Here is a 455,001-nt window from a genome sequence, read left to right as displayed (position 1 = left end):
GCTCAACAATGCCGTACCGAACGCTGCCAAGATCGGACTCACCGGAACTCCGATCGTCAGACGGAACCGTCAGAATTCACAGAGGATCTTCGGTGACGAGATCGATGTCTACGCCCTGGGTGATTCGGAGATCGACGGCGCGACGGTTCCCATCCGCTATGAGGGCCGGGAGACCTTTCCTGAGGTAGTTGACCGTGTCCTGCTCGACGAGGGCTACCAGGCAGTTGTCCCGGACCCAGATCAAAGGGACAGGCAGCAGCGGAGCATGGAGCGCCGCGAGATCCTGGAGCGCGAACACGTCATCGCGGCCAAGGCCCGCGACATGCTGCTGCACTGGGTGGATCGCATCCTGCCCGGGGGTTTCAAGGCGCAGGTAGTTGCCGTATCCAAGCTTGCCGCCGTCCGCTACCGTGACGCCTTCCTGACGGCGCGGGCTGAGCTCGTCGTCGCCTTGGAGCACTTCCAGAGAACAGGGCAGCTTCCCGACGGTTTCGCCGTACCCGATGATTTCGACGCGGAGTTCGCCGAGCGAGCCGCCCGCCTTCTTCCGCTCATCCGAGTCATCGACTTCGTTCCCGTGTTCTCTCCGGGGCAGAAGAACAAGGAACCACCGGCGTGGAGAACCTGGACCTCGGATGCGGCGCAGCGCCGCCACATCGACGCCTTCAAGGATCGCCTTCCGTCCCCCGAAACGTTCGGGGCGCCACCTGCCTGGACGTCCGAGGCGTCGGGCGAGCATGCGTCGCCGGACAAGCACACGCCGTGGGCGAACGCTGGCCGAACAGAAGGGCCGAGCAGTGCTGCGGCTGTCGGATCCCAACATGACCCGTGGAACCTGGCGCATCCTGATGACGGCTTCAATCACGCGCGCGCGGTCATTCCTGAGGGATCGCTAGCCGGTCCGAGCGGTCCGGGCTCCGGCGGCGGCGCTCCAGTCGCCTTCGTGATCGTGGTCGCCATGTTGCTCACCGGGTTCGATGCTCCGGTCGAGCAAGCCCTCTACCTCGACCGGCCCATTCGCGAGGCTGAGCTGCTCCAGGCCATCGCCCGGACGAACCGCACTGCGAGATTGAAGACATACGGTCTGGTCGTCGATTATGTGGCGCTCTCGGACAACCTGGATAAGGCGTTGTCCGACTACCGCCGGCAAGACGTGGAAGGAAGTTTGGAGAGCCTTCTCGGCCGCGACGTGCCGGAGTTGCGCGATCGGCGTCAACGGATGCGAAACTTCCTCGTGGAACTCGGCATCGAGTCGATGGCGGGTGAATCTCCGCGACGTGAGCTCGTTGTACGGCTGGCCGATCCTGTGCTGAGGGTGCGGTTTGATGGGCTGGCCAGAGAGTTCTTCGCCTACCTAGACCGGGTCCTACCTCGGCCCGAGGCGCTGGAGTTCGAGGAGGACGCCCAGTGGCTGCTGCGTACCCAGTACCTCGTTCGCCACACCTATCGGGAGACCAGGGACGGAGGGCTCGATCCATATCTGTACGGCGCGCACGTTCGGCGCCTGCTCGACCGTCACATCCGAGCCTGGGCTGTGCTCCAGAAGATCCCCCCGGTCGACATCTCCGACCATGGATTCCTGCAGCGCGTTGACGAGCTGGGTGACAGCCGTCTGTCGGCCATGCACATGCAGCATGCCTTGGAACGGCACATCAGGGAACGTCGACCCAGCGACCCCATTCAAGCTCAGCGGCTTAGTGAGCGTCTGGAGGAGCTAATCAGGCAGTTGCAGGGCTCCTGGGAGCAGCTCTCTCTGGAGCTGCGCTCCCTTGTCTCCGTGACTCTGGACCACGAGCGAGCGCAGGCTCTACGAGCGCGCGAACTTGACCTCGATCCAGGCGCTGAATTGCCGATCCACAGTGTTCTGGAAGGGCGACTGAGAGACCTGGTTCCGGAGGACGGACCACAGGTGGTCGACGTTGCGCGGACGCTCGCGGCGCTCATTCGTTTCGAGGTCAGGCCGCGGCACTTCCCATACACTCGCCAGCTGCAAGTACGCCTGCGGCGGCTCATTCGCCAGCGGCTCATAGATTCGGGTCTCGTCCAACGGGAGGCTGCAACGCCGATCGCCGAAGAGGTCACTGAGCTCGCGATCGCGCGTCGGGGGTATTACTTGGACTGATGAACAGGTTCGATGACGTGACGGCGCACCGACAGGCATTGGCAGAGCTTGGTGTTGATTGCCAGCTGGAGATCAGCGTGCGGAGCCGAACGGTGGGTATCTCGGTGGCTCCCGGAGGCTTGATCACCATCCGCATGCCCAGATGCACGGAACCCAGGGACCTGGTCGAGATTGTGCGTCGTCGCATGGAATGGCTCGCCAGGGCAAGGGTGCAACAGATGGCATCCGCACCCGCACATCCGGTGAAGCGGATGGTGGAGGGCGAATCTTACTCGCTGCTTGGCCGTAACCATCGCTTGCGATTCGTTGATCTTGATGACCACTCGGTGAGGGTACGTGGGAACTGGTTGGAGGTAGCAAGGGAGGCTCCCACCACTATGGCGGCAGAGATCATCGATTGGTACAAACGGTGCGGCCGCGAGTGGTTGGATCAACAACTTCCTCGATGGGCTCTCCTCTTGGGAGTACCGTTCCCCCATACACGGATCGAGGACCTAGGGACACGCTGGGGCCACTGCGACCAGAACGGAATTGTCCGGTTTCACTGGGCACTCTTTCAAGTACCAAATAGTTTGGTTGAGCTCGTTTTGGCACACGAGTTGGTTCATCTAACGGAGCCTGGCCATGGAGCCAGGTTCCAACGAACCCTTGCGCGACTAATTCCCGATCACCATGCCCGCTTCGAGGCACTGACGGTAGTCGGGTCACGGAGTTGGATGGGGCGAGTCGAATCCTCAATGCCACCATCTGGCATTTGAGGGTCATCGATAGCCAATGAACTCCCCGGCTGCTGGGCGCCAGTAACTCCGAGGCGAGGACGACGCGGTTGGAATCGTCCGACCCCGCGATCAGGAAGGTGTGCAGCGGCCCGAACCGCGGCTCGATCGGGCGGGCCCGCGAGCCATAAGTCACGGGTTCAAAGCACTGCTCGCCTTTGCGCTTGGTCGCTCATGTTCGGGGCCTCGTCGGGTCGCGCTGCGCGGATCGACTTCAGCGCTGCCATGGTGTTGGCGCCGCTTTTGCTGCGCCGGGTGACGTCCCACAGCGTGCCATCGCCCAGTTAGCCTCGATTCTTCAGTGGGCTGTGCTGTGTGAGTGGCTCCGCGGGTTGCCCGTAATGTCCCCTCACGGTTTGGGGCGGGCCGTCGCATGACGCTGCGGGGCGCCGGGTTCCACGGGCCCGGATGAGGCTCCTTCCTGATCGTCGCGGTCGGGGCCGGCTCTCAGGCGAGAGCGGGCAGGTCGGTGAGGCGCTGCCAGGCCACGGCGAATGCCTGGGCCCAGGGCCAGGTGCGCTCGATGCGTAGGTGGCGGCGGCGGGCGTGACGAGCAAGGCGGGCGGGCAGGTGGTAGAGCCGGTAGCGCATGGTGTCCGGTTCGGCGTGGGTCAGGCCGTCCTGGTCGTGCAGGGTCAGCAGGCGCAGCCAGCAGTCCAGGTCGTGGCCGAGGTTGGCCGCCAGCATCCATCCAGCGTTGATCGTCCAGTCCTTGCTGGGCAGGTTGCGCAGGCCCATCGCTTTGCCGGCGCGGACGCGGTCTTCGACCACGGCGTGGGCGCGGGCCAACGCGTCCAGCCATTGCGGGTGGTGGGAGCCGGCGATGCCCCACATGCGGCCGATGTTGGTGACGATGATCGAGTACCTCCAGCCCGTCTTGAGCTCGAACGCGGTGAGGTTCTTGCGGTGCCGGGCCGAGGGGCGGACCCGGCGCACCAGCAGCCGCATGCCGTCGGGCCAGCCTTTGCGCTGGTTCAGGCCGGTCAGTTCGGCCACGTGGTAGTCGGGCTGGAGGTCGCCGTCCTGGCGCAGGGAGTCGGTCCAGGCGGTGGCGGGCAGCCGGGCGATGGCCTGCTCGTCGGCGTCGGTGATCATCCAGCCGACCAGGTAGCGCACCGTGCGGCGGGCGGTGTTCAGCCCTTCCAGGTGGACCAGCAGATCGTGGGTGGCGCCCGCGCTGTCCACCCGTACCAGGATCTTGGCCTGACAGGAGTTCGGGATCTGAGCCAGCGCCTCACGCAGCACCCGCAGGTGGTCGGCGACGGTGTTGCTGCCCGCGTTCCCGGGGCGCAGCAGCATCGCCAGCGACTCTTGAGTGTTGGCGCACCAGCAGGCCAGCGGGTGAAAGCCGTACGTCTTCTTGAACGTGACCGCCGCGCCGTTCTTGTCGGAGGCGGAGGTGATGACGGTGGCGTCGATGTCGATGACGATCCAGCCGCGCAGCCGTTTGCCGGCCACCGTCAGCCAGGGGAAGCCGCCCGGCCGCAGATGCAGCAGTTGCCAGACGCGGCGGCGTATCTTCGCCCGGGCCGTGGCGATGCGGGCGAGCATCGGCTCGTCCAGGCCGGCCAGGGTGCGGTGGGTGGTGGAGTCCGACGGCCCCGTCCCGAACAGTGCCGCCTGGTGGGCCTGCAACCGCTCGGCCTCCAGCATGCTGCGTGCGCCGCACACGATCACGGCGGCCAGGCTGATGAGGACATGCGCGCGGTCGCGCCAGGTCGCGCTCTGCCCATCCGGCCACAGTTCGGCGAGCGCCGGGGTCAGCCCCACTCGATCGGCGAGCTTATGCAGCAGGACCGCGCCCGCGTGACCGACCAGCCCTTTTCCGTCGGCGGTGACAGACAACCGGCGGTCCCACCCGATACGCTCACTCACCAGAAAGGTGCACCTGCTTCTGCAGCGGATATGGCTTCGACACCCGAATCCTTGCAGTTCAGGGGCACCTTTTCTCATGTTCTAGAGCACAGCTACCGCCCCGGTTGAATAGCTGAGGTTAGTAGCAACCGTGGAAGTTGTGCACGCCGTAGATACGGGTTGTCTGTTGCCGGCGGCCAACCCGGGCTTGCCGCGCCAGGCTCGTCCAGCACATAGGCAGGGCTGGATCGACAGCGGCCCGATCTGGTCGAAGGCGAAGCACCGGTTGGGAAGCGGCCGGTGATCTCGTCATGCCGTCCAGCCGTACGCGGCCGATCTTTCGCCCACGCGGTCTGCAGCGTATGAGACGAGGCTTCCGGCTGAGCACCGGATCTTTGCCGATTGCGGTCTTACCAGGAGCCTCCTCTTACTGCTGCTGCTTTCGGCCGATTAGCCGAGGACAGCGCCATCAGGATAGAAAGAGCTCTCTGATGTCCCTCACAAGTCTGTCCCCAGGGCTCTAGGCTGATGTCGTACAACATCACAAAGGGGTGGGAAGAGTATGAAAGATCTCCAGGCGCGCCAGCTTGAGAGGGCTCTGACCGAGCAGTTCGGCGACCTGATTGACATGTCCGACCTCGCTCGGCGTCCCGCAGACCAGGTTCGCCAGTCGTTCTTGAGCCGTGCCTTGGCAGCCCTTGCGGTTCATGAGGTCACCGGACTAGACCGCAAAGAGGCGGCCGCCTGTGTGATTGACGGCTTCGATGATGAAGGCATCGACGCCGTGGCGGTCGACCCCGACGCGCCACACATCTGGATTGTTCAGGCTAAGTGGAGCAGCAAAGGTGAAGCCACCTTCAACAATGACGCAGTACGGGCTCTCGGCAAAGGATTGAAAAGACTCATCAGAGGCGAATATGAACGCTTCAACAAGAAACTCCAGCCCATGGTTCCAGATTTGGAATCAGCTCTAACGAGCGCGCAGGTTCAGATTTCAGTAGTCCCAGCTCTGGCTGGTGATAACGACTTTTCTCCTGGGGTGCGGCGAGAATTGAAGGAGTTGCAGGCTGAGTTTAACGACCCGGAAGAGATATTGCGCGTCGAGCCGCTACTACTATCAGATTTTGTGAGTGCGGTACGGGCCGGACTAGACGATCCAAAGGTCGATCTCAAAGCGAGAATGCCGGATTTTCGATTTCATGCCGAGCCATACTTGGCTTACTTCGGAACCCTCACAGCGGATCAAGTTGCAGACTGGTATGCAAAGAATCGCAACCGGCTATTTAAGCGCAATATTCGCTATCCGCTAGGTTTAACAAAGATTAATTCGGATCTAGTCGACAGCGTCATTCAGAATCCAGAGCACTTCTGGTACTTTCACAATGGCATCACTGTACTTTGTGACAAGCTTAAGGTGGGCCCAAGAGGTGACTTGGAGCTATCGGGGGCAAGTGTGGTGAACGGCGCTCAAACGGTCGCTTCGCTGTATGCCGCGGCTACTCGATCAGCGCATGCCGTGGCAAAGGCCCGGATTAGCGTGCGTATTATCTCATTGGAGGATACGCCGCAGGCTTTCGACCGCCAAGTGACAGTTGCCACAAACACTCAACACGGGGTAGTGGAAAGAGACTTTCGAGCTCTTGAGCCTATCCAAGAGCGTCTTCGGGTGGAGTTTGACGTCATTCTGAACAAGAAATACGTACTCAAACGCGGCGAATTTATTCCGCAGCTTAATGACGGATGCGATATGGAGGAAGCGGCAATCGCATTAGCGTCTGCCAAGAGTGATGTGAAGCTATCGTTCCTGGCCAAATCTGATATCACTCAGCTGTGGAAGGATGGGGCCTATCATAAGCTGTTTGGTGGATCAGAGGCCCGCAAAGTCTGGCGTGCCGTCATGTTGGTTCGCGAGGTTCGGGCAGCTCTAGGCGCTACACAGCAGGATCTCGAAGGGCGGGCGGCGCTCTTCGCTGACCAAGGAACTTACCTAGTCAGCCACCTTATTTTCCAGCAGTTTCGCGCCTGGTCATCATGCTCTGAAGCAGACTGGGAAAACCTACTGAGCAATATTCCTATAGCGACTGAGGCAGCCATTCGCTGGTCAATGTACGCCATTGACGCCTCATTTGGCGGAAATAGTCAGATCAGTAGCATGTTTCGCACCGCCCAACGGTACGAGAAGATCGCGGAGACGGCCTTAGAAGGAGTCCTTTCTGGCAGCCAGCCTCCCGAATTGGCGCCAGACTATAAGGCGGAAGTGCGAGAAGGCCGTGCACGACAGGCCAACGCCGTCACGGTAATTGTCGATGCAGGAGCTATTCAAGAGGGTACTCGCCTTGAATTCCGACCAATCGTAGCATCTGAACGGCGAGCCCTCACTGATTGGCTTCTGGAGGACCCGCGTCGAGGCCTAGCTACATGGGTTCAGAGTAAGCCGAAGGCGCTTTTATGGGAGTGGGATGGCAAGCAGCATTCACCTAGCGCCCTGGTGCTGGAAATGTTCCGTCAGGCCAATAAGCCGGGACCGAAAGCGATTCAAGGGACCCGTCGTTGGTTCGTTCCAGGTCAAGGCTCGCTTGTAGATATCGCTAACAATATTCGAGACGACTCAAGTGAATAACAAACGCGCAGGAGCTCTTCAGCTCCACCAATAATCCGGGATGCGTGTGGTTGTGGTTGGTTAAGAGTCATTCCAGCGTGTCGGCATCAGCGCTCTTGGGGCCCGCGAGCTGATAGCCCAAGCCGTGCACGAAGAGTATCGAGATCAGCGAGAGTTCCGGCCATGACTCAGACACTTCATCACGGGCGAGAACGAGATCGCCCACAGGTGTCCGTGTGAGAGTGCGAGGCTTGTGCTGTAGTTCCTCCGGGACAGGAGGTAGTGCGCGTCCGTAATCGTCCAGGACCGTTGTTTGCAACGGCGTTAATAAGAACGGTCCTTAGCCAGCATGCCCGGATGCAAGCTGACTCGGATCGCAGGGCCGCCAGGCCCGAGCACCGGAAGCGGTGTGGCAGCACTTCCGGCAGAGCATCGGAACCGAAGGAAGCATTCCCGTCGTGAGTTGCCGCCCACGGGAGCATGGCGCGTGGGCGGTGCTGGCCCGGACCGGCCGAAGAGCCGCAGCCGGGCCGGCTTGCCGCCTGACGCGCTGCGGGCCGCCGGAGGTGGACCGCCTTGAAGTCGTAGGGAAAAGTCTCATCCGGCCGATCTATCATGCCGATCTATCAGCGATCTCTCTCGTGATGTCTCGAAGCTGTCCCGTCTCGCACATGGCTACAACGTCGCGCCCTGTTACGAGATCTTGATCTTGGCTGTGTACCGTTCCAATCGCTTGTCTTCGAGCAAGGGAAGGGAAGGTCGCCGTTCCCGTGGCACGCCGTTACAACCCCCCGCCCAACTGGCCGGCTCCGCCTCCGGGCTGGTCCCCTCCGACCGGATGGAGACCTGACCCGTCTTGGCCGTCTCCACCTCCTGGCTGGCAGCTGTGGATCGACGCCCCGCCCCGTTGGCTAGAAATTGTGAAGCGCGTTTACCTGGGTCCTGCGCGTACCCCGCCCGCGCGGAAGGTCTTGCGTGCTGGATTTCTTGGCCTGCTGACGCTGGGCATTGTGACCGCGCCCTTCCAAAGCCCCAACACCTCCCCGGCCGCGAACGACCGGGTGCTCACTCAAAGCTCGCCCGCTCCGGAAGTGAGCACGAGCGCCTCATCGGCGCTGGCCTTGCCCAGCCAGCCTCCGCCGACTCCTGCAACGGAAGATGCCACGATCACAATGCCCGATCTGCGGGGTCAGGATGCCGCAAGCGCCCGGAGGCATCTGCGGACGTTGGGCGTGCGAATCATAGGCGTCGAATCCGTCACCGGGAAACAAGTGGTCATGGAGTCCCTTTGGACCGTGGTTGGCCAATCCCCTGAGCCTGGGGCGGCCGTCACACCGGACACCCCGATCACCTTGAAACTGGACAAGGTTCAGGAGCCGGAACCGACCAAGGCCGTCGAGCCGCGGGAGTCCCCCACAGAGGAGCCACGAGAAACCGAGTCTGCAACTTCCCGGCCTTCACCGAAGAAGACGACGCAACCTCCGGCACCGGCGGAAGACCCTCGCTTCGACACGTGCGGGGAGGCGAACGCTCACGGCTACGGTAACTACCAGAAGGGCGTGGATCCCGAGTACGGCTGGTATGAAGATCGCGATGGCGACGGCATGGTGTGCGAACGGTGAGCCATCCGGGATGACCTCGGGTGGGCCATCGAGCTGGACGGTTCGGCTGAGCACGCCGACAGCGACTGCTGTCGCGGTTGATGCTTCACCCCGTCGCTGCCCCTGGTTCAGCCGATGTGCGGGCCGCCCCCTCGGAGGTAGTGGCTGATCCTCAGTTGCATGGAGCGGTGCATACCGTAGTTATTGAGCTCGTGTCGGGGTACCCAGCGCACTTCCCGCGATTCTGAACTCGGAGTCGGCTGGCCACTTGTGGCCCGCGCGGTGAGGACGATGGAGAACTCCTGCCGGACCTCGTCGTTGCTGGTGTAGTGGATGACGTGGCGCGGGTCGCTGTAGGTGCCTACCAGTCCCGTGATCTCGCAGACGATCCCGGTCTCTTCAAGCGTCTCTCGGATGGCTGCCTGCGGGATGGACTCGCCGAGGTCGATGGCACCGCCGGGGACGGCCCAGTTGCCGTTGTCGGAGCGGCGGATCAGCAGCACATCGCCGACGTCGTTGGTGACCACGACATTCACGGACGGGACGAGACTGTTAGCGGCAGGTGCGTTCGGGTCGTTGTGGTAGTCGATCCGTTGACTCACGGGCCGGAGCCTACTCCGCCGAGGGCTCGTTGGTCTCTTTGCTTCTGCGTTCCTCGCCGTCGGCATTAACGAAGCTGCCCAGGTTCGGGACGGTGTAGACCTTGCCGGCGGTTCTGAGGCGTTCCATGGCCTTACGTATGGTGGGGCGGGCGACTCCGAACTCTTCCATGAGCTTGACCTCGGAAATCTTGAACTTGGGTCCCCACTCACCGGAGTCGATCCGCGCAATGAGGACTTCGAGGATCTGCTCCCAGCGGGAACGGTCCTCGTCGAACTCCCAGGTGCGCATGTGCTCGACATATCTGGCCACGGTATGAGAGTAGGAGGGCGTTTCACGGCCCTTCACACCAGATCATGAAGTTCCATGGAGCTGAATGGAGTAGACAGGCACTTACAGGCTTGCTAGCTTGGAGGTATGGCGTTGGTGAGCGGTGGTCCAGGGCTCCTCCGGGTGGGGCTCCGCTTGTGCGATCCAACTGGGCGCCCCGTGAGAGCGCACAATGCGGCCAGAGCTGGTCACTCGCTCGCCAACGCCTCTTCGGTACCTCTGGTCTTCGTTGGCGTCGCCCACCAGACATGGATATTCGTGCGGTACGGAGGACGGTGAGCCTGTGGCTGAGTTCGACGGCTTCCATTGCGGGCACCCCGCGGCGCCCCGCTCTGATGCGGTTGCGGTCAGGTGGTCGCCCAGTCGGCGACGCGCGGACCGTATCCGAGTTCGGGCCTACACCTGCGAGTGCTCCCCCTTGGTTTTCGAGCAGTGCGTTGCAGCCGGGCTGGGATTCGTGCGGCGGTATGACCGGTCCGTCTCCCCGGCGACCGTCGTCGAAAGCCCGTGGATGAGGGTGTCCGACGCCGAGGCGCTCTGGTGGCAGATCATGCATGGCGAAGCGAGATGAGAACACGCCGAACTGACAGCCCGCACACGTAGCGTCACGTTTGCAATGGCCTCGTGGCGGCGTGTTACCGCAGGTCGAAGGCCGACCTGCGGTTTCGCACGCCCGCCGACTGGCAGTTTTTCTCACAGCAATTGGCAACATTTACGCCGATCAGTCCGAGGCTGGCGCCGTCAACCATCACGCCGGCCCGGATGCTCGTGGTGTTCCCCGGCAGCGCTTATGTCCTCGCTGTCCGCACCAAGTCGGCGAGGTACTTCCGCAGCTCAGGATCGACCGCGTAGATGACCGTTCCCCGCATACCTCGCGTAAGTAGAACCTTGTACACATTGCGCACAAGCTGATCAAAATCGCTATCGGGAACGGATTTACGGCTCCTGAAAGCAGGATCCTTGTTCTCCGCGCGTACGGTGACCAGTCGCCCGTCCTGGACCGTCAGGTCAGGCCCCAAGATGACGCCGTTCCAGTCGTACTCGAACCCCTGAGCCGTGTAGACGCACCCCACTTGCCCGAACCCGTTCGGCTCGCTGGCCCACAGCATGCTCGGCGGATAGTCGCCGACGGCGCGGTCCTTCTTGACGTTCCACGGCCGAGCCCAGTCACCGATGACGACGTCGTTGACGAGGGTGTCATCGGGGCGCGGGTCGCTCCACGGCCAGCAGTAGCCGGCGGTCATGCGGGCCGTGCCGGGCTTGGTGCTCAGATAAGCCTCAAGCTCCTGCGGTGAGTCGGCGAGTCGCACCTCGAAGTCCTGGTCCCCGTCCCACTCCATCGGCTCGCCGTCGGTCAGGCCCAGCAGGCGGAGCACCCACTGCTCGTATTTCCGGCTGCCGCCACAGCGGAACTGCTCATCGAGTGACACGAACCGCACGTCGTGCCCCTTGGAGCGGGCGTATCGCTCAATGCTCTCCACAGTGCCGAGCTCGCCGGGACGTACCACCTGATGCTGGTCAAGGAGTAAGACCGGCACCCGCGCCGCGGACAGTAGCTCGTCGAGCTGGCTGCGTCCCGTCCGCTGGGCCGCCGGGGTGAAGCGGTTGGTGGAGGTCTCGCGGATGCGATGGGCTTCGTCGCAGATCAGCACGTCCATGCCGTTCTGCTCGGCATCTGTGAAGCTGTTGAAGTACTTGAAGAGGTTCTTGATGCGGGTGCTGCCGCGGCCGGGTTAGCGGCGCATGGTCTGGGTGAAGGACTGCGAGCCTGTGGCGTGCAGGGCCGAGCGGCCCTGCCGGTACAGCTCGCCGAGCAGCGACAGGGCGATGACGCTCTTTCCGCTGCCGGGGCCGCCGGTGACGATGACGACTTGCTTGGAGTCCGCACGCCGTGCCTTGTCGACGGCACCCATCACGAGTTCGTACGCGACCTGCTGCTCGTCCAGCAGCGTGAATTGCTCGCGCTCGCGGATCTCCTTGGAGGCGTACGTCATGAGCTGCTTGCTGGGGGCGACCGCGCTACGTAGAAGGCGGTCGGCGGCGTCGGCGCCGGGCTTGGCGGATAGCCGCTCGCTCAGGTACCGCAGGAACTCGCCGCGCCGCTGCTTGGTGAACAGGCGGCTGCGCTCGTCGCGGACCTGGTCTGTTAGGCCGTCGATGTCAAGGTCCATGGCATTGTGCAGGTAAGCGGCGCCGTGGACGGCGTTCGGCTTGCCGTTGAGCACTCCAAGGAAGTCGCACATGTACTCGCAGTACCGGCGTACCTGCTCGGCGGGGTGAAGTATCTCGCCACCCGGCATGCCGTCGACGATGACCAGATGTTCACCCGCCTCGGAGGGCTCGGCGCGGCTCCACTGCTTGAGTTCGACCACGACGTAGGAGTCTTCGCCGGTCCGCGGGTGCACGCCGGCGAGCACCACATCGGCTCGCCTGCTGGTCAGCGGAAGTTTGTACTCCACGAGCATCTCGACCCGGTGCAACCCTGCGTCGGCCAGATCACGGGCGAGGACCGGCAGGCTCCGCTCCCAGGACCTGACCTCGGAGGGTGAGGAACGGCGTCCGGTCGTTGCCCGCACGTGTTCGGCGATCACTTCCGCGAAGGCGGCCTCGTTGGGCGAGGCCAGAAGGTTATCGACAGACAGCCGCAGAGCCGTCACGGATTGTCCCCCAGGCAGCACGAAAGAACTCGTGCGGGTGGGGGCCTATCCGCTACGGCTGTAGCCGTACGACCGCGGAAGCCCGTCGGGCCGCATCACATGGTCGTCAAGAGAATAGCGGTGCCAGTCCCATCGTGGAACCAGGATTTCGAATCGCGTGGGATGGGGTGGCTGATGGCGGGGCTAATTGGCTTCTGTCGGATCACAAGGTAGGCGGTTCTGGACGACAAACCAATGCTGACCGACAATCGGGAACCGATAAGCCAAGCGCACAGGTGAGCTGGTTATTTCAAGAGTAGCGGCCTCAGTTGGCGTATGAATTCGATAGCGTCCGCTTGGTGGTCACGCCCGGGGGCACCCCGAACGATTTGGATCACCAGCATCTTCTTGCCGTCTTGCGTCCATGCCATCGCTTTCCCTCCAACGATGTCCCCGTCTGTCCCTTTTATTGATGCGCTATAGCCAGGCGCTGTGCCCGCGGGGAGATCGGTGCCTCCATCTTTGGTCTTTGTGTATTCCAGGCTTTCCAGTGTGGAGGGGAAGGGGTCGTGCAACTCGATAGTCATCGATGCTTTGTCTGAGACCCCGGGCGAAGTAGTGACTACGCAGTTTGAGAACTGGGCCGGTGATGTCGAGCCGCTAGCGTAGAAGTTATCTATTCCGATGGCGAGGCCAATGGCTTGACGGGAAACTATTCCGCATTCTAGAGGAGGTGCGGTCACGCTGCCGAGGGGGCGTCGGTCCGCAGGCGGAGAAGGCGATGAGCACGCTGCCGCTGTCGCGAGAACGACAACGATTGAAGCCGTTTTTGGTCGAACTCTCATTCCTCTGCCTTCGGGTACGGGGGTACGTCCAATTGGAATCCCCTCCAGACAGACATAGCGGTCTCATTGAAGACGCCGGAAGCGTCCGAATGCTTCAACCACTCGTCGTAGGCGCTGGCCTGGGTCGAATTCATCTGGTCGAGTGGGATGATTTGGCCACCTACGAGGAAGTCTCCCTTAGAATTTTTGGCGTAGTTTTCAAATGCGTGAGGGTGGGTGGAGCCTGGCGTCGTCTTATCTCCGAACAGTCCATGTCGCAGCATCGCATTAGCCGTTAGTACAGTGAACAGGCCCTGACTCTTACGAAGTGTTTTCTCGCCTTTGCTGCGTGCTGCATCACCATCAGTGTATTTGACGTGATCGCTGACGTTCGCCTCCAAGAACTCATAGCTGGCGACGACTACATCTCCTGCGGGTGTCAGTGCAAGCTTGATGGTTCTGCCAATGGCATCATTGAAGGCCTTTCTTCTTTGATCGTTCTGGTCCGCTTCGTTGATGCTGGTCAGATTGCCTGCATCGACGACGAAAGAAAGCGTCTTGCTGAGAGTGTCAATCTTGGCGTCGAACAGCTGTTTCGGGGTGCTGGTCATGTTTTGCGTGAGCAGATGCTGGCGGTACGCGTCCTGTTCGGCCTGAGTTGCGTCCGGATGACTTTTTTGCCATTCGGTGAATGCTGTATCTATATTGCGTCTTATCGCCGCACCCTGGGCGTCCATGACCTTTATGCTGTACTCGCCATGTCCCTCGATCACCGTTTTCAGCGCTTCGGTATCTTTGAAGGTCCAGGTCATCGCGTTCTTGAGCGCATCGCGGTCGAACATGGCCCCATGGGGTTGCTTGCCAGGCAGGTTCATATCGGTATCCGGCAGCGGGGTGACACCTGGTGGTTCGCTCACGCCGGTATTGGCCACTCGATGAACGTCACTCATGTAGGCCGAGAAGATACGGGCTGCGTTCTGCCGCGTATCGGGAAGCCGAGCCTGTACTTGCGGGTCCGCCCAGAAGCGGACGGCCCATGACGCGATCAAAGCTGACTTGTAGCCTCGTGAGCTTCCTGGGGGCTGGCCATGATCGCGGAAGGTCGTCGTCGCTGCCTCGATCGCTCGACCGAGTTCCCCACTGCCCTCGCCCCAGTAGTTGTCCCGCATCAGGAAGCCCAGCGGCCGGCGTACTGGATCGGTGAAGAAGTCCTGCGCGACCTTGGCGTTCTTCGCCAAGGCGGCAGCGAGCCCGGGCCCGAAACCGACAATTTTCTGCTGTTCAAGAGGGGGTTTCTGTGCGTTGTCGAAGACCTTGTTAGCGATGTCGCGAAGGAAGGCGTCATCGAAGGTGCCGTACCGCAGGAGCTTGTCGACGATGTCGTTGTCCACCGCCGTCCCATCGGACGTGATCAGCTCGTCGGCATAGCTTTTAGGCAACTTCATGTCGCCGACTCCTCGCGAAGCCGTGCCCAGAGTCACGCTCAGTGCCGCTGCCAAACGGTCCGTCGCCGATGCTGGTGAGTCTTTCCAGCTGTGATCTCGGGAGTAGGGATCCTTGGCGTAGAGGTCTTTCAGCAGTGCTTTGAGCTCCTGGGGTGGCATCTCCTTGGCGAAGGCGACAGCGAAGTAGGGATCATGCTTATGCTTCTCGAGCAGGTCCAGCGTCTCGCGGGTAAGGGCTGCTTCGCCACCTCTTATGGCGGCCTCTTTCCGGGCTTGTCGAAGCTGATCGGCAACGGACTTCGCCACTGTCGCTCCGCTCGCCGGCGAGGAAGATGGCCAGAGCGTCTCGTCAGCCCAGATCACTCCCTTGTCGAGCCCGATCTTCTGGGTGGAGACGATGAGATCCAATCTTCGCTGCAGGCCGGGGACCTGCTCACCGATCTGGAAACCGATGTCTCTCAGCAGGCCCGGCCCTGACAGGCTTGTGCCGATCTGGCGCAAGCTGCTGTGGATTTGTGCATCGGCCTCTAACCAGGACTGTTTCAAGCGCTCGATCTCGCCGATCAGCTGAGTCATGAGTGCGGGGTCGATACCGACCCGATTCGGGGATGGGCTCATCGGGGAAATCCCCCGGGGGGCCAGTCCGGCCGCGGATGCCAGGGCAGGAACGGATCCGCAGCGGGATCCTTGGCCTGTGGGCTCACAGGTGTGGATTCGACCAGCGAGAGGGCCCTGCGGAAGACGCTCTTGTAGGCTGCTTCCCAGGCTTGGCAGTCCTTGATGAGCTTGTCTGCGGCCTTGCCCTTCATCGCTCCGCTTTCGAGCAGGCCGATGAGCTTGTGCACGTCGTTGGCATGCTGGTCGCGTAACTGCTCGATCGTGCGTCGAGCGGCCTCGATCTGTTCCTGTGTCGCCATCACCAGACACCCTTGGATCATTGAGGACGATGATCTGTGGGACTTATGTGACGGTAAGCGGTAATCCGAACGGCGTCGAGTTGCACTGCTAAAGCGGCATCAATTCAACGAATGCCTTGGTTGTTGCGTACTACTCAGGATGGCCATCGTCTCTGTAGAGTCCGTCCCTCGTGCCGTTCGCCGGTGGCGAGCAGGTCCTGAGCCGCTGCCTTCTCGCGGGCATGCGGGCCGCTTTCGGTTACTCGGGCCAAAAGCTGAACCGCCTCGGCTTTGATGGACGTCGCGAGCAAGGATGGCCGACATATCAGCAAGCCATTGAGCATGCCGTCGCGCAGAACAACATGGGCAAAGGACCCTCGGCAGTCCGAACGGAGCAATGCTTGAGATCTGTGGATCATCGGGAAGGGGTGTACCTTCCCGATGATCATGTGAATCCACAAGCATGACCGACGCGCCAACGTCGGTCGGGAAGGCACACCCGTGCTCACCGTAGTCCCTGACCCCGCCAACGGCGACCGCGCCGCGGCGATCTCCGCCCCGTCGCCCGCGCTGATCGACGAGCTCGTCCGGGAAGGCGCCCGCCGGATGCTCGCCGAAGCGCTCAAGGCCGAGGTCGACGCCTACATCGCCCAGTTCGCCGACGAACGTGACGAACACGGCCGCCGTCTGGTCGTCCGCAACGGTCACCACGAACCCCGGCAGGTACTGACCAGCGCGGGAGCCATCGAAGTGCGCGCCCCACGCGTCAACGACAAGCGCATCGACGAAGCCACCGGCAAGCGCCGACGCTTCTCCTCAGCCATCTTGCCGCCGTGGTGCCGCAAGAGCCCGGCCATCACCGAGGTGCTCCCCCTGCTCTACCTGCACGGGCTGTCGTCCGGCGACTTCGTGCCCGCTCTCGGCCAGTTTCTCGGCTCGAGCAACGGGCTGTCTGCGCCGGTCATCACCAAGCTCACCGAGCAGTGGAAAGCCGAGCAACGCGCCTTCGCCGAACGCGACCTATCCGACGTGGACTACGTCTACCTGTGGGCCGACGGCATCCACGTCAACATCCGCCTGGAAGAGCACAAGTTGTGCCTGCTGGTGCTGATCGGCGTGCGCGCCGACGGCCGCAAGGAACTCGTCGCCCTCACCGACGGCTACCGGGAGTCGAGCGAGTCGTGGGCTGACCTGCTGCGTGACTGCGCCCGGCGCGGCATGCGCGCCCCGGTCCTGGCGATCGGCGATGGCGCGCTGGGCTTCTGGTCAGCCCTAAGTGAGGTATTTCCGCAGGCCAGGGCGCAGAGGTGCTGGTTTCACAAGATTGCCAATGTGTTGGGGGCGCTCCCGAAGTCCGCCCATCCTGGCGCGAAGAAGGCGTTGGCCGAGATCTGGAACGCCGAGAGCAAGGACCAGGCGCTGACCGCGATCAGCGCGTTCGAGGCCGCCTACGGCGCCAAGTTCCCCAAAGCGGTCGCCAAAGTCGTCGACGATGTCGAAGAACTGCTCGCCTTCTACGACTATCCGGCCGAACACTGGCGGCACCTGCGCACCACCAACCCGATCGAATCGACCTTCGCCACCGTCCGGCATCGCACCAAGGTCACCAAGGGTCCCGGCTCCCGTGCCGCCGGCCTGGCGATGGCCTTCAAGCTGATCGAGTCCGCTCAGGCGCGCTGGCGCGCCGTCAACGGCGCTCACCTGGTCGCCCTGGTCCGAGCCGGCGCCACCTTCATCGACGGCAAGCTCGTCGAACGCCCTGCAGAATCACCCGTCCCCACAGCCGCCTAGGAACGCATGATCCACAGGTCTTGACTATTGCTCGTCCGAACGGCTGACCAGCGTCTGAGGCTTACAGTGGCAGGCGGCGCAGCCGGGCGGCGGCACTGCACGCTCTTGCCCTAGCGATCCTCATGTTGTCGGATGATGCAATTCTCCTTCGGCGGTGGGCGTGGGCGGGGTGGACTGCCACCGTCGTCGGCGCGTCTGCTTCTGCGGAGCCAGGTCCTGCTTCGGCGTTTCCGGACGTTCGATACGGGTGGGGTTGCCGCGTACGAGCTCATCGTGGAGGCGCCAGCGGGCGGTGGTGACGGCGCGTCCTGCTGCCTCGTCGCCGTGCTCGATGCGCTGTCGCAGCAGCCGCAGGGCGATGCGGCGGTTGAGGCTGAACTGCCGCTCGGTGTCGACCACGACGACGATCCCCGTGGGCCGGTGGGTCGCCCGTACGGCCGTGCTGGCCTTGTTGCGATGTTGACCGCCGGGGCCGCCGGTGCGGCAGGCGACGATGTCGACGTCTGCTTCCGCGAAGGTCGTGTGCGGGGTGCTGACCAGGCACGGTTGGGCGATGACGTACCAGTTCTTTCGGCTGGTGTTGGTCCGGTATGGGCTGGGGGCCTGCCAGCAGAGGGTTCCGGTCCACGAGGCGGCGAACGCCTCGGCGCCGTCTCCTGCGATCTGGATGAGGACCGACCGGTAGGTGCCGGGCCGGTCACCGGGAGCGGTCTGGGCCCGATGGGTCTCCAGATTCTGCCGGGTGGCGTCAACTTCCAGGCGGCGCAGCAGCTGGGCCAATGCCCAGGCGCACTCCTGCGGGCCGCGCCCGGCCGACAGGAGCAGGTGGACGCTCACGGCCAGCCTCGCTTGCGGCGGTGGTCCCGGCGGTCCCTTGGGGGCGTGGACCCGAGGTCGGGCGTCTTGTAGGTGACCAGAGGGATCGTGGTGGCCACGGGCGTGGCCAGGTCATGGTCGACGAGGTCGGCGATTACCTGCTCGATGCGCTTGTAGGCCGTTGGTGCCTCCTCGAAGAGCAGTTGGCGGTCGCCGCAGACGACCAGCGACCCCACCGGTGTGCGGCGCAGCTCCTCGACCGTGTGCTTGGCCTTGCCCCGGCGCAGGGCGTCGGTACGCGACATCTTGCGGCCCGCGCCGTGCGCCACGGAATGGCCGGCGTCCGGGCCAGCGTGGGCGGCCACGAGGTAGGAAGGGGTGCCTCGCGTACCGGCGATGAGCACGTCGCGGCCGTCACCCGGCGCGGCCCCCTTGCGGTGCAGGTAGATCCCGTCGCGGAGCTCGACCAGGTTGTGGCACTGGTCGACGATCGGCTCGGTGGGCTCGGTACCCAGGGCATGGGCGACCCGGGCGGCCATCAGCCGCCGGTTGAGCGATCCCCAGCGTACGGCGTCGTCATGCATCGCCAGGTAGGCGCCGGGATCAGGGGCGGGGCCCGCACCGTGGACCTCGGTGTGCGCCCGCAGGATCCGTTCGCCCAGCCCTCGGGAACCGCTGTGGACGATGAGAACCAGGTCGTCGGCGGCGAGTCCGAGACGGCTCGCGTGGCCCGGTTCGAAGACGGTCCCGATCCGCGCCAGCTCGACGAAGTGGTTGCCCCTGCCGACCGTCCCGAGGCCTTCGACGTGACCTGCGGGAATATCACCCTTCACTACGGCCCAGGCGGGATCGTCGGCATCCTGCTCAGGGTCGAGCGCGCGATCGAGATCGGGGAACCGGGCGGCGAGCTTCTCGGGTACGGCGCGCTTGAGCTCGACGGGGAACACGGCGATGCCGCATCCGATGTCGGAGCCCACCAGGAACGGGTACAAGATGGTCGACGCCATGGCGGCGCCGATAGGGGCGCCCTTGCCGGGGTGCAGGTCCGGCATGGCGGCGACGTGCATCATGCCGTCGAGGGCGGCCACCTGGTGGCACTGCGCGAGGGCATCGGACTCGATCCAGCTGGTGGGGGAGGCGAACACGGTGACGGTGGCCGAACCCATAGCCGGGGTGGAAGGCGGCAGGAGCTCCTGCCGGGAGTGTTGCTGAGACAAAGACGCTCTCTTCGCTGAACAGGGTATGGGCGGGCGGCATTACGGCGCGAGCAGGCGCCGTGGCATCTCGAAATAGCGGGTGCTGTCAGTCAGAGCATCATGGACACCACGTTCCCCGAGCCCACCACGCGGGGCAAGTGGTTTTCGGCCGTACGGGCTTGCATGCCGGCACGCACCCTTACGCAACGATGTACGGGTGCGCTTCGTTCGATCCGCTGAGGCCATGGCGGATGAGTGCACTCTCATTGAGGTGTCCAGCAGATTCCGGACTGTCAGCTGGATGAGCTGACGCAGATTTGGGAGATGACATATGGCGAGAATCCGCAGGCGGTTCTCGACGGGTTCAAGGAAGCCGTCGCCTCAGGATGAGCCAGTCAAACAGGGGCCTGGGGTGAAGGCATTCCTTCAGTCGGAAGCTCCACTTTCACCCTGAGCCCCTTGGCCGGCTCCTCTCGAGGGTGGACGACGGCGACTGGACGATTAAGAAATGGAGTGTGGCTCTGCGTTAACGCCGCGCGGGCCGCTCCGCAATATGCGGGCTGGTGATGGGTGATCCACCAGAACAGCAGGCCGACCAGGCCGGCACCGGTGGCATGTGCGGCACTGCAGGCAAGGGCGAAGGCGACTGTGAGGCGGAGCCGTTGGTTTGGGAAACGCCTCTGAGGCTCAGCGTGTGACGCGCAAGGCCCACTCGACTGAGTCCGGGGCCTGGATTCGTACCGTCAGGGTCTCCCTCTGGCCGAGGTCGAGCCGGTTCATGATGGGGCTGATCAGGTTGTCGAGGCAGGTGAAGGGCATGTTATAGCCCGGCTCGAGGATGATCTCCGCCTTGCCCTCTCCCCGGCAGTTGAACAGCACCCAGAGCTCGTCCTTTCCGGGTGGGATGTCGCCGACGACCATGGACCCTTTTCTCGGCCCTGCCTTGAGGACGGTTTTCGTGCCCGCGTCCATGCCCGGCATGCGGAGCGGCGTGCGGTTGGGCGGTGGTGGTGTGGTCACTGCGGTCTCGGTCGGGACGGCCGACGAGGTAGTGCCTCGCCGGTCCGGCACCGGATTCGCTGGAGGCGGAGCCGTGCAGGCCACCGCCAAGCCGATGATGGTGCAGGAAGCAAGGAGAGGCACTACCTGGCGGATTGTCATGTCGAGATCACCTTTGCTTGACGTACCAGCCGACCTGCCAGGGGGTCCACGCGGTCACGTGTCGCTGACGGCTTTGGCCGCAAACCTGGTAAATGCCGTTGGTCTTCTTGCGCCACACGCCGTACGTGGCGAGCGTCGTTTTGCGCGGCGGGGTCGGGACGGCGATCTGGTTCCCCAACGAGGCCGTCAGGCTTGCGGACAGGTTGACGCCCGCGGCCACTTCGGCGCCCGCGATGAGCCTGTCCACCTTCAGGCTGCCAGAGACGTTCCAGGAGATCGAGACGGTTCCGGACACCGTGGCGGTGAAGGTCGATGTGGCGGCGCGGGACGTTCCGTTGTGATTGGACTGCGTCGGGCCGACGGCCTTGTGGCTGTTGCTGTACGTGGAGACCCGGTAGGTGGCATCTCCTGTCCGGCAGGCGGCCATGGTCATCGAGGGAGGGGTTGTTTTGGCGGGGAAGATTTCTGTCTCGTTGTCGTATCCGACCACAACGTTGGGATTGTCCGGAAGCGGCTGAGGATCGTCGGCAAATGCCGGGGGCGCGCCCAGCATCGCGAACGGCGCGATCAGAGTGGCCGGTAAGAGCGTGCGTTTCATGAACATAGCGGGTAGGCTCCCTTTGCATCGAATGGTGCTCCACGGGCGGGGATCGTTGGTCGCGGCACCCGTCCGTGCAGCTACTGGATCTTTGCCGGCGTTTCCGTCGGGCGTTGACAGTTACTCACGCTGACAAATGGCAATCAATCTCTTGCGCTGTGTCGATCCATGTGCTAGCGGCGCCCGCAAGGCTGGATTTCGGCTACGATCGCCAGCTCGACGGCGCGATTAACAGCCGTTTGCAGGTTTATCAAATGCCACTCCTACCGAGTTGTGGACACCCGTTTACCGGTGCTCCATAACAAAAGCTCACACCATTGCCGGAATTAATCAGAAACATTCTGTTTCTGGCTGTTGTGGGCTGGGTGTCCTTGACATCGGACCACGTGGCCATCTCCGGGAACGGACCCGGCCCATGTCGTTCGGCGCCCTATAGACTGCGCTGGTGTTCAGGTGCAGATCGTGATCAGGGCCACTCACTCCATCACTGATGAGCACGCAGCAGCCTTGGCATGGCTGAATGAGAACACCATTGAGGGTGTGGGCTTCTTCGGGGTACCAGTCGAAGCGCTAAGCATCGGTGATTCATCGCCCGTACCGAACTTCAACGTGATCGTCCGGCCCAACGACCAGATCAAAGCTGCACGCCAGGCCCGTATTCGCTCGGACTGGACCTGGGGCGGCTACGCGGAAGAGCTGCGGATTCCTCCCGGGCGGACCGAGGTCGTACGCGGCCACGAGGCCTCGTGCCGGAGCACCGACAGTGGGTGTTACGGGCTTCTTCCATGGTGCGGCGCTCAGTTACTGGCTCCCGAGTGCCAGGTTTCGGGTTCGGCGACCCAGCCGGCGGTCAGAATGAGGTGGCTTCGGCGGTCAACCGCGAGGAATCCGAAGGGATGGTTGAAGTCGAGGTCGATGTGCCTGACGCGGTAGGGAGGCGGTGGGGCTATTCCGCCTGCGACGGCGCCGAGGGCGGTGATAGCGGCGGCCTCGAAGCCGGTGGCTTGGAAGGTGGCGACGGCGTTCTGCTGGGCCTGGGTGACGGCGAGGGGCTGGGTGCTGATGCCGGGGAAGTGCCCGCGTGTCTTGTCGGTCACCGTTGCCAGACCGAACACTTCGGGCAGGTCCAGGAGGTCGTGCGTGGAGGTGATGGTGAAGCGCGGGACCGTGACGTTCAGTACGTCGTCAGGAGCGTAGTCGCGGGCGTGGCGGATGGTCATTCCGGGGCCGGTGCAGCTCGCATGCAGGAGGCTGGCTGGTGTGGTGAGGTGGCGTCCGGCCAGTACGTCGATACCGGCGGTGAGGACGTGGCCGGGTTTCATCGATTCGTCGCCGATGACGAGGTGGACGTCGATTCCCCCTGTACCCATGACGCGAAGCAAGGTGAGCGAACCGCTGGGGGTGTCGGTGACTCTGGCGCGGTCGAGTACGTGGGTGCTGCGGCGTAAGACATGGATCTCACGTCCGGCCCACGGGCCGGCTTCGAACAGGCCGATGCCGTCGGTGAACGGGCGTAGCCACGTGGTGCGAACGGTCAACGCCATGGCCAGGACAAGGAGCACGCGGTCGGTCAGTTGGAGGGGCATGGTGGGGATGAGCCCACCGGTCTGCTCCTTGGCCCAGGTGTCGAGCCGGAGTTGGTCCTCGGCAGGGTGCGAGGTCAGTTCGCCGTACATGCCCGTGGGGAGCGCGGTGATCCAGGCCGGATGCAGTGGCAGGTTCGGCCGGACCCACAAGCCCAGGGCCGACCGGATCGCCGTAGACCTGTCTGGCCTGCCTGGACCCTCAGTGGGCGGGAGGCCGTCCCCGCCTGCTGAGTCCTGACGACGAAGCCTTCGTCGCCACGACGGCCACCACCCGACCTGTCAAGCTCGGCCAGCCCTTCACCCGCTGGTCCATCCGCAAGCTCCTCGACTGCTTGCGCCGCCTGCCCGGCCGGGCCATCACCCTCGGCCGCGAGGCGTTACGCACCCTGCTGGCCCGCCATGGGATCACCTTCCAGCGCACCAAGACCTGGAAGGACTCACCCGACCCCGACTTCGACACCAAACTGGACGAAATCGACTACGCCCTGACCCAACGGCCCGAACGCACCTTCGCCTTCGACGAGTTCGGACCCTTGGGCATCCGGCTGGGCACCTGCGGGTAAGCCGGACCGGCTGCCGGCCATCTACCGCCGCACCCACGGCGTCACCTACTTCCACGGCTGCTACTCCGTCGGCGACGACCTGCTGTGGGGCGTCAACCGAGCCCGCAAGGGCATCAACCCCACCTGGGCCGCGCTGAAATCCATCCGTGCCGCCCGGCCGGACGGCGCCCCGATCTACGTCATCCTGGACAACCTGTCGGCGCACAAGAACTGGCGCATCCGCGCCTGGGCCGAGAAGAACAAGGTCAGACTGCTGTTCACGCCGACCTACGCCTCCTGGGCCAACCCGATCGAGGCGCACTTCGGACCGTTGCGCCAGTTCACCCTGGCCAACTCCGACCACCGCAACCACACCGTCCAGACCCGGGCCCTGCACGCCTACCTGCGCTGGCGCAACGCCCACGCCCGTCACCCTGACGTACTGGCCGCCCAACGCCGCGAACGCGCCCGCATCCGTAGCGAGAAGGGCATCCGCTGGGGCGGCCGGCCCCTCGCACCGCCCGCCTGACAATCCTCACCCAACCTGGTGATCGTTCCGCTCACAGCACTAGGCGCGCCGGTGGTCGCCGCTCGCGCCGTCGATGAGCTCGCGCACGATGTCCATGTGGCCGACGTGCCGGGCGGTCTCCTCGATCATGTGGATGAGCACCCAGCGCAGCGTCATCTTCTCGCCGCGCTCGTTGGTGCCGAGGTCCTCGAGGCCGAACTTCTCGATGACCTCGTCGGAGGACGCGCGGGCGCGGGCGTAGAAGGCGAGGACGTCGGCCGTGGTCTCGCCGGGGTCGACGCGCAGGTCGGCGTCCTCGTCATCGTCGTCGAACGGGAGCTCCTCGTGCTCCTGCCCGAACGTGTCGGCGAACCACCAGTACTCGACGGCCGCCAGATGCTTGACCAGGCCCAGGAGGTTCGTCCCGGACGGGGTCATGGGGCGTCGCAGCGCCTCGTCGTCCAGGCCCTCGATCTTCCACAGCACCGCGTCGCGATGCCGGTCCATGCTGGCCTGGAGGCTTTCCTTCTCACCGCCGGTGAATGGGACTGTTTTCATGCCCGGAACGTAACAGCTGCCCCACCACTCGGGCTAAGTGGTGGGGCCACCACCCGGCACACCCGCCATGGACCTCGAATGGCGTGTCATCAAACCCGGTGAACGTATGTGGTCAACGCACTAGGCGGCCGGCACGCGCTGATCCCGGCGGCTGCTATGGTAAAAGACGCTTGAGATCGGAAAGCTAGGAGACCAGACGTGGCAGGTGACGACGACATCTCCGGGTGATACCGGAGGTTGACCGGCCCCGGCAGGCGCACATGACCGCCGCCGATGTGGCCCTCGTCGTCGTTCCCCCATTCCCGTCCCCATCGCCGGGCCGCCTTCGCGCGCCCGGGTCACCTACGAGGTCTCTCGCATGTCCGATGCGTTCATCATCTGCTCCAGCCTGTCCTTCTCCTGGCCTGACGACACGCCCGTCTTCAGCGACCTGTCCTTCACCGTGGGCGGCGGCCGTACCGGCCTCGTCGCCCCGAACGGCGCGGGCAAGAGCACGCTGCTCAAGCTGATCGCCGGCGAGTACCGGCCCGGCGGCGGCAGCGTGTCTGTCAGCGGCGTGCTGGGCTATCTGCCGCAGAGCCTGCCCTTGGCCGGCGACCTGACCGTGGCCGAGGTCCTCGGCATCGCCCCCGTGATCGCCGCGCTGGACGCCATCGAGTCGGGCGACGCCAGTGAGGAGCACTTCACCACGATCGGCAACGACTGGGACATCGAGGAGCGCACCCGTGCCCAGCTCGACCGGCTCGGGCTCGGCGACCTCGCGTTCGACCGCACGCTGCGCACGCTGAGCGGCGGCCAGGTCGTCTCGCTCGGCCTGGCTGCGCAACTCCTCAAGCGGCCCGACGTCCTGCTGCTCGACGAGCCGACCAACAACCTCGACCTCGGCGCGCGCCGCAGGCTCTACGACGTGCTCGGCGACTGGAACGGCTGCCTGCTCGTGGTCAGCCACGACCGGGCCCTGCTCGACCGCATGGACCGCATCGCCGAACTCGACCGCGGCGAGATCCGCTTCTACGGCGGCGACTTCACCGCCTACGAGGCAGCCGTACGCGGCGAGCAGGAGGCCGCCGAACGCACCGTGCGCAGCGCCGAGCAGGAGCTGAAACGCGAAAAGCGCGAGATGCAGCAGGCCCGCGAGCGGGCCGAACGCCGCGCGAGCAACGCCGCCCGCAACCTCAAGAACGCCGGCCTGCCGCGCATCTTCGCCGGGAACATGAAACGGGGTGCCCAGGAGTCGGCCGGACGGGCGGGCCAGACGCACGCCGCCCGCGTCAGCGACGCCAAGGCCAGGCTCGACGAGGCCGGGCGCGCCCTGCGCGACGACCAGAAGATCACACTAGAGCTGCCAGGGACCAACGTGCCTGCCGGACGTACGGTCTTCCACGGCGAACACCTGCAGGCCCGCGGCCTGTTCACCGAGCCCGGCATCGACCTGACCATCCGCGGACCCGAACGCATCGCGCTGACCGGCCCCAACGGCGCGGGCAAGTCCACCCTGCTGCGCCTGATCAGCGGCGAGCTGGAGCCGGACGGCGGCACGACCAGGCGCGCCGACGGCCGCGTCGCCTACCTGTCACAGCGGCTCGACCTGCTCGACCTCGAACGCACCGTGGCCGAGAACCTGGCCGCGTTCGCCCCGGGCATGCTGGAAGCGGAGCGGATGAACCTACTGGCCCGCTTCCTGTTCCGCGGCGCACGCGCCCACCTGCCGGTGCGCGTGCTGTCGGGCGGCGAACGGCTGCGCGCCACGCTCGCCTGCGTGCTGTGCGCCGAACCGGCACCCCAGCTTCTGCTGCTCGACGAGCCCACCAACAACCTCGACCTGGTCAGCGTGGGGCAGCTGGAGAGCGCGCTCGGCGCGTACGAGGGGGCGTTCGTGGTGGTCAGCCACGACGAACGGTTCCTCGCGGAGATCGGGGTGGAGCGCTGGCTGGAGCTCTCCGGCGGCTGTCTCCTGGAGACCGGGAGGCCCGTCAGTGAGTGACGCGCTGCTCGCCCGCGATCTCGTACGGACGCTGGGCACGCGGCGCGTGCTCGACGGCGTCTCGCTCACCGCCGCGCCCGGCCACCGGATCGGGCTGATCGGCGAGAACGGCGTGGGCAAGTCCACCCTGCTGCGGCTGCTGGCTGGAGCGGATGAGCCCGACTCCGGCACCGTCGTGCGGCCCGCCGACCTCGGCTTCCTGCACCAGGAGTTGCCGTTCACCGGCGACGCCACGGTCGCCGACGTGCTCGACGACGCCCTGCGCGAAGCCCGTACGGACCTGGCCGAGCTCGACCGGCTCACCCGGGCGCTCGCCGACGCCCCGGACGACGCCGCTCTGCTCGAAGCGTACGGGGCCAGGCTTGACCAGGCGCAACAGCGCGAGTCCTGGGACGCCGACCGGCGCGCGGAGATCGTCCTCGACCGGCTCGGCCTGGGCGGTGTGCCGCACGGACGCGCGCTTGCGTCGTTGTCGGGCGGGCAGCGGGGGCGGCTCGCCCTGGCGGGGGTGCTGATCAGACGGCCTGCGGCGCTGCTGCTGGACGAGCCCACCAACCACCTGGACGACGACGCCGCGGTGTTCGTGGAGGAGCAGCTGCGCGGTATGACGGGGGTGGTGGTCGTGGCGAGCCATGACCGGGCGTTCCTGGACGCGGTCTGCACCGACCTGGTCGATTTCGACCCGGCGGTGGACGGGCCCGTCCGTTATGGGGGAGGGTATGGCGCGTACCTGGCCGAGAAGCGCGCCGAGCGCGGGCGCTGGGAGCGGCGCCACGCGGAGGAGCAGGAGGAACTCGGCGAGCTGCGCCGCTCCGTCGCGGTGACGGCGCGGCAGGTGGCGTTGGACGGGTTGCGACGCGACAACGAGAAGATGGGGTACGGGCACCGCGGAGGACGCGTACAGCACCAGATCTCGCGACGGGTGCGCAATGCCGCCCGCCGGCTCGCCGAGCTGGAACGCGAGCAGGTCCCTGCCCCACCGCCACCGCTCCGCTTCCGCCCTCGCACCCTGGTCACCGGCGCCGCCGACGCTGCCGGTGTCGCGGAGGGTGTCGCCGCTGGCTCCTGCGATCCCCACGACGAAACCTTGCTGTCACTGCGGGACGTGCGGGTGCCGGGACGGCTCTCGATGGACCGGCTCGACGTGGCGCCGGGGGAGCGGTTGCTGGTCACCGGGCCGAACGGCGTGGGCAAGTCCACGCTCCTGGCGGTGCTGGCAGGGCGGCTGGATGCGGAGGGAGAGGTACGGCGACGGCGTGGGCTGACCGTCGGGCTGCTGGCCCAGGACACCGTATTCGAGCGGCCGGACCGCACGGTGCGGGAGACGTACGAGCGGGCGCTCGGCCCGGGGCGCGCCGAGTCCGTGCCGCTGCGCTCGCTCGGCCTGATCGGCCCGCGCGATGTGGACCTGCGGGTAGGGGAGCTGTCGGTCGGCCAGCGCCGCCGGCTCGCGCTGGCGCTGCTGGTGGCCGATCCACCCGAGGTGCTCCTGCTCGACGAGCCCACCAACCACCTCTCACCCCGCCTCTCCGACGAGCTGGAAGAGGCCCTGGGCACCGATGGACCCGGCGCGATCGTGATCGCCAGCCACGACCGATGGTTGCGCGCCCGGTGGAAGAGCCGCCACATCCTCCTGTCGTGAAGATCGTGGTGCTCTACTCGCCGACCTCGGCCCGGCCTTCATCACTTCACCTACCTGGGCAAGATTTGGATCAACGGCCAGGAGTTTGGCCGAACGTCAAGGCAGCCGCAGCAACAAGGGATCCGATGCGGCTACGGCAGTACGGCGATCTCCTCCGGAGAGCTCGGCATGGGTCCAGGCCGTGCCGTCAGGCCGCCCGGTGCGGCCTGACGGCGCCGTGGAACAGGCCGCCGAACTCGTGGGTGAGCGCCCGGTCGAGCCGGTCGCGTACCTCGGTCAGTCGCGCGATGCGTTCGTCGAGATTCGCCAGGCGCCTGGCGGCAACCTCGGCGACCGGGCAGCCGCCCACGTGCGTGTGCCGTACTGTCGGGGACGTCCCACCCTCCGGCGGGAACGCCACGTCGAGGACAGGGACCAAGGCCTGGATGTCGCGGATCGTCAGCCCTGCGTCCGTTAGTTCGCGTACGGCCCGCAACCGGTCGACGTCGTCCGGGCCGTACTCGCGATGCCCCGAAGCCATCCGCCGCGCGGCGAGCAGCCCTTGCTGCTCGTAGAAGCGTAGGGCACGTGGCGTGAGACCCGCGGCCGCCGCCGCGTCGCCGATGCGCATTTCGAGTCCTCCCGGGGCCGGGGTCACAATTCGACCAGCACCGCGCCGATATGGCGCCCTTCAAGCAACTCACACAACGCGCGAGGCGCCTGTTCGATGCCCGCCAGCACGGTGTGCGGGAAGGTGATGGTGCCGTCGCGTAGCCCGCGGCCGAACTCGTGCATCGCCTGCAGGATCGCGTCTGACTGGGCGCCACCCGATATGCCGCGCAGCGTGATCGCCTGAAGGATCAGGTGACCGGTGTCGATCTCGACCGGTGCTGTGAAGCCGCCGGAGACTTGGCCGGACAGGGTGCCGACAAGGGCGACGCGGGCGCCGCGGCGGGCCACCGCGAGCCCGGCCGTCAGCTGTTCGCCCCCGACGTTGTCGAAGATCGCGTCTACACCGTCGGGGGCTGCTTTCCGCAACTGCTCCTCGATCGGGCCCGCGCCCCGGATGACCGCGGCGTCGTAGCCCAGCTCTTCGACCAGGTACCGACCCTTGCGGACGGAGCCGGTACTGCCGATCAGCCGCGTCGCCCCGCGCAGCCGGGCGAACTGCCCGGCCAGGGAGCCGACGCCGCCCGCGGCGCCGGTGACGAACACCGTGTCACCCGGTCCCACCTCGGCCGCTCGCACACCAAGCCAGGCCGTCGGGCCCTGCGAGAGGTGGGCGGCCAGGTCGGGCAGCACCTCGGGGTCGATCCGCTGCGCCCCGGCCTCGTCGACCGCCGCGTATTCGCGCCAGCCGTGACGATGGGTGACGAGGTCGCCAGGTCGGAGGTCTGCCATCGGGGCGGCCACCACTTCGCCGACAGCCGGTCCCCACATGGCCTCACCCAGCCCGTACGGTGGCATCGGCAGGCGGGTATCACCTTCCATCAGGGTGCGCATCACGGCGACGACGCTCATGAGGCGGTTGCGCACGAGTACCTGGCCGGGGCCGGGCTTGGGCATGGGTGCCTCGATGATCCGGAAATTCTCAGTGTCGAGTGGTCCTTCCGGACGGGCGACCAAATGCACTTCTCTGTGGGTGGCGGGGAGGGTCATGACGGCTCCTCGAGATCGGACGCGGACCTGACGACCCTAGAACTTGACGTTTACGTCAAGTGCAAGCACACGGCCGGGTGGGATGCCGATGCCCCACGGTCCGACCAGGGCGATCCTGACCCGCTTAGCCAGCAGCCCATTCGGGCCAGTGTCCGTGCCCGCGTACCACCACGGAAACCTTCGCGCGACGCTGCTCGCCGCCGAGCGCAGCCTGCGCCAGCATGGAGCGGACCAGCTCTCGCTGCGCGAGCTGGCCCGCGAGGCCGGCGTCAGCCACGCCGCGCCCCGCCGGCACTTCCCGGACCGTCAGGCACTGCTGGACGCGCTCGCCGAGGCCGGGTTCGCCCGGCTCGACGAGGAGCTACGCGCGGCGCTCGCCGCCGCGGGGGAGGAATTCGGGCTGCGCCTGCACGCCATGGCGGCGGCTTATCTGCGGTTCGCCACCGAGGACGCCGCGCTGCTGGAACTGATGTTCGCCGGCAAGCACCGCGAGGGCGCCGACCGGCTCGTCGCGGCCGTCGCCGCGCCGTTCGGGCTGATGCACAACCTGGTCGCGCAGGGGCAAGCACAGGGCGTGCTCGAGCCCGGCGACCCGCAACGCGTTGGGATCGTGCTGTTCGCGACGCTGCAGGGCATCGCCACACTGATCAACGGCAGCCTGGTGACGCCGGAACTGCTCGACGGGATCGTGGAGACCGCTGTCGACCAGTTCATACGGGGATCACGGCGCCGTGCACGGGAAGCAGCGCGGCAGCCCTTGCCCAAGCATGAATGACCGCAGACCACGGAAGTGGTGAGAGGGGGAGACGTTGTAACGGGCCACCTCCTCGCGTACGCGCAGCCGTACCAGCTCCCGGGCCGAGATCCGCACGGGCAGGTTGGGCAGGGAGAACTCCTCCAACGCCCGGCCGATCGCAGTCTCATCGCGAAACGCCACTGATGCCATCGAACATCCTGCTTCGGTGAAAGGTCAGGTGGTGCGGCAATCTCTAGCAGCAGCGAACGACAGAAACGTTGGTGGCGCCGGCGTACTGCCAGGCCTGGTCGATGCTGTCGGCTGGACCGCGTTCCAGCCGGTGACGGCGGTCTTTTCTGAATCCGCGTCGTCCGAACGCGAAGTTACCGACCGCATGCTGATCTACGGTGAGCGTCACCTTCGCGCGGTTCTGAACGAGTGAGCTCTTCCCAACCTGACGGCCCTGGTCACGACGGTTCGTGCAGGACGGTGGCGGATGAGCTGAGGCTCCCGACAAGACAGCAGGCGTTTCGAGTACATAGAGAAACCACTGCCGCATCCCTGGGCGGCCCGCCGTACGACCTCCGTCACGCCTGCGTATCACGTCCTGTCTCGCCTGGCCAAGCTCCTGCGCCAACGATGGGCGGGCCCGCTCATGTGCCGCCCTTTGGGGCCGCCTGCGCATCGCGCTGAGGCAGCGAGACGTCCTGCGGGATGACGCAGTTGTTCTTCGGGGGTCCGCCCTCCGGCCACGCGACGGCCTTGAGCTTCAGCTTCCCGGACGCGCCATCGAGACGGACCACAGGAACGGGCTTGTCGTACGGATTGCCGGCCCTCGTCAGGCAGATCCAGCCGCTCGCGCCCTGTATGCGGTAGGCCGCGTTCAGATTCGGCAGGCTCTCCGTCACCTGGGCGGTCGACGGGAGCTCAGTGTTGTTGATCGCCGCCGCTTTCGCCAGCTCCTTCGCGGCGACCAGGACGACGTCGTGGGCGATGATCAGCCGGCCGTCCTCGAGGCTGACGTTGCCAAGGCCCGTGGCGGCGATGTCCTCCCGCAGCTCCGTCATGGCTTGCTGGGCTTCGGCGAGGTAACCGGGCAAGTCGCCCCGCCGCCACTTCTTCGCCTCGGTGCTCCAGGCCTCTGGGTGGGCGGGAGCGGCGTACTCGACAGATACAGAGGGCCGTCCAATACCCGGATCACCGCGGAGCATGGCGCGTTCGCCGTCGGTCAGGCGCTCGGCGATGGTCGTCGCGTCCGACCCCGTGATGACCGTGTACGAGGGCTTGTCCTTGCAGTAAACGGTGGCGAGTTGCTGGATGAAGAGTTTCAGATGGAAGGCCCGCCCGGCGAAGTAAACGTAACGGGCCCTGGACTCGCAGATGTTCCGTGCGAAGTCCGCGAAGATGTTCGGCGTGTTGCCCACGACCTCGAGGTCCTTCGACCTGAAGGTCATGTCCTGGACCCCGATGCCTTTCTTCCTGGTCTTCCGGGCTTCGTCGAACGCCTCCCACAAGGAGGCGTTGTAGTTGTCGCGGGGCCGGTCGTCGACGACCAGAGCGGTCTCGGAGCCCGCCAGACTGAGGTCGGATTTGAGCAGCGCGGCGGCCTGCTCCTTGGCGGTCGAGACCACGCGGGCCAGCCCGGGAAACGGATACTTGCTCGGTTTCTCGGACTCGGGGTTGGCAAAGGCCCCTGAGGTGACGAGGCCGGCGACGACCGGAATCCCGCGTTGCTGGGTGAGCTCGGACATGGCGGCATGGGTGGTGTCCAGGCTCAGGTTGAAGTCTACGACGACGCGGAGGTCCGACTCCTGCTCCAGCAGCTTGTCGATCGCGATCCGCCACTGCCCGTAGCCACGGCCGGGGTTCGCCAGGACCAGGCGGATGGGCGGCGTAGCCGCCTCCGGGCTGTTGGCCCGGCGCTGCGCGAGATACGCTCCGCACACCTCGCCGAGAATCTGTTGCCGCACCGCGGGGACATCGGACTCCATCGGGATCATCAAGGCGACGGTCGCGTGTTTCATCGGTTGGACGCGGGCGTTCTCCGCCGCTATGCGGGCGAAGACCTCCCGCATTCCCTCGACGTCGGGCATGAAGACGTCCTTACCGTCGGACACGCCTACGCAGTCGTGTCCCGCCCGCTCCAGTCGCTCGCCACAACTGTCGGGCCGGTTCCCGAAATACAGGCCGGCGCCGGCGATTGCCGCCACCAGGGTCACCGACAGCATCGCGGCGACCACCGGACCCGCGATCCCGATCCGCCGATTCGCGCGCGGGCCCGGTGAATAACCCTGCAGAGAGACCAGCAGCAACCTGCTGGGCATCGTCTTCTCGTTGTTGTGACTGATTTCGATCGCGGCTTCTTTCCGCTCCTTGAAGCGCTTCAGGATGGCCGCGCCCAGACCGTCCGCCTTCGGGTGGGAGGTCTTGGTGACTTTGGCGGACGTCGAGGTGGTGATGACGATCGGATACGTCCGTAGATCGCGGGACCTGCCGCCGTACGCCTTGAGGAAGGCGTCCCTGAGCATCCGTCGCGCGGGTACCTTGTCCACGTCGGGCAAGAGAATGACGGGACGACGCGCCCTGTTCAACCGGCGGAAGAGTCCATAGTGCGTGTCTATGTCGGCGAGTATGGCGTGGACGAGAAACAGGTGCTTTTCCTCAGCTTCCTTCTCCCGCCACTTGCGGAGCTCGTGAATGAGGACACGGGTGGTTCGTATCGGATGCTTGTCGAACCCTTTCTTGCGCAACCAGCGGATGGTTCTGATGTGCGGGAACCTCAGCCAGCCGAAGACGTGCAGCACGAACGTGATCAAACCACCGAAGAGTTTCTCCAGGAACTGGTCCTTCGAGATTTCGTCGACTCTTACCCTTAATTCCGGCAGCACATCTTTCTTGGCGTTCCTGATCGCCTTCTTGACCCTTTCCTCCAGCTCCTCGTTGAGGTCGGGCAGGCTGCGCCGCCGCTCGTCCGGCTGCCAAGCGAAGAGCACGTCGTACGCGGCCGCGAAGCGCGGAAAGACGATGGGCAGACGGAACGCGGCGCGCCCGTCGTACCCGCATCTCCCAGCGATTTCCAGTAACTCCTGGGCGACGCTCCTTGCCGGCGTATCATCAGCTGGATCCGGCTCGTTGATCGGCAGCACCCCAGCGTACTCCTGGTGGAACTTCTTGACCCATGTCTGGATTGTGTCGCCATCGGCCTCGAATTGGAGCACCAGTGGCCCTGCCCGGCGCGTGAATTTGACCTTCCTCCGTCGGAACCGATTCCTGATGACCAGGTCGCCCAGTGTCTCGTCGAATCCCACAGTCCTGTCTCCGTCTCGCGTTCGCCGGCTGGCACGAATCAGGTGGTCCAGACCTTAGGAGATTTGACGACAAGGCGCCCAGCATTCGGCAAATTGCCGCAAATGAATCGCTCGGTCCGGTGGAGAGTTGATGCCGGGCAAGTCGCCTAACCCGCCTGGCGGTTCGCATGGTCGCTGAGGTGAGGCCGGACTACTCGACCGAGTGGGCCGCGATCAACCGGGTCGCGACCAAGCTCGGCACCGGCACCGCCGAGGCACTGCGATCGCGGAGGGAGCAACGCCGCAACGCTTCGCGTGCAGCAGGTTTGGGTCCGGCGTGTGGGTGTTTACCTCAGCGAAGTCACGTTCGAGACGTGGAACAGTGAGCGGTTCCTCAAGCTGGGATCAGCACTGGACTTGGCGCTCGCCGATCGTGGCTTGGCGCCGTTCATGCCCGAGCCACGTGCCGTTGGGCGAGTGTTTGAAGAGAAGCTGATCTGGTCTATGGATGACTTTGGCGCCCTGTGTGAGCGGCAGTTGAGCCAGGAGGACGTCGATGCGGTGTTCGACTGGAACATGCTCATTCCCGTCGGGTTCGACGGCCCTATCTCTCTTGGTCGTGGCCGAGCAGGTGGAATCCGCGGTCGCCTCGTGGGAGCACCCGAACCGGAGGACCGGCAGCAGTTTGTCGAAGACGAGCCGGTCGCCGATCCGGCGCCGGTGGCAGCCCAAGGCCATGGCTGCCTCCACAGCGGTCCGAAGGCGGTATCTTCTGAGCTGAGCTCAGGGCCGCTGCCGGAACGGGGCGAGCGTGGCGCGCACGAGGTCGGCGGCGCCCCAGTCGGGGTCGAACTGGGCGATCACGGCCAGGTGTTGGCGTAGCTGGAGGATCGGCATCCGTTCGCGCCAGTCGGGGTCGAGCCCGGTCAGCTCGGCGTACAGCTCGAAGAACACATGCGCCTCGGGCGGCGGCGCGGTCGTCCACAGGTGGGCCAGGTCGACCTCGGCCCACGTGTACGACACGGCCGGGTCGATCAGCATGGGCCGCCCGTCGGGGGTGGCCATGACGTTCTGCGCCCACAGGTCGCCGTGCGTCAGGCACGCGGGCCTGACCGGCAGCAGCTCGGGCAGCCGGTCGCACAGCCGCTCCAGCGCCGCCCGGTCCACAGCGTCGAGCGCCTCTTGGACCCGACGCTCGCCGAGTCAGCGCAGCAGACGGCTCGACGAGCGCGACCCCCGGGCCGCGGCCGATCCCTGCTCTTCGCCGTGGAGGGCGATCAGCCTGTACCGGGTCGCGGCGTCGGTGCGGGCTTGCAGGCCGGTCACGATCTTCAGCTGTTCGGGGTTGGCGAGGAAGTGGTCGGCAATGGCGGTGGCGAGCTCGGCGATGCGCGGGTCGTCCGGTTCCCAGGCCGCGGCTTCGGCGCCGCGCTTGATCAAGGCGACGAACCGGGTGTCTTCGAGGGCGTGCTCGACATGGGTGAGGTAGTCGTCGAAGCCCTCTGGGACCAGGGCCCTGGCCAGCACCCAGCCCTCCCTGGTGGCCGCCACCTCGTCCGCGGGGAATCTGAGGCCGGACAACCGCTCCAGCAGCGCCACAGCGCGGTCGGGCAGCCGGGCCCGGTCGCCGTCAGCGAGCCGGTGCAGCGTGTCACGCCGCGCGATCAGCTCCTCGATCCGTTCGGTGAGCTGCCGTTCGACGTCGGTGAGCGCGGCGGCGAACAGCGCGGCGGCGAACAGCGCGGTGTCGGCGTCGAGCATGGGCGCGACCTCGGCCAGCGGCACCCCGGCGGCGGCCAGCGTCCGGACCTGCACCAGCCGCAACAGATCGGCCGATCCGTACCGCCGGTAGCCGGAGCTGTCGCGTTCCGGCTCCTTGACCAGGCCGAGCTTGTGGTAGTGCCAATGAAGGTGCTCCCCTTTGTGTCACAGCAGCTTGCCTGGTCAGGCCAGCCTGCCGCTCGCGCCCCGCCCCCGGCTTTCAGCGACCCGCCGCGTTCAGGCTGGAGGCGCAAGACAGCCCAGTCCTTGAGAACCGCCCGAGCGGTATCCGAACGAGGCCGCACTCGCGCGCATCACGTGTGCAGGCAGGGCGAATGATGATCGATGGTTTCAGCTGCCGGAGCCCAAAGGGGTCCGGTCGATCTCGGGGACCCATGTCCCAGGGTCGGAGGGGGCGGGAAGCGGGCGCGGCCGCAGCTGCCGCAGGAGCGTCCGCAGCAGTGGCCGGGGATTGTGCCGACGCCAGACGATCGACCAGGGCATCAGCGGCGTCGGCTCGACGATCGGGATGCGGCGCAGGCCGCTCCCGGCCGGGTCGATGCTCATCTCGCCCAGTCCCACCGCGCTCTTCTCCGCCAGGAACTGCTCCACGAGATGCCGTTGGCCGATGGCCGGAGCGTTGAAGCGCAACGGCACGCCGAACCGGTCAGCCAGCCGTACGAGATAACCACGCCACTCCGCCGCGCCCGCCGGGTCGGGCATCGCGATGCCCGCCTCGCGCAGGTCGGCCGGTCGCAGCACGTCCCTGGCGGCCAGGCGGTGATCCTCGGGCACAAACGCGTGCAGCGGCTCCAGATGCACGAGCCGGTACGCCAGCTCGGCGGGCCAGGGTGCCGGTGTGTCGTGTACGCGCCCGAACGCGGCGTCGAGCTCCTGCCGCCGCAGGGCCGGCAGCGCCACGGACAACCCCTGCCGCATGCTCAGCTCGATCCGTACGCGAGAGTCGCGCTCACTCGCCTGACGCACGATCCGCAGCGGCGTGAATCGCTCGTCGTACACGTCCACCCGCAACGGCTCGTTCGCCGAGCGGACCGCCTGGATCGCCCGGTCGAACGCGGAGACCGCCTCACGTGCGCGGGGCAGCAACCGCTCACCCGCCTCGGTCAGCTCCACGGCACGGGTCGTCCGCTCGAACAGCGGCACCGTCAGCGCCTCTTCCAATCGCCGAATCCGCTTCGACAGCGCCTGCTGGCTGATGAACAGCCTCGCGCCGGCCCGGCCGAAGTGCAGCTCCTCCGCGGTGACGACGAACGCGCGCAGGCCCTCGATGTCCGCCTCCACGTCTCGAGGGTGGATTAAAAACCGCTGGTTGTCAATCCGCCGCAGATCGATGTTGGACACCACCGGCCGCCTGCGAGTTTGCTGGTCTCACCGAAGGGGGCAAGAGATGAAGATCGTGGAAATCCGTCCTGAGTTGCACCTGATCCTGCTGGGGTTCGGCCAGGCGTACCTTTGGAACGACGCGGGCGCGCTCACGCTTGTCGACACCGGCGTCGCCACCTCTGGCAAGGACATCGCGACCGCGATCGAGCAACTGGGCCATCGCAAGAGCGACGTCAAGCACGTCGTCCTCACCCATTTCCATGAGGACCACTGCGGTGGAGCCGCCGAGATCAGCGGTTGGGGAGACGTCACCGTACTGGCCCACAAGCTGGAAGCGCCGGTCATCCGCGGTGACAAGCCCGCTCCTCCGCCCTGTTTCACCGACGAGGAGCGCATCCTGCACCGCAACCTAGGAGCACACCTGCTGCCCGCCGCGCCCCCGTGCCGCGTGGACCGCGAGTTGGAGGACGGCGACACGATTGATTTCGGCGGTGGCGCGCGGGTGATCCACACTCCGGGGCACACCGACGGCAGCATCGCGGTTCACCTGCCGCGGTCCGGAGTGCTCTTCACCGGAGACACGGTCGCGCACGTCAACGGGCAGGTCATGCCCGGGGTGTTCAACCTGGACCGCGCAGACCTGCTCTGCTCTTTCCGCAGGCTCGCCGGGATCGACGTACAGCTGGCCTGCGTCGGTCACGGCGAACCCCTCCCCGACGCCCACGCGGCCTTCACCGCGGCCGCGGCGGCCCTGCCCGACTGAGCGCACACCTCGGTGCGCTCAGTCGGGCAGGGCCTGCTTGCCCGTTCATCATTCGGCGAAAGCGCCTCCCCGCCAGCGACTCACCCCTGCCGACCGCCGCGCCCAACTCCTCGCCGTCGGCGCACGGCTCTTCGCCGCGCACCCGTACGCCGACGTGTTGATGGAGGAGGTCGCCGAAAAGGCCGGCGTCTCCCGAGCCCTGCTCTACCGCCACTTCCCCAGCAAGCATGCCCTCTTCGCAGCCGTCTACCAGCAGGCGGCGGACCAACTGCTTGCCGAGACGCGACTCGACCCCGCTGACTCCCTGGTGGAGCAGCTCATCCAGGGTATGGACGTCCATCTCGACTACTTCGTGGCGAACCGCAACGCCGTCCTCGCCGCGAACCGGGTCCTCGCGGGTGACCCGGTGATCCAGACGATCATGACGAACGAGCTGGACGCGCTCCGTGTGCGGCTGCTGACCGTACTCCCACTCGCGGACGAGAGCGCCCGCGAAGCTGTGTCCGGCGTCCTGAAGAGCTGGCTGTTTTTTGTCCAGGTCCTCTGCGTCGACTGGCTCACCCATGCGTCCTGTTCTCGCACCCAGTTGCGCGATGTCTGCATCGGCGCGGTTCTCGGCGCCCTCCGGCCGCTGCTCGCCGAGGACCCCGCCCCCAACTGGCCGCCACAAGGGTCCGGCGCGGGCGCCTAAGGGCTGGTTCTTTAGATCTGCTCCATCCTTTCCAACCGCAGGAGCCTCCATCAACGCCGGACGGGTTCACGTCCGCTGGCGCAACGCCCGCGAATACACGCGGGCCCCAGTCAGCATGAACCATGATCGCGTTGTCGCTATCGCTGCTGCTGTCGTGGCAGGTGGTCTACACCGAGCCGTCCCATCCGTGGCTCGATCTCGACCACGGCACGTCCTTCGACGACATCGCAGCCACGGACGCCCGCCACGCGTGGGCGGTGGGCGAGAACGAATACGGAACCGATGGGCACTACTCCGTTCTCGTGCGCTGGGACGGAATCTCGTGGCGGCGTCGGATTCTGCCGAAGAAGGGCGCTTGGCTCGACTTGGTGAAGGTCGACGCCTCAGGGCCCGACAACGTGTGGGTCGTCGCGCAGGACTACGAGGGTGGCAACGACGGGTTGCTCCGCTACGATGGGCACCGGTGGCGCTTCCTGGGACTACGCGGCGCCACCGAGGCCGTAGCCGTGGGCAGGGACGAGGCCTGGGCGTTCACCCCGAAGCACGCCTACCTGTTCGACGGGACGAGGCGGCAGCCGAAGTGGTCGGCCACGATGTCTGCCACGGCCTCCGCATCGTCGGACCCATCGACTTCTAGGACTCGGATGCCCAGGCGGCGAGCGGAGCGGGCGGCCTCGTCGGCGACGAGGCGGTCTCGGGCGAGTCGGTTGCGTTGTGCTCGATCGGGGTCGCTGACCGGGTGATCGATGGTGGCGGCACGGGGCAGTTCGCGGAGCTGGCGCCGGCGAAATTCTTCGCTCGGCAGCATGACGATCATTCGACGGGGTGAGTCGATGATGGGAGCTACCAGTTCGGGACGCAGTCCCCAGCCTTCGGCGATGATGGGTCGCCCCGATACCAGGGCGCGCAGGTCGTCCAACGTCCACTCGAACCGCGTGGGAAAGCCGGCCAGGATCTCGTCGGCCATCTCCTGAGGGCTGGTGTTCACCCAGACGGTGTCCGGGTCAGGGTCGGAGATGGGCTCGCCGAGCCGCGCTCGGCGGGCGATTCGACGGTCATTGTGCGCACGCGCGTCGTGGTAGTCGTAGTGGTAGGCGGTCAGCCCGTACCGGGTGGCCAGCAGTCTGGCGACGGTGGATTTTCCGGCCCATTGGCCACCTCCGATCCATAGGGCGCCGTGCAACGTGCCGAACGGATCCCAGACCTCGCTACTCATGGCGTTCACGGTTACAGCTTGGCGACGGCACAGACGAAGAAACAGTCTTGTTCTGCCTGCTTGGCCGGGTGATGATCATAGAGAGGGGAAGCGGCACCCCAGACGCCCAGCCACCGGCGCGCTTCAAGTGACGGGTGGCGGGATGTTGCGGCGGCGCGACGTGTACGCGGTCAGTGCCCCATGACGGAGAGTAGCCAAATGAAGATCACTCTCCGCGATCAAACCGAAATCCGAAGCTAGGACCCAACAAAACGGGCACAGGGCGCATCCAACGGAGCATGAAGCGATTCAAGCGTGCCGGATCGGCGATGATCACGGGCGTACTGCTGACCTCGGTCGCGTCCGGCCTCTTCGCATCCGGCGGCGCCGCCGCGCGGGCGGTCACCGCGGTCGGGGCACAGGGAGCGATGGCCACGAACGCCGGCCTCTCCACACGCGGAGAAGGGGCGGCGGCCAAGCGGTGCCGTACCGACGCCCTCACGGCGCACCTCGGGCGGGAGGATCCGGGGGCGGGGAACGTGTACGCGCCGCTGGTGCTGACCAACACCTCCGCCCAGACCTGCTGGGTGTACGGCTTCCCTGGACTGGTCATGTTCGATGGCAACGGCGACGCGCTGCGTACCCGGGTGCGCAGGGAAAGCGTCCGGCCTGACCGGGTGGTGCTGAAGCCGAAAGCCTCCGCTTATGCCCGGCTGCACTGGGTGATGGTGGAGACCGGATCCGAGGGACGATGCCCGGTGTCGGCACGACTGATGATCATTCCTCCGGACGAGACGGCGCACCTGGAGATCCCGTTCAGGGCGACAGTCTGTGACACCGGCCGTATCGACGTCAGGCCGTTCGCCTCGCGAGTGCGTCCTTGACGCTCCTGCCTCGCTGGTTGGGTCGGTCGACGAGTTGCATACGGCACCTCGTGCAGTGCTGCGGTTGGATGGTGTTGACCACCTTTGTTGAGGGTCTGCTCGAACAGGGGACGGCTCCGTCGAAGGAGTTCACCGACCGGTATGCGTTGGTGAGTGGTTGCGGCTGGTCAGGGTTCGGAGGGCGCGGCGAAGCACGCGTTCGCAGGGGCGGCCACGTGGTCACTCGGACCCATATTGCAGATCAGTATCTGTTCTATCCCTTCCGGGACGATTCCTGATCCAGTTGCCGAAAATGACGGCAAAGGCAATGGGGGGCGGAGGCGGTGGTGTACCGCGGGGATACTCGACGCTCGACAGCCACGGGATTGGCCGTATGGGCACGGCGACACCTGACGATCTGGATTACCGCCGCAACCACCACCCAGGGTGCGCTCCTCGCGGTCACCACCATGCTGATGCAGTTGCCCGGTCAGTCCGACTCGGTGATCACCGCTTGTATCGGGATCGTGCTCCTCCTCGCCGTCCTTTCCATCGTTCTCCCCGTGATCGGGGCGCGCATCGAGCGGAAGAACCAGACGGCGGAGGAGCTCGATGACAAGCAGCGGTACGTCACTACCCGGGTCTTGCGAGGAAGTGCCGGCGAGCTTCCCCGACTCGGTCAGCTCTCGGCCACTGATTTCGGAGTCACTCCCACCCAGTACACCAACAGCGGGCGCGACCCCTATGTCCCGCGCGAGCCTGACGACACGCAAATCCGTAACGCCCTCAGCGCGTCCGGCCCGCCCTATCCGTTCGTGTTGGTGTGGGGGAACACCAAAGCGGGTAAGTCGCGTACGACCGCCGAAGCCATCCGGGCGGTGTTCGCCGAGCACACCACCGTCTTGTTGCCTGCCAGCGGAACTGCTCTCGCGGAACTCGCTCTCTCCGAGGACACTCTCTCTTTCGGTGAGGGGCCGACCGTGGTCTACCTCGACGACATCACCGTCGCCGACCTCGAAGCCCTGACGCCTGCTGTGCTGGATGCAGTCGCTTGCCAGGCCGTACTGGTCGCGACCATGACCGCCGGAAGGCGCGGTCAGATCCTTAAGTCCGGTACCGACATCACGCGCATCGCCCGAACAGCACTGAGCCGCACGCACCGGGACGGCCAAGGCCACGAACTGGTCTTCCGCCCGCCCACCGATGCCGAGCGTGAGCATGCTGAAGCCCTCTACCCTGGGGAGACCTTCCGAGGCAGCATCGCTGAAACCCTCGTCGGTGCGACCGAGCTCTTCGCCAAATACAAGGCCGGGCCCGATGACAATCCAGCCGGCTACGCCATCGTCCAAGCAGCGGTCGATTGCCGCCGTGCGGGACTCTCCCGTCCTGTTACCGACGCTGAGCTCTTACGGCTGTTCGCTCTCTATCTACCAGCGATACGGGCAGGCGTGCCCGCCACTTCGGACGCCTTCCAACATGGCCTCCGCACCTGGGCAACCGTCCCGGTCTCCTCCCAGGTCGCTCTGCTCACCGCCGACATCGGCAACGGTGAGGCAGGATGGAAGGTTCTTGACCACATCGTCTCCGCCGATGAAGGAGCTCTCTTCGGCCAAGCCGCCCGACCCATCCACACGGACCTCTGGACTGAACTCATTTCGATCGTCAACCCGTCCGATGCTCGCAAAATTATGTATGCAGCCGAGAACCGCGGGGATCGAAGGCACGCCATCACAGCAGGGCGCAAAGCGGCTACATCACTTCACCTTGAAGAGGCATCCGTCTCCGCAGGCTATCTGGGTATTCTGCTTGCTGAGCAGGGGGATGCGGAAGCCGCTGCGGATGCCTTCCGGCAAGCAACCCGCTCGCGGAACCCCGATCGTGTATCAATGGCTACCCTTCAGCTAGGGATAATGCTTTCCAGACAAGGGAAAATCGAAGCTGCTGCGGATGCCTTCCACCAAGTGATCCACTCGCGTCATCCCGACACCGGACCGCTTGCTGCACTCGTTTGTGGAAAAATGTTCGAAGAGCATGGAGATCTGGACGCCGCTCAAGATGCCTACTGGCAGGCGATCCGCTCATACCACCCCGAGCATGCACCTGTGGCCGAACTGAATCTGGGGGCCCTGCTCGCCCAATCAGGGGAGCTGAGCGCTGCCGGCGAAGCCTTTCGACGGGTGATCGCTTCAGGCCATCCAGACAAAGCACCTCATGCCGCCGTGAATCTGGGGATAGTGCTCGCCAACCAGGGGGAGCTGGAAGCTGCCGAGAGAGTCTTCCGGCAGGCGATCGCCTCCGGTCACACGCGCCACGCGCCACGCGCAGCGCTCTGTCTGGACAAGGTTCTCGCCTTTCAGAGGGAAGGAGGCGCCCTCGGGAATGGCCCGCGCTCGGTGGCCGCCCCTGATGGAGGTTCACCTGTAGTCGAAGTGGGTCAAGGGGTTGACGAGGTTCCCCCTCCAGAGAGCACTGCCTCAGGCGGGGTCCCTTCGACTTCGGGGTGACAGCACTAGAGGAGCCGCGCGATCTCGGTCGCGGCGCTGAGTACGAGTGGGGCGATCTCGTTCTCGTCCCGCACCCCGATGGTCACCACGCCCACGCTGGCATCGGCCGGGCGCCCTGCCGCGATGATCGGGGCGGCGATACCCCATGCCCCGGGCTGCAGCTCACCTGCGGTGACCGAGTATCCGGTGGTGCGGGCCTGCGTTATCGCCGGGCGCTCCCCGGGGAGGGGCGGGCGGCCGGCCAGGATGGCGATCCCTGAGGCGCCGCGGTTCGCGGGATGCCGGGTGCCGGGGCGGTAGCTGACGTGGATCTGTGAGACGCGCGGCTCTGCCACGGCGAGCACGACCGCCTGGCCCTCGTCGATGTCGAGCACGGTGATGAAAGCGGTGGCGTTGCAGGCGTCGGCCAGCATCTGGAGCGCGGCGGAGGCCGCGCTGCGGAGCCTGTGCTGGACGGCGGCGTTCAGCTCGACGATGCCGAGGCCGAGGGTGAAGCGGGTGCCGATCCGGGCGGCCAGCCGGTGGTTGCCGAGTGCGACCAGATGGCGGGAGACGGCGTTGCGATGGATCCCGGCAAGCTGGGCGAGCTCGGTGATGGTCAACCCGTCCGGATGGTCCTTGAGGATCTCCAGGAGCCGCAGGCCGGTGTCGATCGTCTTGGAGCCCGCCGTGGAGGCGGCCGGGCCCTGCTCGTCAGTGGTCATTCGGTGCCCAGGGGAGGTACGGGGGTGTAGCGCAGGGGCAGGTGCTTGATGCCGCCGATGAAGTTCGACACCAGCCGGACAGGCGGTCCGGCGAGCTGGACGTCCGGCAGCCGCCAGAGCAGTTCGCGGTAGAACGCGCGGAGTTGCAGCCGGGCGAAACGGGAGCCGACGCACACGTGCGGGCCGTCCCCGAACGAGACGTGGTCATTGGGCCGGCGGGCGATGTCGAAACGCGCCGGGTCGGGGAAGCGCCGCTCGTCGAAGTTGGCGGCACCGTGGAAGACGACGACCTTGTCGCCTGCGGCGATGCGCCGCTCGGCCAGGACCGTGTCGTGTACGGCGGTGCGGCGGAAGCTGAGGACGGGGGGATGCCAGCGCAGCATCTCCTCGATGGCCGAGTCGAGGAGTTCGGGGTGGTCGAGCAGACGACGATGCTGGCCGGGATGGTCGAGCAGGGCGAGCAGCCCGCCCGGTAGTGCTGAACGCACAGTGTCGTTGCCCGCGATGATCAGGAGAAAGAAGAACATCGACAGTTCGGGATCGGTAAGACGCTGCCCGTCCACTTCGGCCGTGGCGAGCGCGGTCATGACGTCGTCTGCCGGATTGCGGCGTTTGTAGGCGGCGAGTGAGTGGGCGTACTCGAACATGTCGGTGAGCATGGCCGGGGATCGTGGGTTGACCGGCTTGCCGTCCGGCCCGCGGACGGCGGTCGCGTGGTCGGGATCCTGGTAGCCGATCACGCGGTTGGTCCACTCCAGGATCTGGCCGCGATCCGCGGGCGGGATGCCGAGGAGATCTGCGAGGTTGTGGATCGGGTAGTCGTCGGTCACGTCCGCCGGCAGGTCGCACTCGCCTCGCTCGGCGATCTCGTCGATGAGCAGTCGTGCCCGTGCCGCCACGCCGGGGGTGAAGCGCTCGATGCGCCTGGCGGTGAACACGCCGGAGACGATCCGCCGGAGCCGGCCGTGGTCCGGCGGATCGAGGTTGAGCATCATCCGCCGGATGAACGACAGGTCGGCGGGGTCCGGGTCGCGGATCTGGGTGGCGCCGAGCCAGGAGCTGAACTCGGTCGGCGTGCGCAGGACGCGTACGACATCCGCGTGGCGGGTCACCGCCCAGAACCCGGGGCCAGCAGGCCAGTCACCGACCTTGTGCTCCTCCTGCCAGCGCACGGGGTCGTGATCACGCAGCCGGCGGTACGTCTCGTGCGGGATGCCCTCCGCGTAGATACGCGGGTCGAACACGTTGGCCGTCGTACTCATGTCGATCACGGGCAACCCCTCCAGCAGATCGTCAGACGGACAGGAAACGTTCGATGGCGGAAACCAGGGCCAACGGTGTCTCGTCCATCGCGTAGTGGCCGGCGTCTGCGAATGTCAGCAGTTCGGCGTTCGGGTACCACTGCAGCCACGTGCCCCGCATGACATCGGCGGAGAGCGCGGGGTCGTGTTCGCCGGCGATGACGAGCACTGGCGTGGTGGCGCCGGCCACCTCGGTGTGGAAGGCGGTGCGGGCCCAGGCGTCCAAGTAGGCCCGGAACGCGGTCACCGTGGAGTTCCGCAGCGAGTTGTCCACCATCTCATCGAGCCACGGGCCAGGAAGCCGGTTGCCGGTGGTGAGGTCGATGATCGCGCGGCGGTTGGCGGGCTCCTCGGCGGAGCCGGCGAACAGCGCCCAGCCCTCGTCGTCGAACGGCACGCCGGAGGCCGGCACCGGAGAGATGCCGACGAGCTTGCGGACCCGGCCGGGCGCGTCCAGCATCACCCGCTGCATCGCCGTCCCGCCCATCGAGTGACCGACCAGGGAGAAGGTCTCCCACCCCAGCTCGTCGGCGAGCGCGATCACATCGCCGGCGATCTCAGCGAGGGTGAACTCACCGGTGAGATCGCGAGCCTCGCCGTACCCCCGGTAGTCGGGGAAGGCGTAGGTGAAGGCCTCGCCGTTCAGGTAGGGCTGGATCTTCCTGAAGGAGCCGCGGTCTCCGAACCAGCCGTGCAACGCGATTACACGGTGCGGCCCGGAACCGAGGACGTCGTGGGGAAGGACGACGGGGGACATGACGGATTCTCCTTAGCGTTCGTGGCGCCGGATGCCGTGGCGGTCGGCGTCTGTTCACCAGCCCATGGGGTGCCGTCGAGGCATTCCAGGCTGAACCAGACGTACTTGCCGTTTTCGTGCTGGACAGCGCCCCACTGGTCGGCCTGCGCCTCCACCAGGAACAGCCCGCGGCCGCTTTCGGCCAGGAAGTCGGGGGCCCGCCGCGTGGGGAGGGTCGGATCATGGTCGCAGACCGCCAGCCAGATCGTGGAACCCCCCACTCGTACGTTGATCCTGATGTCGGAGGATCCGTGAGAGGGCGGGACCGCGTGCTGGACTGCGTTCGTGACCAGCTCGCTGGTCAGCTCGGCGATCGTCGCCTCATCAGCGGGGGAGAGAGGTGCGTCCCAGGAGGCGAGCATCGCCGAGACCCAGCGGCGGGCGATGGATGACGCGATCGGCGAGCGGGGCAGATCGCACCAGCGGGAGAGCAGCCGGCTCGTGAGGTCGGTGACGACATTCATGGCACGCTCGCTGCGATTGACGATAAATGGCAGGTCAGCGTGCCACTACGGCATTGCGTAATGTCCCTGTCGTCGGAGGCTCCCGGTCCCGCGCCGACCTCCATGGGGCGCCCTGAAACGGCTGCGGCGCGTCCGAACTCGGGTTTCAGGCGATGAATCGCGAACACGGCGTGGACTTCTCCAAGATGCCCAAATATTGGGCGTGATGGTCAAAAAATGGGCGTGCAGGCGAGGAAAGCATCGGCCGGAGTAAGGCTGTTGTCAACGCGAATGGCAGAAAATGTGGATCATTTGTGGTTGATGGCGGTATCGCTTGGCATCCAAGAGCGCGTCCGCCTGCGCGGCTCGCCCAGCGGCACGCCTGCCGCCTCTGCAATCGTCGCCGCCCGTCCCAAAGGAGACCTTAAGCGTTCCGTAAGGATGTTCCGCGAGGCTACAGGCACATCAGAACGGCTGGGCCGGGCGCCCCGCCCCTTCCTGGAGGACCATCATGAGGACGATCGCCGCAAGCCTGTTCATCTCACTCGACGGGGTCGTTGAGGAGCCGGCGGAGTGGCATTTCCCGTACTTCAACGACGAGATGGGCGCGGCCGTGGGCAGCCAGATGGCCGACACCCTGCTCCTGGGGCGCAAGACCTACGACAGCTTCGCCGGAGCGTGGCCGGAGCGGGAGGCCGAGGGCGGCGAGGACGCCGGCTTCGCAAAGACGCTCGGCGACGCACGGAAGATCGTCGTGTCGCGCCAGCCCCTGGAGTTCACCTGGCGGGGCTCGGAGCTGCTCCAGGGTGACCTGGTCGAGGCCGTGACCGCGTTGAAGAAGGAGCAGGGTGGCCGCATCGCTGTGAGCGGCTCGGTCTCAGTGGTCCGCCAGCTGCTGGCCGCGGGACTGCTGGACGAGCTGCACCTGCTGGTGCACCCGATCGCTGTCCGCAAGGGCGAGCGCCTGTTCGACGAGGGGGAGAACACCATCCCTCTGGAGCTGATCAAGTCCGAGACGTTCACGACGGGTGTGCTGTACCTGGTCTACCGGCCCGCCGAGGCGACGGGTGACACCTCCTACGACGACGCCAAGACCCACCTGTCCCAGGGAGAGCAGTAGACAGGGGTTGCCATTCAATTCTTGACGAAGTTAATTAGGGTGCATCCCGAGCCTTTGGGAGGCACCCGTTGAACTGGCTACTGAGTGGCGCGTTGCTCGCCGGACTGCTCACAACTCCCACCCCCTCTGCCGACACCTGGACCGTCGCCGGGCCCGCGGGCGGGCCCGTCGCCACCGTGCACCTCGACGAGCGGGGCCGCCCGTCCGTGGCCGTGTCGCGGGCGGGAGCGACGGTGCTCGACCCCAGCCCGCTCGGCGTCACCACGGAGCAGGCCGACCTCACCACCGGCCTGCGCCTGAGCGGTCGATCCAGCCGCGCGGTCGTCGAGAGGTACACCACCACGGCGGGCAAGCGCCTCCAGCGCATGTCCGTGATGAACGAGACCCGCTTCCGCTTCGCCCGCGGCGACGCCGAGCTCGATCTGATCGTGAGGGCCGCCCGCGACGGCGTCGCCTACCACTACGAGCTGCCCGGCGCCGGCGCCGTCCTCGGTGAGGCCTCGGGGTTCGACGTCCCGGGCGGGTCCACCGCCTGGCTCGCCGCGCACCGCCGCGACTACGAGAACCCGTTCGTCCAGTACGCCGACGTCCCGTCGGGCGAGTACCAGATGCCCGCCCTGTTCGGGGTCGGCCAGAACTACCTCCTGCTGGCCGAGTCGGCGTTGAACGGCTCCTACACCGGCCCCCGCCTGGTACGCGACCAGGACACGTACCGGATCGCCCTCTGGGACGCACGGGTCCCCTACGCCGACGGCCTCACCACGCCCTGGCGGGTCATGGTCACGGGCGACCTCGCGACCGTCACCGAATCCACCCTCGTCGACGACCTCGCACCCGGCTCGCGGCTCGCCGACACCTCGTGGATCAAGCCGGGCAAGGTGCTGTGGAGCTGGCTGGCCGGCGGCCGGAGCGTGCAGCAGAGCCTGGAGCGTCAGAAGGAGTTCGTCGACTACGCCTCGCAGCACCGCTGGCCGTACGTGCTGGTCGACGCCGGCTGGTACGACGATCCGGTCACCGGCGAGCGGGCCTGGACGGACCGTACAGCCGAATTCACCTGGTTGCCGCAGCTCGTCGAGTACGGCCGGGCTCGCGGGGTCGGCATCATGGCGTGGTTGCGCTTCTCCGACTTCGACACCCACGACAAGCGCGTCGAGCGCTTCGGGCTGCTGCGCCAGTGGGGTGTCAAGGGCGTCAAGCTCGACTTCATCGACTCCGAGGCGCAGGAGCGGCTGCAGTGGTACGACGAGACGCTGCGGGACCTGGCCGACAACCACCTCATGGTCAACTTCCACGGCTCGACCGTGCCCAAGGGGATCAACCGGACGTGGCCCCACGTGATGACCATGGAAGGGGTGCACGGCGCGGAGAAGTCGTCGAACCTGACCACCAGCCACCTGGCGGCCCTCCCGTACACCAGGAATGAGATCGGCTCGATGGACTACACGCCGATGGCCTTCCAGCGGTCCGGCAGGCCCACGTCCGACGCGCACGAGCTGGCGCTGTCGGTGGTGTTCGAGTCGGGGCTGGAGAACCTGGCCGGGTCGCTGGACGCCTACCGCGCGCGGCCCGAGGCCGAGCGATTCCTCGACCAGGTGCCCACTGTGTGGGACGAGACGCGGCTGCTGTCCGGGAGGCCCGCCGACCACACGGTGATGGCCCGGCGCAGCGGCGATCGCTGGTTCATCGGCGCCGGTGTCTCCGGGGCGGCCCGCACGCTCCAGGTACCGACGAGCTTCCTGCCGGGGCGGTGGCTGGTCGAAGTGACGCGGGACGGCGCCGACGGTCTCGTTCGCGAGGCGCAGGTGGTGCGGGGCGGCGACACGCTGGCGGTGGAGGCGCGGGCCGACGGCGGTTTCGCCGCCATCGCGTGCCGCTGGCGGCCCGGCCTGACGACCTGCGCCCGCTGAGGATGCCTCTGGTGCGGCGGGCCGCCCGCCGCACCGGGGCCCTCATCAGCCGGGCGAACGCGTAGGCCGCCATCGGGACGGAGCCGGCGGTGTCCGTCGTCTCACTGATCGTCGTTCGGCCTGGCCAGTGCGTCGTAGGCGGCCACCACTCGTTTGGGAGCCTTGTTCCGCCAGGCGTGCTCGACAAGTTCCTGAATGCGCTCCTGTGAGACCTTGGCGAGATCGACCCGCAGACCGACCCAGATCTTCGTGGAGGCGGTGCGCCAGACCTCCGCGTAGGTGCCGGGGTCGGCGGCGACGGCCGTCGCCGCCTCCTGTTGGCTGACGGAGAACACGGCGGTCGCGTCCCCCTTCTCCATGCCGGCGAACGGCTTGCCGCTGACCTTGAAGCTGGGCAGCCGGAAGTGGGTCACCTCCTCCACCTCGGGCAGCGCGGTCGCGATACGGCGGATGTCGTCGAGCTGGATCACAGCAGACTCCTTTCGCGGTCCCCACCGCCGAGCATGTTCGGCCGTGGTCTCTCGGAGATGGTCGGCCCCGCTGGGGACGGCCCGGAGAGCATCGGCGCGAAATCAGGAACACCGATACCTGAGATACAACGTGCCGAGCGCCAACTCAACCGAAACGGCGCACACCCCGGGACAAGGTCGCCGTGATCCACAGGTGGCTCCCGCCTGGCGAACGCATCGCCGGAGGTCGAATGCATAGGCAGACGTCGATCGGGTAGGCCGGGCGCTATGTCCGCATCTCGCTATGAGGGCCGGTTACTGGCCGGCCGCTACCGCCTCCTGACCGAACTCGGCCGGGGCGGCATGGGCCGGGTCTGGCAGGCCCACGACGAGTTGCTGGAGCGCCCGGTCGCGGTCAAGGAGGTCACTCTCGATCAGCGGCCCCGGCCCGAACGCGAAGCGCTGCTCGGGCGGACGATGCGCGAGGCGCGGCTGGCCGCCCGCCTCAGCCACCCGAACATCGCCGCCGTCTACGACGTGGTGGTGGCCGACGAACGACCATGGATCGTCCTGCAACTCGTTCCCGCCCCCACCCTGGCCGACGTGGTGGCGGATCAGGGGCCGCTGCCGCCCGGCGCCGTGGCGAGGATCGGGCTGCAGGTGCTGGAAGCGCTGCAGGCGGCGCACGCGGCCGGGATCGTGCACCGCGATGTCAAACCCGCCAACATCCTGCTCGACGCCGACGGCCGGCACGCCGTGCTGACCGACTTCGGGCTGGCCGCCAGCCTGCGCAAGGACGCTGAACTCACCCAGACGGGCATGGTGGTCGGCACCCCGGCCTACATCGCCCCCGAACGCGCCCGCGGCGGCCCGTCCACCCCGCAGACCGACCTGTGGTCGCTGGGCGTCACCCTCTACACCGCCGTCGAAGGCCGTACCCCATTCGAGCAGGTCACCCCCGAGGCCACCATCAGCGCCGTGCTCACCACCGACCCCGCTCCCTTCCAACGCGCCGGATCGCTGGCCCCACTCATCGCCGGCCTGTTGCGCAAAGACCCCGACCGCCGCACCGGCATCGAGGAGGCCCGCCGCCGGCTCCGCCGCATCAGTGTCCAGCATCCTGAGCAGCTCCCGCAGACCGGCGCTGTAGCGCTCCCGCCGGCCACCACCGCATCCGCTCTGCCGCCACCAGTCCCCACGCCCGCCGCATCGCCGACACGCCCGGCACCCTCCGAGTCCGATGGACGTCCCGCCCTCGCGGCCTCCGCGCGCCGCCCTCCGCACGATCCCGGCTTCGCCGGGCAGGCGGCACGCCGGCGCCTGGCCGGCTACGCCCGGCACGCGGTGGCCGTGACCGCGCTGGTCATCGGCGTGCTGGCTGCCTGGTCGGCTGAGCAGAGCGATCAACCTTCCGCCGATCCGCGGCCTCAGGCCGGCACGCCCACCGCACCCTCCACCCCCTCGGCCTCGTCAGCGCCCGTGGACAACCTGCAGAACCGACCCGTGGCCATCTCGTCCACTCCTGCCGCCCGGCATCGGGATCAGCGGCCCGCCGGTGGTGGTACGGGGACCGGCGTGGTGCCCCTGCCGCCCGGGCAGGCCAAGAAGGCCGCCAAGACCTGGCCCGGCAAACACGGGCACCGGTCCCTGTCTCCGGGAAAGGGGCACGGCAAGGGCCACAAGTGATCGGCGTCTGGAGCAGCGGCGGGGGTGATAGGAGGACGTCCCGAGTCCCTTGCACGAACGGCGGAAAGTCGCATTTCGCCTCCTCCTGGGCCCTATGATCATCGGTACCTGGAAGGCCGGAGCCGCGAGAAAGGACCGTCCGGTGGGGAATGACTTTGACGCATGGAAGACCAGCATCGACACGACCAGGCCCAGCATCGCCAGGGCTTATGACGTTGTCCTGAACGGGAAGGACAACTTCGAGGTCGACCGTGCCTTCGTCGCCGAGATCGTGAAGGTCGTCCCCGAGATCTACGACGTGGCGACCTACAACCGGCAGATACTCGGCCGAGGTGTCCGGTTCATGTGCGCCGAGGGTGTCACCCAGTTCATCGACCTCGGCTCGGGTCTGCCGACCGTTGAGAACACGCACCACGTGGCGCAGCGGGCGAACCCGCAGGCGAAGGTGGTGTACGTCGACAACGACCCGATGGTGCTGGCCCATGGACGGGCGCTGATGGCGGAGAACGAGAACACCGCGGTCGTCACCTCCGACCTGCGCGACCCGGCGGCGATCCTCGCCGACCCGGAGGTTCGCAAGCACATCGACTTCGACCGGCCGGTGGGTGTGATGCTGGTCGGCATCCTGCACCACCTGCACGACGACGAAGACCCCAAGGGGATCGTCGAGGCGTACATGGCGGCGGTGCCGCCGGGCAGCCACCTGTTCATCACGCACTTCTGCGACTCCAGCCCGGAGGCCCGGGACGCGGAGAAGAAGTACCTGGCGCTGCTCGGCACCGGGCGGTTCCGGACTCCGGAGGAGATCACCGCGTTCTTCGACGGCTTCGAGCTGCTGGAGCCGGGCGTGGTGCCGCTGCCGCTGTGGCGGCCGGACGGGCCGGTGCCGACGGAGCTGACCGTGGGCCAGCGGCTCATGTACGGCGGCATCGCCCGCAAGGGATAGCGTTCGCTCGCCGGTGGCGCATTTGCCCATGGCGGGTTCCTCCGTCACCGCCGGGGAACTTCCCGTACGAGAGCATGGGCATGGCGAACGAGACGAGCCGCGCGGGCAAGGGCCGCCACCGGGAGCGGCTGCACGTGCGAGGTGTCGCGCTGCCCTCGGAGGAGTGGGCCGAGTTCTGGATCGCTGACGGCAGGCTGACGTGCGAGCCGCTGCCTGGCGCCACCACGGTTGTGGACGGCGGCTGGCTGCTGCCAGGGCTCGTCGACGCGCACACGCACCCCGGCGCCCTGCGTCCGGGCGACCGGCTCGACCCGGCGCTGCTCCGGCAGCACGGACGTGACCACCTGGCGGCCGGCGTGACTCTCCTGCGCGTACCTGGTTCGGCCGACCGGCTCCCCGCGTGGTTCGGCACAGAGCCGGACCAGCCGCGCGTCGTTTCCGCTGGTCGCTGGCTGGGCCTGCCCGGCATGTTCTACGACGGGTGGGCGCGGCATGTCGGCGAGGCGGAGTTGGCGGACGCGGCGGTCGAGGAGGCGCGCGCGTCCGGTGGCTGGTGCAAGGTCTACGCGGACTGGGTGGTCGGCGAGGAGGGGCTCGAGGCGCCGCCGCTCCCGGCCGGCGTGCTCGCCGAGCTGACCCGGCGGGTGCACGCCATGGGCGGCCGGGTCGCCGTGCACGCCCAGACGGCGGCGGGTGCGCGGGCTGCGGTCGAGGCCGTGGTGGACAGCCTCGAGCATGGCCTGGGCCTCGACACGGCGCTGCTGGACCGGATGGCCCGCCAGGGGACGGCCCTGGTGCCCACGTTCACCGTCTGGGAGACCTTCGAGCAGGTCGCCCGTTCCTCGGGCTCCGACCGGTTCCGTGAGTGGTTCCGGGCGGCCCATGACCGTCTTGAACCGCTGGTGGCGGCCGCGTACGAGGCCGGCGTGACAGTGCTGGCCGGGACCGACAGCTACGGGACGCCCGAGCTTCCGCACGGACGGGTGGCCGGTGAGGTGCGGCACCTGGCGGCCTCCCCTATGCCCGCCGCGGCGGCGATCGGCGCGGCGTCATGGACGGCGCGGTCCTTCCTCGGCTTCCCCGGGCTCGGCCACGACGCTCCCGCCGACCTGGTCGCCTACGATGCGGACCCGCGCTCCGATCTGGCCGTCCTGCAGACGCCGGCGCGCGTCATCCACCGCGGCCGGATCGTCCGCTGAGTCCCTCCGATCGCCGGCCGCCTCTCGGCCGGGAGACCGCGAAGCCCGGGCCGGCCAGTGGTGAGCACAGGGCGCGGGGTCAGCCGGATCTGTTGAGCGACCATAGGGACGCCGCCATGAGGAAGGCGCTCAGCCCACCGCAGATCATCACGGTGGAGACCGAGAAGGCGTCGACGACGCGGCCGCCGAGGAACGCGCCGAGGGCGAAGGTCGCCTGGAACGAGGAGGTGAAGACGACCGTGGCGCCTTCGGGCGTGTCGGGGGCGGAGTTGATGAAGGAGGCTTGCGAGCAGACGGGCACGCCGCCATAGGCCAGGCCCCAGAGTACGAGCAGCACCACGGCGCCGACGGGCGTGGTGCCGATCAAGGGCAGTAGCAGGGTAGTCGCCGCGATCAGGCAGCCGCAGGCCGCGAAGGTGTGCCGCAGGCTTACGGCGGCGGCCTTGCCGGCGAGGAAGTTACCGGCGATTCCGGCGATGCCATAAGCCAGCAGGACGACGCTGACGGCCTTGGAATGCAGGCCGGTGACGTGCTCGAGGAAGGCGGTGACGTAGGTGTAGGTGCCGAAGTGGGCCAGGACGATGAGGAAAGTGGTCAGCAGGGCGATTTTGGCGCCTCGGTTGCGAAGCAGGTCGAGCAGGACGCGAGGGCTGGTGACCTGGTGGGCGGGCAATGGCGGCAGCAGCACCAGCAGCGCCGCCAGGACCAGGATGGCCAGCGCGGCCAGGACGAGGAAGGCGATCCGCCAGCCGGCAACGTGCCCGATGAAGGTTCCGGCCGGTACACCGAGCACGGAGCCCAGCGGCACGGCGGAGAAGATCACAGCGGTGGCGGTGCCGACGGCCGCCGGTGGCACCAGGCGGCCCGCCAGCCCGGCCCCGATCGACCAGAAGCCGCCGATGGTGAGGCCGACGAGCGCCCTGGAGATCAGCATGATCCAGTAGGAGTTCCCGGCGGCCGCCAGGACATCGGCGGCGGCGAGCACCGCCATGAGGACGCACAGCATCACGCGGCGGTCCAGGCGGGCGGTGGCCACCGTGACGGCGGGGGCGGCGATCGCGGCGACGATGCCGGGCAGTGCCATGGTCAGCCCCGTGGTGCCGTCGGAGATGCCGAAGTCGGCGCCGATGGCGGTCAGCAGGCCGATGGGCAGGATCTCGCTGGTGACGATGGCGAAGATGCCCAGCATGAGCGACGCGATCGCGAGCCAGTTGATGAGGGGCGAGCGCGGCCGGGTGAGCGTGGTCGTTGACATGGTTCCCGTTCAGGCAGGAGCGCGTGGACTGCGGGAAACCAGCCAAGCAGTGATGGAGCAGCAGACACTGGCAGGTATCGGACCACACCGTCCCCGAGACAGGCGCCTGGCACATGCAAATCTCAACGTGTGGCTGAGCGCCGCCCGTCTGGTCCAGGCGTGGCGGTGAACGGCGGCCGCCGCCGTTCACCGGCTCGTGTCATCAGCGCGCGAGCGCGGGCGCGAGGCCGAACGTCGGCACCAGGCTCGCGTCGATGAACGCCGTGATGCGGCTGATCCGGTTCCCGATGAGGGTCAGGACCTGAACGCCGTACGCCGCGTACCGGCCGTCGCCTTGGCGTTCGTAGATGACGAAGGCAGGCTGGCCGTTGGCCCGGGTGGGCGTCATCCGCCATCCGTCCCGCCGTAGGACCTGGTGGGACAGGAACTCGAGGACGGCACCCTGACCCGTGAACCAGGTCGGGATCGGCGGCATCTCCAGCTCGACATCGGCCCGTAGCAGGCTCACCAGGGCCGCCGCGTCGGCACGGGTGAACGCGTCGACGTAGCCGTCCAGAAGGGCGCGCAGGGCTTCCTCGTCCGGCTCGGCCAGGTCCTCCTCGACCGGTCCGACCTGGGCCAGGTGGGCGCGGGCGCGGCGGAGCGCGCTGTCGACGGCCGCGACCGTCGTGTCGAGCATCTCGGCGACCTCGGCCGTCCGGAACGCCAGCACGTCACGCAACGTCAGCACGGCCCGCTGCCGGGCGGGCAGGAACTGGAGCGCGGCAACGAAGGCCAGCCGCACCCCGCTCCTCCCTGCCACGATCGTCGCCGGGTCGCCGATGGCGCCGAACAGCGCGTCGGGCGCCGGCTGGAGCCACTGCACTGACGGCTCGCCGGCGGCGACGGGCACCCGGTGATCGTCCGAAGGGGCGCCCAGGCCCGAGGGGAGCGGCCGTCTCGAGCGCGTCTCCAGGGCCGTCAGGCAGGCCATGGTGGCAATCTTGTACAGCCACTGCCGTACCGAGGAGCGGCCCTCGAACCGGTCGAACGCGCGCCACGCGCGCAGGTAGGTCTCCTGCACGAGGTCCTCGGCGTCGTGGATCGAGCCGAGGATCCGGTAGCAGTGCGCGAGCAGTTCCGGCCGGAACGGCTCAGTCAGGGCGGAGAACTCGGCGTCCGGCAGCATCGCGGCTTCTCCCGGCGGTGTCATGGTGATGGGTGCGGTCCATATAAGGACCGGCCGGCGCCGGAAAATCCGTCGCCGTCGTCGAAAGACTGATGAGTGATGTGAGTCACATGCCACGGCGTTCCGTCTGCTCGAGGGGGCTTCCGGCGGCGATGAAAGATTCAGCCGCGGGCAGGGCCGGCCGGGCGGTGAGCTTGCCTGGTCAGGTGTGTCGGGCAGGCGCGGTCATGGGCGCGGGGGAGGGGCCGGCGTTGACACCTCGGTGCGGTCCCGCGAAACATCGTCGTCAAGAGACGGCGTGGGAGCGCTCCCATGCCGCGCCCCTCGAGTCCCGAAGGCGAGCGATGTCATGCCCCGTCCCCTCGCGCTGCGTGCCCGGCTCTGGGCCGTCGCCGTCGCCGCCTGTCTCGCCATGGCGATCGGCGGCATCGCCGTGACCGTTCCCGCTTCGGCGGACACCGGATGCAAGGTGGACTACACCGTCAACTCGTGGCAAGGAGGCTTCACCGCGCAGGTGAAGGTGACGAACTTGGGGACGGCAATCAGCGCGTGGCGGCTGCGGTGGACGTATGCGGGGGACCAGCGGGTGACGAGCGCGTGGAACGCACAGGTGCAGCAGAACGACAGGATCGTGACGGCGGCCAACGTGGCGTGGAACGGCGCGTTGGCCACGGGTGGCAGCGCCGAGTTCGGCCTGCAGGCCACCTGGTCGGCGGCCAACCCCACACCCACCGACTTCACGCTCGACGACGTGGCCTGTAACGGCACCACAACCCCGAGCCAGACCCCCACCGTCACGCCCACCGTCACCCCGACGGTCACCCCGACCGTGCCGCCCGGCTGCTCGGGGGCGACGGTCTGCTCGGGATTCGAGGATCAGTCAGGCAGCCCGTCCGGCGAGTGGCAGGTCGTCGCCCCCAACTGCGCCGGCACCGGCACGGCCGCGATCGACACCGCGATCTCGCACAGCGGCGGCAAGTCCCTGCGGGTCAACGGGGGCGGCGGCTACTGCAACCACCTCTTCGTCGGCACCACCCGCGACGTCTCCCACGTCGGCCCGGTGGTCTACGCCAGGATGTGGGTCCGGCACACGACCGCTCTGCCCGCGACCCACGTCAGCATGATCACCATGGCTGACGCCAACGACGGCAACCGCGACCTCCGCATCGGCGGCCAGAACGGCGCCCTGCAGTGGAACCGCGAATCCGACGACGCCACCCTGCCCGAGCAGAGCCCCGCTGGGGTCGCGCTCAGCGCCGCGCTTCCCGTCAACCGCTGGGTCTGTCTCCGCTATGAGGTAGACACCTCCAAGCAGTCGATGCGTACGTACCTGGACGACCAGGAGGTAGCCGGCCTGCGCGTGGACGGCACCCCGACGCAAGACATCGACTCCCAGTGGCTGCGCCGCACCACCGCGCCGCGCCCGGCCACACTGCGGCTGGGCTGGGAGAGCTACGGCAACGACCGGGACACCCTCTGGTACGACGACGTGGCACTCAGCTCGTCACCGCTGTCCTGCTAACCCGTCGAGCCCGCGGTGCTCTCCCTGACCATCAGCCGGTGCGGCACGATGATCTCGGAAGGCGCGGCGGGCGAGCCGTTGATCGAGTCCATCAGCGTGGTCACCGCCCTGCGCGCGATCTCGCCCTTGTCCGGGGCGATCGTGGTCAGGCTGGGTGTGCTGTACTCGCCCTCTTCGATGTCGTCCACCCCGACCACGGCCACGTCGTCGGGGACGCGGCGGCCGGCCCTGGTCAGTGCCCTGATCGCGCCCAGGGCGAGCAGGTCGTTGTAGCAGAACACCGCGTCGGGCGGCTCGGGCAGGGCGAGCAGGTGATCCATGGCCTCGGCCCCCAGACGCCGGTGGAAGTGCGAGGTGGAGACGACGAGCTCCTCGTCCACCTCCAGGCCGGCGCGGGCGTGCGCCTGGCGGTAGCCGGCGGTGCGCAACTGGGCGGTCTCGCCGGTCGCGTACGGCTGGTCGCCGATGGCGGCCACCCGGCGGCGGCCCAGGTCCAGCAGGTGGGTGGTGGCCTCGCGGGCGGCGGCGACGTTGTCGATGGCCACGTGGTGGAAACTGCCGTTGAAGATGTGCTCGCCGAGCAGCACGATCGGGATCCGGTTGCCGCGCCCGCGCAGCTCCTCGGCGGAGATCGTCAGCGGGCTGAGCAGCAGCCCGTCGAACATCGTGGCCCGCGAGTCCCGTCCGAGCAGCTCGCGCTCCCGGTCACCGTCGCCGTCGGTCTGGTCGACCATCACCACGTAGCCGTGGGCGCGGGCCGCCGTGATCACCTCGCGGGCCAGCTCGGCGAAGTACGGTACGTCCAGCTCGGGCACCACCAGGGCGATCATCCCGGTACGCCCCTGCTTGAGATTGCGCGCGATGAGGTTGGGACGGTAGTCGAGCTCGTCCAGCACGGCCTGCACCCGGGCACGCAGCTCGTCTGACACCGGCGCGTAACCGTTGACCACATTGGACACGGTGCGAATCGATACGTTCGCCCGCTTGGCGACGTCGCGCAGCGTTGGACCGGCCATGCGTCTCCTATACCCTCCGAAGGCTGCGCCTGGGAAGATCCCAAACCGCTCTTGCATCGTTGCAGACAAGTATGCATTATGTCTGCATCGTTGCAGAGCCCTCACTTGAGCCCAGGCCGAGGAGACAGAGATGTCCACACCCCACATAGACCGGCGCGGTTTTCTCAAGGGAGCCCTGGGCATCGCCGCGGCCGGTTCGCTGGCGGCGTGCGCGCCGGGCGGCCCGAGCACGCAACCGAGCAAGCTGGCCGCGCCCGCCGCGTCGGCGTCGTCGGCCAAGGGCGAGATCACCGTCTGGAACCGGTCGGGCGACCTGTTCAAGGTGTTCGACGCGGCCATCGGCAAGTTCCGCGAGGCGTACCCGGGCGTCAAGGTGAACCACCAGGCCGTGGACATCGACGCGAAGCTGGCCAACACGCTGATCAGCGGCACCGACGTGCCCGACGGCAGCTTCTGGGACGACGCCAAGATCGGCGGACAGGCCGAGCACCTGTACGACCTGACCGACCTCATCGCGCCGTACCGGGACCAGACCTCGCCGTACAAGCTCTCCGTGAACACCGTGGACGGCAAGATCTACGGTGTCCCCTGGGACCTGGACCCCGGGCTGCTGTGGTACCGCGAGGACGTGCTGGAGAGCGCCGGAGTGGATCCCGCGAGCCTGGCCACGTACGACGACCTGCTGGCCGCCGCCAGGACGGTCAAGGAGAAGGACCCCAAGACCAAGCCGATCCACCTGGAGAAGACCCCGTTCCTCAGCCAGCTCTGGCTCGAGATGCTGGCCAACCAGCAGGGCACCAGCCTCACCGACGCCCAGGGCAAGTTGCGGCTGGACTCCGCCGAGTATCGGCGGATCTTCGGCTGGATCCAGAGCGCGGTCAAGGACGGCCTGGTCACCCACGCCCCCTACCTCGAGCCCGCCGACGTCAACACGCTCGACAGCGGCCAGCAGGTGTTCGTGCCGTGGGCGATCTGGTGGTCGTTCGCGCCGCAGCAGCTGCTCAAGGCCACCAAGGGCAAGTGGCGGGCCGCGCCGCTGCCGTCCTGGACACCGGGCGGCGCGCGCAGCGGCGCCATGGGCGGCAGCAGCTTCGTCATCCCCGCCAAGGCCAAGAACCCCGAGCTGGCCTGGCTGCTGTACGAGTTCCTGTGCTTCAAGGAGCCCGGATACACCGCCGTGTACGGCCCCAACGCCGTCTACCCCGGCGGCCTGTCCACCTCGATCCCCAGCTTCACCCCCGCGCTCGACCCGGCCAAGCCGCTCTTCCAGCCCATCGAGGCGCTGGGCGGCCAGGACCTGTGGAAGGTCGCCGTCGAGGCCGCGGGCACCATCCCGGCCGCCGCGCCCATCCCCTGGTGGTGGGCCCAGTCGGTGGACTACCTCGGCAACAACGTGCAGCGCCTGATCGAGGGCAAGATGTCCCCCGACCAGGTGATCACGGAGTCGGCCGAGAAGATCCAGCGCAACCTGATCGACCGCTCATGAGCCTCGCGAGCATCACCCGGGCCGGTCGGCCCCGCGTGAGGTCCACACGGCTGTCGCCGTACCTGTTCATAGCCCCGTTCTTCCTGGTCTTCGCCGCGTTCGGGATCTACCCGCTGATCTACGCGCTCCAGCTCAGCTTCATGCGCTGGAGGGGCGCGGGCGCGGCCCACTGGGTCGGCGCGGACAACTACCTCTACCTGCTGACCAGCCCGGACTTCTGGGCCTCGCTCGGCAACAGCGCCGTCATGTGGCTGCTGATCGTGCCGATCCAGGTCGTGGCCGGGCTGGGCGGCGCGGTGCTGCTGGCCAACGCCAAGCTGCGGCTGCGCGGGCTGTTCCGGGTGGCGTTCATCGCGCCGTTCGTGACCCCGCTGGTCGCCATGGCGCAGGTCTGGATCGTGCTGTTCGACCAGGACTACGGCCTGGTCAACTACCTGCTCAACCTGGTGGGCCTGCCCGACGTGGGCTGGCTGACGTCCACGGCGTGGTCCAAGCCGACGCTGGCGCTGCTGTTCCTGTGGAAGACCACCGGGTTCGCGATCATCATCCTGCTCGCCGGCCTCCAGGCCGTCCCCGGAGGCGTGTACGAGGCCGCCGCGCTCGACGGCGCCTCCCGGTGGCGCCAGTTCTGGTCGATCACCGTTCCGCTGGTGCGGCGGAGCATGGCGTTCCTGGTGGTCGTGCAGACCCTGGCCGTCTTCCAGATGTTCGCCGAGCCGTTCGTGGTCACCGAGGGCGGCCCGTACGGCTCCACCACCACCGCGGGCCTCTACCTGTACGACCACATCACCGCCTCCGACCTGGGCACCGGCGCCGCGAACTCGTTCCTGCTGGTCCTGCTGGTCTTCGGCCTGTCGCTGGTGTCGGTCAGGCTGCTGCGGCCGAAAGACGAGGTGTCATGAACCAGACCCGCCCCGGACCACTGCAGTACGCGGTCCTGGCGCTGCTCGCGATCGTGTTCCTGTACCCGATCTGGTGGGCGGTCAGCTCCTCGCTCAAGCCGGCGGCCGACATCATCGCCGACCCCCTGTCGATCGGCGCGCTGACGCTCGACAACTACCGGGCCATGTTCGCCGACGTGCCGATCGGTACCGGGTTCGCGAACACGGCGCTGGTGCTGGTGGTCAGGGGCGCCATGACGATGTTCTTCTGCCCGCTGGCGGGCTACGCGTTCGCCAAGTACGACTTCCCCGGCAAGAACCTGCTGTTCGGCGTGGTGCTGCTGACGCTGATGCTGCCGACGCTGGTGCTGATCATCCCGCTGCTGCTGGAGATGAGCGCGCTCGGCTGGGTGAACACCTACCAGGCACTCATCCTGCCGGGCAGCATCGACGCGTTCAGCATCTTCTGGATGCGGCAGACCATCGCCGCCATCCCGGACGAGCTCATCGACGCGGGCCGGGTGGACGGGGCGGGCGAGTTCGGCATCTTCGCCAAGGTCGTGCTCCCCGTGATCCGCCCAGGGCTGGCCGCGCTCGCAGTCCTGACCACCATGAACATCTACAACGACTTCGTCTGGCCGGTCGTCGCCGTCAACGACACCTCGCACCAGACCCTGCAGGTGGTCCTGTCCACCCTCGCGCAGAACGTCACCGGCAACCGGATCGGCGCCGACTTCGCCACCGTGTGGGGCGAACTGCTCGCCGCGGGCAGCATCGCCATGCTGCCGCTGCTGGTGATCTTCGTACTGCTGCAGCGCCACTTCATCAACGGCATCCTCGCGGGCAGCGTCAAGGGCTGACCCGCCGTCCCCACGGAAGAGAGCACCATGGAATACCCCCGTCCCCACTTCGACCGGTCGCACTCCTGGTCGAGCCTGAACGGCGAGTGGGACTTCCGGGCCGACACCGAGCCGGACTGGAACAGGACCATCACCGTGCCCTTCGCCTGGGAGACCCCCGCGTCGGGCATCGAGGCCCACTGGCTGCCCGTGGCCTGGTACCGCCGCCGGATCACGGTCCCCGCCGAGTGGGCGGGTCAGAGGGCCGTGCTGCACTTCGGGGCCGTGCACCACGAGGCCACCGTCTGGGTCAACGACGTCGAGGTGGTCACGCACCGGGGCGGCTACACGCCGTTCGAGGCCGACATCACCGACGCCCTGCGCGGCGACGGCCCGCAGGAGGTCGTGGTACGGGTCTCCGCGCCGCTGGACAAGCGGGAGCTCGCGCACGGCAAGCAGCGCAGCATCCCGCGCGAAGACTACGACGGCGTCTGCTTCACCCCGTCATCCGGGATCTGGCAGAGCGTCTGGCTGGAGGCCCGGCCCGCCACGTACGTGTCCGCGCTGAAGCTGCGCCCTTCTGAAGGGCTGGACGCCATCGAGGTGGAGGCCCGGGTGGCGGGGCCGTCGGAGTCCGTGCTCCACTTGACCCTGCGCGGGACGGACACGACGGCCGAGGTCCCGGTCGCGGAGGGCGTCGCGCGAGCGGTGATCCCCGTCGCCGGGCCGCGGCTCTGGTCCCCGGACGACCCGCACCTCTACCACGTGGACGCCCGCCTGACCTCGTCCGACGGCACCGACGAGGTCGCCGCCTACACCGGGCTGCGCCGCATCGAGGTGATCGGCGAGGACCTCTATCTCAACGGCCGCCGCCTGTTCGTGCGGGGCGTGCTCGACCAGGGCTACTGGCCCCGTACCGGCATCACCGCCCCCGACGACGCGGCGCTCCGCCGCGACATCGAGCTGGCCGCCGCCGCGGGCTACAACCTGGTACGCAAGCACCTCAAGCTCGAGGACCCCCGCTTCGTCCACCACGCCGACGTGCTCGGCATGCTGGTGTGGGCCGAGCCCGCCGCGACCGGCCGCTTCTCGGCGGAGTCGGTGATCGCGTTCGAGGAGCAGATCGCACCGATGGTGGAGCGCGACGGCAACTCGCCCGCGATCGTCATCTGGGGCCTGTACAACGAGGAATGGGGCCTGGACTGGGACATCCCGGGCGACCCGGCCAAGCAGCAGGCGGCGGCGCAGGCGTACGAGCTGCTCAAGGCCCTCGACCCGACCAGGCCGGCCGTGGACAACTCCGGCTGGACCCACGTCAGGACCGACCTGCTCGACTGGCACTACTACGACGAGTCCGCCGCCTCCTGGGGCAGGACGGTGGCCGCGCTGCTGGACGGCGAGCAGGACGACTTCCCGGTACGGCTCGGCCCCGACCACGTGGTGCGCAAGAAGCTGGCCGCGGTCCCGTCCCAGCCGCTGCGCGGGCTGCCCAACCTCAACAGCGAGTACGGCGGCGGCTTCACCAGCGTCGAGCGGGCCTGGCACCTGCGCTGGCAGACCCAGGAGCTGCGCTGGCACGACCGCCTGGCCGGCTACGTCTACACCGAGCTGTACGACATCGAGCACGAGTCCGCGGGCCTGCTCGACTTCGAGCGCCGCGCCAAGGACCTGGCCGGCGTGGACCCCGCCGACGTGAACGCCGAGACCACGCTCGTGCTGGACGTCGTCCCCGTCGCGCCCGGCCGCGACCTGCTGAGCGAGTCGCGTGAGGTCACCGTGCCCGTCCACGTCTCGCACCACGGCGCCGAGCCGGTCAACGGCCACCTGCGCACCGCGTGGACCCCGGTCTTCGGCCCGGCTCCCGCCCCCGGCGCTTTCGGTGCGGAGGGACCGTGGATCGAGGCCAAGCCGTTCGTGCTCAGCGGCCCCGCCGAGGTCGGCGCCCGGCTGCCGGACGGCTGGACGAGCGGGCGGCTGCACATCGCCCTGGTCAGCGGCGGCACCGTCGTCGCACGCTCGGCCGTGGACGTGGACACCCACACCGCCCCGGTCATCGGGGACGACCCGACCGTCTGACAGGAACCGGTGGGTCGCACATAGGGGGAGTCAGAGCCACAGGCGCAAGGAGAGGGCCGCGAGAAGGATGATGATCGAGATGACGATGAGGACCTTCCCGAGGGTGGAAACCGGCTTCAGCCTGCTCAGGCTGGGACGTCGGCGATACCACGGCTTCCGGCCGTCGCCGTCCTCGGGGGCGGTCATGCGGTCGAGGCCGGCCTTGACGCTGTTGGCGACGGACGTTCCGGTCAGGCCCAGTCCGCGCACCGTGCCGTCCGCCAGTGTGCGCAGCATGGTCGGGGCCGTTCCGGCTGCGCTCACGGCCACCATCGCGAGCAGGAACGTCTGGGGAGGGCGGTCCAGGTCCGCGAGGATCTCTTCGATGTCGGCCGAGGTGAGCAGCCGGCGATGGCTCAACCAGAGCACATCCTGGTAGTAGAGGATGCTCTCCTCGGCGGCGCAGATGGAGCTGATCGCCTCGATGAGGTAGCGGTGTTGCGTCAGCCCGTACTTGACGGCCTCCATGGCCCGTGGATCAGTGGGGACCGCGCGGCGGTCCGCCTCGGAGACGACGATGTCCAGCACCTTGCGGTTGCGGGACCGGACGGCGACGTGGAACAACTCGTCCTCCGGCATGCCGTCCAGGATCTTGTGCAGGTGCTGGGGGCCCTGCAGGTTCGCGATGAGCAACCGGCCTGAGGGAGCGCTCCGCGGCAGCCGGCTCAGCGCGGCGAGCAGCGCCGGCGGGAGGTCGGGCTCCGATCGGCGCGAGCCGCCCAGATCGACCAGCATCTCCTCGACGTCGGCCGCGTGCATCGGCGACGCGTACAGCAGCTGTAGCAGAATCTCGAAGAAGTTCCGCACTACGGCCGAATCGGCCAGCCTTTCGGGCGGGCGGATGGGGTTCGCCCTGATGAACACCCGGTAGGTCTTACGGTCCCGGTCCGGCACCCGTTCGCGAGCCCGCTGCGCCAGCTGCGTGTTGAGGACGCCGAGCCGCTGCTCCTCGGCGTTCGCGATGCTCTCACGGCACTGGTGCAGCAGGTGCTCCACCGAGGGTTTCGGCGGGCGTACGACGGCGGTGTGCTGGTCGGGCGCGGCCGGGAGCCGGGCGGAAGTACGCCCGCGGAGCAGTCTGGACGCCGCGGCGCGGTGGGACAGGTTGTCGAAGTCGCGCGGCTCGGCCAAGGTGGCGAGCCACCTCATCAGCTCGCGAAGGTCGTCACCCTGATAGCGCTCCAGCTCCTTCTCGTAGAACAGGGCCTGGGGCGGGTACGACTCCGCCGGCTCACCGGCCTCCCAGGGCAGCTCCCACGTCCCGTGGGTGGGCGACACCTCGGCGAAGGACAGGCGGATCCGGTGCCGGGAGGCGCTGTTGGTCCATGTCGAGACCGCGAGCGTGTGGCGGAACCCGTACGGAAGCAGCGCCGCCACGGCGTCGAGGAAATCCAGCCGCCGGTCCATGGACAGATGACCGGCCCGCACCACGCAGACGGGCCGCCCGGTGAGCAGGAGCGCCGCCGCCCGCCGGGCCGTGCCGTTCACCTCACCGGCGAGCTGACGCTCGTCGTACGCCGCGAGGGAGAGCGGGAAGGGCCGGTCGCCGGAGAAGTCCCCCTCCCGCAGCGCCTCGTACAGGGCCCGGTACGACACCCTGGACGGCTCGCAAACGAGATCCGCCCAGCGTGCGCAGACGTAGTACGTCATCGCGTACGGGCGTTGGAAGCCGTCCTGGGATTCCGGCTCGGTCTGCAGGGACAGCCCCAGCCAGGGCTCGCCGTCCGGGCCGGTGGCGAAGTAGCTGGTCGCCACCCGGGGGAGGGCCTTGGGTTCCATGGTGCCGGAGGTGAACGCCTTGAGCCACATGCCGAAGTCGGCGTTGCTGATCGCGCCCGTGCTGCAGCCGATCACACTGTAGTCGTCCAGGCTCTCCGGGGTCTTGCCGAGGATCGCCCAGTGGGCGGTCAGTCCTCCCATCGTCTGCTCCTCATCATGCCGGGCCGGAGCATGCGGCCGAGCCAGATCACGGGCTCCATCACGTTCAGGGGGCGGATGGTCCCCCGGATCGTCAGGCCGCCGTTCGCGTTGTCGATGACGTTCAGGAAGTCGTCAGGGTCGAAACGGCCGTAATCCTCATCGATAAACAGGCCCACCGAAGACGTTACGAAGTACCTGATGCGGTCCTCATGGAAGAACGCCTCGATCAGGTCGAGGATCATCTCCGCGTTGTGGTCCTGGGCCTCCCGGCACAACAGCCGGAAGAAATCGCGGACCCGATCCTCGGGCACACGGGGGATCCGCAGCTCATCGGTGGGATTCCGTTCCGTGTACCCCTCTTCCATCGCGATTCTCAGCACCCTGGGGTCGTCGTACTTGGTGATGCAGACCGCGATGTGGTGAGGCAGTTTGCCGTCCTCGTACTCGTCCCCGACGAGCATCCGCCCGGCGACCTCGTGCAGCGCGGCGTCCAGGTGTTTGAAGGCGTCGCCCACCCGAGCCTCCCGGTCCGGGTCGAACATGTAGATCAGCCCGCGGCTCTTGACCAGGCTGTCGACCAGCGCCTTTTTGTCGATGTTCGTCTCGGACTCGGCGTACAGGTCGCCGCGCAGGTCCAGGAAGTCGAGCTTGACCTTCGGCGCCTTCGCCGCATGTGTGGTCCACGGCCACCACCATCGTCTGCGCGGCGCCTCCGCCGGGCCGATGACCATCCAGCTGTAGTGGGTCAGCGCCTCGGTCGGGGCCGGGAACGTGCGCGCCTGCAGCAGCGTGTTGCGCAACTTCGCGAGTTCTGTCCGGGACACCGGGTTCTCCCCGATGAGCCGCCAGCCCGCGTCGGGGGCCTTGTTCAGTGCGATGCTCAGCGCCGCCAGGAAGGCGGTCTTGCCGCTGCCCGAAGCCCCCCACATCGCGATGTCGGGCTCGCGACCGCGCTCAGGATCGCCGGGGGCGGAGTCAGTGTCGACCACCGATGTCCTCATTCTGGGAGACGAAGGGGAGGGAAAGCGCGGCGGCAGGCTCTTTCACCAGGCCGAGCCGGACGACGAGTTCTTCCGCGTTCACCGCATCCACCTGGAACAGCGCGGCCGAGCCGAGCCGACGCCAGGGGGACGAGGGGGCGGGCGTACTGTCGCAGATGGCCGCGCTCCTCAGACCGAGGCGCTCTTCCAGATCGTGCAGCAGCGCCAGCCAGTCGTACCGCCAGGGGCAGGGGGGCACGCGGTCGAGGCCGGACCGCGGGGGATGCGGCGGCCGAGCCCCGATGGTGAGCAGGGCCGTCCGTGGGTTGCCCTGCTGGGACAGCAGCCGGGCGTGCACCTCCGCGAGCACGTCCTCGAGCTGGGCGGCGTTCGGGTAGGTCGGCGCGGTTGGCTGCAGGGACTCCAGGGCGGCCCGTGCCTGCGCCGTGGAGGCGGACCAGACGGCCAATGCCGGCCGGGTACGGTCCGCGTGCCGGGCGCCGAACACGTGGGTGCCGTATCCCACGACGGACACCTCGAGCTGCTGGAGGTCGAGACGGCGCTCGGCGAGAAGGTCGATCACGTAGCCGGCCCAGTGGCAGCGGGCCTCGAACTCCTCCATGGTCCCCGCCGTCTCTATGGCGCACACCAGGTGCGCGGGCCGGGGCGCGGGTTCCAGCCGGTCAGGCAGTACGGCCATCACTTCGGCCCACGGACGCGTGTCCGGCTGGAGGCCGGGGACCTCGGGGAAGCGCACGACGCCGGGCCGCTCCAGCACCGCCCGCAGCACATGTCGTCCGGTCGGCAGCGGCGCGTGGTCCACCGACACCAGCTCCGACGGCTGGAGCAGGCCTGACCAGGCGGAGACCGCGAGCAACATGCCTGTCGGCGCGGTGCAGGTGACGGTCACCTGGGCCTCGTCCCCGGGCTTCGCCCCGGAGCCGAAGAGCCGCTGTCCCACGAGTTCGAGCCAGCCGCCGTCCGCGCGCTCGCGGGCCACGATCAGGTCGTACGCCTGACGCAGGGGCGCGCCGGCGATCAACTCGGCGAGCAGCTCCCCGACCTTGACCCCGGGCGCCTCGACGACCTGGGCCGATGGACGCCATTGTCGCAGCGCGCGTAAGGCCGCCTCCTGTTCGGGCCCGTCGGCGGAGCGCACCACCATCACCGGGTCCTCCTCGTCGGCGGAGATCAGATCGCCGGCGACCCGGAGCACCACGTCGAAGACCTCATCGCCGGAGGCGGTCAAGGTGGACCACTTGGCGGCGGCTCTGCGCGTGTTGTACGGCGTGCCGACCTCGTCGACGCGGACCTCGAAGATCCGTGTCCCGGCGGCGTCGATCTCAACGACGGCCAGCCGTTCCCTGAACGAGGCGATCAGATCGGTGAGATCGCCACGCAACCCGCCCTCTGCGAAATGGTTCAAAGAATCTCCCGCCAGATTCGAACTTTTATTCGTTACGATGCCCTGTTTGGCATAATTGGCAGGACGTGTGTCGATAAAGGCGGATTATCAATACTTTGTCCGATTTCTGGTGGTTTGTGATTGCTCTTTGCTCCTTGGGAAAGCCGTTAGTGGCGGGGTGCCTGACATAGTTTGTGATAAATCAAGATTGCCGGTTGTTTATGGTAGTCAGTGGATTACTCACGGGGTAGGGCGTACAGCGCCTTGTCCCTTCTCCCCGGAGCCGCGCGTGGTCGGTAGATGGTTGATCGTCCTGTCGGGTGCCCGTTCGGATGTGCTCGAGAAGCACAAGGGGGAGCGCGCCAGGTTTCACGGCCTGGGTGGCGCCCTCCTGACCACGGCCTGCATCGCGGCCATCTCCATGACATTCGCGCTCGCCTCGGCGCTCAAGGTGTTCCTGCCGGTCGCCGTCCTGATCGGCCTCGTCTGGGGCGTGGCGATCCTGAGCCTGGACCGGTGGCTCGTCACGTCCCTGCCGGTACAAGGCGGACGGCGCTTCTGGCTCGCCCTGCCTCGGGTGCTCCTCGCGTTGCTGCTGGGCGCCGTCATCTCCACGCCGCTGGTCCTGCAGATCTTCAAGCCCGAGATCGATGCCGAGATCGTCGACATCCAGCAGGAGAAGGCCGACGCCTTCACCCGCACGCAGCAGGGTGGCGAGACCGGCCGGCGCATAGCCGCGCTGCAGAAGTCCGCGGAGGCTCTGCAAGCTGTGGTCGCCTCTCGCGGGGAGACCGCTCTCGATCCGGCGGCCGACCCCCGGATCCAGGAACTGAACAAGTCGCGCGATCAGGCGGTGAAGCAGCGGGACAAGTTCTACCAGGAATGGCAGTGCCAGCTGTACGTCGGGCCGCCCAAATGCGCGAAGAAGGGGTCCGGGCCTCTTGCGAAGGCGGCGGAGGAGGCGTACAGGGCCGCAAGCGGGCGGGTGAATGAGATCAACCAGCAGATCGAACAGCGCAAGAAACAACTCAGCGTCACCCAAGAGGCCGGAAAGGCGAGCAGGCTGGCTCAGGCGGAGCAGGACCTGCGCGGCGTAGAGGCGGAGCTGGACAAGCTGACCAAGCAGCAGGCGGGGCTCCGGGACGGCTTCGCCTCGGAGATCCAGGGGTCCGACGGCCTGATGCTGCGGCTGGAGGCGCTCGGCAGGGTGTCGCAGGACAACGCGACCCTCAACATGGCCAGGCTCTTGCTGTTCCTGTTCATCCTGCTCATCGAGTGTCTGCCGGTCCTCGTCAAGCTGATGCAGCGGCCTGGCGGTTACGACACGATCGTGGCAGCTCTGGACAGGGTGGAGATCGACGCGGCCATCGGCGATATCTACAAGGACAGACGGCCGCGGCGAAACGATTGGCGAGACGGCACGACCCGGCCGTACATCGCGGACGAACCTCGTACCGAAGTTTTCCACCAATCCGGCACGCCGTCCTCGCCCCCGCGCACGGAGCGCCCCGAGCGCAGGAGCTTCGAGGACCAGGCACTTCGCGATCTCCGTGACAACCGTGCTTCCCGGCCGGGCGGGACCGGCGAGGGACGGCGCGCTGAGCACGCCGGACTGAACGATGATTGGTGACCGCATCGCCGGCCGGTTCGTCATCGAGGCGCAACTGGGCGCCGGCGGCATGGGACGGGTCTGGCGCGGCCGGGACTGCAAGCTCGACCGCGTGGTGGCGCTCAAGCAGGTACGCGCGGACGTCGGGCGCCTGGCAGAACTGAAGAAACGGGCGAAAGTGGAGGCGCGGGCGCTGGCCCGGATCGACCACCCGGGCATCGTCCGGGTCCTCGACGTGCTCGATGTCCCGGACGGCCCGTGGATCGTGATGGACTACGTGCGGGGCGACACGCTCAGCATGCGCAGCAAGAGCGAACCTCTGTCCGAGCCCGCCGTGGCGCGGATCGGCGCCCAGGCGCTCGACGCGCTCGTCGCCGCCCATGCGGTAGGGGTGTTCCACCGCGATGTGAAACCGGACAACATCCTGATCACCGCTGCCGAGCAGGTCGTCCTGGTGGACTTCGGGATCGCCGCCATCGAGGGCCACGAGCGCATCACCATGCTCGGTCAGGTGGTCGGCACCCCGGACTTCACAGCCCCTGAGCGGCTACAAGGCGACCCGGCAAGCGAGGCGTCCGATCTCTGGTCGCTCGGCGCCACCCTCTACACGGCCCTGGAGGGACGTCCGCCCTTCCACGGGAGCTCCGACCAGGCCACCAGAAACGCCATCCTCGCTTTACCCGCCCACCCCATGACCCGCACGAGCAGTCTCAAATCGACGATCAACCGGCTGCTGGTCAGGAGCCCGGACAACCGGATGAAGGCCGGTGAACTGGCGCGGGAACTGGAACGGGTCGCCAGGGGCAACCCCGGGGCGGGGCCCCGTGGTGCATCGCAGGGCTCCACCACGGGACCTCCTCCGCCCCCGCCTCCGCGGGCGAATGGGGTTGCAGGGATGGGCGGCGGCATCTCCGGAGGGAGCCGCGGCCGAGGCGGGAACGGCGCGGGCCCGGATGGTGGCGTGGCGGCGCAACGAGTGCGTCGGGCGCTCGCCGGTGCCGCCGCCGCGGAAAGAGGCTCGAAGGTCCTCGAACTGCCCGCCGACGAGGCGGCGATCCTCCTCTCCCAGCACTGGCAGTTGTTCACGACCGACGCAGTCGAGGAGATGTGCCGCCAGGCGGCGAAGAGCGCGACGATCCTGGGCATGTTGCTTCCACTCCGCGTGGGCTGGCTGCTGGACCAGGTACGGGACCCGGACCTCGTGGCCGGGGTCGTACTGGCGATGGACACCCGCCACCGCGGAAGCGTGCTCGGTCACATGCACGATCGGCATTCCGCGGCGGCCATCGAAGCGATGGCCGCCAACGACCTCCGGCAGGCCGGCCTTGCGGTCGCCGCGATGCCGGAGGGTCCCGCCGGTCAGGCGCTGAGCCGCCTTCCGCTCGCCACGATCGCCGGGCTGCTCGCGCATTGCCCGCCTCCCGACCGCGACCGGCTGCTGCCCCTGCTGCCGTCCGCGACTCGGGAGGCCGTCGAACGGAAACCAGCCGCCGGAGGACAGGCGGGCACGACGGCATAAGTTGCCAGCCGCCCCGTACGGCCCCGGCGTGAGACAGACGTGGCCGGCTGCGCGGGACGATCGTTCCAGCGGCTCGCAGCGGCGCGTGCCCTTCCCGGCCGACTTCGACGTGGCCGGCCGGGACAGCACCGACATGTTGCCCAGCTCCCGAGCGCCCTCCATTTGTCCTGTTCCCAGTCGGCAGGAACCGGCTCGAGCAGGATGTTCGGACCTCCCGACGCGGGAACCCGGCTGAGTCGCACCTGTTCGAGCACATCCAACAGGGGCAACTCCGCGTCGCCGTGGGCGATGAGATGTCGTTATTCGCTTGTCAGCCGCCATGCGCAGTCCACGGCCTTCGCGAGCGGCGAGCCGATTCCGGGCGAGTACGCGACCCATGTGCGCGACCAGGGCCTCGCCTCCGCACGCGCCCGCCCCCGGCTGTCTATTCGGCGCGCAGGGCGTTTGCCGTTCCGGCCTTCGCCGCCCAGCCGGCCGGGCCGAGCGTGCCGACGATCGCGATGACCAACCCGGCGAGCCCCAGCAGGATCAGCTCCCACGTGGAGTACACCGACAGCAGGGACTGCGGGTACCCGGAGCTCGCGGCGTGCGCCATCACCGGCACCACGGCATGGTGCAGGAAGACTCCGGCGGGGACTCCGACGATTCCGGCGACCAGGCCGACGCTGGCGACCGAGCACACCACCATGAGGAGGGTCTGGCGCGGCGTCATGCCGATCGCCTTGTACACGCCGATGTCGTGAGCTCGCTCGCGGATCTGCAGCGCCACGGTGTTCAACACACCGAGGCCGGCGACCACGGTGATCAGGACCGTGAGCATCGTGATCAAGGTGAGTACGGCGAGGAACTGCGTGGTCGAAGCCTGGGACGAGGTGGCCCGGTAGGAGTGGCCGAGCGCCGCGGACACTTTGTTGGTGTACGCCTGCGCGCTGGTGCCGGGCTGGAGGGCCACGTCGAAGTACTGCGGCTGCGCGTCCGGGTCCAAGCGGGAGAGCGTGGCCGGGCTCAGGTACAGGCTGGCCTGACTGCCGGTTTTGAACACCTCGCCCACGATGTGGACCGTCAGCCGGTGCCGGCCGGAGATCAGTGTGTACGTCGACCCGACCGAGGTGCCGGTGTTGGTGAGGAACAGACTGTTCACGTCCACCTCCGCGGCTCCCGAGGAGGCGGAGTACCAGCGGCCGGAGATCAGCGGAATCCCGCTCAAGGACGGGGCGTCGCCGTAAGCGACGGCGGACACCTTCTGCGCCGCGCCGGGCAGGCTGATCTGGGCGTCGGTCTCGGTCATGTAGTACCGCGTTCCGGCCTGTGCTTTCAGCACCGACTCGACCGCGCGCTGCTGCGCGTCGCTCAGGGAGGGGGCCTGGCCGCCTGCGCCGCCCGACACCTGCACGGGCATACGCGAGTAGGGCGAGTCGTCGCCGACCCGGTTCAGCGTCGACCCCAGCCCGATGCCGAACGTCACAGCCGCGGCGCCGAACACGATGACCACCCAGGTCGTCACCGTCCGGGCAGGCCGGGCGGCCGGCGCGGCCAGGCCGAGCGTGATCGACCGGGGGAGTGACCGCAGCCGCGCTGCGGCCCGGTGCGCGAAGAATCCGTGGACCGGCCGGGGGGCACGGCCGGTGGCGATCGCCTGGATGGCGCTCATCCGGCCCGCCCGCAGCGCGGGAAGGACCCCGCCGACCGCTGTCAGCGTGAGTGCCGCCAGCGGAACCAGGACGTCGACCCACAGCGGGACGCTCAGCGTCCCCACCTGGAAGACGTGCGCGTTCACCTCGAGCATGGGAATCGCCAGCAGGTTCCCGACCACGACCCCGATGGCGCAGCCGACCAGCGCGGGAAACAGCACCAGCAGTGCGTACGAGGCGACGACCTGCACCGGGCTGAAACCGATCGCCTTGAGCACACCGATCCGGGTGGTTCCGGCGATCACCGCACCGGCCACCACGTTCACCACGATCAGCACCGAGATCACCAGCGCGATCACGCCGAACGCGATGATGAACGGCACCCACGGCTGGATCCCACCCTGTTCCGCCTGCCGAACGTCCAGATAGGACGCGCTGCTGAGCACCGCCCCGCTCGGCAGCGCCGACCGTACCGAGGCGATGTCGGCGGCGACCGCGGACTGCGACTCGGCGTGGGTGAACCGGTAGAGCATCTGAGCCTCCCCGGTTCCCCCCACGCTCCGGAGCGAGGCGATCTGGGACGGCGTCACCCAGCCGGCTGCGGTGTGAGTGATCGAGTTCGCGGTACCGACCACGGTCAGCGTCTGCGAGCCGATGGTGAGAGTCGACCCGGTGAACACCCCATTGCCTCGGTCGACCACGATCTGCCCGCCGCCGTTCGGCCAGTGGCCGTCGACCAGCGTGATGTCGTCCATCGGACCATCCGGTGTGGACCGGCCGACGATCCGGAGCGGCCTCGTCGACGAGCCGGGTACTCCGGGAACCGTGACCCGCGCGTTCACCTCGACCTGGCCGAACGGGCCGGACGCAGACGTCACGCCCGAAAGCCGGGACGTCGCGGCAAGTTGGTGTGCGTCGGCGACCGAGGTGTTCAGGGTGACGGTGACGTGGGCGCCGTTCTGCTTGACGAACGCGCGGTCGAACGCGCCGTGGGCGTTGGCGAGCAGACCCAGCGCGACCGTCGAGGTCGCGGTGGCCGACAGCATGACCACGCCGATGATCAGCGCCTGCAGGCGGCGTCCGCGCAGGCCGCTGAGGGCCGCACGGAGGACCGCGGTCATCGCTGGACCCCCATGCCCGGTGCGCCCGCGGAACCTGCCGGGGTGGCCGAGTCCGATCTGATCCGGCCGTCGGCGACAGAGATCACCCGGCTCGCGTACATGGCGGCCAGCTCCGGGTTGTGGGTGACCAGGGTCAGCGTCTGCCCGGTCGAGTTCAGATCCAGCAGCAGTGCGCCGATCTCCTCCCCGGCCCTGGTGTCCACCGCGCCGGTCGGCTCGTCGGCGAGCAGCAGCGCGGGCCGGTTGATCAGGGCCCGGGCGATCGCCACACGCTGCCGCTCACCGCCGGACAGCCGCGCCGGGTAGGCGTCGCGGCGGTGGTTCAGCCGGAGCCTGTCCAGCAGCTCGTCGGCCCGCTGCCGCGCGGCGTCCGACCGGCCCCCGGCGAGCTGGGCGGGCAGCAGGATGTTGTCCGTGACGGTCATGTCGTCGAGCAGGTTGAAGAACTGGAAGATCATGCCGACCTGACGCCGCCGGTACTTGGCGGCGGCGGTCTCGTTCATCTTGTCCACGCGATCCCGGCCGACCTGCACCGTGCCGGTCGTCGGCCGGTCCATCGCCGCAATCAGGTTGAGCAGCGTCGACTTGCCGCTCCCGGACGGGCCCATGATCGCGACCGCCTCGCCTTGCGCGATCGTCAGGTTTACTCCTGTCACCGCAGGCGTTGCGGCCCCGTTGTACTGCTTCGATACGTTCTGCAGATGAACGAGTGTCTCCATGCCCGGCACGGTAGGTCGCCGGGGCCGCCTGGCGCGTCGCTCGCTATGGCGAAATCGCCTACCGTAATGGGCTGACCATGGGCCGCTGTCATCCCCTGGATGTAAGCAAGTTACCCCTGCTGGATGATGCCCAGCAGTGGGGAGGTGGCGACAATGATTCCCATGGCGGCACTTATGAGGGCGATGCTCGCGTTCTTTCGGCAGGCCGAGCCTCGCACTGCCCCGTCCGGCTGGGGGCTCGCGCTGGACGGAGCGATCGCGGTGGGTGCGGCCGTAGCCGTTGTGTTCGAAGCAGCGCAGACCACCAGCCATGGGCCGGTTCTGGGCCTGGTGGCGCTGACCGCGCTGCCGCTCGCGCTGCGGCGGGTGTTCCCCATCGCTGCCTGGCTGGTCATCATCGCCGCCATCATGGTCGTACAGCAGGCGACGGTGCCGCCAGTGGCCCTCGGTGCGGCGGTGTTCGCGGCCTACAGCGCCATCGCCTACAGCAAGTACCGGAACCTGGCCATTGCCGGCGTGGTGGTCGTCACGCTGGCCGCCACCGCGTACTCCCCCCTGCCCAGGTTCCCCGGCCGGCTCACCGCGGTGCTGACCATCGCCCCCACGGTGATCGCCGGGCTCGGTATTCGCGAACTGCGGCGGCGGCTCAACGACTCCGCCGCACGGCTACGGCGCGCCGCGGACGAGCAGGAGACCGCCACACTTCAGGCGATCGAGAGCGAGCGGGCCCGGATCTCGGCCGAGCTGCACGACGTGGTGACACACAACGTCAGCGTGATGGTGATCCAGACCGGCGCGGCACGGAAGATGCTGAACACCTCCCCAGGCGAGGCCGAGGAGGCGCTGCTGGCCGCGGAGGCCAGCGGCCGGGTCGCCATGGCCGAGCTGCGGAACCTGCTCGGGCTGCTCAGCCCGGCGCAGCGGGACGGCGAGAGCGCCGCTCTGCACCCGCAACCGGGCCTGCACGAGCTGCCTGCCCTGATCGAGCGGGTTTCCGCCGCGGGGCTTCCGGTCAAGCTGGATGTCAGCGGCCAGCCGCGGCCGCTGCCACCGGGCGCGAACCTCGCCGTCTACCGGGTGGTTCAGGAAGCCTTGACGAACGTTCTGCAACATACTGCGAACGCGGCCACCGCCGTGACGATCCACTGGGGAGACGAACTCGTGATCACGGTCAGCGACAACGGCCCGGGTACGGATGGCAACTGGGGTCGGGGGCTGCTCGGGCTGCGGGAGCGGCTGGCGCTGTACGGCGGGAACTTCGATGCGGGGCCGCGCGCGGAAGGCGGCTGGCGGGTGCGGGCGGTTCTGCCGGCATGAGGGTCGTCATCGCCGATGATCAGGCGCTGGTCCGCGGCGGGTTCCGGTTGATCCTGCGGGAGGCGGGAATCGACGTCGTGGCGGAGGCGGCCGACGGAGCGGAGGCGGTCGCGGCCGTCGCCGAGCACCGGCCGGACGTGGCGCTGATGGACATCCGCATGCCCGAAGTGGACGGGATCGAGGCCACTCGCCGCATCCTGGCGGACGGCCCGGGCGAGCCCGGCGACGGAGTGCGGATCATCATCTTGACCACGTTCGACCTGGACGAGTACGTCTACGAGGCCCTGGCCGCCGGGGCCAGCGGGTTCCTGCTCAAGGACATCTCACCCGAGCAGCTGGTCGCCTCGGTCCAGCTCGTCCGCGCCGGCGACGCGCTGCTGGCGCCGTCGATCACCCGGCGCCTGGTCCATCGCTATGCGGCGCGTCCCGGTACGGTCCCAACCGCCGCGCGTGGGGCCCCGGCGGGAGGACGGGACCTGTCCGTTCTCACGCCGCGAGAGCTCGAGGTGCTCGGGCTGGTCGCGCGTGGCCTGAGCAACGCCGAGATCGCCGCCTCGTTGACGCTCAGCGAGGCGACGGTGAAAACGCATGTGGCGCGACTCCTGACCAAGCTCGAGCTGCGCGACCGGGTCCAAGCGGTCGTCCTCGCATACGAGACCGGGCTCGTACAACCGGACGCCGGGGCGTCGGGCCCTTCCGCACCGTAGATACCGCTGGATTCCGCAGGGATCGTAACCGCGCCTATTCCTGAGTTCGACCCTTCGGGACCGGACGGAAGGGCACTCGGGAACGGCCGGTACTTCGCCGCCTGAACATCGAGGGCGGCGCGGGGGAGGAGCGGGCCCGGAACCAGTGGGTGCATATATACAAACGATCGGTCGTTAATATAGTTTAGCGGCCATGACACAAGACGGTCGGCGGCTGCGCGGATTGCGCAGCCGTGAGGCGATCCTGGAGCAGGCGGTGGGCCTGGCTTCCGTCGAGGGGCTGGACGGGCTCTCCCTGGGACGGCTGGCGACAGCCACCGGCACCAGCAAGTCCGGCTTCTTCGCCCACTGGCGCGACAAGGAACAACTGCAGCTCGACGCTGTGGAATGGGCCGCCCGCCAGTGGACCGAGCAGGTGGTGGCACCCGCCCTGCAGGCCCCCGCCGGGGTGCGGCGGCTGTTCGCGCTGCACGAAGCGCGGCTGAGGTTCTACGACGACGGCGTGCTGCCCGGCGGGTGCTTCTTCTTCACCGTGCAGGCCGAGTTCGACGACCGCCCGGGGGCTGTGCGCGACCGCGTCGCGCGTGCCATGGGAGAGTGGCAGGAGTTCATCCGGCGGCAGGTTGAGCAGGCCGTGGCACTGGGCGAACTGGTCGAGAGCGTGGACCCGGCCCAGCTCGCGTACGAGATCGACGCGCTCGGCGAGATGGTCATCATCCACTCCCGCCTGCACGACGGGCCCGCCTCCCTCGTCCACGCCCGCCGCGCCGTCCTGCAACGCCTGCGCGCACTCTGCCCTGACCCAGCGCTTCTCCCGGAGAATTGATCATGACTGAAGACGGTGTCTACGAGCCGGTCCAGGTGCATTTCGACGACCTCGACGCCATGGGCCTGCTGCACAACTCCCGGTACGCCCTGCTGGTCGAGCGGGCGATCAGCGCGTACTGGCAGCGCCTCGGCTGGTCGCCCGATCCGGTCCGGTCGGCGTTCAAGGATGTGTTCCTGGCCGTACGCGAGTTCAAGGTGACCTACCACGCACCCATCGCCGGGGCGGGCGAGCCGCTGGTGCACTTCTGGATGGAGCGCATGGGCCGCACCAGCGGCGTCTACGGCTTCCGCGTGCTGTCGGCCGATCACGCGGTGGTGCACGCCGAGGGCTACCGCGTCAACGTCAATCTGGACCCGGCCACGTTGCGGCCGGCGCCGTTCAGCGACGAACTGCGCACCGCCGCCGAACCTCTGCTCCGCACGGCGGCGGCATGCTGAGGTCCCGCTGGATCGCCGGTCCCGCGGCCGGCGATCCGGGCCCGTTGGTGCGCGTCATGCGCCGTCCTCCATCACCAGCCCGTGCAACAGCACGAGCACGGGCCCGTCGCCGGTGTCCTCGTACGCGATCGTCCCTGCGGACAGCTCGATCTCTTTCACGCTCGGTCGTCTCAGCGTCGCGTGGAATCCGCGGCGGCAGTGCCTGATTCCGCTCGCGCGTGATCAAGCAGGTGCCGGCGTAGGAAGGACAGCTGGACATCGACGGCCCGCTCGTGCATCTCCATGAACGGTGCGTAGTGCCGGCCGGGCAGGCTGACCAGCTCCGCGCGGGGCGCTCGCCGCGCCGCGCGGATCGCGGGTCCGGGCGGAGCGGTCTGATCCTGATCGCAGGTGAGGACGAGCAGCGGGCTCCGTACGCGGGACGTGTCGCGGCCGGGCTGGTAGAACACGAGGCGGAGCGCGGAGCGGGCCGCGACCTTCTGCTGCCAGTCCGAGTGCCTGTTGTCAGGATCGAGCGCGCGTGGGCCGTCCAGGGCGTCCGGCGTGGCGAGCATCGCGACAGCACCCGGCTTGTCGGCGAGCGGCACCAGCAGGGGCCGGCGGCCGACGAGGGAGCCGATGGCGTCGGCGATGCCCCTGCCGGTGAAGCGCAGCATCGCGAGCGGCTTCTGGTGGGCCGCCGTGCTGCGCATGGCGGTCGGGCCACCGACGTTCGGTGTCTGGGCGATCACCGCCGCGAGTTGCGGGTTGCGCGCCGCGACGCGGATGACGTGACCGCCGGACAGCGAGAAGGCCCAGAGCCCGAGCCTGGCGGGGTCGACACCAGGCAGGGTCGCGGCGAACGCGATCGCGGCCTCCCAGTCGGCCAGCTGGTTCTTGACCGGGAGGACCAGGCGCGGTTGTCCACCGCTCTTCCCGACGCCGCGATAGTCAAAGGCCAGAACGCTGAAACCGGCATCGTGAAAGCGCTTGGCGAACAGGTCGGTGGCCGGCTCCTTGGTCACCGCGAAGCCGCCGGCCATGATCACACAGGCGCCGTTGGTTCCCGGATAGTGCCAGGCGGCGCATTCGGTGTCGCCGCTGACGAAGCGAACCTGCTCGCGCTCCACGGACTCCCGCACGCCGGCCTCCGAGTGTGTTGATGTCATAGTTGAAGTGAACCACCCGGTTCGCAAGTTGTCCATGCGCGCTACTCGCCGGCGGCCTCTTCTCGCTCCAGCGCACGGATCAGGGCCTCGAACCCCGCGGCGATTCCCGCGGCATCCCTGCTGGTCCGCCACTCCACGAGGAAACCTCGGAGCACCCCGAGGACCATCTCGGCGACCTCGAACTTGCGCTGGTCGGACCAGTCCGCCGGGCAGAGCGACACCAACGAGGGCAGATAGAGCTGCGACGCCTCCCGGCCGAGCCAGCCATAGCGGTCGGAGTCGTACATCGCCAGGCCGATGGCCTGGTCGAGCAGTCGCAGGCCCGGATCGTCCCCGCTGAGCATGGGCCACATGGCGCGTACGCGATCGGCCAGCGCCCGACCGGCTGGTCCTGCGGTGGCGGCGGCCATCGCGTTGACGGTACGCCTGTCGCGCAGCTCGAGTACGGCCTGCTTGAGCAGGTCGTCGACTCCTTCGAAGTGGTAGAGCAGCACCTTGTGCGTGGTGCCGGCCGCCCGCGCGGCCCGCCGGAGCGAGAAGTCCACAAGCCCGTTGGCCGCGAGGTCGTCGGTGACACGATCGAGCAGGTCCCGGCGCCTGGCCTCGCCGCGCGGCGACCCGGCCGAGCGCCGGTAGCCTGCCCGTCCTGGTGGGCAGTCGTCGGTGGAAGTGTTCATATCGAAAGCTTCCACCATCCCGGCAGGGCGCCGGACGTGCCGTGAGTCGTGCGGCGGCCGGTCGCGTCAGCGGCTCAGCGTCCCGTTCTGCCCGCCTCGGCGAGGATCCGCACGATCTCCAGACCATCGGCCCCGCCGAAACTGGTGACCAGCCCGGAGAGGATCATCGGCGTGGTGGCGAGCCTGACGCCCTCGCTCTCCAGGCGACGCAGCACGATGTCGTGGTAGAACTCGGTCAGCGTGCCGCAGGCGTCGACGGCGAACTGCACGTCGTACCCTTCCCGCCGGGCGCCGAGCGCGGTGTTGAACCCACAGACCTCGGAGCCGACTCCGGCCACCACCAGCTGGGTGCGGCCAGTGGCCCGGACCGCCGCGGACACTCGGGGATCAGCGAAGGCGTCGACTGTGGTCTGTCGCTCGATCCGCTCGCGGTACTCGTCGGGAGCCGCCTTCTCCAACTCGGGGATCAGCCTGCCGTTGTGCTGTTCGGCGCTGCAACTGAGCACGATCGGTACGCCGAACCGCCGTGCGGCACGCGCCAGTGCCACCGCGTTGGCCTTGACGGCCTCCGGCGGAGGCACCTTGACCAGCCGATCCATGACGGCGGTCTGGTGATCGACCAGCAGCAGGGCCATGTTGTCCTTGGTGAACGAACTTGTCATGTCTTGCGTCCTTGTCATGGTCGGAGCAGGTTGCCGAAGAACGCCCGTACGTCGGCGGCGAACAGGTCCGGTGCCTCGAGCGCGGCGAAGTGGCCGCCGCGTTCGAACTCCGTCCAATGCGCGACGGTGTACGCCTGTTCGACGACGGAGCGCACCGGGAGAACGACCTCATGGGGAAAGACGGCCACGCCCAGGGGCGGGACACAGGGCGGCGGGGGGCTCGTGTTCTCCCGGTGAAGGCGCGCCGAGGAGCCCGCGGTGCCGGTGAGCCAGTAGATCGCGACGTCGGTGAGTACGCGATCGACGCCGATCTCGGAGTCCGGGTCGGCCCACTCGGCGAACTTCTCGGCGATCCAGGCCAGCTGGCCTACCGGCGAGTCCGTCAGCGCATACGCCAGGGTCTGCGGCCGTGTGCTCTGCAGGACGCGATGTGGGGACGGCTGGGCGAGGAACCGCTTGCTCTGTTCCAGCCGGGCCAGATCGTCGTCCGACAGGCCGGTCTCGGTGTGACCGGCTGGCAGCGAGGACAGGAAGTTGACGTGTACGCCCACGACGTGGCCGGGAGCGGAGGCGCCCAGCGCGAGAGAGATCCCCGATCCCCAGTCGCCGCCTTGCGCACCGTACCGGTCGTAGCCGAGCCGGCGCATCAGCTCGGCCCAGGCAGGGGCGATACGCCGGATGTCCCAGCCGCGGTCGCGAGTGGGGCCGGAGAATCCGAAGCCGGGGATCGACGGGATCACCAGGTGGAACTCCTCGGACAGCGGCCCGATCACGTCGAGGAACTCCACGACGGAGCCGGGCCAGCCATGGGTCACGATGAGCGGCAGCGCGTCCGGCCGGGCTGAGCGGACGTGCAGGAAGTGGATGTTCTGCCCGTCGATCTCGGTGGTGAACTGAGGATACGCGTTGAGCTCGGCCTCGTGCTCGCGCCAGTCATAAGCCGTGCGCCAGTAGTCGGCCAGTTCGCGTACCCGGCCGAGCGGGATGCCGTGGTCCCAGCCGACGCCGGGCAGCTCGTCGGGCCAGCGGGTCCGGGCCAGCCGGTCGGCCAGGTCGTCCAGCTCGGCTTGGGGGACGTCGATACGGAAGGGTTCGATCATCACCGCTCCTGGCGCCGGGAGCCGCTCGGGCCGGTGATCAGGAAGACCGCGACCGCGGCCAGGCAGAGGAACCCGGCCGCTCCGAGGCCGGCCACGTTGAAGCCGTGGACGGTCGCGCCGGCGGCTGATAAGTGATGCGCCCGGAGGTAGGCGGCGGCGGACGTACCGGCGATCGTGCTGAGCAGAGCGGTGCCGAGCGACCCTCCGATCTGCTGGGAGGTCTGAACCATGGCACCGGCCACGGCCGTGTACGGCCCCGCGCCGAGGGTGGCGGTGCTGTTGGCGGTGACCAGCACCCACCCGGTGCCGAGGCCCACCAGTGCGAACACGGGAAGGGCGTGCAGCCAGTAGCCGCTGTCCACCCGTACGAGACCGAGGAGCGCGAGCCCGGCCGCGATGGTCAGGAGCCCGGGCACGAGCAGCAGCCGCACCGGGGCGCGCGCCATGAGAGGGCTCACCAGGCGCACGCCCAGCATGAGCCCGGCGGTCATCGGCAGGAAGGCGAGACCGGCCATGACAGGCGAGTAACCGAGCACGTTCTGCAGGTGGAAGGTGAGGAAGAACTGCGCGGCGAACATGCCGATCGCCAGGCTGAGCACCGCCAGGTAGGACCCGCCCCGACGCCGGTCGAGGACCACCCGCAGCGGCAGCAGCGGTCCGGCGCTCCGGTGCTGGACCCAGACGAACGCTCCCAGCAACAGGACGCCGCCGGTCAGCGCCCCGACGGTGGTGGGAGCGTTCCAGCCGTCGGGTTCCGCGCGGGCGAAGCCGAAGACCAGGGCCATCAGGCCGGCGGTGGCGAGCAGCGCCCCGGAGACGTCGACACGTACCCGGGTCGCCGGGGGCGCGGGACGGACCGCGTACAGCACTCCGGCTCCCGCGACCACCGCGAGCGGCAGGTTCACGTACATGCACCAGCGCCAGTCCAGGTAGTCGGTGAGAACTCCACCGAGCGCCACGCCCAGGCCGGAAGAGCTGCCCATCACGGTGCCGTAGATCCCGAACGCCTTGCCGCGCTCGGCGGGCAGCGGGAAGGTGACGGCGAGCGTCCCGAGCACGGCCGGAGTCACCAGTGCCCCGAAGACGCCCTGCAGCGCCCGCGCGGTCAGAAGCATCGCCGGGCCGCCCGCCGCGCCGCCGAGCGCGGAGGCCAGCGCGAACCCGGTCAGCCCGACCAACAACGTGCGCCTGCGGCCGAAGAGGTCCGACAACCGGCCGCCCAGGAGCAGCAGGCCGCCGTACCCCAGAGCGAAGATCGTGATCACCCACTGGCGGGCGGGATCCGACATGTCCAGCGATTTCTGCACGGAGGGCAGCGCGATGTTCATGATCGTCCCGTCGAGGCCGATCAACAATTGGGCGGTGGCGACGGCGGACAGCGCCCACCAGCGCCGGGGATCGGGGATGACGGAGTCGGAAGGGAGCCGGTGGGACCCGACTGATGTGGTCATGTCATGCCTCTGGGAATTGATGTGGGATCGGGCTAGAACATGCCGTTCTCGTTGAGGGCGTCTTTCGGGATGGGCTGCATGACGTCCCAGTGCTCGACGATCTTGCCGTCCTCGAGCTTGAAGATGTCGACGATGGCCGTTCCGCGCTGCCCCGGCACGCGCACTCCGTGTACGTGCGCGACGACGTAGTCACCCTCGGCGAAGATCTTGTGGATCTTCGCGTGCAGGTTCGGGAACGTCTCGCTCAGGTACTCCACGAACCCCTTGAAGCCTTCGATGCCGTCGGCGATCTGGGGGTTGTGCTGCACGTAGCGCGGGCCGATGAGCTTTGACGCGGCGTCGAAGTCCTTCCCGTTCAGGCCGGCTTCGTAGAAGGCCAGGACGGTCTGCTTGTTGGCTTCGAGCTTGTCGAGCGTGGTTTCCATGCGGGAGCTCTCCATGAGTTAACAGATGTTGTGCTACGACCGTAGCGCAACACCTGTACTCCTTACAACAGCGGAACCCCCGTCCCAAGGTGGGGTGCCCGCGCTCTGGCTCAGCTCTGGCCGGAGTCGGTGGCCCTGGGGCCGGACAGGTCCTTCAGGCTCACGGTCTCGGCAAGGAGGTCCAGCGCGTACTTCATCAGCTGGTCCAGGACGGGAGGTCCGCCGAGGAGAGGGGTCAGCGCGGCTCGCAGGCTCGGCGGGTCGGCGGCATGACGCCGTCAGCGATCAGGGCCGGCCGGGCCGGTGACGCGGAACGGGTCGCCGGCCGGCAGCCAGGCCGTGTCGGCGTTCAGGCCGAGCGTGCCGACGTCGCGGGTCAGCGCCTCGACGGTGGCCTGTACGGCCTTGCGGTTCTCGTCGCGCCGGGAGACAAGGGCCCAGGTCCAGTACGGTGCCGGGTCGACGACCGGGCGCTTGAGGAGGTCGGGCGGGACCGGGGTGGTCTGGCCCTTGGGGCAGTTGATGACGGGGCGGCGGAGCCGGCGTACGTGGTCGAAGAAGGCCGGGCCGGTGACGCCGCCGTCGGCGATGTGCACGGTGCGGGCACCGGTGCCGCGGGCGAACTCCTCGGCATAGCGGTTCCAGGAGTCCCAGGTGGCGGTGTCGGCGTCCAGCAGCACCAACGTGTCCCTGGCCTGGACCGCGGAGGCGTCGGCGCCGGTGGAGATCGCATAGAGCCGATCCGCGCCGATCAGCTGGGCCTGGAGGTCGTGGGCGGCCAGGTCGTCGGTCTGCACCCAGCAGATGGCCAGGTCGATGCTGCCGTCGGCGACCCGGGCGGCCTGGGTGTGGGACGGCATGACCCACGCGTCGATGTGCAGTTGCGCCACGCCGGACACACGGGCGGCCAGGTCGGACGGCCGCCAGTTGACGTAGCCGAGCCGGACCGGTTCGCTGGCGGCCATGCCGGCCGCGGAACGACGCAGCTCGTCGGCCTGGTCGAGCAGCGCCCGGGCCGGGGCCAGCAGCGCCTGTCCTGAGACGGTCAGTGTGACCGAGCGGCGGTCCCGGTCGAACAGGCGTACGCCCAGGTCCCGCTCCAGCGCCTTGATCTGCTGGGAGAGCGACGGGCCGGCGATGCGCAGCCGGGCCGCTGCCCGGCCGAAGTTCAGCTCCTCGGCCACTGCGACGAAATAGCGCAGCTGGCGTAGCTCCATCCGCCCATCGTAGTGCGGTAGGAGGTTGTGCCTACCAGCAGGGAGCAAGCCGGTCGTGGCGGGATCGCCGCTGGTGGACGCAGTATTTCGAGGGTAAGGGACCTGGGAGCCGCCCTCGCCCGCAGCCGGAGGCAGACCAGGTCGGAGCAGCCGAAGAGAGAAACCCATGACCACACCCAAAGTCGCCGTGATCACCGGCGCGTCCCAGGGCATCGGCGCGGCGCTGGTGACCGCGTACCGCAAGCTCGGCTATGCGATAGTCGCGACCTCTCGATCGATCGGACCCTCTGATGACCCCATGGTGCGGACCGTCGCCGGCGACATCGCCGCCTCGAGCGTCGGTGCGAGCGTCGTCGGGGAGGCGCTCGACGCGTTCGGCCGCGTCGACACATTGATCAACAACGCCGGCGTGTTCGTGTCCAAGCCGTTCACCGAGTACACCGACGAGGACTACGAGCTGGTGACGGGGGTCAACCTGCGGGGGTTCTTCGAGACCTCCCAGCGGGCCATCGACGTGATGCTCGCCCAGGGCGGCGGCCATGTGGTCAACATCACGACCACCTTGGCCGAGTACGCCGACAGCAGCGTGCCGTCCGCGCTGGCAGCGCTGACCAAGGGCGGCCTCAACGCGGTCACCAAATCGCTGGCCATCGAGTACGCCTCCCGAGGCATCCGGGTCAACGCGGTCTCACCCGGCGTCATCCGCACCCCGATGCATCCGGCCGAGACCCACGAGTTCCTCGCCGGCCTGCACCCGGTCGGCCGGATGGGTGAGGTCCACGACATCGTCGACGCGATCGTCTACCTCGAGACGGCCACGTTCGTCACGGGCGAGATCCTGCACGTCGACGGCGGCCAGAGCGCCGGTCACTGAGCCCGCTCAAGAAGAAAGGCGCATGTTGACCTCCGCAGCAGAGCGCACCACGGGTGGCAGCGAGGGGACTCGGCCCTGGCGGGTCGTCGGGCAGGGGGCGGCGGCGCTCGCCGCGGGCATGGGCGTCGGCCGCTTCGCCTACACCCCGATCCTGCCCCTGATGCACGCGCAGGCCGGGCTGTCCCCGCAACTGGGTGCCGAACTGGCCACCGCGAACTACATCGGATACCTCCTCGGCGCGGTCGCCGCGATCTTCGCCCCCGGGGTCTTCGCCTCCCGGCGGGCGCTGCGCCCGTCGCTGGTGATCCTGATCGTCACGCTGGTCCTGATGCCGGCCACGCACCTCGGCACTCTCTGGTTACTGCTCCGGCTGATCGCCGGGATCGTGAGCGCGCTGATCTTCGTCATCGCCGCCGACGCCATGCTCACCGGGCTGCGCGGCCACGCGCACCACCTCACCGGGTGGGCCTTCGGCGGCATCGGCGGCGGGATCGCGCTGTCAGGCGTCCTTGTGCTGATCCTGCGTGACATCGGCACCTGGCAGCAGGCCTGGTGGATCGCGGGCGCACTGACCGCCGTGTTCACGGTCCTGGCCTGGAGACTGCACGGCGAGCCGGCACCGGCGCAGACGTCGCCGGCCCCTTCCGCGCGTCGCGGCGCGCCCGGGCTGCGGTGGTTCGGCGTGCTGCTGGTCAGCTACACCCTCGAAGGGACCGGTTACATCATCGCCGGCACGTTTCTGGTCGCCGCGATCGACCAGAGCGCGCCCGGCTGGGCCGGCAGCGGCGCCTGGGTCCTCGCCGGGCTCGCCGCGCTCCCGTCATCAGCTCTGTGGGCACGGCTGAGCCGTACGTGGTCCCGGCCGACGCTGCTCGTCGCCGCGCTCGTCGTGCAGGCCATCGGCATCGCGCTGCCGGTGCCGGCCGGTGGGATCGTGCCCGCCCTGATCTCGGCGGTGCTCTTCGGCGCCACATTCCTCGGCGTCGCCAGCCTCTCCCTGGCCACCGGCGCTCACCTGCGGATACCGCGCGCGGTCGCGATCCTCACCACGGGCTACAGCGTCGGGCAGATCCTCGGCCCCGTGGTCGCGACCCCGCTCCTGCACGACGGCTACCGTCCGGCGCTGCTGGTCGGCGCCGCCCTCGTCGCACTGGCCGCACTCGCGGCCGGCGTGCTGCGCCACCGCTTTCCGCACCATCTCGGGCCTCTGCCCCACCGTGTCCACGCCGCCCGCCGCGTCGCGGTCGGGGACTGATCGTCAACAGGAGGAACACCATGACCGACACCGAGGGTCAGATCCTTCACACCGTCCTGGACCGGTGGAAGGCCGCGGTCGACGCACACGACCCCAAGCGCGTCGCGTCGTACTTCACCGACGACGCAATCTTCCAAGGCCTGCGCCCTTACAGCGTCGGTCCCGGCGGCGTCGCCGAGTACTACGACGCGCAGCCGATCGGCATGACCGCCGCGTACACCATCTTGGAGACCCGGCGGCCGGCCGACGACCTTGTCCTCGGCTACATGAGCGTCGACTTCTCCTTCACCAGCCGGCCGACCCTGACCGTCTACCTCTGCGTGATGGCGCGGCAGGTCGGCGACGACTGGCTCATCAGCCACTACCAGGTTTCGCGCCTCCCATGAGGTAGGAGCGGCTCTCAGTAAGGGTTCACCGAATTGCACCGGTTCGTTCACGAACATTCCCCGGCGTTGCTCGCATCCAAAGGGTGCAAGGTCAACAGCGACAAACAGCAAAGGGGTAGTCGTGAAAACGCTCGCAGCAGCAGTGACGATAGCCGCCGTGGTGGCCACGCCGTTCCTCGTCGCATCACCGGCCGGCGCCGCCACCAACCCCAGGACGCACTACAGCCTGTCCTACGGCACTGGCGAGTACACGCTCAAGGGCAACATCATCTGGTACAACCGCACCGTGCAGATCGGCGCCTCGCTGAAGGCGAACGAGGACAACTGCGCGAAGGCGCGCTACAAGTTCTGGCACGGGCGCAAACTCGTCGGGCAGGCCGAGCGCGTGGTCTGCTCCAGGACCAAGGGCCATGGCTTCAGGCGCCAGTACGACCAGCGCGGCGGCATCACCGAGGTCACCGTGGACCTCCTGCAGCAGAACGGCCGCCGGGCCTGGACGTACCTCACCGGCACGACCTGCACCAGTAGCGGCTGCCGGTGACCGCTTGAGGCCCCCGCGCCCGGCCGCCCAAGTTGACAGTGGTTCGCGCCGCGAACTAGCTTAGTGCGTACTACGAACAGTACGTACTACCAACTAGTTCTATGGGGGCGTCGTGAGTGCGATCGTGGGACAGCGGGTCGGCTTCGGGACGACCTACGGCTTCGGGGAGTTCGCCCCCGAACGGCTGGTCGACGACGTCGTGGAGGCCGAGGCGCTGGGCTTCGACATGTTCGGCATCAGCGACCACCTCCACGGCGAGCACGCCACCCTGGAGACGTGGACCGCGCTGACCTGGGCGGCGGCGGCGACCGAGCGCATCGAGGTCATGCCGAACGTGCTCGGGCTGCCGTACCGCGCGCCGGCGGTGACCGCGAAGATGGCCGAGACCCTGGACCGGCTCTCTGGGGGCAGGCTGGTGCTGGGGCTGGGCTCCGGTGGGTACGACCGGGAGTTCGCCGCGTTCGGGCTGCCCGTGCGCACACCCGGACAGAAGGTCGGCGCGCTCGCGGAGGCGCTGGAGATCATTCGGCGCCTGTGGGCCGAGCCGGGGGTCTCGTTCGACGGCGAGCACTATCAGGCCCGCGAGGCCCGCATCGAGCCCAGGCCGGCACGTCCGATCCCGATCTGGCTCGGCAGCTACGGCCCGCGGTCGCTCCGGCTGACCGGCGCGTTCGCCGACGGCTGGATTCCCTCGCTGACGCGGCTGGAGCTGAGTCAGGCGGTGGCGATGCGTGACGCCGTACGGGCGGCCGCGGTGGCCGCCGGGCGCGACCCGGACCAGATCACCTGCGCGGCCAACGTCGCCGTCGTCTTCGACGCGAAACGATCGCCGACGCCGCAGGTCGTGGCGGGCGGCGACGAGGCGATCGCCGGGCAGCTCGCCGAGATCATCCGCGCGGGTTTCACGTTCCTCAACGTGATGTTCTCCGCGCCGGAACCGCGCCGGCGCTTCGCGCTGGAAGTCATCCCTCTGGTGCGCGACGCGCTGGCACAGAGCTGATCGCGCAGCGGCGGCGACACGCCCGCATACCGACAGTGACCGGCCTTATCGTCCGCGTTGAGGTGGGCGATAGAATTTGAGCAGTGGCTTGGGCCGGGCAGGGGGAGGAGGCCCAGGCCGGATACGCGGACCGGGAGCTGGCGTGGGTAGCGGCCTGACCCAGCGCGCGGTGGCCGCGGGGATCGTGCTCGCGCTGGTCGTCGGGGCCACCTTCGTGATGTTGCTGTACTCGATGGCCGGCATGCGCCGCTCGCAGCTCCAGGCGGGACATTCCACTCAGGTCCTGGTGGTGACCAACCGGCTGGAACGCCGGATCATGGACATGGAGACCGGGCTGCGCGGGTTCGCCATCACTGGTCAGGAGCGGTTCCTCCAGCCGTGGCAGGAGGCCCTCGCCGCGTACCCCAGGGAGATCGGCGAGCTGGAGCAGCTGGTCGCCGACAATCCCGCGCAGCGCGCTCGCGTACATCGGATCGTGACCGCGGGCGCCTCCTACATCGACGGCTACGCGAGACCGCTGGTGCAGGCCGCCCGCCGCGACCGCGCCGCGGTCACGGCCATGGCGATCGCCGAGGGGGAGCGGCGCGTGGACGTCATACGCGCAGACTTCAGCGCGCTGGTCACGGCCGAACAGTCGCTGCTCGAGTCCCAGCAGAAGCGCTCCGACGCGGCCGCGCGCCGCGCCGGCGTCGTCGGCGCCGCGGGCCTGATCGCGTCCATCGCGCTCATCGCCGCGTACACGGGCTACCTCACGCGCGCGGTGGTCGCACCGGTACGCCGCGTGGCCGCGACCGCCGGACGGCTCGCGGGCGGTGACCTCGCGGCGCGCGTGCCCGGCCGTGGCGTCGGTGAGATCGGCCTTCTGCAGAGCAGCTTCAACACGATGGCGGCCACCCTCGCCCATAACCGGGAGGAACTGGCCGCTTCGCGTTCGCGCATCGTGACCGCCGCCGACCAGGCCCGCCGGCGCATCGAACGCAATCTGCACGACGGCATCCAGCAGCGGCTGGTCTCTCTCGCGCTCGAGGTCCGCACCGCCCAGACCGCGGTGCCGCAGGACAGGCCAGACCTCGGCGAGCAACTGAACCGGCTGGCCGACGGGCTGGGGGAGGCGGTGGACGACCTGCGCGAGATCTCCCGCGGCATCCACCCGGCGATCCTGAGCCGGGCAGGCCTGGGCCCGGCGCTGAAGGCGCTCGCCCGCCGCAGCCCGGTCCCGGTCGAGCTGGACCTGAACGTGCCCACCCGGCTGCCGGAACCAGTCGAAGTGGCCGCGTACTACGTGGTTTCCGAGGCGCTGGCGAACACGGCCAAACACGCCCGCGCGACGCTCGCGACCGTGCAGGCAGAGGCGCGGGACGGCGTCCTGCACCTCGAGGTACGCGACGACGGCGCGGGAGGCGCGACAGCCGGCGGAGGGTCGGGGTTGGTCGGCGTCACCGATCGGGTCGAGGCGCTGGGCGGAACCATGACCATCACCAGCCCGCCCGCTCAGGGCACCACGCTCGTCGTCGATCTCCCCGTCGGGGGTCAATAGTTGAATCTTCGCACCTCAGGCGGGCAGGGGAGGTTGGTGAGCGTAAACCCATGAAGGCCACGCACGACGGCGCAGACATGAACGGAAGCCCGACACGGGTGGCGTTGGCGGACGACGACGTCCTGCTGCGTGAGGGGCTCGCGAGCCTGCTCACGAGCTCGGGGTTCGAGGTCGTCGGCCAGGCGGGGGACGCGCCCGGGCTTCTCGCTCTGGTACGTGAGCAACGGCCGGGCCTCGTCATCGTGGACATCCGGATGCCTCCTGGACATGCGACGGAGGGTCTGGAGGCCGCCCGGGTCATACGGGAGGAGTCGCCCGAGACGGGCATTCTGCTGCTGTCGGCGCATGTCGAGGTCGAGCAGGCGATGGAACTGCTGGCCGCGGGGCACCGGGTGGGCTACCTGCTCAAGAGCAGGGTGATCGATGTGGGCGACTTCATCGAGACGCTACGGCGCATCGCCCAGGGCGGCTCGGTCGTCGATCCGAGCCTGGTCCAGGAGCTCATAGCGGCACGTCGCAGGGACGACCCGTTGAAAACCCTCACCGATCGGGAGCGCGAAGTGCTGTCCTTGATGGCGGAGGGCCGTTCGAACGCCGGGATCGCCCACCGGCTGTGGATCACCGAGGGCACCGTCGAGAAGCACGTGCGCAGCATCATGGCCAGGATGCGGCTTCCGGAGACCGAAGACGATCACAGGCGGGTGCTCGCCGTACTCACCTTCCTCGAATCCCGCTAGGTGACGCCGGCTCCGCCGAGGAGCTCGTGGATGGTCCGTGCCGAGAGATCGGATTTCGGCAGGAACGCGATCGCGGGGCTTTCGGGGATCAGGTCGGCGAAGTCGCTCTCCTCGTACGCGGAGATGAGGATGACGCTCGCCGGCTTGCCGTTCCGCGCTTCCATCAGGCGCTGCGCCACGTCGAAACCGCTCTCTCCACCGAGGTCGATGTCGACCAGCGCGATATCCGGGCGGAGCTCTTCGAACCGCGTCAGAGCTTCGGCACCCGTCGACGCCACGCCGACGACGTCGATCCCCTCCCGCTTCAGCAGCTCGCTCGCCGCCTGGAGAAAGTGATCGTTGTCATCGACGATCAGGCAACACAGACCCACACGTTCAGGATCGCACCGGGGGTCTTCGTGCGCATTGAAGCTAGCTGGAATCTCCGGAGTCCCAAGCCCGAACGATCCGACCCACCACTACATGACCGACTTCTAGGGCTACGGATCGGTTAGCCATACGGTGGAGCGGGAAGTCCGATTTCGTGTCCCCCCGGCACCGTCGGGAGGGAACGCGTCGTGACCAGGATCGAGCCGCAGCCGGAGCCCATGACCTCCGACCAGGTCAGCCGCCGGGCCAGGACGGGGCGGTTGATCGCTTCATGGATGTCCACCACCGACCACAAGGTGATCGGGTATCTCTATCTCTCGACCAGCTTCACGTTCTTCCTCCTGGCCGGGATCATGGCGATGATGATCCGCGCCGAGTTGGTCGCTCCGGGGCTGCAGTTCGTCACGGCGGAGCAGTTCAACCAGCTCTTCACCATTCACGGCACGGTGATGCTGCTCCTGTTCGCGACCCCGCTCTTCGCCGGGTTCGCCAACTTCATCATGCCCTTGCAGATCGGGGCTCCCGACGTCGCTTTTCCCCGGCTCAACATGGTGGGTTACTGGCTGTTCCTGTTCGGCGGACTCATGGTGGTGAGCGGCTTCTGCACGCCCGGCGGAGCCGCCCCTTTCGGCTGGTTCGCCTACACCCCGCTGTCCACGGCGGACTTCAGCCCCAACGTCGGCGGCGACCTGTGGGTGATGGGGCTGGCGCTCAGCGGCCTCGGCACCATTCTCACCTCCGTCAACTTCGTCACCACCATCATCTGCATGCGGGCGCCCGGCATGACCATGTTCCGTATGCCGATCTTCACCTGGAACACCCTGCTGACCAGCATGATGGTGCTGATGGCGTTCCCCGTGCTGGCGGGGGCGCTGCTCGTGCTGGCGTCGGACCGCAAGCTCGGCACCCACGTCTTCGACGCGGCCAGCGGCGGCGCGATGTTGTGGCAGCACCTGTTCTGGTTCTTCGGCCACCCCGAGGTCTACATCATCGCGCTGCCGTTCTTCGGCATCGTCACCGAGGTGTTCCCGGTGTTCAGCCGCAAGCCGCTCTTCGGCTACATCGGCATGGTCGGCGCCACCATCGCCATCGCCGGGCTGTCGATGACCGTGTGGGCCCACCACATGTTCGTCACCGGGCAGGTGCTCCTGCCGTTCTTCTCGTTCATGACCTTCCTCATCGCCGTCCCGACCGGGGTGAAGTTCTTCAACTGGACCGGCACCATGTGGCGCGGCCACCTGTCGTTCGAATCGCCGATGCTCTTCGCGGTCGGCTTCCTGGTGACGTTCCTGCTCGGCGGGCTCACCGGCGTCATCCTCGCCTCGCCGCCCCTGGATTTCCACATCAGCGACACCTACTTCGTGGTCGCCCACTTCCACTACGTGGTCTTCGGCACCGTGGTCTTCGCGATGTTCTCCGGCTTCTATTTCTGGTGGCCCAAGTTCACCGGCAGGATGCTCAACGACAGGCTGGGCAGGTTGCACTTCTGGCTGCTGTTCGTCGGCTTCCACACGACGTTCCTCATCCAGCACTGGCTCGGCGTGCTCGGTTTCCCGCGCCGGTACGCCGACTACAGCCCCGCCGACGGATTCACCACACTCAACGAGATCTCCTCGGTCGGCGCGTTCCTGCTCGGGGGCTCGACCCTGGTGTTCATCTACAACGTCTACTGGACGTACCGGCGCTCGCCCAAGGTGACCGTGGACGACCCATGGGGCTTCGGGAACTCGCTGGAGTGGGCCACTTCCTGCCCGCCGCCCCGGCACAACTTCACTTTCCTGCCCCGCATCCGCTCCGAACGCCCGGCCTTCGACCTGCACGTCCCGCACACCGGCAGACCGCGACTGCCCGCTGAGCCGGAGGCGGAGATCCCGCCGTCGTAGATGGCCGCCTCGGCTCGCCGTTAAGCTGCGCCGGGAGTGCGTGATGGTGTGACGGCGACAGCCGCAGATGCCGGCTCGGCTGCTGAGGAGGGCGTGATGGGAACGATCAAGGTGCACGAGTTCACCACCATCGACGCGTGATCGATGCGCCCACCTGGGCTTTCGACTACGAGTTCACGCCCGGGCTGAGCGACGCCATCGGCGCCGTCACGGGCTCGTGCTCGGCGATCCTGCTCGGGCGTACCACCTACGAGGGGTTCGCTCCGGCCTGGTCGACCCGTACCGTCGAGAACGACCCCGGGGCCCCTTTCTTTAACGAAACCCCCAAGTACGTCGTCTCGTCCACCCTGACCCACGCTGACTGGAACCTCGACCGTGCTCGGCGGCTACGACGCCGACGCCATCCGCAAGTTCAAGGAGAGCGTGGACGGAGGGATCTACCGAGATGCGGGCCAGTGCTCCCGTCTTTAGGCGGGAGGTGAAGGCCCGCGCGGGAAGGCCCCCTGGGGCCTGAGCGTGCCCTGACCCGCACTCATGAGATCAGCGTGACCACGCGTTGGTCTTTTTCTTATTTTTGGGGCCGGTCCTGGGACTGGATGTAGGTGCGGACGGTGGCCAGGTTCGCGCCGCCGGTGGAGCCGGCGTAGTAGGAGCGGGACCAGAAGTGGCCCTCCCCACAGGTATGTGCGGACGTGGGCGCTGTACTCCTTGCGTAGATAGCGGGCGGAGACCCCCTTGAGGCTGTTGACCAGGGTGGACAGGGCGACCTTGGGCGGGTAGTGCACGAGGAGATGAACGTGGTCGTCCTGGCCGTTGAACTCGGCCAGTTCGCATTCGAACTTCTCACACACCTCTTTCATGATCTGTTCGCAGCGTTCCAGCATGGGATCGGTGAGGACGTTCCGCCGATATTTCGTGACGAACACCAAATGCGCGGTGAGCTCGTGAACGCAGTGACCGTCCCGTCCTGATCTCCGGGTTGAATTCCCATCGCGGTGACATACACCAAACGATAGGGTGAGCCGCGTGGAGCTGGAGAAACGCAACCGGGCTCATATGGCGCGCCTGGACCTGGACGCACGGCAGAGCGCCGTCTTGGACGGGCAGGCGCACAACACGCGCGCGTTGTGGAACCTGCTGCACGAGTACTTCACCTTCCGCCAGGGAAGGTTCGCCTCGCTCGAGGCGTGCGACGAAGCGATCAGGGCCGCCCGCAAAGAGATCGACTGGTTGAAAGACCTGCCCGCCCAGGCCGCGCAGGCGGTACTCAAGACCTACCGGCAGGCGTGGAAGAACTTCTTCAACCCCGACCACCCGGCCAGGCGCCCCACGTTCAAGAGCCGCTTCTCCTCCCGGATGGCCGTGGACATCCCTCAGGGGCGTGACCTGAACATCACCCGGATCAACCGGCGGTGGGGCGCGGTCAACATCCCCAAACTCGGCCGGGTCCACTTCCGGTGGACGAAAGACCTGCCCGGCGTCACACGGGGCGGCCCGGACGGGAAGATCACCGGGGCGCGGTTGGTGAAGCAGGCCAATGGGTGGCACATCGTGTTCCGTATCCAGACCACCGAACGGTTGCCCGCCCCGCACACGGGGCCGCAAACCGCGATCGACCGGGGCATCGCCGTGCCGTTGGCCCTGGCCACTGGAGAGAAGATCCGCCACCGTAAGGACTGGCTGACAGGCGGAGAACTGAGGCGCCTGCTCCGCCTGGAACGCAAAGCCGCCCGCCAGAAACGAGCGGCCAAACCCGGCCGGCCCACCAGCAACCGGCTGAAAAGAACCTATGACCAGATCGCCCGCCTGCGCGCGAAAGCCAAGCGCCGGGTCATCGACTGGCAACACCGGACCACCGCCAAGCTCACCGACCGGTTCAGCGTCATCGTGCTCGAAGACCTCAAAGTCAAGAACATGATGGCCTCCGCCTCCGGCACCATCCAAGCGCCGGGCAAGAACGTCGCCCAAAAACGCGGCCTCAACCGCGCCATCGCCACCGAGGCATGGGGACGAACCGCCGAATTCCTCACCTACAAGGCCGTCGACAAGGGCGGGAAGGTCGTCGTCATCCCGGCACCGGGCACCAGCCAGGAATGCCACGCCTGCCACACGATCACCGACGGCTCCCGCGAGAGCCAGTCCCGGTTCGTGTGCAAGAACACAGCATGCGGGTGGATCGGCAACGCCGACGTCAACGCCGCCCGCACCCAGATGCACCGGTACAACAACGCCGCCGGACAGGCGGTCACTGGACGTGGAGGCCCTGCATCACTGGGGCCGGTGAAGCGTCAAGCAACTCATGGCGAAACTACCCACACCGCCCCGCAAGGGGCGGCCGCGTAGCAGCCATGAGAATCCTCCCCATCCATGGGGAGGAGCACGTCAAGGGAAGACGGCGTTGAGGCCGCCGTAGTCGAGGCCGTCGGCGAGCGTCGTGTACGTGCCGCCCGTGAGCAGTTCGGCGGCCGCTCGCGCGGCGCACCCGTAGGCGGACTGGGCGATCGCGGAGCCCACGCTGACCCGGGCGACGCCTGCCGCCGCCAGCTCGCCCACCGGCGGCGCGCCGGGCCCGGCCATCACGTTCAGCGGCAGCGGCCCGCCGGCCAGCCGGGCGATGGCGTCCAGGTCCAGCAGGCCCGGCACGAACAGCCCGTCGGCACCTGCGTCGGCGTAGACCCGCGCCCGCGCCTCGACGTCGGCGAGCCGGTCCCCGGGCTCCCCGACCCCGGCCAGGTAGACGTCGGTACGGGCGTTGACGAACAGGTCGACCCCGGCGGCGTCCGCTGCGGCCCGCGCCGCGGCGATGCGCCGGGCCTGATCCTCGGCCGGCATCAGGGGCGCGCCCGCGGGGCCGGGGGAGTCCTCGAGGTTGACGCCCACCGCGCCGGCCTCGATCACCGCACGAACGGTGGCCCTGACGTCGTCGGGGCCGGGGCCGTACCCGCCCTCGATGTCGGCGGTGACCGGCACGGTCACGGCCGCCACGATGCGCGCGACGGCCGCTACCATCTGCTGTCTGCTGAGCCCGTGGGCGTCGGGTGCTCCGTTCGCCCAGGAGACGCCGGCGCTCGTCGTCGCGATCGCCGGCGCGCCCGCGGCCTGGATCAAGGCGGCGGAGGCGGCGTCCCAGGCGTTGGGGAGCACGAGCACCGCGCCCCGGTGCAGCTCCCTGAAGCGGGCCGCCTGCGTGATTGTGGTTGGCGTCATGCCGGTCTCCTTTAGATGCACGGTGCCTGGGGTGCCAGAGGCTGACCTCAATCGGGCGCGGCGTCGCCGCGCGTCAACGAGAACAAAGAATCTTCCGTCGCACCGTGGCACGTCCGGCCGGATCCGGACATGTCGCTTGGACAGGAGCTCGGGGTGTTCGCCAATGCGCGATCGGCGGCTCCTAGCGGACCGGGGCGGGGCCGACTGATTGGCCTGGCACCAGGGTGCAGGGGATGACGATGTGAGGAGGGGCGTCCTGGACTCCTTCGAGCTGGTCGATCAGGGCGTTCACGCCGAGGCGTCCCAGCTGGGAAGCCGGTGCCTCCATGACGGTCAGGGACGGCTCGATCATCTCGCCGAGCTCGGCGGTGGTCGCCGCGGAGATGACCGACAGGTCGTGCGGCACGGCGCGGCCGAGCGCTCGTGATCCCTTGACCAGCCCCGCCGAGGCGCCCTCGTTCACCAAGATGACGGCCGTCGCCTCCGGGAAGTCTTCGTAGAGCTCGCGGGCCGCCTCCCGCCCTCCGGCCGACGTGCTCTCCACGGTGACGACGGCGGGCGGCTCGCCGAGAGCCGCCATCGCGTCGAGGTACGCGGACTCCACCCGCATGATCCGGCCGGGCTCGTTTCCGGAAGGGGCCATCGTGCGCTGGGTGACGAGCGCGATGCGCCGGTGGCCGAACGAGCGGAGATGCTCGACCGCCTGGTCGATCGTGGTGGCGAAGTCGATGTCGACGAACGGCAGGTCTTCGTTCTCGGTCCGTCCGATCAGCGCGAAGGGGAGCCGGGACGCGATGAGCCGGTCGACGCGGAGGTCGTGGAACTGGACCTCCATGAGCAGCGCGCCGTCGACGAGGCCGCCCGCGAGCAGGTGGGACATCTGCTCGTCGTCGTTCACGGGCCACAGCACGAGGTCGTAGCCGCGCTCGCGGGCGCCGTGGGCGGCGCTCAGGAGGAAATGGTTCACCGTGGCGTTCGGCCGGACCTCGAGGACGGGGTGCAACAGCGCGAGGATGCGCGTGCGCGAGCTGGCAAGGGCGCGGGCGACGACGTTCCGCTGATAGTCCAGCTCCTCGATGGCCGCCTCGATACGGGCCCGGGTCTCTGGCGCGACCCGCTTGGTGCCGTTGATGACGAACGAGACAGTGGCGATGGAGACGTTGGCTCGCTCCGCGACGTCGCGCATCGTGACCATGGATGCTGCCTCCCGGCTCGTGAGGACGCGCGAAGAGCAGCGTAACCTCTTCGCGGCGCCGTCGGTAAAACGCTTAACGTGTTATTGACATCACAGGGCGATAGGCGCAACATACTTCACAAGCAAGAGCGGTTAAGCGCTTTACCCTATCAATGTCCATGCCTGAGAGCGACGCAGCCCTCGGCTCTCCGTGACTCGGTCCCTGGCCCCCGTCTCGATGAACAATCCCTATGCCGTGCACCCGATACGCCGGACGCACTCTGCAGAAGGAGTAGCTCACATGAAGACAGCACAGAAGCGTCTTGGGAAAGCGCCCAACGTGGCTGTCGCAGCAGCGGCCCTCCTCCCCTTGTCCCTGACCGCGTGCGGCGGAGCGGATCCCGCCGACGCGGAAGCGAAGAACACGTTGACCATCCAGGACTACTACGACGAAGCACACGATCCGATCTACCAGGCATGCGCGAAGAGCCTCGGCGTCGACATCGAGATCAACCACGTCCCGGGGCCCGGACTGATCCCCAAAGTGCTTCAGCAGAGCGCCTCGCGAACCCTCCCGGACGTGCTGATGCTCGACAATCCCGACGGACAGCAGATCGCCGCCTCCGGTGCGCTCTCACCGCTGACCGACTACGGCGTGAGCGGTGAGGGCCTGGTGCCGTCAGTCGTGAAGGCCGGCACGTACGAGGGCAAGCTGTACGGCCTCGCTCCCGCCGTCAACACCCTCGCCATCTTCTACAACAAGGACATCTTCGAGGCCGCCGGCATCACCGCACCTCCCAAGACGTGGGACGAACTGCGCTCGACCGCGAAGAAGTTGACTCAGCAAGGCCGTTACGGATTCGCCATGAGCAACATCAACACCTACGAGGGCACGTGGCAGTTCCTGCCGTTCATGTGGAGCAACGGCGGCTCGGAGGAGGACATCACGACTCCGGAGACCGCCCAGGCGCTGCAGTTCGTCGTCGACCTGCAGAACGACGGGTCGATGTCCAAGAGCTCCGTCATCTGGAGCCAGTCCGACGTGATCGACCAGTTCATCGCGGGCAAGGCCGCGATGGTGGTCAACGGCCCGTGGCAGATCCCCAGCCTCAAAGAGCACAAGGATCTGAACTGGGCGACGTTCACGATCCCCACCCGGCTGGCGTCGCAGACTCCGGTGGCCCCGCTCGGCGGTGAGATCTTCACGGTGCCGCGGACCGGCGACAAGGCCAGGATGGCCAAGGCCGGGCAGTTCGTGAAATGCCTCGCCTCTTCGGCGAGCCAGCTCCAGTCGGCCCAGATCAGGCAGAACATCCCGGCGAACCCGGACGACGCGGAGAAGTTCGGGGAGTCCGACCAGACGATCATGCCGTTCGTCACCGCTGTGCGGAACGCGCGGGCTCGCACCGGGATTCTCGGGCCGAACTGGCCGAAGGCGGCGACGAAGATCTACAACGCCGTGCAGATCGCCTTGACGGGTTTGGCCACTCCCGCCGAAGCGCTGCGGCAGACGCAGGGCGAGTAGCCACTCGAAACGTGCGAAAGGAGTGGCTCATGACGTCAGCCAACCTCAGTCTCACAGCCGCGGGAGAATCGCTCGGCACGCGAGGCCGCAAGGCGGAATGGATGCGCCTGTTCCGGCGCCACGCGCAGTGGCTGTTCTGCCTGCCCGCCATCGTCTTCGTGGCGATGTTCTTCGGATATCCCATCGTCCAGAACATCGTCATGGGCTTCCAGGAGTACACGACCTCCACCTTCTACAGCGGCGAGGCGCCCTGGGTCGGCCTGGCCAACTACGTGACGACCTTCTCCAGCCACCTGTTCACCACGACCTTGGTGAACACCGCCCTGTTCACGATCGGGTCGATCTCCTTCCAGTTCGTGATCGGGCTCGCCTTGGCGCTGTTCTTCAGGCGCAACTTCCCATTGAGCGGTTTCCTGCGGTCATTGCTGCTGCTTCCGTGGCTGCTGCCCTTGATCGCCTCCAGCGCGGTGTGGAAGTGGATGCTCGACCAGGAGAGCGGCGTCCTGAACCAGTTTCTCGGCCTGTTCGGCGTCGAGCCGGTCCCGTGGCTGGTCAACCCGACCCTCGCACTCATCGGGGTCATCGGGGTGAACATCTGGCTGGGGATACCCTTCAACGTCGCGATCCTCTACAGCGGTCTGCAGGCGGTCCCGCGCGAGCTGTACGAGGCCGGATCGCTGGACGGAGCGGTCGGCTGGAAGGCGTTCAGGCACATCACCTGGCCGAACATCAGATCCGTGGTGAGCGTCGTCCTGGTGCTCGGCGTCGTCTACACGCTCAAGGTCGTCGACATCATCCTCGGCCTGACCGGCGGCGGCCCGGCCAACTCCAGCCAGACGCTGGCCACGAACGCCTACAACAAGTCGTTCGTCGAGTTCAACTTCGGGGAAGGCGCCGCGATCAGCAACGTTCTCATCGTGGTCTCGCTCGTCTTCGCCATGGTCTACCTCTACATCTCGCGCCGTGAGCCGGTCGAGTGACTCCCGCCGACCGCTCTCCGATGCGCTGATTGCGAGCCGAACATGAACAACTCATCGACCCGGCGCCGGCTGCCCATGACAGTGCTGGGGATCGTCTTCCTGGCCGTGATGATCTTTCCGGTCTACTGGATGCTCAACAGCAGCCTGCAGGGGAATTCCGGCGCCGCCTCCACCGAATTCCTCCCCTTCCACCCGACGTTCTCGGGATACGCGCAGGCCCTGGACGAACAGGGCCAGAACTTCGTCACCAGCCTGATCGTCGCCCTCGGGACGGTCGTGCTGACCCTGGTCATCGCCACGCCCGCCGCCTACGGCCTGGCACGCTTCCGTACCCGGGGCGGCAGCGTGTTCCTGCTGGTGCTGCTGATCACCCAGATGATCCCGATCATGGTCATCGCGAACGCGCTCTACCCCATCTTCAACTCGCTCTTCCTGATCAACAATGTCCTCGGCCTGATCCTCGCCAACACCGCCGCGGGCATCCCGTTCGCGGTGCTGCTCATCCGCGCGTTCATGGGCGCCATTCCCTGGGCGCTCGTGGAGGCCGCGATGGTGGACGGGGCGGGCACCCTGCGGGCGTTCGTCTCGATCGTCGTACCGATCAGCAAGAACGCGATCGTGACCGCCGCCCTGTTCACCTTCCTGTCGGCGTGGAGCGACTTCCTCTTCGCCCTCACCCTGACCAGCACGCCAGAAGTACGGCCCATCACTCTCGGCATCTACGACTACATCAATGCGAACACACAGGACTGGAGCGCCGTCATGGCGACCGCGGTACTCGCCTCCGTCCCGGCAGCCCTGCTGCTGATATTCGCCCAGCGCTACATCGCGGCAGGCGCCGTCAGCGGCGCGATCAAGTGAGAAAGGAACATGCGTGAAGATGAACGTCACGGTATGGGGTGAGAACCGCCACGAGCAGGTCGAACCCCGTGTGGCAGAGATCTACCCGGACGGCATGCACAACGCCATCCGCCGGGGCATCGAGGGCTGGCTGGGGGAGAAGGCGACCGTCGCCACGGCCACGCTGGACGAACCCGAACACGGCCTGACCGAGGAGGTGCTCGCTAACACCGACGTGCTCACCTGGTGGGGTCACGCCGCTCACGCGGAGGTGGCGGACGAGGTGGTCGAGCGGGTGCACCGGCATGTCCTGTCGGGGATGGGGCTGGTGGTGCTGCACTCCGGCCACTGGTCGAAGATCTTCACCAAGCTCATGGGCACCACGTGCACGCTGCGCTGGCGTAGCGAGAACGACCGTGAGCTGGTCTGGACGGTGAACCCGGCCCATCCCATCGCCCGCGGCATCCCGCACCCCATCGAGATCCCCGCCCAGGAGATGTACGGCGAGCAGTTCGACATCCCCACGCCCGACGAGCTGATCTTCATCAGCTCCTTCACCGGCGGCGAGGTCTTCCGCAGCGGCTGCACCTTCCGGCGCGGCAACGGCAAGATCTTCTACTTCAGCCCGGGCGATCAGGACTATCCCGTCTACCATCATCCGGACGTCCTGCACGTCATCGCCAACGGTGTCGAGTGGGCGGCCGGCGACCGGTCACGCCGAGAGCTGCCGACCCTGCTCCGCTACGACATGGGCGAGTTCTTCAAGGGGCGCGGTTACCGCGGCGCCATGAACAACAAGGAGCACGACCAGGAGCACGCCGAGTGAGCACCTTCGCCCGTGCCGCCGATCCGGCGCGTCCGCTCCGTGTCGTGCAGGTCGGGGCAGGCTCGATGGGCCAGGCCTGGATCCGGACCCTGACCGCCTCCGACGACGTCGAACTCGTCGGGGTGGTCGACCTCGACACGGAGCTCGCGGCGGCGGCCGTACGAGCCGTCGGCGGCGACGCCAAGGTGGGCGCCTCGCTCAGCGAGATCCTCGCGCCCACCGCGCCGGACGCCGTCGTGAACGTCACGATTCCGGCAGCACACAGCGCGGTCAACACCGAGGCGCTCTTCGCCGGGCTGCCGGTCCTGTGCGAGAAGCCGGCGGCGCCGACACTGGCGGAGGCGCTCGTCCAAGCCGCGGCCGCCGAGGCCTCCGGGCAACTGCTGATGATCAGCCAGTCGCGCCGGTACTTCGCCGCCCTGGCGGAGTACCGGCACCGGATCGCCGAGCTCGGCACGGTCGGGCTGCTCACCACCGGCTTCTTCCGAGGCCCGCGCTTCGGCGGCTTCCGCGACGAGATGGAGCAGCCGCTGCTGGTCGACATGGCCATCCACGCCTTCGACGCCGCCCGCCACCTGCTCGGCGCCGAGCCGGTCTCGGTCGTCTGCGAGAGCTGGAACCCGGCCTGGAGCTGGTACCGGGGCGACGCGGCGGCCACGGCGAACTTCCTCTTCGACGACGGCAGCCGCTACGTGTTCACCGGGAGTTGGTGCGCGGACGGTCTGGAGACGTCCTGGAACGGCGAATGGCGGGCCTCCGGCTCCGAGGGCACGGCCACCTGGGACGGCGAAGATCGCGTCACCTCCAGCATCAGCGGTGGGGCCGCCGTGCCGCCGGGCGACCACGAGCAGATCGCCGGGGCACTCGTGGAATTCGTCGCGGCGCTGCGCACCGGCGTGGAGCCGTCCGGAACGATCGCCCGCAACATCCGCAGCCTCGCGATGGTCGCGGCGGCGGTCCGCTCCGCCGAGTCAGGCGAGCGCGTCGAGATCGACGCGCTGCTGGATGAGGCCTACCGGGACGCGCTGTCCCATCCCGTACCCGAGGAGATCCGGATGCGGCTGGAGTCCTGGGGCACGCCGGCCGCCGCGCTCGGAGGCAACCTCGCGGAAGGGAGCGTCACGAGCTAGTCCGCTGCTCAACGAGATGATCGACGGCCCAGAGGGCCTCCAGGCCGGTCTCCGGAGGTTCGGCTCCCGGACGCCAGTTCCGACGGAGCCGGCTGCAGGTAGACAACCGAGGCGATCGGTACGCGTGCCCTGATTCGGCGTTCCGTCTCGGCCAGCGCCCGGGCCGCTCCCTCCACGTCCCCGGACGAGGGCATCGTCACCCGGGCGGCGACCAGGAGGTCCTCCGGGCCCAGATGCAGCGTGCGCACCTGTTCGTACGCCTGAATCGACGGGTCGCCGTCCAGGACGGACACGATGGCGTCCTGGACGGAGGGCGCGGCGCCCTCGCCGATGATCATGCTCTTGGTCTCCCTGGCCAGCGTCACGGCGACCGCCACCAGCAGCAGGCCGATGGCGATGGAGCCCAGCCCGTCGAACGCGGAGTTCCCGGTGATGACCGCCAGCGTGACGCCGGCCAGCGCGAACGCCAGCCCCGTCAGCGCCGCGGCATCCTCCAGCAGCACCACCGGCAGCTCTGGCGCCTTGGCCTCGCGGATGAAGCGCGCCCATGACCGGCCGCCACGCACCCGGTTGGAGCTCCGTACGGCCGTGCGCAGCGAGAACGCCTCCATGACGGTGGCCGCCACCAGCACCCCGATGGCCCACGGCCAGCTTTCCAGCGGGTGCGGGTCGGCGATCTTCTCGTACCCCTCGTACAGGGCGAACAGCCCGCCCCCGAAGAACAGCACCACCGATACCAGGAAGCCGTAGAAGTAACGTTCGCGCCCGTAGCCGAACGGATGGGCCGGACTCGGCTCGCGTGCGGCCCGCCGGCGGCCGAGCATGAGCAGCACCTGGTTGCCGGTGTCGGCGATGGAGTGGATGCCCTCGGCGAGCATGGCCGACGAGCCGGTGAAGAGGAACGCCACAAATTTGGTGGCCGCCACCCCGACGTTGGCGGCGAGCGCCGCGAGTGTCGCCTGCTGTGATCCGTCCCGGCCCATCCCGCCTCCTCGTCGATGGGAGATCCCCTTACCCGAGAAGGCAGTTTTATCCAGACGGTGTCACATCGCGCCGGTCAGGCCGCTTCGAACCACACGGCCTTGCCTGCGTGGGTGAGATCGACCCCCCAGCGCTTGGACAACAGATGGACCATGAAGAGCCCGCGCCCGCCTTCGTCGCTGGGGCCGGATGGCCGGGTGCACGGCAGTCGAGGGTCTTCGTCCCAGACCTCGCAGCGAAGGGTGCCGCCCCGAGCCGAAAGGGTGAGGACCGGATCCCCTCGGGCATGTTCCACGGCGTTGGTGAGCAGCTCGCTGGCGAGCAGCTGCATGACGTCCATGATGTCGCTACGCCGATTGATCCCCCACTCGGTCAGCTTGTTGCTGACGAGGTGGCGTCCCGCCGGTATCGACGCCGGATCTTGTGGCAGCTCCCACGATGCCCGGTGGTCCTGGAACGCTGATTTCGTCCTACGCGCCAACTCCCGAAGCCGGCGGGTTGCCGCCTCCAGGGAGGGTTGTATGCGCATGCGATCCCCGTCTGGGCTCGTGGGTGACTGACTGCTACGGCGGTCCGGAGCGGCTTTGCTCAGCGGGCGTGGGCCGGAACAGGACAACACGGACCCGATCGGCAGACCGTAGATGTCGGCGGTCATCGCCCACCTCCCTGGCTGAGACGCTTGCTCTACTCCTCCACGATCCCCGCTGCGGACGGCCGCTGTCTTCACCACCAGCACCCATCTTCAACCCCGGGAAGCGGCACCTCGGCGTGCTAGCTAGCTGGGGTGTGAGCTCGCACGTCAACCCGCGGTCGCTGCCGCATGGGCCGCGCCCCGCCCGGCCGCTCGGGCCACGATCTTGCCTGCCCGGATCCGGACCGCGGCCTCGGTGGTGTCGTCGATGTCCGGGATTCCGATGGCCGAGGCGATGTCGGCGTGGTCGTCGAGGACGAGGCGGAGGCCCGGCCAGGCGTCCGGGGCGAACACACGCCGCAGGCATCCGGTGAGGTCGCCGATCCTGAGCCGTACGAGACGGCCGAGCTCGGCGGGATCACTGGTCACGACGGCCACGGTGATGCGGTCGCCCGGGCGGGCGGCACGGACGGCTTCCTCGGCCGCCTCCAGCCGGCCGCTGCCGAGGACCGCGATCACGCCGTCGGCGTCGAATCCGGCCGGGTGAGCGGTGATCTGGTCCGGCAACCGCGCGGGCGGCTCCCAGGCGTCCTGGACGGGTCGCGCGGGGGAGACGTAGGGCAGGTGCGGCGGGTTCCACGTGTCGGCGAGGTCGAGGCCGGCCAGGTGCTCGCAGGCGAGCGTCACGTCGAAGGGGTCGCCGAATCCGGGCGCCGCGTCGGCCAGGTGGCCGGCTCCGTTCAGCAGCGTGAGGACCAGCTCGGCCAGCCGCACCCGCCGCGTGTGGTGCGGTGCGCGTGGCTCCAGCGCCAGAGCGAGCAGCAGCGCCTCCAGCCTGGTGAGCTGTGCCAGCGCGGTGCGGCCGGGTTCGTCGTCGAACACCCCGGCCAGCGAGCGCAACTGCAGCTTCCCGCCGGCGGGCGTGTCGCCGGTCAACGGCAGCCGTTCGAGCCAGACGCGAGCGAACGCGCTCAACGCCGCGGCCAGGCCGGGCGGCGACGGCGGCTCCGCCGCGGCCGTGTGCTCGATCGAGTCGACCAGGACCGCGAGGTAGAGCGCGCGCTTGCTCGGGAAGTTCGAGTACACGGCGCCACGGGTCAGCTCGGCCCGCTCCGCGATCCGGTCGACCTTGGCGTCGGCGTATCCGCGCTCGGCGAACTCCTCCCTCGCCGCGGCGAGGACGGCCGCCCGGGTGCGTTCCTGCTGCTGCGCCCGGGTCAGCCTGACCATCGCGACCCCTTCGCCCCACTCCCTGAACGCTCAGATGTTCCCATCATCTGAACGATACAGGCGAAGGGCGCCGGCCGCTCGCCCATGTCAGGGGTGCGTTTTGGCGAGCAGGTCGAGGATCTCGGCGGTGGTGCCGGTCTCGCCGAGCCGGGGGAAGATCTTCTCGGTGCTGTGGCGGTGGGCTTCGGCGTCCAGGTCGGTCATGGCGTCGGAGGCCAGTGTCAGGTGGTAGCCGTGCTCGTGTGCGGCGCGGGCGGTGGACTCCACGCCGATGCTGGTGGCGATGCCGGTCAGGACGATCTGGGTGACGCCGCGGCGGCGCAGGTGGAGGTCCAGGTCGGTGCCGTAGAAGGCGCCCCAGTTGCGCTTGGTGACGACGATGTCCCGCGGGTGTCCCGCCAGGTCGTCCGCGATGAGGTCCCACCCCTCCGGCGGGGTGCGGAATGTCCGCGACGCCTGGCTGCGCCCCGGGGCGCTGTCGGACCCGTCGGAGGCGAAGGAGACGCGGACGAGGACGACGGGCAGGTCGCGGGTGCGGAACGCGTCGGCCAGCTCGACGGTACGGGCCAGGACGTCCGAGGAGCTGTGCGGGGCGCCGGGAGTGGCGAGGACGCCGTTCTGGAGGTCGATGACGACCAGCGCGGTCTTGGGGTCGAGGGTGGTGACGGACATGGTGGTGCCCTTTCTCATGCGGTGCGGAGTGTCATGACCGGTCGTCGCGCCCGACGCGGCGCAGCGAGCGGTCGGCCACGGTCACGATCAGGAACAGCCCGGCGACGACCACCAGGAGCCAGCCGAGGTGGTGCAGCCCGCCGGTGGTGGCGCCGTCCTGGTAGAAGGCGGCGTTGGCGGCTGAGGCGACCAGCGCGCCGAGGTACATGAACGTTCGGAGCAGACCGGCAGAGGAGCCCATGCGGGCGGGGTCGGCCTGCGCGTAAAGGGCGTTCTGGTTGGCCAGGCCGTTGAGCCCTTGCGGGATGCCGATGACCGCGCCGAGGACCACCAGGATCCAGATCGGCGTGGCGGAGTCGATCAACAGCAGAGTGGCGCAGCCGGCGACCTGTACGAGGCTGCCGACCACCAGCTTGCCGCGCACTTCGGGGCGGCGCCCGGTGACAGCCGTGACCGCGATCGCCGCCACGGACATGGGCAGCAGGATCAACCCGGCCGTGGACGGGCTGAGCGAGTGGCCCTCCTCCAGCCACTGTGTGAAGCCGTACAGGAACGCGTACGAGGTGACGAAGGCCAGGAACTGGCGGCCGTAGGTGGCCAGCAGCGGGACGTTGCCACCCAGCACCCGCAGATCGAGGAAGGGGGCGGCGGTGCGCAACTCGCGCACCACGAAGGCCGTGCCCGCCCCGACGCTGATCACCAGCACGGGCCAGCGGGCCGGTTCGGGGTCCATCAGGAACAGCATGAACGCGGTGAGCATCCCGGCGAACAACACCATGCCCGGGATGTCCACCCCATCGGCTTTCCCGCGCCCGGACAGCCGAGGCAGGCGCCAGGCGCCCAGGACGAGGCAGGCGGCCGACAGCGGCACGTTGACCGCGAAGATCAGGTGCCAGCCGCCCGCGCCGATCAGCAGCCCGCCCAGGGGTGGGCCGAGGACGGCGACGACCTGGTTGGAGATCGACAGGGCCGCCAGAACCCCGCTCGGGCTGCGCATGCCGGTCCGCTCGGACTCGGTACGCAGCAGGAACATCGAGGCCGGATAGGCCGCCGACGTACCGAACCCCAGGAGCACCCGCGAGACGATCAGCACCCACAACTGGGGTGCGAGCACGCCGATCAGCCCGGCGACGCCCACCAGGGCCGTCCCGGTCAGGTACAGCCGGCGCGGGCCGAAGGAGTCCACCAGCCGCCCGATGACGGGCTGCCCGACGGCGGTGGCCAGGTACAGGCCCGTGATCAGCCACGCGGTCTCCGACGGCGCCGCGCCGAAGGACCGGCCGATCGGGATGAGGGCCACGGCGAGCATCGAGGAGTTGATCGGGTTGAGAATGGAGCCCAGGATCATCGGCGCGATCAGCCTGCGGTCGAACCCGCCGCCGACCGGCTGCCGCAGAGCGTGAAATCGGGCCGAGGGCCCGGTCATGCGTGCGCCACGTCGTCCAGCAGGGTCATCGCCTCAATGACGGTACGCAACTGCTCGTCGGTATACCGCTCCCGCAGGGTCCGGGCCAGCCACTCCTCGCGGGCGCGCCGGTCACCGAGCCGCCGCTCGCGCCCCAGCTCGGTCAGGGTGACCAGCTGACGGCGGCCGTCCTGGGGATCGGGGTGCCGCTCGACCAGCCCGGCGAGCTCGAGCGTCGTGACGATCTTCGCCATGGACTGCGGGCGCACCCGCTCGGCCACTGCCAGGTCGCTGGCCGACGCGGGCCCCTCCTTGTCCAGCCGGGCCAGCACCGAGGCCTGCGCCGGGGTGAGGTCACCTTCGACGGCCAGGTCCTTGAGCCTGCGGCGCAGGCGGCTGAACACCACCCAGACGTCGCCGGCCGCGCGGGCCGCCAGGTCGGAATCTCCCATATCTCCACGCTAAAACCTTCAGTCTAAACTGTACAGTTTTAGCTGGCTAATGTGGGATTAGTCACGGTGCCGTGCCACTTGGCCTGTCATGAGGCCGACGAAGAGCCGTACGCCGGGCCAGTCCCATCCACCCGGCCGGGTGACCGCGTACAGGCGACGTCGCACGTCGATGCCGGGCAGCGGGACGAAGGCGACGTCTTCGCGCGCGGGCAGGAAATCCGGCACGAGCGCGATGCCCAGCTCGGCGGCGACGATGTCCAGCACCAGCTCCAGGCTGTCGGCCCGATGGGCCACGATGGGCGTGAAGCCGGCCAGCGCGCAGACTCTCGCCACGAGCTCGTCGTCGGCCTTGCCGCGCGAGTTGAGCACCCATGTCGAGCCGGCGTACGCGGCGAGCGCCGCGGGGGAGTCCACGTCCCCCGGCGCGCGGCCGTTCGCCGGCACGGCCAGCACCAGGGGCGTCTCGCAGAGCAGCAGCGAGGGGCTGTCGCAGGTCCAGGGCACCAGGTTGTAGTCGTAGACGAAACCCAGGTCGATCAGCCCGTCGTCGAGCAGGCCCCGCACCTCGTCGGGCTCGTGCTCGTGCAGCTGCGGCCGCAGCGCCGGGTGCGAGCGGGCCAGGCGGCGCGCGACCGGCAGCAGGTCGCCGGATATGGCCCCGGCGTAGGCCGCTATGCGTACCACCCCGCTCGGCTCGGCCTGCGGGTCCAGCGCGGAGCGCGCCTCCGCCACCGCGTCGAGGATTCCCCTGCCGTGCTCGGCCAGCCTGCGCCCGGCGGGGGTGAGCCGTACCCCGCGGCCCGCGGGCTCGACCAGGGCCGTGCCCATCTCGCGCTCCAGCGCCGCGAGTTGCTGGGAGACGGCCGAGGTGCCGTAGCCGGTGGCCGCGGCCACGGCGCGCAGCGTGCCGCGCCGTTCCAGCTCGACCAGTACGCGCAGCAATCGAGTGTCCACGTGGCAATTATCCGCTGATCGTGGACTGTTTGTCCGCAATTACGTGGTGGACGCGGATGGTGCCGATCGAGTGACATGTACGGCGTGACAGATACCTCCCTCATCAGTGCTCCGGCAAGCACGTCCCGCCATCGGCCGGCGGCGGTGGCGATGGCGGTCGGTTCGATGGTCTGCGTACAGATAGGGGCGGCGGCCTCCACCGGGCTGTTCGCGAGCGTGGGGCCGGCCGGGAGTTCCTGGCTCAGGCTCAGCTTCGCCGCCGTGCTGTTCGTGGCCGTCGCCAGGCCGCGGGTCTGGGCCATTCCCCGTGCGGACCTGGGCTGGTCGGTGGTGCTCGGCGTGGTCACCGGAGGGGTGACCGTCCTGTACGTGGAGGCCATCGCACGCATCCCGCTGGCCATGGCCACGGCGCTGGAGTTCCTCGGGCCGCTGGCGGTGGCCGTCCTGCACCGTTCAGGGCGGTGGGGCCTGGCCTGGCCCGCGCTGGCGCTGGCCGGTGTGCTGGCGGTGACCCGGCCGTGGCAGGGCGACGCGGACCTGGCCGGGGTGGCGCTGGCGCTCGGCGCGGCCTTCTGCTGGGCCGCGTACATCCTGCTCACCCAGCGGGTGGGCGAGCGCCTGCCGGGCGTGCAGGGACTGGCCATCTCGATGCCCGCCGCCGCGGCGGCCACGGCGCTCGTCGGCGTGCCGCAGGCGCTGCCCGGGCTGTCGGCGCAGGTGTTGTGGCAGGTGGCGGCGCTGACGCTGCTGCTGCCTGTCCTGCCCTACACCCTGGAACTGCTGGCCCTGCGCAGGCTGCCCAGTGCGGTGTTCGGCGTGTTGATGTGCTTGGAGCCCGCGTTGGCGGTGCTGGTCGGCCTTGTGCTGCTCGGGCAGGTGCCGGCCGGGGTCCAGGTGGCCGGGATCGTGCTGGTGACGGTCGCCGGGATCGGTGCCAGTCGCACGGCCCGTTCGTTGCGCTAACTTGAGTAGTAATGATCACGATTGGAGGCCTGTCATGACGGAGCAGGGCGGTGGCGCGTCGTTCGGGATCGACGTCACCAGGCCGAGCGTCGCCCGTATGTACGACTACTACCTCGGAGGAAAGGACAACTTCGAGATCGACCGCGAGGCCGTAGGGCGGGTCGAGAAGGCGATGCCCGAAATCCGTGAGCTGGCTCAGGAAAACCGGGCCTTCCTGCGTCGCGCGGTGCGGCACATGGCACGGCAGGGGATCCGGCAGTTCATCGACATCGGCTCCGGCCTGCCCACCGTGGGCAACACGCACGAGATCGCCCAGCAGATCGTCCCGGACGCTCGCGTGGTCTACGTCGACAACGACCCGGTGGTGCTGCAGCACGGTCGCGCGCTGCTGGCGACCGACCAGCACACCGCGGTGGCCGCCGCCGACATGCGGCGCCCGGCCGAGGTTCTGGGTCATCCGGAAACCGCCAAGCTCATCGATTTCAGCGAGCCGGTCGGTGTCCTGATGATCGCCATGGTGCACTTCCTCACCATGGACGAACAGAGCCAGATCATGAGCGAACTACGTGACGCCCTGTCGTCCGGGAGTCACTTCACGGCCACTCACGTCACCCGCGACGGTCACTCGGCGGACGCGGTGGCCCAGATCGAGGCCGTGTACGCGGCCACGCCGACGCCCATCTACTTCCGTGAGCACGCGGAGGTCGCCCGCTTCTTCGACGGATTCGATCTGGTCGACCCCGGTCTGGTCACCATCGACACGTGGCACCCGGACCCGGACGACCCGGCCCCCGCGGCCACGAGGTGGCTGTACGGAGGCGTCGGCCGCAAGCCCTGAGCGCCGTCGTCCCGAGTCCGATTCTGTGACTCTGCGTGAGATGCCAACCGTTACGGTCACGAACCGTGTGCTGACAAAGAGTCAACCCGCCATTCGTGTTGATTCTTCGCATCCGTACCTTGAAGTGCATCTGCCCCATCGGCATAGTGGACGGACCACAATGCCAGTCGTGGCGGAGGTTCTCGGGGGCGGTGCCGGTTCACGACTGCCCAGCGGCGCATCGCCATGCGCGGAATTGGACATGAAGGATGAGCTCGCCCCCACCGATCCGTACCAAGCTGCTCAGGATCCTCCTGCTTCCGCTGGTCTCCATGGTCGCCCTGTGGGGGTTCATCGCCTACTCCAGCGTGGAGGAGATCGTCACGGTCTCCCAGGCTCAGGACCGCTGGGAGGCCATCGGGTCGCCGGTGCACCAGTTGATCGTGGAGTTACAGAGGGAGCGGCAGCTCTCGGCCGAGGCGCCACGCGGCACGGCGGCGTACGCGCCGCTGTCCGCGCAGCGGCGGGTCACCGACGCCAAGGCCGAACACCTGCGCCAGGTCGTCGGATCCGTTGACGGGCAGTCGCCGGGCGGGACCCCGGCCCAGGTGCACGCGCTGCTGCAGGCGCTTGACGGACTACAGGCACTGCGCGAGTCCGCCGACGGCGGCGTGCTCGCTCCGCCGTTGGCGATCATCGACGCGTACAACAACCTGATCAGCGTCGCCAACAAGCAGTTCAACGACCGCGACGCGCTGAGTGACGTCTCGTCCTTCCGATCGGTGCGCGGCATGGCCGCCTACAGCGCCACGGCCGAATACCTGGGCCGCGAGCACGCCGTGCTGACCAGCACGATGGTGCGCCGGAGGATGTCACCGACCGACCGGGCCGCGTTCGTCGCCGCGTTCACCAGCCGCAGGATCGTCTTCGCCAACGCCGAGCGCGACATCGGCCCCGAGCTGCGGGTGAGCTACGACAAGCTGGTCGACGGCGGCGCGTACCGGCGGCTGCTGGAGACGGAGGACGAGCTGTTCACGTGGGACACCAGCGGTGGCGCGCCGCCGGTGGACCCCGCCGAGTGGAAGGGCGACATCGACTCCCTCATCGGCGCGATCGACCGCGACACCCAGACGGAGCTGGCTCGCACCACGGCCGAGGCCGAGGCGCAGAAGACCGGGGCGTACTTGCGGATCGGGCTGGTCCTGGCCCTCGGTCTGGCGGCGGTGCTGGCGTCTGTGGCGCTGTCGTACAGGTTCGGCCGCTCGCTGATCTCCGAGCTCAGCCGTCTGCAGGCGTCGGCGGTGGAACTGGCCGAGCAGCGGCTGCCCTGGCTGGTCGAGCGGCTGCGCCGCGGCGATGACGTGGACCCGGCCACCGAGGCGCCCGACCTCGACGCCGCCGACACCGCCGAGGTCGATCGGGTGGTGCACGCGTTCTCCGCCGTGCAGCGCACGGCGGTCGAGGCCGCGGTGGGCCAGGCGACCCTGCGCAAGGGCGTCGGCCAGGTCTTCCTCAACCTGGCCCGGCGCAACCAGGCGCTGCTCCACCGCCAGCTCGCGCTCCTCGACACCATGGAGCGCCGGGTCGAGGAGCCGGACGTCCTGGAGGACCTGTTCAAGCTGGACCACCTGACCACCCGCATGCGGCGGCACGCCGAGAACCTGATCATCCTGTCCGGCTCCGTCCCCGCGCGCCGCTGGCGCGACCCGGTGCCGCTGTTCGACGTCGTACGCGCGGCGGTGCTGGAGGTCGAGGACTACACCCGCGTCACCGTCATGCCGATGCCGGGCGCCCCGCTCCTGGTCGGCGGCGCCGTCACCGACGTGATCCACCTGATCGCCGAGCTGGTGGAGAACGCCACCGCCTTCTCCCCGCCCGACACCACCGTGCACGTCCGCAGCATGACGGCGGCCAACGGCTTCGCGCTCGAGGTGGAGGACCGGGGCCTGGGGCTGAGCCAGTCCATCCTCCACGACCTCAACGCCAGGCTGGCCGACCCGCCGGAGTTCGACCTGGCCGACAGTGACCGGCTCGGCCTGTTCGTGGTGTCCAGGCTCGCGACCCGGCACGGGATCAAGGTGTCGCTGCGCCGCTCGCCGTACGACGGGACCACCGCGATCGTGCTGCTGCCCTCCGCTCTGCTCGCCAACGCCCAGCCCTCGGCCGCCGTCGCGGCGGGACACCCAGCGGATCATGCCGTAACCCGCGCGAGCAGGCCCATGCGCGCGCTCGGCACGGCACCCGCCGACGCCAGGCCCAACGGGATGGCCATCGCCGCGGAGTCCGAGCGCGGGACCTGGTTCGAGACCTCCACGCCGAGAACGGACCCTATGACCGAGAGCGAGCCCGTCGCTGAGCCGACTCCGACGCCGGTCCCGCGCTCCGCCACGCCTCCAGGACCGTCCGTGGAGTGGAGCGTCACGATCCCGGCCCAGGCGGCGGACGAGGACCTCGACGGGCTCCCGATGCGGGTGCCGCAGACCAACTTGGCTCCCCAGCTCCGTGACGCCGCCGGGCGCGCGGATCGGCGCACCGTCCAGGGGCGCTCGCCGGAGGAGCTCGCCCAGCTCATGTCGTCCATGCAACGCGGCTGGCAGCAGGGTCGCCGCCAGGCGGAGCAGGAACGAGATTTGTGGAACCGAAAGGACGACCATCCCCATGCCTGACCCCAGAAGTGAACTGAGCTGGCTGCTCGACGACCTCACCCAGCGTGTTCCCGGCATCAGGCACGCCATCGTGCTGTCCGCCGACGGGCTGGCCATGGGCGGCTCCCGGAACCTGACCCGGGAGGACGCCGAGCACCTGTCCGCCATCTCCGCCGGCAGCCACAGCCTCGCCATGGGCGCGGGACGGCACTTCGGCATGGGCGGCGTACGGCAGACGATCATCGAGATGGAGGAGGGCTTCCTGTTCGTCACCGCGGCCGGACAGGGCGCCCGGCTGGCCGTGCTCGCCTCGGGCGACGCCGAACTGGGCATGGTCACGTACGAGATGGCGCTCATGGTCAAGCGGGTCGGTGAGCACCTCTCCGCGCTGCCGAGGGGAGCGGCGCCGGCACCCGCCTGGAACGGCGCGAAACCGTGACCGGGGAGGATCCCGGCCCGCTGCTCCGGCTCTTCGGGCTGACCGGGGGCAGGGCGAAGCCGCAGGGAGAGACGTTCGACCTGGTGGCCATCGTCACGACGGTCGGCGGCTCCTACGAGCTCACCGAACTGATCCCGGAGCACCGCGCCGTGCTGGCGGTGTGCCAGAAGCCCACGCCCGTGGCGGATGTCGCGGCGCACCTCAAGCTGCCGCTCAACATCACCCGGGTCATCCTGGGCGACCTGCGGCGGGAGGGCTTTGTCACCATCGAGAGCCCGCGCCCCGCGGCGCAGACGATCGACGAACGGATCTACAGGGAAGTTCTCCATGGACTACGCAGCCTCTGAGCCGGGGGCGACGGCGGTCGCCTCGGCCTTGGCCATCAAGATCCTCATCGCGGGTGGGTTCGGCGTCGGCAAGACGACCATGGTCGGCACGATCAGCGAGATCAGGCCGCTGCACACCGAGGAGTTACTGAGCGAGCGGGGCGTCGGGGTGGACGACACCTCGGGCGTGGAGTCCAAGGTCACGACCACTGTGGCACTGGACTTCGGCCGCATCACCATCCGCGAGGGGCTGTGGCTGTACCTGTTCGGCACGCCCGGGCAGGACCGCTTCTGGTTCATGTGGGACGAGCTGGCCCTGGGCGCGCTCGGCGCCGTCGTGCTCGCCGACACCCGCCGCCTGGAGGACTGCTTCCCCGCGGTGGACTACTTCGAGCAGCGCGGCGTCCCGTTCGTGGTGGCCGTGAACTGCTTCGACGGCGCCCGCCGCCACGACCCGGCCAAGGTGCGGCGGGCGCTCGCGCTGAAGGAGAACATCCCGATCGTGCTGTGCGACGTGCGCGAGCGCCAGTCGGTCAAGGAGGTGCTCACGACGCTGGTCACGTACGCGGTGAAGGGCGCCTGACCGTGCATGGTGCAGGCGCCCTCCATATGCGAGCTCGTCAGTGGTTCAGCCTCGGGCGTCGTGGGTGGCGCGGAGGATCTTCTCCGCCTCGGCGCCCGTGATGGTCTTCGAGGCGACGAGCCGGGCGACGACCCCGGCCACGTGGCGGGTGAGGTCCTTGCCGGAGTACTTCTCGTCCTCGATCAGGTCCTCGAGCGTGCAGCCGTCGGGACGGTAGCGGTTGCGGACGCCGCTGTCGGTCTCCTTGATGACCACGTGGGGCGTCAGGTCGGAGCCGGGGCAGGCGTCGGCCGGCGGGGTGTAGCGGAGGAGGCGGGCGCCTCCCTGGACGGCGTTGTTGGCGGCCTTGGTGCCGCTGCGGAACCACAGGTTGCCCGCGCTGTCCTGAGCGGAGCGGTAGGTGCCGGAGTCACGCAGGACCGTGACGGCCTTCGACAGGGGGTCGACGCGGAGCAGGTAGCCGTCGAGCGAGGCGTAGACGTGCTCGTCGGGGTTGACGTGGAGCTCGTCCTGGACGCCGCTGTAGCCGGCGGGGAGCTCGATCCGGCGCGTCACCTTGGCGGAGGCGGGGTCGAGGATGAACAGGACGCCGTCCGCCAGGCCCCAGAGCATGCCATCAGGGCCCTGGACGATCGAGGTGATCGAGCCGGCCCCGGGCACGGGGGTGAGCTCGGACGTCTTCGTGCCGGTGGCGAGGTCGTAGGTGAAGAGCTTCGCCTCTTTCGCCTTGGGGGTGGTGCCGCCTCCGCCGTTGATGGTGGTGCCGCCCCACAGGGTGTCGCCCCGGACCAGGAGGGAGATCACGCCCTGGTCGGCGACGGGGGCGCGGATCACGGTGTGCTCACCGGTGGCGTAGTCGTAGACCGTCAGGGCGCCGCCCCACAGGCCGTAGTCGGGGGTGCTGCCGATGTAGAGCTTGGAGGCGGTGGTGGCGAAGGCTTGGGGACGGTTCTGGCCGTCGCCGATGAGGCGGAACAGCTCGAGCGGGTTGGTGCCGGACTTGAACGGCCGGGACGGGTCGTAGACCATGACCCCGCCGTTCGGGTACGTGCCCAGGTACATCTTCCCCTCGTGCCAGAACCACCCGTCGGTCTGGGCGACGCGGCCCAGCTCGGTCACCTTCCCGCTGGCCGGGTCGAGCGTGGCGACGTTGCCGTTGATGTAGAGGTTCGTGTAGATCTTCCCGTCCTGGCCGGCGCTGACGTTGTTGATGTCGATCGGCTGGGCGGGGAAGGGCAGCTTGAAACGCTCGGAGGCGCCGGTGGCCGGGTCATAGGACAGCGCGTCACCGGAGTAGTTGCCGATCAGGGCGTAGAGCCGGCCGTTCACGAAGCCCCATCCCACGGCGGGGCCGCCCGCGACGACGGAGCCGGGGACCGCTTCCGGCGTGTCGGTCGTGAGGTCGTAGCGCCACAGAGCCGTGCCCGAGGTGAAGTAGACGTACTTGCCGTCGGCCACCCGGGTGGTGCCGCGCGAGCTGATGACGAAGTTCTCCGCGAGCACCGCGCCGGTGTCGGGGTCGAGCACCATCGCCTGGAGCTTGCTGCGTTTGACGAACAGCTTGCCGCCGACCAGGTTGATGTCGTACGGGTAGCTGGGGTCGCCCCGCAGCGCCTCCGGCCAGATGTCGCGCTTCTCCCCGGTCCGCAGGTCCATCCTGATCAGGTGGCCGGCGGAGCCGATGGCGGCCCACAGCACCTCACGCTCGGGGTCCACGGCGATGTCCATGGCGTACTGCTGGCCCTCGTACATGGCGCCCAGATCACGGAAGCCCTCGGCGGGCGAGTACGAGAAGGCGTGCGCGTCCGGGTAGGTGCCGCCGTAGATCTTGCCGTCCTTGCCCGGCTGGAACCCGTAGAGCACGGTCTGCCCGGCCACCGGCGCGCCCAGGTCGGTCGTCTCTCCGCTCGCGGGGTCGTAACGGTACACGTGCGCGTTGGGATAGCTGCCCGCGTAGACGAGGCCGTCGTCGGCCTGGGTGATGCCCCAGCCGCCCGAGGAGCCGGTCATCTCCGCCGTACGGAGGTGCTCGCGGGTCACGGGGTCGACCACGGCCACCACGCCGGGCGTGCCCATCTGGACGCTGTAGACGACCGGGCGCCCGGTCGCGTCGGTGCCGAAGAACCCTTCGAACACCGTGAGCGCCGTCGACTGGACGCCGAAGTCGGTGACCGAGCCGACCGGCGGCTGCGGCTCGTCCTGCGCCGAGGCGGGAGAGGCGGTGGTGACGAGTAACAAGGCTGATAAGAGGATCGTGGTGAATCGCATGTTCAGTTCCTCTCTGTGGCGATCCGGACCAGATCGCGGTTGCGCAGCGTGTAGAGGCCGCAGCCCCCGGGATCGGCCGCGAGCTTGGCGCCGTCGAACCAGTCGCCGGCGAGCCCGTCGGCGAGCGTGTGGGCGGTGAAGGTGGTCAGGTCCATCCGGTAGACCCGGTCGCCACGGCTGACGGCCTCGCCGGAGACGCCGTACACGCGTCCTCCTTGAACCGCCAGGTCGCCGCCGAAGCCGCCGACCTTCGCGGTTCTGGTCACCTGCCTGCGTTCCGGGTCGACCTCGAAGAACACGCCCGTGTCGGACACCCCGTAGATCCGCCCGCGCAGACGTACGACGTCGGCGATGTAGGTGGCACCCGGCACCGGCTCCATCTGCCAGAGCAGCCTGTGCCGGCGCAGGTCGTACGCGGCGAGCCTGGCGGTGCTGGTCTTCGGCGGCAGGCCGAAGCCCTCCTGGATGTAGGTGCCGAGGTAGGCGGTGCCGTCCCCGGCGGCGACGGAGTAGACGCTCTGGTCGGGTACGGCCGGCCGGCGCACGTCGAGCCCGCTGGTGTCCGGGTCGTAGAGCGACAGGGCGCCGCCTTCCTGGCCGGGCTCCGGCTGCGTGGCGATCACGATCATCCCGGTACGCGAGTCGTACGCCATGTCGCGCGGCCGGTCCTGCCGATTGCCGATCTTGGCCAGGAGGCCGGCCGTGTCCGTGCCCGGCTCGTGGCCGTACAGGAGAGCCTGGGTGTAGACGCCCAGGTACACGCGGCCGCCGACCTCGACCATGGACTTCGGCTCGCCGGGGATGCCGATGCGGCGCGATCCGCCGGACGCGTCGTGCACCTGCATGCCGCCCTTGCCGCCGGCGTAGACGTATTTCCCGTCGGAGAAGACGTTCATCGGCTGCTCGGGACCGGCGCGCAGGCCGCGGGAGATGAGGTTGCGGTACTCCAGGCGGGCGGTGTCCGGATCGTAGACGAACACCGCGCCGTCCTGGATGCCCCAGATCTTGCCCCCGTGCGCGAGCAGGCTCGGTGTCCCCGCCTCCGGATACGGCACGCCGAGCGTCTCCACCTCGCCGGTGCCGAGACTGTAGCGGTACAGCGTGCCTGTCGGGCGGCCGGTGAAGTAGACGTACTCGCCGAGGAAGGCCACCGAGGTGACGTACTTCTCGCCGGGCGCCTGGGCGATCCGGTAGTCGCTGGGATCGGCCTTGTTCAGCACCAGCAGCTCGCCCTGCGACGAGATGCCCATCGCCAGATGGGTGTCGTTCATGGCCATGCTGGCCACGAAGTCACGGTTCGCCAGCTCGGCCGGCAGGATCTCCTTCTTGGCGCCGGTGGCCCGGTCGATGGCCACCAGGTGGGCATGGGCGCCGACGCCCGCGTAGACCGTGCCGGCATCGGCGGCGATGCTGCGGACATACTGCTCACCCGGGCTGGCGACGCCGAGATCCCGGGTGGCGCCGGTGGCCGGGTCGTACTCGACCACCCTGCCCGTCTCCGACATGCCGAGGTACACCTTGCCGTCCGGCGAGGCGGCGATGTTCCAGATGAAGTGGTCGTCGAAGGCGGCGACCTTGGTGACGCGGCCGGTGAGCGTGTCCAGCTTGTACAGGTCGGAGGAAATGTGGGTGCCGATGTAGACGTCGGTGCCGATCTTGGCCATCGCCCAGGCCCCGATGCCTGTGGGGATGTCGTAGTGGGCGGTCACCTTGTCGGCCGCGACGTCGTACGCGCCCACCACGTTGGGTGAGAGGCCGCGGGTGACCACGTACAGGGTGTCGCCGACGAACTCGGCGTTACCGAGCGCGTTCGTGACGCTCGCGGGGCCGAGCGTGGTCACCGTGCCCTCGGCGGCGCCGCAACGGGACGGCGGGGCCTCGGCCTGGGCCAGGTGCGGCAAGCCCGGCAGGACCAGGCAGGCGGCGGCGGTGAGGGGGATCAACCGGCGTAAGAAGGACATACGGCTCCCGACTGGATCTCGAGATTACGGTCATACCTGGAACGTCGGTTCTTCGAAGCGATCTCGCGGAAATTGCGATAACGGTCCCGACCGTAATCAGATGATCGCCGTCGTGTCAACAACCCGCGCGGGGGCTCTTCATCCGGTACGCCAGTCGCCCGACCCGAGGGCGCCGGCCGCCTGCGGGCCCATCAGTCCCAGTCCGCCGTCGACGAACACGGTCGTTCCCGTGACATAAGAGGAGGAAGGGCTCGCGAGGAAGGCCACGACCGCGGCGACCTCGCGGGCGTCCCCCGGCCGCGGGACGGGGTAGCCCGGCCTGGTGCCGGGCTGCGGCGGCAGGTCCTCCTGTCCGGTCATCGGGGTGGCGATCTCGCCGGGCGCCACGGCGTTCACGGTGATGCCGTACTCCGCCAGCTCCAGCGCCAGGACGCGGCTGAGCATGCGCAGCCCACCCTTGGCCGCGCAGTACGGGCCCGCGCCGACCCTGGGATACTCCTCGTGCACGCTGGTGACGTTGACGATGCGGCCGCCTCTGCCCGCCGCGACCATGCGCCTGGCGGCCCGCTGGGCGCACAGGAACGCCCCGTCGAGGTCCACCGCCAGGACGGACCGCCAGCGCTCGTAGCCCATCTCGAGCAGTGGCTCGCTCGTGCCGGTGCCCGCGTTGTTGACCAGCACGCCGATCCCGCCCAGCTCCTCCGCCAGCTCGTCGACGACCACCGCCGCCCTCTCGGGATCGGTCAGGTCGTGCCCACGCACCGCCGGCACCTTGCCCAGCTCGCGTACCAGGGCCGCTGTCCGCTCCGCGCCTTCGCGGTCCATGTGGTACGTGACGCCGACATCGAATCCCTGCTCGGCCAGGGCCACGGCGGTGGCCTTGCCGATGCCGGAGTCCGCCCCCGTGACGATCGCCACCTGGTCGTACGCGTCGCTCATGATCCTCCTTCGGACGTGCTCAAGTGCCGAAAGCCGACCCGGCGAAACCGCGCCATTCGGTCACCACGACGGTGGCGTCGTCGTGCAGCACGCCGTCGTGGTAGTCGAGGATGTTCCTGATCAGCCGGCGTAGGGTCTCCGGGACCGGAAGGCTGGAGCTGCTGTGCCGGACGATGAAGTCCACGAATCGCGCCAGCCCGAACTCGCGGCCTTGGGCGGCCCCGGCTTCGACGATGCCGTCGGTGTACAGCAGCAGCCGATCGCCGGGCTCCAGCTGCTCCCGGCAGACGGTGACGGGCATGTCGAGGTCCAGGCCAAGAGGGTGAGCAGGCGGGCACGTCAACGTGGTGATCCAGCGGCCGCCGCGGATCAGCACCGGCAGCGGGTGGCCGCGGTTGATCCAGGTGAGCAGGCCGGTGCGCAGGTTCAGATCGGCCATGACGGCGGTCACGTAGCGGGTGCCGCGGCCGAACTCGCTGATCAGCACGCGCTCGATGGCCTGGCTGTTGGCGGTGAGGTCCATGTCCTGGCGGCGATGGTTGCGGCTGGCGGCCATGGCCAGGTTGGCGGTCAGCCCCGCCGAGACGTCGTGGCCCATCGCGTCGAAGACGGCCAGATGCAGGGTGTCGCCGTAAATGGCGTAGTCGAACACGTCGCCGCCCACCTCGTAGGCGGGTTCGATGACGGCGGCCACGGTCACCTCGGGGGTGGCGAAGGCGAGCGGCGGGAGCAGTTGCCACTGCATCTCCGCGGCCACGTGCATCGGCCGCGAACGTACCAGGCGCGGATAGTCGTCGCTCTGCGTGCGCTGGCTGACGACCAGGAGCGCGACCAGCCCGGCCAGGTGGACGGCGGCCTGCGGGACATCGGCCGTGTCGCTGCAGACCCGCAGCAGTCCGAGCCGCTCGGTGCCGTCCAGCAGTGGAACCCACCAGTAGCGCTCGCCGCGGTCCCCGCTCTGCGACAGCGGGCGCACCTCCTGGAAGGCCCGTCCCCCCAGGGTGCCGTCCACCCGCAGCTCGTCGCCCGGCTGCTCGACCTCGTCGTGGGACCGCAGCCGGCGCAACGCCACCTGCTGCAGGTCCGCCAGGTAGATCGCCACCTCGCCGAGGCCGGCCAGCGAAGCGCTCTCGGCGGCCAGCGCCGGCAGATGCTCCAGCGTGCTCATGTGGCTGGCCTCGAGCATGGCGACCAGCATGCGTTCGATTCCGCTGGATTCGCTCATGCCTTCCTGCCGGTACGGTCCCGCGTTCACGGCCGGCTCGCCACTCCTGCCATGGGTCAGGAGCGTCCCCGGCCGGTGATGGCGTCCCTGATGCGGTCCACGAGCCCGGCTCCCCGTGCCAGCAGCTTGTTGGCGGGCGCGGCGGGGTGCGGGCGGGTCGGGGCCAGCTTCTTGGCCTTCTGCACCTTGTCACCAAGCTCCGTCAGCTGCTCGGGCGGGCAGGTCTCGCGCAGCCGCGGGAACAGGTCGTTCTCCTCTTCCCGGACGTGCTGGCGGACCTGGCTCACCAGGAGCTCCACGGTGGGCCAGAAATCGTTTTCGTTCGGCTCGAGCCCTTCCAGCCGCTTCATCGTCCGCTCCGCCTCGTCGTGCTCGGCGATCTCCTGATCGGCCAGCTTGTCGCCGCCGGGCACGTGCTCGCGGACGGCCGGATACAGGTACTCCTCCTCGGCGATGGAGTGCCGCACCAGTTCGATGACCACTTTCTCCGCCAGAGTCTTGGCCGGCTCCCCGATGCCGCCGGTCATGTGCTCCAGCTCGCCGAACATCTGCTCGACCTCGCGATGGTCGTTGACCAGGACCGCGATCACATCCTGCTGCGTGTCCATGACGGCCTCCCCCCCGTGTCGTCTGGCTCGCGCCCGCGAACGCCGGCGGGCGTCCCTTGTCCCGTGCCCGGTGACGGCGGCGGAAACATGCATGACGAGGGGCGGCTCCGCTTCCTCGACGGGAAGGGCGACCGTGGCTGCCGTCAAGCCGTGGCAACCCATGGCAAATCGCGGACCGACGGATGCTGGCGGGTGGCCGGGCCGGATGCGGCGCGCTCCCGCGGGTCGTGCTCCTGGGACGGGTCGTCGTGCTGGATGGGGTGAACGGTGATGAGGAGGTCGGCCAGGGCGGCATGGGCATAGGCGATGGCCTGCGTCAGCTCCTCGCGTTCGGCTGTGACCGTGGCAGCGTGACCGAGCTGGCGGGTCAGCGTACGCAGCCGCGTGCCGAACCGCGCACACTCACCGATGACGTACGTGGTCACTTCGGCGATATCAGTCCCATCCGGCGGTTGCTTATCGATTGTGCTCATTCCGTCACACTAGGTTGATCCATCAGACAAGGCCGCAAGGCGCGGATACCGGCTGTGAGAACTTGACCTGCGCATTAAACCGTTTGTGGGCGATATGGGCATTCCGCCAAGATCAGGCATGACAGTGACACGTGAGCTGCTCGCCTACTACGAACAGGACAGGGAGCACAGCCGGCTTCGCGAAGGGCGCGGCCGGTTGGAGTTCTGGCGCACGCAGGACGTGCTGCGCCGCACGCTGCCGCCGCCACCCGCTCGGGTGCTGGACGTGGGCGGCGGCCCCGGTGCGCACGCCGAGTGGCTGAGCGCCGACGGCTACGAGGTCGAGTTGCTGGACCCGATCTCGCTTCATGTGGAGCGGGCCGCGGAGCTGACCGGAGTGACCGCGCGACTTGGCGATGCGCGGCAGCTGCCGGTGCCGGACGCGAGCGTGGACGCGGTTCTGCTGCTGGGCCCGCTCTACCATCTGCACGAGCGGGCTGATCGGGTGCGGGCTCTGACAGAGGCGCGACGTGCCGTACGGCCCGGCGGTCTGGTGGCCGCCGCGACCATCAGCCGCTACGCGGCCGTGCACGACACGGTCTACTTGGGTCTTTACCTGGACGAGCGGCAGCGGCAGGCCGCAAACGCGGCCATGGCCGACGGGATCATGCTTTCTCCCGGGCGGGGTTTCACCGGCTACCTTCACGATCCGGACGAGGTTCCCGGGGAGTTCGCCGACGCCGGGTTTCCCGAGGTCGAGCGGTACGGGCTGCAGGGCGCCTTCTGGCTCTACGGCGACGTCAACGACTGGCTTGACGATCCGGAACGCCGGGCGCTCATGCTCGACGCCCAGCGCTCGCTGGAGTCCGTGCCGTCGCTGCTCGGAGTCAGCGGCCACATGCTCACCGTCACCCGGCGGGACGGGTGACGGTCGGGGAGGGCTTGCCGGCCCACTCGGCGTCCTCGTCGTGACGTACTCGGGCATGTTGTTGATCTTGGCGCCGCAATCCTCGTCGGGCACGTTCGGCCAGTGCGACGAGAGGATGTCGTACGACCTGCGGCCCAGGAACATGCCGTCGGCGCGCTCGAACTGCTCGCCCATGATCCGGCCGAACCCTTCCTACGGCACGGGCGGAGGCCGGGACCACAAACGGCCCGCCCTCGCGTCGCAAGCTGCGAGGGCGGGCCCACACCTTGGGCGACCGTCACTTCTTGAAGGCGCCCTTGACCTTCTTGCCGGCGTCCTTGATCTTCTCTCCGGCCTGCTTCATGCTCCCCCGGGCCTGGTCCGTACGTCCCTTGTCCCGAAGCCGCTCGTCGTCGGTGGCGTGCCCGACGCTCTTCTTCGCTCGGCCCTTGAGCTCCTCGGCCTTGTGACGCAGCTTGTCCTTGGCGCCCATGTCCATGCCTTTCTATCCCCCGGAAGCTTCGTATCCCCGGACGTACTTCCACTTTCCGGACAGAAGGGACAGAAACACTGTCCGTGAAGGAGACCGATGGCGCCGTCATCTCCGGGCGCCGTAGGACTGCGGCAACCCCAGCGCCTGCCTCAGTTCACGGGCGTGAGCGGGGCGCGTCCGGCGAGCACGGCGGCCGCGTTCGCCACCGACAGGCCGCACATCCGCTCGCGCGTCGTCGTTCCCGCGCTGCCGATGTGCGGTGTGAGCACGGTGTTCGGGAGCTTGGCCAGCTCGGGGTCGACCCGCGGCTCGTCCTCGAAGACGTCCAGCCCGGCCGCGGCGATCGCCCCTGACCGCAGCGCCTCGATCAGGGCCCGCTCGTCGACGATGCCGCCCCGCGCGGTGTTGACCAGGATCGCCGTGGGCCTCATGCGGCGCAGCGCGGCGGCGTCGATGAGGTGCCGGGTCTTGGGCGTCAGCGGGCAGTGCAGGGTCACCACGTCGCTGCGCTCCAGGAGCTCGGGCAGCTGGACGAACTCGACGCCGAGCCGGTCCTCGTCGGTGAGCGGCGAGGACGTGGGCGTGGCGAGAACGGACATGTCGAACGCCCGCGCGCGACGCGCCACCGCTCGCCCGATCCTGCCGTACCCGACCACGCCGAGGGTCGCGCCGGCGCTGAGGTCGATGCCGAGCATCATCCGCGGCCCCCATATCCAGGGAGTCCCTTCGCGGATCAGCCGGTCGCCGTCGAGCACGCGGCGGGAGGTGGCGAGGATCAGCGCGAAGGTCAGGTCGGCCGTCGCGCCGTCGAGGACGCCGGGGGTGTTGGTCACCCGCACGCCGCGCTCGGTGGCCGCGGCCACGTCGATGTTGTCGTAGCCGACGGCCGTGTTGGCGACGACCCGCAGGCCGGGCCCCGCGGCGTCGAGCACCTCCGCGTCGATCCGCTCGGTCAGCGTGCACACCACCGCCGCCGCGCCCGCCACGTCGCGCAGCAGGGTGGCGCGATCGGGCGGCTCCTCCCCACCGACGATCACGGGATGGCTCAGCTCGCGGACCTTCGCCATGGCGGCGTCGGTCAGCGTGCGGGTGACGTAGATGTGGTTGTCCATCTGCCCTTCTCTGTCGATGGGACCTGTGCCGGCCACCCGGCTCCGCACGTCGAGGTACGGCTCCCAGCGGCCCCCACTACTATGCCGCGCCCCCGTTCCCTGCCGGAGGCGGGGGATCGGGTCTGAGCCTGCCTCACCGGGCCTGCGCTCGTTCCTGATCGTCCGTGACGCCGTAGGAGGCCGCCCGGAACAGGAAGGAGGCCCAGGAGCGGTAGGGCCGCCAGGCATCGGCCAGCTTCCGGTACGCGGCCGGCGGCGCGTCCTCGGGCAGGCCGTACGCTTCGCGCAGGATGGCGAACAGGCGCGGCTCGTCGCCGGGGAACGCGTCGGGGGCGCCCGCGCCGCGGATCAGGATCAGGCCCGCGGAGAACGGCCCGACGCCGGGCAGGGCGCGCAGATCGGCGAGGGCCTCTTGCGGATCGAGCGAGCGCAGGTGCTCGGTGGTGAGCAGGCCGTCGAGCGCGGCCTGGGCGAGACCGCGCAGCCACTCCTCCTTCTGCGCGGGCAGGCCGAGACCGCCGGCCTCCAGCAGCGTCACGGGCGGGGGAAAGGCCGCGTGCGTCCGCCCGTCCACGGTGACCTGCGCGCCGTAGCGCGCGGCGATGCGTTGTTTGATCCGGGACGCGATGAGCATCGAGGAGCGCTGCACGATGACCGCCCAGCACGCGGCCTCCCACGGGCTCCAGAAGCAGACCGGGCGCAGGCCGGGGGCATGCCGCTGCAGGTCGCCGAGCACGGGGTCGGCCTGACCGAGCGCGGCGAAGCCGGTGCCGTCGACGTCGAGGGAGAGGATGCGCGCCACCTCGCCCCGGATGCCCGGCCCGGCCGGGCGGGTCGTGGCGACGGCCACGCCGCCCGGCGCGGCGGTCACCCTCACGCCGATCGGCAGCCAGTCGGACTCGGCGCAGTAGGCGAAGCGCAACGCCCGCCCGTCGGAAGGCAGCGCGCTGGTGGCCGGCCAGTCCTCGACGAAACGCAGCGAGGCGCCGAAGTCGAACGGGCCCTCGGCGGTGAGCGTGAATCCGTGCGTGGTCATGCGCCGCATCGTAGGGGGTGCCGCCGACAGACCCGCTCCGCCGCCGCTTGGCTCCGGGGCGGTGAATGTGCTGGATGCGGGGGTAGGGGGCGATGACAGTCCAAAGGAAGGGGGAAGGTCATGAGCCGAATCGGGGAGTGGCTGAAGAAAGCGGAGAACCTGGCCAGAGGGCACTCCAAGCAGGCGGACCAGGTGGTGGAGCGCGCCGAGCAGATCGCGAAGGAGCGGACCGGCCACAAGTACGACGAACAGATCTCGAAGGGGGCCGACGCGGTGCAGCGCCGCTACGGCGGTGGCGGCGGCGAGCAGGAAGAGAGGAAGCGCGAAGGGGAGAGCTGAGCCGCGCTCACCTGTCCTCGACGAAGGTCAGGTAGCGGTCGGCTGAGCGGCGGACGGCCTCCGCGCCGTCCGCGTACACGACGCGCTTCCACCAACCCCCGTAAACCCTCTCGAACGCGTACGGCTCCAGCAGGTCCAGGGCACGGCGCACTACGTGCGGACGTTCGGGGATGAAGTTCGGGTAGCTATACATGAAGCTCACCCAGCGACGGTCCTGGACGACCGTGAGGATGTCTCCAGAGAAAAGGGCGTTCTGGGACGACCAGTGGAGCACCTGGCCGCCCTCGAAGTGCACGCCCGCGTTGATCAAGGTGAGGTCCTCGGACAGCCGGTGCGTGTCGCCCTCCCAGAAGACCACCGCCTCGTCCGGCCTGGCCACCCACTGCCTGTCGGAGGCGTGGATGTACACGGGGGCGTCGAAGGCCCGGGCCCACTCGATCATGGAGCCGTAGAAGTGGGGGTGGCTGATGGCGATGGCCGACACCCCGCCCAGCTCCTTGACCTGCGCGACCAGGTCGTCATCCACGTACGAGACCATGTCCCAGAGCACGTTGCCCTCGGGCGTGCGGATGAGCAGGGCGCGCTGGCCGATCGCCGTGGGCGGGGCGGTGCCGATGCCGATCACGCCCGGGCCCTCCTCCTCCACGCGGCCCCGATGGCCCTCGGCCGCCAGGCCCGCCATCGTGGTCCACTGCTGGCCGTCCCAGCCGACGTACTGGCGCTCGTCCTCGCAGATCGGGCAGTCGGGGCGGGGCTCGCTGTATTGGACGCCGCACGTGCGGCAGATGGGCAGATCCGACGGTGGCATGCGGCCAGCATAAGACCGTGCGTGCTCCGATACGGTGATCGCATGGTCAGAGGCGGGTTGCTGGTGGCGGGGACCACGTCCGACGCGGGCAAGAGCGTGGTGACCGCCGGCATCTGCCGGTGGCTGGCCCGCAGGGGCGTGCGCGTCGCGCCCTTCAAGGCCCAGAACATGTCACTCAACTCGTACGTCACCGCGGAGGGCGCCGAGATCGGCCGGGCGCAGGCGATGCAGGCGCAGGCCGCCCACCTGGAGCCGGTGGCGGACATGAACCCCGTCCTCCTCAAGCCGGGCAGCGACCGCCGCAGCCAGGTCGTCCTCATGGGCACCCCGGTGGCGGACGTGGACGCGATGGAGTACGGCGCGCTCAAGGACCTCCTCCGCACCACGGCGCTGGAGGCGCTGGAAAGGCTCAGGAAGCGGTACGACGTGGTGGTGTGCGAGGGCGCGGGCAGCCCCGCCGAGATCAACCTGCGCCGCGGCGACATCGCCAACATGGGCCTGGCCAGGGCCGCGAACCTGCCCGTGATCGTGGTCGGCGACATCGACAGGGGAGGGGTGTTCGCCGCGTTCTACGGCACGGTGGGCCTGCTGGACGCCGGCGACCAATCCCATATTTCCGGATTTGTCGTCAACAAGTTCCGCGGCGCACGGGAGCTGCTGGAGCCCGGGCTCGACATGCTCAGGCGGCTGACCGGCCGCGAGGTGTACGGCGTCCTGCCCTGGCTCGACGGGCTCTGGCTGGACGTCGAGGACTCGCTGGCCCTGGACGGCCGCAGGGTCGCGGTGCGCGCGCCGTACGGCAGGCAGACCCTCCGGGTGGCGGTCGTGCGGCTGCCGAGGATCTCGAACTTCACCGACCTGGACGCCCTGGCCGCCGAGCCGGGGGTCGTGGTGCGCTTCGTCACCGATCCGGTCGAGCTGGACGACGCCGACCTGGTGGTGCTGCCGGGGTCGAGGGCCACGGTCAGCGATCTGGCGTGGCTGCGCGAGCGGGGGCTCGCGGCGGCGATCACCGGCCGGGCCGGGCCCGTGCTGGGGATCTGCGGCGGGTTCCAGATGCTCGGGCGGGAGATCGTGGACGAGGTCGAGTCGGGGGAGGGGAAGGTCGAGGGGCTGGGCATGCTGCCGGTACGGGTCGAGTTCGCGACGGAGAAGCGGCTCGGGCGGCCGGAAGGCACGGCTTACGGGCAGCCGGTGCGCGCGTACGAGATCCACCACGGGGTGGCCACGGTGGAGGGCGGCGAGCCGTTCCTCGACGGCTGCCGGGCCGGGAACGTCTGGGGCACCGCCTGGCACGGCGCCCTCGAGAACGACGGCTTCCGCCGGGCCTTCCTGGCCGACGTGGCCGAGCGGGCCGGGCGCGACTTCCTACCGGCTCCTGACACGGACTTCGCGGGGCTCAGGGAAGAACGGCTCGACGCGCTCGGCGACCTGGTGGAACGGCACCTCGACACGGACGCGCTGCTCCGCCTCATCGAGCACGGCCCCCAGGACATGCCGTTCCTGCCGCCGGGGGCGCCACCCGCCTAGCCACTCGCCCTGGCTAGGGGACGCCCTCGGGCGCGCCGCTCGGCTTGCCGAGCGTGCCTTCGGCCTCCCTCCCCAAGGGCTCTCCGCCCGGCCGGCTGGGCTCGCTCCTTCGCCCTTCCCCGAGGGGCCTCTGCCCGGCTGGCTGGGCTCTCGCCTTCGCCCTTCCCCGAGGGCTCTCCGTCCGGCTGGCTGGGCTCCCGCCTTCGGCTTTCCTCCCCGAGGGACCTCTGCCCGGCTGGGTGGGCTCCCTCTTTCGCCCTTCCTTCCCAAGGGACCTCAACCGAAGTGCGGCGTTGAGGGAGACGTGCGGTGACGTGCGAAAACGAGGCTCAGCCCGGACCGGGCGCAGGATGTCCGGCAGGGGCGCGGGCCTGGCGCTGGGTGTCGATCCAGCCGTCGATCTGCTCCCAGTGGTCGTACAGCCACTGGATCCGCTCCGCCCGCTCGCGCGGCACCTCGGCGGCCGGCACCCGCCACCACTTCGCGGTGATGTGAGCGCTGACGGGCAGCTTGCGCCAGACGTCCCCCAACGTGATGAGGTCGTCGAGCCCGGTGTGCGCGACGAAGATGACGTCCGCTGTCGGGCACGCCTCGATGGCCGTGATGGCGCCCTTCGGCCGGGGCGGCAGCAGGTGGTCCATGCCGCGCGCCCGCTTCTCCTCCTCGGCCAGCCCCTTCTCCTCCAGGCGCCTGATGGCCAGCCGGCGGCGGCGCGGGGTGAAGTTGCCCCCCTCGGGGAAGATCACCAGGGCGTCCTGATCGCCCATCGTCGCGGCCAGGCGGTGGATCTCCTCGATGACCCGCTTCTGCCCGGACTCGCGGGGGACGAACGCGTTCGGCAGCCGGTTGATCACCACGTCCAGCGAGGGATCGTACTGGAGCGCGGCCTTCATGACGATGCGCGGCCGCCGTCCATATATCGCTAGAAGGTGATAAATCAGCAAGAAGGAGTCGCCGGGCCCCGCATGCCGCGCCAGCACGATGACCGGCCGGGTCAGCCGGGCGGCCCGCTCCTCGGCCGTCGGCTCGGGCTCCTGGATGTCCAGGGTCAGCCGGAAGGTCCGCACCGCCACCGCGTACACCTTGGACAGGAACCACCTGATCAGGGCGTAGTGCCGCTCCTGGCGCCGGGCCCCGCCCGCCACCCACAGCCACAGGCAGGCGACCAGCACGGCCGACTCCAGGGCCAGCCACGCCGTACCGAACCAGACGAACCTCAGCCCCCTGCGCTGCGGCGGCGGCAGGCGCAGGGAGGCCGCCGCCGTGACGACGAGCCAGAACGGCAGCGTCACCAGCATGAACACGGTCATGACGATGACCAGAGGCGCCAGCACGAGCCGACGCAGGATACGCGGTGGGAGCACATCGGCCTCCCTGGAACGGTCTACCCTTCATCCTCCTCTGTTCCGCAAATAGTGCGAAGAGGCGGTGTAGGCCCTCTCGATGCAGGCGGAGATCTGCGAGACGTTGCGGTAGCGCAGCGTGGAGAGCGGCTCCGTCACGCCGGCGGGCATCACGTGCACCTCCACTCCTGGCGGCAGGCTCGCCATGTCCTCGGCGAACCGGTGCCTGCGGGCGATCTCGAACGCCACCATGCCCACCTCCCAGAAGCGCCTGGGCGGCGCCAGCGGCCGTTCGATCCGCCCGACGTGCAGGACGAAGACGCGCTTGGCCCCGAGCCGTACGGCCCGCCCGACGGGGATGCTGTGCACCAGGCCCCCGTCGTAGAAGTGCTCGCCGCCGATCACGACGGGCGGCAGCAGCCCGGGCACCGCGCACGACGCCAGCACCGCGTCCACCAGCGGCCCGCCGGTGAACCAGTGCGCCGCGGCCCGCTCGACCGAGGCCGCCACGCACTGGAAGGGCAGCTCCAGCTCCTCGAACCGGGAAACCGGCACGGTCTCGCTCAGAAGCGCACGCAACGGGCCGAGCGAGTGCAGATGGGTGCCGGTCTTGGCCAGGGTGGACAATCGGGCCACCCATGAGCCGGCGAACGCCGTACGTACGACATCGGAGCGCCACAAGGACACCAACCGGCCGACCGCTTCGGAAGGGGCGGCGGCGATGACCGCCCCGTTCAGCGCGCCGACCGACGTGCCCACCACGAGGTCAGGGCTGATGCCTGCCTCGTCGAGCGCCTGCAGCATGCCCACCTCGTGCGCGCCGAGCACGCCACCGCCACCGAGCACGAACGCCGTCTCCACACAACCCACCCTCTCGTTGCCGCGTCCCGGAAGCAAAGCCATCCGCACGCTGCCGGAACTGTCCGGTGACGGACGGGGCGGCCGGCGGGACGATGCGGCCATGACAGCAGTGGTGCAGGCCGAAGGGCTGACCAAGTATTACGGCAGGCGCCGTGGCCTGGAGGATCTCACGCTGGAGATCCAGCCGGGCGAGATCTTCGGCTACCTGGGGCCGAACGGCGCGGGCAAGACCACCACCCTCCGGTTGCTGCTCGACGTGATCAGGCCGACCCGGGGGACCGTGCGGGTGCTCGGGGCCGACCCGCGCCAGGCCGCGATCCGCTCCAGCATCGGCTATCTGCCGGGTGAGCTGGCGCTGGAGGGCCGCGAGCGGGCCAGGGACTACCTGCGCTTCCTCGGTGGGGTGCGCGGCGGCGTGCCGGACACCCGCATCGACGCCCTCGCCGACCGGCTCGAGGCCGACCTGTCGGTGCAGATGCGCAAGCTCTCCAAGGGCAACAAGCAGAAGGTCGGGCTGATCCAGGCGTTCATGCACGAACCGGAGTTCCTCATCCTGGACGAGCCGACGGGCGGGCTGGATCCGCTGGTGCAGCAGGAGTTCCTGGCCATGGTCAGGGAGGTCCGGCAGTCCGGGCGTACCGTGCTGATGTCCTCACACGTGCTCGCCGAGGTCGAGAACGTGTCGGACCGGGTCGGCATCGTACGGAACGGGCGCCTGGTGGCGGTGGAGGACGTGGCGGCGCTGCGAGAGAAGGCGGTGCGCCGGGTCGAGCTGCACTTCGACGCGCCCGTGCCGCGCGAGGCGTTCGAGAACCTGCCCGGCGTGCGTGACCTGCGGGTGGAGGGCGCCAGCGTGCGCTGCACGATCGACGGCCGGCCGGACGCGCTGATCAAGGCGGCGGCCAGGTTCACCGTGGTGCACATGGTGAGCGCGGAGCCGGACCTGGAGGAGATCTTCCTGACCTACTACAGCGACGAGGAGCGGCACCGTGATCGCCAAGAGCTTGCGTGACAACCGGCGGTCGCTCATCTGGTGGTGCCTGGGCATCAGCGCCTTCATGGCCGTCTATCTGGGCACCTACGCCAACGTCAAGCAGAACCCCGAGACCTACGGCTCCATGGCCACGGCCAAGTTCCCTGGGCCGCTCAAGGACCTGATGGGCGGGCTCGGGGACTTCGCCTCCGGCACCGGCTACCTGCAGACGGTCGTCTACCAGCTCTTCGTCCCCATGCTGTTCATCGTGTGCGCGATGCTCCTGGCCAACCGGGCCATCGCGCAGCCGGAGGAGTCGGGCACGCTGGAGCTGATCGTCACGCTGCCGGTGGACCGGCGGCGGCTGGTGCTGGAGAGGTTCGCGGCGCTGGCGGCGTCGATGCTCGTGGTGGCCGTCGTGACGCTGGTCGTCACGTGGGCGACGAGCGAGGCCGTGGAGATGGGGGTGCCGTTCGACCGGATCCTGGCCGCGCACCTCGGGGTTCTCCTGGTCGGGCTGCTGTTCGGGACGATGGGGCTGGCCGTCGGCGCCGCCACCGGGCGCAGGGCGATCGCCTCGGCCGTGGTCGGCGTGTGGGTGGTGGCCGGCTACGTCGTGATCACGATCGGCAAGAACGTCGACGCCATCGCGTGGCTGAAGTGGCTCTCGCCGTTCCACTACTACGCCGAGGGCAGGCCGCTCTATGAGGGTCTGCCGGTCGGGGACTACCTTGTGCTGGCGGGGGCGACGGCCGTGCTGGCGCTCACCGCCGTGCTCGCCTTCGACAGGCGTGATGTAGGAGTGTGATGGCGATCTCCGAGGTGCCCGCCGACCTGCTCGGCGGGCATCGGCAGGTGCTGGCCGAGCACGCCGCGACCGGCCGGTTACCCTCCCGGGAGGCGCTCGACGCCTACCGCGCCGCGGGCTACCGGGCTGCCGAGCTGGGGATCCCGCTGCGGGCGCTGGTGGACGGCGCGCTCGGCGCAGGCGAGGGCCTGCCCGGGGTGCTGCCCGCGCTGCGCAAGGCGGTCTCCGCGCTGATGGAGGGGTACGAGCAGGCGCAATTGGCCGCCATCCGCGAGGAGGAGCAGGCACGCAGGGAGTTCGTGGACGACCTCCTCCTGGGACGGGCGGAGCGGCTGGCCGAGCGGGCCGAGCACTTCGGGCTGCGGCTGGCCGAGTCGTACGTCGTGGCCGTGGCGCGCGGCATGCGCGACGGCGACCAGGACCGCATCGAGCGGGACCTGATCGCCAGGTTCGGCTCGCACAACGTGCTCGTGGCCGTGCGCGACGGGCTGCTGGTGTGCGTGGCCCCCGCGACGCTGCCGGCCGCGGTGGGGGAGTTCACCCATCATGTACGCGCCCGCTTCCCGGCCGGCTGGCGCGTCGGCGTGGGACGCCCGCAACGTGGCCCCGGCGGCGTGGTGGCCTCCTACCGGGAGGCGGCGCAGGCCCTGGAACTGGCCGACGGGCTGCGGCTCAAGGCCGACGTGGTCAGGGCTGCCGACCTGCTGGTGTTCCCCGTGCTGCTGCGCGACAGGAGCGCCATCGAAGATCTGGTGGCCAGCGTGCTGAGCCCGTTGCTGGGGGCGCGGGGCGGGCACGAGCCGCTGCTGGAGACGCTGGAGGCCATCTTCGCCTCGCACGGCAACCAGGCGGCCGCGGCCCGGCGGCTGGGGCTCAGCACGCGGGCGGTCACGTACCGGCTGGAGCGCATCCGCCGCCTGACCGGGTTCTCACCGGACGACCCGACGCAGCGCTTCACCCTGGAGACCGCCGTACTCGGCGCTCGTCTCCTTGGCTGGCCCGCCGAGTTCGGCCGGTGACGACGCGGCGGGCCGGTGTTCACGGACTCCAGTGACGGCTTCGGCGGGCTTCGGCGATGGTTTCGGCGGGCTTCAGTCCGTGACGGCGAGGCGGATGCCGAAGCCGATGATCACCACGCCGGTCACGCGGTCGAGGGCGCGCCGTACGGTGGGTGAGCGCAGGAATCCGCTCATCAACGACGCGAACCCGATCAGCACCGCGCTCCACACCACCGCCTCGGCCACGTGCACGCCGGCCAGCAGCAGCCCCATGACCGCGTGCGGCGCCCCGTCCGGGATGAACTGCGGCAGCATGGCCACGTAGAACGCCCCGACCTTGGGGTTCAGCAGGTTCGTGACCAGCCCACGCGTGAACCCGCTCCTGAAGCCCACCGCCTGCTCCGGCTCATCGTGTGCCGCCTGCCTGGCCAGGAGCATGCGCAGGCCCATCCACACCAGGTAGGCCACCCCGGCCCAGCGCAGGACCTCGTAGCCGAGCCGCGAGGCGGCCAGCAGCGCCGACAGCCCCGCCGCGGTGACCACGCCCCAGGTGAGCGTGCCGAGCTGGATGCCGAGCGTCACGCCCCAGGCCGGCCGTCTGCCCGCCAGCACCGACGTACGCAGGATGAGGGCCGTGTCGAGGCCGGGGGTGAGCGTGAGCAGAGCCACTACCGCGGCGAACGACCAGACTGATCCTGCGATGTCCATGCCGTCAGGGTATGAGGAGAAGTTTCCCTGTCGTGCGACGGGCCGCCAGGTCCTCGTGCGCCTGCCGCGCCTCGGCCAGCGGGTAGCGATGCGAGATGTTGATGGTGAGCCGTCCCGACGCGATCCACTCGAACAGGTCGGAGGCGCGCTGGAGCAGCTCGGCACGCTCGGCTACGTAGTGGACGAGCGTGGGCCTGGTGAGGAAGAGCGAGCCCTTCTTGTTGAGGATCTGGGGGTCGATCGGGGGGACGGGGCCGCTGGCGGCGCCGTACAGGGCCATGAGGCCGCGCGGCCGCAGCACCTCCAGCCCGCCGTCGAACGTGGCCTTCCCGACGCCGTCGTACACCACGTCGATCTTGCCCCGCAGCGCCTCCACGAAGTCGTCGTACCGCAGCACCTCGTCGGCGCCCGCCTCCCGGGCGAGCTTCTCCTTCTCGGCGGTGGAGACGGTGGTGTGGACCTTGGCGCCCTTGAGCTTGGCGAGTTGGATGAGCAACTGCCCCATGCCGCCGGCACCGGCGTGGACCAGCACCTCGTCCCCTTCGCGCACCTCGTGGGTGGAGTGGGTGAGGTAGTGGGCCGTCATCCCCTGGAGCATCGCCGCCGCCGCCACATCGGCCGGAACGCCGTCGGGAACGGGCACCGCCCGAACGGCCGGGACCACGGCCTTCTCGGCGTAGCTCCCCAGAACGTTGGCCCAGGCCACGGTGTCGCCCACGGCCACCCCCTGCACCCCAGGCCCGACCGCGGACACCGTGCCCGCGCCCTCGGAGCCGATGGGAGTGGGCACTTCGAGCGGGTACGCGCCGGAGCGGTGGTAGATGTCGATGAAGTTGACACCGCTGGCCGCGACGTCGACCACGATTTCCCCTTCGCCGGGGACCGGGTCGGGCCGCTCGACGTATTCGAGAACCTCTGGACCGCCCTGGGCGGAGACGATGATGGCATGCATACCCATAGTCAACTCCGCGGCCCCCGGATCATTCCCACTGGGTCGGCCAGAGATCGGCGACCGGCGACCGGCGAGCGACCGGGCCACCCACCAACGCCGCCCGGCGACCAGCGACCAGCGCCCATGGGCGGGCATGCGCGGCGTGGCGACGGTGGCGGGTGGCCAGGACGACGGCGAACGCGATGAACACGATCACCGCCCGCTCGGGCACCACGGGCGCCCGTCGGCCTGGCGGCCAGCGCCCGACCAACGACCGGAGACCAGCCCGCGACCAGACCGCCCACCAACGCCCCCCCGCCGCCCGGTGCCCAGCGACCGGCGACCAGTGACCGGTGTGCCATCGACTCGGTGTGCCAGCGGCGGGCGACCGGCGGCCAGTGAGTGGGGGCATGGCCGAGTGGGGTCGCTCAACCGGCCGCCGTCCGTCAGCCGATCCGGGCCAGGGCGCCCGCCTCCAGCGCCACCCAGATCGCCCCGTCAGGTCCGATCGTGAGCCCATGGGGCTCGGCCTTCCGCGCAGCACCGTCACTCCCTTCTCCGAGCTCCGCCGGCAAAGGTGGCAGCGGGTGCTCTTCGATGGAGCCGTCGGTGGTGATGCGCCCGAGGCGGTCGGCGGCCCATTCGGTGAACCACAGGGCGCCGTCGGGACCGGCGATGATCGCGTGCGGTCGTGCGGCCCGATCGGGAAGGGGATATTCGGTGATTTTTCCGGAAACGTCGATCCGACCGACCTGACCCGCGCCGATCTCCACGAACCACAGCGCCCCGTCCGGCCCCAGCGTGATCCCCACCGGAGCGGCGCCCTCCGTCGGGAGCGGGTGAACGGTCACCTCTCCCGCCGGCGACACGCGCCCGATGGCGTTGCCCTGGTTGATCGTGAACCAGAGGGCGTCGTCCGGCCCGGCGGTGATGAAGGCAGGCATGCCACCCTCCACCGGCACCTCGAACTCGGCCCGCTCTCCACCGGGCCCGATGCGCCCGATCCTGCCGGACTGCATCTGGGTGAACCACATGCCCCCGTCCGGCCCCGCGGAGATCCCGTACGGCGAGTCCGCCTCGTAGGAGGTCACCTTCCCGTCGGCGGTGATCCGGCAGACCCGGCCGCCCTTCCCCTCCGTGAACCACATCGCCCCGTCGACTCCCGGGGTGATCACGGTGGGCTGCCCGTCCGCCGGGTCGAGCTGATGGATCACGGGCTCCTGCCCGGGCGACACTCTGCCGACGCGCCCCTCGTGAACGAGCGTGAACCAGAGCGCCCCGTCCGGTCCGGTGGCGATGCCGTACGGAGATCCCCCGTCGATCGTGGTCAACATCTGCGGTCCTTCGCTGGTCGGTCTGGTGCGGCTCAAAGTATGCGTCCCCCTGCCATCGTGATCTCGGTCCCCCGGAAGTGCCGGATGAGTGCGCGGTCGTGCGACACCACGACGAGCGCGCCGCGATAGCCGTCGAGCGCCTGCTCCAGCTCCTCGGCCAGGACCAGCGACAGGTGGTTGGTCGGCTCGTCGAGCAGGAGGAGGTCATGCTCTTCCGCCAGCAGCCTGGCCAGGGCCAGCCTGCGCCGCTGCCCGACTGACAGCGCGCCCACCTTCTGGTCGAGGGCCTGCGGCTGGAAGAGGCCGGTGCTCAGCAGGGCCGCTCGCCGCTCGTCCGGGTAGCCGTGGCCGTAGGCCTCCAGGACGGTCAGGCCCGGGTCGAACGCGACCTCCTGCGGCAGGTAGCCGACCCTGGCACGGGCATGCTCGGCGAGGGTCCGGAGCAGCGTGGACTTGCCCGCGCCATTGGCGCCGCGGACCAGGAGCCGGTCGCCTGACTTGATCGTCAGCGACGGCACGTGCAGCCGGTCGCCGACCCGGACGTCATGCAGCTCCACGTCCGCCTCCGAGCAGCCCGAGGCGCCGTTCCGGTGGTCGGGGCACGCCGTCTCGTCGATGAACGTGCCGCGGAACCGTAGCGGCTCAGGTGGCCGGGGAACGGGGTCGGCCTCCAGCCTCCGCAGGCGCTCGTGCGCGTTGCGGACCCGGCTGGCCACCGAGCTCTGCACCCGCCCGGCATTGCGGTCGTAAGCCATCTTGTTGTTGTCGCGCATCAACCGCCCCGCGGCCACCCGGTGGGCGGTCGTGGCCGCGTGCTCGCGCACCTGCCGCACCTCCTCGCACCACGCCGCGTGGGCCTGCGCCCAGCGGGCCCTGGCCGCGGCCTTGGCCGCCAGGAAGCCGGTGTAGCCGCCGCCGAAGCGGGTGACCGCGCCGTGCTCCACCTCGATCACCACGGTGGCCACCCGGTCGAGGAAGACGCGGTCGTGGGACACCACGACGACCGTGCCCCTGTGCTCGCGCAGCCGGGCCTCCAGCCAGGTCAGGGCCGACTCGTCGAGGTGGTTGGTCGGCTCGTCGAGCAGCAACACCCTGGGCGAGGCGGCCAGGACGCAGGCCAGGCCCAGGCGCGCCCGCTCCCCGCCCGACAGGGTCGACAGCGGCCGCTCGCGGCCCACGTGGGACAGCCCCAGCCCGCGGAACGCCTTGTCCACCCGCGCGTCCGCCTCGTAGCCACCCCGCAGCTCGTACGCGGTCAGCAACTCCCCGTACTCGTCCATGACGTCGTCGGTGAGCGCCGACTCCAGCTCGCGCATCCGGCGCTCCATGGCGCGCAGGCCGGCCAGCGCGGCGTCGACGGCCTGCTGGACCGTGTGCTCCAGCGGCAGGTCTAGCGTCTGGCCGAGGTAGCCGATGTCGTCGGCCACCGCGACCTCGCCGTCGTCGGGCAGCTCGACCCCGGCCAGCAGCCGGAGCAGCGTGGACTTGCCCGAGCCGTTCTCCCCGACGATGCCGGCGCGCTCGCCGGGCCGCACGGACACGGTCACGTCGACGAGCACGGCCCGCTCGCCGTACGACTTGGAAACCTTTCGAAGGCTGATCAGGATGGAACTCCAATCGCAACTGTTGTAGCGTTAGTATGCCATAGGGTGGGCGCTAACGCAACTGGAGTAGTTTTTGGAACCGAACAAGCGGCCGGGAGGGCGAAGCGCGCGGGTTCGCGACGCCGTACGCCAGGCCACGCTCGCCGAGCTGGCCGAGCACGGATACCGGGGATTGACCGTGGAGAACGTGGCCGAGCGGTCAGGCGTGCACAAGACGACCGTCTACCGGCGCTGGGGCAGCGTCGCGGGACTGATCTCCGACGCGCTCGAGCTGGCCAGAGACGAGCCCTGGCCCGTTCCCGACACCGGTTCGATCGAGGGCGATCTGCGGGGCATCGTCCAGCTCGTGCGGAGCGGGTTCGCTGATCCGGAGCTGGGGCCGGTGTCGTCGGCGTTCGTGGCGGCCGCCGTGCAGGATCCCGACGCGGCACGGGCGCTGCACGACTTCTTCGTGGCCAGGCACGACCAGTCGGCGGAGGTCGTCCGGCGGGCGATCAGGCGCGGCGAGCTCCCTGACATCGTGGATGTCAGCGAGGTGATCAGGGTCGCGGTCGCGCCCGTCTATTACCGGTTGTTCGTGGCGCACGAGCCGGTGACCGAGCGGGACGCCGACCGCGCCGCCGACGCGGCTCTGGCCGCCGCCCGCGCGGGCGTGCTCTAGGGATCCTTCTGACCGCGTAGCTCGAAGTCGTCGAACGTCGTCTTCAGCATCGACGTGCCGTCCTTCGGCGTGCGGGCGAACAACCCCACATAACCGTTCCCGAGCCCGTTCGGGTCCTCCACCTGGTGGATCTTCTGGTCGTTCACCCACATCGTCAGCCGCACGGCCGACCCGGTCTGTTCGCACGACGCCACCAGCCGGGCCTTGCCGGGCAGCCCGTCCACCTGCACCGGCTGGGCCAGCGTGCCGCCCGCCCCGTCCACGATGCGCCGGATCCTGGCCTTCCCCGTCGTGTCGAGCGCGAACTCGTAGTACGTGTCGTCATCGTCCACGTTGTGGCAGTACACGCCGTACTCGCCGGTGCCGGTGTGCTTCTTGACCTCGGCGGTGACGGCGACGACGACGGAGGAGGGCAATATCGGCGTGGGCGTGGCCGAGGGCTCGGGCGTGTCGGTCGGCTTGGCGATGAGGAAGGGTATGGGGGCCTTCTCCGACCGCTCTTCTGATCCCTTCTCCACATCCAGCCCGTACGTCCCGTCCGTCCGGTATCCGTAGCTGGACGAGGCATTGGGATCGTAGGTGCCGTTCCAGCCGCCGGAAGTCTGCGTGAAGTCCTCGCGGTAGAGAACGCCCAGGTCAGGCGGCCCGCTGGGGGCGAACACCGTCCATGCGACCACGGACCCGGCGACGAGCACCGCAGCGGCCGCCGCCGCGATCCCCGCGATCAGCTTGGCGCGGTTGCTCTTGGGAGGCTGCTGAACGGACGTGTACGCCGCCGTGCCCTGCTGCCAGGCCACCTGCACGGTCTGCGCCGCCTGCTCGGGCGCGGCCGACCGCCCGACGAGGTGGTCGAGCAGTTGCTGGGCGGTGGGCCGCGTGGCCGGGTCCTTCCGCAGCGCAGCCATGACCAGCTCGCGCAGGCCGGGCTCGACGTCGCCGAGGTCCGGCTCGGTGTTGAGCACCTGGTAGACGATCGCGGGCAGCGTGTCGCCGCCGAACGGCGCCCTCCCGCTGGCGGCGAAAGCGACCAGGCACCCCCACGAGAACACGTCGCAGGCCGGGGACACCGGCTCGCCCCGCAGCACCTCGGGAGCCATGTAGCGGGGCGTGCCGACCAGCTCGCCGGTGCCCGTGACGCCGCCGAGCGTGTCGAGCGCCCGCGCGATGCCGAAGTCGATCACGCGCGGTCCGACGGGGGACAGCAGCACGTTCGACGGCTTGAGGTCCCTGTGCACCACCCCGGCCCCGTGGATGGCGGTCAGAGCGGTGGCCACGCTGACGGCCAGGGCGTCGAGGCTGGAGCCGCGCAGGGGGCCGGACTGGCGCACGGCCTCTTCCAGGTTCGGCCCCGGCACGTACTCGGTGACGACGTAGAGCTGGTCGCCGTCGAGGGCGGCCTCGATCACCGCGGCCGTGCAGAACCTGCGCACCCTCCGGGCGGCGTCCGCCTCCCTGCGAAAGCGCATGCGGAACTGCTCGTGCTGGGTCAGCTCCGGGTTGATCACTTTGACGGCGACCCGCTGCCCAGCCGGATCCTCGGCGAGATGGACCGTGCCCATGCCGCCACGCCCCAGCACGCTAAGTAACCTGTAGCGCCCGATGTGGGAGGTTTCACCGCTCACGCCGCGCTAGCTTACCGATACGCCGCGAACCCCGCAGGGGGACGTGTACGCCATGCGTACGCCAGCGCCGCCACCGCCATGCCGGCACCCCACAGCACGTAGCCGGGAACGGCGACCCAGTAGAAGCCCTCAGGAAGGCCGCTCTGGGCGAACGGGACCTGCCCGGAGAGCCGCTCGGCCACCATCTGCCCGAGCCCCACCCCGAAGTACGCGATCAGCGCACCCGACACCGCCGCCCCCGGCCACAACACCAGCCGCCGCGGCACAGCCCGCCCGGCCAGCACCGGCACCCAGCGCGGCCACACCCGTCCCCACCGATGGACGAGCGCCAGCGGCAGCACCGTCCCGGCCAGCAGGAACCCGGCCTCGAAGAGCCAGGCCCCGCCCCCGAACCCGACGGCCGCCTGCGCCAGGATCCGCGCGAGGCACCCGCCGACGGCGACGTAGGCGCCCGCGAAAGCCCAGCGCGGGGTGTGCGCCAGAGCCCTGGGCCGCGCGGGCCGGTACGCCCGTGCGGTCCACCACACCAGCACCCCCGACCCCACGCAGGCCGCCTTGCTGGCCGCCCCCAGCGGATGGACGGGGATGCCCATCCCGGGAACGATGAACCCGACGACGTCGAGCAGCAACAGGGCCCCCGCCACGACGAGCGCGCCGCCCACGACCCACGCCGGCCCTGCCAGCGCCCACTGGCCGCGCCCCGCCCGCGGCAGGGCCATCATGGCTCCCAGCACCGCCACCGCCGCCCCGCACAGCCCCACGGCCGCCCACCCGTCGAACACCAGCAGGTCGGGACCGACGGGGGACAGGCGCTCCGGCATGTGGCCGAGCTGCCAGTAGACCCGCAACGCGCCGTAGAGGGTGACCGAGGCCAGCGCGACACCCGCCCGGCTCCGCACGGTCGAGACATTCGACATGCCCGTCATCATGTGCCGTTAGCCCGGCCCGGCCCTCCCCTCCAAGAGCCGTTCTCATCCCCCGTACGAGGGAGGCCGGATCAGCGGTTTCTGTGAGCACGTATATGAGGCAACGAGGGCAGGCCCTCGGGTGAGGCCACCAGCACGTGACAGCCCGCGGCCGTGGCGGCCGCGATGCCGGCGGGGCTGTCCTCGACGGCGACGCAGCGCGAGGGCGCCGCGCCCAGCCGCCGGGCCGCCTCCAGGTACGGGTCCGGGTACGGCTTGCCGCGCGCCGTGTCCTCGTTCGCGATCACCAGGTCGAACGCGTGCCCGATCCGCGGCAGCACCAGCTCCACGATGCTCCGGGGAGAGGCGCTGACCAGGGCCGTCGGGATGGCGGTGGCGGCCAGCCCGGCCAGGAGCTCCGGCGCCCCCGGCATGACCGTCAATCCCTGTTCGACGCGGTCGGCGAAGGCGTCCGTGAGCCGCCTGACCACCTCCGGCAGGCGCGGCGCGTCCTGGGGCAGGGGGTCCGGCGCGAGCAGGTATGCGGCCACGTCCTCGATCGTGCGCCCGACGACGTACGGCTCGTCGTCGCCCCCCAAGGAGCGGCCGAGGGACGCGGCGACGGAGGCGGCGGCCTGCCACCACAGTCCCTCGGTGTCGACCAGGGTGCCGTCCATGTCGAACAGGACGGCATCCGGGCCACCCCGCTCAGACGGCATCGGCCGCGACGACGGGGGCGGGGACCGTGACCGTGCGCGGCGCGACCAGGACGGGGCGGTCCACCAGGCGGACCGTGACCCGTGTACCCGGCGTGAGACGTACCGCCTCGTGGCCTGGCACGTCGGCCAGGACCTCGCCGCCTTCCACCGCCACCCGGAGCCGGACGGAGGCGCCGCGGAAGGACGCGGCGATCACCTGGGCGGCCCCGTCGGGGGCAGGGGAGACCTGGACGGCCTCGGGACGGATGAGGACGTCCACGGACGGATCGGCGGGCACCGGGCCGTCCACGGGCAGGAGCCGGCCGAGCACCGTGACCTGGTCTCCGGAGACCTGCCCGGCCAGGTGGTTCATGGTGCCGACGAACTCCGCCACGAACGGCGTGGCCGGGCGGTCGTAGATCTCGGCGGGCGAGCCGGCCTGTTCGACCCGCCCGTCGCGCAGCACCGCCACCCGGTCCGCGATCGACAGGGCCTCCTCCTGGTCATGGGTCACGAAGATGGTCGTGATGCCCAGGTCGAGCTGGAGGCGGCGGATCTCCTCGCGCAGCGACACGCGGACCTTGGCATCCAGCGCGGACAGCGGTTCGTCCAGCAGCAGGACGCTCGGCTCCAAGGCGAGCGCCCGGGCCAGGGCGACGCGCTGCTGCTGGCCGCCGGAGAGCTGGTGCGGGTAGCGGTCGGCGTGAGAGGGGAGACCGACCAGCTCGAGCAGTTCGTCCGCCTTCTTCCGCCTGGCGGCCGCGGGCACCTTGCGTACGCGCAGGCCGAAGGCCACGTTGTCGCGGGCGTTCAGGTTGGGGAAGAGGGAGTAGGACTGGAAGACCATGCCGGCGTCCCGCTTGTTGGCCGGGACGTCCGTGATGTCCCTGCCTCCCACCAGCACCGCTCCCGAGTCCGGCCGCTCGAACCCGGCCACGCAGCGCAGCGCCGTCGTCTTCCCGCAGCCCGAGGGGCCCAGCAGCGCCACGAACTCGCCGGGGGCGACGATGAGGTCGAAGCCGTCCAGCGCGACCGTCTTGCCGTACACCCGCCGCAGCGCGCGGAACTCCACCGATGCGGTCATTTCCCTTTCTCCTTACCGAATGCCGAGGACACGGCGAGAAGCAGCAGCCAGATGAGCAGCAGGCTGAGTATCGACACCGCGACGGAGAGCTGCCCCTTGGAACCGGCCACGGTCACGATCCACACCGCGAACGGCTGGTACCCCAGCAGGCTGGCCACGGTGTACTCGCCCAGAACCAGGGCCAGCGTCAGGAACGACGCGCTGGCCAGGGCCGAGCGCAGATTCGGCACGACCACCCTGGCCAGCACGTACGGCCACGAAGCGCCCAGGCTGCGGGCCGCCTCCACCAGCGTCCGCACGTCCATGGTGCGCAGCCCCGCGTCCAGCGACCGGTACACGAACGGCAGCACCAGCACCACGTACGCGAGCACCAGCACCGTGGGGAAGGCCGGGTCCTGCACCGCGATCAACGTGCCCCAGAACGGCGTCGGAGCCAGCACGTCGGTCCCGGTGCGCAGCGACGTCCCGATCCCGGCCACGAAGGTGATCGGCGGCACCACCAGGGGGAGCGTGCACAGCACCTCCATCAGCGGGCGCAGCCGCGGCGCGAAGAGCCGCACGGCCAGCATCGCGGGCAGCGCGAGCAGCAGCACCAGCACGATCGTGGCGGCGGCCAGCGACAGCGACAGCAGCAGCGAGTGCACGAACCCCTCGGCCGTCAGCAGCTCGCCATAGGCCGAGAACGACACCCCGGTGGCCGGCGTGTAGATCGTGTACCAGAGCGAGGCCCCGAGCGGGACCAGGAAGTAGGCGGCGGCCATCAGGAACGCCACCCCGCGCCACACGCGGGGCCGCGAGACGCTCCCGGAGACCCGCTCCAGGCCGGTCAGCGCAGCCATCGGGAGCTCCTCTTCTGCAGTGGCAGGTAGATCGCCATCACCAGCCCGGCCACCACGACCATGTCGAGGCTGAGGGCCAGCGCGATGTTCTCGTAGCCGATCAGCACGTCGCCGGTGAGCGCGCTGGCGATCTTCAACGTGACCAGGGGAACGACGGTCCCGACCATGGCGTTGGCGGTCGCGTACGCGGAGAAGGCCGACCCGAACAGCAGCACCACTCCGCCCAGCATCGCCGGCGTGAGCACCGGCAGCGCCACGAAGCGCCAGTAGTGCCAGGCGGTGGCTCCGTTGTTGGCCGCCGCCTCGCGCCACTGCGGCCGCAGCCCGTCCAGCGCCGGCGCCATGACCAGCACCATCAGCGGGATCGAGAAGTACAGGTAGACCACCGCCAGGCCCCAGAACGTGTAGAGCGAGCCTGACGGCAGCCCGACGAGGCCGCTGACCACGCCGGAGTTGCCCAGCGTGGCGATCCAGAAGAACGCCAGCGGCACCCCGCCGAAGTTGGCCAGCACGCCCGAGGCCGTCAGCACGGCCTCGCGGAGCAAGGCGAAGCGGGAGGTCACGACGGCGTAGGCGAGGAACGTCCCCAGCACGGCCCCCAGCAGCGCCACCACGGCGGACAGCTTCACGCTGCCGAGCATCGCGGTGAGGTAGCCACCCTGCAGGCTCTGCGACAGGTTCGCCAGGCTCGGCCGCCCCTGCGCCGTGAACGCCCCCGCCACCAGCGCGACGGCGGGGACGCCGAAGACGAGCGCGAAGAAGGCCAGCAGCGGCAGCGCCCCCAGCCAGCCCCTCGAGCGCGAGCGGCTCATCCCGAGATCGCGGCGTCCCAGCCGCTGGCCAGCTTGGCCTTGGCCGCGTCCACCTGCGCGGACGTCGGGAACGTGGGCGTGCCCTCCACCGAGGGCAGCTTCTCGGCCAGCGCCTTGTCCACGGTGCCGTCGGCGGTCATCGAGGGCAGCAGCACGGGACGGGCGAAGCCCTTGAGGAAGAGGTTCTGGCCCTCGGCGCTGTAGAGGTACTCCTGCCACAGCCTGGCGGCGGCCGGGTGCGGGGCGTCCTTGTTGACGGCCTGGGCGTACATCTGGAAGTACTTGCCGTCGGTCGGCACGTTCACCTTCCAGTCGAGGCCCTTGGGCGTCATCTGGGGCGCGTAGGCGGCGTTGTTGTAATCCCAGTCGATGCTGATCTGGGTCTCGCCCTTCTCGATGGTCGCGGGCGTGGTCTCGACCGGGTTGTAGTTGCCCGCCGCCTTCAGCTTCTTGAAGAACTCGATGCCGGGCTGGATGTCGTCGAACGAGCCGCCGTTGGCGAGGGCGGCGGCGAACACGCCGGCGAAGGCCGAGCCCGACTTGATGGGGTTGCCGTTCATCGCGACCTTGCCCTTGTACTCGGGCTTGAGCAGGTCGGCGAAGCTCGTCGGGCACGTGGCGATCTTCTTGGCGTCGCAGCCGATGGACACGTAGCCGCCGTAGTCGTTGGTCCAGAGCCCGGTGGGCTCCTTCTGCCCCTCGGGGATCTTGTCGAAGGACTGCACCTTGTACGGCGCGAACAGGCCCTCCGTGGCCCCGCTGATCGCGAACGACTGGCCCAGGTCGAGCACGTCGGGGGCACGGTCCTGACCCTTGCGGGTCTTCACCGCGTTGATCTCGTCGGCGCTGGCCGCGTCCGGCGTCTCGCTCTCGATCTTGATGCCGTACTTGGCCTGGAACTTCTGGATGATCTCCCCATAGTTGGCCCAGTCCGGAGGAAGGGCGATGACGTGGAGGTTCCCCTCCTTCTTGGCCGCCTCGACCAGCTTGTCGAAGCCGCCGAAGTCCGCGGCCGAGGTCGCGGTGGCGGCGTTCGCCGCCGTACCGGACTGCTGGCCGGACTGCTGGGTGCCGGGAGCGGCGCCGCACGCCGCGGTGACTACGGTAAGGGCTGCGGCAAGGCCGGCCGCACGGGCGCGAAGTGTGAACACGACGCCTCCACTTTCCAGGGGGTGTGGAAGGAACGTAAGCGAACTTGTACAAACAAGCGAGCACCAGTAAGTCGCATGAATGTTGCTCTTTCATGAATGGGAAGGGGCGCGGATGGTTGCGCGCTATGAACTGATTGCCGATGAGCTGCGGAACGAGATCGTCTCCGGCGCGCTCGCGGTCGGTTCGCAGCTCCCGAGCGAGGCCGAGCTGGCCGAGCGCCACCGCGCGTCCCGGGGCACCGTGCGCCAGGCGGTGGCCGTGCTCGCCGCCGAGGGCCTGATCGGCTCCCGGCAGGGCGCCAGGCGCATCGTGCTCGGCAGGGCACGCAGCCAGAGCTTCGCCGAGCTGCACAGCTTCGCGCAGTGGGCGCGCGCGAACGGCTACCGCTTCGGCGGCCAGGTGATCGCCCAGCACCGCAGGCGCGCGAGCGCCGCCGAATTCGCCAGGCTGGCCTCCAGGGAGGTCCTTGAGGTGCTGCGTCTGCGCTCGCTGGAGGCCGAGCCCGTCCTGGTGGAGCGGACCGTGTACGCCGGGTGGGTGGCCGCCGCCGTCGAGGCGCTCCCGGCCGACTGCGAGTCCGTCACCGAGGCGCTGTACGACTCGATCGGCCTCGTGTTCGCCTACGGCGAGCACCTCATCGACGCGGTGGCCGCGGGCGCCCAGGACGCCCGCCTGTTAGGGGTGCGCCGCGGCAGCCCGCTCCTGCGCCAGCGCAGGACCACGACCACGCACGACGGCCGCCCCGTGGAGTCGTCGGACGACCGTTACCGGGCGGGCAGCGTCACCTTCAGCATCCGCAACTCGATCGGCGCCAATCCGCTCGTGCGGCGTGCAGGCGACTTGCGCTGGGAGCCCTGAGAACATATGTTCGACTTATAAGCGCACCCGTCTTCCCCCGGGTGGCTCAGCATACGATTAGAGCCGCGGGGAGAAAGCGTCTTGAGCAGACTCTATGGCGATCCGATAGAGGTGTGGACCAGGGACGGGGAGCCGACCCAGTTCGTCTGGCGTGACCGGCTCTACCTCGTCCGCCGGGTCCTCGACCACTGGGTCGTTGCGCGCGAGTGGTGGAAGACCGGCGAGGGCGACCCGGGTGAGCGCCAGTTCTGGCGGGTGGAGGCCAGCCCCGGGCGCGAGGTGGGCTCGTACGAGCTGCGTTACGACACCGCCGGCAACGGCTGGCTGCTCCTGAGGGCGTGGGACTGATGGCGCCGCCGTTCCCGCACCTCAGCGTGTGCTCCGCGTACTCCATGCGCTACGGCACGGCCTTCCCGCAGGCGCTGGTGAGCCGGGCGGTCGAGCATGGGATGGACATCCTCGCGCTGACCGACCGCGACGGGCTCTACGGCGCGATCAAGCACGCCCAGGCGTGCGCGGAGGCCGGGATCTCCGCGGTCTTCGGTGTGAACCTGGCGCTCGACGCCCTTCCCCCGCTGCCGGGGCTCGGAGTGCCCGGGCTGGACATGCCCGGGCGCCACACGCCTCGTCCCAAGACCGGGCCGAACGCCGAGGACCGCGTCACGGTGCTGGCCCGCTCCAAGGGCTGGTCACGCCTGTGCCGCCTGGTCACGTCCGCGCATTACGCGGGCGAGCGCGGCACGCCCACGGTGACCCGCGAGCTGATCGGCGAGTGGGCGGGCGGGCGCGACGACGGACGCGGCGGTGACCACGGGTTCGGCGCCGAGGACGGGCTCGTGGTGCTGCTCGGCCCCAGGTCCGACGTGGGCCGCGCGGTGGCCGAGCGGCGCGACGAGCACGCCAGGACGCTGCTCGGCCTGTGGCGCGCCGCGGTGCCCGGCGTGGTGATCGAGCTGGTCGACCAGTACGGCTACCGCGACGCCACCACGGCCGTGCGCATGCTCGGCCTGGCCGAGTCCATGGGCGTCCCGGCCGTGCTGACCAACGCGGTGCGCTACCTCGACCCGGCCGACCACCAGGTCGGCGACGTGCTCGACGCGGCCCGCCAGCTCGTCCCGCTGCACCCCCGCCACCTGGAGCGCACCACCTCCCACGCCTACCTCAAGAGCACCAAGGAGATGCGGCAGGTGGCGACCAAGGTCTGCGGCGCGGACCAGGAGCGGGTGGCGCGGCTGCTGTTCACGACCAGGCGGCTGGCCGAGGCGTGCTCGGTGGATCCGGACGGACTGCTCGCGCTGCGGAGCGACCCGCCCAACCTGCACCTGCCCGAGATCGGCCGCGATCCGGTGCCGCTGCTGCGCCACCGGGTGGAGGACGGGCTGATCAGGCGTGGCCTCGGCCGCTCCGGCGACGCCAGGCGGCGCCTCCGGGACGAGATGGCCATCATCGAGCGCAAGCGCCTGTCCGGATATTTCATCGCCGTGGCCGGCATCACGGACATGATCCGCGGCATGGGCATCCGCTGCGCCATCCGCGGCTCCGGCGCGGGCAGCCTGGTCAACTACCTCATCGGCATCGGCGAGGTTAACCCCCTCGACCACGGCCTGCTCATGGAGCGCTTCCTGTCGGAGGGCCGCATCGGGCTGCCCGACATCGACATGGACGTGGAGTCGGCCCGCCGCCTCGACTGCTACAAGGCGATCTTCGAGCAGTACGGCGAGGCGCGCGTGGCCTGCGTGTCCATGATGGAGACCTACCGGGCGCGCAGCGCCATCCGCGACGTCGCCGGGGCCATGGGCCTGCCTCCGCACGAGATCGACGCCATCGCGAAGGCGTTCCCGCACATCAGGGCCAAGCAGATCACCGCGTCCCTCCACGACCTGCCCGAGCTGCGCGAGAGCCGGCTCGGCGAGGCAGGGCTCGACCGGGTGTTCCGGCTGGCGGAGAAGCTCGACGGGCTGCCCAGGCACATCGCGCTGCATCCGTGCGGCGTGCTGATCGGCAACGGGGGCCTGCGGGACAGGACGCCGGTGGAGCGCAGTCTGCTGGAGTTCCCGATGTCGCAGTTCGACAAGGAGGACGTGGAGGAGGCCGGGCTGCTCAAGCTCGACGTGCTGGGCGTGCGGATGCAGTCCGCGATGGCGTACGCGCTGAGCGAGATCAAGCGGGTGGACGACGTGGTGGTCGAGCTGGACACCCAGACCGGCGAGGAGCCCGGCGTCCAGTACGTGCCGCACGACGACCAGGACACCTACGACATGATCTGCGCCAGCCGCACCCTCGGCTGCTTCCAGATCGAGTCGCCGGGACAGCGCGAGCTGGTCGCCAAGCTGGAGCCGCGCAGGATGCACGACCTGATCGTGGACATCTCGCTGTTCAGGCCGGGCCCGGTCAACTCCGACATGGTCACCCCCTACCTGGAGGCCAGGCATGGGTGGCGGAAGCCGTACTACCCGCACGAGAGGCTGCGGGAGGCGCTGAAGGAGACGCACGGCGTCGTGGTGTTCCACGAGCAGGTGCTCAGGATCATCGAGGTGATGACGGGGCGGGACCTGTCGTTCGCCGAGATCTTGCGGCGCACGCTGGCCACGCCGGAGGGGCGGGAGCTGGTGCGCAAGACGTTCGTGCCCATGGCCAAGGCCAACGGCTTCGACGACACGGCCGTCGACCGCGCCTGGCAGGTGCTGGACGCGTTCGGGGCCTTCGGCTTCTGCAAGGCGCACGCGGCGGCGTTCGCGCTGCCCACGTACCAGTCGGCCTGGCTGAAGCGACACCACGCGGCGGCGTTCTTCGCCGGGGTGCTCACGCACGAGCCGGGCATGTACCCGCCGCGCGTCATCATCGACGAGGCCAGGCAGTGCGGGATCAAGATCCTGCCGCTCGACATCAACAAGTCGGGCAAGGACTGGCGGGTGGAGCGGCTCGGGCTGCGCGTGCGTCCCGCCTCGCTGGAGGGCGCCTCCTCCCCGGTGCGCAGGGAGTTCAAGATCGGGGAGATCGGCAAGGGGTACGCGTTGCGGGTGCCGTTCTCGGCGGTCAAGGGAGTGAGCGAGGCCGAGGTCGAACGCATGGTCGCCGGGCAGCCGTACACGTCGCTGGCCGACTTCTGGGACCGTGCCCGGCCCTCCCGGCCGACCATCGAGCGGATCGTCCAGGTCGGCGGGCTGGACGCGCTCCACGACCTGCACCCGGGCGGGCCTCGCTGGCGTCCGGGCGAGCTGACCCGCCGCGACCTGATCGCCCAGGTGGGGACGCTCGAGCGGGCCTCGTCGATCGGCGTGCGGTCGGGGCCGCGTACCTCCAAGCGCTACACCACCCGGCCTGCTCCGTCCGCGGCGGAGCCGTCCGTGCAGCTCCCGCTGAGCTTCACCGAGCACCTGCCGCCGGGGGAGCTGCCCGAGATGACGGAGACGGAGATGGTCGAGGCCGAGCTGGAGATCCTGGGCATCGACATCAGCCGTCACGTCATCACCTTCTACGACGAGCTGCTCGACGGGCTCGGAGTGGTACGTTCCAGAGATCTCCTGAAGCAGCGCAACGGGGCCGAGGTGCTGGTCGCGGGGGTCAAGGTGGCCACGCAGACGCCCGCCGTGCGCTCGGGGCAGCGGGTCATCTTCACCACGCTCGACGACTCGACGGGGCCGATCGACCTGACGTTCTTCGAGTCGGTGCAGGGGCGGTGCGCGGCGACGGTGTTCGGCTCGTGGCTCATGCTGGCCAGGGGGGTGGTCAGGCGCACGGGGACGCGGGCGGTGTCGCTGCGGGCGGTGGACTGCTGGGACCTGGCGGACCTGGAGGCGCTCTGGCGCTCGGAGGGCATCGAGGCGGTCCGCGCCCTCCTCGCCGAGGCGCCGGCCAAGGTCGCGGGGGTGAAGGGCCGCAAGATCGAGTACGCCAACGGCTTCCGCCTCTCGCCCTACTCCGACCTCGGCCCCGCCGTCACCACCCCACCCAGGCAACTCTGGCACGCCAGCCCCGGCAGCTCCGGCCACACAGCGGCCTGACGTCCTCCCGCGCCACGGACACCGGCGGGTCAGTCCGGGCGCGGGGCCGGGTCGGCGGTTACCGAGCGGAGCAGGGGCCGGCTCAGAGCCCCCGCGGCGATCACCCCGGCGAAGCCCGCGACGACGCATCCCGCCAGCGTGAGCACGCCCACCGCGTTCATACCGCCGATCATGAACGGCACCGCGCAGAACACCCCCACCAGGATCGCCCCGCCCCCCATCACCGTCAGCGGGATGAGCGTCTCCGCCCGCCGGGCCCGGTCGAGCACCTCCAGCGGCGTGCCCGCCAGCCGCAGCAGCCCGTACGTCTGCCGCCGGTCCAGCACGGACGACGCGGCCGTGATCCCCGAGCTGGCGATGGCCACCAGGAACGACACCGACAGCACCACGATCGTGCCCACCCGGACGTCGGAAAGGATCTGGATGCCGAACCGCTGGTCGTCCTCCTCCGTCGTGGGGGTCCGCCCGGGAACGAGCCCGGCCAGCGCGGTGCGTGCCCGGTCGACCGTGGCCGTGTCGGCCTGGCTGCCCAGGGCGGCGACCACGACGGGCGCGGAGGACCGTCCGGTGACCTTCACCGTCGCGGTGACCCCCGCCGCCCGCAGCCGGTCGCGGGCCTGGTCGACGACGGCCGTCGCCTGCGCGGCGGGCGCGGAGAGCCGGAGCTGGGGAGGCGCCTGGTCGCCGGCGAACGCGGCCGGGCTGAGCAGGCCGAGGAAGCCCGCGACGAAGCCGGTCAGAGCGACGCCGCTCACCGTGCGCCAGGCGGATCGCGGATCGTCGACCAGCCTGCGGCCCGCCAGCAGCCGAGCGGGCCCCCGGGCGCCGCGAGCGGTGATCCGGCCGATCATGCCGACCACCCACGGGCCGGCCAGGTTGATGCACAGGAACGCCAGCCCGAGCGCCACCGCCACGATCGCGACACTGGTCCCCCTGGTCAGCAGCGGGAACACCGCCAGCGCGGCCAGCAGCGCGAGGACCCGTACGAACCGCATGGCGGGCGGCGTCTCACGCTTGGCCACCCCGAGCGGGCTCACCACGACCCGCCTCAGCCCCGCCACGGCGGACAGGCCCACCAGCAGCGGCACCGCCACCAGCACCGCCGCCAGGATCAGCGGGGAGGGGAACAGGTCGGAGACGAACCACGCGCCGCCCGCGATCGGGATGCGGGCCAGCAGCGGCGCGGCGACCGCGTAGCCGACGGTGCCGAGCAGCGCGCCCGCCAGCGCCACGATCACCGCCTCGGTCACGGTCATGCGGATGACCTGCCCTGGCGTCGCACCCACCAGTCTGAGAGTCGCCAGCCGCTGGTCGCGCCGCGCGACCGTGAGCCTGGCCGCGGCGCCGCCGAACACCAGCAGCGGCACCACCATGAGCACGCTCGCGACGAGCGTGAGCGCGCGGTACGCCTCGGAGTCCTCCGACGGGGTGCCCGCGAGACTCGCCACCCGGGTCGGGCCCTTGCCGACGATCCAGTCGTCGCTGCGCGCCGCCGTCATCTCGGGCGCGTCCGGCTTGTGACCGGCCACCGCGACCAGCTCACCCGGGTGGACCAGCGCCTCGTCGCCCAGCACGCCCTTGACGTCGGGGTAGCGCTTGGCGAGCCGGCCGGCCGGGAGTTGCTTGGCCAGCTCGGCCAGCGCCGGGGACAGCCACACCTCGCCGGGAGCGGGGAAGCGGGGCAGCCCGGGCGGCGCGGGAGCATCGGCCTTGAGTGCGGCCAGGTCGACGACCGTGATCGCCTGCTCGCCGACGAAGTCGAAGCGGGACGCCTCGATCGCGACCGCGCCGGCCTTGGCAGGTACGGGGTTGCGCCAGGCGCCGCGGTCGGCCCTGGCCTCGAAGGCGTAGTTCGCGGCCACGGCGAACAGCAGCAGCGCCGTGGACACGGCGACGGCGCCCAGCGTGAGCCAGGTGCCCAGCATTCCCTTGCGTCCGCCGCCCTTGAGCAGCCGCCAGGTCAGGTCGAGGTTCACGCGCGCGCCCGGCCCATCTGGGGCGTGCCCGCCAGGAGGTGGCCGTCGCGGACCTCGACGGTGCGGTCGCACCAGGCGGCCACGTTCGGGTCGTGGGTGACGACGATCAGGGACGCGCCGTTGTGCTTGGTCGCCTCCACGAGCAGCCGCATCGTGTCCTGCCCGGTCTGCTGGTCGAGCGCCCCCGTTGGCTCGTCGGCGAACACCACGGCCGGCTTGCTGACCAGCGCCCTCGCGATCGCCACCCGCTGGGCCTGCCCGCCGGACAGCTCACCCGGCCGCCTGCCCTCCATGGAGTGCAGGCCGAGGGGCGCGAACCACTCGCGTGCCTGGCGTACGGCCTGGCCCCTCGGCACCCCGCCCAGCATGAGCGGGAGCGCCACGTTCTCCTCCGCGGGCAGTTCGGGCAGGAGCTGGCCGAACTGGAAGACGAAGCCGAAGCGGGTGCGGCGCAGCGCGCTGCGCCCGCGCTCGCCCATCGCGTCGATGCGCTGGCCGAGCAGGTGAACCTCGCCCGCGTCCGGCTTCATGATCCCGGCCAGGCAGTGCAGCAGCGTCGACTTGCCGGAACCGCTCGGCCCCATGATCGCCACGGCTTCGCCGGCCCGTACCGTGATGTCCACGCCGCCCAGGGCGACCGTCTGCCCGAACCTCTTGGTCAGGGCTCTTCCAACAAGCACATCGTTCATGCCGTACAGACTCCCGGCCGGGCAGGGGGCGGCGGATCGGCCGTGCGACCATTTCCGCCTCGGCCGAACGGCTGATCCTTAGAGTTAGGGCCGTGACTATTCGGGTTCTCATCGCCGACGACCAGCAACTGGTACGAACCGGCTTCCAGATGATTTTGGACGCTCAATCGGACATGGAGGTCGTGGCCGCGGTGGCCGACGGCGCGGAGGCGGTGTCCGAGGCCAGGCGGCTCAGGCCGGACGTGTGCCTGCTCGACATCAGGATGCCCAAGCTCGACGGGCTGGAGGTGACCCGGGCGCTGGCGGGTCCCGGCGTGGAGAACCCGCTGCGGGTGGTCATCGTCACCACGTTCGACCTGGACGAGTACGTGTACGGAGCCCTGCGCTCCGGCGCGACCGGCTTCCTGCTCAAGGACAGCGGGCCCACGCTGCTGATCGAGGCGGTCAGGGCCGCCGCGGCGGGCGACGCGCTGGTGTCGCCGTCGGTGACCGTACGGCTGCTGCAGCACCTGGCCAAGCCGCGGCGGGCGGCGCTTCCCGCCGGCGACCCGCTGACCGACCGTGAGCTGGACGTCGTGCGCCTGGTGGCGAGGGGACGCACCAACCAGGAGGTGGCAGGGGAGCTTTTCGTGTCACTTTCCACGGTAAAGACGCACCTGGGCAGCATCCAGGCCAAGCTCGGTGTCAGGAATCGAGTTGAAATCGCAGCTTGGGCGTGGGAATCCGGTGTCGTGAGCTGATTAACAACGGGGCTCCCGGGATACAAGTGAATCAGAACCTCAGCGCATGGCCCGGGGGGAGAACAACGTGCGCTACGCCCATGTACCACCGACGAGAGCCGCCTTTGCCGTATATGTGACGCTCGCCGCCCAGGCCCTCTCCCTTGGCGCCCTGGTGATCTTCGAACGGACCCGCGGCCATCACCTCGCCGCCCAGCTCGCCGCCTTCGGTGGCCGCCCGCAGGGGCCCGCCGCGGAGGCCGTGGTGGGGGCGGTGACGGTGTTCGCGGTGCTCCTGATGCTGGTGGCGGGCACCTCGATAGCGGCGGCCGCTGCCTACGTGACCTGGCTCGTGCGGGCCAGGCAGGCCAACGACCGCTCGGCCACCTCCGGTCCCGTGGCCGCCGCCTGGCTGATCCCCGGTGTCAACCTGGTGGCGCCCGTGGTGCTGGTGGACGAGGTGTGGCACGGCATCAGGCCGCCCGCGGAGCGCCGGGGGCGGTGGGTGGCGCTGCTGGCCGCATGGTGGCTGAGCTGGCTCGCCACGCTCGCGCTGGTCACCATCAGGGTCCCGCTCGACTCGTCCAGCGGCGGCCTGACGGGGGTGGGGGTTCTGGAGCTGGCCTGCTTGTCGGTGGCCGCCCTGCTGTGCGCGGCGACGGTACGCGAGCTGACGCGCCTGCAGTGCGCCGCCCACGCTCCCCGGGCCGCCGAGCCCGGCACCGTGCACACGTTCTCGCCGCAGCCGCCCCACCCGGCACCGGGCTCAACCCCGATCGGCCGCACGGGTTAGACCGCCCGCTCCCGGCCGCGACGTCGCGTGCTCCCCAGGGAGCGCTGTCGTGCGTCAGCCGAGGACCAGGTCGCGGATGCGCCTCAGCGAGGGCTCGTCGCGCGGGCCCATGACCAGGAGGCTCGTGACGGGGCTCTTGTGCCAGAGCTCGAGGCGCTCCTTGATCCGCCCGGGCGGGCCGACGAGCGAGATGCCATCGGCCAGTTCGTCCGGGATCGCCCGGAAAGCCTCATCCTTCCGGCCGGAGAGGTACAGCGATTGGATGTGTTCTGCCGCCTCGGCATAGCCCATCCGGCCGATGATGTCGGCATGGAAGTTGCGGTGCTTGGCCCCCATGCCGCCGATGTACAGCGTGAGCATCATCTTCACGCCGTCCAGCGCGGCCCGCACGTCGTCCGAGATCACCACCATCACCATGGCCGCCACGTCGAAGTCCTCGGGAGCGCCCGCGAGCGCCTCGCCGTACATCTCCTCGATCTTGGAGGGGAACGCGAACAGCGGCAGCCAGCCCTGGGCCAGCTCCGCGGCCAGGGCGACGTTCTTGGGTCCCTCCGCACCGAGATAGATGGGGATGTCGGAGCGGAGCGGATGCGTAATGAGCTTGAGCGGTTTGCCCAGGCTGTCCGCGAGCGGGAGCGGATAGTGCGGGCCGTCGCTGGTGACCGGCTCCTCGCGGCGCCAGACCTTGCGCATGATCTCGACGTACTCGCGGGTCCTGGCCAGGGGTTTGGCGAACGGCTGGCCGTACCAGCCCTCCACGACCTGCGGGCCCGAGGCGCCCACGCCGAGCAGCAGCCGGCCGCCGGTGAGGTGGTCGAGGGTCATCGCGGTCATCGCCGTCGTCACGGGCGGTCTGGCCGACATCTGGGCGATCGAGGTGCCCAGCTTGATCCGGCTCGTACGTGCTCCGTACCAGGCCAGCGGCGTGAACACGTCGCTGCCGTACGCCTCGGCCGTCCACACCGAGTCGTAGCCGAGCCGCTCCGCCGCCAGCACCGACTCGGTCGCGTCGTCTGCGTGGCGCTGCCAGTAGCCAAGGTTCAGGCCGAGTTTCATGAGAACACCTCCGGAATTAAGTTCTATTACGGCTGCGGCGGCTCAACGTGTCAATGGTGGATCTTCCGGGGAAGTGACACTCTGTGATCAAAGGTCTGTGTCGTCTCGCCTGCCTTCTGCTTCTTCTCCAGACGGCGGCCGGGATCACGACGGCCGAGGGCAAGTCCCGGCCGAACATCGTGCTCGTGCTGGCCGACGACCTCGAAACGGGGACGCTGCCGAACTTTCCGAACATCACCCAGCACCTCGTGCGCCAGGGCGCCTCGTTCGACCGGTTCTTCGTGACGAACTCCTGGTGCTGCCCGTCCAGGTCGTCGATCCTGCGCTCCCAGTACGTCCACAGCCATGGCGTGCTGACCAACACCGCGCCCGAAGGGGGCTTTGACCGCTTTCACACCCTAGATCTGGAACGTTCCACTATCGGGACCTGGATGCAGCAGGCCGGATACCGCACGGGGCTGATGGGCAAATACCTCAATCACTACCCGGGAGGGACGGCCGACGAGGCGTTCGTGCCGCCCGGGTGGGACGAATGGGACGTCCCGGTCCGCGCCCTCTACGAGGAGTACGGCTACCGGCTCAACGAGAACGGCGCGTTGCTCGACTACGGCTGGACCGAGCAGGACTACCTGTCGGACGTGCTGGCTCGCAAGGCCGCCGACTTCATCGCGGGCTCGAAGGAGAAGCCGTTCTTCCTGTACCTGGCGCCGATCGGCCCGCACAACCCGGACAACCCCGCCGTCCGGCACGCGGACGCCTTCCCCGGGGCCATGGCGCCGCGGACGCCCTCGTTCAACCAGGAGGACGTGAGCGCCGAGCCGCTCTGGCTGCGCGAGAGGCCCACGATCTCGCAGGCGGGCATCGACGAGATCGATGAGCGCTACCGCGCCAGGATGCGGGCCATGCTCGGCGTGGACGACCTCGTCGGCTCCGTGGTGACGGCGCTCCAGCAGACCGGCCAGCTGGACAACACCTACATCTTCTTCACCTCGGACAACGGCTTCCACCTCGGTACGCATCGGCTCAGGCAGGGCAAGACCACCCCATTTGACGAGGCGATCAGGGTCCCGCTGGTCGTCCGCGGTCCCGGCATCAAGGCGAACTCCACGATCAGCGAGCTGGGCTCGACGGTGGACCTGTCCACGACCTTCGCCGAGCTGGGCGGGGCCACGGCGCCGTCGTTCGCGGAGGGGCGGTCGCTGGTGCCCCTGCTGAAGGGCACACCGCCGGCGGAGTGGCGCAGGAACGTGCTGGTCGAGTTCAACAGGCCGGCCAACGAGGCGTCGGCCGCCCAGACCCCGGTGCCCGGCTATCGGGCCTTGCGTACGGATCAATATGCCTATGTTCGGTACGAGACGGGGGAGACGCAGCTCTACGACCTGCACGACGATCCGTACGAGCTGCAGAACCTGGCCGCGGGTGCCGATCCCGCGCTCCTGGCCGACCTCGAGGAGCGGCTGAGGGCGATGGCGACCTGCTCGGGTGCCACCTGCCGGCAGGCCGACATGCGTCAGTGATCGAACAGCGAGGGGTAGGCGTGGGCCAGGTGCTCGGAGACCGCCTCGGCGGCCTCGCCCGCTTCGCCGCTGTCGATGGCCTCGAGGATGCGTACGTGGTCGGCGCGCAGGATCGACGTGTCGCCCAGGCGCTGCACCGCTTCGACCGAGTACCTCCGCATCGAGTCCCGGAGCGAGCGCATGATGGCGGCGATGAGCCGGTTGCCCGACGCGTCCGCTATCGCGCAGTGAAAGGCCGTGTCGTGCTCCACGAACTCCTCCGCGGACTTCGCCGCGTCCATTCCGGAAAGAGCGGCGGCGAGCGCGGAGGTGTCGGCTCGTGCGGAGGCGGCGTGGGCGGCGGCCCACTGCTCGATCATGTGGCGGGCGTCGATGACCTCGCGCATCTCCAGGTTGGCCAGGCCGAGGTGCAGCCGGAGCAGGTCGGACAGCGCCGTGTCGGGGCGCGAGGTGAGCACGGCCCCCGCGTCAGGTCCCCTCCCTGCCTGCGAGGACACGACGCCGAGGGTCTCCAGCACGCGCATGGCCTCGCGTACCGACGAGCGGCTGACGCCGAGCTGCTCGGCGAGCTGGCGTTCGGCGGGCAGCCGGTCGCCCACCGTGAGGCCGTCCTCGGTGATGCGCCGCTCGATCTGTGCGAGGACGTCCTCGAACGTCCGCGTTCGCTTGACGGGACGCCAGCCGCTGTCGTCCAACGGACCCCCTCGTGGTGGCCGGGAAGGATGTGGTTCGGTATGGTCTGACCATACTGTGGTCGGACCATACCTCGGAAGGAGAGTCGTGCGAGTCGCTTTGTTCATCACGTGCGTGAACGACACGCTCTTCCCCGGCACCGGCAAGGCCGTCGTGTCGCTCCTGCGCAGGCTCGGCTGCGACGTGGACTTCCCCGCCGCCCAGACGTGCTGTGGCCAGATGCACGTCAACACCGGTTACCGGGAGGAGGGCGTGCGGCTGGCCCGCCACTTCACCGAGGTGTTCGCCGGGTACGACGCCGTCGTGGCGCCGTCGGGGTCGTGCGCGGCCATGGTGCGCGAGCAGTACCCGAAGCTGGCCAAGCCGGGCAGCAGGGGAGCGGCGGCAATCGCGGAGGTCGTGCCGAAGGTGTACGAGCTGTCCGAGTTCCTGATCGACGTCCTGAAAACCGACGACGTTGGCGCATATTTCCCGCACCGGGTGACATATCACCCGACGTGCCACTCGCTCCGCGGCCTCCACCTCGGCGACCGGCCCACCAGGCTGCTGAAGAACGTGCGCGGCCTGGAGCTGGTCCCGCTGCCGGGGTCCGAGGAGTGCTGCGGCTTCGGCGGCACGTTCGCGGTCAAGAACCCGGCCGTCTCCGCGGCCATGGGCGCCGACAAGACCCGCAACATCCTGGACACCGGTGCCGAGGTGCTCTGCGCGGCGGACAACTCGTGCCTGATGCACATCGGCGGCACGCTGAGCCGCCAGAAGACAGGCGTCAGGACGATGCACCTGGCCGAGATCCTCGCATCCACGGAGGAGGCCCAATGAGCGCGACCTTCCTCGGCATGCCCGGCAGTTTCCCGAAAAATGCCGAAAAAGCCGTACAAAACTCTCAGCTTCGCTACAACCTCCGCAAGGCCACCCACACCATCCGGGGCAAGCGGGCGAACGTCGTCGGCGAGCTGCCGGACTGGCAGGAGCTCCGCGCGGCCGGCAAAGCGATCAAGGACCACACCCTCCGCAACCTCGACCGCTACCTGGTCCAGCTCGAGGAGGCGGTGACCAGGGCAGGCGGCACGGTCCACTGGGCCAGGGACGCCGCCGAGGCGAACGCCATCGTCGCGGGCCTGGTCAAGGCCACCGGCGAGACCGAGGTGGTCAAGGTCAAGTCGATGGCCACCCAGGAGATCGAGCTCAATCAGGCCCTGGCCGAGCAGGGCATCACCGCGTACGAGACGGACCTGGCCGAGCTGATCGTCCAGCTCGGCGACGACTTTCCCAGCCACATCCTGGTGCCGGCGATCCACCGTAACCGGTCGGAGATCCGCGAGATCTTCCTGGACAAGATGCCCAAGGTCCCGCCGAACCTGACCGACGATCCGCCCGCCCTGGCCGAGGCAGCCCGGCTCCACCTGCGCGAACGCTTCCTCAAGAGCAAGGTCGCGATCTCCGGCGCCAACTTCATGATCGCCGAGACCGGCACGCTCGTCGTGCTGGAGTCGGAGGGCAACGGCCGCATGTGCCTGACGCTCCCGGAGACGCTCATCAGCGTCGTCGGGATCGAGAAGCTGCTGCCCTCCTGGCGGGATCTGGAGGTGTTCCTCCAGCTCCTGCCGAGAAGCTCCACGGGCGAGCGGATGAATCCCTATACGAGCATGTGGACGGGCGCCGTCGAGGGCCAGGACTTCCACCTGGTGCTCCTGGACAACGGCCGCACGGACGTGCTCGCCGACGAGGTGGGCCGCCAGGCGCTGCGCTGCATCCGCTGCTCGGCCTGCCTGAACGTGTGCCCGGTGTACGAGCGGGCGGGCGGCCACGCGTACGGCTCGGTCTACCCGGGCCCGATCGGCGCGATCCTCACCCCGCAGCTCAGAGGCATGTCGTCGGACCTGGACGCCTCGCTGCCGTTCGCCTCCAGCCTGTGCGGCGCCTGCTACGAGGTTTGCCCGGTCGCCATCGACATCCCCGAGGTCCTGGTGGACCTGCGGGCCAAGGCCCCGCACGCGGCGGCCGAGCGGGCCGGCATGAAAGTGGCGGGCTGGATTCTCAACGACCACAACCGGCTGGCCAAGGCCCAGCGCGCGGCGACCCATCTGCGCGGGCTCGTACCGAAACGTCTGCCCGGGCCGCTGTCGGCATGGACGGACACCAGAGACGTGCCGGAAATTCCGGAAGAATCATTCAGAGACTGGTGGGAGCGGAATGAGCGCCCGTGAGGAGATCCTCGCCCGGATCGGCAAGGCCGTCGCCGGCACGGCGGACGTCGAGATCCCCCGGCACTACCGGACGGCGCAGCAGGTAAAGGACCTCGTGGGCCTGTTCGCCGAGCGGGTGGACGACTACCGGGCCATCGTGCACGTGCTCCCCGCAGCCGAGGTGCCCGCCAAGATCGACGAAAGCGTCACGGGCCGCCGCATGTTCGTCCCCGACGGCTTCGACCGCGAAGGCGGCTGGACCGACCTGAACACGGCCGACGGAGTGATCACGTACTGCGCCGTGGCCATCGCGGAGACGGGCACGATCGTGCTCGACCACGGTCCCGGCCAGGGCACGCGGGCGCAGACGCTGGTCCCCGACTACCACCTGTGCGTGGTGCGGGCCGACCAGATCGTGGCCGGGGTGCCGGAGGCCGTCGCCCGGCTCGACCCGGCGCGCCCGCTCACCTGGATCAGCGGCCCCTCGGCCACCAGCGACATCGAGCTGAACCGGGTCGAGGGCGTGCACGGCCCCCGTACCCTCGAGGTGATCATCAGTACCTGAGCACGGCCGCCACGTCCTTGACGGCGTCGGAGAACCACAACTCCGCGTCCGTCATCGCGGCGGCCCTGGCCAGGGCGGCGTCCGAGCGCTCCTTGACCGGCTCACCCACGCCCCAGCGCTGCAGCTCGGCCGGGTCGGTGGCGAGCTGGGTGCCGCCCTCGCCGATCCAGATGGGGTTCGGCAGCTCGCCGGGCGTGAGCACCGCGTGCACCCTGCCCTCGCGCAGCGCCTGCGCGACGCGGGCCATCCCGACGGGCCCGGACATCTCCTGGTGCCGCTCGAGCAGCTCGGCCCGCTTGCGGTCGAGCCACTCGTCGAGTGCCCGCTCCACGTCCTCCTCGAACTGCCCGTGGTTGGAGCGGCTGCCGTGCTCGACCATCATGACGCGGTCGGCGGACTTGGTGTTGAGGTGGTGCAGCAGGTACGAGCGGGACTTCGGCTCGCCCGCGACCAGGATGAGCTCCGCGCCGATGCGGCGCACCTGCTCGTCGATCTCGTGGGCGACGGCCACGGCGTTCTTCTCCCAGGTCTCGTCCACCGCCCGCTCGTATCGTTTCTGCGACCAGCCGCCCTGCGCGGTCTTCTGCAGCGGCCAGTCGGCCGCCTCCACGATGGCCTTGCGCGGCGACCCGCCGCCGAACACCGTCAGCTCCGCCCCGGCGTGGTCCACGATGACCCGGATGTGCGGGACGTTCTCGCCCCGCATCATGAGCATGGGCGTGACGTGCGGCAACGGCGACCACCTGGCCAGATCGTACGGTGCCCGGGGAAGCGCCTCGGACAGCACCACGTCGCCGTGCGTGCCGAACATCGCCCGCCCGGGGGCGGGCCGCCCGGCCTCCTCCTCCAGCGCCTCCAGGGTGGCCTTGTCGGCCTCGTCCTCGAGCGTGTCGCGCACGCCGCGCCAGTGGGCCTCCCGCTCAGTCCCCGTGTACGCGCCGAAGTAGACGGACGCGTACGGGCCGTGCCGCTCGTACAGCGGTCGGATGAAGTCGAGCCGCACCGTTCACCACCTCCGCTTCTCCACGCCGAGACCGAGAGCCTTGGCCACGTCGGCCACGTTCGAGTACCGGCGGTCGGGGAGGGATCGCACCATGTCCGCCACCTGGTCCGGTGCTCCCGCGTTCTCCGCGTGCCCCACCAGATCGTCCTTGGACGCGGGCCAATGAGCGTCGCTCAACCATTTCGCGAGGTCGCTGCGGACGTCGACGCCCTGCTGGGTGATGCCGGGCGGGGTGCCGGGCTCGTGCCCCGGCGGGTACGACTGCTTCGGCTCCTCGCCGGGCGCAGGCATGGCCTCGGGCTCCTTCCACTCCTCGGCGTGCGTGGTGCCGCCGCCGCGGACCAGACCCTCGGTCTCGTGCTTCTGCTGCTCATCCAGGCGTGGACCGTGCTTGTCGCTCCGACGTTGCTGCATAGTTCCCTCACTCCTCTCAATTGCGCCCCTACCCCCGCTTTCGTGGGCAAACATCGCGACTGTGTACCCTGCCGAGCGTGTTCGACGCTGACGTGAGCATCGCCACCGAACGGCTTACGCTCCGGCCGTTCGGCCCGCAGGACACCGCCAGGATCCGGTCCATCGTGCGGTCCGGCGCCCGTTTCCTCCCGCCCGGCGCTCCCGCCAAGCCGTCCGGTGCCGACCAGTGGCTGTCGAGCGGCGTGCACGAGCTGCGCCGCTCCGGCCAGGGCCTGCACCTGGCCATGACCGACGCGGAAGGGCTCATCGTGGGCGCGATCAGCCTGTTCAAGACCTCGTGGAGCGCGGGTACGACCGAGGTCGGGTACGGCGTGCACCCCCTCTACCGGGGGCGAGGCTTCGCCACGGAGGCCGTGCGCGGGCTGGTGAGCTGGGTGTTCGAGTTCACCCGGCTGCGCAGGATCGACCTGACCGCCAACCTGGACAACCTCGCCTCGCTCCGCGTGGCGCTGAAAGCCGGCTTCACCTGGGAGGGCATGCTGCGCGACGCGGTGCTGGACGAGGAGGGGACGCACGACCTGGTCGTCTTCGGCCTGCTGCGCGAGGACAGCCGCAGGCCGTCCGTGGCCCTGCCCAGGACGGAACTGCGTACCCAGAGGCTGCTGTTGCGGGCGCCGTCCCTCGCGGACGCGCCGGACCTGGCCGCCACCGCCGCCGACCCCCTCACCCAGGCCAGGACCGGCGTGCCACGTGACTACACGCAGGAGCACGCGCGGGCGTTCATCGACGTCTCCGAACGGATGCGCATGAGGGGCGCGGGCATCGGCTGGACGGTCCAGGAACTGGAGACGGGCCGTTTCGCCGCCAACGTGGACCTCAGGGACCTCGACTGGACCAATCGGACGGCCGAGGTCGGCTACATGACGGCGCCGTGGGCCCGCGGCAAGGGGTACGCGGGCGAGGCCGTGGTGGCGATCGCGCGCTGGCTGTTCGAGCGGCACGGCTTCTGCCGGCTCCAGCTCCGCGCGGCCGTGACCAACGCGGCCTCACAACGGGTGGCGGAGAAGGCGGGCTTCGTCCGCGAGGGGATCGCCCGCTCCTCGCTGGGCGGCGAGGACCTGATCGTTTACAGTCTCATCCCGTCCGACCTGGCGTGAGGGCACACCGGACTGTCCCTCGTACCCTTTGTGAAACCCCTCCGCACCCGTCACCCTTGTGGTGAGGGCGGTGAGGCGAATGATCACGGTGGTCGGCTGGGACGGGCACGAGTTCTCGGCCAGGGCGGTGGACAAGCTGCACGAGGCGAGGCTTGTCGTGGGCCCCGACGCCGTTCTCGGGCAGCTCAAGCTCACTGCCCCGACCGTGGCGGACGACTCGCTGCTGGAAGTCCTCGACGACCATCTCGAGCACGGCGAGGGCCCGGCGGTCGTGATCGCCGAGGGCGATCCCGGATTCTTCGGAGTAGTCCGCACGCTACGGGCGCACGGCCTCAAACCGGAGGTTCTGCCGGCGATCTCGCTCGTCACCCGTGCCTTCGCGTGTGCCGGCCTCAGCTGGGAGGACGCGCTCGTCGTGGCCCCGTCCGGCCCGGGCCGGCTGGAGCGGGTCGTGAACGCCTGCCGAGCCCACCCCAAGGTCGCGCTGCTGGTCGCGCCGGGTGTCGGGCCCGGGGAGATCGCCAGGGAGCTGGCGCCGACCACGCCGCGCGCGCTGATCGTCTGCGAGGACCTCGGCGGCCCCGACGAACGGGTCACGCACAGCCGCATGGGGGAGGCGACGACCAGGCCGTGGAAGGACCCCGACGTGGTCCTCGTCATCGACCCGCTGCACCAGCCCAAGGAGCCGAGCTGGGTGGCCGGTGCCCAGCCGGGTCCCGCCGAGTGGGCGCTGCCGTTCGAGAGCGCACTTCCGGCGGAGGTGCGGGCGTTCATCCTGGCCAAGCTGGGTCCCCGGCTCGGTGACCTGGTCTGGGACGTGGGTGCGGGCGCGGGCGAGATCGCCGTCGAGTGCGCCAGGATGGGCGCGGCCGTCATGGCAGTCGAGCGCGACGAGGAGTCGTGCGCCAGGCTGCGCGCCAACGTGCTGAAGCACGGTGTCAAAGTCGCTCTGACCAGGGGCCAGGCGCCGCCCGCGCTGGAGCCGCTGCCCGACCCCGACGCCGTCTACGTGGGCGGCGGCGGCACCGACGTCGTGGTTGCCTGCGCAGCGCGCGGCCCGCGTACGCTGGTGTGCGCGCTCAGGAAGGTCGAGCAGGTCTCGGCCGTGCTCCAACTCCTGCGCGAGCACGGCTACCGTGGCGAGGGCACCCAGATCCTGGCCTCTAAGCTGACGCTCGAGCCCGACGGCTCGCACCGCCTGACCGCCTCCGACCCCGTGTTCGTGGTGCACGCGACACCCGCGCACACAGCGTGACCTGTTCCCTACCGGGACGCATCGGATATCCTCGCGTGTCTTTTGTCTACCGGACCGGAGATTCCCTCACGATGAAGCCGCCGCTCCTGCTGATCGGGCAGGGCTCCCAGGATGACGCCTACGCCGCGGAGTTCGGCCGGTTCGTACACCGGCTCCGCTGCCGGCTCGACCAGACGGGCGCCGACGTCTCCGGCGGATACCTGGAACGTGCCTCCCCCAGGCTCAGCGACTCCGTGGCCTCCTTGGTCGCCAGAGGGCATCACCGGCTCGTGGCGCTGCCACTGAGCCTCAGCAGGGTGGGCGAAGAGTTCCCCGCCGCGATGGAGCTGGAGCAGAAGCGGCATCCGACGCTGATGTACGACTACGGCCGTCCCCTGGGCCCCGACCCCCGCGTGCTGTCGCTGCTGGCCGAGCGGCTGAACGAGGCGGCCACCGAGATCCACAAGCCGCGCTCGCTGGAGCTCGTGGGCGCCAGGCCCCGGCTCCGCGCGGTCGACACGCCGCCGGCCGACGACCTCCTCGCGCAGGTCGAGCCGGGAGAGACAGCGATCGTGCTGGTCGGCGAGGGCTCGACGGACGCGGCGGCCAACGCCGAGATCCACCGGGTCTCCCGGCTGTTCTGGGAGACGCACGCCTACGACTTCATGACCGTCGAGACCGCCTTCGTGTCGGTGACGCCGCCGGGGGTGCCCGGCGGGCTCGAGCGCTGCCGCCGGCTGGGGGCCAAGCGCGTGATCGTGGTGCCGTACCTGCTGTTCGCGGGCGGCATGCTCGAGCGCGTGTGGGCCCAGGCCCTGGCGTACGGCGCCGGACACCCCGATCTCGACATCCGCTGCGCCGAGGTGATCGGCGACTGCGAGACCCTGGCCGATGTCGTGATCGACCGATACGAGGAAGCGCTCCAACTCGTCCCGTAAGTGGAGGTTTGCTGTGCTCGCTGAGACGCTCGCCGCGATCCGCCCCGCCGACCCTCGCGCCCTTGCCGAGGCCCGGGCCTACCAGGACCGCCTGACCAAGCCCCGCGGTTCACTGGGCGTGCTGGAGGAGATCGCGGTACGCCTCTCCGGGGCGGCCGGCGTCACTCCGCCGCCCATGCCCGAACCGGCCGCGCTGGCCATCTTCGCCGCCGACCACGGCGTGCACGCCCGCGGTGTCACCCCGTGGCCGCAGGAAGTCACGGTGCAGATGGTGGCGAACTTCCTGGCCGGCGGCGCGGTCGCCAACGCCTTGGCCGCCCAGGCCGGCGTGTCGGTCACGGTGGTGGACGTCGGCGTCGCCGCCGACCTGCCCGACGCGCCCAGCCTGGTCAGGCAGAAGATCGGGTACGGCACCGACGACCTGTCGAAGGGCCCCGCGATGAGCGTGGACCAGGCGGTCAGGGCGCTGGAGGCGGGGATCGGCGTGGCCCGCGACCTGGTGGCCGGCGGGGCCCGCTGCCTGATCACCGGCGACATGGGCATCGCGAACACCACGGCCTCCGCCGCCCTGATCGCCGTGTTCGCCGGCCGGGACCCGGCCGAGGTGACCGGCAGGGGCACGGGGATCGACGACGAGACGTACAAGCACAAGGTGGACATCGTCCGTGAGGCCCTGCGCACGAACGGCCTGTCGGGAGCCCTGATCTCGCCCAGCGAGGCGCTGCGGGCGCTGGCGGCGGTCGGCGGGTTCGAGCACGCGGCCATCGCGGGCTTCATCCTGGGCGGCGCCGCGGCCCGCGTGCCGGTGATCCTCGACGGCGTCATCGCCGGCGCCGCCGCCCTTGTGGCCGCCGCGCTCGACCCCGCCGCGATCGACCACTGCGTGGCGGGCCACCGCTCGGCCGAGCCCGGCCACACCGCCGCGCTCGAGCACCTCGGGTTGCGCCCGCTGGTGGACCTCGAGCTGCGGCTGGGCGAGGGCTCGGGCGGCCTGCTCGCGCATCCGCTGGTCTGCTCGGCCGTACGGGTCATGCACGACGTGGCCACGTTCGACTCGGCGGGAGTGACCGAAAAGCCCGTATGAGGAGTTGATCAGTGACCCGTTACGGCCCCATGTACGGCCCCAACATCACGTTCCTCGGCGTGGACCGTTGTGACGTCAACGATCCGGCCTCGTACGAGGACGCGGACGTGGTGATCGTGGGCGCCCCCTTCGACGGCGGCACCAGCAACCGTCCCGGCGCCAGGTTCGGCCCGATGGCGCTGCGCCAGGCCTGCTATCTGCCGCACGACGGCTCCAGGCCCAGCCTGGCGCTGCGCGTGGACGCCCTGCGCGACCTGCGGGTGCTCGACGCGGGTGACGTCGAGTGCTATTCGGGCGACGTCGAGGGCTCGTTGGCCGCGATCGAGGAGGTCGTGCACCGCGTGGCCGCCTCCGGGGCGATTCCGCTGGTGCTCGGGGGCGACCACACGGTCGCGCTGCCCGACGCGCGCGGCACCGCCAGGGCCCATGCGGCAGGCCGTACCTCGATGATCCACTTCGACGCGCACGCCGACACCGGGAACATCGAGTTCGGCCACCTCTACGGTCACGGGCAGCCGATGCGGCGGCTCATCGAGTCCGGCGCCATCCGCGGCGACAGGTTCCTGCAGATCGGGCTGCGGGGCTACTGGCCGGAGCCGGAGACGCTGAGTTGGATGGCCCAGCAAAACATGCGTTCGTACGAAATGACGGAGATTGTGGCTCGTGGGCTGGAGGAGTGCCTGGCGGAGTCGTTCACGATCGCGCTCGATGAGTGCGACCAGGTCTTCCTGTCCGTGGACATCGACGTCTGCGACCCCGGGCACGCACCCGGCACCGGGACGCCCGAGCCTGGAGGACTGACAGCCAGGGAGCTGCTCGACGCCGTTCGCCGGATCTGCTACGAACTGCCCGTGGCCGGCATGGAGGTGGTCGAGGTGGCGCCGCCGTACGACCACGCGGACATCACCGCGTACCTCGGGAACCGGGTTATCCTTGAGGCACTGTCAGCGATGGCCAGACGCCGTAAGGATGAGCAGGGCGGGCCTCGCTGGGATCCGCGGCAGCCCCTTCTCGACGGTCGTTAACCCGTGCGCAGCAAATGACGCAGTCAGAGCCGGTAGGTTTACGTCCTAACACAAAGCTTCGCGAACGGGAGATTCCCCCCATGGGTCCCTACCTCCTCGGCCTGCGGCTTTCCGGCCGCCGGGTTCTCGTCGTGGGCGGCGGGCGCGTCGCACAGCGGCGGGTTCCCGCGCTGCTAGAGGCCGGTGCGGAGGTCACGGTCGTGTCGCCGGGTGTGACGCCGGCGCTCGACGACCTGATCGCCGCCGGCAGGGTCACCTGGCACGCCCGGCCCTACGAGGTCGGCGACTGCGACGGAGCCTGGCTCGTGCAGGCCTGCACCGACGACAGATCCGTCAACACCGCGGTCGCCGCGGAGGCGGAGGCCAAGCGCGTGTGGTGCGTGCGGGCCGATGACAAGGACGCCTCCGCCGCCTGGACGCCCGCCACGGGGCGGGTCGACGAGATAAGCGTGGCGGTCACCGCGGGCGGCGACCCGCGCAGGGCCGCCGGCATCAGGGACGCGGTCGTGGGCGCGCTGCGCGACGGCACGGTCGACGCCCGGCGAAACCGCACCAAGCCGGTCGGTGTGGCCCTCGTCGGCGGCGGTCCCGGCGACCCGGGCCTGATCACGGTGCGGGGGCGGCAGCTCCTCGCCCAGGCCGACGTGGTGGTCGCCGACCGGCTCGCGCCCCGTGCGCTGCTGGACGAGCTGGCCCCCGACGTCGAGCTGATCGACGCCGCCAAGGTCCCCTACGGCCGGTCGCTGTCCCAGGAGACCATCAACGAGCTGCTCATCGACCGCGCCAGGCAGGGCAAGTTCGTGGTCAGGCTCAAGGGCGGCGACCCGTTCGTGTTCGGCCGCGGCGGCGAGGAGATGATCGCCTGCGCCCGCTCCGGCATCCCCGTGCTGGTGGTGCCCGGCATCACGAGCGCCGTGGCGGTGCCCGCGGCCGCCGGGGTCCCGGTGACGCACCGGGGGGTCAGCCAGGAGTTCCACGTGATCTCCGTGCACGTGGCGCCCGACGACCCCAAGTCCACTGTCGACTGGCCCGCGCTGGCCCGTTCCCAGGGCACTCTGGTGCTGCTGATGGCTGTCGAACGGCTGGCGAAGGTGGCCGAGGCCCTCCTTCGAGACGGACGTTCCCCGGACACTCCCGCAATGGTGGTACAGGACGGTACCCTTCCGACGCAGCGGGCGGTCATCGCTTCGCTTTCCACCGTGGCCGACCGCGTGTCCGCGGCTGGGATCCGGCCGCCGGCGATCGTCATCGTCGGCGACGTCGTGAAGGTCGGCCAGGAGGTCGAGATGGTTCGAGCGGAGCGCTTGCCGTGAACACGGCCATGGGTGATGGGTGGCAGGAGGCACCGGGGGAGCAGACGTTGAGCTTCCGCCCGGTGAGTGACGACGACCTGGCCGGGGTGCGGGACGACGACGGCTTCGACGCGTTCGGCACGAAGGGCGCGCGAAAGCCGAACTCCGGCGCTACCGCGGACGACCAGAGCGCTCCCGAGGAGCCTCCGGCTCCCGAGGACGCCGGGGCGTCGGAGGAAGCTGCCGCTGCTACGGAGGAGGCCGGGGCCGCCCAAGACACCGCGCCTTCCCAGGAGCTGACGACTTCCGAAGGGCCAGAGACTTCGGCTTCGGCTTCGGAGGAGCAACCCTCCTCGGAGCAACCCCCGGCTTCCGCGGAGGCCGCCGAGCCGACCGCCGTCGAGCCGGATCAGGCGACACACGCCGAATCCACTGCCGCGGCGGGCCCGGATGCTTCCGGGGAGCCTGCCGCTGTGGCGGGTCCGGATGCGTCCGATGAGTCGCCCGCCGCGTCCGGCGAGTCCTCTGCTGCGGGTTCCGTTGCGTCCGGCGAGTCCGCTGCGGCGGATCCGGACGTGTCCGGCGAGCCCGTCGACACGGTGGATCAGCCCACGCCGGAGCCGGCTGGGGCGGCCGATGACGCCGTGTCCGAGGAGCCCGCCGCTGACGTGGCTGAGGCCGCCTCCGCCGGGCCCGCCGATCCCGTGGACGCGGCCGATTCCGAGCGCCCCTCCCTCTTCGTGAAGCCCGCCATACTCGGCGGCCCAGGAGCCCGTAAGGCGTCTCCCGCCGCGCCCCCGGCCGTACAGGACGAGCCTGGTGCACGGGATGAGGTGGCGGACCCTGGCGCCGAGCAGCAGGGCGCCGAGGAGTCGTCAAGCGGCGAGCAGCCACAAGCCACGGCAGCGGACGACGAGCAGCCGCGAGACGCGGACGCGACTGACGAGCAGCCCCAGCCAGAGCAACCACAGAGCGAGCAGGCGCAGGGTGACCCGCCGCCGGGCGCGGAGGCTCAGGGCGAACGGCAGCCGGGTAACGGCGACGCGTCTGTGGAAGACGAGTCCAAGGGAGGGCCGCCGCGCGCGGAGGAGCTGCCCGCCGAGGCCGCCGAGGCGCTGATGGCGGCGCTCGACACCCTCAGGCAAACCGTCGCGGACCTGCGTTTCGGCCTGGACCTGCCCGGCGTGGAAGAGGCCAAGCAGACGCAGGCCGACCTGCTGGCCCAGCTCGAGGACTACGTACTGCCCAGGGTCAGGACCAGCGCCGCCCCCGCCCTCATCGTGATCGCGGGCTCCACCGGCGCGGGCAAGTCCACCCTGGTCAACACACTGGCCGAGAAGAACATCTCCCGCACCGGCGTACGCCGCCCGACCACCGGCGTCCCCGTCCTGGTCTGCCACCCGGACGACCGGGAGTGGTTCGCGGAGGGGGAGTTGCTCGGCGGTCTCGAACGCATCGACAAGCCGTCCCCCGAGGCCGGGATGCGAAGCGTGGTCGTCGTCGCGACCGAGAAGCTTCCGCAGGGCGTCGCGCTGCTCGACACCCCGGACATCGACTCGGTCGTCGAGGAGCACCACGAGATCGCCCACCGCATGCTGGACGCCGCCGACCTGTGGATCTTCGTGACCACGGCGGCCCGCTACGCCGACGCCCCCGCCTGGAGCCTGCTGAAGCTGGCCAAGGAGCGTGGCGCCCGGCTCGCGATCGTGCTGTCGCGCGTGCAGCCGAGGGCCGCCGAGGTCGTGCTGAAGCATTTCGTACGGATGCTCACCGAATACGGCCTGGGCGAGATCGACAGGTTCGTCATCAGCGAGTCGAAGGTCACCGACGGCAGGCTGCCCGACAGCGAGGTCACCGAGCTGCGGCTCTGGCTGGCCGAGCTGTCGGTGGACGAGGAGCGCAGAGCCCAAGCGGTGCGCGAGACGCTCAACGGCGTGCTCAACAGCTTCCGCACCCGCGTACCCGCACTGGCCAGGCATCTTGAGGGGCAGGTCGCGTTCAGGGCGGAGCTGCGCAGCGACGTGGAGGCGGCCTTCCTCGGCGCGCTCAGCGAGATCGACAAGGCGTCGAAGAACGGCTCGCTGCTGCACGGCGAGGTGCTGGCCCGTTGGCAGGACTTCGCCGGCTCCGGCGACCTCATGCGCTCGCTGCAGCTGCGCAAGCGCGGCAGGTCTGCCAAGCACGCGCCGGAGCGGGTGCTGGCGTTCAAGGCGGCGATCCGTGCCGGACTCGAGTCGGTGATCGTCGCCGCCGCCAACCGCGCCACCGAGGAGGTGGTCGCGCGCTGGCGGCACCGTTCGGAGCTGGGCGCCAAGCTCGGCGAGGGCCTCGACAGGCCATCCGACAATCTCGTACGTCACACCGGCCGCGCCATCGCCTCCTGGCAGGAGCACCTGAGCGAGCTGGTCCGCACCGACGGCGTGGCGAAGCGGTCGGTGTCGAAGCTGGTGTCGTTCGACCCCGACTCACTCGCGTTGATCTTCACTGTCGCGATGTTCAGCGGGAGCAACGGCGAAGGGGTGCCGCACCGGCTGGTCAACGCCCTGCTCGGCGCCGAATCGCTACGTGGCATCGGCGCCAAGGCGCTCAGCGATTTGCGGGCCAGGATCGGCATGCTGTTCGACGAGGAATCCATGCGTTACGTGCAAGCGCTCGACTCCGCGGGCATCCCGGACGAGTCCGTGGCGACCCGCCTCTACCAGGCGACGTACAACCTGGAGGTCGTCCGATGACGACCATGACCACCAGGCCAGGGCTGGCTTCGCGGCTGTCCGCGCTCACCAAGGTGGTGGAGCACGGTCCCGGACGGCTGGACAGGAAGCTGCTCAACGAGGCCAGCGCGCTGCTGCAGCAGGCGGGAGACCGGCTCAAGCTTTCGTCCGAGCACACGGTCGTCGCTCTGGCGGGCGGCACGGGCAGTGGCAAGTCGTCGCTGTTCAACGCCCTCTCGGGGCTCGAGCTGTCGCCCACCGGCGTACGCCGGCCGACCACCGCCCGCACGCACGCCTGCGTGTGGGGGCTGGAGGGCGCGGGGCCGCTGCTCGACTGGCTGCAGATCCAGTGGCGGCACCGTTTCTCCCGGGCCAGCGCGCTCGACAAGGGCGACAGCCAGCTCCACGGGCTGATCCTGCTCGACCTGCCCGACCACGACTCGATCAGGGCGCTCACCGACACCGAGGCCGACCGCCTCATCGGCCTGGCGGACCTGGTGGTGTGGGTGCTGGACCCGCAGAAGTACGCCGACGCGTCCACGCACCGCCGCTACGTGACGGAGCTCGCGGGGCACGAGGCGGTGACCGTGTTCGCGCTCAACCAGGCCGACCGGCTCACCAAGGAGGAGCTGGCCGAACTGGTCATCGACCTCAACGACCTGCTGCGCCGCGAGGGCGTCGAGCATCCCAGCGTCGTCCCCACCTCGGCCGTCACGGGCCGGGGCATCGAGAGCCTCAGGAGCGTCATCGCGACGGCGGTCGCCCGCCGGCGTGCCGCCATCCAGAAGCTGGAGGCCGACCTACACCGGTTGGAGCAGCGTCTCAGCAAGGCGATGCCGCTGGGCGAGGCCCTGTCGGCGCCGTCCGCGGTGGACGAGGCCCGCCGGATGGGGCTGACGGACGCGCTGTGCGACGCGGTGGGCGTGCCGGCCGTGGGCGAGGCCATGGAGAACGTCTACGCGGAGCGGTCGAACCAGTGGGTCGGCTGGCCGTACCCGCGGTGGATCTCCAAGTTCCGCTCGAACCCCCTGAAGAGCCTGCGCCTGCAGGACGTGGGGGAGGAGATCCGCGGCATCACGACCGGCTCGGTGAGCGCACAGTCGGCCGAAGTCGCCAACGCCGTGCAGGCGCTCGCCGACGGGCTGTCCGTGGGGATGCACCCCGTGTGGCGGACCACGGTGCACCAGGCGGCCAGGTCCCGCTCGGGACAGCTCCCGAAGGCGCTGACAGAGGACCTCACAGAAGTGGCGCCGCAGCTCGACCGGGTGCCCGCGTGGTGGCGGGCGCTCAAGGTGTGGCAGTACGTCCTGGTGGTGGCGTTCGTGGCGGGACTGGCATGGCTGGCGGCCGGCCTGCTGATGCCCGGGCAGTTGCCTCCGGCGCTGGAGGTGCTGGGCGACACCGCGACGTTGCCGTGGGTGGGGCTCATGATGGCGTCGGTGCTGGGACTGGGAGCGCTGTCGGGCATCGCGTCTCGCAACTTCGTCGAGCTGGGAGCCTCTCGGGAACGGGAGCGGCTGGAGCGCGAGATGAGGCGCCGGGTGGCCGCTGTGTCGGCGACGATGGTGGTGGAGCCGGTGGAGCGGGAACTGGCCCGCCACCACACCTTCTACACGGCCCTGAGAGACCTGTCCCCCTGACGACATCACCGGCTGCCGCGGGTGCGGCGGCCGGTGATGTCGTAGGGTCCGTCCCCACTTTCGGGCCCTCGCTCGACGCACCTTCCACAGCCTCCGCCACGCGACCTTCGCCACGGCGGGAGGCTCCACCTTCGGATCTTCGCTCCGGTGGACTGGATGGCCCCTTCCCGGGCTTCGCTACGGCGGGGGCTGCACCTCCGGTCTCGGCCACGGCAGGTGGCGACTATCCCCAGCCCCGGACACCACAGACGCCTCCATCCACAGAACCGCGTTCCAGAGCCCGTGAGCAGCCCCTTCCCCGGCACCCTTTTCCCAGATCGCGGGCAGCCGGCCCGCCGCATGGGAGGCACGGGATGAACGACATTTACATCACGCTCACCGGTAACGTCGCGGCAGAGCCGAGGCAGTACAGCTTCGAGGACGGCAGCAAGGTCACCTCACTGAAGGTGTTCTCCTCACACCGCTACTTCGACAAGAAGACGGGCCAGTGGGTGGACGGCGACCGGGTGTGCTTCACGGTCCGCTGCTGGCGCGCGTTGGGAGACAACGTCGCCGGCTCCATCCGGGCAGGACACCCTGTGGTGATCTCGGGCAAGCTGCGCATCCGCGAGTTCGGCCCGGAAGGTGATCGCCGTTTCGTGCCCGAGATAGAGGCCAGCGCCGTGGGCCACGACCTGCGCTGGGGCACTGGTGTCTTCACCAAGCCCGACCGTTCCGGCGTCACATCGATGAGCAAGGAGATGCGCGACCGCCTGGACGAGGAGACCCGAGACTGGGCCATGGGCAGCACCCGCAGCTTCCGGAGCCTCACCCGCTCAGGACCCACCACGGAGGCCAACCCGTTCCACGCCCTGGACACCGACCGCTCCCCGGGGACGGACTACGACGCCGTACGCACTCTGGCAGCGGCAGGCGACACCCCGTCCTCGCTGAGAGCAGAGGGCGCCACCGTGCGCTCCCTGAGCGGGGCGGACACCACCGTGGGCTCCCCGAGCGAGGGCGGCACCATGGGCTCCCTGAGCGACGAGGGAGCCGTGGGCTCCCGGAGTGAGGAGGGCAGCTCGGCAGGTTCCTCGGAGGAAGAGGACGGCACCACGCGCCCCGTGGGGGAGGACCTGCGAAGCCTGGGAGCGGACGACGGCGTAGTGCGCATCCTGGGCGCCGAGGCTGACGACACGACACTCATGGAGGACGGCGACGGAGATGACGACGCCGAGCGACTGACGCTGGAGGAGCGAGTGGCGGCGTAGGCGCACGTGCAGGGGGCACCGACCGTCCGACCGGTGCCCCCACACATCCGGCCCTGGCGTCCTACCGGCTCCACACGCCAACGGCCTGGCGGTCTGGTGCCTCGGTGGCCCAGCGGCCCAACAGCCCAGTGGCCCGGCGGCGCGACGGTCTGGCGATCCGGTCGCCCGGCGGCTCCAGAGCCCGGCGGTCCTGAGGCTCGGCGGTCCGGCGGTTGGTGCCTTGGTGCCCCGGTGGCCCGGCAGCTCCACAGCCCAATGGTCCGGCGGCTTGACGGTCCGGTGGTTCGGCGGGTCTGGTGAGGGCTCGATGGCCCGGTCGCCCGGCGGCTCCACAGTCCGGCGGTCTGGTGGTCTGATGGCCCGGCGGCTCCGCAATCCGGTGGTCCGGCAGGCCAATGCCGAGGCCAGCACCGTTGGCCGTGAGCGCGGGCAAGTGGTGACAAGGAGGGAGGCCGGACCAGGCGGAGGCACGCTGGCGGATGCAGCGCAGGGGCGCGGAAACGTGGAGAGGTTGAGATGGAGGGGGGAGGAGGGGGCACCGGCCGTGGTACCCGTTGGCTGACACCCCCGAGGGGCGGCCGATGGTGTTGTCCACGGCAGATGGCTCGAGCATCTGTCAGGTCCAGATCACGCCCCGCAGCATGGTTGCTCCTTTCCGGCACGGCGGTCCAACACGGCCTGCTCTTGGCGGGAGCAGGTGTGTGTAGTCATTGCCAACGTATCCGTTCCCATCGCACATCGCACACTCCGCAATTATTGTGTTACACATCGTTAGTCAGGGAGGAGACGAGAATGGCGGCGACCAGTCACGCCTCGATCAGGTCTGGCGACGGTGTGTCAACTCTGGCCGGTCGCTGGCCGTTGCTGGGTCAACGCCGCCCGCTCGTGGTCTACCTGTGCGCGATCGTCGCCCTGGACTTGGCCGCAATCATGGTGTGCGCCGTGACCACCGTCTTCCAGTGGCATGATTTGCTCACATTCGGCGCTCTCATGGCGTGTGGCGCGGTCTGCATCGAGGCCACTCGGAGGCTGGGCATGCCCGCCGGGGTCTCGCGGGACCTGTTGTCGGCCTGGTGGCTACCGGTGGCGCTGCTTCTGCCGCCGCTCTACGCCATTTTCGCGCCGATCGTGCTGCAGGTCCTGCTGCAGGTACGGGTGCGGGCGACCGTTCTCTACCGCCGGGTGTTCACCTCGGCCGCCATTGGGCTGGCCGGATGTACGGCCTCCGTCGCGTTCCACTGGTTCGTCGATGACCCGTGGGTGCTGCCGCAGGGGAGCGGCCCGCCGATCCTTTACGCGGTGGCGGCGGCCGTGCTGTTCTCCCTGCTCAACATCGCCCTCATCGCGATCGCCGCCCACACCGCCGACCCCGACATCGCGTGGCGGGAGGTCCTGTGGGACCGGGAGAGCCTGACGCTGGACATCGTCGAGCTCTGCCTGGGCGTCACGGTCGCGATTTGCTGCGGCCTCAACCTGGCCCTGCTGATCCTGGCGCTGCCGCCGGTGGTGCTGCTGCAGCGCAGCCTTCTCCACGCTCAGCTTCAGGCCGCCGCCCGTACCGATGCCAAGACGGGGCTGTTGAACGCCGCCGCCTGGCAACGCGAGGCCGACACCGAGATCGTCCGGGCCCGCAGGACGGGCGACAGCCTGGCGGTCCTGATCATCGACATCGACCACTTCAAACGGGTCAACGACGCCTATGGCCACCTGGTCGGCGACCAGGTGCTGGTGGCCGTGGCATCCACGATGCGCGGCCAGCTACGCGACTATGACGTGGTGGGGCGGTTCGGGGGCGAGGAGTTCGTGGTCCTGCTGCCCGGCGCCGACAGCCTCGAGGCCCGCCAGGTCGCCGAACGCCTCCGCACCCGCGTCGGCCACATGGCGATCCCCGTCGACGACACCCTCATCGGGGTGACCATCTCGGTCGGAGTGGCTTTGATGAGCGTCCACGGAGACGACCTGATCGACCTGCTGGCCGCCGCCGACCTGGCGCTTTACCGGGCGAAGGAGCTCGGACGAGACCGAGTCTGCATCCCCGCCGTCCAACCACCGCCTCCGAGTGCCCTCCCCAACGACCCCATCTCCTGACCCTTTCCCCAAGGACGGCCGCTTCCCGCCTCCGTCCCCAGGGGTGCCGGCTCTCGGCTCCGTTCCCAGGGGCGCTGACTGCCGACTCGGTCCCAATGGGTGGAGCCTCGTAACTCCGCCCCGAGGGCCGTTGGCTCCCGTCTCCGGCGGTCAGGACGCGGACTACCGTTTCCGCCTCTAGAGGTGCCGACGCCGACTCCTGCCCCAGGGGTGCCGGCTCTCGGCTCCGCCTCGAGGGCCGTTGGCTCCTGACTCCGGCGGCCAGGACACCGACCACCGTCTCCCTCCCCAGGGGCGCCGCCCTCCCGGCTCAGCCCACAAGGACGCTGGCCCTCGACTTCGCCCGCCAAGCGCACTGACTCCTGACTCGGCCCTAGAGACGCCGACTCCCGACTCCATCCCCAAGGGCGCTGACTCCTGGCTGCGACTCCTGGCTTCAGAGGGAACCGCTGCCTCGGATCGGGGTGTTGTCCTGCGCTGATGTCCGACGACGGGATGCCGATTCCGCACCGATGTTCCCTGCTCGGGACGTCGTGCTGAGCGAGGGGCACTCTCGAAGGTGGTTCCGTGCCGGGCAAGTACTCTCCACCCGCCGTCGGCGGAGCTCGTGCCCGGTCATGGGGCCGTCGCTCGTAGGGCCGTGGCATGTGGGACCGTCGCGATAGGTGGTGCCTCATCTTTGAGGTTGTAGCGGGAGGAGCGGCGGAAGCCCAGGTTCGGAGCCCCTAAGCTAGAGGGCATGCCGGAGTACATCTACACGCTGCAGCGCGTGCGCAAGGCGCACGGCGACAAGGTTGTCCTTGACGACGTCACGCTGTCGTTCCTGCCCGGAGCCAAGATCGGTGTCCTCGGGCCGAACGGCACCGGGAAGTCGACGCTGCTCCGGATGATGGCCGGCCTGGAGCAGCCGTCCAACGGGGATGCCAAGCTCATGCCGGGCTTCACGGTGGGCATGCTCCAGCAGGAGCCGCCGCTCAACGAGGAGAAGACCGTCCTCGGCAACGTGCAGGAGGGCGTCGCCGAGACGATGGCGATGCTCCAGCGCTACAACGAGATCGCCGAGCAGATGGCCACTGACTACAGCGACGAGCTGCTGGAAGAGATGGGCAAGCTGCAGGACCAGCTCGAGCACCGCAACGCTTGGGACCTCGACAGCCAGCTCGAGCAGGCCATGGACGCGCTGCGCTGTCCGCCGCCCGACGCCGAGGTGACGAAGTTGTCCGGTGGTGAGCGTCGCCGGGTCGCGCTGTGCAAGCTCCTCCTCGAGGCCCCCGACCTGCTGCTGCTCGACGAGCCCACCAACCACCTCGACGCCGAGAGCGTGCAGTGGCTGGAGCAGCACCTGGAGAAGTACGCCGGCACGGTGCTGGCCGTCACCCACGACCGCTACTTCCTCGACAACGTCGCGGGCTGGATCCTTGAGCTCGACCGCGGGCGCGCGTACGCGTACGAGGGCAATTACTCCACTTACCTGGAGGCCAAGGCGCAGCGTCTCAAGGTCGAGGGCCAGAAGGACGTCAAGCGGAAGAAGCGCCTGGAAGACGAGCTCGAGTGGGTCCGGTCCAACCCGAAGGCCCGCCAGACCAAGAGCAAGGCCCGGCTCCAGCGGTACGAGGAGATGGCCGCGGAGGCGGACAAGTTCCGCAAGCTGGACTTCGACGAGATTCAGATCCCGCCGGGCCCGCGCCTGGGCACCACGGTGATCAAGTCCGACAGCCTGACCAAGGGGTTCGGCGACCGGTTGCTGATGGAGGACCTGACGTTCGACCTGCCGCGTAACGGCATCGTCGGCATCATCGGCCCCAACGGCGTCGGCAAGACCACGCTGTTCCGCATGATCACCGGCAGCGAGACGCCCGACACCGGCTCGGTCACGGTCGGCGACACGGTCAAGATCTCCTACGCCGACCAGAGTCGCGGCGGCATCGACCCGAACAAGAACGTCTGGGAGGTCGTCTCCGACGGGCTCGACCACATCAAGGTCGGCAACGTGGAGATGCCGTCGAGGGCGTACATCGCGGCGTTCGGGTTCAAGGGGCCTGACCAGCAGAAGAAGGCAGGGGTCCTCTCGGGCGGCGAGCGCAACCGGCTCAACCTGGCGCTCACCCTCAAGCAGGGCGGCAACGTGCTGCTGCTCGACGAGCCCACCAACGACCTCGACACGGAGACGCTGTCGTCGCTGGAGAACGCCCTGCTCGACTTCCCGGGGTGCGCGGTGATCACCTCGCACGACCGGTGGTTCCTCGACCGCATCGCCACGCACATCCTGGCGTGGGAGGAAGGGTCGAACTGGTTCTGGTTCGAGGGCAACTTCGCCGACTACGAGAAGAACAAGATCGAGCGTCTCGGCGCCGACGCCGCCCGTCCCCACCGCGTCACGTACCGGAAGCTCCACCGCGACTGATCCGGATCGCGGTATCTCCGGTCCCGCGTGGATCACGCGGGACCGATGATCACGATGACGCGGAAGCCCATGATGTGATTTTTGTGGCGTCTGTGGTTCGTGTGTCGGTGACCGTGGTGTGGAGCGCGTGATCTGGGTGCCTCGTGACGTGGGTGACCTGGTGTCGGCGGGTTGCGGTGTCAGCGATCCGTAGTGTCGGCCATCTCCGTGTCTGGTCGTCGAGCGTGGACTCGGAGAAGGAACGGGAGCCGGGCCACCAAGACGCCGGTTGGGAGGGCCATCCCGACATTGCCGAAGCGCTTCCGGAAGTGCTGCCCGGTTAGCAAGCCCGTGACAAGCAGGCTACGCCGGCCGGGCTGCGCAAGCCGCGATGGCTGCCAGGCTCGCCGGATGTCGTCGGATGGTGCCGGGTGTCGTGGGATGGTGCCGGGTGTTGACGGATGTCACCGGGTGTCGCCAGATACAGCCTGATGCCAAGGTGGATGCCTCTTATGCCAAGGCTGATGCCGTAGGTTCCGGTGTGGCGTGAACGCGTCATGGCAACATCGCGCCCACTCGACGATCTTGACCCAGGTGTGTAAAGTGCCGGATTTTCTTACTTCGGGATCTTTGATTCCCGCTGCGGGCGCCCGCCCGGCGGCACCCCCTCGTACGTGGGAGCACACCCTTGCGCACCTGGTTAGGCGATCCGGCACGACCACGGCCCGGACGGGCTCGCGGCGGTCGCGTGATCCTCCTCTTCACCCTGCTCGGCACCTTACTCACCGGACTCACCCTCAACCCTCACGCAGCACTCGCCACCACGGCGACCCCGACCCCGACGCCTACCTCGACAGCCGCAGAGGAGCGGGTGCAACCTCTGTGCGAGGCGCCTGCCGAGGGTAGGTACAGCTGCTTCGCCCTGCGTCACGCCCGCCCGGCCGACGACAAGCAGGCCGACACCCCCATGGCGGCGGGCGACACGCCGGACGGCTTTGGCCCGGCCGACCTCATCGACGCCTACGAGATCCCCGCCGGCGGCGGCGCCGGCCAGACCGTCGCGGTCGTCGCCGCGTTCGACGCCCCCACGGCCGAAAAGGATCTCGCCACTTACCGCGAGAAGTACGGCCTGCCCCCGTGCACCACCGCGAACGGCTGCTTCCGCAAGGTGGACCAGCGCGGCGGCACCGACTACCCGGTGGCCGACGCGGGCTGGGCCGGTGAGATCGCGCTCGACCTCGACATGGTCTCCGCGATCGCCCCCCGCGCGAACCTCCTGCTGGTCGAGGCCGACTCCAACTACCCGGACGACCTCGGCGCCGCGGTGGACCAGGCGGTCGCCATGGGCGCCAAGTTCGTCAACAACTCCTACGGCACCGGCCGGGAGTACCCGGACCAGGGCACCCTGGACGTGCACTACAACCACCCGGGCGTGGCCATCGTGGCCGCCTCCGGCGACTGGGGGTACGGCGTGTCGTACCCGGCCGCCTCGACGTATGTGACCTCCGTGGGCGGCACGACGCTGACGCGCGACTCCAGCGAGCGCGGCTGGTCGGAGACCGTGTGGAACTCCTCGTGGGTGAGCCAGGGAACCGGGACGACGGTCTGGGGCGCGACGGGCTCGGGCTGCTCGAAGTACGCGCTCAAGCCCGCCTTCCAGACCGACGCCGGCTGCCAGGGCCGTACGGTCGCCGACGTCTCGGCGGTTGCCGACCCGGTCACCGGCGTGGCGGTCTACAACAGCTACTCCGACGAGGGCTGGTCGGTCTACGGCGGCACGAGCGCGGCCTCCCCCATCGTCACCGCCATCTACGCGGTAGCCGGTACGCCGGTGCAGGACACCGACGCCAACTCCTACCCGTACGCCAACACCGCCGCCCTGTATGACGTCACGAAGGGCGACGACGCGAGCTGCCCGGCGGGCCTGTGCCAGTTCGGCACCGTGCCGCAGTGCGACCCGGCGTACCTGTGCGTGGCCCAGACCGGCTACGACGGCCCGACCGGCATCGGCACGCCGAAAGGCACCGCCGCCTTCCGCGCGGGCCCGCACGGCACGGTCACCGGCAAGGTCACCGACGCCACCACCAAGGCCGCGATCCCCGGGGCGCTGGTGACGCTGGGCCAGTACACGGCCACGACCGACGCGGGCGGCGTCTACAAGATGACCGTCCCGGCCGGCACGTACGAGGGCACGGTGGCCGCGTACGCCTATGCCCAGGGCACGATCGGCCAGATCACCCTGAGCGACGGCGAGAGCCTCACGCGCGACGTGGCCCTCACCGCGCTGCCCGCGCAGACCGTCTCCGGCACGGTCACGGACGGCGGCGGCCACGGCTGGCCGCTGTACGCCAAGATCGAGATCGAGGGAGTGCCCGGCGGCCCGGTCTTCACCGACCCGGCGACCGGCGAGTACAGCGTCAAGCTGCCGCTGGGCAAGACGTACGAGCTCACCGTCACCGCCGCCTACCAGGGTTACCTCCCCAAGACGGAGACGGTCGAGCTGGGTTCGCAGGCGGTAAGGCGGGATGTGGCTCTGCCCCCGGACGCGGACAAGGCCGACGCGCCCGGCTACTCGCTGACCTATCACGGCGGCGGCGTCCAGGAGTTCGACTCCCGCGAGGCCCCCGAGGGCTGGACGGTCAAGAACAACACCGACAAGGGCGGCTGGCAGTTCGACGACCCGCTCGGGCACGGCAACCAGACCGGCGGTGGCGGCGGATTCGCCATCGTGGACGACTTCGCCCTGGGCTGGGCGGAGGTGGACACCGAGCTGCGCAGCCCTTCCTTCGACCTGTCGCAGGAGAAGGAGCCGGTCGTCGAGTTCGACACCCATTTCCCGCGCATCCAGCAGCTGTACATGCCGCAGGCCGACCTGGACGTCAGCGTGGACGGCGGCGAGACCTGGACCACGCTGTGGCGTTCGCCCCGGGAACAGCCAGGGCCCGCCCACGTGTCAGTCCCGATCGGGGCGCTGGCCGCAGGCAAGAGCGACGTGCGGGTGCGCTTTCACTATGTGGGCCACCTGGGCAACATCTGGCAGGTCGACAAGGTGGCCGTCGGCACCCGCGTGTTCAAGGCGGAGCCGGGCGGGCTGCTGGCGGGCCGGGTGACCGACGCCAGCACCGACGACGGCGTGGTCGGCGCGACCGTGACGACCGGCGGGAACCGTGCCATCAGCGTGGCCACGCCGGAGGACCAGGCCATCGGCGACGGGGTGTACTGGCTGTTCTCCCCGGAGACGGGCCAGCAGGTGGTCACCGCGGAGAAGGCGGCGTTCGGCTACCCGGCCCAGACCAGGAAGCTGAACGTCGTCTCGGGCGCCGTCACGCGGGCCGACTTCAAGCTCGGCACCGGCCGGCTCACCGCCGCCCCCGCCGCGCTCTCGGCCGACGTGACCTGGGGCGAGCAGGACCGGCTCACCTTCACGGTGCGCAACACCGGCACCACCACGACCGCCTTCAAGCTGGGCGAGCGCCCGTCCCCGGTCAAGACCGGGGACGGCGCCGCCGTCAGCAGGGTCCAGGTGCCGCCCGCGGACCTGGGCAGGACCGGCGGCACCTACAAGGGCAGAGGCGGCACGCCGCCGCAGCCGGGCACCGCCTGGCAGCCGTTGGCCGAACTGCCCGAGGTGAGCACCGGCATGATCGCCGCCACGCACGACGGCAAGCTCTACGCCGGGCTCGGCTCCACCGGGCAGGGGACGCTGTTCTCCAACACGTTCTCCTCCTACGACCCGGAGACCGGCGCCTGGACGAAGCTGACCAGCCCGTGGTACCGGCGCTGGAGCCCGGCCGCCGGCTTCATCGGCGATCGGCTCTACGTCACCTCCGGCCGCGACTCCACCGGCGCCACCGTGGCGGCCACCGAGGCCTACGACCCAGGGACCGGCACGTGGAAGGAGCTCGCGCCCAACCCGTCCCCATTCGGCTCGTCCGGGTACGCCACGCTCGACGGCAGGCTGTACGTGGTCGGCGGCTGCTACATGGTGGGCATGGGCGCGGAGAACTGCGCGAACAAGGAGGTGATGGTGTACGACCCGGCGGCCGACAAGTGGTCCAAGGCGGCGTCGTACCCGGTGGGCATCTCCCGGCTGGCCTGCGGCGGGATCGACGGCAGGCTGTACTGCGCGGGCGGAATGAACGGGGGCGGCACCTCGGCCGACGCTTACGCCTACGACCCCAAGGCCAACGCCTGGTCGCCGGTCGCGGACCTGCCGCTGGACCTGGCGGGATCGGCGTACGCGGTGGCCAACGGCAAGTTGCTGATCTCGACCGGCTTCAGCTACGGGATCGGGGCCGTCACCAACGAGGGCTTCGCCTACGACCCGGCGGCGAACTCCTGGAGCCCGCTGCCCAACGCCGACGCCGCGATGGCCGGCGCGGCCGGGGCCACCGGCTTCTACCTGGTGGGTGGCACGGACGCGGCGACGGGGCTGCCGGTCGGCACGGTACGGCGGCTGCCCGGCTACGACCAGCCGCACGCCGACGTGCCCTGGCTGTCGGCTCGGGCGGCCAGGACGGAGCTGCGGCCGGGGCAGAGCACCACGGTGACCGTGACGCTCGACGCGGACCGGCGTACGACGAGCATGCTCAGCGAGTACACGGCGGCGGTGACGCTGCTGACCGACTCCCCTCACCAGATCGCGCCCGTGCCGGTGACGATGAAGGTGCGGCCGCCCAAGTCATGGGGCCGCCTCACCGGGACTGTGAGCGGTCCTGACGGGCCGCTTGCCGGGGCGTCGGTACGGCTGGAGTACGCGCGCGGCAAGCAGACCGTGGTGACCGGGGCGGACGGCCGGTACGACGTCTGGCTGGAGCGCGGCGCCGGGCCGGTGCGGATCACGGTGACCATGGCGGGCTACGGCACGGCCACCGGGACGCTCGGGGTCAGCGGCGGCGACACCGTGGTCAAGGACTTCACCCTGAGTCCGTAAGAACCCCTAGGACGGGTCCCACCACCCGCGGCGAGCCGCCAGCACACCTGCCTGGAACCGGCTCGTCGCGGACAGCCGGGCCATCAGTGCCTGGATCCGGCGCTGCACGGTCCGGTAGCCGATGCCGAGCTGCCGGGCGATCGCCTCGTCCGACAGCCCGTGCGCGAGCAGGGATACGATCCGCCGCTCGACCTCGCTGAGTGGCGGGTCGCCGCCGCGCACCTCCTCGGCCACCGCCGCGAACGGCTGCGCCTGCGCCCACAACATCTCGAACAGCGTGGACAGAGCGTCCAGCAGGGAGGAGGGATGCACCAGGATGCAGGAGTCGAGCACCCTGGGCGTGGCACGCAGCGGGATCAGCGCGAGGTCGTCGTCGGAGAGGATCATCTTCATCGGCACGTTCGGGAAGATCCGCACCTCTTCACCGGTGGCCACGCCGCGCTCGATCTTCTCCGCCTGTCCGTCCACCCGCAGCATGCCGCGTTCGTGGATGAAGCGCCGCCGGACGCCGCGGTCGGTGACATTCGCGGTGGAGGAGATCTCGGCGCCCTCGGCCGCCTGCGCGTACGGCGGGGCGTCGATGCCCCGGATGACGTCCTTGGCCCGCCGCAGGAGCTGCTGGCCACACCGGGCCACTGCGTCGGGCCCCGAGATCACCTCGACCAGCTCGGTGGCGTCCCGGCCGGAGCGTTCCCTGCGGTGCCGCTCGCCCAGGTGCTGGGCCAGTGCGCGGACGCGTTCGATGTCGCGTTCGCGGGCCAGCAGCAGCACCTCGATGGCGGGCTCCGGCGGCAGGGCGGCGTAGCGTACGGGCTGGCCGGGCACGCGGCTGATCAGCCCGCGGTCCTCCAGCCGCTGTAACACCTTGCCGAGGACGTCCGGCTCGACGGTGGTCATCCCGGCCAGCTCGTTCTCCGTGAGCGGGCCACCTCCCACCAGCGCCAGGTACGCTTCCTCGCCCCAGTGATCGACTCCCAGCACCTCGAGCACGATGACTCCTCGCTCCCTGCCCGGCTCCGGGGAGATGCTAGAGGAGCCACATGACCCGCCTGTTAAGGCATCCGGGCAGCGCCCGCCAGGTGGCCTCCGAGGCGGCCGGCACGTCACCGGCCGCGCCCGAGTCGGGGATGATCTCCGTGCTGCCGTTCTTCCGGGTCGGCACCAGGTACGCGCCCCTCTCTCCGCCGGTGTGCCGCCGCGTCGGCGCCCCTTCCTGCCCTGCGCGTGCCCGGCACCCAGCCGAGGTCACCGGATTCCAAGCAGGCCGGCGTCGGCGAGGTCGGACGGCTCGGTCATCCTTCGGCCTCGCCGAGGGTGACTGGGACGGGCGTGCGGGCGGGGCGCCGCCAGGGCCCGTTGAACAGCACGATCGCGGGGATGAACAGCACGAGACAGCCCAGCGCCACGAACAGCCACGTCTGCCAGTTCGTCGCCTCCACCACGTGCGGGATCACCAGGAGCCCGACCACCGCAATGGCCTTGGAGAGGAACCCGAACAGCCCCCACGCGGTGCCCTGCAGCCGCGGGTCGGCGTCCTCCGCGTCCTCGGAGTAGTTGGCCATCCAGGGCGCGTACGCCACCCCGAGCGAGCCGCCGAGCAGCGCGCCGACCACCATGAGCGTGCCGGTGGAGACGTCTTCCTGACCGAGGGAGACGGCGAGGTAGGCCGTGACGAGGACGGCGGCGATCGTTCCGCCGAGGGAGAACGGCTTGCGTAGCTGGGTCCGGTCGGACAGGCGGCCTGTTACGATCAGCGTGATCAGATTGAGACTCCAGAACGCCGCCATGATCGTGGATGCCTGAGCACTGCTGATGCCAAGCGCGCCGACCAGCATCGTCTGCCCGAAGAGCGACAGCGTGATGTAGAGCACCAGCCACAGCGAGATGCCGATGACGTGCGCCCAGATGTTCCGCCTGGCGAAGAGCGAGCGCATGCGCGCGGGCTCGGTGAGGTCCACGACCTGAGCGCCGTCCCGCTCGGTGTGCTGGATCCTGGCCCGCAGCTCGGGAGACAGGTCCGCGATGTTGAACGCGATGACCGCCGAAATGACGAGCGAGAAGCAGCCCATGATGACGAACTGCGAGCGCCACGAGTCGTCGAAGATCGGCAGGGTCAAGCCCGCGATGGCCGCTGCCAGGAAGTTCGCGCCGACGGGGCCCCAGGTCCAGAAGCCGAAGGCCTGAGCCCGCCCGAGGCGCGGTGAGAAGTCGCGGATCAGCGGCGCGGTGCTGGCCATGGCCACGCCGTCCACGAAGGCGAGCACGATCCTCGCGATCAGCAGGTCGCGCGGGCTCTGGACGAGCGTCATGGCGAAGCAGCACACGGCCGTCAGAGCCATGAGCGGGATGAGCAGCCGCACCCGGCCGATCTGGTCGGTGAGCCTGCCGCCCAGGATGGAGGCGATCGCCCCGGCCACTGCCGCGGTGCCCGACACGGCGCCGTACGTGGCCAGCGACATGTTGAGATCTTTGAGCAGGAGGGGCACCACCGGTGCGATCTGGCCTTCGTAGGAGCCGATGAGAATGGCCAGCACGGCCATCGTGAGGATCTTCATGCGTCGGGCGCCGGTGGGGTATTCGTCGAGCTCGCGGACGTAGGACAGCCTCATGGCTAGCCTTTCTGTGGGCTGGATCCCCCGTCAATGGTTCTAGAAGTAAGCTCTAGAATTCATTTCTGTGATGCTGCCCCTCACTGAGCCCCGCGTCAAGAGTGAGCCCGCGGCCAATGGCTAGAATGAAATTCTAGGATCACCCTTGAGTAAAGGAGTGGCGTGTTGGACCTCGAACTCGACGGCCTCGAAGTCTCCTTCGACCACACGGCCGTGGCCGCTCCCCGGATCAGGGACCTGCTGCCGATCTACAGCAACCTGCTCGGCGGCCGGCACCTGGGCGGCGGTGGCGACAACCGGGTCGCCGGTTATCGCACGTTGCAGCTCACATATCCCAACGGCGGCAAGGTCGAGCTCATGGAGCCACTGGCCGGATCGACGTTCTTCGACAGCTTCTTCGAGCTCACCAGGGGCCGGGGCGGCGTCCACCACCTCAACTTCCACGTTGCCGACCTGTCGGCGGCCGTGACCATGCTGACCGCCCGCGGCTACCGCCTCCACGGCCTCAACCAGGAGGATCCCCGCTGGCGGGAGGTGTTCCTGCACCCGAAGGAGGCCCACGGCGTCCTGATCCAGCTCGCCCAGCCGGGGCCTCGCGGGCCCGACGAGACCCGCCCGACCCTGGAGGAGGTGCTGGCCGGCCTGGGGAGAAACGGCAACGGCATACCGAGCCCTTGAACCCCTTCCCGCCGCGCGCTGGGCTCGAGAGCACCTAGCTCATTGCCTCGTGCCAGGCCTCGGACGCGGCACTTGCCCGGGCGGGGCGATGCCGTCTGGGTGTGCGTGGCTGGGGCCTCCAGCGCCGTGCCGTGTGGATGGGCGTGGCTGGGCATCCTGTGCCGTGCGGTTCGTTGCTCGAGCCCTTCGGCGCGGTGAGGCTCTGCGCGTGAGGCGTTGGTATGCGGGCTGGGTGCCTCCCTATGCTTCGCTGCCGCCGAGCCCCGGCGCTAGCACGGGCATCCTCGGCGGTCGCTGCTTGATTGGTTGACCGTGTGGCGGGGATGGCAGGCGATGGAGCGCCTTTCCTGGAAAGGCGCAGGCAAGAGGAGGGGGTCGCGATGGCGAGGTTCATGGACGTGCACACCGGGTTCGTGGGCGTCACGGAGGAGCAGCTGCGTCAGGCGCATGAGCGTGACCTGGCGGTGGAGGACGCCGAGGGCGTGCATTTCGAGCACGCCTGGATGGACCCCGAGTCCGGCAAGGTGTTCTGCCTGTCGTCCGGCCCGTCCAAGGAGGCGGTGCTGCGCGTGCACGAGCAGGCCGGGCATCCCACGACGGAGATCTACGAACTGCCGGTCGAGGTGGGGTAGCCGGGCACGGATCGAATGGGCGGCCATCGGTCGCCCACCAAGCACGCGGGCATCGGGCACGCCGTGGTGTGGGCCGAGAGCCGGGGGCGTGGTGACGTTGAGCGTGCTCGATCACGGGCGGGGGTTCGACATGGCGGAGCGGCCGCCGGGCCTGGGGATCTCGCGGTCGATCATCGAACGGGCGGCCTCCGTCGGTGGGTAGGCCGGCGTCGAGGCGGCGCCGGGGGAGGGCACCCACGTGTCGGTACGGATTCCACTGGCAGGCTACGCTCGCCAGGTCACCAGGGCGTCCAGGGCCTCGACGCGGGAACCCCTGGCCAGGAGCGGGTTGATCTCCAGGGACTCCAGGTCGTCGCCCAGCGTCTCCGCGAAGGCGGCGATCCGCGCCACGACCTCGGCCACCGCGTCCAGGTCCACGGGCTCGCCGCCCCTGGCGCCGTTCAGCAGCGCCGCGCCGCGCAGTTCGGAGAGCGCCGTACGCACCTCCCCGGCGTCCACCGGGAGCACCCTCAGCGCCGCGTCACGCAGCACCTCCACCCAGACCCCGCCCAGCCCGACGGCCAGCGTGAGCCCCCAGGCGGGGTCGCGCACGATGCCCACGAGCAACTCGACCCCACCGCTGCGCTGCGGCTGGACCAGGACCCCTGCCACCAGATCAGGGTCCAGGGACGCCGCCGCGGCGGTCAGCTCCCGGTACGCGTCCCGCACCGCCTCGGGCCCCGCCACCCCGAGCCGGACGCCGCCGATGTCGCTCTTGTGCCCGAGTCCTTCGGCGGCGAGCTTGAGCACCACCGGATACCCGAACCGATCGGCCGCCGCCACCGCCTCGGACTCCGCCTGCGCCAGGTCGGAGGGCACCATCGGCAGCCCGGCCGAGGCGAGGAGGGCGGCGGCACGGTGCTCGGCCCACACGCGCTCACGTTGACCCGTGCCTCTCGCAATGGCGCTCCCGGAAGGCGACGGGGGAGCGGGACGGGTGGCCAGGGCGCGGGCGTGGGCCTCCGACCAGCGGACGGCCGCCCCGATGGCGTGCAGCCCGTGCTCTATCCCGCCCACCACGTACGGGAAGCCCGTTTCCTCCTGCACCTGCCGTCCGAACTCCGTCACGTCCGTCAGCACGTTGCTCACCACCACGACGGGCACAGGGGAGGTGGCGATCCGCCGGGCGTTGGCCGAGTAGAGGGCGAAGACGGGCGCGGGATCGGGCGGTGCGACACGAGGGAGCTCCGACAGCAGCATGATCAGGTCGATTCCCGGGTCGGCGGTCACCACCTCCAGCGCGCGGCCGAGCAGGGTGCGGTCGATGAGGACGTACCCGGTGACGTCGAGCGGGTTCTGTACGGTGCCGAAGGACGGCACGATCTCCGCCAGCCGCGCCACCGTCTCGGGCGCGAACGCCGGCAGTTCCAGCCCCTCGTCCTCGGCCCGGTCCGCGATGATTTCCGAGGCCCCGCCCGAAGGGGTGACGACCCCGACGCGCCGCCCGGGCAGCGGTCCGCAGGAGGCGAGCAGTCCGGACGTGATGATGAGGTCTTCCAGCGAACGCACCCTGATCACGCCGAGCCCGCGTAGCGCGGCGTCGATGACGTCGTCGTCGCCCACGAGCGCTCCCGTGTGCGCCTGCGCGGTGTGCGAGGCCAGCTTGCTGCGGCCGATCTTGAGTGCCACGATCGGCTTCCCCGCCATCAGCGCCCGGCGGGCCACCCGGGAGAACTCGGCCGGATTCCTGATGGTCTCGAGGAAGAGCGCGATGACCTTGGTGGCCGGGTCGTCCACCAGGTGGTCGACCACGTCGGTGACGGTGACCACGGTCTCGTTGCCCATCGAGGTGAGCAGGCTGATGCCGACGTTGCGCGCCTGCGCGAACGCCAGGACCGAGCTGGCCAGCGCGCCGCTCTGCAGCACCACGCCGACGGCCCCGCGCAGCAGTGGCGAGGGGATGGGCAGCCCGTACGGGGTCACGGAGGAGGCGGCGTTGATGTACCCGTTGCCGTTCGGCCCGAGGATTGTAAGCTCATTTTCCGCAGCAAAAGCCGAAATTTCGGACTCCAGCCGTGCCCCCTCCTCCCCGGCTTCCCCGAACCCGGCCGTGAGGATCACGTAACATCGGATCCCCAGCTTCGCCCCTTCACGCAGCACCCCCAGCACGGCGGCCGTCGGCACCATGACGTACGCCAGATCGACCGGCGTGGGAATCTCCGTCAGGCTCCGGAAGGCAGGCGAGCCGTGGACGACGCCGCCGCGCGGGTTGACCAGGTGGACGGGCCCGGAGAAGCCGTGCGTGCGCAGGTTGGCCAGCGTGCTGATCGACCATCCCGACTTGTCCGTGGCCCCGACCAGGGCGATCGAGCGCGGATTGAACAGTGCCCCGACCGACATGCGATCACTCCCCGATGAGGCCGAGCTTGGCGTGTCCCTTGATGAGATTGCGTGCGATCGTGCGCCGCTGGATCTCGTCGGTGCCCTCGAAGATCCGCAGTAGCCGCAGCTCGCGGTACCACCGCTCGATCGGCAACTCCTTGGTGTACCCCATGCCGCCGTGGATCTGCAGCACCCGGTCCACCACCTGGTTCGCCATCACGGCACCGTTGAGCTTGGCGATCGAGGAGGCGTGGCGGGCGTCCATGCCCTCCTGCACGCGCCAGGCGGCGTACAGCGTCAGCCACTTCGCCGCCTCGATCTCCACCTGGGAGTCGGCGATCATCCACTGGATGGCCTGGTACTCCGAGATCGTCTGCCCCATGGACTTGCGGATCTTGGCGTAGTCGACGGCCATCTGGAGCATGCGCTCGGCGGAGCCGATGGCCCGGGCGGGGATCATGTAGCGGCCCTGCCCGATCCACTGCATGGCCAGCTCGAAGCCCTTGCCCAGCTCGCCCAGGATGTTCTCTTCCGGCACCCGTACGTCCTCGAACACCAGCGACGCCGGGCCCCACTCGCCCATGGTCGGGATCGGTTCGGACCTCCAGCCCATGTCCCTGTCCACCAGGAAGCAGGTGACGCCGTGCTCCTCGGCCACGGCGAACACCATGACGAAGTCCGCCTCGCTCCCGTTCGTGATGAACGTCTTCTCGCCGTTGATGACCCACTCGCTGCCGTCGCGGGTGGCCTTGGTGCGGATGTTGCGGGCGTCGGACCCCGCGCCGGGCTCGGTGATCGCGAAGCAGGAACGGCGCTCGCCCTCGATGGTCGGGATCAGGTAGCGCCGCTTCTGCTCCTCCGTGCCCGCGTACAGGATGTTGTCGGCGCTGCCGCCGAACGAGAACGGTACGAAGGTCCTGCCCAGCTCCATGATGATGATCGCGGACATGACCGGGCCGAGGGCCGCGCCGCCGTACTCCTCGGGCGTGTTGATGCCCCAGAAGCCCGACTTCCTGGCCTTGGCCCGCAGGTCGCGCAGGGCCTCGGGGTCCAGCGCGGGACGGCCCTCGCGCTCGTTGCGCAGGACCTCGGGCTCCAGCGGCATGACCTCCTTCTCGACGAAGGACCGTACGGTGTCGCGGATCTGGCGTTCCTCGGAGCTGAGCGAGAAGTCCATCGACTCGCCTTTCTAGAATGAGTCTCTAGGAAGAGATTCCTAGCTCCAGTGCCGAACTGTCAAGAATCTGATTCTAGAATTTGCCGGGCTATAATCGGCGCGTGGCACGTAAGTCCTCGTGGGAGTGGAGCCGTACGGCCCAGACCCGCAGAAGCATGCTGCAGGCGGCTCGCGAGGTCTTCGGCGAGCACGGCTTCGCCGAGGCCAACGTCTCCGAGGTGGTCGCCCGCGCCGGGTCCAGCGTCGGGAGCCTCTACCACCACTTCGGCGGCAAGACCGAGCTGTTCCTGGCCCTGTACGAGGACCACCAGGCGGCGCACGAGGAGGCGTCGGCCTCCAGCGTGGCCAAGGCCAAGAAGGAGGGCGTGAGCGATCCCGTCGAGCTGCTGATCGCCGGGGCGCGCGCGTACCTCGCCGGGGCCTGGCAGCGGCGCGACCTGGTCAGGCTGTTCATCGAGGGGGACGGCCCGCCGGGGTTCGAGCTGATCCGCCGCACCCGTGGCCGGGAGTGGGTACGCCAGAACGCCGTGCTGCTGGGGGCCGGTGGGGACCCGCTTGACCGGTTCACTGTGGCGGTGCTGACGAGCATCATCGGGGAGGCGGCGCGTGAGGTCGCCACCTCCGATACGGAGGAGGACGCGCAGGAGGTCATCGAGGCGGCCATGACGCTGATCCGCCGCCTCGACCCCCTCAAGGTCCTGGAAGAGGACTGACCTCACCGACTGTCGCGCGCCCCCGGTCGAGCACGACTGTGCCGTCGTCCTTGGCCGTCCTGAACAGCACCTCCGCCCCGTCCACCCAGATCGACACGGTAAGCGACTCCCCAGGGAAGACCGGGCTGGTGAACCGCCCCGACATGGCCCGGAACCGGGCGGGATCCGACCCCGCCACCACGTGCAGCAGCGCCCGCCCCGTCACCCCGTACGTGCACAGCCCGTGCAGGATCGGCCGGTCGAACCCGGCCCTGGCCGCGAACTCGGGATCGCTGTGCAAGGGGTTGTAATCGCCTGACAGCCGGTAGATCAGCGCCTGCTCCGGCCGCGTAGGGTACGTCACCTTGTGGTCGGGCGCCCGATCGGGAAGCGTCCACGGGTCGCGGGGCCCGCGATCCCCGCCGAAACCGCCCTCGCCCCTGATGAACACCGCGCTCCGCGAGGTGATCAGCGGCTCACCGGTACGCAGGTCCACGGCGGTGGCCGACGAGGTGACCAGCGCCCCCGAGCCTTTGTCGTAGATCCCCGTCACCTTGGAGGTCGTCCGTACGCCCCCGGCCGGGGGCAGCTCCCGATGCAGCTCGAAGGACTGCTCCGCGTGGACCAGCATGGCCGGGTCGAAGTCGCCCAGCGGTCGCCTCGGAGCCTGCGCCGCCAGCACCGCGAACGTCGGCAGCACCCGCTGCCCCTTCTCCGTCGCGAACTCCAGCTCGGACGTCCCCGCCCCGACTCCGAGCGCGTACAGCATGGTGTCCTTGGCGGTCCATGTGCGCTCGTGGGCGGGACCCTCGACACCGATCAGGCCGTGGTCGAGCGCCATGTCAGTCCTCCCGCCCTGGGATGCGGCCGTTGGTCAGCGCGTTCGGCGCGGCCTTCTCGACGAGCGCGGGGATGACCGAGCCCAGCTCGGCCGGATCCCACCGCGAGCCCTTGTCGACGCCGGGACCCGCGTGCCAGCCCTCGGCCACGCTGATCACGCCCGCGCGCACGTTGAACACCCGCCCGGTGATCCCCCGGGCCTCCGCACTGGCCAGCCAGACCACGAGTGGTGCGATGTCGTCGGGGTCGGCGCCGGTCGCGCCGGCAGGCATCAAGCCGGAGGTCATCCGGGTGAGCGCGGCGGGGGCGACCGCGTTCACGGTCACGCCGTACCGCTCCAGCTCCTTCGCCGCGATCACGGTCAGCCCCGCGATGCCGGCCTTGGCGGCGCCGTAGTTCCCCTGCCCGGGGTTGCCGTAGATGCCGGAGGACGACGTCGTGTTGATGATCCGGGCATCCACCGGCTCGCCCGCCTTGGCCCTGGCCCGCCAGTAGGCCGCGGCATGGCGCAGCGGCGCGAACGTGCCGCGCAGGTGCACCCTGATCACGGCGTCCCACTCGTCCGCGGTCATGTTGACCAGCATCCGGTCGCGCAGGATGCCGGCGTTGTTGACCAGCACGTCCAGGCCGCCGAAGTGGTCGACGGCCGAGCGCACCAGCCGCTCCGCGCCGTCGAAGTCGGAGACGTCCTCGCCGTTGACGACGGCCTGGCCGCCCATGGCCTCGATCTCCGCCACCACCTCGGCCGCCGCCGCGGACGTGCCGGTGCCGTCGACCTCCGCCCCCAGGTCGTTGACCACCACCTTCGCGCCCTGTCTGGCGAACTCGAGCGCGTGCCCACGCCCGATTCCCCTGCCCGCCCCCGTGACGATCACCACGCGACCTTCGACGATCCCGCTCATCTGACACCTCGATCCTTGGGTAACGAACTCAATTCTAGTATTAAAATCTAGAAATGATAGGGTAATCGTGACGCATCCCCACATGTCCGGGGCGGGTACGGTGGCGGACGTGGTTGAACGTTTCCAGCCCCAGCGACACGTCTACCCCCGGACGGTGCGATTCGCCGACATCGACTCCCAGGGCCACGTGAACAACGTGCGTTTCCTTGACTACCTCGAGGACGCGCGCTTCGGGATGTTCCACATCGATCCGTACAACGCGGGCGAGGAGCCGTTCAAGGGCCTGGTGGTGACCCGCCACGAAATCGATTACCGCCGCCCGCTCGGCTTCCGCGCCGACCCGGTGCGGGTCGAGACGTGGGTGACCGAGGTCAGGGCGGTGCGGTTCTCGCTCCAGTACGAGATCCGCGACGACCACGAGGTGTTCGTCACCGCGAGGTCGGTCCTCGCGGCCTACGACGTCGAGCGGGCCGGCCCGCGCAGGCTCACCGAGAGCGAACTGTCCTACCTCAAACGCTTCTCGTGAGGCGCTGGCTGATGCTGGCGCTGGGTGTCAACGCACATGCCAGCGTCACCTTAGGACTCTTCGGCCTGCCCCTCGTCATGCCTGAAATACAGCGACATTTCGGTGTTCCGTTGCCGGTGGCGGGCATCATCGCCAACGCCCCGGCCATCGGCATCCTGGTGGCGCTCGTCGCCTGGGGAGCGCTGGCCGACCGGCACGGCGAACGGCTGGTCCTGGGTACGGGGGTGGGGCTGGCGGCCGTGCTGTTCGCCGGGGTCGCGATCGTCGGCCAGACGTGGGCGGTGATCGCGCTGCTGGCCCTGGCCGGCGCGGCGGGCTCGGCCGCGATGGTCGGCGGCGGCCGGATCGTGCTGCGCTGGTTCGAGCCGCCGGAGCGCGGCGTCGCCATGGGCCTGCGCCAGGTCTCCTTCACGTTGGGCATGGCCATCGGTGCGTTCGTACTGCCGCCGGTCGCGCGGGCGCACGGCCTGCCCGGCGTGCTCACCGTCTGCGCCGCCGTCAGCCTGGTGGCCGCCGTGCTGGCCGCGCTCTTCCTGTCCGAGCCGCCGCACGAGCTCGCCGGGTCCGGGTCGGCGCCGGTGGGCACGCCGTACCGGCAGCCCGCATTATGGCGGGTGCACGCCACCAGCGCCCTGCACGTGGTGCCGCAGATCGTGGTCAGCACGTACGGCGTGACCTGCCTGGTCCGCCTGTACGGCTGGGACAGCGTGGGGGCCGGGCAGCTGTTCGGGGTGGCGGCCATCGGCGGGGCCGCGGTACGCATCGCGGTCGGGCGCTGGTCGGACAGGACCGGCCTGCGCATGCGGCCCCTGCTGCTGATCACCGTCGCCAATCTGGGCGTGCTCGTACTGCTGGTCGCCGGCACGCTCGCCGGTACCTGGCTCGGCCCTGCCATGCTCGCGCTGGCCGCGGTGATGACCGTGGCCGGCAACGGGCTCGCCTACCTCGCTGCCGGCGAGCTGGCCGGGCCCGCCTGGGCGGGCAGGGTGCTCGGCACCCACAACACCATTCAGAACACCGTCTCTCTGGTCGCCACACCGCTGGCCGGCGTGGTGATCGAGCACGCGGGGTTCGGGGCGGGCTTCGCGGCGGGTCTGGCGTGCGCGCTGCTGTCGTTGCCCGTCATCCCCTTCCGTGGCGAGCGCCCGCGAGGGTTATGAGTCGCTCCGCAGCCACACCGCGGTGTCGGGTGGCAGCAGGCCCCGCTTGAGCGGTCCGCTCGACAGCAGCACGGCATCGTGCTCAGGCAGGTGCACCGGCCCCAGACCGCAGTTGACGGCGCAGGTCAGCGAGCCACGGGTAAAGAAAAGCGCACCTTCGGGAGAATCCAGCCACTCCAAGGTATAAGGAATTGATCTGCCCAGGTCACGGCGGCAGGCCAGGGCCTGGCGGTAGAACTCCAGCGTCGAGCCGGCGTCCCCCTCCTGCTTCTCGACGCTCAGCTCCGCGAACGTGGCGGGCTGCGGCAGCCACGGCTCGACCCCGCCGGGCGAGAACCCGTACGAGGGGGTGTCCACCGTCCATGGGATCGGCACCCGGCACCCGTCGCGCCCGGGCAGCTCGCCCTTGGACTGGAAGAAGACCGGGTCCTGCCTGGCCTCGTCGGGCAGGTCGATCACCTCGGGCAGCCCCAGCTCCTCGCCCTGGTAGAGGTAGGCGGAGCCGGGCAGCGCCAGCATCGTCAGCAGCGCCGCCTTGGCCCGCGCGAGGCCGGCCCCCGGATCGTCCGCCTCGTAGCGGGTGCGGTGGCGTACGACGTCGTGGTTGGACAGCACCCACGTCGCGAACGGCACGGCGGCCAGTGTGTCGTCGATGACCTTCTTGAACGCCGTCGGCGACCACGGCGCCTGCAGCCAGGCGAAGTTGAAGCTCTGGTGCAGCTCATCGGGGCGCACGTAGAGGGCGAGGTCCTCGGAGCTGTCCGTCCACACCTCGCCCACGGCCATCCGCTCGCCCGGATAGCCGTTCAGGAGCCTGCGCCAGTCGCGGTAGACGTCGTGCACCTCGGGCTGCCCCCACACCGGCGAGACCGACTTGAACGACTGGTCGCCCACGTCGGGCAGCCCCTCGGCCTTGTAGAGCCCCATCGCCACGTCGATGCGGAATCCGTCGACGCCCCGGTCCAGCCAGAACCGCAGGATGTCCAGGAACTCGGCGTGCACCTCGGGATTGCGCCAGTTGAAGTCGGGCTGCCCGGGAGCGAAGAGATGCAGGTAGTACTGCCCGTCCGCCACCTTCGTCCAGGCCGGTCCGCCGAACGTGGACTGCCAGTTGTTGGTGGTGTCGCGGAAGATGTACCGGTCGCGCCGCTCGCCCCGCAGGGCCGCCTGGAACCAGGGATGCTGGGAGGAGCTGTGGTTGGGCACGACGTCGACGAGCACCCGCAGCCCGTGGTCGTGGGCGTCCGCGACCAGGGACTCGAAGTCGGCCAGTGAGCCGAACAGCGGATCGACGTCGCGATAGTCCGCCACGTCGTAACCGCCGTCGGCCATGGGGGAGGGGTAGAACGGCGTCAGCCAGATGGCGTCGATCCCCAGCCGCTGGAGGTACGGCAGGCGCTCGCGCACCCCGGCCAGGTCGCCGACGCCGTCTCCCGAGGCGTCGGCGAAGCTTCGAACGTAGATCTCGTAGACGACGGCATCACGCCACCAGGGGATATCCATGTGGCGTGTCATGCCCGTTATGTAGGTGAGTTCACCAGACTGTGGGCCGCGTAGACCAGATAGTCCCAGAGCCTGGTCTCCTGCTCCTCCGGCAGATCGAGCGAGTCGACCGCGTCACGCATGTGCCGCAGCCACGCGTCCCGCTCGGGCTCGCCGATCACGAACGGCATGTGCCGCATGCGCAGCCTCGGGTGGCCGCGCTCCTGGCTGTAGGTGTTGGGCCCGCCCCAGTACTGGATCAGGAAGCCCCGCAGCCGCTCCTCGGCGCCCGTCAGATCGGGCTCCGGGTAGAGCGGCCGCAGCAGCGGGTCTTCCGCGACCCCCTCGTAGAAGCGGTGCACGAGGCGCCGGAAGGTGTCCTCGCCCCCAACGGCGTCATAGAAGGAGGTCTCGCTCACGTACATACCCTATGCGGTGGCGACCAAGGCGATGCCGGCGGAGTCGATCGCCGCCTTTACCCTGATCCTGAGCTCTCTCGACACCTCCGCCTGCGCCGAGGGGAGCGTCTTGGCGGAGATGCGGAAGACCAGCGAGCTGTCGGACAGCTGCTCCACGCCGAACACCTGCGGCTGCTCCACGATCTTGCTCTCGCGGAACTCGGAGTCGGCCCAGACCTCCTCCGCCACGTGCTCGAGCAGCACCCGCACTTTCGTGACGTCGGTGTCGTAGGGCACCGGTACGTCGACGTAGGCGCGCGACCATCCCTGCGACTCGTTGCCGACCCTGGTGATGGTGCCGTTGCGGACGTACCAGACGCGGCCGTCGACGTCGCGCAGCCTGGTGACCCGCAGGGTGACCGCCTCGACCGTGCCGACCGCGGCGCCCGCGTCGATGACGTCGCCCACGCCGTACTGGTCTTCGAGCAGCATGAACATGCCCGCGATGAAGTCCTTGACCAGCTCCTGCGCGCCGAAGCCGATGGCCACGCCGAGAATGCCGACGCTGGTCAGCAGGGGCGCGATCGGTATCGTCAGCCGGTCGAGCACGGTCAGCACCGCGGTGCCGAGGATGACGATCGAGGCGACGTGCTTGAGCACCGAGCCCATCGTCTCGGCCCGCTGCTTGCGCCGCTCGTGCAGCAGCGCGTCGATGCCGTCGGGGGCCGCGTTCTTACGGAACCTGTTGGTGATCGACCCGCCCGTGGCCGCGCGGTTGACCACTCTCGTGATGACCCGGTGCACGAGATTGCGGAGCACGAACGCGAGCACGATGATCACGACGATGGTGATCGCGCTGGCCACCAGAGGCGCCCAGGCCGCGTTGTCAAACAGCCCGACGAACGTAGAGCAGATCGGGTCGTTCTGGCACGTCGCGCCCATTGCCTGGGTCATCTTGTCCACGTCCGACAGGACCGTCGGGAAAGCGAGTGGTGGCAACTGTGTCACCAGCGGTAGCACTGGGTGGATCCCCCTCCGGAAGCGGTTCGGTCGGCTGCTTGGACCGTTTCGCTCCAAAAATACAGCCGGCCGGACCGCCCGCCGTCACATCACGCCGGGGAAGACGGGGTTGCCCGCTCTCTGGGCCGCGGAGGGAGAGAGCGAACGCTCCGATGACGGACGGCTCGAGACGGGACACGCACCCGGAAGCATGTCCCGTGCCGGTTCCGGGAGGGATCCCCCGAACACCCGCCCGGCGGACCGGACGGGTGGCTCTTGTGCGGGCGCGGCACGCTGGGCCGCGCCTGGGCCGGAACCGGCGAGGCGACCAGGGCTCCGGCATACGGGAACCCTCCGCACCGGCCGCCCCGCCGGCTCCGTTGACGCCGTCGTGGGTGCGGTGAGCCGTGGTGGCTGCGCTCCACCCGGGTCACCGCGTCGTCACTCCCCCACGGCGGCCAGCACGCGTGCGACCTTCGTGGCCGCCCCAGCCGGGTCGTCGGCCTTGTGCATCCGCTCGCCCCAGGACCAGCAGTACCACCAGTCCTGCATGTCGGATGCGCTCGTGGACCGACAGGTGACGTTCTCCGACAGGCTCGTCGCGTTCGGGTTGATGACCCGGGCGAACGTGCGTCCTCCCTGTGTCTGGACCACTCGCGCGAGCAGTCCGTGAGCGCCGAGCTCTGACACGAGACGCTTCAGATGCTCGAAGTTGTCGTCCCCCACCGTTAGTCCCCTCCCTCTTTGGGAATCTGGCTGGTGCGCCAAACATGGCTCATGTCAACGGCGCGCGCAACGGTGGTCCCCGCTCACAGGGAGTTGCTTCTACCTCATGGGTTGTAAGAAACAGTCCCTCGGAGGACGATCCTTAACCGTAGGCTTGGGCACGGGCGTTTCCATCCTGTCGACATTGGTTCACACTCATGGGTAGGCGCACAGCGACATGGACGCTACGCTGAGTCACCAGTTGTGGACCGGTCGAGACACGCGCGAGAGGGGCCGGGATGGCCGGCAGACAGCACAGGGAAACGGAGATAGCCCGGAGGATCAGAGCCAAGGGCCTGGCCGCCGGGCGGACTTCTGCCCAGATAGCTGACGAGATCCATGAGCAGTGCACGTCACAGTTCGGCACCAGCCGCATCAAGGCACACCGCCTTTCCCACGGCATCGCGTTGGCAGACGTCGTCGAGCAGATCAGAGCCCTGTTCGAGCGTGACGACAAGTCGATGCCCGGCATCGGCGAGACGTTGCTGTCCGCCTACGAAAGCGGTCTCAAGCGCCCAGGGCCCGAATACATGCACTACCTGTGCACCGTCTACCGGGTCGAGCCGCATGAGCTCGGCTACGACGGGCCGTGCATCTGCGGCCGCGGGCACCGCCTGCAGGTGGTGTCCGCTGTCGATGTCAAGGAGCGGCCGTTATTGCCGACGGAGCGTGAGCTGCTGCTCAAGCCGATGGTCACAGAGCCGGAGGCCGAGGAGGACGAGAACATCCTCCGCCGCACGCTGCTCAACCTGCTCAACGCCGAGTCCCGCTTGGTCACCACGCTCGACGGGCCCATCCTCGGCGCCTGTGAGGGCATCAGGCGCCGGATGGACGAGACGCTCGTGTCGGCCACCGTGTCGGCCGCGATGCTCGACCAGTGGGAGGAGGCCACGCTCAGCTTCGGCCGTCAATACACGACGACGGCTCCGCTGCGCCTGCTGTGCGACGTGCTGCTCGAGATGAGCGCCGTACGTACGGCGATGTCCCGCCGCCAGCCCATCGACCTGCAGGACCGCCTACTGAGGATGGCGGCCCAGCTGTCAGGGCTGAGTGGCATGATCATGATCAATCTCGGTGACCACCGGCTGGCCCGCTCCTTCTTCAGGACCGGGCGCACCGCGGCCGACGAGACGGGCGACCGCGCGCTACGCGCGTGGATCACCGCCCGCGAGTCGCTCGTCCCCCTCTACTTCGGGGACGCCCGCGAGGCGCTCAACCTGGCGAAGAAGAGCCGCGACCTCGCCGGCAACACGCCCTGCCCCGCGCAGGCCATGGCGCCGGTCGTCGAGGCCAGGGCGCTGGCCATGCTCTCCGGCCAGGAGAGCAAGAAAGAGGTCGTCGACCAGGCCAAACGCGCGCTGGCCCGAGCCCGGAACGCCTTCTCCCACATGCGGACGGAAGACCAGGAAGACATGGCCTTCGGCTACACGGAGAAGCAGCTCTACTTCTACCAGGGCGACGTGCTCACCAAGCTCGGCCAGACGCTGGAGGCCGAGGTGGTGCTCGACCAGGCGCTGGAGAAGTACGAGGACCACATCCTCGACCAGACGCTGATCCGGCTCGACCAGGCCCAGTGCCGCATGATCGACGGCGAGCTCGACTCCGCACTCGACATCGGCACCCGGGCGTTGCGGATGGTCAGTGACGAATATCTGACCGACTTCATCATGCGTCCCGCCCTGGCGCTCGAACAGGCGATCATGGCGCGTGACGCCAACCATTCCAAACTCGAGGAGTTCAGGGCCGAGTTGCGTCGGCCCAGGGCCCAGCTGAAGGCGGGCGGTGCATGACGTTGGAGATCCGGCGCTATCGCTGGTCCGATCTCGACACCATTCTCGCGCTCCACCGGATATGCCTCGCCGAGGTGGGGCTGATGCCGGGCGACGGCGTCTACTACGACGACGACTTCCCACGCATCCAGGAGATCTACGTCGCCTGTGGCGGCGACTTCCTGGTCGGCGAGGTCGACGCTCGGGTGGTCGCCATGGGCGGCCTGAAACCCGTCGACACGTGCACGGCCGAGATCTGCCGGCTGCGAGTCCATCCGGAGCACCAGCGGCGCGGCTTCGGCGAGGCCATGCTGCACGCGCTTGAACAGCGCGCGGCGGAGCTCGGCTTCGAGCGCCTCAGAGGTGACACCACGCTCAACCAGGGGGCCGCGCTGGCGCTGTACGAGCGCCGGGGATGGCGCGAGCTCTCCAGACAGCGGGTCGGTGATCTGACCGTCATCTACGGTGAGAAACGGCTGATCCCTCCCGCGGTCATCGAACTCTAGAATCCCTCCTCGCACGGGCCCCAACCTCACCCCTCCGGGGCCTTGCACCGGTCTTCCCCGGTGACCATTCCCGGCTCTCACGGCGTGTTCTCCCGCCGGAGCTTCTTCCGTCACCTGCCGCATCGGGCGGTGACCGCCGTTTCTGAAACGGCCCCGGATATGGATGTACGAACCCGCGGGTGAGGCTCTTAACACCGAGTTGTAGAGGAACCTCACCGGCTGCGCCCTGTACATCTGCGGCTGCGAATAGTAGTGAGATGCTTCTGCCATGGCAGTCGTGCCCGCTCCCCGCCCCCTTACGGGAGCTGTGCTTCTGTTGTTCGTCAGCGCCGCTTGGGGGTCGGCATTTCCGCTGATGAAAGATCTCATCCACCGGTTAGCGGTCGAGGATCTGCTCGCCGAGCGCTACCTGCTCGCCGCGGTCACGCTCCTCCTCATCCGGCCGGGCTGCCTTCGGGGGCTGCCACGTAAGACGTGGATCAACGGGATCGTTCTCGGGGTCATGTTCGGGGTCGGCCAGGCCGGTCAGGCCATCGCGCTGCACAGCCTGCCGTCCTCCCTGTCCGGCTTCGCCGTCGGCTGCAGCGTGGTGATCACGCCCATCCTGGCGCTCGTCGTGTTCAAGGCGAAGGTGCATTGGCGGATCTGGGCCGGGGTCGTGCTCGCGCTGGCCGGCATGACCGTGTTCACGCTGCTGCGCGGGGTGGAGGATGGCGAGGTCTCCGTGCTCGCGCTCGGGGTCACGCTCACCGCCGCCGCCCTCTACTCCGGCCACACGCTGCTGCTCGCGCAGCTGTCCAAGCGCGGGTCGGGCTTCCACGCGTACGCGCTGACCGTGATCCAGCTCTTCACCATCGGACTGCTCACCGGGGTCGTCGCCGTGCGTGACGGGTTCGCCGTGCCGTCGAGCGGCCCCGACTGGCTGGTACTCGGGCATCTGGCCGTGGTGTCGTGCGCGCTGGGGTTCCTGGCCCGCTCGTACGGGCAGGCGCACGTGCCGGCGGTGCCGAGTGCGATCCTGATGTCGTCGCAGCCCCTCTGGGTGGCGGCGATCTCGGTGATCTGGTTCCACGAGCAGGTGGGCTGGAGCATGATCGTCGGGGGCGGCTTGATGGCCGGCGCGATGCTGCTGGCCCTCCCCTCGAGGACCGCCTCCCTGGGGCAGAAGCGCTCCCAAGGCAAGCGGGACCTCCTCGCCGTGACGGCGCGGGCGACCAAGGCGCTGGCCGACCTGAGGATCAAGCGTGAAGATCAACTGCGGTTCTCCCGCGGTCCCGCCCCGTACATCGACAAAAGTGCCTGCATGAACACCGGGTCGTGCCCCTGGCACACCCGCTCGCTCAAGGGCGGGGCGGAGCCCAGTCTCGAGCGGCTGATCGAGCGGGCCACGGTCATCGTGCGGGCTCGGGGCCTGCCGGGGGTGGGGTGCTGCCAGTCGGTCACGTTGCTCGGGCGGTGCCTATGTGACTTGATGGAAGAAGCCGAGCAGGCCCGGACGAAGGCATTGCCCCGCTGGTTTCGTTCCCAATAGGTTAGAAGTGACAATCAAAAGGCCAGCGCTTTTTATCCTTTGACCTCCCACTTATTCACCATAAAGCTTGATATTCGGCGGGGTGCCCTAATAATGGTGAATTAACCCCAATGGAGAGGTACGTCATGAAGCGCATCGTCGTCCGCAAGCCAGGCACCGCGCGGCTCGCAGGGACCTCCAGCGTCATTCACAAGGGGTGACTGAGGCGAGGTCCCATCTCAGAGTGCAGGGCGAACCACCCGCCCAAGTGAGGGCCGCGCGGCTGATGACGCCGTTGATCGACGGACATCGCCGGCCGCGTGGCCCTTACACTGTCGCCGCCGCCCTGCTGCGTCACCTGGTGCCGCAGGCTCTGGAACGGGACGGTGACCTGGTTGCGGCCCACGACATCGAGATCCGGGCAGCGGCGCCCGAGCTGGCCGATCTCGTGCCGGCCAGGCGGGTCACGATCGACGCCGGCCTGTCCGACGACGAGCGCATCCTCGTGCCCGCGCCCCGCCGTACGCTGCGGCTGGCCAACGGGCTCGCGGAGTTCTTCCGTGACGCCGTACGCCCCGGGGAGGCGATCGCGGTGTGCAACGGCACCGAGGCGGACCCGACGGACACCGAGCTGCTCGACGTCATGATGCGGCGCATCCCGCCCGAAACGCTCGCGATCACGTTGTACTCGGGCGGCCCCGAGCCCCCGCCCGACACCCGTGGCGCGGACGAGCTGTGGGCCCTGGTGGACCGGTGCATGCGCGACGGCTTCCTGCACGCCGCCGCGGAGCTGGGGGAGCGCGGCATGTCGCGGACCGAGCCGGGGGGCGAGCGCTGGTGGCGTTTCGCCCAGCGCACCGCGACCGCGCTCGGCGGCCTCGGCCGCACCGACGACGCCAGGGCGGTGTGGGACCGGGTGCGCTCGGCCAGCCAGGATCCGGCCATGCACGCCGCCAGCGCCTACGGCACCGCCATGCTCGACGCCCGCGACCCCGACCCCGCGCGTCGCGACCTGAGCAGGGCAAGGCGCTGGATCAACGAGGCCATCGCCATCTCCAGCCTGCTGCCAGAGCCCTTGGACCGGGCGTTCAAGCTGGGCTTCGACCGCAACGGCCTGGCGCTGATCGAGCTGCGGCACGGCCGGTTGGGCGCCGCCCTGTCGCTGGTCGAGTCGGCCCTCGAGCTGGCGGGCGAGCTGGGGGAGCGGCATCCGCTGCACAAGATGGTGCTGCTGGCCAACCGGGCGCAGCTCCTGGCCGCTCTCGGGCACGTCAAGGAGGCGCTGGAGGATTACACGGCCGCGATCGCGCTGGATCCCGCCTTCCCCGACTACTACCTGGAGCGGGGGAACCTGCTGTTCAAGCTCGGCCGGCACGAGGAGGCCCTGGCCGACTTCGAGCGGGCCATACGGGCCGGGCCGCCGCTGCCCGAGGCCTACTACAACCGGGCGGAGCTGCGTACCGTGCGGGGCGACATCGAGGAGGCGCTGGCCGACCTGGCCCGGGTGATCGAGCTCGATCCCACCTACCTGGACGCGTACATCAACCGGGCCGGGCTGCTGGCCGCCGCGGACCGGGACGAGGAGGCCCGGGCCGACGTCGCCGCCGGGCTCGTCCTGGCGCCGGGCAACCCGCACCTGCTCACGGTGCTGGGACAGCTGGAGACGGCGGCGGGGCGGCTCGGGGAGGCGCGGGAGGCGCTGGAGCTGGCCGTCGAGCGCGCGCCCGGGCTCGCGGCCGCCTGGGGAAACCGGGGGGTGCTGCGGTACGCGGCCGGAGACCTGGAGGGAGCGGTGGACGACCTTTCCCAGGCCATCGAGCTGCAGCCCGAGCCCGACCTCTACACCAACCGCGCCGTCGCCCTGCGCGCCCTGGGGCGCGACGCCGAGGCCGAGGCGGACGAGCGCCGGGCCAGCCGCCTCTCTTGAGCTGGAGGGTTCCCCCAATGTCACCATGGGGCTATGCGGGGGCGAATGGGGCGGGCGGCTGCGGTGTACGCGGCATTAGGGGTGTTGTGGTGGGCCACCGTGCGCCTGGCCTGGGCAGGCATCGGCTGCGAGGACTGGGGATGCCTGGCCCCGGCCGTCGGGGTCGTGGTGGTGATCTCGCTGGCGCTGGTCATCGGGTCCGCGTACGTGCTGGAACGGGTCGACGTGCGGCCGGGGCGCCGGGTGGCGCTGGTGGCGACCGGTGTGCTGGTGGTGTTCAGGCTCGTCGGAGAGGCGCTGCCGTCGTGGACCTCGTCGTTCGCGCACGCGGTCACGGCCGGCGCGGTCTTCGCGGGGGCGGGGGCCGTGGCGGCTTTCAGTACCGGGCCGGGTGTGGCGCGGCGGTGGAAGGTGGTGACCGCGCTGGGCATGATCGCGCTGATCCCCGCGGCGCTCATTGTGTCCTGGGCGCGGTTCGGCGTTTGACATCCGGGGTTGTCCTGCCCGTCCACCTCGAGCACGAGCGCACCGAAGTGCGCAGGGGAGGAGAGCGCGGCCGTCCGCCTTCAGATCTGAACCGTCAGCAGGCTTTTGCCGGTGACCGCGCGGGCCTCGATGGCGGCGTGCGCCTCGGCGGCGGACGCCAGGGGATAGGTAGCGCCGATGGCCGGGCGCAGGCGTCCGGCGGCTGCCTGCGCCAGGGCCTCCCTGGCGAGCTCGCGCAGGTCCACCTGGGGCCAGGCGACCGCCGTCACGCGCGGGTCCGGCGTGGTCATCGGACCGCCCGCCATCCCGTACACGCTCAACCGGCCCCCGTCCTTGAGCAGCCCCTGCGCCGCCGCGCCGATCTCGCCGCCCACCCCGTCGAAGACCACGTCCAGGCCGCCGGTCGCCTCACGTACCTGGCGCGTCCAGGCAGGGTCGGTGTAGTCGACCGTCAGCTCCGCGCCCAGGCCGGCCGCCAGCTCACGCTTGGCGGCGCTGCTCGCCGCGCCGACGACGCGGGCGCCCGCGGCGACGGCGAGCTGCACCAGCAGGCTCCCCACGCCACCGCCCGCCGCCTCCACCAGCACCCACTCACCGGGCTTCGGAGCGGCGGCCCGCGCGAGGCCCACGGCGGTGCGCCCGTCGGCGAGCAGCGCCACCGCGACCTCGGACGACAGCCCGTCGGGGATCGGGATCAGGTCCGCGGCGTCGGCCACCGCCAGCTCCGCGTAGCCGCCAGATCCGCCCAGCGTGCTGACCACCCGCGCGCCGAGCAGCGCCTCGTCCACGCCCTCGCCCGTCTTGACGACCGTGCCCGCTACGCCGTTGCCCAGGATCGCAGGCAGCTCGGCCCGCCGTGGCCCCCGGTCCGCGCGTACCTGCGTCTCGACGAACGTGATGCCCGCCACCGACACCGCAACGAGCACCTGTCCAGGGCCGGCAGTCGGGTCCGGCACCTCCTCCACGACCAGCGCCTCCGGCCCGCCGTACCGCCTCAGGACCACCGCACGCATGACCAGCCTTCCCTTCTATCGGAGCGTTTCGCTCCGAAATTCTAATAGCCTGTACGGCATGAGCACACGCGGGAGGCAGGCCGAGGCCGCGCGGAACGATCTGCGGCTGTTGCGGGCGGCGCACGAGGTGTTCACGACGCAGGGGTTCGACGCGCCCGTGTCGGCCATCGCCAAGGCGGCGGGTGTGGGCATGGGAAGCCTCTATCGCCGCTACCGCACCAAGGAGGAGCTGCTCCAGCGCCTGTGCATGATCGCCATGGAGCGTGGGGTGGAGGCGGCCGAGGCCGGGCTGGCCGAGCCGGATCCATGGGAGGGTCTGTGCCTGTACGTACGCACGTGCGTCGGTTTCCGGGCGGGCGCCCTCGCGCCGGTGGCGGGCACCATCGAAGTCACGGACGAGATGTGGCGCACGGCCAGGAAGTCCACGGAGCTGTCCGGCCGGCTGGTCACCAGGGCCCGTGAGGCCGGCGTGCTCAGGAGCGACGTGACCACCCTCGACATCTCGCTGCTGATGGAGCAGTTCAGCCGCCCGTCTCCTGGGGGCGAGCATCCGCATGTCAAGGAGCGCCTGCTGACCATCGCGCTCGACGGCCTGCGGGCGCCAGGGGCGACCGAGCTGCCCGGCGAACCGCCGACTACAGAGTGGTACGAAGGCCGTTGGGGGAGTGCTCCTTAGGTCTACGGTTAGAAACGTGGGCTTCAACGAGCTGCTCAAGGACCTCGATCACAGCGCCAGCGTCCAGGCCGCGGGCATCAGGCGCGGCTATGGTGGGCCGCCCGCCCGCACGGTGAGCGTCACCTCGGGGCTGGCGCGGCTGCGCTGCGCGTCCTTGCTCAAGCCCTTGTACGCGTGGGTGAGCGCGGCCCGCATCCCCGACGCCGACCGCTGGCGGCGGCACGCCGAGCCCGCGGTGGTCGTGTCCTCCAACGCCGACACGCTCAACCTGTGGCTCGCCGTAGGCCCGCGCGTCATCCTCGACGACCTCCGTCAGCGCACTGGCATCGCATGGTCACCGCCCAACGGCGACCCCTCCCGGTTCGGCTCGGTCGAGGTGGCCGCCGACGAGGTCGCGACCGCGTACGCGGTGCTCGCCCAGTCCGCCGTCGCGGGCGACCCGGTCGCGGAGACCATCCTGGGGTGGATGCGGAAGGTCAGCGCGTCGCAGGCGTTCGGTGTCCGGGAGGTCATCCGATCGCCCGGGGCGGGGGTCAAGAGCGGCTGGTACGGCGCGCCGGACGAGACGTGCCTGCGCACGCATACCGTGGCAGTCCTGCCCCGCGGCGGCACCCGGGTCACGGTGGCCGTCGGGATGACCGCCCTGCCGTACACCGACGTGCGCGAGCGCGAGGTCTACCAGGAGAGGGTGGGCAAGGGGGTGCCCGTGGAGGCCGAGCACGAGAAGGTGGCGGGCACGCTGCTGCGCGAGCTCCTGGTGACCACGCTGGAGGAGCTCGGTCACTTCCGCGACGGGCCGGGCCATCCGCACAGGGCGTCGAGCTGAGTCAGTCCCACAGCGGGAGCGAGTTGGGGATGCTCGCCGATTTTTCCTACTTCATTAAGGGGTTATTGTGATTTTTGTTGTTTTAGGGGGATGTGGCGCTTGGCCTGCGGCCGGGCAGGCGTGCAGCGGATACGTGGTGGAGGCGGAGGGCTTCCGCGCCCTCATCGATCCGGGCTATGCCACCCTGCCGCGGCTCCTCGAGCGCATGCGGGCGGACGAGGTGGACGCGGTGCTGGTCACCCACGGCCACCCCGACCACTGTGCCGATCTGAACCCGCTGCTGCGCGCCCGAGCTCTCGCGGACGTCCCGGCTCAGGCGTTGCCGGTGTACGCCCCGCCGGGCGCGCTCGATGCCGTGCTGGCGCTGGACAAGCGGCGCATGCTGGCGGGCAGCTTCGTGGCGCACGACTTGAACCCCGGCGTGCCGTACGAGATCGGCCCTTTCCGGCTGGACGCGTTCGACCTGCCGCACCACGTGCCGAACGCCGGTCTGCGGCTGAGCGCGGGCGGTCGCGTGATCGCCTACACCGGTGACACAGGGCCGTCCGCCGAACTGGCGGAACTGGCGGCGGATGCGGACTTGCTGGTGGCCGAGGCGACATATCCGGAACGGGTCCCGGAAGAGGATGCTCGTTATCTGTCCAGCGCGCTGGACGCGGGCCGTACCGCGGCGTCGGCGGGCGTGGCCCGCCTCCTGCTCACCCACCTGTGGCCTGACACGCCGCCCGAGCCCGCGCTCGCGGCGGCGGCGAAGTCCTACGGCGGCGACCTGTCCGTCGCCTCGGCGGGCACCACAGTGCGCCTGGCCTGACGCGTGAGTTTCTCGATCACCTCGGCCAGCTCGGGCGGCTCGACTCCGTCGGGCAACTCCTCGGCCCACGCGTAACCGAGATAGACCTCGCGCTCCTCCTCGGTGAGCTCTCCCGGCTCCACCGCCGGCCGGGCCTCGTCGAACGTGGCCAGGAAGAACGGCTCGGTCTTCACGTATCGGATCCCGAGCCACGCGAAGTCGCGTGCCACTTCGACGAACCGCTCCCGCACGGCCGATCCCGGCAGTCCGGTCTCCTCGGCCAGCTCCCGCTTGGCCGCCTCAAGCGCCGTCTCGCCAGGGTCGATGCCGCCGCCGGGCGGCTCCCAGACCTCCATGCGGCTGACGGGGTCGTACCAGTGCATCAGCAGCACCCTGCCATCGCGGTCCAGGCAGACGACACGAGCGGCGGGACGGTCACTGCTGCCCGTCCGGGCCTCTTCTCCCTCTGTCGTGCTCACCGGACAGACGTTACACAGCGGTGCGGTCGTCGGGTTGCTCCTCGTCCAGGACGAGCGCGAGCAGCCCGGGGAAACGGTCGTCGAACTCGTCGCGGCGGAGGCGGTTGAGCCGCCGGGCGCCTTCGTCGCGCTGCTCGAGCAGCCCCACGTTGCGTAACACCGAGAAGTGGTGGCTGAGCGTGGACTTGGCCACGGGCAGATGGGAGAACGTGCCACAGGCGCGCGCCCAGTCGGGGACGCCCGCCAGCTCCCGCACGATACGGCGGCGGATCGGATCGCCCAGCGCGTCGAGGGCGGCCTGCAGCGAGACCTCGAGCGGGGACGTGTGCGTCAGGCCGCGTGTCCTGTTCGACTGTGGTCGAACACCGGTGTAGTGTTCCATCTCGATCGAACATCTTACGCGAGGGGAGCGGCCGTGGAAATCGGGCGCGTCGGAGTGTGGCATCCCATGATCAGCAAGGCTCCCGCCGAGGAGGCGCGGCGCGCGGCGGCCCGGATCGAGGAGCTGGGCTACGGCTCGCTCTGGATCAACGAGGGCGGCGGCAGCAAGGGGCCGCTCACCATGTCCGCCATCCTTCTGGCGGCCACCGAGCGCATCGCGGTCGGCACGGGCATCGCCAACATCTGGGCCCGCGACGCCATGGCCATGCAGGCCGGCGCGGTCGCGCTGGCCGACGCCTTTCCCGGCCGCTTCCTGCTCGGCATCGGAGTCAGCCACGGCCCCCTGGTCAAGAGCCGCGGCCACGACTACACCAAGCCTCTGACCGCCATGCGCTCCTACTTGGAGGGCATGGACCAGGCTGTCCAGGCCCTCCCCAAACCCTCGTCCCCGGCCCCCACGATCCTGGCCGCCCTGAGGCCCAAGATGCTGGAGCTCTCCAGAGACAAGGCCGACGGCGCCCACACGTACTTCGTCCCGCCGGAGCACACCTCCCAGGCCCGCCAGATCCTGGGCCCGGACCGCCTCCTGATCCCCGAGCAGGCGGTCGTCCTGGAGTCCGACCCCACCCGCGCCCGCGAGATCGCCCGCGCCCACCTGGCGTACTACCTGAAGCTGCCCAATTACATCAACAACCTGCGCACGCTGGGCTTCACGGACGACGACTTCGCCGACGGGGGCAGCAACCGGCTCGCGGACGCCATCGTGGCCTGGGGCGACGCGGGCGCCATCGTCAAGCGCATCCAAGCCCACCTCGACGCGGGCGCCAACCATGTGGCCATCCAGCCCCTCTCCCCGGAGGCTCCCGACCTCGCCCACGCCCTGACCCAGCTGACCGACCTGGCGGGTCCCCTCGGCCTTTAACGCCCTTACGCGGCAGGCGCCGTCGGCGATGGCGTCCGCCGCGTTGCCGATGGCCACCCGACGACCTCGAGGCGGCGCACCAGCTCCCGCTCCTTCATCGCATCCGCCGTCAGAACGAGCTGCACGAGCACGAAGACGCCGGTGGCGAGAAGATCACTACCCGGGATCGAGCGGATGATGGACGATCGGCCGCGGAGCCTCAGTCGGGTACTCTCTGTGCTTGCCGCCCGCCCGGTACGCTGCCAAGATCGGCCCAGCGGCGACCGACGACCCGACGCCTGCGAGAGTGAAGCATGCCCAGCTCCGCCGAGTACATCCTGACCCTGTCCTGCCCCGACCGGCCCGGTGTGGTGGCCGCTGTTTCTGGCCTGCTGGCCGGAAAAGGGTGCAACATCATCGAGAGTCAGCAGTTCGGAGACCGGGTCGGGCAGCGCTTCTTCATGCGCGTGCAGTTCGCGGGGCCGTTGAGCGAAGACGAGCTCAGCGGGGCCTTCGCGGCGCTCGCACCCGACTTCGCCATGGAGTTCAAGCTGCGCGACGTGGCCAGGAAGCCGCGGGTGCTGATCATGGTCAGCAAGTTCGACCACTGCCTGAACGACCTGCTCTATCGCGTCAGGTCCAAGGCCCTGGACATCGAGATCGTCGCGGTCGTCTCCAACCATCCCGACCTGCGCCCGCTCACGCAGTCGTACGGGATCGACTACCACCACCTGCCGATCACGCCGGACACCAAGGCCAAGCAGGAGGCCGAGGTGCTGGCCCTGGTGGAGCACTACCAGGTGGACCTGGTGGTGCTGGCCCGCTACATGCAGGTGCTGTCGCAGGAGCTGTGCGAGAAGCTGAGCGGGCGGGCGATCAACATCCACCACTCGTTCCTGCCGTCGTTCAAGGGTGCCAAGCCGTACCACCAGGCCTACAGCCGCGGCGTCAAGCTGATCGGTGCCACGGCCCACTACGTGACCTCCGACCTCGACGAGGGGCCGATCATCGAGCAGGAGGTGGCCAGGGTCAACCACAGCCACTCTCCTGAGGACCTGGTGGCGATCGGGCGCGACGTGGAGTGCGTGACCCTGGCCAGGGCGGTCAAGTGGCACGCCGAGCAGCGGGTGCTGCTCGACGGGCACAAGACGATCATCTTCCCGCGCTAGGCATCCACCGCCGTGACCAGCAGCTTCCCTCTCACGTGCTCGTGCTCCAGGTCCCAGTACGCCTTCGCCGCCTCGGCCGGCGGGTAGCGGCGGGTGACGGTGGAGGGCAGGACGCCTTTCAGGGCGAGGGCGGCCACCTCCTCCAGGTCGCCGGGACGGGCGTTGGTGTAGACGGTCTCGAAGCCGGTTGACGGGCCGGGGCTGGGGAAGGCGATGTTCAGCAGCCGGCCTCCCGGGCGTACGACCCCTGCCAAGGCGGGCAGGGCGGTCCCCGGGAGGGCCAGGTTGACCAGGGCGTCGATGCCGTCTGGATGGCGGCTCCGAGTCTCGGCGGCGACGTCGGCCGAGCGGTAGTCGATCGTCTCAGAGGCGCCAAGTCCGCGGACGTAGCCCTCGTCCGATGGGATCGCGGTGGCGATCACGTGTACGCCCTGCGCCGCAAGCAGCGGCACCACGGCGCCGCCCACCCCGCCGGCCGCCCCGATGACCAGTGTCTTCGTCCCACGTGCGAAATCCCCGGCGCGGAGCAGTGGGAGGGCGGTCAGCGCCGCGACGGGCAGGCTCGCGGCGTGCTCGGCGGGGAGCTCGGCGGGCCTGAGCGCGAGGGCGGGCGTGTCGGCGTCGAAGACCGCGTACTCGGCCATCGTGCCCGTCGTGAACGACGGCGGCGAGGACACCAGGCTTGCCATGCTCCCGGCCGCCCGCGCCTGGCCGAGTCCGAATATTTCATCACCCGGGGAAAATCGTCCGACCTCCGGTCCGACGGCCGTGACCGTACCGGCGAAGTCGCTTCCGAGGACGTGCGGGAACTCCAGCGGGACCGAGTCCTTGAACGCCCCGCTCACGATCCTGAGGTCGGCCGGGTTGAGCCCGGCCGCCGCGATCCTGACCTGGATCTGGCCGGCGCCCGGCAGCGGGACCGGCACGTCCGCCACCTCCAGGACCTCCGCCCCGCCATAACCCCTCGCCACCAGTGCCTTCATGGGAACCTCCGATAAACGGACCGCTTGGTCAGGTTAAGCATAATATGACCGGGCGGTCCGGTTACGGTAGGGTCCTGGTGTGGCGAACATGCGGGCGGACGCGGTGCGTAACAGGCGGCTGCTGCTGGACGCGGCGGCGGCCGAGTTCGCGGAGCACGGCATGGACGTCTCGATCGCGCGCATCGCGGCGCGGGCGGGCATCGGCAAGGGCACGGTGTTCCGGCACTTCGCGACCAAGGAGCAGCTCATGGCCGCGATACTCAGCGACCAGCTCGACGCGCTGGTGGCCAGAGGTGAGGCGCTGCTCGAGTGCGCGGACCCCGGTGAGGCGGTGCTGGACTTCATGGCCACGGGGGTCGAGCTGCGGTCGTTCTGCGTGGCGTTCACGGCGGAAATGCGCGAGGAGCCGCAGGTCAGGGCGGCGAGCGAGCGGCTGGTCGCGGTCGCGGAGTCGCTCACGGCGCGGGCCAGGGGCGACGGGGTCGTGCGGGGCGACGTCACGGGGCAGGACGTCCTGCTGCTGATCAACGCCGTCGTCCAGGCGACGGCCCCGCTGGGCGAGGCGGTCCCCGAGCTCTGGCGACGTTATCTGAGCCTGGTCTTCGACGGCCTGCGCCCCGAGGCCGCCCACCCACTCCCGGTCCCCGCCCCGCGGTCCCTGGCCCCGGGCTGAGCAACCCGTTTGCTCAGGGCCGGTACGTTCCGAAGAACCACGGATTGCCCTCCGGGTCCTTGCAGGCGTACTCGCGTGATCCGTAGGGCTGGTCGGTGAGATCCATGGTGATCTCGGCCCCCGCGGCCCTGGCGCGATCGTGATGGGCGTCGACGTTCTCGACCGCGATGTAGATCCCCGGCCCGCCGGGCTTCCCCCGCCCGATCATGATCAGATCGTCTCCGACCATCAGCTCGGCGTGGTTGACCACGCCTTCCTCGTCCTTGGATGTCTCATGCGCCCGGAACCCGAACGCGCTGGTCAGGAAGTCGATCGCGGCCTGGCAGTCCTGGTAGCGGGCTAGTGCGTAAACGGTTCTCATGAATCTCAGGATGCCGGGCAGGCAGGCGAGGGTCTTGGACGAATCTGACCTGGCGTCGTGTCGCCCAGCACCCGGAACTCGCGGTTCATGTGCGCCTGGTCGTAGAAGCCGCATTCCGCCGCGACGGCCGTGATGGCCCGGCCCGACCGCAGCATCCGCAGAGCCCGCCCGAACCTGATCACCCGTGCGGCCGTCTTGGGCGGCAGCCCGATCTCGTCCTGGAAGCGGGCGACGAGATGCCGGTGGCTCCAGCCCAGCGACTCGGCCAGCGACGCCACGCCCAGGCGGCCCCCCGACTCCAGCAGCCGGGCCCACGCCCATGGCACCTCGGGGCGTACGGAGGGCCCGGAAGAGATCCGCGCGCGGAGCACGGAGTCGACCAGCGCCAGCCGCTCTCCCCGCGACGGCATCGAGGCCAGCCGGTCCAGCACCGTGCCGGCCCAAGGCCCCAGCAGGTCGTCGAGAGGCACCACGAGGTTGGTCAGGTGCCGCATCGGCACGCCGTACAGCCTCCTGGCCCCGAACGGCGTCAGCACCACCTCCACGCCCTCGCAGGGCCCCACTGTGCGCGTGACCGTGAAGCGGTCGCCCAGCCCGCCGGAGAACGCCGTGACCCGTCGCCCGCCGGCCTCCATCGGCGCGCCGAGCGCGAGGATGAGCACGGCCCCGGGCATCGCCATCTCCGACCGGACCACGGGCGCAGCGTAATGCTCGCGATACGCGCACAGCCGCGTCACGTAGGGCCGCAGAGCAGCGCTGGGGGTGGCATCGACCATGGCCAGCCCCAGCTCGCTCATGCCGTCGAGACTATAGCCCCGTGTGCCGGGCGAGGAAGGTGAGCGTGTCGGCCGACAGATCGACCGTCCTGCTCACCGACCGCGCGCCGTGCCCCACTTCGGCCTCGTTGCGCAGCAGCACCGGACGGTCGCCGGTGGAGGAGTGCTGCAGCGCCGCACACATCTTCCACGCGTGAAGCGGGTGCACACGCGTGTCGGACTGGAAGACGGTGAAGAGCGTCGCGGGGTACGTCACCGCCTCCTTGACGTGGTGGTAGGGCGAGTAGCCCAGCAGCCAGCCGAACTGCTCGGGGTCCTCGGCCGTTCCGTACTCGACGTTCCAGGTGGCGCCGAGCCCGAAGTTCTCATATCTGACCATGTCCAGCAGCGGCGCCGAGCAGACGACGGCCGCGTACAGCTCGGGGCGTTGCGTCAGCGCGGCGCCCACCAGGAGGCCGCCGTTGGAGCCGCCGGAGATGCCGAGCTGCTCGGGCGTGGTCACTCCGGTCGCGATGAGGTGCTCGGCGGCGGCGTGGAAGTCGTCGAACACGTTCTGCTTGTTGCCGAGCATGCCCGCGCGGTGCCACTCCTCGCCCTCCTCGCCGCCGCCGCGCAGGTTGGCGATGGCATAGACGCCGCCGGCCTCGACCCAGGCCAGGATGGACGCGGAGTAGCCGGGGGTCATCGACAGGCCGAAGCCGCCGTAGCCGTACAGGATGGTGGGGCGCGGACCCGGGGTGTCGTCGGCGGGGGAGATGATCAGCATGCGGACGTCGGTGCCGTCCTTGGACCGGTAGACGACCTGCGAGGTGCGCACGGGGGGCACCTCGACCGCGCCGGGGGAGGCCGCCCAGAGCGTGGTCTCGCCGGTCCTGGCGTCGTAGCGCTGGATGGTGGGCGGCGTGGTGTTGTCGGTGTAGCCGAACCACGCCTCGTAGCCGCCCTCGGGACGCTCGGTGATGCCGCCGATGGAGCCGAGCCCCGGTGTGGGCACCTCGCCGACGCGCTCGCCGGTCTCCAGGTCATGGACGGTGATCTCGCTGATCGCGTGGCGGGTCCAGCCCACCAGCATGACCGGGCGCTCCAGGTCATCGAGGATCGCGAAGTCGCTCAGCACCGCCTCGGGATCCTCGGGGATCAGGTCGCGCCAGGTCTCGAAGCCGGGCGCGGCCGGGTCGGTGACGCACACGCGAGCCCTGGGAGCGTCGCGGTCGGTGTGGACATAGAGCTTGCCGTCGCGGCCGAACACCAGCCCCGCCTGCGCGTCCACGCCCTCCTGCACGACCGTCAGCTCAGGCCGGTCGATCGGGGACGCGGTCAGGTCGGCCACCCAGAGGTCGTTGCGCGGCGCGGTGCCCTCGTGCGCCGACACCTGCAGCCAGCGCCCGTCACGCGAGACCGAGACGCCGTAGTAGTTGGTCATCTTCAGGCCCTCGCCGAAGATCATCACGTCGTCCTCGGTGGAGGTGCCGACGCGGTGGAGGTAGACCCGGCGGTGGAACTGCGTCTCGTTCTCCGGCACCTCGGTGCTGGGCAGCCTGCGTACGTAGTAGAAGGCCTCCCCGCCGGGCAGCCAGGCGATGGGGGAGTAGCGGCAGCGGTCGATCGGCCCCTCGACCCGCGCGCCCGTGGTGACGTCCATCACGTAGAGGATCGACTCCTCGTCGCCGCCCACGGAGATCTGGTAGGCCAGCAGCCGCCCCTCTTTGTCGGGCTGCACGGCGTCCAGCGTGGTCAGCCCCGACGCGTCGATCGCCATCGGGTCGATCAGCGCGCGCTCCGTGCCGTCAGGCTCGACGACGTAGTAGACGGCGTGCTCCTGGTCGGGCGTACGGCGGGTGAAGAAGTGGCGCCCGCCGCGCCAGGCCGGCGCGCCCACCGAGCCGGATCTGAGCAGCTCGGCGATGCGGCTCTTGAACCGCTGCTCCCCGCGCTGCCCGCTGTACAGCTCGGCCTGCGCGAGCAGCCATCCCTTGGTTTCTGGACTGTCTGGATCCTCGAGCCACCGATAAGGGTCGGGCACGGGCGTGCCGTGCAGGATGTCGACGGTGTCTTCGCGGCGTGCGGTCGGATACGGCTCCAGCTTCATGCTGGGAACCCTACTGCCAAAGGACATGCGTAAAGCGCTGGTGAAGCGGGCATAAAACGTATCGTGTGTCCCAGTGGTCCATTCCGGCTAGAGGATTTTTGGGGTGGCGGGGACCACGGTGCAAACGCCAGACTTGGTGACAGGACGGTGCCGTGGTGACCATCCGCTGGACCGTCCGGCGGAGGTCCACGTGACGGAAGCACGAGTGCCCCAGGAGGGGCCGACAGTCGGGACATGCCGCGGCATGTCCCCTTTGATACGCGCGCAGCAGGGAGAGGCCCGATGATGCGCCAGGTCCTGCTGCTCAACGCCACCTACGAGCCACTGACCACCCTTTCGCTGCACCGGGCCGTCGTGCTGGTGCTGCGGGAGAAGGCCGATGTCGTCCACCGCGACGGCAGGGGCGCGGTGCTGCGCTCCGCGAGCCGCACGCTCGACGTCCCCTCGGTGATCAGGCTCCGGAGATATGTCCGCATCCCCTACCGGTCCCGCATCCCCCTGACCCGGGCCGCCCTCATGCGGCGCGACGACTACCGCTGCGCCTACTGCGGGCAGCGGGCCGAGACCATCGACCATGTCATCCCGAGGTCCAGAGGCGGCACCCACACCTGGGAAAACTGCGTCGCTTCCTGCACCACCTGCAATCACAGAAAGGCCGACAAGTACCTGGAGGAACTTGGGTGGACGCTCCGCTTCGACCCGTCGGTGCCACGAGGCGCTCACTGGCGGCTCATCGGCGCTTCGCTCGCCGGAGACCCGCAATGGGCGCCCTACCTCGAGGCCGCGGCCTGAAAACCGCTTTGTCCCCCAAGGCCACTGCCTGACACCATGAGTAGGCATGTGGACCTTAACCTCAGACGTTGAGGAGTACGCCGCGGTCGCCGAGCCGTTCCTGCTCGGCGACCCGGTGCACAACACGGTCGCGCTGACCGTGCTGGCCAACCTGCGGGTCGGCATGCCGGCCAAGGACCCACGTTTCGGCTGGTGGACGGTCGGCGGCGACGTGCGGGGCGCTTTCATCCATACGCCGCCGCATCCCGTCGGACTCGCCATCATGCCCGTCGAGGCAGTCGCACCGCTCGTCGAGGCGCTCGGCGGCGGGCTCGCCGCGGTGACGGGCCAGGTCGAGCTGACTTCAGAGGTCGAGCGGCTGCTGGGAGCGCCCGAGCAGGTGGTGCCGGAGCGCCTCTACCGCCTCGGTACGCTGACCGTCCCCGATGTGCCCGGTCACGGCAGGCCGGCCGTGCCCGCGGACTTCCCGCTGCTGGCGAGCTGGTACCAGGCGTTCGGCGAGGAGGTGTCGACGGGCGGGGACGCCGACGTGGCTGACCGGGTCGCACGGCGGCTGGCGGCCCGAGAGCTGTTCGTCTGGGAGGTGGGCGAGGCTCCGGTCTCGCTGGCCGCGCTCTCCCCGGCGGCCGGCGGGGTCTGCCGCATCGGCCCGGTCTACACGCCTCCCTCGTGCCGCAGGCACGGGTACGGCGCCGCGGTCACGGCGTACGCCAGCCACATAGGCCTGACGGAGCGCTGCGACGAGGTGGTGCTCTTCACCGACCTCAACAACCCCACGAGCAACGCCATCTACCAGTCGATCGGCTACGAGCCCGTGTCCGACTACGCGCACCTGACCTATTCTTAAGCACATGCCGCGTTACGACTTTCGCTGCCGCGCCTGCGGCTCCACGTTCGAGGTCTCCCGTCCCATGTCGGCCTCCGCCGACCCGGCGACCTGCCCTGAGGGGCACGACGACACGGTGAAGCTGCTGTCCACGGTGTCGATGACGGGCGGCGCGGCAGCGCCCAGGGCGAGCGGGGGCTGCTGCGGCGGAGGGTGCTGCTCCTCCTAGAAGACCTCGGTGGCGCTGGCGATCTCCTCGGATCTCGTCAGCGAGTCCACAGCCAGCTGGGCGAGCCGCTCGACCGTGGCGATTCCCGTCTTCATGGTCGGGCTGCGCTCCGACAGCACCGCGATCAGCAGCTCGTGCCCGCGTACGTCGAGCCGCCCCACGCTGTTGACCGTCCAGAGCCCGCCGTGCGCGTCGGCGGGCAGCCACCCGTTCTTGAGCGCCACCTCGCCCCCGGCGGCGCTGACCCCCCACGCCTGCGACGGCTGCACGGACGACATGAGCTTCAGCGCGTAGCGCCGGTCGTGGGCCGGCAGCGGCCCCTCGGGGTCGGTGAGCCGCTCCAGCACCTTCACCTGGTCAGAGGGGCGGCTGAGGGTCGTTCCCCAGTAGAGCTCCGGTCCTGGCGACGTGTGCTCGACGCCCAGCCGGCGCAGGACCTCGGCGAACCCGTCCCGGCCGCCGATCGTCATGTAGAGCTCGCCCGCGCAGTCGTTGTCGCTGTCACGGATCATCCGGGAGGTCAGGTTGCGCTCGTAGTCGCTCAACTGGCCGCGCTTGCTGAGCAGGAACGCCAGCAGGATGTCCACCTTGGCCACGCTGGCCAGCATGAACGGCGTGCGCTCGCGGAAGGCGTACCTGGTGCCGGTCGTCCGGTCGTAGACGGCCAGTGCCGCGCGGCCGGGACGATGGCGCAGGTAGCGGTCCAACGTCTGGTCGAGAGCGTGCCGCGCGGCAACGGGCAGCACGCTCTCGACGACGACCCCGCCCGGCTGCCGGACGGGAGTGTCCGGCGGCGGGGCGGCGATCGAGGGGCCGGCGCATCCGGCCACGGCCAGCAGGACAGAGACGAGGGAGAATCTCCGAACACGCATGTGCGGGAGCCTGTCAGTCGCGACCCCAAAGGCCGGGGGCGCGTCCGGTCAAGCGCGGGCCAGTTTTTTACGCGGCTCTGGTGCGCTTGCGCCGCTGGAAGGGCAGGAACCGGTCAGCCAGATGCGGGCGGGACGGCGTGAGCGTGGGCTCGACCGCGATGATCCGGTCGAACCTGAACGCCCTGATCGCCCGGCGCATCCTGCACACGCCGACCAGATACCAGTATTCGCGGTGGACCAGGCACGTCACCGGCTCGACGTCGCGCGTGGTGATGATGCCCGAGGCGTCGCGGTAGTGCAGGCGGATCATGAGGCGGCTGGTGATGGCGTCGGCCATGAGCCTGGCCCTGGAGGCGACCTCCACAGGCAGCGGCTCGGTGAGGGTCGTGAGCGTGGTGGCGATGACGTCGTCGTCGAGCTCCAGGTGCTCGAACGCGTGCTGCAGGCCACGCCGTGCGGTGACGGCCTGGGGGCCCGCTCCGAGGTGGGCGAGGGAGAGAGCGAGGGCGGCGATCTCGGCGGTCGTCAGCGGGCGAGTATCGTGCTTCACGACTGTCGTCATACCCCAAGAATAGGGATGAGGACCGACATTTTTCGAAAACCTGTGCGGCAGGTAAGAACCCTGTCGCCTGCCGCACAGGTCGTCCCTACCGCGACAGCTGGGAAAGATCGCGCGAGGCGCCCGTGGACGCGGACGTCGTCATCGCCGCGTACGCCTGCAGCGCCACGCTCACCTGCCGGTCGCGGTCGCGCGGCCGGTATCCGCCCAGGTCCGCCAGCAGCCGCTCGCGCCGAGCGGCCAGCTCGGCCTCGGGCACCCGCAGCTCCATCGACCGGTTGGGGATGTCGATGTCGATGATGTCGCCGTCCTCGACCAGCGCGATCGCGCCGCCCTCGGCCGCCTCGGGCGAGGCGTGGCCGATCGACAGGCCGGAGGTGCCGCCGGAGAAGCGGCCGTCGGTGACCAGCGCGCAGACCTTGCCGAGTCCCCTGCCCTTGAGGAAGGACGTCGGGTAGAGCATCTCCTGCATGCCGGGGCCGCCCTTGGGGCCTTCGTAGCGGATGACCACCACGTCGCCCTCCTTGACGCGCCCGCCGAGGATGCCCTCGACCGCCTGCTCCTGCGACTCGAACACCACCGCGGGGCCGCTGAACTTCCAGATCGACTCGTCCACCCCGGCCGTCTTCACCACCGCGCCGTCACGCGAGATGTTGCCGTAGAGGACGGCCAGGCCGCCGTCCGCGGTGTAGGCGTGCTCCAGGTCGCGGATGCATCCGGCCGCGCGGTCGAGGTCGAGGTCGTCCCAGCGGTTGTCCTGCGAGTACGCCTTGACGGTGCGGACGTTGCCGGGGGCCGCGTGCCAGAGCTCGACGGCCTCGGGCAGCGCCGTCGGCGACTTCACGTCCCAGGAGGCCAGCATGTCGGCCAGCGTGCCGCCGTTCACGGTGGGCACGTCGCGGTGCAGCAGCCCGGCCCGGTCGAGCTCGCCCAGGATGGCGGGGATGCCGCCGGCGCGGTGGACGTCCTCGACGTGGTATTTGTCCGTGGCCGGGGCGACCTTGCAGACGCACGGGACACGCAGCGAGATCTCGTTGATCTCCTTGAGCCCGAAGTCGACGCTGGCCTCGCGGGCCGCGGCCAGGATGTGCAGGATCGTGTTGGTCGAACCGCCCATCGCGACGTCGAGCGCCATGGCGTTCTCGAACGCGTCGTGGGTGGCGATCGAGCGCGGCAGCACCGACTCGTCGTCGTCCTCGTAGTAGCGGCGGGTGATCTCCACGAGCTGCCGCCCTGCGTCCTCGAACAGCTTCTTGCGCGCCTTGTGCGTGGCCAGGATCGTGCCGTTGCCCGGCAGGGCCAGCCCGATGGCCTCGGCCAGGCAGTTCATGGAGTTGGCGGTGAACATGCCGGAGCAGGAGCCGCAGGTCGGGCAGGCGTTCTCCTCCATCTCCAGCAGCTCGGCGTCCGAGACGGAGTCGTCGGCGGAGGCGATCATGGGGTCGATCAGGTCGAGCTTCTTGCCCGGCGTCTTGCCGGCCTCCATGGGGCCACCGGAGACGAAGATCGTCGGGATGTTCAGCCTGAACGCGGCCAGCAGCATGCCCGGCGTGATCTTGTCGCAGTTGGACACGCAGATCAGCGCGTCGGCACAGTGCGCGTTGACCATGTACTCCACGGCGTCGGCGATCAGCTCGCGCGACGGCAGCGAGTAGAGCATGCCGCCGTGGCCCATCGCGATGCCGTCGTCCACGGCGATCGTGTTGAACTCCCGCGGGATCGCCCCGGCCTCCCTGATGGCCGCGGACACCACGTCACCGACATCCCTGAGATGCACATGACCCGGCACGAACTGGGTGAAGCTGTTGGCCACCGCGATGATCGGCTTGCCGAAGTCGCTCCCGGCTACGCCGGTCGCCCGGAGCAGGGCCCGGGCACCGGCCATGTTCCTGCCGTGGGTGACTGTACGTGACCTGAGGGCGGGCATTGCGCATCTCCCATCGCTAGCGAGTCTTCACATGTTACGGCCACTTGCCCGGCAACTGAGACACGTGTCCACGCATCGGACGGTTGGTTACCGGATCGAGCCCGAAAAGAAGCCGGCCGCGGCCGAACTCGTGTTACAGAGATCAAATGAGCAACGGGGCAGTCATGCTCGACGATCCCGCCAGGGTCGGCAACTTCATCCACACCATAGACCGCCTGTGCCGCAGGCCCGCCAGGGGAGAGGGCGTTCAGGACTCGCCGCACGCCGCCAGGCAGCCGCTGCTGGCCAAATGGCGGGAGGGCAAGGACAAGAGGCAGCACATCGACCGCATGGGGATCCCCCTGGTCGAGCTGAGCGAGGCAGGCGACTGGCCGGAGATCCTGACGCCGCAGGGCCGGCAGGCCGTCCACGTCGTCTCGCCGGGGATCCCGCGTGCGCGCCCGGACATCCAGCCGGGGGAGCCGGTGCCGAAGGTCCTCTCCCGGATCGTCGCCGCGCTGCGGGGCGCCAGGCTCCGCTTCCCCCGCTACCAGCTGACCGCCCAGCTCGTGGAGCGGCTGGCCGAGTCCCACGGCAAGGAGGAGCAGGCACGCCGCGTCCTGCGTGAATCCGACCGCAACTGGGGATGGGGCGTCGACACGGCCGGCAGGGGCGCCGAGCACGTCCCTTTCCCGGTCAACCTGCTGCTCAAGCTGTTACCCGGCTTCCTGCACGACCTGCGCCTCAGCGGGCGCGTGCCCGGCCTCGGCGGGCGCTTCCGCTGGCTGCGGCGCGCGTTGTCGCAGGACGATCCCAAGGCGCCCGGCGTCGCGGCCCTGCTGTCCGGCCTGGACCCGGCCGACGAGCGGCGCGTCTCGCGGCTGCTGCTGCGCGCGTTCATGGATGACCTGATCAGGCAGTACCGGCGCTCCCCGCTGCACGTACGCGGCGCGGCCCACGTCCTCTACCCGCTCCTGCTGCTCAACGAGAACGGCGCGGGGCTCGTCGAGCTCATCGAGGAGCGGCGCGCGGACCTCGGCAGGTTCGACCCGGTCGTGGTGGTCTCGTACAGGCCAGGCGCGGTCCTCCTGGAGGACGACGAGGAGCCGCTGTGGCGGCTCATCCGCTGGCGGCGCGAGCTTGTCACGGCCGAGGACCCCGCCACCTGGCGGCGCGTTCTGGACACGCCGCTCACCATCTCGGCGCCTCCCGTCCCTTCCGACCTGTCCAAGTACGACGTCATGGACGCCGCCTGGGTGCCGCCCGCCCGCGTGGCGCCCTGGTGGTCGTCGTGGACGGCCATCGCGCTGTTCTGGATGGCCCTGGCCGGCGCTGTCGGCGCGTACGCGGGCCAGACCGCCGCCTGGCACAGGAACGCCTGCGCCACCGGCCTGTGGACGCCATGGACGGAGAGCGGCAGGCAGCTGGCCGGCACCGAGTGCGTGGGCGTGGCCGAGCCCGGCTACCTGTTCTCGCCGGGCAACGCCGAGATCCGGCAGGTCCAGGCCGTGCTCCAGCGGGAGAACGAGCGGGCCGCGCAACTCCACGAGGGCAGCGACCGGCCGTACGTGACGATCGTCTACCTCGCGGCGCTGACCTCGACGGACCGCGACACGCTGGCCGCCGCCCGCGAGGGCCTGGCGGGCGTGGCCGTCGCGCAGAAGCGGCAGAACGGCTCCACGGGGCCCAGCGAGCCCCTCGTCCGCATCCTGCTCGCGAACGCGGGCGGCAGGATGCAGCACGGCTCGAGCATCGCCAGGCTGCTGCTGCGCTACCGCGACGACGAGGCGCCCATCGTGGGCGTGGTCGGGCTGGACCAGAGCCGCCAGGAGACCGTCGCGGCCATCCAGGAGCTGGGCAAGGCCGGGCTGCCGATGGTGGCGTCCACGCTGTCGGCCGACCGCCTCGTGAACGAGTCGCCGTTCTACTTCCAGGTCGCCCCGCAGAACTCCAGGCAGGCGTGGATGGCGGCGGCCTTCGCCGACTCGCTGGTCAAGAAGGGCGAGGTGGCCAGGAAGGCCCGGGTGTACTACTCGCACGACGTGACCGACTACTACGCCTCCAACCTCAAGAGCCGGGTCATCGCCCGCCTCCAGGAGCGCGGCTTCGCGGTCGAGGGGCTCAGGTTCACGCCGGTCGGGGGCGCCAAGCCGGGGCCCGAGGACAGGAGCGACGACGCCTACGCGGGGGAGCCCAGGGACGCGGGGGTGTCGGCGTGCGGGTTCGACGGGCTGGTGTACTTCGCCGGGCGCGGCATCCCCGACTTCGCCGAGTTCGTGAAGGGGGTGGCCGACAAGTGCGCCGGCGCGCCGCCGGCCATCCTCGGCGGCGACGACGTCACCCGGTACGTCGCCGACGTGCGGGTCAGGTCGGACGTCAGCAGCGTGGGCTACTACTACGAGTCGTTCGCCGCGGCGCCGAACAAGTGCGGCGAGCCGCAGCGCCACGACTTCTACGCGGACCTGTTCGCCACGTTCCCCTTCGAGTGCGAGGAACCGGGACCGGGGCGGACGCTGGACGGGCACGCCGCCCTGGCCTACGACGCCACGGAGACGATGATCACCGCGATCCGGCGGCTCGGCAAGGAGCGGCACCGCGTGCCGGTGAACTCGTACACCGTCTGGCGGCAGCTCGGCACCCTGCACACACCGGACCAGAGCGGGCACGCCATCGAGGGCGCCACGGGCGCGCTCGACCTCGGCGCGGACTCGGCCCGGCAGTACCCGCTGGACAAGGCCGTCCTGATCCTGCACGTCAAGGGAGCCGATCGACCTACCCAGGTGGGCATATGCGGCGACATCACCCGGGCCGGCCGCAGCGAGTTCTTCCCGTGGTGCGACTCGATCCCGGAGATCTACCGCTAGATCGCTGATGTGAATTTGGGTTAGTGGTCGTAGGCGGTCAGGGACCGTTTCACGGGTGCGTCGGTGTTCCAGTTGTGCCAGATTGCGGCGTTGAGGGCGAGGATGCGCTGGCTGATACGGGCCCAGAGGCCGTCGGGGTGGCGGGCGTTGTGGCGTTCGAGGCCGAGCTGGTTCTTCAGTGTCCAGATGATCGCCTCGATGCGCTGGCGCAGCCAGCCGGGAAAGGGCAGGGCGCGTGCAGGCTCGTCTTCGCGGGTCGGCCGGATCAGGAGATGACCCAGATCGGCGGCGGCCTTCTCGATGCCGGCTCCGGCGAATCCCTTGTCGCACACGATCGGGCATGGCCCGTCGGCTATCTGCTGGACGTGCAGCAGGTGCAGGGCCTGCTTGCGTTCATCGAGCTCTTTGGGGTGGGCCAGGCTGAAGCCGGTCACCGCGCCATCAGCGGTAGTGATCAGCATCAGCTTGGCGCCCCAGTAGAAGGCGTGGTGGGACTTGTCCATGCCGTATCCGGCGATCTCACCCAGGTGTGATCTGTTGACCGTCACTCGCGAGGCGCCGCAGCGGATCGGGGTGCCGTCCATCAGCCGCAAAGGCTCGTGCCAGGTCGGGACCTGGCGGGCCAGCCACAACGCCGCCGCCGACATGGCCGGCCCCAGATCACGCAGTTGCCGGTTGTACTGCGACTGGGACGGCAGCCTGGGGAACAGGTGCCCGATCCGGCTGGCCGCCATCCGCATCCAGCGGCGTTCGTCATCACACCGCAGCAGCACCTGCGCCACTGCCACGACCACCGCCTCGGCCGGGGTCAGCACCGGCGGCCGGCCCCGTCCGCGAGGCCGTCCCCGCGAAGGCATCACGTGATCGTCCAGATGCACATAGAGTGCGGTCAGAAGGGCGTCTAAGTCAGTCTTCACACACCGACAATGGACGCCCTTCGTCACGCCCGCGGCCGATCACCAAAATTTCACATCAGCGATCTAGGCCGGAGTACGGTGATCGCCGCCACCCCTGCCGAAGTGCGGCGGGGGTGGAGGAACGCAGGTCAGCCGGACTCGCCGGCCGGGAGCCGCACGGCGGCGAGCTGGGTGGACTGGCCCACCAGACGGCCCTTGTCGTCCCAGATGTGGGCCGCCTCGTCCATCCGGTCGCCGCCGACGTCCGTGGCCGACAGCCGCACCCTGATCGGCCCGGGAGCGGGCAGCCTGCGGATGTACGCCGACAGCTGGATGGTCGGCACCCATCCGGACAGCCCCAGGTCGAACGACACGGGCGGCACCGGGTCGAGCGCCACCAGCAGGCTCAGCGGGTCCCAGTCCGAGCCGTCGGCCAGCCGTTGCCAGCTCGCGATGACGCCGCGCTTGGTGGGGGCGCCGAACGCGAAGGACAGGTGCTCGGGAACGATGCGCTCCTCGATCACGGACATCAGCGGCACCAGGAGATCCGTGCCCGGGGGATCGGTCGGGGCCAGGAAGCATTCGTCCTCGGGAGGCAGCTCGACCGGCTCGTGCGCGGACCACCAGGGCCCCGAGTCGTCCAGCAGGCCGAGCGTGATGTGCGACTCGACGCGTGTGCGGCCGTCCTGCACCAGCGAGGCCCTGACCTGGGCCACGCTCCGGCCGACCCGCAGCGTCTCCACCCGCGCCAGGGCCTCGCCGGGCTCGGGCGGCTCGATGAAGGAGCCACTGACCGCCGTCACGTGCGGATGGCCCGCGCCCGCCTCGCTCTCGGTCGCGGCCCTGGCGAGCACGGCCAGCAGGTAGCCGCCGTGCAGCCGGTTCCCGACGCTCCACTGGGCGTCCAGCACGGCCTCGAACTCGCCGTCGCCACGAGCGGTCAATGCGGTCGCTTCTCGAAATGTCCCCATTTTCGCAATCCCTTCCGCAGGAGATCAGATTGACATCGTTAACCTGACGGCGTCAACCTGAGATCATGACCACCAGACGCGTACGCGCAAGACGCGGAGAGGGAGTGCTGCTGCGGGAGGAGATCCTGCGGGCGGCGGAGGACCTGCTGGCCGAGTCGGGCAGCGAGGACGCGCTCACGCTTCGCGCCGTCGCCATGCGGGCAGGGGTGTCCACGCCGTCGGTCTACATGCACTTCGCCGACAAGGAGGAGCTCGTCGAGGCGGTGTGCCTGCGGGTCTGGGGCGAGTTCGGCCGGATGTTCAGCGAGAACCTGGGCGGCGACCCGTTCATCGCCCTGGGAAAGTGCGGGCGCGCGTACGCCCGCTTCGCCCTGGACCACCCGGTGCAGTACAGGGTGCTGATGATGCGGGCCTCAACCGGACCGGGCGTGCCGCCGGCCGCCGCGGAGTGCTTCCGTCACATGGTGAACGCGGTCGCGGCCTGCGTGGAGACGCGCGTGCTCGAGGGCGATCCCGAGGAGCTCGCGCTGGGCCTCTGGTCGGCCGTGCACGGCTGCGTCTCCTTGCTGATCGCGCAGCCCTCGTTCCCGTGGCCGCGTGACAGGGAGGCGCTGATCGACCACATCGTGCGCATCGCCGGGTTCGGCACCGCGTTGTACTCGCGCCTGCCTCAGAAGCTGCCGCCCAGCGCGGAGCTGGCCGCCGCCCTGGACGACTTCGGCGCCCGGCTGCTGCCGGACGCCGGGGAGCCGGGGGTTTAGTCGTCGCCGTACCGGGCGGGGAGGACCTGGGCGGCGATGTCGTAGATCCGGTCGATCTCGCCGTCGGTCAGCGCCCGCTCGCGTTTGGTGATCCACTTGCGGGCGCGGTCGCCCTGGTAGACGTCCACGCCACGGATGGTCATGATCTTCCATGGCACCGGGGGGCCGTAGATGGCGAGCGAGGGCACGACCGCCACCTCGCGGCCGAACGACTTGGTGATCAGCTCGCTGGCCTGCGACGCCTCCCACTTGGCCTCGGTGAGGCGGGCCTTCTTGTCGAAGGGGCCGTGGAAGAGCTTCTTGCCCATCTGGACGCGTACCGGCAGCCGTTTGTCCCATTTCTCGGAGTCGACCGCGTACACGCCGGTCGGGCCGACCACGAGATGGTCGATCTGGGCCTCGCTGTTGGGGATCGCCCTGGCGTGGAGCGTGCGATAGCCGCTGCGCTCGAGCTTGCGCAGCTGCGCCTCTGTGCGGCGCTCCGCCACGGACGTGCGCCGCCAGGCGGGCACGGACGAGTGCGAACGCGCACGATAGACCGCCTCCAGGATGCCCGCGAGCACGCCCGCGGTCACGCCCACCCGCCAGTCGCTCACAAGGAAGCCCACCACCACGGCGACGGCGATCGCCAGCAGCGCGCGGTTGCGCAGGCGGCGAAAGCGTGGTTGTTGCAGCAGGCTACGCACGGACGCGCGCTCGACGGGCGCGTACGTGGAGGTGGGCGCCGAAGGCTTGGCGGCGGTCTGCTCGCTCTCTGGCCGGTCGCTCACCCAGATTGGTGACGCGTTGTGACCGTCTTCTCGCTGATTGTCGGAGTCCACGTAACTCACCGTAGCTCGGAGATCGGAACGATTCCTAGTGTTGCCCTGTCCATAGTTTTATGGCCCAGCTCATCGTGTTCCACGCGCGTTATGCGGGTATGTTCTACGTTCTTCTCTAGAGATGTCGTCTCACATTTGATCTTACCTTGTGGACACTCCCAGAACGGGGTCTGGCCGAGGGCGCGCATCGGGATTACGTTTTTGGTGTGCACAGCGCGGGCGAGATTCTGCTCTTCCTCATCGGGGTGTCGTTGGGGCTGTTCGTGGTGATCAGCCTGCTGGTCATGCTGCCTGGGCGCGGGGTCCAGCGCCGGATCGAGTCCGGCCCGGTGTGGCTGGGCGGCCCCTCCAGGAGCGAGCGCGGCGTGAGCACCTCGGAGCTGGTGCTCGCCGACCGGGTGGCGCACTGGGCGGACGTTCCCGAGCACGACTGGGTGGCCGCCGCCGAGACGGCCGAGCCCAGCAGGCATGTCGGCGGGGCCTCCGCCGGATGGTGAGGTGACGATGCGAGGATTGACCGTCGCCCAGGCCGACGACGTCAGACGGGCCCTGCACGCCGCCGAACGGCGCAGCGGGCTCCGGTTCGGAGTGTTCCTCGGGGAGCCGGTGGGTTCGCGCCGCCACTTCGCCGAGCGCCTGCACGCCTCCCTTGGAGAGGAGGCCGGCGACGCGGTCGTGATCTTCGTGGACCTGCGCGGCCGTGCCCTGGAGATCGTGACGGGGGAGCGCGCCAGGAGGCGGCTGTCCGACGGGGCCTGCCGGTTGACGGCGATGTCGATGGCCACGGCTTTCAGCGTGGGCGACCTAGTGGGAGGCCTGCTCTACGGCATCGCCGCCCTCGGCGAACAGGCCACCGCTCGCCGCTGATCAGAGCCGTTCGAGCAGCCTCACGATGTGCTCGCTGACCCCGCCCAGCAGCGTCGCCGGCTCGATCGGCGCGCTGGCGATGGCGGAGAACAGCGCGGGCAGCCCGGGCAGCGGGAACCCGTCGTCCTCGAGCGCCGAGGCCCCGACGGCGTTCTTGTCGAGCACGCCGCGGCTGCGTTCCCAGGCGTCCAGCACCTCCTCCGGCGATGGCACCCCGAACCCGTGCCCGACGGGAGCCGCGTGCCGCAACCGGACGAGCGGGGTGTCGGCGAAGGCGAGCGCCGTGCGGGCGCGGAGCTGGAGGTCGGCGCGCGGCTCGGGCGCGATCCAGTCCATGGCCGTGCACGGGTTGCGGCAGGTGGCGACGCAGACGGCGAGCGCGCCGGCCACCTGGCTGTGCTGCCGGTCGAAGTACGCGCGCCAGCCCTCACCCGGCTCCGTCGACACCCGCAGCGTCCGGTTGGTGGCGGACTGCTCAGACTTGGTGTGGTCGCACTCCCGGTCGCCGATCACCCCGAAGCGGCTCCCCGGCGCGCTCAGCCCCTCGGGCCAGCGGGCGGGGTCGCCGGCGTGGCCCAGATGGGGCTCGAAGGCCAGCAGCGGCAGGTATTCGCTGGCGATGTGGACCGCGGCGATCATCGGGCTCAGCTCACGCCGGTGCCACCGCACGGCGATCACTTCGAGCAGCAGGCCGTACGCGGGCCGCAGGGAGTCGAGCGCCCCGCGGGGCTGCTCGCGCGGCGTCTGCGGCATGTGGCACGCCCGCGCGCGCCGCCGCAGGTCGGCCGGGACGCCCTTGGCCTCGGCCGCGAAGTCCTCGGCGTCGAGTGAGAGCAACCTGTGGCCGAACTCGCACACCTCGGCGATCTCCGCGGCCGGCGCGAGCGCGCCGAGATCGGCGAAGGCGTAGCGGCGGGCAAGGGCGATGAGCAGGTCACGAGTCGAGTCCACGCGATGACTCTCTCATGACCGGCGAGCGGTCGAGGATGGTCACGGGCACGGGGAACGGATGCACTGGATCTCCCCCGGCGGGGCGCTGACCGTGGGGTCGGAGGACGGAGGCTCCTCGGGGCCGGCCGTGGTCGGCTCCTCGGTCGGCTCGGGCTCCGAGGTGGTCGGCGTGGGGGTGGGCGTCCTGGTCGGCGGGGTGGTGCTGACCGTGGCGCTGGGGCTCGGCACGGGCGTGCTGTGGGCCGGCTTGGGGGTGGGGGCGCGCCTTGGCGGAGGTGTGGAAGGCCGCGCGACGCTCGACGGCGGCGGCGAGGAGACGATGGCCACGGTGGCGTCCACGGTCGGCGGCACCTCCTCAGTGGTCGTCGGCTGGGCGGGCCGCAGCCAGACCGAGCCCGCGACGGCCGCCGACACGACCACGGCGGCGGCCATGGTGAGCACCGCCCTCGCGGTGCGGTTGCGGCGCGGCGTGGGGCGCGAGTTCGGAGCGGCCAGCGCCTTGCGCGCGGCCTCCGTCATCACCGTGGCCGTCGGCCAGCGCCGGTCGGGCGTCTTCTCCAGCGCCCGCGACACCACCTGACGCGGCCCGGCCGGCACGTCGTCGGGCAGGCGCGGGACAGGGGAGTTGAGGTGCTTGAAGATGATCTGTACGGGTGTGTCGCCCTGGAAGGGGAGCTGCCCCGTCAGGCACTCGTAGGCCACCACCCCGAGGGCGTAGACGTCGACCGCGGGCGTCACGTCGCTGGCCGTGGCCATCTCCGGAGCGCAGTAGCCGGCCGAGCAGAGCATCGTGCCCGTGGCCGTCAGGTGCCCGGCCGAGACCGAGTGGGCGATGCCGAAGTCGGTGAGCACCACGCTGCCGTCGGGCCTGACCATGAGGTTGGCCGGCTTGACGTCGCGGTGGACGATGCCCTGGGCGTGCGCCGCGGCCAGCGCGTCGCCGACCTCCGCGACCAGCCGCATGGTGGCCGCGGGGCCGAGCGGGCCACGCCGCAGGACGCGGTCGAGCGACTCGCCCTGGATGTATTCCATGACCAGGAAGCTGACCTGGCGGCCCTCGACCTCGCAGATGCCGTAGTCGTAGACGTCGACCACGCCCGGATGCCGGAGGGTGGCCATGGCACGGGCTTCGTTCTGGAACCGCTGGGTGAACGTCGGGCTCTCGCTCAGTGCGGGCATGAGCACCTTGACCGCCACCGCGCGCCCGAGGACCGTGTCGTCGGCATGCCACACCTCGCCCATGCCACCGCCGCCCAGGCGGCCGGCGAGCACGTAGCGATCATTGAGGGTGGTCCCCGCGCCTAGCACGTAACCGAGGCTAACATCGCACCTCAGGTGCCACGGTCAAGTCAGTGAACACTCCATCGAGCGCAAAGAGCCCCCGCCGGTGGCGGGGGCCCTCGAAAGCGGCGCGTCAGGCGGACTCGGCGTCCTTCTCCCGGTTACGCAGCGCCCGGCTGACGCCGTCGGCGCCCTCCAGGATGAGCCGCCGCAGGGCCTGCGGCGGCTGCTCGACCTCCAGGTAGTTCTCCGCCGCCTTCACGGTCTCCGGCTCGATCAGCAGCGCGGGGAAGCACCCCACCGCGAACGTCGACGCCTGGTCGAACGTCCACTCCCGGTAGATCCGCCCCACCTCGGCGAAGTACTTCTCCCGGTACGGCTCCAGCAGCTCGGGGTGGTTCGGGTCCTGGAACCCCGAGATCGTCGTACGAGCGATGTGGTTGGCCAGCTTGCCGCCCACGACGCGCTCCCAGGCGGCGGCCTTGGCCTCGGCCGTCGGGATCGCGGCCCGGCACAGCGCCGCCGACCGCTCACCCGTCGCCGTAGGGTCGCGCTCCAGCTCGGCGTCGATGTCGGCCTCGCCCAGCCGCCCGCCGGCGACCAGCGCGTGCGTGAGCGACCAGCGCAGGTCGGCGTCCACGCTCAGCCCCTCGGGGACCTCGGAGCCGTCCAGGATGCGCTGCAGCAGGTCGAGGTCCGCGTCGGAGGTGGCCACCGGCCCGAACGCCTGCACGAACGCGAGCTGGTGGTCGGAGCCGGGAGCGGCCGTGCCGAGCAGCGAGCGCAGCTCGGCGGCCAGCATCGCCAGGCCCTCGGGCCGCCAGGCCGGGTCGGCGTACTGCTGCACGGCCATGCGTGCCTGCCGCAGCACCGCCTGCAGGACCGTGATGTCCTTGAGCGTGCCGGCGCCGGAGATGACCAGCTTGACGTAGTCGCGGGTGGACATCTCGCCGTCGCGGGTCATGTCCCAGGCCGCCGACCAGCACAGGGCCCGCGGCAGCGACTCGGTGAACGCCCTGATGCCGCCGTCGACCAGCGTCCGCATCGACCGCTCGTCGAGACGGATCTTCGCGTAGGTCAGGTCGTCGTCGTTGAGCAGCACCAGGTCGGGCTGCTCCTCGCCGACGAGCTGGGTCACGCTCGTACGGGCGCCGACCACGTCCAGCTCGACCCGCTTGGTACGCGTCAGCACGCCGTCCACCAGCGAGTACAGGCCGACCGCGACCCGGTGCGAGCGCAGCGTCGGGTGCTCGGCCGGCGCCTCCTGCACCACCTCGAAGCTGGTGAACCGGCCGCCGGAAACCTCGAACGAGGGCCGCAGCGTGTTCACCCAGGACGTCTCCAGCCACTCCTTCGACCAGGACGACAGGTCGCGGCCGGAAGTGCGCTCGAGGGCGTTGAGCAGGTCCTTCAGCTCGGTGTTGCCCCAGGCGTGCTCGGCGAAGTAGTCGCGGACCCCGGCCAGGAAGTTGTCCAGGCCGACGTACGCGACGAGCTGCTTGAGCACCGAGGCGCCCTTGGCGTACGTGATGCCGTCGAAGTTGACCTCGACGGCCTGCATGTCCGGGATGTCCGCGGAGATGGGGTGGGTCGAGGGGAGCTGGTCCTGGCGGTAGGCCCAGGACTTCTCCACGTTCGCGAACGTGGTCCACACGCCCTTGCCCCACCTCGTCGCCTCGGACTGGCAGAGGACGGACATGTAGGTGGCGAACGACTCGTTCAGCCACAGATCGTCCCACCAGCGCATGGTGACGAGGTCGCCGAACCACATGTGCGCCATCTCGTGCAGGATCGTCTCAGCGCGCCGCTCGACCACCGCGTCGGTGACCCGGGAGCGGAAGACGTAGTCCTCCAGGAAGGTCACGCAGCCCGCGTTCTCCATGGCGCCGGCGTTGAACTCGGGTACGAAGCACTGGTCGTACTTCCCGAACGGGTAGCGCACCCCGAACACCCGGTGGAAGAAGTCGAAGCCCTGCCTGGTGACCTCGAGGATGTTCTCGGGGTCGAGGTGCTCGGCCAGCGAGGCCCGGCAGTAGATCCCCAGCGGGATGCCGTCGTGCTCCGAGGTCACCTTGTGGTAAGGCCCGGCTACCAGCGCGGTGATGTAAGTCGAGATGGCCGGCGTGGGCGGGAACTCCCACCGCCTGGCCGCCGGCACCGTCCCGTGCTTGCCGCTCTGCTCCGGCAGCTCCGCGACATCGGAGGCGGCGGCGTTGGAGACGACCTCCCAGCCGGCCGGGGCCAGCACCGTGAGCTGGAACGTGGCCTTCAGGTCGGGCTGGTCGAAACAGGCGTACATGCGGTGCGCGTCGGCCGTCTCGAACTGGCTGTGCAGATAGACCTGCTTGTCCACGGGGTCGACGAAGCGGTGCAGACCCTCGCCCGTGCGCATGTAACTGCAGTCGGCGTCCACGCGGAGCTCGTTGGTCTCGGCCAGCGAGGGGAGGGGGAAGCGCCCCTTCTCGGCGTCGTACGCGGACACGTCGAGGTCCTCGCCGTTGAGCGTGACCTTGCGAACGTCGGCGCCGTGCAGATCGATGAAGGTGGAAGCGCCCGGGCGGCTGCTGGTGAAGCGGACCGTTGTGACGCTCTCGAAGCGCTCGTCTCCCTCCGTCAGGTCGAGTGCGACCTCGTACGACTCGACCTTCAACAGCCGGGCGCGCTCACGAGCCTCGTCCCGGGTCAGGTTGCCTGCCAAGTTGCGCTCCTTTTCACCACTTCATCGAAGTTTGCCGGTATCAAGCCACGATGGGAATATGGCTCGGACCACCTCAGGTTATGGCCACACGTGACTGAAAAGATTCCCGTGGACCTGTGGTTCGATCCTGCCTGTCCCTTCGCATGGGTGACGTCACGGTGGCTTCTCGAAGTCGAGAAAGTACGCCCCATCCAGCCGCGCTGGCGCATCATGTCCCTCGCCGTCCTCAACGAGGACAAGGATGTCCCGGATGAGTACCGCGAATCGACCAAGCGTGCCATGGGCACCGTTCGCGTGGTGGCCGCGGCCGCGGCCAAGCACGGCGAAGAGGTCGTCGGCCGGCTCTACACCGAGCTCGGCACCCTCCTGCACAACCAGGGCCTGGGCAAGGAGCCGGAGCGCCTGCGCGAGATCAGGGAGCGCGCCCTCGAGGCCGCGGGGCTCGAGAAGGAGCTCGCCGACGCGGCCGACTCGGAGGAGTGGGACGACACCATCCGCGCCTCGCACAACGAGGGCATCGACCTCGTCGGCCAGGAGGTCGGCACCCCGGTCATCCGTGTCGGCGCCAACGCCTTCTTCGGGCCCGTGATCACCAAGATCATCCGAGGGGAGGACGCGGGCAGGCTCTGGGACGGCGTGCTGACCGTCACTTCCTTCGATGACTTCTTCGAGTTGAAGCGCAGCAGGACCAAACGGCCACAATTCGACTAACAGCTGGTTTTTCGCGCGGTCAATCATCGTACGCTGACGGAAGAACGCTGCTTGCGGTGTAGAAGACTTATCCCTTGATCGGGATGGGCCCTCACACCGTCCTGAGGTGCTGACAGGATGGTGGCTATGCGTCAGCTGTACATCGGCGGCTCCTGGACCGCTTCTGCGTCGGACGAGTCCATCGACGTTGTCAACCCGGCCACGGAAGAGATCATCGACCGCGTGCCCGCGGGATCTCCCGACGATGTCGAGGCGGCCGTGGCGGCGGCCCGAAGAGCCTTCCCCGGCTGGGCCGACATGGCCGCCTCGGAGCGCGGCAAGCTCCTCGGCGACGCCGCCGAGCTGCTGAAGCAGCGCTCTGAGGAGGTCGCGAAGACCATCGCGTCCGACATGGGGGCGCCGCTGGGGTTCGCGCTCAAGGTGCAGACGCTCATGCCGGCCACCGTTCTGTCGTTCTATGCGCAGATGGCCGAGAGCCATCCTCTCGAGTCGCGTGTCGGCAACTCGATGGTGGTCAAGGAGCCGATCGGGGTGGTGGCGGCGATCACGCCGTGGAACTACCCGTTGCACCAGATCGTGTGCAAAGTGGGCCCGGCGCTGGCCGCGGGCTGCACCGTGGTGCTCAAGCCCAGCGAGGTGGCGCCGCTGGCGGCGTACGCGCTGGCGGAGATCTTCTCCGAGGTGGGCCTGCCTCCGGGCGTGTTCAACCTGGTCAGCGGGCGTGGCCCGGTCGTCGGCGAGGCCATGGCCGCCCACCCCGAGGTGGACATGGTCTCCTTCACCGGTTCGACCACGGCGGGGCGCAGGGTGGCCTCGCTGGCCGCGGAGTCCGTCAAGCGGGTCGCGCTCGAGCTCGGGGGCAAGTCGGCGAACATCATCCTCCCCGACGCCGATCTGGCGCTGGCCGTCAAGGTCGGCGTGGCCAACTGCTTCGTCAACGCCGGCCAGACCTGCTCGGCGTGGACCCGCATGATCGTCCATCGCGACCAGTACGACGCCGCCGTCCGGCTCGCCGTCGAGGCGGCGCGCGGTTACACCGTCGGCGACCCGTTCGACGAGTCGACCAGGATCGGCCCGCTGGTGTCCGCGATCCAGCGCGACCGCGTGGTCCGCTACATCAACCGGGGCCAGGAGGAGGGCGCCAGGCTGGTGGCGGGCGGCACCGACCGGCCGCACGACCGGGGCTACTACGTCGAGCCGACGGTGTTCGCGGGGGTGGAGCCCGGGATGGCGATCGAGCAGGAGGAGATCTTCGGGCCCGTGCTGTCGCTGATCCCGTACACGACCGAGGACGTCGCCGTCCAGATCGCCAACGGCACGAAGTACGGCCTGGCCGGGGCGGTCTGGTCGGGCACCGAGGAGCACGCGGTCGCGGTCGCGCGGCGGCTGCGCACCGGCCAGGTGGCCATCAACGGCGGCCGGTTCAACCCGCTGGCGCCGTTCGGCGGGTACAAACAGTCGGGCGTGGGGCGGGAGCTGGGCGAGCAGGGGCTGGAAGAGTACCTCGAAACCAAGGCCATGCAGCTGTAACCACCGCCTCCCCACCACGGCCGCCCTGCCGCTTACCACCGCTGTCCGCCGCGCCGCCGTCCGTTCGCCCCCACAGGGCTCGGCCGTGCGGTGGAAGGCGGGCCGCCACTCGCACTACGGCCCCCGAGACGTCGCCGGACGTGGCCAGGTTGCGTCAGCGGCGTGGAAGGGCGCGCCGGGACGGGGAGGGCGCGCCCGAGGAGAAGCGTCGGTCAGACGAGCAGCCCACCGCTGGCGATCAGATTCTGGCCGGTGATCCAGCGCGAGTCGGGGCCGACCAGGAAGGCGACCACGGAGGCGATGTCGTCGGGCTGCCCGATCCGTTGCAGCGCCGTCATCGCCGCGGTCCGCTGCAGCGCCTCCGGCGGATTGGTGCCCCGCAGCAGGTCGGTGTCGGTGGCGCCGGACGAGACCACGTTGACGGTGATCCCGCGCACGCCCAGCTCCCGCGCCGCCACCTTGGCGAACTGCTCGACGGCCCCCTTGCTGCCGCAGTAGAGCGTCAGAGCGGGAGCGGGCACCTCGGTGTTGAGCGTGGAGATGTTGACGATGCGCCCGCCGTCGCGCATCACCCGCGCGGCCCACTGCATGGCCAGGTAGACCGATCGGGTGTTGACCGCGAACACCCGCTCGTACTCCTCGTCCGTGATCTCCACCATGGGCTTCTGCCCGACCATGGCGGCGGCGTTGTTGACCAGGATGTCGAGTCCGGGCAGCCGCGACTCGGCCTCACCGAACAGCCGCGCCAGATCCTCCTTGCTGCCCAGATCCGCCCGTACGGCGTGCGCGCCCGTCTCCTTGGCGACCTGCTCGGCGGCCTCCTCCGAGCGCTCGTAGCAGAAGACCACCTCCGCGCCGTCGGCGGTCAGCCGCTCCACGATGGCCTTCCCGATGCCCCTGGATCCTCCTGTGACCAATGCGCCTTTGCCGGAAAGTATGCTCATTCGCCCAACCTATGCTCTGAGCATGATCTTGCGGGCTTCGTTTCGCGGTAGGCGATCGACGTACAGCTTGCCGTCCAGATGCTCGGTCTCATGCTGGAAGCAGCGTGCCAGCGACCCGCGGGCCTTGATCCGTACCGGACGCTGGAGCCTGTCGATGCCCTCGACGGTCACGCCCGCGGCGCGTCCGACCGGCGCGTAGATCGGCCGGCGCGTCTGGCGATCGGGCACGGACAGGCAGCCCTCCTCGTCCACCACCTCTTCGTCGTCGTCGACGGTCAGCACGGGATTGATCACGTGGCCCTTGCGCCCGGCGATGTCGTACACGAACAGCCGCCGCGACACGCCGATCTGCGGGCCGGCCAGGCCCACGCCGTTGACCGCGTACATCGCCTGGAACATCTCGTCGATCAGCCGGCGCAGCTCGCGGTCGAAGTCCGTCACGGGGTCCGCGGGCGTGCGCAGGACCGGATCGCCGATGACGCGGATCTCACGCATGGGTCTCAACTTTCGTAAGGAGTGGACGACGCTAGGGGTCCTTACTCTAGTCAGCGAGTCCCATCGGCGGGGCTGTGGAAGACTGGTCGGGTGCGTGTCTACATCGGTGCCGACCATGCCGGCTATGAGCTCAAGAACCACCTCGTGTCCTGGCTCAAGGACCACGGTCACGAGGTGACCGACTGCGGTCCCTTCGTCTACGACCCCGAGGACGACTATCCGGCGTTCGTGCTGCGCGCGGCCGAAGGCGTCGCCGGCGACCCCGCCAGCCTGGGGGTGGTCATCGGAGGCTCGGGCAACGGCGAGCAGATCGCCGCCAACAAGGTGCGCGGCATTCGCGCGGCCCTGGCCTGGAGCGAGGAGACGGCCCGGCTGGCCCGCGAGCACAACAACGCCAACGTGGTCAGCGTGGGCGCGCGCATGCACTCCACCGAGGAGGCCACCGGCTTCGTCGAGGCCTTCCTGGCCACGGCCTTCTCCGGCAGCGAGCGGCACAGCAGGCGCATCGCGCAGCTGACCACGTACGAGACGATCGGCCAGCTGCCCTCGCTGCCCTAACCCTTGCGCTTGGCGTCGCGCTTGGGGATCTCGTCGCGCAGGGGCCGCCGGTCGGCGGCCTCCTGCTGCTCCTTCGACGGGTTGGACACGTCGCGAGCACGCATGGCGATGGTCGCGGTGATCTGCAGGCTTTGCAGCGCCATGTGTCCGACTCTACGTCAGCGACATCAGAACGTCAGGCCCGCCCACGGTTTCGGACTCCACGACATCGCGGTGGCCAGGGCGCGCACCGAGCCGGGGGAGTGCTCGCGCAGCACGCCCGCCTCCAGCGACTCCATGAGCAGCCCGTCGCCCAGGTACGCCGAGCCGAGCGCGGCCACCGGCAGCGTGACGTCCGGCTCGTCCTCGACCGGCTTGCACTCGGCGCCCGTCGGGTCGGCGGTGAGCCGCCAGCGCCCGGCGTTCCACGGGCACACGTCGTCCTCTACCTCGATCACCACGTCCACGGCCGCCGAGTAGGCGCGCGAGGCCAGCGCCTTGTCGACCTCCACGACGCGTACCCACAGCTCGTCGGTCCAGCTCGCGCGGAGCTGGCGCTGGTCGGCGAGCAGCGCGATCAGGGGATCGTCCACCGGCCTGCCGCTCGTCTGGATCTTGGAGACCAGGTCGCGGTCCAGGATGCTACGCCAGAGCAGGGCGTAGGCCGCCGGGTCGGCCGCCTCCAGTTCCTGCAACTTCAGCTCCCCGGCGGGGACGACGTCGGCGTCCCAGTTCGCCTTGACGCGGAACAGCGCATAACCGCGCAGGCCGCCGTCGTCCTCGGCGAGGATCGAGCGCAGCGACCCGTTCCCGCGCTGGTCGCCCTCGTCGTCGGCCAGCACGCCGTCCCAGATCTGCGGCTTGCGGTCGTAGCGTCCAGGCCGCCGGGCCACTACGGAGGCGAACAACCCCTCCAGATCAGCGCGTACGTCGGCGGGCTTGGCCACCCTGATCCGGAGCGACGGGTCCGCCGGAGCGTTCTTGACGAATGCCGAGCGGGACTTGTCGATGGTGAAGTACAGGTTGTGCGAGGCGCGGCCGTAGCCGTACCGGCCGTAGATGGCCGCCTCGGAGGCGTACAGGGCGGCGACGCTCTCGCCGCGCTCGCGGACGTCGGAGAGTTGCCTGCGCATCAGCGCGGACAGGATGCCGCGGCGGCGGTGCGAGGGCAGCACGCTGACGCTCGTGACGCCCGCGACGGGGAGCCGGCCGCCGGGCACCGTCATGGTGAAGCTGTTGATGGAGGTGACCCCCGCGACGAGGTCGCCGTCGAAGGCCGCGAGGGTGCGGTCGAACTCCGTCTCGGCCTTGAACCGCGCCGCTTGCTGTGGGTGTGGCGTCCAGTTGAACCCTTCGTCGAGAACCCGGGCGAAGGCCGGCCACTCGGATTCGTCAATCGGACGGATCGGGTACGTCATTCGTCCACGGTAGGAGCGGGCAAAGGGGGAGAGCCACCCATTATCCGTGCTTAATGATCAAGGCGTTGGTCAAGTGGGCTGCCCAAACACGGGTCAGACCGATACAGTCAGGCCCATCATGAGTTCCCGTCCGGCGCCGCTGATCCCGCCACGGGTCCGTGCGGTCCTGGTGCGGGTGCCCTTTCTGGTGGCCGCTGTGCGGTTTTTCCGGCGCGGGCCGCTGGCTCGCGACCGCAACCTGCTCATCACGCTGACCACGCTGGCGCTCGTCATCGGGTTCCTGGCCGCGGAGGTCTCGACCGAGTGGTTCTCGCCGTCTCTGCTGATCCCGGTGACGCTGATCGGCGGGCTCCAGCTCCGGCTGCGCAGCCTGGTCAAGCTGCTGGTGGTCATCGGGGTCGCGCTCGGCTACATCGCGATCACCCTGGGCGTGAACCGCATCGGGCTGGGGCTCACGGTGACGATCGTGTTCACCACCGTGCTCGCCCTGCTGTTGGCCCGCACCAGGGGCAAGCTCGGCGTTCAGGGGCTGCGTGGCGACGCGATGCTGCTGGAGCTGCGCGACCGGCTCAAGAGGCAGGGCGAGCTGCCCCCGATGCCCAAAGACTGGGGCGCCAAGGTGGTGCTCAAGCAGGCGGGCGGGTCCTCGTTCGGCGGCGACTTCCTGGTCTCCATGCGCGACGGCAACTCCGTCGAGATCGCACTGGTCGACGTGTCCGGCAAGGGTGTCGACGCGGGCACCAGGGCGCTGCTGCTGTCGGGCACGTTCGGCGGGCTGCTGGGCTCGGTCGACGACTTCCTGCCCGCGTGCAACACGTACCTGCACCGGCAGCGGGGTGACGAGGGGTTCGTGACCGCGGTGCACCTACGCCTCGACCTGGACACCGGCGACTACACGATCACCTCGGCCGGGCATCCGCCGGTGGTGAAGTTCGACGCGGGCACGGGAAGCTGGCAGGTCGCCACGGCCAAGGGCGTGGTGCTCGGCGTGGTGCCCGACCTGCACTGTGAGCCCGACAGCGGCACCCTGCGCAAGGGCGACGCGCTGCTGCTGTTCACCGACGGGCTGATCGAGCAGCCGGGCCGCGACATCGACGCCGGGCTCGACCGGCTGCTGGGGGAGGCGGAGCGGCTGCTGCCCTCCGGGTTCCGCGACGGCGCGAGGGCGCTGGTGAACGCCATGGCCTCGGGACACAACGACGACTGCGCGCTGGTGCTGATCTGGCGACCCTAGGCGCGTCGTCACCCGCGGTGATTGTTTGATTGTGTACTGTCAATGCCTTCAAACGGCGCGAAGCCCTGGAGGGCGGCCCGTTCGACTACCCTGGGGCTGTCGGACCCTCAGTCCGCCCCTGTCGTCGGTTACGGAGCGCGCATAGATGAACTGGCTCTATCTCGTGGGGATCATCGTCTTCCTGCTCGGGCTGATGTTCTCCATCGCCTTGCACGAGATCGGCCACCTGATCCCCGCCAAGCTCTTCGGCGTCAAGGTGACCCAGTACATGGTCGGGTTCGGCACCACGGCGTGGTCGCGGCGGAAGGGCGAGACCGAGTACGGCATCAAGTGGATCCCGCTCGGCGGCTACATCCGCATGATCGGCATGCTGCCGCCCCGCCCCGGCGACGACCCGAACAAGCTCAGGAGCACCTCCACGGGGCCGTTCCAGGGCCTCATCGAGTCGGCCCGCGACGCCGCGCAGGAGGAGGTCCGCCCGGGCGACGAGGACCGGGTCTTCTACCGGAAGAAGTGGTGGCAGAAGGTCATCATCATGTCCGGCGGCCCGGCGATGAACTTCGTGCTCTCGTTCATCTTCTTCACCATCCTGCTGGTCGGCATCGGCCTGCCCACCTGGGCCCCGGTCGTCTCGCCCGAGACCAACACGTGCGTGATCCCGATGTCCGAGCAGCGCGCCACGTGCAAGTCCACCGACAAGCCCACCCCGGCCGCCCAGGCGGGCCTGAAGGCCGGCGACCGCATGGTCTCCTTCGGCGGACAGAAGATCAACTCCTGGGACGACGCCACCCGCCTGATCCGCTCCCACGGCCCCGGCCCCGTCGCGCTCGGCATCGTCCGTGACGGCAAGCCGATGACGCTCAACGTCACGCTCATCGCCCAGGACCGGCCCAACCTCCAGGACCCGAAGAAGATCGACAAGAACGTCGGCTTCCTGGGCGTCCTGCCCACCGAGGTCATGGAGCGGCAGAGCGTCGGCCAGGTGCTCGGCTACATGGGCGAGCTGACGGGCCGGGTGGCGGGCTCGATCTTCAACCTGCCGCAGAAGATGGTCGGCGTCTGGCACGCGGCATTCTCGGGCGAGAAGCGCGACCCCGAGGGCCCGGTCGGCGTCGTCGGCGCGGGACGCATGGGCGGCGAGATCCTCTCCTCCGACCTGTCCAACGAGAAGAAGATCGCCATCTTCGTCAACCTGCTGGCCGGGTTCAACCTCGCGATCGGCATGTTCAACCTCATCCCGCTGCTGCCGCTCGACGGCGGCCACATCGCCGGCGGGCTGTGGGAGGGCATTAAGCGGGCGTACGCCAAGATCATGCGACGGCCCGAGCCTGGTTACGTGGACATCGCGAAGGTGCTGCCGCTGACGTACGCGATCGCGCTCGTCATGATGATCATGGCTGGCCTGCTGGTCTACGCCGACCTGGTCAACCCCCTCACGCTGACCGGCTGACGGCCCCGTGGACGCCCTGGAGCGGCTGCGCGCCCTCTGCCTGGCGCTGCCCGAGGTCACCGAACGGCTCAGCCACGGGGAGCCCACGTGGTTCGTCAGGGGCAAGAAGACGTTCGTGATGTTCGCCGATCACCATCACGACGACCGCCTGGCGTTCTGGTGCGCGGCCCCGCACGGGGCACAGGAGGAGTTGGTGGGGGAGGACCCGGAACGCTTCTTCCGGCCACCGTACGTGGGGCACCGGGGGTGGCTGGGGGTCTACCTGGACGTGGAGGCGGACTGGGCGGAGATCGCGGAGATCGTCGCGGACGCCTACCGCCAGATCGCCCCGAAGTCCCTGACCGCCCGCATGTCCTGACGCAACCGGGGCGACGTCGGCGCGGACACCCTCGGCGGTGGTCAAGGCCGCGTAGACCTCGGCAACCGACGACTTGATTCCCACTCTGTTTGTCGATCCCTCTTTCCAGCGTTGGTTCTCGTCTGAACTCCGGGAATTCACCGCTGTGCGCCGTGCCGGTCTTGGCTGCGCTGAACCGCCTCGGCGATCTGCTTGATGCGCCGGAGCCTGGCGTCCCACACCGCCCCCACCGAGGACAACTGGGCGACCGCGCGAGCAAGCTGCGCCCCGTCCACCCGGTAGCTCTTCTCTCGCCCGGCAGGCGACGCGTGGCATTTTCTGCGTATGGTCGGCGCGCAGCGGCAGCGGGCCGGCGACGGAGGTGTCGATCCATCATCGACACCGGTTCATTCTCGGGGTTGGCCGATAGCGGACATTCCCTGGACAAGTCCGACCGTCGGGCAGACCATACGCTCACATCCACGCGCCCGTGAGGAGGCTGTCGTGTCAGAGCAGCAGATGCAGGAGAGACGCGCTTTCCAAGGCGACCCAATTGTCTGGATGTTCCAGCCGACCTCCTACGAGGTCGTGACCGGCGACCGGCTCAAACAGTGGGAACGGGATATGAGGAGCCAGGTCTTGGCGCGGCGTGGCATCGAAATCGACATCACGATCATCATCACGACTGGAACGGCGACTTACTCGTTCAGCGGTCCGTCGGACTCCGGGCCGGATGACTGCGACGCGGACTAGCAGGCGTGGCACACCAGCAGCGCGTTGCCATCCTGTCCCTTCCGGACGATCTGCACGCGCTCATGATCCAGGATCAGCTGCTGAGCAAGGACATCGACTGCCATATCGTGGAGACCAGCCGTCTCTATAAGGGCGGCCTGTGTTGGACCAGCCATGGAGAAGCGGGTCACACCATCCCCACGAGCACCGGCGAGCTCCTCGACGTGCAAGAGATCAACCTTGTCTGGTATCGCAGGATCAACTACCCACAGGAGATCCCCGACACCGGACGAGAACCAATCCAGACGGAAATCGTTGACAACGAGTACAAGGCGACGTTGTTCGGCTTGCTCGCGACTGGCTTCACCGGAAAGTGGATCAACGACCCGTTCGCCAGCGTCGGGGCAGAGAACAAGCTGATTCAGCTCATGGCGGCAAAACGGGCCGGTCTGCGCATCCCGAGGACGCTGGTCACGCACGATCCAGCACGGGTGCGTAAGTTCTGTGAAGCCCTCGACTACGAGGTGGTGGTCAAAACCGTAAAGGGCAGCGCGCGCCGCCCTCTCTACGCGATAAAGGCGACCGAGGAACTCGTCGCCGCCGAGGACAGCATCCGGTTCGCGCCGGCGATCTACCAGGAACTCGTTCCTGGGACGGCACATATCCGGGCACATTGCTTCGGCGACGCCACTCACGCGTTCGAGATCGAGTCCGCCAGCCTCGACTGGCGCGGCAACCTCAACGTGCCGATCAAGCCCGTGGCGCTCGACGACAGAACCGTCGCCGGGCTACAGGAGGTGCTGCGCATTCTCGGGCTACGCATGGGCATCTTTGATCTGAAGCGGGTGGGCACAGAGGAGTACGCTTGGCTGGAGGTCAACCCGCAGGGCCAGTTCCTCTTCCTCGAGGGGCTAACCGGCGAGCGGCTTAGCGTGGCCTTCACGAACTTCCTGGTGGACGAGCTCAAACCTGCACGCTGAAAAAGAAGATGACCGCTGCGTGTAGGTGCCCGGGGAGAGCATGATCAGCTCGGGGCGTCCCCCGGCTCCGCACACGAACGGTTCAGGTTTCGTCGTCCCACAGCTCGTACTCGTAGGGTTTGCCGCGGGCCAGCCGCTCGGGGCGTGTGTTGCTCGCGTTCGGGGTCGAGATCCCAATTGAGCAGTTCGATAACGCCGAGAACAGAGGTCTGTTGGAGATCTCGGTCGTATGCTTCCTGTCCTACTGCAACGTCGTTGGGATGATTCGTGGATCCATGTCCGCCCCCGGGACGCTCGGCGCTGGAGGAGTGGATCAACGGCTGATGGGGACAGAGATCCACACTGCAGAAGGCCGCTCCCGAGTCCGGTGAGCGGCCTTCGTGCTGGTCCTGCTGGTCGGGGCGACAGGATTTGAACCTGCGACTTCTTGCTCCCAAAGCAAGCGCGCTACCAAGCTGCGCCACGCCCCGCCTCGCCGAGTGCGCATGCGCTCCGGGACTCCGGTACGCTTACGCCCTGACGACCGGATGAAGTCTAGACCAGAGTTCGACCGGTTCGCGCGGACGTAGCTCAATGGTAGAGCCCTAGTCTTCCAAACTAGCTACGCGGGTTCGATTCCCGTCGTCCGCTCTGCACGGCAAAAGGCCAGGTCATCCCCGCCAGGGAGCCCGGCCTTTGCGATCTTCGCATGGTTTTTCGATCTTTCCTGCTCGTTGCGCGCCCGGTCGGTTTTTCTGGGCGGAGGCGGCTGAGGAAGGGCTGAATCCGTTACGGAGGCTCAGCCGGGTCCGTCGGGAACCGGTCGGGAGAGCCGGCCTTCGTGATCTCGGCAGGTGGTTCGGCCTATACTCCGGAGAATGGCGCCAGAGACGGTCCTCGGAGTCCCCACCCGGCACGAAGGTGATCCGGATCGGGTGGCCATCCTCCTTCCGGGCGCGTCATACGTGCCGGCCCGCCCTCTCCTCCACTTCGCCCGCGTCGTGCTCGCGCATCACGGGTGGACCGTGCAGGAGGTCTGGTGGGAGCCGCCTACGGCAGACACGATGGCCGGACGCGAGGCGTGGGTCGTCGAGCGGGCGCGGGAGGCCGTGGAGGCGGAGAGCGCCGGTCAAGTGCTCGTGGTGGGCAAGTCGCTCGGCACGCTCGCCGCACCCCTCGCCGCCGAACGAGGACTGCCCGCCATCTGGCTCACCCCGTTGCTCACCGTGGAGTCCGTCGTCGGGGCGCTGCGGCGGAGCAAGGCTCCCACGCTGCTCGTCGGCGGGGCGGCCGACAAACTGTGGGACGGTGAGGTCGCGCGGGGTCTGGGGCACCCGTATCTCGAGGTTCCGGACGCCGACCACGGCATGGAGATCTTCGGAGACCCGGTCGCCTCGGCCCGGGTGCTCAAGGACGTGACGGAGGCCATGGACCGGTTCGTGGCGGGGCTGCGCGCGTAGGCATGCGGTGGCGACCGATCTCCCGCGACGCCCTCGTCGAGGAGCTGGCCGAAAGGGTCGCCGCGCGGCAGGGGTGGGTACGGGTGGCCGTGGACGGCGCCCCGGCCGCGCGTCCTGAGACGCTGGCAGACGAGCTCGTCGCGCCGCTGCGGCTGCGCGGGCGGCCCGTGCTGCGGGTGTCGGCGGGCGACTTCCTACGGCCCGCGTCGCTGCGGCTGGAGCACGGCAGGACCGACCCGGACGCCTTCTACGAGGACTGGCTCGACGCCAAGGCGCTCACGAGGGAGGTCCTCGAACCCCTGGACCCGGGCGGCACCGGGCAGGTGTTGCCACGGCTCTGGGACAGCCGCGTCGATCGGGCGTACCGGGCGCCGTACCAGGAGCTGCCCCCGGGAGGGGTGGTGATCGTCGACGGGACGCTGCTGCTGGGGCGGGGGCTGGCGGTCGACCTGAGCGTGCACGTGTGGCTGTCGGCGGGGGCGCTGGAGCGCGGGACACCCGAGGACGAGCTATGGCGGATGCCCGCGTACGAGCGGTACGAGCGAGAGGTACGGCCCCAGCAGGCCGCCGACATCGTGGTCAGGGCCGATCACCCGGACAGGCTGGCCCGCCTGGCCAACGACGCGTGACGCTGGAACGGGGCGCGGGTCATGTGTGAAACCCGGGTGGCCGCCGGGAAAGGCGGCCACCCCCGTCAGCGCGCCGTGGGGCGCTTGCCGTGGTTAGCCTTCTTCTTCTTGCGTGCCTTGCCCTTGCGTGAGCGCCTGGCCATAGCTCGCCTCCGATGATCGACCGGAACCCGAGCCTCTCTCTCCCCAGGTGACCAGCGCAAGGGCACCACGCTAACTAACATTCCCCAACAATTCCGTGTCATAATTTGGTGGAATCTGTTGGAAGGAGCGGGTGTGCTCGCACAACAGCGTCAGCAGACGATCCTCGAACGCGTGCGCAGCAACGGCGGCGTCCGGGTGGCGGACCTCGTCCGCGAGCTCGGCGTCTCCGACATGACGATCCGCCGCGACCTCGAGGTGCTGGCCGAGCGCGGGCTGCTGGAGAAGGTGCACGGCGGCGCCACCGCACTCGGCCCCGGCTCGACCGAGGAGCCGGGGTTCACCGCCAAGTCGGCCCGCCAGCAGCAGGAGAAGGAGGCCATCGCGCGGCGCGCGGCCGGTCTCGTCAGACCGGGCACGGCCGTGGCCCTCTCGGCGGGGACGACCACGTGGGCGCTGGCCCGCCACCTCATCGGCGTCCCCGAGCTGACGGTGATCACCAACTCGATCCCGGTCGCCGAGGTCTTCCACCGCAACCCGCGCTCAGACCGCACGGTCGTGCTGACCGGCGGCGTGCGCACGCCGTCCGACGCCCTGGTGGGCCCGGTGGCCGTGGCCGCGATCCGCCGCCTGCACGTGGACACGCTGTTCCTCGGCGTGCACGGGATGAGCGTGCGGGCCGGGTTCACCACGCCCAACCTGCTGGAGTCGGAGACCGACAGGGAGCTGGTGGCGGCAGCCACCAGACTGGTCATCCCCGCCGACCACACGAAGTGGAACACGGTCGGCATCAGTACGATCGCCGAGCTGAGCGAGGCCGACGTGGTCATCAGCGACGCGGGGCTACCCGAGGACGCACGCACGGAGCTGGCCGAACGGGCCGGAGAACTGATCATCGCGGAGGGCTCTCCTTGAAGCGCACCATCACCCACCTGGCCGACGGCCGAGAGCTGATCTATTTCGATCGGCGTGACGACGCCGACAGGAGCGCGATCGACCGGCGGACACTCGACCCCCGGCCGGTGGCCTCCGAGCTGCGTTACGACCCGCTGACCGAAGAGTGGATCGCGATGGCGGGGCACCGGCAGACGCGCACGTTCCAGCCGACCGGCTCGGCGAGCGAGTGCCCGCTGTGCCCGTCGTCGGACACGCGCTCGTCGGAGATCCCGGCGTACGACTACGACGTCGTGGTGTTCGAGAACCGGTTCCCGTCCTTCTCCGGCAATTTCGGGACTTACCAGGATGTGGGCGGGTTGAGCGATGTTCGCCCGGGAGCGGGGAGGTGTGAGGTCGTCTGCTTCACCTCTGAGCACTCGTCCTCCTTCTCCCGGCTCTCCAGCGACCAGGTGGAGCTGGTCATGGAGGCGTGGGCCGACCGCACGGCCGAGCTGTCCGGGATCGAGGGTGTGGAGCAGGTGTTCTGTTTCGAGAACCGGGGCGAGGAAATCGGTATCACGCTCGCCCACCCGCACGGCCAGATCTACGCCTACCCGTACGTCACGCCCAGGACCAAGCTCCAGCTCGCCGCCGCCAGGCGTTACACCAAGGGCAACCTGTTCGCGGACGTGCTGGCCGCCGAGCGGGCCGAGGCGACGCGGGTGGTGGCCTCCAACGAGCTGTGGACGGCGTTCGTGCCCGCCGCCGCGCGCTGGCCGTACGAGGTGCACATCTACCCGCACCGGCAGGTGCCCGATCTGGCCGCGTTGTCGGAGGAGGAGCGCTCGGCGTTCGCGCCGCTCTACACCTCGGTGCTGCGGGCCTTCGACGACCTGTTCGGCGTCGTGATGCCGTACATCTCGGCCTGGCACCAGGCGCCCGTACGGCGGGATCGCGAGCTCGCGTACCTGCACCTGGAGCTGTTCAGCATCAGGCGGGCGCCGGGGAAGCTCAAGTACCTGGCCGGGTCGGAGTCGGCCATGGGTGCTTTCGTGAACGACGTGCTGCCGGAGGAGGCCGCGCGTATGCTTCGATCACAAGTAGATCACTATTAGGTTTCTAGTTAGGGTCGCATTACTTGTGATCTACCACTAACATCCCTTTTGCACCGGCTGTAACTGCCGTTGCATGCCTAATCCCGGGCGTGTCGCCCGGGAGCCGGGGACCCACCTCGTTCTGGGGTGAATCCGACCACGTGTCGGTAGGGCACCTCCACGCCCGAACCCGTCAGCTAACCCGGCCGGCAGAGGGAGAGGAACATCCACGTGGCGGCTCCGTCCCCCGTGGCGCTTGCCATCGGTCTCATCACTGCCGCGGCCATCGCCGTCCTGCCGGCAACCGTGGCGTCGGCGGCCCCCAAGCCGTCGGAGACCGAGCTCCGCGCCCAGCTGAAGCAGCTCAACAGCAAGGTTGACAAGCTCATCGAGAAGTACAACCTCAAGCGCGTCGAGCTGGCCAAGGCGCAGCAGGCCGCCAAGGCCGCCAAGGACCGCCTGGCCACCGCGGAGCAGACGCTGGCCACGGCCGAACAGCGGGTCGCCGACGTCGCCAGGATGCGCTACCAGAACCACGACCCATCGGTGCCCGCCATCCTGCTGTCCCAGAACGCTCCCGGTATCGCCCTGCTCGAACAGCTCACAGCCGAGCAGCAGGCCGTCGTGCAGGGTGTGGCCAAGGCACGCGACGAGAAGAAGCAGGCCTCCGACCAGGCCGCCGCGCTCGCCACCCAGATCAGCGCGGACGCGAAGGACGTGGCCAAGCAGCGCCAAGAGGCCCAGGACGTCATCAAGGACATCCAGAAGAAGCTCCAGGACCTGGTGCCGTTCGGCCCCGGCCGCAATTCGAACGGCAGCTGGGCCCCGGAGCTGCCCACGGGCTCGGACAACATCACGGCCCGTACGCGGCTGATGAAGGCGGAGGTGGCGAAGAACTTCAAGCTGCCGTACGAGGTGGGCTGCTTCCGCTCAGGCTCCAGCGGCGAGCACCCGCTGGGGCGGGCCTGCGACTTCATGATGAGCACCGGCGGCACGATGCCGGCGGCCATCAACAACGCCCTGGGTGACCGCATCGCGGACTGGGCGCTCAAGAACAAGGACAAGCTCGGCGTCAAGTACGTGATCTGGAAGCAGCGCATCAACATGGGCTCGGGCTGGCGGGCCATGTCGGACCGCGGCAGCATCACCGAGAACCACTACGACCACGTGCACATCTCGATGTACTAGAAATGGGGATTTTGCATCTGGTGCTGTATATCCACTGGTTGAGATGGCGTTCGTGCTGGCAGCCATGCGGTTGAGCGTTCGGAGTGCCAGCTCCGCCGTGTCGCCTGTGGTGCTCTGAGCCGCATTTCTTCTCGTTCTCCGGACACCTTCTCGCATCAGATGCGAGGGGGTGTTGACGGTGAGAAGGGCGGCTGTGGAGCGCCGTTCGCGCGCACCTACCTGCTGCGACGCCTGCGTGGAAGCCACGTGATCAGCACGGCCAGGGCGACGGTCGCGCAGGCGCCCGCCGAGTCGATGTCGCCTTCGGCGAACGCCAGTGCCGTCGGCAGCAGCGGCATCCAGAAGAAGGCCACGGATGGCATTTCGTTTGTATCGCTGCTTCGGCGGGATCTCGGGAGAACTCGGCCCTGGTGTACATGATCGCCACGAAGGGGCCCATCGTGAGGATCACGAACAGCCAGTGGATGCCGGTGGTGGGCGCGAACTGGAGTCAGGCCAGATCCGCAGCGCTCATGGTGCGTCCTTCCTGGTGCGGTGGTGCCTGTGCGGGCCTTTGCGACCGTAGAGGACAGACGCTTATGCCTTCCAAGACCGGTTTCGCCATGAACGGATGACCCGTAAGGCATAGTCCCTCGCTGAGGGTCCGCATCCGGCTCGCCGCCCCGCATTGAGCTCACCCAAGGAGCGTTCGACCAGGCGATGCGAAGCGCCTCGCGGCCCGGCTGCAGCTCCATCATGCCGCTCAGGACATAACGCCATAGCAATATTAATCTTAGACAAGATAACCCTTGAGCCATAGCTTCGGGAGGTGTGAGAAGCCAGATTCCACCTCAAGGGAAGGTTGGGGTAGCGATGCCTACGCAACGCGAGGTAGATGAAGCCAAGATCCGCCAGCTGGTCGACAAGATCGTCGAAGGGCTCCAAGGCAAGGATCTCGAGGGTCTGAAGCGGCTTTACGCAACGGACATTGTGTCCTTCGACATCGAGCAGCCGCTCCAGCATGTGGGGATCGAGGCGAAGCTCAAGAACTGGGCGCCCGTGTTCACGTTCTTCGAGAGCGTGACCTATGAGGTTCGAGACCTGACGCTCACCGTGGGCGATGATGTGGCGTTCGGGCACGCGTTCGCTCGTCTCGGCGGCACGCTGAAGAACGGGACGGCAACGAGCGGTATGTGGGTCAGGGTCACGTACTGCCTCCAGAAGATCGACGGCACGTGGTTGATCGTGCACGACCAGGTCTCGGTGCCGCTCGACATCTCCAGCGGCAAAGGAGTTGTCGACCTCGAGCCCTGATCCCGCCACCCCACTCCCGCCTGCGCCGCGTCGCCGCGGCACCACATTCATGGAGGAAAGCCATGACCCCCGTCCCCGCGACCGTCGAGATCCCGGGCTATCTGGCCGGCACCTGGAAAGCCGACCCGGTGCACTCCGAGATCGCCTTCACCGTCCGTCATCTCATGATCAGCAAGACGCGTGGCCGGTTCACCATCTACGACGTCACGCTCGTCACGAGCGAGGACCTGCTGGGCACGTCGGTGGCCGCGACGATCGACCTCGCGTCCATCGACACCGGCAACGAAATACGTGACAACCACCTTCGCACCGCCGACTACCTCGAGATCGAGAAGTACCCGACGATGAGCTACCGCTCGACCGGCATCCGCCAGACCGGCGACGGTTGGGCCGTCGACGGTGAGCTGACGTTGCACGGCGTCACACGGCAGGTACCGCTGGCCGTCGAGGTGAACGGGTTCGGCCCCGACCCGTGGGGTGGACAGCGGGCCGGCTTCTCCGCGACCGCGGAGATCAACCGGCGCGACTTCGGCATCGACATCAGCACCCCGATGGAGGCCGGTGGCGTCGTAGTCGGCGACAAGGTGTCGATCAGCCTCGAGATCCAGGCCGCTCTCCAGAAGTGACCCGACCCGGACGGGCGGCTCGCAAAGCCCCATCCACCGATCGTGCGGTGTCCCGATTCCGCGGTTCGACCGAGCGGATCGGGACACCGCCACTCTGGTCCAGCGCCTCGTCGAGCTCAGGAGGATTGCCGTGAGCGCCGATCCCGGCATCGTCATCATCGGGGCGAGCCTGGCCGGCGCGAAGGCTCGCCAGGCCCCCGCTGGTGCATGGCCTGGCCGGCCTTGAACTCCTCCGCCCGCGCACCCAGGCCGACCGCCATGGGCGCATCGCCCTGGTGACGGCCTGTCCGCGGCCGGTATGCACCGATGCCATGACCTCGCCCAGCACGGCTGCGATGTCCGCGAGAAGCCCCGCGGCCGCCACATGCCGGTGTCCGCTGTGAACCTGAATGACAGGCTGGAGCCGGAGGCCGATCTCTCGGCTGCGAGCCCGTGCGCGGCTACCGACGGCGGCGGACTGGGCGCCATCGCGCACCGCCTGATCGAAGCGGCGAGCGGATCACGCCCTGCATCGTCGACACGACACCCGACAACGTGACGATCATGAAGCGCGTCCTCAGCGGTTCTCCTGTGGCTCGCCGGTGATCCAGTTCCAGTTGGCGATCGTGGTGCGCATCAGGCGGGCGGCGGTGGATAGGTGGCTGCCGGCGCCCCAGTGCAGGGTGACCGCGCGCCGGCAGTCAGGGCTGTCGACGGGGACCCAGGCGGCGGGGACCCTCGTGGGGCTGGTCCGGGCGAAGGCGGGGACGAGACCGATGCCGAGCCCCGCGCTTATCAGGGCCGCGATGGAGCTGAGCTCGTCGACCTCGCAGACGATCTTCGGGGTATGGTCTCGTGCGGCGAAGAGCCGGTCCAGGAGGCGGCGTTGCCAGTGCCCTTTGCGGGCGCTGACGAAGGGCTGGTCGGTGAGCTCGTCGATGCTCACCGACGTACGGCTCGACAGCGGATGGTCGAGCGGCATGGCCACACCGACCGCCTCATCGAGCAGTTGGACCGCCTCCAGGCCGTCAGCGGAGATCGGCTGGGAGGCGACGCACAGGTCGACATCCTGGGCCCGCAGGTGACGGCCCATGTCCTCGGCCGCCATCCAGCGGAGTTCGACCTCAATGGTCGGGTGAGCTCGTTTGAAGGCCGCCAGCGGCCCGGTGAGCGTGAGGAAGGTCTCCGACGCGAGCCGTACGGTGCCCACGCCCTCGCTGACGGCCTCGGCGACGGCTCGCCGCCCCGCATCCAGCTCACCCAGGGAGCGTTCGACGTAATCGCGGAAGAGCTTGCCCGCGTCATTAAGCCGCAGCCGGCCGCTCCGGTCGAACAGCGGTGTGCGCAGCTCGCTCTCCAGCCGGGCAATGGTACGGCTCAGCGACGGTTGGGCGACGCGGAGCTCCTCGGCCGCGCGGCTGAGGTGCTCCAGCCGCGCCACCACCAGGAACTGCCTGAGCGAGTTCAACTCCATCACGCCTCCCGATGCATAGCGCTACGGAGATATTAATCTCAGGCAAGATAGCCTGAGGGCCATAGTGCCTGGATCTGTCCGCACGTCGACTGAGATGGCCGGCATCACAGGGACGGCCAAGCTGGAGGAGGATTCGCGGTCGCCGATGCCCTCGTAGGGCCGTGGTCGTGCCCGAGCAACGACGGCCGCTCTCGGAGCTCGAGGTCCACAGGACGGGAAGCCCGGCCGTTCCGGGACGGCGGGCTCGAGATGACCGTCACCCTGGAACACCGACCCCTGGAACACCGACCCCTGGGCGCCGCCACCGCTGGTGACCGGACGCTGGCTGGGTGACCCGCCGCCGTTCACCCGCTCGGGGCCGCTTTTGAGACGGCGAGGGTCGTCAAAGCAGGTCGAGTACCGCCTTGCCGTGCAGGCGGCGCTCGACGAGGGCGCTCACGGCCTTGGACACGTCGTCCCAGCCGCCGCGCCAGGTGATCTCGGGGCTCAGCACGCCGTCCGCGACCTGCCGGGCCAGCCAGGCCAGGTCCCGGTCCAGTCCGTCGCAGAACAGCAGCATGAACGTGACGATGGAACGATTGTCGCGGCCCGGCCCGCTGAACAGGGCGCCGTACGGGAAGCTCTCGCCCTCGCCCATGGAGTGGCCCACGGCCACCAGCGTGCCGTTCTGGCCGAGCTGGTCGAATGCCTCCACGAGTTGCGTACCGCCCACCATGTCGAGCACGCCGTCGAGCCCGTTGCCGGCCTGCGCGGGGCCGGACACCACCTCGTGGGCGCCCAGAGCGCGCAACGCCTCGCCGTGCCTGCCGGGATCGCCGGTGGAGGCGATGACGTGTGCCCCGCCGAGCCTGGCGAGCTGGACGGCGTAGCGGCCGACGCCTCCGGTGGCGCCGGTCACGAGGATCCTTCGCCCGAGGATGGGCCCGATCCGATGGAGCGTGCGCAGCGCGGTGCCGGCCGCGACCGGGATGGTGCTGATCGCGCCCGGTTCCGCCTGCTCGGGTGCCACGCCGACCCAGTCGGTGCGGACGGCGCGGATCTCGGCCCAGCCTCCGCGCTCGTCGAGGGTTACGACGGGAGTGCCCACGGCGGGCCCTGATCCGTCGGCCGCCGACTGGATGACGACGCCGGCGGCGTCCCAGCCGAGCACCGTCCCCTCCTCGGACGTCTCGATGCCGTGCTTGACCTCGCCGTAGTTGAGCGAGGTGGCCGTGACCCGTACCAGCGCCTGGTTCGGGGCGGGCACGGGCTCTGGAACCTCGCCCACCCGCAGTCCACCAGGGGCCGAACGGTCAACGATCAGGGCGCGCATGTCGATCCTCTCATCAAATTGCCACTCAGGGGCAAAAGCCTAATGGAGGCATATGCGTTCCGGGTACACTAGAGCCGATGACTGATATTTCCCCCGCCCCCGTGCCGAGGGAGCTCTCGCTGCGAGAGCGCAAGAAGCTCAAGACCAGGGCCGCGCTGGTCGACACCGCCCTCGCCCTTTTCGCCGAGCGCGGCTTCGACGGGGTGACCCTCGACGAGTTGTGCGAGGCCGTCGAGGTCTCCAAGCGCACCTTCTTCCGGAATTTCGCCAGCAAGGAGCAGGTGGCCTTCGCCCCGCTGGAGGCCCTGTGGAACGGCCTGCGGGACGACGTCGAGCACCTGTCGTTCGGCCGCCGGCCAGTGCTGGAAGTCCTGCAGGACGCGTTACTCGCCGCGCTCGCGCGCATGGACGACGATGGTGCGGTCTGGGTGACCCGCGTACGGCTGAGCCAGGAGCTGGCCGAGCGTACGCCGTCGATCGCGGCGTACGGGCTTCAGTACTGCGACCGCACCAGCGCGGCCATCGAGGCGACGCTGCGGCGGAGGCTGGGCCTGGACCCCGGTGACCCGCGGCCGAGGCTGGCGCTGGACCTGGTGATCGCGTCGTTCCACATCGCCCTGCGAGCCTGGACCGCCGAGCCCGGCGCCCTTACCCACCCGGGTCTCGCCGCCGAGCTGCGGTCGGTCTTCGCGACCCTTCCCGGCGCGGTCACCTTCATGGGGGACTGAAGAGCGCGCGCCCGTCCGTCCTCTGGTCCGGGGAAATCGACCGGCTCGCTGTCATTCGCACGCCCTGAAATGGTAATGCGGTGCACCTAGATGCACCCCTGCCGGGCACCTGGATCGATTCTCCCGACCGGCGCCCGGTCCTAGCGTCGGAGGCATCAGACCAAGAGAGGCAGGCAACCGTGACCATCCCACAAAAGACCGGCGTCACCCACCGCGTCGGCAACATCACTCTTTGGGTTCTCCAGGCGGTTGTGGCAGGCTTCTTTCTCATGTCGGCCATGACCAAGTTCTCGAACGCGGAGCCGGCCGCCTCCACATTCGCGGCGATCGGCTGGGGCGACTGGTTCCGTAACCTGGTGGGCGTGCTGGAGACGGCGGGGGTGGTGGCGCTGTTCGTGCCGCCGCTGGCCGGAGCCGCAGGGCTGGCGTTCGTCGTCCTGATGGTGTGCGCGACGCTGACCGAGCAGTTCGTGTCGGGCGGCGGCGTGGTGCTGCCGCTGGCCCTCCTCGCGCTCTCCGCCGTGATCGCCTGGGGGCGCAGGGCGAGCACGGCCCGGCTGTGGGCACGGATCACCCCCGCCTGACTGGCCTCTTCCCCGACGAACGGATCAACTGACGCATGACTGACCTCTTCCCCGACGAACGGATCACTCGCGCATGACGGACCTCCTCACCGACGATCCGATCTCCCGGCCGCTCACCTACCCCGGCCGGATCCCGGCGACCTCGGGTGTGCTGGTCGACGATGCATACGTGCCGCTGCGCCCGGTCACCGGCAGGCGCCCCAAGCACTGGCACGCCGGCGGTGAGACGCTGGGCGCCCTGCTGGCGCGCCACGGCTGCTCACGAGCGCGCCACCGCGTCGTCGCCGTCGGCTCCAACGCGGCGCCCGGCCAGCTGCGCAGGAAGTTCCTCGACCACGGCGTGCGCCCCATCGTCCCCATGACGCTCGCGGACGTCCGCGGCATCGCCCCGGGCGTCTCCGCCCACGTGAGCAAGTGGGGTTACGTGCCCGCCGCCCCCATCGAGACCCCTGGCGAGACCTCCAGGCTCTTCGTGCTCTGGCTGGACGAGCAGCAGCTCGCCGCGCTGGACCTCACCGAGCCCAACTACCACCGCCGCCCGCTCGCCCACCCCGTCACCCTGGAGTCCGGCCGACGGCTCCCGCCGCCGTTCGTCTACCACGGCGCGCACGGCCACTTGGCCGACGGCGACGGCAGGCCCCGGCGGCTGACGTCCCAGCGAACCCTGATCCAGTCGCTGCTGAACGAGTCCGCTGACTTACGAGCACTCTGCGGTGACACGCCCGACGACTTCGTCCGCAACGTCAGGGACGAAACCGTACGCGAGGGTGTCTACCGCGTCTTCCAAGCCATATAAGGTCAGGCCCCATGACCGACCCCCGAATCCCTCCACCCCTCACCGGGGACGAGCGGACCGTTCTGAACAACTGGCTCGAATGGCACCGTGGCACCCTGGCCGTCAAGTGCGCGGGCCTGTCGGACGACCAGCTCCGCCTGCGCTCCGCCTCGCCCTCGACGCTGTCCCTGCTCGGCCTGGTCAGGCACCTGGCGCACGTCGAGCGGGTCTGGTTCCGCCGTGTCCTGAACGGGGAGGACATCCCCAAACTCTGGGACAAGGATCGCGACAACGACGCCGACTTCAACGAGGTGGACACCGCCAGTGTGAAGGAGGCCTTCGCGACCTGGGAGGAGGAGGTCGAGCTCGCCCGCGCCATCTCGGCCGCCAAGCCGCTGGACGCCGTCGGCGACCGCAACGGGCAGGACTGCGCGCATCGCTGGATCCTCGTCCACGTGATCGAGGAGTACGCCAGGCACAACGGCCACGCCGACCTCCTGCGCGAGCGGATCGACGGGGCGACCGGCGATTGACGGCCCGCGCGTTCAGCTACGGTGCAGGCTTTTGAAGATCTTTTTGGGGAACCCCCTCGGGCTGGGCGCCGCACTGCGTGCCTACGGCCCGCTGGACTCGCCGTAATCCCGATACAGGGCGGGCACGTGGCGTGGTGAGCGGTCCCGGTGGGGGCGCGTGGCGTGGTCAATGCTTTGACCACGGAGTGGGCCCACGGGGCGCACGTAACGGCCGCTGACCGGCATCCGGTCAGCGGCCGTTTTCCTGGAGGCCCTCAGCCATGTGCGGCGGGTGGCGCGTACGTTGGCTCCGCCGTAACGGAAGAATCAAGCCTGGTGTGAATTAAGCCTCGGTGCGGAAGAGCGCCCACACGGCCTTGCCGCCGCGGGCGAGGGGGTCCCAGCCCCAGCACTGGCTGTACGTCTCGACGATGTAGAGACCGCGCCCGTTCTCGGAGATGAAGTCCGGCTCCTTGGGGCGCGGCACCTCGTCACTGGGGTCCGCCACGGCCAGCAGCACGTGCGGCTGTACGCGCATCAGCAAGAGCTCGATCTCACGCCGCCCTGCCGCGTACATCGCGTAGCGGACCGCGTTCGTCACCAGTTCCGAGACCACCAGCGCGGCGTCGTCGCTGAGCTCGTGCAGCCCCCACCCCTGTAGGGTTGAGCGGGTCACGTCCCTGGCGGTCTTCACGGAGTCGGCCTGAAAGGGCAACGGGCACGAGGTCGTGTATGGTTTGCCGCCCATGAGAAGGCGGTCGAAACCCACCTCGCGGGTGATCTGCAAAGCATCGGCAGTGGCCAGAGGATCCTCCACCATGCCGCCGATACCTCCCCGTTCAGCCCAAGTTAGTGCATGTTTGGCCCAATATGCACTAAGCCATCATGGGTCACGATCGCGGCAGCTGCAAGACCCAAATGCACGTGCAGTTGCATTGTGCAGCAGCAAGCGGCGTTTTGGGGCATTAGTCTCCTAATCGGACACGAGGTTGAGACCTTGTCATACCCGGCAATGTGGTGTCACTGTGTGTGCGGACCTTGATAGGAGGCAAAGTGACGCAGAACCAGCCGGGTTCCGGACCGACGGCGCTGCGCATCCTCCTGGGCTCCCAGCTGCGCAAGCTCAGGGAAGCAAAGAACGTCACTCGCGAGGAGGCCGGCCACCTCATCAGGGGCTCGGAATCCAAGATCAGCCGCATGGAGCTGGGCCGAGTGGGGTTCAAGGAACGCGACGTGGCGGACTTGCTGACCCTGTACGGGGTCGTGGACAAGCAGGCCCGCTCCGCCGTACTCGACCTGGTCGCCACCGCCAACGAGCCGGGTTGGTGGCACCGGTTCAACGATGTCCTGCCCACGTGGTTCCAGGCGTACGTCGGCCTTGAAGAGGCCGCCGCCAGGATCAGGACCTACGAAGTCCAGTTCGTGCCGGGACTCTTGCAGACCAAGGAGTACGCAAGGGCCGTCGTGACCGCCGGGTCGGCGGGAATCGGGGCCGAGGAGATCTCCAGGAGGGTGGATCTCCGGCTGGAGCGCCAGCGGATGTTCGAGAGGCCGGACGGGCCCGTCTTCTGGGCCGTCATCGACGAGGCCGCGCTACGACGCCCCATCGGCGGCTTCGAGGTGATGCGGGCCCAGATCGAACACCTCATCGAGCTGATGCGACAGCCCAAAATCACCATCCAGATCATGCCGTTCAGCTTCGGCGGGCACAGCGCGGAGGGCGGGGCGTTCAGCATCCTGCGTTTTCCCGACTCCGACCTGCCCGACGTGGTGTACGTCGAGCAACTGGCCAGCGCGCTCTACCTCGACAAGCGCGAAGACGTGGACCGGTACACCGAGGTGATGGAGCGGCTCTGCGCCGTGAGCACAACCCCGGACGAGACGGTCGGGCTGCTGCGGACGATCGCGGACGAGTTCTGACGGCGAGTTGCGGATGATCGCGGACGACTTGTGGCGGTGACGGCGTCGTTGTTGGGTATGCATCTGCCCTAGACTGGCCTTCGGCGTTGGATCCCGCCGTGGCGGAGCATGCCCAACACCGCTCATGTGGGCGCGGCGCGTGGGCCGTACCGATGGACGCGCCCGCGATCACTCGTAGCTTGATCAAGGAGACCATTCCGTGAAGACCGCTGTCGAGGAGCTAAGCCCGACCCGGGTCAAGCTCACTGTCGAGGTGCCGTTCGACGAGCTGCGCCCCAGCATGGATGCGGCGTACAAGAAGGTCGCGCAGCAGGTGCGCGTCCCCGGGTTCCGGCCTGGCAAGGTTCCGGCCCGCATCATCGAGCAGCGCTTCGGCCGGGCGGTGGTGCTGGAGGAGACCCTCAACGACGCGGTGCCCAAGCTGTACGGACAGGCCGTCGACGAAGCCGACGTGTTCCCGGTCGCTCAGCCTGACATCGAGGTCACGAAGATCGACGACGGTGAGCAGATCGAGTTCACCGCCGAGGTCGACATCCGGCCCAACTTCGACGTGCCCGACTACCAGGGCCTCGAGATCACGGTCGACTCCGCCGAGGTCTCCGACGAGGACGTCGACAAGCAGCTCGACTCGCTGCGCCAGCGCTTCGCGACGCTGACCGGCGTCGAGCGCGCGGCCGCCAACGGCGACTTCGTCGTGATGGACCTCCGCGCCGAGATCGACGGCGAGAACATCGAGGAGCAGCAGGCCAGCGAGGTCTCGTACGAGGTCGGCGCCGGCTCCGTGCTCCAGGGCCTCGACGCCGCGCTCGAGGGCATGTCCGCGGGCGAGGAGAAGAGCTTCAAGACCGAACTGGTCGGTGGCGAGAACGCCGGCGAGAACGCCGACGTCATCATCAGCGTCAAGTCGGTCAAGGAGAAGGTCCTGCCCGAGTTGGACGACGAGTTCGCCCAGCTCGCCAGCGAGTTCGACACCCTCGACGAGCTCAAGGCCCAGATCCGCGAGCAGTCCCGCCGCAACAAGCTGATCGACCAGGTCGTGCAGGCCCGCGAGAAGGCCCTCGACACGCTGCTGGAGCAGATCGACATCCCGCTGCCGGAAAGCGCGCTCAAGGCCGAGGTCGACGCCCGCAAGCACAACCTCGACCACCAGGTGGCCGAGAGCGGTCTGAGCCGCGACGCCTTCTTCCGCCTCTACCAGACGACGGAGGAAGAGCGCTTCGCCGAGTTCGACACGAACTCCGCCAGGGCGCTCAAGGTCGGCTTCGTGCTCGACAAGATCGTCAAGGCTGAGGAGCTGGGCGTCTCGGAGCAGGAGCTGACCAACTTCGTGGTGCGCCGCGCCATGGAGATGGGCGTGCAGCCGAACGAGCTGGCCAAGCACCTGGCCGACAACGACCAGCTCACGCTGGCCATGGTCGAGATCGTTCGCGACAAGGCCAAGGCCGTCCTGGGTGACGCCGCCAAGGTCGTGGACACCGAGGGCAACGAGGTGGACCTCAAGGCCATCTACACCGAGATCAACGGTGAGGAGGTCGTGGAGGAGGAGCCCGCGGCCGACGAGGACAAGCCGGAGGCGTAACCTCTTCCGCCGGCGGCGCGGGCCCTGAGGTCCGCGCCAGGGCGGTCACGGTCCTGAGCCCCCGAACCGGCCGGTTCGGGGGCTTCGGCGTTTCCCGGGGTGCGGCGCATCGGGACGCATCCGTTCCAAGGCCGCGTTCGCGCGGAGGCTTGGCCGTACCCGGGGGCTGCGTCCAGTTCGGGGCACGCCAGTCTCGAGAGTCGCGTCCAGGCCCGAGGCTCGCCTGCTTCAGGGGCCGCCAGCCCCCCGAGCCGCGCCGCGCTCCAGGGGCGCGGACTCCAGCGGTACGCTCGCCCAGGCCAGCCGCACGCACCTGCTCTGGCACGGCGCGGGTCGCACCCGTTCCACGCCCGGCGCGTGCATGGCATGGCACAGCCGGGGTCACACCGTTCGGGCCGTCTGTGGTGCGCTCGGTCTGCCTGAGGTCCAGTACGGGCGGGCTCCGGGCGCCCATGGCCGCACCCAGGGTCGCCTCCACACACTCGCCCGCCTCCGCGATGGGGCGGAAGTCCTCCGGGTACGGGCGGGAACGCCGTACAGGGCCCTCAGAGGGCTCGTGGGGATCCGGGAGCTCCGACGGCGGTCCGTGCGGCGCCGGTGACCGGTAATCCGGTCAGCCGGACGTTCCAGAGCGTCCTAGGGTGGCGCAGACATCGGGACGGAACGGGTGAGGTCGGTCCGGGGATGGCAGGCATAGGCTTGTCCGAACCTGCGCCGTCAGCGAACAGTACGGGGGACCGGGCATGACCTGTGCGCAGCGCGCGTTAAGGTCACAAGCAAAGCCAATCGATAACGACGCATCGGAAGGTGACGCTGTGACCAGCCCGCCGACCTTCTATCAGCCTGAGTCGCGAGGCCGTGAGAACGGCTCGTCCTTCCGGCTTGAGGATCAGCTTTACCAGCGCCTGCTCCGGGAGCGCATCATCGTGCTCGGCCAGGAAGTCAACGACGAGATCGCCAACCGCATCTGCGCCGAGCTACTGCTGCTCGCGGCCGACGACCCCGACCGCGACATCACGCTTTACATCAACTCGCCGGGCGGCTCGGTGAGTGCAGGCATGGCCATCTACGACATGATGGAATATGTGCCGAACGACGTGTCCACGGTCGTGATGGGCATGGCCGCCTCGATGGGGCAGTTCCTGCTCACCGCGGGCGCAAAGGGTAAGCGTTACGCCCTGCCCCACGCCAGGGTCATGATGCACCAGCCGTCGGGCGGCATCGGCGGCACCGCCGCCGACATCGCCATCCAGGCCGAACAGATGCTCTACGTGAAAAAGACGCTCGCCGAGCGGATCGCTTTCCACACCGGCCAGCCGCTGGAGCAGATCGAGGCCGATTCCGACCGCGACCGCTGGTTCACGGCCGAGGAAGCCCAGGACTACGGCTTCATCGATCACGTGGTGCGCAGCGCGCGGCAGGTGCCCTCGCAGGGCCCCGTCTCTTAGGGGGAGCTGAAGTGGATATCAACAGCCGCTACATCATTCCGGAGTTCACGGAGCGCACCTCTGTCGGTGTGAAGACCCACAACCCGTACACCAAGCTCTTCGAGGACCGCATCATCTTCCTCGGAGTGCAGATCGACGACGCGTCGGCCAACGACGTGATGGCCCAGCTGCTGACGCTGGAGTCGCTCGATCCCGACCGTGACATCAGCATCTACATCAACTCGCCGGGTGGCTCCTTCACCGCCATGACGGCGATCTACGACACGATGCAGTTCGTCCGGCCGGAGATCCAGACGGTCTGCCTGGGCCAGGCGGCCTCGGCTGCGGCCGTGCTGCTGGCCGGCGGCACCCCGGGCAAGCGGTTCGCGCTGCCCAACGCCCGGGTGCTGATCCACCAGCCATCCACCGAGGGCGGCGGCCAGGGCAGCGACATCGAGATCCAGGCCCGCGAGATCCTTCGCATGCGCAATCTCCTTGAGGAGATCGTGGCGAGGCACGCCGGCAAGACCCCCGCCCAAGTCCGCAAGGACATCGAACGCGACAAAATTCTCAACGCGGACGAGGCAAAGGCGTATGGTCTGATCGATGACATCATCCCGTCCAGGAAGAAGCGCGCTCAGGCCGTGGCTTCCTGACGAGACGTGACGCACCGGAGCGCTGCCCAATAGGGCACGTTCCGGTGCGACTCGCCGCTAGGGGGCTCACTGAGGGCCCAGAAGACGGTAACGTCGAAACCTGAGCGGTTCGGCCTAGTCCGGAGGATGTCCGGAGACACTGCTCGCGGCAGCAGGGCGGTCCCACGCAAAGGAGTATCTGGGGTGGCACGCATCGGCGACGGGGGAGACCTGCTGAAGTGCTCTTTCTGCGGGAAGAGTCAGAAGCAAGTCAAGAAGCTCATTGCCGGGCCAGGCGTCTACATCTGCGATGAGTGCATTGATCTCTGCAACGAGATCATCGAGGAGGAGCTCTCCGAGTCCTCCGAGCTCAAGTGGGACAACCTGCCCAAGCCGAGGGAGATCTACGAGTTCCTCGACGCCTACGTCATCGGTCAGGACAAGGCGAAGAAAGCCCTCTCAGTGGCGGTCTACAACCACTACAAGCGGGTGCAGTCCGGCGACCGGGGCAGAGACGACGGCCTGGAGCTGGCCAAGAGCAACATCCTGCTGCTCGGCCCGACGGGCTCGGGCAAGACTCTGCTGGCGCAGACCCTGGCGAAGATGCTCAACGTGCCCTTCGCCATCGCCGACGCCACCGCGCTGACCGAGGCGGGATACGTCGGCGAGGACGTGGAGAACATCCTCCTCAAGCTCATTCAGGCCGCCGACTACGACGTCAAGAAGGCCGAGACCGGCATCATCTACATCGACGAGGTCGACAAGATCGCCCGCAAGAGCGAAAACCCGTCGATCACGCGTGACGTCTCGGGTGAGGGCGTGCAGCAGGCGCTGCTGAAGATCCTGGAAGGCACCACCGCCAGCGTGCCGCCGCAGGGCGGCCGCAAGCACCCGCACCAGGAGTTCATCCAGATCGACACGACCAACGTGCTGTTCATCTGCGGCGGTGCCTTCGCCGGTCTGGAAAAGATCATCGAGTCGCGCATCGGGCGTAAGGGCATCGGCTTCAACGCCATCATCCGGTCGAAGGAAGAGGTCGACACGGCCGACATCTTCGGCGACGTGATGCCGGAAGACCTGCTGAAGTTCGGCATGATCCCCGAGTTCGTCGGGCGCCTGCCGGTCATCACCTCGGTGCACAACCTCGACCGCGAGGCGCTCATCCAGATCCTCACCGAGCCCCGCAACGCGCTGGTCAAGCAGTACCGCAAGCTGCTCGAGCTCGACGGGGTCGAGCTGGAGTTCACCGACGGCGCCCTCGAGGCCATCGCCGACCAGGCCATCCTGCGCGGCACCGGCGCCCGCGGGCTGCGCGCCATCCTGGAGGAGGTGCTGCAGTCCGTCATGTACGAGGTGCCGTCGAGGCAGGATGTCGCCCGGGTGGTCATCACCCGCGAGTCGGTGCTCGAGCACGCGATCCCGACGCTCGTCCCGCGCGACCAGCTCGCCGCCAAGCAGCAGCGCACCCCGCGCGAGAAGTCGGCCTGAGCCGGCGCAAAGGCCTACCGAGCGCCCCGTGGCAATGCGCCACGCGGGCGCTTTCGGCGTTCTGAGCCCCTCACATCCTCCCGCGCCCGAGCCGTCCCGCGCCCATCCGCAGCTGCGTCTCCCGAGGCTGCGTGCGCCTTCGGCGTATCAGGATGCTCGGACGCGACGGGGACTTCGGCCGCGCAGACGGGCCGACGCTCGACGCTATGAGGCCGCCTTCGGGGTACGGGGCCTTTCCGCTTGTCGGCCTCCCTAGAATTGGTCACTGTGACAACGCCAGAGCTGCCTACCCAATACACGCCGGCCGACGTCGAGACCCGTAGCTACGAGCGCTGGGTATCCGAAGGCTATTTCACCGCCGATCCAGGCAGCTCGCGCGTGCCGTACAGCATCGTCCTGCCTCCGCCCAACGTGACGGGTGTCCTGCACATCGGGCACGCGCTCGACCACTCCATCCAGGACGCGCTGACGCGGCGCTCCCGCATGCAGGGGCGCGAGACCCTCTGGCTGCCCGGCATGGACCACGCCGGCATCGCCACCCAGAACGTCGTCGAGCGCGAGCTGGCCAAGCAGGGCAAGTCGCGGCACGACCTCGGGCGCGAGGCATTCGTCGAGCGGGTCTGGGAGTGGAAGGAGGAGTCCGGTGGCCGGATCCTCGGCCAGATGCGCAAGCTCGGCGATGGCGTCGACTGGTCGCGCGAGCGGTTCACGATGGACACGGGGCTCTCGCGGGCCGTGCAGACGATCTTCAAGAAGCTGTTCGACGACGGGCTGATCTACCGCGCCGAGCGGATCATCAACTGGTGCCCGCGCTGCCTGACCGCGCTCTCCGACATCGAGGTGGAGCACAGCGACGACGAGGGCGAGCTGGTTTCGATCCGCTACTCCGACGAGATCGTGGTGGCCACCACGCGCGCCGAGACCATGCTCGGCGACACGGCCGTGGCCGTCCACCCCTCGGACGAGCGGTACGCGCACCTGGTCGGCACGATGGTGGAGCTGCCGCTGACCGGTCGCATGATCCCCGTGGTCGCCGACGAGCACGTCGATCCCGCCTTCGGCACCGGCGCGGTCAAGGTGACGCCCGCCCACGACCCCAACGACTTCGAGATCGGCCGGCGCCACTCCCTGCCGTCGCTGACCGTCATGGACGAGCGCGGTGTCATTACCGCGCACGGCCCGTTCCAGGGGCTCGACCGCTTCGAGGCCAGGCCCGCCGTCGTGGCGGCACTGCGCGCCGAGGGGCGGATCGTCGCGGAGAAGCGCCCCTACCTCCACTCCGTCGGCCACTGCTCGCGCTGCAAGACCGTCGTCGAGCCGAGGCTGTCGCTGCAGTGGTTCGTGAACGTCGGGCCGCTGGCCAAGGCGGCGGGCGACGCCGTTCGTGACGGACGCACCCGCATCCACCCACCCGAGCTGGCCAAGCGCTACTTCGACTGGGTCGACGACATGCACGACTGGTGCATTTCCCGCCAGCTCTGGTGGGGGCACCGCATTCCGGTCTGGTACGGGCCGGAGGGCGAGGTCGTGTGCGTGGGCCCCGACGAGGATCCGCCCGCCGGCTACACGCAGGACCAGGACGTGCTCGACACCTGGTTCTCCTCGGCGCTGTGGCCGTTCTCGACGCTCGGCTGGCCGGACGCCACGCGCGAGCTGGAGCGCTTCTATCCGACCTCCGTGCTGGTCACCGGCTACGACATCCTGTTCTTCTGGGTCGCCAGGATGATGATGTTCGGGCTGTACGCGATGGACGGCGAGCCGCCGTTCCGCACCGTCGCGCTGCACGGCATGGTCCGCGACCAGTACGGCAAGAAGATGTCCAAGTCGTTCGGCAACGTGGTCGACCCGCTCGACTGGGTCGAACGCTTCGGCGCCGACGCCACCCGCTTCACCCTGCTCCGCGGCGCCAACCCCGGCGCCGACGTCGCGGTGAGCGAGGAGTGGGCGGCCGGCTCCCGCAACTTCTGCAACAAGATCTGGAACGCCACCCGGTTCGCCCTGATGAACGGCGCGGCCGTGGGGTCGCTGGAGGGGGCCGAGCTGACGGCGGCCGACCGCTGGATCCTGTCGCGGCTGCAGGCCGTGGTGGGGGCCGCGGACGCGGCCTTCGAGGAGTTCGAGTTCGCCAAGGCGTCCGACCTGCTCTACCACTTCGCGTGGGACGAGGTCTGTGACTGGTATCTGGAGCTGGCCAAGATCCAGCTCGCGGACGGACTCGAGCACACCCGGCTGGTGCTCGGCCACGTGTTCGACGCGCTGCTGCGGCTGCTGCATCCGCTGGTGCCGTTCGTGACCGAGGAGCTGTGGCGGGCCGTGACGGGCGGTGAGTCGATCGTCGTGTCGCCGTGGCCGACGGTGGACGCCCGCTACACGGACGCCCCGGCCGAGGCGGAGATCGGTGCGCTACAGGAGCTGGTGACGGAGGTCCGCAGGTTCCGTTCGGACCAGGGGCTCAAGCCCGGCCAGAAGGTGGCCGCCCGGCTCGGGCTGGCGGGCACTCTGCTGGCCGGCCAGGAGAGTGCGGTCCGCGCGCTGCTGCGCCTCACCGAGCCGGCGGAGTCGTTCAGCGCCACGGCGAGCTTCTCGGTGGGCGGGGTGACCGTGGAGATCGACACCGCGGGTGCCATCGACGTCGAGGCCGAGCGCAAGCGGCTGGAGAAGGACCTGGCGGCCGCACGCAAGGAGGCCGCACAGGTGGCCGCCAAGCTGGGCAACGAGCAGTTCATGGCCAAGGCGCCGGAAGCGGTGGTTGCCAAGGTCAGAGACCGGGCTGAGCAGGCCTCCGCGGACATCGCGCGGCTCGAGGCGCAGCTTGCCGGGCTGAGTGTTTGAACCATACGGACGCGGGGAAGGTCCATTCGTTACCTAAGATGGACCTTCGACGCCGTCGGGGCTGCTATCGTTTTCAACGTAGGGCGGTAGCCCTGACACATCCCTCCTGATGATCCCCGACCTTCGGGCGGTCCAGCCGCGCGGTTGGACAAGACGCGAAAGTTGGAGTAAGTTAGCAGGGTTGCCTCGAAGAGAGGCGAGTCCGGAAGCTCCCGGATCGGGCGGTTTGACAAGGATCGTCCGGATCGGGTAGACTACTGGAAGTGAAATGTGAGCCTCGGAGGCTGGGGTCCTTAAGGATTCCGGCAGATGATGTGCGTCCGTTTCTTGAGAACTCAACAGTGTGTTAAAAGCCAGTGCATGAGATTTACATGCATGACCCCGTCTTTTTGACGGATAGCTCGGATTGATTTCCGGACAAGACATTGTTTGGAGAGTTTGATCCTGGCTCAGGACGAACGCTGGCGGCGTGCTTAACACATGCAAGTCGAGCGGAAAGGCCCTTCGGGGTACTCGAGCGGCGAACGGGTGAGTAACACGTGAGCAACCTGCCCCTGACTCTGGGATAAGCCCGGGAAACTGGGTCTAATACCGGATATGACGCGCTTTCGCATGGGATGCGTGTGGAAAGATTTTTCGGTTGGGGATGGGCTCGCGGCCTATCAGCTTGTTGGTGGGGTAGTGGCCTACCAAGGCGACGACGGGTAGCCGGCCTGAGAGGGCGACCGGCCACACTGGGACTGAGACACGGCCCAGACTCCTACGGGAGGCAGCAGTGGGGAATATTGCGCAATGGGCGGAAGCCTGACGCAGCGACGCCGCGTGGGGGATGACGGCCTTCGGGTTGTAAACCTCTTTCAGCAGGGACGAAGTTGACGTGTACCTGCAGAAGAAGCGCCGGCTAACTACGTGCCAGCAGCCGCGGTAATACGTAGGGCGCAAGCGTTGTCCGGAATTATTGGGCGTAAAGAGCTCGTAGGTGGCTGGTCGCGTCTGCCGTGAAAGCCCGCAGCTTAACTGCGGGTCTGCGGTGGATACGGGCCGGCTAGAGGTAGGTAGGGGCAAGTGGAATTCCTGGTGTAGCGGTGAAATGCGCAGATATCAGGAGGAACACCGGTGGCGAAGGCGGCTTGCTGGGCCTTACCTGACGCTGAGGAGCGAAAGCGTGGGGAGCGAACAGGATTAGATACCCTGGTAGTCCACGCTGTAAACGTTGGGCGCTAGGTGTGGGGGTCTTCCACGATCTCCGTGCCGGAGCTAACGCATTAAGCGCCCCGCCTGGGGAGTACGGCCGCAAGGCTAAAACTCAAAGGAATTGACGGGGGCCCGCACAAGCGGCGGAGCATGTTGCTTAATTCGACGCAACGCGAAGAACCTTACCAAGGTTTGACATCACCCGGACACCTGCAGAGATGTGGGCTTCTTCGGACTGGGTGACAGGTGGTGCATGGCTGTCGTCAGCTCGTGTCGTGAGATGTTGGGTTAAGTCCCGCAACGAGCGCAACCCTTGCTCCATGTTGCCAGCACGCCTTTCGGGGTGGTGGGGACTCATGGGGGACTGCCGGGGTCAACTCGGAGGAAGGTGGGGATGACGTCAAGTCATCATGCCCCTTATGTCTTGGGCTGCAAACATGCTACAATGGCCGGTACAGAGGGTTGCGATGCCGTGAGGTGGAGCGAATCCCTAAAAGCCGGTCTCAGTTCGGATTGGGGTCTGCAACTCGACCCCATGAAGTCGGAGTCGCTAGTAATCGCAGATCAGCAATGCTGCGGTGAATACGTTCCCGGGCCTTGTACACACCGCCCGTCACGTCACGAAAGTCGGCAACACCCGAAGCCCGTGGCCCAACCACTTGTGGGGGGAGCGGTCGAAGGTGGGGCTGGCGATTGGGACGAAGTCGTAACAAGGTAGCCGTACCGGAAGGTGCGGCTGGATCACCTCCTTTCTAAGGAGCTACTTTCACCTTTCACCGGCGCGTGTTCGGTGGGGTGACAGCTCACTAGTGGAGCACTGGCTACTCAACCAGGTCTGGTTGCCTGTCGGTTAGTACCGCCCTTCTTCGGAGGGGAGTGGGAACGGCCGTCAGGGGGCTGGGGTTTGGTTGGACACACTGTTGGGTCCTGAAGGAACGGGCATGCGTGTCTGGTTCTTCGGAGACAGGGCCAGCGGACGCTTCGCTTTGGTGGGGCGCGAGCTGGTTTGCTGTTTGTTGTTTGAGATTTGCATAGTGGACGCGAGCATCTTTGTGGCCAAGTTTTTTAGGGCACACGGTGGATGCCTTGGCATCAGGAGCCGATGAAGGACGTGGGAGGCTGCGTTAAGCCTCGGGGAGTCGCCAACCAGACGTTGATCCGGGGATGTCCGAATGGGGAAACCTAGCACCAGTCATGTGGTGTTGCCTCCGCCTGAATGTATAGGGCGGTTGGTGGTAACGCGGGGAAGTGAAACATCTCAGTACCCGTAGGAAGAGAAAACAATATGTGATTCCGTGAGTAGTGGTGAGCGAAAGCGGATGAGGCTAAACCGGGCGTGTGTGATAGCCGGCAGGCGTTGCATGTCCGGGGTCGTGGGACCTTCTTGAGGTAGCTGCCGCTGTCTCGGGGAGTGATAAATCCATCTGATAGTTGAAGCCTCTGGGAAGGGGCGCCGTAGACCGTGAGAGCCGGGTAGGCGAAATCGGATGGACTCCCGGAGGGGATCCCAAGTAGCACGGGGCTCGAGAAATCCTGTGTGAATCTGCCAGGACCACCTGGTAAGCCTAAATACTCCCTGGTGACCGATAGTGCACGAGTACCGTGAGGGAAAGGTGAAAAGTGCCCCGGTGAGGGGTCGTGAAATAGTACCTGAAACCGTGTGCCTACAAGCCGTAGGAGCTTAGTCGTTCTTCGGAGCGGCTGTGATGTGACTGCGTGCCTTTTGAAGAATGAGCCTGCGAGTTATGGTGTGTGGCGAGGTTAACCTGTGTGGGGGAGCCGTAGCGAAAGCGAGTCTGAATAGGGCGTTTGAGTCGCATGCTGTAGACCCGAAGCGGAGTGATCTACGCATGGGCAGGTTGAAGCTCAGGTAAGACTGGGTGGAGGACCGAACCCACCAGGGTTGAAAACCTGGGGGATGATCTGTGTGTAGGGGTGAAAGGCCAATCAAACTCCGTGATAGCTGGTTCTCCCCGAAATGCATTTAGGTGCAGCGTTGCGTGTTTCTTGCCGGAGGTAGAGCACTGGATGGCTAATGGGCCCGACAAGGTTACTGACGTCAGCCAAACTCCGAATGCCGGTAAGTGAGAGCGTGGCAGTGAGACTGCGGGCGATAAGGTTCGTAGTCGAGAGGGAAACAGCCCAGATCACCGACTAAGGCCCCTAAGCGTGTGCTAAGTGGGAAAGGATGTGGAGTCGCAGAGACAACCAGGAGGTTGGCTTAGAAGCAGCCACCCTTGAAAGAGTGCGTAATAGCTCACTGGTCAAGTGATTCTGCGCCGACAATGTAGCGGGGCTCAAGTACACCGCCGAAGTCGTGGCATTGACTTCTATGTGGAGTTGATGGGTAGGGGAGCGTCGTGCAGCCGGTGAAGCAGCAGAGTGATCTAGTTGTGGAGGCTGTGCGAGTGAGAATGCAGGCATGAGTAGCGAATCGAGGGTGAGAAACCCTCGCGCCGGATGACCAAGGGTTCCTGGGGCAGGTTAATCCGCCCAGGGTAAGTCGGGACCTAAGGCGAGGCCGACAGGCGTAGTCGATGGACAACGGGTTGATATTCCCGTACCCGCTTCAATGCGCCCATATCGAACCTCGTGATGCTAAGAGTCCTTAGCTCGGGTTGTCCTTCGGGACGGCCGTCAGGGTGAACGCTCGGACCGATCGGGTAGTAGGTAAGCGATGGGGTGACGCAGGAAGGTAGTCCAGCCCAGGCGATGGTTGTCCTGGGGTAAGCATGTAGGGCGGGACGTAGGTAAATCCGCGTTCCTTGTGCCTGAGATGTGATGCCGAGCCGATTGTGGTGAAGTGGATGATCCTATGCTGCCGAGAAAAGCCTCTAGTGAGTGTTGTGGCGGCCCGTACCCTAAACCGACTCAGGTGGTCAGGTAGAGAATACCGAGGCGATCGGGTGAACTGTGGTTAAGGAACTCGGCAAATTGCCCCCGTAACTTCGGGAGAAGGGGGACCTCTGCTGGTGATGAGTTTTGCACTCGGAGCTGGTGGGGGTCGCAGTGGCCAGGGGGAAGCGACTGTTTACTAAAAACACAGGTCCGTGCGAAGTCGTAAGACGATGTATACGGACTGACGCCTGCCCGGTGCCGGAACGTTAAGGGGACCGCTTAGTGTGAGTAATCATGCGAAGGTGAGAACTTAAGCGCCGGTAAACGGCGGTGGTAACTATAACCATCCTAAGGTAGCGAAATTCCTTGTCGGGTAAGTTCCGACCTGCACGAATGGCGTAACGACTTCCCCGCTGTCTCAACCGCAGACCCGGTGAAATTGCAGTACGAGTAAAGATGCTCGTTTCGCGCAGCAGGACGGAAAGACCCCGGGACCTTCACTACAGCTTGACATTGGTGTTTGGAACGGCTTGTGTAGGATAGGTGGGAGACTGGGAAGCTCGGACGCTAGTTCGGGTGGAGTCATTGGTGAAATACCACTCTGGTCGTTTTGGATGTCTAACTCTGGTCCGTGATCCGGATCGGGGACAGTGTCTGGTGGGTAGTTTAACTGGGGCGGTTGCCTCCTAAAGGGTAACGGAGGCGCCCAAAGGTTCCCTCAGCCTGGTTGGCAATCAGGTGTTGAGTGTAAGTGCACAAGGGAGCTTGACTGTGAGACTGACGGGTCGAGCAGGAGCGAAAGCTGGGACTAGTGATCCGGCATCGGCGTGTGGAAGCGGTGTCGCTCAACGGCTAAAAGGTACCCCGGGGATAACAGGCTGATCTTCCCCAAGAGTCCATATCGACGGGATGGTTTGGCACCTCGATGTCGGCTCGTCGCATCCTGGGGCTGGAGTAGGTCCCAAGGGTTGGGCTGTTCGCCCATTAAAGCGGTACGCGAGCTGGGTTTAGAACGTCGCGAGACAGTTCGGTCCCTATCCGCTGCGCGCGCAGGAGACTTGAAAGGGGCTGTCCCTAGTACGAGAGGACCGGGACGGACGAACCTCTGGTGTGCCAGTTGTACCGCCAGGTGCACGGCTGGTTGGCTACGTTCGGGAGGGATAACCGCTGAAAGCATCTAAGCGGGAAGCTTGCCTTGAGATGAGGTCTCCCACCTGTGAGGGGTAAGGCTCCCGGTAGACGACCGGGTTGATAGGCCGGAAGTGGAAGCGCGGTAACGTGTGGAGCTGACCGGTACTAATAGGCCGAGGACTTGACCACAAAGCATTCTTGCTCGCGTCCACTAGGCAATTCTGAGACAGCAAACAGCTGTTTCGCAGGGTTGCGGCGGTTATGGCGGGAAGGAAACACCCGGTTACATTCCGAACCCGGAAGTTAAGCTTCCCAGCGCCGATGGTACTGCACTCGGGAGGGTGTGGGAGAGTAGGTCACCGCCGCACAAATATGTGCAAGAGGGCTCGACGCCAGGCGCGTCGGGCCCTTTTTGTGTTTTGCGGTCAGTCTTCCGCCCATACGAGTTCGAAGAGCCCTGGCCTCGGCGGCCTTATCTCCCGAAGCTTCGTGTGATCGCCGGTCCGCGTGTTCACCCGGAATGTGAGCTCACGATGCAGATCGCCCGTACCGCATCTCAAGAGCACATCCGAGGCACTCAGCCATCGACTCGTGCGGCAGATGCTGGCTCTGTCCTGCAGTGGCAGGGAGAGGCGTACGTCGTGGAGGACCCTCCCGTCCGCGGTGTCGATGGTGACCAGCCGGGCCGGGCGGATGTCGGCGCCGCCCGCGGGGAAGTTCCTGGGCACGACCTCCGCGGCTTGCCGCTTTCCATCGGGGGTCAGGACACCCGTGGCCTGGGTGACGCGGAGCCGGCCGGGCAAGGGGATATTGGTGGTGCCTGACGCGTCCGTCACGGAAAACGAATTCTCGTCCTTGGCCATCAACCGCTTACCCGCCATGTCGAGGCCGAGCAGGGTCGCATCTCGCGGCAACCGCCAGATCGTCCGCCCGTCGGCCACTTCCGCGACGAAGGGCGCCGGAATGGAGCCCTCGTCGTCGTCTCCATCGTCGGCCTCGAACTCGACGTACAGCCACCGCCCGTTGTCCAGCAGCGTCGGCGAAACGGTGAAATCCGCCATGGCCTGCGCGGGCAAGCTCTCTAGGACGGGGCGCACGGTGCCGTTGACGAGGTCGCGGACGACGATGCGGTGGTCGGTCGCCCGCTCGTACGCGATGAGGCGGCCGTCGGCGCTCACGTCGACGGGGTTGCCGCCATCGGCGTCCGTGAGCTCCCAGGTCTTTCGCTCGCGGGTCACGACCCGCCAGTTGGCGCACTCCTCCTCCGGGCCTTCGATGGCCGCGCTCTCGCATAGGTACGCGTACGCGGCCGGCCCTTGAGAGGGCGGATCGTGGTGGGCGAGCTGTGCTGTTCTGGCCGGCTGTCGTGGAATCAGAGCGTTCAGCAGGATCGCGAGGACCCCCGCCGCCACGATCGCAATCGATTTCTCCATGTCATCCTCCCCACAAGGTTGGATGAGATAGAGGCTGCCGATGTTCGAGGATGCCCGGGGCAGAAGCGCTTCGGGCAGTCAGTAGGGTTGAGGGGTGGATTATCGTGCGGTCGAACGCGCAATCATGGAGCGCGGCGTCGAGTGGGATTTCGAGCCGACGCTCGACAGGATCGCGGCTCTCCTTGACCTGCTCGGGTCGCCGCAGCAGGCGTACCCGGTCATACACATCGCCGGCACCAACGGTAAGACGAGCACGGCGCGGCTCACCGAGGCGCTGCTCAAGGAGCGCAATCTGAGAGTGGGGCGGTTCACCAGCCCTCATCTCGTGTCGATGCGCGAGCGGATCACCGTGGACGGGGAGCCGCTGAGCGAGGAGCGGTTCGCCGAGGTCTACGAAGAGATCATCCCCTACGTCGACCTGACCGACAGCCAGGGACGGCGCATCCAGTTCTTCGAGTTGCTGACCGCCATGGCGTTCGCCGCGTTCGCCGACACGCCGGTCGACGTCGGAGTGATCGAGGCCGGCATGGGCGGGTCCTGGGACGCGACGAACGTGGCCGACGGCACCGTGTCCGTGATCACGCCCATCTCGCTGGACCACATGGACCGGCTCGGACCAGACATCCCCAGCATCGCCTCCGAGAAGGCGGGCATCATCAAGCCCGGCGCGACCGCCATACTCGCTCAGCAGGAGCTGGCCGCGGCAGAGGTGCTGATGCGGCGGGCCGCGGACGTCGGGGCCGTCGTGGCCCGCGAGGGGCTCGAGTTCGGCGTGCTCGGCCGTGAGGTGGCGATCGGCGGGCAGCTGCTCACGCTGCGCGGGCTCAAGGGCGTCTACGACGAGGTCTACCTGCCGCTCTACGGCGCGCATCAGGCGAGCAACGCCGCCTGCGCGCTGGCCGCCGTCGAGGCGCTGACCGGCGGCGACGACCCGCTCGACGTCGATCTCGTACGTCAGGCGTTCGCCCAGGCTTCCTCGCCCGGGCGTATGGAGGTCGTGCGGCGCACGCCGACGGTCGTGATCGACGCGGCGCACAACCCGGGCGGCATGCAGGCGACCCTGGAAGGGCTGCACGAGGCATTCGATTTCGCCAAGGTCATCGGGGTTGTCGCGGTCATGCGTGACAAGGACGTCGACGGACTGCTCGAGCTGCTCGAGCCCATTCTGGACGAGATCGTCGTCACCCGTAACTCCTCGCCCAGGTCGATGTCGCCGGAGGAGCTGGCGTCCCTGGCGGAGCCGCTGTTCGGCGAGGAGCGCGTACACGTCGTGGACCGGCTCGACGACGCCATCGACCGGGGCATCGGCATCGCCGACGCCGAGGGCGAGTTCAGTGGCACGGGCGTGCTCATCACCGGGTCCGTCGTCACGGCAGGCGATGCGCGGCAGATGCTCAAGGCGGATGGTTCGCGATGAATTTCCAGGTCACTCCGGGCATGCGCAGATTGGGTGCCAGCGTGCTCGGCATGGAGGCCATCGTGGCGGGGTTGATCACGCCGGTGGCGATCACCGTGGGCGGGGTCGCGCCGGGGCTGGCCGTGACCGCCGGCATCGGTCTCGCCGTGCTGTGCGTGGTCGCGGCGGGCCTGCTCAAGAGGCCTTTCGGCTACGTTCTCGGCAGCGTCGTACAGGTGCTGGCGATCTGCACGGGCTTCCTCGTGCCGACCATGTTCTTCCTCGGCGCGATCTTCACGGCGCTGTGGATTACGGCGATTATCGTCGCTCGCCGTGTCGAGGGCGCTACTTTTCGCTAAAGTCGGCGCATGACCGTCCCCCCGATCCAGCGGTCGGCCGGCCTCAGGTCGCCATGGCTGCTCGACGTGACACTCGGGCTGCTCGTCGTGGCCGCGCTGCCGCTGGCCATCGTCACCATTCCCAACACGCTCTCCGTCGTCGCCAAGCTGCTGCCGGGCGACATCGACCAGGTCGGCCTGATGCGCACGCACGGGCTCGCCCTGCCCGCCCTGATGCTGACCGTGCCGCTCGCAGCCGTGGCGCTGCGACGGGCAAAGGTGGCTCATGTGCTGCTCGGCGGGCTGGTGCTGGTGGCACTGTCCGAAGTCGCAGGTGGCTTCGCGGGCTCGGAGCTCATCGTCGGGGTGGTGCGGGTGCTGCGCGGCGTCGGTGCGGGACTGGTCGTTCCCGCCACGCTGGCCGCGGTCTGGGGCCGCGGTCCGATGCTGCGGGCGCTGTGGGCAGGCGTGTTCAGCCTGAGCCTGCTCGCGGCCCAGGCGCTGGCGCTCTGGCCGCTCGACAAGGCGAGCAGCTGGAAGGTCACGCTGCAGCCGTATCCGATGCTGACGGGGATCGCGCTGGCGCTCGCGGGCGCGTACGTGATCGTCTGGATTCTGCTCGGGCGGCCCGACGCGCCAGGGCCCGACGACGGGGAGCGGCGCCGGCTGCTGCTGGCCGCCGTGCCCGCGGCGGGCATCGCGGTCGTGGGGATCAGCACCGCGACCGCGGGGTGGCGGGCCATGCCGGTGATCCTGCTGGCGGTGCTGGCGGTCGCGGGGCTGCTGGCGCTGGCCTCCATCGGGACGGGCGAGAGCCGCACGCTGGCGTACTCCATGGTGGCGGTCGGCGTCGTGCTGCTGCCCAGCGCGGCCCAGGTGACGCTGGTGGAGATGGGCGGGCTCGGCGGGCCCGGGCTGAAGGGTCTCTGGATTCCCTACGGCGTGGCAGGAGTGCTCGCCGTGGGCGCCTCCGTGGCGGTGCGGCGGCTCGCACCGGCTTCCGTGCGGTGGCTGGCGCCTTTGGGGCTGCTGGCCATGGTCGTGGGGCTGTGCTCAGTGCGGCTCATGGTGCCGTCCGCTGTCGGGCTGGTGCTCGTCGTGCCGTTCTCGCTGCTCGTCGTGGGGGCGGCTGTGGCGCTGACGTCGGCGTTGCAGGAGGTGGGTGTCGGGGTGGCCGTGTTCGGGCTGTCGCTGGGCCTCGCGGGCGTGCTGGCGGGTTTCCTGCTCGGTACGGGGGTGCAGATGGCGATGCTGGCCGGGGTCTCTTCGGCTCAGGAACTGGTTGACAGCTTCGTCGGCGCCCTGCATGCGTGGGCCCTGGTCGGTGGGTTCTTCGTGGTCGTGGTCATCGTGCTGGCCGCAGTGACGGCTCGGCGGAGCGCGAAGAACGCGCCCCACGTCCCTTGCGCGGGTCCTGGTGTGGCGGCCGTTGGCGAGACCGATGACGATCCGCCTGCTGGGACGAGCCCGCGTGGGCCGGCGTCCGTCCCACCCGCAGGGGCCTTCGACGAGGAGGACGCGCAGGAGGACGGCGAGGCCGATCCGCTGCCCGGCGTGCCACCGCAGGGCCGTTCGCCCGAGGACGCCGCCTCCTCGTAATTGAGCGCCCCTTTGTGACCGCGCGCTCCCTCGTGACTGAGCGAAACGAGGGTGGCTGCGCGGGACGGTAAGCTGAGGCCCAAGCCACGGCGACGCGTGGGCCCGTCCCCCGCGAAGCATCCGCGCGGCCGGGCCGGGGTGCCCGTGACCGCGACCCTCACTCTGTTCGAAGGAGAACTCCAAGTGTCCGAGCGCACTCTTGTCCTGATCAAGCCCGACGGGGTTAAGCGCGGCCTCATCGGTGACGTGATCTCGCGCGTGGAGCGCAAGGGCCTCAAGGTCGTGGCGATGGACCTGCGCACCCTCGACGCCGACACCGCCAAGGCGCACTACGCCGAGCACTCCGAGCGGCCGTTCTTCGGCGAGCTCGTCGAGTTCATCACCTCGGGGCCGCTCGTCGCTCTGGTGCTCGAGGGCCCGCGCGCCGTCGAGGCGTTCCGCGCGCTGGCCGGCGCCACCGACCCGGTCAAGTCGGCGCCCGGCACGATCCGCGGCGACCACGCACTCGAGATCGGCGAAAACGTCGTCCACGGCTCCGACTCGCCCGAGTCGGCCGCCAGGGAGATCAAGATCTTCTTCCCCGACCGGTTCTAGGCGATCCCGGTTCACGCTTTCGCGCCCGCGCAGCTTCGCTCTGCGCGGGCGCGGGTTTTTGTCGGCCGCCTGCCGTATGTTGGCGGGGTCTTGTCGCTCGACGCCGGTTCGTGAGGGAGATGGGGACACGGTTTTGTCAGCCGTTCTCCCTATGGTTGGCGGAGCCGCCGCGTGAAGTGGGAAGAGATGGTCGTAGGCATGGGCGTTTTGGATCGTTCCAGCAGCCGATCGGATGTTGTGGTGCAATCCGGGCAAAATTGCGGTTGAGGTAGCGGCTGGAGATTTTTGTGGGGCGCGAAGGCTCATTGCGCCCCTCGGTGGGTACGTCACGTTACGATTCGAATTCGATCCGTAGTCATTCGCGAACGACGTTACGGAGGGCTCCGTTCCCCATGGGCAGCAAGCTCGCGTTTCTCGGCCGTGACATGGCGGTCGACCTGGGCACCGCCAACACGCTCGTCTACGTGCGCGGCCGGGGCATCGTCCTCAACGAGCCGTCAGTCGTAGCGATCAACACCGCCACCGGCAAGATCGTGGCCGTTGGCATCGAGGCCAAGCGGATGATCGGTCGTACGCCTGGCAATATCGTCGCCGTACGGCCGCTCAAGGACGGCGTGATCGCCGATTTCGACGTCACCGAGCGGATGCTGCGATATTTCATTCAGAGGGTGCACCGACGCCGGCACCTCGCCAAGCCGCGCATCATCATCGCCGTGCCCAGCGGCATCACCAGCGTCGAGCAGCGCGCGGTGAAGGAGGCCGGATACCAGGCGGGCGCCAGGAAGGTCTACATCGTCGAGGAGCCCATGGCGGCCGCCATCGGGGCCGGTCTGCCGGTGCACGAGCCGACCGGAAACATGGTGGTCGACGTCGGCGGGGGCACCACCGAGGTGGCGATCATCTCGATGGGCGGCGTGGTCACCAGCCAGTCGATCAGGATCGGCGGCGACGAGCTCGACCAGGCGGTGATCTCGTTCGCCAAGAAGGAGTTCTCCCTGATGCTCGGCGAGCGCACCGCCGAGGAGATCAAGATCGCCATCGGCTCGGCCTGCCCCGGCGGCGAGGAGTCCCACGCGGAGATCCGCGGGCGTGACCTGGTCAGCGGGCTGCCCAAGACCATCGTCGTGTCGAGCGAGGAGATCAGGAAGGCCATCGAGGAGCCGGTCAACGCGATCGTCGACGCGGTCAAGACCACGCTCGACAAGTGCCCGCCCGAGCTGTCCGGCGACATCATGGACCGCGGCATCGCGCTCACCGGCGGGGGCGCCCTGCTCAAGGGGCTGGACGAGCGGGTCAAGGTCGAGACGGGCATGCCCGTGCACCTCGTCGAGAACGCCCTCGACTCGGTCGCCATCGGTTCCGGCAAGTGCGCTGAGGAGTTCGAGGCGCTCCAGCAGGTCTTGGTGCCGGAGTCGCGGCACTGATGAAGGACTCGCGCCGTGCCCGGCTGATCCTCGGAGGGCTGCTGATGGCGGCCCTGGTCATCCTGACCGTCGACCACCGCGCCGGCGACAGCTCGCCGCTGACGCCGCTGCGGGCCGCCGCGGCCTCTGTGTTCGGCACGGCGGAGCAGTTCGGTGGAGGGCTGGTGCGTCCCGTCGGAGGGTTCGTGAGCGCTGTCGTGAGCGCGCCGAGTGCCCAGGAGCGGGTCAACGCGCTCAAGGCGGAGAACGCCCGGCTGCGCTCCGAACTGGTGGCCAGCAGGCTCGACGCGACCCGATCCAAAGAGCTCAAGCAACTGCTGGGCCTGGCGGGCACAGGTGGATTCAAGGTGGTCCCGGCCAACGTGATCGCCAGACGTGGGCTGCCGGGCTTCGAGGACACCGTTCAGATCGACGCGGGCACGAGTGACGGGATCCGGTCTGAGATGACCGTGCTCAACGGCGACGGGCTGATCGGGCGCGTCATCCGCGCTTCCCCGCACACCTCGACGGTGGTGCTGCTCAGCGACCCCGCCTCGGCCGCCGGGGCACGGCTGGAGGGCGCCAAGGAGATCGGTGTGGTGCATGGGGTGGGGGAGAACGGGCGGCTCGTCCAGTTCCGGCTCCTCGACTCCACGGCACCGTTGACCAGGGGCGCGCGGATCGTCAGCTTCGGCTCACAGAACGGCAGCCCGTACGTGCCCGGAGTGCCGATCGGGGTGATCGAGCGGGTGGAGTCGACGCCGGGGGAGCTGACGCGCATCGCGTACGCCCGGCCGTACGCGGATCTGACCTCGCTCGACGTGGTCGGTGTGGTGGTGGAGGCGCCCAAGCGGGACCCCCGTGACGCGGTGCTGCCGACCAAGGAGAGGTCACGATGATCGAGGGGTTGCCTGGCTCGCGGCGCCCGCTTCAGGAGGGCCGCGGTGACGCCTGCTGGGGCTGTGGCGGCCGTATGAGCCCGCATAGGGGACGGGTGGAGCGTTCCATTGGGTCGGGATATGTCACGTGCGTGAGAGCGGCTGTGGCGGCGTCTGGCGGTGGCTGGGCGGCTGTGCTCCACGATGGACTCTCGCCGGTCCAGGTGGTCCGGTTCGGTGGTGGCCGGTCGTCGGCCCGGGCTCTGCTGCTTGGTCATGGGGGTCGGTCGCGGGTGACGGCGGCCGAGTTCGGGGATGAGCGGGCGTCGGTGCGGGTGGCCTGGCGCGGTGATGAGCGGTCCTCGGTGCCCGCGGGTGGGGGCGGACCGGCGTTGGTGCGGGTGCACATGAGGCCGCCGGGCTCGAGGTGTGTCTCGGGGCGTCGGATTGTGAGGAGTTCCCTGGAGGGGGCGCGATGATCGGCGGGCTGTCCGTGTTGCTGGCATTGCTGGCGCAGGTCATGCTGGTCAACCGGGTGCCGTTGCCAGGCGGGGGCGCTCCTGATCTGGTGCTGCTGGCGGTGATCGGCGCGGCGTTGGGGCGGGGAGCGCAATATGGAGCGGTGCTCGGATTCTGCACCGGGCTGCTCGTCGACATCATGCCTCCGACCGCTCACCTCGTGGGACAGTACGCGTTCGTGCTGGCGGTCGTCGGCTACGTCGCCGGGCGCGGCGCGGGCGGGCCGGTGACGACCGTGGTGTTGTGCGTGCTGCTGGCGCCGCTGCTGGCGGCGTTCGTGGTCGGGCTCCTCTCCGATCCCCGGGTGACGATGTCGACGTTGACCGACCGGGTGCCCATCACCGTCGTCTACACGCTGCTCTTTTCCCCCATCGTGATCTGGCTGACCACGCGCGGCAGGGAGGCGAGGTTCTCGACATGATCAGGATGCGAGCGAGGCTTTTGGCGTTGCACGTGCTCGTGGTGATGATGCTCGTCGTGCTGGCCGTGCGGCTGTGGCAGGTGCAGGTGGTACGCGGGCGCGAGTTCGTGACCCGGGCGACGGAGACCAGGACGCGGGCCGTGATCGTGCCGGCGGTGCGTGGGCAGATCCTCGACTCGCACGGGCGGCCTCTGGTGCGCAACAAGACCGCGCTGGTCGTGTCCGTGGACAGGACCAGGCTGACCAGGATGCCCGACGGCGGTCTTACGGTGCTGCGCAAGCTGTCGGCCGTGCTCGGCAAGCCGGTCTCGGACCTGCAGCAGCGCATCACGCCGTGCGGGCCGGGGGTGTCCAAGCCGTGCTGGACGGGGTCGCCGTACCAGCCTGTCCCGCTGGACGAGAAGGTGGACACCCGGGAGGCACTGCAGATCCTTGAGCGGCAGGAGGAGTTCCCCGGCGTGACGGCGGAGATCCACTCCGTCAGGCAGTACCCCGGCGGAAGGGCCGGGGCGCAGATGCTCGGCTACCTGCAGCCGGTCACCGAGGCCGAGCTGGAGAAGCGGGAAGGGCTCAAGGCCAGCTTCTCCGGGGTGGACCTGGCCGGGCGAGACGGGCTCGAGTACATCTACGACGACGCGCTGCGTGGCAAGTCGGGGCTGCGCAGGGTCCAGGTCGACAGGATGGGTAAGGCGCTCGGGGTCGAGGAGCAGATCACCCCGGTTCCTGGCGATCATCTGGTGACCAGCATCGACTCGCGGGTGCAGGACGTGGTGGAGAAGGCGCTGGGCAAGGCGATGAAGTCCGCGCCGGCGGCCGACGGCGGCGCGGCGGTGGTGCTCGACGCGCGTACGGGACGGGTGATCGCGCTGGCCAGCGCGCCAGGATACGACCCGGCGATCTGGGCGGGCGGGATCTCGATGCGCGGATACCAGTGGCTGTTGTCGACCAAGTCCGGCTTTCCGCTCGTGTCGCGGGCGATCAACGGCCAGTTCGCGCCCGGTTCGACGTTCAAGATCTCGTCGGTGTCGGCGATGCTGCGGTCCGGATATCCGCTAAACGGCACCTATGACTGCCCCGGCTCCTACATGGTGGGCGACCGGGCCTTCAACAATTTCCACGGCATCGGGCTGGGCACGATGAATCTGCACACGGCGCTGGTCAAGTCGTGCGACACGATCTTCTACCGGGCCGCGTACGAGCAGTACCTCAAGGACGGCGGGCGCAACCCGAAGAAGGCGACGAAGGAGGTGTTCGCCAACACAGCCAGGGCGTTCGGATTCGGCGCCCCGACAGGGGTGGACCTGCCCGGTGAGTCCTCGGGGCGCATCCCCGACCGTGCGTGGAAGAAGGACCTGTGGAACCGGACCAACGCCGTGACCTGCGAGCGGTCGCGCAAGGGGTATCCGGAGGTCAAGGACCGGGCGCGGGCCGATTTCCTCAAGCGGCTGGCGCTGGAGAACTGCACCGAGGGGTTCCTGCTCCGGCCGGGTGACTCGGCCAACTTCGCCATCGGCCAGGGCGACGTGCTCGTGACGCCGATGCAGCTCGCCCGGGCGTACATGGCGCTGGTGAGCGACGGGAAGCTGCGCAGCCCGCGCATCGGGTGGGCGCAGGTGCGGCCCGACGGCACGGTGGTCAAGACCATCCCCGTGCCGGTGGTGGGCAAGTTGCCGATCTCCGAGAAGGAGCGCCACTACATCAAGGACGCGCTGAGCGACGTCCCCTCCGACGGCACCGCCGCGGGGGCCTTTGCCGGGTTCCCGATGAACAAGGTGCGCATCGGCGGCAAGACCGGTACCGCGGAGGTGTGGGGAAAGAAGGACACTTCGTGGTTCGCCTCGTTCGCGCCGACGAACAACCCGCAGTACGTGGTCGTGGTCATGGTCTCGCAGGGCGGGATGGGCGCGGAGACGGCGGCGCCTGCCGCGCGGGAGATCTACGAGGGGATCTACGGGATCAAACGGTCCGCGGCTGTGCCCGGCGGGAAGCTCACGACGAGACTGCCCCGGTTCTCGCCCGATGGAATGGTGGCCGGACAATGAGCGCCCCTACCCCGGAGACGGGCGGCCGCGGAATGGCCGCGGATGAGGGCGGCTCGGCTGTGAACGCCGGTGTCGGGGGTCTGGAGGTCGCCGGGGCCGAGGGTGGTGCGGCGATCGTCGGTGGTGCGGGCCCGTGTGACGGGGATCCGGTGGTGGTTGCCGCGGAGCTTGGGATGGCTGAGGGTAGCGTCCCGCCGATGATTGCCGGTGGCGGCGGTCGGGGGGTTGCCGCGACTGTGGGTCGCTCGGGGGCCGTGGGCCGTACAGGGCTCTCGGGGGTTGGCGATCGTGGTGATGATCGGCGGAGAGTGGGCCTTGGGATCGTCCGGCGGCTGGGAGGTCGTCGGGTTGTCCGGCGGCTGGGGGGCCGTGGGGTTGTGCGGTGGGTGGTTGGTTGTGTGGCCGGGTGGGTGATCGGGTGCGCGGTCGGCTGGCTGGTCGGGAGCCCGGCTGGTGAGACGGGGGGCCGGAGGTGATCGATCGTTCGGCCGCCATCCGGCGGCCCTCGCTGCTGCGGCGGGTGACCGCCGAGAACTCGACGGTACGCAGGCTTGACGGGCTGATGCTGGTCGCGGTGGCCGGGCTGTGCGTGATCGGTACGCTGCTCGTCTGGTCGTCCACCAGGACCTGGGCGCCGGGATCCACGGGCCTGGTCAAGAAGCACGTGTTCAACGAGGTCATCGGAATTCTGCTGTGCGCGGTCGTGGCGATGGTGGACCATCGCGCGATGCGGGCGTACGCACCCCTGGTGTACCTGGTGTCGCTGATAGGGCTGGGCCTGGTGATCACGCCGTTGGGCGCGACGATCAACGGGTCGCACTCGTGGATCCTGCTCGGCGGGGGGTTCGCGGTGCAGCCGTCCGAGTTCGCCAAGGTCGGGCTGTTGCTGATCATCGCGATGCTGCTGGCGCAGCCCGCCGAGGGCAGCGATCGGCCGCGAGGGCTCGACATATGGCTGGCGCTCATCGCCGCGATGGTGACGATGGGGCTGGTCATGCTCCAGCCAGACCTCGGGACGGCGCTGGTGCTGGCGGTGATCACGGCCGCCGGGCTGATCATCGCGGGAGTGCGCAAACGGTGGATCGCGGCGCTGATGGTGGTGGCGGCGGCCGGGGTGTTCTCGGTGTTCTACTTCAAGCTGCTCGAGCCGTACCAGGTGGCGCGGTTCACGGCGTTCGTCGATCCGAGCGTCGATCCGCGCGGCGTCGGCTACAACAGCACACAGTCGATCATCGCGATCGGTTCGGGGCAACTTCTGGGCAAGGGCCTGCTCGGGGGCGGGCAGACGACCGGCAGGTTCGTGCCCGAGCAGCACACCGACTTCATCTTCACGGTGGTGGGGGAGGAGTTCGGGTTCCTCGGGTCGGTGACGGTCGTGCTGCTGCTCGGGGTGGTGCTGCTACGCGGGCTGAAGATCGCCAGGGATTGTGATGACAGGTTCGGGACGCTGGTCGCGGGGACGATCGTGTGCTGGTTCGCGTTCCAGACATTCGTCAATGTGGGGATGACGATCGGGATCATGCCCATTACGGGGCTGCCGTTGCCTTTCGTCTCGTATGGCGGCACCGCCACGTTCGCGAATCTGATTGCGATTGGGCTTCTTCAAGCCATCAGGGTGCGAAGACAGTCGTTTAATTAGAGATATGTTCTTGGCCTATTGCGATGAGTGCGAGGAGCGCTTTCTGCTGCCCGCGAACCACGTCGTCGGCGTCCACAACCTTGCGAGCGGCGTGATCGCCGTTGAGCTGACCTGCTACGAAGGGCACCACATCCTGGTGGTCAGCGGAAACGACCTTGAGACTCCGACAAGAAACCTGCTCGTCGGCCTGCCGCCCTACGGCCGCGACCGGCGGATGCCGTAGCGGCAGTCCACCTGGCAGTTTTCTCATCGGCCCAGGATCAGGACCTGCCACCGTCCGAGCGCCGCTACCCTGGACGGTATGCCTGTCGAGTCGATTTTCCACCGCCTGGAAGCGCTGCTGCCCAAGGTGCAGAAGCCCATCCAGTACGTCGGAGGTGAGCTCAACTCGACCGTCAAGGACTGGGACTCCGCCGACGTGCGGTGGGCGCTGATGTACCCGGACGCCTACGAGGTCGGGCTGCCCAACCAGGGCGTGGCGATCCTCTACGAGATCCTCAACGAGCTGCCCGGCACGCTGGCCGAGCGCACCTACGCGGTCTGGCCGGATCTCGAGGCGCTCATGCGGGCCGAGGGCGTCCCGCAGTTCACCGTCGACGCGCACCGGCCGGTGCGCGCCTTCGACGTGCTCGGGCTGTCGTTCTCGACCGAGCTCGGCTACACCAACATGCTGACGGCGCTCGATCTTGCGGGCATTCCGCTGCTGGCCGTGGAGCGGGGTGAGGACGACCCGATCGTGCTCGCCGGCGGCCATGCGGCCTTCAATCCCGAGCCGATCGCCGACTTCCTCGACGCTGCCGTGCTCGGCGACGGCGAGCAGATCTCCATCGCGATCACCGAGGTCATCCGCGAGTGGAAGGCCGAGGGCGAGCCGGGCGGCCGCGACGAGCTGCTGATGCGGCTCGCCGAGTCCGGTGGGGTTTATGTCCCGAAATTCTATGATGTCGACTATCACCCGGACGGTCGCATCAAGCGCGTCGCACCCAACAGGGCCGACGTGCCGTGGCGGGTGCACAAGCACACCGTGATGGACCTCGACGAGTGGCCCTACCCGAAGAAGCCGCTGGTCCCGCTGGCCGAGACGGTGCACGAGCGGTTCAGCGTGGAGATCTTCCGCGGCTGCACCCGCGGCTGCAGGTTCTGCCAGGCCGGCATGATCACGCGTCCGGTGCGGGAGCGCTCGATCACCACGGTCGGGGCCATGGTCGAAAACGGCATCAAGGAGTCCGGCTTCAACGAGGTCGGACTGCTGTCGTTGTCGTCGGCCGACCATTCCGAGATCGGCGACATCGCCAAGGGCCTGGCCGACCGCTACGAGGGCACCAACACCTCGCTGTCGCTGCCCTCGACCAGAGTCGACGCGTTCAACATCGACCTGGCCAACGAGTTCTCCAGGAACGGCAGGCGTTCGGGCCTGACGTTCGCGCCCGAGGGCGGCTCGGAGCGCATGCGCAAGGTGATCAACAAGATGGTCACCGAGGAAGACCTGATCCGCACCGTCACCACGGCCTATTCGCAGGGGTGGCGCCAGGTCAAGCTCTACTTCATGTGCGGGCTGCCCACCGAGACCGACGAGGACGTGCTCGGCATCGCCGACCTGGCCAAGAAGGTCATCAAGGCGGGCCGGGAGGCGACCGGCAGCCGCGACATCCGCTGCACGGTCTCCATCGGCGGCTTCGTGCCCAAGCCGCACACCCCGTTCCAGTGGGCGGGTCAGGCCGACCACGAGACCGTCGACCGGCGGCTCAAGGCGCTGCGTGACTCGCTCAGAGGCGACAAGGAATACGGCAGGGCCATCGGCTACCGCTACCACGACGGCAAGCCCTCGATCGTGGAGGGCCTGCTCTCGCGCGGCGACCGCCGGGTCGGCGCCGTGATCCGCGCCGTCTGGGAGGACGGCGGCAGGTTCGACGGCTGGAGCGAGCACTTCTCCTACGAGCGCTGGATGGCGGCGACCGAGAAGGCCGGCGTCGACGTCGACTGGTACACCACGCGTGAGCGGGAGGAGAACGAAGTCCTGCCGTGGGACCACCTCGACGCCGGGCTCGACCGCGAATGGCTCTGGCAGGACTGGCAGGAGGCCGTTTCCGGCGGTGAGGTCGAAGACTGCCGCTGGACTCCTTGCTACGACTGCGGCGTCTGCCCGACGATGGGCACGGAAATTCAAATCGGGCCCACAGGGCGGAAACTCCTTCCTCTTACGGTGGTCTAGCGCGCTCAGTGGGCAGCCCGTGTCTCGGCGTACACGTCCATAGGCCGGGGCGGCTTATCCTGAGACGAAGAACTCTTACAAGGGAAGGACGACAAGCTCTGAAACCTGTTCCCGAAGGGCCTCCGCCCGCGCCCACGGTGCAGCGCCTTCGCGTGCGCTACGCCAAGCGCGGTCGCCTGCGCTTCACCAGCCACCGCGACATCTCGCGGGCCGTTGAGAGAGCGGTCCGCCGTGCCGGCATTCCGGTGGCCTACAGCGCGGGTTTCTCGCCCCACCCGAAGATCTCCTACGCGGGCGCGGCGCCGACCGGCGTCGCCAGCGAAGCCGAATACCTCGAGATCGGTGTCACCACACTGTGTGACCCCGAGCAGGTCAAACAGGGCCTTGATGGGTCGCTGCCGCCTGGACTCGATGTGCTCGACGTTGTGGAGGCGGGTCCTGGGGCGCTGGCCGACCGCTTGGAGGTCTCCGAGTGGGAGGTGCGGTTGCCCGGTGCCGATCGCGAGCTCGCCGAGGTGGCGGCGGAGAAGTTTCTCGCGGAGGGCACTGTGGAGGTCGAGCGCCTCACCAAGAAGGGTCTGCGCCGCTTTGACGCGCGGGAGGCCGTCCTGGGGCTCAAGGTGTCCGAGGGAACAGACAGAACTGCAGCTCAGGTGCATGGAGGACCGTGTGTCATACTGCGCATGGTTGTTCGGCACATGACGCCCGCCGTTCGACCCGACGATGTGCTCACAGGGCTGCGCCTTGTGGCTGACTTCGCGCCGCCGGTTCCCCCCGAGGTGACCAGGCTGGCGCAGGGGCCGCTCGACGCCAGCACCGGTGTACTTGCCGACCCGCTCGGCCTGGACCGCGACACGACGCGCGGCGGCGAGGCGGGACCGGTGGGTGAGCACGTCGCCGGTTAAGGAAGCGCCCTGCGCGAGCGGGGCACGACCGCTGACAGGACTTGGCGCCGGCGCCCCTACATCGGGGGCATCGGCGGACAACGAGACACGAGGGCTCCTGCGCGGCGCGGCGACGCGCCCGGGAGCTGACGGGAGAGCGCCCGCATGCTCGAGAACGAGCCCAACGCCGGGGCCATTGGCCCTGACGGGGAGACAACTGAACAGCCCGAGGTGACCCCACGTCGCCGCTCCGCCAGCCGCCCCGCGGGTCCCCCGCCGGAGCTGCCGGAGGAGCCGGCCTCCGTTCCGGTCACCGTTACCGCCGCGCAGGCCGCGCCATCCGTGGCGGATGTGCAAGCGGTGCAGAGCAAGGCCGCGCAGCGTGCGGCCGGAGAGCCTGCGCCTGAGCTCTTCGCCGCCGTGACCGCTGCCGGCACGGCTCCCGCCGCCGCGCCGGAGGCCGATGGTGGCGCCGTTTCCGGAGCGGCGGAAGCCGGTGTGCCTGCCGCCCCCGAGAGCCCGGTCGAGGCGGCCGTGACCGAGGCGGCTGCCGACGCCGTTGCCGAGAAGCCCAAGAGAGCCACGCGGACCCGGTCCACCGCCACGACGACGCGGCGCCGTACGACGAAGAAGGCCGAGGCGGAGGCGGAGGCCACGGGAGCGCTCGCGGAAGGCGAGACGCCCGCTGAGCCCGCCGAGCCCGTGAAGCGGCGCAGGACCCGCAAGAAGGTGGAGCCGGAAGAAGTCGTGGCGCCCGCCGTCGGCGAGGATGCCGCTGGAGCGGTGGCCGACAAGAGGGCCGCCGTCCAGGAAGGCGCCGAGGCCCCGGCCGGTGAGGTCGTGACCGCGCCTGAGGCGGCGCGCGCCGGGGGCGAGGCCGCCGCCGAGCCGGGTGGCGAGGATGAGGACATCCTGGAGGTCCTGCCCGAGGACGAGCCGCTCGACGACGAGCCCGCGGGCGAGGACCTCGACGAGGAGTCCGTGCGCCCGAGCCTGCTCGCCGACCCGTTCGGGTTGACGGTGCGCAGGGAGGACGAGCCCGGCACCATGTTCCAGCGGCCGGCGGCCATCTTCGCGCCGCTGTTCCAGGCGCCCGATCCCAGCAAGGCCAAGCCCGCCGCCTCCCGGCGGGCCGAGCCGCCGCAGCCCGCTCCCGAGCCCGAGGAGATCGAGGAGACGGTCGACGAGTCCGTGACCGAGGACGAGTCCGACGTCGACACCTCCGACGAGCAGGAGGAGGAGGAAGGCGGCGGCCGGCGCCGTCGCCGCAGGCGGGGTGGCCGTGGCCGCGGCAAGTCGCGTGAGCGTGACGAGGCCGAGGACGGCGAGGAGCCGGACGAGGAGGCCGAGGAGGAGCAGGCCGACGAGGCCGCCCAGGACGAGGAGGGCTCCGGCTCGCGCCGCCGCCGTCGGCGTCGCCGCCGGGGTTCGGAGGCGGACGCGGAGCCGTCCAGCGACGACCCGCCGAACACGGTGGTCCGCATCCGCGCACCGCGCGCGGGCCGTACCGCCACGCTCGACACCGCGACGGACGGCGTGCAGAGCGTGCGTGGGTCCACCCGGCTGGAGGCCAAGAAGCAGCGCCGCCGCGAGGGGCGCGAGCTCGGGCGCCGGCGCCCGCCGATCATCACGGAGTCGGAGTTCCTGGCCCGCCGCGAATCCGTCGACCGGATGATGGTGGTGCGCCGCCATGGCGACCGCACGCAGATCGCGGTTCTCGAGGACGGTGTCCTCGTCGAGCACTACGTCAACCGCGAGGCCAGCCAGTCCTACGTCGGCAACGTCTACCTCGGCAAGGTCCAGAACGTGCTGCCCTCGATGGAGGCGGCGTTCGTGGACATCGGCAAGGGCAGGAACGCCGTCCTGTACGCCGGCGAGGTGAACTTCGACACCGCCGGGATGGAGGGCCAGCCCAAGCGCATCGAGTCGGCGCTGAAGTCGGGCCAGTCGGTGCTCGTGCAGGTCACGAAGGACCCGATCGGCCACAAGGGCGCCCGGCTCACCTCGCAGATCAGCCTGCCCGGGCGTTACCTCGTCTACGTGCCAGACGGGTCGATGACCGGCATCAGCCGCAAGCTGCCCGACAAGGAGCGCACGCGGCTCAAGAGCATCCTGAAGAAGGTCATGCCGGAGAACGCCGGCGTGATCGTGCGTACCGCCGCAGAGGGCGCCTCCGAGGACGAGCTGGCCCGTGACGTGGCCCGGCTGTCCGCCCAGTGGGAGAACATCCAGAAGAAGGCCAAGTCGGCGAGCCCGCCCGAGCTGCTGTCCGCCGAGCCCGACCTGACGATCAGGGTCGTGCGCGACGTCTTCAACGAGGACTTCACCTCGCTGGTCGTGCAGGGCGACGATGCCTGGGACACGGTGGACGATTACGTCAAGTACGTCGCGCCGCACCTGGGCGAGCGCCTGTCGAAGTGGGACGGCGACCAGGGCGACGTGTTCGAGTCGTACCGGATCGACGAGCAGCTCGGCAAGGCGCTCGATCGCAAGGTGTGGCTGCCCAGCGGCGGCTCGCTGGTGATCGACCGTACGGAGGCCATGACCGTCGTCGACGTCAACACCGGCAAGTTCACCGGCCAGGGCGGCAACCTCGAGGAGACCGTCACCAGGAACAACCTCGAGGCGGCCGAGGAGATCGTGCGCCAGCTCAGGCTGCGTGACATCGGCGGCATCATCGTCATCGACTTCATCGACATGGTGCTTGAGTCCAACCGCGACCTGGTGCTGCGGCGGCTGCTGGAGTGCCTGGCCCGTGACAGGACCAAGCACCAGGTGGCCGAGGTGACCTCGCTGGGCCTGGTCCAGATGACGCGTAAGCGGGTCGGACAGGGGCTGCTGGAGGCGTTCTCGACGCCGTGCGAGTGCTGCAACGGCCGTGGCCTGCTCCTCTCCACGGAGCCGGTCGAGGCCAAGCCGGAGCCGCGCGGCACGCAGGGGAAGATGGCCATCGAGAAGGCGGTCTCCGACAAGGTTTCCGCGGCCAAGGACACCGCGGGCCGTGATACGGTGACCGGTGCGCTTGAAGACGTCCCGGCCGAGGACGACCAGGCCAGCCAGACTTCCGGCAGAGGGCGGCGACGCTCACGCCGAGCCAAGTCCACCGAGTAACTCTCGGCGGGCATCCGACGTTCCGTCCGGTTCGCCTAGGGACCACTGTTCCGGTACCCTAGACAATCGGTGCGTCAGGTGACGTGCCCTGTTGGCGCGCTTACTCGGTTCGTCGGTTTGGGACAGGCCGAATGACAGGCGCAGCATTCGGCGGCCACCTCTCGATGAGGTGGCCGATGTACGAGACAACAGTGAGTCAGTAGAAGGGTTCCGCGGTGTACGCGATCGTTCGTTGCGGCGGCAGGCAGCAGAAGGTCTCCGTCGGTGACGTCCTCGAGGTGGACAAGGTCGCCGGCGAGGTCGGCTCTTCGGTTTCGCTGCCGACGGTGCTCGTCGTCAACGACGGCGACGTGACCACCGAGGCGGGTAAGTTCACGGTCAGCGCCGAGATCCTCGGCGAGACCAAGGGCCCGAAGATCCGCATTCTCAAGTACAAGAACAAGACCGGTTACAAGAAGCGCCAGGGTCACCGCCAGCGGTACACCCAGGTGAAGATCACCGGTATCGAGCAGGCCTGAACGGGAGTTTGAGAGATGGCACACAAGAAGGGCGCGTCGTCCACCCGGAACGGCCGTGACTCCAACGCCCAGCGCCTGGGCGTCAAGCGCTTCGGCGGCCAGCTGGTCAACGCGGGCGAGATCATCGTCCGGCAGCGCGGCACCCACTTCCACCCCGGCGACAACGTGGGGCGTGGCGGCGACGACACGCTGTTCGCGCTGGCGGCCGGGCACGTGCAGTTCGGTGTCAAGCGTGGCCGGCGGGCCGTGAGCATCGTCCCCGTCGCGGAGTAGGTTCTCTCCTCTCCGTTTGACCCTGGGTTTGTTGCTTTAGGGGTGGATCGCGGTGTCGATCCACCCCTTTGCTTTTGGCTGGGCGCCGCTGATGTGCGGTGTACGGCTCGCCACGCGGCGCATGTGTTGGGATGAGAGGCCCCTGCGAAGGGGATGGAGGAGTGCGGGATGCCGGACTTTGTGGACCAGGTGGTCCTTCATATCAGTGCCGGTGACGGAGGGAACGGATGCGCCTCCATCCACCGGGAGAAGTTCAAGCCGCTCGGCGGCCCCGACGGCGGGAACGGCGGGCGGGGCGGTGACGTGGTTCTCGAGGTCGACCCCAATACGGCGACGCTGCTCGAATACCACCGCCGGCCGCATCGCAAGGCCGACAACGGCAAGCAGGGGCAGGGCTCAAACAGGGACGGGGCCAACGGGGCGGATGTGATCCTGCCCGTGCCCAACGGGACCGTGGTGAAGGACGCCTCCACAGGTGAGGTGCTGGTCGATCTCGTCGGTGCCGGCACGCGGTACGTGATCGCCGAGGGCGGGCACGGCGGGCTGGGCAACGCGGCGCTGGCCACGACCAAGCGCAAGGCGCCCGGATTCGCGCTGCTCGGGGAGCCCGGGTCCTCGCTGGACGTCATGCTGGAGCTCAAGAGCGTCGCGGACGTGGCGCTGGTCGGGTTCCCGAGCGCCGGCAAGTCGTCGCTGATCGCCGCGTTGAGCGCGGCCAAGCCCAAGATCGCGGACTACCCGTTCACCACCCTGATCCCCAACCTGGGGGTGGTGACCGCTGGGGAGGAGACCGTGTTCACCGTCGCCGACGTGCCCGGGTTGATTCCGGGTGCCTCCCAGGGCAAGGGTCTCGGGCACGAGTTCCTGCGGCACGTCGAGCGGTGCGACATGCTCGTGCACGTCATCGACTGCGCCACCATGGAGCCGGGCCGGGATCCGATCACGGACTACGAGGTGATCGAGGCCGAGCTGCAGGCGTACGGGAAGCTCGAGGACCGGCCGCGGCTGGTCGTGCTGAACAAGGCGGACGTGCCCGACGCCCGGGAGCTGGCCGAGCTGGTCGCACCCGAGTTCGAGGCACTGGGGCTGCGGGTGTTCACGATCTCGGCCGCCACGCACGAGGGGCTGCGGGACCTCACCTACGCCATGGGCGAGTGGGTCGCGGCGGCCCGGGCCAACAAGCCGGTCGAGGAGCCCACCAGGCTGGTCATCAGGCCCAAGCAGCTCGGCGACGCCGGGTTCCGGGTGCGCCGGGTCAACGAGAACCTGTTCCAGATCACCGGCGAGAAGCCGGAGCGGTGGATCAGGCAGACCGACTTCAGCAACGACGAGGCCGTGGGCTACCTCGCGGACCGGCTCGAACGGCTCGGTGTGGAGGCGGAGCTGGCCAAGGCCGGGGCCACCGCCGGCGCCGAGGTGGTCATCGGGCCGATGGAGGGCGGCTACGTCTTCGACTGGCAGCCCACGCTCAATGCCGAGTCCGTACGGCAGGGTCCGAGAGGGTCCGACAGCCGCCTCTGACTCCCGTGTCACGGGTTGGAGAGCCCGCCTGAGGCGGGAGCGCGGCCCTGGCGGCCAAGGGGCTCTTGGGCCTCGGATAGGCTGCGAGACGTGCGGGAACAGATCAGCTCAGCGTCGAAGGTCGTTGTCAAGGTCGGCTCCTCCTCGCTCACCACCCCCCAGGGCATGATCGACGTCGATCGTGTCGACGCCCTCGTGGACGTGCTGGCGGCGCGGCGCCGTACCGGGACGCAGATCGTCCTGGTCTCCTCCGGGGCGATCGCGGCGGGCCTCGGCCCGCTCGGGCTGACCGCGCGACCGCGTGACCTGGCCACCCAGCAGGCGGCCGCGTCCGTCGGGCAGGGCGTGCTCGTCGCCCGCTACACCTCCTCCTTCGCCCGCTACTCCCTGCGCGTGGGGCAGGTGCTGCTGACCGCCGACGACATGATGCGGCGCGCCCACCACGCCAACGCCCAGCGCACGCTCACGCGACTGCTCGAGCTGGGCATCGTGCCCATCGTCAACGAGAACGACACCGTGGCCACCGACGAGATCCGCTTCGGCGACAACGACCGGCTGGCGGCGCTGGTGTCGCACCTCATCCACGCGGACGCGCTCGTGCTGCTGTCAGACGTGGACGCGCTCTACGACGGCCCGCCCAGCCGCAGCGGCACCCAGCGCCTGGCGGAGATCCGCGGGCCCCAAGACCTGGTCGGCGTCGAGCTGGGGAAGAACGGCGCGGCGGTCGGCACCGGCGGCATGGTGACCAAGGTGCAGGCCGCCAGGATCGCCACGGGGGCGGGGGTTCCCGTGGTGCTGACCGCGGCCGCTCACGCGGCCCAGGCGCTCAGCGGAGCCGACGTCGGCACCTACTTCCACCCAGGCGGCCGCCACCCCGGCACGCGCCTGCTGTGGCTCGCGCACGCCACCACCGGGCGTGGCCGCCTCCACCTCGACCAGGGCGCGGTGGAGGCCATCGTGGGGCGGCGCAAGTCGCTGCTGCCCGCCGGGGTGACGTCGGTGGAGGGCGAGTTCGCGGCGGGCGACCCGGTGGACCTGTGCGGGCCTCAAGGGCTCGTGGTGGCCCGGGGCCTGGTCAACTTCGACGCCGTCGAGATTCCCGGCCTGCTCGGCCGTTCCACCAGGGAGCTGGCGAGCGCGCTCGGTCCGGAATATGAACGTGAACTGATCCACCGTGACGACATCGTCATACTGGAAGCTCACAACTAGCCCAACGGCTTTGGTTGAGTAACAACGGAGCGTAGCCATGAGTACAGAGTTCCTGAAGGTCGCCCACGCGGCACGAGAGGCCGCCGCCGAGCTGGCCCCGCTGCCGCGGGCGCCTAAGGACGGGGCGCTACGTGCCGTCGCCGACGCGCTGGTCGCGCACGCGGCGGAGATCGTCGAGGCCAACGCCAAGGACGTCGAGCAGGCCAGGGCGCAGGGCACGTCCGAGGCGATGATCGACCGGCTGCGGCTCGACGAGGTCAGGGTCGCGGCCATCGCCGAGGCCGTGCGCGAGGTGGCCGACCTGCCCGACCCGATCGGTGAGGTCGTACGCGGCACCACCCTGCCCAACGGGCTCGAGCTGCGCCAGCTCAGGGTGCCGCTCGGCGTCATCGGCATCATCTACGAGGGCCGGCCCAACGTGACCGTCGACGCCGCCGCGCTCTGCCTCAAGAGCGGCAACGCGGCGCTGCTCAGGGGCTCCTCCAGCGCCTACTCCTCCAACACGGCCCTGGTGAAGGTCATGCAGGACGCACTGGAAGGCACCGAGGTGCCCGCGGGAGCCGTCCAGCTCGTGCCGGGGCAGACCCGCGACTCGGTCAAGGAGCTCATGCGGGCCCGTGGCCTGGTGGACGTCCTGATCCCGCGCGGCGGCGCGTCGCTGATCAACTCGGTGGTCGAGGAGTCGACGGTGCCGGTCATCGAGACGGGCGTCGGAAACTGCCACGTCTACGTCGACGCCGAGGCCGACCTCGACCTGGCCGTGCAGATCCTGGTCAACGCCAAGGCGCAGCGGCCGTCGGTGTGCAACTCGGCCGAGACGTTCCTCGTGCACCAGGACGTCGCCGACGCGTTCGTGCCGCGGGCGCTGTCGGCGCTCGCGGAGGCGGGCGTGACGGTGCACGGCGACGAGCGCATCGCCGGCTACGGCTCGGGCGTCGTTCCCGTCACCGAGGACGACTTCTACGCCGAATACCTCTCGCTCGACATCGCCGCCGCCGTCGTCGGTTCTCTGGAGGAGGCGGTGGCCCACATCAGGAAGTACGGCTCCGCTCACACCGACGCGATCGTCACGAGGTCGCAGCGGGCGGCGCGCAGGTTCGTCGCGCTGGTCGACTCGGCGGCCGTGGCGGTCAACGCGTCGACGAGGTTCACCGACGGCGGGGAGTTCGGGTTCGGGGCCGAGATCGGCATCTCCACGCAGAAGCTGCACGCGCGCGGCCCGATGGGGCTCCCCGAGCTCACCTCCACCAAGTGGGTCTATACCGGTGAGGGGCATTTGCGCACGTCAGAGGGCACGGTGGTGGCCGGTTAGTCGGCGTGTCGGCCTGACCGGCGCCGTGGAGCGCGGGTTGACTGAGAGGCATGGAGATTGTGGTCGCCCTTGTCTTCTCGGCCGCCGTGCTGATCGGCGCCGACCGGCTGCTGCTCTGGCTGGAGAGCCGGGGTCACGTCAACTGGCGCAGGAAGGGACGCAGGCAGCTGTCGGAAGAGCCCACGGTCCGGCTCGACAGCATGCTCTCCGACCACACTCGCCGATAATCCTTCGGCGTGCCTCAAGCGTCGACTCGGGTCCCAGCGCTAGGGTTGTGTCCCTTATGGGCGCGCCGGGCGGGAGGGACGGTGACTAAGCTCGGCAAGGTCGGGCCGTACACCCTGGTCGAGCGGCTCGGCCGGGGCGGCATGGGCGAGGTCTACCTCGCTCACAACCGTCGCAACGAGCGCGTCGCGCTCAAGGTCCTGCACGACCTGGCCGAGGACCAGACCTCCCGCGTCAGGCTCGAGCGGGAGGTGCGCGCGCTGCGCAGGGTCGAGAGCCCGTACGTGGCCAAGGTGCTCGACGCCGACCTGAACTGCGCCCGCCCCTACCTGGTGATGGAGCACATCGAGGGCGTCACGCTGCTCGACGGCGTACGCCAGAGCGGGCCGCTCGACGTCTCCCAGCTCGTGGACCTGGCGCAGGGCATCGCCGCGGCACTCGCGATCATCCATGCGGCCGGGGTCGTGCACCGCGACCTCAAGCCGGGCAACATCATCATGGGCACCGAGGGCCCGGTCCTCATCGACTTCGGCATCGCGCAGGTGCTCGACGCGACCCGGCTCACCATGACGGGGACGTTCCTCGGCACGCCCGGCTACACCGCGCCGGAGATCTTCGCCGACGAGCAGGTCGACTCGCCCGCCGACGTGCACGCCTGGGCCGCGACGGTGGCGTTCGCGGCGACGGGGCGGCCGACGTTCGGGCGGGGGACGGCCGAGGCGCAGATGTACGCGGTGCTGAACGGCCAGGCCGACCTCAAGGGCGTGCCGGTTGAGCTGCTGCCGCTGGTGCGCGCCGCGCTCAACAGGGAGCCGGGCAAGCGGCCCACGGCTGCGTTGCTGGCGGACCGGCTGTCGCGGCTGGCCAAGGCCACCAGCACGGCCGATCCGGAGCCCGCCCCCGATGAGGGCAAAGCGGGCCGTGCCGCTACCGAGGAGAGCAAGTCCGCGCGGAGCCGGGCGAACACGGACAGCAAGGTTCCCGCGCCGCGTGCTCGGCCGAACATCGACGGGAAGGGCTCAGCGCCTCGCACTTCGGGCGGGGACGGGAAGGCGGCCGGGGCGCGGAGCCGTACCGGGGCGGATGGGGCCGCGGCTCGGAGCCGTACCGGGACCGATGGGAAGGGGGCGGCCGTCCGGAGCCGGGCCGAGGTGCCTCCGCCGCGCGGCCGCACGAGCGCGGACGGGAAGGCCCCTCTCGCGCGGTCCAAGATGCCCGCGGCGCGCCAGCGGGCGGCGGCGGCCGTCAGGAGCAGGCCGCAGACGCGCGGAAAGACCGGGCTCAAGGCCGAGTCGGCCACCACGCTGCCCGCGGGCAACGGCGCTCTGCTGCTGCTCGCCGTGCTGGCCGTGCCGTGCGTGGTGACCTCGGTGATCTGGCCGATCGCCTCCATCGCCATCACCACGGTGTTCGTGGTGCTGACCCGGACGCTCTGGATGAGCCACTGGCTGGTCAGGAAACGTAGCTCGCGGCGCACGCGGGTGGCGCTGCGCGTGCTGCTCTTCCCGTTCACCCTGGTGGGAGCGGGCGCGACCGCCGCCGTGTGGCCGGGCGTGCCCGTCGCGCTGGCCGCGGGTGGCGCGCTCTGGGTGACCGGCGGGGGAGTGATCGACTCCGACTGGTGGCAGCAGCCTGCGCCCGTGACGGTGGCGGGCGTGGTGTTCGGGATGTTGTGCGGCGGTTTCGCCGGGCGTGAGATCGAGCGGATCGGGCATCGACTGCCCGACCTCCGCAGGGAAGGCCTGCGCGCACTGGCCGTGCTGGGCGGGTTCGTCGCCTTGTGCGCGGCCGCCGTGCGCGCCATCGCCCTCCTGCTCTGACGCCCTGCTGCTCTGTCGCCTTGCTGTTCGGACCCGCCGCCGCTGGTTGCCGATCGCGGCGGGTCTTCGCGGCCGATCAAGTTGATCGGCCGCGAACGGCGGTGCGGCCGGTCAGCCCTGGCCGCCGTCGCGGCGCGAGAAGCGGTTGAAGATGCGCTCGCCCGCGTTCACGGCGCCCTCGGCCACGTCGCGCAGAACGCCGATGAACGGGTCCTGCGACTGTGACCAGGACGCGCGGTAGGACTCGGCCGCCGCCTTGATCTCGTCGGTCACTCGTGCGTTGGAGTCGTCCTCCCTGCGTGGGTAGTCCCCGCCCAGGATGCGGTCGTAGTCGCCGCTGCGCTGCCACTTGTCCAGCTCGGCGACGCGTACCACGGCGAACGGGTGGGTGGTGCCGAGCAGGTTGAGCACCTTGAGGAAGCCGTCGCGAAGGTCGCCCGCGGTGTCGTATTCCTGGTACTGCTCCAGGAACGCCTCGATGTTCATCTCGTGGGTGTAGTCGCCGCCGGCGAGCTTCATCAGCGCGCGCTTGGCCGCCTCGGGGTTCTGCCCGACGAGCAGGCCGCCGCGGTCGGACGAGAGCTCGGACTTGCGGTACCACTCCTCCAGGCCCGCGACGATCGCGCGCAGGCCGATGTAGCCGAGCGGGATCCAGGCGACGCGGGTGGCGAGGCGGGTCAGGATGTCGAGCATCGTCCGGTAGACCGCGTGCCCCGACAGGATGTGCGAGGTCTCGTGGCCGATGACGAAGCGCTGCTCCTCCTCGTTCATGAGGTTGAGCAGACCGGTGGTCACGACGATGAACGGGTCATCGAAGCCGATGGCCTTGGCCTGGACCTGCGGATCCTGCTGGATGTAGATCTCGGGGATCCGGTGCAGATCGAGGGTGTAGGCGGCGTCGCGGCCCATGTCGTAGATGGAGCGGAACTGGGTCTCGCTCACGCGCACGGCCGACGCCAGGTACATCAGGCGCAACCGACGCTCGCTGATGAGGCCGGACATCTGCTTGAGAACCGTGTCGAACCCACTCAACTTACGCAGAGCGACCAGGGCGGACCGGTCTGCGGGGTGTTCGTAGGCTCGGGACGAGATGCCGGGCAGTTGGACGCGGTTGCGGTCCGGGGTGGTCGTCATGCCCGGCATGCTACGTCCGCAACGGAAGCGATGCGCGGCCATCACCAAGGGGGGTGCCATCATGTTGTTGTACGACGTCCGCGTAAGGTCCGTTTCATGATGAATGCGCCTGGTGTGCAGGGAATGAGGCGAGTTGGAGTGATGGGTGGGACCTTTGATCCCATCCACCATGGGCACCTGGTGGCTGCCAGCGAGGTGGCCCATCACTTCGACTTGGACGAAGTCGTCTTCGTGCCGACTGGACGGCCGTACCAGAAGTCGGAGCGCGAGGTGTCGGCGGCGGAGGACCGCTACCTGATGACGGTCATCGCGACCGCGTCCAATCCGCGCTTTTCGGTGAGCCGGGTGGACGTGGATCGGCCTGGGCCGACCTTTACCATCGATACTTTGCGCGATATTTCGGAAATTTATGGTCCTGAGGTTGACCTGTACTTCATCACCGGCGCCGACGCCCTCGGCGCCATCCTGGACTGGCAGAACGCGGACGAGCTGTTCGAACTGGCGCATTTCGTCGGCTGCACCCGCCCGGGGCACACGCTGCACGATCCCGGGCTGCCGGCGGGCCGGGTGACTTTGCTGGAAATTCCCGCGCTGGCCATCTCGTCGTCCGAGTGCCGGCAACGCGTGGCTAAGGGAGAGCCGATTTGGTATTTGGTGCCCGATGGCATCGTCCAGTACATCAACAAGCGGAGGCTGTACTACGGCGAGGGATGAAGGGCCGTCGCGCCGGGGGCGCGCATTGGATGTCGCGCCATAGGTGAGGGGTTTCGGCCTGGAAGGGTACCCTCAACATATGGGCATGCTGCCGACACAGGAGGACAGACCCGCATCGTGACCGCATCTGACAGATCCGTCCAGCTCGTGCGCATCGCCGCGGAGGCCGCGGCCGACAAGCTGGCCGATGACATCCTCGCATACGACGTGAGCGATCAGCTCGTCATCACCGACGCCTTCCTGCTCTGCTCCGCCACCAACGACCGTCAGGTCCGAGCCATCGTCGACGAGATCGAGGAGCGGCTGCGTACCGAGGCGGACGTCAAGCCCGTGCGCCGGGAGGGCGAGCGCGAGGGCCGCTGGGTGCTGCTCGACTTCATCGACATCGTCGTGCACGTCCAGCATGAGGAAGACCGTACGTTCTACGCGCTCGAGCGCCTGTGGAAGGACTGCCCGGCCATCTCGCTGCCGGAGAGCGTCATGCAGGCCAACCTCCAGCGGGCGCGCGCGTGACCAAACTGGTATCTCTCACCTCGGTTCCCAGGCGTTCCCGTGAGGCATCCGCATGAGCAGGCGGATCGTCTGTCTGCGGCACGGGCAGACTCTGTGGAATGTCGAGCAGCGATTCCAGGGGCATTCCGACATCCCCCTCGACGAGACCGGCGTGGCGCAGGCCGCCAGGGCCGCCTCGCTGCTCGCCTCGTTGCGGCCCACCCTGATCGTCTCCTCCGACCTGCAGCGCGCCAACGACACCGCGCTGGCGCTCGCACGCGTCGTTGGGCTCGACGTGGCGGTGGACAAGGACTTCCGCGAGCGTGGCGGTGGTCAATGGGAGGGGCTGACGCGCGAGGAGATCGCCGCGCGCTGGCCTGAGGAGTACGCGGCCTGGGAGGCGCCGGACGGAGAGCCCGTCGCCGACGTGGCCACCAGGGTGGCCGGTGCCATGCGGCGCTGGGCGGCCAAGCTCGACGACGACGGGCTGCTGGTCGTGGCCTCCCACGGGGCGGCGCTTCGGCTCGGGATCTGCGAACTGCTCGGGCTGCCCGAGCCGTTGTGGCCGGCGCTGGGCGGTCTGGGCAACTGTTCCTGGTCGGTGTTGCAGGAAGGTCGAAAGGGGTGGCGGCTGCTCGAGCACAACGCCGGGACCCTGCCGGAGCCCGTCCACAGCGACGACAGGCCGGACGCCGAGGCGTAGGCGAGGACGACGGACCAGACGTCGCGGCGTTCGGGCGAGGACGAGGACGTCTGGTCGGACGCTGTGGCGTGGACAGGACGTCAGGCTCGACGTTGCGGCTAGGAGGGACGTCGGGTCGGACGTTGTGGCGTGGGCGGGGACGCCAGGCCGGATGCCGCGGCATGCGCGAGCTCGTACGGCTCGGGGGCCGTACGACCGGCGCCGGGTGCGCTGTTGCCGGGGTACGGCGATTATGCGAATCGGCGCGGATGGCTATATGCTCTCGGAGCGCCGCAACGGGTGGACTCGGAGCGGTGACCAGGGGCTATAGCGCAGTTGGTAGCGCGCCTCCATGGCATGGAGGAGGTCTGGGGTTCGAATCCCCATAGCTCCACACGATCACATGGCATCTGCCTCAGCGGGCTGCGTATGATCTACGCAGTCGTCCGCATCAGATCAAGATCGCGTGGCTGACCGTTTAGGTCGGATCATGCGAAGAGCGAGGGGTACGACCGCCTGGCCGGCTGCGGCTTTGGCGATGTTCCCCGGCATCCGGCCGAAGATCAGCCCATGAATCGGCGTGCTGGCCCACCAGTACAGGTGGCCCAGGAGGCCGCGGGGATGGAAGATCGCCCGCTGCCCGTACACAGTCGTACCGTTCTGCTCATGACAGGTCAGCTCCAGCCACGCCAGCCCCGGCAGCCGCATCTCGGCGCGCAGCCGCAGCAGACGACCCGGCACGATCTCCTCCACCCGCCAGAAGTCCAGCGCGTCGCCGACCCGCAGTCGGCGGGGATCGCGTCGCCCCCTGCGCAGGCCGACGCCCCCGGCCAGAGAGTCGAGAAAGCCACGGAACCGCCAGGCGACCGGCAGGGAGTACCAGCCGTTGTCCCCGCCGATGCCCTCGATCACCCGCCACAGCTCGCGGGGCGGTGCCTCCACGGTCCGGCGCCGCTCGTCCACGTACAGCACCCCGCCGGCCCAGCCGGGGTCGGTCGGCAGCGGGTCGCTTGGAGTGCCGGGGGTCGACGCCGACGTCCACCGGGTGGCGACGTCGGCGTCCTTGATCCGGCGTAGCGCCAGATCCACGGCGTGCTCGAACCCGGCCAGCCCCCCGGGCGGGTCCGGAATGTAACGGGCGATGTCGTGCTCGCGGCAGACCGTCTCATTGCGGAGCGACTCCACCAGGGGACGCGCCACGCGGGCCGGCACAGGGGTGACCAGCCCCACCCAGTAGCTCGACAACCGCGGCGTCAGCACCGGCACCGGGATGATCCACCGGCGTGCCAGGTCCGCCACCGCGGCATACCCTCGCATCATGTCCGCGTACGTCAGGATGTCCGGGCCCCCGATGTCGAACTCCCGATGCGCCTCCTGCGGCAGTTCGGCGCTCCCCAACAGGTAGCGCAGCACGTCGCGGATCGCGATCGGCTGGGTCCGGGTGCGTACCCAGGTGGGTGTGGTCATGACGGGCAGTCGCTCGGTCAGGTAACGGAGCATCTCGAACGACGCCGACCCCGAGCCGATGACCACGGCCGCCCGCAGCACCGCCGTGGGGACGCCGGAATCCAGCAGGATCCGCGCCACCTCCCCCCTCGAACGCAGATGCGGCGAGGCGTCGCTGCCTGGGACGAGGCCACCGAGATAGACGATGCGGCGCACGCCCGCCTTGCGGGCCGCGGCGGCGAACGTCAAAGCCGCCGCACGATCTTTTGCGGCGAAGTCGCGTCCCGAACCCATCGTGTGGATCAGGTAGTAGGCGACGTCAACTCCTTCCAGCGCCGCCTCTGTCCGCATCGGATCCGTCGCATCGGCCTCACTGATCTCCACGCGGTTGCGCCAGGGATGGTCGCGCAGCCGGCCGGGGGTGCGCGCCATGCAGCGCACCGCGTAGTCAGCCTCGAGCAACTCCGGCACCAGCCTGCTCCCGATGTAGCCGGTCGCCCCGGTCACCAGACATCGCATCATCGGCATTCCCCGAGTTCCGTGTGGTCATCACCGGTTGCGCCGCCGCAGCGCGGCGTTCACCGCGGTGGCGAACAACGTCCATCCGGCGTACGGCACCCGCGCCGGCCCCGCCCGGCGATCGGCACGCGACGCTCGCGGGGTGAGCAGCAGGGTGGAGGCGTTGAGGGGCAGGGCGGGCCTCGGCGGGGCGCGTCTGCGCGACGGCCGTGGTCGTGGCGCATGTCCGCCGGAGGCGGTCGGCATATATCGCGGCGTCCAGTCCAGGGCGAACGCTTGCCATGGCGGCCGCCACCAGGACTCGTCCAGCCTCTGGCGCCGTGGCGCGCCGGGGTAGGCAGCCCAGCCGCGGGTGCGCCCGGCGGTGCAGACCGCCAGGGCCGTCTTCACGAACGTCGTCATCATGGTGTGGTCCTGTTAACCCGGATCTGGTGCTGTTCGCCGGGGTCGTCTGGCTTCGGTGGCAAAGCCACTCAAAAGGGCACGGGCACATGCGCCAGATCCGCATGCCTCTATGAACGACGGCGGCACGCTGTCCGCTGCGCCTCTTCCCTTCATGGCAGTGGGCGGCGGAAAAGGTCAACCCTGCCTGGAGCACGAGGCGCCCAAGAACCGGTCAAACCGGGCGTGGGCGCAGGCTCGGGGTGGAACATACCGGGTCGATGAACACCGTCATCGTGCTGTTCACCAGGGACCTGCGCGTGCACGACCACCCGGCCCTGACGGCCGCGTGCGAGCGCGGTGGCCACGTCGTGCCGCTGTTCGTACTGGATCCGGCGGTGCCGGCGGGCTGCCGGACCGGGTTCCTGCTCGACTGCCTGGCCGACCTGCGCGCCTCCCTCCGCGCCCGGCAAGGCGACCTGCTGGTGCGGCACGGCGATGTGGTGGCCGAGACGATGCGGCTGGCCCACCAGTTGGAGGCCGACTCCATCTACGCCAGCGCCGAGGTCAGCCTGCTCGGCCGCAGCCGGGAGTCCCGCTTCGCTGCGGAACGCATCGACTTCCGCGCCTTCCCAGGCCTGACGGTCGTGCCTCCTGGCGCACTGCGTCCTTCCGGCGGCGGCGACCATTACCGCGTGTTCACCCCCTACTGGCGGACATGGTCAAGTCGGCCACACCGTCCTGTCCTCCCCGCGCCGGCCCGTGTCATGCTGCCATCAGGCCAGACCCCGGGAGACCTGCCCGCCCACCCGCCGCACCCCGCTCTCACCGGCGGCGAGTCAGCCGCCCGCGCCCGCCTGCGGCGGTGGCTGCCCCACGGGCTGGACGGCTACGCCGCCGGCCGCGACGACCTGGCGGGCGACCACACCTCACGGTTGAGCCCGTATCTGCGGCTGGGGTGCCTGTCCTCGCTGGAACTGGCCCATCTGGCCTGCGGCTGGCAGGAGTTCGTCCGGCAGCTGTGCTGGCGAGACTTCTTCCACCAGGTGACCCTGGCGTTCCCGCGGATCAACCGCGACGACTATCGGCCACGTTCCAGGCGCTGGCGGGACGACCCGCATGCGGTGGACGCCTGGAAGGCGGGCATGACCGGTGTCCCCATCGTGGACGCGGGCATGCGCCAGCTCCTGGCAGAGGGGTGGATGCACAACCGGGCACGCATGATCGTCGCCGACTACCTCGTCCACCACCTGGGTGTGGACTGGCGGATTGGCGCCCGGCACTTCTTCGAACTGCTGCTGGACGGCGACGTGGCCGACAACTTCGGCAACTGGCAGTGGGTCGCCGGCACCGGCAACGCCACCCGCCCCGGCCGCCGGCTCAACCCCATCCGCCAGGCCGCCCGCTTCGACCCCCACGCCGACTACATTCGCAGATACGTCCCCGAACTGGCCGATCTGCCCGCGTCTGCCGCTCGCGAGCCGTGGCGTCTGCCCACGCGGGTTGCCGGCTATCCCGCCCCCCTCGTCCTCCCGTGAACCCATCCGGGCGCGGCAAACCCGGTCGGGCCGCCGCATGTTCAGCTCCGCCAGGCGCTGCAGCGACTGCCGCAGCATGGCCGTGCTGACTGGTCCGCCAGCCAGGCCAGCCGCTCGGCCGAGTGGTTGTGGGCTGTTTGGCGGAGCGCTCATGTGAGATCGTGGGTGTGCTGGCCTGGGAGTTTCCCGGTCCAGCCGCCCGGTCGAGTGGTCGTGGCCTATTCGGTGGGCGCCCACGCGAGACCGCGAACGTGCCAGCCCGGGAGTCCCCGGTTTTGGCGGCTGCGGGCCCATCGGGAGCCGCTCGAGGGCGTCAGGGTGTTGCCGCATCGATTTGCGGGTGTGCTGCGCGCACGTCTGAGGGCGGCGGCGTGGTGCCTCCGGCATCGGCCGAGCCGGTGCTGGAGCGCGGGGCGGTCGATTACGGTGCGCGTCCTTGGTCAACGGCCCTTTTCGTACACGAGGAGGCCGCGGGACAGGTGTAGCGGGACCATGATGAGCTCGATCACCAGGGCCTTCCAGGCGTAGTACAGGTTGACGGCCTTGTTCAGGTAGACGAACGGCAGGTTGAAGAGGACCTGGCGGACGGGGAGGCGGCGGCGTTTGGCCGCGTACAGGAGGGCGGGGATGGTCAGGAGGAGCTCGCCGCCCGCCCACCACGCCAGCGTGCCGGTCACCGGCTGGTGCATGGCCAGCGTGAGGATCAGCGGGATGGTCCACCACAGCGGGGCCAGGAGGATCTCCAGGAGGGCCACGATGATCCAGGTCGCCAGCATGGGCTTGCGGGTGAGCAGGCGGGGGAGGTGGAGGCGGACGTTCTGCATGAAGCCCGCCATCCAGCGCCACACCTGCCTTCGGAGGTAGGTGAGGGTTTCGGGGTCGGCGGCCCAGGCCATGGCGTCGGGTACGTAGACCGCCTTGCGGCCTTCGATCTGCTGGCTCCAGGTGAAGTCCATGTCTTCGACGATCGTGCGTTCGGGGAAGCCGCCGAACGCGGTCAGGGTCGTGCGCCGGAACACGGAGCAGCAGCCCGAGCAGACCATGGGGCTGTTGGCGAGCTGCTGGATCGGGCGGTGCCAGTGGAAGCCGAAGAGGTATTCGGTCGATCTGCCACGCTCCCATGGGGTGCGGGCGAAGCGGGTTTGCACGTTGCCGGCGGCCACGCCCACGGCCGGGTCGTCGAAGACGGGCTTGATGCGCTCGATGTAGTCGGGGGCCAGAACGGTGTCGGCGTCGACGGCCAGGACCAGGTCCGTGTCGCAGTGGGGGAGCGCGTGGTTTTGCGCCTTGGCCTTGCTGCCGAGGTTGCGGGGTGGGCGCAGGATCGTGACGCCGTAGGCCGCGGCCACCTCGCCAGTGCGGTCGGTGGAGCCGTCGTCCACCACGATGATCTTTTCGGGTGGGACCGACTGGGCTTGGATGGAGCGGAGCGTGGCCGGGAGCCCGGCTTCCTCGTTGTGTGCGGGAACGATGACCGTGAGGGTCGTCCGGGTCACCTGCGCCTCCCCAGCTTGAGTGCGACCAGGGTCACCAGGCCGACCGTGGCGTAGATGATCACGCTGAATCCGAGTGTGGGCGGGCCTCCGGGCATCCTGCGGTTCCCTTCTGAGTGGGTGGATCGGTCGATGTGGGAACGAGGATGTCTGGTGGGGTGGGGGCGTGGAGCGTTGGAATCCGGTTCTGGGGATGGAGGGGTGCGGTCTGGTTCCGCCTGTGGACAACGTCCCTCCGCGACATCGCACTGAGCGCCTCCGCCGCGGTCTCCCTGCGCCACGGCTCCCTGCGCTGTGGTCTACCTCAGCCGCGGCGGCTCGTGCCCCGCTACAAGGGCCACCAGGGCGCGCGTGCGCCGTGGTATCGGCGTGAGCGCTGGTACCAGCTGAACTGTGGTGCGGGACGTCGGCTGTGGCGCGGAGCGTGGGCTGTGGCGCGAAGCGTGGGTGTGGTGCCGCCGTGGGCTGTGGGCCCAGCGTTGGCTGTGGGTTCGCGGCGTGGGTGTGGTGCCTGGGGTGGCGTCTGGTGCCGGCGTGGTGCTGGCGTGGCAAGTGGTGGCGCGCGTGGGTGTGGTGCTGGCGTGGCAAGTGGTGGCGCGCGTGGATGTGGTGCTGGCGTGGCAAGTGGTGGCGCGCGTGGGTGTGGTGCCAGCCGTGCGGTGTGGTGCCGGCGTGGGATGTGGCGCCATCCGTGCGACGTGGTGACGGCGTGGGATGTGGGCCGTGAGTGGGTTGCGCCGCGGCGGGCGACCCGCTTCGTGGCCTGGGTTGTGCACCTGTGCCGCGCCGTCCCTGCGCCTCGGGGAGGCAGGGCGGTGGCACCAAGGGGTTCGTACCCCTTTGCCCTCCGCCAAAGGCGACGGCGGCCAAGGAGCGCGAACTCCTTGGCCGCCGCCAGGTGCTATCTCAGGGCGTAGGCCCGGTTGATGGTCTGGGTGGTCGAGCCGCCCGCCGTGTCCGACGCCGTGACCCGCAGCGACACGAACCCGCTGGTCTGCGCCAGCGCGGGATGCGCCACCTCGGCCCGGAAGTGGCCGTCGCCCCGCTTCTTGACCCGGGTCGCGTCCTGCCAGGTCACCCCGTCATCGACCGAGTACTCCACCCGTACCCGATCCACGACAGGCGCCCGCCGCACGCTCGAGTGCGCCCCCGCCCGCAGGTCGAACGTGAACGCCTCCCCGGCAGGGGCCCGGTTCAGCAGGTCGAGCGGCAGGTCGTACCTGATCTGGACGGCGGGCTGGAACGCGCACCCGGCCCCGAACGAGCACGAATACCCGCGAGGCGCACCGGAGGGCGGCGGCGGGAAGGAGGCGAACTGGGAGGTCGTCGTCACCGTCCGGGAGAGGGTACGCCCGGGGGTGTCCACGGCCTCCACCCGGTACGCGCCGGATGCCCCGGGCACCGTGAAGTAGCGAGGCCGCCACCCTTGCGCGGCCACCTCCTGACCCCCCACGAACAGCCGCGGCTTCGAGGTGACAGGGCTCAGCTCGGAGTAATGCCGGGGATCGGAGTCCAGCCACTGCTCGAAGGGCACGAAACGGTCGGAGTCGCGGCACAGCGCGCACGGCACGGACACCGGATACCCCGAGGGCACGTCGGCGGCCCCCGGCACCAGCGGCGCCTTGAACCACTGCTCGGAAACCCGCCGGTCGTCCCGCGTGAACCGGTCGTCGGAGTGCAGGATCAGACTCGAGTTCGTGATCGTGCGCGACCACACCACGTCATCGGAGACGGGCCCGAAATACTCGGTACGGGTGAGCGGCATTCGCAACGGGCCGCCGTACGTCAGGCGCCCCGGCTCCTCGCCGGCCGTCGACTCGCCGTACTCCCAGCCGCTGGTGTCCGGTTTGTCGGCGTGGTAGGCGGCGTTGATCCGTACCAGGTCGCTCATGTCGACCTTGGCGGGCCGAGAAGGCACCCGCCCGCGCGAGTCGAAGCGGAGGTGGTAGACCGCCCCCGCCCCCGTGTACGGCTCCAGTCGCAGCGACACCGGCCCCGCAGCCAGCGCGGACCGCACAGAGCGCCCCTCGGCGGCGCTCAACCCCATCTGCAGGAACGAGCCCAGGGGCACCCGCGCCCGCCCGCCGTCGACGTCGAGGAAGGCCAGGACGCCCGCCGCGCCACGCAGGGAGGCCTCGCGGCCGGCGTCGTCCATCTGGACGCCCGCGTTGACGTAGCCGCCCTCGACCGGGATCCCGACCAGGGCGATCTTCCCGGAGACGTCCACGCCCGAAAAATCCTCAGGTCTCCCTCTTCCGACCGAAATAATGGGATAAGTCGTGGTGGACGTCAGCCAGCGCATGCCCTCCATGTCGTACGCGGGATGCAAGGCCAGAGAGCCCGCGGTGGCCGAGGTGAGCACCGGAGCTTCCAGGTTCCACTGGTGCGACAGCCGCACCTTGCCCGTCTTCATCGAGGACACCGGCGTGACGAACAGCTGCTGCCCGCCCAGGACCCCGGTCCACAGCGAGACCGGCTTGGTACGGTCGGTGAAAGTGCGCACGTAGTACGCGCTCCCGCCCCCGTCGAGCGTCTTCGGCGTGTCCGGCCTGATCGGCGCCGTCTTGCGCGCGTCCAGCGTGACCGTCTTGTCCCCGTCGAGCCGGACGTTCTCGATCACCCAGCTCGTCCGGTTGCTGATCCGGATCTCGTTGGCGACGCCCATCACCTCGTAGTCCCCGTCAGGGAGGTAGAACTCGCCGTTGCCCGAATAGTCCGTGTGCAGGAAGTAGTACCCGTACGGGTTGAACGGGTCCTCGGGGCTGTTCGTCCGCTTCAGCGGAACCGCGTACACGATGGGCTCGGCCTGGTAACCGGGGAAGAACTCCTTGGTTCCGTACGAGTTGACCAGCGACACCCCGAGCCGGTGCGTGGCGGGGCCGGTGTAATAGCTGAACGGCGTCACCAGCCGCACGTCACCGGAGCTCGCCGTCACCCAGCCGCCATAGGCGCCGATCGGCCCGGCCGAGGGGTCGACGGTGAGGGAGACGGTGGCCGTGCCGTTCGCGGGCACGGTGACGCTCTGCGCGCCCAGCTTGATCGCATTGTCCGGGGCGGGCTTGCCGCTCCAGCCACGCGTGACGAGCGAGACGGCCAGCGTGACCGCCTCCGTGCCGATGTTCCGGTACGTGACCTGCTTCGTGGCGGACTTGCCGAGGAGCCGGAAGTCGACCACGGAGCTGGCGAACACGCTCTGGGTGACCGCGCGGGCCACGTCCACCCGGCCGCTGCCCTGCTCGAACCAGTTGCGCCCGTCGTTGCGCTGCGCCGTCGAGGTCAGCGCGTCACGGAGCTCACCGGCCCGCCAGCCTGGGTGCTGCTGGGCCAGGATCGCCGCCGCTCCCGCCACGTGCGGGGTCGCCATGGAGGTGCCGCTGAACGCCGTGTACTTGTCGTCGCCGGGAATGCCGGGCAGCGAGGAGTCGGCCGAGCGGGCGGCCACGATGTTCACGCCGGGGGCGACGATGTTCGGCTTGACCGCGGCGTCGTCCAGCCGTGGCCCCTTGCTGGAGAAGTCGGCCAGCGTCGTGCCCGTCTCCTTGTCCACCGCGCCCACGGCCAGCGCCTCGTCGGCCGCCGCGGGCACGCTCACCGTGAGCGGGTCCGACTCGTTGCCCGCCGCCGTCACGAACAGCGTCCCGTACTTCTTCGTGAGCTCGTTCAGCGCCTGGCTCATCGGATCGGTGCCGTTGCCGCAGCAGGAGCCCAGGCTCATGTTCACCACATCGGCGCCCTGCGCGGCGGCCCACTCCATGCCGGCGATGGCCCACGACCAGTCGCCCAGGCCGTTGTCCGCGAGCACCTTCCCGACCATCAGCGACGCGGCGGGCGCCACCCCCTTGTACGTCGAGCCCGCGCCCGCGATCGTCGAGGCGACATGTGTGCCGTGCCCCACCTTGTCGGCGATGCCGGCGGAGTTGGAGAAGTTCTCGGTGGCGATGATGCGTCCGGCGAAGTCCGGATGGCCGGCATCGATCCCGGTGTCGAGAACGGCGACCTTGACTCCCTTGCCGTCGAACCCGCGCTCCCATCCGGTGGGGGCGCCGATGAGCGGCACGCTCTTGTCGAGTGACGCCTTCGTCTTGCGGTCCAGCCAGATCTTGGCGATCCCGCCGCCGCGCAGCTTGTTGCCGGTACGGAGCCCGGCCCAGAAGTCGTCCGCCTGCTCGGCGCGTACCGTGATCGCGGCGCCGTTGACGCTGTCGAGCACCCGCACGTTCTCGCTGGCCGGCAGGGCCCGGGCCGCGCTCGCGAGCGCGGACGGGGCCGGGTCGCCCTGGTAGGTGACGAGCAGCGGGATCGCCTCGACGCGCTGGTCCTGTGCCAGCGTCTCGACGTCGAACAGTTCCTCGTCAAGGGTCCCGGCGGCGACCAAGGAGGCCGCGTCGGAGGGCAGGACGAGATAGCCGCCGTCCTTGCCGGGCAGCGTGGCGAACGTGACGCCGGCGCCGTCCGGCCGGGGCGCCGGCTTGATGGCGACGGAGGGGACGCCGCCCTGCGACGGCGCGTACTCGACGACGTCGCCGGTGATGAGGGTGAGGGTGACACGTCCCGGCTGGGTCTCAGCGGGCTCGGTGGCCGCGGATGCCGCCTGGTGGGGTGGCACGACAACGGCGGCGAGCACGAGCGCCGAGCCCGATAACGCCGCCGATAACCGCGTGTGAAATTTGGACAAGATGCGCCCTTTCGGTCGTTACGGGAGCGCCTTCGGGAGCGCTCCCAAAATCTCCGGCAGGGCCAGTATCCATCAAATGATCAACCCGATAAGGGGGATGCTCACCGGGCTCAGGGGGTTCTGAGCCCGGTCGAGTGGGTCGTCACGTGCAGGCGGCGCCGTTGAGGGTGAAGGCCGCCGGCTTGGAGGTGTTGCCGGTGTGGGTGGCCTGGAAGCCGAACGAGGCGGACGCGCCCGGCGCGATCGTGCCGTTGTAGCTCACGTTCCTGGCCGTGACCTGGCCGCTCGTGGGCGAGATCGTGGCGTTCCACGCGGAGGTGATCGTCTGACCCGCGGGGAGCGTGAAGGCCAGCGCCCATGAGGAGAGCTGAGTGCTGCTGGTGTTCTTGATCGTGACGGCGGCCGTGAAGCCGGTGTTCCAGGTGTTCATCGTGTACGTGACCTGGCACGCCCCAGCGGGAGGCGTGGGGGTCTGCGGCGGGGTCGGCGTCTGCGTCACGCCGCCGCCCTGGTCAAGGCCGAAGAACGCGATCGCGGCGGCGGCCATGCCGCTCATGGGGAGGCTGTGGCCGACACCCTGCAGGCTGATCGCCTCGACCTGTGGCATGGTGCCGGTGCTGCCGTACCTGGTCCTGGTCCAGCCGGACTGCGGCTGGTCGGTGCTGCTCGGCGTCTGGCTCAGGCCGTGGACATTCGTCCACTGCTTGATCTCCTCCTGGAAGTTCGGGTAGCGCAGCGTGGAGTCGTCCGTGCCGTGCCACACCTGCATGCGCGGCCGGGCGCCGGTGTAGCCGGGGTACGCGCCGCGAACCAGGTCGCCCCACTCCTGCGGCGTCTTGATGACCTGGCCGTTGGCGCAGGCGCTGTTCCAGCTCGATCCGTCCGTGGTGGCGAAGCAGCCGAACGGCACGCCCATGAACGCGGCTCCGGCCTTGAAGACGTCGGGATAGTCACCGAGCAGGACGTTCGTCATCATGCCGCCCGAGGAGGCCCCCGTGACGAAGGTGCGGTCGGGGTCGGTGCTGTAGCGCTGCTGGACGTACCTGACCATGGAGATGATGCCGACCGGGTCGCTGCCGCCGTCGTGCCGCAGCGCCTGCGGCGAGGAGACGTCGAAGCAGGAGCCGCTCCTGGTCGCGGACGGATAGATCACGATGAACTTGTACCGGTCGGCCAGCGAGGCGAACTCCGTGCCTGAGTAGAAGGCCGGGCCCGATCCCGTGCAGTAGTGCACGGCCACCAGGAGGGGCGGGCGGGACCCGACGCCGTCCGGGACGTACAGGTGCATGCGCAGGTTGGTCGGGTTCGTGCCGAAGCCGGTCACCTCCGTCAGCTGAGCCGACGCGGCCGGTGGCGCCATGATCAGCCCCGCGACGACGAGTGTCACGGCGGCGATCAGGGCACCCGCTATCCGAGCTCTGATGTTCATCGGGTTCCTCTCGTTCGTCTGAAACATTGCGAGTGTGAAGCGAAAGTTTCAGCAGCGCAATCGCCCCTGGTTGATGGTTCTGTCGCGGCGGGGACGACCTGCGGCAAAGCGCAGTGATGGGTCTGGCCTTCATGAAAGTTTCGGCGCAGCGCGGCGCAAAAGAAATTTTCTAACTATGCGGCAAGAGAGAAAATTAATTCCCGATTCGTCTTGACCTTGGCCGTTGACGATGGGAAAGCTGTGGCAGGAGAGCCAAAGGTGAAAGGACCCTCATGGTCACAGTCCGCGCCTTCGCGTCCGGTGATGAGGCCTCCCTGGTCGAGGCCTGGAACCGGAGCATGCCAGGCGACCCCACCACCCCGGGCTGGTTTCGTGACTGCGTGTTGCTCGATCCCAACTTCGATCCCGAGGGCTTACGCGTGGCCGTCTCCGGGGGGCGGGTGGTCGGCTGCGCGTACGGAGTCCGCAGGCTGACGCCCCTGGCCCCCGGGACCGACCTGGAGCCGGACACCGGGTGGATCCCGTTCTTCTTCGTCGTCCCCGAGCATCGCGGCGGTGGGCTCGGAAGGCGACTTGTCGGCGAGTCGCTGGAGTTCCTGGAGGGCGCCGGGCGGACGAAGATCGATTTTTCGTCGTACACGCCGAACTATGTGCTCCCGGGGGCGGACGCCGAGCTCTACCCCGACGGCTACCGGCTGCTGACCGGGCTCGGTTTCCAGACCCTCTACTCGCCGGTCGCCATGGACAGGACGCTCGTCGGCTACGTGACGCCCGGCGAGGTGCACGAGCTGCGCGCCAAGCGGGAGCAGGAGGGGTACGACTTCCGCAGCCCTGCCGACGGCGAGCTGCCCGAGCTGATCCGCTTCGCGGCCGACGTCTTCAACCCCGACTGGGGCGAGGCGATCCGTCAGCACCGCGACCCCAAACGCATCGTCATCGCGAAAAAAGATCAAATAGTGGGGTTCGCCCTGTACGCGGCCTACCGTGGCATCCCCGAGCGCTTCGGCCCCTTCGGCGTCGACCCCGAGCAGCGCGGCACCGGCCTGGGCAAGATCCTCCTCCATCTCACCATGACCATGATGCGCGCCGAAGGGCTCCACTCGTCGTGGTTCCTCTGGACCGGCGAGGCCAGCCCGGCCGGCCGCCTCTACACCAAGGCGGGCTACGAGATCACCCGGCGGTTCCACGTGATGAGGCGAACGGCATGACACATGTACTGGCCATCGGCGCCCACGCGGGCGACCTCGACCTGACGGCGGGCGCGGTGCTCGCCCAGCACGTCCTGCGCGGCGACAAGGCCACGCTCCTCCACCTCACCCTCGGCGAACGCGGCCACCCCCGCATGTCCGTCTCCGACTACGCCAAGCAGAAGCGTGAGGAAGCCGAGACGTTCGCCGGCAGGATCGGAGCGGGCGTGCGCTTCCTCGACTACGAGGACGGCCTGCTGCCCGAGGACGAAGAGGTCAAGATGCGGGTCGGCGACCTCATCAGGGAGCTGCGGCCGGACGTCATCCTGACCCATTGGAGCGCGTCGATCCACAAGGATCACGCTCGTACCCACCGGATCGTCGAGGACGCCCGCTTCTATGGCGGGCTCAAGACGCTCGAACGTGAGCTGCCGGCCTACTGGGCAGGCGAGCTCTACTACGCCGACAACTGGGAGGACGCCGAGGGCTTCGTCCCCGACGTGTTCGTCGAGCTGACGGAGGAGGCGTACGAGATCTGGTCGCAGGCGATCACCGGGTACGCCTACGCCAGAGGCGAGACCTACGGCTTCCCGTACGTCGACTACTACCGCGCGCTGACCATCGTGCGCGGCGCACCAGCCGGATTCGGCCGCGCCCAGGCCTTCGCCGCCCCGAAGGGCTCTCGCGACCTCCGGACGAAGTATTTCGGAAAGGCGACCCCCCGATGAGCCACCCCCCAATGAAACGCGTTCTGGCGGTACTCGCGGCCCTGGCCGTCGCCGGCTGCTCGAGCAGCGGGTCCACCGGCAAGAGCGGCAGCGCGAGCGCACCGCCGCTGGTGATCCACGCCATCGACGCGGGCACGTTCCAGGAGGACTTCAACCCGTACCACCTCGAAGGCGTGAACTTCGGCACGAGCGGGATGATCTACGAGACCCTCATGTACTTCAACAAGCTCAAGCCCGGAGAGATCACCCCCTGGCTGGCTCTGAAGTACGAATGGTCTGACAAGGGCAAGTCGGTCACGTTCACGCTCCGCCAGGGGGTGAAGTGGACCGACGGGCAGCCGTTCACCGCCGACGACGTGGCCTTCACCTTCCAGATGATGAAGGACCACGCGCAGCTCAACAAGAACGCGCTGGAGATCAAGGACGCGCAGGCGCTGGCTCCGGACAAGGTGCGCATCGACTTCAAGAGCACCTCGTACGCCAAGCTCTACAACATCGCCGGCAGCTCGCCCATCGTGCCCAAGCACCTGTGGGAGAAGCAGCAGGACCCGGTGACGTTCACCAACACCAAGCCGGTCGGCACCGGGCCGTACAAGCTGTCGAGGTTCTCGGCGCAGCTCTACGAGATGGAGAAGAACCCGTCCTACTGGCAGCCGGGCAAGCCGGAGGTGCCGCTGCTGCGGTTCCCGGCGTACACGGCCAATGCCCTGCAGACGGCGCTCCAGCAGGGCGAGGTGGACTGGGCGGGCGCGTTCGTGCCGGACATCGAGAAGATCTTCGTGCAGGGCAAGCCGGAGCAGAACAAGTACTTCTTCCCGCCCGAGGGCGTGGTGAACCTCCTGCCGAACCTGACCAACCCGATCCTGTCGAAGCCCGAGGTGCGGCAGGCCATCAGCCTCGCCATCGACCGGGACAAGATCGTCAAGGTGGCCGAGCGCGGCTACGCCAAGGTCGCGCACCCGACCACCGTGCCCATGCCGGGCGGCGAGGCGTACGTGCCGCCGGAATACAAGGACGCCGCCTTCAAGGTGGACCTCGAGAAGGCCAAGGAGCTGCTCAAGGGCGTCGATCCGGCCAAGCTGAAGTTCACGCTGCTGGTGCCGTCGCCGTTCACCGACTGGGTGAACGCGGCCCAGCTCATCAGGGAGGACCTGGCCAAGGCCGGCATCACGGTCGAGACCAGGGGCGTGGCCTTCCAGGACTGGGTGTCGAAGGTCGGCAAGGGCGACTACGACCTGTCGATCAGGGGCACCGACTCCGGCCCGACCCCGTACTTCCAGATGCGCACGATGCTCTTCGGCGGCCTGGCCAAGCCCGTCGGTGAGGCCGCGACCGGCAACTACGAGCGGTGGAAGGACGCCGAGACCGACCGGCTGATCGACGAGTACGCCGCCACCGACGACCTGGCCGAGCAGCAGAAGGCCACGCAGGGCCTTGGCAAGATCATGGTGGAGAAGCTGCCCACGGTGCCGCTCTTCTACAGCCCGGGGTGGGCGCAGTTCCGGACCGACAAGTACGTCGGCTGGCCGTCGGAGCAGGATCCGTACGCGATGCCGTCGCCGTACGACTCGCCCGACGCGGCTGTGGTGCTGCTGCACCTGAAGCCGGCCACCAAGTGAGGTTCCTGGCCCGGCGGCTCGGCTTCTACCTGCTGACCGCCTGGGCCGCCATCACGCTCAACTTCCTGGTCCCCCGGCTCATGCCGGGGGATCCGGTGGAGCTGCTGGTGGCCCGGATGAAAGGCAACGTCGACCCGGCCGCCATCGACGCGATGCGGCGGGCGTTCGGCATCAGCGACGCGAACCTGTGGCAGCAGTACCTGGACTACTTGGGCAATCTCGCACATGGGGAGCTGGGCCGCTCGATCACCTTCTTTCCCACCGAAGTCTCCACGGTCATCGCCGACAGCCTGCCGTGGACGGTCGGGCTCGTCGGCGTCGCCACGCTGATCAGCTACCTGATGGGGACCTCGCTGGGCGTGCTGATGGCGTGGAAGCGGGGCACCTGGCTCGACGGGGTGCTGCCCGCCGCCACGTTCATGCACGCGGTGCCGTACTTCTGGGTGGCCCTGGCGCTCGTGTTCGTCTTCGGGGTGACGCTGCAGTGGTTCCCCGTGTCCAGGGCGTACGGGCTGGACGTGATGCCCGGCTTCACCGGCGAGTTCGCCGGGAGCGTGCTCTACCACGCGGCACTGCCGGCCGTGACGATCGTGGTCGCCTCCATGGCCGACCGGATCCTCGGCATGCGCAACGTCATGGTGACCACGCTCGGCGAGGACTACGTGGTGATGGCCGAGGCCAAGGGGCTGACGTCGAGGAGGGTCATGTGGGCGTACGCCGCCCGCAACGCGATCCTGCCCAACATCACCAGCTTCGCCCTGTCGCTCGGCTTCGTCGTCGGTGGATCCGTCCTGACCGAGATCGTCTTCTCGTACCCAGGGATCGGGTCGATGCTCCTCAAAGGGGTGGAGAACGAGGACTTCCCGCTCATGCAGGGCATCTTCCTTGTCATCTCGCTGGCCGTGCTCGTCGCCAACTTCCTGGCCGACCTGGCGTACGTGGTGCTCGACCCGCGTACCAGGCAGGAGTCCGAATGAAGATCAAGATCGGTATCGGGATCCTCGCCTTCTTCACGCTGATGGCCGTCTTCGGACCGCTGCTCATCGGCACCGACCCCGCCGCGACCAGCGAGGACGGCCTCCAGGGCCCGTCGGCGGCGCACTGGCTCGGCACCACGCAGACTGGGCAGGACATCCTCACCCAGATCGTGTACGGCGCCCGCGTCTCGATGGGCGTCGGCCTGCTGTCGGCGGTCATCGCCAACGTGGTCGCGGTCGCCGTCGGCCTGGTCGGCGGCTACCTCGGCGGCGCCGTGGACGAGGTGCTGTCGGTGCTCACCAACATCTTCCTGGTGCTGCCCGCCCTCCCGCTGATCATCGTGCTGGCCGGCTACCTGCCGCAGCGCGGCGTCGCGTCCGTGGCCGTGGTGATCGCGGTCACCGGCTGGGCCTGGGGCGCGCGGGTGCTGCGCGCACAGACCCTGTCCGTACGGCGCCGCGACTTCGTCCAGGCCGCGCGGGCGAGCGGTGAGGGGGCGTTCCGAGTGATCTTCTTCGAGATCCTGCCCGTGCTGCTGCCCGTCATCGCCACCAGCTTCCTGGCCACCGTGGTCGCGGCGATCCTGGCCGAGGCCGGGCTGTCGTTCCTCGGCCTGGCAGACCTGTCCACCGTGAGCTGGGGCAGCATGCTCTATTTCGCACAGAACGGGCAGGCGCTGCTCATCGGGGCGTGGTGGTGGTTCATCCCGCCCGGGCTGTGCATCGCGCTCATCGGCACCGGGCTCGCGCTGGTGAACTTCGGCATCGACGAGATCGCCAACCCCCGGCTGCGAACGGTCAAAGTAAAGGCCCGCACATGAACGTTCTGGAGATCCGCGACCTGAGTGTCGACTACCTGTCCGGCAGTGGCGCCGTGCACGCCGTCGCCGACGTCTCGCTCGACCTGCGGCGCGGGGAGATTCTCGGCCTCGCCGGAGAGAGCGGCAGCGGCAAGTCCACGCTGGCCAATGCCGTCGCCCGGCTGCTGCGGCCGCCCGCCGCCATCACCGCGGGCTCGGTCGTCTACCGCCGCCAGGACGGCTCGTCCGTGGACGTGCTCGGGCTCCGCGAAAGGGAGCTGCGGGCCTTCCGCTGGAAGGAGCTGGCCGTCGTCTTCCAGAGCGCCATGAACTCGCTCAACCCGGTCAGCACCGTCGGTGCCCAGATCGACGACGTCCTGCGCATCCACACCCCGGAGAAGTCCCGCAAGGACCGCGCGGAGCGGGCCGTCGAGCTGCTGCAACGCGTCGGCATCAGCGCCGACAGGCGGCGCTCGTACCCCCACGAGCTGTCCGGCGGCATGCGGCAGCGCGCGGCCATCGCCATCGCGCTCGCGCTCAACCCCGAGATCATCATCATGGACGAGCCGACCACCGCGCTCGACGTGGTGGTCCAGCGCGACATCCTCCACGAGATCAGGGCGCTCAGGGAGGAGTACGGCTTCGCGGTGGTGTTCATCACGCATGACCTGTCGTTGCTCATGGAGATCTCCGACAGGATCGCCATCATGTACGCGGGCCGGGTCGTCGAGACCGGCAGTGCCAAGGCCATACACAAGTCGCCGCGACACCCGTACACGCTGGGCCTGCTCCGCTCGTTCCCGCGCCTGCACGGGCCGCGCGAGCACCTCCTGGGCATCCCCGGCACCCCGCCCGACCTGAGGTCGTTGCCGCCGGGATGCGCGTTCCATCCGCGTTGCGGGCGGGCCATGGCGGAGTGCTCCTCGGTGCTGCCCACGCTCGAGGGCGATGTCGCGTGCCTGCTGAACGGCGGCCGTGGTCTGGAGGATGCATCATGATCGTTCTTGAGGGCCGTAATCTCACCAAGCACTTCACCGCCGCTCGCGGACCGCGTGGCCGCCTCGGTCGGCGGCCGCCGGTGCGGGCCGTGGAGGACGTGTCGATCGCGCTGCGTGCCGGGACGGTCTCGGCGCTGGTCGGGGAGAGCGGCTGCGGCAAGAGCACGGTGGCACGGCTGCTCGCGCAGGTGTACCCGGCCACGTCAGGCGAGGTACTGCTGCGCGGCGAGCCGGTACGCGCCCATCGCGGGGCGGCGTTCAGAGACTACCGGCGGCAGGTGCAGCTCATCTTCCAGGACCCGTTCGCCTCGCTGAACCCCTTCCACCGGGTGCGTTACCACCTGGCCAGGCCGCTGCGCATCCACGGACACGTCCGCTCGGGCGCGCACGAACAGGAGCAGGTCGCCGAGCTGCTCGAACGGGTCAGCCTCACGCCGGTCGAGCAGTTCATGGACAAGCTGCCGCACGAGTTGTCCGGCGGGCAGCGGCAGCGGGTGGCCATCGCGCGGGCGCTGGCGGTGCAGCCCGTCGCGCTGATCGCCGACGAGCCCGTGTCGATGCTGGACGTGTCCATCAGGCTCGGCGTGCTGCGGCTGCTGGAGGGGCTGGCCGAGGAGAGCGGGCTGGCGCTGCTGTACATCACGCACGACATCGCCAGCGCCCGGTACTTCGCGCAGGACATCACGGTGATGTACGCCGGGCGGCTGATCGAGAGTGGGCCCAGCGAGGCGCTCACGCAGTCGGCCCGGCACCCGTACACGCGGCTGCTCCTGGAGTCGGCGCCGGATCCCGATCGCGTGACCCCACCTGAGGCCACGCGGCACGGCGAGCCGCCCAGCCTGATCGCCCCGCCGAGCGGGTGCCGCTTCCATCCGCGCTGCCCGGTGGCGCTGCCGGTGTGCTCGGAGGAGGCGCCCGAGCGTACCGAGCTGGGGGACGGGCGCTGGGCCCACTGCTGGCAGGCCGACGCGGACGTCGCTCAGGCGGGGTGGTAGCGGGCCGCGAGTTCGGCGGCGGTGGCCGCCACACGGTCGCGCAGCTCGGCGGGGGCCAGCACCTCGACGTCCGTGCCCAGCCTGAGGAACTCGGCCAGCGCGTGCTCGATCGACTCGATCGGCACCGTGACGCGCGTCCACCCCTCCTCGTCGGGCGGCTCCGCGCTCTCGCCTGCCGCCGCCACCACGCCGGGGGTCATGAGGTCGGCCAGGTGCTCCATGCCGCGCGGCGACAGCCGTACCACCGCCACGCCCCACCGCAGCCGGGCCTCGAACTCGGCCAGGTAACCCTGCCAGTAGGCCGCGAGGTCGAAGCCGCCGGGCCGGGTGAAGCCCTCGGGGAGCGGGTGCAGGTCGAGGATCTGCGAGACGCGGTAGGTACGCACGTCCCCGCCCGCCTGCGCGACGAGGTACCACCGCCCGGCCTTGACGACCAGCCCGTACGGGTCGAGCCGCCGCTCCACCTCCTGGGGCGCCCTCCAGCGGCGGTACCTGACCTGGATGCGCCGCTCGTTCCAGACGGCGTCGGCCACGGCGGGCAGGTAGGTCACCGGCTCCGGATCGCGGTACCAGGTGGGTGCGTCCAGGTGGAAGCGCTCCTGGATGCGGCCCGCGCGGTCGCGGAGCTCGACGGGCAGGGCGGCCATCAGCTTGAGCTGCGCGGCCGTCACCACCGCGCCCAGCCCCAGCTCGGCCGCCGGACCCGGCAGACCGGCCAGGAACAGGGACTCGGCCTCGTCGGCCGTCAGCCCGGTGAGCCTGGTGCGGTAGCCGTCGAGCAGCTGGTAGCCGCCCTTCGGACCCGCGTCGCCGTAGAGGGGGATGCCGGCGGCGTGGAGCGACTCGGCGTCGCGGTAGATGGTGCGTACGGAGACCTCCAGCCGGTCGGCCAGCTCCTGCGCGGTCATCCGGCCGCGCGTCTGCAGGAGCAGGAGGATCGAGACGAGGCGGGACGCGCGCATATTCACTGACACTACCTGTCAGTGACCCCGCCGTAGGTTCGGCGGCATGAACGATTTCGACTTCCTCGCCGGCCACTGGAACGTCGCCAACCGCAAGCTCGTGAAGGTGCTCGCCGGCAGCGACGAATGGGACGAGTTCCCCGGTCACTCGGTGGCCACCCGGCACTTCGACGGGGCGGCCAGCTTCGACGAGATCACGTTCCCGACCAAGGGGTTCACCGGGATGACCGTACGCGTGTTCAACCACGGGACGCGGCAGTGGTCCATCTACTGGGCCAGCAGCGCGACAGGCGTGCTCGACACCCGGCCCATGGTGGGCGCCTTCGAGGGGGACAGGGGCGAGTTCTACGGCGAGGAGAGCCATGAGGGCAGGCCCGTGCCGTGCCGCTTCATCTGGACGGTGAACGGCCCGGACTCGGCCCGCTGGGAGCAGGCGTTCTCGGCGGACGGCGGGCAGACGTGGGAGACGAACTGGACGATGGAATTCAGCCGCGCGTGAGGCCGATGCCCATCTGGAACGCGCGCGGGGCGGCGTCGGCGCTGGCGCGTCCCAACAGGATCCCCGCCACGGCGATGGCCGCGATCAGCAGCACGAGCGAGCCGGCCACGATCACCCACCACCAGACGGACCTCGGCGGCTTGGTCTCGTAGAGCGGTACGTCGGGGAGCATGTCAGGCGTGTACGGGAGCCGGCGCGTGGACGGCGGCTCCTGCCTTTGGCGCGGAGGAGTGCCTGGGCGGGGAGGCTGGGCCGGGCGGGGGTAGCGGTGCCTGATCGTTTCGAGGGGATCCTGTCCCTCGGGGTCAGGCTGCTCTCGACTCATGATTCCCTCAGGAGCTGCTGCGGAGTTTCAGGTACTCAGTCATTGTCACACTTGGCCGGCGGACTCGTCCCGTGACTTCTCAGTCCTGATTCCCGCCGTAGGGCGGCTGCTGCGGCGTCTGCCAGCCGGGCTGCTGCTGCCAGTTCGCCGGGGGCTGCTGCCATCCAGGCTCCTGAGACGGTTGGGCGGGCTGGTGCGGTTTCCGGCGGGCGACCACGGCCCAGATCAGCAGCCCTGTGCCGACCGCGTCGAAGATCATGGAGATCGGGGTCGTGACGGCGAAAACCGTCTCAATGTCCATGCCGAGCGAGTCGGCCATCAGCGGGATCAGGACCCAGGAACGGAGGATGTTGAACACCACTCCCAGCAGGAGCAGGATGCAGCCCGTCATGCCGATCATGGCGGCGGAGCCGTGGTCGCGCCTGGCCCTCGCGGTCACGACGACGCCGACGAGCAGCAGGATGCCCATCACGAGAACGCTGATGATGCTGGTGATCGTGGATGCCATCAAAAGAACTCCGATCGGGGGTAGAAACCGGACTCGATGACGTTACGGGGATTGGCGCAGGTCTGCCACTGCCCTGCTGATCGCATTCAGGTTCAGGGGCCCCTGGTAGCGCATGCCGTTCAGGAAGAGCGTGGGGGTGCCGCGCACCCCGCTGTCCCGGCCGGACTCCTGGTGGCGGGTGATCCGCGCGGAGTGGCCGGGCACGTCGGCCCAGGGGTTGACGTCCAGTTCGGCGCCGTAGTGCTCCAGGTCGGAGTCGGTGAGGAAACGCTGGTTGTCGTAGAGGATGTCGTGCATCTCCCAGAAGCGCCCCTGGTCGGCCGCCGCCTCGGACACGATCGCGGCGGCGGTGGCCCGCGGGTGCAGCGTCGGCAGCGGGAAATGCCGGAAAACCAGCCGTACATCAGGATTTTTCTGGCGAAGCTCCTCCAGAATCGGGTGGAGCCGCCCGCAGTACGGGCACTCGAAGTCCCCGTACTCCACGATGGTCACCGCGGCGTCCTCGGGGCCTCGCACATGATCTCTGGGCCCGACCGGTACGGTGAGCCTGTCGGGCAGCTCCTCGGCGGGCTCGGCCTCGGGTGGCGCACACACCCCGCCCCGGTCCCACGCCAGCCGGAAGATCACCCATCCCAGCGCGGCGGACAGCAGCGAGCCCGCCAGGATGCCGATCTTCGCCTCGGTGCGGATGGCTGGATTGTCAGCGAAGGCCAGGTCCACGATGAACAGCGCCACCGTGAACCCGATCCCGGAGACGGCCGCACCACCCAGCAGCTGCCCCCACACCAGGTTGCCCGGCAGGATCCCCCACCCGAACCGCAGCGGTATCCAGGTGCCGAGGGAGATCCCGGCGAACTTGCCCAGCAACAGGCCGAGCGCGACGCCGATGGAGACGGGCGAGGTCAGCGCGGCCCGCAGGCTCTCGCCGTCGAGCAGCACCCCGGCATTGGCCAGGGCGAAGATCGGCACGATCACGTAGCTGCTCCACGGATGCAGCCGCAGCTGCAGCCGCTCGTTCACGGAGACGGCGCGCTGGACCCGCCGCGCGGCCTCCCTGGCGGCCTGCGCGCTCGGATCGCTGGTGAACTCCTGCACGGCCTCGCCGGCGAGCAGCAGCTTGTGGTCGGTGGGCGCGTAGACGAACACCAAGATGCCCAGGGCGATGCCGACCAGCGTCGGATGGATCCCGCTCTCGAGCGTGGCCACCCAGAGCGCGAACCCCAGCACGATATAGGCCGGCGCCCGCCAGATCTTCAGCCACCGCAGGGTCACGATGGCCGCGAGCAGCAGGGCGGCGGCGATGAGCGCGGGGACGGCGATGCTGGCCGTGTAGAAGATCGCGATGATCATGATGGCCAGCACGTCGTCCACGATGGCCAGCGTCAGCAGGAACGCCCGGAGCGGATCTGGGCACCGGGCGCCGACGACGGCCAGCACGCCCAGCACGAACGCGGTGTCGGTGGCGATCGGCACGCCCCACCCGCCCGCGCCCGGACCGCCGGCGTTGAGCAGGAGGTAGACGCCGGCCGGGACCAGCATCCCGCCGAACGCCGCGACCGCGGGCACGGCGATGAGGCGCCGGTCCCGGAGCTGCCCGAGCCGCACCTCGTACGAGACCTCGAGCCCGATGAGGAAGAAGAAGACGGTCATGAGGCCGTCGTTGACCCAGTGCCGCAGGTCCAGCGAGAACGCGGCGTCCCCGAAGGAGATCCCCATCGGCGTGTGCCAGAACGCGTCGTACGTGTCGCCCCACGGCGAGTTGACCCAGAGCAGGGCCAGTGCCGTGGCGACAAGCAGCACGCTCGTGCTGCCTGCCTCTGTCCGCAGGAACGCCCGCAACATCACAGATCTCCCCCCGAAGATCCAGCGGAGGCATCCGATCCTATGGTGTCCGAAAGAACAGACAGAACGCCGCATCCCGGGCAAGCAGCAACCCGGCGATGGTCAGGCTCTCGCCAGGTCGCCACAACGGGAATCTTTGCAGGTCATTCGTGGTTATAGAAATCGACTGACCCGAATAGGCCAGCCTCGCAAACGCCGTTGGCGGAGGTTCTCATGAAGGTATGGTCACGCTGGCAGGACTGGGTAACCCTGATCGCCGGCCTCTATGCAGCACTCTCCCCGATCTGGGTCTCCAGCGCCTCGGGCGCCGCACCGTCCCTGATCGTGCTGGGCATCCTGATCGTGCTCACCTCACTCGCGTCGCTAGCCAGGCCGGGCCTGGTCGCGACCGAATGGCTGAACACGCTGTGGGGTGTGCTGCTGTTCGTCGCCCCGTGGGTCATGACCTACACCCAGGAGCGCGGCGCTTCCTGGACGTCCTGGGTCGTGGGCGTCATCACGGTGGTGCTCAGCCTGATCGCGGTGCCCGCCAGCCGGGCGGCACACCGCCGCGTCATCCCGCACTGATCGGCACTCACCGAAAAGGCCGGGCCACGAACAGGCCCGGCCTTTTACATGTTCGGACTCACAGGTGACGCAGGTACGCCAGGGACGGCGCGAAGAAGTACTCGCCGCCCTTCATCGTCACCGTCTGAGCCACCTGAGTCTGCGGGGCGGACATCTCCGGCTTACCCCAGACCTTGGGGAACGTCACCTTGACGTCCCGCTCGCCCTGCCCGATGACCGGGTCGTGGCCGGTGGCCGGGTTGAGGAAGTCGGGGTTGTTCGCCCACGTCTGCTGCGTGAACTCGAACTGGCTCAGCAGGCTCCCGTTGAACGCCATGAACAGCAGCCCCACCTCGCCGCTCGGCCGGCTCTCCGGAGGAGAGTCGTCCCACGGCTCGTCGGTGCGCTCCCCGTACGTCTGCCCGCGCCGGGCCATGAGCACCTCGCGCCCGAACGAGCGGGGGTTCGTCTTCCTGATGTGCCCGCTGAACGGGCACTTGGTGCCCTCGTCGTCGCCGTCGAACGTGAAGTCGTTGCTCACCGGCCCGCCGGCCGCCTTCGCCTTGCCGGTCAGGGGGGTGCCGTCCTTGAACCGGCCGACGATCATGGCGCCCGCCCGGTCGCGGTCGGCGCCGGCCAGGCCGATGCTGTCGGCCAGGTCCCGCTCGATCTCCTTGAACGCCCGTACGTTCTGCTCCAGCTTCCTGAAGACCAGGTAGCTGCCGTGGTGACGGACGGGGTCCGGCGCGAAGGGGTCGGGCACGAGGACGTTGCTCAGCGGGAACGCCGGATCCCAGTGCTTCTTCGGCTCCTTGTCCACCTCGTCCTTCACGAACAGCGGCTGGCTGCGGCCGTCCACGTACCCGAAGTGCTCGATGCCGTCGCCGGCGGGGTTGCGCATGCCCTGCCCGCTCTCCTCGCCCAGCAGCCGCGCGCTCTCCGGCAGCTCGCCGAGGATCTCCTCGCGCAGCGCGGCCACCGGCCCCGGCTCCGCGTCGCCGATCAGGATCACGGCGTGGATCTCCCGCTGGTACGTGCGCTCCCACTCCTCCACCGGCGGGTCGTTGACCTCCGCGATGCGCCTCTTCATGCCGTCGCGGAACACTCGGTCCCCGAACTTGCGCACCTCCTCGACCGAGTGGCCGAGGTCGCGGTATCCGGCCTTGCTGATGCCGATGCCCACGTACGGCGTGCCGCGGCGACCCTTCGCGCCGAAGTCGCGCACCTCCTCCAGGTGCTTGCGCGCCGACTTCATCCTGGTGGTCGCGACGTGCCGCAGGAACGCCCGCCCTTCCTTGACGTCGTTGAACCTGACGAACAGCGCGGACAAGTGCTCGCGCACGTGGGCGCGCAGGATGTTCGGCTGGAGGTTGTCGAGCATCGCCTTGGTGTCCGCGTCGAGCGTGGCCGAGTCCCAGGCCAGGGGTTGTGCGTTGTTAAGGTCGACAGGCATTGCCGAATCCCTTTCCCCGTTTCGATGTGAAATCGGGCCCCCAAGCGCGCCGCACGAGGAACGTTCTCCACGAATCCCCCGTATGTTCCAACGCGCCCCATCTGTACGACTCCCGAGAACGCGAGAAAGTTTCCCCCGAAGCGACCAGCTGGCTTTCCCGATGCGGGGCGGTCTACTGCGGAGGAGGTATCCGCGCCGCCTCCCTGGGGACGATTACGCGGCCACCGCCGGATGCGAACGTGGGGCTCATGGACGCACTCCGCAGGGCGCTGGGCTGGTTGTCGCTGCTCTACGCGCTGATCTTCCTCTGTTTCGCGCTGATGCACGCCGGGATCGCGTTCGGCCCAGCCGGGGAGCCCGTGATTGTGCCGGCCGCGATCGTGGAGACGTTGTGCGCCGGGGCCACGCTGGCCGGGGCGTACGGCGTGCTGTCCGGGCGGGCCTGGGCCTGGGACGGGCTGATCTACAGTCACGCGGCCGCGCTGGCCGGGGTGCTCATGGGGATCCTGGCGCTGGCGCTCGGGGCGGGCGAGGCGAGCGCGCTGCTCAGCTGGTATCACAGCTTGATGGCGGCCGCCCTCGCGGCCGGGCTGGCGGGATCCTTCTACGTCTCCAGGGTCCGGAGGTAGTCGGCGGCCTCGTCGACGTGGTCCTCGCTGAAGACGCGGATGCCGTGCTGCTCCAGCAGGGCCGTCGTGACGCCCTGCCCCGGGCCGCGGCGGCCCGTGAACGTGCCGTCGTAGATCGACAGCGCGCCGCAGGACGGGCTGCCCTCCTTCAGCACCGCGAGCCGGATGCCGAACGACCGTGCCGCCGCGAGCGCCGACTGGGCGCCCGCCAGGAACTCGGCCGTGACGTCCGATCCGTCGCTCGCCAGCACGCGGGCGGCGCCGGACAGGACGGCCGCGCCGCCCGCGCCGCCCTCGATCTCGGCGGCCGGGCGGGGGATCGGCAGCCCGCCCTCCACCTCCGGGCAGTGCGGCACCAGCCGGCCCTCCTCGCGCCACGTGGCGAGCCGGGCGTCCGCGCTCGTCTTGGCGCGACCGTCATAGCGCACCCGGCGGCCCATCAGGCAGGCGCTGACGAGGATCCTCTCCATGCCTTCGATCCTATGAGCGCGATCGGCACCAGCGAGACGGCCGCCAGCGCGATCGCGACGCCGAACGCGTACACGAAGGGCCGCTCCACGCCGGTCCTGGTGAACACCTGCAGCAGCACGGCGAGCACCGCGACGCCGAACGGCGAGGCGAGCCGCACCGCGATCGTGCTCAGCGTGGTCGCGCCCGGGATGGCGACCGGCTCCAGCGTCTTGAATGCGGCCGCCATCACCGACGTCGACACCAGCCCGTGCCCGAGCCCGAGCACGAACATCGGCACGACTCCGCCGAAGGCGGCGAACCCGGCGATGCCGGCCACCGCCAAGAGCACGCCTGCCGCGCCGACGCCGCGCGGTCCCCTGGCGTCGGCCAGCTTGCCCGCGATCGGCATCGTGATCGCCGCGCCGATTCCCATCGGGGCCATCAGCAGGCCCGCGTCCAGCGGGGTCCCGCCCTGCGCGAGCTGGCTGTAGAGGGGGACGAGCACGGTGAAGCCGAACATCGCGGCCGAGTAGCACACGAGCGCGGTCACCGCGGAGGCGAACATCCTGTTCCCGAACAGCCGCAGGTCCAGCAGCGTCCCCGTCCTCCGCAACGCCCGCACCGCGAACGCGACGACCAGCGCCACGCCGAGCCACAGCGCAGGATGCAGGAGCGAGGCCCCGTTGCCGATCTCCGACAACCCGTAGACCAGCGCGGCCAGGCCCGGCGACAGCATCGCCATGCCCAGCACGTCGAGCCCCCGTGGGTTCGCGCCCGGCTCACGCGGCAGCAGCACGAACGCGGCCAGCAGCGCGATCGCGCAGACCGGCACGTTGATCAGGAACAGCCACCGCCAGCCGAGTCCCTGCACGATCACCCCGCCCAGCGGCGGCCCGAGCACGGGCACCAGCATGGACGGTACCGAGAGTGCGGCCATCGCCCGGCCCATCCGCTCCTTGCCCGCCGCCTGGGCCAGCATCATCTGGCCGACCGGCAGGAGCAGGCCCCCGCCCAGCCCCTGCATCGCGCGGAAGGCGACCAGGCTCATGACCGACCAGGCAGTGGCGCTCAGCGCGGAGCCCGCGACGAACAGCACGAGCGAGACCAGCCAGACGTTCCTGCTGCCGAACCTGCCCACCGCCCAGCCGGTGATCGGGACCGTCATCGACAGGGCCAGCAGGTAGCCCGTGACCGCCCACTGCATGGTGGCGAGTGTCGTGTGGAAGTCGCGGGCCAGGGTGCCGAGCGCGACGTTGACGATCGTGGTGTCGAGCATCGTCATGACGACGCCCAGGAGGACGACCAGGCCCGTTGTCCGGAGTGGAGTTCGTACGCCGTATCGCATGTCGTACACCGTAGCACTTTCGTACAGTGTCTAAAATCGGGACGGTGAGCTCGATCTGGTCGCGTCCCTCGCCGCCCCGCCGCCCGGTGCTGACCAGGGAGGCGATCGTGGCCGCCGCCATCGCCGTCGCCGACGCCGAGGGGCTGGCCGCGGTCTCGATCCGGCGCGTGGCCGCCGAGCTGGGCGCGCGGGCGATGACGCTGTACTCCTACATCGAGCGCAAGGAGGACCTGCTCGCGCTGATGCTCGACGAGGTGAGCATGGAGGTGCTCGTCGAGGAGCCGCTGCCGTCCTCGTGGCGGGAGGCGTTGCTGCTGCTCGCGCGGCGGGAGCGGGAGCTGGTCCTGCGGCATCCGTGGCGCGTGGAGCTGATCTCGCAGCGGGTGGCCGTGGGGCCGAACGCGCTGCGGCACGTGGAGCAGAAGCTGTCCGCTTTTGATGGGCTCGGGCTCGATCGGCTGACGCGCTGGCGGTTCCTGGCGGTGTTCAACGACTACATGACCGGGTTCGTGGTGCGGGAGTCGCTGGAGCGCGGGGCGCCCAGGTCCGAGGGGATCAACGACGCGGAGCGCGCGGCCGTGGCGGAGCCGTACATCAAGGAGCTGGTCGAGAGCGGGGAGTTCCCGCGGCTCGCGCCGATGATCGATGAGGGGGTGCGCGGCGCGGACGACAACTTCGAACGCGGCCTCAACTGGATCCTCGACGGCATCGAACGCGCGCTCCCCGGGAGGTAGACCGCCGGCCCCTGCGGATAGCCTTGGCCCCGATGAACACCGTCGTCTCCACGATCGTCATCGTCGCCTCGCTGCTGCTCACGCTGGTGAGCCTGATCGTCGCGATCCGCAACCGGCCGATGGGCATGGTCCTGCTGGTCGGGTTCGCCGTGCTCGAGGTGGCGATTCTCGTCCAGGCGGGCTTCGTGATCGCGGCGGTGGCCGGGGGCGAGGGGCCGGAGGAGAAGGCCACGCTGTTCGGCTACGTCGCAGGGCAGGTGGTGATCCCGCCCGCAGGGGTGTTCCTGGCGCTGGCCGAGCGGAGCAGGTGGGGGTCGGCGATCCTGGTCGTGGCCGGGTTCGCGATCGCGGTGATGACGGGCCGGATGCTGCAGATCTGGCAGGGGGGCACGTGACCACCTCCATCAGCACCGGTCCCGGCCGGGCACTGATCGCGGTCTACGGGCTGTTCTCGCTGGCCGCCGGGTCCCGCGCGGCCGTCCAGATCGTGGGCAAGTTCGACCAGGCGCCCTTGGCGTACTCGCTGTCGGCCTTCGCGGCCGCCGTCTACATCGCGCTCACCGTGGCGCTCTGGCGCGGGGCTCGCCTCTTCGCGCTGGTGGGGCTCGTCATCGAGCTGGTGGGCGTGCTGGTCATCGGCACACTGAGCCTCCTCGACCCGGCCGCCTTCCCCGACGAGACGGTCTGGTCGGCGTACGGCAAGGGTTACGCCTTCATCCCGCTCGTGCTGCCCATGGTGGGCCTCTACTGGGTCCTGCGGCGCAGGCGTTAGCTCGCGCGGTGCCCGGGCAGTGGAACCTGCCATGAGCACGATCGAACATTCAGTGGACGTAGAGGTCCCCGTCAGGGTGGCCTACAACCAATGGACGCAGTTCGAGAGCTTCCCCGAGTTCATGGAGGGCGTGGAATCGGTCAAACAGGTCAGCGACACGCGTACTGCCTGGGTGGCGGAGATCGCCGGGATCAAGCGCGAGTTCGAGGCCGAGATCACGGAGCAGCACCCGGACGAGCGCGTCGCCTGGCGTTCCGCCGACAGACCGCACCACGCGGGCGTGGTGACCTTCCACCGGCTGGACGACTCGACGACCCGGGTCACTCTGCAGATGGAGTACGACCCTGAGGGCTTCGTGGAGACGGCGGGGGACTGGCTGCAGCTCGTCCGCCTGCGCGTGGTCAACGACCTGGAACGCTTCAAGTACTTCATCGAGTCACGCGGGAGCGAGACCGGCGGCTGGCGCGGCGACGTCCCGGGCCCCCACCAGCGGGGCTCGACGTACGACGACTCCAAGCCGGCTCCGCCCGGACCTCCGGGCGGCGACCCGCGCGTACCGCCCGGCACCGTGGGCGGCGGGGACTACCCGCCCGGCGGCACCCTCCCACCACCTGGCCCCGTCCCACCCCGCGAACCCCCGGAGAGCTCCGGACCGGTCCTCTGATCTGACCCGACGGCCGGCCGGGACGGCGCCCTGCCAACCCGGCCGCCACCCTTCCAACCCAGCCGCGCCGCGCCTTCCTGCTCGGGCCGTGCCACTTCGGCCCCGCGCCGCCCGCTGTGCACTTTTCCATCCCCACGGCGCCCACCTCCACGGCGCCGTTCCCGTGTGCTCTTCGTCGCCCCTCTTGCCGTGAGAAGGGGCACCTCCACCCCCGTTCGCCGGGGCCGGCGACGTCGCCTGAGTTCTCCAAGGACCTCAGTCCCAACAAGCGGGACGGACAGGAATAAAGGGTTGTTTCGGTCCTGTTAAGATGTCGATTCGTCCTATGAATTGATGAGTGGAGGATCGAGCCCCGCATGAGCGTGCTCGCCCAAGAAGCCCGCCGCCCAACCACCGGACCCCTCGCCTGGCTCCTCGTGCTGGGGATCGTCCTCGCAGCCCTCAACCTCCGCACCGCCGTCACCAGCGTCGGCCCCCTCCTCGACCAGCTGGCGGGCGCGCTCGGCATGTCGAGCGTCGGCACCGGGCTGCTCACCACGCTACCCGTGCTCGCCTTCGCCAGCGTCGGCGCGGTCACGCCCACGCTGGCCAGGCGCGTCGGCGAGCACCGGCTGCTCCTGCTCGCCCTCGTCACTCTGGGCGTCGGCATGCTGGTCAGGTCGCTGGTGGGGTCGGCCCCGGTGTTCCTGGTGAGCAGCGCCGTCGCGCTCTCCGGTGGCGCGGTCGGCAACGTGCTCATTCCCACGCTGATCAAGCGCCACTTCCCGGCCCGTACCGGGATCATGACCACCGTCTACACCACGGCCCTGGCGGCGGGCACCATGCTGGCCGCCGCCGCGACCGTGCCCATCGAGCGCGCGTCAGGGGACTGGCACATCGCGCTCGGCGTGTGGGCGGCGCTGGCCGCCGTCGCCGCCATTCCGTGGCTTGCGCTCCTGCGCAGTGAGCCGGAGCGGGACACGGGCGGCCGGGACGAGGGCATCCGCCGCCTCCTCGGCAGCAGGCTGGCGTGGATGGTCGCGATCTACTTCGGCACACAGGCGATGATCGCGTACGTCATGTTCGGCTGGCTCGCCACCATCCTCACCGACGGCGGTTTCAGCACCTCGGAGGCCGGTGTGATCCTCGGGGTGTTCACCGCGCTGAACATCCCTGTCTCGATCCTCGTCCCCATGGTCGCCTCCCGCTTCCGCGACCAGCGTCCGGCCGTGGTCGGGCTCGTGGCGTTCTACGCGGCCGGGTTCCTCGGGCTGTGGCTCGGGCCCGCCGACCTGGTGCTGGTCTGGGTGGTGCTCATAGCCGTGGGCATGGGGTCGTTCCCGCTGGCGCTGATGATGCTGGCCCTGCGCACCCGTACGCCCGAGGCCACGGCCGGGCTGTCGGCGTTCGGGCAGAGCGCGGGATATCTCATCGCCGGCGCCGGTCCTCTCCTCGTGGGCGTGCTGCACGACGTGACCGGTGGGTGGGCGCTGCCGTACACGCTGCTCTTCGTGGTGCTCATCGCGCAGCTCCTCACCGGCCTGTACGCGGGCCGCAACCGCTACCTGGAGGACGAGCGTGCGGTCCCTGCGAAAATGACGGGGTGAAGACAACCCTCGTCACCTTTCCCGACGGCCGGACCAGGGGCCGTTCCCAGATCGTCGGGGCCGTGCCGGTGGGGGACCGGCACGGTCTCGTCGTCGCCGAGACGCCGTTCCATCCCCTCAACCACGCCTGGCCCGACCAGCCCGCCGACCGGGGCACGATCGGGGGCCTGCCGGTTGTCGACTGTGTTACAGGGGCCCAGTCGAGCACCGGCGAGGTCCTCGTCGGCGGGGCCATCCCGGTGCGGCGCGGCACCGAGGGCTGGGGGTGGCTGGTCGTCCACGTCACCGAGGAGCCGCTGCCCGTGGGGGCGGAGGTGGAGCTCGAGGTGGACGCGGACTTCCGGGCGGCGGTCTCGGCCGGTCACACCGTCTGCCACCTGGCCGCCCTCGCCCTCAACTCGGCCCTGGCCGACCGCTGGCGCAAGGAGACGGCGCCGGACCCGCTCGGCCGCCCCGACTTCGACCACGCCGCGATCGTCTCGTCGCGGATCGTCCCGCACGGGAGCGTGGACGTCTATCGCCTGGGCAAGTCGTTGCGCAAAAAGGGGTTCTCGGCCGAGGGCGTGGACTTCGAGAAGGTCGCCCAGCAGGCGACCGACCAGCTTGCGGCGTGGGTGGCCGCCGAGGCGCCGGTCCGGTTGGACATCCCGGGGCCGGAGCTGACGGATCGCCGTACGTGGCACTGCTCGCTGCCGGACGGCGAGGCGTCCATGGCGTGCGGCGGCACCCACGTCACGAGCACGGCTGAGCTGGGCCGGGTCGAGATCGCGCTCTCGCTGGAAGAGGCGACCCTGACCATGCGGACCACCTGCGGCCTGCCGCCGGACTAGCGAGCGGCCTCCAGGCCTCAGCGGCTCGCCAGGAAGGCGAGCACCCGCTTCCACGCATCTTCGCAGGCGGCCGCGTGCTCGGCGTGCGTGGCGTCGAAGAACCCGTGCGGCGCCCCCGGATAGGTCACGATCTCGTGCTCCACCCCCGCCGCCGTGAGCGCCTCGCCGAACTCCGCCACCTGCTCGGCCGGGATGCCCGTGTCCGCCCCGCCGAACAGCCCGAGTATCGGCGCCCCGAGCTCCGCCGCGTGCTGCGTCGGCCCGGGACCGTACGGACCCGCGATCCCGGGCGCCCCGTAGAACCCGATCACCCCCGCGAACCCGAAGCTCGGCTCCGAGGCGAAGAACGCGTTGCGCCCGCCCATGCAGAAGCCCAGCGCCACGGCCGGCCGGCCCAGACGGTCCGTGGCGGCCCGGATGTCGGCCTGGATGGCCTCCCTGCTCAGCCTGCGGACGTGCTCCATGATCGGGAAGGACTCGCCCCGGTCGTCGTCGGTGGCGGTCCTGCCGTAGTAGTCGATGGCGATGGCCGGATAGCCCTGCTCCGCCAGCCGTACGGCCAGTTGCTTGTAGAACTCGTGCAGCCCGCGGACGTCGGGCAGGATCACCACGCCCGGGCCCCGAACGTCGTCGGGGAGGGCCTCGTACGCGGCGAAGGACGTGCCGTCGGACGAGGTCAGGCGGGTGGCGGCGGCTCGTGTGCCGGTGATGGGCGGCTGGAAGCGCGGCGGCGCGGCGTCGTTGTCGTAACACATAGTGCCGTGAAATTACCAAAGCCAAATTGATAAAGCTAGACTTGCTTTTTGTGCTGGCAAAGGAACTGAGGATCGCGGTCGGGCGCCTGGCCCGGCGGATCCGGCAGCTGTATACGTACTCCTCGGCCGACGATCTGTCGTTCACCGAGCTCGCCGTGCTCCAGCGGCTCGAACGCGACGGGCCGCACTCCTCGGCCCAGATCGCGAACCTCGAACGCGTCTCCGCCCAGGCCATCGGCACCGTGCTCACCGGCCTGCACCGGCGGGGCCTGGTCGAGCGCGAGCCCGATCCCGCGGACGGGCGGCGGGTGATCACCGGCATCACGGACACCGGGCAGGCCGCGCTGGCCGGACGCGAGCAGGTCATCACCGAACGCCTGGCCGCCGCCGTCGACTCGCTGACCCCCGAGGAGCGCGAGCGTCTGGCCGCGGCGCTGCCCATCCTCGTCGTACTCGCCGAGCGCGTCTGATCATGCCTGTCAGCATATGTTGACAAGCGAGTGCTTGTCAGCGCATGCTGACACTATGGAAGCCACCGAGCTGGCCGAGGCGGCCGCCGATAGCGATCCGGGAGTGGGGCTGGCGGCCGTGGCCGCGCTCAGGGCCCTGCTGGAGGAGCTGGAGGCGACGCACGTGTCGAACGCCCGCGCCCAGGGCTGGTCGTGGGAGCAGATCGCCGACGCGCTGGGGGTCCGGCGGCAGTCGGCTCATCGCAAGCATGCTCGCAGGACGGGGAGGTAGTCGCGTGTTCGACAGGTTCACCGAGGGCGCCCGCAGGGCCGTGGTCAAGGCGGGGATACTCGCGCTCGACGCGGGGCGCTCAGCGCTCGACGCCGATCTGATGCTGCTGGGGGTGGCCGAGGCGCGGCCGTTCTCGCTGTCGTCGTTCACCGCCTCCGCGGCCGACGTGCGGGCGCGGGTGGACGTGGGCGACCCCCGGTCGCTGCTGGCCACGTTCGGGATCGACCTCGACGCCGTGCACCGCCGCACCAGGACGGGCCTGGACGCGCCCGGGCTGTGGAGCCTGCGGCGGTCACGGGTGCGGCCGTTGCGCGTGACCCTGTACGGGCCGCTGGGCGAGATCCCGCTGGCCATGCACGCCAGGAAGGTGATCGAGGTGGCCAGGTGGCGCCCCGGGCCCGTCACGGGGGAGCGTCTGCTGTGGGGCCTGCTGGCCGACCACGCGAACGGCGCCGCCACGATCCTCAGGGACGCCGGGGTGAACCTCTCCGAGCTGGTACGCGAGGCCCGCATCCCCACCCGGCGAACCGCCTGACCCCCGCACCCTTACGGGGCCGGGACGTGCCCTCATGCCTCAGACGGGCTCCAGGTGGGCGATCTTCTCCGGGTTCGCCATGAGGTAAATGGTGTCGATCTTGCCGTCCGAGATCAGCAGCGACGCGACCGTGATCACCCGCCCACCCGCGGAGACGACCATCGCGGGGGCGTTGTTCATGGTGGCCACCCCGAAGGAGAGGTCGGAAATGCCCGCCATGCCGATCGAAGCCATGAAGCTCGCGATGCCGGCAGGGGTGGTGATCGACGCCAGCCAGCGGCTGACGTTGCCGACGCCGGTGATGACCCGCAGCGCGGCCCGGGCCTTGCCGCCCCCGTCGCTGACCATCGTGACCTCGCTCGCGAACAGCTCGATCAGCCCGTCGATGTCGCCGCTGACGGAGGCGTTGATGAACCGCTCGGTGATCCGCCTCCGCTCGTCCCTGTCCACGTCGAACCGCGGCCGCTTCTCCCGCACGTGGTCCCGCGCCCGGCGCGCGAGCTGCCTGGTGGCCGGCTCGGCCCGCCCGATGATCTCCGCGATCTCGGAGAACGGCAGGTCGAACGCCTCCCGCAACACGAACACGGCCCGCTCGAGCGGCGACAGCGTCTCCAGCACCAGCAGCAGCGCCAGCTCCACCGACTCGGCCAGCTCGGCGTGCTCGGCCACGTCGGGCGCGGTGCTGATCGGCTCGGGCAGCCACGGCCCCACGTACGACTCCCGCCGCGACTTCGCCCACCGCAGCCGGTCGATGGCCAGCCTTGACGTCACCCTGATCAGGTACGCCTTCGGATCGGCGACGGTCGCCTCGTCCACCCCCGACCAGCGGAACCACGCCTCCTGCACGACGTCCTCGGCGTCGGCGACGCTGCCCAGGATCCGGTACGCGACGCCGGTCAGCAGGCTTCGATGGTCTTCAAAGGTCGGCATAAATCCATAGACGTACCACAGGGTGCGCGGTGTGACACAGGGGCTCCGGAACTCCGATACACTTGTTGATCGCAAGGGGCTATGGCGCAGTTGGTAGCGCGCCTCCATGGCATGGAGGAGGTCTGGGGTTCGAATCCCCATAGCTCCACTCATACGAGAGCTCGGGGAAGCCCGGGCTCTCTTTTTTGTGTCGGCGTCGCACAGGGCTGTCTCGGCGTGATCGGGCGCCTCGAAGAGGGCGGAACCCCGCGGTTGACTATGCTCAGGCGCATCACCCTACGCCGGAGAATCGGGGAGCCTCGTAATTGGTGGTCATCTCTCAGGAGACGTCGTTCGACGAGGACGAGCTCTACCAGCTGTACGACTCGGTGGGCTGGACGCCCTTCACACAGGACATCGCCAAGGTGCGCCGGGGTCTGGCGAACTCGCATCTCGTCATCACCGCCAGGGACGAGGCGGGCCGGTTGCTCGGCCTGGCGCGCACGGTGTCCGATGACGAGATCATCTGCTACGTGCAGGAGGTGCTGGTCGACAAGGGGCACCACGGCCAGGGGATCGGACGGCGGCTGATGGAGCACCTGATCGGGCGGTACGCGCACTGCCGGTACTTCGTGCTGTCCACCGACCACGAGTCCACCCCGGAAGGGGCCGCCAACCACGCCTTCTACCGGCGACTGGGTCTGGTCGAGCATCACGAGCAGGGGCTGTCCGCCTTCGGGCTGAGGGTTCACAACCCCTGAGTCAGCAGGCGGCTCAGGGTTTCCGGGAGTGAGTCGCGGTTCTCCGGAGTCACCGTGATCAGCTCGGCCTCGATGTGGGACTTCAGCGCGGGCCGGCTGCGCTGGTGGACCGTGGCCACGAGTGCCATGTCCGCCTTGAAGAGCGCGGTGCAGCGCGGCAGGAACGCCGGCGACAGCAGCTCCATGGGCCCGATCTCGTCCACGAGCGCGACCGCGCCGCGCGTGGCCAGCGCACGGTCCAAGGCGGGCAGCGCGACACGCTCGAACTCGGGCACGTTCACGCCGTACCGCCCGATCCTGGGCCCCGACGCCTGCGAGACGTGCGCCATCACCGCCTTGTCCCCGCCGAACTCCTCCACCATGAACCCCACCCGCTGCCCGCGCTCACGCACCTCGTCGCTGAGGAACCCGCAGACCGGCACGCCCGCCGCCTCGAGCAACGAGGCCAGGCGGCGGATGACGGTGGTCTTGCCCGTGCGGGGAGGGGCGGTGAGCAGGATGTGCGGCCGGGACACAGGTCCAGGATCGCAAAAATGTCACCTGCCGAGCACGTCCAGGTAGTGCTGGTTGTACATGATGCCGAGAACGTTGCCGAACGGATCGGTCACGGACGCGGTGACGAACCCCTCGCCGTGCTTCCTGATCGGCTGGTACTCCTTGGCGCCCATGGCGAGCAGGCGCTCGAGGGCGGCCTCGAGGTCGTCCACGTGCCAGTGCATGATCTCGCCCCCGGGCCGCTCCGTGGCGCCCGCCGGGGCGTAGCGGCTGTCGATGATACCCAGCTCGTGCTGGTAGTCGCCGACGCGCCACTCGATGTAGCCGGGGACCTGGTAGTACGGCTCGGACCCGAGCAGCTCGGCGTACCAGGCCCTGGCCGCTTCGAGGTCGGCTGCGTAGAAGTTGAGGGTGGCGAAACCGCGGATCATCTGTCTGGTCCTTCTCTCTCGGTGATGTCCACGATTCTTCCCGCCAAAGTGCTCACCATATGAGCACTTTTCCGGAGAGAATTTCTGACCATGCGAGCTGATCGACTTGTCGCTGCCCTGCTGCTCATGCAGGCCCGCGGCCGGGTGACCGCGACCGAGCTGGCCGAGGAGCTGGAGGTGTCCGTGGCCACCGCGCGGCGCGACCTCGAAGCGCTGTCCGCGGCGGGCATCCCGGTCTATCCGCAGGCCGGGCGCGGGGGAGGGTGGTCGCTGCTGGGCGGCGCCAGGACCGACCTCACCGGGCTCACCGCGAACGAGGCTCAGGCGCTGTTCCTGCTGGCAGGGCCGGCCGCGTCCGCCGCGCCCGAGGTCAAGTCCGCGCTGCGCAAGCTGCTGCGGGCCCTGCCCCAGACGTTCAGGGCGGATGCCGAGGCCGCCGCCGACGCCGTGATGGTCGACCCCGCCTCCTGGGGCGAGCGCGATCGTGACCGTCCCGAGCTGGTGGAGGTGCTGCAGAGCGCCACCGTACGGCGCCGCAAGGTCAGGCTCGAGTACGAGGGCCGCTCCCGCGAACGCACCCATCGTCTGGTCGATCCCTGGGGCCTGGTGGACAAGGACGACGTCTGGTACCTGGTGGCCGGCACGGAGGCCGGGCAGCGCACGTTCCGGGTGGACCGGATCGCCGGGGCCGCGGTGACGGAGCTGACCTTCGAACGGCCGGAGGGGTTCGAGCTGCCGCGGGCGTGGGGGAAGGTCGTGGACGAGATGGAGCGGCGGCGCTCGTTGCTCTCCGCGACCGTGCTCATCGCCGAGAGGTTCCTGCCGGTGCTGCGCTCACACTTCGGGCGCCACTGCGAGGTCGTGGGGACCGAGGAGGACGGGAGAGTCAGGGCGCGGGTGGCGGCGCCGATGGCGCTGACGATCGCCGAGCAGCTGGCCGGATGGGGCTCGACGGTGGAGGTCGTGGAGCCGGATGAGGTGCGGGCCCAGCTGGCCAGGATCGGGTCCGAGCTCGTCGAGCGCTACCACGACTAGGGAAGGGGGCCGGAGGCTTTCGCCGTCCGGCCCGCGCCATGCCAGGAGTGACCGGCCTAATGCCTCGGGTAGTGCCGGCCGCCGAACGACTTGCCGACGTGAAAGCCGCCGGGCAGGCGTACGGAGACGTGACGGCGGCCGTCAGGAGTGGTGGTGACGTGGAAGCGCCGGTTGCCGAAGCTGTGACTGACGCCGCGTCGTGACAGGTTGATCCGGAACGGCCCGACTTTGATGGTCTTTCGGTAGTGCCAGCCCATGTCCTCCTTCTCTCACCTTGACAACGGCCGGCGCGGCCACCTGGTTCCGGCGAGCGCCTGCGCCAGGGCCTCGAGGGCACGTGGGCGGGTGCTATCGGTTCTTACCGATGGTGCGCAGGAAAGCCCTCGGCTTACGGTGGGTGAGCTGACCAAACAGGGAAGGACCACATCACATGATCGTGATCGCTCACCTGAGCGACATCCACATCGGCGCGACGCCCCAGAGCATCGGCCGTGCCACCGCCGTCATGCGCTACCTCGACGCACTCCCGTATGACCTCGACGCCGTGCTGGTCACCGGCGACATCGCCGACCACGGGCTCGCCGAGGAGTACGAGGGGGCGCGCAAGCTGCTCACCTCGCGCCATCCGGTCCTGGTCGGCCCGGGCAACCACGACGTACGGGAGCAGTTCCGCCGCGTCCTGCTCGGCGAGCAGCAGCCGGACGGCGGTCCCGTCAACCAGGTGCTCCACACCGCCGGGGCCGTCTACGCCATGTGCGACTCCTCCATCCCCGGCGAGAACGCGGGCCACCTGGACGACGAGACGATCGGCTGGCTGGAGGGGGTGCTCGACGGCACTGACCTGCCGGTGTTCGTGGCCTTCCACCACCCGCCCGTCATCCTGCACAGTCCGCCCATGGACTCGATCCGGCTGCACGCGCACGAGCCGCTGGCCGAGCTGCTCGGGCGGCACCCGAACGTGCCCGCGGTGCTCGTCGGCCACGCCCACACGCCGGCCGCCACCACCTTCGCCGGGCGTCCGCTGCTGGCCGCCCCGGGCGTCGTGTCCACGCTGAAGCTGCCGTGGGAGGGCGGCACGTCGTTCGAGAACTGGGTGGATTACGACCTCCCGCCGTCGGTCGCGTTCCACGTGCTCGACGACGAGGGCCGGGTGACCACCCACTACCGCGTCGTTCAGTGAGGTGAGGGCGGGCCTCCGGAGGAGGTCCGCCCTCACCATGTCGGGACGCATCCGTGTAACCCGACCGTAATCTCGGGAACCCTTGACGCGTTGGTTGTTAGCGTTCACAGTCAGGCAGAGCGACCCCGTACGCGGGGGCTCGAAGCGATCGGCAGGCGCGGCTACCGCCGCCACCTCGTCGTGCGCGTACTCCAGGAGTGTTCGGCTTCGACACCATGCGGCGCGGCCCGGACGGGGCCCAGGCCGTACAGGAAGGCAGGGGAGCGCTCGCGTACCACCTGGAATGTTAGCGCTCACACCAGGAAGGAACCCCCCAACGTGTTAAAGAGGATCTCGGCGCTGGTGCTCGCCGGGCTCACCGCGATGTCGGTGACCGCGTGCGGCGGCGGCAGCGGTGGTGGCGGCGGCTCGATCACCATGGGCTTCTCCCAGGTGGGCGCGGAGAGCGGGTGGCGGACCGCGAACACCAAGTCGGTGCAGGACTCCGCCAGGAACGCGGGCATCACGCTCAAGTTCTCCGACGCCCAGCAGAAGCAGGAGAACCAGATCAAGGCCATCCGCTCCTACATCCAGCAGAAGGTGGACATCATCGCCTTCTCGCCGGTGGTGGAGTCGGGCTGGGACACGGTGCTCAAAGAGGCCAAGGACGCGAAGATCCCGGTCATCCTGACCGACCGCGCCGTCGACTCCAAGGACACCTCCCTGTACAAGACCTTCCTCGGCTCCGACTTCGTGGAGGAGGGCAAGAAGGCCGGCCAGTGGCTGGTCAACGAGTACAAGGACAGCAAGGACCCGGTGAACATCGTCGAGTTGCAGGGCACGACGGGTTCGGCTCCGGCCAACGACCGCAAGGCCGGGTTCCAGCAGGTCATCGGGGCCGATCCGAAGTTCAAGATCATCGCCTCGCAGACCGGCGACTTCACCAGGGCCAAGGGCAAGGAGGTCATGGAGGCCTTCCTGAAGTCGAACCCGGACATCGACGTGCTCTACGCGCACAACGACGACATGGGTCTGGGTGCGATCGAGGCCATCGAGGGCGCCGGCAAGGTGCCCGGCAAGGACATCAAGATCATCACCGTGGACGCGGTCAAGGACGGCATGCAGGCGCTGTCCGACGGGAAGATCAACTTCATCGTGGAGTGCTCGCCGCTGCTCGGCCCGCAGCTCATGGACCTGGCCAAGAAGGTCATCAAGGGTGAGCAGGTGCCCGCCCGCGTGGTGACCCAGGAGACCACGTTCACGCAGGAGCAGGCCAAGCAGGTCCTGTCCTCCCGTCAGTACTGAGCCGCCGACCGGACGCCACCCTCCGTACTTCGGCTGGGCTCCCTTGGAAGTGGAGACGGCGGGGTTCCCCTGATCGGGGCGGGGTGATGCCCCCGCCAGCCGGAGTGCGGGGTGCGGAAGCGTAGTGACGAGGCGGGGCGGCGCAGCCCGACCAGCACAGAAAGGCGTGAAATGGCCATACCCGCGCCGGTCCTGACGATGAGCGGGATCGGTAAGCAATTTCCGGGCGTGAAAGCTCTGGACGGCGTGGACCTGCGATTGCTTCCCGGCGAGGTGCACGCGCTCATGGGAGAGAACGGCGCGGGCAAGTCCACCCTCATCAAGGTGCTCACCGGCGTCCACTCCGCCGACGCGGGCACGATCGAGCTGGGCGGCACCTCGGTGGCGTTCGGCAGTCCGCTGGAGGCGCAGCAGGCCGGCATCAGCACGGTCTACCAGGAGGTCAACCTCTGCACGAACCTCTCGGTGGCCGAGAACATCTTCATCGGCCGTGAGCCCCGCCGCAGGGGCCGCATCGACTGGAAGCGCATGCGGGCCAGGGCCGGCGAACTGCTGTCCCGGCTGGAGCTGAGCCTGGACGTGTCGGCGCCGCTGTCGACGTACTCGCTGGCCATCCAGCAGATGGTGGCCATCGCGCGGGCGATCGACATCGACGCGAGGGTGCTGATCCTTGACGAGCCCACGTCCAGCCTGGACGCCGACGAGGTCGAGCAGCTCTTCAGGGTGATGAGGAGGCTGAAGGAGGAGGGCATCGCCATCCTCTTCGTGTCCCACTTTCTCGACCAGATCTACGAAATATCGGACCGCATGACGATCCTCAGGAACGGAAGGCTCGTCGGCGAGTACCTGACCAAGCAGCTCCCGCAGGTCGAGCTGGTCGCCAAGATGATCGGCCAGGAGCTGGCCGCGCTGGAGCGGCTGCACGGCGAGGCCAAGGTCTTCGACCGGCCGCTGGTCGAGGCGCGCGAGCTGGGCAGGCCGGGGGCCATCGAGCCGTTCACGCTCACGATCCACGAGGGCGAGGTCGTGGGCCTGGCAGGGCTGCTCGGCTCGGGCCGTACGGAGATCGCGAGGCTGCTGTTCGGCGCGGACCACGCGGGCACGGGCGAGATCGCGGTCGGCGGGTCGCCGGCGTCGTTACGCACGCCGCGCGCGGCCATGAGCCACAAGATCGCGTTCTGCTCGGAGAACCGCAAGACCGACGGGCTCATCCCCGACCTCACCGTGCGCGAGAACATCATCCTCGCCCTCCAGGCCATCAGGGGATGGACCAGGCCGGTGCCGCGCGATCAGCAGGACGAGCTGGTCGGCAGGTACATCAAGGCACTGAAGATCAGCCCGCCCAACCCCGAGCACCTCGTACGGAACCTCAGCGGCGGCAACCAGCAGAAGGTCGTGCTGGCCAGGTGGCTCATCCTCGAGCCGCGCCTGCTCATCCTGGACGAGCCCACCAGGGGCATCGACGTCGGTGCGAAGACCGAGATCCAGCGCCTGGTCGCGGAGCTGTCCGACGGCGGCATGGCGGTCCTGTTCATCTCGGCCGAGCTGGAGGAGGTCCTGCGGCTCAGCCACAAGGTCGAGGTCCTGCGCGACCGGCGGCTGGTGGCCGAGCTGCCCAACGACGACGAGCTGACGACGGACGTGCTCATGGAAACGATCGCGAGCGGAGGCCGGGCCTCATGAGACGGCTGCTCTGGCCCGTGGTGGTCCTCGTACTGCTGCTGGCGCTTAATGTGATCTTCACGCCGAGCTTCTTCTCCATCCAGGTCAGAGAGGGCCACCTGTACGGGAGCCTGATCGACATCCTGCGCTTCGGCGCCCCGCTGATCCTGGTGTCGCTGGGCATGACGCTGGTCATCGCCACCGGCGGGATCGACCTGTCGGTGGGCTCGGTGGTGGCGATCTCGGGGGCGCTGGCCTGCCTGCAGATCAGCGAGGACGCGAGCGTGTTCACCGCCGTGGCGGCGGCACTCGGGCTGTGCCTGGTGCTCGGGGCCTGGAACGGGTTCCTGGTCGCCGGCGTCGGCATCCAGCCGATCATCGCCACGCTCATCCTCATGGTGGGCGGGCGCGGCCTGGCCCAGCTCATCACCGACGGGCAGATCATCACCGTCAACAGCCCGGCGTACAAGGTGATCGGCGGCGGCTACTGGCTGACCGTGCCGTTCGGCATCCTCATCGTGATCGCCGTGCTGGCGATCACCGTGTTCCTCACCCGGCGGCTGGCGCTGGGCATGCTGATCGAATCGGTCGGCGGCAACGCCGAGGCCAGCAGGCTGGCGGGCATCAGCTCGCGCGGGATCATCATCATGGTGTACGCCTTCGCCGCCCTGTGCGCGGGCGTGGCCGGGCTGATGATCAGCTCGAACGTCTCCAGCGCCGACGGCAACAACGCCGGCCTGTGGATCGAGCTGGACGCCATCCTCGCCGTCGTGATCGGCGGCACGTCGTTGTCCGGCGGCCGGTTCTCGCTCGGCGGGACCGTGCTGGGCGCTTTGATCATCCAGACGCTGACCACCACGATCTACTCGATCGGTGTCCCGCCGGAGACCACGCTGCTGTTCAAGGCACTGGTCGTGACGGCGGTCTGCCTCATCCAGTCCCCGTCCTTCCGCGAGAAGGCATTCCGCAGGCGTGGCCGCGCGGCGCCCTCCAGCCCGGCGGCCGAGGAGAAAGTGCGGGTGACCCTTTGACCACGCTGACGGTCGGCCGGGCGAGCGTGCCCGCCAAGTATCTGCCGGTCCTGGTGACCGGCTGCCTGTTCCTGGCCATGTTCGTGGTCGGAGGGATCCGTTACGAGGGGTTCGCCAGCGGGCAGGTGATACTCAACGTCTTCATCGACAACGCCTTCCTGCTGGTGGTGGCGGTCGGGATGACATTCGTGATCCTGACCGGGGGCATCGACCTGTCGGTGGGCTCGGTGGTGGCGCTGTCCACGATGATCTCCGCCAGCCTCATGAAAGGGCCGGGGTGGCCGCCGTACCTGGTGATCCCGCTGGTGCTGGTCATCGGGGCGGGGCTGGGGCTGGTGATGGGCTACATCGTGCACGCCTTCGACATCCAGCCGTTCATCGTGACGCTGGCGGGCATGTTCCTGGCCCGGGGACTGTGTTACACGATCGGTACGGACTCGATCCCGATCGAGGACCCCACGTTCACGGCGTTCGCGCAGGCGAGGATCGACCTGTTCGCCGACATGTGGATCTCACCGAGCGTGATCGTCGCCGTGGTCGTGGTGCTGGTGGCGGCGTACGTGCTGCACTACACCCGGCTCGGCCGCGCGGTTTACGCCACCGGCGGAAGCGAGCAGTCGGCGCTGCTGATGGGGCTGCCCGTGGGACGAACGAAGATCGCGGTCTACACGATCAGCGGGTTCTGCTCGGCCCTCGGCGGCGTGCTGCTGTCGTTCTACATGCTCTCCGGCTACGGGCTGCACGCCGTGGGCATGGAGCTGGACGCCATCGCGGCAGTGGTCATCGGCGGTACGCTGCTCACCGGCGGTAGCGGTTTCCTGCTCGGCACCGTGCTCGGGGTGCTCGTGCTGGGCCTGATCCAGACGATCATCAGTTTCGAAGGCACCCTGTCGTCCTGGTGGACCAAGATCTTCATCGGAATGTTGCTCTTTGTCTTCATCTTGCTGCAGCGCCTGTTCTCAGCACGTTCCCGTCGCTGACCTGCGTGAGAGTTACCGGAAAGTTTCCGGTAGGTTATGCCCGGCCGTTGACACGAGCGTTGTTAGCGATAACAATCGGCGGATAGCGAATGAGAAGTTTGTTCTGATTCATCACGCTCTGTGATCGAATCTCTCGCTCTACCGGCAGCCGCCGCGTCCAGCGCTGCCGCGACCCCCATCGCAAGGAGATGACATGAGGTTGGGACGAATCGGGGGCGTGGTGTCCGTCATCGCGCTCGCCGCGACGATGACGGCCTGCGGCTCGAGCACGAAGACCGTCGACTCGCAGGCCTCCGCCTCGGCCGCCGCCGGTAACGGCGGCGCCCTGATCGGCGTCACGATGCCGACGAAGTCGTCGGAACGCTGGATCCACGATGGCGACAACGTCAAGCAGCAGCTGGAGAAGCTGGGCTACAAGGTCGACCTCCAGTACGCGGAGAACGACATCCCGACGCAGGCCAACCAGATCGAGAACCAGATCACCAAGGGCGCCAAGCTCCTCATCATCGCCTCGATCGACGGCACCGCCATCACCTCCCAGCTCCAGCAGGCTGCCGACAACAAGATCCCGGTCATCGCCTATGACCGGTTGATCCGCAACAGCCCGAACGTCGACTACTACGCCACGTTCGACAACTTCAAGGTCGGCGTGCAGCAGGCGACCTCGTTGCTCAAGGGCCTCGGCGTCGAGGACGGCAAGAAGGGCCCGTTCAACATCGAGCTGTTCGGCGGCTCGCCCGACGACAACAACGCCACGTTCTTCTTCAACGGCGCCATGTCGGTGCTCAAGCCGAAGATCGACGACGGCACCCTGAAGGTCGCGAGCGGCCAGACCGACTTCAAGCAGGCCGCCATCCTGCGGTGGGACCCCGCCACGGCGCAGAAGCGCATGGAGGACATCCTCACCAAGACCTACACCAGCGGCAAGAAGGTGGACGGCGTGCTGTCGCCGTACGACGGTCTGTCGATCGGCATCCTGTCGGCGCTCAAGAGCTCCGGCTACGGCACCAGCGGCCAGCCGTACCCGATCGTGACCGGCCAGGACGCCGAGCTCGCCTCGGTCAAGTCGATCATCGCCGGTGAGCAGTACTCCACCATCTTCAAGGACACCCGCAAGCTCGCCGAGCAGACCGTGAAGATGGCCGACTCCGTCCTCAAGGGTCAGAAGCCCGAGGTGAACAACGAGAAGGACTACGACAACGGCAACAAGGTCGTCCCGTCGTACCTGCTCGACCCGGTGATCGTGGACAAGAGCAACTACAAGGAAATCATCGTCGGCAGCAACTACTACACCGAGGACCAGCTCAAGTAAGGGCCGAGCCCCGGGGGCCCAACGGCCCTCGGGGCTTTCCTCCCTGAGCGAGGGGCATAATGACCGAGCACATCTTGCGGATGAGCGGGATCACCAAGACGTTCCCCGGTGTCAAGGCGCTGCAGAACGTCAACCTGTCGGTCCGGCGGGGCGAGATCCACGCCATCTGCGGCGAGAACGGCGCCGGCAAGTCGACGCTGATGAAGGTGCTCTCCGGGGTGTACCCGCACGGCGAGTACGAGGGCGAGATCACCTTCGAGGGCAAGACAGTCGAGTTCGGCGGCATCCGCGACAGCGAGCACGCCGGCATCGTCATCATCCACCAGGAGCTGGCGCTCAGCCCGCAGCTGTCGATCGCCGAGAACATCTTCCTCGGCAACGAGCGCGCCAAGCGCGGCTTCATCGACTGGAACCGCACCAACTACGAGGCCGGCGAGCTGATGAAGCGGGTCGGCCTGCGCGAGAACCCGACGACACCGATCGCCGACATCGGCGTGGGCAAGCAGCAGCTCGTCGAGATCGCCAAGGCGCTCTCGAAAGAGGTGAAGCTGCTCATCCTCGACGAGCCGACCGCCGCGCTCAACGACGATGACTCGGCACACCTGCTCGACCTGCTGCGGGGTCTGCGGGACGAGGGCATCACCTGCGTGATCATCTCCCACAAGCTGAACGAGGTCATCGCCATCGCCGACTCCGTCACGATCATCCGTGACGGGCAGACGATCGAGACGCTGGACATGGCCTCCGACCACGTCACCGAGGACCGCATCATCTCCGGCATGGTCGGCCGCGCACTCGACAACCGCTTCCCGCCGCACGAGCCGACGATCGGCGACGAGGCGCTGCGCATCGAGGACTGGACGGTCTACAGCCCGAGCCAGCCCGGCAGGAAGGTGGTCGACGGCGCGGCGCTCACGCTGCGCCGGGGCGAGATCGTCGGCCTCGCGGGGCTGATGGGCGCCGGGCGCACCGAGCTGGCGATGAGCGTGTTCGGGCGCGCGTACGGCGTGCACATCTCCGGCAAGATCTTCAAGGACGGCAAGCCGGTCGAGATCCGCAATGTGCAGGACGCGATCAAGCACGGCATCGCCTACGCCACCGAGGACCGCAAGAGGTACGGCCTCAACCTCATCGAGGACATCAAGCGCAACATCTCGGCGGCCGGGCTCACCGGGCTGTCCAAGCGCGGCTGGGTCAACGAGAACGAGGAGTACAAGGTCGCCGAGCAGTTCCACAAGAGCATGAACATCAAGGCGCCCAGCGTCAACAGCGTCGTGGGCAAGCTGAGCGGCGGCAACCAGCAGAAGGTCGTGCTCTCCAAGTGGATCCTGACCGAACCTGACGTGCTCATCCTCGACGAGCCCACCAGAGGCATCGACGTCGGCGCGAAGTACGAGATCTACACGATCATCAACCGCCTGGCCGACCAGGGCAAGGCCGTGCTCGTGATCTCCTCTGAGCTGCCCGAGCTGCTGGGCCTGTGCGACCGCATCTACACCCTCTCCGAGGGCCGCATCACCGGCGAGGTGCCGCGCCAGGAGGCCACCCAGGAACACCTCATGTACCTGATGACCAAGGGACAGAAATAATGAGTAGCATCACGCCCACCGACGTGGAGGTCGGCGCCACGGGCGACGGAGGAGCTCCACGGCAGCCGGGCAGGGTGTCGCTCGGCGGAGTGTCGCTCAACCTGCGATCCAGCGGCATCTACATCGCCTTCGCGCTGATCGTCGTACTGTTCTCGGTGCTGACCGACGGCGCGATGCTGCAGCCACAGAACATCTCCAACATCATCGTCCAGAACTCCTACGTCCTGATCCTCGCGATCGGGATGATCCTGATCATCATCGCCGGGCACATCGACCTTTCGGTCGGTTCGGTGGTGGCGGTCACCGGGGCGCTGGCCGCCGTGCTCATGGTCAACATGCACTGGCCGTGGCCGCTGGCGCTGCTGGTCACGCTGGTGGCCGGGGGGCTCATCGGGGCCTGGCAGGGGTACTGGGTCGCCTACTTCGGCATCCCGGCGTTCATCGTGACGCTGGCGGGCATGCTGCTGTTCAGGGCGCTGACCCTGACCGTGCTGGGCAACCAGGGCATCGGCCCGTTCCCCGACCAGGTCCGCACGCTGGCCAACGGCTTCACCAACGGCTACTTCGGCAACATCGGGCTCGGCCCGCTCGGCGGCGCCGACCTGTTCAGCCTGCTGGTCGGCATCGTCGCCATCGCCGGCATGGTGGCCAGCCAGTGGCGCACCCGCAACGCCCGCCGCGGCTACGGCCAGGCGGTGGAGCCGATGGCGCTGTTCGTGCTGAAGCTGGCGGCCGGGGCCGCGCTGATCCTCTTCCTCATCGTGCAGCTCGCCCGCTTCAAGAACCTCCCGTGGGTGCTGGTGCTGCTGGCGGTGCTCGTGCTCGGGTACTCCCTGATGGCCAACCGCACAGTCTTCGGCCGGCAGATCTACGCCATCGGCGGCAACCTCCAGGCGGCGGTCATGTCCGGCGTGAAGGTCAAGTCGGTGGTCTTCTGGATCTTCGTCAACATGGGCGTGCTGTCGGCCATCGCCGGCATCATCTTCGCCGGCCGGCTCAACCAGGCGGGTCCCACCGCGGGCAACAGCTTCGAGCTGGATGCCATCGCGGCGGCCTTCATCGGCGGCGCGGCCGTGCAGGGCGGCGTCGGCAAGGTGGTCGGCGCGATCACCGGCGGCCTGATCATGGCGGTCATCAACAACGGCATGTCCCTGATCGGCTCCCCGAGCGAGCGGGTCATGCTCGTCAAGGGCGCCGTCCTCCTGGCGGCCGTCGCGTTCGATGTCTGGACCAAGCGGCGGGCGGGCGCCTCGCGCTGATTAAGATCTTCGGAGCCCAGTGAAAGGAGAGACCGTGACGACCCCCAAGCGCCGCCTGCCGGTCATGGCCGACGTGGCCAAGGAGGCGGGCGTGTCGCACCAGACGGTCTCCCGGGTGCTCAACGACCACCCGAACGTCCGGCCCGACACCCGGGCGCGGGTGGAGGAGGCGATCACCCGGCTGGGCTACCGGCGCAACCTGGTCGCCCGCGCCCTGGTCACCAAGCGGTCGCGGACGCTCGGCGTGGTGAGCTTCGACACCACCCTGTACGGCCCGGCCAGCACGATCTACGGCATCGAGCAGGCGGCCAGGACCGCTGGCTACTTCGTCAGCATCGTCAGCCTGAAGTCGATCGACGCCGCGAGCGTGCGCGACGCCATCGACTACCTCGCCGAGCAGGGTGTGGACGGGGTCGTGGTGGTCGCGCCGCAGCGCTCGGCCGGGCGGGCTCTGGAGAAGCTGCCGCCGGGCATGCCGGCGGTGGCGGTCGAGGGCACGCACAGCGCCGACGTGTCGGTGGTCTGCATAGACCAGGTCCAGGGCGCCAGGCTCGCCACCCGCCACCTGCTGGAGCTGGGCCACGAGACCGTCTGGCACGTCAGCGGACCGCCCGACTGGCTGGAGACCGAGGGCAGGATGGAGGGCTGGCGCACCGTCCTGAAGGAGGCGGGCCGGCCGGTTCCCGAGCCGCTGGCCGGCGACTGGAGTCCCCGCGCCGGCTACGAGGCGGGCAAGAGCCTGGCCGCGATGGACGGCGTCACGGCCGTGTTCGCGGGCAACGACCAGATGGCGCTCGGCGTGCTGCGGGCGCTCAGCGAGGCGGGTGTGCGGGTCCCCGACCAGATCAGCGTGGTGGGCTTCGACGACATCCCCGAGTCGGAGTTCTTCTCGCCGCCGCTCACCACGGTCAGGCAGGACTTCGACGTGGTGGGCAGGCACTGCATCGAGGTGCTGCTGCGGCAGATCGACGTCGGGCCGACGGCGTACGAGCGCCTGGTCGTACCGCCCAGCTTCGTCGTACGGTCGAGCACCGCGCCTAGTCGGCCAATGAGAAATCTGCCAAGTGGACTGCCGCCACGGCCTTGACCGGCCCCAACAGTGGGCGGCAGGCCAACGAGCAGGCTTCTTGTTGGTAGATGATGATGGGCATGCCCACGGAAGAACCCCTGGAGTGGAATGTGAACGCTAACAGATACGTGGTCGGAGTGGACTTCGGCACGCTCTCAGGGCGTGCCGTCGTCGTACGCGTCAGCGATGGCGCCGAGCTGGGCAGCGCCGTCTACGAGTACGCCCACCGCGTGATCGAGCACAGCCTGCCGGGCTCCGGCAAGAGGCTGGGACCGGACTGGGCGCTGCAGTCGCCGCAGGACTGGATCGACGTGCTGAAGATCGCCGTGCCCCAGGCGATCGCCGCCGCGGGTGTCGCACCCGAGGAGGTCATCGGCGTCGGCACCGACTTCACCGCCTGCACCGTGCTGCCCACCACGGCCGACGGCACGCCGCTGTGCTTCGAGACGCCCGATGAGCCGCACGCCTGGCCGAAGCTGTGGAAGCACCACGCCGCGCAGCCGCACGCCGACCGGATCAACGAGCTGGCCGCGCGCCGGGGGGAGAGCTGGCTGCCGCGCTACGGCGGCAAGATCTCCTCGGAGTGGGAGTTCGCCAAGGGCCTGCAGGTCCTGGAGGAGGCCCCCGAGGTGTACGCCAGGGCCGAGCGCTGGATCGAGGCCGCCGACTGGATCATCTGGCAGCTCACCGGCGTCGAGAGCCGCAACACCTGCACTGTCGGCTACAAGGGGATCTTCCAGGACGGCGGCTACCCGTCCGAGGAGTACCTCGCCGAGCTCAACCCCGGCTTCGCCGGCTTCGTGAGCAAGCTCGCCACCGGGCAGGTCGGCGAGAAGGTCGACGGCACGACGCTGGCCCCGCTCGGCGGCCTCGCCGGAGGCCTGACCGCGCAGGCGTCCGAGTGGACGGGCATCCCCGAGGGCGTCGCCGTGGCCGTCGGCAACGTCGACGCGCACGTCACCGCGGCCGCCGCCGACGCCGTCAGGCCCGGCCAGATGGTGGCCATCATGGGCACCTCCACCTGCCACATCATGCCCAGCGACCGGCTCGCCGAGGTGCCCGGCATGTGCGGCGTCGTACGCGACGGCATCGTGCCCGGCCTGTGGGGCTACGAGGCCGGCCAGTCGGCGGTGGGCGACATCTTCGCCTGGTTCGTGGACAACTTCGGGGGTGACCTGGACCACGACCGCCTGACCGCGCTGGCCGAGAAGCAGGCCGTCGGCGAGCACGGCCTGGTCGCGCTCGACTGGTTCGGCGGCAACCGCTCGGTGCTCGTGGACCACAACCTCTCCGGCGTGATCATCGGTCAGACCCTGGCCACCAAGCCCGAGGACGTCTACCGGGCGCTCATCGAGTCCACCGCGTTCGGCGCCCGCATGATCGTGGAGACGTTCGAGAAGTCGGGCGTGCCGGTCGAGGAGTTCGTGGTCGCGGGCGGCCTGCTCAAGAACCGCTTCCTCATGCAGGTCTACGCCGACGTGCTGCGCCGCCCGCTTTCGGTCATCGGCTCCGACCAGGGACCCGCGCTCGGCTCGGCCATCCACGCGGCCGTCGCCGCCGGCGCCTACCCGGGCATCGAGGAGGCCGCCGAGGCCATGGGCAAGCGCACCGAGGCCGCGTACGTGCCCGACGAGGCCAGGGCCGACGCCTACGACCGGCTCTACGCCGAGTACCGCAGGCTCCACGACTTCTTCGGGGACGGGAAGATGCTGCACACCCTCCGCGCGATCAGGAACGAGGCCCAGGCATGACCATCAGGAAGATCGTCGCCGATCTGCACGCCGAGCTCGTGCGCTACAACCTGGTGGTCTGGACTGCCGGCAACGTCTCGGGCCGGATCCCGGGCGAGGACCTGTTCGTCATCAAGCCGTCCGGGGTCTCCTACGACGAGCTGACGCCGGAGAACATGGTGGTGTGCGACCTCGACGGCAACCTCGTCGAAGGCGAGCACTCGCCGTCCAGCGACACCGCCGCGCACGCGTACGTCTACCGCAACATGCCCGACGTCGGCGGCGTCGTGCACACCCACTCCACCTACGCCTCGGCCTGGGCCGCCCGCGGCGAGGCCATCCCCTGCGTGCTGACCGCGATGGCCGACGAGTTCGGCGGCGAGATCCCGGTCGGCCCGTTCGCGCTGATCGGTGACGACTCGATCGGCCAGGGCATCGTCGAGACACTCAAGGGCCACCGCTCCAAGGCCGTCCTCATGCAGAACCACGGCGTGTTCAGCATCGGCAAGGACGCGAAGGCCGCGGTGAAGGCCGCCGTGATGTGCGAGGACGTGGCCCGTACCGTCCACGTGGCCAGGCAGCTCGGCGAGCCGCTGTCCATCCCGCAGGACGACATCGACCGCCTGTACGACCGCTATCAGAACGTCTACGGACAGAGGAGCCCGCGTTGAAGATCTGGTTTCTGACCGGCAGCCAGGGGCTGTACGGCGAGGACACGTTGCGCCAGGTGGCCGAGCAGTCCCAGCGGATCGCCGAGCAGTTGCCGGTGCCCGTGGACTGGAAGCCCGTCCTCACCGACGCCGCGGCGATCAGGCGGGTGATGCTGGAGGCCAACGCCGATGACGAGTGCGCCGGCGTGATCGCGTGGATGCACACGTTCTCCCCGGCCAAGATGTGGATCGCGGGTCTCGACGCGCTGCGCAAGCCGCTGCTGCACCTGCACACGCAGGCCAACGTGGAGCTCCCGTGGAGCACCATCGACATGGACTTCATGAACCTCAACCAGGCCGCGCACGGCGACCGCGAGTTCGGGTTCGTGCAGACCCGCCTGGGCGTGCCGCGCAAGACCGTGGCCGGGCACGTCACCGACCCGTCCGTGGGCGAGCGCATCCAGACCTGGGTACGCGCGGCCAAGGGCCTGGCCGAGGTCCGCACGCTGAAGCTGGCCCGCTTCGGCGACAACATGCGGGACGTGGCGGTCACCGAGGGCGACAAGGTCGAGGCCCAGCTCCGCTTCGGCGTCTCGGTGAACACCTACGGCGTGAACGACCTGGTCGAGGTCGTGGACGCGGTCTCCGACGCGGACGTGACGGCGCTGGTCAAGGAGTACGCGGAGCAGTACACCGTGGCGCCCGAGCTGCTCGGCGAGCGCAACGAGTCGCTGCGTTACGCGGCCAGGATCGAGCTGGGCCTGCGCGGCTTCCTCGAGGCGGGCGGCTTCAAGGCGTTCACCACGAACTTCGAGGACCTCGGCGGCCTGCGCCAGCTCCCCGGCCTGGCCGTGCAGCGGCTCATGGCCGACGGGTACGGCTTCGGCGGCGAGGGCGACTGGAAGACCTCGGTGCTGCTGCGCACGCTCAAGTCGATGGCGCCGGGCGGCACCTCGTTCATGGAGGACTACACCTACAACCTGACGCCCGGCCAGGAGCTCATCCTCGGCGCGCACATGCTGGAGGTCTGCCCCTCGATCGCCTCCGGCACGCCGTCGTGCGAGATCCACCCGCTGGGCATCGGCGGCAGGGAGGACCCGGTCAGGCTCGTGTTCGACGCCGAACCGGGGCCCGGCATCGTGGTAAGCCTGGCCGACATGGGCGACAGGTTCCGGCTGGTGGCCAACGAGATCGACATCGTGACGCCGCCCCAGCCGCTGCCCAAGCTGCCGGTGGCCCGCGCGGTCTGGAGCCCGCGCCCGAACCTGCGCACGTCCACGGAGTCGTGGCTCACGGCGGGCGCGCCGCACCACACGGTGCTCTCCACGGCCGTCGGCCGCGAGGAGCTGACCGACCTGTCCGACATGCTCGGCGTGGAGCTGGTGACCATCGACGCCGACACGACGACCGAGCGCTTCACCAAGGAGCTGCGCTGGAACCAGGCGTACTACCGCCTGGCCCAGGGCTTCTAGCTCTCCGGAGGCTTCTTGGGGGCGTTCCTGCGCTGCTCCTCGGCGCGCTCGCGGCAGCGGCGCAGGAACTCCTCGTCGTCATCGGGGTTGGTGGCGGCGAAGCGGCCGGGACGGTCGTACTCGGGGAACGCGTTCGGTCGCGTGACCGCCTGCGACCGCTCCGGGCGGCCGGCCACCAGCCAGGCAATGGAGCCGATCAGCGGGAAGAGGAGCACGACGACCACCCAGGCGATCTTCGGCAGGTTCCGGCAGAGCACGTCGGGCGTGGTGATCGCCTCGAAGAGGCAGTAGAGCCAGAGCACGAGCGTGACAAGGCCGATGGCCTCGGACATGTAGAGCACGGCGCACCTCCGTCAGCGGCACTCGAAACTAGCGGCACCCGGCGGGAGCTGACAAGGTGAGTTATGGGAGGGTATGGGCGTGACGCTGACCAATTGGGCGGGAAACACAGCATTTCGGGCGCGAGACGTTCACCATCCGACCTCGCTCGGCGAGCTTCGGCAGCTCGTCGCGGCCGGTTCTCACGTGCGGGCGCTGGGGAGCGGCCACTCGTTCAACGACGTCGCGGACACCACCGGCGACCTCGTCGTGCTCGACCGGATGCCGGACGCGGTGGAGATCGACAGCGCCGCGGCCAAGGTGCGGGTGCCGGCGCGCATGACGTACGCGCGGCTCGCGCCGCTGGTGCACCAGGCCGGGTTCGCGCTGGCGAACATGGCCTCGCTGCCCCACATCTCCGTGGCGGGCTCGGTCGCGACGGGCACGCACGGCTCCGGCGACACCGTGCCCAGCCTGGCCGCCGCCGTGTCGGCGCTCGACCTCGTCACCGCCGACGGCTCCTTGCTGACGCTCTCCCGCGGCGACGCCGACTTCCCCGGCGCGGTGGTGGCGCTCGGCGCGCTCGGCATCGTCACGTCGCTGACCCTCGACCTGGTGCCCGCCTTCGAGGTGCGCCAGTACGTACGCGAGGGCCTGACCGTGGACGCGCTCGCCGACTTCGACGAGATCATGGCCGGCGGCTACAGCGTCAGCCTCTTCACCGACTGGCGCGACACCCGCGTCTGGCTGAAGCGCACGGAGGAGCTGACCAGCCCCGACTGGTACGGCACCACCCCGGCCGACGGCCCCCGCCACCCGCTGCCCGGCATGCCGGCCGAGAGCTGCACGGCCCAGCTCGGCGAGCCGGGCCCGTGGTACGAGCGGTTGCCGCACTTCCGGCACGACCACGAGCCGAGCGGCGCGGGCGACGAACTGCAGTCGGAGCTCATCCTGCCCAGGGAGCACGCGGTCAAGGCGCTGCGCGAGCTGTACGCGATCGGCGACCGGATCCGGCCCGTCCTGCACATCTCGGAAGTGCGCTCGATCGCGGCCGACGACCTGTGGCTCAGCCCGTTCCACGGCCGCGACAGCGTGGGCATCCACTTCACCTGGGTGAGGGACGTCGCGGGGGTGCTTCCGGTGCTGGAGCTGGTGGAGGAGACGCTGGCGCCGTTCGAGCCCAGGCCGCACTGGGGCAAGCTGTTCACCCGGTGGCCCGCCTGCCCCGACCGTTTCCGCTCCCTCGTACGGCGGCTCGACCCCCAGGGCAAGTTCGCCAACGACTTCACGCGGATACTGCTGGGGGAGTAGCCTCCCGCGCGGGTTTGCGCCCCCGGATGTAGCGCACCACCGGCCCGGCGGACGATGTGGCCGGCCTGCGCTTCGGCGATCGTTGATGGCATGACCGATCACCTGTTCAGGTTCGGCGCGGTCGCCGGACACGCCACCGACGCCGACGCGTGGACCGGCCTGGCCCGCCGGGCGGAGAGCCTCGGCTACTCGACGCTGCTGGTGCCCGACACGCTCGGCACGCTGTCGCCCTTCACCGCCGCAGCCGTCGCCGCTACGGCCACGACGACCCTGCGCGTCGGCACGTTCGTGCTGAGCGCCCCCAACCGGACGCCCGAGGCCGTGGCCTGGGAGACCTCCACGCTGCACACGCTCACCGGGGGCCGCTTCGAACTGGGCCTGGGCGCCGGCCGCCCGGACGCGGAGCGGGACGCCGCGACGCTCGGCGTCAGGTTCGGCACGCCGAGCCAGCGCATCGAGCGGCTCTCCCGGACCATCGACGCCGTCAAGGACGTGCGCGTGCTCGTCGCCGCGTCCGGGACCAAGCTGCTCAGGCTGGCCGCCCAGAAGGCCGACACGGTGGCGCTCGGCGTGCCGCCCCACTACACGGAGGAGCAGGTGGGGGCGAAGCTGGACGAGCTGTACGAGCTGGCCGGCGACCGCTTCCACAACCTGGAGCTCAGCATGAACCTCGCCGCCGCCGGCGCGGAGCCGCCCTCCTGGCTGCCCGTCCCCGCGGATGGCACCGGGGTTCTGACGGGCACGGTGGACGAGATGGTGGACACGCTCCGCAGGCGCCGGGACAAGCTCGGCGTCTCGTACGTGTCGGTGAACGCCCAATACCTGGACGAGTTCGCCCCAGTGGTCGAGCGGCTCACCGGTACCTGACCGGACCTGACAGGTACGCCCGGCACGATGGAGCACATGTTCGCCAAGGGAACTTTCGACACCGCCGGCTGGGACGCCAAGCCGCCCTTCGAAGAGCGTGACGGCGTCTCGTTCGGGCTCGTGACCATGTCCAAGACCTTCCACGGGGACCTCACCGGCACCAGCGTCGTCTACCTGCTCGTCGCCTCGACGGAGGTCGAGGACTCGCGCGCGTACGTGGCGATGGAGCGCATCGAAGGCACGCTGGGCGGCCGCTCGGGGGCCTTCGTCGTGCAGCACAACGCGGTCAGCGACCGCGGGAGGCAGTCGCTGACCGTCTCGGTCGTCCCCGACTCGGGCACCGGGGACTTGCGGGGGCTCAGAGGTGAGATGGCCATCGTCATCACCCCGGACGGCGGCCACTCCTACACCTTCGACTTCACCCTCTGAGCCGCCCGCCGGCAGGAGGCCCTATGCCGCTGAGTCTCCCTTCGGCGCACGATGCCTGCGCCGCGCCGGATCCGGGTCCAGGTCGTGCTCCTCGTCCTCGAGCCGGCCGAGGACGGTCTCGGCGATCGAGCCCAGTGCCTCGAGCTGACTCGGGGTCAGGACGTCGATGACGTAGCGCCGTACGGCCCGCTCGTGGTGGATCTTGGCCTCCGTGGCGAGCCGGCGGCCCGCCTCGGTGGCCTGGATGACCGACCCCCGGTTGTCCTCCTCGCACTCGGCACGCGTGACCAGCCCGCGTTGCTCCATGCGCCGCAACTGGTGGGACAGGCGGCTCTTCTCCCATGCCAGCCCACAGCGCAGCGCCAGCGCCCGCATCGACTCGCCGGGAGACTCGGTGAGGAGGGAGAGGACCTCGTAGTCGGCCTCCGACAGCCCGGTGGTGCCGGCGAGCTCCCGGTTGATCCGCCCGGTGAGCTGCACGCGCATGCGCTGGTAGCTGGCCCAGTGGGCCGCCTGACGGGTGGAGAGCGAGGACATGACGACAGTCTAGTATGGTTGATGCATCAACCTTTTGAGGAAGGGCTTCGATGAACTACGGCCATCCGCTGACGTTCGGCACGTTCATCACCCCCGGAGCCGACGCCGTTCCGCTGGCGGTCCGGAGCGAGGAACTGGGGTATGACCTCGTCACTTTCCAGGATCATCCGTACCGGTTCGACACGTGGACGCTCCTGTCGTGGGTGGCCGGACGGACGTCGCGGGTGCGCCTGTCGGCGAACGTCCTGAACCTGCCGCTGCGTCCCCCGGCGGTGCTGGCGCGCGCGGCGGCCAGCCTCGATCTGCTCTCCGGCGGGCGGCTGTCGCTCGCGCTCGGCGCCGGCGCGTACGAGGACGCCGTCGAGGCCATGGGCGGTCCGCGCCGGACCCCCGACGCGGCGGTCGAGGCGCTCGGTGAGGCCGTCGACGTGATCCGCGGTGTGTGGGACGTGGAGAACGGGCCGCTGCGGTTCGACGGCGAGCACTACCGGCTCCAGGGCGCGCAGCCGGGGCCGGTTCCCGCGCATGACGTGCCGATCTGGCTGGGCACGGACGATCCGCGGATGCTGCGTCTGCTCGGGGAGAAGGCGGACGGGTGGCTGGTGACCGTCGGCGCGCTCGAGCCGGGGCAGCTCAGGGCCGGCAACAAGCTCATCGACGAGGCCGCGGTGGCGGTGGGGCGCGATCCCCGGGAGATCCGGCGGTTGGCCAACATCTCGGGACGCTTCGGAACGTCGCGGTCCGGCTTCCTCGACGGGCCCGGCGAGCAGTGGGTGGAGGACCTCCTGCCGCTCGCCCTCGAGGACGGGGTCGGGACGTTCATCCTGATGTCGGACGACCCTGCGACCATCGAGCGGTTCGCTCTCGAGGTGGCGCCCGCGCTGCGCGAGGCCGTGGCACCGGCGAGCCGTCAGCTTCGCCGCGCCACCGTGCGTGCTCAGCGCCGGGCCGGGATCGACTATGACGGGGTGCCCCCGTCCCTCCCGGTGATCGAGCCGGGTGACCCTGGGTACTCGCGGGTCAGGTCGACGTACGTGCGGGGCGGCGCGCCGGGACTGGTCATCCAGGCGGCCGACGCGGGGCAGGTCGTGGAGGCGCTGGCGTTCGCGCGGGCGCACCCGCATCTGCCGCTGGCGGTCCGCAGCGGCGGGCACGGGATCAGCGGCCGCTCCACCAACGACGGCGGCATCGTCATCGACGTGTCCAAGCTGAACGCCATCGAGGTGCTCGACCGGCCGGGCCGCCTGGTCAGGATCGGGCCCGGAGCCCGCTGGATGGACGTCGCCGCGGCCCTTCGGCCGTACGGGTGGGCGCTCAGCTCCGGCGACTACGGCGGCGTCGGCGTCGGCGGCCTGGCCACCGCCGGCGGCATCGGGTTCCTGGGGCGCGACCACGGGCTGACCATCGACCACCTGCGTGCCGTGGAGATGGTGCTCGCCGACGGCTCGGTGGTGCGGGCGAGCGAGGCGGAGCACGCCGACCTGTTCTGGGCGGTACGCGGCGCGGGAGCGAACTTCGGCATCGCCACGGCATTCGAGTTCCAGGTGGACGAGGTCGGCGACGTCGGGTGGGCGCAGCTCGTCATGGACGCCCGTGACACCGCCACGTTCCTGGAGAGGTGGGGCGCGGTCCAGGAGGCGGCGCCGCGGGACCTCACCAGCTTCCTCATCGTGAGCCCGCCGCGGGCGGGACAGCCGGCGACGGCGATCGTGCTGGCCATGGTCAACGCGGGGGTGCCGGAGACCGTCATCGACCGGCTCCAGCCGCTCGCCGGGATCGCCCCGATGTACGACCAGCAGGTCGTGATCACCCCGTACGCCGACGTCATGGCGAACGCGTCGCGCGAGGACCACAACGGGCAGGGCGACCCGACCACCCGATCAGGGCTGGCCGAGCACATCACCCCGGAGTTCGCCGCCGCCGCGGCGCGGCTGATCCACAGCGGCGCGGTGTACTTCTTCCAGATCCGCTCGGTCGGCGGCGCGGTGGCCGACGTCCCGGCGGACGCCACGGCCTACGCGCATCGCTCCGCGAACTTCTCGGTCATCGCGTTCGGCGTGAACCGGCAGCGGATGGACAGGGAGTGGGCCCGGCTCGAGCCGTATTTCGACGGCCTGTACCTCAGTTTCGAGACCGACCAGCGCCCGGAGCGGCTGCGGGACGCGTTCCCGCCGCACACCCTGCGGCGCTTGGGCGAGCTGAAGGCGCGGTACGACCCGGACAACGTCTTCCGCGACAACTTCAACATCCGACCTGAGGAGGCATAGATGACCGATTACAGGCATGACCTGCTGTTCGGCACGTTCATCACCCCCACGGCACAGCCCGCCACGCACGCGGTCGAGCTCGCCGTGGTGGCCGACCGCGCGGGCCTCGACCTGGTGATGTTCCAGGATCATCCGTACCAGCCGAAGTTCCTCGACACCTGGACCCTGCTCTCCTACGTCGCCGCCCGCACCGAGCGCGTCCATCTGAGCGGCAACGTGCTCAACCTGCCGCTGCGCCCTCCCTCCGTGCTGGCTCGCAGCGCGGCCAGCCTGGACCTCCTCAGCGGCGGCCGCTTCGAGCTGGGCATCGGCGCGGGCGGCTTCTGGGACGCCATCGAGGCCATGGGCGGCCGGCGGCTGACCCCCGGCCAGGCCGTGGACGCGCTGGACGAGGCGATCCAGGTCATCCGCCAGATCTGGGCGGCCGGCCAGCCGGGCGGCGTTCACGTCAACGGTGAGTACTACCAGGTCGACGGCGCCAAGCGCGGCCCTGCCCCGGCGCACGACATCGGCATCTGGCTCGGCGCATACAAGCCGAAGATGCTCAAGCTGACCGGCCGTGCCGCCGACGGCTGGCTCCCGTCGCTGTCCTACCTGCAGGGCGGCCCCGACGACCTCACCGAGGGCAACAAGCACATCGACGAGGCCGCGCTGTCGGCCGGTAGGACACCCTCCGACGTGCGCCGTTTGCTGAACCTCTCCGGGCGTTTCAGCCAGTCGAGCCGTGGCCTGCTCGACGGGCCGCCGGACCAGTGGGCGGAGGAGCTCGCCGGGCTCGCCCTGGACCACGGTGTGAGCGCGTTCATCCTGATGGGGGACGAGCCGGCGGCGATCGAACTGTTCGCGGCCGAGGTCGCCCCGGCGACCCGCGAACTCGTCGCCGCCGAGCGCGGAGACGCCGCGCACACAGGGACGTAGGCCCGCCTGAGCGGGCGCCTGGCCTCCAGGCGCCCGCTGGGACGGCCGCTTGGATCAGACTCCGAAAGCAGCCGGGTAACGGATGGTGCCGGACGGCACGGGCCGGGCGGGGTCGAAGACGAGCGCCATCATGTACTTGTCCTCTACGTCGAAGGACGGCCGGATGGCGTGGCGCGAGGCCGGGGCGAAGCCGAAGCGCGGGTAGTACTCGGCGTGACCCAGCACAAGGACCAGGTTCTCGTCCTGCTGCCGGGCGGCGTCCAGGGCGGCGCGGATGACCGCCGAACCGGCGCCGCGACTCTGGTGCTCGGGCCGTACGGCGCACGGGCCCAGGGTGAGCGCGGGGAAGCCGTCCACGTGGCAGCGCGTGAGCAGCGCGAACCCCGCGACGGCGCCGTCGGGCTGCTGCACGATCCACGACAAGCCCGGCAGCCAGGCAGCCGGATCGGCGTGCAGCGCCTCGACCAGGTCGGCCTCGTGCGAGGTGGGGAAGGCGGCGAGGTTGACCTCCCGGATCCGGTCACGGTCGGCGGAGGTCTCGGGGCGGGTGATCCAAGCAGTGGTCATGACGGCGCGGGAGACCGTTTCTGTGTGAGACACCTTGCGGGAAGGGCCCCGGCAGGACTCACGGCGGCGCCCTGAAGGACACCGCCGTTGAATGTGACTTGTGTGGAGCTATGGGGATTCGAACCCCAGACCTCCTCCATGCCATGGAGGCGCGCTACCAACTGCGCCATAGCCCCTTGTTGCCTGTACGAGTGTAGCCGACTTCGCGACCGCCGAAGCACACCTTAAAAACCATGCATACGGAGAGTAAAGCTTTGCTACTGTCCGTGCCATGATCGGCTTCCACCCTGTACCCCTGACCTCGCGATGCGCCCAGATCCTTGGCGAGCGCGAGCATGCCGTCATCGGCGTCAGCGCACTCAACGGCTACTTCACCCCCCGGACCATCAGGCATCTCCTCGAGTGGGCGACCCGGACGTTCGCGCGGTTCCACGTGCTCGTGCCCGGCGTCGAGCTGGCCGGGACGCTGGTCGCGAGGGGATGCCCGGCCACCAGGGCCGGGGCCAAGGCGAGGGCGGCCGCCAACAACACCCGCAACCGGGTGATCCGCGCGCTCGACGCCCTCGACCCGCCGGACGCCACCGTGTTCGACTGGAACGAGCTGGCCCCCAACCCGGCCTACAGCGGGGCGCGAGCGGAGCTGGAGCGCCTGTTCGCCACGCATCCGGCCTTCAGGCGGCACTGCATGGATGCGGTACGGCCCATCGTCGGCGTGCCGGAGCTCTCGCGCGAGCAGGCCGAGCAGGCCCTGCCCTTCCTCCTGGCCGAGCTGCCCCTCGTCATCGACACCCCGTCGATCCTCGGCACGGGCTCGTCGGTGTTCTGCTACCCCCGGCCGATGCCCATGGTCGACCTGCTCTACACGGGCATGCTCCCCGTCCACCCAGGCCCCGCGCAGGGATTCGTGTCGACCGCATTGACACAGGCTGCCCGGCCTGCACAGTATCTAAGTAACGTTCTGTAAAGACACTGTCACATAAGGTGCCCCCATGGATGCAGGTGCCCGGAATGCTGGACATGCGTTCGACACAAGCGACATGGACCACGACGGCTACCTCGATCATCGAGACATGATCGTGGTCGCCGCCGCGCTCTGCGAGCGGCTGGGGCTCTCCGAGCAGGGCAGCCGGCTGGTCAAGGGCGCGTACGAGCAGGTCTGGCAGTACGCCGTCGACCACATAGGCACCGATGCCGACGGCCGCATCAGCAGGGAGTCCTACATCAACTACGCGCTCGCCCCGGAGCGCGACCGGACGGAGTTCGTGTCCAACGTGGTCTGGCCGATCACCGACGCCCTCTGGGACGCGCTCGACGCCGACGGTGACGAGCGGCTCGACCGGGCCGAATACCTGCGCCTGTGGGCGGCGTACGACGTGGCGGCAGAGGCGTCGCGGGAGTCGTTCGAGCGGCTGCGCGGCAACAGGGTCGCGCACGTGTCGAAGGCCGGGTTCGCCCGGGCGATGTACGACTACTACTACCGCTCCGCCACTGCCGCCCCCATACTCGGCGACAACTAGACCGGCTCGCGAGGCCGGTCAGCCCACCGAGCGGGCCTTGTCGATGAGCGTGACCAGCTCCGACACCATCGGGTCCTCCGACGCCGCCGCCAGCCGCGTGGCCTGCTCCCCGAGCGTGGGCAGGTCCATGCCGAACGCCTTGCGATCGCGCAGGTAGACCGCGAACGCGGCGACCACCACGTCCACCTGGAGCCGGACCGGCGCCTTGTCCCAGACCGACGGGGCCAGCTCGTCGGCCTGCAGTGCCCTGCTCGCCTCCGAGGCGTTCCGGGTGTCGGGGTCCTGCCAGCGTACGGTGGCCTGGGCCAGCTGCCCCTTGGCGCCCGGCTTGAGGCGCAGCGAGTAGAGGGCGGTGACCGAGTGGCCGGGGCCGATCTCACCGCCGTCCCGGCTGTCGTCGCGGAACTCCTCCGTGGCCAGCGCGCGGTTCTCGTAGCCGATGAGCTGGTAAGCCTCCACAACCGACGGGTTGAAGACGACCTGCGCCTTGGCGTCGCGCGCCCGCAGCTCGATGTTCGCGGGGAGTTGCGTGGCGAAGATCTTGTCGGCCTCCTCCTGGCTGCTGACGTACACGGCCATGCCGTCGCCGTTGTCGGCGAGCTGCTCCATCAGCTCGTCGCCGTAGTCGCGGCCGACCCCGACGGTGAGCAGCGTGACCTGTCTGCCGGCGTACTCCTTGGCCTGGCCGAGGATGGCCTGCCATTCGGTGTCGCCCTGGTTGGCCAGGCCGTCGGAGAGCAGGATGACCCGGTTCGTGGCGGCCGGACGGAACGCCTTGGACGCCTCCTGGTAGCCGGTGACCAGCCCTGACTCGAGGTTCGTGCCACCATCGACGGTCAGCTCGTTCACCGCGTCGCGCAGCTCGTCCCTGGCGGTCAGCGGGGTCATCGACGCCAGCACCTCGGCCTCGTCGCTGAACGACACGATCGACACCTGGTCGCCGGGCGCGAGCTGGTCGAGCAGCTTGAGCAGGGCCGACTTGACGAGGTCGAGACGGCCGGGCTCGGCCATCGAGCCGGAGACGTCCACCACGAACGTGAGGTTGGCGGGCCGCCGCTCGGCCGCCTCCGAGGCGCGCGTCTGCAGGCCGACGCGCAGGACCGCCTCGTCGCGCGACGGCAGCTTCGCGCCGTCCACGTGGACGGCGAACCCGTCGTCCTGCGGCTGCGCGTAGTCCTGCCGGAACGCGTTGACCCACTCCTCGGGGCGGATCTCGCCGGGCGCGGGCCAGCGGCCCTCCTGGAGGGTACGCCGGGCGTAGCCGTACGAGGCGGTGTCCACGTCCAGGGCGAACGTGGAGATCTGGGCCGTGGTCGTGTCCTGCTCGTCGCTCTGCTGAGTTGGGGCTTTGGACGGGTGTACGGGTTGTTGATTGGCGTTGGCGTTCACGGGAGCCCGCTCACCGCTCGTTGAGCCTCCCGAGCCGCCGCACGCGGCCAGGGCCAGCAGCGCAACAAGCCCGACACCCGCCGCTAAGGGACGAATTTTCATCGCAACCACCTCCATGCCGTACGACGGAAGTTGATCTGCGTTAGCCGGGCCGGTGACGTAAGCGAGCGCAAACCGCGACCGAGACGTGATCGCTTGTGACAAAGGGGACAATTGAGGTGCTGCTACCGGATGAGCCCGCGTGCCAGTGCCGCGTTCTCGACGTGTATGCGTACGCTGAGCAGCACCGCGTTGGCCGCCGTGAAGGCCAGCGCGGTGAGCCAGGCGGAGTGCACGAGCGGCAGCGCGAGGCCCTCGGCGACGACGGCCACGTAGTTGGGGTGCCGCAGCCACCGGTACGGCCCGCTGTGCACGAGCGGCAGTCCCGGCACCACGACGACCCGGGTGTTCCACTGCCTGCCCAGCGTGCGGACGCACCACCAGCGCAGTCCCTGGGCGAGGACGACCACCGCCAGCATCGGCCAGCCCAGCAGCGGGACGAAGGGGCGGCCCAGCAGCCACACCTCGGTGGGCGCCGCCGCCAGGAGCGCGACGTGGGCGAGGACGATCCAGGGAAAGTGGCGCCTGCCGTACTCGACGCCGCCCCTGGACCTGGCCCAGGCCAGGTTGCGGCGGGCCACCACCAGCTCGGCCAGCCGCTCGAGCACGACCAGGCCGATGAGGACGAGGTACGCGCTCACCAGTGCAGGATCAGCAGCTCGGCGGAGAAACCCGGACCCAGGGCGAGGAGCACGGCGGGCGCGCCCGGCCGGCCCCGCGTTTCCTGGAGCACGTGGAGCACCGAGACGGAGGAGAGGTTGCCGTGCTCGCGCAGCGACCGCCAGGTCACCTCGAGCGCCTTCGGCGGCAGGCCGAGGGTCTGCGCGATCTTCTCGATGACCTTGGGGCCGCCGGGATGGCAGATCCAGATGGCGACCTGGTCGGGGGTCAGGCCGTAGTCGGCCAGGAACGCCTTGATGTCACCGGCCAGCACCTGCTCCACGAACCCGGTCAGGTCCGGATCCAGCACGATGCGGAAGCCGTGCTCCCCGACCTCCCAGCCCATGAGGTGCTCGGTGCCGGGATAGAGCCTGCTGCGCGTGGCGACGACCTCGGGTCCCTCGCCGCGCCCGGTCGCGACGACGGCAGCCGCGCCGTCCCCGAACAGGCCGCTGGCCACCAGGTTCGCGATCGAGGTGTCGTCCCGCTGGATCGTCAGCGAGCACAGCTCCACGCACACCAGCACCGCGACGTGGTCGGGCCAGCCGCGCAGGTAGTCGTGCAGGCGCGACAGCCCCGAGGCGCCCGCCGCGCAGCCCAGGCCGAACACGGGCACCCGCTTGACGTCCGGCCGCAGCCCCACCCGCTGGGCCAGCCTGGCATCCAGGGACGGCGTCGCGATGCCGGTGGTCGAGCAGAGCAGCAGGTGATCGACTTTCTCGGGGCGGATGCCGGCCTTGCGCAGCGCGCCTCTCAGAGCCTGCTCACCGAGTTCGAGAGCGATTTCGAGGTACATGTCGTTCGCGCGCGCGAAGGAGTCGAGCTTGGCGTAGTCGGCCAGCGGGAGCGCGAGATTGCGGCCCTCCACCCCGGTCGCCGCGTGGAAACGTCGCAGCAGGTCCTCATCACAGGAAGTCAGCCGGGAGAACGCCTCGGTGATCTCCGCCTGCGTGTAACGGTGATCGGGCAAAACGCTCTGTACTCCCGATATATGCATATATCTCTCCTGCCGCTGAGAGGCCGCGGCTAACATCGGCCTATCGGCGCACGAGCCTCCAGAGCGAGGTCACCTCGGCGGCGCGGGCGGCGTGCAGCGGGTCCTGCTCGTCCTTCGGCCGGTTGTGCCGGGGCGGCACATCCAGGCGCCCGGCCACGCGCAGCCCCGCCCGCTCGAACGCTCCCAGCAGGTCGTCCCGGGTGCGCAGGCCGAGGTGCTCGGCCAGGTCCGACAGGATGAGCCAGCCCTCGCCGCCCGGCTCGAGATGCTCGCCCAGGCCGTCGAGGAAGCCCTGCAGCATTCGCCCGCCGGGATCGTAAATCGCGTGGTCGAGGGGCGAGACCGGCTTGGCGGGAAGCCACGGCGGATTGCACACGATCAGCGGCGCACGGCCGGGCGGGAACAGGTCGCCGCGCACGATCTCCACGCGGTCGTCCAGGCCCAGGCGGGCGACGTTCTCGCCGGCACAGTCCACGGCGCGCTGGTCCAGGTCGGTGGCCACGACGTGCCGTACGCCCCGCCTGGCCAGCACGGCGGCCAGCACTCCCGTGCCCGTGCCGATGTCGAACGCCAGCCGGTCGTCAGGCAGCGGTGCCTGCGCGACCAGATCGATGTACTCGCCCCTGATCGGTGAGAACACGCCGTGGTGCGGGTGGATGCGGGCCCCGAGTGCCGGGACGTACACGCCTTTGCGCCGCCACTCGTGGGCCCCGATCAGGCCGAGCAGTTCGCGTAGCTGGCCCACCGCGGGAGGGGCCTCGGAGCCGTACACCTCGGCGCACGCCGCCCGCACGTCGGGCGCCCTGCGCAGCGGGACCACATGGTCTTCCGCGAACGGGACGAGCAGCATCCCCAGCGTGCGGGCGCGCTGGGACTGAGCCTGGCGGTAGCGGTGGAACCCGGCGCCGGGGTCGGCGGGCTTGCACCGGCGTCCCATGGCCGTCAGCAGCTGGCGGGCGTTCTGGAAGTCACCCTGCCACAGCAGCGCGGTGCCCTCGCAGGCCAGCCGGTACGCGGTGTCGGCCTTCATCCGGTCGTCGGCCGTGATCACGCGCGTGGGAGGTGGCGCACCCAGCGCGGAACGCCAGACCGCCGACCGCTCCTGCCCTGCCTCGGTCCAATGGATCATCAGAGCCGACCGTTTCACGTTCCGCACCCGCGCGGCTACCGGTTTTCGGGTGTTGCCCTCATCAACACCGTACGCCCACCGCGCGAGCTCTCAGGGGTGCGTCACCCCCGGGTCTCCGGCCGGTAGGTGGCGACGATCACGCCCGCCGTCGTCGCCACGGAGTCGACCAGCTCCAATTCCTCCGATTCGGAGCCGGAGAACAACCGCCGTCCCTCTCCCAGCACGAGCGGATGGATGAGCAGGACGAGCTCGTCGACCAGGCCGCGCGCCATCAGCGCCCTGACCAGCACCCCGCTTCCGAACACCACCAGGTTCTCGGGCAGTTCCTCCTTGAGCGCGGCCACGGCATCCGTGACATCCCCCTTGAGCAGGAAGGAGTTCTCCCAGGGCAGGGGCTCGGCGAGCGTGCTCGACGCCACGTACTTCTCGACCCTGTTGAGCGCCTCGGTGAACGGGTTCGCCTCCTGCTTGGGCCAGAAGGCAGCAAATCTCTCATACGTCGTACGCCCGGCCAGCAGCGCCCAGGCGCTCGACATCCGCGCCCCCATGACCTCCTGCATGACCGGATCCTGCCGCAGGCTCGCCCACCCGCCATGCCGGAACCCGTCTCGGGGATCCTCTTCAGGGTGGCCCGGCGCCTGCATCACACCGTCCAGCGTCAGGTGCTCGATCGCGATGACCTTACCCATGCCCTGCCTCCTTGTTGACCGTCCATCGGGAGGCCACCCCGGCCTCCCCTCACCCCCTGTACGAACGGCCCCTCGCCAAATCGACACCCCACATCCCGGCCGTACGTACTCCTGACCGGCCCTCGCCGACGCTCCTCTTCCACCTGAACCCGGGCCGAGAGAGAAACGTGCTCACCCCGGTCCGCTCCGCCGTCCGCATGCCGCCGCGGGCGTTCATCATGCCCACGTGCGCGAAGCGGAGGGGGTGTCACGGCCGGGATGGTGGTTCGGGCGTGAGAAGTCCTCGGTTGAAGGCCTCGGCCACGGCGGCGGCGCGGTCGCCGACGCCGAGCTTCGTGTAGATGTTCAGCAGGTGGGTCTTGACCGTGGCCTCGCTGATGAAGAGCCTGGCCGCGGCGTCTCGGTTGGTGGTGCCGGCGGCCACGAGTGCGAGGACCTCGAGTTCGCGTTGGCTGAGTGGCTCGGGGCCGGGGGCGCGGACCTTGGTGATCAGCCTGGTCGCCACCGATGGCGAGAGCACCGCTTGGCCATCCGCGGCCGCCCGGACCGCGCGCAGCAGTTCGGTGCGGGGAGCGTCCTTGAGCAGGTAGCCGGTGGCGCCCGCCTCGATCGCCGGTAGCACGTAACTGTCGGTGTCGTAGGTGGTCAGCACCAGCACGCGGGCCTCGATGCCCTGCCTGGCCAGCTCGGCTATGGCGGCCACGCCGTCCATCACGGGCATGCGCAGGTCCATAAGGATCACGTCGGGCCGCAGCGACTGGGCGAGCCGGACCGCCTCGGCGCCGTCGGCTGCCTCGCCGAGCACCTCGAAGCCCGGGTCGGGTGCGAACATGCCGCTCAGCCCGTCCCTGACCACGGGGTGGTCGTCGGCGATCAGCAGTCTGATCGGAGTCACGCGTGTGCTCCCGCCGGTTGTAGTGGCGCCTGCCGCGCGGCGGGGATGCAGGCCGAGATCGCCGTCCCGATGCCTGGTTCCGATTCGACCTGCAGCGTTCCCGACAACGCCTCGATTCGCTGCCGCATCGCGACCAGGCCGAACCCGCCGCCACCCACAGTGCCGGCGATGCCGGTCGGGTCGAAGCCTCTGCCGTCGTCCCGTACGTCCAGGGCGACCTCACGCTCCATGTACGACAGCGTCACCCCCACCCTGCTCGCCCCCGCGTGCCTGGCGACGTTGGCCAGCGCCTCCTGCGCCGTCCGCAGCAGCGCGGACTCTGCCTCCGGCGGCATCGGCCGGGCGGTGCCGGTGGTGGTGACCTGGACCGCCGGCCCGTGCAGGGCCGCCCAGCGCGCGGCCACGTCGGCCAGCGCGTCGCTCAGCCGGGCCGTCTCCAGGGGCTCGGGGCGTAGCGCGTGCACCGAACGTCGTGCCTCGGACAGGCTCTCCCTGGCCAGCCCGGTCGCGGCCGCGACATGCCTGCGCCAGCCGGCCGGGTCCGCGCCGGCCTGCTCGGCGGCCTGCAACTGGGTGATGATCCCGGTGAGCCCCTGCGCCAGCGTGTCGTGGATCTCCCGCGCCATCCGCTGCCGCTCCTCCATGACTCCCGCCTCCCTGGCCTGGGCCAGCAGGCGCTGGTGCAGGCCGGCGTTCTCGGCCAGCGTCGCCTCCAGCCGCCGGTTGGCCTCGCTCAGCTCTTCCATGGCCTTCCTGCGCTCGTCGCTCTGCTGGGCGCTCCGCCAGGCGAACCAGGCGAAAGCGCACATGGGGATCACGTTCACGGCGAGGATGGCGAGGTAGGTGGCCAGGCCGGACAGAGTGGTCATGTCTGTGCCGGACGCCTGGGCCGTGCCCGCCACCACCGCCACCGCCGCGACGCCGGCCAGCCGCCAGGGCCAGCGCAGGACCTTGAACGCGTACAGGTACGCGGCGGGCGTGAAGCATCCGAACCAGGAATCTCTGACCACCAGGACAGCCGTGATCACGATCAGTACGGTGAAGAACAGCGCCATCACGCGCGGGCGCTCCCGCCAGGCTGGATGCAGGGTGAACAGCCACAACATCCACGCCGCCGTGAGGGCGCACAGGGCCAGGTCGACGAGGAGCGAGCCGCCCTCCTTCATCGTCACCGTGAAGGCGGCCAGGACCGCCAGCAGCGCGTACGGCACAACGGCGATCACCGGAGGCCATCCCTTGACGAGCGGCGTCGGACTGCTCATGTCAACAATCTAAGCCCGAATGTCCCGGCTACTTCGTGGCGAAGAGCGAACGCAGGTGCCGGCCGTTGGCGATCGCGACGACGCCCAGCAGGACGAGCCCGCAGACACCCTGCTCGATCTTCATCCACACCGGGAAGAGGCCCGGCAGGGCGATGATGACCACGATCGCCACCACCATGACGGCCGAGATGATCCGCAGCCGGAGATATGCCCGTCGGGAGCCGCGGGAGGTCCCCACGGCGAAGGCGAATGTCATCAGGGCGCTGACGACGACGATGGTCCCGCGTACCCAGACGGCGTCGTTCACCACCGAGGGGTCGTCGCGGAGCAGGACGACGGCCACGAGGGTGAGCACGCTGATGCCGAGGTAACCGCCGGCCAGCAGCCTCATGCCGCGCAACGCTTTCAGGCTGCGCGGATGGTTCGGTTGAGCTGGGCTCGGGGCGTCCATGGTGATCCTTCCGTTCCGCCTGTCTCGAACGCCGCCAGCATCGCAACACCGCGTCCGTCCACGCATCGACCGGCGGGCCAGGGATCGTGGGTGGAAGGCTGAACCACCGGCTCAGCCGTTCGGTGGAGCCGCTCCACCGAACGGCTGGGTCATTCGCGGGAGGCGTTCTGGTGCGCCGGGTAGAGCCGGCCGGTCCAGCGCGGTGGCGAGCTACTTTCGGTGCAGCAGAGCCCTGCGGATCATCACCTCCCTGGAGTCGAAGAACGCGTAGAAGCTGCCCTTGGCGATGCCCGAGGCCGCGACCAGCTCGTCGAGCGAGGTCCTTCAGACCCTGGGTGGCGAAGAGTTTATGGCTGAATCGAATGTATGTTCGTATAATGAGGACATGGATCTCAATACGCGGGACCTGCCCGAGCTCTGGCGTCCGCCCATCGTTGAACATGCCGCGGCGGTGCGCTATCTGCTGGCCTGGGGCGACGACACCGAAGGGGTGCGGTGGGGTTATCTGCTCTGGCCGCCACAGGCGAGCGAGGGAGCGCGATGGGTGCACTGGGAGGAGATCTGCCCAGTCGTGGGGGAGGACTACAGCGCGGTGCCGGTCGCGGGGTCGTGGATGTGACGGTGCGAAGGAGCGATTCTCTGACTAAGGTCAGAGGAATGGACGGCATGACCATTGGGCAGGTGCGTCGGTTCCAGCGGACCGTGACGCAGCGGATCGGAGCGCTCAACGACAGGTTCCTGGCCAGGGACCGGCCGCTCGGGCAGTCGCGGGTGCTCTGGGAGATCGGCGCGGAGGGCAGCGAGGTGCGCGCGCTCCGGGCGCGGCTCGAGCTCGACTCCGGCTATATGAGCAGGTTGCTGCGGTCGCTGGAGGCCGACGGCCTGGTCGTCGTCGACGACGACGGCTCCGACGGCCGGGTCCGCACGGCCCGGCTCACCCAGGCGGGGCTCGCCGAGCGCGCGGAGCTGGATCGCAGGTCCGACGAGGCGGCCGCGTCCATTCTCGAGCCGCTCTCCGGCACGCAGCGCGACCGCCTGGTGGCCGCCATGTCCGAGGTCGAGCGCCTGCTCATCGCCTCCATGGTCAGGATCGACGTCCTCGACCCACGTCATCCCAGCGCGCGCCACTGCGTCCAGGCGTACGCCGACGAGCTGGCCCACCGGTTCGAGGGCGGCTTCGACCCGGCCCGCAGCCCCGCCGCCGACGCGGAGCTGAGGCCCCCGGCCGGGGTGCTGCTGGTCGCCGCGCTGCACGCCGAGCCGGTCGGGTGCGTGGCGCTGAAGCTGCACCGCGACACCGCGTCCGCCAAGATCAAACGGATGTGGGTGGACCCGGCCGTCCGCGGGCTGGGGCTCGGGCGGCGGCTGCTCGCGGAGGCCGAGGACAAGGCGGCTGCGAACGGCATTCGTACGCTGCGGCTGGAGACCAACCGGGCACTCGGCGAGGCCATCGCGCTCTATCGCGCGTCCGGATACCAGGAGGTGGCGCCGTTCAGCGACGAGCCGTACGCGCACCACTGGTTCGAAAAGCGCCTCCCCGGCGCCTGAAGAGCGGCGGAAAGGCGCTGACTCGCACTGACCGTGATGCTTAGAATGCGATCCGACACGGTCCTCCAGCTGCCTTGAGGGGTGGCCCATGGTGAGTGAGACGACCAGGCTACGGCTGCAGGTGGTCGATGCCGCCGCCGATCCGCAGGAGCTGGACGACGCCGCCGCGAGGCTCCGCGACGAGTTGCTCGGCCTCGGCGTGGTGGCGAGTGCCGCCGAGGAGGGCGAGGCGCCCGAAGGGGCCAGGGCGGTCCTGTCGTTCACGCTGGGCGGGCTGGTGATCGCGCTGGCCGGCACGGAGGTGCTCGGCGCCATCGTGAACGCGGTCACCGCCTGGCTCACCCGCGACCAGCACCGCTCGGTCAAGCTGGACATAGAGGGGGACGTGCTCGAGCTGACCGGCATCCGCTCCGCCGAGCAGCGCCGGCTGACCGAGGTCTGGTTACGCCGCAGGCAGTCGGATGAGCCCATACGGGCGGGCAGGCGCACAGCCCTGATCGTGGCCAGCGACGAATACCGGGATCCCGGGCTGCGGCGGCTGCGGGCGCCGGCGCTCGACGCCGAGGCGCTGGCCAGAGTGCTGGGTGACGAGGCGGTCGGCGGGTTCGACGTGCGCACGATGCTGAACGAGCCCACCGCTGTCGTCAACGAGGCCGTGGAGGAGTTCTTCGCCGACCGGCACCCCGACGACCTGCTCCTGCTGCACTTCTCCGGCCACGGGGTCAAGGACGGCAGCGGTGAGCTCTACTTCGCAACCCCCAGCACCAAGCTCAATCGGCTCGCCGCGACCGCCGTGTCCGCCGAGTTCGTCAACCGGCGGATGGACCGCAGCCGGTGCCGGAGCATCGTGCTGCTGCTCGACTGCTGCTACGCGGGCGCCTTCACGCGTGGCGCGCTGCCGAGGGCGGGTGCGGACGTCCACGTGGAGGAGCAGTTCGGGGGGCGCGGGCGGGTGGTCATCACCGCCTCCAACGCCATGGAGTACGCCTTCGACGGGTCCGACCTGGCCGACACCCGGGAGACGTCGCCCTCGGTCTTCACCAGCGCGCTGGTGGAGGGGCTGGAGACCGGCGACGCCGACCGCGACCAGGACGGCTACGTGAACATCGAAGAGCTGTACGACTACGTCTACGACCGGGTGCGTGCGGTCACGCCCGACCAGACGCCTGGGAAGTGGATGTTCGACGTGCAGGGCGACCTGATCATCGCGCGGCGAGGCCGTCCCGTGGACCGGCCCGCGCCGCTCCCTCCGGAGCTGCAGGAGGCGATCGACCATCCGATCGCCAAGATCAGGGCCGGCACGGTGGAGTCGCTGGAGCGGCTGCTGCGCAGCCGCCACGGCGGGCTCGCGCTGGCGGCCCGGCTGGCGTTGGAGGAGCTGGCCGACGACGACAGCCGCATGGTCTCGGCCGCCGCCGCCCGCGCCCTCGCCCGCCCGGCGCGAAGACCGGAGGACGGCATGCCGAGCACACCAGCCAAACCGGCGCCGCCCTCCACGGCCGGCGCAGCGGGGGCCGGCGCGGTTGCGGCGGGCGCGATCGGGGAGTCGACGGCCGCCATCGGCGGGTCGGCCGCCGGAAGTGACGGGCCATCTGGGCCGGTAACGGAGCCCGCCGCCGCGCCGGACCCGGCGGTGATCCCGGAGGTCGTGCACGCACAGACGGCGGCCGGTGCGCTGCGGATGGACAAGTCAACGGCCGACGTCCCGGGGCCCACGGAGGTGGCGGGCGACGGTGTGGAGCCGGTGACCGCTGCCCCTGGGCGGCGGTGGGAGCTGGTCCGGCGGGTGCTCGCCCTCCTTGCGGCGCTCCTCGTCATGACCGGGCCCATGGACGCCGGCATCGGCTTCCAGCGCTTCCCCGTGGCGCCGCAGGGCGAACTCCCGCTCTGGATCATGCTCATGGCGGCTGCGGCGGTCGCGACCGGCCTGCTCCCGGACGGACGCAGGCGCGCGTATGTGCTAGGAGCGGCCGCCGGATTGGCGGCGCTCGACCTGGGCCTGTTCGCCCGGCTGCCATGGGCCGGGGAACTCAGGGCACAAGATGCGCCGCTCCTCGCGGGCGCACTGCTCATCATCCTGGTCGTGCTCGCCGAGATGGCCCTGACCCACAAGGGCGTGGGCAGGGCTGCGGCGGCAGTCGGGGGGCTGGTCGCTCTGGCACTGGTCGTCATCGACCTGGTCGCCCCGCGAATGATCGCTGGGGAAGGCGGCGAGGCGCTCGTACTGGCGGCCGCGGGTGTCCTCACCCTCGCAGTCGTCCTGCGCGCGGTCCTGGACTGGCGGGCGGGCCACCCTCGGCTGCCCATCGTGCTGAGCACGGTGGCCACGATCCTCGTCGCCTTCGCCATGAGCGGCCTGTACTCCGTAGGGTCCTCCGACTACGGGGGAGCCCCCGCCTACCTTCCGGTGCTCGCGGTCCTGCTGGTCATGGCGGCCCAGGCACGCCGCGCCCGGCCTGAGCCGCTGATCGCCGCCCAGCTCACGGTGATCGTCGGCTTGCTGCACAACGTCCTGCTGGTCCGCGCCGTGCCGGCCTATCCGGTCGCGCTCTTCGTCGCGGCGGCCTGCGCGGGCGCCGTGGCCTACCTGGACGGAGTCGCCAGACCGCGGGGTTGAAGCGGTGGTACCCGGGCGCGGTCCAGCTCCCTGATCAACGCCTCCGCGCGGGACACCCTCTCAATCTAGCCAGGCAAGGAATTTTGCGTACTCAGAAAACTTGCTGAGTCCGCACTATTTGGCCTACCGTGTCCCATGAGCGGGTTGAGGGAGCGGAAGAAGCAGGCCACACGCGAGGCGCTGATGACGGCCGCCCTCCGGCTCGCCCACGAACGCGGGCTGGAGCGCGTACGCGTCGAGGACATCGCCGCCGAGGTCGGTGTCTCGCCTCGCACGTTCAACAACTACTTCTCCAGCAAGTACGAGGCGATCACCGCCCGCCACACCGACCGCATCAGGCGTTCCGTGGCGGTGCTGCGGGCCCGGCCGCCCGAGGAGCCGCTGTGGGAGGCGCTGGCCGAGGCCATGGTGGAGCCCTGGGCGCAGGCCGGCACGGACGTGGCGCCCGCCCCCGAGCTGCTGGCGAGCATGAGGATGCTGGCGGACGAGCCCGCGCTGCAGGCGGAGTCGCTGCAGGTGATGTTCGCCGGGAACGGCGAGCTGGCCGCGGCCGTGGCCGAGCGCACCGGCACCGACGCCGCCCGCGACCTCTACCCCCACCTCGTCTCCGTCACCGCGGGCTCCGCCGTGCAGACGGCCGTCGCCCACTGGCTGCGCTCCGACCCGCCGGTCCCGCTCCTGCCCCTGCTGCGCGACGCCCTGAGCGCGCTGGCCGCCGGGCTGCCCGACCCTTCCCTCTGAGGAGACACCACATGGACATCGTCATCGCCGGCGGCGGCCCCAACGGGCTGATGCTGGCCTGTGAGCTGGCCCTGGCCGGAGTACGCCCGACCGTCCTCGAACGCCTGCCGCAGCGCAGCGACCAGCCCAAGGCCAACGGCATCGTCGGCCAGGTCGTCAGGCTGCTCCACCAGCGCGGCCTCGCCGTGGAGGACGCGCCGATGCCGGGCTTCGTGTTCGGCGCGTTGCCGCTGAACCTGGCCGGGCTCGAGGACAATCCGCTCTACGCGCTGCAGATCAGGCAGCCGGCCCTGGAGGAGCTGCTCGAGAGGCGGGCGCTCGAGCTGGGCGTGGAGATCAGGCGCGGTCACGAACTGCTCGGCTTCACCCAGGACCCGCACGGCGTCTCGCTCGAACTTCGGGGTCCCGGGGGCGCGTACGAGCTGCGCACCCGCTACCTGGCCGGCTGCGACGGCGCCCACAGCATGGTCAGGAAGCTCGCCGGCATCGGCTTCCCCGGAGTCACCAAGACCGATGTCGTGAGCCGCGCCGCGCACGTCACCGTGCCGGGGGCCGTGATGAGGCCGGACCGGGCCGAGATGGAGGTCCCGGGGCTGGGGACGTACGTGCTCTACGCCTGGAACAGGACCGAGCGCGGCGCGTACGCGATGCTCCCGGCAGGACCCGGGGTGCTGACGGTCAGCGCCATGGAGTGGGACGCCTCGGCGCCCGACGACGACGTGCCGATGACGCTCGACGAGCTGCGCGGCAGCCTGGCCCGCGTGCTCGGCGCCGACCTGCCGCTCGCCGGGCCCACGGGCGAGGGCCCGCACCTGCTCAGGCGGCTGAACGGCCGCAACACCCGGGTCGCCGACCGCTACCGCGAGGGCAGGGTGTTCGTGGTGGGCGACGCCGCGCACGTCCACTCGGCCATGGGCGCGCCCGGCCTCAACCTCGGCCTGCAGGACGCCGCCAACCTGGCCTGGAAGCTGGCCGCCGAGGTACGCGGATGGGCGCCGCCCGGGCTGCTCGACACCTACGACGCCGAGCGCCGTCCGGCCGCCCTACGGGTCGCCATGCACACCCAGGCCCAGCTCGCGCTCGCCGCGCCGGGGCCGGAGGTGACGGCCCTGCGCGAGGTGTTCGGCGAGCTGCTGGGCGACGACGACGCCCGCCGCCGGATCGCCTCCATGCTCGCCGGGGCGGACCTGGCCTACCGGATGCCCGCGCCGGCGCACCCCCTGGCCGGCCGGTTCCTGCCCGACCTCCCGGCCGAGCCCGCCGCCCGCGCGAGGCCCGTGCTGCTCGACGGCACGGGCGGCCTGCGCGTGCGGCACGGGCGCGTGCACGTGGTGCCCGTCGAGGGAGCCGACGCGGTGCTCGTGCGCCCCGACGGCTACGTGGCCTGGGCGGGCACCCCTGACGAGACGCTCGACGAGGCCCTACGGACCTGGTTCGGTGAGGGTCTCGAGGTGGCGGCGTAGCGCCTGTGTCATCAGCGCGGGCGTCATCCGGTCGGGGTGGAGCACGCCCTCGACGGTGAGCCCGTCGATCAGCGCGCACAGCCGTTCCGTCTCCACGCCGGCGTCACCGCGCAGCGGCCGATGCCTGGCGACGCGGTCCAGGATCCGGCTGATGAGCCGCCGCATGCCGTCGTAGGCCGCCTCCGCGTGTGGCCGGAGCTCGGGGCGGGTGCGCGCGGCCATCGCGAACGCCAGCCAGACCGTCGCCTCGTCCCGCCGCCGCTCGTCCAGCGGCAGCAGCTCCGACAACATCAGCTCCACGCCCTCGGCCCGCGCGCCCTGGTCGTGCTCGGCCAGCAGCGGGCCGATGCGCGCCTCCAGCCGCGCGCTCACCCGCTCGATGGACGCCTGCATCGCGAACACCATCAACTCCGTGTGCCCGGTGAAATAGTGCCGGACCGAGCCGATGGCCAACCCGGCCTCCTCCGCCACATTGCGTAGCGAGGCTTGCTCGAGACCGGCCCGTCGCACGACGCGGAACACCGCGTCGACCACCTCGTCCCTGCGAACGTCCGGATCCACGAGCTTGGGCATGTGTTCTTTATAGCATGACCCTGCTACTTTATTTGGCATGGACATGCTAAAAACAGTGGCTCTTGTGGGCCTGGTCGTCTACGTCGTGGCGCGGCGGATGGCGGGCCAGCCCCTGGTCGCCAAGGACGTGTTCGTGCCGCCGGTGATCCTGGTCGCGATCGGCGCCCACGGCCTGTCGCAGGTGGAGCTGTCGGGCCTCGACATGGCGTGGCTGGCCGTCACGGCGGTGCTCGGCCTCGGGTTCGGCGTGGTGCGGGCCGCGACCACCGTGGTGTTCCCGAGGCAGGGCGTGCTCTGGCAGCGCTACACGTGGAAGACGCTGGTGGTCTGGGTGGTGACGTTCGCGATCAGCTTCGGCGTGGGCGCGCTGGCAGTGGCCGCCGGCATGCACGCCGAGGCCAGGTCGATCGCGCTGTCGATCGGGGTCGGGCTGCTCGGGGAGGCTCTGGTCATCCTGCTCAGGGCGCGGACGTCGGGCGCCCCGTTCGCTCCCGACCGGTCCTAGGCGCGGCCGACGCCGGCCAGGATGCCGCCTCTGACGAGGTCGTACGGGCCGTCGGGAGGGGCCTCGGGCGTCCAGTCCGCCACCGGCACCACGCCCGGCCCGAGCAGCTCGAGGCCGTCGAAGTACGAGACGATGTCGGCGTAGCCGCGACCGGCCACGCCGCCCGAGGACGTGGCCGAGTAGACCTGTCTGCCTTCCCGGTTCGCCTCCTCCGACGCGTCGCCCGTGTACAGGTGCGACAGCACCAGGTAACCGCCGGAGCCGAGCCGCGCGCGGACGCGGGCGGCGATCTGCGCGGCCTCGCCGGCGTCCGGGAAGAAGTGCAGCACCGCGACCAGCAGGATCGCGTACGGCTGCGACAGGTCGAGGTGCCCGGCGACGCGCGGGTCGTCGAGGATCGCGTCGGGGTCCTTGAGATCGCCCTCGATCGCGATGACGTTGGGCTCCCTGGCCAGCAGCGCGCGGGCGTGGGTCAGGACGATCGGGTCGTTGTCGGCGTAGACGACGCGGGAGCCTGGGGCGTGCCGCTCGGCCACCTGGTGAACGTTGTCCTGGGTGGGCAGCCCCGCGCCGATGTCGATGAACTGGCGCACGCCCGACTCGGCGAGCAGGCGCACGGCCCGGCCGAGGAAGCCGCGGTTGGCGAGGGCGATCTGGCGGGCGTCGTTGCCCATCTTGCGGCCGATCTCCATCATCTTCTCGGCCGCCTCGCGGTCGGACGCGAAATTGTCCCGCCCGCCGAGGTAGTAGTCGTACATGCGGGCGACGCTGGGCACGTTCGGGTTGATCCCGGCGGGTATGCGGTCCGCGTCGGCCATGTGATGACCCCTCCTAGACGATCTTCTTGCGGTGATTCTAGGGGGAATTGTGGCATTTGCCACAAGAACTCAGGCCCGGCGGAAGGTGTGCCTGTACGCCAGCGGCGAAACTCCGACGGCCGCGTGCAGGTGCTGGCGGAGCGAGACCGCCGTTCCGAACCCCGCCGTCCTGGCCACCTCCTCCACGCCCAGGTCCGTCGTCTCCAGCAAGTGCCTGGCGTGCTGGACCCGCTGACCGTTCAGCCACCTGGCCGGGCTCAGGCCGGTCTCCTCGCGGAAACGCCTGGTGAACGTGCGCACGCTCATCCTCGCGTGCTCGGCCAGCGCGGTCAGGTCGAGCGGGCGCTCCAGGTGGGCCAGCATCCAGTCGCGCGTGGCCGCCGTGCCGCCGCCCGCCTCCGGCAGGTGCCGGTCGATGTACTGGGCCTGGCCGCCCTCCCGCCACGGCGGCATGACGCAGCGGCGGGCCGCCCGGTTGGCCACCTCGCTGCCGTGGTCGCGCCTGATCACGTGCAGGCACAGGTCCATCCCGGCCGCCACCCCTGCCGAGGTCAGCACGTCGCCGTCGTCCACGAACAGCACGTCGGGATCCAGCTTCACCTGCGGGAACAGCCGGGCGAAGCGGTCCGCGTCGCGCCAGTGCGTGGTGGCCGGGCGCCCGTCGAGCAGCCCCGCCGCCGCCAGCACGAACGCCCCCGTGCAGATCGACATCGTACGAGGCCGCCCCTGCAGCGCCTCGGCCAGCGCCGCGGAGATCGTGCCGTCCCGCATCGCCCGTCCGCCGTGGATCCCCGGCACCACGACTGTGTCGGCGCTGTCGAGCACATCGAGGTCGTGGTCGGGCAGCACGCTGTAGCCCGCCGAACAGCGGACCGGCATGCGCCCCTCCGAGCAGGTCACCACCTCGTACAGCTTCTCGCCGCCCGCCGTCTCGGCCACCCCGAACACCTGTCCGGGCACGCCCAGGTCGATCGTGGCGAAGTGGTTGAGCGCGACGACCGCGATCCGATGTGTCATGGCCGGATTCTTTCACATATTGGCTATCCGGCCACTCGTATCCATGAAAGCGGATAAAGCAGGATTGGCGCATGACCTTGAGCACCACCCCCACGCGCCGCCGCCTGCACAGGGCCTGGTTCGTCGCGGCCGTCGCCTTCGTGGCGATCCTGGGCGCGGCCGGGTTCCGCGCCACCCCCGGCGTGCTGATCACCCCGCTGCAGGAGGAGTTCGGCTGGTCGGCCGGCACGATCTCGCTGGCCGTCTCGATCAACCTGGTGCTCTACGGCCTGACCGCCCCCTTCGCCGCCGCCCTGATGGACCGCTTCGGCATGCGCCGGGTGGTCGCCGTCGCGCTGCTGCTGATCGCCGCGGGCAGCGGCCTCACCGTCCTGATGACGGCGAGCTGGCAGCTCCTGCTGTTCTGGGGCGTTCTGGTGGGGCTCGGTACGGGATCGATGGCGCTGGTGTTCGCCGCTACCGTGGTGGACCGCTGGTTCGTGCGGCACCGCGGGCTGGTCACCGGTGTGCTCACCGCGGCCGGCGCCACCGGGCAGCTGATCTTCCTGCCCGTGCTCGCCCAGCTCGCGATGGGGCCGGGGTGGCGGTTCGCCTCGCTGACCGTGTCGGGGGCGGCGCTGGCCGTGGTGCCGTTCGTGTGGTGGCTGCTGCGCGACCGGCCCGAGGACGTGGGCACGACGGCGCTCGGCGCGGAGCCGGACGCGGTCCGCACCCTGCCGGGCAAGGTGAACGCGGCCGTCAGGGCGGTCACCGTGCTCGCCTCGGCGGCCAGGACGCGGCCGTTCTGGCTGCTCGCGGGCGGCTTCGCGATCTGCGGCGCCAGCACGAACGGCCTGGTCGGCACGCACTTCATCCCCGCCGCGCACGACCACGGCATGGCCGAGCCCGTCGCGGCCGGCCTGCTGGCGATCATCGGGATCTTCGACATCGTGGGCACGGTCGCGTCCGGCTGGCTCAGCGACAAGATCGACCCGAAGGTGCTGCTCGGCGTCTACTACGCGCTGCGCGGGCTCTCCCTGATGGTGCTGCCGAGCCTGTTCGCGGCCACGACCGAGCCCAGCATGCTGATCTTCATCGTGTTCTACGGGCTCGACTGGGTGGCCACCGTGCCGCCCACGGTGGCGCTGTGCAGGCGGATCTACGGGGCCGACGGGGCCGTGGTGTTCGGGTGGGTGTTCGGCTCGCACCAGGTCGGGGCCGCGTTCGCCGCGGTCGCGGCCGGCCTCACCCGCGACCACCTGGGCGCCTACGACCTCGCCTGGTACGGCGCCGGCGCTCTGTGCCTCCTGGCTTCAGGCATGTCGGTGGCGATCGGGCATGCTAGAGCACGATGAACTCCGAGCTTTATGTCCTGCCGCTGGTCGTCAGGATCGAGAGGGCCGCTCCCCCCGAGCGCACCGACGCCCTGGAAGCGGCCGCCATGGCCGTATTGAGCCTGCTGGACGACCCGGGGGAGTGGGCCGCCGAGCTGCACGCCTGGCAGTCGACCGGCAAGATCCGCAAGGTGGTGCGACGGGCCAGGGGCGCCGAGTGGCGCAGGGCGGTCGCGCTGCCTGGCCGCACAGTCGAGCACCGCACGGCCGAGGTACGCGTACACCCGCCCGTGCCGCTCGACGGCTGGCCGCGGGACCTCGCGCGGCTGCAGGTGGGCGGCACCGAGCTGAGTGACACCGCCGATCCGCCGCCGGCCGAGCCGCCGATCCTGTGGGCCAACCCCGAGCTGGCCATGTCCGCGGGCAAGGCCATGGCGCAGGCCGGGCACGCCGCCCAGCTCGCCTGGTGGGCCAGCGACGCGGCCGAGCGGGACGCCTGGCGCGCTCGGGGCCTCGCGGTCTCCGTGCGCACAGCGGCCTCGCCGGGCGACTTCGACGCGATGGTCGCCGCGGGGCTGCCCGTGGTGCGCGACGCCGGGTTCACGGAGATCGAGCCGGGCTCGTGCACGTTCGTGGCGGACGCGCCCTGGCTCAAGGGGCGCGTGGCTAGATCGTGAAGACGTCCGCCAGCACGCCGCCCGCCGGGGTGATCCGCGCGGGCGACGGGCTGTCGTAGACGACCATGAGCCTGCCGTCGTCCAGCCGGACCAGCCCTTCGGGATGGTCGCACCCGACGCCGTAGGGCAGCTCGATCACCGTCTCCAGCCCGTCCTCGGGAACGACCTCCTGGCGCTTGCCGCCGGGCCGCCAGCGCACGACACGTACGGGACCGTCGAGGTCCATGGTCGGCCCGGCGAGTATCAGCAGCGAGTCGCCGTCCGGACACAGGTCCCGCACGCCCAGCCCGCCCAGGTCCAGGAAGTGCTTGCGGTACGGCTCCCGCAGCCATAGCCGTCCCTTGCCCGCGTCGTCGAGCCGCAGCTCCAGCACCACCGCCCAGCCCCGCAGCACGGGACCGCGCAGCCCGATGTAGACCTGCTCGGACACGACGGCGATGCCCTCGACGTCGAGCCCGTTGTCCTTGCCGGGCAGCTCGAGGAACGGGGCCAGGTGCCGGTCGTCGCGCAGGTGCGTGGTCAGGTTGTCCTTGCCCGACAGGACCGTTCCAGGGCCGGGGACCTCGCCGTGGAGGGGCAGGCGGACCAGGATGAACCGGTTCTCCTCCCTGACCACCGTGGCCAGCCGGTAGGCGGCCTTCTCCGGGTCCTTCGACTTGACCTTCTTGCGCTTGAGGCTGTGTGAGCCGACCAGCCAGAGATGGCCGTCCGCCCGGGCCAGGCCCTCGATGTCGGCCTCGTCCTCGGGCCCCGCGGGAAGGCTGACGTAGTCTGCCAGGGAGAACGTGCGCTGGGCGCCGTAGTGGTCGCCCGTCCACGCCAGATGCTCGAAGGTCGCGGTCTCGTCGCCGGCCACCCAGAGACCGGTGGAGCTCTGCCGGATCGCCGAGAGGTTCGTGTGGGTCTGGGACGCCCGTGAGGCGTGGTCGAATCGCAGCTCAACCTGATGCACGAAGCCATGATTGCACTTCGGTCGCTTCTAGGACGCGATGGCGGGATATGTCGTACGCTCCGCTCGTGCTCGATGGGGAAGAAGAGATCAAGGGTTCCCAAGTGAGAACCACGGTAAGACCTGGAATCCCTGCTTCTCCGCCCAGACGCTCCCGCATCGGAGATCTCCGGATGCGGGTGGTGTATCGGGGGCTCGCCGTGGTCGCCGCAGTCGCGGCCGCGGCCGCGACGCTGGTCGCGGTGCTCCCGTCAGGGCCGGACGAGGTCGCGGCGGGGCCGGTAACCGCGCCGCCGGCCGCACCGTCCTCGTCCGGCCCCGCACCCTCCCCTGCCGCCACCGCGAAGGCGGTGCCTTCTCCCGGTTCGTCGCTCGCGCCGGGTTACACGGCCATGGAGGCTCTGTACGCCGACCCGCGCGTGCCCAGGCTGACGCGCGAGGTCAAGCGGATGGCCCTGCCCAAGCCCTCTCGCCGGGTCGTCAAGGACGTGCGCACCGGGCTGGCCGTACCGGACCTGTCCAAGCCGTGGAAGACGTCCGGTGCGGCGCCGTTCACCACCAAGCAGGTGCTCCCCAAGCAGCGCGGCACGAGCATGCGCGGCATCTTCGTCACCTGCCCGCTCCCGATCATGCGGCAGAAGTCCCCGCGCGACACGGCGCTGCTGGCCGCCCGCTGGACGCTCAACCACCACCCCCAGGGCTCCAAGATCACCTGGCTCGCCTCGCAACCGGTCAAACACGGCTGGATGCTCATTTATCGGGTCAAATACGGGAAACACCAGTCGCGTGCGGCCGTCGTGATCATGGACGGGGGAATGAGTAAGCCGGGACTGGCGTTCGTCACAGTGCCTGACTCGCAGCGCAAGCAGTGGCGTGACATCGGCCGCGTGGTCGCAGGAGTGCGTGTTCTAGGCTAGAAAGATCATGTATGCGGCGATGTGGGGAGTGACGCCGTGGAACGCTCTGGAACGCCGCAGGCTCCGAAGAACGGCAAGGGCAAGCCGCCCTGGCGTTCGGAGGGCCTGCCCGGCACACCCGGAGGTCGGCCCAAGATCAATTGGTGGCGGTTCATCGTCACCCTGCTCGTGGTGTACGCGGGCTTCTTCGTGGTGTCCTCGTTCGTCGACAGCGGATCCGTCGAGACGATCTCGTACACCGAGTTCACCAAGCAGGTGAACGCCAAGAACGTCAAGGACATCTACGCCCAGGGCCTGTCGGTCGAGGGCGACCTGAGGTCGGCGGCGAAGAATCCCGAGAGCAGTTCCACCTACACCAAGTTCGCGACCGAGATCCCGGCCTTCGCCAACACCGACCAGCTCGACCAGCAGCTCAACACCGGCCAGGTCGAGATCACCTCCAAGCCGCTCACACGCGGCTTCTTCTCCAACCTGCTGCTGTCGCTGCTGCCCGTGCTGCTGCTGGCCGGGCTGTGGATCTGGGTCATGCGCCGCGGCGCCAGCCTGATGGGCGGCGGGATCGGCGGGATCGGCAAGTCCAAGGCGGCCAAGCCGGTCGAGGCCGCGAAGGTGCGCGTCACGTTCGACGACGTCGCCGGCATCGACGAGGTGGAGAACGAGCTCGTCGAGATCGTCGACTACCTCAAGGACCCGGACAAATACCGCAGGCTCGGCGCGAAGCTGCCCAAGGGCGTGCTGCTCGCGGGCCCTCCCGGCACCGGCAAGACGCTGCTGGCCAGGGCGGTCGCGGGCGAGGCCAAGGTGCCGTTCTTCTCGGCCAGCGCCTCGGAGTTCATCGAGATGATCGTCGGCGTCGGCGCCTCGCGAGTGCGTGACCTCTTCGAGGAGGCGCGGAAGGTGGCGCCGTCGATCGTGTTCATCGACGAGATCGACGCCATCGGCCGGGCCCGTGGCGGGGCCGGCGGCCTCGGCGGGCACGACGAGCGCGAGCAGACGCTCAACCAGATCCTCACCGAGATGGACGGCTTCTCGGGCGCCGAGGGCGTGATCGTCATCGGGGCCACGAACCGTCCCGAGGTTCTCGACCCGGCGCTGCTGCGTCCCGGGCGCTTCGACCGCACGGTCCAGGTGGGCCTGCCGGACGCCGCCGGCCGCACCGCGATCCTGGCGGTGCACACGCGCAGCGTGCCGCTGGACGGAGAGGTCAACCTCGACCAGCTCGCCAAGACCACCCCCGGCATGACCGGCGCCGACCTCGCGAACCTCGTCAACGAGGCCGCCCTGCTCGCCGCCAAGCGCGGCAGGGAGAAGGTCGCGATGTCCGACTTCGCCGACGCGCTGGAGAAGCTGCAGCTCGGCGCGGCCCGCAGCATCGTCATGCCGGAGGAGGAGCGCACCAGGACCGCCTTCCACGAGGCCGGGCACGCGCTGCTCGGCATGCTCCAGCCGGGCGCCGACCCGGTCAGGAAGATCTCGATCATCCCGCGCGGGCGGGCGCTCGGCGTCACACTGTCCACCCCCGACACCGACCGGTACGCCTACGACGAGCAGTACCTGCGCGGGCGCATCACCGGCGCGCTCGGCGGGATGGCGGCCGAGCAGGTCGTGTACGGCGTCATCACCACGGGCGCCGAGAACGACCTGGAGCAGGTGACCATGATCGCCCGGGGCATGGTCGGGCGCTGGGGCATGTCGGAGAAGGTCGGCCCGCTGACCATCCTGCCCAGCGACGGCCAGCAGCCGCAGGCGTCGCCCGCGACGCTCGCCACCGTGGACGAGGAGGCGCGGCGGATCGTGGACGAGTGCTACGAGCGCGCGATCCAGATCCTCAGCGACAACCGCGACAAACTCAACGCCATCGTGGAGGCCCTGCTCGAGCACGAGACGCTCGACGAGGCCAGCGCGTACGCGGCGGCGGGCCTGATCAGCTCCGCGGCCGCGCCGGAGCCCCAGCCTGCGGGTTTTTCCGAGAATTAGCGCAAATCGGGCGTTGGCTCGGTCTCGTTTGGGGAACCCTCCCCAAACGACGATCGAGGGGCCTGGCGATCGAGGGGCTGAACGATCGAGGGCCTGACGAATCGGGGGACTGTCGTGACGCTGAATGACGAGCTCCTCGCCGAGCTCGGAGACTCAGGACTGGAACAGATCGCCGGGATGCTCGGCACGGACACGACCACGGCCCGCGACGTGGTCCAGGCCGTGTCGGGCACCATCATCGGGGGCATGGCCCGCAACGCCCAGTACCCGGAGGGGGCCGAGGCCCTGCGCGGGGCGCTCGACGACCACGTCGACACCGACCCGTTCAGCGGCGACGTGGCCTCGCTGACCCGCGACGGGCACAACATCCTCGGCCACGTGCTGGGTGGCCAGGGGACGGAGCAGGCGGCGACCGGGTTGTCGCAGTTCGCCGGGATCGACTCCGGGACCGTCATCAAGCTGCTGCCCCTGATCGCCCCCATGATCATGTCTCTGCTCGCCAACCGGGCCGCGAGCCACGACATGGACGCGGACGCCGTGGCCGACCACCTGAACAGCGAGCAGACGGCCATGCCCGGCGGTCTGAGCGACCTGATCGAAGGGCTGCTCGACACGATCTTCGGCGACGCGGTGCTGCAGCAGGGCGGGCCGTACGAGCCGGGTCTGCGCGCGGGCGGGCACGGGGCCCCGGACGGTCACGAGCTGGCGCCGGGGAGCTCCAACCCGGATTGGTGACGTCCTGGCCGCCGGTAGGCTGGTCAGGTGATCGTTCTGGCCTCAGCTTCTCCCGCACGCTTGACCCTCCTCCGCAGCGCCGGCCTCGACCCCAAGGTGATCGTCAGCGGCGTCGACGAGGAGTCGTTCTCCGCGCACAGCCCGGCGGCCCTCAGCCTGGTGCTGGCCAAGGCGAAGGCGGAGGCGGTCGCGAGCGGGCTGGACGAGGGCCTGGTCATCGGCTGCGACTCGATCCTCGAGCTCGACGGCCGCCCGTACGGCAAGCCCGCCACGCAGGAGGAGGCCGCCGCGCGGTGGCGGCTCATGCGGGGGCGCACGGGGCGCCTGGTGACGGGCCACTGCGTGATCGACGTCGCCGCCGGCAAGCAGGCGGCCCAGGTGGCCACCACCGTGGTGCGTTTCGGCCAGCCGTCCGACGAGGAGATCGCCGCGTACGTCTCCACGGGAGAGCCGCTCAGCCTGGCGGGGGCCTTCAGCATCGATGGGCGCGGCGGGTGGTTCGTCGAGGGCATCGAGGGCGACCACGGCAACGTGCTCGGCATCTCGCTGCCGCTGGTGCGAGACCTGTTCGAGGAGCTCGGCTACGCGGTGACGTCATTCTGGCGTTAGCCTGCCGGGCATGCGATCACTGCGCGACTTCACGTCCGGCGTCGGCTTCTTCTTCCAGGGGTTGGGGTGGGTCGCCAGGAACGGCCGGTGGTGGCTGTTCGGGTTGATCCCGGCGCTGATCGCGTTCGCCGTGTACGTGGTGGCGCTGATCTTCCTCGGCACGAACGCCACTGACGTTGCCACGTTCCTGACGCCGTTCGCGGATTCGTGGAGCTGGCGGGAGCTGTTCCGGACGCTGGTGGGGATCGCCCTGTTCCTCGGCGGGCTGGCGCTGGCGGTGCTGACGTTCACCGCGATCACCCTGGCGATCGGGGAGCCGTTCTACGAGCGGTTGTCGGCCGCGGTGGACGTGCTGAAGTCGGAGGACGAGCAGCCGTGGTGGCGTACGTTGCCGCGCTCGATCAGGGACAGCCTGGTCACCCTGTTCTACGTGCTCCTCTTCACTGTCCCGCTGTTCTTTCTCGGCTTCGTGCCCGTGGTGGGGCAGACGGTGGTGCCGGTGCTCGGAGCCATCGTTTCCGGATTTTTCCTGACAGTGGAGCTCACCACGCTGGCGCTGGAGCGGCGGGGGATGGCCCGTAAGGCACGTTTCGCGCTGCTGCGCGCGAACAAGGCCAGTGCGCTGGGGTTCGGGGTGGTGGTGTTCCTGCTGTTCCTGGTGCCGTTCGTGGCGGTCATCGCGATGCCGGCCGCCGTCGCCGGCGCCGCCCTCCTCGTACGCACCCGCCTGGCCCCCGCTTCCTAGCCCTCCGCCACCCCCTCACGGGCCACTTCCACCGTCGGCGGGCTCCCACGCGTCACCCACTTCCGGCTGCCACGCCGGGGCTTCGCGTCAAGAAAGCCCACTGCGTCGGGATGGTGCGTCATGGGAGCCACCGCGTCGGGTTTCACATCATGCGAGACATCACATCGGGGCTGCACGGTGTGCGGGCCACCGATTCGGGGGCGCACCATGGGGATCACGGCTTCGTGCCCCACACCACGGAGGCCAGGAGCCGTTATCCACAACCCCGGCCACGCATGCCGCCCCCATCCCCAGAACCGCGTTCGGCCCGACGCCCGGATGACCGACCCGGGCACCCTAAGGGCCCATGACGACCAACCACCCCGCCCCGACCTCCTCCCTCACCACCACCACCAGCTCCACCTTCGATCCGGAGCCTTGCCTCACTCTGACCACCCCCACCGACATCCTGGCCGCCGTGCCTTACCTCGTCGGCTTCCACCCGAAGTCCAGCCTCATCGTGATCGGTCTCGACCGCCGCCGGGCCAAGGTGGTGGCCAGGTGGAGCCTCCCGTTCCCGCCGGGCACGCTCACCGCGTTGGAGCCCGTCTTCGACCGGGAGGGCGTGACGGAGATCGTCCTCGTCGGTTACGGCCCAGGAGAGCTGGTCACGCCGGCAGTCGACGAGGCGAGGCTCCTCGCGGCGAAGACCGAGGTCCACGTGGGCGAAGCACTACGAGCGCACGAGGGTCGCTACTGGTCCTACATCTGCGACCTGCCCACGTGCTGCCCGGCCGAAGGCACACCGTACGACCTGTCCACCAGCCAGATCGCCGCCGAGGCGACGGTGCGCGGCCTGGTGGCCCTCCCGGACCGCGAATCCCTGGAACGTACCATCGCTCCCATAACAGGTCCCGTACGCATGGCGATGCGCCGGGCCACAGCCGACGCGATCACAGGGTTCCAGGCCGGCCTGACGGCCACCCCAAACCTCGACACCTTCGCCACGCAGTACGTGTCAGAGAGCCTGGCCAGGGTTCGCTCAGCCCTGCGGACCCACGAGGAGGGCGGCCGCCTGGACGACGAGGACGCCGCTGAGCTGGGCCTGGCCCTGGCAATCACCAGAGTCCGAGACGAGGCCTGGACTCTCATGCAGGATTCCCACGCACTCCTCTGGAAGGACCTGACCCGCAGGTTGGAGCCGCGCTTCACCCCACCGGCGGCATCCCTCCTGGCCATGGCCGCCTGGCGGGCGGGCAACAGCGTCCAGGCCACCATCGCCTTGGAGCGCGCCCTGACCATCGACCCCGGCTACTCGATGGCCAACCTCCTCATGCACGCCCTCCAGAACCTTCTCTCGCCCACCATCCTCCGAAACCGCCTCCCCACCCCGGCCGAGCTCGACGCCGCCATGGGCCCGCCCCACCCGTCCTGGCTCCTCCCCCTGGTCAACCTGCTGGACGACGAGGACCCGCAAACCGCACCCGACTGACCCCGCAACCGCCGCCTGAGCAGCCCTTGGCTCGAGGCACCATTGCCGCGCATCACACCCTCAGGAGAGCACGAAGTAAGGCGTTGGCGTGTGCCATCGTGCGCCGGCGCCATCCGACGACATCACCAATCGACCGCATACCGTCCCAGGACCGAAGCTGACACGGATCGTCAAACTGTGGCCACTGCTCATCAAAGACTTCTGCCTCGCCGCTCGGCATCCTCAGTGGGTGGCATGCGACAGAGCCGCCCATGGCAACAGATCAGCTTTTGGCGCCGTCGGCCGCCCCGGCTGATTTGGAGGGGCAAATCAATGGCAAGCAGAGGCACGGCCGGCCTGTGGCGACACGGCGCGGACCGCTTCGACACACGCCCCTTGGTTCTCGCTGCGGCAATCTTGTGCGTTCTGCCAGAGAGCAGGTCCAAGATCGCGACTTCACACCCCGCGTGGGGACGTGCCAGAACCGTGGCGCAAAGTTTGATCACCTATCGGGTGCAACGCCAGGCGAGGGCTGCGCTGATTGGGAAAGCGCCGAGCTCATGGTGACGACCAAACGGCCGGATGCCACGCTCCATACCGGTTTCGAGCTTTTCTTGGATCTGTGAGGTCGCGTCGAATGACAAATGCGTTCATCACCGCCGTGCGGCGGGCCATATCGTGGCCCAGAGCCTTGCCGGCGGCGGCCTTAGTCGCCGTCTTAGCGGCCGCCCCGGTCCTGTCCCCCGCGGCCGCCGCCTCAGCGCGGGCGGTCCAGGCGGTGACGGCCGCGCCGGCGCTGCCTCTGTTCGCCCGCAGGAGCAGTGACGGCCACCTGCTGGCGTACGAGCCCAAGCCCGGCGGCGGCTTCGGATCGCCCGTCGACCTGGGCGGCGGCTTCTCCGCGGCCACCGCGATCGTGCGTACCGGCATCTCCGGGAGCGGGCGCAATGATCTGTATTTCCTGCTGGGTGCGTCTCTCTACTACACCTCTGAACGTGGCACCGAGACCACGGTCGTCGCCTCGGGCTGGTATTTCAACAACCTGGTGATGACGCCCGGCAACCTGGGCGGCACCGCGACCTCCGACCTCATCGTCCGTGACACCGCCGGCGCGCTCTGGCTCTACCAGGGTCGCCCCGACGGCACCCTGGCCGCCAGGGTCCAGGCCGGCGCGGCCGGCTGGGACAGCATGAACGCCCTGGCCGGCTTCGGCGACTACACCGGTGACGGCAAGAACGACCTGCTGGCCAAGACCAGCACCGGCCTCCTCTACCTCTATCCGGGAACGGGCAGCGTCACGGCAAACGGCATTCTGGGCACCCGCATCTCGGTGGGCTCCGGCTGGGGCTTCTATACCGCGCTGGTCTCCACCGGCGACAACGACGGGGACGGCAAGGCCGACCTGATCGCCCGCGACTCCACCGGCTTGCTGTGGCTGTTCAAGGGCACCGGCGTCGCCTCGGCTCCGTTCGCCCCCCGCGTGCAGATCGGCACGGGGTGGAACGGCCTCGACGCCCTGTTCTGATCGTCCCTCCGGCGGGTCCGTACCGCTTCAGAGAAATGGCTCACCATGCGTATGCCCCTTTTAGGGCGGCTGCGGGCAACCGCCGCAGCCCTCACCTCTGCCGCCGTGTTCGTGTCCGGCGCGCAGTTTGTCCCGCTTCCCGGGATTGCACCGTCCGCCGCGCTGGCCGACACGGGTGACGACCTGGCCCACGCCGCCGACGTACGCGCGGCGCTGTGCCTGCTGAACCTCGTGCAGCGCAAGGGCGGCCAGGACCTCAAGAACGTCGCCCGCACCGGGCTGGGCGGCAGTGACGACGACCTGCTCAAGGCCGCCGCCCCTGACTACTTCGACGACCCGGCGACGCCGCTGCACACCGCCTTCGAGTCGGATCAGGCGCGGGCCTCGGCCAAGATGGACGAGCTGTACGACCGTCACGAGGTCTGGGAGCAGTCCCTCCAGGTCACGCCCCCGGACGGCTACACGCAGACCGGCTTCCAGTGGGTGGTGGAGGAGGACAACCCGTTCGCCAAGGTGGGTCTGTCCGGCTGGATCAGCGACCGGTTCTGGCAGATGGAAGAGGACTTCTACACCGACCAGACCCCGCGGGCCGGCAAGGAGTCCAAGGACGCGGTCAACAAGATCGCGGCCGAGCGTTACCCCGCCGACGGCGACGACTACGAGGGGTGGCGTGCCTGGAAGGACATGACCACCGGGCACCCCATGTACGCCGACGACGCCCGCGCGTTCCTGGCCGCCGGCGGGTTCCGGACCAGCGCGCCCGATCCGGACAGCATGGAGTTCCGGATCGACGTGGAGAACCTCAAGGCGCGCTACGCCTCCTGCACCACGACCAACCCGCCCGACCCGTACGAGGTGCTCACGGCCGAGTTCGCCACGGCCTCGGCGGAGTGGCGGGCGGAGGTCGACGGCCAGCGTACCCAGCGCGACACCATCCTCAGCGAGGAGGCGCAGGCCACGGCCGACCTGCAGGTGGCCACCCAGGCCCTGGGCGAAGCGCTCGGTCAGTCGACCATCGCGGTCCGGCTGGCCGACTGGCAGGCGTACTGGCTGAAGCAGACCCCCGACAGCGCCGGGACGTCGTACCCGTCCACGTCGGAGTTCACCAACGTCAAGAACGACATCGTCAAGGCGCAGGCGATGGCGCTTGGCCGGGTGTTCGTGGCCTCGCGGGCCGCGCAGTCGGCGCAGCGGCACGCCGCCGCCGCGGTGGCCGCCCAGCAGGCTGCGTACGCCATCGCCGATGCGGCCGGGCTGCCCCGCGGGCGCGGGTTGCTGTACGGCCAGCAGGCCGTCCAGGTCACCCGGGCCTCGGCGGCCGCCGCGCAGGCCGTGGCCAAGGCCACCGAGACCGCCTCCAACGCCACCCGCGCCTCAGCCGCCGACAGCAAGACGCTGATGGCGCTGGCCGAGACGCAGACGCACGCCTCGCAGGCCGAGTTCCGGCGCATCGCCGCCCAGGAGGCCGCCGCGCAGGCCAAGGCCGCCGCCGACGGGGCCGCCGAACAGGCCACCGAGGCCGCGACGCACGCCACCGAGGCCAAGCAGGCCCAGGCCAGGGCCGAGGCCGCCGAGCAGACGGCCAAGGCCGCTGCCGCGGACGCCAAGAACCAGCGGGCGACCGCCGAGGCCGAGCGCGACAACGCCAAGACCCAGAAGGACATCGCCGCCAGTGAGCGGGCCAAGGCCGCCGCCGCGGAGGCCACCGCCCAGACCCAGCGGCAGGCCGCGGCCACCGCCCTCAGTGACGCCGAGGCAGCGGGAGCCACGGCGGCGCAGAAGAAGGACGCCGCGCTGGAGGCCGAGGGTAAGGCACGCGACGCGCGCGACCGGGCCGTGGAGGCCGAGGAGGAGCGGGACGCCCAGGTTGCCAAGGCCGCCGCCGCGGAGGCGCACGCCGCCGCCATGGAAGGCACCGACGCCGCGGAGGGCGCGCGGGCCGCCGCCACCCAGGCGCGGGCCGCGGCCGACCGGGCGACCGATGCCGCCACCCAGGCGCGGGCCGCCGCCGACGCCGCCACCGCGGCCGCGACCGCCGCGCGGGAGGCTGCCACGAAGGCCGAGGCCGCCGCCTCAAGGGCACGTGCCGCCTCCGACGCGGCACAGCGGGACGTCGCGATCACGAACGCGGCGGTCAAGAAGGCCCACGCCGCGGCGGCCGACGCCATCGTCGCCTCCGAGGCCGCGGCCGAGAACGTGCGCATGGCCAAGATCTACGCCGACACCGCCCAGTCCAAGGCCGCCAAGGCCAAGGCGGATGCCGCGGTCGCGCGTACCGAGGCCGAGGCGGCCCACCGGACCGCGGTGCGCACCGCCGGGTACGCCTACTCCACCGCACAGGCGGCGATCGCCGCCCGCGGCTCCGCGCTGCAGGTGATCCAGCCGGCCAACGACGCGATCGAGCTCGGTTCGCCGTACAAGGACACCGACGCCTCGGCCGGTCTGGCTGTGCTGACCGGCCAGGCGTCCAAGACACTCGCCGAGCAGCAGGCCGCCGTCGCCCAGGCCAAGGCGAGCCAGGCCAAGGCCGCCGCGGAGGAGGCCGCCGAGCTGGCCGCCCAGGCCACGGAGGATGCCAAGGCTGCGGCCACCGCGGCGGCTCAGGCGGCCGACTCCGCGGCCAAGGCCATGGCCTCGCTCGCCGAGGCCCGCGACTCGGCCGCGGAGGCCAAGTCGGCGGCCACCGCGGCGGTGAAGGCGGAGTCCAACACCGTCGAGTACGATCGCCAGGCCACCGCGGACGCGGCGGCGGCGGCCTCGGCGGCCGACACCGCCGAGGGGTACGCGAGCGACGCCCGCGACTCGGCCGACGCGGCCGAGCAGGACGCCGCCTCCGCCCGCGACGCCGCCGGCGCGGCCGAGAGCGACGCCGCCAAGGCCCGCGACGTGGCCACCCAGGCCGAGGCGGACGCCGCCGCCGCCGAAGCGGCCGCGGCCCGCGCCCGCGAGGACGCCGAGGAGGCCCAGGAGGCGGCCGAGCGCGCCGAGGAGGCGGAGGACCAGCGACGCGAGGCGGACAGGGCCTCCGGGTCCGGTCCGACGGGCATCCCCGGCCTGATCGCCCTGCCGAGCGACGACGTCCGGTACGACGTCAACCCGTTGGAGGACGTCTGCGCCGGGACGAACGGCTGTGACATCAACCTGGAGTACCACATCTACGGGACGCAGGGCTATTTCCTGGAGACCTGCTCCATGCCCGGCCACGACATCGGCGACTGCACCGGGCCGCTCCAGCTCGACTACCTCGGTAGCGGCCCCCTGGAAATCCGCTACACCAAGCGCACCCACTTCGACGGCAAGGAGCTGGTAGAGACTTTCCTGAAGAACCTGGCCAGCGCGCTGCTGGCGGACTACATCGGGTGCTGGCGCAAGGTGTCCGGTCAGGACGGCGGCTCGACCTCCGACTGCGCCTGGGCCATCGGCTCGATCGTCATCCCGCCGGTGATCACGACCGGGTTCAAGTACGCGATGGCCATGCGCCTGGCGCTGAGGGAGACCGGCGGGATCGCGGCGGCCCTGTACCGGCTGCGTTACTCGGGGCTGCCCGCCGAGGCGATCTCCGGCCTCAACGCCACGGTGTCCAAGACGCTGTCGGCCGGCCAGTGCTTCCCCGCCGGGACCTTGGTGGACACCGAGGACGGTCCACGCAGGATCGAGGACATCCGGGTCGGCGACCGGGTGTGGTCCGCCGACCCGGCCACCGGCACGCGGACCCTGCGGACCGTCACCCGCTTGTTCCACCGGTCAGTGGGAGCGCTGACGCGGGTCACCACGGACGACGGCACGCTGTCGGCCAGCCCGGGACACCGCTTCTGGGTCCAGGGCAAGGGCTGGACGGAGGCGCGGGACCTCCGGCCCGGCGACGCGCTCCAGACCGCCACCGGCGCCGCCGACCTCGTCCGCGCCACCTCCGTGACGCCCGGTCCGGTGGACGTGTACAACTTCGAGGTCGAGACCGACCACACGTACTACGTGTACGCCGGCTCCACCCCGATTCTCGTCCACAACGAGTGCGTGTCCATCGAGGACGTCTTAAAGCTGGGCGACAATCTCGTCCTCGGCATCGGCAAGTACGGCGACGACCTGGCCGAGACCCTGAACGCCAAGAACCCGGCCGGTCTTGCGTTCACCCTGAACAAGAGAGGAGAAGGGCTGGGCGACCTGGTACCGGGCGGCGGTGGCCAGCGCCTCTGGATGGCGGCAGTCAGCGAGGCGGTGGGGAGGCCCCAGATCAAGATCTCCTTCACCCTCGACGGCGTCTACACGGACGACGCCATGGAGCAACTCGCCAAGACCCCCGACGAGGCGCTGACCGCCCTGCTGGCGCGGGCCGACAAGATCCCCGGCGGAAACTGGGAGATGGTGGCCGACCCCAGGAACAACCTGGGCACCGCCTGGGAGATGGGCCGGCTCCGGACGGCGTACCGCATGGGCTACCGGGACTGGGGGGAGAACGTCGACTTCTACATGACGATAGACGGCGTCCTGACCAAGGTGTCCCCGTCGGCTCCGCCCGGGCCGTGACCCGGTAACGACGCTCGACAGCGGCCCCGGCCCCGCGATCGCCGCGCGGGCCGGGGCCCTTCCTTGTCGTCGCGTGCTCATGCCGGGAGTCTGAGCGTGAGCTCCCGGTAGTCCCGGGGTGAGACGTGGTAGGCGGCGCGGAAGGCACGCGTGAAGGTGGCGTGGTCGTTGAATCCGCACTGGGCCGCGATCCGGTGGACGGGAACCGTGCGCAGGGCGGGGTCGGCGAGGTCGCGGCGGGCTCGTTCCAGGCGCTGGTGGCGGATCCACGCGGAGAAGGTGATCTCTCGCGTGCGGAAGAGCCGGTGCAGGTAGCTGACGGAGATGTTCACCGCGGCGGCGACGGTGCCGGGCGACAAGTGCGGCTCGTGCAGGTGGGCTCTGGCGAACGCCTCGGCACGCAGGAGCAGGACGCGCTGACGGGAGTCGTCCGGCACCTCGTCGGCGGCGTCGAGGTGGTGAGCTAGCGCCGCGGTCAGCAGGTCGACGGCCACGCCTCGCAGCCGGGGAACATCACTCTCACGGTAACGGGCGGCACCCGTGATCAGGCCCGTCAGGAACTGGGTGAGCAGCGCACCCACACCCGACCGTCCGGGCAGACTGAGTGCCATCAGGTCGTCGCCGCTGCTCGCAGGCAGGCGCAGCAGCGAGCGGGGAACGTGCATGCACACCACAGTCGTGGTTCCCCGCGCGGCACCGATCCGCAGCAGTGAGGGGCGCGAGCTGTCGTACAACGCGAAGTCGTGTGCGCGCAGCGTCGCTTCGCGATCGGCCTGGGCCACGCCGACCTCGCCGCGCGCGGCGAAGACGACCGAGTAGAGCTCCGGGTCCTTGTCGCGGATCAGCTTCGGTGTCCGCTGCACGTCGAGCGGCGAGCACGTCACCTTGGTCACGTTCACTCCGGCGAGATACAGCTCCTGCGCCGTGGCGCGGAAGTCCTCAGGGCGGTCGCTCAGGGCGTGCATGGGGTACTTGCCGTTGACCTGTAACTCATCGAAGCGGGCCAGCCGTTCGGCCGCCGGCACACAGTCGCTCCGGAACACAGTCTTGATCATGTTATGTCTCCTGAGGTCGCGCAGTTGTCCTTGGACATCGACGGCGAAGGCGTGGGCGGGCAACACCGCGCAGCCGGACAGCAGCCGGACAACTGACACTCCACACCGACGTCGCCAGGTATCTCTTCTGGCCATTCACAGGGCGGCGTGTGGCTTGATCACTTCACCCCCGTGCTGGGCGCCTTCGCGAGCGACGCGGTGGAGAACCCGGTTGCGGGCCGCCTCCACGGGGTTCCGGCGGTCTTTCCTAGCGTAGCCGTACCGCTTGGCCAGGACCTGGTGGCCCCTCGACACCACGGCGACGGCGCGCCGGGGATGCCGTGCTCGCCGGCTGCATCCGCTGCCCGACTGGCGGTTCAACGCCGTCTTCGGCACCACGCGACGCGTGAACTGGGGCTCCACGGTCTCGGTCAACGGGGTCCGATACCCGGTCCAGCAGCACGCGTCTCCCTCCCCTGGCGGCCGGAGCTCGCGCACGCCCAGCCGCCAGCCGCGTGAGGACCGGGGTGGGGTCGGGGTCGGTTACAGCGTGTCTTCCTCGCGGCGGCGGCGCTCGTTGTAAGCGCGCATGCGCGGCGGGTACCCAGTGAGTTGGACGTCGTACACCGGGAGGGCGAGATCGCGAGCAACCTTGTGGATCACGGCGGGCGAGCCGACCCTGCGCCTGGTCCACTCGCCGTCGTCGGCGACCGCCACAGCGGTCGTGTCAGTGGCGAAAGTCTCGGGCTCGACGTAGAACTCGACGCCGCGCCGCGAACGGGCGAAAGCGATGAGCGCTTCAATGTCGGCGTCTGTCGCCTCGCGGTCGAACTTCGCGACCTTGGGGCCACGCAGCCGACGAATGCCGTAGCGGTCTCGCCATCTCATGAATCCTTTTTATACCGTCTGGAGCCGACGCGCGTCGGGGATGATCTAGGGGACACATCCGGGATTCTCCCGATAGCCCCGAGGGTTCTGGCGACGCACTATGAGAGGTGACTACCCGACTCACTAGGGAGAGGCATGGCGATTATGGCTGGGGTACCGAAAACCCCCGGGCCGGGACAGGTGCCGCCAGCTCATCTGCGCGTCACCAACCAGGACCGAGAGCACGTGGTCGAGCACGTCAAGACCGCCTACGCGGAGGGGCGCTTCGACAAGCTCGAGTTCGACGACCGGCTGGAGCGCGCGATGACGGCGCGCACGCACGGTGACCTGATGCCGATCATGACCGAGCTGTACGGCGCCCAAGCCGCGCCCCGGCTCGCCCCGCTCCCACCTCCTGTCCGCCCTGAGCGCGCACCGGAGAGCAACGAACGCCTCGGCGCCGCCGTCGGTCACCTGCTGATGGTCGTCGGCATCCCGATCGTCGGCCCGCTCATTCTGTTGCTGACCGGCGGCAAGACCTCGCCCTATATCCGGAGGCAAGCGCTCGAGGCGCTCAACTTCCAGATCACGGTGGTGGGGGCGACGGTCCTGCTGCCGTTCACGGTCATCGGCGTCGTGCTGCTGCCTGTCCTCTGGGTCGCGGCCGTCGTCCTCTCCATCGTCGGCGGCCTCTCGTCCTTGACGGAAGGCAACTTCCGCTATCCCCTGACGCTGCGCCTGGTGAAGTGACGTCACTGGTGAGGTGATGCCATCCGCCCCAGCACGTGTATCGCACCACCCAGTGCGGACGGGGTACTGGCTCCTGCGGTTGGACCGCACTGCCTTGCTCGGGCGGGGCACTGGCTCTTGCATGGGGAGCGCACTGCCCTGCTCGGGCGGGGCACTGGCTCTTGCATCGGGAGCGAACGGCCCTGCTGGGGTGCTGGGTCGTGCGGTGGTGCTGCGTTGCCTGGTGGCGGGTCGTGCGGTGGTCGCGCGTTGCCGGGTGCCGGCTCCTGCGCTGGGATCGCCCGCTGGTCGGGTGCTGGCTCCGGCTGATGGTGCGTTGCGCAGGGGGCGCTGTCGAGTCGTGCGCTGGCGGGGGGATGGATATTGGTTCCAGCGCTGTGGTGCGCTGCCCCGGTGCGGGTGCTGGGCTCCGGCCGTGGGATCGCGCTGTGTTGGCGCGGTGCTGGGCACAGGAGCCGGTGGGGTGTCAGCGGGACAGGACCTCGTACTTGACGCGCATCACCCCAGAGCTGGTGTTGCCGATGGCGGCGAAGGCGGCTTGTGAGAGGTCGAGGCAGCGGCCGCTCACATACGGGCCGCGGTCGTTGATGCGGACCGTGATTGATTCGCCGTTGTTCGGGTTGGTGACGCGGACCTTGCTTCCCAGGGGGAGGGTCTTGTGGGCGGCGGTCATGGCCGAGGGGTCGAAGCGTTCGCCGCTGGCCGTCATTTGGGGTTCGCCGTAGTACGAGGCGCCGCAGGTTCCGGACGCGAGTACGCGGGTCTTCGGCTTGGGGGCCGGGGACTTTGTGCTCTTCGGGGTGGCCTCGGATTCGGTGGCCGGCTTGGAGTGGCTCCCCTCCGCGGACTTGGAGGTGTTCGGCCGGGGTGCCGGGGTCTCGGTGGTCTTCGGGTGGGCCGCTGCGGGCTTGGGGACCGGGGAGGGTGACTGGGGCGTTGCTGCCTGGCGGGCGGCTTCGTTCAGGGGCTTGGCCTGGGACGGGGTCGGGGCGGCCGCTGCGTGTTCGGGGGAGTCGCCGTTGCCGATGGCGGCCCAGGCGGTGGTGGAGGCGGCGGCTACGACGGCGGCGCCCGCTGCGATGACGATCCAGCGGCGCTTGCCTGCGGTGAGCTTGCCGTCCTGAGGGGATGGCTTGACGGAATGCTGACCCAAGGTAAACCACAGTCCTAGCTAGGGGATAGGGGAGGGAAAGGCCGCGCCCCCGGGGGTTGAGGGCGTATGTAGGCCGATCCGCAGGCGGGGGCAGGGCTCCCGCACGATGGGGACGAACATATGTGACAAAGGGCAGGTAAAGGCAACTTAATGAGACATTCAGTGAAATATCTCACTTATGCCGCAAGATCCCCTATAACGCCCAGCATGTGCCGTGGATCTTCGGGATTCCGGGAAAACGCGAAAGGGCGGCTTGATCGCCCGGAATGCAATGTCGCCTTTGGTTGATCAAGCCGCTGATTGTTGGTGGGGCCGTAATGATCTCCGGGGTTGTTGCCGTTGGTCGGCGGTCTCGTGGCTATGGGTCGGCGCGGGTGTGCGGCGGCCGCGGCCTGGATTCGGCCGTGACTGGGCTCGGCCGTGACTGGGCTCGGCCGTGACTGAACTAGGGCGCGCCTGGACTCGGGCATGGATATCGGGCCTGGCGTGCGATATCGGCCTGAGGCGCGCGATACCGGGCCTCGGGCGTGGAGTCGTACGTGCTGGACGAGCGCATGGCGCGGTCCGGCGGCCACGTTGCCGCAGCGTGGGCGTGGGCGTCGGCCTGGGCCTGTCGCGAGCTGACGGTGAACACCTTCGCCTCGCCGTGCCCCAGGCGGCCGACGCCGTCGCTGCGACGTCGGCGGCGGTCAGAACATCAGCGAGCGCACCGTCTCAACCGTGTCGGCATCTTCGACCCGCTTGTCCGGGCGGTAACGGAGGACCCGCGCGAAGCGGAGGGCCATGCCGCCGGGATAGCGCGGTGAGCGCTGGACCCCGTCGAAGGCGATCTCCACCACGATCTCGGGCCGCAACGTCACCGTCCACCGGTCGGTCGGCCCCTCGGCCAGCTCGAGGAAGCGCTCGGTCTGCCAGGCCAGCAGCTCGTCCGTCAGCCCCTTGAACGTCTTGCCGAGCATCACGAACCCACCGGCGGGGTCACGCGCCCCGAGGTGGAGGTTGGAGAGCTTGCCTTCGCGCCGACCGTGGCCCCATTCGGCGGCCAGGACCACCAGGTCGAGCGTGTGGCGAGGCTTGACCTTGATCCATCCGGCGCCTCGGCGGCCCGCCGCGTAGGGGGAGGCCAGGGACTTGACCACGAGGCCCTCGTGGCCCGCCTTCACCACGTCGGTGAAGAACTTCTCCGCCTCCGCCACGTCCCCGGTCACGAGCCGCGGCGTCAGCAGGCCCTGGGGGACCGCGCGCGCCAGCGCCTCCTGGCGCTGCGAATAGGGCAGATCGAGCAGGTCGGCGCCGTCCACCCGCAGGGCGTCGAAGAAGAACACGCTCAGCGGCGTCTGCTCGCGCAGCTGCGCCACGTTGGTCTTGCTGGTGACCCGGCTCGCCGTCACCTGGAACGCGTGCGGCCGCCCGTCAGGCCGCAGCGCGAGCACCTCGCCGTCCAGCACGAGATCGTCGTACGGCATCTCGAGCACGGCCTCGACCAGCTCGGGGACCTGGGACGTGATGTCGTCGAGCGTGCGCGTGAAGACCTTCACCTCCGAGCCCGAGCGGTGGGCCTGCACGCGGATGCCGTCGAGCTTCCACTCCAGCGCCGCAGGGCCTCCGGCCTTCTCCAGCGCGGCCGCCACATTGGGCGCGCTGCCCGCCAGCATGGGCGAGACCGCCCGCCCCACCTCGAGCCGGAACGCGTGCAGCGCCTCGACCCCGCCGCTCAGCGCGGCCGCGCCCACGGCAGGGAGCCAGCCGCGCAGCGTGAGCGCGCGCCGCACGTCGGCCGACGGCGCGCCGGACGCCTTGGCCACCGCCTCGATCATGACGCCGTCGAGCGCGCCCTGCCGCAGCTCGCCGAACAACAACCGGCGCATGAACTGCTGCTCCTGGCTCGTCAGCCCTGCGAACAGCTCGCCCACCAGCGCCTTGCGCGCCGCCTGCGAGCCCGGCCCGGAAACCGCCTTGATCCTGCTCAGCAGCTCGTCGACGGCGCTCAGCGTGGCGGTGGCGGCCAGCTTGGGCTGGGGGATGTCCTCCAGCGTGCGCCACCCCACGCCCACCTGCCGCTGGGGCAGCTCACCGGAGAGGTACGCGATCGCGATCTCCGCCTCATCGGGGCCGACCCGGCCGAGCAGCTCCGCCAGATGGCCCACCTTGCCGAGACGGGCGGACGTGCGCGTCACCGCCTCGGAAACCCGGACCACGTCGATCAGAAGCACACGCCTATGGTGCCTCACGTCGCCGACATTTCCCCACCCGATATCGACCAAGTGTCTGCCTTGTTCCCGGCACGGCTCAGGCCGTCCTCACGGGAGGCCACGGGCAGGGGTCTCCTGCCACATATGACCGAGGCAATGGGGCGGGCCGCCGTAAGAGGCCGTAATGGGTGGCCCGCCCCGAGAGCCGCTAGCTCACGCCGACCAGGTCGACGACGAAGATGAGCGTCTCGTTCGGCTTGATGCGCGCGCCGGCACCCCGGCTGCCGTAGCCGAGATGCGGCGGGATGACCAGCTTGCGCCGCCCGCCGACCTTCATGCCCGCGACTCCCCGGTCCCAGCCGGCGATGACGCGTCCACCGCCGAGGGGGAACTCGAACGCCTCGCCGCGGTTCCACGACGCGTCGAACTCCTCCCCGGTCGAGAACGCCACGCCGACGTAGTGGACGCGTACGTTGTGGCCGGGCTTGGCCTCCGGGCCGTCACCCACGGTCAGGTCGACGATCTCCAGATCGGCGGGCGGATTGCCCTCGGGGAAGTCGATCTCGGGCTTTTCGAGTGCCACGAAGTGCTCCAGTTGACGATTGCTAACAATGAGACCCGACGACTCTATGCGGTCGGGATATCGTCATCGTTCATGGCCGCCCTTTCTCCCGACGCGATTCTGCTCACCGACCGCGTGGCCGTGGTCACCGGGGCGGCCAGGGGCATCGGGCTGGCGATCGCCGAGGCGTTCGCCGCGTTCGGCGCCCACGTCGCCGTCTGTGACCGCGACAGGCCGCACGCCGAGCTGGCGATGACCCTCGACGTACGCGACCACGTGGCGGTGGAGATCTTCGCCCAGGCCGTACGCGAGCGCTGGGGTCGTGTGGACGTGCTGGTCAACAACGCGGGCGGCACCTTCCACGCCTCGTTCGCCGACACCTCGCCCCGCGGCGAGCAGATCCTCATCGAGGAGAACTTCACGCAGGTCACCGGCATGACCCGGCGGCTGCTGCCCATGATGCGGCCAGGCGCCTCGATCATCAACGTGACGTCGAGCGAGGCCCACCAGGCCGCGCCGGGCTTCGCCGTGTACGCGGCGATGAAGGCGGGCCTGGAGAGCCTGACGAAGACGCTCGCCCTGGAGCTCGCCCCCAGGGGCATCAGGGTGAACGCGATCGCGCCCGACGCCGTCCAGACCGAGGGCGAGACAGGCGTGCGCGAACGCATGCTGGCCCGCCCGCTGCCCTATGACCCGGTACGCGTTCCGCCGCTCGGCCACCTCGGCGGACCTGGGGACGCCGCCGGCGCGGCCGTGTTCCTGGCCGGCGACCTGGCCAGGTTCGTCACGGGGACAACGCTGCACGTGGACGGCGGGATCCACGCGGCCGGCGGCTGGCGGCGAACCTGACTACCAGCTCTGGTGCAGCGGCATCCCCTCGGCGTACCCGGACGAGCTCTGGACCCCGATGACGGCCTTGTCGTGGAAGTCCTCCAGGTTCGACGCCCCCGCGTACGTGCACGCCGACCGCAGCCCCGCCACGATGCCGTCGATCTGGTCCTCCACGCTGGGCCGCTTCGGATCCAGGTACATCCGGGAGGTCGAAATGCCCTCCTCGAACAGCGCCTTCCTGGCCCGCTCGAACGCCGAGTCGTCGGCCGTCCTCAGCCGTACGGCCCGGGCGGAGGCCATGCCGAAGTTCTCCTTGTACTTGCGCCCGTTCGCGTCGGTGTGGGTGTCGCCGGGCGACTCGTACGTCCCCGCGAACCACGAGCCGATCATCACGTTCGACGCCCCCGCGGCCAGCGCCAGCGCCACGTCGCGCGGATGGCGCACGCCGCCGTCCGCCCACACGTGCCGCCCGAGCCGCCTGGCCTCGGCGGAGCACTCCAGCACGGCCGAGAACTGCGGCCGTCCGACCCCGGTCATCATCCGCGTGGTGCACATCGCGCCGGGCCCCACCCCGACCTTGAGGATGTCGGCCCCCGCGTCCACGAGGTCGCGTACGCCCTCCGCCGTCACCACGTTGCCCGCCGCGACGGGCACCCCGGGATCGAGCGCTCTGACGGCGCGCAGAGCCGAGAGCATCTTCTCCTGGTGGCCGTGCGCGGTGTCGACGACCAGGCAGTCGACCCCGGCTTCCAGGAGTTCCTTGGCCTTGGCGACCACGTCGCCGTTCACGCCGACCGCGGCCGCGATGCGCAGCCGGCCCTGGGCGTCGACCGCGGGCTGGTAGAGGGTGGCGCGCAGCGCGCCCAGCCGGGTGAGGATGCCCGCCAACCGCCCGTTCTGGTCCACGATGGGCGCCAGCCGGTGCCGTCCTCCGTGCAGCCGGTCGAAGGCAGCCCGCGGGTCGAGCCCGGCGGGCAGCGTCAGCAGCTCGCTCGACATGACCTGCGAGAGCTGGGTGTACATGTCGACGCCCTGGCAGTCGGCCTCCGTCACGACGCCGACCGGCCGGTTTTCCCAGTCGACCACGATGATCGCGTCGTGCGCCCGCTTGGGCAGCAGTTGCAGCGCCTCGCCGACCGTGTCGTGGGGGGTGAGGGTGAGCGGCGTGTCGTGCACGAGGTCGCGCTTCTTGACCCAGTCGACGACGTTCGCCACGACGTCCAGAGGGATGTCCTGCGGGATCACGGCCATGCCGCCCCGCCGTGCCACGGTCTCCGCCATGCGCCGGCCGGCGACCGCGGTCATGTTCGCCACGATGACGGGAATGGTGGTGCCCGTGCCGTCGTGCGTCGAGAGATCGACTTCGAGCCGGGAACCGACCGAAGAACGCGACGGCACCATGAACACGTCGCTGTAGGTCAGATCGTGGTGAGGCTCGAGGCCATTGAGAAACTTCACGTTCGTCCATCTTATGCGTTGACGGACCAACTAGCGGTTCCCTGTTTCGTAGGGGCTTATGATCGGCCGGAACACTTTTGGGGGAGGAGGCCTGTGGACGTCACCGAACGCGCCGAGCTGATCGTGGTCGGCTTCGCCGTACGTACCACGAATGCCGATGAGATGGACCCGGCGCGGGCCAAGTTGCCCGCGTTGTGGCAGCGGGCGGGCGCTCCTGGGGCTTTCGCGCATGTGCCGGGGCGCGTCGACGAGAATCTCTACGCCGTGCTGACCGACTACGAGAGCGACCACAACGGGGCCTACACGCAGATCGTCGGCACCGGCGTGCGCACCGTGCCGCGGCTGCCGGAGGGCATGGTGGCCGTCCGCGTGCCGGCCGCGCAGTCGCTGAAGCTGGAGGCCCGCGGCCAGATGCCGCAGGCACTGGTCGACGCGTGGCAGCAGGTGTGGAAGCACACCGAGTCGGGGGGCACACCGTCCCGCGCCTTCACCACGGACCTCGAGGTGCACCATCCGGAGGGTGCGGATCTGTATGTAGCGGTCTAGAGGCCGAGCGCGGCGGCCGCCGCTTCGACGGCCGCCGGCTTGACCTCCTCCATCGGCAGATGCGCGTACTCCACCGAGCAGTCGGACATCCCGCCCAGCGCCACCGTCGCCCGGATGTGCTGCTCCTGCGTGAGCTCGGGCCCCAGCAGCAGCGCGATCACCTGGCGCCGCCACTCGAACATACGCGTGCCCAGATCGAGCACGCCCAGCGTGGACAGCTCCCGCACCATCATGGTGATCACTTCGCGGTGCCGCCAGATCAGCTCGAAGTAGTCGTCGAGCAGCTGCCGCGGGTCCCCCGGCTCCCGCGTCGAGACGAACCGCTCGATGTCCTCCACCATCGGCTGGACGATGCTGCGTACGAGGTCGTCGCGCGAGGCGAAGTGGTAGTAGAGCGCGGGCTTGGTGATGCCCAGCCGGTCTGAGATCTGGCGCAGGCTGGTGTTCTGAATGCCCTGCGAGACGAAGAGCTCGCGGGCCACCTCCTGGATGCGGGTCTTCGTGTCACTGGGCATGGTTGAAGAATATCCCTTACCTACCGTTAAGTAAGCATGCTACCTTCGTACTTACCATCCGTTAAGTAAGGAGGAGCCATGCGAATCCTCATCTCCGGCGCGAGCGTCGCGGGCCCGGCCCTCGCGTACTGGCTCACCAGGTACGGCTTCGCCGTCACGCTCGTGGAGCGGGCCCCGGCGCCCCGCAAGACGGGCGGTCACGCGGTCGACCTGTTCAGGCCCGCGATGGACATCGTCGAGAAGATGGGCGTCCTGGAGCGGGTCATGGCCAAGAAGACCGGCATCGAGCGGCTCACGATGCACAGGGAGGGCGAGTCGCGGCCCGTGGAGCTGGAGCTGCGCCGTGTGATGACGGCCGTCTCCGACCGGCATGTCGAGATCATGCGCGACGACCTGAGCGAGATCTTCTACGAGGCCACCCGCGACGACGTCGACTACGTCTTCGGCGACTCCATCGCGTCGATCTCGGAAGCGGGCGAGGTCACCTTCGACAGCGGCAGGACAGGCGCGTTCGACCTGGTCATCGGCGCCGACGGCCTGCACTCGAACGTGCGCCGCCTGGTCTTCGGCCCCGAGTCGCAGTTCACCACCTGGATCGGCGCCTACCTGGCCGTCGTCTCGGTGCCCAACTACCTCGGGCTGGACGGCCGCATGGAGGGCGTCGCGGGAGTCGGCAGGATGGCCGCGGTCTACGGCGCCGGGCACATGGACGACGGCCGGGCGGGGTTCTTCTTCAGGACGCCCCAGCAGCTGGACTATCACCACCGGGACATCCCCCGGCAGAAGGAGCTGCTGCGCGCGCACTTCGACGGCATGGGCTGGGAGGTGCCGCGGCTGTTGGAGGAGCTGGACCGCACGCCGGCGTTCTACTTCGACTCGATCACCCAGCTCCGCCTGGACACCTGGTCACGTGGCCGGGTGACGCTCGTGGGCGACGCCGGGTACTGCCCGGGACCCGCCGTCGGCGGGAGCACGAGCCTGGCGCTCGTGGGGGCGTACATTCTGGCGGGCGAGCTCGCCACGTACGGCGGCGACCACACCAGGGCCTTCCCCGCGTACGAGGCCGAGATCGGCGATTACGTCCGCCGCAGCCGCACGTTCGCCGTCAACGCGGCCAAGCGCATCGTCCCGGGCACCCGGTTCGACCTGTGGGCGCTCACCGGGATGGTGCGGCTCGTCAATCACCTGCCGGTCGCGCTCACCACGGCGGCCGCCAAGATCAGCAGCAAGGGCGTGCGCCTGCACGACTCGATCGCGCTGAAGGACTACGCGAGCACCCCCTGGTCGCGCAGCTTGCCGGCCTCCTCCTGAGACAGGCCCCAGGACGACAGGTCCGCGAGCCGGGTGGCGGGCGAGAGCTCCTGCGCGGGAACGCCCAGCAGGCGCGGTGCGGGCACCGGCTGGGTGACGCCGCCGACCTCGACGAAGGAGCCCCGGGCCGCGTTGTGCGGGTGGGCGGCGGCTTCGGCCATGGACAGCACGGGCGAGACGCACGCGTCCGAGCCGTCGAAGAGCGCCTCCCACTCCGCCCGCGTGCGCTTCCCGAACTCCTCGGTCAGGCGGGCCTTCAGCGCGGGCCACTGGGCCCTGTCGTTCCTGTCGGGCAGGTCGGTCAGCCCCATCAGGGTCACCATCGCGTCCCAGAACTGCGGCTCGAGCGATCCCACGGCCACGAATCCGCCGTCGGCCGTCTCGTACGTGTCGTACTGCGGGGCGCCGGTGTCGAGGAGGTTCGTGCCGCGCGGCCCCCAGTAGCCGCTCTGCGCGGCCTGGTAGAACATCGCGAACAGGGTCGCCGCCCCGTCCACCATGGCCGCGTCGACCACCCGTCCCTTGCCGGTGCGCTCCCGCTCGAAGAGGGCCAGCAGTACGCCGTAGGCCAGCATCAGCCCGCCCCCGGCGAAGTCACCGAGGATGTTGATCGGCGGCGTCGGCTTGCCCCCCTCGCGGCCCAGCATCGACAGGATGCCGGCGATGGCGATGTAGTCGATGTCGTGGCCGGCCGTGGGCGCCAGCGGCCCGTCCTGCCCCCAGCCGGTCATCCGGCCGTAGATCAGCCGCTCGTTCACGGCGTGCAGGTCTTCCGGCCCGATGCCGAGCCGCTCGGCCACGCCCGGCCTGAACACCTCGATCACCACGTCGGCGTGCCGCACCAGCTCCTTGAACGCCGCCACGCCCTCGGGTGCCTTCAGATCCAGCCCGATCGTGCGCTTGCCGCGGTCCATGACGTCGGTACGCGGCCGGTCGGAGACCGCCTTGACCCGGTCCACCCGCAGCACCTCGGCGCCGTGGTCGGCCAGCATCATCCCGGCGAACGGACCTGGGGCGAGCCCGGCCAGCTCCAGCACGCGCACCCCGGCAAGCGGGCCTTTACGAACTTCAGGCATCTCCACAGTAGAACAACATTCGGTGATCTGTCGCAAGCCGCCTTCACGACCTTCCGGCGAAGCTGTGGGAGGTATGGGAAACTTGCCCACTGTGTTCGGGTGGTCAACAGGGGTAGGACATGGTTTCGGATAGCAACCGCCTCATCGCAGGGCGCTACCAGTTACAGCGTGAACTGGGCCGCGGCGGCATGGGCGTGGTCTGGGAAGGGCAGGACACCCTGCTCAACCGGCAGGTCGCCATCAAAGAGGTGCTGCTGCCCGACGGGCTGTCGCCGGGCGAGCAGGAGCGTCAGCTCTTAAGGACCGCCCGCGAGGCCCGTACCGCGGCCAAGCTGAGCCACCCGTCAGTCGTCGCGATCTACGACGTCGTCGAGGAGGGCGGCCGGCCGTGGATCGTGATGGAGCTGCTGCGTCACCCCACGGTGGAGGAGGTCGTGCTCACCTCGGGCGCGCTCCCGGTGCGGGAGGCGGCGGAGCTGGGCCGGCAGGTGCTGTCCGCGCTGAAGACCGCGCACGAGGCGGGCATCCTGCACCGGGACGTCAAGCCGGCCAACATCCTGCTGGCCGACGACGGCCGGGCCGTGCTCATGGACTTCGGCATCGCCCAGGTCGAGGGCGACGCCTCGCTCACCAAGACCGGCATGGTGACCGGCTCGCCGAGCTTCCTCGCCCCCGAACGGGTCCGCGCCGAGAACGCGGGTCCGCCCTCCGACCTGTGGTCGCTGGGCGCCACGCTGTACGCGTGCATGGTGGGGCGCTCGCCGTTCGAGCGGGGCGACCCCATGTCCACGCTCAACGCGCTGCTCACCGAGGAGCCCGACTACCGCAGAATCCCGCCGATCATGCACCCGGTCCTCAAGGGCCTCCTGCAGAAGGAGCCGGAGCAGCGGGTGAGCGCGGAGGAGGCCGACCGGCTGCTCACGGCCATCCTCGCGGCCAGGCCCGCGTACAACGATCGGGACGTGCTGCCGGACAAGAAGCCGAGCCGGGGCAGGGGCCGGGCCGTGCTCGCGGCGGCCGTGGCCGCGGTGGTGGTCGTCGCGGGCGGCGCGGTGGCGTACTTCAAGCTCGCCTCCCCGGCGGAGGGCGCCCCGCGCGCCACCGCCCCCGCCGCGGCGACCAATCCGCTCACGCCGACGGCCGCGCAGACGCCGGAGGCGAGCGCGACGCCCACCCCGACGCCTAGTGTGACGAGGGTCGTCCCGGCCGTACGCGCCTGGAGGTCGCGCGACGGCTGGTCGATCATGCGGCCGACCGGCTGGCGGGGTGCGCTCAGAGAGGCGTACACCGAGTGGACCCGCAGGGACGGGAGCGCGCACCTCGGCGTCGAGGCCGTCTACTCCAACACCGATCCGAACCAGGTCCTGCGTGACTCGGAGGAGACGTTCAAGCAGAACGCCCAGGACATCGTCAACCGCAGTCGCAGGACGGTCGTGCACCAGGGCGCCAAGGCCGTGGAGTGGGAGTTCTCCTGGACCGCGGGCAGCGGGGGCGACGCCCGCTGGGTCACGCCCGGCACCCGGTACCACGAGGTGCGGCGGGTCGTGGCGATCGGCGACGCCGCGTACATCGTGTCCTGGACGGTCACCGAGGCCCAGTGGATGCGTTACAGGGCGCTTATGCGGCAGGTGATCAGCAGCTTTACTGTGGGGGCATGAGCCCCTGGAACCTGCTCGCCCTGCCCCCGCTCCCCGAAGAGCTCATGCGCCGTCTGCTCGCCCCGCTCGGCGAGCAGGTGACCGTACGCGTGCCCGCGGCCCGCGACACGGACGCGCTCCTGGCCGCGCTGCCCGCGGCGGAGATCGTGCTCGGCGACTGGACGGGCACGCTCGTGCTGGACGCCGAGGCGGTCAAGGCCGCGCCGCTGCTGGCGTTCGTGCAGCAGCCGTCCGTGGGCGTGGACGGCCACGACCTGGACGCCCTGGCGGCGGCCGGGGTGCCGCTGGCCAACACGCCGGGCGTCAGCGCGGTGGCGGTCTCGGAGTGGTGCCTGGCCGCCACCCTCTCGTTGTCGCGCAAGCTGGCCGCCGCCGACGCCGCCGTACGCGCCGGCGAGTGGCCGCAGCAGGGCCTGCAGCCCCACGAGCTACGCGGCCGCCGGGTCGGCATCGTCGGCTACGGCCCGATCGGCGCCACCAGCGCGGAGATGTTCCGCGCGCTCGGCTGCCACGTCTCGTACTGGACCCGCACACCCCGCGAGGACCCCGGCTTCGAGGACCTGCTGACGCTCATCTCCTCGAGTGACGTCGTGATCGTGGTGATCGCGCTCTCGGACGAGACCCGGGGCCTGGTCGATCCCGGCCGCATGAAGCAGGGCGCGCTGCTCGTGAACGCCGCGCGGGGCGGCGTCGTCGACCAGCGGGCGCTGGTCACGGCCCTGCGCGCGGGCCATCTGGGCGGCGCCGCGCTCGACGTCTTCGACGAGGAGCCCCTGCCCTCGGACGATCCGCTGCGGGACCTCCCGAATGTCCTGCTGTCTCCGCACGTCGCGGGCGTCACGCCCGAGTCCACGGGCCGCCTGCTCGCGGCCACCCTGGACAACCTCGCCGCCGCGGTGGAGGGTCGGGAGGTGGATAACGTGCTCAACGGCGTATCCCCGACGATCTCCAGGAAGTTTACGCAATCACCTACCACGTAGGCATTTCACCTGGCACTATGAACAGTTTTCGTGTCTTTAACGACCCCGGTCTATTCGGAGTAGCTCGTGGGAGATACCGTCTTACGGACGATCTCTACCAGCTCAAGGGGGGTGCTTTAGTGACGACGAAGATGTCGACACACCAACGGGCAGTAGAGCAGATCCGGCAGTCATACGCCGAGATTCCGGGCGGAGCCGCCCCTCGCCTGGCCAAGGCCACGTCGAACCTCTTCAGGTTCCGTGACTCGGGCAAGACGGCCAAGCTCTCGGCCAGGGATCTCGACGAGGTCATCAGCGTCGACCCCGAGACCATGACGGCCGAGGTCCAGGGCATGACGACGTACGAGCATCTGGTGGACGCCACGTTGCCGTACGGGCTCATGCCGTACGTGGTGCCGCAGCTCAAGACGATCACGCTCGGCGGCGCAGTGACCGGGCTCGGCATCGAGTCCACCAGCTTCAGGGACGGCCTGCCGCACGAGTCGGTGGAGGAGCTCGAGATCCTCACCGGCGACGGGCGGATCATCGTGGCGCGCGAGGACAACGAGCATCGCGAGCTCTTCCGGTCGTTCCCCAACTCGTACGGCACGCTCGGCTACGCGCTGCGGATCAAGATCAAGCTGCGCAAGGTCCAGCCGTACGTGCGCCTGACGCACGTCAAGTTCACCGACGCGGCCAAGTGCATGCTGGCCATGCAGGAGATCTGCGAGAGCATGGTCCACGACGGCGAGAGCGTCGACTTCGTGGACGGCGTCTTCTTCAGCCCGGGGGAGATGTACATCACGGTCGGCCGCTTCGCCGAGCGCGCCCCCTACGTCTCCGACTACACCGGGATGCGCATCTACTACCAGTCGATCAGGCAGCGCAACCGCGACTGGCTGACCATCCGCGACTACCTGTGGCGCTGGGACACCGACTGGTTCTGGTGCTCGCGCGCGTTCGGGGTGCAGCAGCCCGTCGTCCGCTCGCTCATGCCGCGCCGCTGGATGCGCTCCGACGTCTACCGCCGCCTGGTGGCGCTCGACAGGAAGTACGGACTGACCGCCCGCATCGACCGGTGGCGTGACCAGCCGGTGCAGGAGTCCGTCATCCAGGACGTCGAGACGCCGGTCGAGCGGGGGGCGGAGTTCCTGGAGTTCTTCCACGACAAGGTGGGCATGACACCGGTGTGGATGTGCCCGCTGCGGTCCAGCTCCCGCTGGCCGCTCTACCCCCTTGAGCCGGGCAGGCTCTACGTCAACTTCGGTTTCTGGGGCATGGTGCCGCTGCCGCGAGGGCAGTTCGACGGCTACTACAACCGGCTGATCGAGCGTGAAGTACACGAGCTCGACGGTCACAAGTCGCTCTACTCGACCTCGTTCTACGCTCGCGAGCAGTTCTGGCAGCTGTACAACGGCGATGCCTACTGGTCGGTCAAGCGGGAATACGACCCGAACGGTCGCCTGCTGGACCTGTACGAAAAATGTGTACGGGGAAGGTGAGCAGATTGGCTCTGGCAAGCATCTTTGAGAAGATCGTCGGCACGGAAGCGAACGTCTCGTTCCAGGCATACGACGGCAGCAAGGCAGGGCCGGACGGGGCCGACCTGAGCATCGAGGTCAAGTCGCCCATCGCGGTCTCCTACCTGGCGCACGCGCCGGGCGAGCTGGGCCTGGCCAGGGCGTACATCTCCGGTCATATCGACGTGCACGGCGACTTGTACACGTTGCTCGACCGCATGTGGAACATCACCACCAACGACCTGACCACCCAGGAGAAGATCGCCGCCGTTCGCGCTCTGGGCGTCAAGCCGCTCCTGATGCGGGTGCCGCCACCCCCGCAGGAGATGCGCCAGAGTGCCCTGGCCAGGCTGGGCTCCCGTCACGCCAAGCAGCGCGACGCGGAGGCCATCCACCACCACTACGACGTCTCCAACCGCTTCTACGAGTGGGTCCTGGGACCGTCCATGGCGTACACGTGCGCGGCGTTCCCCTCGGAGGAGTCGACGCTGGAGGAGGCCCAGTTCGCCAAGTTCGACCTGGTGGCCCGTAAGCTCGGCCTCAAGCCGGGGATGCGCCTGCTGGACGTCGGCTGCGGCTGGGGCGGCATGGTCATGCACGCCGCCAAGCACTACGGCGTCAAGGCCCTCGGCGTGACGCTGAGCAGGCAGCAGGCCGAGTGGGCCCAGAAGGCGATCGCCGACGCGGGCCTGCAGGACCTGGCGGAAGTCCGCTTCATGGACTACCGGGACGTCAAGGAGACGGACTTCGACGCGGTCAGCTCGATCGGCCTGACCGAGCACATCGGCAAGGCGAACGTCCCCTCGTACTTCTCCTTCCTGTACAGCAAGCTCAAGCCGGGCGGGCGGCTCCTCAACCACTGCATCACCCGGCCGACCGGAAAGGAGAAGACGTTCAACAAGGGCGGCTTCATCAACCGGTACGTCTTCCCTGACGGTGAGCTGGAGTCGGTCGGCTGGCTGATCAGGCAGATGGAGGACCTGGGCTTCGAAATCCGCCACGAGGAGAACCTCAGGGAGCACTACGCCAAGACGCTGCGCCATTGGTGCGACAACCTCGACGCCAACTGGGACGACGCGGTCGAAGAGGTGGGCATGGGCACGGCCCGGGTGTGGGCCCTGTACATGGCCGGCTGCATCGTGGGCTTCGAGCGCAACAAGGTCCAGCTCCACCAGGTGCTGGGCGTGAAACTCGACAAGAACGGCCACTCGGGCATGCCCCTCCGCCCGGCGATCGACTGGCCGTAACCGACGTCCTTCGCCCTGGGAGGCGCTCCGCGCCATGCAAGCGCCTCCCAAGAGGGCTGGTGGAAGCCCACCGATCGCCGCGGGTCAGCATGCCCTCAAGAGTGACGCGCCCTTGCTCCCACCTCATCGATCCTCGCCTTCGTTGATCTTTATCCGTACGAGCGGCCGGGCTTTGACCGTCTCCAGGAAAGGATCGCCCTCCGAAGACGCCCACTCCGTGCGGCTCAACCGGCGGATGCTCACTTCCCTGCCGAGTTGCCCCTCCGCGGCCCTGGCCGCGTCATAAAGCTCATCTTCATCGGCGGTGCCGACGATCAGGACGTTCACATCGTTCGGGACTCTGCCCCCCTCGCCGGAGTACCGGGCCGCCCAGGAGCCGTAGATGTACGCCTCCTCGACGCCGGCGATGCCCGACAACTGCTCGCCCAGCACCGCCATCGGGCCATACGTCAATGCGAGCAGCTCTGTCAGAGGGCCGCCACGACGACGTCCGTGTCCGCGCTGATCATTCGCATATTGCCGACTCTCCGCGTGACCAGCAGTCCCGCGGCGGCCAGACGATCGACTTCCCGGGTGACGGCCGATGGTGAGACCTCTAGCCGCCTCGCCAGCTCGACCTGTGGGTATTCCTGACCGGTATGCAGAAACAGCCAGGCCAAGAGCTCGCCTTGGAAGGGGGAAGCTTGCAGCTTACGCAAGCTCCACGAGGTGCGGCCCGATCGTGTGACGGCGGCGCACCGCCCCGATAGGGGGATGCGCCGCTACTGTGCCGGTTGCATGTCCTTCGCGTGTTTGCCGCGGCTGGTGTGGATTTCGTTATCCCGGGAGTCCTCTTGGGGCTCCGGTAGCTCGTCCTTGGGACTATGGGGCTTGGCATGCCTGCCCACGTGCTCTCCTTTGCCGATCGCAATTGCCAAGGGTGACCATATGGCTACACTATGCATTGAGGCAAGCGGAGCGTCGGTGTCCTGGGTGTCGACCGCGATGCCGGAAGCGACCTTTCCAGTCTCATCTCGGTCATCCACGGTCCGTCGGAGCCCCTGTGGGGATCCGTGGCTGACTTCCACCGCTGGTCAGAGCGCCCGGCGTACGGATGCCGCTCCGTGCTGGGTGACCACGACGAGCACGATCATCACCGCCGCGATCAGCGGCAGCGGCAGGCCGGTGAACGCCGTCGCCAGCACGGCGGCCACCCCCGCGAGATAGGCACCGTCCACCAGCGGGCCGGGACGATGTGGGCGCACGTGCACCAGCCACAGGCTGATCAGGAAGACGGCCACCGGTACGGCGACCGCCGCCCCGGCACCGAAGGGGCCGATGTGCGCCTCACGGGTGTCGAAGTCGATGCTCACCGCCAGACCGGCGCCGATCGCCGCGGCGGAGGAGAAGATCAGATAGTGGCCGTAGCCCCAGAGGAACGCGACCTTGCTCGACGTCAGCAACAGGTGGGCGGGCCGGGAGAAATACAGCCACCACATCGCGAAGACGATGACCATGCCGCTGAAGGCCACCGACAGCAGCGGGCCCGCGTCGAGCCGCCGGTCCAGCCCGGTCTGGATGGCGAGGGTGGCGGCGAGGATGGACTCGCCGAGGACGATGATCGTGAACAGGCTGTAACGCTCGGCGATGTGATGCGGATGCCAGGTGGTCGACCAGAACCGTTCCGCCCAGACCGGCACCGCCAGCTCCGCGAGCACCAGCACGAAGAAGGCCGCCGGCCCGAACTGCTCGGGCAAGGCCAGCCGGGCGATCCAGCCGACCTGGACCACCGCCACGCCGAACGCGTACCGCAGCGCGCTGCGCCGCCCCTCGGCGTGCCCTTGGGCGGCGCGCAGCCAGAGCAGAACGAGCGCCGAGCGCATGACCACGTAACCCAGGGTGACCAGTCCGAAGCCCCCGTTCTGGAAGGCCCGCGGCACCCCGGCGGCGAGGACGAGCACCCCTGCCATCTGCACGAAGATCAGCAAGCGGTACGCCGCGTCGTCGGTGTCGTATGCGGAGGCGAACCAGGTGAAGTTCATCCACGCCCACCAGATCGAGAAGAACACCATCACGTAGCCAAGCAGGCCTGCGCCCGCATGCCCCTCGGACAGCGCGTGGTGGAGGCTGGCGGACGCCTGGGCGACGGCGACCACGAAGCACAGATCGGACAGGAGCTCCAGCGGGGTGGCGACCCGATGCGGCTCGGCGGGGTCGCGCCCGGCCATCCTGCGCCACAGCGGCGCCCTGCTCCCGCCATCATGTGTGCCGGTCATCCCCGTTTTCCTCCCTTATCGCATCATTGCGCCCCCCTCATCGTGGCGCAGCGCAGGGAGTCCGCGAGCCATCCGATCAAGCCGCCCGGGCGGGCACGGCGGTAGGGAGGCCGGGGGCGTGCTCGGCGAGCACGTTCAGCGCGGTCCATTCGAGGCGGTGGCCAGGGCCTCGAGGGTGCCCGTGAGGCCGTCCCAGCTCTCCTCGGCGTCCGGCGTGCGCCCGTGCGGCGAGCGGAACCACGCCACGAACTCGGCCACGTCATCGAGCGCCCACCGCAGCCGGTAGAGCTCCAGAGCCGCGAGGCTGGGCGTGCGGCCGGTGGCGTCGGCGTACCGGCCGAGGTCGTCGGCGTCCCTGGCCACCAGCCACAGGTCGCGTTCGGGCGCCGCCAGCCCGACCGTGTCCCAGTCGACCAGCAGCCGCCGCTCGCCGCAACGCAGCAGGTTTCCCGGGTGCGGCTCGCCGTGCGTCACGACGGGCTCGCCGGCGTCGGCCGCCATCCGGTCGAACTCCGAGAGCCTGCGGCGCAGCACCCCGGCGTGCTCGGCGATCAGCTCCCTGGCGGGCTCAGAGTACGGGCCACCCAGCCAGGGCAGGCGCGATTCCTGGAGCGCCTGCTCCAGCCCGGCCCGGTCCGAGAGCTCCAGCGGGCGCAGGGGAGTGGAGAGGGGCGGCGGGGTGGCGTGGAGGGCGGCGAGCAGGTCGATGATCGCGGCCCGGTCCTCGGCCGGCTGCTCCTGCCCGAACTCGCCGGAGGTCCCGTCCGAGAAGGGGAAGACGCTCATCGCCCACCGGTGGCGGTCGAGCCGCAGCAGCGTCGTGCCGTCGGTCGCGCGCAGCGGCGCCACCACGAAGTCGAGCCCCGCCTCCTCGCGCAGCGCCGCCGCGGTGTCCATGGCCAGCCGCAGCCCGTCGAAGCTCCGGCGCCGTACGTCCGCGACCGTGACGAACCACCGCCCGTCAGCGCCCCAGTGGTAGTCGCCGAAGCCGACCGGCGCGTACTCCAGCGTGCGCGCCTGGATGCCCCACGCGCCGAGCGCGGGCCGCAGCAGCCCCTCGTCGAGCGAATCCGGCCGATCTCGCATCCGGCCACGCTATCGGCCCCGGCGGCTCGCTTCACCCGCATGAACGAGGGGCGATCCTTACCGTCCCCCGAATGGGACCGGTACTTCCCCGGACTGGCGTACCGATCTCCGTGCCCGGTCACGCTCCACGGAGGATGAGCTCGATGGCGGAGAGCACGTCCGTCACCGTGTGATCCGCCACGACCCCGCCGGTGACTCCCCGGTCGATCCAGATCGTCCGCAGTCCCGCGTCCCGTCCACCCGAGATGTCCTTTTCGGGGTCGTCCCCGACGACCCAGCCGCCAGGCTCCAGCGAAGCGCCGCACCTCCGGGCGGCGATCTCGAACAGCCGCACGTCAGGCTTCCGTACGCCCTCCGCAGCCGAGATCGCCCACCCGTCCACCCGGTCCGCGAGCCCGCTCCGTTCGATCTTGCCCGTCTGGTTGTCGGTCATCCCGTTCGTCGCGATCCCCACCGCCCACCCGGCCGCCCGCAACCGGTCGAGCCCGTCGAGCACTTCGGCGGGACACGAGACCAGGTGCGGCAGCCGCGCCCGGTACGCCGCCCACAACGCCTCGACCGGCTCGGCCAGCCCGAACCGCTCACGTACCAGAGCGAAGAACGAGTCCATGGGCAAGGAACCGTCCGCGTCCAGCGCCACCATCCACGGCACCGCCTCCTCGCCCAGCCGCCGCTCGGCGGCGAACTCGGCGGCCCAGCGCTTGAACGCGCCCAGCCGGTCGATCAGCGTGTTGTCCAGGTCGAAGAGGGCGAGGGGTCGCGTCATGCGTCCCTCGCCGCGATGAGCTCGTCGGTGGCGGACTGGTACGCCGTCGCGGCCCGCTCGAAATAGTCGAACAGCGTGGCCCGCTCCGCCTCCGGGTACTCCTGGATCAGCTCGGCCAGTCGCGTCCGGGTGCCCGCCAGCACCTCGTCGAGCCCCTTCGGCTGGCCGGTCGACTCGACCATCACCTTGCGCCGGTCGGCGGGGTCGGGTGCGCGCCGTACGTACCCGCTCCCCTCCAGGCGGTCGATGAGCCGCGTCGTGGCGCCCGTGGTCAGCCCCGTCCGCACGGCGAGCTCGCCGGAGGTGAGCGGCCCGGCGAGGTCGAGCAGGTTGAGCGCGTAGTAGTCGGTGGCGTTGAGCCCCGCGGCCTCGGCGGCGGCCAGGCTGTTGAGCACGATCGCGCTCAGGTAGCGCCGGAACGTGGCGCTGGGATCGGTTGACAAGCCCCCTCCTCTTCCTTAGGTTAATATCTGCATAGACACAGAGACTTATCTAATGCAGATAATATCAGAAGGAGCGGAAATGATCACTACTGAGATCCAGAGCCTGTTCGCCGAGCTGGAGGACGCCTGGAACCGCGGCGACGGCAACGCGTACGGCGAGTGCTTCACGGCCGACGCCAGCTACACCACCTTCGTGGGCACCGTCTACCACGGCAGGGAGGACCTCGCCTCCGGGCACCAGGCCCTGTTCGACACGGTGCTCAAGGGCACGAAGATGTTCAACGAGATCGTCGAGGTCCGTTTCTACGGCACCGGCACCGCCGTGGCCGTCGGCAAGGGAGACGTGGCCAAGAAGCACCCGGGCAAGCTGACCAAGGTGCAGACGTACACGCTGGTCCGCGAGGCCGACGGCAGGTGGCGCATCGCCTCCTTCCACAACACCAGGCGCAGGCCGCTGTTGGAGGCGGTGTCGTTCAAGTACGTCCCGGCCAGCCGGCCGCGCCGATGACGGACGCGGCGCGCTCCTCCGGACAAGGGAACGCCCGCGCCTCAGCAAACGGTTACCGGAGCTCGCGCTTGAGGATCTTGCCCGTGGCCGTCATCGGCAGCGACTCGCGGAACTCGACGATCCGGGGGTACTTGTAGGCCGCCATGTTCTCCTTGGTCCAGGCGATCAGCTCGTCCTCGGTGATCGTCGAGCCGGGCGTGCGGATGACGTACGCCTTGATCTCCTCGCCGTGGGACTCGTGCGGAACCCCCACCACGGCGGCCAGCGACACGGCCTCGTGGGTCATGAGGACCTCTTCGAGCTCGCGCGGATAGACGTTGAAGCCGCCGCGGATGACCATGTCCTTGGCCCGGTCGATGATGGAGTAGAAGCCGTCCGCGTCCCGGGTCGCGATGTCACCCGTGCGGAACCAGCCGTCCTTCATCACCTCGGCCGTCGCCTCCGGGCGGCCGTAGTAGCCCTTCATGATGTTGTGGCCGCGGATGGCGATCTCGCCGGGCCCCTCGCCCTCGATGGTCTTCCAGTCACCGTCGACCAGCTTCATCTCCACGCCCCAGATCGGGGTGCCGACCGTGCCGGGCTTGGTGGGGCGGCTGAGCTGGTTGAAGCTGGCCACCGGCGACGTCTCCGACAGGCCGTACCCCTCCAGGATGCCGATGCCGAAGGTGCGCTCGAAGTCCTTGAGCACCTCCACCGGCGAGGAGGCGCCGCCCGCGACGGCGACCCGGAGCGTGCTGGGCACCTCCGCGCCCTCCGTGTGGATCTTGGTGAGCAGGCCCCAGTACATCGTCGGCACCCCGGCGAAGAACGTGACGCCCTCCTTGACCATGAGTGCGAGCGCCTCGCCCGGCTCGAAACGCGGCATCAGCACGATGGCGGCGCCGCGCAGGAAGCCGGTGTTCATGACCACGGTCTGGCCGAAGGAGTGGAACAGCGGCAGCACCGCCAGGTACGAGTCCCCGCCGTCGGTGCGGGGGAACATCTTGTCGCTGACCATGGCGTTCAGCAGCATGTTCTGGTGGCTGAGCTCGGCGCCCTTGGGCTGGCCCGTGGTGCCCGAGGTGTAGAGGATCACCGCGGTGTCGTCGGGGGCCGTCTGCACGGTCTCGAACTCGCTCGCCATGCCGCCCAGCGCCGCCCAGATCGACTCGCCGTACGCGGACTCGGTCGCGAGCGGGGTGGCGGGCAGCACGAAGAAGTGCTCGCAGCCCGGCGCCCCCTCGAAACCCGCCTTGCCGCGCTCGCCCAGCGGCAGCTCGGGTGTGCCCTCGAAGCAGAACAGCGCCTTGGCGTCGCTGTCGTCGAGGTGGTAGGCGATCTCCCGCGACTGCAGCAGCACGTTGAGCGGCACCACCGTGGCCCCGGCCTTGAGGATGCCGAAGTAGACGAACGGGAAGTACGGCAGGTTCGGGCACGCCAGCGCCACCTTGTCCCCCTTGCCGACACCGCGTGACACCAGCAGGTTCGCGACCTGGTTGGCGACGGTGTCGATCATGGAGTACGGGAGTCGCATGTCCCCGAAGACGATGGCCGTGCCGTCGGGGGTGTTCCTCGCGCTGTCCTCAAGGACGACCGACAGGTTGAGCATGACGCCTTCCTTCTCTAGCCGGGCTTGGCGCCACTCTAGGCAGGACCGCATACCTACTGGTAGGTAACGGAGGTCACAAGTGCATATGGACGCGTCCGCTCGCCTGGAGTAAGCAAGTACCAAGTTACTTGGAGGAGCCATGGAGTACGACTACGTGATCGTAGGGGCGGGGTCCGCGGGGTGCGTGCTGGCCAACCGGCTCTCGGAGGATCCCGGTGTGTCGGTCGCGCTGGTCGAGGCGGGCGGGAAGGACGACAAGCTGGAGATCCGCATGCCCGCGGGTTTCGCCAAGCTGTTCAAGACCGACTACGACTGGAACTACACCACGGCCAAACAGAGCGAGATGTCCGGCCGCGAGCTCTACTGGCCGAGGGGCCGCGTGATCGGCGGCTCGTCCTCACTCAACGCCCAGATGTGGGTGCGCGGCTGCCAGCGCGACTACGACCAGTGGGGCGTCCCCGGCTGGTCGTACGACGACGTCCTGCCGTACTTCACGAAGGCCGAGCACCGCGTCGGCAGCAACGAGGGCGGCGTCTACGGCACCTCGGGGCCCCTCTACATCTCCGAGCTGCGCAGCCCCAACGTGACCACCGCCGCGTTCCTCAAGGCGTGCGAGGAGCTCGGCTTCACCCGGCTCGGCGAGCTGAACGGGCGCTCCAACGAGGGCTACTGCCCCACGCCGGTCACGCAGCACCGCGGCCGCAGGTGGAGCTCGGCCGACGCCTACCTGCGCCCGGCCGCCTCGCGGCCCAACCTCCACGTGATCACCGGGGCGACCGTGGACCGGGTGGTGTTCGACGGCAGGCGGGCGACCGGCATCGAGCACAGCGGCGGCGCCCAGGTCAGAGCCAGGAGGGAGGTCATCCTGTCCGCGGGCGCGATCGGCTCCCCGCACTTGCTGATGCGCTCCGGCGTGGGCGCGCCCGGCGAGCTGCGCGACGCCGGGGTCGCGATCGTGCACGAGCTGCCCGAGGTCGGCAAGAACCTGCAGGACCACCTCTCGACCGGCGTGTTCGTCGAGTGCGAGCAGCCGGTGACGCTGACCAAGGCCGAGTCGATCGGCAACCTCCTGCGTTACCTCGTCCTGCGCTCCGGCATGCTCACCACGAACGTGGGGGAGGCGGTCGCGTTCATCAGGACCTCGGACGAGGAGCCCGCGCCCGACGTCGAGCTGGTCTTCGCTCCCGTGCCGTTCCTCGAGCACGGCCTCGCCCCGCCGACCGGCCACGGGCTCACCGTCGGCGTCGTGCTGCTGCAGCCGGAGAGCCGGGGCAGGATCGGGCTCAACGGCGGGGACGTCGTCATCGACCCCGGCTACCTGACCGCGGAGGCCGACGTCAAGCGCCTGGTCGCGGGGCTGAAGACGGCCAAGCAGGTCTTCGCCACCACGGCGATGAAGCCGTACGCGGGCGGGCCGATGGCGCCGTACTGGGCGCCGGAGAGCGACGAGGAGCTGGCGCAGTGGGTACGCGAGCGCGGCGAGACGCTCTACCACCCTGTCGGCAGCTGCCGCATGGGGACGGACGACGCCTCCGTGGTGGACCCCTCGCTGCGGGTACGCGGCGTCGAGGGGCTCAGGGTCGTGGACGTGTCGATCATGCCGACGCTGAATCGGGGGCACACCCATGCACCGGCCATTATGATCGGCGAGAAAGGCGCTGATTTGATAAGGAAGGCGCCTTAAGTCCCTTGACGTAAGTGCTTACTTGCAGAAGGCTTGGGTGGTATGACGCTGACCGCTGACGTGGACCTGTCGCAGATCCCGTTCTGGGGGTTGCCGCAGGCCGAGCGTACGGAGGCCTTTCGCAGGCTGAGGCAGTTGGACCACCCGGTCTTCATGCAGGAGCAGGTCGTGCCGTTCGTCGGCGGCGGCCCGGGCTATTACGCGCTCGTCCGCCACGCCGACGTGATCGAGGCCAGCAGGAACGCGGCCGTGTTCAGCAGCGAGCCGTGCTCCAACAGCATCCCCGACATGCCGCGCTGGCTGAGTGTGTACTTCGGCTCGATGATCAACATGGACGACCCACGGCACGCCACGTTACGCAGGATCGTGTCCAGGGCGTTCACGCCGCGCATCCTGTCGAAGATGGAGGAGGACCTGGCGAAGGCCGCCGCCGAGATCGTGGACCGGGCGATCGAGGACGGGCCGGGCGACTTCGTCGCGCAGGTGGCCGCACAGCTCCCCGTACGGGTCATCTGCGACATGATGGGGGTTCCGCAGGAGTCTCATGACACGGTGCTGCGGCACACCAACGTCATCCTCGGCAACACCGACCCCGAGTACACCGGCGTCGCCCCCGATTTCACCCGCCGTAACGTCGCCAAGGGCCTGGCCAGGCTGCTGCGCGCCGGCTACTCGCTCAACCGGCTGGCCGCCCGCCTGGGCGACGAGCGGCGCAAGCGGCCCACGGGCGACCTGGTGAGCCTGCTGGTCAACGGCGAGGAGCGGCTCACCCCGCAGCAGCTGGGGTCGTTCTTCATCCTGCTGGTGGTGGCGGGCAGCGAGACCACCCGCAACGCGATCTCGCACGGGCTCAAGCTCTTCACCGACCACGCCGACCAGCGCGCGATCCTGCTGAACAACTTCGAGGGCCACATCGTCACCGCGTGCGACGAGATCATCCGGTACTCCACCCCGGTGATCCAGTTCCGCCGCACGCTGACGCAGGACTACGAGATGAACGGCACCCGGTACAAGAAGGGCGACAAGGTGCTGCTCTTCTACAACTCCGCCAACCGCGACGAGGCGGTCTTCTCGCAGCCGGACACGTTCGACATCACCCGCGACCCCAATCCCCACGTCGGGTTCGGCGGTCCCGGGCCGCACTACTGCCTCGGCGCGCACCTGGCGCGCAGGGAGATGACCGTGATGTTCCGGGAGCTGTTCACCCGGATGCCTCACATCAAGGCGGTGGGGGAGCCCGACTACCTGCTGTCCAACTTCATCAACGGCATCAAGCACATGCGCTACACCTTCTGACCGCCGGCGCGAGCACCCATCCCCGTCGCGTGCGATCTCCTCGGCAAGAGAGCCCCTCCAGCGGTGGTACTCCTGGGGCGGGCCGAATGCTAGGTTTCGCAGTCATGGAGATCAGGACTATCCACGCCAACGGTGTGGAGTTCGCGTATCTGACGGTGGGGGAGGGGCCGCTGGCGCTGTGCCTGCACGGCTTCCCCGACACAGCACACACCTGGCGGCACCTGATGCCCGCGCTGGCCGCGCGCGGCTACCGCGCGGTCGCGCCGTTCATGCGCGGCTACGCGCCCACCGAGGTGCCGGCCGACGGCGCGTACGAGGACGCCGCGCTGGTCGCCGACGTCCGCGCGCTGCACGAGGAGCTCGGCGGTGACGAGGACGCCGTCGTCATCGGGCACGACTGGGGCGCCTTCCCCGTGTACCACCTGGCCGGTCGCTTCCGCCGCGCCGTCACGCTGGCCGTGCCGCCGCCCGGCTCCCTCGGCGCCGGCTTCCTCGAGTACGAGCAGCTCAAGCGGTCCTTCTACGTCTTCCTCTTCCAGACGTACCTGGGCGAGGCGGCCGTCGCGCGCCCCGGCTTCCTCGAGAACCTCTGGCGCGACTGGTCGCCGGGGTACGACTCGAGGGAGGACCTCGAGTTCGTACGGCGCAGCATCGGCGAGCCCGCCAACCTGAGCGCGGCCCTCGGCTACTACCGGGCCATGCTCGGCACCACGCCGCCCTCCGGCCGCTACCCGGCCCTGGAGGGCGGCGTCACCGGCCCGGTCCTCTACCTGCACGGCTCCCAGGACGGGTGTATGAGCGTCGAGCTGGCCAAGAGCGCGCTGAGCCACCTGCCCGCCGGATCGCGGGCCGAGCTGGTGGCGGGCGCCGGGCACTTCCTGCATCTGGAGCGCCCGGCCGAGGTCAACCGCCTCATCCTGGACTGGCTCGGAACCTCGTCCGCGGCCGAGATGACCCAGGTCCGCCCGCAGGGGTTCACCTCCTGAGACAGTCCCGTCCTGTGCGGGCCGCCCCCTTCCTGAGGACGGCGATCACCGGGTGCTGCCCCGACAGGCTGACCCGGACCGCCTCCTCAACCGCGAACCCGCGCGGGATCCCGCCGTGCACCAGCGCCACGGCCACGCCGTCGTCGGCGAGCACCCGCCGGACCTCCCGCCACAGCGGACCGAGGTCCCGCGCCAGCAACCCGCGCGGCGGCACCTGGCGCCCCCAGGGCGGGTTCACCAGCACCCGGTCCACGCTGCCGTCGGCCACCGGCATCCGCCCGGCATCGGCCACGGCCCACGCGAACGACGCCCTGCCTTCCGCACCGGCCCACGCGAACGACGTCCCGCCTTCCGCGTCGGCCCACGCGACTGACGCGCCACCGGCGGCCCGGGCGTTGGTGGCCGCCGCACGGAGCGCGGCGGGGTCGTGGTCGAAGCCCAGCAGGCGCGCGGCCGGCGCCAGAGCGTGGGCCTCGATCAGCGTGGTGCCCGCGCCGCAACACGGGTCGAGCACCGCCCCGGCGTCTCCGAGGCGGGCCAGCGCCGCCATGGCGGCGGCCACCGGCGGGTGCAGCGTGCCCCGGATCGAGGCCGTCTTGTACGCCCGCCGGTGCAGCGGCCGCTCCGCCGGCCGCAGCGCGATGAGCGCCTGATCGCCCTCGATGGTGACCCGCCATGACATCGCGTCCCGAGGCGGCCGCCCCCCGTCCCTCCTGGAGTGGTACGGCAGCCGCAACGGCCGCGCCAGCTCGGCCCCCACCGCGTCCTCGATCTCGAAGCGGGTGTAGTTACGGCGCCCGACGAACGACGCCGACACCTCCACCCCGCTCACCGGGTACGCCGGCCCGCCCGCGTCCACGGCGCGGGCCGCGTTCGCCAGCCGGCGCAAGGCGGAGCGGCCGTGGCCGACCCCGTCCACCACGGCGGCCGCGAGCAGCACGTCGTCGGCCGTCCGCAGGCCCAGCAGGTCGGCCCCCGGCGCGGCCTCGAACCACACCTCCCGGTGGCGCACCCCGCGCACCACACCCAGCCCGGAACGTCGAATCTCCGCGGCCACCAGGGGCTCGATGCCATGCACGGCCCTGGCCACGGCAAGCGTATGCAACTGTCCTTCTCCCACGTCGCGACCCGGGACGGCGCTCGCTCAGCCGTCCCGCATCGCCGGCGGTGGGGTCGTCCGCGACCCGCCGGCGGATCGCTAACGCAGGTGGAAGAAGGTCATGAGCGTCACCCTAGAGCCCGCCCGCGATCGGGGGCCACAGGTTTTTCGCGAGGCTCACCAGCGACCGAGCCCGCCTCACGGAGTGAGCCATGAACACGTACGGACGTACGGTGTACGTCATACCCATTGACGTAAGTGGCTGCTTTTCGAATGATGGGCTCATGAGCGTCCTTGACTTCGACCTGTCCGACCGCGACTTCTGGGCCAGGCCCATGAGAGAGCGCGAGGAGGCGTTCGAGCGGCTGCGCTCCCTGGAGGCCCCGGCCTTCTTCGAGGAGATGGAGCTCGACTTCGCGCCCAAGGGTCCCGGCTACCACGCGCTGGTCAAGCACGCCGACATCCTCGAGGCAAGCCGCACTCCCGAGATCTTCTGCTCGGGCGACGGCGGCGCGACGAACGTCCCCGACATGCCCGCCGAGTTCACCGAGTACTTCGGCTCGATGATCAACATGGACGATCCCCGCCACGCCAGGCTGCGCAGGATCGTCTCGCGTGCCTTCACGCCCAAGATGATCAAGCAGTTCGAGGCGGACGTGGAGGCGGCGGCGACCGCCATCGTGGACGACCTGCTGGCCAAGGGGCCCGGCTGCGACTTCGTGACCGAGGTCGCGGCCCGCCTCCCACTGAAGATCATCTGCGACATGATGGGCATCCCCGAGCGGGACTACCAGTTCGTCTTCGAGCACTCGAACGTCATCCTCGGCGGCTTCGACCCCGAATACGGCGGCGCCGATCTCGAGCAGCTCGCCGGGCGCCTGCTCAACGCCGGCATGGAGCTGCAGCAGCTCGTCCAGGACCTCGCCGCCCACCGCGCCGATCACCCCACGGACGACCTGACGTCCTCCCTGGTCAACGCCAACATCGACGGCGAGCGGCTGACGATGCAGGAGCTGGGGTCGTTCTTCATCCTGCTGGTGGTGGCCGGCAACGAGACCACCAGAAACGCCATCTCGTACGGCCTGCGCCTGCTCACCAACAACCCCGACCAGCGCGCGCTCTGGCTGGAGGACATCGACGGGCACGCGCCCAGGGCCGTGGAGGAGATCGTCCGGCTCGCCTCCCCGGTGAACTTCATGCGCCGCAAGGTCACCAGGGACTACGAGATGAACGGGCACCTCTACCGCAAGGGCGAGAAGGCGGTCCTGTTCTACTGGGCGGCGAACAGGGACGAGGCCGTCTTCGCCGACCCGTACCGCTTCGACGTCACCCGTGACCCCAACCCGCACGTCGGCTTCGGCGGCCCCGGGCCGCACTTCTGCCTCGGCGCGCACCTGGCCAGGCGCGAGATCACGGTGATGTTCCGCGAGCTGCTGCGCCGCGTGCCGCACATCGAGGGCGGCAGGCCCGACCGGCTGCACTCCATGTTCATCAACGGGATCAAGCACATGGAGTGCGTCTTCTAGCCCCGCTCTAGCCCTGGGTGCCCAGCCTCAGCTGGTTCATCACCGTGCGGATGTCGGGCATGAGCTGCTTGCTGTCCGACGGGATCGACATGTAGACGATGGCCGGGACGTTGCCGCCGGTGTTGACGGCCATCGTCACGATCGTGGCCTTGTCGGTCTGCGACGTCAGCGAGTACGCGATCAGCCGTCCCGTCGAGTTGCCCACCTTGATCGGCTGCTGAGCGATCTTGCGAACCTTGTTGTCGGTGGGGAAGAAGCGCTTGCGCGCGTCCAGCACCACCTGCTTGATGACCGGCTCCAGGTTGTCCTTCTCGTAGTACGAGGCCAGCTTCTGCGACAGCGGGCCCGACAGGAGCTGGGCGAACTTCTCCGGCGCGACCTGGACGTACTGGCGGGTGTCGTAGCCGTACGTGGCCTTGACCGTGGCGCGCTGGTCCAGCCGCCAGGTGCCGCCCAGGCGCGGGAGCGAGATCCCGGCGCCGGCGTCGGGCACCCTGCCGATGACCGGGGCGGCCTTGCCCGCGTAGTTCGGCAGCTTGCCGATCGTGGTCGAGGACCTGGTGGCAGACGGCGACGACGAGGTCGTGGGCTTCTCGGCCACGGCGTCGGTGCCCGCGGATTCGTCGCTGGCCAGCGGGCCCGCGAGGAACGCCCACAGCAGCGCGGCGACCAGCGCGATCGCCACGGATCCGCCGAGCGCGTAGATCCAGATGGGCTTGCCGTGCCCCTCCTCGTCCAGGGGGTCCTGGTCGCCCATGGCCTGGTAGTTGTCGCCGAAGACGGTGTTCCAGAGCTCCTGCTGGCGCTCCGGCGGCGGGGTGCGGGAGCCGCTGATCTGGCCGGCGGTCACGAACGGGCGGTCGGGGTCCGAGGGGTCACGGCTCAGGTTCGAGCCGGGGCGGGGGGCGCTCTGGTCCTCGGCGGGGGGCGTGGTGCTGGCGTTCGATGAGTCCATGGTGGGGGTGGAGGGGACGGCGCGGTCGTTGAGCAGGTTCTCTGAGTGCTGTGCGTACGTGACCGTCCGCTCTTCTGCGGGGTGGGTCTGGGGCGGCGCGTGCGCTCCCTGGGGGAGGTCGTCGATCTGGTACATCGCTGTGCGCTCCTCCGGCGAGTCGGCCGCGTTCCGCTCCGCGGGCGGCCAGGGGGCGGGGGAGGAGAGGTTCGACCATGGGTCGGAGGACGGGGCCGGCGGCTGAGCCCACGCCGGGACCGGATCCGGGACCGGAGGCTGGTTGCCGGCTCGGAACGCGGGCTCCGCGGCGCCCTGCGGCGGTGCCTCGGGCCACGAGGACGGCCCGGCGCCGTTCTGCGGCGGTGAGGACGGGCCCGCGGTGCCCTGGGGTGGTGCGTCCGACCAGGAGGCGGGGCCCGCCGCGCTCTGTGAGGACGCCTCGGGCCAGGAGGTGGGGACGTCCTGCGGGGCGGACTCCGGCCACGACGTCGGCACGTCCGGCAGTCCCGGGTCCCTGCGCGGCGCCTCAGGCCAGGCCGGCGCCCCGGCACCGCCCTGGGGAGGAGCGTCGGGCCAGGAGGACGGCCCGGTGCTGCCCTGGGGAGGCGTGTCCGTCCAGGAGGGCGGCCCGGCGTTGCCCTGGAGTGGCGTGTCCGGCCAGGACGGCGCGGTGCTGCCCTGGGGAGGCGTGTCGGGCCAGGAGGACGGGCCGGAGTTGCTCGCCGGAGACGATTCAGGCCAGGAAGAGGGGCCGGGGGGCAGATCGGGCCACGACGAAGGACCCGGCGCCTCGTGGCGGGCGGGCTCGGAGCGGGAGTGGCGCGGTGGCTCGGGCCAGGAGTCGTCCGTACGTGGCGGCTCGGGCCACGACGGGTCCTGGCCGGCGGGACGCGTGTTCTCGGGCCATGACATGGGGACCTCCGCCGCCGGGGTGCCGGGTACGTCGCGGCGAGGCGCGTCTGGCCAGGACGGTGGCAGGTGTGATCCGGAATTCTCCGCTGCCATTGCTGCCGCCCCTCCCGAGGATGTGTCCGGATAACCCGTTATATCCGGATTTGACGTACCAGGCATGATCTCATGGGATTTTCCAGGAGATGCAGGTGGTTCCGCAGCGAAACGAGCGAAGCCGTGAGGATCGGTAGGCGGGTCCTGCATCGGCAGGCCTGCCTCCGGTCGATCGGGCTCAGCTGGGTACACCACGGTGACAAGGGTATTCTTATGGGACGAATGGGTCACAACGGATACATCACCATCAGGTCTCGCTGGACCTGAAGGATCCATTGTGCCTGCAGACCCCGGACGAGTATCTGCATTCAGCCGAAGACGTGCGCTACGCTTGACACGTGCGTTCCGCGACCCTGCTTCTTAGCGGGCCGCGACGGCCCTGAAGATTCCCGCCGTCGCGGCTACCCCTCGTTGTGTGCACGAGGGGTTTTCTTATGGGTCCGAGTCAAGCCAGAAGGACAGTAGCCGTGAGTGAGTACGATCCGCAGGCGCTGCAGGCCAAGTGGCAGCAGCGATGGGAGGAGCAGGAGCCCTACCGGGCGAACGAGGACCCGGCGGACCCGCGCGAGCGTCGCTACATGCTCGACATGTTCCCCTACCCGTCCGGCGACCTGCACATGGGCCACGCCGAGGCATTCGGGCTGGGTGACGTGGTCGCGCGTTACTGGTTCCAGAAGGGCTACAACGTCCTGCACCCGATCGGCTGGGACTCCTTCGGCCTGCCGGCGGAGAACGCCGCGATCAAGCGGAACGCCCACCCGGCCGAGTGGACCTACGCCAACATCGAGACGCAGGTCACCTCGTTCAAGCGCTATGCGCTGTCCTTCGACTGGTCGCGTCGCCTGCACACCAGCGACCCCGACTACTACCGGTGGAACCAGTGGCTGTTCAACCGGTTCTACGAGCGCGGCCTGGCCTACCGCAAGGGCGGCCTGGTCAACTGGTGCCCCAACGACCAGACCGTGCTGGCCAACGAGCAGGTCGTGGCGGGCAAGTGCGAGCGCTGCGGCGCCGACGTCATCCGCCGCGAGCTGACACAGTGGTACTTCAAGATCACTGACTACGCGCAGCGCCTGCTGGACGACATGGACCAGCTGAGCGAGGGCTGGTCCGAGCGGCTGCTGACCATGCAGCGCAACTGGATCGGCCGCTCCGAGGGCGCCGACGTGCTGTTCCAGATCGAGGGCCGCGACGAGCCCGTCCACGTCTACACCACGCGGCCCGACACGCTGTTCGGCGCCACGTTCTTCGTGGTCGCCGTGGACGCCAAGCTGGCCGACGAGATCGTCACCGACGAGCACCGCCCCGCCTTCGAGGCCTACCGCGCCGAGGTCGCCAAGCTGAGCGACATCGAGCGGCTGTCCACCGACAAGGAGAAGTCCGGCGTCTTCCTGGGCCGCCACGCGATCAACCCGGTCAACGGCGAGCGCATCCCGGTCTGGGCGGCCGACTACGTGCTGTCCGACTACGGCCACGGCGCCATCATGGCCGTGCCCGCCCACGACCAGCGCGACCTGGACTTCGCGCTGAAGTTCGGGCTGCCGGTGAAGGTCGTCGTGCACACCGGCCTGGCCGACCCGGGCGAGACCGGCGAGGCCACTCCGGGCGAGGGCACGCTGGTCAACTCCGGTCCGCTGGACGGGCTGTCGAAGGCCGAGGCCATCTCCAAGATCATCGAGGTCCTGGAACACGAGGGCAGGGGCACGGGCGCGGTCAACTTCCGGCTGCGCGACTGGCTGCTGTCCCGCCAGCGGTTCTGGGGCACGCCGATCCCGATCATCCACTGCCCCGACTGCGGCGAGGTGCCCGTCCCCGACGAGCAGCTGCCGGTCACGCTGCCCGACATGCGCGGCGAGGCGCTGGCGCCCAAGGGCGTCTCCCCGCTGGCCAGCGCCACCGAGTGGGTCAACGTCGAGTGCCCCAAGTGCGGCGGCGCGGCCAAGCGCGACACCGACACGATGGACACGTTCGTCGACTCGTCGTGGTACTACCTGCGTTACTGCTCGCCCGGCTACACCGACGGCCCGTTCGACGTCGAGCAGGTGCGCAAGTGGGGCCCGATCGACCAGTACGTCGGCGGCATCGAGCACGCGGTCCTGCACCTGCTGTACTCGCGGTTCTTCACCAAGGTCCTGCACGACATGGGCATGGTCGACTTCACCGAGCCGTTCAAGCGCATGCTGAACCAGGGCCAGGTGATCAACGGCGGCAAGGCCATGTCGAAGTCCCTGGGCAACGGCGTGGACCTGGGCAAGCAGATCGACGACTTCGGCGTCGACGCCGTACGCCTGACCATGGTCTTCGCCGGGCCGCCCGAGGACGACATCGACTGGGCCGACGTCTCGCCGGCCGCGTCGCAGAAGTTCCTGGCCCGCGCGCTGCGCGTCATATCGGAGGTGGACAGCGCGCCCGGCGTGCCGTTCGAGACCGGCGACGTGGAGCTGCGCAAGGTCACGCACCGCACGATCGACGAGGTCACCAAGCTGATCGAGTCCTACCGCTTCAACGTCGCGGTGGCGCGCATGATGGAGCTGACCTCGGCCACGCGCAAGGCCATCGACTCCGGTCCCGGCGCCGGTGACCCGGCCGTGCGCGAGGCCGCGGAGACGCTGGCGATCATGCTGTCGCTGGTGGCCCCGTACGCCGCCGCGGAGGGGTGGGAGCGGCTGGGCCGCACCGGCCCCGTCGCTTTCGCCGGCTGGCCGGTGGCAGAGCCCGAGCTGCTGGTGCAGGAGTCGGTCACCTGCGTCGTGCAGGTGGCGGGCAAGGTGCGCGACCGGCTGGAGGTCTCGCCGGACATCAGCGAGGACGAGCTGCGGGAGCTGGCCCTGGCCTCGGAGAAAGTGACGCCCTACCTGACGAACACGCCCCGCAAGGTGATCGTCCGGGCGCCCAAGCTGGTCAACATCGTCCCGTGACCACCGGTCCGGGCGAGCGCCGCGCACGCGGGCGGCATCACCGTCGCCCCCGCGCGCGGCCTCGCCCGTGGCCCGTGGACGCGCGATTGTGCGTGCGGCGCGTCCACGGCGAAGGCGCCGGCGGGTGGTCAGAGGTCGCGCAGAGCCGGGAGGAGTTCCTTCTCCGCCCAGTCGAAGAACGGCTGCTGCTGGTCGTGCCCGATCTGGACGAGCGCCACGTGCGTGTACCCGGCGTCGGCGAACTTCCTGAGGCCCTCCACCACCGCGCTCACGTCGTTGCCGCACGGCACGCTCTGGGCCACGTCCTCGGGACGGACGGTGCCGGTGGCCGCGGCGAAGTTCACCGGCCCGGGCAGCTCAGCCATGACCTTCCAGCCGCCGCACGCCGCCCAGCGCCAGAGCTTGTGCGCCCGCTCCTTGGCGGCCTCGGCATCGGTGTCGTACGCGATGGCCAGCTGCCCGTAGACCGGCTTGCCCTGCCCGCCCGCGGCGTTGAACTGCCTGACCACGTCCGGCAACGGCTCGTTGACCACCAGCATGTCGCCGAACTCGGCCGCGATCTCCGCGGACTGACCGCCTGAGGCGGCGATGGCGAGCGGGACCGGCCGGTCCGGCAGGTCATAGAGCTTGGCCGAGTCCACGTCGTAGAACTCGCCCTGGTAGGTGACGTAGTCGCCGCCGAACAGCTCCTTGATGATCTGGATCGCCTCGGCGAACATCCGGTGCCTGGTGTCCACCGGCGGCCATCCCTCGCCGACGACGTGCTCGTTCAGGTTCTCGCCCGCGCCGAGGCCCAGCGTGAACCTGCCCTTGCTCAGCACACCCATCGTGGCCGCCTTCTGCGCCACGACGGCCGGGTGGTAACGCATGATCGGGCAGGTCACGTACGTCATGAGCGGCATCCGCTCGGTGACCTGGGCCGCGGCGCCGAGCACCGACCAGCAGTACGGCGAGTGCCCCATCTCCTCGACCCACGGGAAGTAGTGGTCGGAGATGACCGCGTAGTCGAAACCGATCCGCTCGGCTGCCGCGGCGTAGTCGACCAGTTCCCGTGCCGGAGTCTGTTCGGACATCAAGGTGTAGCCGATTTGTACCATATGTTCCGGCTACCCGGGTTTCTCCACCTTAGCGGTGACCGGTCGAAGATCATCAATGGCTGAGTTCTTCGATCACCAGCGACAGGCCGATCCCCAGCAGCCAGACGTCCTTGACCAGCGCGGTGCCCTGCTCGGACGGGCGCAGGCTGCCTTCCCGCCGCATCCCCGGGGTCTTGAGGTACAGCCCGATCAGGCCGGCCGCGAACCCTGTCAGCGCGGCCCCTGCCAGCAGTGAAGGCACGAACGGGGCCAGCAGCGCCGTCCCGAGCGCGATCTCGCTCCTGGAGAGCAGTTTGGTGAAGGCCACCGGGTCCATGTCTCGCAGGAACGGGTACGTGCCGGAGGCCATGCCATGCAGGCCCGCGGCGGTCTGTTCGTCGGCGTCGGCCTTGCTGAGCCCGGAGTTCAGGATGACGGCCCCGGCGGCCAGGCGTGCCGGGAACTGGTGCGGACGGGCGAGAAGCTTCATAGTCCTCGCTGTTCCCGCAGGTTTCCGGCACACCCCGCACTTGCCGTTCACGGGACGTGGCGGGGCCGTCCGGAGGAGAATTCTTGGGCTGACCTTGGCGCCTGGCATTAATGTGCATCTGTGACAAGTGGCGCATACCTGAGATACCCGCATTTGCACGGTGACGTCGTGACCTTCGTCGCCGACGACGATATCTGGCTGGCTCCCCTGGCCGGAGGTAGGGCCTGGCGGTTCACCGCCGACCGGGTGCCGGTGTCGCACCCGAGGTTCTCGCCCGACGGCACGCGCATCGCCTGGACGAGCGGCAAGGAGGGCGCCCCGGAGGTGTTCGCGGCGGAGATCGACGGCCCCGAGGGCGAGCGGCTGACCCACTGGGGCAGCGCCGCGACCGGTGTGCGCGGGTGGACCGCCGAGGGCGACGTGCTCGCGATCACCGCGGCCGGAGAGAGCGAGCGGACCCGGAACTGGGCGTACGCGGTGCCGCTCGACGCGGGACCGGCCACGCGCCTGCCGTACGGCTGGGTCAGCGACGTGGCCGTGAACGGCGCGCAGGTGGCGACCGTGTCGGCGCTGTGGCGCGAGCCGTCCCAGTGGAAGCGGTACCGGGGTGGCACGGCCGGCAAGATCTGGGTCGACGCCGAGGGGAACGGCGAGTTCACCCGCCTGTTCGCCGACAGTGCAGCGCAGTACTGGTCGGTCAGCTGGGTGGGGGACAGGATCGTCTTCCTGGCCGACATCGACGGCGTCGGCAACGTCTACTCCGCGCTGCCCGACGGGTCCGACCTGCGCCGGCACAGCTCCCACGACGAGTTCTACGCCCGTCACGCCGCAGGCGACGGGGAGCGGGTCATCTACAGCCACGCCGGTGACCTGTGGTTGCTGGAGAACCTGGACGCGGAGCCGTACCGGCTCGATGTGAAGCTGGGCGGGCCGCGGCCGGGGCTGGCCAAGCGCCCCGCGCCCATGCGGGTCGGCTCCTTCTCGCCGGACGCGACCGGGCGGGCGAGCGCCGTGGAGATCCGCGGGACCGCGCACTGGGTGACCCACCGCGACGGGCCCGCGGGCGCGCTGCGGGTGCAGCCGGGAGTCCGGGTACGCCTGCCGCGCGCCCTCGACGCGGACGGGCGGGCCGTGTGGGTGTCGGACGCCAGTGGCGAGGACGGGCTGGAGATCGGCACGCCGGGCGGCGAGATCAGGACGCTGGCCGCCGGGCAGCTCGGGCGGGTGCTCGAGCTCGAGGCCGCACCCGACGGCAAGCACGTGGCCGCCGCCACACACGACGGGCGGCTGCTGGTGGTCGACCTCGAATCGGGAAACGTCCGGGAGCTCGACAGGACCACGCAGGGAGACGTCAGCGGACTGACGTTCTCGCCGGACTCGGCCTGGCTGGCCTGGGTGCACCCGCATCACGAGCCGCTGTCGCAGATCAAGATCGGGCGGGTCGACGGGACGTCGGTGATCGACGTGACGCCGGTGCGGTTCTCCGACTACGACCCGGTGTTCACCAAGGACGGGAAACATCTGGCGTTCCTGTCGGTGCGGACGTTCGATCCGGTTTACGACGCGCACGTCTTCGACCTGTCGTTCCCCGTCGGGTGCAAGCCGTACATCGTGCCCCTGCAGGCCACCACGCCGTCGCCCTTCGACCCCTCGCTGCAGGGCCGCGGGTTCAACGGCGAGGACGACAAGGCCGGCAAGGGCGACAAGAAGGACGACAAGGGCGACGAGCCGCCGCGTACCGAGGTCGACCCTGAAGGACTCTCCTCACGCGTCGTGCCGGTGCCGGTGTCCGCCGGCCGCTACGGCAACCTGCGTACCGCCAAGGACGCCCTGCTCTGGCTGCGTCACCCGCTCGCCGGGCAGCTCGGCGACGGCACGGAGTCCGTCAACGAGATCGTGCTGGAGCGTTACGACCTCAAGAAGCGTGCCAAGGCCGAGCTGGGCAGGGAGGTGCGGTCGTTCGAGGTCAGCGGCGACGGCAGCCGGCTCGTCACCAACGGCAAGAACGGCCTGCAGACCCGCGCCGCCACCGAGGGCGACGAGACGGTCACCATCGACCTCGACCGGATCACCGTCCAGATCGACCCCGTCGCCGAGTGGCGGCAGGGCTTCCGCGAGGCGGGCCGTCTCATGCGCGACCACTTCTGGCGCGAGGACATGAACGGCCTCGACTGGCAGGCCGTACTCGATCGCTACGAGCCGCTGGTGGAGCGCATCGGCGCCCACTCGGAGCTGATCGACCTGCTCTGGGAGACGCAGGGCGAGCTCGCCACCTCGCACGCCTACGCCGCCGCCGGCGGCGGTGGCCACGATCCCCGCCGCCGTCAGGGCCTGCTCGGCGCGGACCTGGCCAGGGACGACGATGGCGTGTGGCGGGTCGCGCGCATCCTGCCGGGCGAGTCCTCCGACCACGCCGCCCGCTCGCCCCTGCTCGCGCCCGGGGTGGCCGTCCGTCCCGGCGACGCGATCGTCGCGGTGGGCGGGCGCCCGGTGGATCCGGTACGCGGCCCGCTCGCCCTCCTGGCGGGCACGGCGAACCAGCCCATCGAGCTGACCGTGCGGCCCGCCTCCGGCGGGGACCCGCGCCGCGTCGTGGTGACTCCGATCGCGGACGAAATGCCGCTGCGTTACCACGACTGGGTGGAGAGTTGCCGCGCCCGTGTCCGGGAGGCTTCCGGCGGCAGGCTCGGGTACCTGCACGTGCCCGACATGGTGGCGTCGGGATGGGCGCAGTTCCACCGGGACCTGCGTACCGAGATGGCCTACGACGGGCTGGTCGTGGACGTGCGGGCGAACGGCGGCGGGCACCTGTCGGAGCTCGTGCTGGAGAAGTTGTCGCGCAAGGTCACTGGGTGGGCGCGGGCACGCGGGTACGAGCCGATGCGGTACCCGGAGGACTCGCCCCGAGGGCCGATCGTGACGATCACGGACGAGTTCGCGGGCTCCGACGGGGACATCGTCAGCGCCGGGATCAAGAACCGCGGGATCGGGCCGCTGGTGGGGACCCGGACGTGGGGCGGCGTGATCGGGATCGACTCGCGGTACTCGCTGGTGGACGGGACCCTGGTCACGCAGCCCCGTTACTCCTTCTGGATCGAGGGCCAGGGATGGGGCGTGGAGAACCACGGCGTCGAGCCGGACGTCGAGGTGGTGATCACGCCCCAGGACCGGGTGGCGGGGCGGGATCCGCAGCTCGAAAAGGCGATCGAGCTGGCGCTGGCCGCCTTGGAGCAGTACCCCGCCGCCGCCCCGCCCGACCTCCCGCCCCTTCCCTGACACCGCGGGGCGCGTGGCCATGTGTCAGACCACGCGGCCCAGCCGGTCGAGTATCTCGGTGAGGATCGCCTCCGTCGTGGCGAAGTTCAGGCGGACGTAATCCTCACCGCCGGGCCCGTAGAACGAGCCGTCGGACAGGAGCACCCTGGCCTCCCGCTCGTACACCTCCGCCATCCCCGGCCGGCCCACGTGCAGCCACGCCAGGTACGTCGCCTCCGGAATCCGGTAGCCGACGGTCGAGGGCAGGCGGGAGGCGATCGTGTGGCGGTTGCGGTCCAGCAGGGCACGGGTGGACTCCAGCCAGGCGTCCCCGTGCCGCCACGCCGCCACCGTGGCCTCCACGCCGAACAGGTTCGCTGAGCCGTACAGGAAGGCCGGTTGCGCCTCCAGGGCCTTGCGGACGCCTTGGTGCCCCACGTGGGCGACCGAGCAGCGGATGCCTCCCAGGTTGAACGCCTTCGTGGCGGAGGTCAGCGTGACGGTGCGTTCGGGGAGGATCGTGGCGAACGGGATGTGCCGGTGCGGCTCGTAGGTGAGGTCCGCGTGGATCTCGTCCGTGATGACCAGCAGGTCGTGGCGTTCGGCCTGCTCGGCCAGCGCGGTCAGCTCCTCGCGGGTGAAGACGCGCCCGGTCGGGTTGTGCGGATTGGCGAGGAGGAGCACCCGGCAGCCCGACAGATCGGGCACCTCGAAGCGCCAGGAGTTCCCGTCGGGCTCGAACTCGATGGGCTGAACGGGACGTTCCATCACATTCAGCGTCGTCAGGAACGGGTGGTAGGCCGGGGTGTGCATGGCGACACCGTCGCCAGGGCGGGTCCAGACTTGGAGGAAGACCTGGAGCGCCTGGTTGATGTCGCTGAACGCGCGCACGAGGGAGGGGTCGGCCGGCCAGCCGTACCGGTTCGTCATGCGTTCGGCGAACGCCTCGGCCAACGGTCCGGCCGTGGGCTGGTCCAGCCAGGTGGGGTAGCCGAGGTCTCCGGAGGCCCGGCGCTGGAGGGCCTCGATCACCTCGGGGGCGGTGGGCAGGTCCATGTCGGCCACCCAGGCGGGGATGACGCCCGGAGCGACCTGAGCCCACTTGAGCCCGTCGTGTGTAGCTTTGAGGTCTTCAGGGGTATATGCCTCATTCATCCGGCAATTCTAGGATTGTTGAATGTGATGAGGTGGCGACCCCCATTGTGGCAGGCTGGGCGGCCATGACGCCCTACCCCAAGATCGATGCCATTGTCGAGACCTACCTGTCGGTGGCCGACGTGGAGGCTCCCGGGCTGGTGGAGGGTCTCTACCTGGAAGGCTCCGCGGCGCTGGGCGACTACCGGCCCGGCACGAGCGACGTGGACTTCGTCGCTGTGACGGCCTCCGAGCCGCCGTTGGAGGTGCTCGAGCGCATTCACACCAGGCTGGGCGCGTACCCGTTCGAGGGCTGCTACCTCACCTGGGACGACCTCCGCCGGGACCCCTCCGAGCTCGGGACGCGCCCTCGGGCGCACGCGGGAAAGCTCAACCCCAGGGGCGGCCTCAACCCGGTCACCTGGCACACGCTGGCCCGGCACGGCCTCACCTGCCGTGGCCCCAAGCCGGATGAGCTGGACATCTGGCACGATTCAGCGGCCCTGGCCGCCTGGACGGACGGCAACCTCGACCGCTACTGGCGACGCCTGGTGAACCGGGCCTCCCACCTGGCCTCCCCCTGGGGGCTGACCTGCCTCGGCGGCTACGGCACGGTCTGGGTCGTCACGGGCGTCGCCCGGCTGCACTACACGCTGGCGACCGGCGAGATCACCTCCAAGTCCGGAGCCGGGCGGTACGCACTGGAGGCGTTCCCCGAGTGCTGGCACCGCGTGGTGGACGAGGCGCTGCGCCTGCGCGAGGAGGACACCGCCCTGCCGGGGGTCGCGAGCGCGGTGGGCGGGCTGAGCGAGCACTTCGGCACGCCCCGCAGCTCCCTGTACGGCTCGCCGTTCGAGCGCAGGCGCGACGTGCTCGCTTTCGCCGGCGAGGCGATCACGGCCGCGCACAAGCTGTACGCCTCCCGGTAGCGGGCTGCGACTTGGGCGGCCGGGGGAGGGCGAGCCCCTGCCCACGAGACCGGCCGCCGTCGCGTGACATCGTGGGACGCCGAGTGAGCCCGAGGTGGGGGTCGGTGAATGTGCGCTGTCAGGTCGCGGCGCGGCCGGGCGACAGCGTGGGACGCCGAGGCCGGGTCCAAAGCCGGCGTTGGTGATGTGCTGTCACGTCAGATCACGGCGCGGCCAGGCGATTTTGTGGGACGCCAACGCTGAGCCTGAGGCGGGCGCCGGTGATGTGCGTCGTCAGGTCAGGTCGCGGCGCGGACGGGCGACATCGTGGGACGCCGAGGTCGGCGCACTGGTGTGGTGTCAGGTGGAGACACGGAAATGCCCGCGAGGGCGTACCCCGCGGGAGTTTGTGTTTTGGCGCGCGCCGGAACGCGGCGCGTGCGATGTGACGCGCGCCCGAGGCCCCAACGAGCCCTGGTCCGTTACAACCGGCGCAGGACCGCTACGACCTTGCCCAGGACGCTGGCCTCGTCGCCGGGAATGGGCTCGTAGTTGGCGTTGTGCGGGACGAGCCAGACGTGGCCGTCCTTGCGCTTGAAGGTCTTGACGGTGGCCTCGCCCTCGATCATGGCGGCCACGATGTCACCGCTCTCCGCCACCGGCTGCTGGCGCACGACCACCCAGTCGCCGTCGGCGATGGCGGCCTCGATCATCGAGTCACCGGCGACCTGCAGCAGGAACAGCGTGCCTTCGCCGACGAGCTGCTTGGGCAGTGCGAAGACGTCTTCGACGCTCTCCTCGGCCAGGATCGGGCCACCGGCGGCGATGCGGCCGACAAGTGGGACGTAAGCCGCCGTGGGACGGCTGATCGTCGGCTCTTCATCGCTCGCGTCAGGGTCGACCCACAGCACAGGCTCGCCCGGGAGGCGCACCTCAAGCGCGCGTGGCCGGTGCGGGTCACGTCGCAGATAGCCCTTACGCTGCAGCGCCGTCAACTGGTGCGACACGCTCGACGTGCTGGTCAGCTGAACCGCCTCGCCGATCTCACGCATGGAGGGCGGATAGCCGCGCTGTTGCACCGAGTCGCGAATGACTTCGAGGATCTTGCGCTGCCTGGGCGTCAGACCCAGGGAATCGCGCCGGCGCACCGCGAGGTCGCTGACCCCGTTCGCGCCATCCCGCTCACTCATGCTTTTCCTCCTCGCCTGGAGACCCGCCTCACCGGCGAACCTCCCGGTCCGTGGTCCTGATGTCGCACACAGCGACCGTATCGCTGTTGAAGATCATCTTCAAACAATTGTTCGAGTCTTCCTCGAAATTGTCGCCTGCGTGGTGTACAACATCGTACGGGAGTTCGATCGACACCGTGTTCGATTTGCTGATCTTTATTTGGCCTTTCCCTCAGGCCGCACGGCAGGAGGTCAACCATGCGAACGCCCACAAATGCGGACATGACCAGCCAAGACGCCAAACGACTCACGCTCATCGCCGATGCCACGCAGAGTAACGATCGACGAGACAATACGCGGACTGAGGCCGCTTTCCGCGGCAATTCAGGGAAGAGGTTGGGGCCCCGTTCGAGTCGCGGGGGAAGGCCCCATTTGCGATTGGTCCCGCCGCCGCGTCCTGTCGCCGACGCGGCCGAGACCGTGCCGCCGGGCAGGGGAAGGGCCCGTGCGGACACAGGCGACGAAACGGCCGCCGGCCGGGGATCCGGCGCGGACGGGGGGAGGCGGCGCCCTGGGGGTGGTGCCGGCACGGATCGGGGGATGGGGATGAGCGATCGAGGGACGGCGCGGGCGCCTGCCACCGACAAGCGGTCACGGGCAGTCGCAAAAAGGGTCGGACCGGGAGTTTCTCGGGCAAGGGCGACAGGTGCTGCGCGGGAAGGTGTTTCGGATGCGCGGGGAGGCGCGGCTCGAGGCGTACGAGGAGGTGCGGCGACTTCGGGGGAAGGTGTTTCCGGTGCGCGCGGAGACGCGGCGGAGACTGCGCGCAATAGCGTCGCGGGTACGCGGGGTGGTGTCGCCCGAGGCATGCGCGGCGGCGCGGCGGCGATAGCGGGGGAAGGCGGTTCCGGTACGCGGGGAGGCGCGGCGACTGCGCGCAATGGCGTCTCGAGTACGCGGGGAGGCATCGCCCGGGGTGGTCGGGGTGGTCGGGGTGGCGGTTCCGGTGTGCGGCGAGGCGCGAGGGGCGCGGAGGAAGGCGTCATGCGGCGTGGGCGCCCTCGACGTGTAGTCGGCGTCGGGAAACGGAGTAGCCGTCGTTGGGGTCGTTGGGGGGCCGGATGGCGTGAGCGGCGGGCGGTTGCGCGAGTGCGCCGGCGGTCCGCCCCGCCGTTGCGGCTGACCCGGCGCGGGCGGGTCGTACTGGTGATCGCGGTGGCGTTGCTGTCGCTGGGTGGGTTCTGGCTCGGCACGCGCGCGGTCGGGAATGCGGCGGTTCAGGTCGTCGTGACCAGCCATGCGGGCTTGCCGTGGGTGGAAGTGCGCGAGGGCGACACGCTGTGGCACATCGCCGAGGCGCTCGCCCAAGGGGACGATCCCGGCCCTGTCGTGGAGGAGATCAAGCGCCTGAACGGCCTCCCCGACTCACTCATCCGCCCCGGCACCAGGCTCTACGTCCCGGGCGACACCGCCGCCTTACGCTGATCCCCTGCCTCTACATCCCGGGCAGACGCCGCGCCTTCGCTGATCCTCTGTCTCTACGTCCCGGGCGACACCGCCGCCTTACGCTGACCCCCCGGCTTCTGCGTCCGGGGTGACACTTCCGCCAACGGTTGATCGCCCGGGCGACGGACTCCGCCGGCCGGGCGTTCGTGGAAGTGGAGGGCCTTCGATAACGTTGTGAGGTTTGTTCACGGACGAGGCCGTGCGCAACTCATGTGACGTCCCCAGCAGCACAAAGATCAGCCCTGACGGCGACACGCCCGAGTCCGGGCGGTGACGAGGGGCTGAACAGCGACTTCACTCTCATGCCGCCGCTCAACTTGCGTTCATGGTCGCTCGCTTCTACGGTTGGACCACAACATCTAGTAGTTACACCGATGTAGTTCACCACACCTTGTGTTTCCGTGACCGCGCCATTGGCCAGCTATGGGGCGTGCGCGAGCGTCCCGTCAGGACGGTTTCGCGCGTGTGGTGGCCGTAGGTCTAGGAGGGCGAAAGCGTGCACTGTCCGTTCTGTCGCCACCCTGACACCAGGGTCATCGACAGTCGCTCCACGGACGACGGTGCGGCCATCAGGCGTCGCCGCACCTGTCCCGAGTGCGGGCGCAGGTTCACCACGCAGGAGACCGTACTGCTCATGGTGAGCAAGCGCAGCGGAGTGACGGAGCCGTTCTCGAGGGACAAGGTCGTCGCGGGCGTGCGGCGGGCGTGTCAGGGCAGGCCGGTAAGTGAGGATTCACTGGCGCAGCTCGGACAGCGGGTGGAGGAGGCCATCAGGGCCAAGGGTGCGGCCGAGATCCCCTCCAACGAGGTGGGTCTGGCCATCCTGGGCCCGCTGCGGGACCTCGACGAGGTGGCCTACCTGCGGTTCGCATCGGTGTATCGCGGTTTCGAGAGCCTGGCGGACTTCGAGGCCGAGATCTCACAGTTGAAGGCGGAGAAGGGGGAGTCATGACGGAGACGGCCAGCGGTTCAGTCGCGCGGGGTGGCAAGCGTCCGCGCAAGGGACTGAAGATGAAGCGAATCTTCACCAAGCCCGGCGTGCACCCGTATGACGAGATCCAGTGGGAGCGCCGCGACGTCGTCATGACGAACTGGCGCGACGGCTCGGTCAATTTTGAGCAGCGGGGCGTCGAGTTCCCCGAGTCCTGGTCGGTGAACGCGGCCAACATCGTGACGACCAAATACTTCCGCGGCGCCGTGGGCACCCCGCAGCGTGAGTGGAGCCTGAAGCAGCTGATCGACCGGGTCGTCGGCGTCTACACCAAGACGGGGGTCGAGCACGGCTACTTCGCCAGCGACGAGGACGCCGAGATCTTCGACCACGAGCTGAAGCACGCTCTGGCGCACCAGGTGTTCGCGTTCAACTCGCCGGTCTGGTTCAACGTGGGCACCAAGTCGCCCCAGCAAGTAAGCGCTTGTTTCATTCTCTCCGTGGACGACCAGATGGAGTCCATCCTCGAGTGGTACAAGGAAGAGGGTGTGATCTTCAAGGGCGGCTCGGGCTCGGGTGTGAACCTGTCCCGCATCCGCTCGTCCAAGGAGCTGCTGTCGAGCGGCGGCACGGCCAGCGGCCCGGTGAGCTTCATGCGCGGCGCGGACGCGTCGGCGGGGACGATCAAGTCCGGCGGCGCCACCCGCAGGGCGGCCAAGATGGTCGTGCTCGACGTCGACCACCCCGATATCGAAGAGTTCATTGAGACCAAGGCGCGCGAGGAAGACAAGGTCCGCGCGCTGCGTGACGCCGGTTTCGACATGGACCTGGGCGGCAAGGACATCGTCTCCGTCCAGTACCAGAACGCCAACAACTCCGTGCGCGTCTCCGACGAGTTCATGCGCGCGGTGGACAAGGGCGGCGAGTTCGGCCTGCGCGCCCGCCTGACCGGCGAGGTCATCGAGACGGTCGACGCCAGAGAGCTCTTCCGCAAGATGGCCAAGGCCGCCTGGGAGTGCGCCGACCCGGGTGTGCAGTACGACGACACGATCAACGACTGGCACACCACCCCGGAGACGGGGCGGATCACGGCCAGCAACCCGTGCTCCGAGTACGTGCACCTGGACAACTCCTCCTGCAACCTGGCCAGCATCAACCTGCTGAAGTTCCTGAAGGACGACAACTCCTTCGACATCGCCAACTTCGTCAAGCTGACCGAGCTGATCATCACCGCGATGGACATCTCGATCACGTTCGCGGACTTCCCGACCGAGAAGATCGGCGAGACCTCGCGGGCGTACCGGCAGCTCGGCATCGGCTACGCCAACCTCGGCGCGCTGCTCATGGCGACGGGCCACGCCTACGACTCCGACGGCGGCCGCGCAGTGGCGGCGGCGATCACGTCGCTGATGACCGGCGTGTCCTACCGCCGCAGCGCCGAGCTGGCCGGCGTGGTCGGGCCGTACGACGGTTACGCCAGGAACGCCGAGCCGCACAAGCGCGTCATGCGCAAGCACGCGGCGGCCAACGACAACCTGCGCACGGTCGGCTCCATGGACGCGAAGGTCCACGCCGAGGCGTCGCGCCAGTGGTCGGAGTGCCTCAAGCTCGGCGAGAAGAACGGCTACCGCAACGCCCAGGCGAGCCTGCTGGCCCCCACGGGGACCATCGGGCTGATGATGGACTGCGACACCACCGGCATCGAGCCGGACCTGGCGCTGGTCAAGTTCAAGAAGCTCGTCGGCGGCGGCTCCATGCAGATCGTCAACCAGACGATCCCGAGGGCGCTCAAGCAGCTCGGCTACCAGCAGGAGCAGATCGAGGCCATCGTCGAGTACATCGCCGAGCACGGCCACGTCGTCGACGCGCCGGGCCTGCGGCAGGAGCACTACGAGGTGTTCGACTGCGCGATGGGCGAGCGGGCGATCGCGCCGATGGGCCACGTACGCATGATGGCGGCCACCCAGCCGTTCCTGTCCGGGGCCATCTCCAAGACGGTCAACCTGCCCGAGTCGGCCACGATCGACGACATCGAGCAGGTCTACCAGGAGGGCTGGAAGCTGGGGCTCAAGGCTCTGGCCGTCTACCGCGACAACTGCAAGGTCGGCCAGCCGCTGTCGATGGGCAACGGCTCCAAGAAGGACGAGGCCAAGAAGGAAGAGGCCAAGGAGCCCGAGGTCAAGGTCATCGAGGTCAACCGGCCGACCAGGCGGCGCATGCCCAACCAGCGGCCGAGCACCACCACCCGCTTCACGGTGGGCGGCGCCAAGGGCTACATGACCGCTTCGTCCTACCCTGACGACGGGCTCGGCGAGGTCTTCCTCAAGATGTCCAAGCAGGGCTCGACGCTGGCGGGCGTCATGGACGCGTTCTCCGTCGCGATCTCGATCGGGCTCCAGTACGGCGTGCCGCTGGAGACGTACATGAGCAAGTTCGTCAACATGCGGTTCGAGCCCGCCGGGATGACGGACGACCCGGACATCCGGATGGCGACGTCAGTGATGGACTACATCTTCCGCCGCCTGGCCCTCGACCACCTCCCCTATGAGGAGCGGGCGGCCCTGGGCATCTTCTCGGCGGCCGAGCGCGCCGCGCAGCAGCGCGGCGAGGACCCGGCGGCGCTGCAGGAGACGGTTGACCGCGAGGCGCTGGCCCAGTCGGCGCCCATCGAGGAGAAGCCGAAGGCGGAGGCGGAGCAGCAGCCGGCGGTCAAGGAGCTGACGCTGGAGAGCCACCAGCGCTTCACGGCCGACGCGCCGCTCTGCATGACCTGCGGCACCAAGATGCGCCCGGCCGGAAGCTGCTATGTCTGCGAGGGCTGCGGCTCGACCAGCGGCTGCAGCTAGCAGATAGGCGCGTAGCCGGCAACAGGCGCGTCCGGAATGGGGAGTCGAGGCGAGCTCGGCTCCCCATTCCGTCATGTCGGAACACGGGATCGGCTTCGGCCAGAGCTTCGGACAGCAGTCCGCACACGGCCGGGCCGCAGTGGCGGCTCCTCCTGCGGCAAGCCGGAAACCGTCTGGAGACCGCCCTGTATGGGCAGGTCGGCCAGGCCGCTGAGCGCATGATCGTTCGAGGGTTGACACGGATCTGGTAACGAGGTCATCCTTTTCCGCGGCGCGCCCAAAAGGGCACATAAAACTCAACACTGGCAGGCGTGACAATGACGTCAGATGCACCACCCCTGGCATCTGTTCTGCACCTTTACCAGGCGCAGCTGTGCGCGACCCCCGAAAGGGTCGCTGTTTCGGCCGGTGAAGAACACCTCACTTACCGAGAGTTAGATCGCCTGGCGAACGGCATCGCCGCTCAGCTGCGTCATTTCACGATGACCGAGCAGCGCTGGGTGGCCGTGCTCGCGGACCGTTCGATCCGGCTGGTCGCGGGCCAACTCGGTGCGATGAAGGCCGGCGTCGGCTTCGCGCCGATCGATCCGGCCACGCCTGTGGAGCGGATCCACGCCCTGCTGGCGGGAGCCGCGGCCGTGGTCACGGCACCGGAGTGGAGATCCCTGGTGCCCGACGGCATTCCGGTGATCGACACGCCCGCCCCGGCGGACGCGTTACCCCCGCCCCACGTCGAGCCCGGCGATCTCGCCTATGTCATCCACACCTCCGGCTCGACGGGGACTCCCAAGGGTGTGCTCGTCCCTCACCGTGCGCTGACCAACCTGATCACGTGGTCGCACGAGACCTTCGGACTGGGCGGCCGTGCCTCGCTGCTCGCCAGCCCGAACTTCGACGCCTCGGTCTGGGAGATCTGGCTGTACCTGACCGCGGGTACCACGATGGTCGTCCCCAGCGAGCGGACCAGGCTCTCGCTGCCCGCGTTGCGCGACTGGATCGTGGACCAGGAGCTGACGACCTGCTTCGCACCCACGCCCATCGCCGAGGGCCTGCTCGGCCTGTCCTGGCCGGCGGAGACCAAGCTGGCGACGCTGGGCACCGGCGGGGACCGGCTCACCACCTACCCGAGACCGGGGCTGCCCTTCCGCCTGCTCGACCTCTATGGCCCGGCGGAATGCGCCGTCATCGCGATCGCCGGCGAGGTGCCGGTCTACAACGGCCAGAGCCGCCCGCCCGCGCTCAGCTCGCCACTGCCAGGCGTAACCGTCCAGCTCCTGGATGAGGCGATGCGGCCGGTCGAGGAGGGCGAGATCTACCTCGGCGGCGTGTGCGTCGGCCTGGGTTACCTCAACCGGCCCGATCTCACGGCCGAGCGCTTCGTCCGTGACCAGGACGGGCGGCTCCTCTACCGCACCGGAGATCTGGCCCGCCGCAACCAGGCCGGCCAGATCGAGATCCTGGGGCGTGCGGACGACCAGGTCAAGATCCGCGGCAACCGGGTGGAGCTCGGCGAGATCGAGACCGTGCTCGGCCGTCACCAGCGGATCCGGGCCGCCACCACCGCCGTCCGCGGCCACGAACTGGTCGCCTACATCGTGGGCACGGCGACCGAGCAGGAGGTACGCGCCCACCTTCGCCGGTTCCTGCCCGACTACATGATCCCCACCGTCTGGGTCTTCCTGGACGAGCTTCCGCTGACCGGCAACGGCAAGGTGGATCGCGCCGCTCTGCCTGACCCGGTCCGCGCGCCCCGATCGATCACGACGCCCAGCACCTCCACCGAGATACTGCTCGCCGAGATCTGGCAGGACGTCCTCGGCGCCGGGCCGGTCGGGGCCGACGACGACTTCCTGGCACTGGGCGGCCAGTCGCTGCTGGCGATGCGCATCGCCGCCCGTGCCCACGAAAGGCTGGGCAAGCCGGTCGAGCCCCGGATGCTCTTCGAGCACTCCACGGTCGCCGCGCTCGCCCGCGCGATCGACGCCCTGCCGGACGCGACGGAGGCGGTCGACCCCCTCCAGGGCGGCCTCACCGCCGCGCAGCGCCGGCTCTGGTTCATCGACCAGGTGGCGCCCGGCGCGCAGTACAACGTGCCCATCCTGTTCGCCCTGGACGGTCCCCTCGACCCCGGGCGCCTGGAGAACGCGATCAACGAGATCGTCCGCAGGCATCCGCCCCTGCGTACCCGCTACGAAGAGCACGACGGCGAGCCGGTGCCTGTGGTGGAGCCGGCGGTGACCGTGCGGGTGAAGGTCATGGACGCCACCCAGCGCGGCGCGGAAGGGCTGGCGAAGCACGCCGCCCGTGATCCATTCGACCTGCGGAACGGTCCTGTGCTGCGGGCGCTGCTGCTCCGGCTCGCCGACGACCGGCACCGGCTGCTGGTGAACGTCCACCACATCGCCTTCGACGGCTGGTCGGCCGGGGTCTTCCTGGACGAGCTGGCGCGGCTGTACGCGGGGGAGAGCCTGCCGTCGACGGCCGGGCCGTACCAGCGCAAGCAGGGTCTTGACGGCCTGCCGTACTGGAGGAAGGCACTGGAGGCGCCGCCCGAGCGGCTGGGGCTGCCCGCCGATGGCCCGGGATCGACGGGGCCGCTCCGGCGCGGCGCCCGGGTCCGGGTCACGCTGCCGGACGGGCTGCCCGCCGAGGTGGAGTCGCTGGGCAGGCGCGCCCAGGCCAGCCCTTTCATGGTGCTCTTCGCGGCCTTCCAGGCACTGCTGCACCGCTACAGCGGCCAGGACGACATCGTGACGGGCGTGCCGTTCTCCGGCAGGGAGGCGCCGGGCGCGGACTCCGCGATCGGCTTCTTCGTGGAGACGCTGCCGATCAGGACCGCCCTGGCGGGAGACCCCTCGTTCGAGCGCCTGCTGTCACAGGTGCGGGCGACGGTCCTGGCCACGCCCACGGACGTGCCGCTCGAGGAGATCGTGCGGGAGCTCTGTCCCGACGGCCGGCCGCCCTTCGACGTGATGTTCGCGATGCAGGAGCCGCCGGGCGCCAAGCGGGGCGGTGAGGTGACCTTCCGGATGCTCGAGGAGGTGGAGAACGGCGGCGCCAAGGCCGACCTGGTGATCTACGCCGAAGGGCAGGAGCTGAGCCTGGAGTTCGCCACCGACCTGTTCGAACGCGCTACCGCGGAGCGCCTGCTGAGCCACTACGTACGCGTCCTGGAGCAGGTGACGGCCGACCCGGCGGCGCCGATCTCCACGCTGCTCGCCCACGAGCACGAGCCCGCCGGTCGCGGCCCCGACCAGTGCCTGCACCGGCTCTTCGAACAGCAGGCCGAAAGGACACCCGACGCGGTCGCCGTCGAGTTCGACGGCGCCGCCCTCACCTACGCCGAACTCGACCGGCGGGCCAACAGGCTGGCTCACCTGCTGCGAGGGCTGGGGGTGGGCCCGGAGGTGCCGGTCGCCCTGCACGTGCGGCGCTCGCTCGACCTGCCCGTGGCGCTGCTGGGGATCCTGAAGTCGGGTGGCGCCTATGTGCCGCTCGACCCCTCCTACCCCAAGGGACGCCTCACCCAGGTGCTCGGCCGGGTCGACACCCCGGTCCTGGTGACGCACCAGGCGCTGGCCGGCAGCCTGCCGCACGAGCGGCCCGTCCACGTCGACACCGACCTCGACGGCTGGCCGGAACACCGGCCGGACAGCGGCGTCACAGCGGACAACCTGGCCTACATCCTGTTCACCTCGGGCTCGACCGGCCAGCCCAAGGGCGTGGCGATGCCACACCGCCCGGTCGCGAACCTCATGGCCTGGCACAGCGGTGCCTACCGGAGCCTGCAGTTCACCGCGCTCGGCTTCGACGTCTCGGTACAGGAGATCTTCAGCACCTGGGCGTACGGCGGGACGCTCGTCATGGTCAGCGACGAGGTACGGCGCGACCCGGCCGCCCTGCTCGACCACGTCGCCCGGACCCGGGTGGAGCGGATCTTCCTGCCCTTCGTGGCGCTGCAGTCGCTGGCCGGCGCCGGCATCGAGCCGCCCGCCACACTGCGCGAGGTGATCACCGCGGGGGAGCAGCTCCAGGTCACCCCGCAGCTCGAGCGGTTCATCCGGCCGTGGATGACGCTCCACAACCAGTACGGGCCCACCGAAGGTGCGATCATCGACATCGCCCACACGCTCACCGGCCCTCCGGAGAGCTGGCCGCGGCTGCCGCCCATCGGCAAGCCGGTCACGGGCATCCAGGCGCTGATCCTCAACCGCATGGGCCACGAGGCCCCCGACGGCGTCCCCGGTGAGCTGCACCTCGGCGGCGCCTGCCTGGCCAGGGGCTACCACGGCCAGCCCGAGCTGACGCAGGAACGCTTCATCACCTGGCGGGACGGGCGCAGGCTCTACCGGACCGGAGATCTGGCCCGCCGCAACGAGGCGGGGGAGATCGAGTTCCTGGGCCGCGCGGACGACCAGGTCAAGATCCGTGGTTACCGGGTGGAGCCCGGCGAGATCGCCGCGGTGCTGACCGGGCATCCGGCCGTGCGTGAGGCGTTCGTCATGGTCAGGGAGGACCGGCTGGTGGCCTATGTGGTCGCCGACGGCGCCCAGCACTGGGCCCCGGAGCAGCTGCGTGTCCATTTGTCCGAGCGGCTGCCCGAGTACATGGTGCCGAGCGCGTTCGTCGCGCTGGAGTTTTTGCCGGTGAACCCTTCGGGCAAGGTGGACCGGCGCGCCCTGCCGGACCCGGGCCAGGGCGTACGGACCGTCACGGCTCCGGCCACCCCGGTGGAGCAGGCCATCGCCGCCATCTGGCAGGAGGTCCTGGGCGGGCAGGTCGGGCGGCACGACAACCTCTTGGAGCTGGGTGGTCACTCGCTCAACGCGACGCGGATCGCCTCCCGGTTGCGCGAGGCGCTGGACGTGCAGGTGCCGCTGCGGACGCTCTTCACCCACCCGACCGTCGCCGAGCTCGGCGCTCAGCTCACGTCGCCGGACGTGGAGGCGGCTGCCGAGCTCTATCTCATGGTCGCCGCGTATTCAGACGAAGAGGCCGAGGCCCTGCTGCGGTCGATGGAGGGTAACCAATGAGCCTGTCAGCCCAGCAGCGCCAGCTCCTGGAAGCGTTACGCAAGAAGAAGCAGCAGCAGGCCGAGCGGCCCAGGCCCGACCGGCTGCCGATGTCCTTCACCCAGCTTCGCGCCTGGTATCTGGACAAGATGGCGCCGGGCGCCGCGCACTACCTCATCCCGCTCGCCTTCCGCATCGAGGGCCCACTCGACCGTGAAGCGCTGCACCGCGCGCTGAACGCCCTGGTGGCCAGGCACGAGAGCCTGCGCACCACGTTCGCCATGGACGAGGACGGCCCGTACCAGATCGTGGCCGACTCACTCACGGTCGACCTGGCGGACGCCGAGGACGGCACGCCGATGGACCTGACCACCGGCCCGCTCATCCGCGCACACCTGGCGCGCGAAGGTGCGGAGCAGCACGTCCTGCACCTCACGCTCCACCACATCGTCGCCGACGCATGGTCGCTGGATGTGCTGCGCCGGGAGCTGAGCGCGCTCTACAACGGCGAGGTACTGCCGGTGTTGTCCCGGCAGTACCCCGACTACGCGATCTGGCAGCGGGAGAAGGACCACAGCCGGGAGCTGCACTACTGGCGCGAGACGCTGGCGGGCGCACCGCCGTTCACCGAGCTGCCGACGGACCTGCCTCGACCAGCCGTCCAGACGTACGCGGGCGCCGAGCTGCCCTTCTCCCTCGACCTCCCACGCGAGGAGTTCAAGGCGTACTGCCGGAGCCTGGGCGCCACGCCGTACATGGTGCTGTTCGCGGCCTACCTGGTGGTGCTCTCCCGGCGCTCCGGGCGGCAGGACCTGGTGGTGGGCACGCCCATAGCCAACCGGGACAGGATCGAGTACGAGGGCCTGGTCGGGTTCTTCACCAACACCCTGGCCATTCGCGCCGACCTTTCGGGCGAGCCGTCGTTCGCCGAGGTGGTCGGGCGGGTCAAGGAGGCGGTGCTCGACGCCCACGACCACCAGGGGATGCCCTTCGAGCGGCTGGTGGAGGAGCTCAACCCGGAGCGCCGCCTGGACCGCAGCCCGGTGTTCCAGACGATGTTCAACATGCTGCCCGAGGCCACGGCGAGGTTGGAGCTGGCCGGCCTGACGGTCACCCCCGTGGAGATCCCCGAACGCACGGCCAAGTTCGACCTGACCGTGGGTGTCCGCGAGACCCTGGACGGGCTCGTGGAGTACAACACGGACCTGTTCCACGCGGGAACGATCCGCAGCCTGGTGGCCGAGCTCCAACAGGTGCTGGCCCTGGCCATGCGCGGGGACGAGGCGCCCGGGGAGTTGCCGCGCCGCGAGATCTCCCAGCTCATCACCCGGGCCTGGCGCGAGGCGCTGGGCACCGACGCCTTCGGCCCCGACAGCAACTTCTTCGAGGTGGGCGGCCACTCGCTGCTGGTCCTGCAGGTGCACGAGCGACTGCGCAAGCGGTTCAGCCTGACGGTCACCGACCTGTTCAGGTATCCGACGATCGCCTCGCTGACGGCCTACCTGAGCCCCGGCGAGCCGGCGCCGGAGGCGGTCGTGGCCGGCGCGCCCGCCGGCGGCGCGCTCGCCATCGTCGGCATGGCCTGCCGCTTCCCCGGCGCCACGGGGCCGGAGGAGTTCTGGGCGGCGATCCGCGACGGCGTGGAAGCCGTCCAGGACTTCACCGACGAGGAGCTGCTCGCCGACGGCGAGGACCCCGACCGGCTGGCAGACCCCGCCTACGTCAGGTCGGGGACGGTGCTGGAAGGCATCGACCTGTTCGACGCCACGCTGTTCCAGTTCACTCCGCGCGAGGCCGAGATCCTCGACCCGCAGCAGCGCCTGTTCCTGGAGACCGCCTGGGAGGCGCTGGAGGACGCGGGCTGCGACCCCGCCCGCCACCCGGGGCAGATCGGCGTCTTCGCCGGTTCGGCGATGAGCAGTTACTTCATCGAGAACCTGCTGGCCGCGCCTGACGTGCTCAAAGCGGTGGGCGAGTACCAGGTCATGCTCAGCAACGACAAGGACTCCCTGGCCACCCGTACCTCCTACAAGCTCGACCTGCGCGGGCCGAGCATCAGCGTCAACACCGCCTGCTCCACCTCGCTGGTCGCGCTCCACCTGGCCAGGCAGAGCCTGATCGCGGGCGACTGCGACATCGCGCTGGCCGGAGCGGTACGGGTCAGCGCCTGGACCCGCCGAGGCTACCTCTACCAGAGCGGCGGCATCGGCTCGCCGGACGGCCACTGCCGTCCCTTCGACGCCGAGGCCCAGGGCACGATCGGCGCCAGCGGCGTCGGCGTCGTCGTGCTCAAGCGACTGGAGGACGCCGTCGCCGCGGGCGACACCATCCACGCCGTCGTGCGAGGCTCCGCGGTCAACAACGACGGCACCAGGAAGGTCGGCTACGTCGCGCCGGCCGTGGACGGCCAGGCCGAGGTCATCACCGCGGCGCTGGCCACGGCCGGCGTCGACCCCGGCACGATCGACTACATCGAGGCGCACGGCACGGGCACCGCACTCGGCGATCCCATCGAGGTCGCGGCGCTCTCCCAGGTCTTCACCGGGGATCGGCGGATCGCGCTGGGCTCGGTCAAGTCCAACATCGGCCACGCCGACGCCGCCGCCGGGATGGCCGGGCTGATCAAGACCGTGCTGGCGCTCAAGCACCGCACGCTGCCGCCCACGGTCAACTTCGCGACGCCCAACCCGCGCATCGACTTCAGCCCGTTCTACGTGCCCACCGCCGGCGCGGAATGGCCGCAGGGACCGGGACCGCGCAGGGCTGGGGTCAGCGCCTTCGGGATGGGCGGCACCAACGCCCACGTGGTGCTGGAGGAAGCACCCGTACAAGCTCCTGCCTCGCCGGCGACCGGCCCCCACCTGCTCATCCTGTCGGCCGCCGGCGACTCGGCGCTGGCGGGAGCGGCCACTCGGCTCCGCGCCCACCTGCGCGCGCGTCCGGACACGGACCTGGGCGACGTCGCCGCCACCCTCCGGCTCGGCCGCCGCCAGCTGCGGCACCGCGGCATCCTGGTCGCCGAGGACCACCGGTCGGCACTGGATGCCGAGCTCATCACAGGCGAGTCACACCCGCGCGAGGTCGCCTTCCTCTTCCCCGGCCAGGGCTCGCAACGCCGGGGGATGGGCGCGGGCCTGTACCGGTCGGAGAGCACCTTCCGCGCCGCCGTCGACGCCTGCTCCCGCATCCTCGAGCCGTACCTCGGCCTGGACCTGCGCCAGGCCCTGTACGGAGAGGACGGCGATCTCGACCAGACCTGGCTCACCCAGCCCGCGCTCTTCGTCACCGAGTACGCGCTCGCCCGCACGCTGATCGAGCGCGGCGTGCGGCCTGCGATGATGGCCGGGCACAGCATCGGCGAGTACGTCGCCGCCTGCCTGGCCGGGGTCTTCACCCTGGAGGACGCGCTGCGCCTGGTCGCCGCGCGCGGCCGCCTCGTGCAGAGCCTGCCCCCTGGTTCGATGCTGGCCGTGCCGCTGCCCGAGTCCGAGGTGGGTGACCTGCTCGGCGAGGACGTCTCACTGGCGGCGGTCAACACTCCCGAGCTGTGCGTCCTGGCCGGCCCGGAGCAGGCCATCGCCGAGCTGGAGCAGCGGCTGGTGCGGCAGGGCGTCGCCTGCCGCACGCTGCGCACCTCCCACGCCTTCCACTCCGCCATGCTGGATCCGGTGCTCGACGCCTTCGCCGCCGAGGTCGCCTCGGTGCAGCCGGGCACTCCCGGCGTGCCGTACCTCTCCAACGTCACGGGCGGCTGGGTGTCCGGCGCCGAGACCAAGGACCCCGCCTACTGGGTGCGCCACCTGCGGGAGACCGTGCGGTTCGCCGACTGCGCCCGCGCCCTGGTGACCGCCGACGCCGCCGTGGTGGAAGTGGGGCCGGGCCGTACGCTGGCCACCCTGGTACGCCGCCAGGGAGGCCAGGCGACGGTCGCCCCGTTCGCCGAGCCGGAGAGCGGACAGGCCGCCCTGCTGGAGGGCGTCGGGCGGTTGTGGGTGAGCGGGGCTGACGTCGACTGGACGGCGTTCGGCCCATCGGGCAGGCGGGTGCCGCTGCCTACTTATCCGTTCGATCGGCGCCGCTACTGGATCGGGCCGCGGACGCGTCGCTTCGAGGTCGCGGCGGCACCGGTGGCGGAGGCGCGGGCGGTCCAGGAGCTCGACGTGGTCGCCGCCGCCTGGCAGGACGTGCTCGGCATCGCGCCCACCGGCCCGCAGGACGACTTCTTCAGCCTGGGCGGCGACTCCCTCGTGGCCACCCAGCTCGCCTCCCGCCTCGGCCTGCCCATCGAGGCGGTCTTCGACCACCCCACGCTGGGCGGCCAGCGGGCGCTCGTCGCGTCGGCGGGGGCTCGGGAGGTGATCCCGGCGGGCGCCCGCGAGGTGATCCCGGTCGTCGAGGAGCCCGGACCGGCTCCCGTCTCGTTCATCCAGCGGCGCATGTGGTTCATCGACCAGGTGCACGGGTCGGCCGCGTACGTCGTGGCCACGGCGCTGGACCTGCGGGGCGAGCTGGACGTGGAGCGGCTGCACGGCGCCCTGCGCGAGCTGGTGCGGCGGCACGAGTCGCTGCGGACCGTCTTCCGCGCCCCGGACGGCGAGCCGGCGCAGGTGGTGCTGCCCGCGGGGGAGGTGCCGCTGCCGGTCGAGGACTGCGACGACGCCGAGCGGGCACTCAGCGAGGCCGCGGCCCAGCCCTTCGACCTGGAGCACGGCCCGCTGTTCCGAACCCGGCTGCTGCGGCTCGCCCCGGATCACCACGTCCTGTCGCTCGCCTTCCACCACATCGTCGTCGACGGCTGGTCGATCACCTTGCTGAGGACGGAGCTGGCCGCGCTGTACAACGGCGAGACGCTCCCCGAGCCGCGGTTCAGGTACCGCGACTACGCGCGCCGGCAGCGGGAGCAGGTCGCCGATCTCGGCTTCTGGAAGGAGCGGCTGCGCGGCATCCCGCACAGCCTGGACCTGCCCACGGACCGGCCGCGCCCGCCGATGCAGACCTTCGAGGGGGCGGTGGCCACCCACGTGGTCCCCGCGGAGCTGGCGGAGGGACTGCGGAAGCTGAGCCAGGATCGCGGCGCCACGCTCTACATGACCCTGCTGGCCGCGCTCCACACCCTGCTGTACCGCTACAGCGGCCAGGAGGACATCTGCGTCGGCTCGCCGGTGGCCGGGCGCACCCGCCCCGAGCTCGAAGGCATCGCCGGCTGCTTCATCAACACCCTGGTCATGCGGGCCACGATGGACGGCGGCCTGCCGTACACGGAACTCCTGGCGCAGGTGCGCGAATACGCCCTGGGCGCGTACGCCCATCAGGACGTGCCGTTCGAACGGCTGGTGGAGGAGCTCAACCCGCCCAGGGACCTGTCGCGCAATCCGCTCTTCCAGGTGCTGTTCAACCTGCTCAATCTGCCCAAGAGCGACCTGGACATGGCCGGGCTGGCCGTGGAGGAGCTGGCCGTGGAGGTCGGCACCGCCCAGGTGGACCTGGTGCTCTACGTCTACGAGCAGGGCGACGAGCTGCTGTGCAGGCTGGAGTACAACACCGCGCTCTATGACTCCGGCACCGCTCAGCGGCTGCTCCGGCACTACGAGACCCTGCTCTCAGCGATCGTCGCGGCCCCCAAGACCGCACTGTCCGACCTGGCCCTGCTCACCGGCGAGGAGCTGGCCGAGCAGCTGGACAGCCAGGACGTCGAGGTGCCCGACCTGTGCATCCACGAGATGGTGGAAGCACAGGCCGACCGGACGCCCGACGCCGTGGCCGTCACGTTCGAGGGCGTCTCGCTGACGTACCGGGAGCTGGACGAGCAGGCCAACCGGGTCGCCCGGCGCCTGCGCGCGGCGGGGGCCGGGCCCGAGACGCTGGTGGGCGTCGCGATGGAGCGGTCGGCCACGATGCTGGTCACCCTGCTCGGCGTGCTGAAGGCGGGTGGCGCGTACGTGCCGCTCGACCCGATGTATCCGCAGGAGCGCCAGGACTACATCCTCGACCACTCCGGCATCGGCGTCCTGGTCACCGAGCGCGAGCTGGCCGGGCGCTACACCGGCTACCAGGGGCAGCTCATCCTCGCCGACGACGGCTTCTCCGGCGAGAGCCCGGAACGGTCGCCTTCGCCTGCGACCCAGCAGAACCCCTGCTACGTCCTCTACACCTCCGGCTCCACAGGGCGGCCAAAGGGCGTACGCGTCCAGCACTCCTCGGTGGTCAACTTCCTCGCCTCGATGAGCCGCGAGCCCGGCCTGACCGGCCAGGACACGCTCCTGGCCGTCACCACGTTCGCCTTCGACATCTCGGTGCTGGAGCTGTTCCTGCCGCTCACGGTGGGCGGCCGCGTGCTGATCGCGAGCCGGGAGGCGGCCTACGACCCGGTACGGCTGGCCGCCCTCCTGGACGGCGCGACGGTCATGCAGGCCACTCCGGCGACCTGGCGGCTGCTGCTGTCGTCGGGATGGGAGGGCAAGCCAGGGCTGAAGGCGCTCTGCGGCGGCGAGGCGCTTCCCGCCGACCTGGCCACGGACCTGCGCGGCCGGGTCGCCGAACTGTGGAACATGTACGGGCCGACCGAGACCACGATCTGGTCCACGCTCACCCGGGTCACCGACGGGCCGATCACGATCGGCCACCCGATCGCCAACACCCGGATCCACCTGCTCGATTCCGCGATGCAGCTGG

At 69.4% G+C, this 455,001-nt stretch carries 395 protein-coding genes, 5 tRNA genes, 3 rRNA genes, 7 pseudogenes and 1 riboswitch (2 of these 411 only partly in view); of the genes and pseudogenes, 233 read left to right on the top strand and 177 right to left on the bottom strand.

Annotated features, from left to right (window positions below; translation table 11 throughout):
* Together ACQPWU_RS45330 and ACQPWU_RS45325 are read left to right on the top strand one after the other, a co-directional pair.
* A protein-coding gene (locus tag ACQPWU_RS45330) for a type I restriction endonuclease subunit R (RefSeq protein ID WP_433431962.1) crosses the window boundary here: on the top strand, positions 1 to 2,122 show its 3' portion. The gene continues 1,382 nt to the left of window position 1, outside the view; the window shows 2,122 of its 3,504 coding nt (coding positions 1,383-3,504); its start codon lies off the left edge, out of view; the stop codon is at positions 2,120 to 2,122.
* Positions 2,122 to 2,880, top strand: coding sequence for a M48 family metallopeptidase (locus ACQPWU_RS45325; RefSeq protein ID WP_433431960.1), 759 nt, complete (start codon positions 2,122 to 2,124; stop codon positions 2,878 to 2,880). Before ACQPWU_RS45330 ends, ACQPWU_RS45325 begins: the two co-directional genes overlap by 1 nt.
* A 465-nt stretch (positions 2,881 to 3,345) precedes the next feature.
* Here ACQPWU_RS45325 and ACQPWU_RS45320 read toward each other — a convergent pair whose 3' ends face one another.
* Entirely contained in the window at positions 3,346 to 4,773 is a 1,428-nt protein-coding gene (locus ACQPWU_RS45320) for an IS1380 family transposase (RefSeq protein WP_433431959.1), read from the bottom strand.
* Positions 4,774 to 5,314: 541 nt separating this feature from the next.
* Between ACQPWU_RS45320 and ACQPWU_RS45315 the strand changes: the two genes are divergently transcribed.
* Positions 5,315 to 7,372 (top strand): AIPR family protein, encoded by a 2,058-nt coding sequence (locus tag ACQPWU_RS45315; protein ID WP_433431957.1) that lies wholly within the window; start codon positions 5,315 to 5,317, stop codon positions 7,370 to 7,372.
* A gap of 67 nt (positions 7,373 to 7,439) precedes the next feature.
* Here ACQPWU_RS45315 and ACQPWU_RS45310 read toward each other — a convergent pair whose 3' ends face one another.
* Entirely contained in the window at positions 7,440 to 7,577 is a 138-nt protein-coding gene (locus ACQPWU_RS45310) for a hypothetical protein (RefSeq protein ID WP_433431955.1), read from the bottom strand.
* 694 nt (positions 7,578 to 8,271) lie between these two features.
* Here ACQPWU_RS45310 and ACQPWU_RS45305 point away from each other — a divergent pair.
* Entirely contained in the window at positions 8,272 to 8,973 is a 702-nt protein-coding gene (locus tag ACQPWU_RS45305; protein WP_433431953.1) for a PASTA domain-containing protein, read from the top strand.
* A 107-nt stretch (positions 8,974 to 9,080) separates the two neighbouring features.
* On the opposite strand, the gene ACQPWU_RS45300 is transcribed toward ACQPWU_RS45305, so the two are convergent.
* From ACQPWU_RS45300 to ACQPWU_RS45280, 5 genes and pseudogenes are all read right to left on the bottom strand, one after another.
* Complete coding sequence (locus ACQPWU_RS45300; RefSeq protein ID WP_433431951.1) at positions 9,081 to 9,554, bottom strand: NUDIX domain-containing protein; 474 nt, start codon at positions 9,552 to 9,554, stop codon at positions 9,081 to 9,083.
* Positions 9,555 to 9,564: 10 nt separating this feature from the next.
* Positions 9,565 to 9,864 carry a winged helix-turn-helix domain-containing protein gene (locus tag ACQPWU_RS45295; RefSeq protein ID WP_433431949.1) on the bottom strand — a complete coding sequence of 100 codons (300 nt, stop codon included), beginning with the start codon at positions 9,862 to 9,864 and terminating at the stop codon, positions 9,565 to 9,567.
* 806 nt (positions 9,865 to 10,670) lie between these two features.
* Positions 10,671 to 12,053 (bottom strand): annotated as a pseudogene (locus ACQPWU_RS45290) (DNA/RNA helicase domain-containing protein).
* Between the two features lie 1,306 nt (positions 12,054 to 13,359).
* Complete coding sequence (locus ACQPWU_RS45285; protein ID WP_433431947.1) at positions 13,360 to 15,363, bottom strand: hypothetical protein; 2,004 nt, start codon at positions 15,361 to 15,363, stop codon at positions 13,360 to 13,362.
* 38 nt (positions 15,364 to 15,401) lie between these two features.
* Positions 15,402 to 15,704, bottom strand: a complete 303-nt coding sequence (locus ACQPWU_RS45280) for a hypothetical protein (protein WP_433431945.1) — start codon at positions 15,702 to 15,704, stop codon at positions 15,402 to 15,404.
* 480 nt (positions 15,705 to 16,184) lie between these two features.
* Here ACQPWU_RS45280 and ACQPWU_RS45275 point away from each other — a divergent pair, with 480 nt between their 5' ends.
* The gene (locus tag ACQPWU_RS45275; protein WP_433431943.1) at positions 16,185 to 17,474 is read left to right on the top strand and encodes an IS256 family transposase; all 1,290 of its coding nucleotides are present in this window, start codon (positions 16,185 to 16,187) and stop codon (positions 17,472 to 17,474) included.
* A 120-nt stretch (positions 17,475 to 17,594) separates the two neighbouring features.
* Here the strand turns inward: ACQPWU_RS45275 and prfH are convergent, their stop codons facing one another.
* The 5 genes from prfH to ACQPWU_RS45250 all read right to left on the bottom strand — a co-directional run bounded on the left by prfH (position 17,595) and on the right by ACQPWU_RS45250 (position 22,981).
* A complete protein-coding gene (gene prfH, locus ACQPWU_RS45270; protein WP_433431941.1) occupies positions 17,595 to 18,311 on the bottom strand; it encodes a peptide chain release factor H in 717 nt (238 codons plus the stop codon).
* The gene (locus tag ACQPWU_RS45265; protein WP_433431939.1) at positions 18,308 to 19,456 is read right to left on the bottom strand and encodes an RNA ligase RtcB family protein; all 1,149 of its coding nucleotides are present in this window, start codon (positions 19,454 to 19,456) and stop codon (positions 18,308 to 18,310) included. Before ACQPWU_RS45265 ends, prfH begins: the two co-directional genes overlap by 4 nt.
* A gap of 717 nt (positions 19,457 to 20,173) precedes the next feature.
* Positions 20,174 to 20,647 carry a hypothetical protein gene (locus tag ACQPWU_RS45260; protein ID WP_433431938.1) on the bottom strand — a complete coding sequence of 158 codons (474 nt, stop codon included), beginning with the start codon at positions 20,645 to 20,647 and terminating at the stop codon, positions 20,174 to 20,176.
* A 7-nt stretch (positions 20,648 to 20,654) separates the two neighbouring features.
* The gene (locus tag ACQPWU_RS45255; protein WP_433431937.1) at positions 20,655 to 21,245 is read right to left on the bottom strand and encodes a hypothetical protein; all 591 of its coding nucleotides are present in this window, start codon (positions 21,243 to 21,245) and stop codon (positions 20,655 to 20,657) included.
* A gap of 797 nt (positions 21,246 to 22,042) precedes the next feature.
* Positions 22,043 to 22,981: a serpin family protein gene (locus ACQPWU_RS45250; RefSeq protein WP_433431936.1), complete on the bottom strand. Its 939-nt coding sequence runs from the start codon at positions 22,979 to 22,981 to the stop codon at positions 22,043 to 22,045.
* A gap of 32 nt (positions 22,982 to 23,013) precedes the next feature.
* Between ACQPWU_RS45250 and ACQPWU_RS45245 the strand changes: the two are divergent.
* Positions 23,014 to 23,902: pseudogene (locus tag ACQPWU_RS45245) on the top strand (IS630 family transposase); the annotation flags it as partial.
* Positions 23,903 to 23,941: 39 nt separating this feature from the next.
* Here the strand turns inward: ACQPWU_RS45245 and ACQPWU_RS45240 are convergent.
* The gene (locus ACQPWU_RS45240; RefSeq protein ID WP_433431934.1) at positions 23,942 to 24,439 is read right to left on the bottom strand and encodes a DinB family protein; all 498 of its coding nucleotides are present in this window, start codon (positions 24,437 to 24,439) and stop codon (positions 23,942 to 23,944) included.
* Between the two features lie 358 nt (positions 24,440 to 24,797).
* Between ACQPWU_RS45240 and ACQPWU_RS45235 the strand changes: the two genes are divergently transcribed.
* Together ACQPWU_RS45235 and ACQPWU_RS45230 are read left to right on the top strand one after the other, a co-directional pair.
* A complete protein-coding gene (locus ACQPWU_RS45235; RefSeq protein ID WP_433431932.1) occupies positions 24,798 to 26,423 on the top strand; it encodes an ABC-F family ATP-binding cassette domain-containing protein in 1,626 nt (541 codons plus the stop codon).
* The gene (locus tag ACQPWU_RS45230) at positions 26,416 to 28,065 is read left to right on the top strand and encodes an ABC-F family ATP-binding cassette domain-containing protein (RefSeq protein ID WP_433431930.1); all 1,650 of its coding nucleotides are present in this window, start codon (positions 26,416 to 26,418) and stop codon (positions 28,063 to 28,065) included. The genes ACQPWU_RS45235 and ACQPWU_RS45230 overlap by 8 nt, the downstream gene beginning before the upstream one ends.
* A gap of 187 nt (positions 28,066 to 28,252) precedes the next feature.
* Here ACQPWU_RS45230 and ACQPWU_RS45225 read toward each other — a convergent pair whose 3' ends face one another.
* Positions 28,253 to 28,675, bottom strand: coding sequence for a MerR family transcriptional regulator (locus tag ACQPWU_RS45225; RefSeq protein WP_433431929.1), 423 nt, complete (start codon positions 28,673 to 28,675; stop codon positions 28,253 to 28,255).
* Positions 28,676 to 28,698: 23 nt separating this feature from the next.
* A complete protein-coding gene (locus tag ACQPWU_RS45220) occupies positions 28,699 to 29,703 on the bottom strand; it encodes an MDR family NADP-dependent oxidoreductase (protein WP_433431927.1) in 1,005 nt (334 codons plus the stop codon).
* 148 nt (positions 29,704 to 29,851) lie between these two features.
* Between ACQPWU_RS45220 and ACQPWU_RS45215 the strand changes: the two genes are divergently transcribed.
* Positions 29,852 to 30,478 carry a TetR/AcrR family transcriptional regulator gene (locus ACQPWU_RS45215; protein WP_433431925.1) on the top strand — a complete coding sequence of 209 codons (627 nt, stop codon included), beginning with the start codon at positions 29,852 to 29,854 and terminating at the stop codon, positions 30,476 to 30,478.
* Positions 30,479 to 30,665: 187 nt separating this feature from the next.
* Entirely contained in the window at positions 30,666 to 30,881 is a 216-nt protein-coding gene (locus ACQPWU_RS45210) for a hypothetical protein (protein WP_433431923.1), read from the top strand.
* 211 nt (positions 30,882 to 31,092) lie between these two features.
* Here ACQPWU_RS45210 and ACQPWU_RS45205 read toward each other — a convergent pair whose 3' ends face one another.
* The 5 genes and pseudogenes from ACQPWU_RS45205 to ACQPWU_RS45185 all read right to left on the bottom strand — a co-directional run bounded on the left by ACQPWU_RS45205 (position 31,093) and on the right by ACQPWU_RS45185 (position 36,789).
* Complete coding sequence (locus ACQPWU_RS45205) at positions 31,093 to 33,657, bottom strand: hypothetical protein (protein ID WP_433431921.1); 2,565 nt, start codon at positions 33,655 to 33,657, stop codon at positions 31,093 to 31,095.
* Positions 33,658 to 34,320: 663 nt separating this feature from the next.
* Positions 34,321 to 34,458: pseudogene (locus ACQPWU_RS45200) on the bottom strand (IS5/IS1182 family transposase); the annotation flags it as partial.
* Positions 34,459 to 34,509: 51 nt separating this feature from the next.
* Positions 34,510 to 34,908: pseudogene (locus ACQPWU_RS45195) on the bottom strand (fructosamine kinase family protein); the annotation flags it as partial.
* Positions 34,909 to 34,929: 21 nt separating this feature from the next.
* Positions 34,930 to 35,616: pseudogene (locus tag ACQPWU_RS45190) on the bottom strand (MerR family transcriptional regulator); the annotation flags it as partial.
* A gap of 222 nt (positions 35,617 to 35,838) precedes the next feature.
* Complete coding sequence (locus tag ACQPWU_RS45185) at positions 35,839 to 36,789, bottom strand: LysR family transcriptional regulator (protein ID WP_433431920.1); 951 nt, start codon at positions 36,787 to 36,789, stop codon at positions 35,839 to 35,841.
* A gap of 106 nt (positions 36,790 to 36,895) precedes the next feature.
* Here ACQPWU_RS45185 and ACQPWU_RS45180 point away from each other — a divergent pair, with 106 nt between their 5' ends.
* Together ACQPWU_RS45180 and ACQPWU_RS45175 are read left to right on the top strand one after the other, a co-directional pair.
* Entirely contained in the window at positions 36,896 to 37,594 is a 699-nt protein-coding gene (locus tag ACQPWU_RS45180; protein WP_433431918.1) for an MBL fold metallo-hydrolase, read from the top strand.
* Positions 37,595 to 37,631: 37 nt separating this feature from the next.
* Positions 37,632 to 38,285, top strand: a complete 654-nt coding sequence (locus tag ACQPWU_RS45175) for a TetR/AcrR family transcriptional regulator (protein WP_433431916.1) — start codon at positions 37,632 to 37,634, stop codon at positions 38,283 to 38,285.
* Between the two features lie 547 nt (positions 38,286 to 38,832).
* Here the strand turns inward: ACQPWU_RS45175 and ACQPWU_RS45170 are convergent.
* Positions 38,833 to 39,501 carry a hypothetical protein gene (locus ACQPWU_RS45170; protein WP_433431913.1) on the bottom strand — a complete coding sequence of 223 codons (669 nt, stop codon included), beginning with the start codon at positions 39,499 to 39,501 and terminating at the stop codon, positions 38,833 to 38,835.
* A gap of 278 nt (positions 39,502 to 39,779) precedes the next feature.
* Between ACQPWU_RS45170 and ACQPWU_RS45165 the strand changes: the two genes are divergently transcribed.
* Both ACQPWU_RS45165 and ACQPWU_RS45160 read left to right on the top strand, forming a co-directional pair.
* Positions 39,780 to 40,364, top strand: coding sequence for a DUF4232 domain-containing protein (locus tag ACQPWU_RS45165; RefSeq protein WP_433431911.1), 585 nt, complete (start codon positions 39,780 to 39,782; stop codon positions 40,362 to 40,364).
* A gap of 365 nt (positions 40,365 to 40,729) precedes the next feature.
* Positions 40,730 to 42,847 carry a tetratricopeptide repeat protein gene (locus ACQPWU_RS45160; RefSeq protein WP_433431909.1) on the top strand — a complete coding sequence of 706 codons (2,118 nt, stop codon included), beginning with the start codon at positions 40,730 to 40,732 and terminating at the stop codon, positions 42,845 to 42,847.
* Between the two features lie 5 nt (positions 42,848 to 42,852).
* Here the strand turns inward: ACQPWU_RS45160 and ACQPWU_RS45155 are convergent, their stop codons facing one another.
* Genes ACQPWU_RS45155 through ACQPWU_RS45140 form a run of 4 tightly spaced genes read right to left on the bottom strand, consistent with a single transcriptional unit; the run spans position 42,853 to position 46,112 of the window.
* A complete protein-coding gene (locus tag ACQPWU_RS45155; protein WP_433431907.1) occupies positions 42,853 to 43,551 on the bottom strand; it encodes an IclR family transcriptional regulator in 699 nt (232 codons plus the stop codon).
* The gene (locus ACQPWU_RS45150; RefSeq protein WP_433445446.1) at positions 43,548 to 44,813 is read right to left on the bottom strand and encodes a cytochrome P450; all 1,266 of its coding nucleotides are present in this window, start codon (positions 44,811 to 44,813) and stop codon (positions 43,548 to 43,550) included. Before ACQPWU_RS45150 ends, ACQPWU_RS45155 begins: the two co-directional genes overlap by 4 nt.
* Positions 44,814 to 44,844: 31 nt before the next feature.
* A complete protein-coding gene (locus ACQPWU_RS45145) occupies positions 44,845 to 45,609 on the bottom strand; it encodes an alpha/beta fold hydrolase (protein ID WP_433431905.1) in 765 nt (254 codons plus the stop codon).
* The gene (locus ACQPWU_RS45140; protein WP_433431903.1) at positions 45,555 to 46,112 is read right to left on the bottom strand and encodes an ATP-binding protein; all 558 of its coding nucleotides are present in this window, start codon (positions 46,110 to 46,112) and stop codon (positions 45,555 to 45,557) included. Before ACQPWU_RS45140 ends, ACQPWU_RS45145 begins: the two co-directional genes overlap by 55 nt.
* A gap of 490 nt (positions 46,113 to 46,602) precedes the next feature.
* Here ACQPWU_RS45140 and ACQPWU_RS45135 point away from each other — a divergent pair, with 490 nt between their 5' ends.
* Together ACQPWU_RS45135 and ACQPWU_RS45130 are read left to right on the top strand one after the other, a co-directional pair.
* Positions 46,603 to 47,211, top strand: coding sequence for a dihydrofolate reductase family protein (locus ACQPWU_RS45135; protein WP_433431901.1), 609 nt, complete (start codon positions 46,603 to 46,605; stop codon positions 47,209 to 47,211).
* A gap of 68 nt (positions 47,212 to 47,279) precedes the next feature.
* Positions 47,280 to 49,118 (top strand): glycoside hydrolase family 97 catalytic domain-containing protein, encoded by a 1,839-nt coding sequence (locus ACQPWU_RS45130; RefSeq protein ID WP_433431899.1) that lies wholly within the window; start codon positions 47,280 to 47,282, stop codon positions 49,116 to 49,118.
* Positions 49,119 to 49,219: 101 nt separating this feature from the next.
* On the opposite strand, the gene ACQPWU_RS45125 is transcribed toward ACQPWU_RS45130, so the two are convergent.
* Positions 49,220 to 49,588, bottom strand: coding sequence for an MmcQ/YjbR family DNA-binding protein (locus ACQPWU_RS45125; protein WP_433431898.1), 369 nt, complete (start codon positions 49,586 to 49,588; stop codon positions 49,220 to 49,222).
* A gap of 267 nt (positions 49,589 to 49,855) precedes the next feature.
* Here ACQPWU_RS45125 and ACQPWU_RS45120 point away from each other — a divergent pair, with 267 nt between their 5' ends.
* The 3 genes from ACQPWU_RS45120 to ACQPWU_RS45110 all read left to right on the top strand — a co-directional run bounded on the left by ACQPWU_RS45120 (position 49,856) and on the right by ACQPWU_RS45110 (position 53,398).
* Positions 49,856 to 51,253 carry a protein kinase domain-containing protein gene (locus tag ACQPWU_RS45120; RefSeq protein WP_433431897.1) on the top strand — a complete coding sequence of 466 codons (1,398 nt, stop codon included), beginning with the start codon at positions 49,856 to 49,858 and terminating at the stop codon, positions 51,251 to 51,253.
* A gap of 142 nt (positions 51,254 to 51,395) precedes the next feature.
* A complete protein-coding gene (locus ACQPWU_RS45115) occupies positions 51,396 to 52,199 on the top strand; it encodes an SAM-dependent methyltransferase (protein ID WP_433431895.1) in 804 nt (267 codons plus the stop codon).
* A gap of 80 nt (positions 52,200 to 52,279) precedes the next feature.
* Positions 52,280 to 53,398, top strand: a complete 1,119-nt coding sequence (locus ACQPWU_RS45110; protein ID WP_433431893.1) for an amidohydrolase family protein — start codon at positions 52,280 to 52,282, stop codon at positions 53,396 to 53,398.
* Between the two features lie 79 nt (positions 53,399 to 53,477).
* Here ACQPWU_RS45110 and ACQPWU_RS45105 read toward each other — a convergent pair whose 3' ends face one another.
* Entirely contained in the window at positions 53,478 to 54,653 is a 1,176-nt protein-coding gene (locus tag ACQPWU_RS45105) for an MFS transporter (RefSeq protein WP_433431891.1), read from the bottom strand.
* 202 nt (positions 54,654 to 54,855) lie between these two features.
* Positions 54,856 to 55,821: a sigma-70 family RNA polymerase sigma factor gene (locus tag ACQPWU_RS45100; protein WP_433431889.1), complete on the bottom strand. Its 966-nt coding sequence runs from the start codon at positions 55,819 to 55,821 to the stop codon at positions 54,856 to 54,858.
* A 349-nt stretch (positions 55,822 to 56,170) separates the two neighbouring features.
* On the opposite strand from ACQPWU_RS45100, the gene ACQPWU_RS45095 reads away from it, so the two are divergent.
* Positions 56,171 to 57,343, top strand: a complete 1,173-nt coding sequence (locus tag ACQPWU_RS45095) for a cellulose binding domain-containing protein (protein ID WP_433431887.1) — start codon at positions 56,171 to 56,173, stop codon at positions 57,341 to 57,343.
* Here the strand turns inward: ACQPWU_RS45095 and ACQPWU_RS45090 are convergent.
* Entirely contained in the window at positions 57,340 to 58,359 is a 1,020-nt protein-coding gene (locus tag ACQPWU_RS45090; protein ID WP_433431885.1) for a LacI family DNA-binding transcriptional regulator, read from the bottom strand. The genes ACQPWU_RS45095 and ACQPWU_RS45090 overlap by 4 nt on opposite strands.
* A gap of 130 nt (positions 58,360 to 58,489) precedes the next feature.
* Between ACQPWU_RS45090 and ACQPWU_RS45085 the strand changes: the two genes are divergently transcribed.
* The 4 genes from ACQPWU_RS45085 to ACQPWU_RS45070 are packed head-to-tail and all read left to right on the top strand — an operon-like array spanning position 58,490 to position 63,641.
* Positions 58,490 to 59,845, top strand: coding sequence for an extracellular solute-binding protein (locus tag ACQPWU_RS45085; RefSeq protein ID WP_433431884.1), 1,356 nt, complete (start codon positions 58,490 to 58,492; stop codon positions 59,843 to 59,845).
* Positions 59,842 to 60,747, top strand: a complete 906-nt coding sequence (locus ACQPWU_RS45080; protein ID WP_360686598.1) for a carbohydrate ABC transporter permease — start codon at positions 59,842 to 59,844, stop codon at positions 60,745 to 60,747. Before ACQPWU_RS45085 ends, ACQPWU_RS45080 begins: the two co-directional genes overlap by 4 nt.
* The gene (locus ACQPWU_RS45075; protein ID WP_433431881.1) at positions 60,744 to 61,586 is read left to right on the top strand and encodes a carbohydrate ABC transporter permease; all 843 of its coding nucleotides are present in this window, start codon (positions 60,744 to 60,746) and stop codon (positions 61,584 to 61,586) included. The genes ACQPWU_RS45080 and ACQPWU_RS45075 overlap by 4 nt, the downstream gene beginning before the upstream one ends.
* Positions 61,587 to 61,613: 27 nt before the next feature.
* Positions 61,614 to 63,641 carry a glycoside hydrolase family 2 protein gene (locus tag ACQPWU_RS45070; protein ID WP_433431879.1) on the top strand — a complete coding sequence of 676 codons (2,028 nt, stop codon included), beginning with the start codon at positions 61,614 to 61,616 and terminating at the stop codon, positions 63,639 to 63,641.
* A 30-nt stretch (positions 63,642 to 63,671) separates the two neighbouring features.
* Here the strand turns inward: ACQPWU_RS45070 and ACQPWU_RS45065 are convergent, their stop codons facing one another.
* Genes ACQPWU_RS45065 through ACQPWU_RS45055 form a run of 3 tightly spaced genes read right to left on the bottom strand, consistent with a single transcriptional unit; the run spans position 63,672 to position 68,006 of the window.
* On the bottom strand, positions 63,672 to 65,600 hold the full coding sequence (locus tag ACQPWU_RS45065; RefSeq protein ID WP_433431877.1) for a hypothetical protein: 1,929 nt from the start codon (positions 65,598 to 65,600) through the stop codon (positions 63,672 to 63,674).
* Positions 65,588 to 66,589, bottom strand: coding sequence for a hypothetical protein (locus tag ACQPWU_RS45060; protein WP_433431876.1), 1,002 nt, complete (start codon positions 66,587 to 66,589; stop codon positions 65,588 to 65,590). The genes ACQPWU_RS45065 and ACQPWU_RS45060 overlap by 13 nt, the downstream gene beginning before the upstream one ends.
* Positions 66,576 to 68,006, bottom strand: coding sequence for a hypothetical protein (locus tag ACQPWU_RS45055; protein ID WP_433431875.1), 1,431 nt, complete (start codon positions 68,004 to 68,006; stop codon positions 66,576 to 66,578). The genes ACQPWU_RS45060 and ACQPWU_RS45055 overlap by 14 nt, the downstream gene beginning before the upstream one ends.
* A gap of 268 nt (positions 68,007 to 68,274) precedes the next feature.
* On the opposite strand from ACQPWU_RS45055, the gene ACQPWU_RS45050 reads away from it, so the two are divergent.
* The gene (locus tag ACQPWU_RS45050) at positions 68,275 to 69,615 is read left to right on the top strand and encodes a DUF4407 domain-containing protein (protein ID WP_433431873.1); all 1,341 of its coding nucleotides are present in this window, start codon (positions 68,275 to 68,277) and stop codon (positions 69,613 to 69,615) included.
* The gene (locus tag ACQPWU_RS45045; RefSeq protein WP_433431872.1) at positions 69,605 to 71,113 is read left to right on the top strand and encodes a serine/threonine-protein kinase; all 1,509 of its coding nucleotides are present in this window, start codon (positions 69,605 to 69,607) and stop codon (positions 71,111 to 71,113) included. Before ACQPWU_RS45050 ends, ACQPWU_RS45045 begins: the two co-directional genes overlap by 11 nt.
* A gap of 424 nt (positions 71,114 to 71,537) precedes the next feature.
* Here the strand turns inward: ACQPWU_RS45045 and ACQPWU_RS45040 are convergent, their stop codons facing one another.
* Together ACQPWU_RS45040 and ACQPWU_RS45035 are read right to left on the bottom strand one after the other, a co-directional pair.
* Entirely contained in the window at positions 71,538 to 73,865 is a 2,328-nt protein-coding gene (locus tag ACQPWU_RS45040; RefSeq protein WP_433431870.1) for an ABC transporter permease, read from the bottom strand.
* On the bottom strand, positions 73,862 to 74,584 hold the full coding sequence (locus ACQPWU_RS45035) for an ABC transporter ATP-binding protein (protein WP_433431869.1): 723 nt from the start codon (positions 74,582 to 74,584) through the stop codon (positions 73,862 to 73,864). Before ACQPWU_RS45035 ends, ACQPWU_RS45040 begins: the two co-directional genes overlap by 4 nt.
* A 162-nt stretch (positions 74,585 to 74,746) precedes the next feature.
* On the opposite strand from ACQPWU_RS45035, the gene ACQPWU_RS45030 reads away from it, so the two are divergent.
* The 4 genes from ACQPWU_RS45030 to ACQPWU_RS45015 all read left to right on the top strand — a co-directional run bounded on the left by ACQPWU_RS45030 (position 74,747) and on the right by ACQPWU_RS45015 (position 77,874).
* The gene (locus ACQPWU_RS45030; RefSeq protein ID WP_433431867.1) at positions 74,747 to 75,901 is read left to right on the top strand and encodes a sensor histidine kinase; all 1,155 of its coding nucleotides are present in this window, start codon (positions 74,747 to 74,749) and stop codon (positions 75,899 to 75,901) included.
* Entirely contained in the window at positions 75,898 to 76,608 is a 711-nt protein-coding gene (locus ACQPWU_RS45025) for a response regulator (protein WP_433431865.1), read from the top strand. The genes ACQPWU_RS45030 and ACQPWU_RS45025 overlap by 4 nt, the downstream gene beginning before the upstream one ends.
* A 193-nt stretch (positions 76,609 to 76,801) precedes the next feature.
* Entirely contained in the window at positions 76,802 to 77,434 is a 633-nt protein-coding gene (locus tag ACQPWU_RS45020) for a TetR/AcrR family transcriptional regulator (RefSeq protein ID WP_433431863.1), read from the top strand.
* Positions 77,435 to 77,436: 2 nt separating this feature from the next.
* A complete protein-coding gene (locus ACQPWU_RS45015) occupies positions 77,437 to 77,874 on the top strand; it encodes an acyl-CoA thioesterase (RefSeq protein WP_433431861.1) in 438 nt (145 codons plus the stop codon).
* Between the two features lie 170 nt (positions 77,875 to 78,044).
* Here the strand turns inward: ACQPWU_RS45015 and ACQPWU_RS45010 are convergent, their stop codons facing one another.
* From ACQPWU_RS45010 to ACQPWU_RS44980, 7 genes are all read right to left on the bottom strand, one after another.
* Positions 78,045 to 79,022 (bottom strand): alpha/beta hydrolase, encoded by a 978-nt coding sequence (locus ACQPWU_RS45010; protein ID WP_433431859.1) that lies wholly within the window; start codon positions 79,020 to 79,022, stop codon positions 78,045 to 78,047.
* Between the two features lie 41 nt (positions 79,023 to 79,063).
* Entirely contained in the window at positions 79,064 to 79,699 is a 636-nt protein-coding gene (locus ACQPWU_RS45005; RefSeq protein WP_433431857.1) for a TetR/AcrR family transcriptional regulator, read from the bottom strand.
* 74 nt (positions 79,700 to 79,773) lie between these two features.
* Positions 79,774 to 80,361, bottom strand: a complete 588-nt coding sequence (locus tag ACQPWU_RS45000) for an isochorismatase family protein (protein WP_433431855.1) — start codon at positions 80,359 to 80,361, stop codon at positions 79,774 to 79,776.
* Positions 80,362 to 80,375: 14 nt separating this feature from the next.
* The gene (locus ACQPWU_RS44995) at positions 80,376 to 81,461 is read right to left on the bottom strand and encodes an epoxide hydrolase family protein (RefSeq protein WP_433431853.1); all 1,086 of its coding nucleotides are present in this window, start codon (positions 81,459 to 81,461) and stop codon (positions 80,376 to 80,378) included.
* A complete protein-coding gene (locus tag ACQPWU_RS44990) occupies positions 81,461 to 82,912 on the bottom strand; it encodes an MFS transporter (RefSeq protein ID WP_433431851.1) in 1,452 nt (483 codons plus the stop codon). Before ACQPWU_RS44990 ends, ACQPWU_RS44995 begins: the two co-directional genes overlap by 1 nt.
* A 32-nt stretch (positions 82,913 to 82,944) precedes the next feature.
* Entirely contained in the window at positions 82,945 to 83,337 is a 393-nt protein-coding gene (locus ACQPWU_RS44985; protein WP_433431849.1) for a nuclear transport factor 2 family protein, read from the bottom strand.
* 278 nt (positions 83,338 to 83,615) lie between these two features.
* Entirely contained in the window at positions 83,616 to 84,554 is a 939-nt protein-coding gene (locus tag ACQPWU_RS44980) for a LysR family transcriptional regulator (RefSeq protein ID WP_433431847.1), read from the bottom strand.
* Positions 84,555 to 84,720: 166 nt separating this feature from the next.
* Between ACQPWU_RS44980 and ACQPWU_RS44975 the strand changes: the two genes are divergently transcribed.
* From ACQPWU_RS44975 to ACQPWU_RS44945, 7 genes are all read left to right on the top strand, one after another.
* On the top strand, positions 84,721 to 85,428 hold the full coding sequence (locus tag ACQPWU_RS44975; protein ID WP_433431844.1) for an SDR family NAD(P)-dependent oxidoreductase: 708 nt from the start codon (positions 84,721 to 84,723) through the stop codon (positions 85,426 to 85,428).
* 22 nt (positions 85,429 to 85,450) lie between these two features.
* Positions 85,451 to 86,683, top strand: a complete 1,233-nt coding sequence (locus ACQPWU_RS44970) for a YbfB/YjiJ family MFS transporter (RefSeq protein ID WP_433431842.1) — start codon at positions 85,451 to 85,453, stop codon at positions 86,681 to 86,683.
* Positions 86,684 to 86,703: 20 nt separating this feature from the next.
* Positions 86,704 to 87,069 (top strand): YybH family protein, encoded by a 366-nt coding sequence (locus tag ACQPWU_RS44965; RefSeq protein ID WP_433431839.1) that lies wholly within the window; start codon positions 86,704 to 86,706, stop codon positions 87,067 to 87,069.
* Positions 87,070 to 87,190: 121 nt separating this feature from the next.
* Positions 87,191 to 87,610 (top strand): hypothetical protein, encoded by a 420-nt coding sequence (locus ACQPWU_RS44960; protein ID WP_433431838.1) that lies wholly within the window; start codon positions 87,191 to 87,193, stop codon positions 87,608 to 87,610.
* A gap of 112 nt (positions 87,611 to 87,722) precedes the next feature.
* The gene (locus tag ACQPWU_RS44955; RefSeq protein WP_433431836.1) at positions 87,723 to 88,610 is read left to right on the top strand and encodes an LLM class flavin-dependent oxidoreductase; all 888 of its coding nucleotides are present in this window, start codon (positions 87,723 to 87,725) and stop codon (positions 88,608 to 88,610) included.
* A 142-nt stretch (positions 88,611 to 88,752) separates the two neighbouring features.
* The gene (locus tag ACQPWU_RS44950) at positions 88,753 to 90,147 is read left to right on the top strand and encodes a CHASE3 domain-containing protein (protein WP_433431834.1); all 1,395 of its coding nucleotides are present in this window, start codon (positions 88,753 to 88,755) and stop codon (positions 90,145 to 90,147) included.
* Between the two features lie 50 nt (positions 90,148 to 90,197).
* Entirely contained in the window at positions 90,198 to 90,884 is a 687-nt protein-coding gene (locus ACQPWU_RS44945; RefSeq protein ID WP_433431832.1) for a response regulator, read from the top strand.
* Here ACQPWU_RS44945 and ACQPWU_RS44940 read toward each other — a convergent pair.
* Complete coding sequence (locus ACQPWU_RS44940; RefSeq protein WP_433431830.1) at positions 90,881 to 91,255, bottom strand: response regulator transcription factor; 375 nt, start codon at positions 91,253 to 91,255, stop codon at positions 90,881 to 90,883. The two genes, ACQPWU_RS44945 and ACQPWU_RS44940, sit on opposite strands and share 4 nt — an antisense overlap.
* Positions 91,256 to 91,471: 216 nt before the next feature.
* On the opposite strand from ACQPWU_RS44940, the gene ctaD reads away from it, so the two are divergent.
* A complete protein-coding gene (gene ctaD / locus ACQPWU_RS44935) occupies positions 91,472 to 93,136 on the top strand; it encodes an aa3-type cytochrome oxidase subunit I (RefSeq protein ID WP_433445445.1) in 1,665 nt (554 codons plus the stop codon).
* Between the two features lie 568 nt (positions 93,137 to 93,704).
* On the opposite strand, the pseudogene tnpA reads toward ctaD, so the two are convergent.
* Positions 93,705 to 94,065: pseudogene (gene tnpA, locus ACQPWU_RS44930) on the bottom strand (IS200/IS605 family transposase).
* Between the two features lie 97 nt (positions 94,066 to 94,162).
* Between tnpA and ACQPWU_RS44925 the strand changes: the two are divergent.
* Positions 94,163 to 95,479 (top strand): RNA-guided endonuclease InsQ/TnpB family protein, encoded by a 1,317-nt coding sequence (locus tag ACQPWU_RS44925; RefSeq protein ID WP_433431828.1) that lies wholly within the window; start codon positions 94,163 to 94,165, stop codon positions 95,477 to 95,479.
* Between the two features lie 39 nt (positions 95,480 to 95,518).
* Here the strand turns inward: ACQPWU_RS44925 and ACQPWU_RS44920 are convergent, their stop codons facing one another.
* Both ACQPWU_RS44920 and ACQPWU_RS44915 read right to left on the bottom strand, forming a co-directional pair.
* Entirely contained in the window at positions 95,519 to 96,343 is an 825-nt protein-coding gene (locus tag ACQPWU_RS44920; protein WP_433431827.1) for an isocitrate lyase/PEP mutase family protein, read from the bottom strand.
* A gap of 181 nt (positions 96,344 to 96,524) precedes the next feature.
* Positions 96,525 to 97,538, bottom strand: coding sequence for a LacI family DNA-binding transcriptional regulator (locus ACQPWU_RS44915; RefSeq protein WP_433431824.1), 1,014 nt, complete (start codon positions 97,536 to 97,538; stop codon positions 96,525 to 96,527).
* 280 nt (positions 97,539 to 97,818) lie between these two features.
* On the opposite strand from ACQPWU_RS44915, the gene ACQPWU_RS44910 reads away from it, so the two are divergent.
* The 5 genes from ACQPWU_RS44910 to ACQPWU_RS44890 are packed head-to-tail and all read left to right on the top strand — an operon-like array spanning position 97,819 to position 102,818.
* The gene (locus ACQPWU_RS44910; protein ID WP_433431822.1) at positions 97,819 to 99,042 is read left to right on the top strand and encodes a sugar ABC transporter substrate-binding protein; all 1,224 of its coding nucleotides are present in this window, start codon (positions 97,819 to 97,821) and stop codon (positions 99,040 to 99,042) included.
* Between the two features lie 29 nt (positions 99,043 to 99,071).
* A complete protein-coding gene (locus tag ACQPWU_RS44905) occupies positions 99,072 to 100,022 on the top strand; it encodes a carbohydrate ABC transporter permease (RefSeq protein ID WP_433431820.1) in 951 nt (316 codons plus the stop codon).
* A 42-nt stretch (positions 100,023 to 100,064) separates the two neighbouring features.
* A complete protein-coding gene (locus ACQPWU_RS44900) occupies positions 100,065 to 100,883 on the top strand; it encodes a carbohydrate ABC transporter permease (RefSeq protein WP_433431818.1) in 819 nt (272 codons plus the stop codon).
* A 19-nt stretch (positions 100,884 to 100,902) separates the two neighbouring features.
* Positions 100,903 to 101,688: a ThuA domain-containing protein gene (locus tag ACQPWU_RS44895; protein ID WP_433445443.1), complete on the top strand. Its 786-nt coding sequence runs from the start codon at positions 100,903 to 100,905 to the stop codon at positions 101,686 to 101,688.
* Positions 101,685 to 102,818, top strand: a complete 1,134-nt coding sequence (locus ACQPWU_RS44890; RefSeq protein WP_433431817.1) for a Gfo/Idh/MocA family protein — start codon at positions 101,685 to 101,687, stop codon at positions 102,816 to 102,818. Before ACQPWU_RS44895 ends, ACQPWU_RS44890 begins: the two co-directional genes overlap by 4 nt.
* A gap of 8 nt (positions 102,819 to 102,826) precedes the next feature.
* Here ACQPWU_RS44890 and ACQPWU_RS44885 read toward each other — a convergent pair whose 3' ends face one another.
* The 7 genes from ACQPWU_RS44885 to ACQPWU_RS44855 all read right to left on the bottom strand — a co-directional run bounded on the left by ACQPWU_RS44885 (position 102,827) and on the right by ACQPWU_RS44855 (position 109,143).
* Positions 102,827 to 103,801 carry a cation diffusion facilitator family transporter gene (locus ACQPWU_RS44885; protein ID WP_433431815.1) on the bottom strand — a complete coding sequence of 325 codons (975 nt, stop codon included), beginning with the start codon at positions 103,799 to 103,801 and terminating at the stop codon, positions 102,827 to 102,829.
* A 74-nt stretch (positions 103,802 to 103,875) separates the two neighbouring features.
* Positions 103,876 to 104,454, bottom strand: a complete 579-nt coding sequence (locus tag ACQPWU_RS44880) for an ATP-binding protein (protein ID WP_433431813.1) — start codon at positions 104,452 to 104,454, stop codon at positions 103,876 to 103,878.
* A gap of 144 nt (positions 104,455 to 104,598) precedes the next feature.
* Positions 104,599 to 105,660: a TetR/AcrR family transcriptional regulator gene (locus ACQPWU_RS44875; protein WP_433431811.1), complete on the bottom strand. Its 1,062-nt coding sequence runs from the start codon at positions 105,658 to 105,660 to the stop codon at positions 104,599 to 104,601.
* An 87-nt stretch (positions 105,661 to 105,747) separates the two neighbouring features.
* The gene (locus ACQPWU_RS44870) at positions 105,748 to 106,350 is read right to left on the bottom strand and encodes a hydrolase (protein WP_433431809.1); all 603 of its coding nucleotides are present in this window, start codon (positions 106,348 to 106,350) and stop codon (positions 105,748 to 105,750) included.
* A 13-nt stretch (positions 106,351 to 106,363) separates the two neighbouring features.
* Positions 106,364 to 107,758, bottom strand: a complete 1,395-nt coding sequence (locus ACQPWU_RS44865; protein WP_433431807.1) for an MFS transporter — start codon at positions 107,756 to 107,758, stop codon at positions 106,364 to 106,366.
* Complete coding sequence (locus tag ACQPWU_RS44860; RefSeq protein WP_433431806.1) at positions 107,755 to 108,189, bottom strand: MarR family winged helix-turn-helix transcriptional regulator; 435 nt, start codon at positions 108,187 to 108,189, stop codon at positions 107,755 to 107,757. The genes ACQPWU_RS44865 and ACQPWU_RS44860 overlap by 4 nt, the downstream gene beginning before the upstream one ends.
* A 57-nt stretch (positions 108,190 to 108,246) precedes the next feature.
* Positions 108,247 to 109,143, bottom strand: a complete 897-nt coding sequence (locus ACQPWU_RS44855; protein WP_433431804.1) for a LysR family transcriptional regulator — start codon at positions 109,141 to 109,143, stop codon at positions 108,247 to 108,249.
* Positions 109,144 to 109,227: 84 nt separating this feature from the next.
* Between ACQPWU_RS44855 and ACQPWU_RS44850 the strand changes: the two genes are divergently transcribed.
* From ACQPWU_RS44850 to ACQPWU_RS44825, 6 genes are all read left to right on the top strand, one after another.
* Positions 109,228 to 110,106 (top strand): EamA family transporter, encoded by an 879-nt coding sequence (locus ACQPWU_RS44850; protein ID WP_433431802.1) that lies wholly within the window; start codon positions 109,228 to 109,230, stop codon positions 110,104 to 110,106.
* 34 nt (positions 110,107 to 110,140) lie between these two features.
* Positions 110,141 to 110,944 carry an SAM-dependent methyltransferase gene (locus tag ACQPWU_RS44845; RefSeq protein ID WP_433431800.1) on the top strand — a complete coding sequence of 268 codons (804 nt, stop codon included), beginning with the start codon at positions 110,141 to 110,143 and terminating at the stop codon, positions 110,942 to 110,944.
* 248 nt (positions 110,945 to 111,192) lie between these two features.
* On the top strand, positions 111,193 to 113,589 hold the full coding sequence (locus ACQPWU_RS44840) for a nitrate- and nitrite sensing domain-containing protein (protein WP_433431797.1): 2,397 nt from the start codon (positions 111,193 to 111,195) through the stop codon (positions 113,587 to 113,589).
* A complete protein-coding gene (locus tag ACQPWU_RS44835) occupies positions 113,582 to 114,007 on the top strand; it encodes a roadblock/LC7 domain-containing protein (RefSeq protein WP_433431795.1) in 426 nt (141 codons plus the stop codon). Before ACQPWU_RS44840 ends, ACQPWU_RS44835 begins: the two co-directional genes overlap by 8 nt.
* Positions 114,004 to 114,354, top strand: coding sequence for a DUF742 domain-containing protein (locus ACQPWU_RS44830; RefSeq protein WP_433431793.1), 351 nt, complete (start codon positions 114,004 to 114,006; stop codon positions 114,352 to 114,354). The genes ACQPWU_RS44835 and ACQPWU_RS44830 overlap by 4 nt, the downstream gene beginning before the upstream one ends.
* Positions 114,335 to 114,916 carry a GTP-binding protein gene (locus ACQPWU_RS44825; protein ID WP_433431791.1) on the top strand — a complete coding sequence of 194 codons (582 nt, stop codon included), beginning with the start codon at positions 114,335 to 114,337 and terminating at the stop codon, positions 114,914 to 114,916. The genes ACQPWU_RS44830 and ACQPWU_RS44825 overlap by 20 nt, the downstream gene beginning before the upstream one ends.
* Positions 114,917 to 114,961: 45 nt before the next feature.
* Here the strand turns inward: ACQPWU_RS44825 and ACQPWU_RS44820 are convergent, their stop codons facing one another.
* The 6 genes from ACQPWU_RS44820 to ACQPWU_RS44795 form a co-directional block, all read right to left on the bottom strand.
* Positions 114,962 to 117,184, bottom strand: a complete 2,223-nt coding sequence (locus tag ACQPWU_RS44820; protein WP_433431788.1) for a hypothetical protein — start codon at positions 117,182 to 117,184, stop codon at positions 114,962 to 114,964.
* Positions 117,185 to 117,186: 2 nt separating this feature from the next.
* Positions 117,187 to 119,145: a PQQ-binding-like beta-propeller repeat protein gene (locus tag ACQPWU_RS44815; protein WP_433431787.1), complete on the bottom strand. Its 1,959-nt coding sequence runs from the start codon at positions 119,143 to 119,145 to the stop codon at positions 117,187 to 117,189.
* Positions 119,146 to 119,283: 138 nt separating this feature from the next.
* Complete coding sequence (locus ACQPWU_RS44810) at positions 119,284 to 120,084, bottom strand: SDR family oxidoreductase (protein WP_433431784.1); 801 nt, start codon at positions 120,082 to 120,084, stop codon at positions 119,284 to 119,286.
* 19 nt (positions 120,085 to 120,103) lie between these two features.
* Positions 120,104 to 121,309 (bottom strand): PP2C family protein-serine/threonine phosphatase, encoded by a 1,206-nt coding sequence (locus ACQPWU_RS44805; RefSeq protein WP_433431782.1) that lies wholly within the window; start codon positions 121,307 to 121,309, stop codon positions 120,104 to 120,106.
* A gap of 56 nt (positions 121,310 to 121,365) precedes the next feature.
* Positions 121,366 to 121,917 (bottom strand): hemerythrin domain-containing protein, encoded by a 552-nt coding sequence (locus ACQPWU_RS44800; RefSeq protein ID WP_433431781.1) that lies wholly within the window; start codon positions 121,915 to 121,917, stop codon positions 121,366 to 121,368.
* A 143-nt stretch (positions 121,918 to 122,060) separates the two neighbouring features.
* Complete coding sequence (locus ACQPWU_RS44795; RefSeq protein ID WP_433431779.1) at positions 122,061 to 122,390, bottom strand: hypothetical protein; 330 nt, start codon at positions 122,388 to 122,390, stop codon at positions 122,061 to 122,063.
* Positions 122,391 to 122,508: 118 nt separating this feature from the next.
* Here ACQPWU_RS44795 and ACQPWU_RS44790 point away from each other — a divergent pair, with 118 nt between their 5' ends.
* Positions 122,509 to 123,297, top strand: coding sequence for a class I SAM-dependent methyltransferase (locus ACQPWU_RS44790; protein WP_433431777.1), 789 nt, complete (start codon positions 122,509 to 122,511; stop codon positions 123,295 to 123,297).
* Positions 123,298 to 123,574: 277 nt separating this feature from the next.
* Here the strand turns inward: ACQPWU_RS44790 and ACQPWU_RS44785 are convergent, their stop codons facing one another.
* The 3 genes from ACQPWU_RS44785 to ACQPWU_RS44775 all read right to left on the bottom strand — a co-directional run bounded on the left by ACQPWU_RS44785 (position 123,575) and on the right by ACQPWU_RS44775 (position 125,917).
* Complete coding sequence (locus tag ACQPWU_RS44785) at positions 123,575 to 123,775, bottom strand: CsbD family protein (RefSeq protein ID WP_433431776.1); 201 nt, start codon at positions 123,773 to 123,775, stop codon at positions 123,575 to 123,577.
* 143 nt (positions 123,776 to 123,918) lie between these two features.
* The gene (locus ACQPWU_RS44780) at positions 123,919 to 124,881 is read right to left on the bottom strand and encodes a 2-hydroxyacid dehydrogenase (RefSeq protein ID WP_433431774.1); all 963 of its coding nucleotides are present in this window, start codon (positions 124,879 to 124,881) and stop codon (positions 123,919 to 123,921) included.
* A 133-nt stretch (positions 124,882 to 125,014) separates the two neighbouring features.
* Complete coding sequence (locus ACQPWU_RS44775) at positions 125,015 to 125,917, bottom strand: DNA-3-methyladenine glycosylase family protein (RefSeq protein WP_433431772.1); 903 nt, start codon at positions 125,915 to 125,917, stop codon at positions 125,015 to 125,017.
* A gap of 120 nt (positions 125,918 to 126,037) precedes the next feature.
* Between ACQPWU_RS44775 and ACQPWU_RS44770 the strand changes: the two genes are divergently transcribed.
* Positions 126,038 to 126,256 carry an antitoxin gene (locus tag ACQPWU_RS44770; protein ID WP_433431770.1) on the top strand — a complete coding sequence of 73 codons (219 nt, stop codon included), beginning with the start codon at positions 126,038 to 126,040 and terminating at the stop codon, positions 126,254 to 126,256.
* A 7-nt stretch (positions 126,257 to 126,263) separates the two neighbouring features.
* On the opposite strand, the gene ACQPWU_RS44765 is transcribed toward ACQPWU_RS44770, so the two are convergent.
* Positions 126,264 to 127,064 carry an MBL fold metallo-hydrolase gene (locus ACQPWU_RS44765; RefSeq protein WP_433431769.1) on the bottom strand — a complete coding sequence of 267 codons (801 nt, stop codon included), beginning with the start codon at positions 127,062 to 127,064 and terminating at the stop codon, positions 126,264 to 126,266.
* 42 nt (positions 127,065 to 127,106) lie between these two features.
* Between ACQPWU_RS44765 and ACQPWU_RS44760 the strand changes: the two genes are divergently transcribed.
* Positions 127,107 to 128,594 (top strand): cobyric acid synthase, encoded by a 1,488-nt coding sequence (locus ACQPWU_RS44760; protein WP_433431767.1) that lies wholly within the window; start codon positions 127,107 to 127,109, stop codon positions 128,592 to 128,594.
* A 329-nt stretch (positions 128,595 to 128,923) separates the two neighbouring features.
* On the opposite strand, the gene ACQPWU_RS44755 is transcribed toward ACQPWU_RS44760, so the two are convergent.
* A complete protein-coding gene (locus tag ACQPWU_RS44755) occupies positions 128,924 to 129,958 on the bottom strand; it encodes a 1-acyl-sn-glycerol-3-phosphate acyltransferase (protein WP_433431765.1) in 1,035 nt (344 codons plus the stop codon).
* A gap of 27 nt (positions 129,959 to 129,985) precedes the next feature.
* Positions 129,986 to 130,798, bottom strand: a complete 813-nt coding sequence (locus tag ACQPWU_RS44750; protein WP_433431763.1) for a patatin-like phospholipase family protein — start codon at positions 130,796 to 130,798, stop codon at positions 129,986 to 129,988.
* A 100-nt stretch (positions 130,799 to 130,898) separates the two neighbouring features.
* Here ACQPWU_RS44750 and ACQPWU_RS44745 point away from each other — a divergent pair, with 100 nt between their 5' ends.
* From ACQPWU_RS44745 to ACQPWU_RS44735, 3 genes are read left to right on the top strand one after another with little or no spacing between them, the layout of a single operon-like run.
* Complete coding sequence (locus tag ACQPWU_RS44745) at positions 130,899 to 131,810, top strand: ABC transporter ATP-binding protein (RefSeq protein WP_433431761.1); 912 nt, start codon at positions 130,899 to 130,901, stop codon at positions 131,808 to 131,810.
* Positions 131,788 to 132,579, top strand: coding sequence for an ABC transporter permease subunit (locus tag ACQPWU_RS44740; RefSeq protein WP_433431759.1), 792 nt, complete (start codon positions 131,788 to 131,790; stop codon positions 132,577 to 132,579). Before ACQPWU_RS44745 ends, ACQPWU_RS44740 begins: the two co-directional genes overlap by 23 nt.
* Entirely contained in the window at positions 132,579 to 133,598 is a 1,020-nt protein-coding gene (locus tag ACQPWU_RS44735) for a PucR family transcriptional regulator (protein ID WP_433431757.1), read from the top strand. Before ACQPWU_RS44740 ends, ACQPWU_RS44735 begins: the two co-directional genes overlap by 1 nt.
* A gap of 72 nt (positions 133,599 to 133,670) precedes the next feature.
* On the opposite strand, the gene ACQPWU_RS44730 is transcribed toward ACQPWU_RS44735, so the two are convergent.
* From ACQPWU_RS44730 to abc-f, 5 genes are all read right to left on the bottom strand, one after another.
* Positions 133,671 to 134,285 (bottom strand): LysE family translocator, encoded by a 615-nt coding sequence (locus tag ACQPWU_RS44730; RefSeq protein ID WP_433431756.1) that lies wholly within the window; start codon positions 134,283 to 134,285, stop codon positions 133,671 to 133,673.
* Between the two features lie 4 nt (positions 134,286 to 134,289).
* Entirely contained in the window at positions 134,290 to 135,237 is a 948-nt protein-coding gene (locus tag ACQPWU_RS44725; protein WP_433431754.1) for a quinone oxidoreductase family protein, read from the bottom strand.
* 28 nt (positions 135,238 to 135,265) lie between these two features.
* The gene (locus tag ACQPWU_RS44720; RefSeq protein WP_433431752.1) at positions 135,266 to 135,451 is read right to left on the bottom strand and encodes a hypothetical protein; all 186 of its coding nucleotides are present in this window, start codon (positions 135,449 to 135,451) and stop codon (positions 135,266 to 135,268) included.
* Between the two features lie 211 nt (positions 135,452 to 135,662).
* Positions 135,663 to 136,550 (bottom strand): Vgb family protein, encoded by an 888-nt coding sequence (locus ACQPWU_RS44715; protein WP_433431750.1) that lies wholly within the window; start codon positions 136,548 to 136,550, stop codon positions 135,663 to 135,665.
* A gap of 32 nt (positions 136,551 to 136,582) precedes the next feature.
* Positions 136,583 to 138,157 carry a ribosomal protection-like ABC-F family protein gene (gene abc-f / locus ACQPWU_RS44710; RefSeq protein ID WP_433445441.1) on the bottom strand — a complete coding sequence of 525 codons (1,575 nt, stop codon included), beginning with the start codon at positions 138,155 to 138,157 and terminating at the stop codon, positions 136,583 to 136,585.
* 70 nt (positions 138,158 to 138,227) lie between these two features.
* Here abc-f and ACQPWU_RS44705 point away from each other — a divergent pair, with 70 nt between their 5' ends.
* Positions 138,228 to 138,815, top strand: coding sequence for a TetR/AcrR family transcriptional regulator (locus tag ACQPWU_RS44705; protein ID WP_433431748.1), 588 nt, complete (start codon positions 138,228 to 138,230; stop codon positions 138,813 to 138,815).
* Here ACQPWU_RS44705 and ACQPWU_RS44700 read toward each other — a convergent pair.
* The 7 genes from ACQPWU_RS44700 to ACQPWU_RS44670 form a co-directional block, all read right to left on the bottom strand.
* A complete protein-coding gene (locus ACQPWU_RS44700) occupies positions 138,812 to 140,437 on the bottom strand; it encodes a serine/threonine-protein kinase (protein WP_433431746.1) in 1,626 nt (541 codons plus the stop codon). The genes ACQPWU_RS44705 and ACQPWU_RS44700 overlap by 4 nt on opposite strands.
* An 11-nt stretch (positions 140,438 to 140,448) precedes the next feature.
* Positions 140,449 to 141,354: a hypothetical protein gene (locus ACQPWU_RS44695; RefSeq protein ID WP_433431744.1), complete on the bottom strand. Its 906-nt coding sequence runs from the start codon at positions 141,352 to 141,354 to the stop codon at positions 140,449 to 140,451.
* Between the two features lie 80 nt (positions 141,355 to 141,434).
* Positions 141,435 to 142,061 (bottom strand): HAD family hydrolase, encoded by a 627-nt coding sequence (locus ACQPWU_RS44690; RefSeq protein WP_433431742.1) that lies wholly within the window; start codon positions 142,059 to 142,061, stop codon positions 141,435 to 141,437.
* Positions 142,051 to 143,124 carry an ABC transporter ATP-binding protein gene (locus tag ACQPWU_RS44685; RefSeq protein WP_433431739.1) on the bottom strand — a complete coding sequence of 358 codons (1,074 nt, stop codon included), beginning with the start codon at positions 143,122 to 143,124 and terminating at the stop codon, positions 142,051 to 142,053. The genes ACQPWU_RS44690 and ACQPWU_RS44685 overlap by 11 nt, the downstream gene beginning before the upstream one ends.
* Complete coding sequence (locus ACQPWU_RS44680) at positions 143,121 to 143,963, bottom strand: ABC transporter permease (protein ID WP_433431738.1); 843 nt, start codon at positions 143,961 to 143,963, stop codon at positions 143,121 to 143,123. Before ACQPWU_RS44680 ends, ACQPWU_RS44685 begins: the two co-directional genes overlap by 4 nt.
* Complete coding sequence (locus tag ACQPWU_RS44675; RefSeq protein ID WP_433431736.1) at positions 143,951 to 144,775, bottom strand: ABC transporter permease; 825 nt, start codon at positions 144,773 to 144,775, stop codon at positions 143,951 to 143,953. The genes ACQPWU_RS44680 and ACQPWU_RS44675 overlap by 13 nt, the downstream gene beginning before the upstream one ends.
* Entirely contained in the window at positions 144,772 to 145,926 is a 1,155-nt protein-coding gene (locus ACQPWU_RS44670) for an ABC transporter substrate-binding protein (RefSeq protein ID WP_433431734.1), read from the bottom strand. The genes ACQPWU_RS44675 and ACQPWU_RS44670 overlap by 4 nt, the downstream gene beginning before the upstream one ends.
* Positions 145,927 to 146,038: 112 nt before the next feature.
* Here ACQPWU_RS44670 and ACQPWU_RS44665 point away from each other — a divergent pair, with 112 nt between their 5' ends.
* From ACQPWU_RS44665 to ACQPWU_RS44655, 3 genes are all read left to right on the top strand, one after another.
* Entirely contained in the window at positions 146,039 to 146,785 is a 747-nt protein-coding gene (locus tag ACQPWU_RS44665) for a GntR family transcriptional regulator (protein WP_433431732.1), read from the top strand.
* Between the two features lie 81 nt (positions 146,786 to 146,866).
* Positions 146,867 to 147,133, top strand: a complete 267-nt coding sequence (locus tag ACQPWU_RS44660) for a DUF6504 family protein (protein ID WP_305915238.1) — start codon at positions 146,867 to 146,869, stop codon at positions 147,131 to 147,133.
* A complete protein-coding gene (locus ACQPWU_RS44655; RefSeq protein ID WP_433445440.1) occupies positions 147,133 to 150,789 on the top strand; it encodes a DNA polymerase III subunit alpha in 3,657 nt (1,218 codons plus the stop codon). Before ACQPWU_RS44660 ends, ACQPWU_RS44655 begins: the two co-directional genes overlap by 1 nt.
* Before the next feature lie 29 nt (positions 150,790 to 150,818).
* Here the strand turns inward: ACQPWU_RS44655 and ACQPWU_RS44650 are convergent, their stop codons facing one another.
* A complete protein-coding gene (locus ACQPWU_RS44650; RefSeq protein ID WP_433431730.1) occupies positions 150,819 to 152,765 on the bottom strand; it encodes an FtsX-like permease family protein in 1,947 nt (648 codons plus the stop codon).
* On the bottom strand, positions 152,762 to 153,454 hold the full coding sequence (locus ACQPWU_RS44645; RefSeq protein ID WP_433431727.1) for an ABC transporter ATP-binding protein: 693 nt from the start codon (positions 153,452 to 153,454) through the stop codon (positions 152,762 to 152,764). The genes ACQPWU_RS44650 and ACQPWU_RS44645 overlap by 4 nt, the downstream gene beginning before the upstream one ends.
* A 92-nt stretch (positions 153,455 to 153,546) precedes the next feature.
* Here ACQPWU_RS44645 and ACQPWU_RS44640 point away from each other — a divergent pair, with 92 nt between their 5' ends.
* Together ACQPWU_RS44640 and ACQPWU_RS44635 are read left to right on the top strand one after the other, a co-directional pair.
* Entirely contained in the window at positions 153,547 to 154,194 is a 648-nt protein-coding gene (locus ACQPWU_RS44640) for a response regulator (protein ID WP_433431725.1), read from the top strand.
* A gap of 46 nt (positions 154,195 to 154,240) precedes the next feature.
* Positions 154,241 to 154,966: a DUF4328 domain-containing protein gene (locus ACQPWU_RS44635; protein WP_433431723.1), complete on the top strand. Its 726-nt coding sequence runs from the start codon at positions 154,241 to 154,243 to the stop codon at positions 154,964 to 154,966.
* A gap of 54 nt (positions 154,967 to 155,020) precedes the next feature.
* Here ACQPWU_RS44635 and ACQPWU_RS44630 read toward each other — a convergent pair whose 3' ends face one another.
* Complete coding sequence (locus tag ACQPWU_RS44630) at positions 155,021 to 156,022, bottom strand: LLM class F420-dependent oxidoreductase (protein WP_433431722.1); 1,002 nt, start codon at positions 156,020 to 156,022, stop codon at positions 155,021 to 155,023.
* An 83-nt stretch (positions 156,023 to 156,105) separates the two neighbouring features.
* Between ACQPWU_RS44630 and ACQPWU_RS44625 the strand changes: the two genes are divergently transcribed.
* A complete protein-coding gene (locus ACQPWU_RS44625) occupies positions 156,106 to 157,539 on the top strand; it encodes a sulfatase family protein (protein WP_433431720.1) in 1,434 nt (477 codons plus the stop codon).
* On the opposite strand, the gene ACQPWU_RS44620 is transcribed toward ACQPWU_RS44625, so the two are convergent.
* Positions 157,533 to 158,234: a FadR/GntR family transcriptional regulator gene (locus ACQPWU_RS44620; RefSeq protein ID WP_433431718.1), complete on the bottom strand. Its 702-nt coding sequence runs from the start codon at positions 158,232 to 158,234 to the stop codon at positions 157,533 to 157,535. The genes ACQPWU_RS44625 and ACQPWU_RS44620 overlap by 7 nt on opposite strands.
* Before the next feature lie 85 nt (positions 158,235 to 158,319).
* Here ACQPWU_RS44620 and ACQPWU_RS44615 point away from each other — a divergent pair, with 85 nt between their 5' ends.
* Genes ACQPWU_RS44615 through ACQPWU_RS44605 form a run of 3 tightly spaced genes read left to right on the top strand, consistent with a single transcriptional unit; the run spans position 158,320 to position 160,983 of the window.
* Positions 158,320 to 159,051: a (Fe-S)-binding protein gene (locus ACQPWU_RS44615; RefSeq protein WP_360707163.1), complete on the top strand. Its 732-nt coding sequence runs from the start codon at positions 158,320 to 158,322 to the stop codon at positions 159,049 to 159,051.
* Entirely contained in the window at positions 159,048 to 160,439 is a 1,392-nt protein-coding gene (locus tag ACQPWU_RS44610) for a lactate utilization protein B (protein ID WP_433431716.1), read from the top strand. Before ACQPWU_RS44615 ends, ACQPWU_RS44610 begins: the two co-directional genes overlap by 4 nt.
* Positions 160,426 to 160,983 carry a LutC/YkgG family protein gene (locus tag ACQPWU_RS44605; RefSeq protein WP_433431714.1) on the top strand — a complete coding sequence of 186 codons (558 nt, stop codon included), beginning with the start codon at positions 160,426 to 160,428 and terminating at the stop codon, positions 160,981 to 160,983. The genes ACQPWU_RS44610 and ACQPWU_RS44605 overlap by 14 nt, the downstream gene beginning before the upstream one ends.
* Here ACQPWU_RS44605 and ACQPWU_RS44600 read toward each other — a convergent pair.
* Positions 160,973 to 161,986, bottom strand: a complete 1,014-nt coding sequence (locus ACQPWU_RS44600; protein WP_433431712.1) for a Vms1/Ankzf1 family peptidyl-tRNA hydrolase — start codon at positions 161,984 to 161,986, stop codon at positions 160,973 to 160,975. The genes ACQPWU_RS44605 and ACQPWU_RS44600 overlap by 11 nt on opposite strands.
* A 3-nt stretch (positions 161,987 to 161,989) precedes the next feature.
* Entirely contained in the window at positions 161,990 to 162,400 is a 411-nt protein-coding gene (locus ACQPWU_RS44595) for a DUF2795 domain-containing protein (RefSeq protein ID WP_433431711.1), read from the bottom strand.
* A 77-nt stretch (positions 162,401 to 162,477) separates the two neighbouring features.
* Between ACQPWU_RS44595 and ACQPWU_RS44590 the strand changes: the two genes are divergently transcribed.
* The 12 genes from ACQPWU_RS44590 to ACQPWU_RS44535 all read left to right on the top strand — a co-directional run bounded on the left by ACQPWU_RS44590 (position 162,478) and on the right by ACQPWU_RS44535 (position 184,135).
* Positions 162,478 to 163,557 (top strand): GNAT family N-acetyltransferase, encoded by a 1,080-nt coding sequence (locus ACQPWU_RS44590; RefSeq protein WP_433431709.1) that lies wholly within the window; start codon positions 162,478 to 162,480, stop codon positions 163,555 to 163,557.
* Between the two features lie 79 nt (positions 163,558 to 163,636).
* Positions 163,637 to 164,812 (top strand): bifunctional cobalt-precorrin-7 (C(5))-methyltransferase/cobalt-precorrin-6B (C(15))-methyltransferase, encoded by a 1,176-nt coding sequence (locus ACQPWU_RS44585; RefSeq protein ID WP_433445438.1) that lies wholly within the window; start codon positions 163,637 to 163,639, stop codon positions 164,810 to 164,812.
* Positions 164,813 to 164,883: 71 nt separating this feature from the next.
* Positions 164,884 to 165,729 (top strand): sirohydrochlorin chelatase, encoded by an 846-nt coding sequence (locus ACQPWU_RS44580; RefSeq protein ID WP_433431707.1) that lies wholly within the window; start codon positions 164,884 to 164,886, stop codon positions 165,727 to 165,729.
* 13 nt (positions 165,730 to 165,742) lie between these two features.
* Positions 165,743 to 166,813 carry a nicotinate-nucleotide--dimethylbenzimidazole phosphoribosyltransferase gene (gene cobT, locus ACQPWU_RS44575; protein WP_433431705.1) on the top strand — a complete coding sequence of 357 codons (1,071 nt, stop codon included), beginning with the start codon at positions 165,743 to 165,745 and terminating at the stop codon, positions 166,811 to 166,813.
* An 11-nt stretch (positions 166,814 to 166,824) separates the two neighbouring features.
* Positions 166,825 to 167,838: an agmatinase gene (speB, locus tag ACQPWU_RS44570; RefSeq protein ID WP_433431703.1), complete on the top strand. Its 1,014-nt coding sequence runs from the start codon at positions 166,825 to 166,827 to the stop codon at positions 167,836 to 167,838.
* An 80-nt stretch (positions 167,839 to 167,918) separates the two neighbouring features.
* Positions 167,919 to 169,151, top strand: a complete 1,233-nt coding sequence (gene cobA / locus ACQPWU_RS44565; protein ID WP_433431702.1) for a uroporphyrinogen-III C-methyltransferase — start codon at positions 167,919 to 167,921, stop codon at positions 169,149 to 169,151.
* A gap of 62 nt (positions 169,152 to 169,213) precedes the next feature.
* Complete coding sequence (locus ACQPWU_RS44560; protein ID WP_433431700.1) at positions 169,214 to 171,862, top strand: dynamin family protein; 2,649 nt, start codon at positions 169,214 to 169,216, stop codon at positions 171,860 to 171,862.
* Positions 171,859 to 173,481 carry a GTP-binding protein gene (locus tag ACQPWU_RS44555; protein WP_433431698.1) on the top strand — a complete coding sequence of 541 codons (1,623 nt, stop codon included), beginning with the start codon at positions 171,859 to 171,861 and terminating at the stop codon, positions 173,479 to 173,481. Before ACQPWU_RS44560 ends, ACQPWU_RS44555 begins: the two co-directional genes overlap by 4 nt.
* Positions 173,482 to 173,834: 353 nt before the next feature.
* Positions 173,835 to 174,731 (top strand): single-stranded DNA-binding protein, encoded by an 897-nt coding sequence (locus tag ACQPWU_RS44550; protein WP_433431697.1) that lies wholly within the window; start codon positions 173,835 to 173,837, stop codon positions 174,729 to 174,731.
* 792 nt (positions 174,732 to 175,523) lie between these two features.
* Positions 175,524 to 176,819 carry a GGDEF domain-containing protein gene (locus ACQPWU_RS44545; RefSeq protein ID WP_433431695.1) on the top strand — a complete coding sequence of 432 codons (1,296 nt, stop codon included), beginning with the start codon at positions 175,524 to 175,526 and terminating at the stop codon, positions 176,817 to 176,819.
* A gap of 739 nt (positions 176,820 to 177,558) precedes the next feature.
* On the top strand, positions 177,559 to 179,223 hold the full coding sequence (gene ettA / locus ACQPWU_RS44540; RefSeq protein ID WP_360691673.1) for an energy-dependent translational throttle protein EttA: 1,665 nt from the start codon (positions 177,559 to 177,561) through the stop codon (positions 179,221 to 179,223).
* Between the two features lie 727 nt (positions 179,224 to 179,950).
* Positions 179,951 to 184,135, top strand: a complete 4,185-nt coding sequence (locus tag ACQPWU_RS44535) for a carboxypeptidase regulatory-like domain-containing protein (RefSeq protein WP_433431692.1) — start codon at positions 179,951 to 179,953, stop codon at positions 184,133 to 184,135.
* 6 nt (positions 184,136 to 184,141) lie between these two features.
* Here ACQPWU_RS44535 and ACQPWU_RS44530 read toward each other — a convergent pair whose 3' ends face one another.
* From ACQPWU_RS44530 to ACQPWU_RS44520, 3 genes are all read right to left on the bottom strand, one after another.
* Positions 184,142 to 185,125, bottom strand: coding sequence for a helix-turn-helix domain-containing protein (locus tag ACQPWU_RS44530; RefSeq protein ID WP_433431691.1), 984 nt, complete (start codon positions 185,123 to 185,125; stop codon positions 184,142 to 184,144).
* A 37-nt stretch (positions 185,126 to 185,162) separates the two neighbouring features.
* Complete coding sequence (locus tag ACQPWU_RS44525; protein ID WP_433431690.1) at positions 185,163 to 185,297, bottom strand: hypothetical protein; 135 nt, start codon at positions 185,295 to 185,297, stop codon at positions 185,163 to 185,165.
* A gap of 130 nt (positions 185,298 to 185,427) precedes the next feature.
* Positions 185,428 to 186,744, bottom strand: coding sequence for an MFS transporter (locus tag ACQPWU_RS44520; protein WP_433431688.1), 1,317 nt, complete (start codon positions 186,742 to 186,744; stop codon positions 185,428 to 185,430).
* Between the two features lie 162 nt (positions 186,745 to 186,906).
* Here ACQPWU_RS44520 and ACQPWU_RS44515 point away from each other — a divergent pair, with 162 nt between their 5' ends.
* Positions 186,907 to 187,422 carry a VOC family protein gene (locus ACQPWU_RS44515; protein ID WP_433431686.1) on the top strand — a complete coding sequence of 172 codons (516 nt, stop codon included), beginning with the start codon at positions 186,907 to 186,909 and terminating at the stop codon, positions 187,420 to 187,422.
* A gap of 380 nt (positions 187,423 to 187,802) precedes the next feature.
* Positions 187,803 to 188,054 carry an SCO4226 family nickel-binding protein gene (locus ACQPWU_RS44510; protein ID WP_433431684.1) on the top strand — a complete coding sequence of 84 codons (252 nt, stop codon included), beginning with the start codon at positions 187,803 to 187,805 and terminating at the stop codon, positions 188,052 to 188,054.
* A 264-nt stretch (positions 188,055 to 188,318) separates the two neighbouring features.
* On the opposite strand, the gene ACQPWU_RS44505 is transcribed toward ACQPWU_RS44510, so the two are convergent.
* Positions 188,319 to 190,433, bottom strand: a complete 2,115-nt coding sequence (locus ACQPWU_RS44505; RefSeq protein WP_433431683.1) for an acetate--CoA ligase family protein — start codon at positions 190,431 to 190,433, stop codon at positions 188,319 to 188,321.
* A gap of 4 nt (positions 190,434 to 190,437) precedes the next feature.
* On the bottom strand, positions 190,438 to 191,592 hold the full coding sequence (locus ACQPWU_RS44500; RefSeq protein WP_433431682.1) for an acyl-CoA dehydrogenase family protein: 1,155 nt from the start codon (positions 191,590 to 191,592) through the stop codon (positions 190,438 to 190,440).
* Between the two features lie 101 nt (positions 191,593 to 191,693).
* On the opposite strand from ACQPWU_RS44500, the gene ACQPWU_RS44495 reads away from it, so the two are divergent.
* Positions 191,694 to 192,305 carry a TetR/AcrR family transcriptional regulator gene (locus ACQPWU_RS44495; protein ID WP_433431680.1) on the top strand — a complete coding sequence of 204 codons (612 nt, stop codon included), beginning with the start codon at positions 191,694 to 191,696 and terminating at the stop codon, positions 192,303 to 192,305.
* Here the strand turns inward: ACQPWU_RS44495 and ACQPWU_RS44490 are convergent.
* The gene (locus ACQPWU_RS44490; RefSeq protein WP_433431678.1) at positions 192,283 to 193,125 is read right to left on the bottom strand and encodes a MaoC/PaaZ C-terminal domain-containing protein; all 843 of its coding nucleotides are present in this window, start codon (positions 193,123 to 193,125) and stop codon (positions 192,283 to 192,285) included. The two genes, ACQPWU_RS44495 and ACQPWU_RS44490, sit on opposite strands and share 23 nt — an antisense overlap.
* Position 193,126: 1 nt before the next feature.
* Positions 193,127 to 194,026, bottom strand: a complete 900-nt coding sequence (locus tag ACQPWU_RS44485) for an SDR family oxidoreductase (RefSeq protein ID WP_433431677.1) — start codon at positions 194,024 to 194,026, stop codon at positions 193,127 to 193,129.
* Positions 194,027 to 194,135: 109 nt separating this feature from the next.
* Here ACQPWU_RS44485 and ACQPWU_RS44480 point away from each other — a divergent pair, with 109 nt between their 5' ends.
* A complete protein-coding gene (locus tag ACQPWU_RS44480) occupies positions 194,136 to 194,552 on the top strand; it encodes an acyl-CoA thioesterase (RefSeq protein WP_433431675.1) in 417 nt (138 codons plus the stop codon).
* On the top strand, positions 194,549 to 195,712 hold the full coding sequence (locus tag ACQPWU_RS44475) for an MFS transporter (RefSeq protein WP_433431673.1): 1,164 nt from the start codon (positions 194,549 to 194,551) through the stop codon (positions 195,710 to 195,712). Before ACQPWU_RS44480 ends, ACQPWU_RS44475 begins: the two co-directional genes overlap by 4 nt.
* Here ACQPWU_RS44475 and ACQPWU_RS44470 read toward each other — a convergent pair.
* From ACQPWU_RS44470 to ACQPWU_RS44455, 4 genes are all read right to left on the bottom strand, one after another.
* A complete protein-coding gene (locus tag ACQPWU_RS44470; protein ID WP_433431672.1) occupies positions 195,707 to 197,215 on the bottom strand; it encodes a glycoside hydrolase family 13 protein in 1,509 nt (502 codons plus the stop codon). The genes ACQPWU_RS44475 and ACQPWU_RS44470 overlap by 6 nt on opposite strands.
* Before the next feature lie 17 nt (positions 197,216 to 197,232).
* Positions 197,233 to 197,613 (bottom strand): globin, encoded by a 381-nt coding sequence (locus tag ACQPWU_RS44465; protein ID WP_360704525.1) that lies wholly within the window; start codon positions 197,611 to 197,613, stop codon positions 197,233 to 197,235.
* Between the two features lie 9 nt (positions 197,614 to 197,622).
* Entirely contained in the window at positions 197,623 to 198,600 is a 978-nt protein-coding gene (locus ACQPWU_RS44460) for a mechanosensitive ion channel family protein (RefSeq protein WP_433431670.1), read from the bottom strand.
* Positions 198,601 to 199,032: 432 nt separating this feature from the next.
* A complete protein-coding gene (locus ACQPWU_RS44455) occupies positions 199,033 to 199,317 on the bottom strand; it encodes a hypothetical protein (RefSeq protein ID WP_433431668.1) in 285 nt (94 codons plus the stop codon).
* A 278-nt stretch (positions 199,318 to 199,595) separates the two neighbouring features.
* On the opposite strand from ACQPWU_RS44455, the gene ACQPWU_RS44450 reads away from it, so the two are divergent.
* The 5 genes from ACQPWU_RS44450 to ACQPWU_RS44430 all read left to right on the top strand — a co-directional run bounded on the left by ACQPWU_RS44450 (position 199,596) and on the right by ACQPWU_RS44430 (position 205,554).
* Positions 199,596 to 201,146 carry an XRE family transcriptional regulator gene (locus tag ACQPWU_RS44450; protein WP_433431666.1) on the top strand — a complete coding sequence of 517 codons (1,551 nt, stop codon included), beginning with the start codon at positions 199,596 to 199,598 and terminating at the stop codon, positions 201,144 to 201,146.
* Complete coding sequence (locus ACQPWU_RS44445) at positions 201,143 to 201,631, top strand: GNAT family N-acetyltransferase (protein WP_433431664.1); 489 nt, start codon at positions 201,143 to 201,145, stop codon at positions 201,629 to 201,631. The genes ACQPWU_RS44450 and ACQPWU_RS44445 overlap by 4 nt, the downstream gene beginning before the upstream one ends.
* Positions 201,632 to 201,899: 268 nt before the next feature.
* On the top strand, positions 201,900 to 203,162 hold the full coding sequence (locus ACQPWU_RS44440; RefSeq protein ID WP_433431662.1) for a DMT family transporter: 1,263 nt from the start codon (positions 201,900 to 201,902) through the stop codon (positions 203,160 to 203,162).
* A 265-nt stretch (positions 203,163 to 203,427) separates the two neighbouring features.
* Complete coding sequence (locus ACQPWU_RS44435) at positions 203,428 to 205,068, top strand: tetratricopeptide repeat protein (RefSeq protein WP_433431660.1); 1,641 nt, start codon at positions 203,428 to 203,430, stop codon at positions 205,066 to 205,068.
* Between the two features lie 33 nt (positions 205,069 to 205,101).
* Complete coding sequence (locus ACQPWU_RS44430; RefSeq protein ID WP_433431658.1) at positions 205,102 to 205,554, top strand: hypothetical protein; 453 nt, start codon at positions 205,102 to 205,104, stop codon at positions 205,552 to 205,554.
* A gap of 80 nt (positions 205,555 to 205,634) precedes the next feature.
* Here ACQPWU_RS44430 and ACQPWU_RS44425 read toward each other — a convergent pair whose 3' ends face one another.
* Positions 205,635 to 206,567: a zinc-binding dehydrogenase gene (locus tag ACQPWU_RS44425; RefSeq protein ID WP_433431656.1), complete on the bottom strand. Its 933-nt coding sequence runs from the start codon at positions 206,565 to 206,567 to the stop codon at positions 205,635 to 205,637.
* A gap of 58 nt (positions 206,568 to 206,625) precedes the next feature.
* On the opposite strand from ACQPWU_RS44425, the gene ACQPWU_RS44420 reads away from it, so the two are divergent.
* The 3 genes from ACQPWU_RS44420 (at position 206,626) to ACQPWU_RS44410 (ending at position 208,880) form a co-directional block, all read left to right on the top strand.
* Positions 206,626 to 207,243, top strand: a complete 618-nt coding sequence (locus tag ACQPWU_RS44420; protein WP_433431654.1) for a TetR/AcrR family transcriptional regulator — start codon at positions 206,626 to 206,628, stop codon at positions 207,241 to 207,243.
* Positions 207,244 to 207,259: 16 nt separating this feature from the next.
* Complete coding sequence (locus ACQPWU_RS44415; RefSeq protein WP_433431653.1) at positions 207,260 to 208,069, top strand: hypothetical protein; 810 nt, start codon at positions 207,260 to 207,262, stop codon at positions 208,067 to 208,069.
* 67 nt (positions 208,070 to 208,136) lie between these two features.
* Positions 208,137 to 208,880 carry an MBL fold metallo-hydrolase gene (locus ACQPWU_RS44410; RefSeq protein WP_433431652.1) on the top strand — a complete coding sequence of 248 codons (744 nt, stop codon included), beginning with the start codon at positions 208,137 to 208,139 and terminating at the stop codon, positions 208,878 to 208,880.
* On the opposite strand, the gene ACQPWU_RS44405 is transcribed toward ACQPWU_RS44410, so the two are convergent.
* On the bottom strand, positions 208,826 to 209,338 hold the full coding sequence (locus tag ACQPWU_RS44405; protein WP_433431651.1) for an NUDIX hydrolase: 513 nt from the start codon (positions 209,336 to 209,338) through the stop codon (positions 208,826 to 208,828). The genes ACQPWU_RS44410 and ACQPWU_RS44405 overlap by 55 nt on opposite strands.
* Before the next feature lie 10 nt (positions 209,339 to 209,348).
* Positions 209,349 to 209,720, bottom strand: coding sequence for an ArsR/SmtB family transcription factor (locus tag ACQPWU_RS44400; protein ID WP_433431650.1), 372 nt, complete (start codon positions 209,718 to 209,720; stop codon positions 209,349 to 209,351).
* A 33-nt stretch (positions 209,721 to 209,753) separates the two neighbouring features.
* Here ACQPWU_RS44400 and ACQPWU_RS44395 point away from each other — a divergent pair, with 33 nt between their 5' ends.
* Positions 209,754 to 210,641, top strand: coding sequence for an LLM class F420-dependent oxidoreductase (locus ACQPWU_RS44395; protein WP_433431649.1), 888 nt, complete (start codon positions 209,754 to 209,756; stop codon positions 210,639 to 210,641).
* A 293-nt stretch (positions 210,642 to 210,934) separates the two neighbouring features.
* A complete protein-coding gene (purU, locus tag ACQPWU_RS44390; protein WP_433431648.1) occupies positions 210,935 to 211,789 on the top strand; it encodes a formyltetrahydrofolate deformylase in 855 nt (284 codons plus the stop codon).
* On the opposite strand, the gene ACQPWU_RS44385 is transcribed toward purU, so the two are convergent.
* Positions 211,786 to 212,772 carry an NADP-dependent oxidoreductase gene (locus ACQPWU_RS44385; protein ID WP_433431647.1) on the bottom strand — a complete coding sequence of 329 codons (987 nt, stop codon included), beginning with the start codon at positions 212,770 to 212,772 and terminating at the stop codon, positions 211,786 to 211,788. The genes purU and ACQPWU_RS44385 overlap by 4 nt on opposite strands.
* Positions 212,773 to 212,860: 88 nt before the next feature.
* On the opposite strand from ACQPWU_RS44385, the gene ACQPWU_RS44380 reads away from it, so the two are divergent.
* The gene (locus ACQPWU_RS44380) at positions 212,861 to 213,445 is read left to right on the top strand and encodes a TetR/AcrR family transcriptional regulator (protein WP_433445436.1); all 585 of its coding nucleotides are present in this window, start codon (positions 212,861 to 212,863) and stop codon (positions 213,443 to 213,445) included.
* Between the two features lie 13 nt (positions 213,446 to 213,458).
* Here ACQPWU_RS44380 and ACQPWU_RS44375 read toward each other — a convergent pair whose 3' ends face one another.
* The 3 genes from ACQPWU_RS44375 to ACQPWU_RS44365 are packed head-to-tail and all read right to left on the bottom strand — an operon-like array spanning position 213,459 to position 216,671.
* Entirely contained in the window at positions 213,459 to 213,806 is a 348-nt protein-coding gene (locus tag ACQPWU_RS44375; protein ID WP_433431646.1) for a VOC family protein, read from the bottom strand.
* A gap of 5 nt (positions 213,807 to 213,811) precedes the next feature.
* Entirely contained in the window at positions 213,812 to 214,603 is a 792-nt protein-coding gene (locus ACQPWU_RS44370; RefSeq protein ID WP_433431645.1) for a helix-turn-helix domain-containing protein, read from the bottom strand.
* 10 nt (positions 214,604 to 214,613) lie between these two features.
* Positions 214,614 to 216,671: a prolyl oligopeptidase family serine peptidase gene (locus tag ACQPWU_RS44365; protein WP_433431644.1), complete on the bottom strand. Its 2,058-nt coding sequence runs from the start codon at positions 216,669 to 216,671 to the stop codon at positions 214,614 to 214,616.
* Positions 216,672 to 216,956: 285 nt separating this feature from the next.
* Here ACQPWU_RS44365 and ACQPWU_RS44360 point away from each other — a divergent pair, with 285 nt between their 5' ends.
* The 3 genes from ACQPWU_RS44360 to ACQPWU_RS44350 are packed head-to-tail and all read left to right on the top strand — an operon-like array spanning position 216,957 to position 218,518.
* Positions 216,957 to 217,463, top strand: coding sequence for an HNH endonuclease (locus ACQPWU_RS44360; RefSeq protein WP_344992955.1), 507 nt, complete (start codon positions 216,957 to 216,959; stop codon positions 217,461 to 217,463).
* 46 nt (positions 217,464 to 217,509) lie between these two features.
* On the top strand, positions 217,510 to 218,310 hold the full coding sequence (locus ACQPWU_RS44355) for a GNAT family N-acetyltransferase (protein ID WP_433431643.1): 801 nt from the start codon (positions 217,510 to 217,512) through the stop codon (positions 218,308 to 218,310).
* A gap of 4 nt (positions 218,311 to 218,314) precedes the next feature.
* Positions 218,315 to 218,518 carry an FmdB family zinc ribbon protein gene (locus tag ACQPWU_RS44350; protein ID WP_433431642.1) on the top strand — a complete coding sequence of 68 codons (204 nt, stop codon included), beginning with the start codon at positions 218,315 to 218,317 and terminating at the stop codon, positions 218,516 to 218,518.
* Here the strand turns inward: ACQPWU_RS44350 and ACQPWU_RS44345 are convergent.
* From ACQPWU_RS44345 to ilvD, 3 genes are all read right to left on the bottom strand, one after another.
* Entirely contained in the window at positions 218,515 to 219,390 is an 876-nt protein-coding gene (locus ACQPWU_RS44345) for a serine hydrolase (RefSeq protein ID WP_433431641.1), read from the bottom strand. The genes ACQPWU_RS44350 and ACQPWU_RS44345 overlap by 4 nt on opposite strands.
* A 67-nt stretch (positions 219,391 to 219,457) precedes the next feature.
* Positions 219,458 to 219,952 carry a helix-turn-helix transcriptional regulator gene (locus ACQPWU_RS44340; protein WP_433431640.1) on the bottom strand — a complete coding sequence of 165 codons (495 nt, stop codon included), beginning with the start codon at positions 219,950 to 219,952 and terminating at the stop codon, positions 219,458 to 219,460.
* A gap of 85 nt (positions 219,953 to 220,037) precedes the next feature.
* On the bottom strand, positions 220,038 to 221,876 hold the full coding sequence (ilvD, locus tag ACQPWU_RS44335) for a dihydroxy-acid dehydratase (protein ID WP_433431639.1): 1,839 nt from the start codon (positions 221,874 to 221,876) through the stop codon (positions 220,038 to 220,040).
* A 146-nt stretch (positions 221,877 to 222,022) separates the two neighbouring features.
* Here ilvD and ACQPWU_RS44330 point away from each other — a divergent pair, with 146 nt between their 5' ends.
* A complete protein-coding gene (locus ACQPWU_RS44330; RefSeq protein ID WP_433431638.1) occupies positions 222,023 to 224,719 on the top strand; it encodes an ABC transporter substrate-binding protein in 2,697 nt (898 codons plus the stop codon).
* Positions 224,720 to 224,739: 20 nt separating this feature from the next.
* On the opposite strand, the gene ACQPWU_RS44325 is transcribed toward ACQPWU_RS44330, so the two are convergent.
* The gene (locus ACQPWU_RS44325) at positions 224,740 to 225,636 is read right to left on the bottom strand and encodes a transposase (RefSeq protein ID WP_433431637.1); all 897 of its coding nucleotides are present in this window, start codon (positions 225,634 to 225,636) and stop codon (positions 224,740 to 224,742) included.
* 128 nt (positions 225,637 to 225,764) lie between these two features.
* Positions 225,765 to 226,559 carry a thioesterase family protein gene (locus ACQPWU_RS44320; RefSeq protein ID WP_433431636.1) on the bottom strand — a complete coding sequence of 265 codons (795 nt, stop codon included), beginning with the start codon at positions 226,557 to 226,559 and terminating at the stop codon, positions 225,765 to 225,767.
* A 92-nt stretch (positions 226,560 to 226,651) separates the two neighbouring features.
* Between ACQPWU_RS44320 and ACQPWU_RS44315 the strand changes: the two genes are divergently transcribed.
* The gene (locus ACQPWU_RS44315; RefSeq protein WP_433431635.1) at positions 226,652 to 227,347 is read left to right on the top strand and encodes a TetR/AcrR family transcriptional regulator; all 696 of its coding nucleotides are present in this window, start codon (positions 226,652 to 226,654) and stop codon (positions 227,345 to 227,347) included.
* Here the strand turns inward: ACQPWU_RS44315 and ACQPWU_RS44310 are convergent.
* On the bottom strand, positions 227,344 to 228,168 hold the full coding sequence (locus ACQPWU_RS44310; RefSeq protein WP_433431634.1) for a nuclease-related domain-containing protein: 825 nt from the start codon (positions 228,166 to 228,168) through the stop codon (positions 227,344 to 227,346). The two genes, ACQPWU_RS44315 and ACQPWU_RS44310, sit on opposite strands and share 4 nt — an antisense overlap.
* A 206-nt stretch (positions 228,169 to 228,374) precedes the next feature.
* Here ACQPWU_RS44310 and ACQPWU_RS44305 point away from each other — a divergent pair, with 206 nt between their 5' ends.
* Positions 228,375 to 228,665 carry a hypothetical protein gene (locus ACQPWU_RS44305; RefSeq protein ID WP_433431633.1) on the top strand — a complete coding sequence of 97 codons (291 nt, stop codon included), beginning with the start codon at positions 228,375 to 228,377 and terminating at the stop codon, positions 228,663 to 228,665.
* A gap of 7 nt (positions 228,666 to 228,672) precedes the next feature.
* The gene (locus ACQPWU_RS44300; protein WP_433431632.1) at positions 228,673 to 229,035 is read left to right on the top strand and encodes a DUF5130 family protein; all 363 of its coding nucleotides are present in this window, start codon (positions 228,673 to 228,675) and stop codon (positions 229,033 to 229,035) included.
* Here the strand turns inward: ACQPWU_RS44300 and ACQPWU_RS44295 are convergent, their stop codons facing one another.
* From ACQPWU_RS44295 to pepN, 3 genes are all read right to left on the bottom strand, one after another.
* Positions 229,036 to 229,986, bottom strand: a complete 951-nt coding sequence (locus ACQPWU_RS44295) for a hypothetical protein (RefSeq protein WP_433431631.1) — start codon at positions 229,984 to 229,986, stop codon at positions 229,036 to 229,038.
* 39 nt (positions 229,987 to 230,025) lie between these two features.
* The gene (locus tag ACQPWU_RS44290; RefSeq protein WP_433431630.1) at positions 230,026 to 231,294 is read right to left on the bottom strand and encodes a protein kinase domain-containing protein; all 1,269 of its coding nucleotides are present in this window, start codon (positions 231,292 to 231,294) and stop codon (positions 230,026 to 230,028) included.
* Positions 231,295 to 231,400: 106 nt separating this feature from the next.
* Complete coding sequence (gene pepN, locus ACQPWU_RS44285) at positions 231,401 to 233,965, bottom strand: aminopeptidase N (protein WP_433431629.1); 2,565 nt, start codon at positions 233,963 to 233,965, stop codon at positions 231,401 to 231,403.
* Positions 233,966 to 234,055: 90 nt separating this feature from the next.
* Here pepN and ACQPWU_RS44280 point away from each other — a divergent pair, with 90 nt between their 5' ends.
* Together ACQPWU_RS44280 and ACQPWU_RS44275 are read left to right on the top strand one after the other, a co-directional pair.
* Positions 234,056 to 234,676 (top strand): mycothiol-dependent nitroreductase Rv2466c family protein, encoded by a 621-nt coding sequence (locus ACQPWU_RS44280; protein ID WP_433431628.1) that lies wholly within the window; start codon positions 234,056 to 234,058, stop codon positions 234,674 to 234,676.
* Between the two features lie 126 nt (positions 234,677 to 234,802).
* On the top strand, positions 234,803 to 236,206 hold the full coding sequence (locus tag ACQPWU_RS44275; protein ID WP_433431627.1) for an aldehyde dehydrogenase family protein: 1,404 nt from the start codon (positions 234,803 to 234,805) through the stop codon (positions 236,204 to 236,206).
* Between the two features lie 212 nt (positions 236,207 to 236,418).
* On the opposite strand, the gene ACQPWU_RS44270 is transcribed toward ACQPWU_RS44275, so the two are convergent.
* Complete coding sequence (locus tag ACQPWU_RS44270; protein WP_433431626.1) at positions 236,419 to 237,150, bottom strand: SDR family oxidoreductase; 732 nt, start codon at positions 237,148 to 237,150, stop codon at positions 236,419 to 236,421.
* A 9-nt stretch (positions 237,151 to 237,159) separates the two neighbouring features.
* Positions 237,160 to 237,645 (bottom strand): peptide deformylase, encoded by a 486-nt coding sequence (gene def / locus ACQPWU_RS44265; RefSeq protein WP_433431625.1) that lies wholly within the window; start codon positions 237,643 to 237,645, stop codon positions 237,160 to 237,162.
* Between the two features lie 90 nt (positions 237,646 to 237,735).
* On the opposite strand from def, the gene ACQPWU_RS44260 reads away from it, so the two are divergent.
* Positions 237,736 to 238,203, top strand: coding sequence for a ribose-5-phosphate isomerase (locus tag ACQPWU_RS44260; RefSeq protein WP_360704540.1), 468 nt, complete (start codon positions 237,736 to 237,738; stop codon positions 238,201 to 238,203).
* Here the strand turns inward: ACQPWU_RS44260 and ACQPWU_RS44255 are convergent.
* A complete protein-coding gene (locus ACQPWU_RS44255) occupies positions 238,200 to 238,346 on the bottom strand; it encodes a hypothetical protein (RefSeq protein ID WP_360704543.1) in 147 nt (48 codons plus the stop codon). The two genes, ACQPWU_RS44260 and ACQPWU_RS44255, sit on opposite strands and share 4 nt — an antisense overlap.
* 24 nt (positions 238,347 to 238,370) lie before the next feature.
* Positions 238,371 to 239,600 carry a GNAT family N-acetyltransferase gene (locus ACQPWU_RS44250; RefSeq protein WP_433431624.1) on the bottom strand — a complete coding sequence of 410 codons (1,230 nt, stop codon included), beginning with the start codon at positions 239,598 to 239,600 and terminating at the stop codon, positions 238,371 to 238,373.
* A 118-nt stretch (positions 239,601 to 239,718) separates the two neighbouring features.
* On the opposite strand from ACQPWU_RS44250, the gene ACQPWU_RS44245 reads away from it, so the two are divergent.
* From ACQPWU_RS44245 to ACQPWU_RS44225, 5 genes are all read left to right on the top strand, one after another.
* Positions 239,719 to 240,834 carry a PP2C family protein-serine/threonine phosphatase gene (locus ACQPWU_RS44245; RefSeq protein WP_433431623.1) on the top strand — a complete coding sequence of 372 codons (1,116 nt, stop codon included), beginning with the start codon at positions 239,719 to 239,721 and terminating at the stop codon, positions 240,832 to 240,834.
* Between the two features lie 145 nt (positions 240,835 to 240,979).
* Positions 240,980 to 242,284, top strand: coding sequence for a M50 family metallopeptidase (locus ACQPWU_RS44240; protein ID WP_433431622.1), 1,305 nt, complete (start codon positions 240,980 to 240,982; stop codon positions 242,282 to 242,284).
* Between the two features lie 7 nt (positions 242,285 to 242,291).
* Positions 242,292 to 242,642: an MmcQ/YjbR family DNA-binding protein gene (locus tag ACQPWU_RS44235; RefSeq protein WP_433431621.1), complete on the top strand. Its 351-nt coding sequence runs from the start codon at positions 242,292 to 242,294 to the stop codon at positions 242,640 to 242,642.
* A 483-nt stretch (positions 242,643 to 243,125) separates the two neighbouring features.
* Positions 243,126 to 243,374: a hypothetical protein gene (locus ACQPWU_RS44230; RefSeq protein WP_433431620.1), complete on the top strand. Its 249-nt coding sequence runs from the start codon at positions 243,126 to 243,128 to the stop codon at positions 243,372 to 243,374.
* Positions 243,375 to 243,379: 5 nt separating this feature from the next.
* Positions 243,380 to 244,333, top strand: a complete 954-nt coding sequence (locus tag ACQPWU_RS44225; protein WP_433431619.1) for an ATP-grasp domain-containing protein — start codon at positions 243,380 to 243,382, stop codon at positions 244,331 to 244,333.
* 393 nt (positions 244,334 to 244,726) lie between these two features.
* On the opposite strand, the gene ACQPWU_RS44220 is transcribed toward ACQPWU_RS44225, so the two are convergent.
* Positions 244,727 to 244,803: transfer RNA gene (locus tag ACQPWU_RS44220), tRNA-Pro, on the bottom strand.
* An 89-nt stretch (positions 244,804 to 244,892) separates the two neighbouring features.
* Between ACQPWU_RS44220 and ACQPWU_RS44215 the strand changes: the two genes are divergently transcribed.
* From ACQPWU_RS44215 to ACQPWU_RS44205, 3 genes are all read left to right on the top strand, one after another.
* Positions 244,893 to 244,963 (top strand) — tRNA-Gly (locus ACQPWU_RS44215).
* A gap of 227 nt (positions 244,964 to 245,190) precedes the next feature.
* Positions 245,191 to 245,772 (top strand): hypothetical protein, encoded by a 582-nt coding sequence (locus ACQPWU_RS44210; RefSeq protein ID WP_433431618.1) that lies wholly within the window; start codon positions 245,191 to 245,193, stop codon positions 245,770 to 245,772.
* Between the two features lie 2 nt (positions 245,773 to 245,774).
* Positions 245,775 to 246,401 carry a uridine kinase gene (locus ACQPWU_RS44205; RefSeq protein ID WP_433431617.1) on the top strand — a complete coding sequence of 209 codons (627 nt, stop codon included), beginning with the start codon at positions 245,775 to 245,777 and terminating at the stop codon, positions 246,399 to 246,401.
* Positions 246,402 to 246,466: 65 nt separating this feature from the next.
* On the opposite strand, the gene ACQPWU_RS44200 is transcribed toward ACQPWU_RS44205, so the two are convergent.
* Positions 246,467 to 246,544 carry a 50S ribosomal protein bL37 gene (locus ACQPWU_RS44200; protein ID WP_376776135.1) on the bottom strand — a complete coding sequence of 26 codons (78 nt, stop codon included), beginning with the start codon at positions 246,542 to 246,544 and terminating at the stop codon, positions 246,467 to 246,469.
* Between the two features lie 133 nt (positions 246,545 to 246,677).
* On the opposite strand from ACQPWU_RS44200, the gene ACQPWU_RS44195 reads away from it, so the two are divergent.
* From ACQPWU_RS44195 to ACQPWU_RS44185, 3 genes are all read left to right on the top strand, one after another.
* A complete protein-coding gene (locus ACQPWU_RS44195; RefSeq protein ID WP_433431616.1) occupies positions 246,678 to 247,457 on the top strand; it encodes a DeoR/GlpR family DNA-binding transcription regulator in 780 nt (259 codons plus the stop codon).
* Positions 247,454 to 248,533, top strand: a complete 1,080-nt coding sequence (gene galT / locus ACQPWU_RS44190; RefSeq protein ID WP_433431615.1) for a galactose-1-phosphate uridylyltransferase — start codon at positions 247,454 to 247,456, stop codon at positions 248,531 to 248,533. The genes ACQPWU_RS44195 and galT overlap by 4 nt, the downstream gene beginning before the upstream one ends.
* A gap of 64 nt (positions 248,534 to 248,597) precedes the next feature.
* Positions 248,598 to 248,738, top strand: a riboswitch (cyclic di-AMP (ydaO/yuaA leader).
* A gap of 5 nt (positions 248,739 to 248,743) precedes the next feature.
* A complete protein-coding gene (locus tag ACQPWU_RS44185) occupies positions 248,744 to 249,700 on the top strand; it encodes a coiled-coil domain-containing protein (RefSeq protein WP_433431614.1) in 957 nt (318 codons plus the stop codon).
* Between the two features lie 215 nt (positions 249,701 to 249,915).
* Here ACQPWU_RS44185 and ACQPWU_RS44180 read toward each other — a convergent pair whose 3' ends face one another.
* Positions 249,916 to 250,062, bottom strand: a complete 147-nt coding sequence (locus ACQPWU_RS44180; protein WP_433431613.1) for a hypothetical protein — start codon at positions 250,060 to 250,062, stop codon at positions 249,916 to 249,918.
* A gap of 448 nt (positions 250,063 to 250,510) precedes the next feature.
* Here ACQPWU_RS44180 and ACQPWU_RS44175 point away from each other — a divergent pair, with 448 nt between their 5' ends.
* Together ACQPWU_RS44175 and ACQPWU_RS44170 are read left to right on the top strand one after the other, a co-directional pair.
* Entirely contained in the window at positions 250,511 to 250,993 is a 483-nt protein-coding gene (locus tag ACQPWU_RS44175; protein ID WP_433431612.1) for a YybH family protein, read from the top strand.
* Positions 250,994 to 251,055: 62 nt separating this feature from the next.
* Entirely contained in the window at positions 251,056 to 251,619 is a 564-nt protein-coding gene (locus ACQPWU_RS44170; protein WP_433431611.1) for a YceI family protein, read from the top strand.
* A gap of 556 nt (positions 251,620 to 252,175) precedes the next feature.
* Here ACQPWU_RS44170 and ACQPWU_RS44165 read toward each other — a convergent pair.
* Both ACQPWU_RS44165 and ACQPWU_RS44160 read right to left on the bottom strand, forming a co-directional pair.
* Complete coding sequence (locus tag ACQPWU_RS44165) at positions 252,176 to 253,072, bottom strand: LysR substrate-binding domain-containing protein (RefSeq protein ID WP_433431610.1); 897 nt, start codon at positions 253,070 to 253,072, stop codon at positions 252,176 to 252,178.
* A gap of 382 nt (positions 253,073 to 253,454) precedes the next feature.
* Positions 253,455 to 254,384 (bottom strand): zinc-binding dehydrogenase, encoded by a 930-nt coding sequence (locus tag ACQPWU_RS44160; RefSeq protein ID WP_433431609.1) that lies wholly within the window; start codon positions 254,382 to 254,384, stop codon positions 253,455 to 253,457.
* A gap of 77 nt (positions 254,385 to 254,461) precedes the next feature.
* Between ACQPWU_RS44160 and ACQPWU_RS44155 the strand changes: the two genes are divergently transcribed.
* From ACQPWU_RS44155 to ACQPWU_RS44140, 4 genes are all read left to right on the top strand, one after another.
* Positions 254,462 to 255,112, top strand: coding sequence for a TetR family transcriptional regulator (locus ACQPWU_RS44155; protein WP_433431608.1), 651 nt, complete (start codon positions 254,462 to 254,464; stop codon positions 255,110 to 255,112).
* A gap of 179 nt (positions 255,113 to 255,291) precedes the next feature.
* Positions 255,292 to 255,696, top strand: coding sequence for a DoxX family protein (locus ACQPWU_RS44150; protein WP_433431607.1), 405 nt, complete (start codon positions 255,292 to 255,294; stop codon positions 255,694 to 255,696).
* A 73-nt stretch (positions 255,697 to 255,769) separates the two neighbouring features.
* Complete coding sequence (locus ACQPWU_RS44145) at positions 255,770 to 256,492, top strand: hypothetical protein (protein ID WP_433431606.1); 723 nt, start codon at positions 255,770 to 255,772, stop codon at positions 256,490 to 256,492.
* Positions 256,493 to 256,503: 11 nt separating this feature from the next.
* Positions 256,504 to 257,004: a DinB family protein gene (locus ACQPWU_RS44140; protein WP_433431605.1), complete on the top strand. Its 501-nt coding sequence runs from the start codon at positions 256,504 to 256,506 to the stop codon at positions 257,002 to 257,004.
* 322 nt (positions 257,005 to 257,326) lie between these two features.
* Here ACQPWU_RS44140 and ACQPWU_RS44135 read toward each other — a convergent pair whose 3' ends face one another.
* Positions 257,327 to 257,803: an ATP-binding protein gene (locus ACQPWU_RS44135; RefSeq protein ID WP_360707472.1), complete on the bottom strand. Its 477-nt coding sequence runs from the start codon at positions 257,801 to 257,803 to the stop codon at positions 257,327 to 257,329.
* A gap of 233 nt (positions 257,804 to 258,036) precedes the next feature.
* Between ACQPWU_RS44135 and ACQPWU_RS44130 the strand changes: the two genes are divergently transcribed.
* The 9 genes from ACQPWU_RS44130 (at position 258,037) to rrf (ending at position 272,395) form a co-directional block, all read left to right on the top strand.
* Entirely contained in the window at positions 258,037 to 258,903 is an 867-nt protein-coding gene (locus ACQPWU_RS44130) for a helix-turn-helix domain-containing protein (protein ID WP_433431604.1), read from the top strand.
* A 199-nt stretch (positions 258,904 to 259,102) separates the two neighbouring features.
* Complete coding sequence (gene tig, locus ACQPWU_RS44125) at positions 259,103 to 260,482, top strand: trigger factor (RefSeq protein WP_360707466.1); 1,380 nt, start codon at positions 259,103 to 259,105, stop codon at positions 260,480 to 260,482.
* An 815-nt stretch (positions 260,483 to 261,297) separates the two neighbouring features.
* The gene (locus tag ACQPWU_RS44120) at positions 261,298 to 261,930 is read left to right on the top strand and encodes a ClpP family protease (protein WP_433431603.1); all 633 of its coding nucleotides are present in this window, start codon (positions 261,298 to 261,300) and stop codon (positions 261,928 to 261,930) included.
* A gap of 11 nt (positions 261,931 to 261,941) precedes the next feature.
* Positions 261,942 to 262,565, top strand: a complete 624-nt coding sequence (locus ACQPWU_RS44115; protein WP_360709230.1) for an ATP-dependent Clp protease proteolytic subunit — start codon at positions 261,942 to 261,944, stop codon at positions 262,563 to 262,565.
* Between the two features lie 183 nt (positions 262,566 to 262,748).
* Complete coding sequence (gene clpX / locus ACQPWU_RS44110) at positions 262,749 to 264,032, top strand: ATP-dependent Clp protease ATP-binding subunit ClpX (RefSeq protein ID WP_433431602.1); 1,284 nt, start codon at positions 262,749 to 262,751, stop codon at positions 264,030 to 264,032.
* A gap of 258 nt (positions 264,033 to 264,290) precedes the next feature.
* A complete protein-coding gene (locus tag ACQPWU_RS44105; protein WP_433431601.1) occupies positions 264,291 to 266,864 on the top strand; it encodes a valine--tRNA ligase in 2,574 nt (857 codons plus the stop codon).
* Between the two features lie 426 nt (positions 266,865 to 267,290).
* Positions 267,291 to 268,810 (top strand): 16S ribosomal RNA (locus ACQPWU_RS44100).
* 302 nt (positions 268,811 to 269,112) lie between these two features.
* A 23S ribosomal RNA gene (locus ACQPWU_RS44095) occupies positions 269,113 to 272,216 on the top strand.
* 62 nt (positions 272,217 to 272,278) lie between these two features.
* Positions 272,279 to 272,395 (top strand): 5S ribosomal RNA (gene rrf / locus ACQPWU_RS44090).
* The 16S, 23S and 5S rRNA genes sit together here, the layout of an rRNA operon.
* Positions 272,396 to 272,452: 57 nt before the next feature.
* On the opposite strand, the gene ACQPWU_RS44085 is transcribed toward rrf, so the two are convergent.
* Positions 272,453 to 273,460: a hypothetical protein gene (locus ACQPWU_RS44085; protein WP_433431600.1), complete on the bottom strand. Its 1,008-nt coding sequence runs from the start codon at positions 273,458 to 273,460 to the stop codon at positions 272,453 to 272,455.
* Positions 273,461 to 273,584: 124 nt separating this feature from the next.
* Here ACQPWU_RS44085 and ACQPWU_RS44080 point away from each other — a divergent pair, with 124 nt between their 5' ends.
* The 20 genes from ACQPWU_RS44080 (at position 273,585) to ACQPWU_RS43985 (ending at position 297,374) form a co-directional block, all read left to right on the top strand.
* Positions 273,585 to 274,877, top strand: a complete 1,293-nt coding sequence (locus ACQPWU_RS44080) for a bifunctional folylpolyglutamate synthase/dihydrofolate synthase (RefSeq protein WP_433445435.1) — start codon at positions 273,585 to 273,587, stop codon at positions 274,875 to 274,877.
* Positions 274,874 to 275,215, top strand: a complete 342-nt coding sequence (locus tag ACQPWU_RS44075; RefSeq protein ID WP_433431599.1) for a DUF4233 domain-containing protein — start codon at positions 274,874 to 274,876, stop codon at positions 275,213 to 275,215. The genes ACQPWU_RS44080 and ACQPWU_RS44075 overlap by 4 nt, the downstream gene beginning before the upstream one ends.
* A gap of 9 nt (positions 275,216 to 275,224) precedes the next feature.
* A complete protein-coding gene (locus tag ACQPWU_RS44070; protein WP_433431598.1) occupies positions 275,225 to 276,793 on the top strand; it encodes a hypothetical protein in 1,569 nt (522 codons plus the stop codon).
* 183 nt (positions 276,794 to 276,976) lie between these two features.
* A complete protein-coding gene (gene ndk, locus ACQPWU_RS44065) occupies positions 276,977 to 277,387 on the top strand; it encodes a nucleoside-diphosphate kinase (protein ID WP_357620243.1) in 411 nt (136 codons plus the stop codon).
* Positions 277,388 to 277,779: 392 nt separating this feature from the next.
* Positions 277,780 to 278,811, top strand: coding sequence for a rod shape-determining protein (locus ACQPWU_RS44060; protein ID WP_433431597.1), 1,032 nt, complete (start codon positions 277,780 to 277,782; stop codon positions 278,809 to 278,811).
* Entirely contained in the window at positions 278,811 to 279,689 is an 879-nt protein-coding gene (mreC, locus tag ACQPWU_RS44055) for a rod shape-determining protein MreC (RefSeq protein ID WP_433431596.1), read from the top strand. The genes ACQPWU_RS44060 and mreC overlap by 1 nt, the downstream gene beginning before the upstream one ends.
* A gap of 454 nt (positions 279,690 to 280,143) precedes the next feature.
* A complete protein-coding gene (gene mreD / locus ACQPWU_RS44050) occupies positions 280,144 to 280,608 on the top strand; it encodes a rod shape-determining protein MreD (RefSeq protein WP_433431595.1) in 465 nt (154 codons plus the stop codon).
* Positions 280,605 to 282,650, top strand: a complete 2,046-nt coding sequence (gene mrdA, locus ACQPWU_RS44045) for a penicillin-binding protein 2 (protein ID WP_433431594.1) — start codon at positions 280,605 to 280,607, stop codon at positions 282,648 to 282,650. Before mreD ends, mrdA begins: the two co-directional genes overlap by 4 nt.
* Before the next feature lie 472 nt (positions 282,651 to 283,122).
* Positions 283,123 to 284,289 (top strand): rod shape-determining protein RodA, encoded by a 1,167-nt coding sequence (rodA, locus tag ACQPWU_RS44040; protein WP_433431593.1) that lies wholly within the window; start codon positions 283,123 to 283,125, stop codon positions 284,287 to 284,289.
* A 4-nt stretch (positions 284,290 to 284,293) separates the two neighbouring features.
* Positions 284,294 to 284,512, top strand: a complete 219-nt coding sequence (locus ACQPWU_RS44035) for a hypothetical protein (RefSeq protein WP_360702886.1) — start codon at positions 284,294 to 284,296, stop codon at positions 284,510 to 284,512.
* A gap of 78 nt (positions 284,513 to 284,590) precedes the next feature.
* Entirely contained in the window at positions 284,591 to 286,501 is a 1,911-nt protein-coding gene (locus tag ACQPWU_RS44030) for a TIGR03960 family B12-binding radical SAM protein (protein ID WP_360702889.1), read from the top strand.
* Positions 286,502 to 286,653: 152 nt separating this feature from the next.
* Positions 286,654 to 287,406 carry a TIGR03936 family radical SAM-associated protein gene (locus ACQPWU_RS44025; protein WP_433431592.1) on the top strand — a complete coding sequence of 251 codons (753 nt, stop codon included), beginning with the start codon at positions 286,654 to 286,656 and terminating at the stop codon, positions 287,404 to 287,406.
* Positions 287,407 to 287,550: 144 nt separating this feature from the next.
* The gene (locus ACQPWU_RS44020; RefSeq protein WP_433431591.1) at positions 287,551 to 290,496 is read left to right on the top strand and encodes an Rne/Rng family ribonuclease; all 2,946 of its coding nucleotides are present in this window, start codon (positions 287,551 to 287,553) and stop codon (positions 290,494 to 290,496) included.
* 215 nt (positions 290,497 to 290,711) lie between these two features.
* Positions 290,712 to 291,014 (top strand): 50S ribosomal protein L21, encoded by a 303-nt coding sequence (rplU, locus tag ACQPWU_RS44015; RefSeq protein ID WP_043634375.1) that lies wholly within the window; start codon positions 290,712 to 290,714, stop codon positions 291,012 to 291,014.
* A gap of 15 nt (positions 291,015 to 291,029) precedes the next feature.
* Positions 291,030 to 291,287, top strand: a complete 258-nt coding sequence (gene rpmA / locus ACQPWU_RS44010; protein WP_012893687.1) for a 50S ribosomal protein L27 — start codon at positions 291,030 to 291,032, stop codon at positions 291,285 to 291,287.
* 168 nt (positions 291,288 to 291,455) lie between these two features.
* Positions 291,456 to 292,808, top strand: a complete 1,353-nt coding sequence (gene obgE, locus ACQPWU_RS44005; RefSeq protein ID WP_433431590.1) for a GTPase ObgE — start codon at positions 291,456 to 291,458, stop codon at positions 292,806 to 292,808.
* A gap of 90 nt (positions 292,809 to 292,898) precedes the next feature.
* Entirely contained in the window at positions 292,899 to 294,017 is a 1,119-nt protein-coding gene (gene proB, locus ACQPWU_RS44000) for a glutamate 5-kinase (protein WP_433431589.1), read from the top strand.
* Positions 294,018 to 294,054: 37 nt separating this feature from the next.
* Complete coding sequence (locus tag ACQPWU_RS43995) at positions 294,055 to 295,329, top strand: glutamate-5-semialdehyde dehydrogenase (protein WP_433431588.1); 1,275 nt, start codon at positions 294,055 to 294,057, stop codon at positions 295,327 to 295,329.
* Between the two features lie 50 nt (positions 295,330 to 295,379).
* Positions 295,380 to 295,556, top strand: a complete 177-nt coding sequence (locus tag ACQPWU_RS43990; RefSeq protein WP_433431587.1) for a hypothetical protein — start codon at positions 295,380 to 295,382, stop codon at positions 295,554 to 295,556.
* Between the two features lie 81 nt (positions 295,557 to 295,637).
* On the top strand, positions 295,638 to 297,374 hold the full coding sequence (locus tag ACQPWU_RS43985; RefSeq protein ID WP_433431586.1) for a protein kinase domain-containing protein: 1,737 nt from the start codon (positions 295,638 to 295,640) through the stop codon (positions 297,372 to 297,374).
* A 111-nt stretch (positions 297,375 to 297,485) separates the two neighbouring features.
* On the opposite strand, the gene ACQPWU_RS43980 is transcribed toward ACQPWU_RS43985, so the two are convergent.
* On the bottom strand, positions 297,486 to 298,508 hold the full coding sequence (locus tag ACQPWU_RS43980) for a M48 family metallopeptidase (protein ID WP_433431585.1): 1,023 nt from the start codon (positions 298,506 to 298,508) through the stop codon (positions 297,486 to 297,488).
* A 96-nt stretch (positions 298,509 to 298,604) separates the two neighbouring features.
* On the opposite strand from ACQPWU_RS43980, the gene nadD reads away from it, so the two are divergent.
* From nadD to ACQPWU_RS43960, 4 genes are all read left to right on the top strand, one after another.
* Positions 298,605 to 299,222, top strand: a complete 618-nt coding sequence (nadD, locus tag ACQPWU_RS43975) for a nicotinate-nucleotide adenylyltransferase (RefSeq protein ID WP_360696694.1) — start codon at positions 298,605 to 298,607, stop codon at positions 299,220 to 299,222.
* Between the two features lie 117 nt (positions 299,223 to 299,339).
* Complete coding sequence (rsfS, locus tag ACQPWU_RS43970) at positions 299,340 to 299,735, top strand: ribosome silencing factor (protein ID WP_349451907.1); 396 nt, start codon at positions 299,340 to 299,342, stop codon at positions 299,733 to 299,735.
* A gap of 52 nt (positions 299,736 to 299,787) precedes the next feature.
* Positions 299,788 to 300,417 carry a histidine phosphatase family protein gene (locus ACQPWU_RS43965; protein WP_433431584.1) on the top strand — a complete coding sequence of 210 codons (630 nt, stop codon included), beginning with the start codon at positions 299,788 to 299,790 and terminating at the stop codon, positions 300,415 to 300,417.
* Between the two features lie 300 nt (positions 300,418 to 300,717).
* Positions 300,718 to 300,790, top strand: a tRNA-Ala gene (locus ACQPWU_RS43960).
* Positions 300,791 to 300,852: 62 nt separating this feature from the next.
* On the opposite strand, the gene ACQPWU_RS43955 is transcribed toward ACQPWU_RS43960, so the two are convergent.
* Positions 300,853 to 302,361, bottom strand: a complete 1,509-nt coding sequence (locus ACQPWU_RS43955) for an SDR family oxidoreductase (protein WP_433445434.1) — start codon at positions 302,359 to 302,361, stop codon at positions 300,853 to 300,855.
* 30 nt (positions 302,362 to 302,391) lie between these two features.
* Entirely contained in the window at positions 302,392 to 302,766 is a 375-nt protein-coding gene (locus tag ACQPWU_RS43950; RefSeq protein WP_433431583.1) for a hypothetical protein, read from the bottom strand.
* Positions 302,767 to 303,023: 257 nt separating this feature from the next.
* Here ACQPWU_RS43950 and ACQPWU_RS43945 point away from each other — a divergent pair, with 257 nt between their 5' ends.
* The gene (locus tag ACQPWU_RS43945) at positions 303,024 to 304,280 is read left to right on the top strand and encodes a cryptochrome/photolyase family protein (RefSeq protein ID WP_433431582.1); all 1,257 of its coding nucleotides are present in this window, start codon (positions 303,024 to 303,026) and stop codon (positions 304,278 to 304,280) included.
* Between the two features lie 440 nt (positions 304,281 to 304,720).
* On the opposite strand, the gene ACQPWU_RS43940 is transcribed toward ACQPWU_RS43945, so the two are convergent.
* The 3 genes from ACQPWU_RS43940 to ACQPWU_RS43930 all read right to left on the bottom strand — a co-directional run bounded on the left by ACQPWU_RS43940 (position 304,721) and on the right by ACQPWU_RS43930 (position 311,877).
* Positions 304,721 to 305,776, bottom strand: coding sequence for a glycosyltransferase (locus ACQPWU_RS43940; RefSeq protein WP_433431581.1), 1,056 nt, complete (start codon positions 305,774 to 305,776; stop codon positions 304,721 to 304,723).
* Positions 305,777 to 306,674: 898 nt separating this feature from the next.
* Positions 306,675 to 310,448: a S8 family peptidase gene (locus ACQPWU_RS43935; protein ID WP_433431580.1), complete on the bottom strand. Its 3,774-nt coding sequence runs from the start codon at positions 310,446 to 310,448 to the stop codon at positions 306,675 to 306,677.
* A gap of 142 nt (positions 310,449 to 310,590) precedes the next feature.
* The gene (locus ACQPWU_RS43930) at positions 310,591 to 311,877 is read right to left on the bottom strand and encodes an extracellular catalytic domain type 1 short-chain-length polyhydroxyalkanoate depolymerase (protein ID WP_433431579.1); all 1,287 of its coding nucleotides are present in this window, start codon (positions 311,875 to 311,877) and stop codon (positions 310,591 to 310,593) included.
* 272 nt (positions 311,878 to 312,149) lie between these two features.
* On the opposite strand from ACQPWU_RS43930, the gene ACQPWU_RS43925 reads away from it, so the two are divergent.
* The 7 genes from ACQPWU_RS43925 to ACQPWU_RS43895 are packed head-to-tail and all read left to right on the top strand — an operon-like array spanning position 312,150 to position 319,181.
* The gene (locus ACQPWU_RS43925) at positions 312,150 to 313,085 is read left to right on the top strand and encodes a GNAT family N-acetyltransferase (RefSeq protein WP_433431578.1); all 936 of its coding nucleotides are present in this window, start codon (positions 312,150 to 312,152) and stop codon (positions 313,083 to 313,085) included.
* A complete protein-coding gene (locus ACQPWU_RS43920; RefSeq protein WP_433431577.1) occupies positions 313,082 to 313,792 on the top strand; it encodes a PIG-L deacetylase family protein in 711 nt (236 codons plus the stop codon). Before ACQPWU_RS43925 ends, ACQPWU_RS43920 begins: the two co-directional genes overlap by 4 nt.
* A gap of 11 nt (positions 313,793 to 313,803) precedes the next feature.
* Positions 313,804 to 315,411, top strand: a complete 1,608-nt coding sequence (locus tag ACQPWU_RS43915; protein ID WP_433431576.1) for an ABC transporter substrate-binding protein — start codon at positions 313,804 to 313,806, stop codon at positions 315,409 to 315,411.
* Entirely contained in the window at positions 315,408 to 316,388 is a 981-nt protein-coding gene (locus ACQPWU_RS43910) for an ABC transporter permease (protein WP_360696665.1), read from the top strand. Before ACQPWU_RS43915 ends, ACQPWU_RS43910 begins: the two co-directional genes overlap by 4 nt.
* On the top strand, positions 316,385 to 317,209 hold the full coding sequence (locus ACQPWU_RS43905; RefSeq protein WP_360696662.1) for an ABC transporter permease: 825 nt from the start codon (positions 316,385 to 316,387) through the stop codon (positions 317,207 to 317,209). Before ACQPWU_RS43910 ends, ACQPWU_RS43905 begins: the two co-directional genes overlap by 4 nt.
* On the top strand, positions 317,206 to 318,186 hold the full coding sequence (locus ACQPWU_RS43900; RefSeq protein ID WP_433431575.1) for an ABC transporter ATP-binding protein: 981 nt from the start codon (positions 317,206 to 317,208) through the stop codon (positions 318,184 to 318,186). Before ACQPWU_RS43905 ends, ACQPWU_RS43900 begins: the two co-directional genes overlap by 4 nt.
* On the top strand, positions 318,183 to 319,181 hold the full coding sequence (locus ACQPWU_RS43895) for an ABC transporter ATP-binding protein (RefSeq protein WP_433431574.1): 999 nt from the start codon (positions 318,183 to 318,185) through the stop codon (positions 319,179 to 319,181). Before ACQPWU_RS43900 ends, ACQPWU_RS43895 begins: the two co-directional genes overlap by 4 nt.
* Here the strand turns inward: ACQPWU_RS43895 and ACQPWU_RS43890 are convergent.
* Positions 319,166 to 320,143, bottom strand: coding sequence for a helix-turn-helix transcriptional regulator (locus tag ACQPWU_RS43890; RefSeq protein ID WP_433431573.1), 978 nt, complete (start codon positions 320,141 to 320,143; stop codon positions 319,166 to 319,168). The two genes, ACQPWU_RS43895 and ACQPWU_RS43890, sit on opposite strands and share 16 nt — an antisense overlap.
* A 46-nt stretch (positions 320,144 to 320,189) precedes the next feature.
* Between ACQPWU_RS43890 and ACQPWU_RS43885 the strand changes: the two genes are divergently transcribed.
* Positions 320,190 to 320,642 carry a hypothetical protein gene (locus ACQPWU_RS43885; RefSeq protein ID WP_433431572.1) on the top strand — a complete coding sequence of 151 codons (453 nt, stop codon included), beginning with the start codon at positions 320,190 to 320,192 and terminating at the stop codon, positions 320,640 to 320,642.
* On the opposite strand, the gene ACQPWU_RS43880 is transcribed toward ACQPWU_RS43885, so the two are convergent.
* The 3 genes from ACQPWU_RS43880 to nhaA form a co-directional block, all read right to left on the bottom strand.
* Entirely contained in the window at positions 320,629 to 320,814 is a 186-nt protein-coding gene (locus ACQPWU_RS43880) for a hypothetical protein (RefSeq protein WP_433431571.1), read from the bottom strand. The two genes, ACQPWU_RS43885 and ACQPWU_RS43880, sit on opposite strands and share 14 nt — an antisense overlap.
* Before the next feature lie 232 nt (positions 320,815 to 321,046).
* Positions 321,047 to 321,475, bottom strand: coding sequence for a hypothetical protein (locus tag ACQPWU_RS43875; protein ID WP_433431570.1), 429 nt, complete (start codon positions 321,473 to 321,475; stop codon positions 321,047 to 321,049).
* A gap of 42 nt (positions 321,476 to 321,517) precedes the next feature.
* On the bottom strand, positions 321,518 to 323,317 hold the full coding sequence (gene nhaA, locus ACQPWU_RS43870; RefSeq protein ID WP_433431569.1) for a Na+/H+ antiporter NhaA: 1,800 nt from the start codon (positions 323,315 to 323,317) through the stop codon (positions 321,518 to 321,520).
* Positions 323,318 to 323,530: 213 nt separating this feature from the next.
* Between nhaA and ACQPWU_RS43865 the strand changes: the two genes are divergently transcribed.
* The gene (locus ACQPWU_RS43865) at positions 323,531 to 323,884 is read left to right on the top strand and encodes an SPW repeat protein (protein WP_433431568.1); all 354 of its coding nucleotides are present in this window, start codon (positions 323,531 to 323,533) and stop codon (positions 323,882 to 323,884) included.
* Positions 323,885 to 323,942: 58 nt separating this feature from the next.
* Here ACQPWU_RS43865 and ACQPWU_RS43860 read toward each other — a convergent pair whose 3' ends face one another.
* Positions 323,943 to 325,316 (bottom strand): Dyp-type peroxidase, encoded by a 1,374-nt coding sequence (locus ACQPWU_RS43860; protein WP_433431567.1) that lies wholly within the window; start codon positions 325,314 to 325,316, stop codon positions 323,943 to 323,945.
* Between the two features lie 248 nt (positions 325,317 to 325,564).
* Here ACQPWU_RS43860 and ACQPWU_RS43855 point away from each other — a divergent pair, with 248 nt between their 5' ends.
* A complete protein-coding gene (locus ACQPWU_RS43855) occupies positions 325,565 to 325,945 on the top strand; it encodes a hypothetical protein (RefSeq protein ID WP_433431566.1) in 381 nt (126 codons plus the stop codon).
* Here the strand turns inward: ACQPWU_RS43855 and ACQPWU_RS43850 are convergent.
* The gene (locus ACQPWU_RS43850; protein WP_433431565.1) at positions 325,921 to 326,415 is read right to left on the bottom strand and encodes a DUF523 domain-containing protein; all 495 of its coding nucleotides are present in this window, start codon (positions 326,413 to 326,415) and stop codon (positions 325,921 to 325,923) included. The genes ACQPWU_RS43855 and ACQPWU_RS43850 overlap by 25 nt on opposite strands.
* Positions 326,385 to 327,740, bottom strand: a complete 1,356-nt coding sequence (locus ACQPWU_RS43845) for a DHA2 family efflux MFS transporter permease subunit (RefSeq protein WP_433431564.1) — start codon at positions 327,738 to 327,740, stop codon at positions 326,385 to 326,387. Before ACQPWU_RS43845 ends, ACQPWU_RS43850 begins: the two co-directional genes overlap by 31 nt.
* Before the next feature lie 44 nt (positions 327,741 to 327,784).
* Here ACQPWU_RS43845 and ACQPWU_RS43840 point away from each other — a divergent pair, with 44 nt between their 5' ends.
* The 6 genes from ACQPWU_RS43840 to ACQPWU_RS43815 all read left to right on the top strand — a co-directional run bounded on the left by ACQPWU_RS43840 (position 327,785) and on the right by ACQPWU_RS43815 (position 332,326).
* Positions 327,785 to 328,474, top strand: coding sequence for a TetR/AcrR family transcriptional regulator (locus tag ACQPWU_RS43840; RefSeq protein ID WP_433431563.1), 690 nt, complete (start codon positions 327,785 to 327,787; stop codon positions 328,472 to 328,474).
* A gap of 32 nt (positions 328,475 to 328,506) precedes the next feature.
* Positions 328,507 to 328,869, top strand: a complete 363-nt coding sequence (locus ACQPWU_RS43835; protein WP_433431562.1) for a hypothetical protein — start codon at positions 328,507 to 328,509, stop codon at positions 328,867 to 328,869.
* Complete coding sequence (locus ACQPWU_RS43830; protein ID WP_433431561.1) at positions 328,866 to 329,246, top strand: hypothetical protein; 381 nt, start codon at positions 328,866 to 328,868, stop codon at positions 329,244 to 329,246. The genes ACQPWU_RS43835 and ACQPWU_RS43830 overlap by 4 nt, the downstream gene beginning before the upstream one ends.
* Positions 329,247 to 329,277: 31 nt before the next feature.
* A complete protein-coding gene (locus ACQPWU_RS43825) occupies positions 329,278 to 329,910 on the top strand; it encodes an SRPBCC family protein (protein WP_433431560.1) in 633 nt (210 codons plus the stop codon).
* Between the two features lie 356 nt (positions 329,911 to 330,266).
* Positions 330,267 to 331,496, top strand: a complete 1,230-nt coding sequence (locus tag ACQPWU_RS43820; protein WP_433431559.1) for a CynX/NimT family MFS transporter — start codon at positions 330,267 to 330,269, stop codon at positions 331,494 to 331,496.
* A complete protein-coding gene (locus ACQPWU_RS43815) occupies positions 331,493 to 332,326 on the top strand; it encodes a metal-dependent hydrolase (RefSeq protein WP_433431558.1) in 834 nt (277 codons plus the stop codon). Before ACQPWU_RS43820 ends, ACQPWU_RS43815 begins: the two co-directional genes overlap by 4 nt.
* 17 nt (positions 332,327 to 332,343) lie before the next feature.
* Here ACQPWU_RS43815 and ACQPWU_RS43810 read toward each other — a convergent pair whose 3' ends face one another.
* Complete coding sequence (locus tag ACQPWU_RS43810) at positions 332,344 to 333,081, bottom strand: dienelactone hydrolase family protein (RefSeq protein WP_433431557.1); 738 nt, start codon at positions 333,079 to 333,081, stop codon at positions 332,344 to 332,346.
* A gap of 50 nt (positions 333,082 to 333,131) precedes the next feature.
* On the opposite strand from ACQPWU_RS43810, the gene ACQPWU_RS43805 reads away from it, so the two are divergent.
* Genes ACQPWU_RS43805 through ACQPWU_RS43795 form a run of 3 tightly spaced genes read left to right on the top strand, consistent with a single transcriptional unit; the run spans position 333,132 to position 334,357 of the window.
* On the top strand, positions 333,132 to 333,551 hold the full coding sequence (locus ACQPWU_RS43805; RefSeq protein WP_433431556.1) for a MarR family winged helix-turn-helix transcriptional regulator: 420 nt from the start codon (positions 333,132 to 333,134) through the stop codon (positions 333,549 to 333,551).
* A 55-nt stretch (positions 333,552 to 333,606) separates the two neighbouring features.
* Positions 333,607 to 333,822 carry an RNA polymerase subunit sigma-70 gene (locus tag ACQPWU_RS43800; RefSeq protein WP_433431555.1) on the top strand — a complete coding sequence of 72 codons (216 nt, stop codon included), beginning with the start codon at positions 333,607 to 333,609 and terminating at the stop codon, positions 333,820 to 333,822.
* A 4-nt stretch (positions 333,823 to 333,826) separates the two neighbouring features.
* Entirely contained in the window at positions 333,827 to 334,357 is a 531-nt protein-coding gene (locus ACQPWU_RS43795; protein ID WP_433431554.1) for a Clp protease N-terminal domain-containing protein, read from the top strand.
* Between the two features lie 39 nt (positions 334,358 to 334,396).
* Here ACQPWU_RS43795 and sigJ read toward each other — a convergent pair whose 3' ends face one another.
* Entirely contained in the window at positions 334,397 to 335,287 is an 891-nt protein-coding gene (gene sigJ, locus ACQPWU_RS43790) for an RNA polymerase sigma factor SigJ (protein WP_433431553.1), read from the bottom strand.
* Between the two features lie 75 nt (positions 335,288 to 335,362).
* Between sigJ and ACQPWU_RS43785 the strand changes: the two genes are divergently transcribed.
* Positions 335,363 to 335,435 (top strand) — tRNA-Ala (locus ACQPWU_RS43785).
* 160 nt (positions 335,436 to 335,595) lie between these two features.
* Positions 335,596 to 336,027 carry a GNAT family N-acetyltransferase gene (locus tag ACQPWU_RS43780; protein ID WP_433431552.1) on the top strand — a complete coding sequence of 144 codons (432 nt, stop codon included), beginning with the start codon at positions 335,596 to 335,598 and terminating at the stop codon, positions 336,025 to 336,027.
* Here the strand turns inward: ACQPWU_RS43780 and ACQPWU_RS43775 are convergent.
* Together ACQPWU_RS43775 and ACQPWU_RS43770 are read right to left on the bottom strand one after the other, a co-directional pair.
* A complete protein-coding gene (locus ACQPWU_RS43775; protein WP_433431551.1) occupies positions 336,015 to 336,542 on the bottom strand; it encodes a nucleoside-triphosphatase in 528 nt (175 codons plus the stop codon). The two genes, ACQPWU_RS43780 and ACQPWU_RS43775, sit on opposite strands and share 13 nt — an antisense overlap.
* A 21-nt stretch (positions 336,543 to 336,563) precedes the next feature.
* Positions 336,564 to 336,953 carry a VOC family protein gene (locus tag ACQPWU_RS43770; RefSeq protein WP_433431550.1) on the bottom strand — a complete coding sequence of 130 codons (390 nt, stop codon included), beginning with the start codon at positions 336,951 to 336,953 and terminating at the stop codon, positions 336,564 to 336,566.
* A 90-nt stretch (positions 336,954 to 337,043) separates the two neighbouring features.
* Here ACQPWU_RS43770 and ACQPWU_RS43765 point away from each other — a divergent pair, with 90 nt between their 5' ends.
* Entirely contained in the window at positions 337,044 to 337,988 is a 945-nt protein-coding gene (locus tag ACQPWU_RS43765; protein WP_433431549.1) for a helix-turn-helix transcriptional regulator, read from the top strand.
* A 56-nt stretch (positions 337,989 to 338,044) separates the two neighbouring features.
* Here ACQPWU_RS43765 and ACQPWU_RS43760 read toward each other — a convergent pair whose 3' ends face one another.
* Complete coding sequence (locus tag ACQPWU_RS43760; protein WP_433431548.1) at positions 338,045 to 338,245, bottom strand: DUF4236 domain-containing protein; 201 nt, start codon at positions 338,243 to 338,245, stop codon at positions 338,045 to 338,047.
* A gap of 173 nt (positions 338,246 to 338,418) precedes the next feature.
* Between ACQPWU_RS43760 and ACQPWU_RS43755 the strand changes: the two genes are divergently transcribed.
* From ACQPWU_RS43755 to araA, 12 genes are all read left to right on the top strand, one after another.
* Complete coding sequence (locus tag ACQPWU_RS43755) at positions 338,419 to 339,168, top strand: metallophosphoesterase (RefSeq protein WP_433431547.1); 750 nt, start codon at positions 338,419 to 338,421, stop codon at positions 339,166 to 339,168.
* A 318-nt stretch (positions 339,169 to 339,486) separates the two neighbouring features.
* Complete coding sequence (locus ACQPWU_RS43750; protein WP_433431546.1) at positions 339,487 to 340,452, top strand: ABC transporter substrate-binding protein; 966 nt, start codon at positions 339,487 to 339,489, stop codon at positions 340,450 to 340,452.
* Positions 340,453 to 340,680: 228 nt separating this feature from the next.
* The gene (locus ACQPWU_RS43745) at positions 340,681 to 342,135 is read left to right on the top strand and encodes a sugar ABC transporter ATP-binding protein (RefSeq protein WP_433431545.1); all 1,455 of its coding nucleotides are present in this window, start codon (positions 340,681 to 340,683) and stop codon (positions 342,133 to 342,135) included.
* Positions 342,132 to 343,145: an ABC transporter permease gene (locus tag ACQPWU_RS43740; RefSeq protein ID WP_360691410.1), complete on the top strand. Its 1,014-nt coding sequence runs from the start codon at positions 342,132 to 342,134 to the stop codon at positions 343,143 to 343,145. Before ACQPWU_RS43745 ends, ACQPWU_RS43740 begins: the two co-directional genes overlap by 4 nt.
* Positions 343,142 to 344,125, top strand: a complete 984-nt coding sequence (gene yjfF / locus ACQPWU_RS43735; RefSeq protein WP_360691407.1) for a galactofuranose ABC transporter, permease protein YjfF — start codon at positions 343,142 to 343,144, stop codon at positions 344,123 to 344,125. Before ACQPWU_RS43740 ends, yjfF begins: the two co-directional genes overlap by 4 nt.
* A 193-nt stretch (positions 344,126 to 344,318) precedes the next feature.
* Positions 344,319 to 345,437, top strand: coding sequence for a multiple monosaccharide ABC transporter substrate-binding protein (chvE, locus tag ACQPWU_RS43730; protein WP_433431544.1), 1,119 nt, complete (start codon positions 344,319 to 344,321; stop codon positions 345,435 to 345,437).
* A gap of 59 nt (positions 345,438 to 345,496) precedes the next feature.
* Positions 345,497 to 347,026, top strand: a complete 1,530-nt coding sequence (gene mmsA, locus ACQPWU_RS43725) for a multiple monosaccharide ABC transporter ATP-binding protein (protein ID WP_433431543.1) — start codon at positions 345,497 to 345,499, stop codon at positions 347,024 to 347,026.
* Positions 347,026 to 348,285: a multiple monosaccharide ABC transporter permease gene (gene mmsB, locus ACQPWU_RS43720; protein WP_433431542.1), complete on the top strand. Its 1,260-nt coding sequence runs from the start codon at positions 347,026 to 347,028 to the stop codon at positions 348,283 to 348,285. Before mmsA ends, mmsB begins: the two co-directional genes overlap by 1 nt.
* Before the next feature lie 34 nt (positions 348,286 to 348,319).
* Entirely contained in the window at positions 348,320 to 349,372 is a 1,053-nt protein-coding gene (locus tag ACQPWU_RS43715; RefSeq protein ID WP_433431541.1) for a LacI family DNA-binding transcriptional regulator, read from the top strand.
* 62 nt (positions 349,373 to 349,434) lie between these two features.
* The gene (gene araB / locus ACQPWU_RS43710; protein ID WP_433431540.1) at positions 349,435 to 351,105 is read left to right on the top strand and encodes a ribulokinase; all 1,671 of its coding nucleotides are present in this window, start codon (positions 349,435 to 349,437) and stop codon (positions 351,103 to 351,105) included.
* Positions 351,102 to 351,755, top strand: coding sequence for an L-ribulose-5-phosphate 4-epimerase (locus ACQPWU_RS43705; protein ID WP_360691392.1), 654 nt, complete (start codon positions 351,102 to 351,104; stop codon positions 351,753 to 351,755). The genes araB and ACQPWU_RS43705 overlap by 4 nt, the downstream gene beginning before the upstream one ends.
* Entirely contained in the window at positions 351,752 to 353,206 is a 1,455-nt protein-coding gene (araA, locus tag ACQPWU_RS43700; protein ID WP_433431539.1) for an L-arabinose isomerase, read from the top strand. Before ACQPWU_RS43705 ends, araA begins: the two co-directional genes overlap by 4 nt.
* On the opposite strand, the gene ACQPWU_RS43695 is transcribed toward araA, so the two are convergent.
* On the bottom strand, positions 353,203 to 353,538 hold the full coding sequence (locus ACQPWU_RS43695) for a PLD nuclease N-terminal domain-containing protein (RefSeq protein ID WP_433445432.1): 336 nt from the start codon (positions 353,536 to 353,538) through the stop codon (positions 353,203 to 353,205). The two genes, araA and ACQPWU_RS43695, sit on opposite strands and share 4 nt — an antisense overlap.
* Positions 353,539 to 353,620: 82 nt before the next feature.
* Here ACQPWU_RS43695 and ACQPWU_RS43690 point away from each other — a divergent pair, with 82 nt between their 5' ends.
* From ACQPWU_RS43690 to ACQPWU_RS43680, 3 genes are all read left to right on the top strand, one after another.
* The gene (locus ACQPWU_RS43690) at positions 353,621 to 354,835 is read left to right on the top strand and encodes an FAD-binding protein (protein WP_433431538.1); all 1,215 of its coding nucleotides are present in this window, start codon (positions 353,621 to 353,623) and stop codon (positions 354,833 to 354,835) included.
* Positions 354,836 to 354,925: 90 nt separating this feature from the next.
* Positions 354,926 to 355,702, top strand: a complete 777-nt coding sequence (locus ACQPWU_RS43685; RefSeq protein WP_433431537.1) for an LLM class flavin-dependent oxidoreductase — start codon at positions 354,926 to 354,928, stop codon at positions 355,700 to 355,702.
* 36 nt (positions 355,703 to 355,738) lie between these two features.
* A complete protein-coding gene (locus ACQPWU_RS43680; protein WP_433431536.1) occupies positions 355,739 to 356,131 on the top strand; it encodes a DUF3224 domain-containing protein in 393 nt (130 codons plus the stop codon).
* 21 nt (positions 356,132 to 356,152) lie between these two features.
* Here ACQPWU_RS43680 and ACQPWU_RS43675 read toward each other — a convergent pair whose 3' ends face one another.
* Positions 356,153 to 356,668, bottom strand: coding sequence for a MarR family winged helix-turn-helix transcriptional regulator (locus ACQPWU_RS43675; protein ID WP_433431535.1), 516 nt, complete (start codon positions 356,666 to 356,668; stop codon positions 356,153 to 356,155).
* 50 nt (positions 356,669 to 356,718) lie between these two features.
* Between ACQPWU_RS43675 and ACQPWU_RS43670 the strand changes: the two genes are divergently transcribed.
* Positions 356,719 to 358,935, top strand: coding sequence for an LLM class flavin-dependent oxidoreductase (locus ACQPWU_RS43670; protein ID WP_433431534.1), 2,217 nt, complete (start codon positions 356,719 to 356,721; stop codon positions 358,933 to 358,935).
* On the top strand, positions 358,936 to 359,853 hold the full coding sequence (locus tag ACQPWU_RS43665; RefSeq protein ID WP_433431533.1) for an LLM class flavin-dependent oxidoreductase: 918 nt from the start codon (positions 358,936 to 358,938) through the stop codon (positions 359,851 to 359,853). It abuts the gene before it with no gap.
* A gap of 54 nt (positions 359,854 to 359,907) precedes the next feature.
* Here ACQPWU_RS43665 and ACQPWU_RS43660 read toward each other — a convergent pair whose 3' ends face one another.
* Together ACQPWU_RS43660 and ACQPWU_RS43655 are read right to left on the bottom strand one after the other, a co-directional pair.
* Positions 359,908 to 360,420, bottom strand: a complete 513-nt coding sequence (locus ACQPWU_RS43660; protein ID WP_433431532.1) for a GNAT family N-acetyltransferase — start codon at positions 360,418 to 360,420, stop codon at positions 359,908 to 359,910.
* Between the two features lie 103 nt (positions 360,421 to 360,523).
* Positions 360,524 to 360,596: transfer RNA gene (locus tag ACQPWU_RS43655), tRNA-Ala, on the bottom strand.
* 95 nt (positions 360,597 to 360,691) lie between these two features.
* Between ACQPWU_RS43655 and ACQPWU_RS43650 the strand changes: the two genes are divergently transcribed.
* Both ACQPWU_RS43650 and ACQPWU_RS43645 read left to right on the top strand, forming a co-directional pair.
* Positions 360,692 to 361,384 carry a tRNA-dependent cyclodipeptide synthase gene (locus tag ACQPWU_RS43650; RefSeq protein ID WP_433431531.1) on the top strand — a complete coding sequence of 231 codons (693 nt, stop codon included), beginning with the start codon at positions 360,692 to 360,694 and terminating at the stop codon, positions 361,382 to 361,384.
* Positions 361,385 to 361,457: 73 nt separating this feature from the next.
* Complete coding sequence (locus ACQPWU_RS43645; protein WP_433431530.1) at positions 361,458 to 361,937, top strand: EF-hand domain-containing protein; 480 nt, start codon at positions 361,458 to 361,460, stop codon at positions 361,935 to 361,937.
* 18 nt (positions 361,938 to 361,955) lie between these two features.
* Here ACQPWU_RS43645 and ACQPWU_RS43640 read toward each other — a convergent pair whose 3' ends face one another.
* The 9 genes and pseudogenes from ACQPWU_RS43640 to ACQPWU_RS43600 form a co-directional block, all read right to left on the bottom strand.
* Positions 361,956 to 363,428 carry a YfbK domain-containing protein gene (locus tag ACQPWU_RS43640; protein WP_433431529.1) on the bottom strand — a complete coding sequence of 491 codons (1,473 nt, stop codon included), beginning with the start codon at positions 363,426 to 363,428 and terminating at the stop codon, positions 361,956 to 361,958.
* A 122-nt stretch (positions 363,429 to 363,550) separates the two neighbouring features.
* Complete coding sequence (locus ACQPWU_RS43635) at positions 363,551 to 364,066, bottom strand: isoprenylcysteine carboxyl methyltransferase family protein (RefSeq protein WP_433431528.1); 516 nt, start codon at positions 364,064 to 364,066, stop codon at positions 363,551 to 363,553.
* Positions 364,063 to 365,118: a type III polyketide synthase gene (locus ACQPWU_RS43630; RefSeq protein ID WP_433431527.1), complete on the bottom strand. Its 1,056-nt coding sequence runs from the start codon at positions 365,116 to 365,118 to the stop codon at positions 364,063 to 364,065. The genes ACQPWU_RS43635 and ACQPWU_RS43630 overlap by 4 nt, the downstream gene beginning before the upstream one ends.
* 4 nt (positions 365,119 to 365,122) lie before the next feature.
* Positions 365,123 to 366,211 (bottom strand): methyltransferase, encoded by a 1,089-nt coding sequence (locus ACQPWU_RS43625; RefSeq protein WP_433431526.1) that lies wholly within the window; start codon positions 366,209 to 366,211, stop codon positions 365,123 to 365,125.
* Positions 366,212 to 366,312: 101 nt separating this feature from the next.
* Entirely contained in the window at positions 366,313 to 366,900 is a 588-nt protein-coding gene (locus tag ACQPWU_RS43620; RefSeq protein WP_433431525.1) for a dihydrofolate reductase family protein, read from the bottom strand.
* Between the two features lie 247 nt (positions 366,901 to 367,147).
* Positions 367,148 to 367,795 carry a response regulator gene (locus ACQPWU_RS43615; protein WP_433431524.1) on the bottom strand — a complete coding sequence of 216 codons (648 nt, stop codon included), beginning with the start codon at positions 367,793 to 367,795 and terminating at the stop codon, positions 367,148 to 367,150.
* Complete coding sequence (locus ACQPWU_RS43610) at positions 367,792 to 369,057, bottom strand: sensor histidine kinase (RefSeq protein WP_433431523.1); 1,266 nt, start codon at positions 369,055 to 369,057, stop codon at positions 367,792 to 367,794. Before ACQPWU_RS43610 ends, ACQPWU_RS43615 begins: the two co-directional genes overlap by 4 nt.
* A gap of 28 nt (positions 369,058 to 369,085) precedes the next feature.
* The gene (locus ACQPWU_RS43605; protein ID WP_433445431.1) at positions 369,086 to 369,448 is read right to left on the bottom strand and encodes a hypothetical protein; all 363 of its coding nucleotides are present in this window, start codon (positions 369,446 to 369,448) and stop codon (positions 369,086 to 369,088) included.
* Positions 369,449 to 369,718: 270 nt separating this feature from the next.
* Positions 369,719 to 369,820 (bottom strand): annotated as a pseudogene (locus ACQPWU_RS43600) (TetR/AcrR family transcriptional regulator); the annotation flags it as partial.
* Between the two features lie 73 nt (positions 369,821 to 369,893).
* Here ACQPWU_RS43600 and ACQPWU_RS43595 point away from each other — a divergent pair.
* The 5 genes from ACQPWU_RS43595 (at position 369,894) to ACQPWU_RS43575 (ending at position 375,877) form a co-directional block, all read left to right on the top strand.
* Positions 369,894 to 370,127: a hypothetical protein gene (locus ACQPWU_RS43595; RefSeq protein WP_433431522.1), complete on the top strand. Its 234-nt coding sequence runs from the start codon at positions 369,894 to 369,896 to the stop codon at positions 370,125 to 370,127.
* 47 nt (positions 370,128 to 370,174) lie between these two features.
* A complete protein-coding gene (locus ACQPWU_RS43590) occupies positions 370,175 to 371,056 on the top strand; it encodes a bifunctional helix-turn-helix transcriptional regulator/GNAT family N-acetyltransferase (RefSeq protein WP_433431521.1) in 882 nt (293 codons plus the stop codon).
* Between the two features lie 88 nt (positions 371,057 to 371,144).
* Positions 371,145 to 373,673, top strand: coding sequence for a caspase family protein (locus tag ACQPWU_RS43585; RefSeq protein ID WP_433431520.1), 2,529 nt, complete (start codon positions 371,145 to 371,147; stop codon positions 373,671 to 373,673).
* Between the two features lie 135 nt (positions 373,674 to 373,808).
* The gene (locus ACQPWU_RS43580; RefSeq protein ID WP_433431519.1) at positions 373,809 to 374,414 is read left to right on the top strand and encodes a TetR/AcrR family transcriptional regulator; all 606 of its coding nucleotides are present in this window, start codon (positions 373,809 to 373,811) and stop codon (positions 374,412 to 374,414) included.
* Between the two features lie 11 nt (positions 374,415 to 374,425).
* Positions 374,426 to 375,877 (top strand): FAD-dependent monooxygenase, encoded by a 1,452-nt coding sequence (locus ACQPWU_RS43575; protein WP_433431518.1) that lies wholly within the window; start codon positions 374,426 to 374,428, stop codon positions 375,875 to 375,877.
* Here the strand turns inward: ACQPWU_RS43575 and ACQPWU_RS43570 are convergent.
* Positions 375,836 to 376,450, bottom strand: a complete 615-nt coding sequence (locus tag ACQPWU_RS43570; protein ID WP_433431517.1) for a TetR/AcrR family transcriptional regulator — start codon at positions 376,448 to 376,450, stop codon at positions 375,836 to 375,838. The two genes, ACQPWU_RS43575 and ACQPWU_RS43570, sit on opposite strands and share 42 nt — an antisense overlap.
* 55 nt (positions 376,451 to 376,505) lie before the next feature.
* On the opposite strand from ACQPWU_RS43570, the gene ACQPWU_RS43565 reads away from it, so the two are divergent.
* On the top strand, positions 376,506 to 376,955 hold the full coding sequence (locus ACQPWU_RS43565) for a hypothetical protein (protein WP_433431516.1): 450 nt from the start codon (positions 376,506 to 376,508) through the stop codon (positions 376,953 to 376,955).
* Here ACQPWU_RS43565 and ACQPWU_RS43560 read toward each other — a convergent pair.
* Both ACQPWU_RS43560 and ACQPWU_RS43555 read right to left on the bottom strand, forming a co-directional pair.
* Positions 376,952 to 377,773 carry an SAM-dependent methyltransferase gene (locus tag ACQPWU_RS43560; protein ID WP_433431515.1) on the bottom strand — a complete coding sequence of 274 codons (822 nt, stop codon included), beginning with the start codon at positions 377,771 to 377,773 and terminating at the stop codon, positions 376,952 to 376,954. The two genes, ACQPWU_RS43565 and ACQPWU_RS43560, sit on opposite strands and share 4 nt — an antisense overlap.
* Positions 377,774 to 377,842: 69 nt before the next feature.
* Entirely contained in the window at positions 377,843 to 378,790 is a 948-nt protein-coding gene (locus tag ACQPWU_RS43555; RefSeq protein ID WP_433431514.1) for a GlxA family transcriptional regulator, read from the bottom strand.
* A gap of 71 nt (positions 378,791 to 378,861) precedes the next feature.
* Between ACQPWU_RS43555 and ACQPWU_RS43550 the strand changes: the two genes are divergently transcribed.
* A complete protein-coding gene (locus ACQPWU_RS43550) occupies positions 378,862 to 380,124 on the top strand; it encodes an MFS transporter (protein ID WP_433431513.1) in 1,263 nt (420 codons plus the stop codon).
* Positions 380,121 to 380,780 (top strand): peptidyl-tRNA hydrolase, encoded by a 660-nt coding sequence (locus ACQPWU_RS43545; RefSeq protein WP_433431512.1) that lies wholly within the window; start codon positions 380,121 to 380,123, stop codon positions 380,778 to 380,780. Before ACQPWU_RS43550 ends, ACQPWU_RS43545 begins: the two co-directional genes overlap by 4 nt.
* Here the strand turns inward: ACQPWU_RS43545 and ACQPWU_RS43540 are convergent.
* Positions 380,770 to 381,732 (bottom strand): DUF3616 domain-containing protein, encoded by a 963-nt coding sequence (locus tag ACQPWU_RS43540; protein ID WP_433431511.1) that lies wholly within the window; start codon positions 381,730 to 381,732, stop codon positions 380,770 to 380,772. The genes ACQPWU_RS43545 and ACQPWU_RS43540 overlap by 11 nt on opposite strands.
* 170 nt (positions 381,733 to 381,902) lie before the next feature.
* Between ACQPWU_RS43540 and ACQPWU_RS43535 the strand changes: the two genes are divergently transcribed.
* The 8 genes from ACQPWU_RS43535 to ACQPWU_RS43500 all read left to right on the top strand — a co-directional run bounded on the left by ACQPWU_RS43535 (position 381,903) and on the right by ACQPWU_RS43500 (position 394,211).
* Positions 381,903 to 382,646 carry a hypothetical protein gene (locus ACQPWU_RS43535; RefSeq protein ID WP_433431510.1) on the top strand — a complete coding sequence of 248 codons (744 nt, stop codon included), beginning with the start codon at positions 381,903 to 381,905 and terminating at the stop codon, positions 382,644 to 382,646.
* Between the two features lie 36 nt (positions 382,647 to 382,682).
* Positions 382,683 to 384,623 (top strand): ATP-dependent zinc metalloprotease FtsH, encoded by a 1,941-nt coding sequence (gene ftsH / locus ACQPWU_RS43530; RefSeq protein ID WP_433431509.1) that lies wholly within the window; start codon positions 382,683 to 382,685, stop codon positions 384,621 to 384,623.
* A gap of 114 nt (positions 384,624 to 384,737) precedes the next feature.
* A complete protein-coding gene (locus ACQPWU_RS43525) occupies positions 384,738 to 385,358 on the top strand; it encodes a DUF937 domain-containing protein (protein WP_433431508.1) in 621 nt (206 codons plus the stop codon).
* Positions 385,359 to 385,385: 27 nt separating this feature from the next.
* On the top strand, positions 385,386 to 385,967 hold the full coding sequence (locus ACQPWU_RS43520) for a Maf family protein (protein WP_433431507.1): 582 nt from the start codon (positions 385,386 to 385,388) through the stop codon (positions 385,965 to 385,967).
* A 10-nt stretch (positions 385,968 to 385,977) separates the two neighbouring features.
* Complete coding sequence (locus ACQPWU_RS43515; RefSeq protein WP_433431506.1) at positions 385,978 to 386,712, top strand: EI24 domain-containing protein; 735 nt, start codon at positions 385,978 to 385,980, stop codon at positions 386,710 to 386,712.
* Between the two features lie 346 nt (positions 386,713 to 387,058).
* Positions 387,059 to 388,183, top strand: coding sequence for a DUF4192 domain-containing protein (locus tag ACQPWU_RS43510; RefSeq protein WP_433431505.1), 1,125 nt, complete (start codon positions 387,059 to 387,061; stop codon positions 388,181 to 388,183).
* 616 nt (positions 388,184 to 388,799) lie between these two features.
* Positions 388,800 to 389,687 carry a hypothetical protein gene (locus ACQPWU_RS43505; protein WP_433431504.1) on the top strand — a complete coding sequence of 296 codons (888 nt, stop codon included), beginning with the start codon at positions 388,800 to 388,802 and terminating at the stop codon, positions 389,685 to 389,687.
* A gap of 51 nt (positions 389,688 to 389,738) precedes the next feature.
* On the top strand, positions 389,739 to 394,211 hold the full coding sequence (locus ACQPWU_RS43500; protein ID WP_433431503.1) for a polymorphic toxin-type HINT domain-containing protein: 4,473 nt from the start codon (positions 389,739 to 389,741) through the stop codon (positions 394,209 to 394,211).
* A gap of 77 nt (positions 394,212 to 394,288) precedes the next feature.
* Here ACQPWU_RS43500 and ACQPWU_RS43495 read toward each other — a convergent pair whose 3' ends face one another.
* From ACQPWU_RS43495 to ACQPWU_RS43485, 3 genes are all read right to left on the bottom strand, one after another.
* Complete coding sequence (locus ACQPWU_RS43495) at positions 394,289 to 395,266, bottom strand: helix-turn-helix domain-containing protein (RefSeq protein ID WP_433431502.1); 978 nt, start codon at positions 395,264 to 395,266, stop codon at positions 394,289 to 394,291.
* Between the two features lie 135 nt (positions 395,267 to 395,401).
* Positions 395,402 to 395,680, bottom strand: coding sequence for a hypothetical protein (locus tag ACQPWU_RS43490; RefSeq protein ID WP_433445589.1), 279 nt, complete (start codon positions 395,678 to 395,680; stop codon positions 395,402 to 395,404).
* A 108-nt stretch (positions 395,681 to 395,788) separates the two neighbouring features.
* Positions 395,789 to 396,133, bottom strand: coding sequence for a hypothetical protein (locus tag ACQPWU_RS43485; RefSeq protein WP_344989334.1), 345 nt, complete (start codon positions 396,131 to 396,133; stop codon positions 395,789 to 395,791).
* Between the two features lie 135 nt (positions 396,134 to 396,268).
* Here ACQPWU_RS43485 and ACQPWU_RS43480 point away from each other — a divergent pair, with 135 nt between their 5' ends.
* Positions 396,269 to 396,862, top strand: coding sequence for a DUF1707 and DUF4870 domain-containing protein (locus ACQPWU_RS43480; RefSeq protein ID WP_433431501.1), 594 nt, complete (start codon positions 396,269 to 396,271; stop codon positions 396,860 to 396,862).
* A gap of 466 nt (positions 396,863 to 397,328) precedes the next feature.
* Here the strand turns inward: ACQPWU_RS43480 and ACQPWU_RS43475 are convergent, their stop codons facing one another.
* The 3 genes from ACQPWU_RS43475 to ACQPWU_RS43465 all read right to left on the bottom strand — a co-directional run bounded on the left by ACQPWU_RS43475 (position 397,329) and on the right by ACQPWU_RS43465 (position 400,790).
* Entirely contained in the window at positions 397,329 to 398,015 is a 687-nt protein-coding gene (locus tag ACQPWU_RS43475) for a septal ring lytic transglycosylase RlpA family protein (protein WP_433431500.1), read from the bottom strand.
* Positions 398,016 to 398,704: 689 nt separating this feature from the next.
* Entirely contained in the window at positions 398,705 to 400,228 is a 1,524-nt protein-coding gene (locus ACQPWU_RS43470) for an ATP-dependent DNA ligase (protein WP_433431499.1), read from the bottom strand.
* Positions 400,229 to 400,415: 187 nt separating this feature from the next.
* Positions 400,416 to 400,790 carry an FKBP-type peptidyl-prolyl cis-trans isomerase gene (locus ACQPWU_RS43465; protein ID WP_433431498.1) on the bottom strand — a complete coding sequence of 125 codons (375 nt, stop codon included), beginning with the start codon at positions 400,788 to 400,790 and terminating at the stop codon, positions 400,416 to 400,418.
* Positions 400,791 to 400,862: 72 nt separating this feature from the next.
* On the opposite strand from ACQPWU_RS43465, the gene ACQPWU_RS43460 reads away from it, so the two are divergent.
* Complete coding sequence (locus ACQPWU_RS43460) at positions 400,863 to 401,618, top strand: SDR family NAD(P)-dependent oxidoreductase (RefSeq protein WP_433431497.1); 756 nt, start codon at positions 400,863 to 400,865, stop codon at positions 401,616 to 401,618.
* Here the strand turns inward: ACQPWU_RS43460 and ACQPWU_RS43455 are convergent, their stop codons facing one another.
* Positions 401,619 to 403,058 (bottom strand): GuaB1 family IMP dehydrogenase-related protein, encoded by a 1,440-nt coding sequence (locus tag ACQPWU_RS43455; RefSeq protein ID WP_433431496.1) that lies wholly within the window; start codon positions 403,056 to 403,058, stop codon positions 401,619 to 401,621.
* 93 nt (positions 403,059 to 403,151) lie between these two features.
* Between ACQPWU_RS43455 and ACQPWU_RS43450 the strand changes: the two genes are divergently transcribed.
* On the top strand, positions 403,152 to 403,604 hold the full coding sequence (locus tag ACQPWU_RS43450; RefSeq protein ID WP_433431495.1) for a GyrI-like domain-containing protein: 453 nt from the start codon (positions 403,152 to 403,154) through the stop codon (positions 403,602 to 403,604).
* On the opposite strand, the gene ACQPWU_RS43445 is transcribed toward ACQPWU_RS43450, so the two are convergent.
* Complete coding sequence (locus ACQPWU_RS43445) at positions 403,601 to 404,119, bottom strand: TetR/AcrR family transcriptional regulator (protein WP_433431494.1); 519 nt, start codon at positions 404,117 to 404,119, stop codon at positions 403,601 to 403,603. The two genes, ACQPWU_RS43450 and ACQPWU_RS43445, sit on opposite strands and share 4 nt — an antisense overlap.
* Before the next feature lie 78 nt (positions 404,120 to 404,197).
* Between ACQPWU_RS43445 and ACQPWU_RS43440 the strand changes: the two genes are divergently transcribed.
* Positions 404,198 to 405,430: an FAD-dependent monooxygenase gene (locus ACQPWU_RS43440; RefSeq protein WP_433431493.1), complete on the top strand. Its 1,233-nt coding sequence runs from the start codon at positions 404,198 to 404,200 to the stop codon at positions 405,428 to 405,430.
* On the opposite strand, the gene ACQPWU_RS43435 is transcribed toward ACQPWU_RS43440, so the two are convergent.
* Positions 405,385 to 406,506, bottom strand: a complete 1,122-nt coding sequence (locus ACQPWU_RS43435; protein WP_433431492.1) for a CaiB/BaiF CoA transferase family protein — start codon at positions 406,504 to 406,506, stop codon at positions 405,385 to 405,387. The two genes, ACQPWU_RS43440 and ACQPWU_RS43435, sit on opposite strands and share 46 nt — an antisense overlap.
* Before the next feature lie 119 nt (positions 406,507 to 406,625).
* On the opposite strand from ACQPWU_RS43435, the gene ACQPWU_RS43430 reads away from it, so the two are divergent.
* From ACQPWU_RS43430 to ACQPWU_RS43415, 4 genes are all read left to right on the top strand, one after another.
* The gene (locus ACQPWU_RS43430; protein ID WP_433431491.1) at positions 406,626 to 408,164 is read left to right on the top strand and encodes a serine/threonine-protein kinase; all 1,539 of its coding nucleotides are present in this window, start codon (positions 406,626 to 406,628) and stop codon (positions 408,162 to 408,164) included.
* On the top strand, positions 408,161 to 409,144 hold the full coding sequence (locus ACQPWU_RS43425) for an NAD(P)-dependent oxidoreductase (protein ID WP_433431490.1): 984 nt from the start codon (positions 408,161 to 408,163) through the stop codon (positions 409,142 to 409,144). Before ACQPWU_RS43430 ends, ACQPWU_RS43425 begins: the two co-directional genes overlap by 4 nt.
* 131 nt (positions 409,145 to 409,275) lie before the next feature.
* Positions 409,276 to 410,625, top strand: coding sequence for an FAD-binding oxidoreductase (locus tag ACQPWU_RS43420; protein ID WP_360696075.1), 1,350 nt, complete (start codon positions 409,276 to 409,278; stop codon positions 410,623 to 410,625).
* A 5-nt stretch (positions 410,626 to 410,630) separates the two neighbouring features.
* Complete coding sequence (locus ACQPWU_RS43415) at positions 410,631 to 411,890, top strand: class I SAM-dependent methyltransferase (protein WP_433431489.1); 1,260 nt, start codon at positions 410,631 to 410,633, stop codon at positions 411,888 to 411,890.
* Between the two features lie 123 nt (positions 411,891 to 412,013).
* Here ACQPWU_RS43415 and ACQPWU_RS43410 read toward each other — a convergent pair whose 3' ends face one another.
* The 6 genes from ACQPWU_RS43410 to ACQPWU_RS43385 all read right to left on the bottom strand — a co-directional run bounded on the left by ACQPWU_RS43410 (position 412,014) and on the right by ACQPWU_RS43385 (position 416,440).
* Positions 412,014 to 412,343 (bottom strand): hypothetical protein, encoded by a 330-nt coding sequence (locus ACQPWU_RS43410; RefSeq protein WP_433431488.1) that lies wholly within the window; start codon positions 412,341 to 412,343, stop codon positions 412,014 to 412,016.
* 14 nt (positions 412,344 to 412,357) lie between these two features.
* A complete protein-coding gene (locus ACQPWU_RS43405) occupies positions 412,358 to 412,549 on the bottom strand; it encodes a helix-turn-helix domain-containing protein (protein ID WP_433431487.1) in 192 nt (63 codons plus the stop codon).
* Positions 412,550 to 412,963: 414 nt separating this feature from the next.
* Positions 412,964 to 414,145: a low temperature requirement protein A gene (locus ACQPWU_RS43400; protein WP_433431486.1), complete on the bottom strand. Its 1,182-nt coding sequence runs from the start codon at positions 414,143 to 414,145 to the stop codon at positions 412,964 to 412,966.
* A 135-nt stretch (positions 414,146 to 414,280) separates the two neighbouring features.
* A complete protein-coding gene (locus tag ACQPWU_RS43395; RefSeq protein ID WP_433431485.1) occupies positions 414,281 to 415,231 on the bottom strand; it encodes a phosphotransferase in 951 nt (316 codons plus the stop codon).
* Positions 415,232 to 415,349: 118 nt separating this feature from the next.
* On the bottom strand, positions 415,350 to 415,997 hold the full coding sequence (locus ACQPWU_RS43390) for an HAD family hydrolase (protein ID WP_433431484.1): 648 nt from the start codon (positions 415,995 to 415,997) through the stop codon (positions 415,350 to 415,352).
* Entirely contained in the window at positions 415,994 to 416,440 is a 447-nt protein-coding gene (locus ACQPWU_RS43385; RefSeq protein ID WP_433431483.1) for a MarR family winged helix-turn-helix transcriptional regulator, read from the bottom strand. Before ACQPWU_RS43385 ends, ACQPWU_RS43390 begins: the two co-directional genes overlap by 4 nt.
* 79 nt (positions 416,441 to 416,519) lie before the next feature.
* On the opposite strand from ACQPWU_RS43385, the gene ACQPWU_RS43380 reads away from it, so the two are divergent.
* Positions 416,520 to 416,948, top strand: coding sequence for an SgcJ/EcaC family oxidoreductase (locus tag ACQPWU_RS43380; protein ID WP_433431482.1), 429 nt, complete (start codon positions 416,520 to 416,522; stop codon positions 416,946 to 416,948).
* Positions 416,949 to 417,000: 52 nt separating this feature from the next.
* On the opposite strand, the gene ACQPWU_RS43375 is transcribed toward ACQPWU_RS43380, so the two are convergent.
* Positions 417,001 to 418,536, bottom strand: a complete 1,536-nt coding sequence (locus ACQPWU_RS43375; RefSeq protein WP_433431481.1) for a long-chain-fatty-acid--CoA ligase — start codon at positions 418,534 to 418,536, stop codon at positions 417,001 to 417,003.
* A 139-nt stretch (positions 418,537 to 418,675) separates the two neighbouring features.
* Between ACQPWU_RS43375 and ACQPWU_RS43370 the strand changes: the two genes are divergently transcribed.
* The 3 genes from ACQPWU_RS43370 to ACQPWU_RS43360 all read left to right on the top strand — a co-directional run bounded on the left by ACQPWU_RS43370 (position 418,676) and on the right by ACQPWU_RS43360 (position 422,502).
* The gene (locus ACQPWU_RS43370) at positions 418,676 to 420,220 is read left to right on the top strand and encodes a GMC family oxidoreductase (protein ID WP_433431480.1); all 1,545 of its coding nucleotides are present in this window, start codon (positions 418,676 to 418,678) and stop codon (positions 420,218 to 420,220) included.
* A 42-nt stretch (positions 420,221 to 420,262) separates the two neighbouring features.
* Positions 420,263 to 421,516, top strand: a complete 1,254-nt coding sequence (locus tag ACQPWU_RS43365; RefSeq protein ID WP_433431479.1) for a cytochrome P450 — start codon at positions 420,263 to 420,265, stop codon at positions 421,514 to 421,516.
* A 104-nt stretch (positions 421,517 to 421,620) separates the two neighbouring features.
* Complete coding sequence (locus ACQPWU_RS43360) at positions 421,621 to 422,502, top strand: alpha/beta fold hydrolase (protein ID WP_433431478.1); 882 nt, start codon at positions 421,621 to 421,623, stop codon at positions 422,500 to 422,502.
* Here the strand turns inward: ACQPWU_RS43360 and ACQPWU_RS43355 are convergent.
* Complete coding sequence (locus tag ACQPWU_RS43355; RefSeq protein ID WP_433431477.1) at positions 422,492 to 423,607, bottom strand: methyltransferase domain-containing protein; 1,116 nt, start codon at positions 423,605 to 423,607, stop codon at positions 422,492 to 422,494. The genes ACQPWU_RS43360 and ACQPWU_RS43355 overlap by 11 nt on opposite strands.
* A 278-nt stretch (positions 423,608 to 423,885) precedes the next feature.
* On the opposite strand from ACQPWU_RS43355, the gene ACQPWU_RS43350 reads away from it, so the two are divergent.
* Positions 423,886 to 425,127, top strand: a complete 1,242-nt coding sequence (locus ACQPWU_RS43350) for a cytochrome P450 (RefSeq protein WP_433431476.1) — start codon at positions 423,886 to 423,888, stop codon at positions 425,125 to 425,127.
* 7 nt (positions 425,128 to 425,134) lie between these two features.
* Here ACQPWU_RS43350 and ACQPWU_RS43345 read toward each other — a convergent pair whose 3' ends face one another.
* Complete coding sequence (locus tag ACQPWU_RS43345) at positions 425,135 to 426,991, bottom strand: hypothetical protein (RefSeq protein ID WP_433431475.1); 1,857 nt, start codon at positions 426,989 to 426,991, stop codon at positions 425,135 to 425,137.
* 527 nt (positions 426,992 to 427,518) lie between these two features.
* Here ACQPWU_RS43345 and leuS point away from each other — a divergent pair.
* Positions 427,519 to 430,002: a leucine--tRNA ligase gene (gene leuS / locus ACQPWU_RS43340; protein WP_433431474.1), complete on the top strand. Its 2,484-nt coding sequence runs from the start codon at positions 427,519 to 427,521 to the stop codon at positions 430,000 to 430,002.
* A gap of 128 nt (positions 430,003 to 430,130) precedes the next feature.
* Here leuS and ACQPWU_RS43335 read toward each other — a convergent pair whose 3' ends face one another.
* Both ACQPWU_RS43335 and ACQPWU_RS43330 read right to left on the bottom strand, forming a co-directional pair.
* Positions 430,131 to 431,099 (bottom strand): TIGR03557 family F420-dependent LLM class oxidoreductase, encoded by a 969-nt coding sequence (locus tag ACQPWU_RS43335; RefSeq protein WP_433431473.1) that lies wholly within the window; start codon positions 431,097 to 431,099, stop codon positions 430,131 to 430,133.
* Between the two features lie 52 nt (positions 431,100 to 431,151).
* Positions 431,152 to 431,568, bottom strand: a complete 417-nt coding sequence (locus ACQPWU_RS43330; RefSeq protein WP_433431472.1) for a hypothetical protein — start codon at positions 431,566 to 431,568, stop codon at positions 431,152 to 431,154.
* Between the two features lie 168 nt (positions 431,569 to 431,736).
* Between ACQPWU_RS43330 and ACQPWU_RS43325 the strand changes: the two genes are divergently transcribed.
* Positions 431,737 to 434,844 carry a S41 family peptidase gene (locus tag ACQPWU_RS43325; RefSeq protein ID WP_433431471.1) on the top strand — a complete coding sequence of 1,036 codons (3,108 nt, stop codon included), beginning with the start codon at positions 431,737 to 431,739 and terminating at the stop codon, positions 434,842 to 434,844.
* 24 nt (positions 434,845 to 434,868) lie between these two features.
* Here the strand turns inward: ACQPWU_RS43325 and ACQPWU_RS43320 are convergent, their stop codons facing one another.
* Complete coding sequence (locus ACQPWU_RS43320) at positions 434,869 to 435,978, bottom strand: MalY/PatB family protein (protein ID WP_433431470.1); 1,110 nt, start codon at positions 435,976 to 435,978, stop codon at positions 434,869 to 434,871.
* Between the two features lie 32 nt (positions 435,979 to 436,010).
* On the opposite strand from ACQPWU_RS43320, the gene ACQPWU_RS43315 reads away from it, so the two are divergent.
* Positions 436,011 to 436,886 (top strand): aminoglycoside adenylyltransferase domain-containing protein, encoded by an 876-nt coding sequence (locus ACQPWU_RS43315; RefSeq protein WP_433431469.1) that lies wholly within the window; start codon positions 436,011 to 436,013, stop codon positions 436,884 to 436,886.
* Positions 436,887 to 437,347: 461 nt separating this feature from the next.
* Here the strand turns inward: ACQPWU_RS43315 and lexA are convergent, their stop codons facing one another.
* A complete protein-coding gene (gene lexA / locus ACQPWU_RS43310) occupies positions 437,348 to 438,055 on the bottom strand; it encodes a transcriptional repressor LexA (RefSeq protein ID WP_433431468.1) in 708 nt (235 codons plus the stop codon).
* 1,128 nt (positions 438,056 to 439,183) lie between these two features.
* Here lexA and ACQPWU_RS43305 point away from each other — a divergent pair.
* The 5 genes from ACQPWU_RS43305 to ACQPWU_RS43285 all read left to right on the top strand — a co-directional run.
* Positions 439,184 to 439,519, top strand: coding sequence for a LysM peptidoglycan-binding domain-containing protein (locus ACQPWU_RS43305; RefSeq protein ID WP_433431467.1), 336 nt, complete (start codon positions 439,184 to 439,186; stop codon positions 439,517 to 439,519).
* Positions 439,520 to 440,036: 517 nt separating this feature from the next.
* Positions 440,037 to 440,492, top strand: a complete 456-nt coding sequence (gene nrdR / locus ACQPWU_RS43300) for a transcriptional regulator NrdR (protein WP_111183346.1) — start codon at positions 440,037 to 440,039, stop codon at positions 440,490 to 440,492.
* A complete protein-coding gene (locus ACQPWU_RS43295; protein ID WP_433431466.1) occupies positions 440,489 to 443,317 on the top strand; it encodes a vitamin B12-dependent ribonucleotide reductase in 2,829 nt (942 codons plus the stop codon). The genes nrdR and ACQPWU_RS43295 overlap by 4 nt, the downstream gene beginning before the upstream one ends.
* Before the next feature lie 317 nt (positions 443,318 to 443,634).
* Positions 443,635 to 448,350: an amino acid adenylation domain-containing protein gene (locus ACQPWU_RS43290; protein WP_433445430.1), complete on the top strand. Its 4,716-nt coding sequence runs from the start codon at positions 443,635 to 443,637 to the stop codon at positions 448,348 to 448,350.
* A protein-coding gene (locus tag ACQPWU_RS43285) for an amino acid adenylation domain-containing protein (RefSeq protein ID WP_433431465.1) crosses the window boundary here: on the top strand, positions 448,347 to 455,001 show its 5' portion. Its footprint extends 2,804 nt past the window's final position; the window shows 6,655 of its 9,459 coding nt (coding positions 1-6,655); the start codon lies at positions 448,347 to 448,349; the stop codon falls past the right edge of the window. Before ACQPWU_RS43290 ends, ACQPWU_RS43285 begins: the two co-directional genes overlap by 4 nt.

Source organism: Nonomuraea sp. CA-141351, assembly GCF_050944675.1.
Taxonomy (GTDB): domain Bacteria; phylum Actinomycetota; class Actinomycetes; order Streptosporangiales; family Streptosporangiaceae; genus Nonomuraea.
This window is presented reverse-complemented; position numbering and strand designations above follow the sequence as displayed.

What these genes read in the sequence shown, in the direction of transcription:
- ACQPWU_RS45325 (WP_433431960.1), top strand. Translation starts at nt 2,122, where the DNA reads ATGAACAGGTTCGATGACGTGACGGCGCACCGACAGGCATTGGCAGAG.
- ACQPWU_RS45315 (WP_433431957.1), top strand. Translation starts at nt 5,315, where the DNA reads ATGAAAGATCTCCAGGCGCGCCAGCTTGAGAGGGCTCTGACCGAGCAG.
- ACQPWU_RS45285 (WP_433431947.1), bottom strand. Translation starts at nt 15,363, where the DNA reads ATGACTCAGCTGATCGGCGAGATCGAGCGCTTGAAACAGTCCTGGTTA.
- ACQPWU_RS45280 (WP_433431945.1), bottom strand. Translation starts at nt 15,704, where the DNA reads ATGGCGACACAGGAACAGATCGAGGCCGCTCGACGCACGATCGAGCAG.
- ACQPWU_RS45265 (WP_433431939.1), bottom strand. Translation starts at nt 19,456, where the DNA reads ATGGGTTCGGCCACCGTCACCGTGTTCGCCTCCCCCACCAGCTGGATC.
- ACQPWU_RS45260 (WP_433431938.1), bottom strand. Translation starts at nt 20,647, where the DNA reads ATGACAATCCGCCAGGTAGTGCCTCTCCTTGCTTCCTGCACCATCATC.
- ACQPWU_RS45255 (WP_433431937.1), bottom strand. Translation starts at nt 21,245, where the DNA reads ATGAAACGCACGCTCTTACCGGCCACTCTGATCGCGCCGTTCGCGATG.
- ACQPWU_RS45240 (WP_433431934.1), bottom strand. Translation starts at nt 24,439, where the DNA reads ATGAAAACAGTCCCATTCACCGGCGGTGAGAAGGAAAGCCTCCAGGCC.
- ACQPWU_RS45235 (WP_433431932.1), top strand. Translation starts at nt 24,798, where the DNA reads ATGTCCGATGCGTTCATCATCTGCTCCAGCCTGTCCTTCTCCTGGCCT.
- ACQPWU_RS45225 (WP_433431929.1), bottom strand. Translation starts at nt 28,675, where the DNA reads ATGCGCATCGGCGACGCGGCGGCGGCCGCGGGTCTCACGCCACGTGCC.
- ACQPWU_RS45220 (WP_433431927.1), bottom strand. Translation starts at nt 29,703, where the DNA reads ATGACCCTCCCCGCCACCCACAGAGAAGTGCATTTGGTCGCCCGTCCG.
- ACQPWU_RS45180 (WP_433431918.1), top strand. Translation starts at nt 36,896, where the DNA reads ATGAAGATCGTGGAAATCCGTCCTGAGTTGCACCTGATCCTGCTGGGG.
- ACQPWU_RS45170 (WP_433431913.1), bottom strand. Translation starts at nt 39,501, where the DNA reads ATGAGTAGCGAGGTCTGGGATCCGTTCGGCACGTTGCACGGCGCCCTA.
- ACQPWU_RS45165 (WP_433431911.1), top strand. Translation starts at nt 39,780, where the DNA reads ATGAAGCGATTCAAGCGTGCCGGATCGGCGATGATCACGGGCGTACTG.
- ACQPWU_RS45155 (WP_433431907.1), bottom strand. Translation starts at nt 43,551, where the DNA reads ATGACCACTGACGAGCAGGGCCCGGCCGCCTCCACGGCGGGCTCCAAG.
- ACQPWU_RS45150 (WP_433445446.1), bottom strand. Translation starts at nt 44,813, where the DNA reads ATGAGTACGACGGCCAACGTGTTCGACCCGCGTATCTACGCGGAGGGC.
- ACQPWU_RS45145 (WP_433431905.1), bottom strand. Translation starts at nt 45,609, where the DNA reads ATGTCCCCCGTCGTCCTTCCCCACGACGTCCTCGGTTCCGGGCCGCAC.
- ACQPWU_RS45140 (WP_433431903.1), bottom strand. Translation starts at nt 46,112, where the DNA reads ATGAATGTCGTCACCGACCTCACGAGCCGGCTGCTCTCCCGCTGGTGC.
- ACQPWU_RS45135 (WP_433431901.1), top strand. Translation starts at nt 46,603, where the DNA reads ATGAGGACGATCGCCGCAAGCCTGTTCATCTCACTCGACGGGGTCGTT.
- ACQPWU_RS45120 (WP_433431897.1), top strand. Translation starts at nt 49,856, where the DNA reads ATGTCCGCATCTCGCTATGAGGGCCGGTTACTGGCCGGCCGCTACCGC.
- ACQPWU_RS45110 (WP_433431893.1), top strand. Translation starts at nt 52,280, where the DNA reads ATGGCGAACGAGACGAGCCGCGCGGGCAAGGGCCGCCACCGGGAGCGG.
- ACQPWU_RS45105 (WP_433431891.1), bottom strand. Translation starts at nt 54,653, where the DNA reads ATGTCAACGACCACGCTCACCCGGCCGCGCTCGCCCCTCATCAACTGG.
- ACQPWU_RS45100 (WP_433431889.1), bottom strand. Translation starts at nt 55,821, where the DNA reads ATGCTGCCGGACGCCGAGTTCTCCGCCCTGACTGAGCCGTTCCGGCCG.
- ACQPWU_RS45095 (WP_433431887.1), top strand. Translation starts at nt 56,171, where the DNA reads ATGCCCCGTCCCCTCGCGCTGCGTGCCCGGCTCTGGGCCGTCGCCGTC.
- ACQPWU_RS45090 (WP_433431885.1), bottom strand. Translation starts at nt 58,359, where the DNA reads ATGGCCGGTCCAACGCTGCGCGACGTCGCCAAGCGGGCGAACGTATCG.
- ACQPWU_RS45085 (WP_433431884.1), top strand. Translation starts at nt 58,490, where the DNA reads ATGTCCACACCCCACATAGACCGGCGCGGTTTTCTCAAGGGAGCCCTG.
- ACQPWU_RS45080 (WP_360686598.1), top strand. Translation starts at nt 59,842, where the DNA reads ATGAGCCTCGCGAGCATCACCCGGGCCGGTCGGCCCCGCGTGAGGTCC.
- ACQPWU_RS45075 (WP_433431881.1), top strand. Translation starts at nt 60,744, where the DNA reads ATGAACCAGACCCGCCCCGGACCACTGCAGTACGCGGTCCTGGCGCTG.
- ACQPWU_RS45070 (WP_433431879.1), top strand. Translation starts at nt 61,614, where the DNA reads ATGGAATACCCCCGTCCCCACTTCGACCGGTCGCACTCCTGGTCGAGC.
- ACQPWU_RS45065 (WP_433431877.1), bottom strand. Translation starts at nt 65,600, where the DNA reads ATGGGAGGACTGACCGCCCACTGGGCGATCCTCGGCAAGACCCCGGAG.
- ACQPWU_RS45045 (WP_433431872.1), top strand. Translation starts at nt 69,605, where the DNA reads ATGATTGGTGACCGCATCGCCGGCCGGTTCGTCATCGAGGCGCAACTG.
- ACQPWU_RS45040 (WP_433431870.1), bottom strand. Translation starts at nt 73,865, where the DNA reads ATGACCGCGGTCCTCCGTGCGGCCCTCAGCGGCCTGCGCGGACGCCGC.
- ACQPWU_RS45035 (WP_433431869.1), bottom strand. Translation starts at nt 74,584, where the DNA reads ATGGAGACACTCGTTCATCTGCAGAACGTATCGAAGCAGTACAACGGG.
- ACQPWU_RS45030 (WP_433431867.1), top strand. Translation starts at nt 74,747, where the DNA reads ATGGCGGCACTTATGAGGGCGATGCTCGCGTTCTTTCGGCAGGCCGAG.
- ACQPWU_RS45025 (WP_433431865.1), top strand. Translation starts at nt 75,898, where the DNA reads ATGAGGGTCGTCATCGCCGATGATCAGGCGCTGGTCCGCGGCGGGTTC.
- ACQPWU_RS45020 (WP_433431863.1), top strand. Translation starts at nt 76,802, where the DNA reads ATGACACAAGACGGTCGGCGGCTGCGCGGATTGCGCAGCCGTGAGGCG.
- ACQPWU_RS45015 (WP_433431861.1), top strand. Translation starts at nt 77,437, where the DNA reads ATGACTGAAGACGGTGTCTACGAGCCGGTCCAGGTGCATTTCGACGAC.
- ACQPWU_RS45010 (WP_433431859.1), bottom strand. Translation starts at nt 79,022, where the DNA reads ATGACATCAACACACTCGGAGGCCGGCGTGCGGGAGTCCGTGGAGCGC.
- ACQPWU_RS45005 (WP_433431857.1), bottom strand. Translation starts at nt 79,699, where the DNA reads ATGAACACTTCCACCGACGACTGCCCACCAGGACGGGCAGGCTACCGG.
- ACQPWU_RS45000 (WP_433431855.1), bottom strand. Translation starts at nt 80,361, where the DNA reads ATGACAAGTTCGTTCACCAAGGACAACATGGCCCTGCTGCTGGTCGAT.
- ACQPWU_RS44995 (WP_433431853.1), bottom strand. Translation starts at nt 81,461, where the DNA reads ATGATCGAACCCTTCCGTATCGACGTCCCCCAAGCCGAGCTGGACGAC.
- ACQPWU_RS44990 (WP_433431851.1), bottom strand. Translation starts at nt 82,912, where the DNA reads ATGACCACATCAGTCGGGTCCCACCGGCTCCCTTCCGACTCCGTCATC.
- ACQPWU_RS44985 (WP_433431849.1), bottom strand. Translation starts at nt 83,337, where the DNA reads ATGGAAACCACGCTCGACAAGCTCGAAGCCAACAAGCAGACCGTCCTG.
- ACQPWU_RS44980 (WP_433431847.1), bottom strand. Translation starts at nt 84,554, where the DNA reads ATGGAGCTACGCCAGCTGCGCTATTTCGTCGCAGTGGCCGAGGAGCTG.
- ACQPWU_RS44975 (WP_433431844.1), top strand. Translation starts at nt 84,721, where the DNA reads ATGACCACACCCAAAGTCGCCGTGATCACCGGCGCGTCCCAGGGCATC.
- ACQPWU_RS44970 (WP_433431842.1), top strand. Translation starts at nt 85,451, where the DNA reads ATGTTGACCTCCGCAGCAGAGCGCACCACGGGTGGCAGCGAGGGGACT.
- ACQPWU_RS44965 (WP_433431839.1), top strand. Translation starts at nt 86,704, where the DNA reads ATGACCGACACCGAGGGTCAGATCCTTCACACCGTCCTGGACCGGTGG.
- ACQPWU_RS44945 (WP_433431832.1), top strand. Translation starts at nt 90,198, where the DNA reads ATGAAGGCCACGCACGACGGCGCAGACATGAACGGAAGCCCGACACGG.
- ctaD (WP_433445445.1), top strand. Translation starts at nt 91,472, where the DNA reads ATGACCTCCGACCAGGTCAGCCGCCGGGCCAGGACGGGGCGGTTGATC.
- ACQPWU_RS44920 (WP_433431827.1), bottom strand. Translation starts at nt 96,343, where the DNA reads ATGACGCCAACCACAATCACGCAGGCGGCCCGCTTCAGGGAGCTGCAC.
- ACQPWU_RS44915 (WP_433431824.1), bottom strand. Translation starts at nt 97,538, where the DNA reads ATGGTCACGATGCGCGACGTCGCGGAGCGAGCCAACGTCTCCATCGCC.
- ACQPWU_RS44910 (WP_433431822.1), top strand. Translation starts at nt 97,819, where the DNA reads ATGAAGACAGCACAGAAGCGTCTTGGGAAAGCGCCCAACGTGGCTGTC.
- ACQPWU_RS44905 (WP_433431820.1), top strand. Translation starts at nt 99,072, where the DNA reads ATGACGTCAGCCAACCTCAGTCTCACAGCCGCGGGAGAATCGCTCGGC.
- ACQPWU_RS44900 (WP_433431818.1), top strand. Translation starts at nt 100,065, where the DNA reads ATGAACAACTCATCGACCCGGCGCCGGCTGCCCATGACAGTGCTGGGG.
- ACQPWU_RS44895 (WP_433445443.1), top strand. Translation starts at nt 100,903, where the DNA reads ATGAACGTCACGGTATGGGGTGAGAACCGCCACGAGCAGGTCGAACCC.
- ACQPWU_RS44885 (WP_433431815.1), bottom strand. Translation starts at nt 103,801, where the DNA reads ATGGGCCGGGACGGATCACAGCAGGCGACACTCGCGGCGCTCGCCGCC.
- ACQPWU_RS44880 (WP_433431813.1), bottom strand. Translation starts at nt 104,454, where the DNA reads ATGACCGCCGACATCTACGGTCTGCCGATCGGGTCCGTGTTGTCCTGT.
- ACQPWU_RS44875 (WP_433431811.1), bottom strand. Translation starts at nt 105,660, where the DNA reads ATGGTCAGGCTGACCCGGGCGCAGCAGCAGGAACGCACCCGGGCGGCC.
- ACQPWU_RS44870 (WP_433431809.1), bottom strand. Translation starts at nt 106,350, where the DNA reads ATGAGAAAGGGCACCACCATGTCCGTCACCACCCTCGACCCCAAGACC.
- ACQPWU_RS44865 (WP_433431807.1), bottom strand. Translation starts at nt 107,758, where the DNA reads ATGACCGGGCCCTCGGCCCGATTTCACGCTCTGCGGCAGCCGGTCGGC.
- ACQPWU_RS44860 (WP_433431806.1), bottom strand. Translation starts at nt 108,189, where the DNA reads ATGGGAGATTCCGACCTGGCGGCCCGCGCGGCCGGCGACGTCTGGGTG.
- ACQPWU_RS44845 (WP_433431800.1), top strand. Translation starts at nt 110,141, where the DNA reads ATGACGGAGCAGGGCGGTGGCGCGTCGTTCGGGATCGACGTCACCAGG.
- ACQPWU_RS44840 (WP_433431797.1), top strand. Translation starts at nt 111,193, where the DNA reads ATGAGCTCGCCCCCACCGATCCGTACCAAGCTGCTCAGGATCCTCCTG.
- ACQPWU_RS44835 (WP_433431795.1), top strand. Translation starts at nt 113,582, where the DNA reads ATGCCTGACCCCAGAAGTGAACTGAGCTGGCTGCTCGACGACCTCACC.
- ACQPWU_RS44825 (WP_433431791.1), top strand. Translation starts at nt 114,335, where the DNA reads ATGGACTACGCAGCCTCTGAGCCGGGGGCGACGGCGGTCGCCTCGGCC.
- ACQPWU_RS44820 (WP_433431788.1), bottom strand. Translation starts at nt 117,184, where the DNA reads ATGCGATTCACCACGATCCTCTTATCAGCCTTGTTACTCGTCACCACC.
- ACQPWU_RS44815 (WP_433431787.1), bottom strand. Translation starts at nt 119,145, where the DNA reads ATGTCCTTCTTACGCCGGTTGATCCCCCTCACCGCCGCCGCCTGCCTG.
- ACQPWU_RS44810 (WP_433431784.1), bottom strand. Translation starts at nt 120,084, where the DNA reads ATGAGCGACGCGTACGACCAGGTGGCGATCGTCACGGGGGCGGACTCC.
- ACQPWU_RS44805 (WP_433431782.1), bottom strand. Translation starts at nt 121,309, where the DNA reads ATGAGCGAATCCAGCGGAATCGAACGCATGCTGGTCGCCATGCTCGAG.
- ACQPWU_RS44800 (WP_433431781.1), bottom strand. Translation starts at nt 121,917, where the DNA reads ATGGACACGCAGCAGGATGTGATCGCGGTCCTGGTCAACGACCATCGC.
- ACQPWU_RS44795 (WP_433431779.1), bottom strand. Translation starts at nt 122,390, where the DNA reads ATGAGCACAATCGATAAGCAACCGCCGGATGGGACTGATATCGCCGAA.
- ACQPWU_RS44790 (WP_433431777.1), top strand. Translation starts at nt 122,509, where the DNA reads ATGACAGTGACACGTGAGCTGCTCGCCTACTACGAACAGGACAGGGAG.
- ACQPWU_RS44785 (WP_433431776.1), bottom strand. Translation starts at nt 123,775, where the DNA reads ATGGACATGGGCGCCAAGGACAAGCTGCGTCACAAGGCCGAGGAGCTC.
- ACQPWU_RS44780 (WP_433431774.1), bottom strand. Translation starts at nt 124,881, where the DNA reads ATGGACAACCACATCTACGTCACCCGCACGCTGACCGACGCCGCCATG.
- ACQPWU_RS44775 (WP_433431772.1), bottom strand. Translation starts at nt 125,917, where the DNA reads ATGACCACGCACGGATTCACGCTCACCGCCGAGGGCCCGTTCGACTTC.
- ACQPWU_RS44770 (WP_433431770.1), top strand. Translation starts at nt 126,038, where the DNA reads ATGAGCCGAATCGGGGAGTGGCTGAAGAAAGCGGAGAACCTGGCCAGA.
- ACQPWU_RS44765 (WP_433431769.1), bottom strand. Translation starts at nt 127,064, where the DNA reads ATGCCACCGTCGGATCTGCCCATCTGCCGCACGTGCGGCGTCCAATAC.
- ACQPWU_RS44760 (WP_433431767.1), top strand. Translation starts at nt 127,107, where the DNA reads ATGGTCAGAGGCGGGTTGCTGGTGGCGGGGACCACGTCCGACGCGGGC.
- ACQPWU_RS44745 (WP_433431761.1), top strand. Translation starts at nt 130,899, where the DNA reads ATGACAGCAGTGGTGCAGGCCGAAGGGCTGACCAAGTATTACGGCAGG.
- ACQPWU_RS44735 (WP_433431757.1), top strand. Translation starts at nt 132,579, where the DNA reads ATGGCGATCTCCGAGGTGCCCGCCGACCTGCTCGGCGGGCATCGGCAG.
- ACQPWU_RS44730 (WP_433431756.1), bottom strand. Translation starts at nt 134,285, where the DNA reads ATGGACATCGCAGGATCAGTCTGGTCGTTCGCCGCGGTAGTGGCTCTG.
- ACQPWU_RS44725 (WP_433431754.1), bottom strand. Translation starts at nt 135,237, where the DNA reads ATGCATGCCATCATCGTCTCCGCCCAGGGCGGTCCAGAGGTTCTCGAA.
- ACQPWU_RS44715 (WP_433431750.1), bottom strand. Translation starts at nt 136,550, where the DNA reads ATGTTGACCACGATCGACGGGGGATCTCCGTACGGCATCGCCACCGGA.
- ACQPWU_RS44695 (WP_433431744.1), bottom strand. Translation starts at nt 141,354, where the DNA reads ATGTCGAATGTCTCGACCGTGCGGAGCCGGGCGGGTGTCGCGCTGGCC.
- ACQPWU_RS44690 (WP_433431742.1), bottom strand. Translation starts at nt 142,061, where the DNA reads ATGCCGTCTGAGCGGGGTGGCCCGGATGCCGTCCTGTTCGACATGGAC.
- ACQPWU_RS44685 (WP_433431739.1), bottom strand. Translation starts at nt 143,124, where the DNA reads ATGACCGCATCGGTGGAGTTCCGCGCGCTGCGGCGGGTGTACGGCAAG.
- ACQPWU_RS44680 (WP_433431738.1), bottom strand. Translation starts at nt 143,963, where the DNA reads ATGGCTGCGCTGACCGGCCTGGAGCGGGTCTCCGGGAGCGTCTCGCGG.
- ACQPWU_RS44675 (WP_433431736.1), bottom strand. Translation starts at nt 144,775, where the DNA reads ATGAGCCGCTCGCGCTCGAGGGGCTGGCTGGGGGCGCTGCCGCTGCTG.
- ACQPWU_RS44665 (WP_433431732.1), top strand. Translation starts at nt 146,039, where the DNA reads ATGGTTGCGCGCTATGAACTGATTGCCGATGAGCTGCGGAACGAGATC.
- ACQPWU_RS44655 (WP_433445440.1), top strand. Translation starts at nt 147,133, where the DNA reads ATGGCGCCGCCGTTCCCGCACCTCAGCGTGTGCTCCGCGTACTCCATG.
- ACQPWU_RS44645 (WP_433431727.1), bottom strand. Translation starts at nt 153,454, where the DNA reads ATGAACGATGTGCTTGTTGGAAGAGCCCTGACCAAGAGGTTCGGGCAG.
- ACQPWU_RS44635 (WP_433431723.1), top strand. Translation starts at nt 154,241, where the DNA reads ATGGCCCGGGGGGAGAACAACGTGCGCTACGCCCATGTACCACCGACG.
- ACQPWU_RS44630 (WP_433431722.1), bottom strand. Translation starts at nt 156,022, where the DNA reads ATGAAACTCGGCCTGAACCTTGGCTACTGGCAGCGCCACGCAGACGAC.
- ACQPWU_RS44610 (WP_433431716.1), top strand. Translation starts at nt 159,048, where the DNA reads ATGAGCGCGACCTTCCTCGGCATGCCCGGCAGTTTCCCGAAAAATGCC.
- ACQPWU_RS44605 (WP_433431714.1), top strand. Translation starts at nt 160,426, where the DNA reads ATGAGCGCCCGTGAGGAGATCCTCGCCCGGATCGGCAAGGCCGTCGCC.
- ACQPWU_RS44595 (WP_433431711.1), bottom strand. Translation starts at nt 162,400, where the DNA reads ATGCAGCAACGTCGGAGCGACAAGCACGGTCCACGCCTGGATGAGCAG.
- ACQPWU_RS44585 (WP_433445438.1), top strand. Translation starts at nt 163,637, where the DNA reads ATGATCACGGTGGTCGGCTGGGACGGGCACGAGTTCTCGGCCAGGGCG.
- ACQPWU_RS44580 (WP_433431707.1), top strand. Translation starts at nt 164,884, where the DNA reads ATGAAGCCGCCGCTCCTGCTGATCGGGCAGGGCTCCCAGGATGACGCC.
- cobA (WP_433431702.1), top strand. Translation starts at nt 167,919, where the DNA reads ATGGGTCCCTACCTCCTCGGCCTGCGGCTTTCCGGCCGCCGGGTTCTC.
- ACQPWU_RS44555 (WP_433431698.1), top strand. Translation starts at nt 171,859, where the DNA reads ATGACGACCATGACCACCAGGCCAGGGCTGGCTTCGCGGCTGTCCGCG.
- ACQPWU_RS44550 (WP_433431697.1), top strand. Translation starts at nt 173,835, where the DNA reads ATGAACGACATTTACATCACGCTCACCGGTAACGTCGCGGCAGAGCCG.
- ACQPWU_RS44545 (WP_433431695.1), top strand. Translation starts at nt 175,524, where the DNA reads ATGGCGGCGACCAGTCACGCCTCGATCAGGTCTGGCGACGGTGTGTCA.
- ettA (WP_360691673.1), top strand. Translation starts at nt 177,559, where the DNA reads ATGCCGGAGTACATCTACACGCTGCAGCGCGTGCGCAAGGCGCACGGC.
- ACQPWU_RS44520 (WP_433431688.1), bottom strand. Translation starts at nt 186,744, where the DNA reads ATGAGGCTGTCCTACGTCCGCGAGCTCGACGAATACCCCACCGGCGCC.
- ACQPWU_RS44510 (WP_433431684.1), top strand. Translation starts at nt 187,803, where the DNA reads ATGGCGAGGTTCATGGACGTGCACACCGGGTTCGTGGGCGTCACGGAG.
- ACQPWU_RS44505 (WP_433431683.1), bottom strand. Translation starts at nt 190,433, where the DNA reads ATGTCGGTCGGGGCACTGTTCAATCCGCGCTCGATCGCCCTGGTCGGG.
- ACQPWU_RS44500 (WP_433431682.1), bottom strand. Translation starts at nt 191,592, where the DNA reads ATGGACTTCTCGCTCAGCTCCGAGGAACGCCAGATCCGCGACACCGTA.
- ACQPWU_RS44490 (WP_433431678.1), bottom strand. Translation starts at nt 193,125, where the DNA reads ATGGCGCTCGACCACGGCCTGATCGGTGTCGAGGGTCCCGCCCACGAG.
- ACQPWU_RS44485 (WP_433431677.1), bottom strand. Translation starts at nt 194,026, where the DNA reads ATGAGCGGGATCGTCGAAGGTCGCGTGGTGATCGTCACGGGGGCGGGC.
- ACQPWU_RS44470 (WP_433431672.1), bottom strand. Translation starts at nt 197,215, where the DNA reads ATGGATATCCCCTGGTGGCGTGATGCCGTCGTCTACGAGATCTACGTT.
- ACQPWU_RS44450 (WP_433431666.1), top strand. Translation starts at nt 199,596, where the DNA reads ATGGCCGGCAGACAGCACAGGGAAACGGAGATAGCCCGGAGGATCAGA.
- ACQPWU_RS44445 (WP_433431664.1), top strand. Translation starts at nt 201,143, where the DNA reads ATGACGTTGGAGATCCGGCGCTATCGCTGGTCCGATCTCGACACCATT.
- ACQPWU_RS44440 (WP_433431662.1), top strand. Translation starts at nt 201,900, where the DNA reads ATGGCAGTCGTGCCCGCTCCCCGCCCCCTTACGGGAGCTGTGCTTCTG.
- ACQPWU_RS44435 (WP_433431660.1), top strand. Translation starts at nt 203,428, where the DNA reads ATGACGCCGTTGATCGACGGACATCGCCGGCCGCGTGGCCCTTACACT.
- ACQPWU_RS44430 (WP_433431658.1), top strand. Translation starts at nt 205,102, where the DNA reads ATGCGGGGGCGAATGGGGCGGGCGGCTGCGGTGTACGCGGCATTAGGG.
- ACQPWU_RS44425 (WP_433431656.1), bottom strand. Translation starts at nt 206,567, where the DNA reads ATGCGTGCGGTGGTCCTGAGGCGGTACGGCGGGCCGGAGGCGCTGGTC.
- ACQPWU_RS44420 (WP_433431654.1), top strand. Translation starts at nt 206,626, where the DNA reads ATGAGCACACGCGGGAGGCAGGCCGAGGCCGCGCGGAACGATCTGCGG.
- ACQPWU_RS44400 (WP_433431650.1), bottom strand. Translation starts at nt 209,720, where the DNA reads ATGGAACACTACACCGGTGTTCGACCACAGTCGAACAGGACACGCGGC.
- purU (WP_433431648.1), top strand. Translation starts at nt 210,935, where the DNA reads ATGCCCAGCTCCGCCGAGTACATCCTGACCCTGTCCTGCCCCGACCGG.
- ACQPWU_RS44385 (WP_433431647.1), bottom strand. Translation starts at nt 212,772, where the DNA reads ATGAAGGCACTGGTGGCGAGGGGTTATGGCGGGGCGGAGGTCCTGGAG.
- ACQPWU_RS44380 (WP_433445436.1), top strand. Translation starts at nt 212,861, where the DNA reads ATGCGGGCGGACGCGGTGCGTAACAGGCGGCTGCTGCTGGACGCGGCG.
- ACQPWU_RS44375 (WP_433431646.1), bottom strand. Translation starts at nt 213,806, where the DNA reads ATGAGAACCGTTTACGCACTAGCCCGCTACCAGGACTGCCAGGCCGCG.
- ACQPWU_RS44370 (WP_433431645.1), bottom strand. Translation starts at nt 214,603, where the DNA reads ATGAGCGAGCTGGGGCTGGCCATGGTCGATGCCACCCCCAGCGCTGCT.
- ACQPWU_RS44365 (WP_433431644.1), bottom strand. Translation starts at nt 216,671, where the DNA reads ATGAAGCTGGAGCCGTATCCGACCGCACGCCGCGAAGACACCGTCGAC.
- ACQPWU_RS44360 (WP_344992955.1), top strand. Translation starts at nt 216,957, where the DNA reads ATGCGCCAGGTCCTGCTGCTCAACGCCACCTACGAGCCACTGACCACC.
- ACQPWU_RS44355 (WP_433431643.1), top strand. Translation starts at nt 217,510, where the DNA reads ATGTGGACCTTAACCTCAGACGTTGAGGAGTACGCCGCGGTCGCCGAG.
- ACQPWU_RS44350 (WP_433431642.1), top strand. Translation starts at nt 218,315, where the DNA reads ATGCCGCGTTACGACTTTCGCTGCCGCGCCTGCGGCTCCACGTTCGAG.
- ACQPWU_RS44345 (WP_433431641.1), bottom strand. Translation starts at nt 219,390, where the DNA reads ATGCGTGTTCGGAGATTCTCCCTCGTCTCTGTCCTGCTGGCCGTGGCC.
- ACQPWU_RS44340 (WP_433431640.1), bottom strand. Translation starts at nt 219,952, where the DNA reads ATGACGACAGTCGTGAAGCACGATACTCGCCCGCTGACGACCGCCGAG.
- ilvD (WP_433431639.1), bottom strand. Translation starts at nt 221,876, where the DNA reads ATGCCCGCCCTCAGGTCACGTACAGTCACCCACGGCAGGAACATGGCC.
- ACQPWU_RS44330 (WP_433431638.1), top strand. Translation starts at nt 222,023, where the DNA reads ATGAGCAACGGGGCAGTCATGCTCGACGATCCCGCCAGGGTCGGCAAC.
- ACQPWU_RS44315 (WP_433431635.1), top strand. Translation starts at nt 226,652, where the DNA reads ATGACCACCAGACGCGTACGCGCAAGACGCGGAGAGGGAGTGCTGCTG.
- ACQPWU_RS44300 (WP_433431632.1), top strand. Translation starts at nt 228,673, where the DNA reads ATGCGAGGATTGACCGTCGCCCAGGCCGACGACGTCAGACGGGCCCTG.
- ACQPWU_RS44275 (WP_433431627.1), top strand. Translation starts at nt 234,803, where the DNA reads ATGCGTCAGCTGTACATCGGCGGCTCCTGGACCGCTTCTGCGTCGGAC.
- ACQPWU_RS44270 (WP_433431626.1), bottom strand. Translation starts at nt 237,150, where the DNA reads ATGAGCATACTTTCCGGCAAAGGCGCATTGGTCACAGGAGGATCCAGG.
- def (WP_433431625.1), bottom strand. Translation starts at nt 237,645, where the DNA reads ATGCGTGAGATCCGCGTCATCGGCGATCCGGTCCTGCGCACGCCCGCG.
- ACQPWU_RS44255 (WP_360704543.1), bottom strand. Translation starts at nt 238,346, where the DNA reads ATGGCGCTGCAAAGCCTGCAGATCACCGCGACCATCGCCATGCGTGCT.
- ACQPWU_RS44250 (WP_433431624.1), bottom strand. Translation starts at nt 239,600, where the DNA reads ATGACGTACCCGATCCGTCCGATTGACGAATCCGAGTGGCCGGCCTTC.
- ACQPWU_RS44245 (WP_433431623.1), top strand. Translation starts at nt 239,719, where the DNA reads ATGAGTTCCCGTCCGGCGCCGCTGATCCCGCCACGGGTCCGTGCGGTC.
- ACQPWU_RS44240 (WP_433431622.1), top strand. Translation starts at nt 240,980, where the DNA reads ATGAACTGGCTCTATCTCGTGGGGATCATCGTCTTCCTGCTCGGGCTG.
- ACQPWU_RS44210 (WP_433431618.1), top strand. Translation starts at nt 245,191, where the DNA reads ATGGCGCCAGAGACGGTCCTCGGAGTCCCCACCCGGCACGAAGGTGAT.
- ACQPWU_RS44205 (WP_433431617.1), top strand. Translation starts at nt 245,775, where the DNA reads ATGCGGTGGCGACCGATCTCCCGCGACGCCCTCGTCGAGGAGCTGGCC.
- ACQPWU_RS44200 (WP_376776135.1), bottom strand. Translation starts at nt 246,544, where the DNA reads ATGGCCAGGCGCTCACGCAAGGGCAAGGCACGCAAGAAGAAGAAGGCT.
- ACQPWU_RS44180 (WP_433431613.1), bottom strand. Translation starts at nt 250,062, where the DNA reads ATGCCATCCGTGGCCTTCTTCTGGATGCCGCTGCTGCCGACGGCACTG.
- ACQPWU_RS44170 (WP_433431611.1), top strand. Translation starts at nt 251,056, where the DNA reads ATGACCCCCGTCCCCGCGACCGTCGAGATCCCGGGCTATCTGGCCGGC.
- ACQPWU_RS44165 (WP_433431610.1), bottom strand. Translation starts at nt 253,072, where the DNA reads ATGGAGTTGAACTCGCTCAGGCAGTTCCTGGTGGTGGCGCGGCTGGAG.
- ACQPWU_RS44160 (WP_433431609.1), bottom strand. Translation starts at nt 254,384, where the DNA reads ATGCGCGCCCTGATCGTTGACCGTTCGGCCCCTGGTGGACTGCGGGTG.
- ACQPWU_RS44155 (WP_433431608.1), top strand. Translation starts at nt 254,462, where the DNA reads ATGACTGATATTTCCCCCGCCCCCGTGCCGAGGGAGCTCTCGCTGCGA.
- ACQPWU_RS44145 (WP_433431606.1), top strand. Translation starts at nt 255,770, where the DNA reads ATGACGGACCTCCTCACCGACGATCCGATCTCCCGGCCGCTCACCTAC.
- ACQPWU_RS44140 (WP_433431605.1), top strand. Translation starts at nt 256,504, where the DNA reads ATGACCGACCCCCGAATCCCTCCACCCCTCACCGGGGACGAGCGGACC.
- ACQPWU_RS44135 (WP_360707472.1), bottom strand. Translation starts at nt 257,803, where the DNA reads ATGGTGGAGGATCCTCTGGCCACTGCCGATGCTTTGCAGATCACCCGC.
- ACQPWU_RS44085 (WP_433431600.1), bottom strand. Translation starts at nt 273,460, where the DNA reads ATGGAGAAATCGATTGCGATCGTGGCGGCGGGGGTCCTCGCGATCCTG.
- ACQPWU_RS44080 (WP_433445435.1), top strand. Translation starts at nt 273,585, where the DNA reads ATGGAGCGCGGCGTCGAGTGGGATTTCGAGCCGACGCTCGACAGGATC.
- ACQPWU_RS44075 (WP_433431599.1), top strand. Translation starts at nt 274,874, where the DNA reads ATGAATTTCCAGGTCACTCCGGGCATGCGCAGATTGGGTGCCAGCGTG.
- ACQPWU_RS44070 (WP_433431598.1), top strand. Translation starts at nt 275,225, where the DNA reads ATGACCGTCCCCCCGATCCAGCGGTCGGCCGGCCTCAGGTCGCCATGG.
- ACQPWU_RS44060 (WP_433431597.1), top strand. Translation starts at nt 277,780, where the DNA reads ATGGGCAGCAAGCTCGCGTTTCTCGGCCGTGACATGGCGGTCGACCTG.
- mreC (WP_433431596.1), top strand. Translation starts at nt 278,811, where the DNA reads ATGAAGGACTCGCGCCGTGCCCGGCTGATCCTCGGAGGGCTGCTGATG.
- mreD (WP_433431595.1), top strand. Translation starts at nt 280,144, where the DNA reads ATGATCGGCGGGCTGTCCGTGTTGCTGGCATTGCTGGCGCAGGTCATG.
- mrdA (WP_433431594.1), top strand. Translation starts at nt 280,605, where the DNA reads ATGATCAGGATGCGAGCGAGGCTTTTGGCGTTGCACGTGCTCGTGGTG.
- ACQPWU_RS44035 (WP_360702886.1), top strand. Translation starts at nt 284,294, where the DNA reads ATGTTCTTGGCCTATTGCGATGAGTGCGAGGAGCGCTTTCTGCTGCCC.
- ACQPWU_RS44030 (WP_360702889.1), top strand. Translation starts at nt 284,591, where the DNA reads ATGCCTGTCGAGTCGATTTTCCACCGCCTGGAAGCGCTGCTGCCCAAG.
- ACQPWU_RS44020 (WP_433431591.1), top strand. Translation starts at nt 287,551, where the DNA reads ATGCTCGAGAACGAGCCCAACGCCGGGGCCATTGGCCCTGACGGGGAG.
- rpmA (WP_012893687.1), top strand. Translation starts at nt 291,030, where the DNA reads ATGGCACACAAGAAGGGCGCGTCGTCCACCCGGAACGGCCGTGACTCC.
- obgE (WP_433431590.1), top strand. Translation starts at nt 291,456, where the DNA reads ATGCCGGACTTTGTGGACCAGGTGGTCCTTCATATCAGTGCCGGTGAC.
- ACQPWU_RS43995 (WP_433431588.1), top strand. Translation starts at nt 294,055, where the DNA reads ATGAGTACAGAGTTCCTGAAGGTCGCCCACGCGGCACGAGAGGCCGCC.
- ACQPWU_RS43990 (WP_433431587.1), top strand. Translation starts at nt 295,380, where the DNA reads ATGGAGATTGTGGTCGCCCTTGTCTTCTCGGCCGCCGTGCTGATCGGC.
- ACQPWU_RS43980 (WP_433431585.1), bottom strand. Translation starts at nt 298,508, where the DNA reads ATGACGACCACCCCGGACCGCAACCGCGTCCAACTGCCCGGCATCTCG.
- nadD (WP_360696694.1), top strand. Translation starts at nt 298,605, where the DNA reads ATGATGAATGCGCCTGGTGTGCAGGGAATGAGGCGAGTTGGAGTGATG.
- ACQPWU_RS43965 (WP_433431584.1), top strand. Translation starts at nt 299,788, where the DNA reads ATGAGCAGGCGGATCGTCTGTCTGCGGCACGGGCAGACTCTGTGGAAT.
- ACQPWU_RS43955 (WP_433445434.1), bottom strand. Translation starts at nt 302,361, where the DNA reads ATGCGATGTCTGGTGACCGGGGCGACCGGCTACATCGGGAGCAGGCTG.
- ACQPWU_RS43950 (WP_433431583.1), bottom strand. Translation starts at nt 302,766, where the DNA reads ATGATGACGACGTTCGTGAAGACGGCCCTGGCGGTCTGCACCGCCGGG.
- ACQPWU_RS43945 (WP_433431582.1), top strand. Translation starts at nt 303,024, where the DNA reads ATGAACACCGTCATCGTGCTGTTCACCAGGGACCTGCGCGTGCACGAC.
- ACQPWU_RS43930 (WP_433431579.1), bottom strand. Translation starts at nt 311,877, where the DNA reads ATGAACATCAGAGCTCGGATAGCGGGTGCCCTGATCGCCGCCGTGACA.
- ACQPWU_RS43925 (WP_433431578.1), top strand. Translation starts at nt 312,150, where the DNA reads ATGGTCACAGTCCGCGCCTTCGCGTCCGGTGATGAGGCCTCCCTGGTC.
- ACQPWU_RS43920 (WP_433431577.1), top strand. Translation starts at nt 313,082, where the DNA reads ATGACACATGTACTGGCCATCGGCGCCCACGCGGGCGACCTCGACCTG.
- ACQPWU_RS43915 (WP_433431576.1), top strand. Translation starts at nt 313,804, where the DNA reads ATGAAACGCGTTCTGGCGGTACTCGCGGCCCTGGCCGTCGCCGGCTGC.
- ACQPWU_RS43905 (WP_360696662.1), top strand. Translation starts at nt 316,385, where the DNA reads ATGAAGATCAAGATCGGTATCGGGATCCTCGCCTTCTTCACGCTGATG.
- ACQPWU_RS43900 (WP_433431575.1), top strand. Translation starts at nt 317,206, where the DNA reads ATGAACGTTCTGGAGATCCGCGACCTGAGTGTCGACTACCTGTCCGGC.
- ACQPWU_RS43895 (WP_433431574.1), top strand. Translation starts at nt 318,183, where the DNA reads ATGATCGTTCTTGAGGGCCGTAATCTCACCAAGCACTTCACCGCCGCT.
- ACQPWU_RS43890 (WP_433431573.1), bottom strand. Translation starts at nt 320,143, where the DNA reads ATGCGCGCGTCCCGCCTCGTCTCGATCCTCCTGCTCCTGCAGACGCGC.
- ACQPWU_RS43885 (WP_433431572.1), top strand. Translation starts at nt 320,190, where the DNA reads ATGAACGATTTCGACTTCCTCGCCGGCCACTGGAACGTCGCCAACCGC.
- ACQPWU_RS43880 (WP_433431571.1), bottom strand. Translation starts at nt 320,814, where the DNA reads ATGCTCCCCGACGTACCGCTCTACGAGACCAAGCCGCCGAGGTCCGTC.
- ACQPWU_RS43875 (WP_433431570.1), bottom strand. Translation starts at nt 321,475, where the DNA reads ATGGCATCCACGATCACCAGCATCATCAGCGTTCTCGTGATGGGCATC.
- nhaA (WP_433431569.1), bottom strand. Translation starts at nt 323,317, where the DNA reads ATGTTGCGGGCGTTCCTGCGGACAGAGGCAGGCAGCACGAGCGTGCTG.
- ACQPWU_RS43865 (WP_433431568.1), top strand. Translation starts at nt 323,531, where the DNA reads ATGAAGGTATGGTCACGCTGGCAGGACTGGGTAACCCTGATCGCCGGC.
- ACQPWU_RS43860 (WP_433431567.1), bottom strand. Translation starts at nt 325,316, where the DNA reads ATGCCTGTCGACCTTAACAACGCACAACCCCTGGCCTGGGACTCGGCC.
- ACQPWU_RS43855 (WP_433431566.1), top strand. Translation starts at nt 325,565, where the DNA reads ATGGACGCACTCCGCAGGGCGCTGGGCTGGTTGTCGCTGCTCTACGCG.
- ACQPWU_RS43850 (WP_433431565.1), bottom strand. Translation starts at nt 326,415, where the DNA reads ATGGAGAGGATCCTCGTCAGCGCCTGCCTGATGGGCCGCCGGGTGCGC.
- ACQPWU_RS43845 (WP_433431564.1), bottom strand. Translation starts at nt 327,740, where the DNA reads ATGCGATACGGCGTACGAACTCCACTCCGGACAACGGGCCTGGTCGTC.
- ACQPWU_RS43835 (WP_433431562.1), top strand. Translation starts at nt 328,507, where the DNA reads ATGAACACCGTCGTCTCCACGATCGTCATCGTCGCCTCGCTGCTGCTC.
- ACQPWU_RS43825 (WP_433431560.1), top strand. Translation starts at nt 329,278, where the DNA reads ATGAGCACGATCGAACATTCAGTGGACGTAGAGGTCCCCGTCAGGGTG.
- ACQPWU_RS43820 (WP_433431559.1), top strand. Translation starts at nt 330,267, where the DNA reads ATGAGCGTGCTCGCCCAAGAAGCCCGCCGCCCAACCACCGGACCCCTC.
- ACQPWU_RS43810 (WP_433431557.1), bottom strand. Translation starts at nt 333,081, where the DNA reads ATGTGTTACGACAACGACGCCGCGCCGCCGCGCTTCCAGCCGCCCATC.
- ACQPWU_RS43800 (WP_433431555.1), top strand. Translation starts at nt 333,607, where the DNA reads ATGGAAGCCACCGAGCTGGCCGAGGCGGCCGCCGATAGCGATCCGGGA.
- sigJ (WP_433431553.1), bottom strand. Translation starts at nt 335,287, where the DNA reads ATGCCGACCTTTGAAGACCATCGAAGCCTGCTGACCGGCGTCGCGTAC.
- ACQPWU_RS43770 (WP_433431550.1), bottom strand. Translation starts at nt 336,953, where the DNA reads ATGATCCGCGGTTTCGCCACCCTCAACTTCTACGCAGCCGACCTCGAA.
- ACQPWU_RS43765 (WP_433431549.1), top strand. Translation starts at nt 337,044, where the DNA reads ATGCGAGCTGATCGACTTGTCGCTGCCCTGCTGCTCATGCAGGCCCGC.
- ACQPWU_RS43760 (WP_433431548.1), bottom strand. Translation starts at nt 338,245, where the DNA reads ATGGGCTGGCACTACCGAAAGACCATCAAAGTCGGGCCGTTCCGGATC.
- ACQPWU_RS43755 (WP_433431547.1), top strand. Translation starts at nt 338,419, where the DNA reads ATGATCGTGATCGCTCACCTGAGCGACATCCACATCGGCGCGACGCCC.
- ACQPWU_RS43740 (WP_360691410.1), top strand. Translation starts at nt 342,132, where the DNA reads ATGAGACGGCTGCTCTGGCCCGTGGTGGTCCTCGTACTGCTGCTGGCG.
- chvE (WP_433431544.1), top strand. Translation starts at nt 344,319, where the DNA reads ATGAGGTTGGGACGAATCGGGGGCGTGGTGTCCGTCATCGCGCTCGCC.
- mmsA (WP_433431543.1), top strand. Translation starts at nt 345,497, where the DNA reads ATGACCGAGCACATCTTGCGGATGAGCGGGATCACCAAGACGTTCCCC.
- mmsB (WP_433431542.1), top strand. Translation starts at nt 347,026, where the DNA reads ATGAGTAGCATCACGCCCACCGACGTGGAGGTCGGCGCCACGGGCGAC.
- araB (WP_433431540.1), top strand. Translation starts at nt 349,435, where the DNA reads ATGCCCACGGAAGAACCCCTGGAGTGGAATGTGAACGCTAACAGATAC.
- ACQPWU_RS43705 (WP_360691392.1), top strand. Translation starts at nt 351,102, where the DNA reads ATGACCATCAGGAAGATCGTCGCCGATCTGCACGCCGAGCTCGTGCGC.
- ACQPWU_RS43695 (WP_433445432.1), bottom strand. Translation starts at nt 353,538, where the DNA reads ATGTCCGAGGCCATCGGCCTTGTCACGCTCGTGCTCTGGCTCTACTGC.
- ACQPWU_RS43690 (WP_433431538.1), top strand. Translation starts at nt 353,621, where the DNA reads ATGGGCGTGACGCTGACCAATTGGGCGGGAAACACAGCATTTCGGGCG.
- ACQPWU_RS43685 (WP_433431537.1), top strand. Translation starts at nt 354,926, where the DNA reads ATGACCGATCACCTGTTCAGGTTCGGCGCGGTCGCCGGACACGCCACC.
- ACQPWU_RS43680 (WP_433431536.1), top strand. Translation starts at nt 355,739, where the DNA reads ATGTTCGCCAAGGGAACTTTCGACACCGCCGGCTGGGACGCCAAGCCG.
- ACQPWU_RS43675 (WP_433431535.1), bottom strand. Translation starts at nt 356,668, where the DNA reads ATGTCCTCGCTCTCCACCCGTCAGGCGGCCCACTGGGCCAGCTACCAG.
- ACQPWU_RS43670 (WP_433431534.1), top strand. Translation starts at nt 356,719, where the DNA reads ATGAACTACGGCCATCCGCTGACGTTCGGCACGTTCATCACCCCCGGA.
- ACQPWU_RS43665 (WP_433431533.1), top strand. Translation starts at nt 358,936, where the DNA reads ATGACCGATTACAGGCATGACCTGCTGTTCGGCACGTTCATCACCCCC.
- ACQPWU_RS43660 (WP_433431532.1), bottom strand. Translation starts at nt 360,420, where the DNA reads ATGACCACTGCTTGGATCACCCGCCCCGAGACCTCCGCCGACCGTGAC.
- ACQPWU_RS43650 (WP_433431531.1), top strand. Translation starts at nt 360,692, where the DNA reads ATGATCGGCTTCCACCCTGTACCCCTGACCTCGCGATGCGCCCAGATC.
- ACQPWU_RS43645 (WP_433431530.1), top strand. Translation starts at nt 361,458, where the DNA reads ATGGACCACGACGGCTACCTCGATCATCGAGACATGATCGTGGTCGCC.
- ACQPWU_RS43640 (WP_433431529.1), bottom strand. Translation starts at nt 363,428, where the DNA reads ATGAAAATTCGTCCCTTAGCGGCGGGTGTCGGGCTTGTTGCGCTGCTG.
- ACQPWU_RS43630 (WP_433431527.1), bottom strand. Translation starts at nt 365,118, where the DNA reads ATGTTAGCCGCGGCCTCTCAGCGGCAGGAGAGATATATGCATATATCG.
- ACQPWU_RS43625 (WP_433431526.1), bottom strand. Translation starts at nt 366,211, where the DNA reads ATGATCCATTGGACCGAGGCAGGGCAGGAGCGGTCGGCGGTCTGGCGT.
- ACQPWU_RS43620 (WP_433431525.1), bottom strand. Translation starts at nt 366,900, where the DNA reads ATGGGTAAGGTCATCGCGATCGAGCACCTGACGCTGGACGGTGTGATG.
- ACQPWU_RS43610 (WP_433431523.1), bottom strand. Translation starts at nt 369,057, where the DNA reads ATGAGCAGTCCGACGCCGCTCGTCAAGGGATGGCCTCCGGTGATCGCC.
- ACQPWU_RS43605 (WP_433445431.1), bottom strand. Translation starts at nt 369,448, where the DNA reads ATGAGGCTGCTGGCCGGCGGTTACCTCGGCATCAGCGTGCTCACCCTC.
- ACQPWU_RS43595 (WP_433431522.1), top strand. Translation starts at nt 369,894, where the DNA reads ATGGATCTCAATACGCGGGACCTGCCCGAGCTCTGGCGTCCGCCCATC.
- ACQPWU_RS43590 (WP_433431521.1), top strand. Translation starts at nt 370,175, where the DNA reads ATGACCATTGGGCAGGTGCGTCGGTTCCAGCGGACCGTGACGCAGCGG.
- ACQPWU_RS43585 (WP_433431520.1), top strand. Translation starts at nt 371,145, where the DNA reads ATGGTGAGTGAGACGACCAGGCTACGGCTGCAGGTGGTCGATGCCGCC.
- ACQPWU_RS43580 (WP_433431519.1), top strand. Translation starts at nt 373,809, where the DNA reads ATGAGCGGGTTGAGGGAGCGGAAGAAGCAGGCCACACGCGAGGCGCTG.
- ACQPWU_RS43575 (WP_433431518.1), top strand. Translation starts at nt 374,426, where the DNA reads ATGGACATCGTCATCGCCGGCGGCGGCCCCAACGGGCTGATGCTGGCC.
- ACQPWU_RS43570 (WP_433431517.1), bottom strand. Translation starts at nt 376,450, where the DNA reads ATGCCCAAGCTCGTGGATCCGGACGTTCGCAGGGACGAGGTGGTCGAC.
- ACQPWU_RS43560 (WP_433431515.1), bottom strand. Translation starts at nt 377,773, where the DNA reads ATGGCCGACGCGGACCGCATACCCGCCGGGATCAACCCGAACGTGCCC.
- ACQPWU_RS43555 (WP_433431514.1), bottom strand. Translation starts at nt 378,790, where the DNA reads ATGACACATCGGATCGCGGTCGTCGCGCTCAACCACTTCGCCACGATC.
- ACQPWU_RS43550 (WP_433431513.1), top strand. Translation starts at nt 378,862, where the DNA reads ATGACCTTGAGCACCACCCCCACGCGCCGCCGCCTGCACAGGGCCTGG.
- ACQPWU_RS43545 (WP_433431512.1), top strand. Translation starts at nt 380,121, where the DNA reads ATGAACTCCGAGCTTTATGTCCTGCCGCTGGTCGTCAGGATCGAGAGG.
- ACQPWU_RS43535 (WP_433431510.1), top strand. Translation starts at nt 381,903, where the DNA reads ATGCGGGTGGTGTATCGGGGGCTCGCCGTGGTCGCCGCAGTCGCGGCC.
- ACQPWU_RS43515 (WP_433431506.1), top strand. Translation starts at nt 385,978, where the DNA reads ATGCGATCACTGCGCGACTTCACGTCCGGCGTCGGCTTCTTCTTCCAG.
- ACQPWU_RS43510 (WP_433431505.1), top strand. Translation starts at nt 387,059, where the DNA reads ATGACGACCAACCACCCCGCCCCGACCTCCTCCCTCACCACCACCACC.
- ACQPWU_RS43505 (WP_433431504.1), top strand. Translation starts at nt 388,800, where the DNA reads ATGACAAATGCGTTCATCACCGCCGTGCGGCGGGCCATATCGTGGCCC.
- ACQPWU_RS43500 (WP_433431503.1), top strand. Translation starts at nt 389,739, where the DNA reads ATGCCCCTTTTAGGGCGGCTGCGGGCAACCGCCGCAGCCCTCACCTCT.
- ACQPWU_RS43495 (WP_433431502.1), bottom strand. Translation starts at nt 395,266, where the DNA reads ATGATCAAGACTGTGTTCCGGAGCGACTGTGTGCCGGCGGCCGAACGG.
- ACQPWU_RS43485 (WP_344989334.1), bottom strand. Translation starts at nt 396,133, where the DNA reads ATGAGATGGCGAGACCGCTACGGCATTCGTCGGCTGCGTGGCCCCAAG.
- ACQPWU_RS43480 (WP_433431501.1), top strand. Translation starts at nt 396,269, where the DNA reads ATGGCGATTATGGCTGGGGTACCGAAAACCCCCGGGCCGGGACAGGTG.
- ACQPWU_RS43460 (WP_433431497.1), top strand. Translation starts at nt 400,863, where the DNA reads ATGGCCGCCCTTTCTCCCGACGCGATTCTGCTCACCGACCGCGTGGCC.
- ACQPWU_RS43445 (WP_433431494.1), bottom strand. Translation starts at nt 404,119, where the DNA reads ATGCCCAGTGACACGAAGACCCGCATCCAGGAGGTGGCCCGCGAGCTC.
- ACQPWU_RS43440 (WP_433431493.1), top strand. Translation starts at nt 404,198, where the DNA reads ATGCGAATCCTCATCTCCGGCGCGAGCGTCGCGGGCCCGGCCCTCGCG.
- ACQPWU_RS43435 (WP_433431492.1), bottom strand. Translation starts at nt 406,506, where the DNA reads ATGCCTGAAGTTCGTAAAGGCCCGCTTGCCGGGGTGCGCGTGCTGGAG.
- ACQPWU_RS43430 (WP_433431491.1), top strand. Translation starts at nt 406,626, where the DNA reads ATGGTTTCGGATAGCAACCGCCTCATCGCAGGGCGCTACCAGTTACAG.
- ACQPWU_RS43425 (WP_433431490.1), top strand. Translation starts at nt 408,161, where the DNA reads ATGAGCCCCTGGAACCTGCTCGCCCTGCCCCCGCTCCCCGAAGAGCTC.
- ACQPWU_RS43420 (WP_360696075.1), top strand. Translation starts at nt 409,276, where the DNA reads ATGTCGACACACCAACGGGCAGTAGAGCAGATCCGGCAGTCATACGCC.
- ACQPWU_RS43400 (WP_433431486.1), bottom strand. Translation starts at nt 414,145, where the DNA reads ATGACCGGCACACATGATGGCGGGAGCAGGGCGCCGCTGTGGCGCAGG.
- ACQPWU_RS43395 (WP_433431485.1), bottom strand. Translation starts at nt 415,231, where the DNA reads ATGCGAGATCGGCCGGATTCGCTCGACGAGGGGCTGCTGCGGCCCGCG.
- ACQPWU_RS43390 (WP_433431484.1), bottom strand. Translation starts at nt 415,997, where the DNA reads ATGACGCGACCCCTCGCCCTCTTCGACCTGGACAACACGCTGATCGAC.
- ACQPWU_RS43380 (WP_433431482.1), top strand. Translation starts at nt 416,520, where the DNA reads ATGATCACTACTGAGATCCAGAGCCTGTTCGCCGAGCTGGAGGACGCC.
- ACQPWU_RS43375 (WP_433431481.1), bottom strand. Translation starts at nt 418,536, where the DNA reads ATGCTCAACCTGTCGGTCGTCCTTGAGGACAGCGCGAGGAACACCCCC.
- ACQPWU_RS43370 (WP_433431480.1), top strand. Translation starts at nt 418,676, where the DNA reads ATGGAGTACGACTACGTGATCGTAGGGGCGGGGTCCGCGGGGTGCGTG.
- ACQPWU_RS43365 (WP_433431479.1), top strand. Translation starts at nt 420,263, where the DNA reads ATGACGCTGACCGCTGACGTGGACCTGTCGCAGATCCCGTTCTGGGGG.
- ACQPWU_RS43360 (WP_433431478.1), top strand. Translation starts at nt 421,621, where the DNA reads ATGGAGATCAGGACTATCCACGCCAACGGTGTGGAGTTCGCGTATCTG.
- ACQPWU_RS43350 (WP_433431476.1), top strand. Translation starts at nt 423,886, where the DNA reads ATGAGCGTCCTTGACTTCGACCTGTCCGACCGCGACTTCTGGGCCAGG.
- ACQPWU_RS43345 (WP_433431475.1), bottom strand. Translation starts at nt 426,991, where the DNA reads ATGTCATGGCCCGAGAACACGCGTCCCGCCGGCCAGGACCCGTCGTGG.
- leuS (WP_433431474.1), top strand. Translation starts at nt 427,519, where the DNA reads ATGGGTCCGAGTCAAGCCAGAAGGACAGTAGCCGTGAGTGAGTACGAT.
- ACQPWU_RS43335 (WP_433431473.1), bottom strand. Translation starts at nt 431,099, where the DNA reads ATGGTACAAATCGGCTACACCTTGATGTCCGAACAGACTCCGGCACGG.
- ACQPWU_RS43330 (WP_433431472.1), bottom strand. Translation starts at nt 431,568, where the DNA reads ATGAAGCTTCTCGCCCGTCCGCACCAGTTCCCGGCACGCCTGGCCGCC.
- ACQPWU_RS43320 (WP_433431470.1), bottom strand. Translation starts at nt 435,978, where the DNA reads ATGAATGAGGCATATACCCCTGAAGACCTCAAAGCTACACACGACGGG.
- lexA (WP_433431468.1), bottom strand. Translation starts at nt 438,055, where the DNA reads ATGAGTGAGCGGGATGGCGCGAACGGGGTCAGCGACCTCGCGGTGCGC.
- ACQPWU_RS43295 (WP_433431466.1), top strand. Translation starts at nt 440,489, where the DNA reads ATGACGGAGACGGCCAGCGGTTCAGTCGCGCGGGGTGGCAAGCGTCCG.
- ACQPWU_RS43290 (WP_433445430.1), top strand. Translation starts at nt 443,635, where the DNA reads ATGACGTCAGATGCACCACCCCTGGCATCTGTTCTGCACCTTTACCAG.